This window comes from Spiroplasma helicoides (assembly GCF_001715535.1).
GTDB lineage: Bacteria > Bacillota_I > Bacilli_A > Mycoplasmatales > Mycoplasmataceae > Spiroplasma_A > Spiroplasma_A helicoides.
The window spans coordinates 922,742-1,326,546 of record NZ_CP017015.1 but is presented as its reverse complement, the minus strand read 5'-3'; the positions used below and the strand labels follow the sequence as shown (position 1 = coordinate 1,326,546).

At 27.1% G+C, this 403,805-nt stretch carries 352 protein-coding genes, 3 tRNA genes, 3 pseudogenes, 1 CRISPR repeat array and 1 riboswitch (1 of these 360 cut by a window edge); of the genes and pseudogenes, 269 read left to right on the top strand and 89 right to left on the bottom strand.

The window, feature by feature from the left end:
- Positions 1-299 precede the first annotated feature (299 nt).
- Genes rpmH through SHELI_RS05855 form a run of 6 tightly spaced genes read left to right on the top strand, consistent with a single transcriptional unit; the run spans position 300 to position 4,721 of the window.
- Entirely contained in the window at positions 300-434 is a 135-nt protein-coding gene (gene rpmH / locus SHELI_RS05880; RefSeq protein ID WP_069117575.1) for a 50S ribosomal protein L34, read from the top strand.
- Between the two features lies 1 nt (position 435).
- Complete coding sequence (gene rnpA, locus SHELI_RS05875; protein ID WP_069117573.1) at positions 436-765, top strand: ribonuclease P protein component; 330 nt, start codon at positions 436-438, stop codon at positions 763-765.
- 7 nt (positions 766-772) lie between these two features.
- Entirely contained in the window at positions 773-1,975 is a 1,203-nt protein-coding gene (gene yidC / locus SHELI_RS05870) for a membrane protein insertase YidC (protein ID WP_069117571.1), read from the top strand.
- Positions 1,962-2,519, top strand: coding sequence for a hypothetical protein (locus tag SHELI_RS05865; RefSeq protein ID WP_069117569.1), 558 nt, complete (start codon positions 1,962-1,964; stop codon positions 2,517-2,519). Before yidC ends, SHELI_RS05865 begins: the two co-directional genes overlap by 14 nt.
- Before the next feature lie 44 nt (positions 2,520-2,563).
- Entirely contained in the window at positions 2,564-3,916 is a 1,353-nt protein-coding gene (gene mnmE, locus SHELI_RS05860) for a tRNA uridine-5-carboxymethylaminomethyl(34) synthesis GTPase MnmE (RefSeq protein WP_069117567.1), read from the top strand.
- A 10-nt stretch (positions 3,917-3,926) separates the two neighbouring features.
- Complete coding sequence (locus tag SHELI_RS05855; RefSeq protein WP_069117565.1) at positions 3,927-4,721, top strand: TatD family hydrolase; 795 nt, start codon at positions 3,927-3,929, stop codon at positions 4,719-4,721.
- Positions 4,722-4,755: 34 nt separating this feature from the next.
- Here SHELI_RS05855 and mreB (SHELI_RS05850) read toward each other — a convergent pair whose 3' ends face one another.
- Positions 4,756-5,814 (bottom strand): rod shape-determining protein, encoded by a 1,059-nt coding sequence (mreB, locus tag SHELI_RS05850; RefSeq protein ID WP_069117560.1) that lies wholly within the window; start codon positions 5,812-5,814, stop codon positions 4,756-4,758.
- 327 nt (positions 5,815-6,141) lie between these two features.
- Here mreB (SHELI_RS05850) and SHELI_RS05845 point away from each other — a divergent pair, with 327 nt between their 5' ends.
- Together SHELI_RS05845 and SHELI_RS05840 are read left to right on the top strand one after the other, a co-directional pair.
- On the top strand, positions 6,142-7,632 hold the full coding sequence (locus tag SHELI_RS05845) for a uracil-xanthine permease family protein (protein WP_069117558.1): 1,491 nt from the start codon (positions 6,142-6,144) through the stop codon (positions 7,630-7,632).
- Positions 7,633-7,740: 108 nt separating this feature from the next.
- On the top strand, positions 7,741-8,349 hold the full coding sequence (locus tag SHELI_RS05840) for a hypothetical protein (protein ID WP_069117556.1): 609 nt from the start codon (positions 7,741-7,743) through the stop codon (positions 8,347-8,349).
- 42 nt (positions 8,350-8,391) lie between these two features.
- Here SHELI_RS05840 and mreB (SHELI_RS05835) read toward each other — a convergent pair whose 3' ends face one another.
- From mreB (SHELI_RS05835) to mreB (SHELI_RS05805), 7 genes are all read right to left on the bottom strand, one after another.
- Positions 8,392-9,420, bottom strand: coding sequence for a rod shape-determining protein (gene mreB, locus SHELI_RS05835; RefSeq protein WP_069117554.1), 1,029 nt, complete (start codon positions 9,418-9,420; stop codon positions 8,392-8,394).
- 233 nt (positions 9,421-9,653) lie between these two features.
- A complete protein-coding gene (locus SHELI_RS05830; protein WP_069117552.1) occupies positions 9,654-12,014 on the bottom strand; it encodes a hypothetical protein in 2,361 nt (786 codons plus the stop codon).
- Positions 12,015-12,120: 106 nt separating this feature from the next.
- On the bottom strand, positions 12,121-14,502 hold the full coding sequence (locus SHELI_RS05825; RefSeq protein ID WP_069117550.1) for a hypothetical protein: 2,382 nt from the start codon (positions 14,500-14,502) through the stop codon (positions 12,121-12,123).
- Positions 14,503-14,578: 76 nt separating this feature from the next.
- Positions 14,579-16,981, bottom strand: a complete 2,403-nt coding sequence (locus SHELI_RS05820) for a hypothetical protein (RefSeq protein WP_069117548.1) — start codon at positions 16,979-16,981, stop codon at positions 14,579-14,581.
- Positions 16,982-17,095: 114 nt separating this feature from the next.
- Positions 17,096-17,413 (bottom strand): hypothetical protein, encoded by a 318-nt coding sequence (locus tag SHELI_RS05815; RefSeq protein ID WP_157087604.1) that lies wholly within the window; start codon positions 17,411-17,413, stop codon positions 17,096-17,098.
- Positions 17,414-17,471: 58 nt separating this feature from the next.
- Complete coding sequence (locus SHELI_RS05810; RefSeq protein ID WP_069117544.1) at positions 17,472-18,518, bottom strand: rod shape-determining protein; 1,047 nt, start codon at positions 18,516-18,518, stop codon at positions 17,472-17,474.
- A gap of 112 nt (positions 18,519-18,630) precedes the next feature.
- A complete protein-coding gene (gene mreB / locus SHELI_RS05805) occupies positions 18,631-19,674 on the bottom strand; it encodes a rod shape-determining protein (protein WP_069117542.1) in 1,044 nt (347 codons plus the stop codon).
- 88 nt (positions 19,675-19,762) lie between these two features.
- On the opposite strand from mreB (SHELI_RS05805), the gene rnmV reads away from it, so the two are divergent.
- From rnmV to SHELI_RS05790, 3 genes are read left to right on the top strand one after another with little or no spacing between them, the layout of a single operon-like run.
- Positions 19,763-20,296: a ribonuclease M5 gene (rnmV, locus tag SHELI_RS05800; protein WP_069117540.1), complete on the top strand. Its 534-nt coding sequence runs from the start codon at positions 19,763-19,765 to the stop codon at positions 20,294-20,296.
- 3 nt (positions 20,297-20,299) lie between these two features.
- The gene (rsmA, locus tag SHELI_RS05795; RefSeq protein ID WP_069117538.1) at positions 20,300-21,106 is read left to right on the top strand and encodes a 16S rRNA (adenine(1518)-N(6)/adenine(1519)-N(6))-dimethyltransferase RsmA; all 807 of its coding nucleotides are present in this window, start codon (positions 20,300-20,302) and stop codon (positions 21,104-21,106) included.
- The gene (locus SHELI_RS05790) at positions 21,093-21,782 is read left to right on the top strand and encodes a GHMP family kinase ATP-binding protein (protein WP_069117536.1); all 690 of its coding nucleotides are present in this window, start codon (positions 21,093-21,095) and stop codon (positions 21,780-21,782) included. Before rsmA ends, SHELI_RS05790 begins: the two co-directional genes overlap by 14 nt.
- 12 nt (positions 21,783-21,794) lie before the next feature.
- Here SHELI_RS05790 and SHELI_RS05785 read toward each other — a convergent pair whose 3' ends face one another.
- From SHELI_RS05785 to SHELI_RS05780, 3 genes are all read right to left on the bottom strand, one after another.
- Positions 21,795-23,066 carry an SGNH/GDSL hydrolase family protein gene (locus SHELI_RS05785; RefSeq protein ID WP_069117535.1) on the bottom strand — a complete coding sequence of 424 codons (1,272 nt, stop codon included), beginning with the start codon at positions 23,064-23,066 and terminating at the stop codon, positions 21,795-21,797.
- An 89-nt stretch (positions 23,067-23,155) separates the two neighbouring features.
- A complete protein-coding gene (locus SHELI_RS06140) occupies positions 23,156-23,311 on the bottom strand; it encodes a hypothetical protein (protein WP_198146095.1) in 156 nt (51 codons plus the stop codon).
- 36 nt (positions 23,312-23,347) lie between these two features.
- Entirely contained in the window at positions 23,348-24,880 is a 1,533-nt protein-coding gene (locus SHELI_RS05780; protein WP_069117533.1) for an ABC-F family ATP-binding cassette domain-containing protein, read from the bottom strand.
- Positions 24,881-25,035: 155 nt separating this feature from the next.
- On the opposite strand from SHELI_RS05780, the gene SHELI_RS05775 reads away from it, so the two are divergent.
- The 14 genes from SHELI_RS05775 (at position 25,036) to ychF (ending at position 40,897) form a co-directional block, all read left to right on the top strand.
- Positions 25,036-26,073, top strand: a complete 1,038-nt coding sequence (locus tag SHELI_RS05775) for a ribose-phosphate diphosphokinase (RefSeq protein ID WP_069117531.1) — start codon at positions 25,036-25,038, stop codon at positions 26,071-26,073.
- A gap of 1 nt (position 26,074) precedes the next feature.
- A complete protein-coding gene (gene pth / locus SHELI_RS05770; protein ID WP_069117529.1) occupies positions 26,075-26,638 on the top strand; it encodes an aminoacyl-tRNA hydrolase in 564 nt (187 codons plus the stop codon).
- Positions 26,639-26,647: 9 nt separating this feature from the next.
- The gene (locus SHELI_RS05765; RefSeq protein WP_069117528.1) at positions 26,648-27,946 is read left to right on the top strand and encodes an adenylosuccinate synthase; all 1,299 of its coding nucleotides are present in this window, start codon (positions 26,648-26,650) and stop codon (positions 27,944-27,946) included.
- Between the two features lie 12 nt (positions 27,947-27,958).
- Entirely contained in the window at positions 27,959-29,254 is a 1,296-nt protein-coding gene (purB, locus tag SHELI_RS05760) for an adenylosuccinate lyase (RefSeq protein WP_069117526.1), read from the top strand.
- Between the two features lies 1 nt (position 29,255).
- Positions 29,256-29,780, top strand: coding sequence for a phosphoribosyltransferase (locus tag SHELI_RS05755; protein WP_069117524.1), 525 nt, complete (start codon positions 29,256-29,258; stop codon positions 29,778-29,780).
- Position 29,781: 1 nt separating this feature from the next.
- The gene (gene metG, locus SHELI_RS05750; RefSeq protein ID WP_069117522.1) at positions 29,782-31,302 is read left to right on the top strand and encodes a methionine--tRNA ligase; all 1,521 of its coding nucleotides are present in this window, start codon (positions 29,782-29,784) and stop codon (positions 31,300-31,302) included.
- Between the two features lie 15 nt (positions 31,303-31,317).
- Positions 31,318-33,189 (top strand): tRNA uridine-5-carboxymethylaminomethyl(34) synthesis enzyme MnmG, encoded by a 1,872-nt coding sequence (gene mnmG / locus SHELI_RS05745; RefSeq protein ID WP_069117520.1) that lies wholly within the window; start codon positions 31,318-31,320, stop codon positions 33,187-33,189.
- 83 nt (positions 33,190-33,272) lie between these two features.
- The gene (locus tag SHELI_RS05740) at positions 33,273-33,884 is read left to right on the top strand and encodes a hypothetical protein (RefSeq protein WP_069117518.1); all 612 of its coding nucleotides are present in this window, start codon (positions 33,273-33,275) and stop codon (positions 33,882-33,884) included.
- 21 nt (positions 33,885-33,905) lie between these two features.
- The gene (locus SHELI_RS05735) at positions 33,906-35,675 is read left to right on the top strand and encodes an ATP-binding cassette domain-containing protein (protein WP_069117516.1); all 1,770 of its coding nucleotides are present in this window, start codon (positions 33,906-33,908) and stop codon (positions 35,673-35,675) included.
- A gap of 128 nt (positions 35,676-35,803) precedes the next feature.
- A complete protein-coding gene (locus SHELI_RS05730; RefSeq protein WP_069117514.1) occupies positions 35,804-37,384 on the top strand; it encodes an amino acid permease in 1,581 nt (526 codons plus the stop codon).
- A 34-nt stretch (positions 37,385-37,418) separates the two neighbouring features.
- Complete coding sequence (gene rsmG, locus SHELI_RS05725; RefSeq protein WP_069117512.1) at positions 37,419-38,117, top strand: 16S rRNA (guanine(527)-N(7))-methyltransferase RsmG; 699 nt, start codon at positions 37,419-37,421, stop codon at positions 38,115-38,117.
- 16 nt (positions 38,118-38,133) lie between these two features.
- Entirely contained in the window at positions 38,134-38,907 is a 774-nt protein-coding gene (locus SHELI_RS05720) for a ParA family protein (protein ID WP_069117510.1), read from the top strand.
- Positions 38,894-39,766: a ParB/RepB/Spo0J family partition protein gene (locus tag SHELI_RS05715; RefSeq protein WP_069117508.1), complete on the top strand. Its 873-nt coding sequence runs from the start codon at positions 38,894-38,896 to the stop codon at positions 39,764-39,766. The genes SHELI_RS05720 and SHELI_RS05715 overlap by 14 nt, the downstream gene beginning before the upstream one ends.
- Before the next feature lie 33 nt (positions 39,767-39,799).
- Positions 39,800-40,897, top strand: coding sequence for a redox-regulated ATPase YchF (gene ychF / locus SHELI_RS05710; protein ID WP_069117506.1), 1,098 nt, complete (start codon positions 39,800-39,802; stop codon positions 40,895-40,897).
- Between the two features lie 10 nt (positions 40,898-40,907).
- On the opposite strand, the gene SHELI_RS05705 is transcribed toward ychF, so the two are convergent.
- Both SHELI_RS05705 and SHELI_RS06225 read right to left on the bottom strand, forming a co-directional pair.
- Positions 40,908-41,555: a hypothetical protein gene (locus SHELI_RS05705; protein ID WP_069117504.1), complete on the bottom strand. Its 648-nt coding sequence runs from the start codon at positions 41,553-41,555 to the stop codon at positions 40,908-40,910.
- Positions 41,537-41,779: a hypothetical protein gene (locus SHELI_RS06225; RefSeq protein WP_069117502.1), complete on the bottom strand. Its 243-nt coding sequence runs from the start codon at positions 41,777-41,779 to the stop codon at positions 41,537-41,539. The genes SHELI_RS05705 and SHELI_RS06225 overlap by 19 nt, the downstream gene beginning before the upstream one ends.
- A 101-nt stretch (positions 41,780-41,880) precedes the next feature.
- Here SHELI_RS06225 and SHELI_RS05695 point away from each other — a divergent pair, with 101 nt between their 5' ends.
- From SHELI_RS05695 to SHELI_RS05560, 29 genes are all read left to right on the top strand, one after another.
- Positions 41,881-42,366 carry a 2-C-methyl-D-erythritol 2,4-cyclodiphosphate synthase gene (locus SHELI_RS05695; protein WP_069117500.1) on the top strand — a complete coding sequence of 162 codons (486 nt, stop codon included), beginning with the start codon at positions 41,881-41,883 and terminating at the stop codon, positions 42,364-42,366.
- Positions 42,353-43,789, top strand: a complete 1,437-nt coding sequence (gltX, locus tag SHELI_RS05690) for a glutamate--tRNA ligase (RefSeq protein WP_069117498.1) — start codon at positions 42,353-42,355, stop codon at positions 43,787-43,789. The genes SHELI_RS05695 and gltX overlap by 14 nt, the downstream gene beginning before the upstream one ends.
- A 13-nt stretch (positions 43,790-43,802) precedes the next feature.
- Positions 43,803-44,996, top strand: a complete 1,194-nt coding sequence (locus SHELI_RS05685; RefSeq protein ID WP_084449282.1) for an HD domain-containing protein — start codon at positions 43,803-43,805, stop codon at positions 44,994-44,996.
- 21 nt (positions 44,997-45,017) lie between these two features.
- Positions 45,018-45,485, top strand: coding sequence for a DNA-directed RNA polymerase subunit delta (rpoE, locus tag SHELI_RS05680; RefSeq protein WP_069117494.1), 468 nt, complete (start codon positions 45,018-45,020; stop codon positions 45,483-45,485).
- 62 nt (positions 45,486-45,547) lie between these two features.
- The gene (locus tag SHELI_RS05675; RefSeq protein WP_069117493.1) at positions 45,548-47,146 is read left to right on the top strand and encodes a CTP synthase; all 1,599 of its coding nucleotides are present in this window, start codon (positions 45,548-45,550) and stop codon (positions 47,144-47,146) included.
- Positions 47,147-47,267: 121 nt separating this feature from the next.
- A complete protein-coding gene (fba, locus tag SHELI_RS05670) occupies positions 47,268-48,161 on the top strand; it encodes a class II fructose-1,6-bisphosphate aldolase (RefSeq protein ID WP_069117491.1) in 894 nt (297 codons plus the stop codon).
- A gap of 16 nt (positions 48,162-48,177) precedes the next feature.
- Entirely contained in the window at positions 48,178-48,351 is a 174-nt protein-coding gene (locus tag SHELI_RS06060) for a helix-turn-helix domain-containing protein (RefSeq protein ID WP_157087603.1), read from the top strand.
- Between the two features lie 120 nt (positions 48,352-48,471).
- Positions 48,472-48,795: a hypothetical protein gene (locus tag SHELI_RS05665; RefSeq protein ID WP_157087602.1), complete on the top strand. Its 324-nt coding sequence runs from the start codon at positions 48,472-48,474 to the stop codon at positions 48,793-48,795.
- A gap of 14 nt (positions 48,796-48,809) precedes the next feature.
- Positions 48,810-49,028: a heavy-metal-associated domain-containing protein gene (locus SHELI_RS05660; protein ID WP_069117487.1), complete on the top strand. Its 219-nt coding sequence runs from the start codon at positions 48,810-48,812 to the stop codon at positions 49,026-49,028.
- Positions 49,021-50,916 (top strand): heavy metal translocating P-type ATPase, encoded by a 1,896-nt coding sequence (locus tag SHELI_RS05655; protein WP_069117485.1) that lies wholly within the window; start codon positions 49,021-49,023, stop codon positions 50,914-50,916. The genes SHELI_RS05660 and SHELI_RS05655 overlap by 8 nt, the downstream gene beginning before the upstream one ends.
- A gap of 79 nt (positions 50,917-50,995) precedes the next feature.
- Positions 50,996-51,871: a hypothetical protein gene (locus SHELI_RS05650; RefSeq protein ID WP_069117483.1), complete on the top strand. Its 876-nt coding sequence runs from the start codon at positions 50,996-50,998 to the stop codon at positions 51,869-51,871.
- A gap of 12 nt (positions 51,872-51,883) precedes the next feature.
- On the top strand, positions 51,884-52,708 hold the full coding sequence (locus tag SHELI_RS05645; protein ID WP_069117481.1) for a hypothetical protein: 825 nt from the start codon (positions 51,884-51,886) through the stop codon (positions 52,706-52,708).
- A 93-nt stretch (positions 52,709-52,801) separates the two neighbouring features.
- Positions 52,802-54,280, top strand: coding sequence for a hypothetical protein (locus SHELI_RS05640; protein ID WP_069117479.1), 1,479 nt, complete (start codon positions 52,802-52,804; stop codon positions 54,278-54,280).
- A 71-nt stretch (positions 54,281-54,351) separates the two neighbouring features.
- Positions 54,352-55,899, top strand: a complete 1,548-nt coding sequence (locus tag SHELI_RS05635; RefSeq protein ID WP_069117477.1) for a lipoprotein — start codon at positions 54,352-54,354, stop codon at positions 55,897-55,899.
- A 99-nt stretch (positions 55,900-55,998) separates the two neighbouring features.
- A complete protein-coding gene (gene rpmE, locus SHELI_RS05630) occupies positions 55,999-56,286 on the top strand; it encodes a 50S ribosomal protein L31 (RefSeq protein WP_069117475.1) in 288 nt (95 codons plus the stop codon).
- Between the two features lie 83 nt (positions 56,287-56,369).
- Complete coding sequence (locus SHELI_RS05625; protein WP_069117473.1) at positions 56,370-58,229, top strand: hypothetical protein; 1,860 nt, start codon at positions 56,370-56,372, stop codon at positions 58,227-58,229.
- Positions 58,230-58,237: 8 nt separating this feature from the next.
- A complete protein-coding gene (locus tag SHELI_RS05620) occupies positions 58,238-59,197 on the top strand; it encodes a DHH family phosphoesterase (protein ID WP_069117471.1) in 960 nt (319 codons plus the stop codon).
- A gap of 31 nt (positions 59,198-59,228) precedes the next feature.
- Positions 59,229-59,822, top strand: a complete 594-nt coding sequence (locus tag SHELI_RS05615; RefSeq protein WP_069117469.1) for a thymidine kinase — start codon at positions 59,229-59,231, stop codon at positions 59,820-59,822.
- Between the two features lie 15 nt (positions 59,823-59,837).
- A complete protein-coding gene (gene prfA, locus SHELI_RS05610) occupies positions 59,838-60,929 on the top strand; it encodes a peptide chain release factor 1 (RefSeq protein ID WP_069117467.1) in 1,092 nt (363 codons plus the stop codon).
- Positions 60,929-61,762, top strand: a complete 834-nt coding sequence (gene prmC / locus SHELI_RS05605; protein WP_069117466.1) for a peptide chain release factor N(5)-glutamine methyltransferase — start codon at positions 60,929-60,931, stop codon at positions 61,760-61,762. The genes prfA and prmC overlap by 1 nt, the downstream gene beginning before the upstream one ends.
- A complete protein-coding gene (locus SHELI_RS05600) occupies positions 61,752-63,065 on the top strand; it encodes a hypothetical protein (protein WP_069117464.1) in 1,314 nt (437 codons plus the stop codon). The genes prmC and SHELI_RS05600 overlap by 11 nt, the downstream gene beginning before the upstream one ends.
- 111 nt (positions 63,066-63,176) lie before the next feature.
- Positions 63,177-63,689, top strand: a complete 513-nt coding sequence (locus SHELI_RS05595) for an L-threonylcarbamoyladenylate synthase (RefSeq protein ID WP_084449281.1) — start codon at positions 63,177-63,179, stop codon at positions 63,687-63,689.
- Between the two features lie 100 nt (positions 63,690-63,789).
- Positions 63,790-66,213, top strand: a complete 2,424-nt coding sequence (locus SHELI_RS05590) for a PAT1 family protein (protein ID WP_069117462.1) — start codon at positions 63,790-63,792, stop codon at positions 66,211-66,213.
- 2 nt (positions 66,214-66,215) lie between these two features.
- On the top strand, positions 66,216-69,929 hold the full coding sequence (locus tag SHELI_RS05585; RefSeq protein ID WP_069117460.1) for a hypothetical protein: 3,714 nt from the start codon (positions 66,216-66,218) through the stop codon (positions 69,927-69,929).
- Positions 69,930-69,963: 34 nt separating this feature from the next.
- Positions 69,964-70,662, top strand: coding sequence for a hypothetical protein (locus SHELI_RS05580; RefSeq protein ID WP_157087601.1), 699 nt, complete (start codon positions 69,964-69,966; stop codon positions 70,660-70,662).
- Positions 70,663-71,046: 384 nt separating this feature from the next.
- Positions 71,047-72,069, top strand: coding sequence for a class 1b ribonucleoside-diphosphate reductase subunit beta (gene nrdF / locus SHELI_RS05575; protein ID WP_084449280.1), 1,023 nt, complete (start codon positions 71,047-71,049; stop codon positions 72,067-72,069).
- A gap of 3 nt (positions 72,070-72,072) precedes the next feature.
- The gene (gene nrdI, locus SHELI_RS05570; protein WP_069117456.1) at positions 72,073-72,528 is read left to right on the top strand and encodes a class Ib ribonucleoside-diphosphate reductase assembly flavoprotein NrdI; all 456 of its coding nucleotides are present in this window, start codon (positions 72,073-72,075) and stop codon (positions 72,526-72,528) included.
- Positions 72,529-72,536: 8 nt separating this feature from the next.
- On the top strand, positions 72,537-74,708 hold the full coding sequence (nrdE, locus tag SHELI_RS05565) for a class 1b ribonucleoside-diphosphate reductase subunit alpha (protein WP_069117454.1): 2,172 nt from the start codon (positions 72,537-72,539) through the stop codon (positions 74,706-74,708).
- 138 nt (positions 74,709-74,846) lie between these two features.
- Positions 74,847-75,041 (top strand): hypothetical protein, encoded by a 195-nt coding sequence (locus SHELI_RS05560; RefSeq protein WP_069117452.1) that lies wholly within the window; start codon positions 74,847-74,849, stop codon positions 75,039-75,041.
- A 26-nt stretch (positions 75,042-75,067) separates the two neighbouring features.
- Here the strand turns inward: SHELI_RS05560 and SHELI_RS05555 are convergent, their stop codons facing one another.
- A complete protein-coding gene (locus SHELI_RS05555) occupies positions 75,068-76,204 on the bottom strand; it encodes a hypothetical protein (RefSeq protein WP_069117450.1) in 1,137 nt (378 codons plus the stop codon).
- Between the two features lie 81 nt (positions 76,205-76,285).
- Here SHELI_RS05555 and SHELI_RS05550 point away from each other — a divergent pair, with 81 nt between their 5' ends.
- From SHELI_RS05550 to tuf, 8 genes are all read left to right on the top strand, one after another.
- Positions 76,286-77,044 (top strand): hypothetical protein, encoded by a 759-nt coding sequence (locus SHELI_RS05550; RefSeq protein ID WP_069117448.1) that lies wholly within the window; start codon positions 76,286-76,288, stop codon positions 77,042-77,044.
- Positions 77,045-77,123: 79 nt separating this feature from the next.
- Positions 77,124-77,795: a hypothetical protein gene (locus SHELI_RS05545; RefSeq protein WP_069117446.1), complete on the top strand. Its 672-nt coding sequence runs from the start codon at positions 77,124-77,126 to the stop codon at positions 77,793-77,795.
- A gap of 30 nt (positions 77,796-77,825) precedes the next feature.
- Positions 77,826-78,701: an ABC transporter permease gene (locus tag SHELI_RS05540; RefSeq protein ID WP_069117444.1), complete on the top strand. Its 876-nt coding sequence runs from the start codon at positions 77,826-77,828 to the stop codon at positions 78,699-78,701.
- Between the two features lie 17 nt (positions 78,702-78,718).
- Entirely contained in the window at positions 78,719-79,417 is a 699-nt protein-coding gene (locus tag SHELI_RS05535) for an ABC transporter ATP-binding protein (RefSeq protein WP_069117442.1), read from the top strand.
- A 146-nt stretch (positions 79,418-79,563) separates the two neighbouring features.
- The gene (rpsL, locus tag SHELI_RS05530) at positions 79,564-79,983 is read left to right on the top strand and encodes a 30S ribosomal protein S12 (protein WP_069117440.1); all 420 of its coding nucleotides are present in this window, start codon (positions 79,564-79,566) and stop codon (positions 79,981-79,983) included.
- A 62-nt stretch (positions 79,984-80,045) separates the two neighbouring features.
- Positions 80,046-80,513, top strand: coding sequence for a 30S ribosomal protein S7 (rpsG, locus tag SHELI_RS05525; protein ID WP_069117438.1), 468 nt, complete (start codon positions 80,046-80,048; stop codon positions 80,511-80,513).
- A gap of 25 nt (positions 80,514-80,538) precedes the next feature.
- Positions 80,539-82,608 (top strand): elongation factor G, encoded by a 2,070-nt coding sequence (gene fusA / locus SHELI_RS05520; protein WP_069117436.1) that lies wholly within the window; start codon positions 80,539-80,541, stop codon positions 82,606-82,608.
- Positions 82,609-82,715: 107 nt separating this feature from the next.
- Positions 82,716-83,903 carry an elongation factor Tu gene (tuf, locus tag SHELI_RS05515; protein WP_069117434.1) on the top strand — a complete coding sequence of 396 codons (1,188 nt, stop codon included), beginning with the start codon at positions 82,716-82,718 and terminating at the stop codon, positions 83,901-83,903.
- Between the two features lie 39 nt (positions 83,904-83,942).
- Here tuf and SHELI_RS05510 read toward each other — a convergent pair whose 3' ends face one another.
- Positions 83,943-84,872, bottom strand: a complete 930-nt coding sequence (locus SHELI_RS05510; protein ID WP_069117432.1) for a TMEM164 family acyltransferase — start codon at positions 84,870-84,872, stop codon at positions 83,943-83,945.
- A 258-nt stretch (positions 84,873-85,130) separates the two neighbouring features.
- Between SHELI_RS05510 and SHELI_RS05505 the strand changes: the two genes are divergently transcribed.
- The 7 genes from SHELI_RS05505 to SHELI_RS05475 all read left to right on the top strand — a co-directional run bounded on the left by SHELI_RS05505 (position 85,131) and on the right by SHELI_RS05475 (position 94,232).
- On the top strand, positions 85,131-85,730 hold the full coding sequence (locus tag SHELI_RS05505) for a GIY-YIG nuclease family protein (protein WP_069117430.1): 600 nt from the start codon (positions 85,131-85,133) through the stop codon (positions 85,728-85,730).
- 43 nt (positions 85,731-85,773) lie between these two features.
- Positions 85,774-87,144 (top strand): M17 family metallopeptidase, encoded by a 1,371-nt coding sequence (locus SHELI_RS05500; RefSeq protein WP_069117428.1) that lies wholly within the window; start codon positions 85,774-85,776, stop codon positions 87,142-87,144.
- Position 87,145: 1 nt separating this feature from the next.
- On the top strand, positions 87,146-88,489 hold the full coding sequence (locus SHELI_RS05495; protein ID WP_084449279.1) for a M17 family metallopeptidase: 1,344 nt from the start codon (positions 87,146-87,148) through the stop codon (positions 88,487-88,489).
- 19 nt (positions 88,490-88,508) lie between these two features.
- Entirely contained in the window at positions 88,509-89,849 is a 1,341-nt protein-coding gene (locus SHELI_RS05490) for a M17 family metallopeptidase (protein WP_069117426.1), read from the top strand.
- An 83-nt stretch (positions 89,850-89,932) separates the two neighbouring features.
- Positions 89,933-91,273, top strand: a complete 1,341-nt coding sequence (locus SHELI_RS05485; RefSeq protein WP_069117425.1) for a M17 family metallopeptidase — start codon at positions 89,933-89,935, stop codon at positions 91,271-91,273.
- Between the two features lie 112 nt (positions 91,274-91,385).
- On the top strand, positions 91,386-93,161 hold the full coding sequence (gene pepF / locus SHELI_RS05480) for an oligoendopeptidase F (RefSeq protein ID WP_069117423.1): 1,776 nt from the start codon (positions 91,386-91,388) through the stop codon (positions 93,159-93,161).
- 15 nt (positions 93,162-93,176) lie between these two features.
- Positions 93,177-94,232 (top strand): aminotransferase class V-fold PLP-dependent enzyme, encoded by a 1,056-nt coding sequence (locus SHELI_RS05475; protein ID WP_069117421.1) that lies wholly within the window; start codon positions 93,177-93,179, stop codon positions 94,230-94,232.
- 23 nt (positions 94,233-94,255) lie between these two features.
- Here SHELI_RS05475 and SHELI_RS05470 read toward each other — a convergent pair whose 3' ends face one another.
- On the bottom strand, positions 94,256-94,717 hold the full coding sequence (locus tag SHELI_RS05470; RefSeq protein ID WP_069117420.1) for a peroxiredoxin: 462 nt from the start codon (positions 94,715-94,717) through the stop codon (positions 94,256-94,258).
- A gap of 71 nt (positions 94,718-94,788) precedes the next feature.
- Entirely contained in the window at positions 94,789-95,661 is an 873-nt protein-coding gene (locus tag SHELI_RS05465; RefSeq protein ID WP_069117418.1) for a Cof-type HAD-IIB family hydrolase, read from the bottom strand.
- 172 nt (positions 95,662-95,833) lie between these two features.
- Here SHELI_RS05465 and SHELI_RS05460 point away from each other — a divergent pair, with 172 nt between their 5' ends.
- The 15 genes from SHELI_RS05460 (at position 95,834) to SHELI_RS05390 (ending at position 114,658) form a co-directional block, all read left to right on the top strand.
- Positions 95,834-96,817, top strand: coding sequence for a lipoate--protein ligase (locus SHELI_RS05460; protein WP_232306381.1), 984 nt, complete (start codon positions 95,834-95,836; stop codon positions 96,815-96,817).
- 9 nt (positions 96,818-96,826) lie between these two features.
- Positions 96,827-97,942: a pyruvate dehydrogenase (acetyl-transferring) E1 component subunit alpha gene (gene pdhA, locus SHELI_RS05455; protein ID WP_069117414.1), complete on the top strand. Its 1,116-nt coding sequence runs from the start codon at positions 96,827-96,829 to the stop codon at positions 97,940-97,942.
- Complete coding sequence (locus tag SHELI_RS05450) at positions 97,942-98,937, top strand: alpha-ketoacid dehydrogenase subunit beta (protein ID WP_069117412.1); 996 nt, start codon at positions 97,942-97,944, stop codon at positions 98,935-98,937. The genes pdhA and SHELI_RS05450 overlap by 1 nt, the downstream gene beginning before the upstream one ends.
- 22 nt (positions 98,938-98,959) lie before the next feature.
- Positions 98,960-100,321, top strand: coding sequence for a dihydrolipoamide acetyltransferase family protein (locus SHELI_RS05445; RefSeq protein WP_069117410.1), 1,362 nt, complete (start codon positions 98,960-98,962; stop codon positions 100,319-100,321).
- A gap of 18 nt (positions 100,322-100,339) precedes the next feature.
- Positions 100,340-102,232 (top strand): dihydrolipoyl dehydrogenase, encoded by a 1,893-nt coding sequence (lpdA, locus tag SHELI_RS05440; RefSeq protein ID WP_069117408.1) that lies wholly within the window; start codon positions 100,340-100,342, stop codon positions 102,230-102,232.
- A gap of 295 nt (positions 102,233-102,527) precedes the next feature.
- Positions 102,528-104,198 carry a dicarboxylate/amino acid:cation symporter gene (locus SHELI_RS05435; RefSeq protein WP_069117406.1) on the top strand — a complete coding sequence of 557 codons (1,671 nt, stop codon included), beginning with the start codon at positions 102,528-102,530 and terminating at the stop codon, positions 104,196-104,198.
- A 106-nt stretch (positions 104,199-104,304) separates the two neighbouring features.
- The gene (locus SHELI_RS05430; RefSeq protein ID WP_069117401.1) at positions 104,305-104,625 is read left to right on the top strand and encodes a hypothetical protein; all 321 of its coding nucleotides are present in this window, start codon (positions 104,305-104,307) and stop codon (positions 104,623-104,625) included.
- A 3-nt stretch (positions 104,626-104,628) separates the two neighbouring features.
- Positions 104,629-105,369 (top strand): hypothetical protein, encoded by a 741-nt coding sequence (locus SHELI_RS05425; protein WP_069117399.1) that lies wholly within the window; start codon positions 104,629-104,631, stop codon positions 105,367-105,369.
- A gap of 120 nt (positions 105,370-105,489) precedes the next feature.
- Complete coding sequence (locus tag SHELI_RS05420) at positions 105,490-106,245, top strand: hypothetical protein (protein ID WP_069117397.1); 756 nt, start codon at positions 105,490-105,492, stop codon at positions 106,243-106,245.
- Positions 106,246-106,299: 54 nt separating this feature from the next.
- The gene (locus tag SHELI_RS05415) at positions 106,300-106,641 is read left to right on the top strand and encodes a hypothetical protein (protein ID WP_157087600.1); all 342 of its coding nucleotides are present in this window, start codon (positions 106,300-106,302) and stop codon (positions 106,639-106,641) included.
- Positions 106,642-106,759: 118 nt separating this feature from the next.
- Entirely contained in the window at positions 106,760-109,438 is a 2,679-nt protein-coding gene (gene alaS / locus SHELI_RS05410; protein WP_069117393.1) for an alanine--tRNA ligase, read from the top strand.
- Between the two features lie 155 nt (positions 109,439-109,593).
- A complete protein-coding gene (locus SHELI_RS05405) occupies positions 109,594-110,934 on the top strand; it encodes a phosphatase PAP2 family protein (protein ID WP_069117391.1) in 1,341 nt (446 codons plus the stop codon).
- Positions 110,935-110,957: 23 nt separating this feature from the next.
- Positions 110,958-112,256 carry a phosphatase PAP2 family protein gene (locus tag SHELI_RS05400; RefSeq protein ID WP_069117389.1) on the top strand — a complete coding sequence of 433 codons (1,299 nt, stop codon included), beginning with the start codon at positions 110,958-110,960 and terminating at the stop codon, positions 112,254-112,256.
- A 323-nt stretch (positions 112,257-112,579) separates the two neighbouring features.
- A complete protein-coding gene (locus tag SHELI_RS05395; protein WP_069117387.1) occupies positions 112,580-113,560 on the top strand; it encodes a lipoprotein in 981 nt (326 codons plus the stop codon).
- A 75-nt stretch (positions 113,561-113,635) separates the two neighbouring features.
- Positions 113,636-114,658: a lipoprotein gene (locus SHELI_RS05390; protein ID WP_069117385.1), complete on the top strand. Its 1,023-nt coding sequence runs from the start codon at positions 113,636-113,638 to the stop codon at positions 114,656-114,658.
- Between the two features lie 51 nt (positions 114,659-114,709).
- Here the strand turns inward: SHELI_RS05390 and SHELI_RS05965 are convergent, their stop codons facing one another.
- Positions 114,710-115,852, bottom strand: coding sequence for an IS3 family transposase (locus SHELI_RS05965; protein ID WP_084449221.1), 1,143 nt, complete (start codon positions 115,850-115,852; stop codon positions 114,710-114,712).
- A 196-nt stretch (positions 115,853-116,048) separates the two neighbouring features.
- On the opposite strand from SHELI_RS05965, the gene SHELI_RS05380 reads away from it, so the two are divergent.
- Positions 116,049-117,317: a lipoprotein gene (locus SHELI_RS05380; RefSeq protein ID WP_069117383.1), complete on the top strand. Its 1,269-nt coding sequence runs from the start codon at positions 116,049-116,051 to the stop codon at positions 117,315-117,317.
- A gap of 25 nt (positions 117,318-117,342) precedes the next feature.
- Here the strand turns inward: SHELI_RS05380 and SHELI_RS05960 are convergent, their stop codons facing one another.
- Positions 117,343-118,485 (bottom strand): IS3 family transposase, encoded by a 1,143-nt coding sequence (locus SHELI_RS05960; protein WP_084449221.1) that lies wholly within the window; start codon positions 118,483-118,485, stop codon positions 117,343-117,345.
- Between the two features lie 172 nt (positions 118,486-118,657).
- Here SHELI_RS05960 and SHELI_RS05370 point away from each other — a divergent pair, with 172 nt between their 5' ends.
- The 3 genes from SHELI_RS05370 to SHELI_RS05360 all read left to right on the top strand — a co-directional run bounded on the left by SHELI_RS05370 (position 118,658) and on the right by SHELI_RS05360 (position 122,850).
- Positions 118,658-119,425, top strand: coding sequence for a hypothetical protein (locus SHELI_RS05370; RefSeq protein WP_069117381.1), 768 nt, complete (start codon positions 118,658-118,660; stop codon positions 119,423-119,425).
- An 11-nt stretch (positions 119,426-119,436) separates the two neighbouring features.
- Positions 119,437-121,344, top strand: a complete 1,908-nt coding sequence (locus SHELI_RS05365; RefSeq protein WP_069117379.1) for a lipoprotein — start codon at positions 119,437-119,439, stop codon at positions 121,342-121,344.
- A gap of 123 nt (positions 121,345-121,467) precedes the next feature.
- On the top strand, positions 121,468-122,850 hold the full coding sequence (locus SHELI_RS05360; RefSeq protein ID WP_069117377.1) for a sulfite exporter TauE/SafE family protein: 1,383 nt from the start codon (positions 121,468-121,470) through the stop codon (positions 122,848-122,850).
- A gap of 32 nt (positions 122,851-122,882) precedes the next feature.
- On the opposite strand, the gene SHELI_RS05355 is transcribed toward SHELI_RS05360, so the two are convergent.
- The 3 genes from SHELI_RS05355 to SHELI_RS05345 form a co-directional block, all read right to left on the bottom strand.
- Entirely contained in the window at positions 122,883-123,875 is a 993-nt protein-coding gene (locus tag SHELI_RS05355; protein ID WP_069117375.1) for an NAD(P)-dependent oxidoreductase, read from the bottom strand.
- Positions 123,876-123,894: 19 nt separating this feature from the next.
- Positions 123,895-125,034: an AEC family transporter gene (locus SHELI_RS05350; RefSeq protein ID WP_069117373.1), complete on the bottom strand. Its 1,140-nt coding sequence runs from the start codon at positions 125,032-125,034 to the stop codon at positions 123,895-123,897.
- A gap of 601 nt (positions 125,035-125,635) precedes the next feature.
- Positions 125,636-127,177, bottom strand: coding sequence for a hypothetical protein (locus tag SHELI_RS05345; RefSeq protein ID WP_069117372.1), 1,542 nt, complete (start codon positions 127,175-127,177; stop codon positions 125,636-125,638).
- Positions 127,178-127,285: 108 nt separating this feature from the next.
- On the opposite strand from SHELI_RS05345, the gene SHELI_RS05340 reads away from it, so the two are divergent.
- The 4 genes from SHELI_RS05340 (at position 127,286) to SHELI_RS05325 (ending at position 132,458) form a co-directional block, all read left to right on the top strand.
- Positions 127,286-127,915: a hypothetical protein gene (locus tag SHELI_RS05340; RefSeq protein WP_069117371.1), complete on the top strand. Its 630-nt coding sequence runs from the start codon at positions 127,286-127,288 to the stop codon at positions 127,913-127,915.
- A 187-nt stretch (positions 127,916-128,102) separates the two neighbouring features.
- The gene (locus tag SHELI_RS05335; RefSeq protein WP_069116225.1) at positions 128,103-129,470 is read left to right on the top strand and encodes a hypothetical protein; all 1,368 of its coding nucleotides are present in this window, start codon (positions 128,103-128,105) and stop codon (positions 129,468-129,470) included.
- A 120-nt stretch (positions 129,471-129,590) separates the two neighbouring features.
- Complete coding sequence (locus tag SHELI_RS05330; protein WP_069117369.1) at positions 129,591-132,023, top strand: hypothetical protein; 2,433 nt, start codon at positions 129,591-129,593, stop codon at positions 132,021-132,023.
- A 21-nt stretch (positions 132,024-132,044) separates the two neighbouring features.
- Positions 132,045-132,458: a hypothetical protein gene (locus tag SHELI_RS05325; RefSeq protein WP_069117367.1), complete on the top strand. Its 414-nt coding sequence runs from the start codon at positions 132,045-132,047 to the stop codon at positions 132,456-132,458.
- 33 nt (positions 132,459-132,491) lie between these two features.
- On the opposite strand, the gene SHELI_RS05320 is transcribed toward SHELI_RS05325, so the two are convergent.
- Entirely contained in the window at positions 132,492-133,127 is a 636-nt protein-coding gene (locus tag SHELI_RS05320) for a bifunctional 4-hydroxy-2-oxoglutarate aldolase/2-dehydro-3-deoxy-phosphogluconate aldolase (RefSeq protein ID WP_069117365.1), read from the bottom strand.
- A 46-nt stretch (positions 133,128-133,173) separates the two neighbouring features.
- On the opposite strand from SHELI_RS05320, the gene SHELI_RS05315 reads away from it, so the two are divergent.
- A complete protein-coding gene (locus tag SHELI_RS05315; RefSeq protein ID WP_069117363.1) occupies positions 133,174-133,974 on the top strand; it encodes a triphosphoribosyl-dephospho-CoA synthase in 801 nt (266 codons plus the stop codon).
- Here the strand turns inward: SHELI_RS05315 and SHELI_RS05310 are convergent.
- From SHELI_RS05310 to SHELI_RS05285, 6 genes are read right to left on the bottom strand one after another with little or no spacing between them, the layout of a single operon-like run.
- Entirely contained in the window at positions 133,971-134,996 is a 1,026-nt protein-coding gene (locus SHELI_RS05310) for a nucleotidyl transferase family protein (protein ID WP_069117361.1), read from the bottom strand. The genes SHELI_RS05315 and SHELI_RS05310 overlap by 4 nt on opposite strands.
- Complete coding sequence (locus SHELI_RS05305; protein WP_069117359.1) at positions 134,989-136,137, bottom strand: citrate lyase holo-[acyl-carrier protein] synthase; 1,149 nt, start codon at positions 136,135-136,137, stop codon at positions 134,989-134,991. Before SHELI_RS05305 ends, SHELI_RS05310 begins: the two co-directional genes overlap by 8 nt.
- On the bottom strand, positions 136,138-137,688 hold the full coding sequence (gene citF / locus SHELI_RS05300) for a citrate lyase subunit alpha (RefSeq protein ID WP_069117357.1): 1,551 nt from the start codon (positions 137,686-137,688) through the stop codon (positions 136,138-136,140).
- 1 nt (position 137,689) lies between these two features.
- Complete coding sequence (locus SHELI_RS05295) at positions 137,690-138,598, bottom strand: aldolase/citrate lyase family protein (protein ID WP_069117355.1); 909 nt, start codon at positions 138,596-138,598, stop codon at positions 137,690-137,692.
- Between the two features lies 1 nt (position 138,599).
- Positions 138,600-138,863 (bottom strand): citrate lyase acyl carrier protein, encoded by a 264-nt coding sequence (locus SHELI_RS05290; protein WP_069117353.1) that lies wholly within the window; start codon positions 138,861-138,863, stop codon positions 138,600-138,602.
- 14 nt (positions 138,864-138,877) lie between these two features.
- Positions 138,878-140,869 carry a 2-hydroxycarboxylate transporter family protein gene (locus SHELI_RS05285; protein ID WP_069117351.1) on the bottom strand — a complete coding sequence of 664 codons (1,992 nt, stop codon included), beginning with the start codon at positions 140,867-140,869 and terminating at the stop codon, positions 138,878-138,880.
- A gap of 138 nt (positions 140,870-141,007) precedes the next feature.
- On the opposite strand from SHELI_RS05285, the gene SHELI_RS05280 reads away from it, so the two are divergent.
- Genes SHELI_RS05280 through SHELI_RS05260 form a run of 5 tightly spaced genes read left to right on the top strand, consistent with a single transcriptional unit; the run spans position 141,008 to position 146,865 of the window.
- Positions 141,008-141,670, top strand: coding sequence for a hypothetical protein (locus SHELI_RS05280; protein WP_069117349.1), 663 nt, complete (start codon positions 141,008-141,010; stop codon positions 141,668-141,670).
- Positions 141,671-141,682: 12 nt separating this feature from the next.
- Positions 141,683-142,447: a hypothetical protein gene (locus tag SHELI_RS05275; RefSeq protein ID WP_069117347.1), complete on the top strand. Its 765-nt coding sequence runs from the start codon at positions 141,683-141,685 to the stop codon at positions 142,445-142,447.
- 12 nt (positions 142,448-142,459) lie between these two features.
- Positions 142,460-143,314: a hypothetical protein gene (locus SHELI_RS05270; protein ID WP_069117345.1), complete on the top strand. Its 855-nt coding sequence runs from the start codon at positions 142,460-142,462 to the stop codon at positions 143,312-143,314.
- Entirely contained in the window at positions 143,314-146,022 is a 2,709-nt protein-coding gene (locus SHELI_RS05265) for an endo-beta-N-acetylglucosaminidase (RefSeq protein ID WP_069117343.1), read from the top strand. The genes SHELI_RS05270 and SHELI_RS05265 overlap by 1 nt, the downstream gene beginning before the upstream one ends.
- Positions 146,023-146,865 (top strand): hypothetical protein, encoded by an 843-nt coding sequence (locus tag SHELI_RS05260; RefSeq protein WP_069117341.1) that lies wholly within the window; start codon positions 146,023-146,025, stop codon positions 146,863-146,865.
- A gap of 46 nt (positions 146,866-146,911) precedes the next feature.
- Here the strand turns inward: SHELI_RS05260 and SHELI_RS05255 are convergent, their stop codons facing one another.
- Complete coding sequence (locus tag SHELI_RS05255) at positions 146,912-147,610, bottom strand: ABC transporter ATP-binding protein (RefSeq protein WP_069117339.1); 699 nt, start codon at positions 147,608-147,610, stop codon at positions 146,912-146,914.
- 736 nt (positions 147,611-148,346) lie between these two features.
- Between SHELI_RS05255 and SHELI_RS05250 the strand changes: the two genes are divergently transcribed.
- The 7 genes and pseudogenes from SHELI_RS05250 to SHELI_RS05220 all read left to right on the top strand — a co-directional run bounded on the left by SHELI_RS05250 (position 148,347) and on the right by SHELI_RS05220 (position 158,234).
- Complete coding sequence (locus SHELI_RS05250; protein WP_069117337.1) at positions 148,347-149,843, top strand: lipoprotein; 1,497 nt, start codon at positions 148,347-148,349, stop codon at positions 149,841-149,843.
- A 256-nt stretch (positions 149,844-150,099) separates the two neighbouring features.
- The gene (locus SHELI_RS05245; RefSeq protein ID WP_069117335.1) at positions 150,100-151,479 is read left to right on the top strand and encodes a lipoprotein; all 1,380 of its coding nucleotides are present in this window, start codon (positions 150,100-150,102) and stop codon (positions 151,477-151,479) included.
- A gap of 269 nt (positions 151,480-151,748) precedes the next feature.
- A complete protein-coding gene (locus SHELI_RS05240; RefSeq protein WP_069116669.1) occupies positions 151,749-153,116 on the top strand; it encodes a hypothetical protein in 1,368 nt (455 codons plus the stop codon).
- A 659-nt stretch (positions 153,117-153,775) separates the two neighbouring features.
- Positions 153,776-154,819, top strand: a complete 1,044-nt coding sequence (locus SHELI_RS05235; protein WP_157087598.1) for a hypothetical protein — start codon at positions 153,776-153,778, stop codon at positions 154,817-154,819.
- 48 nt (positions 154,820-154,867) lie between these two features.
- Positions 154,868-155,320, top strand: a pseudogene (locus tag SHELI_RS06260) (sugar O-acetyltransferase); the annotation flags it as partial.
- Positions 155,321-155,436: 116 nt separating this feature from the next.
- Positions 155,437-156,348, top strand: coding sequence for a lipoprotein (locus SHELI_RS05225; RefSeq protein ID WP_069117329.1), 912 nt, complete (start codon positions 155,437-155,439; stop codon positions 156,346-156,348).
- Positions 156,349-157,268: 920 nt separating this feature from the next.
- Positions 157,269-158,234 carry a hypothetical protein gene (locus SHELI_RS05220; protein ID WP_069117327.1) on the top strand — a complete coding sequence of 322 codons (966 nt, stop codon included), beginning with the start codon at positions 157,269-157,271 and terminating at the stop codon, positions 158,232-158,234.
- Between the two features lie 121 nt (positions 158,235-158,355).
- Here the strand turns inward: SHELI_RS05220 and SHELI_RS05215 are convergent, their stop codons facing one another.
- Entirely contained in the window at positions 158,356-159,129 is a 774-nt protein-coding gene (locus SHELI_RS05215) for a MurR/RpiR family transcriptional regulator (protein ID WP_069117325.1), read from the bottom strand.
- Between the two features lie 118 nt (positions 159,130-159,247).
- Between SHELI_RS05215 and SHELI_RS05210 the strand changes: the two genes are divergently transcribed.
- The 13 genes from SHELI_RS05210 to SHELI_RS05150 all read left to right on the top strand — a co-directional run bounded on the left by SHELI_RS05210 (position 159,248) and on the right by SHELI_RS05150 (position 174,003).
- Positions 159,248-159,685: a PTS sugar transporter subunit IIA gene (locus SHELI_RS05210; RefSeq protein ID WP_069117323.1), complete on the top strand. Its 438-nt coding sequence runs from the start codon at positions 159,248-159,250 to the stop codon at positions 159,683-159,685.
- 20 nt (positions 159,686-159,705) lie between these two features.
- Positions 159,706-161,430: a PTS ascorbate transporter subunit IIC gene (locus tag SHELI_RS05205; RefSeq protein ID WP_069117321.1), complete on the top strand. Its 1,725-nt coding sequence runs from the start codon at positions 159,706-159,708 to the stop codon at positions 161,428-161,430.
- Between the two features lie 6 nt (positions 161,431-161,436).
- Positions 161,437-161,718, top strand: a complete 282-nt coding sequence (locus tag SHELI_RS05200; protein WP_069117320.1) for a hypothetical protein — start codon at positions 161,437-161,439, stop codon at positions 161,716-161,718.
- Entirely contained in the window at positions 161,708-162,364 is a 657-nt protein-coding gene (locus SHELI_RS05195; protein WP_069117318.1) for a ribulose-phosphate 3-epimerase, read from the top strand. The genes SHELI_RS05200 and SHELI_RS05195 overlap by 11 nt, the downstream gene beginning before the upstream one ends.
- Before the next feature lie 961 nt (positions 162,365-163,325).
- Positions 163,326-164,762 carry a hypothetical protein gene (locus tag SHELI_RS05190; RefSeq protein ID WP_069117317.1) on the top strand — a complete coding sequence of 479 codons (1,437 nt, stop codon included), beginning with the start codon at positions 163,326-163,328 and terminating at the stop codon, positions 164,760-164,762.
- 1 nt (position 164,763) lies between these two features.
- Positions 164,764-165,957: a hypothetical protein gene (locus tag SHELI_RS05185; RefSeq protein ID WP_069117313.1), complete on the top strand. Its 1,194-nt coding sequence runs from the start codon at positions 164,764-164,766 to the stop codon at positions 165,955-165,957.
- A 426-nt stretch (positions 165,958-166,383) separates the two neighbouring features.
- Entirely contained in the window at positions 166,384-166,617 is a 234-nt protein-coding gene (locus SHELI_RS05180; protein WP_069117311.1) for a hypothetical protein, read from the top strand.
- A gap of 391 nt (positions 166,618-167,008) precedes the next feature.
- The gene (locus SHELI_RS05175; protein ID WP_069117309.1) at positions 167,009-168,232 is read left to right on the top strand and encodes a lipoprotein; all 1,224 of its coding nucleotides are present in this window, start codon (positions 167,009-167,011) and stop codon (positions 168,230-168,232) included.
- Between the two features lie 181 nt (positions 168,233-168,413).
- A complete protein-coding gene (locus SHELI_RS05170; protein ID WP_069117307.1) occupies positions 168,414-169,373 on the top strand; it encodes a lipoprotein in 960 nt (319 codons plus the stop codon).
- Positions 169,374-169,515: 142 nt separating this feature from the next.
- Positions 169,516-170,691 (top strand): lipoprotein, encoded by a 1,176-nt coding sequence (locus tag SHELI_RS05165; protein WP_069117305.1) that lies wholly within the window; start codon positions 169,516-169,518, stop codon positions 170,689-170,691.
- A 158-nt stretch (positions 170,692-170,849) separates the two neighbouring features.
- On the top strand, positions 170,850-171,788 hold the full coding sequence (locus SHELI_RS05160; protein ID WP_069117303.1) for a lipoprotein: 939 nt from the start codon (positions 170,850-170,852) through the stop codon (positions 171,786-171,788).
- Between the two features lie 178 nt (positions 171,789-171,966).
- Entirely contained in the window at positions 171,967-172,911 is a 945-nt protein-coding gene (locus tag SHELI_RS05155) for a lipoprotein (protein ID WP_069117302.1), read from the top strand.
- Positions 172,912-173,073: 162 nt separating this feature from the next.
- On the top strand, positions 173,074-174,003 hold the full coding sequence (locus SHELI_RS05150; protein WP_069117300.1) for a lipoprotein: 930 nt from the start codon (positions 173,074-173,076) through the stop codon (positions 174,001-174,003).
- Positions 174,004-174,121: 118 nt separating this feature from the next.
- On the opposite strand, the gene SHELI_RS05145 is transcribed toward SHELI_RS05150, so the two are convergent.
- Complete coding sequence (locus tag SHELI_RS05145; protein WP_069117298.1) at positions 174,122-174,634, bottom strand: GNAT family N-acetyltransferase; 513 nt, start codon at positions 174,632-174,634, stop codon at positions 174,122-174,124.
- A gap of 285 nt (positions 174,635-174,919) precedes the next feature.
- On the opposite strand from SHELI_RS05145, the gene SHELI_RS05140 reads away from it, so the two are divergent.
- From SHELI_RS05140 to SHELI_RS05095, 10 genes are all read left to right on the top strand, one after another.
- Complete coding sequence (locus SHELI_RS05140; RefSeq protein ID WP_069117296.1) at positions 174,920-175,624, top strand: lipoprotein; 705 nt, start codon at positions 174,920-174,922, stop codon at positions 175,622-175,624.
- A 173-nt stretch (positions 175,625-175,797) separates the two neighbouring features.
- Positions 175,798-177,060: a lipoprotein gene (locus SHELI_RS05135; protein WP_069117294.1), complete on the top strand. Its 1,263-nt coding sequence runs from the start codon at positions 175,798-175,800 to the stop codon at positions 177,058-177,060.
- Positions 177,061-177,221: 161 nt separating this feature from the next.
- On the top strand, positions 177,222-178,184 hold the full coding sequence (locus SHELI_RS05130; protein WP_069117292.1) for a lipoprotein: 963 nt from the start codon (positions 177,222-177,224) through the stop codon (positions 178,182-178,184).
- A 130-nt stretch (positions 178,185-178,314) separates the two neighbouring features.
- Entirely contained in the window at positions 178,315-179,208 is an 894-nt protein-coding gene (locus SHELI_RS05125; protein WP_069117290.1) for a lipoprotein, read from the top strand.
- A gap of 121 nt (positions 179,209-179,329) precedes the next feature.
- On the top strand, positions 179,330-180,589 hold the full coding sequence (locus SHELI_RS05120) for a lipoprotein (RefSeq protein ID WP_069117288.1): 1,260 nt from the start codon (positions 179,330-179,332) through the stop codon (positions 180,587-180,589).
- Between the two features lie 112 nt (positions 180,590-180,701).
- The gene (locus SHELI_RS05115) at positions 180,702-182,573 is read left to right on the top strand and encodes an ABC-2 transporter permease (RefSeq protein WP_069117286.1); all 1,872 of its coding nucleotides are present in this window, start codon (positions 180,702-180,704) and stop codon (positions 182,571-182,573) included.
- 209 nt (positions 182,574-182,782) lie between these two features.
- Positions 182,783-184,663, top strand: coding sequence for an RNA-directed DNA polymerase (locus SHELI_RS05110; protein ID WP_069117284.1), 1,881 nt, complete (start codon positions 182,783-182,785; stop codon positions 184,661-184,663).
- Entirely contained in the window at positions 184,641-186,194 is a 1,554-nt protein-coding gene (locus SHELI_RS05105) for an RNA-directed DNA polymerase (RefSeq protein WP_069117282.1), read from the top strand. The genes SHELI_RS05110 and SHELI_RS05105 overlap by 23 nt, the downstream gene beginning before the upstream one ends.
- Positions 186,195-186,285: 91 nt before the next feature.
- Positions 186,286-188,163, top strand: a complete 1,878-nt coding sequence (locus SHELI_RS05100; RefSeq protein ID WP_069117280.1) for an ABC transporter permease — start codon at positions 186,286-186,288, stop codon at positions 188,161-188,163.
- 420 nt (positions 188,164-188,583) lie between these two features.
- A complete protein-coding gene (locus SHELI_RS05095; RefSeq protein WP_069117278.1) occupies positions 188,584-189,765 on the top strand; it encodes a lipoprotein in 1,182 nt (393 codons plus the stop codon).
- Positions 189,766-189,828: 63 nt separating this feature from the next.
- On the opposite strand, the gene SHELI_RS06290 is transcribed toward SHELI_RS05095, so the two are convergent.
- Entirely contained in the window at positions 189,829-190,077 is a 249-nt protein-coding gene (locus SHELI_RS06290) for a hypothetical protein (RefSeq protein WP_069117276.1), read from the bottom strand.
- 354 nt (positions 190,078-190,431) lie between these two features.
- On the opposite strand from SHELI_RS06290, the gene SHELI_RS05085 reads away from it, so the two are divergent.
- Positions 190,432-191,106 carry a hypothetical protein gene (locus SHELI_RS05085; protein WP_069117274.1) on the top strand — a complete coding sequence of 225 codons (675 nt, stop codon included), beginning with the start codon at positions 190,432-190,434 and terminating at the stop codon, positions 191,104-191,106.
- A 178-nt stretch (positions 191,107-191,284) separates the two neighbouring features.
- Here SHELI_RS05085 and SHELI_RS05080 read toward each other — a convergent pair whose 3' ends face one another.
- From SHELI_RS05080 to SHELI_RS06125, 3 genes are all read right to left on the bottom strand, one after another.
- Positions 191,285-192,883 (bottom strand): lipoprotein, encoded by a 1,599-nt coding sequence (locus SHELI_RS05080; RefSeq protein ID WP_069117272.1) that lies wholly within the window; start codon positions 192,881-192,883, stop codon positions 191,285-191,287.
- Positions 192,884-193,078: 195 nt separating this feature from the next.
- Positions 193,079-194,638: a hypothetical protein gene (locus SHELI_RS05075; RefSeq protein ID WP_232306380.1), complete on the bottom strand. Its 1,560-nt coding sequence runs from the start codon at positions 194,636-194,638 to the stop codon at positions 193,079-193,081.
- Positions 194,601-194,693 (bottom strand): lipoprotein, encoded by a 93-nt coding sequence (locus SHELI_RS06125; RefSeq protein ID WP_198146094.1) that lies wholly within the window; start codon positions 194,691-194,693, stop codon positions 194,601-194,603. Before SHELI_RS06125 ends, SHELI_RS05075 begins: the two co-directional genes overlap by 38 nt.
- A gap of 297 nt (positions 194,694-194,990) precedes the next feature.
- Here SHELI_RS06125 and SHELI_RS05070 point away from each other — a divergent pair, with 297 nt between their 5' ends.
- A complete protein-coding gene (locus SHELI_RS05070) occupies positions 194,991-196,622 on the top strand; it encodes a hypothetical protein (RefSeq protein ID WP_069117268.1) in 1,632 nt (543 codons plus the stop codon).
- Between the two features lie 273 nt (positions 196,623-196,895).
- On the opposite strand, the gene SHELI_RS05065 is transcribed toward SHELI_RS05070, so the two are convergent.
- Complete coding sequence (locus SHELI_RS05065; RefSeq protein ID WP_069117266.1) at positions 196,896-197,666, bottom strand: hypothetical protein; 771 nt, start codon at positions 197,664-197,666, stop codon at positions 196,896-196,898.
- A 416-nt stretch (positions 197,667-198,082) separates the two neighbouring features.
- Between SHELI_RS05065 and SHELI_RS05060 the strand changes: the two genes are divergently transcribed.
- The 5 genes from SHELI_RS05060 (at position 198,083) to SHELI_RS05040 (ending at position 204,899) form a co-directional block, all read left to right on the top strand.
- Positions 198,083-198,478 carry a hypothetical protein gene (locus tag SHELI_RS05060; protein ID WP_069117264.1) on the top strand — a complete coding sequence of 132 codons (396 nt, stop codon included), beginning with the start codon at positions 198,083-198,085 and terminating at the stop codon, positions 198,476-198,478.
- A gap of 211 nt (positions 198,479-198,689) precedes the next feature.
- A complete protein-coding gene (locus tag SHELI_RS05055; RefSeq protein WP_069117262.1) occupies positions 198,690-200,168 on the top strand; it encodes a P-loop NTPase fold protein in 1,479 nt (492 codons plus the stop codon).
- Positions 200,169-200,380: 212 nt separating this feature from the next.
- A complete protein-coding gene (gene rmuC, locus SHELI_RS05050; RefSeq protein ID WP_069117260.1) occupies positions 200,381-201,508 on the top strand; it encodes a DNA recombination protein RmuC in 1,128 nt (375 codons plus the stop codon).
- A 164-nt stretch (positions 201,509-201,672) separates the two neighbouring features.
- Complete coding sequence (locus SHELI_RS05045) at positions 201,673-202,677, top strand: ATP-binding protein (protein ID WP_069117259.1); 1,005 nt, start codon at positions 201,673-201,675, stop codon at positions 202,675-202,677.
- Positions 202,665-204,899 (top strand): S8 family serine peptidase, encoded by a 2,235-nt coding sequence (locus SHELI_RS05040; protein ID WP_069117258.1) that lies wholly within the window; start codon positions 202,665-202,667, stop codon positions 204,897-204,899. The genes SHELI_RS05045 and SHELI_RS05040 overlap by 13 nt, the downstream gene beginning before the upstream one ends.
- A 481-nt stretch (positions 204,900-205,380) precedes the next feature.
- Here the strand turns inward: SHELI_RS05040 and SHELI_RS05035 are convergent, their stop codons facing one another.
- Positions 205,381-206,373: a lipoprotein gene (locus tag SHELI_RS05035; protein WP_069117257.1), complete on the bottom strand. Its 993-nt coding sequence runs from the start codon at positions 206,371-206,373 to the stop codon at positions 205,381-205,383.
- A gap of 295 nt (positions 206,374-206,668) precedes the next feature.
- Here SHELI_RS05035 and SHELI_RS05030 point away from each other — a divergent pair, with 295 nt between their 5' ends.
- The 5 genes from SHELI_RS05030 to SHELI_RS05010 all read left to right on the top strand — a co-directional run bounded on the left by SHELI_RS05030 (position 206,669) and on the right by SHELI_RS05010 (position 209,264).
- Positions 206,669-207,088: a hypothetical protein gene (locus SHELI_RS05030; RefSeq protein WP_069117256.1), complete on the top strand. Its 420-nt coding sequence runs from the start codon at positions 206,669-206,671 to the stop codon at positions 207,086-207,088.
- Between the two features lie 67 nt (positions 207,089-207,155).
- A complete protein-coding gene (locus tag SHELI_RS05025; protein WP_069117254.1) occupies positions 207,156-208,058 on the top strand; it encodes a hypothetical protein in 903 nt (300 codons plus the stop codon).
- A gap of 70 nt (positions 208,059-208,128) precedes the next feature.
- Positions 208,129-208,458 (top strand): hypothetical protein, encoded by a 330-nt coding sequence (locus SHELI_RS05020; protein WP_069117252.1) that lies wholly within the window; start codon positions 208,129-208,131, stop codon positions 208,456-208,458.
- A 21-nt stretch (positions 208,459-208,479) separates the two neighbouring features.
- Positions 208,480-208,809, top strand: coding sequence for a hypothetical protein (locus SHELI_RS05015; RefSeq protein ID WP_069117248.1), 330 nt, complete (start codon positions 208,480-208,482; stop codon positions 208,807-208,809).
- A gap of 41 nt (positions 208,810-208,850) precedes the next feature.
- Complete coding sequence (locus SHELI_RS05010; protein ID WP_069117246.1) at positions 208,851-209,264, top strand: hypothetical protein; 414 nt, start codon at positions 208,851-208,853, stop codon at positions 209,262-209,264.
- Between the two features lie 82 nt (positions 209,265-209,346).
- Here SHELI_RS05010 and SHELI_RS05005 read toward each other — a convergent pair whose 3' ends face one another.
- From SHELI_RS05005 to SHELI_RS04980, 6 genes are all read right to left on the bottom strand, one after another.
- Complete coding sequence (locus SHELI_RS05005) at positions 209,347-209,820, bottom strand: hypothetical protein (RefSeq protein WP_069117244.1); 474 nt, start codon at positions 209,818-209,820, stop codon at positions 209,347-209,349.
- Between the two features lie 404 nt (positions 209,821-210,224).
- On the bottom strand, positions 210,225-212,729 hold the full coding sequence (locus SHELI_RS05000) for a glucose PTS transporter subunit IIA (protein ID WP_069117242.1): 2,505 nt from the start codon (positions 212,727-212,729) through the stop codon (positions 210,225-210,227).
- An 11-nt stretch (positions 212,730-212,740) separates the two neighbouring features.
- A complete protein-coding gene (locus SHELI_RS04995) occupies positions 212,741-215,017 on the bottom strand; it encodes a glycoside hydrolase family 31 protein (RefSeq protein ID WP_069117240.1) in 2,277 nt (758 codons plus the stop codon).
- Positions 215,018-215,084: 67 nt separating this feature from the next.
- Positions 215,085-215,756 (bottom strand): GntR family transcriptional regulator, encoded by a 672-nt coding sequence (locus tag SHELI_RS04990; protein ID WP_069117236.1) that lies wholly within the window; start codon positions 215,754-215,756, stop codon positions 215,085-215,087.
- Between the two features lie 116 nt (positions 215,757-215,872).
- Complete coding sequence (locus SHELI_RS04985; protein WP_069117235.1) at positions 215,873-217,231, bottom strand: FGGY family carbohydrate kinase; 1,359 nt, start codon at positions 217,229-217,231, stop codon at positions 215,873-215,875.
- A 22-nt stretch (positions 217,232-217,253) separates the two neighbouring features.
- Positions 217,254-218,021, bottom strand: a complete 768-nt coding sequence (locus SHELI_RS04980; RefSeq protein ID WP_069117234.1) for a MurR/RpiR family transcriptional regulator — start codon at positions 218,019-218,021, stop codon at positions 217,254-217,256.
- Positions 218,022-218,173: 152 nt separating this feature from the next.
- Between SHELI_RS04980 and SHELI_RS04975 the strand changes: the two genes are divergently transcribed.
- The 19 genes from SHELI_RS04975 to rbsK all read left to right on the top strand — a co-directional run bounded on the left by SHELI_RS04975 (position 218,174) and on the right by rbsK (position 242,906).
- On the top strand, positions 218,174-220,645 hold the full coding sequence (locus SHELI_RS04975) for a PTS glucose transporter subunit IIA (RefSeq protein ID WP_069117232.1): 2,472 nt from the start codon (positions 218,174-218,176) through the stop codon (positions 220,643-220,645).
- Positions 220,620-222,098: a glycoside hydrolase family 1 protein gene (locus tag SHELI_RS04970; RefSeq protein WP_069117230.1), complete on the top strand. Its 1,479-nt coding sequence runs from the start codon at positions 220,620-220,622 to the stop codon at positions 222,096-222,098. The genes SHELI_RS04975 and SHELI_RS04970 overlap by 26 nt, the downstream gene beginning before the upstream one ends.
- 204 nt (positions 222,099-222,302) lie before the next feature.
- Positions 222,303-222,785, top strand: a complete 483-nt coding sequence (locus tag SHELI_RS04965) for a hypothetical protein (RefSeq protein WP_157087597.1) — start codon at positions 222,303-222,305, stop codon at positions 222,783-222,785.
- A gap of 155 nt (positions 222,786-222,940) precedes the next feature.
- Positions 222,941-223,333 carry a hypothetical protein gene (locus tag SHELI_RS04960; protein WP_069117226.1) on the top strand — a complete coding sequence of 131 codons (393 nt, stop codon included), beginning with the start codon at positions 222,941-222,943 and terminating at the stop codon, positions 223,331-223,333.
- A gap of 159 nt (positions 223,334-223,492) precedes the next feature.
- Positions 223,493-225,766: an ABC transporter substrate-binding protein gene (locus tag SHELI_RS04955; RefSeq protein WP_069117224.1), complete on the top strand. Its 2,274-nt coding sequence runs from the start codon at positions 223,493-223,495 to the stop codon at positions 225,764-225,766.
- Positions 225,767-226,110: 344 nt separating this feature from the next.
- Positions 226,111-227,340 (top strand): oligopeptide ABC transporter permease OppB, encoded by a 1,230-nt coding sequence (oppB, locus tag SHELI_RS04950; protein ID WP_069117223.1) that lies wholly within the window; start codon positions 226,111-226,113, stop codon positions 227,338-227,340.
- A gap of 4 nt (positions 227,341-227,344) precedes the next feature.
- A complete protein-coding gene (gene oppC / locus SHELI_RS04945) occupies positions 227,345-228,376 on the top strand; it encodes an oligopeptide ABC transporter permease OppC (protein ID WP_069117222.1) in 1,032 nt (343 codons plus the stop codon).
- Between the two features lie 9 nt (positions 228,377-228,385).
- The gene (locus SHELI_RS06255) at positions 228,386-230,323 is read left to right on the top strand and encodes an oligopeptide/dipeptide ABC transporter ATP-binding protein (protein ID WP_084449272.1); all 1,938 of its coding nucleotides are present in this window, start codon (positions 228,386-228,388) and stop codon (positions 230,321-230,323) included.
- Positions 230,324-230,340: 17 nt separating this feature from the next.
- Positions 230,341-231,600, top strand: coding sequence for an ATP-binding cassette domain-containing protein (locus tag SHELI_RS04935; protein WP_069117220.1), 1,260 nt, complete (start codon positions 230,341-230,343; stop codon positions 231,598-231,600).
- A gap of 101 nt (positions 231,601-231,701) precedes the next feature.
- The gene (locus SHELI_RS04930; protein ID WP_069117218.1) at positions 231,702-232,493 is read left to right on the top strand and encodes an ATP-binding cassette domain-containing protein; all 792 of its coding nucleotides are present in this window, start codon (positions 231,702-231,704) and stop codon (positions 232,491-232,493) included.
- Between the two features lie 32 nt (positions 232,494-232,525).
- Positions 232,526-234,307 carry a M3 family oligoendopeptidase gene (locus tag SHELI_RS04925; protein WP_069117213.1) on the top strand — a complete coding sequence of 594 codons (1,782 nt, stop codon included), beginning with the start codon at positions 232,526-232,528 and terminating at the stop codon, positions 234,305-234,307.
- A 276-nt stretch (positions 234,308-234,583) separates the two neighbouring features.
- A complete protein-coding gene (locus SHELI_RS04920) occupies positions 234,584-235,963 on the top strand; it encodes a PTS transporter subunit EIIC (protein WP_069117212.1) in 1,380 nt (459 codons plus the stop codon).
- 116 nt (positions 235,964-236,079) lie between these two features.
- Entirely contained in the window at positions 236,080-236,763 is a 684-nt protein-coding gene (locus SHELI_RS04915) for a ribulose-phosphate 3-epimerase (protein ID WP_069117208.1), read from the top strand.
- Entirely contained in the window at positions 236,754-237,188 is a 435-nt protein-coding gene (gene rpiB, locus SHELI_RS04910; RefSeq protein ID WP_069117206.1) for a ribose 5-phosphate isomerase B, read from the top strand. Before SHELI_RS04915 ends, rpiB begins: the two co-directional genes overlap by 10 nt.
- Positions 237,189-237,315: 127 nt before the next feature.
- Positions 237,316-237,720, top strand: coding sequence for a D-ribose pyranase (gene rbsD, locus SHELI_RS04905; RefSeq protein WP_198146093.1), 405 nt, complete (start codon positions 237,316-237,318; stop codon positions 237,718-237,720).
- Positions 237,720-239,234, top strand: a complete 1,515-nt coding sequence (locus SHELI_RS04900; RefSeq protein WP_069117204.1) for a sugar ABC transporter ATP-binding protein — start codon at positions 237,720-237,722, stop codon at positions 239,232-239,234. Before rbsD ends, SHELI_RS04900 begins: the two co-directional genes overlap by 1 nt.
- Positions 239,235-239,242: 8 nt before the next feature.
- Positions 239,243-240,982, top strand: coding sequence for an ABC transporter permease (locus SHELI_RS05950; RefSeq protein ID WP_084449269.1), 1,740 nt, complete (start codon positions 239,243-239,245; stop codon positions 240,980-240,982).
- An 18-nt stretch (positions 240,983-241,000) separates the two neighbouring features.
- Entirely contained in the window at positions 241,001-241,981 is a 981-nt protein-coding gene (locus SHELI_RS04890; RefSeq protein WP_069117203.1) for a substrate-binding domain-containing protein, read from the top strand.
- Entirely contained in the window at positions 241,974-242,906 is a 933-nt protein-coding gene (gene rbsK, locus SHELI_RS04885; RefSeq protein WP_069117201.1) for a ribokinase, read from the top strand. The genes SHELI_RS04890 and rbsK overlap by 8 nt, the downstream gene beginning before the upstream one ends.
- A 103-nt stretch (positions 242,907-243,009) precedes the next feature.
- Here the strand turns inward: rbsK and SHELI_RS04880 are convergent, their stop codons facing one another.
- Positions 243,010-243,834, bottom strand: a complete 825-nt coding sequence (locus SHELI_RS04880; RefSeq protein WP_069117199.1) for a MurR/RpiR family transcriptional regulator — start codon at positions 243,832-243,834, stop codon at positions 243,010-243,012.
- A gap of 999 nt (positions 243,835-244,833) precedes the next feature.
- Between SHELI_RS04880 and SHELI_RS04875 the strand changes: the two genes are divergently transcribed.
- The 9 genes from SHELI_RS04875 to SHELI_RS06250 all read left to right on the top strand — a co-directional run bounded on the left by SHELI_RS04875 (position 244,834) and on the right by SHELI_RS06250 (position 258,996).
- Positions 244,834-247,374: a DEAD/DEAH box helicase gene (locus SHELI_RS04875; protein ID WP_069117198.1), complete on the top strand. Its 2,541-nt coding sequence runs from the start codon at positions 244,834-244,836 to the stop codon at positions 247,372-247,374.
- Positions 247,340-248,842: a hypothetical protein gene (locus SHELI_RS04870; protein ID WP_069117192.1), complete on the top strand. Its 1,503-nt coding sequence runs from the start codon at positions 247,340-247,342 to the stop codon at positions 248,840-248,842. The genes SHELI_RS04875 and SHELI_RS04870 overlap by 35 nt, the downstream gene beginning before the upstream one ends.
- A gap of 34 nt (positions 248,843-248,876) precedes the next feature.
- On the top strand, positions 248,877-249,047 hold the full coding sequence (locus tag SHELI_RS06055; protein WP_157087596.1) for a hypothetical protein: 171 nt from the start codon (positions 248,877-248,879) through the stop codon (positions 249,045-249,047).
- A 390-nt stretch (positions 249,048-249,437) separates the two neighbouring features.
- Positions 249,438-249,836, top strand: a complete 399-nt coding sequence (locus tag SHELI_RS04865) for a hypothetical protein (RefSeq protein ID WP_232306378.1) — start codon at positions 249,438-249,440, stop codon at positions 249,834-249,836.
- Positions 249,837-249,910: 74 nt separating this feature from the next.
- Complete coding sequence (gene cas9 / locus SHELI_RS04860) at positions 249,911-253,120, top strand: type II CRISPR RNA-guided endonuclease Cas9 (protein WP_069117188.1); 3,210 nt, start codon at positions 249,911-249,913, stop codon at positions 253,118-253,120.
- Positions 253,121-253,246: 126 nt separating this feature from the next.
- Entirely contained in the window at positions 253,247-254,152 is a 906-nt protein-coding gene (cas1, locus tag SHELI_RS04855) for a type II CRISPR-associated endonuclease Cas1 (protein ID WP_069117186.1), read from the top strand.
- Positions 254,153-254,156: 4 nt separating this feature from the next.
- The gene (gene cas2, locus SHELI_RS04850; protein WP_069117184.1) at positions 254,157-254,465 is read left to right on the top strand and encodes a CRISPR-associated endonuclease Cas2; all 309 of its coding nucleotides are present in this window, start codon (positions 254,157-254,159) and stop codon (positions 254,463-254,465) included.
- Positions 254,465-255,391, top strand: coding sequence for a hypothetical protein (locus tag SHELI_RS04845; protein ID WP_069117182.1), 927 nt, complete (start codon positions 254,465-254,467; stop codon positions 255,389-255,391). Before cas2 ends, SHELI_RS04845 begins: the two co-directional genes overlap by 1 nt.
- A gap of 26 nt (positions 255,392-255,417) precedes the next feature.
- A CRISPR array of direct repeats spans positions 255,418-258,358; the repeat unit is 36 nt; unit sequence GTTATGGTACCCTGTAAAATTATGTAGTAGTAGAAC.
- 503 nt (positions 258,359-258,861) lie between these two features.
- Positions 258,862-258,996, top strand: coding sequence for a hypothetical protein (locus tag SHELI_RS06250; RefSeq protein ID WP_269745952.1), 135 nt, complete (start codon positions 258,862-258,864; stop codon positions 258,994-258,996).
- A 589-nt stretch (positions 258,997-259,585) separates the two neighbouring features.
- Here SHELI_RS06250 and SHELI_RS04840 read toward each other — a convergent pair.
- Complete coding sequence (locus tag SHELI_RS04840) at positions 259,586-259,897, bottom strand: winged helix-turn-helix transcriptional regulator (protein ID WP_069117180.1); 312 nt, start codon at positions 259,895-259,897, stop codon at positions 259,586-259,588.
- Between the two features lie 85 nt (positions 259,898-259,982).
- On the opposite strand from SHELI_RS04840, the gene SHELI_RS04835 reads away from it, so the two are divergent.
- The 3 genes from SHELI_RS04835 (at position 259,983) to SHELI_RS06210 (ending at position 261,110) form a co-directional block, all read left to right on the top strand.
- Positions 259,983-260,228 carry a hypothetical protein gene (locus SHELI_RS04835; RefSeq protein WP_069117178.1) on the top strand — a complete coding sequence of 82 codons (246 nt, stop codon included), beginning with the start codon at positions 259,983-259,985 and terminating at the stop codon, positions 260,226-260,228.
- Positions 260,229-260,398: 170 nt separating this feature from the next.
- Positions 260,399-260,749, top strand: a complete 351-nt coding sequence (locus SHELI_RS06215; RefSeq protein WP_069117177.1) for an NYN domain-containing protein — start codon at positions 260,399-260,401, stop codon at positions 260,747-260,749.
- Between the two features lie 73 nt (positions 260,750-260,822).
- Positions 260,823-261,110, top strand: coding sequence for an OST-HTH/LOTUS domain-containing protein (locus tag SHELI_RS06210; RefSeq protein ID WP_069117175.1), 288 nt, complete (start codon positions 260,823-260,825; stop codon positions 261,108-261,110).
- A 77-nt stretch (positions 261,111-261,187) separates the two neighbouring features.
- On the opposite strand, the gene SHELI_RS04820 is transcribed toward SHELI_RS06210, so the two are convergent.
- The 4 genes from SHELI_RS04820 to SHELI_RS04805 all read right to left on the bottom strand — a co-directional run bounded on the left by SHELI_RS04820 (position 261,188) and on the right by SHELI_RS04805 (position 265,343).
- Entirely contained in the window at positions 261,188-261,652 is a 465-nt protein-coding gene (locus SHELI_RS04820) for a lipoprotein (protein WP_069117174.1), read from the bottom strand.
- 130 nt (positions 261,653-261,782) lie between these two features.
- Complete coding sequence (locus SHELI_RS04815; protein WP_069117172.1) at positions 261,783-262,253, bottom strand: lipoprotein; 471 nt, start codon at positions 262,251-262,253, stop codon at positions 261,783-261,785.
- 176 nt (positions 262,254-262,429) lie between these two features.
- Complete coding sequence (locus SHELI_RS04810) at positions 262,430-263,419, bottom strand: lipoprotein (RefSeq protein WP_069117171.1); 990 nt, start codon at positions 263,417-263,419, stop codon at positions 262,430-262,432.
- A gap of 79 nt (positions 263,420-263,498) precedes the next feature.
- On the bottom strand, positions 263,499-265,343 hold the full coding sequence (locus tag SHELI_RS04805) for a hypothetical protein (RefSeq protein ID WP_069117166.1): 1,845 nt from the start codon (positions 265,341-265,343) through the stop codon (positions 263,499-263,501).
- A gap of 415 nt (positions 265,344-265,758) precedes the next feature.
- On the opposite strand from SHELI_RS04805, the gene SHELI_RS04800 reads away from it, so the two are divergent.
- Complete coding sequence (locus SHELI_RS04800; protein WP_069117162.1) at positions 265,759-267,948, top strand: hypothetical protein; 2,190 nt, start codon at positions 265,759-265,761, stop codon at positions 267,946-267,948.
- 45 nt (positions 267,949-267,993) lie between these two features.
- Positions 267,994-270,342 (top strand): hypothetical protein, encoded by a 2,349-nt coding sequence (locus SHELI_RS04795; protein ID WP_069117161.1) that lies wholly within the window; start codon positions 267,994-267,996, stop codon positions 270,340-270,342.
- 359 nt (positions 270,343-270,701) lie between these two features.
- Here the strand turns inward: SHELI_RS04795 and SHELI_RS04790 are convergent, their stop codons facing one another.
- On the bottom strand, positions 270,702-270,932 hold the full coding sequence (locus SHELI_RS04790) for a hypothetical protein (RefSeq protein ID WP_069117159.1): 231 nt from the start codon (positions 270,930-270,932) through the stop codon (positions 270,702-270,704).
- A gap of 329 nt (positions 270,933-271,261) precedes the next feature.
- Here SHELI_RS04790 and SHELI_RS04785 point away from each other — a divergent pair, with 329 nt between their 5' ends.
- The 4 genes from SHELI_RS04785 to SHELI_RS04770 all read left to right on the top strand — a co-directional run bounded on the left by SHELI_RS04785 (position 271,262) and on the right by SHELI_RS04770 (position 278,252).
- On the top strand, positions 271,262-272,881 hold the full coding sequence (locus SHELI_RS04785) for an alpha-glucosidase (RefSeq protein ID WP_084449266.1): 1,620 nt from the start codon (positions 271,262-271,264) through the stop codon (positions 272,879-272,881).
- Complete coding sequence (locus SHELI_RS04780) at positions 272,882-274,546, top strand: glycoside hydrolase family 13 protein (protein ID WP_069117157.1); 1,665 nt, start codon at positions 272,882-272,884, stop codon at positions 274,544-274,546.
- Complete coding sequence (locus SHELI_RS04775; protein WP_069117155.1) at positions 274,533-277,448, top strand: sucrose-6-phosphate hydrolase; 2,916 nt, start codon at positions 274,533-274,535, stop codon at positions 277,446-277,448. Before SHELI_RS04780 ends, SHELI_RS04775 begins: the two co-directional genes overlap by 14 nt.
- Positions 277,449-277,565: 117 nt before the next feature.
- Complete coding sequence (locus tag SHELI_RS04770) at positions 277,566-278,252, top strand: GntR family transcriptional regulator (protein WP_069117153.1); 687 nt, start codon at positions 277,566-277,568, stop codon at positions 278,250-278,252.
- 17 nt (positions 278,253-278,269) lie between these two features.
- On the opposite strand, the gene SHELI_RS04765 is transcribed toward SHELI_RS04770, so the two are convergent.
- A complete protein-coding gene (locus SHELI_RS04765) occupies positions 278,270-278,986 on the bottom strand; it encodes a DeoR/GlpR family DNA-binding transcription regulator (protein WP_157087595.1) in 717 nt (238 codons plus the stop codon).
- Positions 278,987-279,200: 214 nt separating this feature from the next.
- Between SHELI_RS04765 and SHELI_RS04760 the strand changes: the two genes are divergently transcribed.
- Genes SHELI_RS04760 through SHELI_RS04750 form a run of 3 tightly spaced genes read left to right on the top strand, consistent with a single transcriptional unit; the run spans position 279,201 to position 283,777 of the window.
- Entirely contained in the window at positions 279,201-279,998 is a 798-nt protein-coding gene (locus tag SHELI_RS04760) for an SDR family oxidoreductase (RefSeq protein WP_069117151.1), read from the top strand.
- 1 nt (position 279,999) lies between these two features.
- A complete protein-coding gene (locus SHELI_RS04755; protein ID WP_069117147.1) occupies positions 280,000-281,229 on the top strand; it encodes a zinc-binding dehydrogenase in 1,230 nt (409 codons plus the stop codon).
- Between the two features lie 22 nt (positions 281,230-281,251).
- Positions 281,252-283,777, top strand: a complete 2,526-nt coding sequence (locus SHELI_RS04750; RefSeq protein WP_069117145.1) for a PTS transporter subunit EIIC — start codon at positions 281,252-281,254, stop codon at positions 283,775-283,777.
- A gap of 73 nt (positions 283,778-283,850) precedes the next feature.
- Here the strand turns inward: SHELI_RS04750 and SHELI_RS04745 are convergent, their stop codons facing one another.
- From SHELI_RS04745 to SHELI_RS04735, 4 genes are all read right to left on the bottom strand, one after another.
- A complete protein-coding gene (locus tag SHELI_RS04745; protein WP_069117143.1) occupies positions 283,851-284,747 on the bottom strand; it encodes a hypothetical protein in 897 nt (298 codons plus the stop codon).
- A 316-nt stretch (positions 284,748-285,063) separates the two neighbouring features.
- Complete coding sequence (locus SHELI_RS04740) at positions 285,064-286,029, bottom strand: hypothetical protein (protein WP_157087594.1); 966 nt, start codon at positions 286,027-286,029, stop codon at positions 285,064-285,066.
- Positions 285,995-286,066 carry a lipoprotein gene (locus SHELI_RS06280; protein ID WP_198146125.1) on the bottom strand — a complete coding sequence of 24 codons (72 nt, stop codon included), beginning with the start codon at positions 286,064-286,066 and terminating at the stop codon, positions 285,995-285,997. Before SHELI_RS06280 ends, SHELI_RS04740 begins: the two co-directional genes overlap by 35 nt.
- A 113-nt stretch (positions 286,067-286,179) precedes the next feature.
- Positions 286,180-286,617 (bottom strand): GNAT family N-acetyltransferase, encoded by a 438-nt coding sequence (locus tag SHELI_RS04735; protein ID WP_069117140.1) that lies wholly within the window; start codon positions 286,615-286,617, stop codon positions 286,180-286,182.
- Between the two features lie 133 nt (positions 286,618-286,750).
- On the opposite strand from SHELI_RS04735, the gene SHELI_RS04730 reads away from it, so the two are divergent.
- From SHELI_RS04730 to SHELI_RS06205, 7 genes are all read left to right on the top strand, one after another.
- Positions 286,751-287,422: a hypothetical protein gene (locus tag SHELI_RS04730; RefSeq protein WP_069117138.1), complete on the top strand. Its 672-nt coding sequence runs from the start codon at positions 286,751-286,753 to the stop codon at positions 287,420-287,422.
- 107 nt (positions 287,423-287,529) lie between these two features.
- Positions 287,530-287,988 carry a 4Fe-4S single cluster domain-containing protein gene (locus SHELI_RS04725; protein ID WP_069117136.1) on the top strand — a complete coding sequence of 153 codons (459 nt, stop codon included), beginning with the start codon at positions 287,530-287,532 and terminating at the stop codon, positions 287,986-287,988.
- Entirely contained in the window at positions 287,966-289,666 is a 1,701-nt protein-coding gene (gene nrdD / locus SHELI_RS04720; protein ID WP_069117133.1) for an anaerobic ribonucleoside-triphosphate reductase, read from the top strand. Before SHELI_RS04725 ends, nrdD begins: the two co-directional genes overlap by 23 nt.
- Positions 289,667-289,676: 10 nt before the next feature.
- Entirely contained in the window at positions 289,677-290,258 is a 582-nt protein-coding gene (locus tag SHELI_RS04715) for an AAA family ATPase (protein ID WP_069117132.1), read from the top strand.
- Positions 290,245-292,683, top strand: a complete 2,439-nt coding sequence (locus SHELI_RS04710) for a leucine-rich repeat protein (RefSeq protein WP_069117130.1) — start codon at positions 290,245-290,247, stop codon at positions 292,681-292,683. The genes SHELI_RS04715 and SHELI_RS04710 overlap by 14 nt, the downstream gene beginning before the upstream one ends.
- 471 nt (positions 292,684-293,154) lie before the next feature.
- Positions 293,155-295,431, top strand: coding sequence for an ABC transporter substrate-binding protein (locus SHELI_RS04705; protein WP_069117129.1), 2,277 nt, complete (start codon positions 293,155-293,157; stop codon positions 295,429-295,431).
- Positions 295,432-296,123: 692 nt separating this feature from the next.
- Entirely contained in the window at positions 296,124-296,336 is a 213-nt protein-coding gene (locus tag SHELI_RS06205; protein ID WP_069117128.1) for a hypothetical protein, read from the top strand.
- Between the two features lie 80 nt (positions 296,337-296,416).
- Here the strand turns inward: SHELI_RS06205 and SHELI_RS04695 are convergent, their stop codons facing one another.
- Positions 296,417-296,995 (bottom strand): lipoprotein, encoded by a 579-nt coding sequence (locus SHELI_RS04695; protein WP_069117127.1) that lies wholly within the window; start codon positions 296,993-296,995, stop codon positions 296,417-296,419.
- Positions 296,996-297,606: 611 nt separating this feature from the next.
- Between SHELI_RS04695 and SHELI_RS04690 the strand changes: the two genes are divergently transcribed.
- Positions 297,607-298,926: an SGNH/GDSL hydrolase family protein gene (locus SHELI_RS04690; protein ID WP_069117126.1), complete on the top strand. Its 1,320-nt coding sequence runs from the start codon at positions 297,607-297,609 to the stop codon at positions 298,924-298,926.
- Between the two features lie 95 nt (positions 298,927-299,021).
- Here the strand turns inward: SHELI_RS04690 and SHELI_RS04685 are convergent, their stop codons facing one another.
- Complete coding sequence (locus SHELI_RS04685) at positions 299,022-300,170, bottom strand: glycosyl hydrolase family 18 protein (protein WP_069117125.1); 1,149 nt, start codon at positions 300,168-300,170, stop codon at positions 299,022-299,024.
- Between the two features lie 512 nt (positions 300,171-300,682).
- Between SHELI_RS04685 and SHELI_RS04680 the strand changes: the two genes are divergently transcribed.
- Positions 300,683-301,456 carry a hypothetical protein gene (locus SHELI_RS04680; protein WP_069117123.1) on the top strand — a complete coding sequence of 258 codons (774 nt, stop codon included), beginning with the start codon at positions 300,683-300,685 and terminating at the stop codon, positions 301,454-301,456.
- Positions 301,457-301,487: 31 nt separating this feature from the next.
- Here the strand turns inward: SHELI_RS04680 and SHELI_RS04675 are convergent, their stop codons facing one another.
- The 6 genes from SHELI_RS04675 to SHELI_RS04650 are packed head-to-tail and all read right to left on the bottom strand — an operon-like array spanning position 301,488 to position 309,685.
- A complete protein-coding gene (locus tag SHELI_RS04675; protein ID WP_069117122.1) occupies positions 301,488-302,639 on the bottom strand; it encodes an MBL fold metallo-hydrolase in 1,152 nt (383 codons plus the stop codon).
- 3 nt (positions 302,640-302,642) lie between these two features.
- Positions 302,643-304,025: a carbohydrate ABC transporter permease gene (locus SHELI_RS04670; RefSeq protein ID WP_069117121.1), complete on the bottom strand. Its 1,383-nt coding sequence runs from the start codon at positions 304,023-304,025 to the stop codon at positions 302,643-302,645.
- A gap of 10 nt (positions 304,026-304,035) precedes the next feature.
- Positions 304,036-305,037, bottom strand: coding sequence for a carbohydrate ABC transporter permease (locus tag SHELI_RS04665; RefSeq protein WP_069117120.1), 1,002 nt, complete (start codon positions 305,035-305,037; stop codon positions 304,036-304,038).
- 1 nt (position 305,038) lies between these two features.
- Positions 305,039-306,904 carry an ATP-binding cassette domain-containing protein gene (locus SHELI_RS04660; RefSeq protein ID WP_069117119.1) on the bottom strand — a complete coding sequence of 622 codons (1,866 nt, stop codon included), beginning with the start codon at positions 306,902-306,904 and terminating at the stop codon, positions 305,039-305,041.
- A gap of 5 nt (positions 306,905-306,909) precedes the next feature.
- A complete protein-coding gene (locus SHELI_RS04655) occupies positions 306,910-307,848 on the bottom strand; it encodes a DHH family phosphoesterase (RefSeq protein WP_069117117.1) in 939 nt (312 codons plus the stop codon).
- A gap of 7 nt (positions 307,849-307,855) precedes the next feature.
- Positions 307,856-309,685, bottom strand: a complete 1,830-nt coding sequence (locus tag SHELI_RS04650; RefSeq protein ID WP_069117114.1) for an extracellular solute-binding protein — start codon at positions 309,683-309,685, stop codon at positions 307,856-307,858.
- Between the two features lie 75 nt (positions 309,686-309,760).
- Positions 309,761-309,857, bottom strand: a riboswitch (purine riboswitch).
- A gap of 140 nt (positions 309,858-309,997) precedes the next feature.
- Between SHELI_RS04650 and SHELI_RS04645 the strand changes: the two genes are divergently transcribed.
- Positions 309,998-310,699 (top strand): B3/B4 domain-containing protein, encoded by a 702-nt coding sequence (locus SHELI_RS04645; protein WP_069117113.1) that lies wholly within the window; start codon positions 309,998-310,000, stop codon positions 310,697-310,699.
- A 114-nt stretch (positions 310,700-310,813) separates the two neighbouring features.
- Here the strand turns inward: SHELI_RS04645 and SHELI_RS04640 are convergent, their stop codons facing one another.
- The 4 genes from SHELI_RS04640 to SHELI_RS04625 form a co-directional block, all read right to left on the bottom strand.
- Positions 310,814-312,355, bottom strand: a complete 1,542-nt coding sequence (locus SHELI_RS04640; RefSeq protein WP_069117112.1) for a hypothetical protein — start codon at positions 312,353-312,355, stop codon at positions 310,814-310,816.
- 112 nt (positions 312,356-312,467) lie between these two features.
- The gene (locus SHELI_RS04635) at positions 312,468-313,991 is read right to left on the bottom strand and encodes a hypothetical protein (RefSeq protein ID WP_069117111.1); all 1,524 of its coding nucleotides are present in this window, start codon (positions 313,989-313,991) and stop codon (positions 312,468-312,470) included.
- Between the two features lie 85 nt (positions 313,992-314,076).
- Positions 314,077-314,964 (bottom strand): ABC transporter permease, encoded by an 888-nt coding sequence (locus tag SHELI_RS04630; RefSeq protein ID WP_069117110.1) that lies wholly within the window; start codon positions 314,962-314,964, stop codon positions 314,077-314,079.
- Positions 314,948-315,658, bottom strand: coding sequence for an ABC transporter ATP-binding protein (locus tag SHELI_RS04625; protein ID WP_069117106.1), 711 nt, complete (start codon positions 315,656-315,658; stop codon positions 314,948-314,950). The genes SHELI_RS04630 and SHELI_RS04625 overlap by 17 nt, the downstream gene beginning before the upstream one ends.
- Positions 315,659-315,824: 166 nt before the next feature.
- Between SHELI_RS04625 and SHELI_RS04620 the strand changes: the two genes are divergently transcribed.
- Positions 315,825-317,009, top strand: coding sequence for a hypothetical protein (locus SHELI_RS04620; RefSeq protein WP_069117103.1), 1,185 nt, complete (start codon positions 315,825-315,827; stop codon positions 317,007-317,009).
- Positions 317,010-317,053: 44 nt separating this feature from the next.
- On the opposite strand, the gene SHELI_RS04615 is transcribed toward SHELI_RS04620, so the two are convergent.
- On the bottom strand, positions 317,054-317,632 hold the full coding sequence (locus SHELI_RS04615) for a hypothetical protein (RefSeq protein WP_069117102.1): 579 nt from the start codon (positions 317,630-317,632) through the stop codon (positions 317,054-317,056).
- Positions 317,633-317,777: 145 nt separating this feature from the next.
- On the opposite strand from SHELI_RS04615, the gene SHELI_RS04610 reads away from it, so the two are divergent.
- Entirely contained in the window at positions 317,778-318,938 is a 1,161-nt protein-coding gene (locus SHELI_RS04610; RefSeq protein ID WP_069117101.1) for an NAD(P)-dependent malic enzyme, read from the top strand.
- A gap of 32 nt (positions 318,939-318,970) precedes the next feature.
- The gene (locus tag SHELI_RS04605) at positions 318,971-319,183 is read left to right on the top strand and encodes a hypothetical protein (protein WP_069117099.1); all 213 of its coding nucleotides are present in this window, start codon (positions 318,971-318,973) and stop codon (positions 319,181-319,183) included.
- A 55-nt stretch (positions 319,184-319,238) separates the two neighbouring features.
- Here the strand turns inward: SHELI_RS04605 and SHELI_RS04600 are convergent, their stop codons facing one another.
- Positions 319,239-320,552 carry an SGNH/GDSL hydrolase family protein gene (locus tag SHELI_RS04600; RefSeq protein WP_069117097.1) on the bottom strand — a complete coding sequence of 438 codons (1,314 nt, stop codon included), beginning with the start codon at positions 320,550-320,552 and terminating at the stop codon, positions 319,239-319,241.
- 134 nt (positions 320,553-320,686) lie between these two features.
- Here SHELI_RS04600 and SHELI_RS04595 point away from each other — a divergent pair, with 134 nt between their 5' ends.
- Positions 320,687-321,238 carry a hypothetical protein gene (locus tag SHELI_RS04595; protein ID WP_069117096.1) on the top strand — a complete coding sequence of 184 codons (552 nt, stop codon included), beginning with the start codon at positions 320,687-320,689 and terminating at the stop codon, positions 321,236-321,238.
- Here the strand turns inward: SHELI_RS04595 and SHELI_RS04590 are convergent.
- Positions 321,222-321,902 (bottom strand): copper homeostasis protein CutC, encoded by a 681-nt coding sequence (locus SHELI_RS04590; protein WP_069117094.1) that lies wholly within the window; start codon positions 321,900-321,902, stop codon positions 321,222-321,224. The genes SHELI_RS04595 and SHELI_RS04590 overlap by 17 nt on opposite strands.
- A gap of 104 nt (positions 321,903-322,006) precedes the next feature.
- A complete protein-coding gene (locus tag SHELI_RS06105; RefSeq protein ID WP_198146092.1) occupies positions 322,007-322,345 on the bottom strand; it encodes a hypothetical protein in 339 nt (112 codons plus the stop codon).
- Between the two features lie 428 nt (positions 322,346-322,773).
- Here SHELI_RS06105 and SHELI_RS04580 point away from each other — a divergent pair, with 428 nt between their 5' ends.
- Positions 322,774-324,354 (top strand): ATP-binding cassette domain-containing protein, encoded by a 1,581-nt coding sequence (locus SHELI_RS04580; RefSeq protein ID WP_069117092.1) that lies wholly within the window; start codon positions 322,774-322,776, stop codon positions 324,352-324,354.
- 35 nt (positions 324,355-324,389) lie between these two features.
- Here the strand turns inward: SHELI_RS04580 and SHELI_RS04575 are convergent, their stop codons facing one another.
- Positions 324,390-325,229 carry an aldose epimerase family protein gene (locus SHELI_RS04575; RefSeq protein WP_069117091.1) on the bottom strand — a complete coding sequence of 280 codons (840 nt, stop codon included), beginning with the start codon at positions 325,227-325,229 and terminating at the stop codon, positions 324,390-324,392.
- A gap of 82 nt (positions 325,230-325,311) precedes the next feature.
- Positions 325,312-327,222 carry a hypothetical protein gene (locus SHELI_RS04570; protein WP_069117090.1) on the bottom strand — a complete coding sequence of 637 codons (1,911 nt, stop codon included), beginning with the start codon at positions 327,220-327,222 and terminating at the stop codon, positions 325,312-325,314.
- A 136-nt stretch (positions 327,223-327,358) separates the two neighbouring features.
- Here SHELI_RS04570 and SHELI_RS04565 point away from each other — a divergent pair, with 136 nt between their 5' ends.
- The 3 genes from SHELI_RS04565 (at position 327,359) to SHELI_RS04555 (ending at position 329,741) form a co-directional block, all read left to right on the top strand.
- On the top strand, positions 327,359-327,733 hold the full coding sequence (locus tag SHELI_RS04565) for a MerR family transcriptional regulator (protein ID WP_069117087.1): 375 nt from the start codon (positions 327,359-327,361) through the stop codon (positions 327,731-327,733).
- Positions 327,734-327,813: 80 nt separating this feature from the next.
- On the top strand, positions 327,814-328,842 hold the full coding sequence (locus tag SHELI_RS04560) for an alcohol dehydrogenase catalytic domain-containing protein (RefSeq protein WP_069117084.1): 1,029 nt from the start codon (positions 327,814-327,816) through the stop codon (positions 328,840-328,842).
- Positions 328,843-328,934: 92 nt separating this feature from the next.
- Positions 328,935-329,741, top strand: coding sequence for a purine-nucleoside phosphorylase (locus tag SHELI_RS04555; protein ID WP_069117083.1), 807 nt, complete (start codon positions 328,935-328,937; stop codon positions 329,739-329,741).
- A 78-nt stretch (positions 329,742-329,819) separates the two neighbouring features.
- Here the strand turns inward: SHELI_RS04555 and SHELI_RS04550 are convergent, their stop codons facing one another.
- The 7 genes from SHELI_RS04550 to SHELI_RS04520 form a co-directional block, all read right to left on the bottom strand.
- Entirely contained in the window at positions 329,820-330,572 is a 753-nt protein-coding gene (locus tag SHELI_RS04550; protein ID WP_069117082.1) for an ABC transporter permease, read from the bottom strand.
- A complete protein-coding gene (locus SHELI_RS04545) occupies positions 330,547-331,242 on the bottom strand; it encodes an ATP-binding cassette domain-containing protein (RefSeq protein WP_069117081.1) in 696 nt (231 codons plus the stop codon). Before SHELI_RS04545 ends, SHELI_RS04550 begins: the two co-directional genes overlap by 26 nt.
- A 13-nt stretch (positions 331,243-331,255) precedes the next feature.
- Positions 331,256-332,014: a hypothetical protein gene (locus SHELI_RS04540; RefSeq protein ID WP_069117080.1), complete on the bottom strand. Its 759-nt coding sequence runs from the start codon at positions 332,012-332,014 to the stop codon at positions 331,256-331,258.
- A gap of 42 nt (positions 332,015-332,056) precedes the next feature.
- Positions 332,057-332,671 carry a hypothetical protein gene (locus SHELI_RS04535; protein WP_069117078.1) on the bottom strand — a complete coding sequence of 205 codons (615 nt, stop codon included), beginning with the start codon at positions 332,669-332,671 and terminating at the stop codon, positions 332,057-332,059.
- A 218-nt stretch (positions 332,672-332,889) separates the two neighbouring features.
- Positions 332,890-334,776 carry a lipoprotein gene (locus SHELI_RS04530; RefSeq protein WP_069117076.1) on the bottom strand — a complete coding sequence of 629 codons (1,887 nt, stop codon included), beginning with the start codon at positions 334,774-334,776 and terminating at the stop codon, positions 332,890-332,892.
- A gap of 41 nt (positions 334,777-334,817) precedes the next feature.
- On the bottom strand, positions 334,818-335,522 hold the full coding sequence (locus tag SHELI_RS04525) for a hypothetical protein (protein ID WP_069117075.1): 705 nt from the start codon (positions 335,520-335,522) through the stop codon (positions 334,818-334,820).
- A 59-nt stretch (positions 335,523-335,581) separates the two neighbouring features.
- Positions 335,582-336,376, bottom strand: coding sequence for a hypothetical protein (locus tag SHELI_RS04520; RefSeq protein ID WP_069117074.1), 795 nt, complete (start codon positions 336,374-336,376; stop codon positions 335,582-335,584).
- A 156-nt stretch (positions 336,377-336,532) separates the two neighbouring features.
- Between SHELI_RS04520 and SHELI_RS04515 the strand changes: the two genes are divergently transcribed.
- Positions 336,533-337,756 (top strand): SGNH/GDSL hydrolase family protein, encoded by a 1,224-nt coding sequence (locus tag SHELI_RS04515; RefSeq protein ID WP_069117072.1) that lies wholly within the window; start codon positions 336,533-336,535, stop codon positions 337,754-337,756.
- A gap of 59 nt (positions 337,757-337,815) precedes the next feature.
- On the opposite strand, the gene SHELI_RS04510 is transcribed toward SHELI_RS04515, so the two are convergent.
- Together SHELI_RS04510 and SHELI_RS04505 are read right to left on the bottom strand one after the other, a co-directional pair.
- Entirely contained in the window at positions 337,816-338,187 is a 372-nt protein-coding gene (locus tag SHELI_RS04510) for a hypothetical protein (RefSeq protein ID WP_157087592.1), read from the bottom strand.
- 81 nt (positions 338,188-338,268) lie between these two features.
- Positions 338,269-338,622 carry a hypothetical protein gene (locus SHELI_RS04505; protein WP_069117068.1) on the bottom strand — a complete coding sequence of 118 codons (354 nt, stop codon included), beginning with the start codon at positions 338,620-338,622 and terminating at the stop codon, positions 338,269-338,271.
- Between the two features lie 155 nt (positions 338,623-338,777).
- Here SHELI_RS04505 and SHELI_RS04500 point away from each other — a divergent pair, with 155 nt between their 5' ends.
- From SHELI_RS04500 to SHELI_RS04340, 33 genes and pseudogenes are all read left to right on the top strand, one after another.
- A complete protein-coding gene (locus tag SHELI_RS04500; RefSeq protein ID WP_069117065.1) occupies positions 338,778-339,776 on the top strand; it encodes a hypothetical protein in 999 nt (332 codons plus the stop codon).
- An 82-nt stretch (positions 339,777-339,858) separates the two neighbouring features.
- The gene (locus SHELI_RS04495) at positions 339,859-340,731 is read left to right on the top strand and encodes a lipoprotein (protein ID WP_069117063.1); all 873 of its coding nucleotides are present in this window, start codon (positions 339,859-339,861) and stop codon (positions 340,729-340,731) included.
- Positions 340,732-340,944: 213 nt separating this feature from the next.
- The gene (gene rpsJ / locus SHELI_RS04490; RefSeq protein ID WP_069117061.1) at positions 340,945-341,247 is read left to right on the top strand and encodes a 30S ribosomal protein S10; all 303 of its coding nucleotides are present in this window, start codon (positions 340,945-340,947) and stop codon (positions 341,245-341,247) included.
- Between the two features lie 61 nt (positions 341,248-341,308).
- On the top strand, positions 341,309-342,013 hold the full coding sequence (rplC, locus tag SHELI_RS04485; RefSeq protein ID WP_069117058.1) for a 50S ribosomal protein L3: 705 nt from the start codon (positions 341,309-341,311) through the stop codon (positions 342,011-342,013).
- A gap of 19 nt (positions 342,014-342,032) precedes the next feature.
- Positions 342,033-342,659, top strand: coding sequence for a 50S ribosomal protein L4 (rplD, locus tag SHELI_RS04480; protein WP_069117057.1), 627 nt, complete (start codon positions 342,033-342,035; stop codon positions 342,657-342,659).
- Positions 342,659-342,943: a 50S ribosomal protein L23 gene (gene rplW, locus SHELI_RS04475; protein ID WP_069117055.1), complete on the top strand. Its 285-nt coding sequence runs from the start codon at positions 342,659-342,661 to the stop codon at positions 342,941-342,943. The genes rplD and rplW overlap by 1 nt, the downstream gene beginning before the upstream one ends.
- A gap of 53 nt (positions 342,944-342,996) precedes the next feature.
- The gene (gene rplB, locus SHELI_RS04470) at positions 342,997-343,839 is read left to right on the top strand and encodes a 50S ribosomal protein L2 (protein ID WP_069117053.1); all 843 of its coding nucleotides are present in this window, start codon (positions 342,997-342,999) and stop codon (positions 343,837-343,839) included.
- Positions 343,840-343,855: 16 nt separating this feature from the next.
- Positions 343,856-344,125 carry a 30S ribosomal protein S19 gene (gene rpsS / locus SHELI_RS04465; RefSeq protein ID WP_069117052.1) on the top strand — a complete coding sequence of 90 codons (270 nt, stop codon included), beginning with the start codon at positions 343,856-343,858 and terminating at the stop codon, positions 344,123-344,125.
- Positions 344,126-344,148: 23 nt separating this feature from the next.
- The gene (rplV, locus tag SHELI_RS04460) at positions 344,149-344,484 is read left to right on the top strand and encodes a 50S ribosomal protein L22 (protein ID WP_069117050.1); all 336 of its coding nucleotides are present in this window, start codon (positions 344,149-344,151) and stop codon (positions 344,482-344,484) included.
- A 15-nt stretch (positions 344,485-344,499) separates the two neighbouring features.
- On the top strand, positions 344,500-345,219 hold the full coding sequence (rpsC, locus tag SHELI_RS04455) for a 30S ribosomal protein S3 (protein WP_069117048.1): 720 nt from the start codon (positions 344,500-344,502) through the stop codon (positions 345,217-345,219).
- A gap of 2 nt (positions 345,220-345,221) precedes the next feature.
- Entirely contained in the window at positions 345,222-345,635 is a 414-nt protein-coding gene (gene rplP / locus SHELI_RS04450; RefSeq protein WP_069117047.1) for a 50S ribosomal protein L16, read from the top strand.
- Positions 345,635-346,027: pseudogene (gene rpmC, locus SHELI_RS06275) on the top strand (50S ribosomal protein L29); the annotation flags it as partial. The gene rplP and the pseudogene rpmC, both read left to right, overlap by 1 nt.
- A gap of 617 nt (positions 346,028-346,644) precedes the next feature.
- Positions 346,645-346,905: a 30S ribosomal protein S17 gene (rpsQ, locus tag SHELI_RS04440; protein ID WP_069117044.1), complete on the top strand. Its 261-nt coding sequence runs from the start codon at positions 346,645-346,647 to the stop codon at positions 346,903-346,905.
- Between the two features lie 18 nt (positions 346,906-346,923).
- Positions 346,924-347,292, top strand: a complete 369-nt coding sequence (gene rplN, locus SHELI_RS04435; RefSeq protein ID WP_069117042.1) for a 50S ribosomal protein L14 — start codon at positions 346,924-346,926, stop codon at positions 347,290-347,292.
- Positions 347,293-347,304: 12 nt separating this feature from the next.
- A complete protein-coding gene (rplX, locus tag SHELI_RS04430; RefSeq protein ID WP_198146091.1) occupies positions 347,305-347,619 on the top strand; it encodes a 50S ribosomal protein L24 in 315 nt (104 codons plus the stop codon).
- 17 nt (positions 347,620-347,636) lie between these two features.
- Positions 347,637-348,197 (top strand): 50S ribosomal protein L5, encoded by a 561-nt coding sequence (gene rplE, locus SHELI_RS04425; protein ID WP_069117038.1) that lies wholly within the window; start codon positions 347,637-347,639, stop codon positions 348,195-348,197.
- A gap of 11 nt (positions 348,198-348,208) precedes the next feature.
- Complete coding sequence (locus SHELI_RS04420; RefSeq protein WP_069117036.1) at positions 348,209-348,394, top strand: type Z 30S ribosomal protein S14; 186 nt, start codon at positions 348,209-348,211, stop codon at positions 348,392-348,394.
- 19 nt (positions 348,395-348,413) lie between these two features.
- Entirely contained in the window at positions 348,414-348,803 is a 390-nt protein-coding gene (gene rpsH / locus SHELI_RS04415) for a 30S ribosomal protein S8 (protein WP_069117034.1), read from the top strand.
- A 15-nt stretch (positions 348,804-348,818) separates the two neighbouring features.
- Positions 348,819-349,361 (top strand): 50S ribosomal protein L6, encoded by a 543-nt coding sequence (rplF, locus tag SHELI_RS04410; RefSeq protein WP_069117033.1) that lies wholly within the window; start codon positions 348,819-348,821, stop codon positions 349,359-349,361.
- A 23-nt stretch (positions 349,362-349,384) separates the two neighbouring features.
- Entirely contained in the window at positions 349,385-349,735 is a 351-nt protein-coding gene (gene rplR, locus SHELI_RS04405; RefSeq protein WP_069117031.1) for a 50S ribosomal protein L18, read from the top strand.
- 235 nt (positions 349,736-349,970) lie between these two features.
- Entirely contained in the window at positions 349,971-350,453 is a 483-nt protein-coding gene (rpsE, locus tag SHELI_RS04400; RefSeq protein ID WP_069117632.1) for a 30S ribosomal protein S5, read from the top strand.
- Between the two features lie 17 nt (positions 350,454-350,470).
- A complete protein-coding gene (rplO, locus tag SHELI_RS04395) occupies positions 350,471-350,908 on the top strand; it encodes a 50S ribosomal protein L15 (protein ID WP_069117029.1) in 438 nt (145 codons plus the stop codon).
- Positions 350,909-352,342 (top strand): preprotein translocase subunit SecY, encoded by a 1,434-nt coding sequence (gene secY / locus SHELI_RS04390; RefSeq protein ID WP_232306377.1) that lies wholly within the window; start codon positions 350,909-350,911, stop codon positions 352,340-352,342.
- Positions 352,343-352,360: 18 nt separating this feature from the next.
- A complete protein-coding gene (locus tag SHELI_RS04385; RefSeq protein WP_069117027.1) occupies positions 352,361-353,002 on the top strand; it encodes an adenylate kinase in 642 nt (213 codons plus the stop codon).
- A gap of 1 nt (position 353,003) precedes the next feature.
- On the top strand, positions 353,004-353,774 hold the full coding sequence (gene map, locus SHELI_RS04380) for a type I methionyl aminopeptidase (protein ID WP_069117025.1): 771 nt from the start codon (positions 353,004-353,006) through the stop codon (positions 353,772-353,774).
- A gap of 3 nt (positions 353,775-353,777) precedes the next feature.
- Complete coding sequence (infA, locus tag SHELI_RS04375) at positions 353,778-354,005, top strand: translation initiation factor IF-1 (RefSeq protein ID WP_069117023.1); 228 nt, start codon at positions 353,778-353,780, stop codon at positions 354,003-354,005.
- 39 nt (positions 354,006-354,044) lie between these two features.
- Positions 354,045-354,158 (top strand): 50S ribosomal protein L36, encoded by a 114-nt coding sequence (rpmJ, locus tag SHELI_RS04370; RefSeq protein ID WP_020834730.1) that lies wholly within the window; start codon positions 354,045-354,047, stop codon positions 354,156-354,158.
- A gap of 60 nt (positions 354,159-354,218) precedes the next feature.
- A complete protein-coding gene (gene rpsM, locus SHELI_RS04365) occupies positions 354,219-354,584 on the top strand; it encodes a 30S ribosomal protein S13 (protein ID WP_069117021.1) in 366 nt (121 codons plus the stop codon).
- 19 nt (positions 354,585-354,603) lie between these two features.
- A complete protein-coding gene (rpsK, locus tag SHELI_RS04360; RefSeq protein WP_069117019.1) occupies positions 354,604-354,996 on the top strand; it encodes a 30S ribosomal protein S11 in 393 nt (130 codons plus the stop codon).
- 4 nt (positions 354,997-355,000) lie between these two features.
- On the top strand, positions 355,001-355,954 hold the full coding sequence (locus SHELI_RS04355) for a DNA-directed RNA polymerase subunit alpha (RefSeq protein ID WP_069117017.1): 954 nt from the start codon (positions 355,001-355,003) through the stop codon (positions 355,952-355,954).
- Between the two features lie 16 nt (positions 355,955-355,970).
- Complete coding sequence (rplQ, locus tag SHELI_RS04350; protein ID WP_069117015.1) at positions 355,971-356,330, top strand: 50S ribosomal protein L17; 360 nt, start codon at positions 355,971-355,973, stop codon at positions 356,328-356,330.
- A 90-nt stretch (positions 356,331-356,420) separates the two neighbouring features.
- Positions 356,421-356,771, top strand: coding sequence for a helix-turn-helix domain-containing protein (locus tag SHELI_RS04345; RefSeq protein ID WP_069116015.1), 351 nt, complete (start codon positions 356,421-356,423; stop codon positions 356,769-356,771).
- A complete protein-coding gene (locus tag SHELI_RS04340; RefSeq protein ID WP_069117013.1) occupies positions 356,702-357,676 on the top strand; it encodes an IS3 family transposase in 975 nt (324 codons plus the stop codon). Before SHELI_RS04345 ends, SHELI_RS04340 begins: the two co-directional genes overlap by 70 nt.
- 72 nt (positions 357,677-357,748) lie before the next feature.
- Here SHELI_RS04340 and SHELI_RS04335 read toward each other — a convergent pair whose 3' ends face one another.
- Together SHELI_RS04335 and SHELI_RS04330 are read right to left on the bottom strand one after the other, a co-directional pair.
- Positions 357,749-358,735, bottom strand: coding sequence for an acyltransferase family protein (locus SHELI_RS04335; RefSeq protein ID WP_069117010.1), 987 nt, complete (start codon positions 358,733-358,735; stop codon positions 357,749-357,751).
- Positions 358,736-358,786: 51 nt separating this feature from the next.
- Entirely contained in the window at positions 358,787-359,776 is a 990-nt protein-coding gene (locus SHELI_RS04330; RefSeq protein WP_069117008.1) for an acyltransferase family protein, read from the bottom strand.
- Positions 359,777-359,963: 187 nt separating this feature from the next.
- Between SHELI_RS04330 and SHELI_RS04325 the strand changes: the two genes are divergently transcribed.
- The 15 genes and pseudogenes from SHELI_RS04325 to pflA all read left to right on the top strand — a co-directional run bounded on the left by SHELI_RS04325 (position 359,964) and on the right by pflA (position 379,840).
- A complete protein-coding gene (locus SHELI_RS04325) occupies positions 359,964-361,166 on the top strand; it encodes an energy-coupling factor transporter ATPase (protein ID WP_084449264.1) in 1,203 nt (400 codons plus the stop codon).
- A gap of 311 nt (positions 361,167-361,477) precedes the next feature.
- Complete coding sequence (locus SHELI_RS04320) at positions 361,478-362,371, top strand: energy-coupling factor transporter ATPase (RefSeq protein ID WP_069117627.1); 894 nt, start codon at positions 361,478-361,480, stop codon at positions 362,369-362,371.
- A 24-nt stretch (positions 362,372-362,395) separates the two neighbouring features.
- Positions 362,396-363,310, top strand: a complete 915-nt coding sequence (locus tag SHELI_RS04315) for an energy-coupling factor transporter transmembrane component T family protein (RefSeq protein WP_069117006.1) — start codon at positions 362,396-362,398, stop codon at positions 363,308-363,310.
- Complete coding sequence (gene truA, locus SHELI_RS04310) at positions 363,311-364,048, top strand: tRNA pseudouridine(38-40) synthase TruA (protein WP_069117004.1); 738 nt, start codon at positions 363,311-363,313, stop codon at positions 364,046-364,048.
- A gap of 264 nt (positions 364,049-364,312) precedes the next feature.
- Positions 364,313-366,958 (top strand): hypothetical protein, encoded by a 2,646-nt coding sequence (locus tag SHELI_RS04305; RefSeq protein ID WP_157087590.1) that lies wholly within the window; start codon positions 364,313-364,315, stop codon positions 366,956-366,958.
- A 128-nt stretch (positions 366,959-367,086) separates the two neighbouring features.
- The gene (locus SHELI_RS04300) at positions 367,087-367,710 is read left to right on the top strand and encodes a hypothetical protein (RefSeq protein ID WP_069117000.1); all 624 of its coding nucleotides are present in this window, start codon (positions 367,087-367,089) and stop codon (positions 367,708-367,710) included.
- 54 nt (positions 367,711-367,764) lie between these two features.
- Positions 367,765-368,247 (top strand): hypothetical protein, encoded by a 483-nt coding sequence (locus SHELI_RS04295; RefSeq protein ID WP_069116998.1) that lies wholly within the window; start codon positions 367,765-367,767, stop codon positions 368,245-368,247.
- Between the two features lie 83 nt (positions 368,248-368,330).
- Entirely contained in the window at positions 368,331-370,913 is a 2,583-nt protein-coding gene (locus SHELI_RS04290) for a hypothetical protein (RefSeq protein ID WP_069116996.1), read from the top strand.
- A gap of 84 nt (positions 370,914-370,997) precedes the next feature.
- On the top strand, positions 370,998-372,611 hold the full coding sequence (locus SHELI_RS04285; RefSeq protein WP_069116994.1) for an ABC transporter ATP-binding protein/permease: 1,614 nt from the start codon (positions 370,998-371,000) through the stop codon (positions 372,609-372,611).
- A 309-nt stretch (positions 372,612-372,920) separates the two neighbouring features.
- The gene (gene rplM / locus SHELI_RS04280; protein ID WP_069116992.1) at positions 372,921-373,376 is read left to right on the top strand and encodes a 50S ribosomal protein L13; all 456 of its coding nucleotides are present in this window, start codon (positions 372,921-372,923) and stop codon (positions 373,374-373,376) included.
- Positions 373,376-373,786 (top strand): 30S ribosomal protein S9, encoded by a 411-nt coding sequence (rpsI, locus tag SHELI_RS04275; RefSeq protein ID WP_069116990.1) that lies wholly within the window; start codon positions 373,376-373,378, stop codon positions 373,784-373,786. The genes rplM and rpsI overlap by 1 nt, the downstream gene beginning before the upstream one ends.
- A 154-nt stretch (positions 373,787-373,940) precedes the next feature.
- Positions 373,941-376,562, top strand: a pseudogene (gene adhE / locus SHELI_RS04270) (bifunctional acetaldehyde-CoA/alcohol dehydrogenase); the annotation flags it as partial.
- An 82-nt stretch (positions 376,563-376,644) separates the two neighbouring features.
- Positions 376,645-378,714, top strand: a complete 2,070-nt coding sequence (pflB, locus tag SHELI_RS04265) for a formate C-acetyltransferase (protein WP_069116986.1) — start codon at positions 376,645-376,647, stop codon at positions 378,712-378,714.
- Between the two features lie 68 nt (positions 378,715-378,782).
- Positions 378,783-379,031: a glycine radical domain-containing protein gene (locus tag SHELI_RS04260; RefSeq protein WP_069116984.1), complete on the top strand. Its 249-nt coding sequence runs from the start codon at positions 378,783-378,785 to the stop codon at positions 379,029-379,031.
- Between the two features lie 44 nt (positions 379,032-379,075).
- Positions 379,076-379,840, top strand: coding sequence for a pyruvate formate-lyase-activating protein (gene pflA, locus SHELI_RS04255; protein WP_069116982.1), 765 nt, complete (start codon positions 379,076-379,078; stop codon positions 379,838-379,840).
- Here the strand turns inward: pflA and SHELI_RS04250 are convergent, their stop codons facing one another.
- Positions 379,841-380,605: a type III pantothenate kinase gene (locus SHELI_RS04250; RefSeq protein ID WP_069116981.1), complete on the bottom strand. Its 765-nt coding sequence runs from the start codon at positions 380,603-380,605 to the stop codon at positions 379,841-379,843.
- Positions 380,606-380,711: 106 nt separating this feature from the next.
- Here SHELI_RS04250 and coaD point away from each other — a divergent pair, with 106 nt between their 5' ends.
- The 4 genes from coaD (at position 380,712) to SHELI_RS04230 (ending at position 384,714) form a co-directional block, all read left to right on the top strand.
- On the top strand, positions 380,712-381,137 hold the full coding sequence (gene coaD, locus SHELI_RS04245; RefSeq protein ID WP_069116979.1) for a pantetheine-phosphate adenylyltransferase: 426 nt from the start codon (positions 380,712-380,714) through the stop codon (positions 381,135-381,137).
- A gap of 1 nt (position 381,138) precedes the next feature.
- Positions 381,139-382,119 carry a phosphate acetyltransferase gene (gene pta, locus SHELI_RS04240; RefSeq protein WP_069116977.1) on the top strand — a complete coding sequence of 327 codons (981 nt, stop codon included), beginning with the start codon at positions 381,139-381,141 and terminating at the stop codon, positions 382,117-382,119.
- A 1-nt stretch (position 382,120) separates the two neighbouring features.
- The gene (locus SHELI_RS04235) at positions 382,121-383,323 is read left to right on the top strand and encodes an acetate kinase (RefSeq protein ID WP_069116975.1); all 1,203 of its coding nucleotides are present in this window, start codon (positions 382,121-382,123) and stop codon (positions 383,321-383,323) included.
- Between the two features lie 95 nt (positions 383,324-383,418).
- The gene (locus SHELI_RS04230) at positions 383,419-384,714 is read left to right on the top strand and encodes a hypothetical protein (RefSeq protein ID WP_069116973.1); all 1,296 of its coding nucleotides are present in this window, start codon (positions 383,419-383,421) and stop codon (positions 384,712-384,714) included.
- 12 nt (positions 384,715-384,726) lie between these two features.
- On the opposite strand, the gene SHELI_RS04225 is transcribed toward SHELI_RS04230, so the two are convergent.
- The gene (locus SHELI_RS04225) at positions 384,727-386,634 is read right to left on the bottom strand and encodes a M13 family metallopeptidase (protein ID WP_069116971.1); all 1,908 of its coding nucleotides are present in this window, start codon (positions 386,632-386,634) and stop codon (positions 384,727-384,729) included.
- A gap of 153 nt (positions 386,635-386,787) precedes the next feature.
- On the opposite strand from SHELI_RS04225, the gene SHELI_RS04220 reads away from it, so the two are divergent.
- The 10 genes from SHELI_RS04220 to SHELI_RS04175 all read left to right on the top strand — a co-directional run bounded on the left by SHELI_RS04220 (position 386,788) and on the right by SHELI_RS04175 (position 396,174).
- Positions 386,788-390,015, top strand: a complete 3,228-nt coding sequence (locus tag SHELI_RS04220; RefSeq protein ID WP_069116969.1) for a 2-oxo acid dehydrogenase subunit E2 — start codon at positions 386,788-386,790, stop codon at positions 390,013-390,015.
- A 101-nt stretch (positions 390,016-390,116) separates the two neighbouring features.
- A tRNA-His gene (locus SHELI_RS04215) sits at positions 390,117-390,192 on the top strand.
- A gap of 75 nt (positions 390,193-390,267) precedes the next feature.
- On the top strand, positions 390,268-391,809 hold the full coding sequence (gene guaA, locus SHELI_RS04210; protein WP_069116966.1) for a glutamine-hydrolyzing GMP synthase: 1,542 nt from the start codon (positions 390,268-390,270) through the stop codon (positions 391,807-391,809).
- Between the two features lie 84 nt (positions 391,810-391,893).
- Positions 391,894-393,363, top strand: coding sequence for an IMP dehydrogenase (gene guaB, locus SHELI_RS04205; RefSeq protein WP_069116964.1), 1,470 nt, complete (start codon positions 391,894-391,896; stop codon positions 393,361-393,363).
- 56 nt (positions 393,364-393,419) lie between these two features.
- Positions 393,420-394,649, top strand: coding sequence for a hypothetical protein (locus SHELI_RS04200; protein ID WP_069116962.1), 1,230 nt, complete (start codon positions 393,420-393,422; stop codon positions 394,647-394,649).
- Complete coding sequence (locus tag SHELI_RS04195; RefSeq protein WP_069116960.1) at positions 394,630-395,247, top strand: hypothetical protein; 618 nt, start codon at positions 394,630-394,632, stop codon at positions 395,245-395,247. The genes SHELI_RS04200 and SHELI_RS04195 overlap by 20 nt, the downstream gene beginning before the upstream one ends.
- Before the next feature lie 16 nt (positions 395,248-395,263).
- Positions 395,264-395,491 (top strand): acyl carrier protein, encoded by a 228-nt coding sequence (locus SHELI_RS04190; protein ID WP_069116958.1) that lies wholly within the window; start codon positions 395,264-395,266, stop codon positions 395,489-395,491.
- 1 nt (position 395,492) lies between these two features.
- Positions 395,493-395,927: a Fur family transcriptional regulator gene (locus tag SHELI_RS04185; RefSeq protein ID WP_069116956.1), complete on the top strand. Its 435-nt coding sequence runs from the start codon at positions 395,493-395,495 to the stop codon at positions 395,925-395,927.
- 52 nt (positions 395,928-395,979) lie between these two features.
- Positions 395,980-396,055: transfer RNA gene (locus SHELI_RS04180), tRNA-Trp, on the top strand.
- A 43-nt stretch (positions 396,056-396,098) separates the two neighbouring features.
- Positions 396,099-396,174: transfer RNA gene (locus tag SHELI_RS04175), tRNA-Trp, on the top strand.
- Between the two features lie 53 nt (positions 396,175-396,227).
- Here SHELI_RS04175 and SHELI_RS04170 read toward each other — a convergent pair.
- The gene (locus SHELI_RS04170) at positions 396,228-397,079 is read right to left on the bottom strand and encodes a DegV family protein (RefSeq protein ID WP_084449262.1); all 852 of its coding nucleotides are present in this window, start codon (positions 397,077-397,079) and stop codon (positions 396,228-396,230) included.
- Positions 397,080-397,102: 23 nt separating this feature from the next.
- Positions 397,103-397,939 carry a DegV family protein gene (locus SHELI_RS04165; RefSeq protein ID WP_069116949.1) on the bottom strand — a complete coding sequence of 279 codons (837 nt, stop codon included), beginning with the start codon at positions 397,937-397,939 and terminating at the stop codon, positions 397,103-397,105.
- Between the two features lie 146 nt (positions 397,940-398,085).
- Here SHELI_RS04165 and ytpR point away from each other — a divergent pair, with 146 nt between their 5' ends.
- The 8 genes from ytpR to SHELI_RS04125 form a co-directional block, all read left to right on the top strand.
- Positions 398,086-398,667, top strand: coding sequence for a YtpR family tRNA-binding protein (gene ytpR, locus SHELI_RS04160; protein WP_069116948.1), 582 nt, complete (start codon positions 398,086-398,088; stop codon positions 398,665-398,667).
- Positions 398,667-399,710, top strand: a complete 1,044-nt coding sequence (locus SHELI_RS04155) for a nicotinate phosphoribosyltransferase (RefSeq protein ID WP_069116947.1) — start codon at positions 398,667-398,669, stop codon at positions 399,708-399,710. The genes ytpR and SHELI_RS04155 overlap by 1 nt, the downstream gene beginning before the upstream one ends.
- Before the next feature lie 20 nt (positions 399,711-399,730).
- Complete coding sequence (locus tag SHELI_RS04150) at positions 399,731-400,618, top strand: glutathione S-transferase family protein (RefSeq protein WP_069116945.1); 888 nt, start codon at positions 399,731-399,733, stop codon at positions 400,616-400,618.
- Between the two features lie 73 nt (positions 400,619-400,691).
- Positions 400,692-401,420, top strand: a complete 729-nt coding sequence (locus SHELI_RS04145) for a hypothetical protein (protein ID WP_069116943.1) — start codon at positions 400,692-400,694, stop codon at positions 401,418-401,420.
- Positions 401,421-401,543: 123 nt separating this feature from the next.
- Positions 401,544-401,897, top strand: coding sequence for a hypothetical protein (locus tag SHELI_RS04140; RefSeq protein WP_069116941.1), 354 nt, complete (start codon positions 401,544-401,546; stop codon positions 401,895-401,897).
- A gap of 14 nt (positions 401,898-401,911) precedes the next feature.
- A complete protein-coding gene (locus SHELI_RS04135; RefSeq protein WP_069116940.1) occupies positions 401,912-402,409 on the top strand; it encodes a hypothetical protein in 498 nt (165 codons plus the stop codon).
- Between the two features lies 1 nt (position 402,410).
- On the top strand, positions 402,411-403,658 hold the full coding sequence (gene tyrS / locus SHELI_RS04130; RefSeq protein ID WP_069116938.1) for a tyrosine--tRNA ligase: 1,248 nt from the start codon (positions 402,411-402,413) through the stop codon (positions 403,656-403,658).
- Between the two features lie 11 nt (positions 403,659-403,669).
- Positions 403,670-403,805, top strand: the start of a protein-coding gene (locus SHELI_RS04125) for a hypothetical protein (RefSeq protein WP_157087589.1). The gene runs 608 nt beyond the window's last position; only the first 136 of its 744 coding nucleotides appear in the window; it begins with the start codon at positions 403,670-403,672; its stop codon lies off the right edge, out of view.

Below are 403,805 nucleotides of genomic sequence, written 5' to 3'. Positions count from 1 at the left end.
ATTTAAGTTCCTCTTATATAAAAAAATTATAAGTTATTAACTATTTATAACAATGAAAATTTTAAAATATATAAAAATAAATATAAAATTGTGAATAACTTTTTTGTTATAGCCTTTAAATGCTGGGTTATAAAAGTTATTCACATATTAACTTATTCAAGTTTTTTTAACATTTTTTGCACCTTCATTTTAAGTTAGGTTTTATTTACACCTCAATTATAATTAACTTTCTTTACAATATTGCTTATAAATAATATATAATTTTATATGAAGTTTTATTTAGATTAAGGAGGGTAACCATGAAAAGAACTTGACAACCAAGTAAAATCAAACACGCTAGAACCCACGGATTTAGAGCAAGAATGGCTACAAAAAATGGTAGAAAAATTATCAAAGCCAGAAGAGCAAAGGGTAGAGCAAAATTAAGCGCTTAATATGAAAAATGAGAATATTATAAAAAAAAATCATCATTTTCAAAAAATTATATGCAAAAAAACTTTTATTAAAAGCAGATCTTTTGTTGTTTATTTAATTTTAAATGAAAGTAATCAGTTTAAGTACGGGATATCTGTAGGTAAAAAATTAGGTAATGCTGTTATTAGAAATAAAGTAAAAAGACAGATTAGAAATATGATTTATGAATTACTGCCAGGCTTAAAAAGCAAAAAAAGCCATATTGTAATAATGGCGCGAAATCAATTTCTAAATAAAGATTATTCTTATAATTTTAATGAATTAAGCGAATTGTTAAAAACCATTAAATAAAAGAGAGGTGAACAATTTGTACAAACAAGATTATTCAAAGTATCTGAATGGTGGAACAAAAGGACCAAAGTCCAAAAAAGAAGTTTTCAAAAAAATTTGAGGGTGAACCAAAATATTTTTATTTTTATTCATCGTGGTCTGTATGCTTTGAGGTTGTGTGCAAATGTACCAACCATCATACACTATAAATAAAGTTACCGACATGGCTGGTAATGGTGTTTATGCTCCAGGGGTTACATTCGAGCTAATAATTTTAAGTCTTAATGATTTTGGTAGTAAGACTCACTGGTTCGATGATAGCACCGGTGTATTAAAAGAGTATCAGCTTAAATCTATAAGTAACTGAGCAGAAGCATTCACAGAAACATCATCACCTTATTATGGATTCTTCGTTTACCCATTAGCGTATTTACTAACAGCATTTATAAGAGGTTTTTCAGGAACTACCGAAGGACTTCTAGACCCATCAAAACCAAATTACGGGGTATCAGCAATAGGGGCTATATTATTTACTTCAATAATAGTTAGAGCCATAACTCTGATGTTTACACTAAAAACGCAGATGAATCAAGAAAAAATGACGTCCCTCCAAGGCAAACAAGCAGAAATTCAGTCCAAGTATAAAGGTTCAAAAGATCCACAAACAAAACAAAAACAACAAATGGAACTTATGGCACTTTATAGAAAAGAAGGAATAAGTCCTATGAGTTCTATAGCGACATCATTCTTATCAATGCCTTTCTTATTTGCGATGTTCTCAGTTGTTAGATCTGCTCATGCACTAAAAGTTGCAACAGTTGGTCAAATAACACTTGTTGAACAACCATGAGAACAAATTAAAGAAGGTAATTGAATTTATGCAACTCTAATAGCAGTTTATTTACCAATGCAGATTTTATCTATGTTCTTACCAATGTTCTTAAGATCAACCAAAGATAAAAAAGCAATAAAATCTGAGCAGCAGAAAAAAGCTAGAAGAAGACAAATCATAATGCAAGTTGTATTCATTGTGGTATTCATCTTTGTTGTTTCAACTGTGGCCTCAGGGGTAGCTATTTACTGGATTTTCTCTTCTACTTTCCAAATATCTCAAACCTTAGTTTTCCATTACATGAGAGAAACCAAAGGTAAAAGAATTAGTAAAAAAAGAGAAAAAATCAGAGAAAAAAAACTTAAAATTGCCGAAAAGCATCAAAATGCAAAAACTTAATATAAAAAAAATTAACCACTTTTTTGTAAATTATAAACCCTATAGCAATTTGTTATATAAGGATAAATCAAACAAAGTGGTTTTAATTTGTAAAAACGAGTTTAGATTAGCAATTTTAAGTTACATAAAAAAAATATTACAAAACAATCTTGAAACGAAAGTGTTTTCAATTTCTTATAACAAAAAACTAAATAAGAATTTTTTATTTGTTAGAATTGACTCAACTGATTATAAAAAAATATATGATAAACTTTTAAGGTTATTAAAAATAACTTTAAGTGCTAAATTTGGTATAAACATAAGTTTTGCAATTGCCGATTACTATCAGTTATATAAAGGGATACAAAGTTGGGATGAAGAGAATTTAAAAAATCTCGCTAGGAATTGTGTTGAAAACAAAAGTGCTATCAATACAAAACCCATGACTAAAACACTTAGAGAAAAAGCATACAAAGTTCTTGTAAATTACCAACGTATTTCTTGAAAGTCAATAAATATAAATGCAGGTAAAATAATAAAAATTTATTATAGGGTAGTAAAATAACTACCTTTTTTTTGATGTATAATTTCATATAAGGTGATTTTAAAGTGAAACTTTTTTTAGATGATACTATTGTAGCTCCAGCAACTAAGGTTGCAAAACAAGCAATATCGATAATTCGATTATCTGGTCCAAAAGCTTTTGAAATAGTAAATAAATTATTGAATAAAAATTTAGAATATACAAACAAACAGCAATTAAGAAAAGTATATATTCATGGCTCGCTAGTTGATGAATCGTTATTTGTTACTTTTGTTGAGAATAAATCATTTACAGGTGAAAATGTTATTGAAATAAATTGTCATGGAGGAATTTTGTTAACAAACAAAATAATTTCTGAAACAATCAAACTTGGAGCAAGAATGGCTGAACCTGGTGAGTTTATGAAGCGAGCTTATATGAATGGAAAAATAAGTTTGATTCAAGCAGAAGGAATAAATAACTTAATAGAATCTAAAAATGAACTTTCACTACAGATTAGTGCAATGAATATGTCTGGCTCAAAAAACAAAAATATTTTATGAATCAAAGAACAAATAATGGATTTGGTAAGTAGAATTCAGACGTCAATAGATTACCCAGACTATGATGATATTGAAGGATCAAACCCTGAAGAGATAAAAAAAACCTTAGCGATTTTAAAAAGTTATTTAGAAAAAACAATTACTATAAGTAAAAGAGCCAACACCGCTTTTGAAGGAATAAAAACATTAATCATTGGTGAACCAAATGTTGGTAAGTCTTCAATTTTAAATGCAATGATTAATGAAGAAAAAGCAATAGTTACTGATATCGAAGGTACCACAAGAGATATTGTTGAAGGACAAATAAATTTCCCACAGTTTACACTTAAATTAATTGATACGGCAGGTATTCGAAAAACAGATGATGTAGTTGAAAAATTAGGTATTCAAAAAAGTATTGATCAAATAGAGTTAGCAGATTTAGTTTTGTTTGTTGTAAATGACAAAAATGTAAATCAAAACATTTTAGATAAAATTAAAAACAAAAAACATATAATTGTTGTAAATAAAAAAGATTTATTAGATAAAAAACAAGTAAACAAATTTAAAGAACAATTTGAGAACGCTGTATTTATAAGTGCAATTAAAAACGATCTAGAAGAACTAGAACAAAAAATTCATGATATGTTTAATAATGATGATCTTTTAAGCTCAGATCTAACAATTTTGACTAACTTAAAAAATATCACAAGTCTTGAAAATATTTTACAACTTATAGATGAGTGCATTGCAAATCTAGAAATTGGTTTTGATTTTGACATTTTAAGTGTAGATTTATACAAAAGTTTAGAAATTGTTAACAGTTTGCTTGGTATAATTAACTCAGAGGAAGAAATCATAGATAATATTTTTAAAAAATATTGTTTAGGAAAGTAGGAAGAAAAAAATGGCAGGAATATTTGACACACATACCCATTTCAATGACCCTAGATATAAGGAAGAGGGAATTGAAACAAAAGAAATGATAGAAGAAGCCAAATTAAATGGTGTTTCAAGATTTTGTTGTGTTGGTTTTGATGTACCATCTTCAAAACTAGCTACAAAATACGCACTAAAATATCAAGGAGTATATTGTGCTATTGGGGTTCACCCAAACGAAGCACATTTGATGAAAGAAAAAGATTGAGAAGAAATTGAAACATTAGCACATGCAGAAAAAGTTGTTGCAATTGGAGAAGTGGGGCTAGACTACTACTACACAAATGAATACAAAGAAATACAAAAAGAAGTGCTAATTAAACACATTAAGATTGCACAAGAAAATGATTTAGCCGTAATGTTACATATCCGTGATAAAGATGACTCTGAAGATGCATATAATGATGCATATGAAATTTTAAAAAAATACAAAGTTACAAGAGCAATAGTACATTGCTTTACTAGAGGATATAACCTTGCAAAAAAATTTACAGATAAAGGGTATTATATTTCAATACCTGGAGTTGTAACTTTTAAAAACTCAACCGATTTGCAAGATGCAGTCAAAAAAATATCTATAAATCATATGTTGGTGGAAACAGATGCACCATATCTAACACCACAACCAAATAGAGGTAAAATAAATACTTCTAAAGAAATAGTTCATGTTGTTGAAAAAATAGCAAAAATTAAAAATTTAAACAAACATGATGTTATTGATGCAACAACAACAAACGCGCAAAAAGTATTTAAGTTAGGTTAAAAAAAACTGGTTTATTAACCAGTTTTTTATTTTTTTAAATGTAGTTACTTTGACTACCTTTTTTAGCATCTTTTGCATTTTTCCCATAATAACCTGATTCAATACGGTTATTGATAACTCTTTGGAAGTTTTTTGCTCCTTCAACAACCCCTGTTAATGGGTTAGGTGAGATTGAACATGGTACTGAGAAAATTCCGTTAAAGTATTCTTTAACTCCTCTAATTAATGATCCACCACCACAAATTGTAAATCCGTGTGAAATTATATCCCCAGCTAATTCAGGAGGTGTATTTTCCATTATTTCAATAACTAAGTCAGTAATTTTACTAAATGCATTTACAAGAACGTTTCTTACTTCTTCTGAACTAATAACAGCTTCTTTAGGCAATCCTGAAACAATATCTCTACCAAAAACAGACATTGTTTTTTCACCTTTGTATTTAGCTAATGAACCTAATTCTTTTTTCAAATTTTCAGCTGTTTTGCTACCAATAGTCACATTATATTCAGAACGAATGTATTTTTTGATTTCTTCATCAAATGCATTCCCTGCAACTTTTACAGATTTTGATATAACAACGTCACCAGCTGAAATAATAGCTATGTCAGTTGTTCCCCCACCAATATCAATAACAACATTTCCTTTTGGAATATCAATATTTAAACCAGCTCCAAGTGCTGCCATTTTAACTTCTTCTTCAATAACAACAATTTCTGCACCCATGTCATAAGCAACTTGTTTTAATGCTTCTCTTTCAAGCTCTGTTACTTCACTAGGACATGCTAATAAAATAATTGAGTTTTTTCAGTCATTTAACATTTGTAGTTTTGCAAAAATGTGTTTTAATAAGTCTTTTGCAGCATCTAAATCTGTAATAACACCATCTCTAATAGGAACTACCATTTTGATATTACTGTGAACTTTTCCCATCATATCATATGCTTCTTGTCCCAAAGCAGTTAAGTTGTTTGTTATCATATCATATGCCATTATTGATGGTTCGTTATAAACGATACCTTGTTTAGCAACAAAAGCTAGAATATTACTTGTACCCAAATCTAAGGCAATGAATGTACGATCTTCGTTTTTCATATTTTCCTCCTATATGCAATATTTTTTATGCTTATTAATTATACAATTTAGTTTTTAATAAAGCAATTTAATAAAAAAATATTCCACTTAAGAATATTTTATAGTTTTATAAAGAAAAAAGAAAAAATATTTAAAAAATTTAAAATAAATGTATATAATTATTTTTAGAAAATAAAGGAGAGAATTATGAATACTTTATTTGTTAGAAAAAAAACAATAAAGACAAAAATAAAAGTATTTATTAATCTTTATTTTTCACAACTTTATATAATTTAAATCAACTATTTATATAGTTGATTTTTTTTGTAAATTTGAAAGGAGTCAATTATGACAGATATACAAAAAACTGAAAATAAGGATGTAGAACAAACTCCAAATCATGTTCAACTTGTTTTAGAGCCGCACCAAAGACCCAAAAGTGTGTCTAAGTGAATTCTTTTATCAGTACAACATGTTTTTGCAATGTTTGGAGCTACAGTTTTAGTACCAATGATCATAAATCAATTTGCAAATCAACAAGTAATCAATATATCAATGGCACTATTTTGTTCAGGAATAGGAACCTTAATTTACATTGGACTTACTTCTGCAAAAGTACCTATATATCTAGGAAGTAGTTTTTCATACATGACAGTAATGGGAACGGGTTATGCAGATTGAAAAAATGCAATATTTATTGCAGCATTTGCAGTAGGTGCAGTATATGTTATTGTTGGATTCATTATTCATTGAACAGGATCGCAATGAGTTAAAAAAGTTTTTTCACCAATAGTAATTGGTCCAATAATAATAATTATTGGTATGAGTGCTGTTTCAAGCACTTTAAAAAATCTAGGACTTTGAAGTAACGAAAGAGGTGGAGAAATAGATAATGGTGATGGAACGCACTATCCACAATGACTAGCAATTTTGATTGGAGTTTTTACAATATTGGTGGCAGCGGTGTGTGTTTTAAAAGCTAAAATGTTTTTTAAAGCAATACCAATACTTATGGCTCTTGCCTTTGGGTATTTAATAACAATTATTCTTCATTTTGCATTTAAATCACAAGGTATTAGTTTAATAAACACATCTTTAATTACAGATGTTTCTAGTTGAGAATGATACCCAAGTTTTAAAAATGTATTTGATGTTAAAGCCTCATCAATATTACCCGCAATGGTTTCAATTGTTCCAATATCTATGATCACAATGACAGAACACTTAGGAGAGCACATTAACATTGGTTCTTTAACAAATAGAGATTACATAAAAAATCCTGGTATTAGTAGAACATTGATGGCAGATGGAGTTTCCATAATGGTGGCTGGAATAATTGGGGGACCAGTTAATGCAACATATGCCGAAAATACAAGTGTTGTTGGAATGACTCGAGTGGCTAGTGTATGGGCGGTGGGGTTGGCAGCAATCTTTGCGACTGCTATGAGCTTTATTGCGCCAATCAATCAAATAATAAGCATGATACCAAAACCGGTAATGGGGGGAATTGGTCTTATTCTGTTTGGTATGATAAGTTCAAATGGTGTAAAAATCTTAATCGATGGTAAGGTTAATTTTCTAAATGCTAAAAATATATTTGTTATATCTATCACATTAGGTATCGGAATAGGGCTGGGAGTAACAGATACTCAAATCTCTGTAGGAGAAAACGGATTTAAATTTACAGGTCTATTTCTGGCTACAATAGCCGGTGTATTACTAAATATACTTTTACCAGATCAAATAAATGATGGTGTATTTAATATAAAACTTATAAATAAATTTAAGAACAAAGAGTTTGTAAAAGAAAAAAATAAAAAATCAAGAAAAAATAAATAAATTTTAAAACTTAAAAGTATTTTTTTATGTTTAACTTATAAGTTGATTTTTCTGAAATTATAAAATAAAATATTATAGTAAAGTTTTTACTTTACAGAAAGGAAAAATATGAGTCAAAATAAAAAATATATGGTCAGAATGATATATTCTGGAGTAGTTTGATTGTTAATCACCATAGTTATATTAGCTATTGGATTTAGTTATACTGATAAAAATGCATCAGCAACACAAATATTCAAAGGTTGAGGTAAAGCAGATCCGGTAATAAGTGATGATTCAAAAAATGTAACCACAGGTTTTGGATATTTACAAGAACACGTATTTAGCAAAGATACAAAAGGGCAACTAAGCGGTTTAACTAAAGGTATGTATAACCTTTCACTTTCAAGTTTTGTATTTTCATTGTTATACTTTTTATGAAATGTAGTATTTTACGGTATAAGTTTCAAAAAAGAAGATGTTATTAAAGACAAAGCACAATTTATTTTAGATATTGTATTTACAGTTATCATTGCTTTAACTGCAGTTTTATTCCTTGCAAGCATGGGTTCATTAGTAAATGATTTAAATAAAACTTACAAAGACAGCAGCTTACCAGAAGAAATGAAACCAGGATATAAATTATCAACCAACTACATTATAAGTGCAGCACTTATATCATTAGGTCTTGTAGGACATGTAGTGGGGGTTACATTACTACAAACAAAATTAAAATAATATAAAAAAAAATCGTTTTAAACGATTTTTTTTTATATTAAATTATTTAGTTAAATCTTCGTGATGTCTTTGAGCTTTCATGATTTCTCAAATTTCTGATTCGAATTTTTTAGTTCCGTTAATAACAGCTAGTAATGGTTGTTCTCCGATTTTTGTTGGTAATTGTAAAGTATCTGCAACATATTTGTCGATACCTCTAATTAAAGCACCACCACCACAAATTGTGATACCATTTCTGAAGATATCTCCTGCTAATTCAGGTGGTGTATCTTCTAATACTTGAACTGTTAAATCAATAATTCTTGATACTGGAACTTTCAATACTTCACGTACTTCTTCTGGTGTAATTTCAACTTCTCTTGGAAGTCCTGAAACAACGTCACGTCCATAAACTTTCATACGTCTTTCATCTGGGTATTTTGCTAATGAACCAACGTTAACTTTAATTGATTCAGCAGTTTTTGATCCAACTTCTAATCCGTATTGTGATCTAATAAATTTTTGACATTCATCATTTAGGTAGTTACCTGCAACTTTGATTGATTTTGAAAGAACTATATCTCCTGATGCTAAAACAGCAATATCAGTTGTTCCCCCACCCATATCAATAATTAGGTTTCCTGTTGGAGCATAAATATTTACTCCTCCACCTAATGCAGCCATTTTAACTTCTTCTTCAACGAATACTTGGTCTGCACCTAAGTTAACTGCAATTTTTTTAAGAGCAGTTTTTTCCAATTCAGTAATAACTGATGGACAAGCTAGTAACATAACTGAGTGTTTTAATTGTTTGTTAATTCTTAGTTTTGAGAAGATATATCTTAACTGAGCTTCAGTTGCTCTAATATCTGTAATAACTCCGTCAACCATCGGTCTAACAACTCTAACAGTTTTGTTTCCTTTACCGATCATTTTGTAAGCTTCCTCACCTACAGCGATAATTTTGTTTTCTTTAATACGGTATGCAACGATTGATGGTTCGTTGTAAACAATTCCTTGACCTGCAATGTAAACTAAAGTATTTGCTGTACCTAAGTCCATTGTTACAAATGTTGGTTTTTTATTTGCCATTTTTTGAACTCCTTCTAAATTTAATGTAAAAAAAATTAATATGAATTACGTATTTCTATTTATAGATAGAATACATAATCTATATTAATTGTAGCATATTTTTTATTATTTTACAACCAAAAAGTTTAGTGTATACTTAAAATAATTTTACAATAAAATAAATAAATTTGTAATTTTTTTATTTTGCTTACATTATTATACTAACATATTTTTATAAATTTTAAAATTACTAATTAATAAATATTATAAAATTGTTTATCACCATTGTATGATTTAAAATCAACTATAACCCAATATGGATTTTCAACATCGTTACTTATATTTTGTCAAACAATTTTATATTTGTGATCTACTTTTTTATAATTAACTCCAAGACCATCATATTTCATAATATCTTCTTCAGACATATTAAGTTGTTCTTTACCGAGCACAACACCAGATACTTTTGATGTATCAATCTTATCTTTTAAAGCTGTACTTTCAGCCAAATCTTTTTGATTATCTACAATTGTTTGGTAAGGATTAAATTTTTGCGGTACTTCAATTTTTGCGGTTTGTGTATCTGCATTTGAGTCGCTATCACCATTACCACTATAATCTAAAGTGAATTCTATTTTACCATTCACTTCTGTTGGTGAAGTTACTCCAACATTAACATCACTAGTTTTTCAATACTCTTTATTGATAAGATACTGAGTCGCTTGTTCATGAACATTTGTCATTGAGTCATCCACAGAACTGTTTAAATATGCAAATAAGTTATTAAGTTCATTAACACCTTCAACGTCTGTGTTGTTAGATAAGTTATAGTAATCGTAAAAGAATGTTCCTTCTTTATATTTTTTTTCTGAGTAGTCATACCCTAAAAGAGTTATTAGTTTTTGTTTTTCACTTCTGCTTAAATCATTTATACTTTTGTTATTTTCCATACTTTCAATTATATTTTTTGTGTCTTTTTTTGCTAAACCTTCATAAGCATTAGCAACTATATTTAAAATTTTTATTGCACCCGAAGCATCTTTTTCAACTAATTTTTGTCAACCTTTTTGTTCTAGACCACCAAGATCAATTGTTCCCTCAATTTTTGGACTTATTATAAGTTGATAGCATTTATTAAAAGGTGAGTTTTTGTCTATAAAAAAATCGTTAGCTAGCTGCTGTTTTAAATTGTCGCTACTTAATTGTTTTTGAAATCTATTTAATTCTTTTAAAAATTTTGAAACTTTATTTAAATTTACAAGTTGATCTTTGTTAACATCTACATCATCAGCTTCATAAAACTTTTTACTATTAACATATTCTTTAGTTGGTTCTAAAAGTTTAGCAATTTCAACTTCTTTTCTTATATTAATTTTATCATTCAATATTTCTGAATTAAATCCATTCTTTGATAAAAAATCTCTTAAATTAGAATATTGATTATCTCTTTGAATAAGGTTTATAACCGCTTGAACATTATAAATTAAACTAAGAGCAGCCCCTTGAATTCTAAGTTCATTCGTATTACCATCTTTTGTTAATAAAGGTGTCATAAAATTAGCATATGTAAGCAATGATTCCGCTCCCAAATCTGACTCTTCAACACTATTTTTAAGTGCAGAAAATTTATTTATATATCCTTTTAAATTTAAAGCACCTGCTGATATTGATAACAACCCTCCAGTGGCGTTAAATGGAGTACCATCAATCGACGAAGCATAATCTCCATTAATAATATCTGCAACACTAAATTTATGTGTTTTTAATTTATCGTTAACTGTTTTACTTTTGAACTCATCAAACGAATTAACTTTTGATTTTCCGCTTGCTAATATTGAATTGTAATATAAGTAACCAGCCCCATTAGTTCCACCATCTTCTCCTGTTGGATTAGCTGGTGTAAACGGAGAACTAGTACCATTAGTTCCACCAGGATAACCACCATCAAAACCATCATTTAAAAGATAATTGGATAGTGCACCCGTGTCTTGAACACCTCAAGCAAGACTTCTTCTATTTTCATCTTCAGATAAATTTAAGTTTTTATTCATTCCCATTAAAATACCCATTGAGTTATCTGTTTTTCCGGGTTTGTTAAATCCAACACCACCTTCTTTATTAAAACCATCAGTAAAACCTTGGTCGTTTATAAAATTTTGATAAAAACTATCCTCATACATACCCATCAAATAACTTCCATATACACCTGTAAAATGTGCCCCATCCAGCTTACCAATGTTTGGTTGTAATAAACCTTTAAATTTATTTATTGGATCTGCCAAATCAACTTTTCTACCTTTGTAAGTATATGAACTAGGCATATTTAATGCTGTGGATTGAGGTGTTAAATAGCAAGACAAAATTTCATTCATGTTAAAGTTTAGATTTTCATGTCTACTTGCAACAATTATTCTTGAAATCATTTCTGCTCCAATTTTCATCTGATTTTGAGTATCGGTTAAACTTTTATCAATACTAAAGTCAGGATTTTTTGGGTCATATTCAACCCCATCGTCATTATTAGAGTTTTGATTTTTTTGTTTACATGCTATAGAACTTGCCAATGGCTGTGTAACAATTGCCATACTTGCTAAAAAGTATAATAATTTTTTCATAAATAATCCCCTTTAAAAACTATATAGTAATTTTATAAAAATAATTATGTATATACAATTTATTTAGTGAAATAAAAAAACAACTATTTTTTAATTGTTTTTTTTATTAATAAATGTTATAAAATTGTTCTCCATCTTGATTGAAAGATTTTAAATCTACAATTACTCAATAAGGGTTTTCCACATCGTTGCTAACATTTTTTCAAACAACTTTATATTGATGTTTTACATCTTTATAATTTTCACCTAAACCATCATATTTCATAATATCTTCTTCAGACATATTAAGTTGTTCTTTACCAAGCACAACACCAGACACTTTTGATGTATCAATTTTTGATTTAAGCTTTTCGGTGTTTGCAAAATCCTTTTGGTTTTCTACAATTGTTTGATAAGGATTAAAGTTTTTAGGTACTTCAACTTTTTTGGTTTGTTGATCTGCATTTGAATCACTATCACCAGCACCTTTATATTCTAAAGTAAATTCAATTGTTCCATTTACTTCGGTTGGTGATGTTGCACCCATTTTTATGTCTCTTGTGTTTCAGTATTCTTTATTATTTATATATTGAGTTGCTCTTTCATGAACTGGAGCAATTGATTCATTAATACCTTTTTTTAAATCTACAAAAAGATTATTTAGTTCGTCAACCCCAGAAACAGATTTATCTGTTAATAAATCATAATAACCTTTTAAGAATGAATCTTCTTTATATTTTTTTTCAGCAAAATCATATCCCAAAGCCTCCAGTAAAGTATTTTTTTGCGAACGATTCAAATCAGTTAGTACTCTATCTTTATAATTTAAAATTGTTTTTTCAACTATATCTTTAACTTCTTTTTTTGCTAAACCAGCATAAGCTTTTGAAAGAAGACTTAAAAGATTTGCCCCTTTAGTTCCATCATTGCCCATACATTCTTCTCACCCTTCCTGAGTTAAACCACCCAAATCTAATAACCCTGTAACTTTTGGATTAATTATCAATTGATAACTTTTACCAAAAGGGGTATCACTTGTTTTCAAGACTTTATTTAAAAACTCGTTTTTCAATTCTGGTGAGAGTTTTGAATGAAGTTCTGATAGTTCTTTTAAAAATTGAGCTACTCTACTAAGGTTTGTTAATGAATCATTTACCAAATCGTTATCTTTTGTTTTATAAAGGTTTCCAATTGAAACATTTTCAGGGCTTGGATTCATCAAATCATTTACAGCAATAGATTCTCTAATATTAATCTTGTCTGTTAAGGTTTTTTCACTAAATCCATTAGATAATAAAAACTTTTTGATATCTTTTCCGCTTTCATCGTTTTGTATTTGATTTATTGCTGCTTGAGCATTGTATAACAAACTAGATACAGCGCCTTGAATAACAAGATCTGTATATGTACTCATTTTTGAAAGCATAGGTGTTAGAAAGTTTGCAAAAGTCAAAAGAGATTCAGCTCCAAAATCTGATTCAGCAATATTTTCTCTTAAAGCTACAAACTTATTAATATATCCTTTAAGATTTAAAGCTCCTGCAGTCATAGCCATCAATGAACCCGTTTGGTTGAAACTAACTCCATCAATTGTTGATGAATAGTCGCCATTTACAAGATCAGCACTATCGTATGATGCTCCTTTAATTTTATCTTTTATAGATTTATTAAATTCTTTAAAATCATTTAATTTTGATTTTCCGCTTGCAAGTACAGAATTATAAAATAAATATCCAGCTCCGTTTGTACCTCCAATACTACCATCTCGAGGAGCGGGAATATATGGTGTGCTTGTTCCATTAGAACCCCCAGGATAACCACCATCAAACCCTTTTTCTAAAAGGTAATTTGATAAAGCTCCGTTATCTTGTATCCCTCAAGCTAAATTTCTTCGATTTTCATCATCTGAAAGGTTTAAATTTTTATCTAATCCCATCAATAAACCTACTTCATTAAAATCATATGAATTAAATAAGTACTTATTGAATCCAGTATCACCATTTTCATTAAAACCATCTTCAAAATACCCTTTATCAACAAACTTTTGATAAAAACCATCATCATACATTCCCATAACGTAACTTGAATAAACACCAGCAAAGTTACCTAAGTTTATTTTTTCTATTTGAGGTGCCAACAAGTTTTTATATCTACTTATTAATTCAGACAAATTAACATTCCGACCATTATATGTATATGAAGTTGGCATATTCATTTCAGAAGAATAGGGTGATAAGTATGATGACAATATCTCATTTACGTTAAAATTTAAATTCTCATGTCTACTTGCAATTATCATTCTTGAAATCATTTCAGCTCCAGTTTTCATTTGATTTTGCATATCTGTTAAACTTGGATCAATGCTAAAATCTGGTGCTTTTGGATCATACAATCCATTTTGTTCTACCTCATCTTCATTTTTAGTGGTACTACATGAACATGAAATTACACTAAATAATGATTGACTTGTAAAAGTTAAACTCGCTAAAAAATAAATTAGTTTTTTCATATAATCTCCTTTTTCCACTTATATTTTATAAAATTAAAAGTGTTTTGACAATATAAAAAAAATAGCCTAAGCTATTTTAATAAATATTAAAGAATTCATTTCCCTCGCTATCGTAAGATTTGAAATCAACGATAATTCAATAAGGAACCTCGACATTATTACTAATATTTTGTCAGACAATTTTATATTTGTGATTTACATTTTTATATGTATTACCAAAACCGTCATATTTTTTAATATCGTCTTCAGTCATATTTAGTTGTTTTTCTCCAAGCACAACCCCAGATACTTTTGAAGTATCTATTTTTGATTTAAGATTCTCAGAGTTTGCAAAATCTTTTTGATTTGCCAATATTGTTTGGTATGGATTGAAGTTTTCAGGTACATCTACTTTTGTAGTTTGTTTGTCAGCATTTGATTCAGAGTCTCCAACACCTTTATAATTAAGTGTAAATTCAATTTTTGCATTGTTTGTTTCTGTAGGAGAAGTCACTGATATTTTTGTATCACTAGTTTCTCAATAGTCTCTGCTACTGATATATTGAATCATGTTTTCATGTATATTTTTCATTTTTTCATCAGTTGAACTCTTTAGAGACTCAAATACACTATTTAATTCAGTAACACCAGCAATAGTTTTATCAGTTAATAAATCATAATATCTTTTTAGGAATGTATCATTTTTAAATTTTTTTTCTGATGAGTCATAACCAAGAGTTCTCATTAAATTTATTTTATCTGTTCTAGTTAAATCAAAAATACCTTTTCCATAATAACTATTTTCCGCAATGTTGGTAAGCAGATCCTCTGTATCTTTTTCAGATAAATAATTATATGCCATAGAAATAACGTTTAATAAATTAGATGCACCATTTCCATTTTCACCAACTAGATTTTTTCACCCTGTTTCTCCAAGACCACCAAGTGATAACGAACCTCCAACAGAAGGATCAATAATAAGTTTGTATGCTTCAGCAAAAGGTGTTTTTTGTGCTGGTTTTTGAATAGAACCATTTCCAAGTGTAAAGTCATATTTAAAGAACTTATCAACAAAAACCTTTTTATCATCTTCATTAAGTTTATTTTGAAACACATTAAGTTCTTTTAAGAACTTAGAAATATTTTTTATATTACTTAAAGCGTCTTGATTTTTATCAGATTCAGCAACATTATATAATCTTCTAACAGTTACATTTTCCTCTTTAGGACCTGTCAATGAATCTATACCTAAAGGAGTTATTGTGTTGATTTGTGTATCTAAAATAGTTCTATCAAAACCTTTTGTTGTTAAAAAAGTTTTAAATTCATTTTTTTCATCTTTTTGTATGATATTTATAGCATTTTGAACATTATACAATAGACTAAAAGCTGTGCCTTGCACTTTCATGTCTGTTAAATTAGCTGGATTTATTAAAAATGGAGTTAAATAATTAGCCATTGTTAAAAGTGTTTCTGCACCAAAATCTGATTGTGCAACATTATCTTTTAATGCAACAAACTTGTTAATGAACCCATCTAGATTTAAATTACCAGCAGTCATTGCAAATGAAGATCCTAATTTATTAAATTCTTTGCCATCAATTGATGGTATCATTTTACCTTTTTCAGCAGGACTATATTTTACATTTTTACTTAGCTTATCTGAAATTAATTTATTGTTAAATTCTTTTAAACCGTTACCTTTAGAACTACCGTTTGCTAAAATTGAGTTGTAAAATAAATAACCAGCTCCGTTAGTTCCAAAATTATTTTCAGATGCAGTAGTTAATGGTCCACTTGTACCACTTGTACCACCAGGATAACCACCATCAAACCCATTCTTTAAAAGATAATTTGAAAGTGCTCCTGTATCTTGTATTCCTCAAGCTAAATTTCTTCTATTTTGGTCATTTGACAGTTTTAAGTTTTTATCTAACCCTTGTAAAATGCCCATAGCATTATTATTATCACCAGTACTCAAACCTAGTTTTGAGCTACCATTTAGATTAAAAGAATCTCTAAAAAATCCTTCTTCTAAAAAGTTTCTATAAAACTCATCCCCATACATCCCCATGATGTAACTAGCATAAACTCCAGCATATCCTTCACCGTTTATTTTATCGATAGAAGGTGCTAATAAATTTTTATATCTGTTTATAAGAGTGGTTAGGTTAACATCTTTATCTTTGTATTTATATGCCGTTGGTATATTTGAAACGGTTGGATATGGTGCTAAATAAGCACTTAAAATTTCATTTATATTAAAGTTTAAGTTTTCATGTCTACTGGCAATAAGTAATCTTGAAATAACTTCTGCTCCGGTTTTCATATAATTTTGAAGGTCGGTGTAGTTTCCGTCAAAATCAAAATCTGGAGCTTGTTCATCCGGACCATCTTTACTCAAAGGATCAGAAGCAGCCTTTTTACTGCATGATATTACACCAAGTGCTGGAGCACTCATAAATGTCACACTTGAAAGTATGTATAGTAATTTTTTCATATAAATTTCCCCTTAATTTACAATATGATTTTATAAAAAATAAAGTTAAATTACAATTATTGGTATTTTAAAAAAAATAAATAAAAAAAATTTATAATTAATAAATAAATATTATTAATTATAAATTTCGTGTAGCTCTTTTATCATATTTTCAATTTCGTTTTTTCTTTTCTTTTTAGTTATTTCTTTGTAAAGTTCTTTCTCTGCTTCTTCAAAGTTAAAATCTTTTATTAAACGTTTTTTAAAAGTGTTTCAGCTTTTTCTGCTATCAAGATTAAATGTTGTAAAGCATTGAACACATCGGAACTGACCATATCTTTTATCTAAAGAAACAGCTTTGTGCAAACAATAAGCCATATTTTTAAAAACATAAATTTTATCAACGTTTTTTTTAAAGTTTTTATCCATTTCAAATAATTTTGTTTTTGCCATCATTAATCCCACCCAAATAAAAAAATCATATGTTATTACATATGATTATAGCACATTTTTAGGCACTTTTAAACATAAATGTTGACCCGTATTTATCGTTTTCTAATTCAATTTTTTGGAATGTACGAGTTTTATGAGCAACCGCACCATCAATTGTTGCTGTCGCACAATTTTTTGACAATATTACAGGTATTTCAAAGAAATCCTCAAAAAAGGCTTTTACACCAGAGATTTTTGCTACCCCACCTGTTACATATAAACCATTTCTAATAACATCACCAGCTATTTCGCTAGGTGCACCTTCTAAAACATTTGTGATCAGTGTTGTTAAGTTACCAAAACCTGACAAAATAATTTTTGATATATCTTCGTCGCTTAATTCAAAGTCTTTTGGCATTCCGGTAGTTAAATCATATCCATAAGCAGTAGTTTTTAATGGCGTTTTAGCTTTAATCAATGAAGCTATTGAATTTTTTATTTGTTCTGCTGTTATATCACCAATCATAAGTTGACTTTTACTTTTTAAAAATTTAGCAATATCCATATCGATTGAGTTTCCTGAAACCTTAGAGTTTCTTGACTGAATTGTTTCACCAGATGAAATTATTGCAGCAGTTGATTTTCCAGCTCCTAAGTCAAGACATAAAAATGCAGTTGTTTCATAAGCATCTGCACCAGCACCTATTAATGCTAGTTTTACATCATCTTCTGTGTTAACGTAATATACACCTAATTCTTTTATCGCTTTAACAATTGATTGTCTTTCAAGTTGTGTTAAGCTAGTAGGACATGCAACTGTCACCACCGAATCTTTAATATCATTGCTATAATTTGCCAATATTGATTTTAAAAATAATTTTAAAACACTTAAGTCTGTTATTATTCCTCTTCTCACTGGGTATTTTAATTGTAAAGTTCCACTTAGTTTACCTACAAATTTTTTTGCATCATCACCAAGTGCGATAACTTTTTTACTTTTGTAATCAAGAGCCATTAATGTAGATTGGTTAAATACCATTCCTAGGCCCTCAATATGAATTTTTGTTTTATTCGTCCCAATGTCTATAGCAACATGTTTTTTTTGAGTTAAATTAATTTTTGCCATATTTAGTACCTCTACTTCTAATATATATTTTAACCACTTTTTGAAAATATTCTAAACTTTTTTTAATTTGATTGCAAATAAAAAAGAAGCTTTTTATTAAGCTTCTTTTTTATTATTTAATGCTGTATTCTCTTGAGTCACGTAACTCAACAACTTCCATTCATTTTTCGATTTGTTTTTCGTATTCTTTTGATCCTTCGATAACTGTTAATAAAGGATCTTGAGCTTTAATAACTTTTAATTGGAAGATTGATTCAAAGTATGTATCAATACCTCTCAATAAAGCTCCTCCACCACAGATAGTAATACCATTTCTAATAATATCTCCAGCTAATTCAGCAGGTGTATTTTCCATTACTTCAACAATTAAGTCAGTAATTTTTGAAAATGGTGCTAATAATGCATTTTTTACTTCATCTGGTGAAATAACAACTTCTCTTGGTAACCCTGAAATTACGTCACGTCCGAATGCACGGAAAGTACGTCCATTATCGATTTTTGTTAAAGAACCGATCTCTATTTTAATTTTTTCAGCAGTTTTAATTCCTATTAGAACGTTGTACTCTGCACGAATGTATTTTCTAATTTCTTCGTCAAAGTGATTTCCAGCAGTTTTAATTGATCTTGAGATAACAATATCTCCAGCTGATATAATAGCAATATCAGTTGTTCCACCACCAATGTCAACAACTAAGTGTCCACTTGCTAGTGAGATATTAATTCCAGCTCCAACAGCTGATAATTTAACTTCTTCTTCAACAAGAACATGTTTTGCTCCCATATCTGCAACAACTTGTTTTAATGCTCCTCTTTCTAACTCAGTAACTCCTGAAGGGCAGGCTAGAACTACTAAAGCGTTTTTAAGGATATCAGATAATTTAATACGTGAAAAGATAAGTTTGATTAAGTCTTTTGCTGCGTCTAAATCAGAAATAACTCCATCAACTAATGGTACAACCATTCTTGTATCATCGTTGGTTTTACCAACCATTTCATATGCTTGTTCTCCAGCTGCAACAACTGTGTTTGTGTGTACATCGTATGCCATTGTTGAAGGTTCATTATAAATGATCCCTTGTCCACCTAGGTATGCAACAACGTTTGATGTTCCTAAGTCAAGTGCAACGAATTCTCTTTTACGATCTCATGATGCCATTTTATTTCCTCCTTTATAAAGAAAAAACCCTTCGTGTATTATTATACATTATTTGTATGTAGAATACTAGTATAAGAAAGGTCAAAATATGAAAATTAAACAAATAGTTATTGTAGAAGGTAAAACCGATACTGCAAAATTGAAACAAGTTTTTGGTAAAGATAATATTGAAACAATTGAGACAAACGGTTTAGCTCTCAATAACGAAACTCTAGATTTTATTAAAGCCCTTAATAGAACACGAGGTGTAATTATTTTTACAGACCCAGATGGACCTGGAATAAAAATTCGTGATACTATAAATGCCTATTTAGATTTTAAATGTTTTCATGCATTTATCAACAAGAAAGAAATAAAAAATGAAAAAAAAATCGGAATAGCAGAAGCCGAAACAGAATCAATAAAAAAAGCATTAGAAAATATTGTAAAATTTGATAGTGATAATAATGATTCAATATCTTGAGAAGAGTTTTTAAAAAATGATTTTTTTAAAACAAAAAATAGAATTAAAATTGCAAATCACTTTAATTGAAGTGAAAAAATAAATAGTAAAAAATTATTTAAATGATTAAATTTGTTAAATTTGAATGTTGATCAAATAAAAAAAATAATAGAGGAGTAGTTTATGGATTTTGCTAAAAAAAAGTTTGGACAAAACTTTATAACAGATAAAAACTTAATAAACAAAATCATCAACTTACTGGGTGAAGATAGTGAGCAACTAATTATTGAAGTTGGTCCCGGAAGAGGGGCATTGACAAAGGAGCTTGTAAAAAAATATCAAAAAGTTATTGCAGTTGAGATTGATAGTGATATGGAAGTAGTTCTTAAAAATGAAATAAAAGAAAAGAATTTTGAATTAATCATTGAAGATATTTTGGAAATAGATCTAATAGATCTAATAGATCAAAACTCAAACATTAAAAAAGTTTCAATAATATCTAACACTCCTTATTACATTACTAGTGAAATAATTTTTAAAACTCTTTATATAAGTCAACTTCTTTATAAATCTATTTTTATGGTTCAAAAAGAAGTAGCACAAAGAATTTGTGCTAAACAAAATGAAAAGAATTATAATAACCTTTCAATAGCATGTCAATTTTATGGAGACATTAAATATGAATTTACTGTTAATAAAAATATGTTTAAACCAGTTCCTAAGGTTGACTCAGCTATTATTTCAATGAGTTTTAATCAAAAAAACTACAACTTAGTTAAAGATGATAAAAAGTTTATAGCTTTTGTGAGAAAAATTTTTAATAATAAAAGAAAAACTATTTTAAATAATTTATCAAATACTTTAAATAATAAAGAACTTGCTGACAAAGTCTTAACAAAAATAAATATTGAAAAAAATCTAAGGCCAGAGAACATATCATTAGAAGATTTTATAATTATTTATAATGAGGTTAATAATGGAAATAATTAAAGCATATGCCAAAGTAAATCTTTTTTTGAAGGTTTCTCCCCCTGATCTTAATGGCTATCATAAAATAAATTCAGTGATGTCAATAGTAGAAGATTTATACGATGAAATTAAAATAATTTCTGAAAATGATATAAAGGACGAAATTATTTGCAATATCAAAACATTAGAACAAAACAACTTTTTACATACTGTTTTAGATGAATTAAGAAAAGAAGGTTTAATAAAAAAGTACTATAAAATACAGTTAACAAAAAATATTCCACTCGGATCTGGATTGGGTGGAGGTACTAGCGATGCAGTCGCCCTGGCTAAGTTTTTCACGGTAAATAAAAAAGTTTTACATAATATTTATAAAAAAATAGGTTATGACAGCTATTTTTTTGATAGTGGTTTTAAAACCGCAATAGTCAAAGGATATGGAGAAAACGTTGAAGAACATAAGTTTATCGAAATTAAAAAAAAGGATTTAATTTTTACAAATGTAAATTCACAAACAAACAAAGTTTATAAAAAGTTTGATGAATTAAAAGATTGAGATAGTGAAAATAAAAACCAACTTACAAATGCAGCATTAAAACTTTACCCAGAACTTTTAAAATTTAGTCATGATGGACAAATGAGTGGCGCTGGGTCAACATTTATAAAAAAAGAAAGCCTAAAAAAAATCACTTTTTAATAAAAGTGATTTTTATTTTATGTCATCTAAAGTTAATTCCTTAGGTTTGCTATCTTTAATTCAAATATGTTCCATATAGTTATACAACAATTTTCCAACATATTGATGAACATATCTAGTTGGGTGAACTTCATCTATAAAAAAGAATGAGTCAATGTCTTCTGCATTGTGACCTTTTACAGCATTGTTAGCTTGTACCAAAACGTTTGTAGCAGTTCGGTTACGAACAGTATCAACACCAAAGTTATTTGTTACATTTAAGTCTTTGTTAAACTTTTCTTTATACACTTTGCTATAGTCATCTTTTAAATCTTTGAAGTTTTTAAATAAATCATATATAAAAATCTGATCTTTATATTTTTTCTTTAAGTCAGTATAAACTTTATATGTTTCATCATATAAATAACTATCTAATTGATTGTGTACTGTATCTATTAGTGAAGGCATAGATTCAACCATAACAGATAAAGTATCTTTTGTACCATCTTCTTTTAACTGACCTTTTAAAAGAGTTGGAATATATCTCATATCTGGTGAGTTCATATACAATACATTAGCACCTGTTTTAAGAATATTATTTAAAGCAATTTGAAGATTACTTGCAGCATCATCTGCCACTTTTTGAAATTTAGGAATACTTAATCCATCTTGGAATTGTTGCATTCCTTCAAGAAAATCGTTTCCTCCAATTTCAACAAAGACAATGTCTTTGTTTGTTAACTTGTGTTGTTTTGTAAGAGCTTCACTTTGAGAAATAATGTCGACTTTCATGTATTCGTTCTTAATTCCAGCTTCTCTAAAGTTGAATGTTATATCAAAAGAAGCTCTAGCGCCACCAACAGCATAGTTTCTACCAACTCCATCACTTGAATCCTCAAGTCAGGCTCCTCCTGGTTTCATTGGTGTTGTGAATCCTAAATATTGATTAACTCATTCTGCTGCTGTTCTACCATTTGTATATGATGGATATTTATTATCCATAAAATCAGTTTTAAAACTCCCTCCAAAATCATAATCAAAGTTTTCAAAATTTTGAAATTCTTTTGGTGGATTTTTTTTCTTATTTATAATTGCTTTTGCTATATTTTTATAGCCTCCAGCATCACTAAGACTATCTCCCATTGTATAAAAGTTTTCAAACTTTTCAATCTTATTTTTTGCTGTTGAACCATCATTTTCAGTATCATTTTGTGTTGGTTCATCTGATTTATTACATGCAACAGAAATTGCAGATCCATTGATAACAATTAGAAATGACGATAAAACGGATAATAATTTTTTCATAATTTCTCCTTTTTGACTTGATATATATTATCAAAAAAAAATGACTTTTTTAAAAACCAAAAAGTCATTTTAATAAAATAAATTTCTTTTTATGAATGTTTTGGGCAAACATAAATGCTATCTAAGTCTTGACCAGCTAAACCTTGTTGCATTTTTCCAGCAAGAATTGAAGCCGCTCCTCCTTGTTTACCTTTTTGCATTTCTTCTACACATTTAAAACATCTTGAATCAAAATCTTTACTCATTTTTTCCTCCTTAGTGTATAAATACTTATTAAAATTCTACACCAAAGTTTCAAAGTCTAGAACTTTATCTGCTCATAAAGTTGAAAAATTAATATCATGAGTTGTTAGTAAAACTGTTCCTTTAAAAGCTTGAATAGCTTCCAATAATGCTTCTTTTGCTAATACATCAATATGGTTTGTTGGTTCATCAAGTACTAGTAAACTACATGGAATCATACTTAAAGCAGCTAGTCTAATTCTGGTTTGTTCTCCCCCGGAAAGCGTCTGCATTTTTTGATTCATAAGACCACTTTTTAAACCGAATTGTCCAATTTTAGCTCTTGCTTCTGAATCTGTAATATCAGGAAATTTATTTAATAAGTATTCTACAGGAGTCATATCATTAACGTTTTCTATTTGTCTAAAGTATGCATAATCAACACCATTACCAAGCTGAACAGTTCCTTCAAAAGGTTTTATTTCTGTTGCTGTTGTTTTTAAAAATGTTGTTTTACCAATACCATTTCTACCTGTTATGATACATTTTTCGCCTTCTCTTAACTCAAAATTTAAAGGGTGTAACAAAGGAGAATCATATCCAATAACTAAATTTTTCGCTTCTAAAACCACTGCAGATGAAGGTCTTTTATATGAAAAGCTAAATTTAGGTTTAGTAATATCTTTTCTCTCTTTCATAACATCCATTTTTTCCAAAACTTTTTGTCTTGATTGAGCAGATTTAGCAGTACTTGCTCTTGCTTTGTTTTTAGCAACATATGTTTCTAGTTTTTTAATTTCTTTTCTTTGAGCTTCAAATGCTTTATCATATTGATTTTTAAGCATCGCTGAGTCTTCAAGGTATTTATTATAGTCACCTACAAATCTTGTCAGTTTTAAATTTTCTAAAGCATAAATGATGTTACAAGTTTTATTTACAAACTCATTATCATGAGAAACCATCAAATAGGCTTTTTCAAAAGATTGTAAAAACTTAGCTAATCATTCAACTTGTTGAATATCTAAGAAGTTGGTAGGTTCATCAAGCAATAAAAAGTCATTTTCACTTAATAAAAGTTTTGCTAACATAACTTTTCCTAGTTGTCCACCTGATAACTCACTCAATTTTTTTGGTAATTTATCTAATCCAATTCCTAAACCATCAACTAAGTTACCAATTCTTTTGTCAATAGTGTCAAAGTCCCGGTTATTCAAAATATCTTGGTATTTAAGAGCTTTTACAAGTTCATTTTCATCATAGTTTTCAGCCATACCTTCATAAATTTTGTTCATTCTTTCTTCTAGTTCATACAAATCCGCAAAGGCTGTTTTTAAATATTGATCAACAGTTTGCTCTTTATCAACATCCAAATGCTGATCTAAATACCCAATTTTTGTTCTTTGATGAATATCCACATCACCTTTGTCTGGATGAATTTTTCCAGAAATTATATTTAATAAGGTTGTTTTACCAGCACCATTGGGACCAATTAAAGCAATATGTTCACCTCTATTAATCTTTAGTGCAGTATCTTCATATAATTTTTTACCACCATTACTATGTGTAATGTTTGTTAAACTCGCTAAACCCATAAAGTTACCTCCAAAATGCAAATAATGTATTATAATATTTACTTGCCTAGAAAATTATAAATTAATTATTGAAACATAACAATTTTTTTGTCATTTTGCTTTTATATTTTCAGGCCAACTGAAATTTGATATTATAAAAGGGGAGAAGAATTTTCATGGACAAAAATGATATAAAAATATTTGGATTATCATCAAGTAAAGTATTAACAAAAAAAATATGTGATTTATTGGGAGTAAAAGAATCACAAGTAGAAACATCAAAATTTGAAGATGGTGAGTTAATAGTGCAATCACTAGATTCAGTTAGAGGACAAGAAATTTATATAATTCAATCAACTAATCAACCGGTTAACGAAAACCTAATGGAATTATTAATTGCAATTGATGCATTTAAAAGAGCTAGCGCAAGAAGAATTAATGTTGTGATTCCATATTTTGGATATGCAAGACAAGATAGAAAAGCTAAAGGTCGTCAGCCAATTACAGCAAGACTAGTTGCAAACTTACTAGAAACTGCAGGAGCTAACAGAATAATAACAGTGGACTTACACTCAGCTCAATCAATGGGGTTTTTTAATGTCCCTACCGATAACTTTTTAACAGCACAAACAGTCGCTACTGAAATAATAAATATTGTTTCAAAAAATAAATATGATCCTGATGAATGCATATTGGTATCACCAGACCATGGTGGTTTAACAAGAGTTCATGGAGTTGCAAGTTACACAGGAAACATAACAACTGGAATAGCGGTTATTTCAAAAAGAAGACCAGAACCAAATAAAGCGGAAGTAGAATTTGTTCTAGGAGATATTAAAGACAAAATATGTTTTGTAATTGATGACATGATTGATACAGCTGGAACAATCATAAACGGAGCTAAAGCATTAAAAGCTTCAGGAGCAAAACAGATTTATCTAATAGCTTGTCACGGAGTATTCAGTGGTCCTGCGATTGGTAGAATGAAAGAAGCAATCGAAGAAAAAATAGTAGAGGAAGTAATTGTTACAGACACTATTGAAATGCCTGAGGCAAAGAAATTTGAGGGATTAAAAATAATATCTGTTGCAAATTTACTAGCAATAATGATTCAAAGCTCATATGAAAAACAATCTTTATCTAAGGTTTACTTAGATTTAAGAGATGATGTTAGAAAAAAAGCTGATGAGTATGTAAAAGGGAAAAATAAATAATATGCCAAAACTAATTGTTGGCTTAGGTAATCCTGGTCGTCAATACGAACACACAAGACACAATGCAGGTTTTATAGCAATTGATGTTTTGATCGAAAATTATGGTTTTCAATCTGAAAAAGACGATTTTAAATCTAAATTGTACTTTTCCCAAATTAATGGTGAAAAGGTTATTTTTGCTAAACCACAAACATACATGAACCTATCTGGTCAAGCAATAATTGCAATAATGAGCTTTTACAAAATTCAAATGGATGAACTTGTTGTAATTTATGATGATAAAGATATACCACTTGGTACTTTTAGATTTAGAGAACAAGGCAGTGCTGGTGGACACAACGGAATAAAAAACATAATCCAATTATTAGGAACAACAAGTTTTAACAGGATTAGAGTTGGAATAGATCCACCAGCACCGAACTTTAAAATAGTTGATTGGGTTTTAAGTAAATTTAAAAATGAAGAAGTAGAAAAAATAAAAAATAGTGTTCAAGAATTTAATGATTTTGTTAAGGATTTAACTAACGACGAAGATTTTAAAAAAATAATGAACAAATATAATTAAAGGAGAAATATGGAAAACGAAAAATATAATACCTTAGTTATTGTTGGGTCTCAATGAGGCGATGAGGGAAAGGGTAAAATTACAGATTATTTTGCTCAAGTAACAAATGTTGTTGTGAGATTTTCTGGAGGAGATAATGCAGGACATCAAATAAACTTTAATGGTGAAAAACATAAAGTTAGAATTATCCCATCAGGAATTTTTAACAGAAATGTAATAAATGTTATTGGTAATGGTTGTGTAGTAAATTTAAAGCAACTAGTTGATGAATATGAATTAATTAATCAAACAGTTGGAGACAGAGGTACACTATTAATTTCAAATAGAACACAAATTGTTATGCCTTATCATATTCAAATTGATGAAGCTCAAGAAGAGGCTAAGGGTGCAAAAAAAATAGGAACTACCAAAAGAGGTATAGGTCCAACTTATCAAGATAAAGTTTCAAGAATTGGAATTAGATTGGGTGATTTAGCACTGCCTAACTTTAAAGAAAAATTTCAATCAATTTACGAATACCAAAAAGATTATTTGAAAAAAATGTACAATAAAGAAATTGACTCATTTGAAGATATATACAATGAGCTGATGGATTGTTACAAAAAAATTGCTTTCATGGTTATCGATTGTGGAGAATTTTTAGAATCCGCAATTAAAGAGGGCAAAAAGATTTTATTTGAAGGTGCACAAGGAGCAATGCTAGATATTGATCACGGAACATATCCATATGTTACAAGCTCAAATTGTTCAGCATCAAATGTTGCTTTGGGTTCAGGAATAAGTTTTAAATACATTGATACAGTTGTTGGTGTGGTTAAAGCCTACAGTACTAGAGTTGGGGCAGGAGGTTTTCCAACAGAATTATTGGACGAGGTTGGAGATGGAATTCGTGAAAGAGGAAATGAATACGGTTCAAACACAAAAAGACCAAGAAGGGTTGGTTGAATTGATTTAGTGGCTTTAAAATATGCGATTCGCTCATCAGCTATTGATAAATTATTTATAACATTGTTAGATGTTTTATCTGGATTAGACGAAATAAAATTGTGTACAAAATATTTAATCAATGGGAGAGAAACTTCAACTATGCCAGCTACTTCTGAGGAATTTGAAAAGTGTGAGCCAATCTACACAATTACACCAGGATGAAAAGAAGATATTACGTCAGCAAAATCATTTTCAGATTTACCAGATGCTGCAAAAAATTACATTAAATTAATTGAAAAAATTTGCGAAACAAATGTTGCAGGTTTTTCTGTTGGACCAGACCGTAAACAAACTGTATTGTTAGAAAATCTGTTTGAGTAGGTGAATCAAAAAATGATAGATAGATATGCAATAAAAAAAATTGAAGAAATATGGGCGGAAGATAATAAATTAAATATTTGATTAGATGTTGAAAAAGCTGTTGTCGAGGCATGGGCAACTTTAAAAATTGTTCCTAATAATGATTGCCAAAAAATTTTAAACAATGCAAAAATTTCAAGAACAAGAATGTTGGAAATAGAAAAAGAAACCAAACATGACGTTGTTGCTTTTACTAGAGCAATATCAGAAACTCTTGGAGAAGAAAAAAGATGAATTCATTTAGGATTAACTTCAACAGATGTTGTTGATACTGCACAAAATAAAATGATTCAACTTTCTAATTACGTAGTTTTCGAATCACTAGAAAACTTAAAACAAACTTTAAAACAAAAAGCAATAGATACAAAAAACATTTTAATTATGGGAAGAACTCACGGAATGTTTGGTGAACCAACTTCTTTAGGATTAAAATTTTTGCTTTGATTTGATGAAATCAGTAGACAAATACAAAGATTCAATTTAGCAAGAGAACAAATAGAAGTTGCAAAAATTTCCGGGTCAATGGGAAATTTTGCCAACTTAGAAATTGAGATTGAAGAGTTTGTTGCAAAAAAAATGAATTTGAATATCGATAAGATATCAACACAAGTCACACAACGTGATAGACATGCTTTTTTAATTTCTATTTTCGCAAATATAGCATCAACCTTAGAAAAAATTGCAATTGAAATTAGACACTTCCAAAGAAGTGAAGTACAAGAAATTAGTGAAGGTTTTGCTCAAGGACAAAAAGGTTCAAGCTCAATGCCACACAAAAAAAATCCCATTAGCAGTGAAAATATTTCTGGACTTGCTAGGTATATAAGAACATTTGTTTCTATGTCATACGAAAATAATTTACTTTGACATGAAAGAGATATATCTCACAGCTCTAATGAAAGGCTATTACTTCCTGATGTGTTCAACACAATAGTTTATATTTTGAATAGACTAAAAGACACAATAGATAATTTATATATAAATAAAGAGAAAATTGAAAAACACATCAAAGAGCAAAAAGGAATATTTTTTAGTCAAAGAGTATTAACTTACATTTTAATAAAGTATAATCATTCCAGAGAAGATGTTTATGATTTTATTCAAATGTGCACATTGGAATGTCAAAAATCAGATAAATCTTTTAAAGAAGTTCTTTTAGAAAAAGGAATATTAAATTATTTAGAAAATGCTAATGAATTAGATGAGTTATTTAATATCGATTATTATATGAGGAATGTAGAAAAAATATTTAGAAGGGTGTTGATTTAAAATGACTGAAAATCGACAATTAATTACATTAATAGCTGAGGATGAAATAAAAGCTGCGATTGTAAAAGCTGCAAGTGAATATGCAAAAATGTATGAAAATGAACAACTAACAATAGTAGCTGAATTATCTAGTACTTTTGTTTTTGTGGCAGACTTAATTAGAGAATTACCAATTGATGTGACAATTCAATTTATTACAAAAATAGATGCAATTGAAGGTGCTACAAGAATCGATCTTGGTTTGAGTACATCTCTACACAACAAAAATGTCTTGATAGTAAGTGATGTACTTTATAAAGGGCGAACACTACAAAAAATTTATGATATAGCTATGCAAGACAAACCCAAAGATGTTAGAGTTATAACATTAATTGAGAAAAAAAATAAAGATCGCGAACTAAGTTTTGAAGTTGATGCGTTGTTTAAAATTGAGGATGTATTTATAGTTGGATATGGACTAACTTACAACGAAAGTTATAGAGGACTAAAAGGAATTTATAGTTTGAGTACAGAAGGAGAACAATAATATGAAGAAATCTTTTTTTGTTTCAACACCAATTTATTACCCAAGTGGGAATTTGCACATTGGTCACACATATACAACAACTTTAGCCGATGTAATGGCAAGATATAAAAAAGAAAACGGCTATGACGTTTTCTTTTTGACAGGTTCAGACGAGCATGGTCAAAAGATTGAACAAAAAGCTAATGAAGTCAATAAGTCTCCAAAAGAGTATGTTGATGGAATAGTTGAAACATTTAAACATTTATGAGAAGTTTTAGACATTCAATATGATAGATTTATTAGAACAACAGATGATGATCATGTTAAGGCTGTACAAAAAATATTTTCATATTTTTTAAAACAAGATTTAATTTATCCTTCTGAGTATAAAGGTAAGTATTGTATAAGTTGTGAAGAGTTTTTAACTTTTGAACAAATGGATGAAAATTTTTGCCATGTTGTTTGTAAAAATAAATCTATCGACTTTCAAGAAGAAACATACATGTTAAGAGTTTCAAATTTTAAAAAGTTTTTACAAGATTTATTTAAAACTAATTTTCTTGAACCAGAATCAAGAAAAAAAGAGATGTTAAATAACTTTATTGAAAATGATCTTGAGGATTTATCTGTATCAAGAATAAATTTCAGTTGAGGAATTCCAGTTTTAGAAAATTCAAAACACGTCATTTATGTTTGGATAGATGCTTTGTCAAATTATATTACTGCATTAGGTTATGGTTCTGACGACGACTCAATGTTAAAAAAATATTGATCTAATGAAAGTGAAGTTCTTCAATTTGTAGGTAAAGAAATAACAAGATTTCATTCAATTTATTGACCTATTATTTTGAAATCATTAGATTTAAAATGTCCCGATAAACTTTTGAGTCATGGGTGAATTTTAAGTGCTGGGGAAAAAATGTCTAAATCACTTGGAAATGTTATAGACCCAGTTCAACTAATTGAAAAATATACAAGTGATGCTGTAAGATTTTATGTTATAAATAATTTACCAACAGACAGAGATGGTAATTTAACACAAGAACTTTTTGAAGAATCTTTTAATACTCACCTTGCAAATAATGTTGGTAATTTAATCTCTAGAGTTTCTAATATGATAATCAAATACTTTGATGGGAAACTACCAAAAATAAAAATAGATGAGAAACATTTTTTAGTTGAAAAAGGAATTAAAACAATTCAAGAATATAAAAAGTTAATGGATAAATATAATATGTCCGAAGCCATTCAAGAAGTTTTAAAATTATCTCAGGAATGTAATAAATTTATTGAAGACTCTAAGCCATGAGTTTTAGAGAAAGAAAATAAAATAGAAGAATTAAATCAAGTTTTATCTATATTGCAAAAAAATATTATTATTATTTCGTTTTTATTAAAACCAGTTTTAACAAAAAGCTATTCTAAAATGGTTGAGCAATTTGGTGTCGATCAAAACGAAATCAATTTTGATAACTTAGAAAGAAATGAATTTAGTTACAAAAAAATTGTTGATAAACTTGTTTTGTTTGAAAGAATAAAATAAAAAGGAGGTCTTGCTATGCAAGCTGATGTAGTAATTGTTGGTGCTGGTCATGCAGGAGTTGAAGCAGCTTTAGCGTGTGCAAGACTTGGTAAAAAAACAATAATTGTAAACTTGTATGAAGACAAGATTGCAACCATGCCATGTAATCCATCAATTGGTGGACCAGCCAAAGGTATTGTTGTTAGAGAAATCGATGCACTTGGTGGCGAAATGGCAAAGGCTGCCGATGCCACAGCTTTACAAATGAAATTATTAAACTCTTCTAGAGGACCCGGTGTTTGAGCATTAAGGGCACAATCTGACAAAATTAAGTACTCAAAATATATGCGTGAAGTTATTAAGAAACAAACAAATCTAGAATTAGTTGTTGGTGAAGTTTCAGATATTGAATTAGATGAAAATAATAATGTTAAATCTGTTTTTTTATCTGATAAAAGACAAATTATAACTAATGCAGTAGTTTTAACTACTGGAACATATTTATCAAGTCTAATATATAGGGGATCAGAAAAGTTTGAAAGTGGTCCAAATAGTGAAAAAACAACAAAATATTTATCAGATACTTTTAAAAAGTTAGGTATTAATTCTTTTAGATTTAAAACAGGAACACCCCCAAGAGTTTTAAAAAATTCTATTGATTTATCATATGCAGCTTTAGAACCAGGAACCAATAAAGAACTTGCTTTTTCTTTTTCAACAAAAAGTTTTGTACCTTACGAAAAGCAACAACCCTGTTATTTAATTCATTCAACCAAAGAAACAAAAGAAATAATTGAAAATAATTTAAATAAGTCTGCAATGTATTCTGGAGAAATAAATTCAGTTGGCCCAAGATATTGTCCAAGTTTTGAAGATAAAATTGTTAGATTTAACAAAAAAGAAACACATCAAATATTTTTAGAACCCGAATCTTTAGATTTAGATACATTTTATGTTCAGGGATTTTCTACATCAATGCCTATTGATGTTCAAGAACAAATGCTAAGAAGCTTGCCAGGGTTTAAAAATGTAGTTGTTGATAAATGAGCATATGCAATTGAATATGATTGTATTGATCCACAACAGTTAAAATTATCTTTAGAACTACAAAAAGTTGGAGGTCTATTTACAGCAGGTCAAATAAACGGAACAAGTGGTTATGAAGAAGCTGCTGGTCAAGGTTTAATTGCTGGAATAAATGCATGTCGCAAAATTGATAATTTGGAACCCTTAATATTAAAAAGAAGTGAATCTTATATTGGTGTTATGATCGATGATTTAATTAATAAAGGTGTTGTTGAACCATATAGGCTTCTTACAAGTAGAGCTGAAAACCGACTAACTCTAAGAAATGACAATGCAGAAATTAGGTTAAAAGAATATGGACATAAAATTGGTTTAGTTTCTGATGAAGAATATAAAAGATTTTTAAAATACAAAGAAGAAATGCATTCAACTATAAATATTTTGAAAGAAACAAGATTTTTGCCAAAATCAGATTTAGCAAATGAACTAAGAATTTTGCAGCAAGCTGATTTAAAACAAGGATTAAGTGGGTATGAAATATTAAAACAACCAAAAGTTGATATAAACATCATTAAAAAATATGTAAAAGAAATGGAATCTCTAACAGATAATCAACTACAAAATATACTAATAGATATTAGATTTGAGGGTTACATTAAGAAAGAAAACGAAACCATTGACCGTTTTAATAAATTAGAAAAAAAACAAATACCAGATGATATTGATTATGCAAAAGTTGAAAATATTGCAGTTGAGGCAAAGCAAAAACTAGAAAAAGTTAAACCAAAATCCATAGGCCAGGCTTCTAGAATAAGTGGTGTAAATCCTGCAGATATTCAAATGCTTTTATTTTACTTAAGAAAAAACTACAACAAGATTTAATATCAAGTTGTAGTTTTTATTTGTTAATGATATTTTTAATTAATTATTTGGTATATAATTATATAAATAAGGATGTAGTGTTGATGATCATAAAAAAAATTTTAACTAAAACTTTAATAACAATATTATTACTTGCCAGTATAATTTTTTCAACTTATTCACCAACGGCTAGTATTGTAGTTAATCTACTAGAAATCTTACTTTTATTTTGGTCTTTTTTAATGTTGTTTGAGGATAACTTATATCAAAAATCAAATGTTACAAAAAAAACTATAAAAAATGAATTTTTGAGAATTATAATTATCTACACTCTTTTAATGGTAAGTGTTAATGATTATTCATCAAATATTGCTAATAATTTAGTATTTGCAAAAAGCTTTTTAAGTTTAATAGCGATTATAATTTTAGCAACTTTTAACTCTACTTATATATTGTTTATGTTGTTAAATGATTTAATAAAAACAAATCATTTAAGTGTAAAAAAAATTTTACAATGTTATGTAAAACAAATGACAAAAAAAATACTTTTTTTAATTAGTTACTTAAATTTTATAAAATGATTAAGAATGATGTTTTACAAGAATCAAAAACAGGCTTGAGTTAACAATAAAATGCAAAAAATTAATTACACAAAAGTTATAAAATTAGATATTGTTTCGTTTTATGATAAATGTAAAAAACCTTTCTTTAAATAAAAAAACGAAAGGACGACTATTATGAAAAATAATGTAGCAATAAGTGTTAAAAATTTAACAAAAAGATTTAAAACAGGTTATGGAATAGAAAACATAAACTTCGATGTAATATATGGAAAAGCCTTTGGATATTTAGGTCCAAATGGTTCAGGAAAAACAACAACTATTAGAGTGCTGTTGGGATTTGTGAGAGCTGATAAAGGACAAAGCACAGTGTTGATTGACAACATTCAAAACCCAGACACTTCTATCAAGTCACTTGTGAGTCTAGACTCATGAGTTGATGCAAAAAAAATACAAAGAAAATTAGGATATGTTCCTGGGGAAATTGCACTACCAGAAAGCATGTTAGGAATAGACTTAATAAGACAGGTATATAACTTAAGAAATCAAGATAATTGAGATTATGTAGAAGAGCTGATTCATTATTGAGAATTAGATGCAAGTGTTAAAATTAAAAAAATGTCTAAAGGTATGAAACAAAAAATATCTTTAATATTAGCGTGAATGCATAAACCAGATATATTTATACTTGATGAGCCCTCAACAGGACTTGATCCATTAATGCAAGATAAATTTGTAAAACTGGTTCAAAAAACAAAAGATGAAGGTAAGGCAATAATTTTATCAAGTCATATTTTTTCTGAGATTGAAGCAACTTGTGATTATGTTGCAGTTATTAAAAAAGGAGTTGTAATATCTACAATTGAATTAAAAGACATCTTTTACAACTCAAACAAAACATATGAAATAGAATTTAAAAAAGAATATGATTTTAATGAAACTAAATTAAACAAATATAATTTAGTAATTCAAAGTAAAAATAAAGTATTTCTTTCAATAACCAACGAACAAACCAATGAGTTAATTCAAGCTTTAGGGGATTTTGATGTAAGTTTTATGAAAGAAAAACCTTTAAAATTACAAGAATATTTTATGGAACATTATGAAAATGGACAAATTCAAACAGAAAACTTAAAAAAACAACACAAACCAGGTTTGAAAATAGGATCAACATTTGAGCTTGTTAGAGCAACAGCCAGAAAATATCTAATTTTATGAGCAGTAATGACTGCTGTTGCATTACTAATACCAATACTAAATATCACAACACTTAATAATATCGGTGAAGATGTTGATTATAGATACACATTATTACCAGTTTTGGAAGCACCCTTGGGATCACCATATTTGTTTTTAGTATTATTTATTGTATTTTCTGGAAATAGCTTATTTGCAAGTGAGGTGGAAAAAGGAACTTTATCTAACTTACTAATGTCTAATCAATCTAGAAAAAAAATATTTTCAATAAAAATAGCAACATATTATGGGTACATAACAATAAGTGTTTTAGTATTATATATACTTACTTTCTCAATGGTTAGTGCTTCAAGTAAAATTGTAAGTATTAATTATAAAATATTTAATTTGTCATTTTTAGGATTTTATTTATTGTTAATTGCAATTGCCTCAATATGTTTAATAACATCATGTTATTTTAATAAATGAGTATTTTCATTCTCATTATCAGGAGCACTTATATTGACTTTTTACATATTAGCAATAATAACTTCTTTAAATTCAGATCCAAATAAACTACAAGCAATAAAATCGTTAAATATTAATAGCCTATTTAGCTTTGAAGAATATTTAGATCCTGCGAAATTTGGACTATCTTTTGAAGAAGCTGAGAAAAAGTTTTTAATTGGATGTGGAGTACTGTTTGTTATTGCAGCGTCATTGACAACAGGTTCTTATTTTATCTTTATAAAAAAAGATTTACCATTATAAAATATTTCATTTTGAAAAGCTACCTTAATAGGTAGTTTTTATAAACAATATTAATAAAAATACCTATTTTTTGTGTTATTTATATATAATAAAAACATATCAGTCGAAAAAAAATAAAAGAGGTAGTTATGATAAAAATTAACAAAAAGAACAAAGCACTTAACAAAGTGTTTGAGTTTCTTTCAATTTATTCCCTGGCATTTGGACTAGTTGTTGGTGCTGGGATTTACTTAAAAAATAGAAGTGAAAAAAATAGTGGAGGAGTTTTAGAAGCAGCAAACCAAAACCCCTACTTAGCAATTGCAATTTGAACTTTTGTAGCGATAGTTGCAACTTTGATGATGCTTTCATTTATAGAGATATCATCAGGTATAAAAAGTGATGAACATAACACTATGATGTCATGAGTTTCAAAATTCATAAACAGAAGAGCAGCATCAGTGACTGCAATATTTTATGTATCGTTTTATATGCCAATTATTGCTGCACTTGGTTCAATGTTCACAGTTGAAGTATTTTTCTCATATGGACTTGATCCATTCTTAGCGACAACAGGAAGTACTCCAGTAAGTGAAAGTTTGAGTTATGAAGCATTCAGTGTTTTAAAAATATTTTTAGCAACTATTATATTAGTTGGATTTCAAACAATGAATTTATATTCTAAAAAACCAGGACATATTATTCAAACAGCTTTAACTTTCTTGAAATTTTTACCCCTGATAATAGTTATTATTGGTGGATTTGTGGTTCACTTTAGTACTAGTGAAGGTTGAGGAGGAAAAAACTCATTTGACATGTATACAGAGCATAATCAATGGGCATTCTCATCAATCTTTGCAACTGTTGTACCAATTATATTTGCATTTGACGGTTTTGTTCATGCAGCAACTTTACAAAAAGATGTTGAGAACAAAAAAGTTGTATCACCAGCTTTATTAATAGCAATCATATCAGTTGGAGCTTTTTATATTATTATTACTATAGCTATATTTATTGGAGCAAGTAATGGTAATATATTTCAACTAATAGATAAATTATTTGTAAAAGCACCCTGGGCTAGTTTTTTAGTCAAAATTATGATAACTTTTACTGTTATTACATTAGTGAATGGGTACACAGGTGTTCTACCAAACGCCCTTGAATCATCTGCAAACGAAGGTTTGATGTATTTTGGAAAAGGAAGTAAAGATATTACTAGAAAAAGAATCATTTTTTTAAGTTACCTAATAATTTTATCTGTATTCTTTTTAAGTATTGCACTTTCATTTGCCATGGGACCAATTAGAGAAACAGGCAAATCCTCAGGTGACTTTATGTATATATCTGATACTCTAACAGGAGCAACTGTTGTTTATGCATTTGTATTTTATATAATGCTGATGATAGGACAAGTTTTAAATAGAGTTAAAAATAAAGTAGAAGTTAGAAAAGTAAAAGGTGGATTTGTAACAACAATTGTTGCACTCGTAATACTTGGACTAATAATGCCATATGTGTATTACGTTATGTTCATCTTTCCATTCACTCAAAAACTAGGGGTAACACCTGATAGTGATCTAAACATTATTAATGGAAGAATAACATCTGTATTATGACTGTTACAATTTATAGTAATAGCAGTTATTTATTTTGTAAATGAAGAACTTTTAAAAAAACAAAGTAATTTAGAGAATTCTAATAAAAAATCTACTGAAAACTTGGTAAAATAAATTAAGTGATTTAGTTTTTCGCAAGGAGGTCAATGTGTTCAACTGAAAAGTTATTGAAGATATTGTAGGTCCCATTACAGAAAAACAAAAAAAACAATTAGTTGATTATAAAAATTTGATTCAAGAAGAAAACAAAAAATACAATTTAACAACAATTGTATTGGATGAAGAAATTTTTTGAAAGCACTTTTATGATTCAATTATATTTTCACAAGATTTTAAATTATCAAATCAATTTATTTTAGATATAGGAACTGGGGCTGGGTTTCCCGGCATAGTTATAAAGGTTCTTTTTCCAGAAACAATTGTTACATTAGTAGAATCTAATAATAAAAAAATAGCTTTTTTAAATCTCGTAATAAAAAAACTGGAATTGAATAACATTACCACTAGCTCTCAAAGAGCAGAACAATTTTCTATAGACAATAAAGAGAAATATGATATTGTAATTTCTAGAGCATTAGCACAATTAAACATTTTATTGGAACTTGGTGTGCAGGCTTTAAAAATTAATGGTCACTTTATTTGCTTAAAATCAAAAAATGCAGGCACCGAACTATCAGAACTTAATGGTAAAGAGTGTGCTATTGGACTAAAATTAGTAAAACAGCAAAATCTAGAAATAGATCAACTGGGTGAAAGGGTCAACTTGTTTTTTGAAAAAGTAAGGTCAACTAGCATTGATTATCCAAGACCTTATCCGCAAATTAAGAAAAAACCATTAGGAAAATAGTTTAGGAGATAAAGTTATGGCAAAAATTATTTCAGTATCAAATCAAAAAGGTGGAGTGGGTAAAACAACAACATCAATTAATTTGGCTTGTGGTTTAGCAATGGCAAATAAAAGAGTTTTATTAATAGATATTGACCCTCAGTTTAATGCAACAACAGGAGTTGGTTACGAAATTGATAATAAAACGTTAAGTATGTATCACGTTTTTGTTGGTGAAAAAAAACTAAAAGATGTTATTGTTAAAAATGTAAAAGAAAATGTTGACTTAGCACCAAGTTCAATCGATGTGGCTGCTGTTGATTTAATTCTTCTTGAGCAAAAAAACAATAATCAAAATGTATTAAAAACACAAATTGATGAAATAAAAGATGATTATGATTTTATAATTATTGATTGTCCACCAAGTTTAGGATTAATAAATAGAAATGGTTTAGCTATATCTAATACTGTTTTAATACCAATCCAAGCAGAACATTATGCAATGCATGGGGTGGCACAACTTTTAAGAACAATCAAAAAAGTTAAGGAAACTTTAAATAAAGATTTAACGGTTGAAGGTGTTTTGGTTACAATGTTTGATGCTAGAACTAAATTAGCACATGATATATTAGAAGAAATAATGAAAACATTTGGTCCTAAAGTATATAGATCTGTAATACCTAGAAATATTAAAATATCTGAGTCTTCAATTGATGGAAAGTCTATTTTTGAATATGACCGCAATGGTCCAGGATCAGTTGCATATCTTGACTTTGTAAAAGAGGTGCTAAAAGAAAATGGCTACAGCTAAGAAAAAGTATAACTTTAAAGGTTTAGATGAAATTTTTGGTGAATCTGTAAAAGATGTAATTGATGTAATTGAAACCAATAAAGAGGTTGCTAATGAAATTAAATCCTATGTTCTAGTAGATGATTTAAAACCAAACCCTTATCAACCAAGAAAAATATTTGAACCAGAAGAAATTGAAGAACTTGCTCAATCAATTGAAAGGCATGGAATAATTCAACCTGTTATCATTACTAAAAATAATGAAATAGTTGCTGGTGAAAGACGTGTTAGGGCTGCTAAATCAATCGGACTAAAAGAAGTGCCGGTAGTTATTTTAGAGTTGTCAAATCAACAAATGGAAGAATTTGCCATTATCGAAAATATTCAAAGAGTTGATTTAACAGATATTGAAGAAGCTATAGCTTATAAACAATTATCAGTAAGTTTAAAACTTAAACAAGAGCAAATAGCGTCAAGGGTTGGAAAATCCAGATCGCATGTTGCCAATATTATGAGGTTATTAAATTTACCACAAAAAATTCAAGATGCAATGTTAGAAAAAAAAGTTACAATGGGGCAGGCAAAACCATTGCTTTCAATTTTAAATGACACAAAATTGCTTAATGAAATTTTTGAAAAAATTTTAAAAGAAGATTTAACTGCAAGAGAAGTTGAAGCTTTAATTAAAAATGGTGGAAACACCCCAGAACAAAAAGAAAAAAAACAAAAAGATACATCAACAATTTATACAGAAAATAGGTTGATGAGAAGATTAGGTACAAAAGTCACTATTGAAAATCAAAAACTAACAATAAAATATTTAGATAACAATGATTTGAATAGAATACTAGAAATTTTAGGATTACTAGACGAAGATTAATTCTAATTAAAAATAGAAAGCGAAATAAAAATAATGGGATTACAAGTAGGTATAGTTGGATTACCAAACGTGGGTAAGTCTACACTATTTAATGCAATAACGAATTCGAAGGTAGAAGCTGCAAATTATCCATTTGCAACAATAGAACCAAACGTTGGGGTTGTTGAAGTTCCGGATGCAAGACTAGACAGACTTGCTCAAATATTTGGAAGTAAGAAGACGATTTACACGACGATTGAATTTGTTGATATTGCAGGATTAATTGCTGGTGCCAGCAAGGGTGAAGGATTAGGAAATGCATTTTTAGCAAACATAAGAGAGACTGATATTATATGTGAAGTTATAAGGTGCTTTGATTCTAAGGAAATTACTCATGTTGAAGGTAGTGTTGATCCAATTAGAGATGCAGAAATTATTGAATTAGAGTTAATGTTGGCAGATGAATCTAGTATTAAGAAGAGACTTGCTAAAGTTGAGCCTAAATTTAAATCTTCAAAAGATAAAAATATAATTGCAGAATACAATTTATTAAAAAAGTGTGAAGAACAATTAAGTAATGGAAAGTTACTTAATAAATTAGAATTTGATAAAGAAGAAGAGATTTTACTTAAGTCTTTTCAATTATTAACAACTAAAAAATTTATATATGTAGCCAACGTGTCTGAGGAATTTATAACTAAGGATAATGAATACGTTACAAAACTAAAAGAATATGCAAGAAATAGCGGGAGCGACATTGTAAAAATATGTGCTCAAGTTGAAGAAGAATTAAGCGAATTAAATTCTGAAGAAAAACAAGTTTTTCTTGAAGAAGCTGGAATTTCTGAATCTGGATTAGAAGTTTTGATCAAATCAGCTTATAAAACACTAGGTTTAAAAACCTACTTTACAGCTGGACCGCAAGAAGCAAGAGGTTGACAATTCAAAGACGGTTCCACAGCACCACAATGTGCTGGAATTATTCACACTGATTTTGAAAAAGGTTTTATAAAAGCCGATGTATATAAATGTGAAGATATTTTTGAACTAGGTAGTGAACAAGAACTAAAAAATAGTGGAAAAGTTCGCCTTGAAGGTAAAGGTTATCAAGTTCAAGATGGAGATGTTTGTTTATTCAAATTTAATAAATAAAAAAATTATTTTACTTAGTTACAAGAGTAATAAAGTTTTGTATGTTCTTGTTCATTTGTGAAATAATTTTTTTTAATGTTATAGAGTTGAAGTTAATGCCCAAATTAAATTCACTTATATTATAAGTATCAGGGCTTTCTTTAATAACTTGATTGTTTTCATCTTTTAAATATAATTTATAAACTCAATTTCTTACTAGTTGATCTTTAACTATATTACTGTTAAATTCTCCACCCTTTTCTAAAACTGATGAAGAGAAGAATTCTGCAAACTTTGTATATTGATATGCTGATCAAAATATGTATATTCTTGCATACTCCATAAAGCTATTTTTTTTCTTCTCTTTTGAAAAATCTATTATATATTTTTTATTATCGTATTTTATATGATATAAATTTGCCTGAAGAATTGAGTTTTTATAACAGTTCGCATCATCATTAAACTCAATTTTTTCAATAACCATGTTTATTCCCTTAAAATCTTTTTCAATTACTTTATTGTAAAATGTAAGAAAATCTATTTCTCTTATAAAATTGAATAAACTTCTATCTCTAAGTGTTCCATAATTTAAAAATAAATTAATTATTGATAAAAAAATAATAAAAGAGATAATAAATATTGTTATTAAAACAACTGTCGTTAATGCATAAAAAATCATTGAACCTTTATTATAAGTACCATCTTGGTTTTGAAATCTATAAATAATGAGTTAACTCAAATTAATACAAAAAATGCGATTAATATAAAAACATTTAAAGCTATTAAAATATATGCTTTGTTCTTAGTTTTTTGGTCTAAGTGATCTGCCTTAACATGTATTTTATCAAAATCGATAAATTCATCTAACTCATATTTTTTAATTATTTGTGAATTGTCAATCATATTTTTATTATATACAAATAAAGTTTTTATGACCACAAACACAATAAAGTTCAACAAATATTATCGTAATTATTATGTATAATTTTTTTAGAGGTGATTTTATGTTTAGAGTAGGTTTTTCGGTAGATAGACATTTACTAGATTGGGATAAAAAAGGAATGAACTTAGGAGGTTTATATTTTAAGGATTTTCCTTCTACAGATGCATATAGTGATGGTGATGCAATGTTACACTCTATTTGCGAAGCTTTTTTAGGTGCTATGGGATTTGACGACTTGGGTACTTATTATAATCCTGAAACAAAACCAAAGAATTTTAGTTCACTAGAAATAGTAGCTGATGTTAATAAACTTTTGACTTCATATAATTACATAATATCAAATATAGATGTTACTGTTGTATTGGATGAACCTTCTCTTGTGGATCACAAAAGAGATTTAAGAACAAACGTTGCTAAGTTCTTTCACATTTCTGAGACACAAGTTTCTATTAAAGCAACAAGAACTGAAATTAACGATAAATCACTAATAACAGTTTATAGCAATGTATCTGTTTGTGGAAGGGACCAAAAAAATGGACAAGATTAGATTAAGATACGCACCATCACCTACAGGTTTTTTGCATATTGGTAATACAAGAACAGCTTTAATGAATTATCTATTCGCAAAACATTATGGGGGTGTTTTTATTGTAAGAATTGAAGACACTGATATAGAAAGAAATGTGGAAGGAGCAATTGAATCACAATTCGATAATATGGAGTGGTTGGGTATTGGACCTGATGAATCATTTCTAAACCCAAACAAGTTGTACGGCAAATATATGCAATCTAAAAAATTTGATGTGTATGATAAAAAAGCACATGAATTAATTGAAAAAGGTTATGCTTACAAATGTTTTTGTACACCAGAGGAATTAGAAAAAGATAGAGAAGAGCAATTAGCAAGAGGTATTGTAGCCCCTCAGTATAATAGAAAATGTCTAAATCTAACCTTAACAGAAGAACATAAAAATAAACCATACAATATTAGATTTAAAGTACCAGAAAATAAAATAATAAAAATTAATGACGTTGTTAGAGGAGATGTTGAATTCAACACTAAAGAAATCGGGGACTTTGTGATTTTAAAATCTAACAAAATAGCTACATATAATTTTGCGGTTGTTATTGATGATGTTGATATGGCAATAACTCATGTTGTTAGAGGAGAAGAACACATTTCTAACACACCAAGACAATGCTTGATTTATGAAGCTTTTGGATGAAAAGAACCAAAGTTTTGTCATTTAACTTTGATTGTGGATGAAACCAAAAAGAAATTATCAAAAAGAAGTGGTAACGCATTATTTTTTATTTCTCAATACAGAGAACAAGGTTATTTGCCAGAAGCCTTGTTTAATTATATCGCTTTATTGGGTTGAAGCCCAAAAGTTGAGCAAGAAATATTTTCAAAAGAAGAATTTGTCAAAATGTTTGATGAAGCAAGATTTTCTAAATCTCCAAGTACTTTTGATATGGTTAAGATGAAGTGAATCAACAGTCAATGAATGAAAAAACTTGATGATAAACAATTTGTAGATTTTACAAAAAAATTTATAGATGAAAGTAAATTTAACTTGAGTGGAAAAAGCGATCAATGAATTGAAGATGTTCTTCTATTATTTAAAAAAGAGTTGGAATTTGGATCACAAATTAATGAACATTTAGATATATTTTTTGCTAAAAACGCCACAGATGATCAAACTAAACAAGTTTTAAGTGAAATGTCAGACTATAAAGAAATGATTTTAGATCTTAAGAAAAAACTTTCTAGTCTTAAAGAATTTAAAGAACAAGAAATAAAAGACGTTATTAAAAAATTAGGTGAAGATTTTAGTAAAAAAGGTAAGGATTTATTTATGCCGATAAGAATTTTTACAACACTAAGTTTTCACGGACCAGAATTAGCAAAAACAATTTCATTAATTGGCCAAGAAAAAGTTTTATTAAATATTGAATCACTAATATAAATGGGAGATTAGTATGGAAGTTATAAGAGACAATGTCCATGGGGATATTTCTATAAAAGAAACTATTATAAATGAGTTAATAGATACACCAGAGTTTCAAAGATTAAGAAGAATAATTCAACTAGGTGGAAGTCAATTTGTATTTCCAGGTGCTTGCCACACCCGTTTTTCACATTGTATTGGAGTTTACCATATTATAAATAAATTTTTAGATAATAAAGAAATAAGTTCTCACATCAATTCAAAAGATCAACTTACAGTAAAGATTGCTGGTTTATTACATGATATTGGTCATGGTCCATTTAGCCATAGTTTTGAAAAAATAGCATCTAGTCAACCACATGAAAAATACACAGTCGATATCATTTTAGGAGATACCAACATCAATAAGGTGCTTGCAAAAAACGGAGTATCACCAGAAGAAGTAGCATCAGTTATATTGGGTAATCACAAAAATAACATAATTAATAGCCTAATTTCTAGTCAATTAGATGCTGATAGATTGGATTACTTGTTAAGAGATTCTATTTATACTGGTGTTAACTATGCAAATTTAGATTTGAATTGAATTATTAGAAACTCTCTTGTTTTCGAAGAAAAATTGGTTTTTAAAACAAAAGCAATGTATGCAATCGAACATTATTTACTGGGTAGATTTTATATGTTTAAGCAAATCTACAATCATAATGTAAGTAAAGCTTTTGATCAAACACTTTTGTCATGATTTTTGAGATTAAAAGACTTATATAATAAAGGTTTTCAATTTAAAAACACCAAAGTTATTGATATTTTTAAAGATTTATTAGAAAATAAGACTTGTAATTTAAAATCATACCTAAGATTAGATGATTATAGTTTGATGGAATTCATAAAATGTACTAGCAATGAAGATGACAAAATTCTAAAAAATTTATCTGATAGAATTGTTAATAGAAAGTTTTTAGAAGTATCTTCAAAGTTAGATGAAAAAGAATTCGAAAAATACAAGAACAGTTATAGTAAAGAAGAACAAAAGTATTACTTTAAAACGATAAAAAATATAAATTCAGGAATTTATAGCCCTAGTCATTCAAGTAAGGATGAAAAAATTTATTTAGTTTTTAATAACAATCTTGAAGAAATCATCGAAAAATCACAAATACTTAAATTAACACCAAAAAATATAGAAAAAAACTTATACGTTTTTTTAAAGGATAATGTAGAATAAAAAACATGGAGGATATTTTTTATGGCAAACATACCAACAATCGAATTAGCTTACAACTTTTTACAATCAAGTAAAGGTGATGCAAGTTTTGAAGATATTTGAAACTCAATCAAGAACGACATTGCAGATGTTAACAAATCAAAGAATGAATTAATCGCAGAACTTTATAGTGATCTGGTTTTAGACAACAGGTTTGCACTAACCTCAGAAGGTAAGTGGGGTTTAAGAGATTATTTAAAATTTGATGATATCAAAAAGCAATATGATTACATTGATAAATTTGAAACCACAGAAGAGTTCGATGATATTGACTATTCAAACACTGATAGCTATGACGATTCAGATACAACAAATAAAATTGATGCCTCAAAACTGAAATTAAGTATTGATGACGACTATGATGAAGATGAAGAAGAAGATGATGAAGACTTTGACGACTCAGACGAACTAAGCCTAACAGATTTAGGTGAAGACGACTACGACGACTAAGAGTTTTAATAAGTAGTTTTTTGTGACTACTTTTTTATTTTTGTAAAAAGGAGGAAGTTAAAATGGCAAAGTATATTTTTATAACTGGTGGAGTTGTTTCTGGTCTTGGTAAAGGTATAACCGGTAGTTCGCTAGGTGTATTATTAAAAAACTCTGGCTTAAAAGTTTTTATGCAAAAGTTTGATCCTTATTTAAACATAGACCCAGGTACTATGAACCCAATCGAACATGGTGAAGTGTTTGTAACTGAGGATGGTGGAGAAACCGACTTAGATTTAGGCCACTACGAAAGATTTATTGATGAAAATTTATTTAAAGTGTCTTCATGAAGTGCGGGGAAAATCTATTCAGAAGCTTTAAGAAAAGAAAGACACGGAAAGTATTTTGGTAAAACAGTACAAGTTATCCCACATATAACAGATTTAATAAAAGAAAAAATATATCAAGCAGAGAATATTAGCAAAGCAGACATTATAATTAGTGAGATAGGTGGAACTGTTGGTGATATTGAATCACAACCTTTTTTAGAAGCCATTAGACAAGTAAGAATGGAAAAAGGTTATAACAATGTGATGTTTATACATGTAGCACTACTACCATTTTTGAGAGTTTCAGGAGAATACAAAACCAAACCAATTCAACACTCAGTAAAAGAAATGTTAAGTTTAGGTATTCAACCAGATGTAATTGTTGCACGTACCGAGGGTCAGATTGATGAAAGGCTTAAAAATAAAATATCTTTATTTTGTAATATAACAACTCAAAATGTTATTGTTTGTCCTGACAGTGATTCAATTTATAAAATTCCTTTAATATTAAAGCAAACAAACCTGCACAACATTGTTGCTAATCAATTGCAATTAGAATTAAAAAATTTAAATATGAGTGGTTGAGAAAAATTTAACTTAAATATAATGGAATCAAGTACAGAAATGGAAATTCATATTGTAGGAAAGTATGTAGAATTAAGTGACGCCTACTTATCTGTTATGGAATCTTTAAAAATTGCGGGATATGATATTAAAAAGAAAGTTAAATTTGTTTGAGTAAATTCTAGATATTTAAATAAAGACAATGTTAAAGAACAACTTCAAGATGCTAAGGGAATATTGGTGCCTGGAGGATTTGGTGAAGAAGGTGTGGAAGGTAAAATACTTGCCGCCCAATTTGCTAGAGAAAATAATATACCTTACTTAGGAATATGTCTTGGTATGCAAGTCGCTTGTGTAGAATTTGCGAGAAATGTTGCTGGTATTGAAGATGCTATTTCATCAGAAATTAATAAAGAATCTAAAAATAAAATAATCGACATTTTAGAAGGCAAAGATGGGGAAAATATTGGTGGTACTTTGAGATTGGGTAAATACACAACTAACCTTGTACCTAATACATTAGCAAGTCAATTGTATGGTAGCAAAACAGCTGTTGAAAGACATAGACATAGATATGAATTTAATAATAGTTATAGAGAATTACTAGAAGAAAAAGGATTAGTGTTTTCAGGTATTTATAAAGAAGAAAACTTAGTTGAAATAATCGAAATACCAACTCATAAATTCTTTATTGCTTGTCAATACCACCCAGAATTCACATCTAGACCAAATAAACCAAATCCGCTCTTTAAAGGATTTGTGCAAGCCATAAGTGATAATTATAAATAACATATCTTTAGATATGTTATTTTTATATAAAAATAAATTTCTCTTTATAAATTTCTCTTTTTTACATTATTATGTTTTATTTTGCTTTAAGTTGTATAATAAATATTGGGAGGAAATTCTTATGTCAAGAAAATATCACGCAAAATTAGTTAATGCTAAAAAAATGGTGAGTGACGCTCATGCTGGTAAATATGCAATTGGTCATTTTAACATTAATAACTTAGAATGAACAAAAGCTTTACTAGAGGCAGCTCAAGAAAGCAAAACACCAATTATTATTGCAACTTCAGAAGGTGCAATAAAATATATGGGAGGTTTAAAAGTAATAGTAGGTATGGTAAATGGATTATTAGAGGATTTAAATATTACTGTACCAGTGGCTTTACACTTAGATCATGGTCAATCACTTGATATGGCTAAAAAATGTATTGAAGCAGGTTACTCATCAGTTATGTTTGATGGTTCACACTTAGATTACAAAGTAAACTTAGAATCAGTAAATGAATTAATGAAATTTGCAAACGATCACGAAGTGTCAGTTGAAGCAGAAATTGGTTCAATTGGTGGAGAAGAAGATGGAGTTATTGGATCAGGTGAATTAGGAGATCCTAAACAAGCAGCTGAAATGTCAAAAACAGGTATTTCTATGTTAGCTGCTGGAATTGGAAACATTCACGGTAAATATCCTGAATGATGAGAATCTTTATCATTTGACACATTAAAAGAATTACAAGCTGCATGTAACATGCCAATGGTATTACATGGAGGTTCTGGTATTCCACAAGATCAAATTAAAAAGGCTATAAGTCTTGGAATTTCAAAAATTAATGTTAATACTGAACTTCAATTATCATTTAGAGATGCAACAAGAAAATATATTGAAGAGAAAAAAGATCTTGACGATGTAGCTAAAGGTTTTGACCCACGTAAATTGTTGGCACCTGGAGCAAAAGCAATTAAAGATACTTTTGTAGAATTAACAAAATTATTTGGGTGCTATGGGAAAGCAAACTAATAAGGGTATCTTATAAATGCATTTAACTGCTGAAGAAAAAGTTAAAATTATTAATGACTTTAAAAATTCAGGGGTATCAGCTTCACACTTTGCACCAACCAGAAACATTAGTGTAGTATCTTTAAGAAACTGGGTTAAGAAATATGAGCAGGGCGGAAAAGAAGCACTTAAGACAAAATACGAAAAATAGGTTTGACCTATTTTTTTATTTTATCCATAAGACACAATAAGTGATATAATGTTAATACTAGAATGGTTTATTATGAATTTTGAATACTTCAAAAAAAATTTTAAAGAGGAAAAAGATTGTATGATCTTTTTAATAAATTGAAAACAAAAAAATAAACTTACTTTTTGTAATTGTGGATGCAACTTAGATAAGATGAAATGTTACTTAGAGAGAAGCTGCTTTGTTTGTTGTTGTCAAAAATTTATTTATCCAAGAAAAGACACAATATTTGAAAATTGTAAGTTATCTTTAAAAATTTGTTTTGAAGCTTTAGCACGTTATTGTGATAATAAAAAAATAACTGCACAATTTCTTTCTAGTGAATTAAACATAAATTATAAATCAGCTTATAGATTATTGAAAAAATTTAAAGGTATTGAAAATATTGAAGAAACGTTTTTATAGTAGGAGAAAATCAAATGATTAAAAATGCAAAAGTATATATTGACAATTTAGAATGTCCAAATTGTGCTGCATCAATATCTAAGGTACTGGAAAAAATAGATGTGAAAGATTCTAAAATACTTATTCCACTTAAAGAAGTTCACTTCAGTTATGATGAAAGTAACCAACAGATTGATGAAATTTTAACCAAACTAAAAAAAAGTGGGTTCAAAGGCAATTTGATAAATGACTAAACTTTTAAAAAAAATTAATTTAATTGTGTTTTGAATATTAAGTTTATTGGTAGCAATAGCAATGATAATAAATCATTTTTCTAAAAGTATATATGTAGATATTTTTTATAATAAATATTTTTTATTTATTTTCGGGCTAATTGCAACCTACATAATTGGAAAAAAATATATCAAAAACACTTATTATGAAGTTTTTAAATGAAAAAGAATAGGTATGAATCTTTTGATTTTTATATCAACTCAGTCTGCATTTTTGTTTTCAATATATCAATTGATTGTAAATCAGTTTCCAGAACTAATTGAAGTTTGTATCTTTGTAATTCTTTTTGTTTTAACAGGAGACACAATCAATGATATGTTGAGAAAAGTTATATCTTCAGATTTGAAAAGCCTCACAACACTACAACCAAAAAAAGTTATGATTAAAACTGATGATAATTTTGTTGAAAAAGAAATTTATAGTGTTGAAAAAGACACCACAATAAAAGTTTTAACTAATCAAGTCATACCACTTGATGCTCGTTTAATAACCCCGATTGCCCAAATAAATACTCAAATAATAGATGGGGAAAACACAACAAAAAGATTTTATGAAAATGATCATCTATTTGCGGGAATGATAAATAAAGGTAATGAGATTTTATTATCTACAACAAGTAAATTTTACGACTCTTTTTTAAATAAAGTTGTTAACAAAGTTGCAACAATCCAATCAGAAAAGTCAGGACTTCAAAATATTGTAGATAAAATAGCTCAAATATTTACTCCACTAGTAATTATTATCTCTATTGCTTCTTTTTTCATTAGTTATTTTTGATTAAATCAAGCAAATATTTATGAATCTATAAAAGTTATGATAACTGTATTGGTTTCTGCTTGTCCATGTTCAATTGGTATTGCAATACCTTTTGCTGTAATGATTGGTTCTACCAAAGCTGCTAAAAAAGGAGTTATATTTAATAAGCCCGATGCCTTTGGTAAAACTTCAAAAGTTAATGTTATTGCATTCGATAAAACCGGAACTCTAACAAAAGGAGAAGTTAGCGTAAAAAATTTTATAGGAGATAAAAAGTATTTAGATATACTTGGTCAATTTGAATCAACAGTTAGTCATCCACTAGCAACAGGTTTTCTAAACTACTTAAGAAATAAAAAAGTGCTTTACAATCAATCAGATTCGTTTGTTAAAAAGAGTGATACAAGTTTTTCTATTAATAAACTTAATTACAGTCTAATGCCTATTTCAAATTATCAAGATCAAGTTAAGTCAAAAATAGTTTTTGATAAAAATAAAATTTACAAAACAGCCACTTTATTGTTAGAAGAAAATCAAATAGTTGCTCTTATAGAATTTGATGATGTTGTAAGAGAAGAAGCTAAAAGAGCTATTAGCATTTTAAAAAAGCAACATTATGAAGTAGTTATGATAACTGGTGATAACAACAACAGTGCAAATTACGTTGCCAAAAAACTTGACATTGATGTAGTACATTCTGAAAAAACAATTAAGCAAAAACTAGAATTAATAGAAAACTATCAAAAACAAAACAAAAAAGTTTTATTTGTAGGAGATGGAATGAATGATATATTAGCTATGCAAAAAGCTAATTTATCAATTTCAATAGTGACGAATAAAACCTACTTAGACTTGGAATCTGATATAAGTTTATTAAACCCTAATATATCTTTAATAGTTGATTCTATCAAGTATGCAAAATATACTAAAAAAATTATATTATCAAACTTATTTTGAGCATTTATTTATAATATTATTTTGATACCATTAGCCATTTTTAATATCACCAATCCAATGATTGGTATGTTTGCAATGTTTTGTTCTTCAATTTTGGTTTTATTAAATTCACTAGTATTCAAACTTAAAAGATAATAAACATTTATTGTAAAAGTGGTAAATTATTTTTTAGAAGTATATAATATCTTTAATGATTTAAAAAGGGTTGGGTTGTATGAAAAAACTAGTTAAATTTTTACTATCTTTTTCTATTGTTGCAAATATGGTTTCAATGACTACTTCATGTAATGGAAGTTTGGGATTTTCTTCAAGTTATACTAATGAACAAAAAATATTATCTATAACTTCCTTAACAACCTCTCTTTTTGAAAAATATGATGTTAAACTAATGAGTAAACTAGACGAAGATAATTTGGCTGAATGAAAAAAACTTATCATTAATCTTTATGCAAATACAATGGGATATACGTTTACTGGTGAAGAAGAGTTAACAAAAGTTTTGGATGCTTCACTAACGCAATATGTTATGGCAAATATTTTACTAAATGAGGTGGCGGCTAAAATACCAGCATTATCTTGAATAAACAATAAAGTAAAGTGGCAGGCTGCTAAATGAAATTATACAGATTTAGTAGATGCAAAATCACCAAAGCAACCAATTGCAAAAAATGCAGCAGGATGAATAAGCGATGATGAATGATCTTTATCTGTGACGTTTTTAAACTCAGACAAAACCGGAAGTCAACAAGGTGAGACACCATTTTATGCAAGAATAAATGTAAACAAAAAAATTGCATTACAAGATAATTCATTAGAAGTTGATACTAAAAATTCTAATCCCTATTCATTTTGAAGAACAAGTGACGGAAATGTTCCAGATGCTATAACGCCAATTGCAAATTCTTCTGCTACTCAAACAAAAAATTATGGTGTTATTTACCAAGGGTTTGTAAATAGTAGCACTTTGATCGATTTATCAAATATAATTTACAATAGTGACAAAAACTACATGCCATCATCATTTTTGGATTTTACTCCATCAGTTGTTGATATGGTAAATAATATAAATATAGAAGATATTAATTATTAGAGGGGTAATTGTATGAAACCATTTTATAAAAGTAAAATTTGATATAGTTATTTAATTTTAGCTGCCTTTTTTGGTGGTATGTTGATTTTTGGTTTATATGAATGTTGCTTTGTTGAACAGTGATATGATGCATATTCTTGAGTGATAAACTATGATATTATTATGAGTTTTTTATCAGTTCAGGTAAATATAATGTCAATAGTTTGGTTAGTATTTTTGGTAATTAATTATGATAGAAGAGGTAGGGGTATTACTTCTGAGGGATTTACAAGATCATTATTAAATTGAAACTTGATCGTTTTTATAATTTTTTGAATTGGTATTATTTACTCTTTTGTTGAAGGAGAGATGAAATTAAATCTTTATACTAAAAACCAGATTGCTTGTACAATAGCAACACACTTTGTTTGTCCACTATATATATTTATAATGTACTTAATAACATCTGGAACAACAAAATTGAGTTATACAAAGTTCTGAAAAGAAAAAGATATTTATATTGCAGGTTTATATCCATTCTGCTATCTATTCTATGTTTACTTTAGAGGATTAATTTATATGAAAGACCTTAGTCATTCAACTATTAATGGTGATAGATGATATCATGAACAAGCTACTTGGCCATATCCTTTTACAATGTTTGAAAAAAGCAAACTGTTTGTAGGTAATTCGGTTGCTGGTTATATTATTTTACTAATAGTTGTTTTTGCATTATGAATATATTTACAACACATATTCTTAATATGAGTAAATAACGCAGTGCATAATTTTAAAAATAAACATAGTGAAAAAATTATAACTTGATGAAAAACAAAAGTTCTTAGATTAAAAAAATAAGTTTGTTATATTTAACAAACTTATTTTTTAATTTTGCTTATATAATATTAAGGAACTTAAAAGTTTTATTAAGTTCTAGTTGGGGGTATGTTTGTGAAAAAGTTATTAAAATTTTTGATGAGTTTTGGTATCGTAACAGCAAGCACAGCACCATCAATTGGATGTTTATCTCAAATAATACCCAAAAATAGTACTGACACCAGAGTAGACCTTAGTTCATTGCATGGTAGCCAGTTATATATTTTACCTTGGGCAGATCCTAAAAAAATAGCATCAGAAACAGACTCTATTGTTTCATATTCACAAAGGGCTATCAAAAAGTGTTTTGATGCTTTACAAGTAATCATGAAAATATTGGAACGAAATGGTATAGATGATGAAGATCAACTAATGATTATGTCAATAAGTCTTGCTTTGACAACAATCAATGAAACCGAAGAAGATCAAATAAATGTCTCTAAATGATATGCAACCGAGTATGAAGCAAGTTTAAATCAAGAATCTGTGATAAATTTAGAAACAAGAATAACAAATAGAGCATATTACAACGCAAGTGATGCAAGTGCGTCTGCTGCATTAACAGTACTTCAAGCTCAAAATCTTTGTACTAAGGCAAAATCATTAGCAACAGATAATGACAATTTGAAAAAAGTGGTTGAGGCACAGCAATCTATTGATGTTTCAAAATTTTATCTTGGATTTGCTGCTGATAAGTGAAATAATGTTGATAACTCATATCGAAGAAAAGATTTTATAAAGTCAGCTACAAAGTGAGAAGAAAGCAAAGATGGAGTTGTTGATGCAGTATTATCATCAATTAGGTTACAAAAAGGTGTCAACCTTAGTGCCAAAGAAGATAATAATGATGAAACAACCACAGATAGTGATATAAAGTATGATTTGGAAATTGAAAGTTTTAACTATGATTCTAACAATAGGATTAAATCTGTGAGCGTAAAAGCAAATAGTGATAGTAAACTCGTAAAAGGTTCAAATGTATTTAATGTATTTGAGAAAATAGATATTTCAAACTATTTTCAAAGTCCATCAATTAAAGCCGATTCTATAAAACTAGAAGATGTTAAGCAAAGTGTAATTGAAGATATAAAGAATACCATACAACCAGTAATTAACGAAAGTAAGTATGATTGAAATAATTGAGTATTAAAAGAAAAAAGAGACTTATGATTTAACGACCACGCCGGTGATTATTTATACTATGAAAAACCAACCAATTCTAAAGACGGTAGCATTACAATTGATGCAATCAGCTCTAGTTCTTTAGTTACTGGAAGAGTTACTTATAATGTTAAGTTTGTCAAAGGTGACTTATCAAAATTATCAACCGAGGAATTAGATCTGTTCACTGATTCTTCTGACATAAAATCCATTCAGCAAAGCATAATTGATTTATTATATAATAAATATGGAATTAGCGCTTCTTTGGAAGAAGATCTTGTTTTTAGTGACTATAACCCTAAACAAGAAGGACAATTAGGAAGCATAACTTTATCAATAAATAAAAATAGTCTTAATTTTAATGAGGGTAAAGTTACATTTATCATTCACTAGATTCCTTAGGATGTAACACATAAATGTAGTATAATCATAAAAAGTATTTAAATTTTTAGGGGTGAAATCATATGAAAAAACTATTAAGTTTTTTATCAGCAACTAGTTTAATAGTAACTACAAGTGCAGCAACAACAGCATGTATTTTAGATGATACAGCTAAAAAAAGTGACACAAGAGTAGATATAAGTAAATTATCTAGAACAAAGATTGTTCCTTGAATTGACTCAAGAAAAATTGTTGATTTATCTGCAAGTTCTGTTGACTATTCTAACAAAGCTATAAACAATGCAATAGATATAAATAAACTTATAGGAGATTGAGCTATTAAACCAAATGATGTTTTGGGTCAAGCTGCCCAAGCCTTTGCATTACCAGCAATACAAGATAATGCAAAAATTGTTACCGAAAACATGAATTCTGTGAAAACTAGATATGCAACAGAATATGAAGCAAGTAATAATAAAGTACCTGCAAATGATAATGCAGACTATCTTGAAAAACGAATCAATAATGTATGTTATAATAACGCAATTACTTTGTTGGGCCAAAAATTTACTGAAAAAGATCTGGAAAATATAGATCTTGAAACTGCAGATATAAAAAATTTTAACACTGCACACATTGCTCAAGTAATTTCTGCATATATTTTACAAAAAGCAGAAGCACAAAGAGGTGATTTGAGTCAACAACAATTAAATGATCTAAAAAGTGCAGAGAGACTTCTTGCATTACAGAATTTGAATATTAATTATGCAGAAGAAGATAATGCAAAATTACAAAGCATCTATGGAGCTCAGGGTGATTCAATTACTTCTGTTGGTATTTGACAAAAATCACAAGAAGCAGCAAAACAAGCAGCCATCTCTTCAATAACACTTCAACTTGGTTTTAAAGTTACACCAGAAGCTGATTTTACATTTGAATATGAAAAAGATGACACAAAAGTAAAATCTATTAAATTAACTGCAAAAGAAGATAGCAAAACATTCAAAGGAGCAGTTACATTTACTGTATTTGAGAAAAAGGATTTAAATGATGTAGTAAGTGAAAAAACTATAACACCAGAAAATAATACATTAGAAGCAGTTAAAAAATCTGCGATATCATTAATTCAAAATTCATTTCCAGATTTAGTTAAAGATGAAGTATACGCTGCAGAAGCTTGAAATATAAAATATGAAAAAGACTTTTGATATAACTCATTCAAAGGTGCTTCTTCAACAGATCAATCAGGTAAAGATGAGAAAATATTTAAAAAAGCAACAAATGATTCACAAGGTCAAATAATGATGAGTGCTATAAATTCAAGCCCAATTGTTACAGGAGATGTAATTATCCTTGTTAATTTTGTTATGGGTGATCTTTCAACAATAACAAAAGGAAAAAATACAGTTTTATCTATGACAAGCTATTCTGAATCAGAGCTTGCCAAAAAAGTTAATGCTAGAATAAGTGAATTATTTGGTATAAAAGTTGAGGAAAATAGCGACTACATAATGCAAGTTAATTCAAAACCAACACCAATCAATCCAAAAGGTTCTGTAACAATAACTGCAAATCCATCTTCTAAAAATATTAGTGGCAGTTGTGATTTTGACATAGTTGTAACATTTTAATATTTAATTTATCAAAATTAGTAAATATTTTTAAAAATATGTTAATATTATTCTTGTATTGAACTTAAAGGTTTTTATTTCAATAAGGAGAGTGAAGATATGCCAAAATTAGATATACATCCAAAATATTTTGAAACTAAGTTTGTTTGTACTACTTGCTCTAATGAATTTATGTCAGGATCAACTAGAGGTGAAGAAGTGAGAGTAGATACTTGCTCAAACTGTCACCCATTCTACACAGGTAAACAATCTTTTGCAAATGCAGAGGGTAGAGTAGAGAAGTTTAAGGAAAAATTTGTTAAACAAGAAGCTATGGCAGCGCAAAAAAAAGCTATTAGTGAAGCACAAAAACAAGAAAATGCAAAAAAAGCAAAAGACAAAAAATAGTCTTTATTATAAAAAACCAGGAAACTGGTTTTTTTGTTTAGAAAATAGATTTGTTATACAATATTAAAAGTGGGAGGTAAATAATGAGTTATTCAATAAAAAACGCTAGATTTGTAAATAAAAAAGTTATTCCTCCATTAATTAATTTTGAGGTTAATAGTGGAAATATGACTACTATTGTTTCTAGTGAAGCCAAACTTTTAAAACAGTTTAAAAAGATTTTAGAAGGTAGATATTTGGTAGATAGTGGAACCTTTAAAGTTGATGGTTATGATAAAGTTAATAGACTTTGAACTAAAAAAAAGTTAGCAATTATAAAAGCCGGTAATCGTTTCTTTAGAAAGTGACCTGAAAAGTTTTGGTTACACAGTTCTCTTTTATTTAATAAAGATTTTTACAACCAGGCTAAAATTAATTACTATAATACAAAGTTTTCATACCTTTCATTTGCTACTTCAAAAAGTAACAAGACTGATTTGGAAATGAGAGATAAAGTTGATAAGATGGTAGAAAAGTTTATTAGCAACTCATGTGAGATTGAAGAACAATGACTTAACGAATTTTTAAAACAAATTATTAGTTTTAATGAAAATAAGCTAAATGATAATATTGACGAAATATCAGAACACATTCTAATAATTTTAAAAGATTACTATTATTTAGTTGAAAACAACAATAATTTAGAATTGTTACAAACATTTTTACAAAGTTTGTGAGATAAAGTTTATTCATTTATTGATTTGAACTCTCTATGTACTTGTCAATATAAAGCTAAAAAAAGTAAAGATAAAAAAGTTAGAAAAAAAGCAAAAGAATTATCATTTAAACAACATAATTTTGTTATTAGAAAACAATTAAAAATAATAGATTTAAAAATAAGCACCATAAAAAGAAAATTGTCAAAAAACAGATTTACTATAAATGGTCTAAAAAAACAAATATTTTTTGAATTATCAAAAGTAGATAATCAAAAATATAAAAAGTTTAGAAAAATAGACGACATGTTTTCTTGAAGACAATTGTCAATTGATCAAAGATTTGAGTTTAAGCAAAAACAAGAAAAAATGTTTTTCGAAGGACTAAGCGACGAGTCAACGATGATAAGAGGTAAAATTGTTGAAATTATTCATAAATATCATCAATCTTTACTAAGTGGTGAAGTAGAATTTGGAAATAAAAAGAATTTTAATAAAGAGTTAAAAGAATACAAAAGTAAGATTGAAACTATATCTAAACAAGCAACAATATGAATTAACTCAACAGTTGAAGAGTTGGGAATGAATTTTAGTTTAGGTGTTAAAACATTTAAAGTTAGTGCACTATATTCTATTTATTTAAAAATCTTAGAATCTATATACTTGAAAAAATATAACATTATTTTATATAACTCTTTATCTAATTTATCAAAAACTGATTATGATGAACTCATAAATGTTTTAAAAAACCTAAAAATAATTAATAAAAAGTTTTGCGTTATTTTTATGGAGAAAAATTTAGAAAATATTTATGATTTAAAACAAAAGCTATTTTTGGTAGAAGAAGCACAAATAACAGAATTATCTTTTGATATGTTATTAAAATCAAAATGAAACACATTTGGAAGCGGAGTATTTCATAATAAAAACAGAATACCATATAGCTATAACGAAAAACATTTATTCATCTTCAATGATAAAATTAAAACTACAAACTCAAAGTTTCACGAGAAAGGTCAATTGTTATTAAATCCGTTGTCAATTTCAACTAGCAAAAGAAAAATTGAAGGTCAATATATTGAAGTGAAGGGTAAAGTTCAACCAACCACAGAGTTTAGAGATGAAAAAGTATATCAAATGCAATGTGATGATGGACATAAATTGTTTTTCTATTCAAGTGAAAAGATTGAATCTAAAAAATCTATAAGTGTTTATTTTTCAGAAGATGCTATTTTAGAAATACTTTAGGGGGAAATATGATTTCAACAGAACAATCAAATTTATTAATACAAAAAATAAATGAATACGAAAACATAATTATTGCAAAACATGTTCAGCCAGATTGAGATGCGCAAGGGAGTGCGATTGGATTAAAAGATATAATTGAAAACAATTTTAAAAACAAAAACGTCTACATTGTTGGTTCAATAATAAACAAAAAAAATGAATCATTTGAAGATGAATCAAAACTTACCGACGAAATAATCAAGAATTCTATTTTGATAACTGTTGACACAGGTAATTTTGCAAGAGTAGACTTTGAATATAAAGAATTAGTTAAAGAGATTTTTAAATTGGATCATCACCCAGACGCGGAAGAATATTCTCAAAATAAAGTTGTTGATGATAGTGCAATAGCTTGTACACAAGTAATTACTTCTTGAGCAATGATGAATAATTTTAAATTAAGCTTACATGGTGCAACTCATCTTTATTATGGTTTGATAACGGATTCTGGAAGATTTTTATTTGAAAAAACAAATGCAGAAACTTTCAATGTTGCAAAATATTTGGTTGAATGTGGAGTTGACATCATAAAGGTATATGAAGATATATATATACGTGATTTTAAAGTAGCAAAATGATTATCTTATGCTTTTAGTAAAGCTGTACTAGTTGATAATTACCCTATTGCATATATATTAATTGATGAAGAAGATTATAAAAATTTTGATTTATTAGAATGACAATATAAATTGGCACAATCAACTATGGCTAATATAAAGGAAATAAATATATGATTTATTGCTTATGAATCTAAGGACGATAATCTCATAAAAGTTTCTATTAGATCACGCAGTTACTCAATCAATGAAGTTGCTGCGCTTCATAATGGTGGTGGGCATAGGCTTGCTGCCGGAGCAAAATTAAATAATTGAAGCGAAATTGAAAATATTGTAAAAGACCTTAAAAAATTGGTAGATAATCAACTATAATTATTTTTGGATAACAAAACAGGAGAAGATTATGAGCTATAGAATTAATCCAAATAGCAAAAGGGGCTGAATTGAACTTATAACTGGTTGTATGTTTGCTGGTAAAACAGAAGAGTTCATCAGAAGACTTAAAAGGTATGAATATGCAAAACAAAAAGTTTTAGTTTTTAAACCAGCTATGGAAAATAGATATTCAAAAGATAATGTAACTTCTCACTCAGGATTAGAATTACCAGCAATAAGGGTGAAAAATAGCAATGAGTTGAGAGAGCATGTGTTTAGAGACAAAGATGTAAAAATAATAGGTGTAGATGAGGTTCAATTCCTAGATACAGATATAGTGGATGTTTTATCAGAAATCGCAGATAAAGGAATTATCGTAGTTGCGAATGGATTGGATAAAGATTATAGAAATGATCCATTTCAAAATGTAGATAAATTATTAGTACAAGCGGAATATGTTGATAAGCTAACATCAATTTGTTATGTATGTGGTGGAAACGCTAGTAGAACACAAAGAATTGTTGGAGGTGTTCCTGCAAAGGCGGATGAACCACTTGTACTTTTATCAGCAAACGAAAAATATGAAGCTAGATGTAGACATTGTTACATAAAACCAGAATAAAAGGGAGTGTTTAATATGAACAAAAAAACAATTGAAGCACTTGATGTTATTTTAAAAAGAGTTGAGACAATTGATTTGGAATTACAAAAAGATGACACTCTTAAAGACATTAAGTTAATGACTGTTCTTAATAAGGAAAGAGCAAGCTTAGAAGAAAAAGCTAACAAATATATAGAATATAAAAAAGTAGAAGCAGATATTAATGATGCTAAGGAAGTTTTGGATAAAGAAAAAGATCCCGAATTGAGAGACTTAGCAAAAATGCAATTAGAAGAAGCAAATATCCAAATTGAAAAAATAGAACAAGAACTTGAGTTATTATTACTTCCAAAAGATATTAATGATGACAAAAACGTTATTTTTGAAATTAGGGGGGCAGCTGGTGGAGACGAAGCAAATATTTTTGCTGGTGATTTATTTAGAATGTACTCTAAGTTTGCTGAAAAAAATAATTGAAAAATAGATGTTTTAGACCAAAATGAATCCACAGCAGGTGGTTTTAGTCAAATATCTTTTATGGTAAAAGGTGAAAACGTTTATTCTAAAATGAAGTTTGAATCAGGTGGACACAGAGTACAAAGAGTACCTAAAACAGAATCTAAAGGAAGAATTCAAACATCTACAGCAACCGTTGCTGTTTTACCAGAAATTAGTGATGTAGAAGTTGAAATTAAAGCATCTGATTTAAGAATTGATACATATAGATCTAGTGGGGCAGGTGGACAGCACGTTAACACAACAGATTCAGCTGTTAGAATTACACATATACCCACAGGAATTGTTGCAGCATCACAAGATGGAAGAAGTCAACATGATAATAAAGATAAAGCTATGACAATGTTAAGAGCACGTGTTTACGAGGCTGAACTGGAAAAACAAAACTCAGAAGCTGCTAATATGCGTAAGAATGCGGTTGGGTCAGGTGCTCGTAGTGAAAAAATTAGAACGTATAACTATGCACAAAATAGAGTAACTGACCATAGAATTAACTTGAGTTTAAATAAATTAGACCAAGTTATGGAAGGTAATATTGACGAATTAATTACAGAATTGATTAATAACGCACAAAAAGAATTAATAGCTCAACAAATTGAACAATCAAGCTAATGAACGCTCATAAACTATATTTAAAGTATTATGAAGTGTTTGATAAAACTTCATTTAGAGAAATTCTTATTTATATCAAAAAAAATAGTGACTTTAATTCTTTTGGACAAATAAATTTAAATGAATCAGAATTAGATTCTTTTTTTATTATCTTAAAAAAGTTTCAAAATCATATACCTTTAGCATATATATTAGGATATAAGTTTTTTTATAAAAATGAATTTATAGTTAATAAAAACGTTTTGATACCTAGGTTTGAATCAGAACTATTGATTGAAGAAACTCTCAAATATGAAATCAAAAATAAAAAAGTGATTGACATTTGTTGTGGTTCGGGTTGCATTGGTATAAGTTTGAAACTAGCTGAACCATCAATTAAATTATTTTTAACAGACATATCTTCTAAAGCCTTGGAGGTCACAAAGCAAAATTTGGAAAAATTTGATATAAAAGCTGATGTTTACCTAGGAGATTTTTTGGAACCTATTTTTGATAAAAAAGTTGTACCTGATTTTATCTTAATTAATCCACCATACATTGCTTATGATGATAACAATGTGGATATAAAAACATTAAAGTATGAACCGAAAAAAGCATTATTTACAGAGGAAAATGGATTAAAATTTTACAAATTGCTAGAACAAAATATAGTTAAACTTTATAAATTAAACCCAAAAATTGTAATTATATGTGAATTTGGTTATGAACAAAAACAAGCAATAGAAAGCATTTTTAAACATTTGAGTGTAAAATATAATGTAGAATTTAAAAAAGACTACTTTAATAATTGACGCTATTTTGTCATAAATAGCAAGGAGTTACATGAAAAATAAATCAGAAGCTACAGTAGAAAAAAAAGGAATAGAAATCAGAAAAGCAATTATAAGATGCACTATTTTTCTTTTGGTTTTCTTCCCTTCTTATACTTTTATAGGTATTTTTTATGCAAATCCTAATTTTGCAATGTATGAAGATAATTTTGATTTGATATCATCAAAATTAGATTCAAATATTTTACCAACACCATTACCAATGACTATTTTTTTATGACTCGGCTTTTCTTTATTTATATTATCAATTGGACATTTAATTTTTATTTCTTTAATCTTTAAAAAACACGCAAAAAATAAAATACTAAAAAATATTTTTCTAGCTTGAATGATAACCATCTTTTTAGCTTCAAGTTTATTTTTTACATTATCTGAATATAATTACTCTAGATTTTATGATATATATACATATATAAAAAATATGAAAACCACTGATGACAAGGAATTTAACAGCATAATAAATTATTATGCTCAAAACTATTCAGAAGGTTGAAATTTTAAATGAAGCAGTGATATATTTAGTTGACTTATTTGCATTTTCCAAATAATGGTTATTATGATCCAGTTTTCAATGTTTAATAGTAGTATTTCATCTAAAGAAGTTAATGTTGAAGAGACAAACAAAACATCAACAATTAATAGTGTTGGTTATGGTAAAATTGGTGCTTTCGTAGGTAAAATAACTGGAAATACAAATAAAAATATTAGTTTATGATTATTAATATGCTCTATGCTGGTTTTTATACCGCAGCTTATTTTTATAATAATATTAGAGTCTGAATCTTCAATGGGATTTTCTTTGTTGGAATGAACTTTTATAGCATCATTTCTTTTAAAAAATGAGGTACCAGAATTTTATGAAAAAACAAGCAAAATAGATGCTTCATATGTTGTCATAGGTCATTTGCCATTGATTGCGACGGGTTTTTTAGCGGCCACTATATGTATCTTTTTAATAATTTATATAAAAAGAATAAATATAAGTAAAAGCTTTTTTATAACACAATTTGCAATTATGGCTGCTGAGTTAGTTTTGGTATTAGCGGTTAATACATACACAATATATGAAATAAACAAAATAGTGGATGTGTGAAATGAATATAACTTAGCTGAGTTAGTCAAACCATATGTCGATTCTATTCCGTTTTTAAGTCAAAACATTGTTAATGGTAATATTAGTTATCCGTGATTATATGGTGAACAGTATATTTCGTTACTTATAATTTCACTAGCATTTACTGGTGTTTCATTCACAATGTTAACAAGCAAGAGTAAAAAAATTTTCAAAAATAATAAAACCCTTTAAATAAAGGGTTTTTTATTTAAAAAAATTTACATTTAGTTTGATTTTTAAGTGCAAGTAGTGTATTATATATAACATTTTTGTGGTATAATGTATACACAGTAAGGGGCTAACATGGTATTACTAAATGAAGAACAAATTAAAAGGGCAATAAATTTACTAATTAAGAACGATGTTATTATTTTACCAACTGATACAATTTATGGTTTAAGTGCTAGGGCAATCACTGATAACCAAAATAAAATAAACAACATGAAAAAAAGTGAATTAAATAAGCCTTTAATAATTTTGGTTGCTAATGTGGAACAAGCTAAGCGGTTTATTGACCTTACTAAAGAAGCGAATGACTTATTAAATTCTAAAGAACCAACAACAGTAATTTCTAAGTTGAAAGACTCACAAACAACTTATGCAATAAGACTTGTTAAAAGAGACGATATTAAAGAAATAATAACAAAAGTAGGACCTATTTATTCTACAAGCGTAAATATTTCTGATGAACCACACTTAAAAAATAAGAAAGATTTAGAAGAATTTATAGATATGGATCATTGTTTTTTTACTGAAAATTTAGAAAATAGCCCATCAAATATAGTTGATTTAATCTTAAATAAGAAAAAAAGGTAGCATATATATTACCAAAGATAAATATTTAATGCAACAATTTATAGTAAAAAAATGAAAATTTTGTGATATAATATATGTATATTGAAAAGGAGGTAATTCTATGTATACAAATCCATTTGAAAGAATGAGAAAGCAGAAAGAAAATGATGAAAAAGCAAAAATGGAAGCTGCTAAAGAAAAAGAAAAGTATTCAAAACTGGGAGCTCAAATGGGTTTCACACAAGAAAAAGGATTGATGCCTTCTTTTATTAAAAATATAATAGATGACTCTCCTAAATTGTCTGTACCACCTTTTGGTATGTCAATGAATAATTTTGATACAAATAATTCAAATGTATCTAATCAACCCCAATCATCAAGTTTTGGAAGTAGTATGCCTCAAACATCTCAAAGACCACAAAACCTAAATCAATTTAGTCCACAAATTCCTGAAGGTTCTACTAATCAACCCCAATCATCAAGTTTTGGAAGTAGTATGCCTCAAACATCTCAAAGATCACAAAACCTAAATCAATTTAGTCCACAAATTCCTGAAGGTTCTACTAATCAACCCCAATCATCAAGTTTTGGAAGTAGTATGCCTCAAACATCTCAAAGACCACAAAACCTAAATCAATTTAGTCCACAAATTCCTGGAGGTTCTACTAATCAACACCAATGATCAAGTTTTGGAAGTAGTATGCCTCAAACATCTCAAAGACCACAAAACCTAAATCAATTTAATGATGCGACTGAGAATTTAAAAAATAACTCATCACAACAATACATGAGAAACTCCTATTTAAATCCACCTGAAAATATTGGTGTAAAAGAACCGCAAATTGAGTTTCCAAAATCACCGCTAAGCACAATTAACCTAAATAGTGAAGAAAAAAACATCTCTAAATTGAAAAATGCGAAACAATTAAAGTTGGAAGATTTAAATAAAATTGTAAAAAGAAACTATATGGAGTTGAGTGATCTTGCAAATAACTTAAATAACAATAATACAAAAGGTCAATTCTATATGCTTATTGGTGAAGATGTTCGAGTACACTTGACTACTAAAAAATTTCTAGACAAGCTTGATTTAGATAAAAATGTTGAGCTGGACATGCAAGAAATAAAATTATATGGCTCACCTTACTTGTATTTGTTGAAACAAATAATTGGTTATTTACCAGAAGTATCTTTGGATGACAAAAGAGTTTTATGAGAAAGAACTTCATTATTCTTGGCGGCAACTCACTATGGAAAAACAGGTTTAGATATTGATGACCTTATGGAAGAACTCGATTTGTTTGACCCTATTGGTTCTATAAAAGAAGAGTTTAAAGCTATATTTGAAGATTACAACTTAAAAGAAAAAGTTATTCCATTGACACTTGTAGGATTTGAAGAAATTGGTTTCGAGTTTATCACTGAGATTATTCAATTTGTAAGACTTTTATTTAAAAAAGTTTGGCAAGTTAAGTTCGTTTTCGAAATTAATAAGTCAACTTATCAACTAATGCAAGACTCTGAAGACCATCATAAAATTTTAGATCAAATGGATGCTATAGTTTTTGAAAAATCTATGGAGGCAGTTGTTAAAAGTGTTGAAGCAGAAGTCTTAGATTATGCAAATATTAGTATAGATAACGATGATTTAGAAAGCTTAACAAAATTTGATAATTTATTTGAAAATAGATTTCAAAGCTCTATTGTAGAGAATAACATTTCTCAATCAAATAATGCAACAGTACAAGGCTTTGAAGCTGCATGAGAAGAAACTGAGGATGAAATTGTAGTTCCAGAATTCTTTAATGCTCCAAGCTATGATAATTACGATGAAAATAAAAATATGATGGAAAATGACTTTAGTAGCTCATCACCACCAAGCTCAAACTATAATAGCTTCTTTGATGAAACAATAGAGCTACAAAAAGAAACAAAAGATGAATATGTTGAATCGGCTCCATTTGTAAGGGAAAGACCAGTTTCAATGGTTAAAAGTTACGGGGTGCAACAACAAATGAATCCAAACATTGATATTAATTATAAAAACGAAGACATTCAAGATGTTCAAAGTGAATCATATTTTATGAGTAAACCTAGTTTCAAAAATGAAACACTTCAAAACTCAATTGCTGATCAAGAAGTTCCCGAACTAGATTCAAATATAAGAATAAGAGTTGATTTGAACATAAAAAGAAGAGAAGAAGAACAAAAAGCTCAGGAGAAAAAAGAAGAAGAACAAAAAAATATTAGACTGAGCGATGTTGAGTTTAATCCAGCTATATTAGCAGATGATTCAAACTCACCAATTTATAGAAGAACCGAACCAACATTCAACATAGCTAACTCACCATTTGCAAGACGAGTTGTCAGCAATGACCCAAGAAGCAAAGATGAGATTGAAAATGGACTTGAAAAAATGGCCCAACAATTTTCACAAAAACAAAATATCAATATAAATGACAACATACATATGAACAACAATAACAATAACCAAAGTTCTATCAAAATTGGTGGTAACTGAACAAACATAAACAGGGGGAATTAGACATGTTTTTAATACTTATTATATTCGCCTGATCCATAGTTATTGTGAGTTCTACATTGCTTCTTGCATTTGGAGCATTAGTAATAACTCATAATATGTGATCTGGTGTTGCAATAGTTAAAGCTATTTTTAAAATACTATCTAAGCAGCCATTCGGAGTGGGATTCTTTACAAAAGGAGATACATCACTTAGAATAGATGAAGTAGATGGACAAGACCAATTTACAAGTATGTCAAGCACTGGTACAATAATTGCAGGAGCAGTAATGATGGCTATAGCGTTAATGCTATACATAATTGCAATAATTGAACTAGTTAGAGCGAAAAAAAGACAAAAAATATCAAAACCATACATAAAATCAGTTCTTGTATTATTACCAATATTTGGTTTATTATACGGACAAGTAATAACAATCATTCTTGCAGCAGCATTGATAGTTGCGTGATTGCTATTAGAAGGTGTATTATTTGACTCTGAAGCATTAAACAACTATGCAGAAGAAAGAAACTTGATTGCTATATATAAAGAAGAGAAAAAATTTGAAAAAGAGGTAAGCAAAGAGGGAAAGCTAACTGGCAACGTAGATTTGGAAGCATTAAAACTAAAACATCAAAAAAATATGCTGGACCAAAATGAGAAAGCAAACACAAATGATAGTTCTGCGTTGCCAAACCCAAATATATTAAAAGAAGATACTCTTGAAGTATCTTCTAGTGTTAATAGTAAAATTGACACAAGTATACATAAAAAAGTTGACAAAAAATTTGATAAATGAAAATTTGAAAAAGATAAACTTGAAGCTACAAAACAAGTTGTTGTTTACAACTTGGATAATTTAAGCGACAGTAAAAAAGAAAAAACTGTAAATGACTTTAATAAAAAAATTGAAAGTCTGAATAAAAAAGCTGAGAAGTTGAAAATACCATCAGAGTTTTATTTATCATACATCGCTATTGAAGATGTAAAAAACGCAGATCAATCAATCCAGATTGAACATGAAGTTGAAGCTCCTTTAAGTAAAAAAGAAGCTAAGTTACAGGCTAAACAAGAAAAACTTAACGCAAAAAAAGCCGTTAAAGAAGCTAAAGAAGCTAAAAAACAAATGTTGAAAGAACTTGATGAAGATACATCAATTAAAATGAAAGATATTAAACAAGAAGATACTGAAATAGAACATGAAGTTGAAGACGTTGTTGAAGAAAAAGTAACTAATATTGAGGATTTAAATATCGATTTTGATTCTCTTGAAGAAGGAATGGATCAAGTTGAAGAAAAAGAAATTGAACCATTAGAACAAAAATTAAGCGAAGAAAGCTCTGATAATGAAAGAGATTTTGATGACCAAGAAATAAATCTTGAATCAAACGAAGAGAACTCAATTGATGATATTGATTCTACAGAAGAGCAAGAAGATTACATAATTCTTACAAAGTCTCAAGCTAAAAAAGCTGCAAAACAAGCTAAAAAAGCTGCAAAACAAGCTGCAAAACAAGAAAAATTTAATGCAAAATTTTCAAAAAATGAAGATAAAAAACTTTCTAAAGAGGATGACAAATCAATCAAAGAAGAAATTACTAAATCTTCTCCAATCGAAAAAGTTACAAATGCATTTAATGATGATGAGATAGCTTCAGAAGCAGCAAACGAATCTATACTAAAAGGTTTTGAATTACCAAATAATAATGTGGATTCCCAATATAAAGATAAAAGTCAGTACATTAATGACTTAAGAGATTTGATGGCGTATGCAATAAATGTTGATGTTAATTCATTAACACCAATTACTGAGGATGCTAATGTAAATTCCAAAGATATTTATACAGATAAAAAAGTTAAAGAAAAAAACTTATTGAATATTGCGCTAGAAAAAACTGAAAATGATAGAATAGCAAAACTAAGCAATGAACGAATTCAATCAAATTTACCATATGCTTTTAGAGATCAATCAATTGAAGATGACAACAAAGAAATTGATACAAATATGAGTGACGAACAATTTGCTCAAGATTTTGAAAGTAAAGTCCCATTTGGTCACTTCAACACAGAAACTTCAAGTGAACAAGATTTAAAATTTGTTGTATCAAATTCTAATGACACAAATAAAGAAGATGTCGCAAAAAGAGATGCTATATATAAAGGAATATTGTTAACAAGTATAAATGAAGATACTTCAAATTTCCCGAAAATTGATGACATATCAAATGCAGATGTTAACACCATTTATTCAGATAAAAACTTTATGGATGTTGATTTAACAAAAAAAGCATATGAGGATGCACAAAAAAAATACAATAGTCCTAAAAAAGATCACATTATGGACTTTGCGTTCGCTCCTACACAAGAGATTGAACAAAACGAAACAAAAGAAGCTTTAAATAAAGTAAATGATGAAATATATAAAGGTATTAAACTAGATAGTGTAAATGATGACATTAGTAAAGTACCAAGCGTTGAGCAATTACCCAACGCTGACACAGATACTATATATTCTGACAAACACATCATGGACGAAGATTTAACAAAGCAAGTTTATGCTTCAAAACAAGAAGAATACAATAATCCTAAAATTGATTACATTAAGAATTTAGCTTTTAATTCAAAACCAGAATTTACACAAGATATATTAAAAGATGATGTGCACAAAGGTATGGATATAAACAGCATTAATGAAGATGTTAACACTATAAAACAGGTTGAACAAAGTTTTAATGCCGACACAGATACTATATATTCTGACAAAAACATCATGGACGAAGATTTAACAAAGCAAGTTTATACCGAAAAACAAGAAGAATACAATAATCCTAAAAATGATTACATTAAGAATTTAGCTTTTAATTCAAAACCAGAATTTACACAAGATATATTAAAAGATGATGTGCACAAAGGTATGGATATAAACAGCATTAATGAAGATGTTAACACTATAAAACAGGTTGAACAAAGTTTTAATGCCGACACAGATACTATATACTCTGACAAAAACATCATGGACGAAGATCTAACAAAGCAAGTTTATACCGAAAAACAAGAAGAATACAATAATCCTAAAAATGATTACATTAAGAATTTAGCTTTTAATTCAAAACCAGAATTTACACAAGATATATTAAAAGATGATGTGCACAAAGGTATGGATATAAACAGCATTAATGAAGATGTTAACACTATAAAACAGGTTGAACAAAGTTCTAATGCTGATGTAGATACTATATATTCTGACAAACACATCATGGACGAAGATTTAACAAAGCAAGAGTTAGATAAAGAATTAAGTAAGTTTTTAGATAATGGTGCATCTAGTGCCCCAATTCCAAGTTTTGAGACTTATAATGATATAATTCAACCTGATATTAAAGCACAAATAATTACTGATGAAATAAACCGTAATACTAAGAACGTATCAGTGGTAGCAAGTTTACCTAAAGCATCACTAATACAACAATCAATATCACAAGCAGTATCAATCAAACCTACAAAAAATGTAATGGACAACTCAATGATTTTAGAACTTGAAAAACGTATGGATAGACTTGAAAGTGCTATTAGTTCGTTAGATAACAAAAATGTTATAGATGCTTTGAAAGAGCAATTCACAATAATTACTTCACAGCTAGACAAAATTACTAGCAAAGTAAATGCACAAAAAGTGGAAGAAAATTCAAAAACCATAATTGATTCATTAACAAAAAGACATGTTTATAACCAAAAATAGTGCTTATGGCGCTATTTTTTTATATTATATATTTATGAAAAAACTTACACTAAATGATATTACTAAATATGTTTCATGAAACTATAAAAGTCAGGCTTACGAGGTTCAAATATTGCCAAAAAGTGAAAACATATACACAGAGGTTATCAAAAATAACACTAGAAATAACTGATTAAAAATCACTAATGAATATGAATTACTTATTAAGGCATTTCCGTTTATAAATAATATAAGTCAAAACATTATACAAAACTCAATTGAAAAGATGGAATGTATAAAAACAATGATTTATTTGAGTATTTCTAAAAAAACAAGTGAAAAAATAATTTTAGAAGAAAGTGATTGTAAAAATTCCGAACACATCCAAATAGCAAAAAGATTTGTAAGCGAGTTAAATAGAATAATGTACAAGTTTAATGCATATGAAGTTTTTGCTAACAAATCATTTGTTTGTTTTATAAATAACAAACCACTAATATGTAATATTGATGTAATTTTAAAGAATAAAAATAGTTTATATGTAATTGAACTTAAAACAAGTAGAGTAAATTTCAAAGAAAAATATAATGCAGAACTATACTTGGACCAATTGGCTCTTGAGCAAAGTGGTGAATATAGAGTTGTAGAAATGCTGATTTTAAACGTTAGTGAGCAGCAAATAGTTATGAAGTACGATAAACTACCTAAAAACGGGGAAAACAAAATAAAAAAAATTTTTCTAGAAATGGTTTAAAACTATAAATTTTTCTTAAAACATTTCAAAAATAAAATTGTTTTTTTCTAAATATATAGTAATATAACTTTACAACTAAATAGTTTGGATGAGAAGGATCAGCTTATAGCTTGGAAAAGTGATACAGCAAATTAAAGCAATAATTAAAGCGTATTAACTATTTTTCTTTACTAATTCTAAAATAACAAGCGTTTTTTTGCCCGCTTTTCCCTCCTAATCATACAATTTAAAGTTGAGTATAAAATTTGTTAGGGCATTTTTAATTGTGCAAAAATTAAAAAACAACTTATATTGGCTTTTTAGTTGGTAATAAATAAAAATTTATTTACTACTTTAAATTTAAAAATTTAAAGTTTTATGAAGTATAAGGAAGGAATTATTCGCATGGCAAAACAAAAGAATAGTTACTACAACGAATCAGTTTCACCACTTGAGTATGCATTAAATGGATTTAAGGGCAAAATGAGGTCAGTTAACTGAAACGTTATCAATGATGAAAAAGATTTAGAAGTATGAAATAGAATAACTCAAAACTTTTGGTTACCAGAAAAAGTACCAGTATCTAATGATTTAAAATCATGATCAGAATTAACTCCAGAATGACAACAATTAATAACAAGAACATTCACGGGGTTAACTTTGTTGGATACGATACAGGCTACTATTGGAGATATTGCTCAAATAGATCACTCACTTACAGATCATGAGCAAGTTATTTATACTAATTTTGCGTTTATGGTTGCGGTTCACGCAAGAAGTTATGGAACAATATTCTCAACTTTATGTTCAAGTGAACAAATTGAAGAAGCTCATGAGTGAGTTATTAATACACAATCTCTACAAGAAAGAGCAGATATTTTAATTCCTTACTATACAGGTAAAGATCCTTTAAAATCAAAGGTTGCAGCGGCACTAATGCCAGGGTTTTTATTATATGGGGGATTCTATTTACCTTTCTACTTATCAGCAAGAGGCAAGTTACCAAATACTTCTGATATAATAAGACTTATTCTAAGGGATAAAGTTATTCACAATTATTACAGTGGGTATAAATTCCAAAGAAAAGTGGAAAAACTAAGTCCTGAAAAACAAAAAGAAATGAAAGAATTTGTTTTCGACTTGTTATACAAATTAATTGACTTAGAAAAAAAATATTTGATCGAGTTGTATGATGGTTTTGGGTTAGCTGATGATGCTATAAGATTTAGTGTGTATAACGCAGGGAAATTTTTACAAAATTTAGGATACGATTCACCTTTCACAGAAGAAGAAACAAGAATTGAACCAGAAATATTTACTCAATTATCAGCAAGAACTGATGAGAACCATGACTTTTTCTCAGGAAATGGTTCTTCATATATTATGGGTGTGACTGAAGAGACAATTGATGAGGATTGAGAGTTTTAAACAATGCATGATGATGTCATTCGAATTGATAGCAAAAATGTCAAAAAACCTAAGGGTGACATATTGATTGTTTACTTCTCATCAATTTCTAATAACACACACAGATTTATTCTTAAATTAGATTTACCTAATAAAAGAATACCTTATGACGAAAATGAGAATTTGTATGTTGATAGTGATTACGTTTTAATTGTTCCAACATATGCGGGCGGAGGAAATATTGTAGCAGGAGCTGTTCCAAAGCAAGTTAAAAAGTTTTTAACAGATGAAAAGAACAGAAGTTTTTGCCGAGGAGTAATTGCATCAGGAAATACCAATTTTGGTGACACATTTGCGATTGCCGGACCGATACTTTCTAAAAAACTGCAAGTGCCATTGCTATATCAATTTGAACTATTGGGCACTGAACACGATGTTCAAGAAGTCAAAAGAATTTTAAGTGACTTTTGACAAAGATAGGAGATATTATGGATACTAATAAAAAAGTTGTAAGCTTATCAGGAAATAATGAATCTGATGAATACATTACATTAAATGCTAAGTCAAAAATGTTTACAGAAAAAGGAAAAGATAATTTTAAACTTGATGTAGAGGCTGCCAAAAAATACTTGGAAAATCATGTTAAACCAAATACTGTAAACTTTAATTCAACTGAAGAAAGAATAAAATATTTATTAGAAAACGATTACTATGAAAAAGAAGTAATTGAAAAATATACTATGGATCAAATTGATCACTTAACAAAAGAAGCTTATTCATTTAAAAGAGAGTTTCCAAGTTTTATGGGTGCATTAAAATTTTATAATGCATACGGATTAAAAACATTTGATGGAAAAAAATATCTAGAAAATTATGAAGACAGAGTTGTTATGAATGCTTTGTTCTTAGGAAATGGAAATTTTGATGTTGCAAAAGCAATTTTAAAACAAATTATGCTAGGTAGATTTCAACCAGCAACACCAACATTTTTAAATGCTGGTAAAAAACAACGTGGAGAATATGTTTCATGTTATTTGATTAGAGTGGAAGATAACATGGAATCAATTAGTAGAGCTGTTACTACATCTTTACAACTATCAAAACGTGGTGGAGGAGTTGCTGTTTGTTTAACCAACCTTAGAGAATATGGGGCTCCAATTAAACAAATTGCTAACCAAGCAACAGGTGTAATTCCAGTTATGAAAATATTAGAAGATTCATTTTCATATGCAAATCAATTAGGTCAAAGACAAGGTGCTGGAGCTGTTTATTTACAAGCTCATCACCCAGACATAATGAGCTTCTTGGATACTAAAAGAGAAAATGCTGATGAAAAAATTCGTATTAAATCATTATCACTAGGAGTTGTAATACCAGATATTACTTTTGAACTAGCAAAAAACAACGAAGAAATGGCTTTATTTAGTCCATATGATGTTGAAAGAGTTTATGGTAAACCAATGTCAGATATTTCAATTACAAAAGAATATCACAACATGGTTAAAAATCCTGAAATCAAAAAAACATATATTAATGCTAGAAAGTTATTTCAAACAATAGCAGAATTACATTTTGAAAGTGGATATCCTTACATTTTATTTGACGATACTGTAAACAATAGAAATGCACATGCATCAACAGGAAGAATTGTTATGAGTAACTTGTGTAGTGAAATTGTACAAGTAAGTACTCCAAGTGAATACAATGAAGATCTATCATTTAAAAAAGTAGGAGAAGACATTTGTTGTAACCTTGGAAGTTTAAACATTGCTAAGGTTATGGAAAGTGGACAAGAGTTTGAAGATGTTGTATTTAGATCAATTTATTCTTTAGATTATGTTTCACGTTCAACAAACCTACAAAGTGCACCATCAATCCAAAAAGGAAATAAAAGTAATCACGCAGTTGGTTTGGGGGCAATGAATCTACATGGATTCTTAGCAACAAACTTTATTTACTACAATTCAAAAGAAGCTGTTGACTTTACAAACATGTTCTTTTACACAATGGCATATCACGCATTCAAAGCTTCAAATAAATTAGCTAAAGAATACGGACCATTCTCAACTTTTAAAGAGTCATCATTTGCTGATGGTAGTTATTTTGAGAAATACACTTCATGCGATGATTCAAAATGAACACCAGAAACTTCAACTGTTAAAGAATTATTTGAAAAATACAATGTATCAATACCAACTAAACAAGACTGAGTTAACTTAGTTGAAGACATCAAAGTAAACGGAATTGCAAACTCACATTTGATGGCAGTTGCTCCAACAGGTTCAATAAGTTATTTATCATCATGTACACCAAGTTTACAACCAGTTGTTTCACCGGTTGAAGTTAGAAAAGAAGGAAAACTTGGTAGAGTATATGTTCCCGCATATAACATTAGTTTTGAAAACATGAGTTACTATGCACTGGGAGCATATGAAGTTGGACCGGATCCAATTATTGATATTGCAGCTGCAGCACAACAACATGTTGACCAAGCCATATCATTAACATTATTTATGAAAGATACTGTAACAACAAGAGACCTAAACAAAGCATATATAAAAGCTTTCAAACAAGGCTGTGCTTCAATATACTACGTAAGAGTTAGACAAGAAGTATTAGAAGACAGTGAAAAATACGATTGCGATGCTTGTGTAATATAGTTGAAAAAGGTATTACTTACCTTTTTTACTTCAAAAAAGGCTTTGGCATAAATTTTTAGGTTTACAATAAACACTTGCATAATTTTTAAAAGTGTTTAAACTCTAATTATAAGGCCATATAACAAAGGAGTGAAAAAAATGGAAAAAGAAGATTTTAAAAATAGATTCGAAGAAATCAAACAACGTAAAAAGGACAAAGAAGTTCAAATAATAAAAACAGTAGCACTTATTAAATCAACAAAAGGTGATCTTCAAAAACACAAAAATGAATTGAAAATCATCAAAGGTGATATGAAACAACTAAAAAGACAATTTAAAAACGAAAAAATTTAAAAAAACCTTCTTCAAAGAAGGTTTTTTTAAAACGTAATTATTTTTGGGTGATCCAACCTAATTTGTTTTTTGATTTGTTCATAACCTTGGGTTTTAAAATTTTGGTTATAAGCTTTATAAGCTTTTGATCTAACTTTATTTTTGCTAATTGCAGCTAAAATTATAAAACCAACTAAAACCAAACACAAAACTCCGGCAATTACTTTTAATACTATGCTTGGTTCATCCTTAGAGTTTAGGTATGCGATATCAGCCTTTGTTCTAACCAACTCTTTGGTAATCATTATTTGTTTTTTTAAATTATTTTCTTTATGAATTGCATCGCCCAAAAAAGCTTCAATGTAATACAATTCATAGTCTGATAAACCATAAAATACTTTTTCTTCTATTTCGGGAATCTCAACCTCTGAAGGTTTTCTGATTTCAAGATTTAATTTAATTGTTGGTTCGATAATAGGTTGTTCAATTATAGGTTCAGGTTCTGGTTTGGGAATTTGTATATAATTAACATTTTCAACTTTAACTTTAGGTGCTACAAATTTTGGTACATCAACAACTATTGGTTCAATTTTTACTTTTGGTACTTGTATTTGTTGTCTTACATCAACAACTGGTTTTACATTAGTTTGAGTAAATGTTGGTTTTGGGGTTTTTTTCAAACTAATATTTAAGTCTTCTCTTTTTGGTTTCTCTCTTTTATCAAATTCGAGTTTTCTCCCTGTTGCTCTTCAATTATTATCAAAAACATCTTCGATATTAGATTGTTTTTTTTCCCCTTGAAAAACCTGCTGAACTGGTTTTTGTGGAGAGGCTTTCTTAACAAATGTTAAAACAAAATCTGTTTCTCTATCACTATTAGACGCACTTCTACCTTCAATTTGTAAATTATCTTCATAATATAGTTGTAATAGCACATGTTTTATAGTTGGATTTGCTACAAGCGGTGTTGGTAAAATATTGTAAAGTTCTTGTACACTAATTGTTGTATTTCTTTGTATATAGTCTAATAATTGTTGTTTAGCATTTTGGTAATTTGCAGAACTTCTATCATTAGTGAAATTTGGTCCTCCGGTGTTAGCAATACCTCTCGACCTAATTGCGTTACTTCTGCAATAATCAGCTCAATCTAAAAATGCTCTTGAATTTGATTCACCTCAAACCATTATTTACAACCCCTTTTATATATATTTATTATAATATTAAAATTAAGGTATTATTAAAAAGAGTAGAAAAGAGAGATTTTTATGCAGAAGCAAATTCAACCAATAAAATATGAAGAAATAATTATAAATGTAGTAAATGATTTTTATTTGAATATTAAATCTAATATTAACAATGATTTAATACCACCTGAAAAAATGCAAGCTTTATTCAATGAAGTTAATGAAATTAAAACAAGAGATGACATTGAAAAATTAGGAAAAACTTTTGATGAAACTTTTAAGCAATGAAAACCAATAAATGAAGATGAAGATAAAAAAATCATAATACGTCATATAATTTGTGTTTTACAAAACGCTATGGTAGTTATTCTTTCAGTTGAAAAAAACCTTCAGAAAGAAGAGTTACCATCAGACTCTATAATAGGCATGAGTGGTTTGGATATTTTAATTACTACAGCAGTTCAGGCTCTAAGTGTTAAATCAAATGAGTTAACAGAACTATATGAAAAACTAAAAAAAGAAGATCAAAGTGTTGAAATATACAAAAATATAAATAATCATTTAAAAACAGTTAACCAATCTGAAGCTCAAAAAGCATTTACTAATTTGATTCAAAATATCATTGACTATTGTGATTCATATTTAAATTGCTATGAAATATTGGGAAAAGAAAATCCAGAATCATGAACAAATCAAAGAGTTAGTTTGCTTGTTGAGTATATGAATGCATTTTATTTATTTAACTTCTTCTTGAGATTAGCACTAACTTATCCATTACAAGAAGGGATGATGGCAAAAGAGATTTATAACAGGATTATTCCTCCAATCAATATATATTAAAAGTTAATGAACATTATAATGTAAATTATAGTGTTCATTTTTATTTTGTGTTATTATAAAAAAATAAGGAAGTTAGTTTATGAAAAGTAAAGTGATAAATACTCTATTTGCATTATTTGCATATTTAGTGGTTTCTATTTTTTACAACTTCAATATAAATAACTCTCTGGTAGATATGGAAAACAGATTAAACAGTTTTTTAATACTAGGAGTAATTTTTTTAATTTTCATCTTTGCAGTATTTTTTGAGTTACTCGAACAATATTTAAATCACATAAAAAATATAAAAGAAAATAATAATTTTAGAAATATTTCAAAAACCATTATGTTTTCCATGTTAAATCTTATAAATATATATGTACCACTAGCAATAGCTAGTTTTATAAGAATAGTTTTAAAAATTTCTATTCAAGATAATTTTGATGCACTAGAGTCAGTGATGATATTACTTTTTTTGCTGTCATTTCTTACTTTTGCGATTTTATTAATTAATACATATTTTATAATTAAATTTATACATACAATTATTAAATACAATTATTTGAAAAAACTATATAGTTTTTTAAAAGATATAGCATTCATTTTAATAAAATTAACAAATGTTTTAGTGCAAGCTTTAATTTGACTAAAAACTTTATTGTTTCTTCAAAAACGGCAGCATATATTCATTCTTAATATTAAGGCTAAAATTTTTGAGGTTTTTCTTTTAAATAAATTTTTTAGGAGGCCCCCTTCAATAAAACTTTCATAAAAATATAAATATTTAGAAGGAGTTTTATATATGAAGAATAAAGAAAAATTAGAAAATGAGTTATTTATTAAAAAAAATAACTTTTTAGCAGTTTTTGGTAAATTATATATGTTAATTCAAAAGTCCTATTTTAAAAATGTAAGAGGACCATTGTTTACATATGTAGTTCCTATATTTTTTACAGTAATGTTGTATTTATTATTTAAAGATACTTTTAACAAAGGTAATCCAGCAAGTGCTTTATTAGGCTACTTTGCACTACCATCATTATGAGTCATAGTATCATTATCATCAACAATAGTCGAATGAAAAAACTCTATATTTTTAAAAAGAGTTGAAACTACAGGTATTAATAAGCCCTTGTTTATTACTACTATTGCTTTATTTTATTTTATGGTTACTTGAACAGGGGTAATTGTAGAATTGATTGTAGGTTTCAGTCTCGATAGTGAACATGCTAAGATTCTTTATAAAGAAATGAACTGAGGTTACTTCTTTTTAGCAGTATGTATGTTAATCTTAGTTGCAATAAGTATAGGTATTTTGTTAGGAGGCTTAATGAACGACGAAGGATTAAGCCAAGGTGTATCGTTAATTATTTATTTTATATGTATGTTTTTTTCAGGAATAATGTTAGATCCTAGACTTTATGAAGGTACTGAAGGACTAAGAATATTCACATATTTTGTTCCATTAAAATATCCTGTAGCTATTTTGTTATTTTCTCAGTACCAAAAAGGTTCATGAGATACAGCGGGATTTAATATAGGTAGATGAGATGAAAGGGAAACCCCATTGTTTAAAGATTTTACACAAACTTGACAACCTGTATTGGGTTCAATCTTGATAATCTCAACACTATTTACATTGGGTATTTTTATGTTTAGATGACATAAAAGTAGATAGTATAGGAGAACGAAGTTATGAGTTTAATTGAATTAAAGAACATAGAAAAAAAATACAAAAATAAATTAGTTTTAGAAGATATATCTCTAAGCATAAACGAAGGTGAGGCTGTTGCATTTTTAGGTAAAAATGGTGCAGGAAAAACTACCCTAGTTGAAATCATAGCTAAATTTACAAATCCTACAAAAGGCGAAGTCATAATAAATATTGAAGAAAATCAAAAACAAGAAATTGGGATTCAATTTCAAGAAGGTAATTGACCTACTGGGTTGTGTGCAAATGACATTTTAAGTTTTTATTATAGTGTTTTCCCAAAATTTACAAAAGATCATTTTGATAAATTGGATGAAACATTCGATATAAAAAACTTTTTAAAAACACCGCTAAATAAATTAAGTGGAGGTCAAAAACAAAGATTTAATGCCTTATTATCAGTTGTTAATAATCCAAAAATCATCATTTTAGATGAACTAACAACTGGTCTAGATTTAGAACTACAATTTAAAATAATTAATTTTTTCAAAAATCAAATAAAAAATAACAAAACTTTATTGATAGTTTCACACCATCCTGAAGAAGTCGAAAAATTATGTGATAGGTTGATATTAGTGGATAAAAACCATATTATTCTAGATCAACCAGTTAAACAAGTTCAAAATTCTTATGGAAGTGTAAGAAATTTAATGGAAGAATTTTACAAAGGAAATATTAGTTAGAATAACATTTAAATTAAATTTAGCTGAAATCACACAAAATTTGTGTGATTTTTTTATTTTTTATAAATACCCATTAATTTAATATATAATATATTTTGTGTGTGTAAACAATACACTCGGTATAGTGGAAAAGGAGGAACCAATACATGGCAACAATAAACCAATTAGTTAGAAAGCCAAGAAAAGCAAAAACTTGAAAAACTAAGGCGCCAGCTTTAAATAGAGGTGTTAACACTTTACTTAAAAAAGTGACTAAAATCTCTTCACCTCAAAAAAGAGGAGTTTGTACAAGGGTTGCGACTATGACACCTAAAAAACCTAACTCTGCTTTACGTAAGTATGCAAGGGTTAGATTAACAAATGGTATGGAAGTTACTGCTTATATACCAGGAGAAGGTCACAACTTACAAGAACACAGCGTTGTGCTTATTCGTGGTGGTAGGGTAAAAGACTTACCTGGGGTACGTTACCACATCATTCGTGGAACACTTGATACTACTGGAGTTAATGGTAGAATGCAAAGTCGTTCATTATACGGAACAAAACGTCCAAAAGAAAAAAAATAACATTGAGTGTATAAACAAAAATTATAAATAACAACTTACAAAAATACGAAAGGAGATAAAGCATGCGTAAACATCAAGCTGAAAAAAGAGATGTTCTACCAGATCCAATCTATAACTCAAAATTAGTTACTAGAGCAGTTAACAAAATTATGTTAGATGGAAAAAGAGGAACAGCTCAACACATTTTATATAATGCTTTTGAAAAAATTAAAGAAAAAACTGGTGTAAACCCAATCGAAGTTTTTGATAAAGCTATTGAAAACATCAAACCACAACTTGAATTAAAAGTTAGACGTATTGGTGGTGCTAACTATCAAGTACCAGTTGAAGTTTCTGGAGACAGAAAAGTAACATTAGCATTAAGATGATTAATCAACTATTCAAGATTAAGAAATGAAAAAGAAATGGTTGACAGATTAGCTAATGAAATAATTGATGCATCAAATGGTATTGGTGGGTCAGTTAAAAAACGTGAAGATACTCACAAAATGGCAGAAGCAAATAAAGCATTTGCTCACTACCGTTGATAAAAGCAAAATATAAGGAGACAAAAAAATGCCAAGAGAATTTACATTAGATAAGACTCGTAACTTTGGTATCATGGCTCATATTGATGCAGGTAAAACTACAACAACAGAACGTATTTTATTTCACACAGGAAAAATTCATAAAATTGGTGAAACTCACGAAGGAGAATCACAAATGGACTGAATGGCTCAAGAACAAGAACGTGGTATTACTATTACTTCTGCTGCAACTACTGCATTTTGAGCAGACCACCGTTTTAATATCATTGATACTCCTGGTCACGTTGACTTCACAGTTGAAGTTGAAAGATCATTAAGGGTATTAGATGGAGCTGTTGCAGTTCTTGACGGTCAAAGTGGGGTTGAACCTCAAACTGAAACTGTTTGAAGACAAGCAACAACATATAGAGTTCCAAGAATTGTTTTTGTTAACAAAATGGACAAAACAGGAGCTGACTTTTTATATTCAGTTAAAACTATTGGAGAAAGATTAGGAGCAAAAGCTTCACCCATTCAATTACCAATAGGAGCTGAAGATCAATTTAGTGGAATCATTGACTTAGTGGAAATGAAAGCATGACACTATGATGGAGCTGCTGAAGAAATAGCAAAAGAAACAGAAATTCCTGCAGATTTATTAGAAACAGCTCAACAATTAAGAGCTGAATTAATAGAAGCAGCAGTTGAATATGATGAAGAATTGATGATGAAATTCTTAGATGGTGGAGAAATTACTATACCAGAATTAAAATCTGCAATTCGTAAAGGTGTTATATCAGCTGAGTTCTTCCCAGTTCTTGCTGGAAGTGCCTTTAAAAACAAAGGTGTAAAATTATTGTTAGATGCAGTTATTGATTATTTACCATCTCCATTAGATGTTCCTTCAATTAAAGGTACATTATTGAATGGTGAAGAATCAGAAAGACACTCATCAGATGATGAACCTTTTTCAGCATTAGCATTTAAAATTATGACTGACCCATTCGTTGGTAAGTTAACATTCTTCAGAGTTTACTCAGGGGTTTTAAATAAAGGTAGCTATGTTTTAAATGCTACAAAAGATAAAAAAGAAAGAGTTGGACGTTTACTAAAAATGCATGCCAACAATCGTGAAGAAATTGAAGAAGTTTATGCTGGAGATATTGCTGCAGCTGTTGGTCTTAAAGATACAACAACTGGAGATACACTTTCAGATGAAAAAAACCCAATTATTCTAGAATCAATGGTATTCCCTGAACCAGTTATTCACTTAGCATTAGAACCAAAAACTAAAGCTGACCAAGAAAAACTAGGATTATCATTGAACAAATTATCAGAAGAAGATCCAACATTTAGAACTTATACTGATGAAGAAACTGGACAAACAATTATTGCTGGTATGGGTGAATTACACCTTGACATTATTGTTGACCGTCTACGTCGTGAGTTTAAAGTTGATACAAATGTTGGGGCACCACAAGTTTCATATCGTGAAACTATCCGTCAAGCTGCAAAAGCTGAAGGAAAATATGTTAAACAATCAGGAGGACGTGGACAATATGGACACGTTGTGATTGAATTTGAACCAAACCACGATAAAGGATTTGAATGAGTTGATAAAATCGTTGGGGGTAAAATCTCAAAAGAATACATCAACGCTGCAAGAGTTGGATTACAAAACGCTCTTGAAAACGGAGTTATTGCTGGTTTCCCAATGATTGATGTTAAAGCAACAATCGTTGATGGTTCATACCATGATGTCGACTCAAACGAGATGGCATATAAAATTGCAGCATCACTTGCTTTAAAAGAAGCTGCTAAAAAAACAAACCCAGTTCTATTAGAACCAATTATGTCAGTTGAAGTAACTGTACCAGATGAATACTATGGAGATGTTATGGGTAACATATCATCAAAACGTGGATTAATCGAAGGTTCAGAACAAAGAGGAAATGCACAAACTGTTAAAGCAAAAGTACCTTTAGCAGAAATGTTTGGTTATGCAACAGAATTGAGATCATTTACTCAAGGGCGTGGAAATTATACTATGATATTTAGTCACTATAACGAAGCACCAAAAAGCATAGCAGAAGAAATTATTAAAAAAGCAGGTAAATAATTATTTACCAACTATGTAAAAACTATTGTATTTTAGAAAAAATTAATTAAAATTATTATGACAATTTGTCGTAAACATTAAAAATTTTATGAAAGGAATTGAACAAAATGGCAAAAGAATCATTTGACCGTAGTTTACCTCACGTTAACATTGGAACAATCGGACACGTTGACCACGGTAAAACTACATTAACAGCTGCTATTACTAAAGTATTAGCTGACAAAGGGGGAGCAGAATTTAAAGATTACGCAAACATTGATAATGCTCCAGAAGAAAGAGAACGTGGAATTACAATTAACACAACTCACGTTGAATATAAAACAGACAAAAGACACTACGCACACGTGGATTGTCCTGGGCATGCCGATTATGTTAAAAACATGATTACAGGAGCTGCACAAATGGATGGAGCAATCTTAGTTGTTGCTGCAACAGATGGACCAATGCCTCAAACTAGAGAACACATTTTATTATCAAGACAAGTTGGAGTACCTGCTATTGTTGTATTTTTAAATAAATGTGATATGGTTGACGACGAAGAACTAATCGATCTTGTTGAAATGGAAGTTAGAGATTTATTATCAAGCTACGAATTTGATGGAGATGGAGCACCTGTTATTAAAGGTTCAGCTCTTAAAGCACTTGAAGGTGACGCAAAATGAGTTTCTAAAGTAGAAGAGTTAATGGATGCTGTTGATGCATACATTCCAACACCTGCTCGTGATAAAGACAAAACTTTCTTAATGCCAGTAGAAGACGTATTCACAATCACAGGACGTGGAACAGTTGCTACAGGTAGAGTTGAAAGAGGAGTAGTTAAAGTTAACGAAGAAGTTGAAATCGTTGGATTAGTAGAAGAAAGTAAAAAAGTTGTTGTTACAGGATTAGAAATGTTTAGAAAATTACTAGACTTTGCTGAAGCTGGAGATAACGTTGGAGCATTATTAAGAGGGGTTAACAGAGAAGATATTGAACGTGGGCAAGTTCTTGCAAAACCAGGTTCAATTAAACCTCATACTCAATTAAATGCATCAGTTTATGCTTTAACACAAGAAGAAGGTGGACGTCACAAACCATTCTTTAACAAATACCGTCCTCAATTCTACTTCCGTACAACAGATGTTACAGGAGAAGTAAAATTGCCAGAAGGTGTAGATATGGTTATGCCTGGGGATAACGTTGAATTAATAGTTGAATTAATTAAACCAATTGCTGTTGAACAAGGAACAAAATTCTCAATCCGTGAAGGTGGAAGAACTATAGGTGCCGGAACAGTTGTTTCAATCATCAAATAATCAAAATATAATAAAAAAAATTCCTAAATGGAATTTTTTTTATTTTTGTTTTATTTTTGATAGCTTTTCTTTTCTTTGGTTGTATTTTAGTTTTGTAAACTCAACAAATCTTTCTCATCAAGTATCATGAAGTTTTTCTTCATTTCCTTTTTCATAGATTGGTTTAAAGAAATATGCGAAACTTAGTCCAATACTTAAATATAGTATTCCAACTGTTAACAAGAAGAACATTACTCAGAATCTTGATCAGTTTTGTAAACCTAAAGCGCCAATAACATCATCAGTAATGAATTTAGTTCCAAAGAATCTATTTCAAGTTTCTACTCCTAAAACAACAATTGCCCCTGTAACCATAGACTTAACAACTGCACTTTTGTTAAATTTGTAACCTGTATGTCCATATAAATATATGTACATTGTTCCAAATAAAGTACACCCATGCCCGAAGAAGAATGTAAATCAATTTATAAAGTCTCAATGGTCATTAGATCAAGATCAAAATAATGGTTTTTCTGTTGGAAAAATAAATGTAACAATTGGTCCCATTAACATAAATGGGAAAAAACATTCCATAACTTTTTTACTTGGAAAAATTAGAACAATTAATGTTGCCCAAGCAGCTATTGAACAGAAATATAATAAAAAGTAATTAACTGGATTTTGATATCATTCTTGACCTTCATAAGCATTATTTAAATATAATCCTGAGTTTTTTGCACTTTGAACAACATCATAGTTTGGATTATTAGGATTTGTGGCAGCATCAATAAAGTCTTTTTGATGTACTCCCCCTAAATAAACTGTTCTTTCAATTTGTGTAAATAGCAAGAATATAATAAGAACTATTCTTATAGTTAAATAAACTTTCTTGTGTCGATAATAATTGGGAAACATTGATAATGATGCCCACATGAATACTGCTAAAACAATAGCTACAACCCAGCTAACATTTCCTAATGGATTTTCCATATTGTACCCCTCTTTTTTGTATACTAATATAATAAACTTGAATTATAGTAAAAAAAAATTAAGAAATAAAAAAACTTTATTTTCCAATAAACTCTCGACACATAATATAAGTATGATTTATTTTCAACTTTAATATGATCTCTAATTGAAATCATATATATATTTTACACTACTATTCTTTTTATTATTTTATTAAAATTAATATTTGTTAAAATATATATATTAACTTTTAAACCATTATCTTTAAGGTGGATTTGTATGCAGGATGATTTTTATAAAAAATATTTATGAGTTAAAAAAATAAAATCTTCAAAGGAAGAGCTTTACAAAGCAACAAGTCAACAATATTGCAATAGTATAATTAATGATATTATTACAAGATATGATAATCAGATTTTTAACGTATCAAACCTAAATAATTATGAGGACAATGTTTCAGGTGTTTATTTAATATTCTCACTAGACAATAAGGATAATCTTAAATTTAGTTACATTGGAGAATCTACTAATATTAAAAAAAGGTGAAAAACACACATCAATAACTATAAAGCTAAAAATAAGCAATCTAGAAAAATTAGAAGTAAAGAAAATAATATTGAAAACATTAGATTTGTGACACTAGCTAAAATTAATGAGCAGAACCAACGTTTAAAGAAAGAAACCTATTATATTTATCTCTTCAAGTCTAAGTTTACAAATTTGAACACAAAATTAGCCAACATGAAAATGAGATGTGACAATGGACATGGTGTAAAAAGAACATATTTGAGTTATGTTAAAAACTCTAAAACCTTCAAATTATTTGTATACGGTGTATGCAAAAACAAGTTATGCAATAACAAATTTCAAATTTATTAGTAAAAATTATGTGATAATATAAGAATTGTAGGAGAAATGAGAAATGATTACAAAAAATACAAAATCTTTTGACTTAACTTTAAAAGCTTTTAGCAAAAAGCAAGAAGTTGGTCCAATGGTTATTAAAGAAGATCAAACAACTACTTTGATATCAGAAGATAAGACCTTGTATTTTTGCTTAGATTCAAAAATAAAAATAAATAAATTAAAATCAGTCATATCTAAGTTTGTTAATACAAATAAATATGATTTGAATATTGATATTGACTCATTTGTAAATTTATTTGAAAATAAAAAAGAAGTTTTTCAAACTATAGTGGAAACATTAATGTTTGAAAACCATCAGCCATATAATTTGAAAGAGAAAGAGTGTATAAAAGAATCTTATAATTTATTATTTGGAAGTGATTATGATGAGTTGTATGAAAATAGCCTCATTAAAATGGAGTATCTAAATTTTGCAAGAGACTTGCAAGACATGCCACCAAACTTAGCAACATCAGTTGATGTAGCAGACATAATAGTTAATAAAGCAAAAGATATACCAAATATAAATATAAAAGTATATGGAAAAAAAGAAGCACAAGATTACGGAATGGGACTATTCTTAGCAGTTAATGCAGGTTCTTATGTTGATCCAAGAATTGTTGTGCTTGAATATGTTGGAGAATCAAATGCAAAACGCACAGCACTTGTTGGAAAAGGTATCACATTTGATTCTGGAGGTTACAACTTAAAAAATAGTCAAGAACTACAAAATATGAAGTTTGATATGTCTGGTGCTGCTATTGTATGTTCAACAGTAATGGCTTTAGCAAAAGCAAATGCAAAATGTAATATAGTTGCAGTTGCCATGTTGACAGATAATAGAATCGGTGGTCATGCAACACTTTCTGAATCTGTATTCAAATCTATGAACGGCAAAACAGTTGAAATTACAGACACAGATGCAGAAGGTAGACTTGTCCTTGCAGATGGTATAACATTTGCTATTCGAGAATTAAAAGCAGAGAGAGTAGTAACGATTGCAACTTTAACACTAGTTATTTTCCTTGCTTTTGGTATATGACATACAGGAGTGTTTTCAACTTGTGATAGTTTCTATAAAACTTTTGAAACAGCATCCAAAAAAGCTGGAGAAATGTCATGACGGTTGCCACTTTTAGAAGAGCATTATGAAGTTATGGAATGTAGCAATATAGCAGATGTTGCTAACTGTGAAATATCAAAAGCACTAGGTGGGAAATTGTGTACACCAACTGCATTTTTGAATGCTTTTGCAGAAGAAAAACCATACATTCATTTAGATATAGCAAACACAGCAGATTTTGAAGGTAGAGGTAAAGCACCAATGCTAAGAACTCTATTTGAACTCTTTAAAAATGAATCAGGTGTAGAAAACGAGGTAAATTAAAATGGGACTAGAAAAAAAATTTGAACTAACTTTGAAATTTGTTTCAAATACTAGCAAGCAAAACTCACTAATAGTTTTAGAAAAAAATAATATAACATTATTTTCAGAAGAAAAAGTTATTTATTTATGTATTGACCCAAAAGAATCTTTACATAAAGTAAGTAAAAATTTAGAAAAAGCTTTTAAATCTATTAAGTATGATATTGATATTGATATGAATTCAGTTTTAGAACTTTATGAAAATAAAGAAGAAGTATTTCAGGTATACTTAGAATCAATTATGTTTGTCAAACACAAACAATGAGAGTTAAAAGACAAAACAGATTACAAACAATACAATATTTTATTTGATGAAATGTACAAAGATATTTATGAAACATCAGTAATTAAAATGGAGTATCTAAATTTTGCAAGAGACTTACAAGACATGCCACCAAATTTAGCAACGTCAGTTGATATTGCTGAAATGATTGTTAAAAAAGCTAAAGAAGTTTCTAATATAAATATTAAAGTATATGGGAAAAAAGAAGCACAAGATTACGGAATGGGATTGTTCTTATCGGTGAATGCTGGTTCATATGTTGATCCGAGAATTGTGGTATTGGAATATATTGGTGATCCAGATGAAAAACGTACAGCACTTGTTGGTAAAGGAATAACTTTTGACTCAGGTGGGTATAATCTTAAACCAGCAAGATACTTAGAAAATATGAAATACGATATGTCCGGAGCTGCAATTGCTAGTGCAACTGTTATAGCGTTAGCAAAAGCAAATGCAAAATGCAACGTAATTTCAGTTGCTATGCTGACAGATAACAGAATTGGTGGTCATGCCACTCTTCCAGAATCAGTCATTAAATCTATGAATGGTAAAACAGTTGAAATTGCTGATACAGATGCAGAAGGTAGATTAGTGCTTGCCGATGGAATGACATATGCGCTAAGAGAAGAAAAGGCTGAGAGGTTGGTAACCATAGCAACACTTACAGGATCAATATTCTCTGCTTTAGGTATATGACAAACTGGTGTATTTGCAACTTGTAATAACTTTTATACAAAGTTTGAAAATGCATCAACTAAATCTAAGGAACTTATTTGAAGAATGCCAATATTAGATGAGCATTATGAAGTACTAAAATATTCAAAAATAGCAGATGTTGCTAATTGTGAACTTTCAACAAAAGAAGGTGCATATTCATGTACTGCTGCTGCATTTTTAAAATCATTTGCAGAAGAAAAACCATACATTCATTTAGATATTGCAGGAACAGCTGATTTAAATGGTAGAGGAAATGCACCAATGATGAATACTTTGTTTGAGTTGTTGAAAGTAAAAAATAAATAAAGAATTAGGAGAAAATAAAATGGCACATAATAAAAAATTTGATGTTACATTAAAAGCTGTAACAAAAGAAAGTAAAGTAAATTCAATTGTAATTTTAGAACCAGGAGCTACAACATTAATTTCAGAAGAAAAAACTTTATATCACTGTGTAGATCCAAAAGAAGCAATTTGTAAATCAGCAAAAGGTTTTGCAAGTGCAGTTGCAAATGCAAAATATGACTTGAATGTTGATTTAGATTCAGTAGTATCTTTATATGATGATAAAGATTCTGCATTTCAAGTTTATGTAGAGGCAATAATGTTTGCAAAACATTGTTCATATGTTTTAAAAGGTGAAGTCAAAGAAAATGACTCATGTAAAAAATATGAGTTAATGTTTGATGAAAAATATCAATCAGTTTTAGAAACGTCACAAATTAAAATGGAGCATGTAAATTTTGCAAGAGACTTACAAGATATGCCACCAAACGTCGCAACTTCTGTTGAAGTAGCAAACTTAATTGAAAAAAAAGCAAAAGAAATAAAAGAAATAAAAGTTACAGTTCTTGGTAAAAAAGAAGCTGAACAACATGGTATGGGATTATTCTTATCTGTAAATGCTGGGTCTCATGTTGATCCAAGAGTTGTTATTTTAGAATATGTTACTGACCCATCTCTTCCAAGAACTGTTTTAGTTGGAAAAGGAATAACATTTGACTCAGGGGGATATAACTTAAAACCTTCTACATCATTAATTGGTATGAAGTTTGATATGTCAGGGTCAGCTATAGTTTCATCAACTGTTATAGCACTAGCAAAAGCAAAAGCAAAATGCAATGTTGTTTCAGTTGCTATGTTGACAGATAACAGAATTGGTGGTCATGCTACTTTAACTGAATCTGTTGTAAAATCTATGAATGGTAAAACTGTGGAAATTGGTAACACTGATGCAGAGGGTAGACTGGTTTTAGCAGATGGAATGACTTATGCGGTTAGAAATCTAAAAGCAGATAGATTAATGACAGTGGCAACACTTACAGGAGCAATGATTTTTTCATTAGGAAGATGATTCACAGGGTCATTCACTAACGATGAAACTTTCCATAGTGAATTTATGGATGCATCTAAAAAAGCGCACGAACCTTTATGACAACTTCCACTAACAAAAGATCATTTAGAAGTTATGAAATGCTCTAAAATTGCTGATCTTTCAAATTTAGGAAGCATCAGAGAAGCTGGTTCATCTACTGCAGCAGCTTTCTTAAATGTTTTTGCAGAAGAAAAACCATACATTCATTTAGATATAGCATTGACTGCGGATTCAGATAACAGAGGAAATGCACCAATGTTGAAATCAATGTTTGAATTACTTAAAAAATAAAAATTGTACATTGTACAATTTTTTTGTATCTTAATTCATTAAGTATTAGTAAAGAATGTTAAAATTAAAAAAATGGAGGATTTATGATAACAATAAATAAAGAAAAACAAGAATTAACATTAATAGCTTTCGATAAAGAAAAAATTGATAAAAGTTACATAATAAAAGAGCATGGGGTTACATCTTTGGATGGTGAAAAAGGAGTTATTTGCTTTTGCATTGATAAAAGTCAAAATTTTCAATCATTAAATGAACATTTACAAAAATTTCTATCTGGAAATAAATATAATCTAAATATAGATTTAGATTCTTTTGTTAACTTATATGAAAACAAAGAAGAAGTATTTCAGTTAATTGTTGAGTGTGTCTTTTTTCAATTACATTTACAATACTCATTAAAAGAAAAAACAACAAATAATAAAAACATCATAAATATTTTATTTGATAAGAAGTACGAGTCAGTTTTTAAAAATTCAGAAATTAAAATGGAATTTGTAAACTTTGCAAGAGATTTACAAGATTTACCACCAAATGTAGGAACATCAGTTTATATTGCTGAGAAAATTCAAGCAAAAGCAAAAAACATAAAAAACCTGAAAGTTACAATTTTAGATAAAAAAGAAATTGAAAAAAAAGAAATGGGTTTACTTCTTGGTGTAAACGCTGGTTCATCGGTTGATGCAAGAGTAGTTATACTAGAATATGTGGGTGACTCTAGTAAAAAAAGAACCGCTTATGTTGGTAAAGGAATTACCTTTGACTCAGGTGGATATAACTTAAAAGGATCTGCTAATTTAGTTAATATGAAATTTGATATGTCTGGAGCGGCAATTGTTAGCTCAACAGTAATGGCGCTTGCAAAAAAAGAAGCAAAATGTAACGTTGTTTCAGTTGCATTACTTACAGATAATAGAATTGGTTCTAAGGCAACATTAACATCATCAGTTTTAAAATCTATGAATGGTAAAACTGTGGAAATTGGTAACACTGATGCAGAGGGTAGATTGGTTTTAGCAGATGGTTTAACATATGCAATCAGAGAATTACAAGCTGAAAGATTGATAACAATAGCAACACTTACAGGAGCAATAAGATTTGCTTTGGGAAATTGGTACACAGGTTCATTTACAAATGATATGGATTTTTATCAAGAGTTTGAAGTTAGTGCACAAAAAGCACAAGAAAAAGTTTGAAGATTGCCAATGGACGAAGAACACTTGAAAGTTATGCAAGCATCTAAAATTGCTGATATAACTAATTCTGTGATGAGTGGAGCTGCTGGTTCATCTACTGCTGCAGCATTCTTAAACTCATTTGCTGAAAACAAATCTTATATCCATCTTGACATTGCAGGGACTGCCTACGCTGATGAAAGAGGTCATGGCACAATGACAAGAACATTATTTGAATTATCAAATAAATAATTTAAGAAATATAAAAAAACTTTGTTAATCAACAAAATTTTTTATTTATAAAATGTGTTTATGTATACATAGTCTATTAAATACACTACCAAATTACTATATAATAAAAAGTATGAAAAGAAATAAAGCACAAGATAAATATAAATGAGATTTTTCTCATTTATATAAAAATAGTCAAGAATTTAAAAATGATTTAATTTTACTAAAAAACAAGTTAAGTGATATAGAAAATATGAAAGGTAAATTAAACGATAAAAATACATTTTTAAGTTATTTAACTATGCAAAAAGATGTATCTTTTATGTTGGCAAAACTGAATCAATACACACATTTATATGATGTAGATCAAACAAATGCAGAGTTACAAGAGCTAAATTCATTATTGCAAAGCATGTGACAAGAGTTTGAAATAAAGACTAGTTTTGTTGAACCAGAAATTATTGAAATAGGGGAACAAAAACTTTTAGAATTTATAAAAAACTCAGAGTTCGAATCACACACCCACTCAATAAAAAAGGTTATACAAAAAGCTAAACACATTTTAAATGAAGAGCAAGAAAAATTGTTGAGTGAAGTTGAAAGAAGTAGAAGTGCAACAGCAGAATTATATGACACTCTTTCTTATGCAGATAAACAAGAAAAAGAAATTCTAATCAATAACAATAAAGTGATAGTAGATACAACTTTTTTTAGAAATTTCATGCAAGATTCTGATCCAATCAATGATCAAGAAAATAGAAAACTAGTTTGAGATGCATATTTTGAAAATGTTAATAAAAGAAAGTATAGTTTTGCAAAAATTTATGAAAGCATTTTGCTAAAACAAGTAGAGAACTATAAGATTCGTAATTATCAATCTACTTTAGAGATGTCATTGTTTAATGATAGTGTTCCAACAGAGATTTATGAAGAACTTTTAAGGGTTGGAAAAAATAATATACAAATTTTAAAAAATTACTATTTGATGATAAAAGAAAAGTATGGTTTAAAAAAATTTTATTCAACAGATAGAGAACTGAAATTAACAAAAGAGTTTAAAAAAACTTTTAATGTTGATGAAGCAGTTGAAATAGTAAAAGACTCTTTGAGTGTTTTAGGCGAAGAGTATCAATCTAATCTTGAAATTGCATTAAGGGACAATGCAATTGATTACTACGAAGATACTTCTAAAAGAACTGGAGCTTATTCATCTGGTGGATTTGGTGTACAGCCTATAATTTTGATGAACTGAGATGACAAGTTGAGCTCACTAAGTACATTGACACATGAACTAGGTCATTCTGTTCATACTTTATTATCCGAAAAAGAACAACCATATCCTTTAGATGATTACCCAATTATTCTAGCTGAAGTTGCATCAACCTTTAATGAACACGTTTTATTTGACTATTTATATAACAAAGTAACTGATAAAGATGAAAAAATATATTTAATTCAGCAGAGAATATTTGATATAGTATCAACATTTTACAGACAAATACAATTCGCTGAGTTTGAATATCTTGCACACAAGTTGGTGGAAAAAGATGAACCTTTAACTTCGGATATATTAATGGAGTTATTTAAAAAAGTAGAAATGAGTTATGGTTATGATATCTTTGACGACAAAGATAGAGAAGTTTATCATTGACCATATATTTCACATTTCTTTGGTTCTCCGTATTATGTATACAAATATGCAATCGATATAGTAGCTAGCTACAAATTATATGATGATTTTAAACAAAATGGTCCTGAAAGCATTTTAAAATTTTTAAAATCAGGAGGAAAAAAAGATCCATTAGATATTTTAAAAGACTGTGGTGTAGATTTTTTAAAAGAGGAAACATACACTCCGTTAATTAGAGAAGTTGAAAACTTAACAACTTTATTAAAAACATTAATTTAAAAAAAGGAAGTATTTATGAAAAAACAAATTTTATTTACACCTGGACCACAGGCGAATCATGGTGAAATGACAAGAGAAAATATATTTCACAGATCGCAGCAATCTGTTGAACTTTTAAATAAAACTAGAGATATTTTAAAGAAAATATTTGGTTCTGAATATGTTTTTGCTGTACCTTCTTCAGCATTAGAACTTATGAATATATTTGTAACATCTTTAAATAAGGATTTACTTTTGAATAAAAAAATAGCTGTTATTTGATCTGGATATTGGTCTGATAAGATTATAAAAGTTTTGACAGATAATGGATTTATTGTAGATGAGATTAGTGAAGACATTAGAAGTTATAACGAGGATCAACTAGAAGAATATTTTAAAACAACCAAATATGATTTGTTTTTTGGACTGGTATGTGAAACATCAAACGGAAAACTTTATGAATATGAAACTATTTACAAAGTTATGAAAAAATATAATAAACTATTATTTTTAGATGCTGTAAGTTATGCAATATTTTATAGAAAAAACAATGATTTAAATCAACATGCAGATTTTGTTTTAATGTCTTCTGCCAAAAACTTTTTGTCTAGTCCAGGGTTTGCTTTTTTAACAATGAGGAAAAATTATACAGATTATGAGATATTTGCAAAAAACACATATCTTAGTCTAGATTTGTATTGGCATTATGAACAAGAGTCTGGTCAGCTACCCCATACATTTCATACAGTTCTTTTATCATATATTTATGAAGATTTGTTGTTTACATATATGAATAAAAAAGAAATATGTCAAAAAATAGATAAATTAAAAAGTATTGTTGATACACAAATGAAAGAAATAGGGTTTGAGTTATATAACAAAGAAAATTGAGATGTAAATAATTTGAGTGTTTATGTGTGTAGTGATGGAATTGATGCAACTAAGTTAATCAAATATCTAGAGCAACATGATATATGCGTAGGTTCTGATATGGCAAAAATAAATAGCTTTAGACTTTGCATTAGTTATAAAAATACAGAAGAAGAAATAAATCTTTTATGTAAATTGATTAAAGATTACATTAATAATTAAAAAAATGGGTTGGCCCCATTTTTTTAATTATTAATTTTGCTTTCAATTCTATCTAAAACCTCTTGTATATGACCAACAGGATCAACTCCGTCAAATTCATCGGTTACCTCTAATTGTGAGTTTATTATAAAAGTACTTCTTTTGATACCAATAAATTTTTCTCCCTTAGTGTTTGTTTGTTCTCCTCATAGATTAAATTGATTTACTAAATCTTTTTCAACATCGGCAATTAAAGGAACATCAACAGCTAAATCACAAGCAAATTTATTTTGATCTTCGACTGTATCTGCACTTACACCAACAATATTGTATTGTAATGATATAAATTCATCTTTTCTTTTTGAGTATTCTGCTATTTCTCTAGAACAACCTGGTGTGAATGCTTTGGGATAAAAAAATAAAACCAAACCTCTTGAGCCTATTAAATTTGATAAATATATTTGCTCTCCGGTATCTAAAGTGTATTTTTTGTTCTCTAAAGTCATGAATGCCTCCTTATTTTTAATCAATAATTGTAATTATAAACAAAAAGTTTAGTAAAAAAAACATTTTTTCACTAAACTTCTTCTCCATTTAACAATCTTTCCAAATATTCTCCAACTCCACCTTCATCGTTTGTAAGAGTTGTAATCCCAGCAGCAACGTTTTTTAAATCGTTACTTCCATTTTTCATAGCCACACCATATCCAACTTTTCGAATCATATCATAGTCATTCATTTGATCTCCAAATGCAATTACATCTCTAACATCTTTATTGTAATATTGAGCTAAAATCTCTGCAACAAATCCTTTATTTGCAATTTTATTTGTTAAAGTAATCATTAGAACAGAAACATTTGACATATTCCCATAAACATTTCCCGATTGAACCTTTATTGAATGCTTGAACTTTTCTAATTGACGATAAACTTCATCTTTATGATCATTGTTTTTTAAAAATAGACAAACGTTAGTTGCTGGACCCTCCCAATTTTCATAAGGGTCTGAAATAAAGTAATCATCATCTTCAACGTCATCTAAGTGAAAAAAATTTTCAATAAACTCATCTTTTTTTTGAACTAGTGCCTTATTATATGACTCAATAAGCAAATTATCTATTGAATCTTTTATGACCTCATTATTTATAATACCTTTTACAATTTCTTCACTTATTGGCAAAACAATTCTTTTAAACCTTCTTTTTTTGGGGTCGTGAATGTGTGCACCATCAAAGTTAGTTAAAAGAGTTGATAAACCTAGCTGTTTATAAAATCTCATTGAAGCACGGTGAGGTCTGCCAGTAATAATACATACTTCATGCCCTTCGTTTTTAGCTTTTACCAGTACATCAACTGTTTTTGGGTGAATACTTTGTCCATCAGATTTTAAAACAGTTCCATCTAAATCAACTAAAATTAATCTTTTCTTACTTAAGTGTTGTAGTTTCATATCATTACTCCTAAAAATTTGTACAATAATATTGTAATGTAATTTGCTAACAAATTACTGAAATTGTTTTTCAAAAATGCTTGTATTCATAGAAAAATTACTAAGATTTTAACTATTAGAATATAATAAGTATGTTAACAATAGAAAGCGAGGCAATTTGATGTATATATATATGACAGATTGTGTAGATCCAAAGTACAATTTGGCCACAGAAGAATTTCTCACTAGAAGTGATAAATTCAGCGAACCAATACTATTTTTATGACAAAACGATAATACAATTGTTGTTGGGAGAAATCAGAACACAGCTTCTGAAATTAATCTACAGACAGTTGAACAAGATAGTGTTAATGTAATTAGAAGAAACACAGGTGGAGGAACAGTATATCAAGATTTGGGTAACATGAACTTTAGTATCATTTACACTGATAAAGATAACAATGCAGTTTCGATGTTTTCAACTATGTTAAAACCAGTAATTGATACTCTAAATAGAATGGGTGTTGATGCTAAATTTTCAGGAAGAAACGATATAGTTTTAAATGATAAAAAAATATCTGGTAATGCAATGGGAAAATTTGGTGACAGATTTTTACAACATGGTACAATTTTATTTAATGTTAATCTAGATAAATTACAAAAATATTTAACTGTTGATAAAGCTAAAATTTTATCAAAAAACATTGCTTCAATAGTTGCTAGAGTAACAAACATCAATTCAGAAGTTGAAAATAAAATTGAAATTAAAGACTTTTGAGATGAACTAATTAAAACTTACGAATCACAAAGTAAAATAGAAAACCTGGTAATATCTCCAGAAGACAAAGCACAAATTGATAAGTTATTTAAAGAAAAATATTGTGACCCTAATTGGACATTTACAAAAAACGCCACATTTGATTATGTAAACAAAACTAGACTTGAAGGTAAAGGAAGTTTTGAAATTTATATGGAAGTTCAAGACGCAATTATTAAAGGCATAAAAATTTATGGAGACTTCCTTGGTTATACAGGGACAGAGCAATTAGAAAATAAACTTATTGGTACTTCTTACAAAGCAAGTGAAATAAGAAAAGTAATAGAGTCAGTTAATATAAAAGAAATCTTCGGAGAAAACTTTGAAGTACAAGATATCTTAGACTTATTAATTGAATAGGAGGAAAATATGAAAACAAAGTTTATAAATGTGTTTGATCCATTAAAAAACGAGCGTGTTGAAATTATGGATAAAGATGGAAAAATAATTAATCCAAAATTAGTTCCAGATATTAAAGATAAAGATTTGATTGATGCTTATAAATTGATGAATCTTTCAAGAAGACAAGATGACTTCCAAAATAAAGTGCAAAGACAAGGAAGATTATTGTCATTTTTATCATCTACAGGACAAGAAGCAAGTGAAGTTGGTTATACTTTGCCTTTAATAAAAGGTAAAGATTGATTTGCTTCAGGATATAGAAATAACGCTGCTTGATTAACTGCAGGAATGCCTATGAGAAACATAATGTTATATTGAATGGGAAACGAGTATGGTGGAAAAGCACCTGATGGTGTTAACTCATTGCCACCAAATATTATAATTGGTTCTCAATATACACAAGCAACTGGAATTGCTTTTGCAGAAAAATATAATAAAACAGGAGGTGTTGCTGTAACAACCACTGGTGATGGAGGAATGAGTGAAGGGGAAACTTATGAAGCAATGAACTTCGCAAAACTTCACGAACTACCAGTTATTTTCATTTGTGAAAATAACAAATGAGCTATTTCAACACCATATGCAAAATCAACAAAGTCAATAAATATTGCTTCAAAAGGAATAGCAACAGGTGTTCCATCAGTTAAGGTTGACGGAAATGATTTTCTTGCTGTATATGCAGTTGCTAAAGAAGCTGTCGAATTTGCAAGAACTGGAAATGGACCTGTATTTATAGAATGTGACACCTACAGATTAGGAGCACACTCTTCATCAGATAACCCAAAAATTTATCGTCCAGAAGAAGAATTCCAAGAAGCTTTAACTAGAGATCCTTTAATAAGATTAAAAAATTATTTAATCGAAAAAGGACTTTGAGATCAAAAAAAACAAGATAAACTTGATAAAGAACAAGATGAATTCATTCAAAAAGAATTTGAATGAGCTGAACAAAACAAAGAATATCCATTAGAAGATATTTTTGATTACATTTATGCGGAAAAAACACCAGACCTTGAAGAACAGTATCAAGAAGCTAAGGCATTTTTCCAAGCACACCCAGAAGCTAAAGGAGGACACCACTAATGGCAGGTAAAGTTTTAAATAATGTTAAAGCAGTATCTGAAGCACTAGATGTTGCAATGGATAAATGAAAAGAAGTTGTAGTATATGGAGAAGATGCTGGATTTGAAGGTGGAGTTTTTAGAGCCACTGAAGGTTTACAAGCGAAATATGGAGAAGAAAGATGTTTTGATGCTCCAATTAGTGAAGCTATGTTTGTTGGAGTAGCACTAGGAATGGCTATGAACAAAATGAAACCAGTTGTTGAAATTCAATTTGAAGGACTAGGTTGAGCATCACTTCAAAATATCCTTGGACATATGGGAAGAATGAGAAATAGAACAAGAGGTAAATTACCTACTCCTGTTGTAATTAGAATGCCTATGGGTGGAGGAATTAGAGCTTTAGAATTACACTCTGAAGCAATGGAAGCTATTTATGCTCACACACCAGGTATTAAAGTTGTTTGTCCATCGACTCCTTATGATACAAAAGGTTTAATCTTGGCGGCAATTGAATCACCAGATCCAGTTATTGTTTTTGAACCAACAAAACTATATCGCGCTTTCAAACAAGAAGTACCAGATGGATTTTACACAGTTCCAATTGGAGAAGCATTTAAAATCCAAGAAGGAAATGATTTAACAGTTGTAACATATGGTGCACAAACTGTTGATTGTCAAAAAGCAATAGAACAATTAGAATCTAAAAATCCTGATATAACTATTGAGTTGATTGACTTAAGAACATTAAAACCATGAGATAAAAAAATGGTATTTGAGTCAGTTAAAAAAACTGGAAGATTATTAGTAGTGCACGAAGCCATCAGATCATTCTCAATATCATCTGAAATAATAGCTTCAGTTAACGAAGAGTGTTTTGAATATCTAAAAGCACCTTTATCAAGATGTACTGGATATGACATTGTAATACCATTTGATTCAGGTGAAGGATATCACCAACCAAACCCTACAAAAATCTTAGTTAAAATGGAAGAGCTATTAAGCTACAAATTTTAATTAACCCCGAGGAGAGAAATTTATGTTTAAGGTAAAATTCGCAGATATTGGGGAAGGTTTAACAGAAGGTACAGTTGGAGACATACTTGTTAAAGTTGGAGATAAAGTTAAATTAAATGATCCTTTATTTAATGTTGAAACAGATAAAGTAAGTTCAGAAATTTTTGCACCAACCGCAGGTACAATCGCAAAATTAAATATTACTCCAGGACAAGAAATTAAAGTTGGAGAAGTAGTTGTAGAAATCGATGATGGTAAAGGAGATGTTCCAGCAGAACCAACTGCAAAAGCACCTGAGCCATCAAAAGCAAAACCAGTAGAAGAAAATGCATCCGTAGTTGGTGCAACACCGGTGTCAGATGAAGTTATATCAAGAGGGTCAGCAAGACCAACATCCGCACCACAAAATAGTTTTGGAGGACAAAAAGGAATTATGGATAATAGTGGTTTATCAGTAAAAGCATCACCATTGGCTAGAAAAATGGCTGCAGTTTTAGGTGTAGATTTATCTAAAGTAACACCAACAGGTCCAAATGGAAGAATATTATCAACTGATATTCAGAACTTTAAAGATAGTCCAAGTCAAGGACCATCACCAGTTGGGTTAGGTCCAGTAGGCCCAGGACCAGGAAAAGCAAAAGTGGATTACTCAGATCCATTAATATCAGTTCCAGACTTTAATGAGCGATTAACATTTGATTCAGTGCCTATGAATCCAATTAGAAAAGCTACTGTTAAAGCGATGGATACAGCCCATACAAAAGCAGCTGGATTTACAGGGTTAAAAAATGTTGATATTACTGAATTGGTAAATATAAGAAATCAATTGAAAGGTTATGCTGACTCTTTAAGAGTTAAATTAACTTATTTAGCATTTATAATTAAGGCGGCTGCTCTAGCACTAAAAGAAATGCCAAATTTAAATGTAAGAATTGATGAAGAAAATAAAGCAATCAAATTCGCTAATCAAATAAATATTGGTATGGCTTGTGACACACCTGATGGATTAATGGTTCCCGTTATTAAGGGTGCCGATAAATTAAGTGTTTTACAAATTGCTGTAAAAATAAATGATTTAGCAACAAAAGCAAGATCAAAAAAATTAAGTATGGCAGAAATGACAGGAGCCTCATTTACAGTAACTAACTTTGGAGCGGTTGGATTAGACTATGCAACACCAATTGTTAACTATCCAGAATCAGCAATTTTAGGAATAGGTACAATTACTAAAACACCTTCAGTTATAGATGGTCAAATAGTTATAAGAGACTTAATGCCTTTTTCAGTGACAGCAGACCATAAAGTTATTGATGGAGCAGATGTTGGAAGATTTATTTTGAAAGTAGCAGCTTACTTACAAAACCCAGCATTGCTATTAGTTTAGAGATGGGAGAAATAAAATATGTTTAAAGTAAAATTTGCAGATATTGGAGAAGGTTTAACAGAAGGTACAGTTGGAGATATTCTTGTTAAGGTTGGAGACAAAGTAAAATTAAACGACCCATTATTTAATGTTGAAACAGATAAAGTTAGTTCTGAAATTTATGCACCAGTTGATGGAACAATCGTAAAATTAAATATTACTCCAGGACAAGAAATTAAAGTTGGAGAAGTAGTTGTAGAAATCGATGATGGTAAAGGAGATGCTCCAGAAGAACCTGTAAAAGCAGCTTCAGCAGAACCAGCAGAAGAAAATGCATCAGTTGTTGGTGCAACACCTGTATCAAATGACTTATTGCAAAGAGGAAGAGCAAGAGCAGTTCCACCAAAAGGTGACTCAGTTTTAGATAAAGTAAATGCAGCATTAAGTGATCCAAAACCAGTGGGTATTGTTCCAGGAAACTCAAAAGAATTAAAACCTGCACCAAAATTTAATCCAAGCGATCCTGAAAAACACTTTGAAGTGATAATGGTTGGAGCTGGAGTTGGTGGATATGTTGGGGCAATCAAATGTGCACAATTAGGTTTAAAAACTATGATTGTTGAAAAAGATAATTTTGGTGGAGTTTGTCTTAATATTGGATGTATACCAACAAAAACACTTTTAAAATCAGCAGATCTATATGAACAAATTACTAAACATTCAGAGAAATATGGAATTAAAGTTGATTTAAAAGGTGTAAAAGCTGATTGAGAACTAATTCAAAATAGAAAAAAAGATGTTGTTTCAAAACTTACAATGGGAGTACAAGGACTTCTTAAAAAGAACAAAGTAACTATTGTAAAAGGTGAAGCTGTTGCTCTTGATAAAAATACAATTCAAGTAGGTAAAGACAAATATACTTGTGATAATCTAATTATTGCAACAGGTAGTGTGCCAAACCACATGAATTTACCAGGGGCAGAAGAAGCAATTAAAAAAGGTTGATTAGTAGATTCAACAGGAGCACTATCATTACCAGAAATTCCAAAAAGTATTGTAATTATTGGTGGAGGAGTTATTGGTGTTGAGTTTGCTTGTGTTTATAAACGTTTAGGAACAAAAGTTACTATTTTACAATTCCTACCTACCATTTTAGAAATGCTTGATAGTGACGTTTCAAAAGAAATGACAAAAGAATTGCTAAACAGAGGTAATCTTGAAATTATAACAGAAGCATCAACTAAGGAATTCAAAAATGGAGCAGTTATCTATGAAAAAGATGGTAAAACTCAGACTATTAAAGCTGATTATTGTTTACAATCAGTTGGTAGAAGAACTGTAACAACAGGTTTTGAAAATATTGGTTTAAATATTAACGAAAGAAATCACATTGTTATTAACGAATATTGTGAAACAAACCTTGATGGTGTATATGCTATTGGGGATGTTACGGGAAGAATGATGTTAGCCCATGTTGCATCATATCAAGGTTTAATAACTGCAAATAGAATTGCAAGAAGACTGGGAAAATCAGAAGCAGAAGATATGGTTATGAACTATGATAGAGTTCCAAGTTGTATATATACTCACCCAGAAGTTTCAATGATTGGTAAAACAGAAGATCAGTTGAAAAAAGAGGGTGTTGAGTATAAAGCCTACAAATTCCCATTTGCAGCAATTGGTAAAGCATTAGCTGATGGAAATACTGTTGGATTTGTTAAATTAATTTGTGAACCAAAATACAAACAAGTTTTAGGTGCGCATATTATTTCAAACACTGCAACTGACATGATTTCAGAAATAGGTACTTTGATTGAATCAGAAGGTACAATTACAGAACTTGCTAAAGCAATTCACCCTCACCCAACCTTAAGTGAAGCCATCGGTGAAGCCGCAGAAGCACTTGAATTTGGTAAACCAATAAACTTTTAATTAAAATCAACATAACTTTGCTTGAAAGTTATGTTTTTTATAAAATAACATCAAAACTATTTACATTTATAGTTGATATGTTATTATAAATCTAATGGAGGCAACAATTATGAGTAAACTATTCTTATTGAGTAATAATGACGACAATAATAGACTAGCTCTTTTATGTTGTCTTTATTAATTAGCAAAAACAAATAATTAAAAAAAAGAATGAATATAAAAGAGTAAATTAAATAAGTTTAGTAACTTAAACTATTTGATATGCTCTTTTTTTATTTTTCTAGGAAAGGAAATTATGATTTATACAAGCACGTGAGAAACTCTAGAGTATTTTATCTCTATGAGCAGTTACAAGTCGGTCATTTCTATTGTTGTGTTCTTTGCATTACAAATAGGATTATGATTCGCATTAAAAAGATTTAAAAACAAATTTTTACATTTATTTTCAGGATTAGTACTAGGTCTAGTTTATGGAGTAATTATTCAAGCATCTGTTGGTTTCCCAGAAAGCTTTAAAGAAGGTGGAGCATGGAAATCAGAGTATCAGTGAATAGCTGATTTGGATAACTGATCTGTATTATTCAAACAAATATTTATCATTACAATTACATTGTTAATGATACCTTTGATATTCTTATCAATATATAGAGCAGTTACTAAAAAAAGCTCTAGAAGATTGGGAAGAGTTACAGCTAAAGGTGTAGCTTTCCTGATGGTCAACGTTGCAGTTGCATTTATCATTGCAGCGGTGATGGGTATTTTAATAAAAGTTGGAGTTACAAGTGATGGGTCTAAAGTTTTAGATCAAATTGCAGCAAGTGAACCTTCAAGTGATGGAGACGATAAAGTTGCAATTAGTTCTATTCCAGCTATGATTGTTGATTATTTACCAAAAAACGTATTTGCAAGTTTAGCTGGAGGAGCAGTTATACCTGTTATAATACTTGCCTTGATTGTAGGATTAGCAGTTAAATTTATTTCAAAAAAAAGTCCAGAAAAAGTTGTAGCTTTTTCAAACTTGATGGAAGCAAGCTGAGAAATAGTTTTAAAAATTGTAAACGGATTTATTAAAATTATTCCATTAGCAATTATGTCAATCGTTACAAACTTAATGATTACACAATCATTAACTGCATTAACAGCTGTTGCAAAAGTTCTAGCAGCAGCATATGTAAGTTTATTTATCTGTGCAATTTATTTAACAGCAGTTTTAGCGATTACAAGAATCAAACCACACACTTGATGAAAACAAGGTTGAAGACCACCATACCAAGGATTGGTTACTCAATCATCTAGTGCTACATTACCTTTTACAATGAAATCTCTAGTAGATGAAATGAAAGTTGATGAAACATGTGTTTCAACAATTATTCCTTTATCAACAACTATGGGTATGATTGGAGGGGCTGGTGCAGAAGGTGGATTAATAATGTCACTGCTATGAACAGGTTCAGACTCTGGTGCTATTCATGATCAAGGAATCGTATTATTCTTACTTTTAGGATTAATTATGACTATGATTATTTCATTTGGTATTCCAGGAACACCAGGAACATCAACTTTAGTTATAACAAGTTTGCTAAACTCACTTGGTGTCCCAAGTTTTAAAAATGCAGCATTTCAAATAATGCTTGTTCTAGAAGATATTTTTGATATTGGAAGAACTGCAACAAATATTTTAGCAGCTATGGTTGTAAGTACAATAGTTGCCTTTAGTGAGGGTATGATAAGTCCAGAAACTGAAATACTAAGTAAAAAAGCAAGAATGCACCAAGCTAAAATTAACAGTATAAAAACACTAAAAGATCAAAGATATGAAGAGTTAGATAAATTAAAAGTTAAATTTATACCAGAAAATTCAACAACTGTACCAAAAAAACAAAAAGCAGAGTATGTAGCTTTAACAAAAGATATTAAAACAAAATATAGAAGCGAATTAAAATCAATAAAAGGCAGTAAGTCTTAAATCAAAACCAGGATTAATAAACCTGGTTTTTCTAACACTTATTTTGTTGAAATTTTATAAAATTCTTATAAAATTAATATATTATAAATATAATAGAGGTGAAAAAATGGGAGATTTTTATTGAAATTGAGAGCAATTTGCATTTAACTTAATCATATCTTTATTACCTGCTCTATGTATTATTTCTTGTTCATGAGCTATAGCACTTGGATTACCAAGCAGAATTGCAAATAAAGCAAGAGAAAGTGCGAGAAATGAAGAAATTTACAATAAAGCAAATAAAATTTTGGCTGACTTGGATGAAAAGGATGTTAAGCCACAAGATCCAACATTTAGTTATGACGAACAACAAAAAGTTCAACTTATCACAAGATGACAAAATCTTAACAGACCAAATGATAAAATAGAAATAAAAAAGGGTACCTAATATATGAAAAGAGAAGACTTAGTTAATTGATTTTCAAATAAATTACTTGAAGATTATAAAAAAAGTGAAGATAGATTATTAAGTTATGTTGAAAATAGTGATGTTAGTAAATATAACCCACATAAAGATTTTTTTGTAGATAACCTATTTAAACTAATAAAATGAATCGATATTGACAAATTAAAAGATGAAAATTTAATTATATTGAAAAAAAATATTAGAAAAACTAGTGGGAGTATCAAAAAAGATCAAAAAATAATTAACCATATTATTAGTATTTTTGAAAAAATTACAGGTGAATATACAACAGAAAACCCAAATTATAATATGGATGATTTACAAAAATATATAGAGATAGAAACTAAAAAAGTAGATATTGAAGATATATATAGAAATTTTAGACCTTCATTTTCTGTAGAAGATGTAAAAAGCTATTTTGTAACTATGAAAAGACTATATTTTGCTACTTTATATGTTTTTAATACAGAACTTGACACTATTGGTTTAAATGCATTAAGAATGTATATTGCATTACAAACCTATTTGAGTATTCAATGACAAAAATCAAGTGGTAGAATAAGACAATTGTTAAGTAAATATGTTGATTGAAGAAAAATGGAAGCAAATAGTTTCAATGTGAAAAATTTACAGTTTAGCTTCTTAAGGGGTTGAATAAAAAATAAAGATAAATATGACATAAAAACTATGATATTAGACTCATTAATATATAAGATTAAAAAATAAGTATAAAACTTATTTTTTTATTTTTTACACTTATATGTTGACTTATTAAATTATTAATATAACATATAAGTTTACTAACACTAAATGGTGTTAGTTATTTTAAACAAGGAGAAAAACAATATGAAGAAAATGTTAGCATTATTAGGTGCCAGTTCATTAGTTGTATCTGCTGGTGCTGGAGTTGTTGCATGTAACAAAGCCGCTAAAGAAGATTTAAAAGATACAGTTGTGGATTGAGACTTTTCAACATCTAAAAAAGCTTTAGAAGCAGCAAAAGATGTATATGATACTTTTAAAGGTGATCATGAACCAAAAGAAAATGGAAATTTAGTTGTAAACTTCACTTTACCAAAAGATATAAAAGGTCAAGTTAAATTTTCAAATAAACAATATAAAGATATTTTTACAAGTGAAAACAATAAAGATATTTTAGCCGCTTTAAGACAAACTAAAGCAGAAGTTAGCAGTGATGCTAAACAAGGCAAAAAAGATTTAAATGAAATTGAAACTAACTTTCAAAAAGCATTTAATAACTACTATGTAACAAAATCATTTATGGATGATTTTCAAACTGCTTTTAAAGCAGCTGGTGCTGGTATTACTGGTGGAGTTAGCATAGAAGATGCTTATAACACAACTACAAAAAGCGCAAAAAATAAAAAAGCTGAATATGATGCTTTAGCACAAAAACTGAATGATTGAATGAACACTGCATTAGATATGAAAATTCCAAGCAATACTTATATATCAGAAATGAACTTAGATTATAAGGGACTGACTGGTTGAAAAATACATTTTAACTTAATGGTTGATTTAAATAATAACGGTACATATGATGATGTGAAAAATCAACAGAATCAGATGATATTGCATTAGATGTTAAAAAATTAAAAGATGATTCAACACAAGAAGAAGTGGATGCAAAAAATAATGAAGAAGGTTGAATGCAAAAAGCAAAAAAACAACATTTCACTAGGAATTTATAAAGTGCAATTATTTGTGCAACAATTAGTTTTGACAAACGGTAAGGATTGATTAATGGATGTAGTATCGGGATTAATTGAAGGGTTTGCAGATAAAGCTCTTGATTTATTACCTACATTAAAAGCTCTGATAGATAAAGTTCCTGGAGCAAGCTTCATATTACATAAATTTGTCATAACACCTATTAGTACTAAATTGGCTGAACCAGTTGTAAACCTAATAGTGGCTTGAGCAGAAAAAAATGCCGCAGCAAATTCTAGTTCATTGGTTAGTTACTTATTGCACTAATACAATCGAATTGTTCATAAAAATATGGACAATTTTTTTTATTCTAATTTTATTAAAGGTTTTAGCAATTAATTCTATGTTAAAATTAGGTTGTTAATTTATATCAAGGAGAATTATTATGAAAAAACTTAGCTCAAATCAAATTAGAAGCATGTGATTAGATTATTTTAAATCTAAAAATCATTATTTTTTAGAACCAGTTAGTTTGGTCCCTGTTGATGATCCTAGTTTACTTTGAATAAACTCGGGAGTAGCAACTTTAAAACCATATTTTGATGGAAGACTAAATCCTCCTTCACCAAGACTAACGAACTCACAAAAATCAATTAGAACAAATGATATTGAAAATGTGGGAGTAACTGCTAGACATCAAACTATGTTTGAAATGTTAGGTAACTTTTCTATTGGTGATTATTTTAAAAAAGAAGCAATACATTTTGCTTGAGAACTTTTAACATCAAAAGATTGATATGATATGGATAAAGATTTATTATACATAACAGTTTTTGAAGAAGATAATGAAGCATATGATATTTGAACAAAAGAACTTGGGATTGCCACTGATCATATTTTTAAAGGTTCGAGAGATACAAACTTTTGAGATGTAGGTCAAGGTCCATGTGGTCCAAACACGGAAATATTTTTTGATAGAGGTGAAAAGTGAGATCCTCAAAAAATTGGATCAAGATTATTGGCTGAAGATATTGAAAACGATCGTTATATCGAAGTTTGAAATATTGTTTTTTCACAATTTAATAATGATGGACAAAATAATTACACGGAACTACCAAGAAAAAATATAGATACAGGTGCAGGACTTGAAAGATTAGTTTCTATTTTTCAAGATACCCCTACAAACTTTGAAACAGATCTTTTTTTACCAACGATAAAAGAAGTGGAAAAAATATGTGACAAAAAATTTAAATACTCAATCGAAAACTATTTTAATGAAAATAAAGAACAAACCAAAATTAATACAGCTTTTAAAGTTATTGCCGATCATGTTAGAGCTGTCACATTTGCAATAAGTGATGGTGTATATCCTGGTAATAAAGATAGAGGGTATATAATCAGAAGATTAATAAGAAGAAGTAGTGTATATGGTAAAAAATTAGGTATTAATGAAGCTTTTGTATATAAATTAGTTGATTCTGTAATTTTGGCTATGTCAGAGTTTTACCCATATATTAAAGAAAAAGCAAAAACGGCAAAAGAAGTTATTGAGAATGAAGAAAAAAGATTTTTACAAACTCTTTCTAAAGGTTATGAACACTTAGAAAATATAATTGCAAAAGAAAAAAAAGTAACAGGTAAAAATGCCTTACTTTTATTTGAGTCATTTGGTTTTCCAATTGAATTAACATGTGAAATTGCTAATGAGATTAATGTTGAAGTAGATGTAAATGAATATGAAAGGCTTTTAGAAGAAGCAAAAGAACTAGCAAGAAGTGCTAGAAAGGATGATAAAGTGTGAAATAAACAATCAAAAATCTTAACAGACTTAAACGTTGAAAGTGAGTTTGTAGGATATGAATTGGAAGAAATAAAAGCAAAAGTCAACTTTATGTTTGTTGACGAAATAGAAATAAAAGAAGCAAAAGATGAAATCGTATTTATAACTTTAGACAAAACACCTTTTTATGCCGAAAAAGGTGGTCAAGCAGCAGATCATGGGATTTTAATTGATAATCAAGGAAATCACCATAATGTTATTGATACTCAACCAGGACCAAATAAACAAAATATTCATAAGGTTAAACTTAATGGAAGTTTAAAAGTTGGGGATGAGGTTTTAGCAAAAATTGATTCAGAAAAAAGATACTATACAAGAAAAAACCACTCAGGATCTCACTTACTTCAATCTTCAATAAGAGAAATTTTAGGAGAAGATGCTTTGCAATGCGGTAGTTATAACGACGAAAAAGGATTTAGATTAGACATAACATTTAATCGACCTCCTACTGAAGAAGAAATAGACCAAATTCATAAAGTTGCAGAAAGAGCAATCAAAGAATCAATTCCTTGTGAAATAATATTTTGTAGTTATGATGAAGCCATTAATGTCCACAAAGCCTTGGCTTTGTTCACAGATAAATATGGAGAACAAGTTAGAGCAATTAAGTTTGGTAACTTTTCATGTGAGTTATGTGGGGGAACACATGTTTCAAACTCAAAAGAATTAGAAGATATTTTTGTAACAAATGTTGAATCAAAAGGTAGTGGTGTTTATCGTTTTATAGCGGTGACAAGTCACAAAGAAGTTTCTGCAAGTATCAATGAGCAATTTGTTAAGCAAAAAGCAGAGCTGAAACCAACAGTTGAAAAATTTGAACAATATAAAACTATCGTTGAAAATAAAGAAATTGAAAATCTTATTTCAGAGATTAACTCTTTAGAAATGAATAAAAAAAATGCAGCAGTTATAAAAAGAAAAGTAGCTGAAGTTAAAGGTATGTTCAAGGTTTATCAAAAAACTGTTGATGATATATTAATAGGTAAAAAAATAGCTGCATATGATAATTTAAAACCAGTTGAAATAGATGGAGCTTGTGAATTATTAGTGCAAGCAAATGATTTAGATATGAAAGAAATGAAAGCTCTTTCTGATAAATTACACAATCAATATAAAAATTTAGTTTTAAAAATGGTTAATACTGAACTAAAAATTTATATGATTAGTATTGGCGATAAAGTTGATGAAAAAAAATATAGTGCAATTGATATTTTCAGAAATACTAAGGATTACAATTTGCAAGGTGGAGGAAACACTAAGTTTGCTCAAGGTAAAATAGTTTAAAACTGCTTAGGCAGTTTTTTATTTAGAAATATTTACCAAAAAACTATAAAAAGCAATAAAAAATAATTAATAGATAACACTTGTCAGTTGATATAATTAATTTGGAATGTAATGAATTAAATTATATATATTTTAAAAAAAGAGAGTGAAAGAATATGAAAACTAAATCAAGAGAGATGAATTTTTTGTACATACCAGGTGCAATTTTTTTTGTACTCTCTTTGACTATTTTTTGTGCAGCTTCTGCTTATGATTGAGATATACAAGTATTTTTGGCCCAAGCTATACAATATAAAGCTGCAAAAGCATGAGTTTTGTTTATGGATATGTGAGGCGTTTTTCAATTTTTACCCGTTTTAATTTTATTTTTAGGAGTTATTTGAGAAACATCATTTGTATATTTTCAAAAATACTGAAAAAAAGACTTTTTTAGAAACAATGAATGAGTTGTAAACTTATATTATTTAGCTGCATTTACTTTGTATGTTGCAACAACATTTATTTGATTGGATGATGCTATAAATTCTGATCAAGGATTTGGTGTGGGAAATGACGCTTTAATAGTCGATAGCAATGAGTACAAGATATATGCAATAATACTGGTAAAAATATTTGAATTGATTGCTTTAATTGCTATAACTTACTATTTAAGATTTAAATTTTCAAAAAGAGAAGACATTTTTGTTCAAGAATATTGAGTTGATTCTTTAAAAGGAATATTTTACATAAGTGCATCATACATTATTGTAATTTTGATGAAAAACTCTTTTGGAAGACCATACTATTATTCAACAATATTTAATGAAATACTAAACACTGAAGTTGCAGCTAAAGGATGAACATACAACCCCGATGTATTAACCTGAGGTGGAGGTCAATTTGGTGTTGATAATGTTGAATATAAAAATTGATGAGAGCCTAATGATTTTTTGAATAACCTAGAGAATTGATTTAAAGGAGATGTAGAAAAAACTCAAACAAATGCTTGATGAAATGTCGATTTTCCTTCTGGACATACAACATCAACTTTTTGTGTTCTAACTGTAATGTATTTATTTATAAATCCAAATAAAGAAAGAAAGCTAAATAAAAGAAAAATTGCATTTATATATATTTGAATATTTGTAGTTTTAACTTCAATGAAATTTGCACTTGTTGTATACCGTTCTCATTGATGAACTGATGTAGAGTTTTCAACATTTTTTGGTATTTTTATGTTTCCATTTAGTTCAATGGTGATGAACAGAATGCTAAGATACTTTATCAATCACTTTAAAACTAAAAATAAATTTGAAAAAGTTATGGGATGAGCTCACATCTCTAAAAGATCATTTACTATCTATACTTATAATGGTTTATATCATTTGAAAGTAGGTAAATATTTATATACAAAAGACCCAACAGAGCAAATAAATAAAGTAATGAAATTCTATAAAATAAATGTTATGCTTAAAAAAGATACTCTTGAACAAGCTTTAGGAGATCATACAAATTAGAATAGATAATAGGTGTTTTAGAAATGTTTAAAATGGGCAAAAAATCTAGAGAATTCAAATTTTTAGTAATTCCTGGAATTGTAATGATTGGTATTTCAACAATTTTATTTATAGTATCTAGTTTTTATGACTGAGATATACATACATGATTTGCCAAAGGTATGGATTATTTTCCTGTAAAACTATGAGTAGTTTTTATGGATGAATTTGGTAACTTTCAATTCATGTGTCTTGCATTTATATTAATTGGAGTGATCTGAGAATCTTATGTTTATTTCAAATTTAAGTACGGAAAAAAAGATTTTTTTAGAAACCATGAGTGAGTTGTAAATATTTATTATGCAATAGGTATTTTCTTATGAGTGGTTGTAACTGCTTTTACTTTATATTCAAAAGCAACTGAAGATACAGGTTTTGGACCGGGTAATGATTTTCAAACTTTTGAAAGCTCATATTGAAGAGTAGGTATTGTTGCCATTGTTAAATTGATTGAACTTGCAGTAATGCTAACAGGTTCATGATATTTACGATTTAAGTTTTCGAAAAGAGAAGACATTTTAGATAATGAGTATTGAATGGATGCTATTAAAGGTCTATCATACATTGTCTTTTTATATTTGGTTATTGGAGCTTTAAAAACAATATTTGGAAGACCTTTCTTATACAGTAATGTATTTGAAGATATGTTAAAAGAAGCAGAAAAAAAAGGTTGAACTTATAATCCCAAAGAAAGATATTGGGGTACTGGTCCTGATGGTAAAACAAATGCAACATATAGGGAATGATGAGAAATTAATCATTTTCTAGATAACATAAAGTATTGATTAGACTTTAACTCTGTCAAAGTAGATAATGATGGTTATTGAAATAGGGATTTTCCATCAGGTCATGTTATGTCAACATTTTGTGTAATGAGTATAATGTTTTTATTTGTTGGACCAAGTAAAAATAGAAAATTAACTAATAAAAAACTAGGATTTATTTATTTTTGATTAATTATAGTTTTATTTTCAATGAAAACATCATTAATGGTTGGAAGAACACATTGATTAAGTGATCTAGAATTTTCAAATGTTGTAGCTGTTTTATTTATTCCAATGGTTAATTACTTTGGAAACAAAAATGTTAGATACCTTATTAATAGATATAAAGCAAAAAGAGATATGCCAGTTAATGGTTATGTTGTAGAAAACAAAAAAAGCTTTGATTTATATGTTAAATGTAAAAACTATGATATAAAGATTTGTTCGTTTAGATATGGTAAAAATAAAGATCAAAAAATTGAAAAAAAACTAAGTCAATATAAAATAAACAAAGTATAAAAAATCTCAAGTTATAAACTTGAGATTTTTTATCTGAAAATAAAAAAAACAGACCAATAGGAGTCATCTGTTTTTTTTGCTAACCATTCATTGTCGGATTGAAATGGAAAGCTATTATGTGGTAAAAAACCTTTTACAAGTGTGATATCTCTATCACATTAAAATTATAACACTTTAAAAATAAAAATTATTAAAAAATGATATTTAATATTTTTTTTATTTTATAAATTTATTTTAGGTGTCAAATTTTGTTGGGTAGACTTTTTTAGATATAAAAAGTATAATTGAAATGAGCTTTATGCTTAATGAAGGGAATTAATAAAATGAAAAAATTATTAAGTTTATTAGCAGCAACTGGATTAGTTGCTACAAGTAGTGTTGGTGTTATAGCTTGTGACAGCTATAAACCACCAGTACAAATATTAAAACACGGGGATATAGAATTAGTACAAAAGGATGCAAAAGTTAGTGTAAATACTGGAAGTGGACCAATTGTACAGGATGCAGTTATAGCTAAAATACAAGAAGTTTTCGGAACTGATGTTCAAGAAGGGGTAGATTTCACTTTTTCAGATTTTGTTGGTTCAGGTGGAAGTGGACCATCAAGAATCAGAGTTGATGCAATCGAAGGATCAGAAAAATTATCTGGAGGAGTCACTTTTTCAGCTGTAGCGGACATTGAAACCAAAACAACCTTAGAAAGACTTTATTTCAATGCAGTTAACTTGGGAACTAATGAAAATAATAGTGAAGAACAAGTAAGAATTGCAGTTGCTGCAAAAGTTAAAAAATACTTAAATGTGGATACTACAAAAGACGACTATAAATGTGAAATAGATCAAGCCGCCACTCAAACTATAAAAGGTAAAGCTAAGGTTAGAGTAATGTATAATAATACAAAAATAAGTGGTCTAAATTGAAACTTTTGATGAGATGCATTAGGAGAAAAAAGAAAAGACTTAATGAATTTAGAAGATGTTGAATTTGGTGAAACTATTAAAGGAAATGAAGTACCAGATTTAACAAATGAAAAAGGCTCTGAAAATGATAAAAATGAGCAAGTAAAATTATATAACTCTATAAAAGATAATATCAACGAAAAAGTTAAAGAACTATCCAAAGATGCAACAGAAAGTACATTCAATGGTGAGAATAAAAATGATTATATTGTTCAAATAGATTTACACCATGATGCTAATATTTGATCTGTGAAAATAGTTGCTAGTGAAAGTAGTAAACTTTTAAAAGGAACAGCAACTATATTATTTAGTAAAGGTACAAATGGTGTAATGGTATCTATTTAATCAACAATATAAAATAATGTTAAACTTTTTATTTAAATAAAGGTTTATAATAAAAAAAGAAAAAAGGAGAATAATATGAAAAAATTATTAAGTTTATTAGCAGCAACAGGACTAGTCGCTACTAGTGGTAGTGTTGCAGTTGCTTGTAACAAGAATCAAGACACAAAAAAAGATTTAGGTAATTTGGAGGTTAAAGATTTAGGTAAAATAAATGGTAACTCTGATTTACCAAGTTTGGCACTAATAGTTTCAACAATTAATTCAAAAAATAAAGATTATGGTTTGAAAACTGCAGATATAACATTTGATGGAAAACCCACCGCATCTGAAGCAACAATAAAGGCAAAAGACAGTTCAGAAAAATTTACTGGTTCAGTAAAGTTGGCATTTGAGTATAAAAAAACACCTTCAAGTGCAACACAAATACCATTGAGTTTAATAAGAAGCGTCATTGATGGAGATAGTACAGGACAAGGCTTCAGACCTAACCAACTTAACTTAGGTTATGTTATGACAAAAAGTATAAAAACACGCAGTGAAATATTAGAATCTGTAAAAGATTTCATAGAAGGAGTTTTAAATACCCCTAATGCAGCTTTCCTACCTTTAACAGCTGAACAAATAATGGATATTGTAAATGTTGATTATAAGGATCAATTAGAAGGTAAGGGAAGTTCTGTTTCAACTGATATGGACGGAAAAACTGAAGTTAAAAGTTTAGTTGCAACTATAAAAGAAGGTCACGAATATGATATAGAAGGATATTATTTAGTTGGAGAACTTATCATAAATATTTATCAACAAAATATAATAAGTACGAATGTTCAAAAAAACATTGATGAAGTAGATCTTACTAACGCAAGCGACGATAAGGCCAAAAAAGATGCGATAATAAAACAATTTATAGCAAAAAATAGTTACACAAAAAGTAATGATGAAGCACACCCAAAAGATGGAAGTGGTTTATCAATAAATGATCATTTTAGTGTTGATTCATTTGATTTGACAAAAAACAAAGCAATAATTTCAACATCTTTAAATGGTGATTATTACACAAAAGAAGCTATTGAGGTAACTTTTACACAAAAAACTAAATAATTTATAAAAAAACTTTTAAATATTAAACTGGGAAAAACAAATTCTACAGTTTTAAATAATAGCGCCGGCAGTAGCTGGCGTTTTTCAATTCAAAATTTTTTGTATTCTTTTATTATTATATCAATCTATATATCAATCTATATGATTATAAATTTCATCAATATTCATTTTGTTTGTATTAATGTGATTTAGATACTCACCTTTTAAACAACTAAAAAAATACTCTATTTCTCTATTATCTAAGGAATTGCCAACTCTGCTCATTGAAGTTTGACAATTCATTTGTTTTACCAATTCTATAACTTCATTACTAGAGTATTGAGAGCCATGATCTGAATGTAATATAAAATTTGATTTATTAATTTTATTTAAAGTATCTATAACTAATTGCGAGTTGTTGTTTTTTGATAAACATCATGATTCAATTTTTTTAGTTTTATGACTAATAGCTGCAGATAAATAGTAATTATTTCCTTCTACCAAACCCGGAATGTAAGAAACATCAGTAGCAATTATATTGTCTATAGTAGGATTATAATTGCGCTTCACTAAATCCTTAAATTTAGTATTAATATTTTTTGATTCTGCTTGTCTTTTTTTAATTCGGGTTTTAATTATAAAACCTCATCTTTTTAGATAGTGCCTTAAAGTTCTATCGTTGATTGACATATGTTTTTCTTTTAATAAAACACTTATTTTTCTGCTACCATATATAAACTTGGACTCCTTTAATATTTCTTCAACTGTGTTTTTTAAATTATTGTATTTATATCTTCTAACTTTTGGTTTTTTGTAAAATGTTGTTCTATGCATTGATATAATTCTTGCTTTCATACTTATGTTTAGAGATTTTATTTTGCTAATCGCATTTCTTTCCTTTTTATCTCTCTGACTTTTTATTCAATCTTCAATTATTTCTCTTTTTTGCTCTTCAGTTAGATCACTAATTATTCCTGGAATATCAGAATCATCTCTTTTTTTGTATCTTCCAGAGCCTTTTTTTCTATTTAAACTTTTCATACCATAATTATCTACTAAATAAGTTTTTTGTTTTATTCTTTTTTTAATAAATTGTGAAAATTTAATCTGTTTTGCTTTAATTATACGATATTCTTGTTCTGCAATTTGAATTCCTTGTTTTTTATATATTTGAATTATTTTCATTCATTCTTCTACAGTTAGGTTTTTTGACATAAAAAATTCTACACCTCTTTCTAGTGTAGAATTTATTTTTCCCAGTTTATATTAAAAGTTTTTTTATTTTTGTTAAATAAATTTTATTTTTAATTTCTTTAAAATAGTACTTTATAATGGGAATCTTTTAAACAGATACAATTTGCTCTAAAACACTTATTTACTTATAATAAATAATATATTAAAAGGAGAAAGTATGAAAAAATTATTAAGTTTTTTAGGAGCTATGAGCTTAGTTGCGTCAAGTGGCTCAGTTGCAATTGCTTGTAAAAAAGAGGCAAACCCAGTTGTATATGAGGATACTAAAAATGAAGCAGTAGCTCAAAACCCCAAGGCAGAGGCTTTAACACAATATGTTAAAACACTTTATGCTAATCAATTTTCATTAAGTGATATTGGTTTAGACGTTTCTAATGGAATAAAAGACCTTCATTATAGTCCAAGTGAATATTTTAGTTGAATTCAAAAACAAAATATAAATGATTTAAATTTTTCACAAGGTATCAGTAATGATTATAAAGCATATAGTGATAGTAAATATAGTGAAGCATTTGATCAATACTTTGATAGTAAATTAATACATGACAATACAAATATCGACGACTCAATTTATAAAGGTGGAGTTATCGATTCTCAAAATGCAATTCCAAGTTTCGTTGGAACAATCAATACAATATTACCAATAATCGCTAAAAGTTTCGTAAATATTGATGGAAGTGGAATAGCTGATTTATTAAAAACTTTGTTATCATTTGAATCATTAATAGGAAGTTTTAAACAAACTATTGATCCAATTGTTGATTCATTAACCGCTGATGATAATGCAGTTTTAAAAGAACTTGAAAGTGCACTATCTTTCACAGATCAAGAAACAACATATGTTGATGCAATTCAAAATAGTATTATTGCACTTGCAAAATCTATTAGTGGATTAGCAAAAAAATCAAGTGAAGACATCAAAGATTTTACATCTGCTTCAAAAAGCATAGCTAAAAATCTTAAGGGTTTAATCGATGGAAGCATTAGTTTTTCATTTGATATGAGTGCTGTTAAATATATTGGAGGAATAGTAAAATTTGTAAGAGTATTACTATTATATCTTGATAGTTTTGATGAAAATGCAGTTACAGAAACACAATTAACTGTTGATGATGTTTTAAGAGTTAAACAGGGTGCGATTTTAAAAATTAACAATGAAAAACTTAATTCGCTAGATATTAAAAAATTAATTGGAATTTTGAAAAAAATGACAGATGATAAAGATGGTCAAGGATTGTTAATTTTTAAGAATGTTGTAAATATTTTATTTAGTACTCATGATACTCTTAACTACAAAGGTGATGATGAAGTTTCAATTGGTGGTACTAATGGTAAAACTTATGAAAATGAAAAAGAAATATATGGAAGAATTTTAGGAGACCTTATTATAGAAGTTGTCGGAAGTGAAAAAATGAATGCTGCTTAAACTGGGAAAAACAAATTCTACAGTTTTAAATAATAGCGCCGGCAGTAGCTGGCGTTTTTCAATTCAAAATTTTTTGTATTCTTTTATTATTATATCAATCTATATATCAATCTATATGATTATAAATTTCATCAATATTCATTTTGTTTGTATTAATGTGATTTAGATACTCACCTTTTAAACAACTAAAAAAATACTCTATTTCTCTATTATCTAAGGAATTGCCAACTCTGCTCATTGAAGTTTGACAATTCATTTGTTTTACCAATTCTATAACTTCATTACTAGAGTATTGAGAGCCATGATCTGAATGTAATATAAAATTTGATTTATTAATTTTATTTAAAGTATCTATAACTAATTGCGAGTTGTTGTTTTTTGATAAACATCATGATTCAATTTTTTTAGTTTTATGACTAATAGCTGCAGATAAATAGTAATTATTTCCTTCTACCAAACCCGGAATGTAAGAAACATCAGTAGCAATTATATTGTCTATAGTAGGATTATAATTGCGCTTCACTAAATCCTTAAATTTAGTATTAATATTTTTTGATTCTGCTTGTCTTTTTTTAATTCGGGTTTTAATTATAAAACCTCATCTTTTTAGATAGTGCCTTAAAGTTCTATCGTTGATTGACATATGTTTTTCTTTTAATAAAACACTTATTTTTCTGCTACCATATATAAACTTGGACTCCTTTAATATTTCTTCAACTGTGTTTTTTAAATTATTGTATTTATATCTTCTAACTTTTGGTTTTTTGTAAAATGTTGTTCTATGCATTGATATAATTCTTGCTTTCATACTTATGTTTAGAGATTTTATTTTGCTAATCGCATTTCTTTCCTTTTTATCTCTCTGACTTTTTATTCAATCTTCAATTATTTCTCTTTTTTGCTCTTCAGTTAGATCACTAATTATTCCTGGAATATCAGAATCATCTCTTTTTTTGTATCTTCCAGAGCCTTTTTTTCTATTTAAACTTTTCATACCATAATTATCTACTAAATAAGTTTTTTGTTTTATTCTTTTTTTAATAAATTGTGAAAATTTAATCTGTTTTGCTTTAATTATACGATATTCTTGTTCTGCAATTTGAATTCCTTGTTTTTTATATATTTGAATTATTTTCATTCATTCTTCTACAGTTAGGTTTTTTGACATAAAAAATTCTACACCTCTTTCTAGTGTAGAATTTATTTTTCCCAGTTTAGCTGGAGCTGATTTATTTATTGCCAATACAATTAAGTCACTTATAAATTTAGGGATAGGCTATAGTAGTGGTGGAAGTATAACGGTAGCAATTCTTACACTTAGTTTTGAGAAAGTTTTAAGTTTGCTACCTTCTTTTGCTGATAGTCTTCCAGAGTTTTTAAGACCAATAATCAAGAAAATTGATGGAGCTGGTGAGTGAGATAAGTTTACTTCGGATTGAATAAAATATTTATGATACGATGAAAGTGGATTAGCTGGTATAAGTATTAAAAAAATACTTACAGAGCCACTTAGCGGTTTAATCAATATGTTTAGTGCATTTGGAGGGGGTTCAGAAACTAAAGCCAATGCTTCAGGAAAATTCGATAACCCAAGCGATTCTTACTTGCAATCATATTTGATGTCAAAATCAATCAAAGACATTGTAAATGATTTTAATGAAAGTTTAAGCGGTGCTGATGTTAAACCTTTTGACTTTACTTCTTTTGCAAATGTATGCAAGGCTTTATACAAAAGTGAAAAATACAATTTAGCAACAGCATGAAAATCTTCAAAACCATTGCACGGACTAGGTTTAAATGATAATGGAACAACAATCCAAGACTCTCCAATGTATTTTTTAGAAAAAATGCTAAAAGATAATAGAGCTATGTTATTAGGTGTGTTCAATCTGATTCAAGACTACATAAATGAAATGACAAGAAATTTAGATAACCTTAAAAAAACATATCAAACTGTAGGTAACATGCTGGACATAAATTACACAGTAGAATCGGATACTAAATTTATTTATGAGCTTAAATACAATGATAAATCTATAAAATTTCAAATTGAGTTAGCTGATTACAAAAATAAAAGTTATATTTCAGCAATTTCAGTTGTAGAGTAGGGAGAAGAATTATGAAAAAGTTATTAAGTTTATTAGCTTCATTCGGTTTGATAACAACTACATCTATAACAGCTATTTCTTGTAGTTCAAAACCAGAAATCAAAGATTTAAGCAATTTCACAGCTGAAGATTTAATATTAAATCCAGAAACAGATGAACAAGAAGATGTAGAATCAGCTGCAATTGATAAAATTAATCAAGTGCTAAGTATTAGTGTAAAAAAAGGAGTTGACTTCACTGTAGAATTTAAAAAAGCCAACATTTTGAAGGATGGTTACTTGATTGTTCAGTCTACACCAAGCAGTCAAACAATAAGTGGTCAAGTAACATTTAATGTAAAATATGTTGGAGATCCTGCTTTACAAGATATACAAGATCAAATATCTTCAATTGGAAATAATACAATGAGAGTATCAGTTTCAAAAGACGGAGACAGTAGAACTTTATTAAAAGCGTCAGTGGGCGAAGGAAGTTCTGATTTCATAGATAATGTTGTAGTTGATAATTCAACTATAAAAGAAAATAAATTTGGTGTATCTTATAATGCAAAAAAAGCTGGTACTGCAACAATAGTTTTGAGTTATAGAAAAATAACTAAAGAAGTAAAAATTATTATAAATAAAAACGATTTAGGTATAATTGGAGGATCAAGTTTGATATTAAATCCTTTGTTTAATACACAAAATGCAGCTTCAGAAACTTTCGCTAAAAACATAAGTAAAAAAGTGGGTCATAACATTGATACCACAAGTGATTTCAAAGTCACTAGTTTTAAAGAACCAACTAGTGATTCAAATGGTTCCTTAGGTATTGAGGCACTCTCAACAAGCAATTATATACAAGGATCTGCCTTGTTTAGTATAAACTTTAAGACAGTTGCAACCATCAAAAATCCTGGTGATGATTTGTATGGTTGATTGGGTAGCTCAATGTCATTTGATTTAAGTATGGAAAATGCAAACGGAGTTACAATACCAACTGTAACATTAGATTCTGATAGTGTTGGACAAATAAGTGATATAGTTGTTTCTCCAACCGAGGATATTAATAAGTTTGTAGTTAATTATGTTGGTACAAAAGAAGGTGATGCCAGCATAACAATATCTTATGGAGAAAATAAAGAAAAACTAAAAACCAAAATTACGATAAAAGAAGATAAAAGAGTTGATATCTCAACTTTATCAGGAGAGCAATTAGTTCTTTATCCAACTAGTGCTTATGATTCAACAGTAAGTAAATTTATAGTGGACACACTAAATAAATATTTCCCTGATAAAAAAATTAGTAGTGATGACTTAGATATTAAAAATGATCTTCCGAAAATTAATGACTTAGGTGACGTATCTGATGGGACATCAACCGTTACTTCTGTAGAAAGAAGTGAGTTAGTAAAAGGAAGTGTGAAATTTACAGTAAAATATCCTGTAAAAGATATTTCACAAGTTTTTACATCAAGCAAATCTCAACTTGGACCTATATTATTCGATGGTGATAAACCCGATAAAGAACAACTTATGAAAGCAATAAATAAAAAACTTGGTTTTATTGGTCCTAAATTTTACATAAACAGTTTTGATATTATAAAACAAGATGCCACATCAGCAACTATAACAGGAAAAAACTCATTAAAGGGTGAAGCAACAGTTACTTACTCTAAAGCAAATCCTATTGATTTAAATCAAATAAAATCTAAGGATTTGGGAGAAATAAAAGGAGCAACCGAAAATGTTAAAATAAATATGATTGTTTCAAAAATTAAACAAATCGATCCAGATCAATTTGGTAAGATATCTACATCAGATGTAGAGTTTGCAAATCCAGATGAAGTTACAAACACTAAGGCTGTTATAAGAGCTAAAAAAGACTCAATTTTAGCAAAAGGTCAAGTAGAATTAACTTTTAATTACATAAGAAATTAATAATAAATATTTTGTACTAACTTTAAAAACTTATTTTTGAATAAGTTTTTTTTAATTAAAAAAGAAAAAATTTATTAAACTTTTGGGTGTATTATAATCTAAATTACGAAAAGAGGTATAGATGTGGAAAATCAATTAAATTATAAAGTTTTTGAGAATTTTTTGGAAAAACTTGACAATAATAAAAAACAAACCGAACAAATTCGTAACACTTTTTTAACTAAAAAAAATAGTTTAAAAACAAACTTTATAAATAAAAAAATTAATAGAATGGAGTATATAGAAAGCAAAAAGAGTAATAAAAAATGTTTCAATTCACAAATAAAAAACCAAACATCAGTGGAAAAAAAATTAATTTTAGAGGGTAATCAAATATATGAAAATCTAGTTTTAGAAATTAATAAAAACAAAAAGTGATTTAATAAAATGGTTGGTACAAAAACATTGAAAATTATTGGAATAATTATATTACCAATATTAATTTCAATCGGTATATTGATTGATTACTTGGTGGTAAAACCTCACAACCAAAACGCAAATAAGTCTACTGAATGAGTGGGAATTGGAATATCTATAGCTCTACTTGTCTTGGAGTTTTTGCTAATAACATTCTTGATTCATTTTTCATCTAAAAAATTTATATTTGATACCTTTAATAAAGGTTGGGTTTGTTACACTGTTGGTTTTACTGCAAGTTTTTTTGATACTTTAGGGGTAGGCTCATTTGCCACAAATACTGGGTTATTAAAATCTATAAAATATATAAAAGATGATAAAAAATTACCAGGTACATTAAATTTTGGAATGGCAATCCCAAACTTATTGGCAGGGATTTTACTTATGGGAAGTATAGAAATTGATATGACTACCTTTGCAAGTTTTGTTATTTGCGCAGTTTGTGGAACAATCATAGGTAACTCAATAGTTAACAAAATTAACAAAAAACTTGTTGCACTGATTATGGGGATAGTTTTAGCAATTAGTGCTTTATTGATGTTGATGAATGCAAAGGGAATAGAACTATTACCACAAGGAGATGCAAAAGGTGTATCTGATGTATGGTGAAAATTATTAGTCGGTTGTTTAGTGTTTATTGTTCTAGGAATGTTAATTAGTTTTGGAGTTGGTCTTTATGCACCGGCTATGATACTAATTTCGTTATTACAAATGGACTTTCTGGTTTGTTTCCCAGTTATGGCGTGTTCATCAGGTCTTACTATGCACATAAATGTTTATAAATTTTATCGCAGTGATAACTATATGCCAAGAACAAGTTTCTTGTTGACACTTGGGGGAACAACCGGTGTAATAGTATCATACTTAATTTTTTTTCTTGGAATAGAAACATTAGGTGGTGTACCACAAAAAGGAATAAGTGATGTATTTAAATGAATAAGTGTTTTTGTCATAGCTTATTCATCATACTCACTTTTAAAAGGATATTATAAACAGGTTAAAAAAGACAAACAAGATAAAATAAGTTCCGTTAATAATGACAGCAAATAAATAAATAAAAAATCTGACTTAAGTCAGATTTTTTATTTTATATCGTTTTTACTATTTCCTGTTTTAATGATACTGTCTAAGTTTTCAAAACTAATATCTACCATATCTTTAACTGCTTGATCTGTATAACTTCCTAAGTGAGGAGTAAATAATACTCTTGGTTTTAAATCAAATAACTTTTGATAAATATCATTTGGAATATTATCTTGATGTTTTTTAAAGAATACAATTGATTCATTTTCTAATGTGTCTAATGCTACTTGCTTGATTTTATTATTTTGCATAAACTCATATAAATCTTCATAATTGATTAGCTCACCACGTGCTGCATTAACAATTATAATTTGATCTTTAATGTGTTTAAATAAATCTTTATTAATAAAATGCTCATTTTGTCCTTTAATATATGGACAATGTAAAGATACTAAATCACAAGTTTCAAAAATTTCTTCAAGTGTTTTATATTCAAGTAAATCACTAACATCATTTCTTGGATACAGGTCATAACCATATATTTTAGCGCCCATGCCTTTTCAAGCTTTAGCACATTCTAAACCAATTCTTCCTGTACCAATGATACCAATAGTTGAATTTCTAACTTCTTTTGAAAACATTTTTTCATCAACTGTGAAATCCTTATTTGCCATTTTTTCGTACATATAAATAATGTTTCTAAACATAGCAATACCAGTTGAAAACGCTAGTTCACTTACAGAGTTTGGAGAATAAAATGGAACATATGCCATTTTAAATCCAAGTTCTTTTGCATAATCCAAATCTATGTGGTTTGTTCCAACTGTTCTTGTAAGTAAGTATTTAACTCCAAATTCTTTCATTTTATCTAAATTTTGTTTGTCTGCAGCACAATTCGCTCTCAACAAAACAGCTTCATGACCTTTAATAAGATCAATGTTATCATGTGTTAATAATTCACTAGTTAGAGTTAAGTCATAATTATAATTTTTGTTTGAAAGTTCAAAAATTGGTTTTTCTACATCTCTAACACCGAAACAGATTATTTTCATATTTTTTTTCTCCTTATTATTAAACAAACATTGGTAAACTACCAACTGCTGTTGCTACTATTACTCATAATGGAAGAGTAACGATTGATAATAATGTCGACAAGGTGGTTAAGTTACTTGCAACCTCAGGTGCTTTGTTGTATGAAATTGAATAAGCAACAACAACATTAGCCGGTGGAGCTGCTGTCATAATTACCATTGCAGCCATACTTGTCATTTTAAATGAGAAAGAATTTGTATAATGACCAAGGCTTGCAACCCCAATTATCATTAATAATATAATGGTTGGTGCTACAACAACTTTAACAACTGAAGCATATCAAAGCATTTTATCTTTCATAGCTTCTTTTAAATTTCCTTTGTTCATTGTCATACCAATTGCTAATCAAGCAAGTGGTGTACAAATTGCTTGTAGAGTTACCAAGATTTTATCTATTGGAGGTAATAACTTATCAACTCTTAAAGGTGAAAAGTTTTGTCCTTTTCCATCATATGGTGGTACACAATTAATACCTGGAATTAATTGTGTAGCTCAGATAATAAATCCCACAAATGTTGCAATTAAAATTGGATTTACAAAAATATTTTTTAAAGTTTGTTTTTTAATTTTTTTAGCTTCAAGTAACTCAACCTCAGTCATTTCACTTTTTGCTTTTTTAACAGTTGTAGCCATTGTTTTTTTACTCATAATAATAAATGCAAATGAATATAAAAATACTCTATAAGGAATATTAAATATATTTGCACTTGTACTACTATCACTATATAAAGCAGTTACAACTGGTATTCCAAAGAATGTTGTTGATGCAAGAGCAATACACATTGCTAATGTATCTTGAATGTCTTTTTCTTTTTTTAAAAAAAAGTATTTTGATATAAAAATCATAATCGCATAAAATGCAAAACCTGTAAGTAAAACAGCCATCTCTGATTTAAGACTTTCTAAACTAGCGTCATTTAAAAAACCTTTTAATGCAAGTGCAGGTAAACCTACAACCATAACTATTTTGATCATCACTTTTTCTCATTCTTGCTTAAATATTTTTTTGTATGCTAATAAGTATCCCAAAAATATAACAGCAATAGTTGCGATAATTGGTGATCACATACTTCACGATTTAAGCGTACTGATTAAAGCGTCCGATATACTTGCGTACATAATAAATTGTCTCCTTTAACTTTAAAATAATACATTAAAAAAAATCAATAGTCTATTTAAAATATTAATAAAAAACTAAATAAATATAATTTAAAGGGATTTACAAAAAGTAAATGAGTTTAAGACCAATGTAAAATAGAAAAAAGGTCTTTAAATAACCTTCAATTAGATTTATTGTTATTTGGTTGTTCAAAGATCAAGCCTAATATGAGATTTTTTAAGATAACTGAGTAAATCTAATATTAACTACATAATAAAACTTTATTTACAAAATTCAGTAGAAGTAATTTGTAAATCAAATCAACTTAACAAAATAAATTTTAATGTGAATAAAAAATTACAATTTAATAAATTATTAATGTAATTATATAAAATATTATTTTAAAAATAGCTAATTTTTGTTGATTAGACATAAAAAAACCGGGGCTAACTAAAAATCATAACTACTCTACCAAAAATGAAAAGTTTAATGAGCTGCGACATAATCTAATATAATTAGTAACAATCTTTTTTAAAATTAATAACAAAGAGTTATAATTTTCAATCAAGTTTATTAATATTGTTCTATTTAATTAAACTTTAATTTTATGAAATACTTTACTTAGAAAAATTTAATACATATTTTTTTATAAGAATTGTTCTCATCTAGTTCAAAGAGCTTTATGCTAAAAATAATTTTATTAGATAAATATTTTATATAAATATCAGAATTATCAGCTCTTTCAAAATTTAATTTTAGATTATATATTTTATTAAAAGGTTTTAAACAAGAGTTTAAATCGTCTATTGTAGTTTGCAAAATATTAAATCAACTACTTATGAAATCAATATTGGATGCTAGTAATTCTTTAAAATAATACATAGGTGAATTAAATTCAACAGTAAAATCTTGTTTAACACCCAACAGTAATCATAAGTTTTTCTCATTTATATTTAAAAATTTCAAGTCTATAAAACTTAAAAATAAAGACTCAACTAAATTAAAATTTACAAGATTATTTCTTTTATTATGAGTTTTTATAAAACAGATGTTTATTATTTCCTTGACAGATTTACTAAAAAAATATGTTTTTAAATCGATTATGTTTAAAGAATTATTATAATTAAAACTTTTTTTATTTATAATTAATTTTTCTAAATTAATAATTTTTTGAATTAATAAAAATATAGATTCTTCTAACAAATTTTTTAGATTAATACCTATAAGATTTTTTTCGTCTAATCAAATATAACTAATAAAGTTGTCGGTAAATTTTTCTCACTCCTTTGAATTAATTTTAACTTTATTGATTAATCCTTGTAAAAAAGGTGGTAAGTATTTTCTAAACTTAGGCATATTATGTAATATTTTAGGTATATCAAAAAAATTTAGAAGAGATCCACCACTGTTGTATCCAATCACTCAATTAATCAACGCTTTTAATAAGTTTTTCGTATATATTTTATATTTTTTAAAAACTAAGCTAAATTCAATAGTATTTTCACCCATTAATTCTATTAGAATATCAACTAAAATCTTCGCATAAACCTCACTTATGCTCTCATACTCTATTTTTAGTTTACCCCCTTTAATATCTACTTCATCTTTACCTTTGTAACCATGAATGTTATGGGTGCTAAAAAATATGTTAAGTATATTTTTTAAAATATTTTCTCCTTTATTGTTGTGGTTATTTACAATACTTTTTAAAACTAAAAGAAAGTTGTTTGCGTCAAAATAATTTAAGTTTATATTTTTAATATTTTTTTTTCTAACTTCTAAAACATCATCAATAGTTAAAATCTCATCAATAATTTTATTTACATCAAATATATTAAAGTAATTTATAACCACTTTAAAAAATTCAATTAGACCAGGTAATCATTCATGCATTTTTTCAAATCATTTTATTTCTAAATTATTGTTAATTAAGTTTTTTACAATTTTTGCTATAGTTTCTGATGCAGTATTAAAATCCTTTATATAATAGTTTTCACCTGTTAAAATATTCAAAGATTTAGCAAAACTAATTACACTATCTTGAATTAACTCGTAGTAAAACATTTTATTATTGTAATTGAATGAAAATGATTTTGCTAACTCTTTAGCTAACTTTTGCTCGTCTTTTAATAATAAAAATATTAATTTTTGCAACTTATCCATAACATCACCCTGTTAATATAATTATATCTAAATTAAATTATTTTTAAACACTTAAAAAGTACAGGTAATAGATTATGTTATAATTTTTTTATAAGCGAGGAAAGAAAAATGAAGAAAGTATTGAGTTTTTTGATGTCTGTAAATCTAGTTGGCTCATCAAGTATAATGGCGGTTTCATGTAAAAATTATGCTCGCGAAGAGAATAGGGCCAACTTAAATGCAATATATCCATCGGATCGTGATTGAAATATTTTGAACGTTAATTCAGATGATTTAGAAACTGTTAAAAATGCAGTTATAGAGAGTTTAAAAAAGTATAAAAAAGTTGAGGTTAAAGAAACAGAAGATATAATTTTTGAAAATTATGTGCCACCCTCAAGCATTGATAGGGGTTCAATTATTGTTACAGCAGTTCCATCAAGTAAGGTGGTTACAGGTTCATCAATTATTTGTTTTGTTATCTTTAAAAAAGATTTAAAAACTCTTAAAGATAAATATCCAATAATTTCTCCTGAAGCAAATACTGAAGCAAGTGCATTTATGTTAATTAAAAAAATCATTAAACAAGAGTTAGATAAAGAAGTTAATGTCAAAAGAACTGATGCTAAAGTTGTTAGCTTTAATCCTGCAACAAAAGAATCAAACGGATCAATAAAAGTTGTTGCTTATGATGATAGTTATTTGGTTGAAGGTGAAATTACTTTTGCAACAAAATATGCTGGTTCAACAAATAGTTAATCAAGATATACATTGCAAAATATAATTTTAAAATTAGAAGTAGATATCATTTTTAACAAAAAATTCAAAAACATATATTTATATAACAAAATAAAGTATTAATTTTATTTTGTTTTTTTATATAGAAAAAAGGAAGCTAAGTAGACCAGTTGTATATACAACTGGTTTTTATATTAGAAAGGAAAATATGCCTAGAAAGTATAGTGAAGATTTAAAAAAGAATGCCTTAAAAAGGTATTGGTCAGGAGAAAATTTAGATAAAATCGCTTTAGAAATGAATATTAAGGCTGGTTCTCAATTAATAAGAATTTGAGATAAAAAAAGTAAACTTACTCATTATGATAGTAGAATTAAAACATGCAAAGAAGTTGAAATAATGAGTAAAAAATTAAAAAAAGAATTTGTATCTAAGGATTTAAAAACAAAAGAAAAAGAAAATAAAGTTTTAAAAGAAAAAATTAGACTTTTAGAAAAACAATTAAAGTTCGAAAAAGAAGAAAAGATATTAGCAATGGCAAGTAAAGAAATTTTGGAAAAGTCCATACCTTCTTGCACAGCAACTATAATGTTGAACATGTTGAAGATGAGCAAGAAGGACAAGATAATGATAATGGCAACAAAAGCTTATAAACATTATGCATGCTGTCAAATATATTATTTTATTGCTAAGCATGGTATGGGGACTAATAGATTAATTAGTTATTTTAAAATTCATAAAAATACATTTTCTAAGTTTAAACTAAAAAATAATTTAGAGAACCCAATAATTATATTTAAAAATGGTCTATATTTTAATGATTTACCAAATTTTAATAGTCCTAAATATACAATAGCCAAAAAACTAATAATAGACTATAATCTAAAAAATAATAGTTTAGCAAGCGGCGCAAATTTAATAAGTAAGTGAATTTATGTAAATAAAGGCGTAAAAGTATCTGAAAAAATGATTAGAAAAATTAGAGTAGATCATCCATGAATATTAAATAATCCAAGTAGAAAGAAACGTAGTGTTAAGAAATCAGAATCAAAAAAACATAATATCTATGTTAGAGAAGACTTGGTGGAAATGAATTATAGTCGACCAAATATAATTGGTATGGATGGAACAAACTTTAAGATATTTTTAAATAATGGAAAAAACAGAAGTAAAATTAATTGTTTAATATCATATGATTGAGAAAAAAGAACTATAGTTAGTTATAGTTTTGATAAAAGTGAAAATTCAAATAGTGCATTATCTGTTTTTAAAGAAACAAATAACTATGCCATTGAAAAAGCAAATCAAAAGATAATACAATCTGATAGAGGTTCTGCCTTTGCTAATGAGCTTATTTTTAACTATGTAAATGAAAATGATTTTATAGTTCATTCTATGTCTAAAAAAGGCTTTAAACATAATGCACCAACCGAAAGTCTAAATGGATGAATTAAACAAAAATTTTATAAAACTTTTGGTAATAAATTTGAAAATAAGGAGAATTTTTATTATTATTTTAAGAAGTTCTCAAATATTTACAATAATTTACAACAAATAAAATATAATTTTAATATATAAAAGACCATTTATTATATTTGCAAATGGTCTACTTAACTTCCGTTATTCTTATATAATTATTTTATGAGTGTTTATATTGTTGGTTGTTTTTAAATTTAATTAAAATTATAGGAGAAAATAATGCGAAAGTACAAGAAAGAAAAAGTGCCAAAAGTAAAAAAACACATTGATATTTCGCTAACAGATTGATCTGTACGTGGGAAAATTTTTATTGCGTTTGTTTTTAGTGCAATATTTATTATAGTTTTATTTTTAAATTCATTTACATTTGTAGCGATTATAAATAACTTTGCAAGAATATTTGAAATCAATATTCATTTAAACCCATTTTTTTATAATAAAATAGCTAACTGATGAGAGTTTGCAACATCACAAAATTTTATTTCAAGAACTATTATAAACTTTTTGAGTATATGACTTGTTTATTTTATGGTTATTGGTACAGTGTTTATAATCATTGCATATATTCTTTTATTTAAAGAATTAGATTTTGACCGCATTGCAAATATTTTATGAAGACCTGTTAGAGCAATTTTTAGAATTATGGCAATGATTTATATCTTTGCTCAGGTTATTCCAGTTATTGTTAATACTTTAACATTTTTACAAACATATGACAAAGTTTGAACATACTTATTGAACTGTTGATCAAATCTTTATGTAATTTATGCTAAAAGTTATTTATTATTAGGGGCTGGATTGTTTGTAATAGTAAATTATATTTTCTTCACAATATTTAGTTTTAAAAATAATGTAGTTGTTTTAATAAATTGATTTACAGAAAAACGTTTTAGAATTATAAATTGAAGAAAAATGCTTTTAATAATTATGTGAGTAAATATATGATTATTAACAGTTAGTGTATTATTGCCTGTATTTATTATGGGAACTCCAACATTATTTTGAAAAACACCACTTCGATTTAGTATCCTTGGAAATTATCTGCCTTGGTTATCATCTTTTGCTTATTATGAATCACAATGAATTTATTTAGCAATGATTTGTTCTTTGTTTATAATGGTACTTTTAGCGCACGCTCATTATGCTTCATTAGTACAAAATCCTGGCGAGATGTTCATATTGTATGTAATGGTTGCTAACATGCAATTTAAAATGAGAGATTTTAGAGAAAAAGATTTCCATTTGAAATGATGATATATGATTGCTTTAGCTTTTTTCCTTGGAGACTTTTTTGTGGTCTATGGAGTAGTTGAGTTATTTAATCAGTTATCTGCAATTTTTACAAAAGGAAGCAATAGGTTAATTGATGCGGGATTTAAATCAACCACCTATTATTTCGAAAATCTTTTGTACTTACAGTCTTTTACAATATTATTTTTTGGTTTTATTGGTTTGGCGTGTGGAGCTTATTTGATTTGAATTGCAGGAGAATTAGTTTTTGGTTGATGAAAAATGTCAATGTACAATTATTTTAAAACATCTTTTTTAAACTTTACTATATTTGGTGTTCTAGGATATATATTTTTATTCTTTGTATCATTCATATTTATTCATTCAATTGTCAGTGAATACTTTTATTCAAACCCTGCTGTATTGAGAAAAGATAACTTTTTATTGTCTATATGCTTATATATTTCATATGTTCCAGTGTTTAATGTTTTTTCAATAATTTATGCACCACTCTTACTGCAAGATGGGGCAATAGGAACATTAATTTTAATAAGTATTTATCAATTTGCTGTTCTAACTACAGTTGGTGCAATATTAATGGATCATTTCTCAATCAAAGAGTGATTCTTAAATATCACTAGACATACTTTCTGACCTCCTGATCTTAAAGGTATTGATGATGAAGATTATGGATTAAGTAAAAAAATGATTTTATATATAAATAGTTTAGAAAAAGAGTTTAGATATTATAAAACAATACAAAACAAAAAAAATAGCGAAGCGCTCGCAGAAGTAATAAAAGAAGTTGAAGAAGAGTTTGAAAACTTTCAAGAACTTATGAGAAATGATGAAAAAGTTAGAAACTATGTCATGTATAACAATATTGATTTGCCATTTTACAATTTAGATGACAAAGACGTTGTACAAAATAATCAAAGTTTTGAATCAACAAAAAGTATGGCAGACGAAGAACTTGATGATATAAATAAATATGATATACAAGAAACAATAAAAACTTTAGATCTAGACAATAAAAATACTGAAAAAAGTTTAGAAGAAAACAAAGAAGAATTAAATTTAAATAATGAACAAAAAAATACTAATGTCATTGAGGAACCTTTGGAAAATATAGAATCAACTCAAATTGTCGGAGTAGAAGATAAGTCAAGTGGTGAACCAGTAACTAAAAAAATAAAAATTGTATTTGATTATTCAAAAGAAAAAAAACAAGAAGCAACGTTGAAAGTAATTCAAGGTGTAGATTGCTACATTTGTGACCAAAAAGTTGAATGGTCTGAATATTTATTTAAACAAATTGCTTTTGGTTATAATCCATCAAATCCGGAAGTAAGAATATTCCATATCAAGTGTTTTGAACAAAATGAAAAGTATTTTGAAATATTTGATATCACTCAAAGATAAAAAAATAAAGGAGAATCAAAGATGAAAAAGTTATTAAAAATCAGTTTTTCATTTTGTTTAACATTAACTTCAACTAGTTTTGTTTTAAGCTGTAAACAAAAAAGAAAATCAGAGCAAACGAATTTCTCAAATGTTTTTAAAGATTTTGAAATGAATGTAAATGATGAAAAAACTTTCGACTTACAAGCACCAAGACCAACAAGAAAAACTGTTATGTCTGTTGATTCATCTGATATTCAAGTTGTAACAGCACATTTTGTTTTAGATAATAAAGTTACAGATCAAACTGTTGCTAGTGATGAAACCGGAGATGGAAAATTTCAAATACATGTAAAAGGAATTAAAAAGGGACAAGTAGTTTTACAAGTGGTATATGGTTCAAAATGAAGCTCTATAAATATAAAAGTAAATAGTACTAATGTACAAAGTAAATAAAAATTCGAATCACTTCGAATTTTTATTTTTCAATTATTTTACTGAATTTACTTTCTCTACATATTGTTTTGCTATTTTCACGATATCTTCATAAGCAATACTTTCAGACGCACCTCCAAGATCAGCAGTAACTCCGCAACCAACACAACCAGCTTTAATAAAGTCGGCTATATTACTTAAATCAATTCCTCCTGTTGCTAAAAATTCAAAGTTAGGGTGTGGATTATGAATAATTGAAATATAATTCATTGGCATAGAATTTGCAGGGAAGAACTTAATTAATTTTGCACCATTAGAATGTAAATTATACATTTCAGTTGGTGTAACTGCTCCAGCCACAAACAATATATCTTTTTCGTTACATCATTTTAAAATTTCTATATCTCCAACTGGTGAAACTAAGTAACTTGCGTCGTGTTCTATTGCTTTTTTTGCCTCTTCTAGTGTAAGTATTGTTCCAGCTCCAATACTTAAATCTGGGAAGTCTTGACTACAAGTTTTTATTAATTTATAAGCATCTGGTATAGTTAATGTGATTTCGATAAACTTAATACCAGCTTCATGTGAAGCTTTAACAATTCTATAAGCATTATCATATGAATTTGTTCTAACAATTGTTGATAATCTATACTTTCTAAATTCATCTATATGTTTTGTAATATTTGACATAAATTATTTTCCTTTCATTTATAATCTTTAATAGAGGTAAACACACGTGATCAAAATTTTAAACAATGCATTTAAAGCTATTAAAGAAGAAATTTTTTTATACCCTTGCCTAGGTCTTGTTTCTAAAAAGAACTCAGGTTGTCATAAGGATATGAATTATAAAACTTTTTTAAAAAGTTATAAAGTTTTAAAAGCGTATTTGCGTAATATTTATAATAATCAAAACAACATAACTAGTTTTAGTGATTTAAATAAAATTGGAATTATTTACGAACAGCTAATGTTTAAAGCAACAAACAATATCAATACACATAAAGGTTTAATATTTGCTTTTGGTATTTTCTTTTATTGCTACATTAGCAGATCTTCAGATGAACAAGAAGTTTTAAACAAATATATTTCAAATTTTTGTAAATCATTAAAACAATTGGACTACAATAAAATAAATTCGATAGGAGCTAAACTTTATATTAAACATAATGTTAAAAGTGCCAGACACATTGCGGTAGAAGGTTATAAAGTTGTTTTTGAAATTTTAGAATTTTATAAAAGTAATATTGCTAATTTAAAAATATCACAAAGGTATAAAAATTATTTTTTACTTCTTAAATGTGTTCTTGCAATTGAAGATACAACTCTAATAAATAAGGTTGGATATGATAAATATTTAAATTTAAAATTTGAAATCCAAAAAAATTTTGATCTAATTTACACAAATAATTATGATGATATGTTTTATAAAACTATTTATAATTTCAATAATTATGCAATTAAAAATAATATTTCTCCTGGTGGTGCAGCAGATATATTTGTAATACTTTTGTTTTTAATAAAAGAAAAGTATTAGTTATTTTTATAAACATTTTTTTCTGTCATACGTTTTTTGATATCTACTTTTTTAATAATCTCAATAGTTGTTTGCGGTACAAGAGATTCTCATTCTTTATTTTCATAAATATTTTTTCTAACTGTTGATGCAGATACAACATTGTTATTAATAGTATATCTTTCAACTTGTTCAAAACCTATATTATTTTTTTCTAAAACTGTATTCATAACATTGTTATACAAGTTTGTTGTTCTAGAGTTTGGCTCTGAACCAACAACTCTTGTTATTTTTGATTTGGTGTTTTCAAATAAATTTACAAAAACATTAGCATCAACTTCTGAATTAGCTATAACTATTTTATCTTCTTCATTTAAAAAATATGTTGGAAAAGTCGCTTTTGAAATTAAGTAATCAGATCCTTTTAGTAAAGCTACATTTGTAAAATTTTTTACAAACAAGCTAAGCATTTGTTTTCTCTCTTCGTATGTAAATAATGAAACATCTTCTTTAACAGGAATTATATATACTTGTTGATACTTTTTTGAAGCATATTCTATTAAAAAGCCATGACCTTTTGTTAAAGGGTTGCAATTCATAAGTAGGATAGCTATGTCGTTACCTGTTAGTAAATTTTGAATATATGTTTTATATTTTTTGTAATTATTTATTTTATTTGTTAAAAAAGCAATTTTATCATTTACAAAAATATTATCAAAACCAACACCTTCAAAAATAAATTTGTTTTCTGGTTTTGTAAAAACAAATATTTCATCTTGTTTTTCTAAATAAATTAATTTAGAAATTTCTGTAACTAACTTATTTAAAAAGTTTTGATTTATGTAATCTTTACAAACAGCAATACATTTAATAACATTATTTAACTTGCTACATGTAGCAATTATTTTTTGTTTTTCATCTTTGATAACTAATGTTGCATCAACTAAGTTATATTCTAAATCAAACCTTTTTAAAAATTCAGTCACTCTTTTGGTTTCAAATGAACTATTTAAATCAATGTAGTACATTTTAAAATTATTCATCGTCCATTACCTGTAACATAATTCTTTGGATGTCTGTAAAGTATAATTCAATTGATTTAACCAAGTCTTCATAATCTTTTGTAAGAAGCGCCTTACAAATATTTATATGTTGATCTAGTATAACATAAAAATAGTCTTGCGCTTTTTTACTGATTAAATATCTAACATTAGAAAATAAGATTTCAAATTTATTAAATAAGTTTTTAGTAAAGTATTTGTCTGAGACAGAAAATAGTAAGTCATAAAACTCTTGGTTTCATTTTTTTAGTAAATCGTAATTTGCTCTGTCTAAGCCTTCTAAATATTCTAAAACTTTTTCAACAACTACTCTATGATCTTTGTTTGTAATTTTTGTAAATATATCTTTAAAAATAATTAACTTTGCACACTTTCTTAACTCTATAACTTCAGTGAGTTCATGGTAAGTTAACTTTTTGATAATTACACCCATATCTTTTCTAACAACTAGCAAACCATATTCTGCTAGTGTAGAAATAACTTCACGAATCTTTGTTCTTGAAACATTATATTTATTTGATAAATCTATTTCTTTTAATCTATCATTAGGACTTAATATTCCTTCTGAAACATCTTTTATAATGTCATGCATAATATATTCTTTTGAAAAAGAAAAAGAAATCTCTGTTTTTAATAGTTCATCCACAACTTTTTCTAACTCTTCAATAGGGTGAGTTTGTTTAAACGCGCAGTTTTTTGCAAATTCACTACACATCAAACACACCCTAGGTAGTTTAGCTAAATTTTCTCTAGTTATTTTTTTAGTTAATGAAACATAAACATCTATATCTACTAAACTTGAGTGTTTACCTAAAATATCTTCAAAGTCTAAAGCAATTTGTTTAACTTGATATGGATGACCTTTGCTAACCTCAATAAAGTATATATATCCAGCAGCATCTTCAAAAAAATCATAATTTATATTTTCATATAATTTTTTTAACATGCTTAAATATTCATAAAAACATTTTTGTATAAAGTTTTTTTTCAGTTGTCCAGTTTTATTTGCTCCAGGAATATTTAAAGATAGGGTAGTGACAAACTCTGAATTTTCTAGTTTTGATTTAAGAACGCGCGTTCTATTTTCACGCGCATCTAAAATTTCTTCTAGAATATTTGGCATCTAATCAATTTCCTTTACTTTGTAAATGATATCAATAATTGATCCATCTCTATATTCTACAACAGCAACTGGTTTTGAATAATCATATTCTATTGGTTTTGGTTTACCTACAATTGAGTATGCAAACTCCATCATTTCTTGTAATGTATTTATTTTTACATTAGCTTTTTGTAAACTTTCAATAATGTCTTGTCTATTTGGATTAACAGCAATACCATAATCGGTTACAATTACATCAACTGTGTTACCGGGTGTGACAATTGAATTAACATTTTCTACAACACAACTCATTCTACCTCTGATTAAAGGTAATGCCACAATTGTAATTTTTGCACCTTGAGCAGTATCTGGGTGACCACCTTGTGCACCTCTAATAACTCCATCACTTCCAGTAATAACATTTACATTAAAGTTTAAATCAACTTCTAATGCACTTAAAATAACATAATCTAATTTGTTAACAAAAGGCGATTTATTTTGTGCATTTGCATACATTGATGCAGATATTTCTATATGGTTTTTATTTTTAGCAATCGAATTAACAGCTGATATATCAAAACATTGTGTATCAAATAAAGCTGTTGTTAATCCAGTTTCCAATCAGTTAACCTGGTGACCTGTTATTCCTCCGAGACAGAATGATGATTTAATATTTTTTTCAACCATATGTTCTGTTAAAGTTTTGATTGCAGATAAAGAAGCTCCACCGGTTCCCATTTGAATTGAAAAACCCTCTTTAAAAAGTTCCGTATTAACTATAACTTTTGAAATAAAGTCAGCAATAATTTCTTCTTTTGGTGCTGAAGTAAGTCTTATTTCTTTTGAAACAATTTTATTTGGATCTCCAATTTGATCAACTACAACAACATAGTCAACTAAACTTTGTGATATTGAAATAACTTTATTTGGATAATCAACTAAGTGATCGGTTATAATGATTGTTTTTGCAGCATACTGTGCATCAACCATTCCATAACCCAGACTTCCACAAGCTGATTGACCAATAACACCGTTACAATTTCCCATCTCATCTGATGAACTTGCAGCAATGAAAGCTAAATCAATTTTTAAATCTCCTGATTCAATTGCTCTTGCTCTTCCACCATGACTTCTTATAATCATGGTATTTTTGAACTCACCTGATGAAACAAATTTTCCAAGTTCGTCACGACAACCAGAAGTTTGTAATCCGGTAACTACACCTTTTTTAATGTAATCAATTAAAAAGTTATGTGCATCTGTGAAACTACTACTTGCGATTGTAATGTCTTTTATTTTTAATTTATCAATTACTTCCATAACAAGTTGAATTGTTTTATCTCCACTTCTAAAGTGGTGGTGGAATGATATTGTCATTCCACTTTTCAATCCTGATTTTTTTACTGCTTCTTCTAATGAAACAATTTTATTTCTAACTACTCCATAATTTGGCAATTCAGTTTTATTAGTTGAAAAAATTGAAGGTTTTAACTCTTTTGAATTGTAAGCAACAAGTTTATAACTAATATCTTTTATTTTTTCAAGATCTGCTTGTTTTATTTTTTCACTCATATTAATAATCTCCTTCTTTAACTAATTCAAACTGTTTTGCAATTTCAAGTATCTCCATTTGTTTTTCAACAACTGGTTTGTCAACCATTGTTCCTCTAAATTGGAATACTCCAACTCCTTCTTGAACACTTTTATTAAATGCTCTAACCATTTCTAAGGCATACTCTACTTGTTCAGGGGTAGGTTTGTAAATTTCGTTTATAAATCTAATTTGATTTGGGTGAATAACAGATTTTCCATTAAACCCTAATGATTTTACAAACTTAAATTCTTTAACAAAGCCTTCCTTGTCATTTACATTTGAATAAACTACATCGAATACATCTAATTTTAATGCTCTAGCTACATGAACTAAATGTTGACGTGCATAAAGTAACTCTGTTCTTTGTTCAGTTTTTTCTCCTTTTAGATCTAATATGTAGTCAAATCCCCCAAGAGCAACTCCAACAATTCTTTCACTTGCTTTTGCTATTTCAAATGAGTTTAAAATTCCTAATGCACTTTCAAAAGCTAAGAACAATAACATTTTGTCTTCTCTTTTATATTGTGCTTCAAATTTTTCTAAAACTTTTACTGCATATTCAATGTCTTCAACTTTTTCAACTTTAGGAAGTCTTATCATGTTAACGTTTGATTGTACACAAGCTTCTACATCTTTTTCAAATCAATCGGTATCAATTCCGTTTACCCTAACACAAACTTCCATTCCATATTTGTTGTAATCCATGTCACTTAAAATTTCTCTTAATAATATTCTAGTACTATCTTTTTCAGAAAATGAAACTGCATCTTCTAAGTCAAACATAATAGTATCTGGTTTGTAGAATACTACATCACGATACATAGCAGGTTTATCAGCTGGCACAAATAGCATGTGTCTTCTACTACGATTTAATTTTCAACCTTTCATACTACTTACCTCATTTTTCAATAGCAGCTAAAACTCTTGCTCTAATTACAGCAGGAATAGCCCCTTGATCATTGATTTCTAACTTTAAATCTGTGACATTTTTTTCTTTGCAAACTTCTAAAATAATAGCATTGATTTCATCTTTATATTGTTTTAAAAATTTTGATTTAATATCTATTTCTAATTTTTTGCTAGGTGATTCAGAGATAACAACCATAAGGTCTCCTGATTCTACACTACCAACTGTTATTGAAACGTCCTTCATAATAAATTCCTTTCCTATACCACACCAACTGGTAGTGGTTCTTTTGCATAAATTGAGAAGAATACTCCAGCAAATATTAAGATAATACTTCCTGCAATTCTACAAGTAATTTGTCCTCATGGCATTAATTCCATTCTATCACTTGTACCTAGAACCATAATAGCTCCACTTCCTCCTTGTGCAGTCATACATAATCCAGCAGCAACACTTGATTCAACTCCATAGAAGTTAAATATTCTTGCTGTGAATAGAGGAAGTAAACTTGCTCCTAGAACAAATGTTAAACACATCAGTAGTGTTGTTGGGTTTAGCGCATTTACAAATTCTTGGAAATCAATATAGTTCATACCAACAGCAAACATCAATAATCATGTAGTTTGTTTTGATATAAATGTATTTACTTTACCTACCCCTTTTTTAATTTCTCTTGGTATTAGGTTTATGATGTTGATTAATAATCCAAGCACGATCATTCATGCATAGTTTGGTATTAAAATACCTAAAACATCTTTTGTAAGTAATTTATCAGCAATAATGTCTGACAAGATATAAATTACACCTATTACTAAGATAGCAACAGCAACGTTTCTATCTTTTGCTTCTGATTTTCTTTCAGTTGTATGAATATCTTTTTTAACAAGTCTTCCATCTCCAGAAAGAGAAGGTCTTGCTTTACCAATAGCTGCAATTAATCCCGCCATAACAACAGATAAAATACTTGCAACAGTTGATACAGCTAAAGCTGCTGACATTCAATCTTTTTTATCAAACCCATTCATACCAGCTATTTCACCAATTGGTTGAATTCCACCACCATTACCATCACATAAAATCGGTAATCAATAGTTTAAGAAGAAATCTTCTAGTGATAAACCAGTTATTAACATTCCTATTAATCCAAGTCCAGTTGCACCAAGTGTACCAATTATAATCAAGGCAAAGAATCCACCTGTTGCTTTAATAATAAGTTTTCTTGGTATTAGAAGTACTGCTCCAACTAATAGAACTGATATATACATTCCTAAGAAATCTTGATCTTTAAATCATACTTTAACTGTACTTTGAACTTCAGCTGGTAGCACATCAAACTCGACAAAGAGACTCCCAACAATCATACAACCAATTAAAGCCCCTCCAAAGTATTTATTTCAGATTGGTATTTTTGCAAATACAACCCCAAATACAATTGATAAAGTTAATAAGATTGAAATTGCATAAATCATTTTGTTGGTAACAACTCCAGCATAGAACGCTCCCAATATAACTCCAACAATAATTAATAGTAAGTATAGAGGAATTGTTCAAATTTTGATTGTTAATCAATCTTTAAATGAGTAATGTTTCATTTCTAACAATTGTTTATGTTTTGTAGCCTTTCATCACTCAAATTTAAGTTTTTTATTGTCAACCCAATCAAGAAATTTTAATTGCATTGGCATATACTCTTTATTGCTTTGCTCATAAATTTCTTGTTTAGCATTCAGTGTTGCTTTTTTAAGTTCTTTACCAACTAAACCTTGTTTTAATAACTCTTCTTTTTTTAATTTAAATTGTTTTTGAAAGTCTAGTTTTCCATATTTTTTTTCAATTGATCTAATATAAATTTTTTCATTATATTTACGTGAGTTTTCAACCCCATCATCTAAGTCAACTTTTGCTAATAGGTAATTTTGTTCTAAAACTTCAATATCTTCATTTAAATCAGACACTTTTTTTGCAAAAATAGATTCTGTCAACCTAATCATTTCATCATGATAATCTTGAGTCATTTTTTCAGCCTTTAATTTTTCGTCAATTAGTGCTTTGTTTTTTGATAAATGAGCATCAATTTTTTCTCTACGTTTTGTAAAGTGTAAAACAGCTTTTTGATAGCTTTTTTCAATTCTTTGAAACTCTTTATCTTTATAAGAATTTAACTTTTCAAGCTTTTTGTCATAAGTTCCCATAGAATTTGTCTTTTTACTTTGGTATTTACTCTCTTGTTCATCTGTAAGAAATTTGTACATAAATAACCTCCTTATAAATTGATTATACATAAAAATTGTATACAATCTAAAAAATTGTATACAATTTTAAAAATATTTTTATTTTGTAAATCAAACATAAAAGGTATAATAAAAATAGTTAAAATTTAAGGAGACTATATGAATAGATATACTAAGTTTATTAGCTCATTTTTTTTATCTTCAATGGTTGTGTCATCAAGTTCGAGTGTTGCATCATGTCAAAATGAGAAATATAAAAACGCAACATCTGTTTCAATTAGACCTGCAGATGAAGTAGTAGATTTACAATTTAATGATGGAAAGGGTTATTCTGATTTGATTGGTTTGTTAACTTATTCAACTACTAAAATTTATCAGAGCGATGACTGACAAAAAAACTTACCTTTACAATTAGAAGATGACAAAGTTCTTGGAACAGACTACAAAAATACTGAAAAACAAGATTATTCTAATAAAGGATGAGATGAAGAGTGACAAGAAGAATATGAAGATCATTTCATTTTAGGACCACATGATGGTTCAAAAATATATACAACATTTTCTAATGGTAATGTTAATTTCACACCAATTGCTGATGAATTTGTAAGTATTTTTAAAGGAATTAATAGACTAAAAAGCTCATTTGCAGACAACGATTATCGATATTATTTATTTACAATTTCAGGTAACAAAGGGAATAGTAAGTTTGATTTATACATTTATCAACTAATAGAATATTTTGATAATGATCAAAATGCATATATTGGTCAATATTATAAAAGATTTCAGTTTAAAGCCGATTTGAAGTATTTCACACAATAAATAGGAGGAAAGATGAAAAAGTTATTAATACCATTGCTAAGTTTGCCTATTATTGCAACTTTTGCATCCAACTTAGTAGTAAATGTAAACCGCTGAAAAAGTGATGAACAAAATGTTAGGGAAAAAATTAACTTTATAATTGGAACTGATGAAGACTATCCTGAAATTAGTGAAGAGTATCTTAACTCTTGAATAAGAATTCATGACTCAGCTATTCTTGGGGTTAATAAATCAAATGCTGCAATCGATGATTACTTTACTTATGAATATCGTAATTTATACAATAAATATAAAGATGTTGATTATAAAGGAGCAAAAGATAATTATGGTATACCAAAATTTGAAGTAGATAATGTTTTTGAAGCCATTTATCGTTCTGATGAGGTTCAATATCAAAGTGCATATACTTTAAAAGCATTATATTCTGAAGCTTGTATAAACATTATCAAAGGGAATTTTAATATATTAATAAACCCATCAAGTGAATCGGTATTATGGTGTTTCAAATATTTTAATGCATTGTGTTATTTCCAATGATTAAAAGTTTGAATTTATGAGGTTTCAACTAGTGTTGAAATTGGTTTAAGCATTGACTTTTATACTTTACCAAACTATGCATCTGTTGATGAAAATTATGAGCCAATTTATCAAAAAGGACCAAATCCTGCATATAAAGCTCCAACACCAGTAACTTCATTAAGCTCAGATTTAAAACCATTTATTGAAAAAGTGTATGATTTAGTATTTATAAAAAAAGGTGATTTAACAAAAAGTTAGGAGAAAAAAGATATGAAAATAAATTTAATGAGTAAAGTTAACAACTATAAGCATATTTTTTCATTGTTCTTTAAAAATATTTTTGTAAATTTTAAAACATACATTTTTTGTTGAGTTATTCCTGCTGCTATATTTATAATTTTGACATTGCTAAGCTTTAAAAATAAATCAGGTGTTTTATTACCGCCACTTATTATGAATTATCTTTCTATATCAGTTTATTTCTCAGCATTCTTTGTTGGCATACTTGTGATTGATTGAAAAAAAAGAAACTATCTTGTCAAATTAAGACTTGGGAATTTAAATACAACAAATTTTCTTTCAATATTATTTTTAAATAATTTAATAATTGTTGCTGGTAGTTTTTTAATCAATCTTGGAATTTACAATATTATGGTTTATTCTGAATGAACTAGAATTACCTATAAATTGTTACAAAATATTAATGGTCCAGTATGATCACTATTCTTTATAAATATGTTATTTATGCTTTTATTTTTAACAGCAGGAGTCATGTTGTTGACAAGCGCTTCTAAAAAAGCAGCTATTAACTTTTTAAGTATTGCACTATTTGTAGTATTACTAATGATGTTTTCAGATTCGGTGATTGATCCAGATATTATGAATTCAAATACGTTCACATATGCTTTAGGATTTTTAAATCCAATTAAATATTTTGTGTGAACAGGAATGCTATTTACTTCTTATAGCTTTTATGACAAAATGGGAATTTCTCAAATTATGCCTTTAGAAAGCCCACACATACCTTTTAATAACCTTTTACCAACTGTCTTACCATCAATTTTATTTTTAGTAGGAATGATTATTTTATATAACTATTTATTTAAATGGGGGTACAAACAATAATGAATAAACTAACTAAAAAAATATTATATATTTTAACAGTCACAATCATTCCAATTGTATTTGTTGTACCTTTGTATTTTTTTGCAATGCCAAAAGTTGGTGAATCAAGTTTAACAAAAAACTTAAAAGACTTTGATTGAAGTAACTCTGATTTAGGTGATGGAATTACTTATAATCCATATAATGACAATTATCAAGCAAATTTAAATACTGATAGTAATATCAACACTACAATTAGCCCTGACTATTACAAAAACTATTTTGACTATGACAAGTTGAATACTGGTTTTCAATGAAATCAAAATATCTCAAAACAAATGGCAACAGGGGTACCTTTAAATAAAGGGTTTATGCCAAATGGAAACTTTGCTGTTGATTTTGGTATAGGTTCACCAGCACAAGCATATCGACAATTAAACTCAATTTTAACTTGAGACCCAAGTATTGATGCTGATGCTAAATATAATAGATCTCAAAAAGATTTAAGAAAGTCAGAATTTGTAGCAAAGAAAAATGTTGCTTCTCAAGATGAAAGACTTAATTTTGATTATTTAGGATTTTCAACAAGAAAACACAGAACTTTTGATAACACAATTGTTGGTACAAAAAATCCATTTGAAAATACCAATTTAAATTGACAATATAATAATGTTTTTGTTAACTGATCGGGTTCATGATTTGAAGGTCCTGTAATACCACCACCAGCCGATACAATTGAAATGGCTCATAATAATGGGGGAAAAATATATGGGAATGTCTTTTTAGATGGAACTCATGGTTTAACAGGAGATATGTTAAGAGATTTTATTGCTCAAAATAGTGATGGAAGCTACAAAGTTGTTGACAAGTTAATTCAAATAGCAGCTTATGAAGGTTTTGATGGATGATTTATAAATAACGAAGCAAATGGTTATTCACCAAATGGAACTGTTTTAGACTATAAAAGTATGGAGCAAATGATTAAGGAATACCATAATAAGACTTCAATATCTAATGATCCAAAAGTAAAAAATCAAAAACTAATTTATTATCGTAATGCAAGTACTGTTAAGTATTCAGCGCTTGACAACCGCTATTATGATAATGAAACTGTTGATATGGCTTCAACAATTTATAAAAATAATGACTTTACAAAAAAAATTGAATTACAAGTAAACTTTGGAGAGACACCAGATAGTACTACTCAGTTTTTAAAAGACCACCCCGATTACACAGGTTCAGACATTTATGGACTTGTTAACTCAGGTTGAGAGGCTTACTTGCATGGGTTTTATGATTACAAAAATTTAGCCTATAAAAGAAAAGTCTTACCTGATGGTACTTATCAATTTGACAAAGACGTTTACACAAGTATTTCAGCATATGAAGATGAAGGACCTGGACAATTTGCAGCTCCTGCAAGTGCATTATCAACAAGACCAATGGATCTAATGAGAAAATACTTATTTATGGCTCAAGTTCAACATTTATATAATGATGTTATGTATAGTGGAGTTAACTTATTTATTGATGATAAAGTTGAAGGGTATTCAGAAAACACATTACAGAGAACCGCTTCTTCAACAAACCACAAAACAGAATTTGTAAAAGCAGATCCGAGAATTCATTTTGATAAAGAGTATCAAAATGATTCAAGAATAAAAGGTAAATCAGGTTTATATGACTATGAATACAACGATAAAAATAAAGGTGTTAACTCTCATAGCTTTGGAATAGGAAATTTAATTAGAGAAAAAACTGTTTTCACAGATGAAAACTTAGATAATAGTTATTTAACAACAAACTTTTCAACTGGTAGTGGTATCAAATTTGCTGGAACAAATAGTGTTATTAATTATCCTTGAACAAACAAAAGATTAGCTGATATTTTACCAACATACAAATGAAGAATTTTCGACACAGACCATCCAGATGAACCACTAAGAATAGATGAATTTGCTGGTGGTTATGATTATGATCAAGTTTATAAAAAAGGAAACTCAATTGTAATAGGAAATGGTTTTGATGAAACAGGTCAAATCGTAGAGAGTGAATATTGGAATCCTAATACAACTTATGGTTGAGATATTATGGGTACTAATATTGCTAAAAATGATAAAAAAATAAGTATCGTTTATAACGATAATCAAACAGAAGCAAAGAATAAAGCTGAAGTTAAATTAAGATTAACCTTTGCAGATAATAATGGTTCAGCATCTTGAAATAATAGTAACGTTACTATTTTAGACCCTCAATCAATTGTAGATAAGGGTAATGGTTGAACTGAAATTAGTTATGACTTGAGTAAAGTTAACAATATAAGTGAAACTCACAAACTTGCTGCAATTGGATTAAATATTAAACCTAAAGTTGATAAATTTAAATTTAATGTTGGAGAATTGTCAGTAATTGATAACTCATATCTAAAAAACGATAATCAAGTAAATATATCAAATCCAAAATCAGAATATGTTGTGTATCGTGACAGAGATGACGAAAAACTAAATAACATTAGATTTAGTTGAGATGCTTCAAATTATGATGCAGTTGATTACTTTGAAATCTATGTTTTAAGTGATGAAAAGTGATATCGTGTAGGTGAAACAACTCAAACAAAATATTATTTAAGAGATCTAACAAGTAAAAATGGTGTAACAATTGCTATCAAACCTATTTTAAAAAATAAAGAAAGAGAAGGTGAGTTATATAAATTTAAGTTAAATTTATAGATGATTATGAGACTAAAAAAATTTAATTCATGTATAAAATACTTATTTAAAACAAGTTTATCATCAGTTTATACTTATGCTTATATAATTGTGCTTCCTGTTTTATTTGAAGTATTTATGTATATTTACTTTATTCAACCATATATAAGTGCTGATAGAGCAATTGTTATTGGGCCAATATTGTTTTTCTCAATGATAATACCAATGCTATTTGTTACAAATATTATTGTTACTTATCGAGAAACAATCTTTTTAAAACAATTAAAGAACTTTGGTGTTTCAAACTTAATGTTTTTGGGAACATTACTTCTAATATTTTTAGTATATGCATTTGTGGCTTTAATTGTAAGTTCAATTTTATTGGTTATTTTAGACGCTGCTACAAAAAGCAATAAAGTAATAGAATGTATAACAACAATGATTTCACAGCCTTCATTTTTGGTTATAATTATTAATTTGTTATTAAATGCCACAGTTATTTATTTACTAGGAGTAATTCTTTCTGGGTTCATTAGTAATATTTATCTAGTTCAAGGACTTAGCCTAATTATTCTTGCATTTTTATTTGCATCGGGAGATTATTTTATCGATTATGAATTCAGTCAAAATCAATACTATCAAGGTATAAGTTATTTAAGTATTCAAAAATATTTTAATTGAATTTACTATATGGCTTATACAAAATCATTTGATGGTGGAAAAAGAGTTTATCTAATTGCATATAATATTGGATCAATAATTCCATTTAAAAATGTCTATGCACCATTATTTTCTATGATTTGTATTGCGCCTTTCCAAGGATATATATCATATGCAAGTTTCAATTTATCTTTTAAAAAATAAAAACCTATTTGTTGAGTCTTCAATAAATAGGTTTTTTTTATTATTTTTATTCTTGGATTTCGTAGTATTTTAATAATCTTTTTCTTAAACTTCCATGTTTTTCAATGATAGTTTTCATATCACTATCTTCATAAATCTCACCACTTTTTAAAATAACTACTCTATCACACAATTCTTCAACTTCTTCAGGTATATGAGAAACTATCAAAAGCGCAACTTTATTATTTTTTTTGTATTCTTTAAAAAACTTGATAAGTTTTATTTGCATCTCTAAATCTAATCCTGTTATTAGCTCATCTAAAATTAATATTTCAGGATTATTTATAATAGATAAAAAACAATTTGCTCTTTGTCTTTCCCCTCCAGATAGGGAATCAATTGATTTATTTATAAAGTCTTTTAAGTTAAATGCATCAACTAATTGGTTAAATTCATCACTATTAATAAAACTTTTATCTTTATAAAACTTTACTAAATCTATTATTTTAGTTCCAGGTGGTCAGCTACCATCTTGAAATTGCATACCAACACGACGATTAACATCTTTTGCTTCTTTATCACTCGTATAGTGAATACTTCCTTGAGTTGGTTTTAATAATTTGGCAATTATTTCAACTAAAGTAGTTTTACCACTTCCATTTGATCCAATAAAAGCAATTGCAGCATTATCTTCAATGTCTAGTGTGATATCTTTTAAAACATGTCTTTTTCCAAAATATTTATTTATGTTTTTAAGTTGTATCATATCATTCTCCTTGTAATTTTTAACTATTTATATATTAACATAAATGTAATTAAACAAAAATAGTCATAATTTTTTATAAAGTTTATTTTTTTAAGTTTTTAACTAATAATTAAAAAAATATAAATAAAAGTAAATCTTATAAAATAAGTAAAATCAATAAAAAAACTCTTAAGTTTATTAGCATCAACACGATTGCTTCCTACTAGCTCAAATTTTGCACTTTTGTGCGCAAATAAAAAATACAAATTATTAATTTGAAAAAAGAAATATATTAACTTTTTTATAATAAATTGATATTAAAGAACAGGTATTTTACAAAATGTTGCTGAATCACTTAAATATTTAGAAAATGCTTAATATGAAATCAACTTTTGCCAATTTTAAATTTATGTATATACCAATTGATTTAAAAATGTTTGTAAAAAACAACTTTATAAATTTTTCTAGATTAGTTGAATTAAATTACTTGTAAAGTTATATAAAAAAGTTTTTTAAAAATGCAAATTATTAATAGAAGAGAAAACTCGAGCAACTCATCCTATAGTGTGAAAACAACTTTCTACAAAAAATATGGTTTAAATAAATACAATAAAAAAAATATCGAACGTAAATATTTAGAGCTCAAATTTCATTTCAGTAAAAATAAAAAGAAAGGTGAATTGTGCTAAAAAAAATTTTAAATATTAAAAAAATTTTTATAGAATTTTAAAATAAAATACATTTAGGAGTGAAAAAAATGAAAAAATTATTAAGTTTATTGGCAGCTACAGGATTAGTAGCTACAAGTAGTTCTGTTGCGGTTGCATGTAATAAAAACAACGATGCTTCAACAACACAAGATGACGGGAAAATTATAGATTTATCAGAAATGTCAATTAAAGAATTAGGTGACATTAATGGTTCAGAAGCAACACCTTCTGTTGCCACAATCGTAAAAGCTATAAATGCAAAAAACAGCAATTATGGTTTAGCTGAAAATGATGTTGAATTTGAAGGTGCAGCAACAAATTCAAAAGCAACAATTAAAGCAAAAACAAGTTCAAGTAAGTTTATAAATAGTGTAGAAGTTACTTATAGCTATAATCAAGTTTTAGATTTATCTAAATTACAAAATAAAGAACTTGGAGAAGTTATTGGTAGAGGGACAAGTCCAGTTATTTCAGACTTGATTAGAGCTATTACTTTAAAAAATAGTAGTTATAATTTATCTGAAAATGATGTTGAAATAGATGGTTCAGCAACAAATTCAAAAGCAACAATTAAAGCAAAGGCTGACTCAAAAAAATTTACTGGAAGTGTAGAAGTAACTTATACTTACAAGCAACAATCAAGTCAAATAGATTTGGCTAATTTGACAACTAAAGATCTTGGAGAAATAAAAAGTATTCAAGAAAATATGCCTTCTCTTGCAGAAATAGTTAAAGCAATAAACGAAAAAAATGAAAATACTAATTTAACAGAATTGGATGTTGAGTTGGGTGAAGGTCAAACTAATGAAAAAGCAACTATAAATGCTAAATCAGATTCTCCTGTATTCAAAGGAACTGTTGAAGTGACTTATACATATAAAGCTGTAAAAAGCATGGATATGAGTTTAGTTGAGCAAGCAATTAAAGGGGAAGGGGATTTTGGTGCGCAAAATCCTGCAATTTGCAAACTTGGAATTACAATTGACCCGGATAAAAATAAAGATGAAGAGCAAGCTTTTGCAACTTTGAAAGATTATACTCAAAAACTTTTAAATTTAGCTGCAATACAAGGATTAAACCTTGATTTAAATAAATTATTAGAAATGATTACTCTATCTTACTATAGTGATGATAATTCATCTGTATTACACAAAAATGGTGAAGTAATTAAATCATTTAAGATTTCTTTAAAAGAAGGCATGAATTATCATATTGATGGGTATTATGTAACTGGGGAAATTAAAGCTAGATTTGTAACAAAAGTTGATATAAATACTGTTATTGTAGGCAATGATATTGGTGAAATTGAACCTAAATCTTCATCGGCTGCAGCTCCGGCAACAGCAATTAAAGATGCTTTAAAAGTAAAATACGCAAACTTTTTAGAAGAAAATAAATGTAATGAGCATTCTTTTGATGTTGACTATAAACAAGTAAAATTAAATTCAGATAAAAGTGCAGGAACAGCAATATTGCCCAAGTTAGTTGGTATGAATCAAATTTTTTATAACACAAAAGAAGTTAGTTTTACTGTTAAAAAGTAATTATTATGATTTTACAATTTCAGTAAGAAACTAGATTTTCTAAAAATAGTTACTTAATTATTTTACGGTTATGTTGTCTATTCTCAAATAAATTAAAGTTGATATTATTTGATTTGTGATATTTTATTTTGGAATTATTAATTTATCTAAATAATAAAATATTTTGAAAAATTAAAAAATATTTTATTTTTTCAAAATATTTACACAAAACTAAATTGTTTAGTAAAATTATCTAGTATAAAACAAGGAGGAAATAATGAAAAAGTTATTAAGTTTATTGGCAGCAACAGGATTAGTTGCTACAAGTGGAAGTGTTGCAATTGCATGTAACAAAAATAAAGATGCAGATAGCAGCACCGAAAAAAAAGATTTAAGTGTTTTAGAAACTAAGGAATTAGGAGAAGTTACCGGAACAAGTGATTTACCGACTGCTGCAGATCTTGTTAAAGCAATTAATTCTAAAAACAAAGATTATGGTTTGACATCAAATGATGTGGACTTAGATGGAAAACCAACCACTACTTCTGCTAAGTTAAAAGCAAAAGATAGTTCAACAAAGTTTACAGGAACTGTTGAAGTTAAATACACATACAAAAAAGATGATTCAAGAGCAAATTTTGATCTGTCTCTAGTAAGTCAAGTTATTGATAATACTGGTCAAGGTGCACTTGCTAGACCAAATTCATTTAATATAGGTTATTTGATGGTAAGCGATATTAAAGATCAAACTAAAATTTATTCTGATTTAGATAGATTTATTGGTAAGGTAGTAGATAAAGCAAAATTACTATATCCAACAGTTACAAAAGAAGCTATAATGGGAATGATTAATATTGATTATATTGATGCTAATGGAAACAAAATTCAAAATGGTGTTGAGGTTGCTTCGATAAAAGGTTCTGTAAAAGATGGACATGCTGATGATATTGATAAAATTCATGCCGTGGGTACAGTTGAAATTAAAATAAAAGAATATAAAAAATTAAGTAATTTTAACTTCAACAAAAATTTGGGAGAACTTTCATTTTCTAATCCATCAGATTTAGATCTTTCAAAAGAAGAATTTTTAGGAATGTTCAAAACAAAAAATGAAACTGCAATTAAAGACTTTCCATACGACCAATTAGAAATTAGAGACTTTTCCTTAGAAAAAGGAACTGCTAAAATAGGAGTTCAAATAAATGGGGATTGTTCTCAGGAAGATATTGATTTAACATTTACTATAGGTAAATCCGCAGCACAATTCAACTTAAGTTCATGAACAACTTACTCAATATATTATCCATTTATTTATGATGATTATGAATCTAGTGGTGATTTAAAAAATAGAATAGTGGATTATTTATATGATGTAAACAATAATATTGAATTCTGACAAAAATTTTCATCAGATACAGGATCATATCTTTTTATAGGTCAAAAAGCAGCTTCTGATGATCAATCAACTACCACTAAGGATGGAACAATTGATAAAAGTACTTTTGTAGCAGATTTTGAATCAATTATTGATATTAATAACAAAGATAACAGTAATACTGACATAACTATATCATTTAAAGAATCTGCAAAAGATAAATATCAAGGATACACACTTGTTGGATCTGCTAATATAACAAAAGAACCTTCAATGGGATAAATTATTATAAGTAAATATTCAATTATTAAAATTTTTAATTTAAAATTTACATAAAAACTTTCTCCATATTCATTTTTTATGGAGTTTTTTTATTTTTAAATTATGTTTGTAATAAATCTAAAATTATTTATAAATTTAGATTGCTGAAAAAATAAGTTAATATTTTTACTATATGATTTTTATGTTTTTATAAATAAACAAATATAGAAAAAAGGAAGCTAAGTAGACCAGTTGTATATACAACTGGTTTTTATATTAGAAAGGAAAATATGCCTAGAAAGTATAGTGAAGATTTAAAAAAGAATGCCTTAAAAAGGTATTGGTCAGGAGAAAATTTAGATAAAATCGCTTTAGAAATGAATATTAAGGCTGGTTCTCAATTAATAAGAATTTGAGATAAAAAAAGTAAACTTACTCATTATGATAGTAGAATTAAAACATGCAAAGAAGTTGAAATAATGAGTAAAAAATTAAAAAAAGAATTTGTATATAAGGATTTAAAAACAAAAGAAAAAGAAAATAAAGTTTTAAAAGAAAAAATTAGACTTTTAGAAAAACAATTAAAGTTCGAAAAAGAAGAAAAGATATTAGCAATGGCAAGTAAAGAAATTTTGGAAAAGTCCATACCTTCTTGCACAGCAACTATAATGTTGAACATGTTGAAGATGAGCAAGAAGGACAAGATAATGATAATGGCAACAAAAGCTTATAAACATTATGCATGCTGTCAAATATATTATTTTATTGCTAAGCATGGTATGGGGACTAATAGATTAATTAGTTATTTTAAAATTCATAAAAATACATTTTCTAAGTTTAAACTAAAAAATAATTTAGAGAACCCAATAATTATATTTAAAAATGGTCTATATTTTAATGATTTACCAAATTTTAATAGTCCTAAATATACAATAGCCAAAAAACTAATAATAGACTATAATCTAAAAAATAATAGTTTAGCAAGCGGCGCAAATTTAATAAGTAAGTGAATTTATGTAAATAAAGGCGTAAAAGTATCTGAAAAAATGATTAGAAAAATTAGAGTAGATCATCCATGAATATTAAATAATCCAAGTAGAAAGAAACGTAGTGTTAAGAAATCAGAATCAAAAAAACATAATATCTATGTTAGAGAAGACTTGGTGGAAATGAATTATAGTCGACCAAATATAATTGGTATGGATGGAACAAACTTTAAGATATTTTTAAATAATGGAAAAAACAGAAGTAAAATTAATTGTTTAATATCATATGATTGAGAAAAAAGAACTATAGTTAGTTATAGTTTTGATAAAAGTGAAAATTCAAATAGTGCATTATCTGTTTTTAAAGAAACAAATAACTATGCCATTGAAAAAGCAAATCAAAAGATAATACAATCTGATAGAGGTTCTGCCTTTGCTAATGAGCTTATTTTTAACTATGTAAATGAAAATGATTTTATAGTTCATTCTATGTCTAAAAAAGGCTTTAAACATAATGCACCAACCGAAAGTCTAAATGGATGAATTAAACAAAAATTTTATAAAACTTTTGGTAATAAATTTGAAAATAAGGAAAATTTTTATTATTATTTTAAGAAGTTCTCAAATATTTACAATAATTTACAACAAATAAAATATAATTTTAATATATAAAAGACCATTTATTATATTTGCAAATGGTCTACTTAACTTCCGTTATTCTTATTACTTTTCTTTTATAGTAAATTATTGAAATTATTATAATATTAATTTGCGATTTTTTTAGCATAATATTTTAAAGTAAAATTTATTATTTATAAATTAAAACTTCTAAATAAGTTATTTTAATTTACTTTTTTAAATCTAAGCTCATTGTTTCTATAAACAGAATACTGAATTAGTTATTTGAATAAAGTTTTAATTAAAATAATATTAGTACGATTTTAGAAAAAAGGAAGCTAAGTAGACCAGTTGTATATACAACTGGTTTTTATATTAGAAAGGAAAATATGCCTAGAAAGTATAGTGAAGATTTAAAAAAGAAAGCCTTAAAAAGGTATTGGTCAGGAGAAAATTTAGATAAAATCGCTTTAGAAATGAATATTAAGGCTGGTTCTTAATTAATAAGAATTTGAGATAAAAAAAGTAAACTTACTCTTTATGATAGTAGAATTAAAACATGCAAAGAAGTTGAAATAATGAGTAAAAAATTAAAAAAAGAATTTGTATCTAAGGATTTAAAAACAAAAGAAAAAGAAAATAAAGTTTTAAAAGAAAAAATTAGACTTTTAGAAAAATAATTAAAGTTCGAAAAAGAAGAAAAGATATTAGCAATGGCAAGTAAAGAAATTTTGGAAAAGTCCATACCTTCTTGCACAGCAACTATAATGTTGAACATGTTGAAGATGAGCAAGAAGGACAAGATAATGATAATGGCAACAAAAGCTTATAAACATTATGCATGCTGTCAAATATATTATTTTATTGCTAAGCATGGTATGGGGACTAATAGATTAATTAGTTATTTTAAAATTCATAAAAATACATTTTCTAAGTTTAAACTAAAAAATAATTTAGAGAACCCAATAATTATATTTAAAAATGGTCTATATTTTAATGATTTACCAAATTTTAATAGTCCTAAATATACAATAGCCAAAAAACTAATAATAGACTATAATCTAAAAAATAATAGTTTAGCAAGCGGCGCAAATTTAATAAGTAAGTGAATTTATGTAAATAAAGGCGTAAAAGTATCTGAAAAAATGATTAGAAAAATTAGAGTAGATCATCCATGAATATTAAATAATCCAAGTAGAAAGAAACGTAGTGTTAAGAAATCAGAATCAAAAAAACATAATATCTATGTTAGAGAAGACTTGGTGGAAATGAATTATAGTCGACCAAATATAATTGGTATGGATGGAACAAACTTTAAGATATTTTTAAATAATGGAAAAAACAGAAGTAAAATTAATTGTTTAATATCATATGATTGAGAAAAAAGAACTATAGTTAGTTATAGTTTTGATAAAAGTGAAAATTCAAATAGTGCATTATCTGTTTTTAAAGAAACAAATAACTATGCCATTGAAAAAGCAAATCAAAAGATAATACAATCTGATAGAGGTTCTGCCTTTGCTAATGAGCTTATTTTTAACTATGTAAATGAAAATGATTTTATAGTTCATTCTATGTCTAAAAAAGGCTTTAAACATAATGCACCAACCGAAAGTCTAAATGGATGAATTAAACAAAAATTTTATAAAACTTTTGGTAATAAATTTGAAAATAAGGAGAATTTTTATTATTATTTTAAGAAGTTCTCAAATATTTACAATAATTTACAACAAATAAAATATAATTTTAATATATAAAAGACCATTTATTATATTTGCAAATGGTCTACTTAACTTCCGTTATTCTTGAGAGCTATTAATAGTGAAGTTGATAATAAAAAACGAAGTTTATTAATAAAAGAACTTTTTGGTAAAACCAATAGCAATTTTTACATTGAGCCAAATATTTATTTTGATTATGGGTACAATATTTTTTTAGGTGATAATTTTTATGCTAACTTTAATGCTACTTTATTAGATGTTTATCCCATTATTTTTGGTGAAAATTGTATGCTGGGTCCCAATGTTCAAATATATACAGCAACACACCCAACAGAATTTCAACCAAGAATAGAAGGAAAAGAGTATGGTAAAAAAGTTGTCATCGGCAATAATGTATGAATTGGGGGAGGTTCTATAATTCTTCCGGGGGTAACTATTGGTGATAATGTTGTTGTAGGAGCTGGTTCTGTTGTGACAAAAAGCTTTGGAAGTAATGTAGTTATTGGTGGTAACCCTGCAAAAGTAATTAAAAAGTTATAAAAATAAAGTAAATTGTTAAAAACATAGTATTTAAAGGTTTAAACTTGATATACATCTTTATATTGGTATAATTAAAGGGTTGGGTAACCAACAATAGGAGGAAGTTATATTATATGAAAAAACTATTAAGTTTATTAGCAGCAACTGGATTAGTTGCTACAAGCGGAAGTGTTGCAGTTGCATGTAACAAAAAAGAAGCAGAAGCAGAATCAATCCCATCTAAGGATTTAGCATCAATAACTGCTAAGGATTTATCACCAAGCGCTAACGATGAAGCATCAGCAAAAACGGCTGCAACAACAGCTCTTAAAGCTTATCAAGCTAAAGCGAAATTAGCTGTAGATTATACATTTGGAACATTTACAGCAGCTACTGCAAGTGATAAAGCAGGATCAATAGTTGTTGCAGCAGTAAAAGATAGTAAATTACTTACTGGAACAGTTACATTTACATTAAAATATGTTGCATCTGCAGAAAAACCTGAAGAAAAACATGAATTAAGTTCAGTTATTAAAACAACTGAACTAGGCCCAATCACTTTTTCAGGAAGTGTACCAACAGCTGAAGAGTTGTTGGCGGGAATTAAAGCTAAAAATTCTGATGCATCAAAATTAACTACAAAAGATTTTAAAATTGAGTCTGAACCAGCAATTTCTGCAACAGCTGCAAAAATTACAGGTCAAGGTAATACATATCAAGGAAGTGTTTCACTAACTTATAGTAAAGCAGAAGCACCAGCATCTAAAAAAGATTTAAGTACTGCAGTTACTACAAAAAATTTGGATGCATGACAAGGAGCTGCCGATAAACCAACCGTTAAAGAAGTAGTAGATCAAGTAAATGCTAAAAATCAAGGTTTAGGATTGACAGAAGGTGATGTTGATATGGCTGCACCAAGTGGTTCAGATCTAACAAAATCAGCTACTTTAACAGCAAAACAAAGTTCATCAAAATTTAGTGGAAGTGTTACAGTTACATATACTTATACTAAAAAAGCAGCATCTAGCTCAAGTGATGCATCTTAGTATTATTTTAAAAGTTTTCTAAGTTTTTAAAGTTTAGAAAACTTTTTTTATTTTTAAAAATAAAAAATGTAATATTTAAAAATTAAATATAATTTTCTAATTACACATTATTTTAAATAAAACATAAAATTATAAATGAAAAAGTTTTTACATGTTGATTCAGAAAGAAAACAATCAACAATTTTAAACTTAAATACTAAAAATTAGCTTGTAAATAAACATTTCAATGAGCATATTTCTTAAAAATAATTATCTATTACATACCTTTTAACAAAAAAGTTAATTATTTAGTATTGTTGAAGATGCTAACATTGGTTTTATTATCAGTCATAAATTATTACTAAAAATGATTTTGAACTATGTAGAAAAATGGTCAAAATTATTTCTTTCATAAAAAAAATCTATTTGAAAAGCTCATAATACATTCTGACAATAAAAATCAGTACATCTTTATATTTGCAAAAAGATATGCAAAAGAAATAATATAATCATTACATTATCTAAACATGTATTCTATAGACAATGTAATGTGCACAACTTTCTTTCCATTGTGAAAAGAAGAATGAAAGCAAAAACTAAAACAAAATAACTCTAGGGATTTAAAAAAATAAACTGCTAATTAAATAAAATTTTATAATTATGAAAAAATATTGACAAAACATAAAGGCCATGAGCTAATGTTTATTTAAACCTAATATAAAATAAAAAGAATGTTTTAAATTATTTTTAAACATTCTTATAAAAAACATTTTGTATACTCGAAAAATTATATTTAAAAAATTTACCTATAATTTTTTTATTTAAGAAACATGTTATTGAATACTGAAGTGATAAATATTTTACAAAAAAGCTCGTATTATATAAATATGATATTATAAATTTAATATGTTATTATGAGTTGTAAATAAAGGAAGATGTGTATGCCTAATATGAAATCCCATACTTATCCTAAAGGATTGCTAAAAAGGTATTTAAATTACTTGAGGAATAAATTCAACAATTCTTTATTTATATTGAAAGTCAATATTGACAATGAATTAGAAATTATTAGTAAGTATAGAATTAATAATGAAGAAAAAATAACTAATTTGCTAAACTCAGACAATAACTTTTACTTGAATATAAAAAAAACCAAGTTTAATGAAAATTTAGAACTGGTGTGATCACAAATTGAAAGTAAGTTTATTAATTTTTGTGATAAACTTCTTAAAATTTTACCTAATTTTAAAAATAATTCTTATAATTTAAAAAAATACAATTATAAATTAACTAAAAGTTTAGAAGTTTTTTTAAATGACAATAGACAAAAAATCTTTGATTTTATAAATATGACTCTAACTAGAGAATATAATTACTATTCAAACAAACACGATTTTATTAGTAATTTTTTATCAGAAAATCAAAAAAAATTAACTAATGAAATAAAAGTTGATAAAAAACTAAAGTATCTAAAAGATTTTTTGAATCAAAATGCTGCTTTAAAACCAACAAACGCTATAGACCCAAGTGATTATGAAATCTATTTTATAAATTTTCAAACACAGTTATTGTTAAACCCTTCTTTAATTTTTTTAGATGAAGGAGTGTTTATTTTGCCTTATATTTCTGAGTTTATGCTTTTATTTGTAAAAAAAGGTAAAGAAATAGTATGAGATGCTGAAAATGATAGGGTTTTATTTCAAGTACCAAAAAGTGAAAATAAATTATATAATAATATTTTTTTCTGCAATATGCCTTTTAAGTCAAAAGTTAAAATAAGTGATAATTATGAGTACATTAATTTTCTAAATAGAATTCATATGGATTTAATAAAAAATTGAGCATTAACAAACGAAAATAAGTATAGACATATGTATATAATAAGCCAAGAGGATAAAATTAAGTAACTTTATAGTGAAATAGATAATTTTTTAAAAAATAATGATTATTACACTTATTTAGAAAAAAAACTTAATTGAAACAAATCATTACTATTTAAAAACTTTCTTTACTAATTAATAAATAAAGTTATATTAAAATACTTGGTTTATCTTTTTTAACCTCTGATATTTTATTTTTGATGCAGTATTTTAATAAATAATTTATTGTTATTTGATTTAATTTAGTATTAAAGCTAATGTTTTTAGAATCATAACTTTCATAAATTATTTTTGCACTAAATTTATATTTATCTTCAACTTGATTGTTTGAAGATATTAAAATAGTCTTAAAACCAAATGAGCTTAACATTTCAAATGCTCTAAATATAGTTCTCGATTTAAATTGATGAGAATAAAAAACAATTGTGCTATCAGGACTTATATTTTCAAACAATGTTATATTACCAAATATGTCATTTGTGCAAAAACAATTAAAACCAAGTCTAGAAAGAGATTGAAAAAGTTCATTTGCAGCTATGAAACTATTCCCAAAACCAACCATAATTATTTTAGGTGAATTTATGATCATTTCAGATATCTTATTAAAATGTGCTTCACTGTAAGCATTTATGTTTTGAGATATCATACTTAATAGAAATGTTAAGTCTTTTTGTGATTCTTTAAAGGTTTTTGCATTTATAGTTCTTTCTTTTATTTCCATCTCCAAAGACTTTTGAAAACTTTTATAAGATGTAAACCCTATTTTTTGAATTAGCTTTGTTATTGTAGAGCTAGTTGTATACAGTTTTTTTGAAAAATCTTGAATAGTTAAACCAACAAATTCTTCCATATTTTTGTAAATTAAATTTAAAACTTCTTTTTCTAAATTAGTTAAATTAATGTAATACTCATCGATAAACACCCTATAAATCCTCACTTTTTATAATAGTACTATAATAATTTTCTATTTTTAGAAAAAAATACAAAGTTTTTTTCCATATTTTATAATAAATTTAAGTTAAGTAGAAGGAGGATTGAGAATGGTTGAAAAAGAAAACTTTTTATATGTTCCTGAGGTAAAGGATTGAAAAGAACTTTTAAAAATAGGTACAAGCTATTTAAAAGAAAAAAACATTGTCACAAATAAATATCATGAAGCTCTATTAAAAGAAATTGATAAACTAGGATTCTATTTTATTATTTCAAAAGAAATTGCTCTTGTTCATATAGCACCTGGTGGAGAAAATTTAAAAACAAACTTGTTATTTATAAATTTAGGTAAAGAAATAAACTTTTCAAGTGATGAAAGACACAAAGTTAAACATTGTTTTTTTCTAACAGCTATCAATTCACAAGATCATATAGAAATACTATCTAATTTCGCAAAAGAAATGTCTAATAAACAATTTGTCAAAGAATTAGATGGTGTAAAAGACTACGAAAACTACTTATCAATTAGTAAACAATATTTTAAATAAATAAAGAAAGGGATGAGAGAATGAATTTATTAACTACGTTCAAAGAACAGGGTTTAAATTTTATTAATGGTTTTTTTGGTACACCAGCCTTAATAATTGGTTTATTTGCTCTGATTGGTTGTTTAGTACAACGTAAGAAATTTACAGAAATTCTGACCTCAGTTTTTAAAACAGTTATCGGTTTCTTGATAATTGGTGGAGGAGCAGGAATTATTGCTGGATCAATTGGAAAATTTGGGTCTGCATTTAACTTATTATTTGGTAGAGAAGGATGATTGGCAAACAACGATGTTATGCCAGGACTACACCTTGCTCAAGAAGGATTAGCACAAATTGCAACAGCAGGTTCACTAATATTGGTATTTGCTTTATTATTGAATGTTCTGATTGCTAAATTATCAAACTTAAAATATATTTATCTAACAGGACACAGTGCTTGATACTTTTCAACAATGATAGCAAGTGTTCTATACCTTGGAGGTATTAAAGATACGCAAGATGTTTGATTAATAGTTTTAACCGGATCATTATTAGTTTCAATGTGAATGGTATTGTCACCAGCATTATTAAACAGACATTCAAAAATAATAACAAAAGGTAACAGCTTAGCTGTTGCACATACAGGATCAATTACATATGCATTAAGTGGATATATTGGAGAATTGATTTATAAAATGAAAAAAGGAAATGTTAAATCAACAGAAGAAATAAACTTCCCAAAAGGATTAGCATTTTTAAGAAATACAAACGTTTCTATAGCATTAACTATGTTTATTCTATTTAGTATAGTTTACTATACTGCATGAGGAGTAAAAGGATTTGAAGCAATGGTGGCGGCTGGAATTTTAGGACAAAATGATTCACCAATTGCACAAGGAATAATACAAGCTTTCACATTCGCAGCTGGAGTAGAGGTTTTATTAATTGGGGTTAGAATGTTTATTGCTGAACTAGTTCCTGCATTTAAAGGTTTTGCTGAAAAAGTTGTTAGAGGTTCAAAACCTGGTATTGATTGTCCAATAGTATTTCCATTTGCACCAAACGCTGTAATTATGGGATTTATAGCATCAACTATTGGGGGATTTATAGCATTTGCAATTAACATTGGTATATCAAATAGTGTTGGAGCTGAATCAGTTTGAGCAGCAATAGTAATACCAAGTGTTGTTCCTCATTTCTTTACCGGAGCAACAAGTGGTGTATTTGGAAATGCAAAAGGTGGAATTATTGGTTGCTGAGTTGGAGCATTTATAAATGGTCTTATAATATCTCTGGTACCATATCTATTTATTGTTTCAGGATTAACACCAGCATTTAGTTCTGGAGGATCAAGAACATACATCACATGAGGTGATGCTGATTTTATTGTTGGAGTTATTCCGGCATTAATAACAAAATATGCGGGTAAATGAGCATTATTAGGAATTACATTAGCAGCATGAGCAATGTTCCCTGGAATAAGCGCAATTATGCATATTGCGAGATTAAAAAACCAAAATTACAAAAATGTATATGAAAACAACAAAAAAGTATATACAGATAAAGCTACTGAATTAAAAGAAGCAAGAATTAATCATAGCAAACAAATAAAAGAACTAAATGATGAATTAAAACAAAAATCAGCAAAAACCGAAAAAGATGAAGTAAGAGTTAAAATCGATAATGCAACTAAAGAATATAACAAACAAGTAAGAGAAATAAGTAAAAAATACGATAGTCAATTACTGGAGTATAGAAAGGAATAAGGTAGTATGAAATTTGTAGCAGTTTGCGGTCAAGGATTAGGTAGTAGCTTAATTATTGAAATGTCTATAAGAGACATATTAATATCAATGGGAAGAGACGATATTGAAGTAGAACATACTAACTTAAATTCATTTAATAATGGCGATCCATCTATTGATGCAGTAATTTGTGGAATAGATTTAGCAGATTCAATTGACTTTGAAAATAAAATTGTTTTGAACAATTTATTGGACAAAGAAGAAATTGAAGAAAAATTAAGCGAGTTTTTTAAAGAAAATGCAATGTAAAATAACACCATCAGTAATGACTTGTGATTTACTAAATTTCGAAAAAGAGCTTTATGATTTACAAGAAGCTGGCATTGATTGAATTCACTTTGATTTGATGGATGGTAAGTATGTCAAAAATCTTGGTTTAGCCCCACAAATGGTTTCTAAAATTAAAGAAAAATTTCCAAAGATTATAATTGATCTTCATTGCATGGTTAATGACATTGAAAATATACAAGATATTTTAAAAGATGGAGACTATGTAACAATACACTTTTCTTCAAAACAAAAATCAAGTTTAGAAGAAATCTATAATAATTTAAAAGTGAATGGACTGAAAGTTGGTCTAGCAATAGATTTAGATGATAAATTTGATGATTATGAAAAATACTTAGAAATAGTTGACCTAGTAACTGTTATGAGTATTAGACCAGGTTTTGCAGGATCATCATTTGAACAAAAAGCTTGAACAACAATTGAAAGATTAGCAAATTTAAAAATAGAAAAAAACTTCTTAATTCAAATTGATGGGGGAGTTCGAGAAAACAATATATATAAACTAGCAGAAAATCAAGTTGATTTAATTGTTGTTGGTTCATGATTATTCGGTGAGCAAGATTATAAAAATAGAGTAAGCAACTTTTATATGAAAGTTAATTATTAACAAAAATCTATTTCCATATCCTTATCTATAAAATATGTACTAACATATTTTATAGATAAGGATATTTTACTTTTAAATTACAGTATACTTTTTATTATATATAATAAGTTATTTTAAAATTTGTTTAATTAAAAATTTATGAAAAAATGAGCTTTTTTAAAAAATAATTATAAAAGATATGATATACAAGTTAGAAATAACAACAGGAGAAATAAAAATAATAAAAAAAACTTTTAGTGTTTAAAATGATTTTTAAAAATTTATTATAGAATCTTTTCATCAAAAGAAATAAAAAATGCAAATATTATCTAAAAATTTTATAAATTGTAGATAGTTTGTTAACCATTATTTTAAATTAAAGTTGTATAAAAAGATTTTTAAGCAAATAGAAGTAGCATTAAATTATTATCTGGTTTTATAAAAAATATTTACTTAATTCAAGCTGTAATTTTATTTTTCATAGCCTTTGCTTTATTTGCTGGAAATTACTTCTTGGATTACTATTATGTACAAAATGATTATTACCAAGCAATAGTTATATCAATCCAATGAGATACTTTAATTGAATTTATTAAATTGCTTATACCAATTCATTTAATTGTGGCAGAGAAATGTTTGCAATTGTTGATTATATCGACAATATAATAGCTTTTAAAAATGTATTGGCACCACTATTCTAATCAGTGTTTATAACACCCCCCATTATATTATCAATTTACTTTTTTTTAATTTATCTATCAAAACATAATAAATTACTTTGTAAAGTCAAAGATTATTTAACTTTAAATAAATAAATCAAAAAACTTAATGAACTAGAGTATATGACTAGTTTTTTTAGTTTTTTTAATAACTTTTCATATACACTAAAAAAATGTTATAATAAAATTAGTTTATTTTAAAACTTTTTATTAAAATTATACAAATTATTATAAAAGAATGAGTAAAAAATAGGGTGAACATTATGAAAAAATTGCTGAGCATCTTGTCAAGTGCATGCATATCTTTTTCAAGTACTACAATTTCAGTTTCGTGTTTGACTAATAACAACAAAGTACTTGCTGATCTATCAACAATAGAAACACAAGATCTAAATTTGGAACCACCAAACAATACAAAAACCGCAGCACAAAGATTAGTTCTTGAAAAAATTAAAACTTTATTCTCAATAGACATCAAACCTGATGTTGATTTTGTTTATACTTTTGAATCAGCAACTTCCCAAACACCAGGTGTTTATAAAATAATGGCTTTAGAAAAAAGTGAGAAAATCAAAGGTATTGCTGTTTTTAACACTAAATATGTAGAAACAAATACAAATCATAATACTAAAAAAGATATTAGCTCAATTTCTAAAAAGGATTTAGGAACTATTGAAGGTTACTATGATTTACCAAAATTAGAAGATATTATAAAAGTTATCAGTACTTTAAACTCTGGATTTTATCTTACTACACAAGACGTCCAATTTGATAGTGATTATCCAACAACTACAAAGGCTTCATTATCTGCTAAAAGTGACTCTGCATTGTATGAAGGTAGTGTTGTTGTAAATTACACATATGTAAAAAAAGAATTTAAAAAAGTCGATTTGAGTCAGTGATCTGTTAGTCAAGTTTTACCAAATTCAAATACACTTTTATCTGTTAAATCAATTGTTGATAAAAAATTAAAAACTTTAGCTGAGTATTGTGAAGCGGATGTAGACTACACGGTTTCAGAATATAAAAATTCTTCCAAAGAAAAAGCAGGATCAGTTAAAGTTTCTGCAATAGATGATAGTATCTTTTTTACTGGCGAAAAAACAATTGAGGTTCAATATAATGAAAATCCAGATGAAAATGCTGATAAAGAATATAATTTATATTCTTTACAAGGTGATGATTTAATATTGGCACCAAGTAAAAATAGTTTGGATGATACCGAAGCGTTGTTAAAAGAATTTTTACTCAAAAAATTTGGAGTAGATTTAGTTGAAGGTAGAGACTATCAAATTGTTACTGATGGTGGAGATTTTAAGAATCCCACAAAAGATAAAGATGGAAGAATACTTATTATGGGATTTGCTTCTTATAATTTCCCAACAAATGCTTTATTTAAGGTTAAAGGGGCGGCTTTGTTTAAGATATTACTAAGTAAAGATTACCCAGATGTAACAGACTTGCTTGGTATGTTCAATGGTGAAATAAAAGTTTTTGGTAATAAAAATGAAGAAACAATTATAAAACAATACGCGCTACAAACTATTAAAGAATTATCTCCTAACGCTGTTGAAGGTAAAGATTTTACTATTGAAGATATAGATTTAAAAAATAAGAAAATTTTTGTAAAATCTATCAGAGAAAGCAAAATACTATCTGGATCTTCATCATTATCTTATAAGATTGAAGGTGAAAATTAGTATGAAAAAATTATTTAACGTTTTGGGAATGACAAGTTTATCTTTAAGTTTTATTTCTACAACACAAGCATGTAATTTAAATAAATCTGAAAAAACAGTAGATTTGTCGTCAATAAGTGATGAAAACTTGATTTTAAATCCTTTAGCTAATAATAAAACAAGTTATGAAAATGCGGCAGTTGAAACAATAAAAACTTTATTTTCAGTTGAGTTACTCCCAGAAATAGATTTTACAGATACATGTAAATTAGCTAGTAAGAATGAAGATGGATTAATTACTTTAACCGCAAGTAGAAATAGTTCAAAAGCAAAGGGTATGGCCCATTTTATAGTTAAGTATAGTTTTCCAGAAGATAATAAACTTTCATTAGAAAATATAAAAAATAATAAAATAGAGTCTAATTCAAGTGATAAAGAAACTATTTTTCAAAAGGCAAAAGATTTAATAAAGGATTATTGTCCAAAAGCTATTGAAAATAACGATTATGAGTTAAGTAATTATAAGGAAGCAATTGAATCTAGTGATGGAAGCCTTCATGTAAGTGCTCTTAAAACTAGCAAACTTCTTATGGGAGAAACTGATTTTGTAATCTCATCAACATCAAAACCTTTTATAAACAAAGACATTTCTGATTTGAAAGGTGATGAATTAATTTTAAAGCCAAAAACAATATCTAAATTTGATGCATTGCAAGAAGCAGCTATGGTTATCCAGTATTACATAAAATCAGATATAGAGGTTTTGCCACAAATTGATATTGCATTAAACATTTGAGATGAAAAAAATAACTTCAAAGCTGCAACAAAAGATTCAGACGGATATGCTGTAATAATTGGTATTTATACAAGTGATCTTTTGATTACTGGAATGGCCACTTTTATTTTAAAATATAATGATAATGATTTATCTCAAAAGTCAGATCCATTTGATGCGGAGCCAGGTTACGAAGAAGTAAGCTCATTAATAAACGAAGATACATTAGAAGCAAGTGAAAAAAAGTTAACAGAATATGATGCTTGATTGGAAAGAAAGTATAAAGGTGTAAAAAGAAATGTTGATTATGAGTACGTATTTGTACGAAGATTATTTTGAGATAAAAGATGAACATATTATTACAACTTAGTTGCAAAAGATGATAGTAAATATTTGTATGGAGGAAAAATAATAAATATTTTATATAAAAATAAATCGTAAGATTAAAAAAGTAGCTAGAAACCTACTTTTTTATTTGTTTAAATAAATTAAAAAAGCTAAAAAACTTTGTGATGATTAAAAATTATAAAAAACCTTAATTACTATTTAATTAATAAGATTTTTTTATTCTACCTCGATTTATCAATCAAATAATAGAATAATCTCGATAAGGTTTTATAAAGAATCATGATATATTTTTTGATTATTTAAAAACTTAGTAATTAGATATTTATTTATACTAAAAACACTTTATAAATTATTTTAAAAAAAATAGTAAAAAATAGCGTGAGCATTATAAAAAAATTGCTAAGCATCTTGTCAAGTGCATGCATTTCGTTTTAAAGTACTATAATTTCAGTTTCATGTTTGACTAATAACAACAAAGTACTTGCTAATCTATAAAAAATAGAAACACAAGATCTAAACTTGGAACCCCCAAACAATACAAAAACTGCAGTACAAAGACTAGTTCTTGGTAAAATTAAAACATTATTTTCAATAAACATCAAAAAGGATGTCGATTATGAATATGTTTGTGGTAAAAAAGCCTATTTTGATCATGGATATACATATCAATACGAATTAGTGGTTAAAAATTACAGTAAATGCTTATATGGTGGGGCTATAATATTTATTGCTCTTCCAAACAATCCAATTTAATTCAAAGTAGTTGAATAAACTACTTTTTTATTTTATTAATATTTTTTACAACGGATAACAATTTCAAAAATACTTTAAATATGATAAATACACAGACATTTTTTAAAACTATCACCAATTCAATAATCGTAGCACTTTTTAAAATATTGACAAAAATTTAAACTTTTCAGGAATTTTTATAAACATTATTTCATATCAAAATATAAGCATAAATATTTATTTTGAGGTGTTTAATCCAAAATTATAACTTCGATTCTTGTTAAAGCACTTTATTTAAAAATTATTTTAAATATAAGAAATACTGCTATTAATTTCAATAACTTAAAATTATAAAATATAAGTGTTATAATACTATTAGTTGGAAAACCAACATAGGAGGAAAATATATTATATGAAGAAACTTTTAAGTTTATTAGCAGCTACAGGATTAGTTGCTACAAGTGGAAGTGTTGCAGTTGCATGTAACAAGAAAGCTGATGATAAAGCAACTACAGCATCAACAGATTTATCAACAATTAAAGGAGCTGACTTAACTGTTAAACCAAGTGATAACACTGAAGCAGCAGCAAAAACAGCAGTTCTTGCTCAAATTAAATTAAAATTAAAATTAACTACTGATGTAAAAGACTCAACTGATGTTGTATTTAGTGCATTTAGTGCAGCTACATCAGCAAAAGCAGGAAGCATTGTTGCAACAGCAGCTGACGCAAGTAAAGTACTTACACCTAAAAAAACAGCTACATTTGCATTAACATATGTTGCACCAGCAGCTAAAAAAGATTTAAGTACTATAACAACTAAAGAATTAGGAGAATTTTCAGGAGTTGGTGATACACCAACAGTTGGTGAAGTTGTAGAACAAGTAAATGCTAAAAACTCAGGTTTAAGCTTATCAGCAGATGATGTTGATATGACTACACCAAGTGGTAAAGATCTAAAAGCTTCAGCTACTTTAACAGCAAAATCAACTTCAACAAAATTTGAAAAAGCAGTTACTGTAACTTATACATATACTAAAAGTGCAACGACTACTAAAAAAGATTTATCAACAATCACAGGAAATGATTTAAAATTAGAAGTTGCAGATAATCAACAAGCAACAGCCGAATCAGCAGCAATTGCTAAAGTTAAAGAAAAATTAGGAGTAGATGTAGTTAAAGGTACTGACTTTACAGTTGGTAGCTCAGACTTTACAGCACCACAAAGTGGTACTGCAGGTAAAATTAAACTTACTTCAAAATCAGACAGTACAAAATTAACTGAAGGAAAATCAGTAGAATTTACATTAAATTTAAAAGCATCACAAACTGACGCAACAATAACAAAAGTGGAATCAGGAAGTGTTGACTTAACAACTTCAAAAGCATTATCAATAGCAAAAAGCGGAAATGCAGATGTTAAAGTTACTGTTTCAAAAGTAGCTTCTGGAACATCATTTACAACAACTATTGGTGATACTAATAAAGAAGTATTATCAGCAGGTAATGCAACTAATGAAGGAACAGTTTACACTGTTAAACTTACAGCGACAGATGTAAGTGAAAATAAAGAAGTTAAAGTTACATTTAAATACGGAACTGCAAGCTTTGAATTAACAGTTACTGTTACAGCTTAATTGTTTAAATAATAAGCAATTTAAAAAGTCTTTTTAACCAATTTTATGGTTATAAAAGACTTTTTTAAATAACCCCTTAAATAAAAGGTTTATAGATAATTTAAAACTTGTAAAATAACACTCAAGGAGTATAATATAAAAAGTTGGAGTAAAAAGCCAACAATAGGAGGAAATATATTATATGAAAAAACTTTTAAGTTTATTAGCAGCAACTGGACTAGTTGCTACAAGTGGAAGTGTTGCAGTTGCATGTAACAAAAAAGCCGACGACAAAGGAACAGCTACTACTAAAAAAGATTTATCAACAATAACAGGAGATAGTTTAAAATTAGCTCCAGATGCAAATGATGAAGCAGCAGCAAAAAAAGCGGTTATTTCACAAATTAAAGCAAAATTAACTGTTACAGTTGTTGAAACAACAGATGTAGCATTTAGCGATTTTAAAGCAGCTGAATCTAGTGATAAACCAGGAAGTATTGTTGTAACAGCAGCTGAAAAAAGCACACTAGTTACAGGAAAAGCTACTTTTGCCTTAACATTTAAAGCAGCTGAAGCAGCTAAACCATCAATTCCAGATGTAAATGCACAAGAAGTTAAAATTGGAGAAACAAAATCATTTGATGTAACAGTTGAAAACGGTGATGGATCATCAGTTATGACTGCAGCTGTTAAATCAGGAGAAACATTCTTAGAAGATATTAAGGTTGCAACTGATAGCAGTAATAAAAACAAATTTACAGTATCATACAAAGGTAAATCAAAAAGTGATTCAGCAACAATTGTTTTAACTTATAAAGATGTGACAAAAAATGTTACAGTTAAAGTTAGTGAAGCTGAAGTTGCAAAAACACCAGTACTATCATTTAGTGAAGCACCATCAAATCCAGTGGATTTATCTGATAAACAACCAAAAACATTTACAGTTAAAGTTGAAAATCCAGTAACTTCTAGAAAAATTACTGTTGACTTAGGTACAGCAGAAGCAAGTTTAACTCTTGGAGAAATTGGTGGAACAGATGCTGCTCAAACATTTACATTAACAGCAAAAGCGAAAATTGAACAAGCAGTAGTTATCACAGTTAAGTATGAAGGTGCTACTTCTAACTTAACATTTAATGTAAGTGCAGCAACTTATCAATAAAATGATATAAACAATAAAAGAGTGTTTGAAAGCACTTTTTTATTTTCTTATTTTAATTAAAAAAAGATTAAAACTATAAATACATTTAAAGTGTTATAATAATATAAGTTGGAAGTCCAACAATAGGAGGAAAATATATTATATGAAGAAACTTTTAAGTTTATTAGCAGCTACAGGATTAGTTGCTACGAGTGGAAGTGTTGCAGTTGCATGTAACAAAAAAGCAGATGATAAAGCAACTACTGATAAAAAAGATTTAGGATCATTAGCAAAAAAAGAATTAGGAGAAATCCAATTAAGTGCTGGTGAAACAATGCCATCAGTTAAGGAATTGGTGGCAGCTATAAACAAAGCTAATGCATCATACGGTTTAGGTGAAAGTGATGTTGAAATTGCTACATCTCCTGCACAAACAGTTACAGGAGCAACTTTAAAAGCAAAAGCAGCTTCAACTAAATTTACAGGAAGTGTTGCTGTTACTTATACAGTAAAAGAATTTGTAAAACAAGATTTATCAACAATTACAGGAAATGATTTAAAATTAACTCCAACAGCAAATACACAAGCAGCAGCTGAAACAGCAGCAATTGCAAAAATTAAAGAAAAATTAGGAGTAGATGTTGTTAAAGATACAGACTTTACAGATACTTACAAAGAAGCAACTGAAGCAAGCAAACCAGGAAGTTTGGTTGTAACTGCAAAAACAGGAAGCAAACTTTTAACTGAATCTAAATCAGTTACATTTAGTTTAGCTTATGTTGCACCAGGTACTTCACCATCAATTCCAGATGTAAGTGCACCAGAAGTTAAAATTGGAGAAACAAAATCATTTGATGTAACAGTTGAAAATGGTGATGGAAAAACATCAATGAGTGCAGATGTAAAATCAGATAGCACTGCATTTTTAGAAGAAGTTAGCGCAGTTGTTGATGGTTCTAACAAAAACAAATTTACAGTATCATACAAAGGTAAAGCAACTAGTGATGCAGCAAAAATAACTCTAACTTATGGAAAAATCACAAAAGATGTAACAGTTAAAGTTACTGCTGCAGAAACTGTTACAAAAGATGATTTAAGCAAAGTGACAGATAAAACAATTGAAAACTCTGATAACCAAGAAGGAACTGCTCAAACAGCTGCACTTGCCAAAATCAATGCTAAATTTAGCAATAAAAATTATACAGCTCAAGATTTAAAATTTACTAATTTTCAAGCAGCGGGTCAATCAGGTAAAAAAGGTTCAATACAAGTTGATCCAGCTGATCAAAGCACAAAATTAACAGGTACTGTTACATTTACATGACCTGCTTTAGGATAATAAACTTTAATTAACCTACAATATAAAAAAACTTTTATTTAGTTTTTAACTAATTAAAAGTTTTTTCTTTCAATTATAATATTTGTTTATTAATTGCAAATGTTATAATAGAACTAGTTGGTGGTAAATAACCAACGCACAATAGGAGGAATAATAGTATGAAAAAACTATTAAGTTTATTAGCAGCAACAGGACTAGTTGCTACAAGTGGAAGTGTTGCAGTTGCATGTAATAAAAAAGCCGATGACAAAGCAACAACAACCGCTAAAAAAGATTTAACAAAAATTGGAGAAGCTAATTTAAAATTGGCACCAAATGCAAATGATGAAGCAGCAGCTAAATCAGCAGTAATCGATCAAATCAAAACAAAATTAAATGTAACAGTAGTTGAAAAAACTGATATTACATTTAGTGATTTTGCAAAAGCAGAATCAAGTCAAAAAGCTGGATCAATTAAAGTTACAGCTGTAGAATCAAGTGCATTAATTACTGGAAGTGCTACTTTTTCATTAACATTTAAAGAAGCTGGTGAAACAACTTCACCATCAATTCCAGATGTAGAAACTCAGTCAGTAAAAGTAAATGAAACAAAAACTTTTGATGTGACTATTCAAAATGGGGATAATAGCACAATATTAAAAGCAAATGTTAAAGAAAGTGAAGATTATTTAAAAGATGTAAAAGCAGAAGTTAAAGCTTCACAAGATAATAAAAATATTTTCACAGTTTCATTTACAGGTAAAACTGCTCATGAAGGAGCAACAATAGTTTTAACTTATGGAGAAATAACTAAAAATGTTACAGTTAATGTAAACAATGCAGACTCAGAAATTAAAGATTTAAAAGATTTAGCAAAAAGTATAAATCCTGCAAAAAACACTGAGGAAGAAGCAAAAAAAGCAGCTAAATCAGCAATCGAAGGTTTCGCTGCAGGTGCAAAAGAAGGTACAGATTATGACTTTGGTAAATTTAAAGCAGCACAAGCAGGTGACTTGGATGCTGTAACCAATGGTGAGTTACCAGTTAATTCACATTCAGGAAGTAAATTATTAAAAGGTTCAGTAACACTTACTTGAACAGTAACTGAAACTAAATAGTTTCAAAAAACTTTTATTTAAACAATAAAAGTTTTTTTAAACCTATTATTTAATTTTTAAATAAAGATTTTTTATGACAAATAAAATTATTTAAAGCACTTGAAAATAAATATTAGTAAATGATAAAATTTTACTAGTTGGTGGTAAATAACCAACGCACAATAGGAGGAATAATAGTATGAAAAAACTATTAAGTTTATTAGCAGCAACTGGATTAGTTGCTACAAGTGGAAGTGTTGCGGTTGCATGTAATAAAAAAGCGGATGACAAAGCAACAACATCTACTAAAAAAGATTTAACAAAAATTGGAGAAGCTAATTTAAAATTAGCACCAAATGCAAATGATGAAGCTGCAGCTAAATCAGCAGTTATCGATCAAATCAAAGCAAAATTAAGTGTAACAGTAGTTGAAAAAACTGATATTACATTTAGTGATTTTGTAAAAGCAGAATCAAGTTCAAAAGCTGGATCAATTAAAGTTACAGCTGTAGAATCAAGTACATTAATTACTGGAAGTGCTACTTTTTCATTAACATTTAAAGAAGCGCAAGCATCAACAAAAACACAACTAAATAAAGTTGTTAAAGTTGCGCAACTAGATAAAATTGATTTTAGTGCTGAAAAACCAACAGCTGAGGACTTATTAAAAGGTATAAAAGCTAAAAATAGTGATTTACCAAGTGATTTTTCAATAAATGATTTTACTATTGAAAATAGTCCAGAACAAACTACAACAACTGCAACCATTAAAGGGGCAGGAGATAAATATGAAGGAACAGTTGCTTTGACATATTCTAAAAAAGAAGCAGTGAATGCACCTGTATTAGCATTCGGTGGAGAAAATGTTCAAGAAAATGCTATTGAAATTAAACAATCAGTTGGAAATGGAAAAGCAACAATTATAATCAAAGTTACAAATAAAATTGAAACAGAAAAAGCTAAAGCAATTTCAGCAACATCAGGTAATGTACAAGTTGAACAAAACTCTGAGGGAGTTAATTTAGACACATATAATTTTATATTGACAGGATTAAAAAACTCAGAAGAAACATCAGTTACTTTTTCATATAAAAATGCTAAAGATTTAGTTTTAAAAGTTAAAACATCTGGATTTAGTGGATAAAAAAATTAAAAGACCCATTAGGTCTTTTTTATTTAATAATAAATTATTTTAAATATTATCTCAACTATAACAAAAAGAAAGAAAATTATTTTAAAAATAAAATGTTATTATTATTTATGTTGGTGGTAAATAACCAACTCACAATAGGAGGAAATAACAATTATGAAAAAACTATTAAGTTTATTAGCAGTAACAGGTTTAGTTGCTACAAGTGGAAGTGTTGCAGTTGCATGTAAAAAAGAACCTGCAAATAATACAAGTAACAATACTGATAAAAATACAGAAAAAAAAGATTTAACAAAAATAACAGAACAAGATTTAAAAATATCACCAGAAAGTAATGAAGAAACAGAAGCGAAAGCAGCAGTTTTAGCTCAAATTAAAACTGTTCTTAAAATAGATGTTGTGGAAAACACAGACATTACTTTTAGTGATTTTACAAAAGCTACAAGTGCTGAAAAAACCGGTAAAATCATAGTATCAGCTGTAGAATCAAGTAAATTAGTTTTAGGAAAAGTAACTTTCATTTTAAATTATTTTGAACCAAAAGATATTTCTGAATTGAAAGGTAATGATGTTGTTTTACAAATTCAAGGTAATAGTATTGAAATTGCAAAAGAAGCAGTTATAAATAAAATTAAATCAAAATTTAAAGTTACAGTAGTTGAAAACACAGACGTTACTTTTAGTGACTTTACAGCACCTGAAGAAGGAATGACAAAAAATGGTAAAATCACAGTTAAATCAGTATCTACAAGTAAAGTCCTTGTTGCAGACAAAACAGCTACATTTGGTTTGCTTGATGTAAAAAAACCCGAAGGTAAAGCTGATCTAGCTAAATTGAGTGAACAAGAATTACAAATTACCAATGAAAATAGTATGGATGAAAGTAAAACAAAAAATTATATTTTAGGTGTAATTAATTTAAAATTCAAAGCTTATGGTGTAACATACAAATTAGAAGATCTTAAATTTGGAGTTTTTAAGGCCCCTTCAGGATCACAAGATAGTTCAATCACAGTAGAACCTGCAAAAAGCAACACAACATTAACAGGTACTGCAACATTTGTTCTTAAAGGAAAAGCGGAGTAAAAAATATTTTAAATAATTAAAAAAACTTATTCTAATAATTAAAGAATAAGTTTTTTTAATTAAATTTTATTATTAAATAATTTTCACATCTTAATTTATTAAATAAAAAATAATATATTTATATTTCAATTCAAAATCTTTTAGTGATTTGATCACCTTTTTTATAAGTGTTTTCATAAACACCCTTATTTTTTAAAATTACCTTTTCACTTGCTATATTATCTTGTGCACAAGTTACTAACACTTTATTAATATTATATTTTTTAAGAATTTCTAGCCCTTGTTTTAAAACTTCTGTTCCATAACCTTTTTGACGATATTGAGGACTTATAGAATAACCAATGTGACCACCATGATTTAATAAATCTTGATTTAATTCTAATCGCAAGTTTGTAAATCCAATTACAACATTTGCTTCATCAACTACTAGAAATTGTTTAAAAGGTACTTTATTTTTAGATACTTTTTGTTCATTAACATAGTTGATTCATTCTTCAATTGATGCAAAAGATAGCAAACTAGCAGATCCATTAATCCCATTACTAATATCATCATACTTTTTAAAGTCATCAATTAAGTTATTAATTTGTTTAATGTTTTTTAAGTTTGGTTTTACTAATTTAACTTTCATTATTTTTTTCCTTTTTTATTAAAAAGATTATAACTTGTTTTAAATAAAAAAATAAGCAAAGGACGTTTAAATACTCTAATTTTTTATAAATTGTATAATAAATCTATAAAACTATTAAATAACTTATTTTTCATATAAAAATATTTTAAATATAATTTAAAATAAGAGTTCTAATTAAGAAAAAAATTATACTACACATATAATGTCTTTAAATTTCATACAAAATTGTATAGAATTTTTTTAGTTGGTGGTAAAAACCAACGCACAATAGGAGGAATAACAATTATGAAAAAACTATTAAGTTTATTAGCAGCTACAGGATTAGTAGCTACAAGTAGTTCAGTTGCTGTTGCATGTAACAAAAAAGCAGATGACAAAAAAACTGAAGAAACTACAACTACAATCAAAGATTTATCAACATTATCAGGAGATAAATTAAACATTACTCCAGAAGATGATACTCAAGATAAAGCTGAAGAAGCTGTAATTGCACAAATCAAAAAAGAATTAGGTGTTGACGTAGTTAAAGCTACTGATGTAACTTTTGACGGATTCAAAAAAGCTGAAAAAGAAACAGATGGAAGCATTAAAGTGACTGCCGCTTCAACAAGTAAATTAGTAAAAGGAACAGTTACATTTGTATTAAAACAAAAAGCAGCTGAACCTGAAGAAGCAAAAAAACCCGTTATTACTTTAGAAGCTAAAAGTTTAAGTGAGGGTGCTCTTGATATTAAAGCCGATAATTCTACATTAACAACTGTAACTATCAAAGTTGCTAACCCAGTATCTGAAAAATCACCAAAAGCTACATTAGGTTCAGAAACTGATAAAACAAAATTAGTAATTGGAGAAGTTACAGGTAAAGCTGGACAAGAGTCATATACATTTACATTAAAAGCTACTGAACAATTTACAAATTTTGTATCAGTAACTGTATCATATGATAATGCTGAATCAGTAACATTAAAAGTTACAGCTAAAAATGCTTAATTAAAATATTTATTATTTAAAAATCTTGTGTTTGAATAAGCACAAGATTTTTTAATTTTTAATATAATCTTTTGTATAAATGCTACCACTATTTAAATTTAGTGAGCAAATAAAACATTAATGTTATAATACTATTAGTTGGAAGATCCAACAATAGGAGGAAAATATATTATATGAAGAAACTTTTAAGTTTATTAGCAGCTACAGGATTAGTTGCTACAAGTGGAAGTGTTGCAGTTGCATGTAACAAAAAAGCTGTTGATACTGCAAGTACAGCATCAACAGATTTATCAACAATTAAAGGAGCTGACTTAACTGTTAAACCAAGTGATAATACTGAAGCAGCAGCAAAAACAGCAGTTCTTGCTCAAATTAAAACAAAATTAAAATTAACTATTGATGTAAAAGAATCAACAGATGTTGTATTTAGTGCATTTAGTGCAGCTACATCAGCAAAAACAGGAAGCATTGTTGCAACAGCAGCTGACGCAAGTAAAGTACTTACACCTAAAAAAACAGCTACATTTGCATTAACATATGTTGCACCAGCAGGTAAAAAAGATTTAAGTACTATAACAACTAAGGAATTAGGAGAATTTTCAGGAGTTGGTGACAAACCAACAGTTGGTGAAGTTGTAAAACAAGTAAATGCTAAAAATGAAGGATTAAACTTATCAGTAGATGATGTTGATATGACAAAACCAAGTGATAAAGAACTTACAGCTTCAGCTACTTTAACAGCAAAATCAAATTCAACTAAATTTGAAAAAGCTGTTACTGTAACTTATACATATACTAAAAGTGCAGGAGAAACTACAAAACCTGTAATTAGTGTTAAAAATGGAAGTGTTGCAGTTAGTGGTGCAGTTGATGTTATTGTTGGTACACCTGTAACTTTAACAATTGAAGTTGCAAATAAAAGTGGACAAACATTACCAACTGTAACTGTGCCTGAAGCAAATAGTGCTGCTTTAGAAGCAAGTGCAGTTACAGAACAAGGAGATAATTTCCAAGTAACATTAACAGCAAAAGGAAAAGTTGATGTAAGTGGAATTAAAGTAGCGGTTGCATATGAAGGAGCAGAATCAGTTGAAGTAACTGTAAATGTTAAAAAACAAGCAACTCAAGGAGCAACACCAGAAATTTCATTGTCAAAAAATAGTGTTGATATTAAATTAGTAAGTGGGAGCTCTCAAACAGCCACTAATGTTGCAATTACTATTACTAATCCAGCTGGAAGCACAAAACCAACAGCAGCTCTTGTTACTGGTGGAGATAGTGAAAACCTAACTTTGGGGCAAATAACAGGTGATAATTCACCATACACATTGCCATTGACACCAGTTAAAGCAAAAGATGGAGTACAAGTTAAAATTTCATATGCTGGAGCACAAGATGTTACTTTAACAGTTAATGTAAAATCAGCAGATCAATAATCTAGGAAAGATAATAGACAAATTAATAAATACAAAATTATATGAAAGGTTTTTTTCATATAATTTTTTTATATAATGCAAAGTCTAAAACTTGCAAAATAACACCCAAGGAGTATAATACTATTAGTTGGAAGATCCAACAATAGGAGGAAATATATTATATGAAGAAACTTTTAAGTTTATTAGCAGCAACAGGATTAGTTGCTACAAGTGGAAGTGTTGCAGTTGCATGTAACAAAAAAGCTGACGATAAAGCAGCAGCTACTACAAAAGATTTATCAACAATTACAGGAGATAGTTTAAAATTAGCTCCAACAGCAAATGATCAAGCAGCAGCTGAAACTGCAGCAATTGCTAGAATTAAAGAAAAATTATCAGTAGATGTAGTTAAAGGTACTGACTTTACAATTGGTGAAAAAGACTTTACAGCAGCAACTAGTTCAGCTGCAGGATCATTAAAAGTAACTGCAAAAACAGGAAGTACAAAATTAACTGAAGGTAAAACAGTTACATTTAGTTTAACTTACAAAGCGGCTGAAGCAGCTAAAACTGATTTAAGCAAAATGACTACAAAAGCATTAGGAGAATTTAAATTAGCAACAGTTGACACTAAACCAACATTAACAGAGTTAGTTTCAGCTGTTAACAAGGTAAATTCAAATTACGATCTTGCTGAAAGTGATGTTGAAATCGCATCAAGTCCTGCACAAACAACTACAGGAGCTACATTAACAGCAAAATCTGATTCAGCTAAATTTACAGGAAGTGTTGCTGTTACTTATACAGTAGCTAAAGCTGAAGAAGCAAAAAAACCTGTTATTACATTAGACGGTATTTCAGAAAATAAATTAGATATTACTTTAAACTCAGGTAATGCAAAAAAAGATCAAGATGTTACAATTAGTGTTGCAAATTCTGTTAGTGGGACATTACCAACTGTAAAAGTGGCAGATGGAAATGATGCTAATTTAAGTGCTGGGGCAGTATCAGCTATTCAAGATCAATCAGGAAAATTTAAAGTTACATTATCTGCTAAAGCAGCTAAAGATAGTATTGTAGTTACATTTTCATACGCAAAAGCTGATAATGTTACATTAACAGTTAATGTTAAAGCAAACGGTTAATATAGCGTTAATAAACTTAATTTTACTAAAATATATCAATTTTATTGATATATTTTTTTATTTTCACACATAAAGTAGTATAATACTATTAGTTGGAGTAAAAAGCCAACAATAGGAGGAAATATATTATATGAAGAAACTTTTAAGTTTATTAGCAGCAACTGGATTAGTTGCTACAAGTGGAAGTGTTGCAGTTGCATGTAACAAAAAAACTGATGATAAATCAGCTACTACTAAAAAAGATTTAGCAACAATTACAGGAGATAGTTTAAAATTAGCTCCAGAAGCAAATGATCAAGCAGCAGCTGAAAAAGCAGTTATTGATCAAATTAAAGCAAAATTAACTGTTACAGTTGTTAAAACAACAGATGTTGTATTTAGTGATTTTAAAGCAGCTGAATCAAGCGACAAAGCAGGAAGTATTGTTGTAACGGCAGCTGAAAAAAGCACACTTGTTACAGGAAAAGCTACTTTTGCTTTAACATTTAAAGCAGCTGAATCTAGTTCAGTTAAAAAATTAGATGATATTACACCAAAAGAATTAGCTCCAGATGACCAAACAGTTGAAAAAGCTAAAGCAGCTGCAACTGCAGCAATTGTTGCATATGCATCAGGTGCTAAAGAAACTACTGATTATGTATTTGGTGATTTTAAAGCAGCTGAATCAAGTGATAAAGCAGGTTCATTAGTTGTAACAGCAGCTTCAGATAGTAAATTACTTTCAGGAACAGTTACATTTAGTTTAAAATTCAAAGCAGCTGAATCTAGTTCAGTTAAAAAATTAGATGATATTACACCAAAAGAATTAGCTCCAGATGACCAAACAGTTGAAAAAGCTAAAGCAGCTGCAACTGCAGCAATTGTTGCATATGCATCAGGTGCTAAAGAAACTACTGATTATGTATTTGGTGATTTTAAAGCAGCTGAATCAAGTGATAAAGCAGGTTCATTAGTTGTAACAGCAGGTTCAGGAAGTAAATTACTTTCAGGAAAAATTACATTTATTTTAAAATTCAAAGGTTAATATACAAATGAAAATCAGTTTAATATAGCTGATTTTTTATTTCAATATTAATTGCTTTTCACTATTATAAGAGTAAAATAATAATAGTTGGAAGATCCAACAATAGGAGGAAATATATTATATGAAAAAACTTTTAAGTTTATTAGCAGCAACAGGTTTAGTTGCTACGAGTGGAAGTGTTGCAGTTGCATGTAACAAAAAAGCTGATGATAAAGGAACAGCTACTACAAAAAAAGATTTAAGTGCATTAGCAAAAAAAGAATTAGGAGAAATCCAATTAGGTGTTGATGAAACAATGCCATCAGTTAAAGAATTAGTGGCAGCCGTAAACAAAACAAATGCATCATATGGATTAGGTGAAAGTGATGTTGAAATTGCTAAATCTCCTGCACAAACAGTTACAGGAGCTACATTAACAGCAAAATCAACTTCAACTAAATTTACAGGAAGCGTTGCTGTTACTTACACAGTAAAAGCTTTTGCAAAATTAGACTTGTCAACAGCGATTACAGGAGCTGACTTAACAGTTGCACCAACTGCAAATGATGAAACAGCAGCAAAAACAGCTGTTTTAGCACAAATTAACTCAAAATTATCAATTACTGCAAAAGAAACAGATGATGTTGTGTTTAGTGGATTTAGTGCAGCAACTGATGCAAGCCATCCAGGACAAATCGTTGCAACAGCAGCTGATTCAAGTAAATTACTTACAGCTAAAAAAGCAGCTACATTTGTTTTAACATTTAAAGCTGGTGATACACCATCTACAACTCCAGTTATTGGAGCACAACAAGATGTAACAATGAAAATGGGTGAATCAAGTAACAAAAAAGAATTAACAGTTTCAGTTACAAATGTTGTTTCAGGAAAAGCTTTAACAGCTACTTCAGCAGATGACACAACAGTATCTGTAGCAGTTGAAGCAGCATCAACAAAAGCCGATGGAAGTTACAAAGTTACTTTAACTTCTAAAAAAGCTGGTGGACCAGTAGAAATTACTTTAAAATATGATGGAGCAAGTGATGTTAAATTTAACGTTACAGTTCAAGCGGCAGAAGCAGCTCAAACTCCAGTTTTAACATTTGGAGAAAGTTTACAAAGTGGTGCAACAGTTGATTTAGCAAATAAAGAAGCAAAAACAATTACAGTTAATGTTGCTCACCCTAAAACAGATAAAAAAATAACAGCAGCAAAAGGTCAAGAAGCTGGAGCGGCTAGTTTAACTGTTGGAGAAGTAACCGGAACAAATGGTGCAACATCTTACACATTTACACTAACTGCATCAGCAAAAATTACAACTGAACAAGGTGTTACTGTAACAGTTAGTTATGATGGAGCACAAGCAATCACATTAAAAGTAACAGCTACAAATGTAGAATAATACAAAAAACTATATTACAAAACCTAAACCTTGAATTTAAAAACTTCAAGGTTTTTTTAATTCTAAAGCACACATATTTAAGTTAAAATTAATTAAAAGGATATGATCAATAATGAAAAATATCATACTATTTAATATAAATAGAAACTTTAAAAATAAGTATTTTTCAATTATCTATCTAATTTGCTTATTAGCAATAATTGCTATTAGTTTTTACTTATTTACATTTGAAACTAATTTATCACAAAATACTTTTCAAGGTTTATATATTGGAATAATAAGTTTTTGAATTTTATTACTTTTTTATGTCAATCTTTGTTTTATATCTAATGCCATGATTTTAGATACTAGTAATGGAATCTTAAACTTAGAATTATCCAAAAAATATCGCCATATTGAATTGTTATTTTATAAACTATTTGCTAATAAAATAATTACGATTCCCACAAATTGTTTTTTAATGTTTTTACTATATCTTGGCTTATATATAATAAATCCAATAGATTATGATTTTTTTAAATCATCGCTTTTATTTGGTTTATTAACTTTTTTTGTACTAGACTTAGTATTTAGCTCTTTATTAATATTATTTTGTTCATTTAAAAATACGCGAATTGTTTACTTTTTAAGTTCTGCAATTTTTGTATTTTATATGTTTTCTCCATTATTGGGAAAGATTCAACAAATTGCTGCTCCAAATGAATACTCACAAACTGGTTCACTTCCAGAATATGAGATTCAATCTGTCATTGATCTTGAAAAATTATCTAAAAACCAAGAGGGAATAGTTTATAACTTAATGAAAAACTTTAGTAGTTTAAATAATGATTATGCATATACTTTAAGTGCTAAACCAGAAAGTAATAATAGTAGTTGTAGACCAAATGGGTATGATTGCTTATATCAAGCAAGTAGAGTTAGTGATTTAAACTATTATAAATATATGGGTGGTTATAACTATATTATTAAATCAGGGTTAATGCTTGATTCACTATATTTTTTAAATAACAGTCCTTCAACTAATACAAACTTTACTTACAGTTTGTCACCAAATTATCAAAAATCAAAAGTTTACTTATTTTTAATAAATACTTTATATCAAAGCAATAATACAGATCACTTTAAAGATACATTTTACTATAAACCAAGTAAAGCCAACTTATCTGGAGAAGATCAACTATATGATTACACAAATTGATTAATAAAAGATAGTACCATTGCAAATATCAAATCAAGCTTAAATTTAACTATTAGTGATAGTGATATTAAAAATGAAGTTAAAAGTTTAAATCGAATAGTAATTAATGACTTTACTAAAAGTTGATATGACAATCAACAAAAATATGTTAATAATAAAAAGTATGTTTCTAATGGTTGAATTAAAGACAGAGATGATGAAATCCAATCACAAGGTAAAGAACCAGTTTTAAAATTAGTTGATGAAAATCAAATTTATCAAAACTCAATTTTAAAAAACGGTAACAAATTATATATGGCAGTATTTTTTAATTTAATTGATAGTTATTTAAGTTATAACTCAACTACTGATAGCCTTGCATGAAATACATATAGATATGAACAAATTTATCAAGATATTACTAATAAAAGTATGAAATATACAAAATACTTTATTAGTAATCCATTCTATTTTCATCAATATTTATTTATGTATTTAAACCCTAATATGGGTTATGCAAATGAACAAAAAGCTTTATATTATAGTCCTTTTGAAGAACTTCCTGTTAGAACTTATGGATATATAAAAAATAATAACTATGAACCATTAGAATATGATAATGATTTTACAAATATCAATAAACCAAGATCTTTGCTTTATCAAGATCTTGAAAAAATTTATACCAAAGAAATGAAATTAACAAACAGGGTTGTTAATACAAACTTTGTTATAATTGGTTATCTTTTTGTTTGTCTACTTTTTGGTTCAATTGGTATAGTTATTTATAAAAAGGTCAATGTTATTTAAAAAAAATATGAGATTATCTTAATAGATAATCTCATACGAATATTTAGCAAGTATAATTTTTTTTAAAACTACAATTACTAAATAAATGCCTGCTAGGATACTGTGTGTTTATATCTATAAATACAGTAAATATAGATAGTTTTATATCATTAACAATTAGTAAATTGTTAACTGAGCAGAACAAATATATTTTAACAAAGGAGTTCAAAATGAGCAAAAAAAATGATATCTTTTTTAACAAATTTGTGAAATTTGTTATTCAACCCCAAGAAACTCTTTATATATTAAATAATATTTATGATATGAAATATAATGATGAAAGTATTGAAAAACCAATAGGATACATTAATATGAAGTATTATTTTTATGATATTGGTAAGATTCGTGAAATAACTTTTATAAATTGCTATTATTATAAATGAATTTTTAAAAACTTTTTTAAATTATGGGGTGCGATATCCCTTACATTAGACCATTATCATTGTTTTTCTTTGAGAGTACATAAGCAAATAGCAAATTTTATAAAAAATGTCGATGATGATGGCAAGGGTGACCATGTTTATGAAGAAACTATAAATGCACCATTTTTCACTTTTTATGAAAATACCACATTATCACAAATCATAGAAAATAATTATAAAAATAAAAAATATAATTTTTTTTGTAAAATTGATATAAAAAATTTTTTTCCATCAATATATTCACACACACTTCAATGAATAGTTGATAATGATTTTACAAAAGGTAAATATTTATATGATAATAATCAAAGTCATCACTATTTTTTAAAAGATTTTGAAAAAATTATCACATTACCAATACGAAGTGAGACTAATGGTATACCAATAGGTCCAGAGCTCTCTAGATTATTTGCAGAATGTTTAATGGGAAAAATTGATTGAGCAGTATATTATGAACTAGAAAATCTACATGAAAAGGATTATGAAGTTATAAGATATGTTGATGATATATATATATTTTCTGAAAGTGAAAATACTATTGAAAATATTCGCAAATTTTATGAAAAAAAACTAAAAAATATCAAGCTATATCTTAAAGAAACTACCAATAAAAGTATATATAATTTTAAAGATTTGAAGTATTACTATAATATAAGAAAAAAAGTAAAAAAATTATTAAAAAGGTATAAATTCAGTATGCAACTTCAAAATAAACTTTCAAAATACATCAAAAAATTTAGTATTAAGGGTAAAGAACAAAAAGAGATAATATATATGAGAGATGCAACTTTTGTTAGTTATATTTTTTCTATATTAAGAAAAAAATCAAAGACTTTATTAAAAAAATGTGAGACTAACCACAAAAAAATTAAATTAAATAAAAAAATCAAGGTAGATAAAAAAAATAAAAATATGCTAAACAAGTCTTTAATTTTTATAATTAGGTTTTTAATTAATCATTGCGAGTTTGTAAATTATAAAAAAATTGAACTATTGTTAGTAACTTTTCAAGATAAAAAGGATTTACTAAAAAGTTATAAAATATATTTTAAAAAATTTTTGCAAAAATACTTAGACCTTTTAATTAAAAAACTAGATAACAATTTTTTTACAATAGATTTAGCGAATTTAATTTTAATAAATGATGTCATACTAAAGAATGATTTAAACGATGTTGTAGAAAATATCTTAAATAAGTGAAATCCCGAGCTTGATTGAGATAATTGAGTTTTGGTTACAACGATACTATTTTTTTGCAAAAAAAATGAGTATTGATCAGAAGAAATTGAAATGAAATTTACTAAATATATAAACAAAGTAAATATTGAGTTAGCAAAATATTTAACCGAAAAAAGTAGCTTCGATTGAAAATTTATAAAAACTGAAAATTACTCAACTTACGCAACACTATCTCATTATTTTTCTTTTCTAAACAATAAATTAAAAAATGCAAATAATTCTAACTTAAGTAAAATGATTTTTCAGCTAAAAAATGTAGAAAATAAAGACAACTTTTTTTGAAAAACTAATTTTTTCAATATATTTATGCATGATTTATCAGAAGATGATTTATGAAACAAAATTATAGAAAGCTGTGAAAAATGAAATGGATTTAAATATGAGAAATAAAAATAATTTTAATATAAAAAAAATTCTTTCTGATGAAAATTTTAAAAAACTAGAAGATAATTTTTATATAAAAGATAATTTTTACAAAAAAGTTTATTTTAGTAAAAAACAGCTGTATTTCATAGTTGAGTCATTTTATATGGAAAGTTATGGATTAAATAAAATTATTAGAAGTAAGCTCTTTAATAGGATAAAAGCTATTTTGATCGATTTTGATTTAAAAAATAGCATAATTACTAAAAAACTTAAAAATCTGAGTACTTCGGTAAGCAAATTTGATCAAAAAACAAAAAAATACAAGCGTTTCAAAAAAAATATAAAAAAAGCTATAGATTATAATTTAAGGAAAAATTTTTTTAAATATGAGATACTTGAAGATTTGTTATTTAATTGCCTGAAATCAATAAAGAATAAAAATTACAGTTTTTATAAATACATGAAATGATCAAATAATAAAAGAGAAATATTCAACCAAAGTTTTAAAGATAAAATTGTATCGAATTATATATTCAAAATAGTTAGTAAAAATAGCTTATTCAATCATAGGCAGTCAAGAAATAAAATAATATATAATTTATATAGTACTTTGAATAATATTTTAATTCAAAAACAAATGAAGTTACCAATTATGAAGATAGATATTAAAGGTTATTTCAATTCAATTGATTGAAGGGCCATTGATTGACAAGAAATTGAAAAAGACTTAGATAAAGATATTGCTTGAAAAAAAATTTTAAAAAGAAAGTATGACATAAAAGATACAAAAATTTTGTTGCATTTTATAAAAGGTGCTTTTCAAAAGTCAAATCAAAAAATAGGTCTCCCACAAGGAATAAATTTCTCATCTTTATTTGCAGAATGGTATGCAATTAAAAAAATCGATAAATTAATTAAAATGAAAACCTATAATATGTTGGGTTATTTTAGATATGTTGATGATATTTTAATAATATTTAATAACTTAAATAATTCCGAATTACTAATGAATAAAATTAGAAATTTATTTAAAACACTGAATTTAAGTTTAAACACTAAAAAAAGTACTGTTTTTATTTATGAACCTATTTCAGAAAAAAAGAATAAGAAAAACAAACAAAAAAATTCAGAAACAAAATTTACATTTGAAAATTTAGATAAAAAATCTCATGATAAAACACTCAAATATTTAGGTTATGAATTTATATTTGAGGATAATAATTTAAAAATTAAAATAGATAGTAGTAAGTTTACTAAAAAACTAAAGTATTGAAAAAGTTATCTAAATTATTACCTAAATGACATAAAAAGTTATGAAAAATGTAAAGTATTAATACAAAAGGCTTTTTATAAAAGGGTTTTTTACAAAGATAAAATTAAATACACAACAGGTTTTTTAAATAATTATAAATTTATAAATAATCTTAATCAAATAAAGCATTTACAAAGTTTTTTTGTTAGAGAAATCTTAAAAATTATCATAAATAAAAATATCAAAATAACAAAACAGACTGTAATAGATGACTTTGATTTTATATCCAACTTTTTTAGTTAAATTAAAACTATTTTTGTAATAAATATTGGTGTTCTAAAAACAAAATAACAATAATTTAAGTTAAAATAAACTTAAAGGATAATGAGTAGTAATGAAACATGTAATATTGTTTAACATAGGAAGAAACTTTAAAAATAAGTATTTTATACTTGTTATTTTATTGAGTGTCATTGGAGTAATTGCATCAAACTTTAGCTTATTTATTTTAAATACTAGCTTAAATACTGATAAAACTGTTATGATCTTAATTTTTTCATCACTATTTTGAATAATATTGTTGTTTTATGTTAACTTAGTTTTTATATCTAATGCGATGGTTCAAGATAGTAATAATGGGATTTTAAATTTAGAGTTAGCAAAAAAGTTTCGTCATAGTGAGCTTTTATTTTATAAATTATTTGCCAATAAACTAATTACTATTCCTTTAAATATTTTTTTAATGGTTGTTTTATATTTAGGACTCTACATAGTTAATCCAATTAACTTTGATTATTATAGTTCATCTGTACTTTTTGGTTATCTAACCTTCTTTTTACTAGATCTTGTATTTAGCTGTTTACTAATATTTTTTTGTTCATTTAAAAAAACGCGAATAGTTTATTTTTTGAGTTCTTCAGTTTTTGTATTTTACTTATGTTCACCAATAATTGGTAAAGTTCATATGAGTGGTGCTCAAAGTGATTTTAATTATCTTTGAGAACCACCAAACCTACAAACTCAATCACTTTTAGATCTTGAAAAATTAAGTTATCAACAAGACGGGGTTGTTTATAATTTGATGAAAAACTTTAGTAGTTTAAATGATGATTATAGTTATAAAATAACTGCTAAAAACTCACAAAATGATTCATGTTCAAATGAAGAATATGAATGTTTATATCAAGCAGATACAGTGGGAGATATGAACTTTTATAAATATATGGGTGGTTATAGTTATGTTGCTCAATCAGGATTAATGCTTGACTCTACATATTTTTTAAATAACAGTGTTTCAACCAATAAAAACTTTAGTTATGAAATATCACCAAATTATTCAAAAAATAAAATTTATCAGTTTTTAATAAATACTTTATATCCAAGTGATAATAAAAATCACTATGAAGATACTTTTTATTATCAATGAAGTGCTAAAAATCTTAAAGGACCATCACAATTAAATGATTATTCTATGTGATTACTAAATGATGAAGCAATAGCAAAAATAAAAACAACTTTAAATTTAAATATAAGTAATGGAGATATTAAAAAAGAACTTTATCAATTAAATCAAATAATTATAAGGGATTTTATTTATACATGATCGCGTAGTCCTCAAGAATACTTTGATAGTAGATTTTATTTAGCAGATAAATGAGAACATAATTCAGTTAATGGTTCATGAGGAAGACAAGGTAAACCAAAACTAAATTTAATTAATGAAAGAGACTTATATAATAAAGCTCTATTAAAAGATGGTAATCGATTATATATGGCAATCTTTTTTACCTTAATTGATCGCTATTTAAACTATAATATGGAAAAAATGTATGTATCTTCTAATAAAGAAAGAACAGAAACTAAATATTATGCTGTTAAAAGTCATGATTTAAAGTATTTAAAATACTTTATTGAAAATCCTTTTTATTTTCATCAATATTTACTAATGTATTTAAACCCAAATATGGGATTTGCAAATGAACAATTAACAATGACAAATAGTTATATAGAACCTTTACCTGTAAGAGCCTATCTTTATGAACAAAATAGTGCTTATGAAGAACTTGCATATAATGAAGATGCTTCACAAAATGGAATATTGGTGGCTCCAAGGCAATCAATGTATCAAGATTTTGATAAAATTTTTACAAAAGAGATTAAGCTAACAAATAGAATAGTTGATACTAATTTTGTAGTTCTCGGGTATATTATTTTTTCACTATTGTTGGGAGTTGCTGGATTTAGTTTTTATAAATTGTTTAATGTAATTTAAAAGAAAAAAAATATAAAGTTTACTTTCCCCAAACTTTATATTTTTTTTAACAAATTTATTGATTTTTAACGAGCTTCCTATACAGGAAGGAGTGTTTAATAAAACTAATAGTTTTATTAAACAATTTTATTTTAGCAAATTTTTTTCAAAGTTCAACATTTTTTTAAAAAAATAACACTTTTTTAACACTTTTAACACTTTTTTGGTACAATAATATTAGACTGTAAAAGTAAGTTATTTATGGGCTATTTATATTATAAAAAATACCAAATACTTATTTTTTATAGTTATGTATTATTAAAACTTCAATTTATCGAAAAAAAACAAATATTTTCCATTATAAGTGGAAAATATTGTGAAATAATAATTTTATTTCACATTTATAATTAAAATGTATAAAAAAGAAGGAGAATAAAAAGAATGAAAAAACTATTAAGTGTATTAGCAGCTACAGGGCTAGTTGCATCAAGTTCAAGCGTTGCAGTTGCATGTAACAAAAAAGCTGACGATACAGCAGCATCTACTTTAAAGGATTTAAGTAAAATTGCAGCAGCTGACTTAAAATTGTCACCAAGTGCAAATACAGAAGCTGCAGCAAAAACAGCTGTAATTGCTCAAATTAAAGAAAAATTAAAAGTAACAGTTGTTGAAAATACAGATGTTAAATTCTCAGGGTTCAGTGCAGCAACAGCGGCTGATAAAGCAGGGAAAATTACAGTTGAATCAGTTTCAACAAGTAAATTAGTAACAGGTAAAGTTGAATTTTCATTAGTATGAAAAGATCCATCAGCAAAAACTGATTTGAGTGCATTAGCAGTAAAAGATTTAGGTGAAATTCAAATTGCTAGCGATGCTAGTGTACCAACATTATCACAAATAGTATCAGCAATTAATTCTAAAAATGCTAATTATGGATTACAGGATTCAGATGTTGCATTAGATGGTGATGCATCAGCAACAAAAGCTAAATTAAAAGCAGCATCAGCTTCAACCAAATTCACTGGATCAGTTGAAGTATCATATACAGTTAAAAAAGCTGAATTAACACCTTCAATTGGTGATGTTGCAGCACAAAGTGGTTTGGTTTATGAATCAAAATCTTTTAGTGTAACAGTTTCAAATGTAAAAGAAGGAACTGATTTAACAGCAGTTGAAGATGGAAAAACATTATTAGATCAAGTAAAAGTTGCAAAAGGAACTGGGGCTGGCGTTTACACTGTTAGTTATACAATTAAAGCAGGTGAAGCAAGTGCAGGTGATGGTAGTGCAAAAGAAGAATACACAACTTCAATTAAATTAAGTTATGGAACAAATGTTACAAAAAGTGTTGCAGTAACAGTTGCTAAAAATGATTTAAAAACTTGAATGCCAGCTGTTCCAGTAGTTCTAGAATTCACAATATCTGATGAATTTCCGACAGATGAAGCAATTATTGCAGCTTGAAATGAAGCAAAACCTAACCAAAAAATTAGTGCATCTGATGTTACTTTTGTAAAAGGTTCAGGAGATAAAGAGGCTGGTATAGCTTATACAGTTACAGCTAAAAAAGAATCAACTATTGTTTATGGTAGTGGATCACTAGTAGTAAAAAACAAAGGTTAATATTCTTATAAAAAAAACTTTCTATGAAAGTTTTTTTTAACCCTAAAAAAATCCTTTAAAATTTTAAAACTTTCATTTATAATATTTACGAAAATAACCAAGAGATAAGAAGAATAAAACAAGGAAAAAATTATTAAGTTTATTAGCAGCAACAGGATTAGTTGCATCAAGTTCAAGTGTTGCAGTTGCATTTAACAAAAAAGCTAATGATACTACTTCAACAACTAAAAAAGATTTATCAACAATTGTTAAAGATTTAAAATTATGACAAGGAGCTGGAGATAAACCTACTTTAGCAAAAGTGTAACTCAAGTTAATGTTATTAACAAAGACTTAAAGTTAACAGCAAGTGATGTAGAGTTAAGTGAACCATCACTTAAAGATTTAACTAAAGGAGCTAAATTAACAGTAAAAAGTGATTCAAAAAACATTAGTGGAAGTGTTGAGTTAACTTATACTTATACTAAAAAATCTAGTGAAATTGCTAAAAAAGATTTAGGTCAATTATCAATAAAAGCATTAGGAAATAAAGTTGGAACTGGATCATTACCAAGTATTGCAGACATTGTTGAAGCAGTTAATAAAGTAAATAGTGATTATGAATTAACTGATGGTGATGTAGCATTTGATGGAGAAGCAACAGCACAAAAAGCTACTTTAAAAGCAGTGGAAAGTTCAGCTAACTTTAGTGGAAGTGTTGAAGTAAGTTATAGTTATCAAAAAGATCCTGAATTAATTCCAGCATTTCCTGAATCAATTACTACAACTGATGTTATAGTTGGAGATACAAAATCATTTGATGTAACTATTAAACATGGTGATTCATCAACAGTACTTACAGCAACTGCTGAAAATGATACTAGATTAGAAGAAGTAAGCGTAGTACAAGATCGATCAAATAAAAATAAATTTACAGTTTCATATAAAGGTAAAGCAGCAGCTGAATTTGCAAAAATTACTCTAAAATATGGAGAAAGTTTAACAAAAGATATAATTATTAAAGTTTTAGAAGCACCAGTTATTGCAGCTGAAGGAGATAACTCAACAGAAGAAATAATTGGTGCTATTTTTACAATAAAAGTTATTGTAAGCAATTCAATTGATAAAGTAGAACCAGAAGTTTCATGTGATAAAGGACATAATGAATATGTTACAGTTTCTAGAAGTTTTGCAAGTTTAGGAAACGGTGAATGAATGTATGATGTTGTTTTTGATAAAGATCATTCACCAGAAGGAGCCTACACTTTTACTATCAAATATCAATTGGCAAAAGATTTAATACAACAATTTAACTTTAAAAATCATCTTAATAATAAATTCAAATACTCTTATATAAAGTAATTTACTTTCCCATAAGAGTATTTTTTAATTTAACATTTAGAAAAAGTTTAAGTATATAAGATTCAAACTGCTCAATCATAACCTAAAATAAACTAAAAAAACCTAAGAATAAAAGCAAACCTATCCTCTTAGGAGTTTTTATAAATAATAATATTTTAAAACACCATAATACTAACCATTATTCTGAAGCACTTTTAATAGTAATTGTTAGTTTTAAAGTTACAGATTTGTAAAATAAGTTATTTAGATTATAGTCTCCATTTGGATTTGGTAAAGTTACTTCTGCACTTCCCCCAGCAGTTGCACTTCCCCCATCTTTATATTTAAGAGAATCATTCAATGAATCTGATCCAAAAATGTTAGCAGTTGCTTTATGTTCTGTTAAGAAACTTGAATATTTATTTTTTAAGTATGCTTGCAATGCATCTAATTCCCCACTTTTTTTACATTCTAATGTAATTGGAGAATCTTCTTTTACAATTGTTGTAATATTAATTTGCTCAAAGATTTTTGTTTTTATTTCACCATGTAAGTAGAATCCTTGTAAGTGTCTTTCATTATTATCTTTTACAACAATTTTTAGTGATTGAATTTTATTACTAGTATGTTCAACTGTTCCAGCTGCATCATCATAATAAGTTACATCAACTGTTTCAAGTAATTGATCTAATGTAAAGTCAATTCCAATAAAAGCAGCCATAACTAATAGTTTTCCTGTAAAGGCTTTTACTTGATTATGTACAGCATCTTTATCAGTAATTATTGTTGGACTAACTGTTACTCCACCTGTATAAAGAGCGGGGTTAAATGTTGCATAATCTCCTTCACCATTAATGAAGTCTTGAACAAGTTTTAAATCGACATTATTTCTATATACTAAAGAAAATGTAACTGATTTTCCAGCAACTAATTTAGTACTTCCTTCTTTAGAACTCAATTTGATTGAACCCACAGTATCTTTTGTGGCTGCTGTAAAGTCTGAATCAGCAACTGTAAAGTCTTTATCTAAAACAGCAGTTACTTTTAATTTATTTTGTATTAAAAGAACTGCTTGTTTAATTGCATATTCTTTTGTATCACCCTCTGGATCTAATTTTAAATCATCTCCAGTAATTGTTGATAAATCTTGAGGTGTTGAGGCTTCATCAAATTTCAAAGTTAAAGTAAATGTTGCTGACCCTTTAACTAAGTTACTTGTGCTTACGGCTGTAGCTATAATTGTTCCTGTTTTAGATTCGCTTGGTGCTTTAAAACCACTAAATGTAACATCAGTTGTTTTGGCAACTTCAACTCCTAATTGAGTTTTTATTTGAGCAAGAACAACACTTTCTGCTTTCTCTTGAGTTGCATCATCACTAACAACATTTAATTTATCTCCAGTAATTGTTGCTAAGTCTTTGGCTGTTGATTCAGCTGCTTTTAAAGTTAAACTAAATTCAGCTGATTTTCCCTCATTTAATAATTTACTTCCAGATTTTGCAGTAACTTTAATTTTACCTACTGCATCACTTTTTGGTGCTGTAAAATCAGCATCACCAACTGTAAAGTCTGTATCTAGAACAGCATCTACTTTTAATTTTGCTTTAATTTGAACAACAACCGCAGCTACTGCAGTTTCTTTTTTAGCATCTGAAACTTGTAATTTTAAATCATCCGCTCCTAAGGTTGATAAATCTTTACCTGTTGCTTCATCTGTTTTTTTGTTACATGCAACTGCAACACTTCCGCTCGTAGCAACTAATCCTGTAGCTGCTAATAAACTTAATAATTTCTTCATTCTATCCTCCTGAGTTGTAAACCAACTTATGTTAATTGTACTTATATAACATTTAAAAGTTTTTTATTATCGTAAAATAAATTTTATTTTTTTGATGTAATACATATAAGAAAAACTCCTAATAAAATAGATAAGCTCTTTTATTAGGAGTTTTTAATATTTATATACTAATATTTTAAAATTTACCATTATTAACTATTTTGTCGCACCGCTTTTAATAGTAACTTTTAATTGTAAAGTTATAGTTTTAGAAAATAAGCTGTTTACAATCATTTCAGGATTAGAGTTTGGTAAAGTTACTTCTGCACTACCACCAGCTTCTGCACTTCCATCATCTTTATATTTTAAAGATTTATTCAAATTATTTAATCCAAAAATATCTACAGTTGTTCTATGTTCTGTTAAGAAGCTTGCATATTTTTCTTTTAAATATGTTTGCAATGCTTGTAATTCTTCACCTTGTTTACACTCTAAAGCTATTTGTGATTCATCTTTTACAACTGTTGTAATATCAATTTGTTCAACAATGTGTGTTTTGATTTCACCATGTAAGTAATAGCCCTCTAAACTTCTTTCATTATTGTTTTTTACACTAATTTTTAATGATTGAATTTTATCGCTTGAATGTTCAGTTGTTCATGCTGCATCATCATAATAAGTGGCATTTACATTTTTTAATAATTGATCTAATGTAAAATTAATATTCTCTGAGGCTGCTACTGGCCATAATTTTTCAATAAAGGCTTTTACTTGATTATTTACATTATCTTTATTAGTAGATGTTGTTGGATCAATTGTTACTCCACCTTTATAAAGAGTAGGCATCATTGCTCCCATTTCACCTTCACCGTTGATAAGATCTTGAAAAAATTTTAAATCAACATTTTTTCTATACACTAAACTAAATGTAACTGATTTTCCAGCAACTAATTTAGTACTTCCTTCTTTTGCTGTTAATTTAATTGAACCTGCTGCTTTATTAGTTGCTGCTGTAAAATCTGAGTCACCAACTGTAAAGTCAGTATCTAAAGCAGTAATAACTTTTAATTTATTTTGAATTAAAATAATTGCTTGTTTAACTGCATATTCTTTTGTATCACCCTCTGGATCTAATTTTAAATCATCTCCTGTAATTGTTGATAAATCCTGAGGTGTTGAGGCTTCATCAAACTTTAAAGTTAAATTAAATGTTGCTGAGCCTTTAACTAAAGTGCTTGTACTCACAGCTGTTGCTGTAATTGTTCCTGATTGAGATTGACTTGGTGCTTTAAAACCACTAAATGTAACATCAGTTGTTTTGGCAACTTCAACTCCTAACTGAGTTTTTATTTGAGCAATAACAGCACTTTCTGCTTTTTCTTGTGATGCATCATCACTAATAACATTTAACTTATCTCCAGTAATTGTTGATAAATCTTTTACTGTAGATTCAGCTGCTTTTAGAGTTAAACTAAATTCAGCAGATTTTCCTTCAACCAATACTTTACTTCCAGATTTTGAAGTTACTTTAATTTTACCTGTACCATCACTTTTTGGTGCTGTAAAGTCTGAATCACCAACTGTAAAGTCAGTGTCTAATTTAGCATCGACTTTTAATTTTGCTTTAATTTGAGCAATAACAGCAGTGACTGCAGTTTCTTTTTTATCATCAGATACTTGCAATTTTAAATCATCTGCTCCTAGTGTTGATAAATCTTTTGTAGTAGTAGCTGTTCCTTTATCATCAGCTTTTTTTGTTACATGCAACCGCAACACTTGAACTTGATGCAACTAACCCTGTAGCTGCTAGTAAACTTAATAATTTCTTCATTATATCCTCCTAAGTTGTAAACCAACTTAGGTTAATTTTACTTATATAACATTTAAAAGTTTTTTTATTATAGTAAAAAATTTTTATTATAAGTATTAAAATATTTTAATAAAACAAATTATATTTTTAGTTATCAAAAGAATTAATGCACTATTTTTTTATTTATCATATGATTTTTTTTACAATTATCAACCTAGTGTCAAAAAAACTTAAAATACCATGATGTGATATAATAAAAAAGATTTTAAATTAAATATTTTAATACTAATTATAATTAAAAGTAAGGCGTGAATTTATATGAAAAAACTAATAGTTTTATTATCAATGAGTTTTATAATTGCAAACACTTCTTTATCAATTGTTTCATGCTCAAGTAATAATACAAATAAAATCGATATTTCTAGTTGAGATGATACCCAATTAACTTTAAATCCAACTACAAATACTAAAACTGCTGCTGAAAGAGAATTTACTACTAAAATAAAAAATGAATATAATGTTGATGTTGTTAAAAATTTAGATTTCACAGACACTTATAGTTCATCTAATAGTAAAAAAAATGGATTATTAGATATTTTTACAAACCCTAAAAGCGAGAAATTGAAAGGTAATGCAAGTTTTAAATTAACTTATGTAGAAAATAACTATAAAACCTATTTATCTACTTTACCAACAACAGAATTAGGTAAATTTCAAGGTTATGAAGAATTACCAACACTAAGAAATCTACTTATTCAAATTAATAGATTAAATTATTACTTTGATTTGACTGAAGAAGAAATTGAATTTGAAGGTGATCCAACTCTTACAAGTTGTATTATTAAAGCAAAAGAAAGCTCAAAGAACTATATAGGAAAAGTAACTATTGATTATATTTATGAAAAAATTGGAATAGTTAAAAAAAATTTACAAGATTTGCCAAACAAATATGTAACTCCAGAAGAAAATAGTTATTATGAAGTAGTAAAATCAGCTAAAAAAGCACTTTTGTGATTCCAATATCCAGTTGAAGAAAAAACTGATTATTATTTTAGTGATTATAAAGAAGCAACCAGTTCAAATGATGGTTCGATTACTTTAACCGCAACAAAAGAAAGTGTCTATTTGTATGGAGTATTAGAATTAAAAATTAAATATATAAATAAAATAATAAAAAAATCACTTGGTTCACTATCATCTAATGATTTAATAATCAAACCAACCGATAATAATCAATCACAATCAGAAAATGCAATTTTAGATAAACTAAAAAATTTATGAGGATTTAATTTAAATAAAGGAGTTGACTTAGAATTTAGTAAGTTTGTGGCTCCAACTAGAACTGTAAAAGGATCAATAGTGGTTGATGCTTATAATTCAAGTAAATACCTAGAAGAAAGTAGTGCTACATTTACAATTGATTTTAATGATGGGACTTTATTAAATTTAGAAAAAATTGAAAATAAAGTAGTAACATTTGAAGATAATAATGATTTTACAAGAGATAAAGTTGAAAATGAAGTTGATAAAATCATCACTAAGTTTGCTTCAAAAGCACAAAAGAGTGTTGATTATAGTTATTATGATTATGTACAACCAGTTGGACAAACAGGATATATTAGAGTTAAGGCTAGTGAAAGTAGTAATGTTTTATCTGGTAATGCTATTTTTAAAATTAATATAAAATTTTTAGATTTAAAAAATATTTCTTGAAAACCAATCTTATTTCCATATAAAAACAAATGAGAAGATGTTGTAGAATCTGCCACAAGCTATGTTAAATCATATGCTCCAGGCGCTCAAATTAATCTAGATTATGAGTTTGGGGAATACACACCTGCAAAAAAAGGTGGTAAGAATGGTAGTTTGTTTATTAAAGCAATAAAAGGAAGCTCAATTTTAAAAGGCTCTGTTACATGCGAAGTTGCTTATAGTTGAATAGAGGATTAGCATTATAAAAATATTTACAAAAAATTTAGTTACAAAATTTAAAATTATTTAAGAAAAAGTAAAATTTGCCAGTTAGATATTCAGCTGGTTTTTATATGAACAATAAAAATATACTAAAAAAAGCATTTAGATTTAAAAAACTCACAAAAATTTAGAAAAAAACTAAATAATTTTTGTATGAATATTTAATTTGAACTTAAAATAATAAAATGCAAGATAAAAAAACTCTATACAAAATAAGTATAGAGAGTTTAGTTTTTTGATTTGTGCTTATTAAATAAATATAAATGTTACTTTTATGCTATTGTTATCATCTAAGTAATATAAATTATTAATACCTTGACTAATAACAACATTTGCACTACCATTTATTCAACCAGTATGAGTAAAGTTTGTGATTTCTATTGCACTCTCACTAATTAAATCATTTGATTCTACAATGTATTTTTTTAGTTTTTCAGAACTGTTTAGGTTTTGTTGAAAATCTCTATTAGTAATCGCTAATTGTAAATTGGTTTTATTGATTACTTTAAATTTAGATGATCCATGCATATAGAAACCTGATATGTTATCTTCTTTACCATTAACAATTGAGATTTTAAAACTTTTGATTTCTGATACACCATCTACTTGTTCTACATAACCTTCTTGGTCTGAGTAAAAATTGAAGCTGATTATGTTCATTAGTTCATCAACATTTATATCATAATGCAATCAGAATTTAACTTGTTTTAAGATTTCGATTATATATACCTTAGTTGCCTCTACAACTTTTGTTTGACTTTTATTATCTTTTGGATCGATTGTTAGTCCACCTTTTACAATTGCGTTATTTATGTATCCATAGATACCTTCACCATTTACAAATTTTTCTAAAAGATTCAAATCAACGTCATTTACTTCATTACTATTTTTCGAAAAACTTTTATTATTTAAGTCTTGAATTTGGTTTACACTTTCATTTTTGTTTACAAATGGAATAAGACTTGCACTAGCACTAATACCTAAAGACATTACTCCCAGTCATTTATATAATTTATTCATTTTTCCTCCTTATTACCTCAATTGAGGTTATAAGAATTTTACTTTTTTAATACACAAAAGTTTTTTTATATTATAAAAATGTTGCTAAAAAAATACTAATATATAAAAATTTTTTTAAGTTTATAAAAAAATATGTTTAGCTATTGCAAATAGAGTAAAAAAAACTTATTAAAGATTTATATTAATTTTAATCAATTTATTGCTATAACAAAGATTAACAAAAGGTTTATTTTTATTAATGGATATAGCGTCAATAAGTATTTTGAAGAAATTCTTTTTACATTTAGTATTGCATTTAATAATAAAACTTTATTTAATTTAGAAAAAATTGAAGATAAATCAGTTACTTTTATAGATAACAATGATTTTAGTCAACAAAAACCGCAATAACAAATCAATCAAGTATTACAAAACTAGTGGATAAAGCCCAAGTTGATGTTGATTATAGTTATTCTGATTTTGTGAATCGTAATGGACAAGTTGCTTATATTAGAATAAAAGCAAATGAAAATAGTAATCTTCTAACTGGAAGTGCTGTTTTTAAAATTTACTTTAAATTTTTATATTTAAAAAACTTTAAAAACCCAATGATCTATCCATATAAAAACCCTTGAGAATATGTTGTTGAAGGAGCAAAATACACTATTAATTCTTATGCACCAGGAGCAAGATATGATTTTGATTATGTATTTGGAGATTATATTCCCGCTAAAGTCGGAGGAGTGGATGGAAGTCTAGTTATTATATCAAAAGAGGGAAGTACTATTTTAAAAGGAAGTGTAAAAGCAGCTGTTGCTTATAGTTGATTATAAGATTAGGTAGTTAATATTTTAAAAAAGTGAAATAGCTTTTAAAAATTATAAAACTAAAGTTTAAAAAAAATTACTAAAATATATTTTTATAAAAAATTGAATAAAAATCTCTTAATTTACTATTAATTAATCAAATATAATATTAGTAGAAAATATAAATAGTACTTTTTTAAAGTTACTAATTTAAATATAAAAAGCGAAAGGAGAAGTTATGAAATTAGAAAAAATTGTAGATATAATAAATTCAAAAATTAATAATTATTTTAAATTAAATAGTTATATAAATAATTTATTAATTAATGGAGAATGAGGTGTTGGTAAAACTACAATAATAAAAGAAGTTATGAATAAACAAAAAGAAAAAAATACAAAAACTTATATATTTGATATGTGAAAATATGAAATTAATGATTCCAATTTTTTATACACTTTTCTAATAACATTAACAGAAGAGTTTTTTTTAGATAAACTAATAGAAAAAGAAAAAAAAGAAAAAAGAAAAGAATTTTTTAATATAATCAAAAATTTCTTTCTTCAAGTTCCTTTTGCTTTTTTAAAAAAGTACACAGGGGTAGAAATACAAACACCAACTAAAGAGAATAAGGAGTTATTAAGCAAAAGCATTGACGAAAATTACTCAACTGATCAGGCATTAAAAAGCTTAATAAATTTTTTTAAAGAGTGTTTAAATAAAAAACAAAATGAAAATTATATTATAGTTTTTGATGATATTGATAGATGTTCTAACGAACACATTATTAAATTTATAACATGTATTAAAAATGTACTTTTTTCTATCGAAGATTGTAACAATATTTTTTTTATAGTTTCTATGAATAAAAATTATGTAAATAATTTATTCGATAAACATAGTTCAAAAGAAAATTTTACAGATAAAATATTTAATCTTTCATATACTGTAAATGAAATATTAGATTTTTCTAGTTCTGCTACCATTATTGATAATGTATATATTAGTTATGTAATGAAAAATTATAGCTTTAAAAATTTTAGAGTAGCTGAAAAATGCTATCAAATAGCTGTTGAAAACAATGAGGATGAGTTAGAAGTATTTATGATGTGATTTATGCTTTATTCAAAAAGTATTGCAACTTATAAAAAAGAATATGAAGAATTAAAATTTGATATAAACACAAATATAGAAATGAATTTTAAAAATATAATAGATGAAAAATCTTGAAATGATGCTGTTAATAAATTTTGTGAAAATAAAAATATACTTGATGTAACTAAGGCTAGTTTTATTGACTTTATAGAACTAATAGATAAACAAGACAACTTAAAATATTTAAACAGAGAGTTTAATGTAAATTATTATTTTAGTGAACACAATTTCCAGAATAGAAGAAGTGCTATAAATTTTTTATATAATGATAGACTTTTACCTCACGATATTGCATATTTATTTTTAAAAAAAGATGTTAAATTTTCAAACATATTTATAAACCAAGCTGAGGAAATACCTACAAGAGAGTTTGATTATAATGGGAATTATTTAATTACACTAAAAAATTATAATATCAATATAGATTTAAAAAATAACTTTGAGAATGTATTTAATAGTATGGGCTTAATATTATTGGATATATTTATCGCATTTAAATTAGAGTCTGATAAATTTGCTCATGCATTTTATAACATGTTTGATCAGTCATCTATAATGGAATAATATAAGCAATAATCATATATATAATCAATTAATATTTTTTATATATACTTTTTGCTATTGAGGTAGTTTATTAAATATAATTTTTCCAACCAATATATAAATTACTAAAAATATAAAAAGTATACATAAAATGCAAAAAAATATATGATAATTTTTTTAAAATTGTAAATAATTTTTATAAAATGATTATAGATTAAAGAGAGGTTTATTATATGCAAAGTATTATTATTGCTTTATTAGTAATTTTAATTGTTTTAGTTGGAGCATTATTTATTATATTCTTAAAGAAAAAAGTGAACACAAAAATAGAAGGTGTACAAAAAATTGATCTTGAATTATTAAAAAAAGATATTGATAAAGAAAGTTCTAATAAAACAGGAGAACTAAAAGATGCTTTAATAAATAGCGAAAAACAATTAACTGCATTACTAAATGAAAAGTTTAATAAAACAAGTGAAAACCTAAATACATCAGATAAACAGGTTAAAGACTTTATTTTAAATCAAACAAACTCTACAAGAGATAAATTGGAAAAAAGTGTAGAACAATTACAAGAATGATTAAAAAAGGTAAATGATCATACATTACCAATAAGTGAAATGAAAGAAAAAGTTAACAAATTAAACATACTTTTAAGTCAAAATAATAAAGCGGGAAAAGCGGGCGAGTACTTTCTAACAAGAGTTTTTGATAATATTTCTAGCGATAGTAAATTTAGAAATCTTTTATTTTTAGAACAATATACAATGATCAAAAAAAGTGAGAACGGAAAGCAATTAAAAGTAGATCTCTTCATTAAAGGAAACGGAAGTAACTTAGTAAATATACCAATAGATGCAAAGTTTCCTTTTAATGCTTACGAAAAACTAGTTAATATAAATCCAGATACAGAGGATTTTAAAAAAATACAAAATGAATTTGTAAGAGATTGTACAAACAGAAAAAATGAAGTAAAAAAATATATAAGTATTGAGGACAAAACTGTATATGCAATAATGTTTATTCCAAGTGAATCTATATTTTCATATATATGTGGTCATACTAATTTAGTTGATGATGCATTTAAAGATAAAGTAATTATAGCTGGACCAAGTACTTTGATGTCAATTATATTATCTATCGAAAATTATATGAGTTTATTTAACAATATTAGTAAATACGATAAAAAAGTAGATATTTTAAATAAAGTGATTAAATATATCGATAACTATGATGAGGCAATGGCTAAACTATTTAAATCTATTGAACAATTAAGTGAAAGTTATTCAAATGTATCTAAAAAAGAAAAAACATTAAAAAAAGAATATGAAAGGCTAATAAATGCAAATGAATTAGAATAATATTAATTAAAGTTAAAAAAAGTTGTTTGAAATTACTCAAAAAAACCTATAAATTACTCATTTTTTTTAAAATTTTATCCATTTTTTACTAATTTTTACTCATTTTTTTATTTATTAATTTAAGTAGTGATAAAATCTATTAGTAGACAAGTGGAAGGTGACTTATGAATAACACATTAAAAGAAATTATTGAAATGGCTTTATCGACAAATGATGAGGAAGCCATTCAAAAAGTAAAGGAATATGCCATTCAACTAAGAGGAGATGGTAATTATAATGATGCCTCTTATTTACTAAGTCTTATTGGTTCTAAAGAAACAGTTGGTGCTGCTAATTTATATAAGAGTGTAAATAATAAACTACTTATTTTAGAAAAAGAAATCATCAAAGAAAATATATACAATAAAGATAACGAGGATTTAAATAAACTAGCAGAAATAATTAATAATAAAAAAAACCTGAGACTTTTAGGTAATATAAGAGCGATAATTTATGGAAAGCCAGGAACTGGTAAAACTACATTCGTCAATGATTTAGCACACATTACCAAAAGAGAGTTATATTCTATAAATGCTTCAAAACTTGTTTCTTCTCTACTTGGTGAGAGTCAAAAAAATATTGACCTTTTATTTAAAGATATACTTAATAATTATAAAAACAGTATTTTTTTAATTGACGAGTTGGACTCTGTTATTGGATCAAGAGATGAAGTCATGAACAAAGAATATCACAGAATGATAGGTTCATTTAATTTGATGCTTGATAAGTTGCTACCAGAAACTATTATTATTGCAATAACCAATAGAATAGATATGATTGATAAAGCTACATTAAGAAGATTTAATATCAAAATGATGCTAAATGAAATAAATATTAATAAATTCAAAGATAATTTATTTTATATAGCAAATCAAAAAAATATTAGTTTTGATAACCTATTAGTTAACAAGCTGATTAATTTAAAAACAGATCATCTAAATTATGCTTTAATTGAAGATTGCATAGTAAATTGCTTATTGAACTCAGTATCATTAGAACAATCATTGTTTAAAATATTGAACATAACAAATAATGAAATTTTAGAATCAACAGAACTTAGTGATAAAGATAAATCAAAAGTACTAAACATTAGCTACTCAACATTTAGGAGGAACAAATGAAACTCTTAAAATTTAAACAACCTTATGTTTCTATAGATTATAATGGAGACTCTCATAATTATAATTATCTGAAATGAAAGATGAATAAACATGATCTTGAACCTCTATTGAGTAGCTTGAATAAAATATTAAAAAATTTTGAAATATATAGGGGAGATTTTAAATATTTACCTATAAAAATAAGGTTTAGCAGAGTACTTCCAAAAACCTCAAGAATTAAAAATATTTTTAAATGCGATGGTCTTGAACCAGAACACATTGGTTCTAATTATGTTTTCAAAGATGAAAAGTTGATACACAAAATCGACATTATTTACAAATGTAGTGAAAATGACATTGAAATCACTTTAAATAAAATAAAGGATTTATACAATAATTGACCCTCAGATTTAGAGAAATTTATTAATGAAAAAAAACAACAATACAATTTGATAAAAAGTAAAAAAGCTAATTCTCATAGTAAGGATGAGTCAAAACAAAATGCACAAACTTTTAACAAATTAATATTTGACCATATTCTTGCCAACGAAAGTTATCGTCATTTTGAAAAGTATTATGGTGATTTATTTGAAATAGAATCTGTTGAATTATTTGAGCAAAAGAAATTTAATGAAGGTCAAATAATTACATTTTTTGATTTAGCCAATTTTAGTCATATAAAAGATTTATTAAATAAAAAAGGTATTGAAATTCTGGATGAATCTATTGTAATGGATCAGTTTTTTAACTTAGATTTATTAAGCTTAAATAAAATTTTAGACTTATATCCTTTTTTAATATCAAAAGCATCAAAAAATTTGTATATTTCAACTGAAAAGATTGACCCAAAAATAAAAGAACCAGTTCTAATAGATAAAGGTCTCGATGTTAATGGTACTATAGGAGCCATTGATACTTATGGTTCTTTCAAAAATGGATGAGAAAACTATATAGATTATGTAGAATATCCACTTCCCAAAATACCTGGATTTAACTTTGAAAAAGATTACAGTCATGGAACATCGGTTGCATCATTGCTAGCGGGTAATGACATAATAAATGATAGATTTCAAGATGGTTTAGGTATTTATAAGGTGGCTCTATTTGGTGTGCTTCCAATGGGTGAAATAAGTTTATTTTATTTTATGAAGATTATTAAAAGAATAATTTCTGAAAATAATGCTATAAAAATTTGAAACCTTTCTATTCAATCAGAAAATTATGCTCAAGGAATATCGGTTTTAGGAAGATTTTTTGATATTTTGCAAAAAAAATATGATGTTTTATTTATCGTTTCAGCAGGTAATGATAAGAACACTATTTCTTCAGGAGCAGATTCATTGTCTGCAATTACTGTTGGTTCCTTGTATGAAGATGAAAATTATGATTTAAAAATTACAAGCTATTCAGGCTATAAAAAAATATTTGGAAGATTTGAAAAACCTAATACATATGAAATCTCAAATGATGTACAAGCCAATGATGCTTCAGAAAATTTTAAATATGTTATTGATGACTCTGGATATATAACTTGAACAGATGGAACTTCATTTTCTGCACCTTTAACTGCAAGAAAGTGCTGCTATTTATTAAATAAATATAATCTATCACTTGAATCTATCAAGGCTATAATTAATTTACTTTCTAAGGTATCATCAAATAAATTGCCAAATATATTATTTGATGATGATACAAATAATATATTATTGCTGATAGAAGGAGAAATTAAACCAAAAGAATCAAAGTTAATTTCAATAAATTTACCATTATTAGAAGCTGAAAAAAATAAAAAAAGTAAGTTTGTGCAAAATTTCACTTATGCGACATCAACTTCATATATAGTAGTTCCATCTAATAAGTTGGGAGACGAATATTCTTCAATAAACTTAGAAGCCAAAATAGTATGTAAAAAGGGTAAAAAGGGTTATAGAGATATATACAAATCTCCAGATACAGAAAAAGTTGATGGGATAGATGCAAATGAAAATGATTTATTAAATCATTTTAAAAAATATGATCCAAATAGAGTATTAAAAAATAAAGATTTTAATAAGCCAAAGAAATACTCAATTCTAAATGATGAATTATACTTAAAGGTCAAATGTTTAGATTTATATGACACTCATGAAGATTCTGTTAAATATGCATTTGCTGTTTTATTAAAAGAAGCAAGCATCAACGCTTTAAAAGAGTTTGAGCAAAATAATGCAGTAAACATAGTTCAAGATGTAAAAATAAACTTAGGCGAGTAACACGGTATGTTATATATTTCAAATGCAAACTTAAGGAAATGTTTTAATAATTTAAATATTAATATTATTAAATGATATATACTACAATTTTATTTATTCTATATACAATTATATAAACTAATTTTAATTTAATTATAAATTAACTATTCTTTTATATTTGTGTATATTAAAAATATAAAAATCTAAATAGAAAATATCTATAAATAATAAAATTAAAATTTATAAGATATACTAAACCTACTAGCATTTTTAGCAAAAGTAAATATTGATAATACTGTTATCTAATTGCTAGGTTATCTATTTATATAATTTTAAATTTTGGAATATACAAACTTGAAAAAACATTTAATTTGTAAATATAACTAAAATATACAAAGTATTGTATTTTTTTTATTTCAAAACAAAAAAACTCATTAGCATGAATTTTTAAAAAATATTATAATAATTAACATTTAACTTTTTCTAGTTTGTAATTTGATATTTAATTTTTTAAATAAAAATACATGTGAACATCATACAAAAATTTACCATTATCTTTTTTGTTTGTATAAATTCAAACACTACCTTTAAAGATGTACTCTACTTTTTTAAAATCTGCTAGTCTGAGCTCATCATTAAAATTTGCTTTTGTTAAACCAAAATCTTTCAGGTAATCTATAAGAGCTGCCTTGAACCCCTCTAAATTATTTAAATTCGGGTCAATCTCTAATCTTCAGTTTTCTAAATTATTTAAATCAAATTTTTCACTTACTATAACTTTAAAAGAAGTAGATATATTGTCTTCATATGTAACAGTTATAATAGCCTCACCTTTTTTTAATCCTATAAAATTAATTAAACCTTCTTGTTTTTCATCTTTATAAATTTGTGCTTTTTCAAAGTTAACCCTTACAATAGTTTCGTCACTTGATTTTACTCTAAATTGCTTATCTGGATTTTCTCCATTTTCTTTTAACTTAGGATTATTTAAAAACACTTTTTTTCCCTTAGTGTTTTTATTTATTTGTGTATCTACAACTGCTTCAAAATCTTCAATCATATCAAAGTAAGGAGTTGATCCTTTATAACTGGTAACTTTGAAACTTTTTGTAAAACTTCCATATGTGACTTCAATAGTTGTTTCACCCTCAGTTTCACCACCGATTAATGTCATCGCTAACTTACCAGTACCATTATAATCCACTGAACTATCATTTTGGATTTGAACTACACTATTATCTTGTGATTTTGCATATCAGTAAGCTCCTTTTTTAGGTTTAGAAAAATTTAAACTTAACTCAATTTTTTCTCTAAATCTGATTTTTTGATCTTTAAAATTCTTTCCAAAATTCAACGGATCATTATTTTGATTACTATCGTTATTTGGTTTTTCTTCTACTTTATTAACACTATTATTTTTGTTACATGCAAATGCCACACTTCCACTTGTAGTAACTAGACCAGTTGCTGCTAAAAAATTTAATATTTTTTTCATAATTTAATACTTCCTTAACTAACAACGATATTATACTTAAATAAAAGAGTTTTAAACAGTCTAAAAGTTAAAAAAGCTTATTAAATAAAAACATTTTATATATTCTAATTCGCTAAGATACATATAATTTTATAGATATAAAAAATACACAAATATTTTGCTATAATCAAAACATATAGAAGTCTATTTATCTAAAAATAGCAATTATCAAGAGGGGAACTTAACAAATGCCAATTATAGTTATAAATGTCTTATTATTTTTTTAACTTTCTTTTCAGTTATTGCCATTATTGTTATGTATTTTCATGTAAAAAAAATAAGAAACTGAATTATTTATAATCAAGCAACTAATGATTTAAATAATTTTTGAAATGATTATTTTGTAAGATCAAGTCATTTAAATAATGTTACTCAGTTTTCAATTGATGAAAAAAAGTATAATTTACAAAATATTGATCTTATAACTACATGCTATAAGTCAGTTATAAATTATTTAAAAATTAGCAATATTATTTCACCAAAAATCAATGGTTCAAATGAAACAAATAAGTATTTAAGATGCTTGAAATGTAACGAGAATGTTGATATAAATGAGTTGTTTAGATGAGCTCTTCAAGGTACTTATGAAACAACAATAATTACTTACACAAACAATAATAAAAGTGGTGAATACTTAATAGTAGTTGAAAAATGTAGCGATGAATGTGAAGGTTAATAAACTTTAAAAATTTTCATATACAAACTAATTATATTTTAATAATAGTATTAGGAAACAAAAAACAATGAAACATAAATTTAGATTTAAAAACGCATATTTAGGATACTGTTTTTTGATATACAGTTTTGTTTGCTGTTCTTCTTTTACAATTGTAAACATTATATTAAATATTAAAGATTTATTCAACGGACGAGATTTAAAAATATTAACTGGGGACATTATTGTTTATATAATTTTAGTAGTTACAGGTATTTTATTAATTACAACTTATAAAAACAAACAAAAAAACAAAAATTTTATTTTGACTGGAATAATATGTATTTTGATTTGTAACTTTTTATCTGGTATTTTATTTTTAATTGTAAAAAAAGATAAGATGACAGAGAATGAAAAACATACCTCAGTTAATCAAGAAGATTTTAATAGATTTTGAAAAGAATACACAAGACAAGCTGAAAATGAAGCGCATGAAGAAAATAATAATTTTGGTGTAAAATCTACAATAGAAAATCAAAACAATTTTAGTCAGATGCATAATTCAAATAGTAATTTTGTCACAGAAGAAAAAGCTATGAATAAAAATCAAGAACAAACTGATTTTAAAGTAAAAGATGAATTAAGTAAACAAAGACTAAAAATGCAAATATTTAATGAGTGTAAGGAACTCATTTCAAGTTTAGATGTTAATAGTAAAACTATTATTGCAGGTATTTTAGTCCAAAATTATAAAATACTTAAAGAAATTTATTCTGATGATGAAGAAATGTCAATAGATTTTGCTCAAACTTTATATATATTTTTAAATAAAAAACTTTGTTTTGAAAGAATGACTAAACCAGGGGTTGAACCAGGGTACATAGTTACATTAACAGCTGAAAATTTAGAGCAGAATTTTTTAGATTTAGGCACCATAAAGAAAGCAAATTATGACATGTTGTACTTAATAATTAGTAAATATTTTCGCTAATTGTTTTCATTTATAATATATATATATATATATATATATATATTATAAATGTATTTAGAAAGGTAAAATAATGAGTTACATAAAAACATGAGATAAAATTAGAAAATCTAAGGAGTTTATAACAGAAAAGCTTTATGAAGCTACATTAAATAATAATAGAATTTATAAAATAAATAGTGAAGAGGAAAGGTTTTTTGTAAAAACATGAGAAGTTTTATTAATAGATATTGACAAAAAAGTGTTAAATAATATAATAAATAACACCGAGGATTTGATTGAGTATTTTATGAATTTTTGTAAATATTTATATGCAAATTACAAAAATGAACAAAATGATAAAACAAAAATTTTAAAAGAGCATATTTTTTATGTTATTGAGTGACTACAAACTAACTTTTAATATTAAAAAGGAGAAAAAGTAATGAATTTTTTAGATACTTGAAAAGAAATATTTTTTTCTGAAGAATTTTTAGGTCCTCAGTTTTATAAAGCTTCATTGACCAGAACAACAAATATCGATTTGATAGAGCCTGGGGATGAATATTTTGTAAAGTCATGAGAGGCTATCATTAGAGATATAAACGATAGAGTAGATTGAGAAGTTATTGAGTCAACTGAGGATTTGATTAATTTCTTATATACCAATAAAAATTCTGTAAATCAGATAGTTGGTCTAATTCACAAACAAGCTGCAAATAAAATAACAAAACACATCGATAATGTTATAAAATGGTTAAAAGAAAAATATTAAGATAAGTTTTTTATAAACTTATCTTAAGAAAGGAAGCAATAATGTCTTGAATAGATTGATTAGCATTAGGAGCTACAGGATTATATTTTGGATTTAAAGCCAAAGAAAAAGTTGATAAAATAAAAGCTTTCGATAAAGCTTTTGCTGAGTTTATTGATCGTATGAGTAAAGAAACCAGAGACATAATAGATTTAAGATTTTTTATCCATAAAAAATCACTTATGGAAAATTATACTAAAGAAGATGAATGTTATGTAGATTTTTTAAAGAGCTATTTTATATTTTTTTATGAAAATTATTATGTAATTAAAGAATCACATAAAGGAATTATGAGTAATGAGTATATAATAGAAAATGTGCAGAATATAGTCAACGTTATGCTAAATTTGGGTTGTGTTAAAAGAGAAACATATGATTTATTTTGCTTAATAGAGAAATTTTATATTTCTAAATAAAATTATAAGTTTTTTAAGTTTATATACAAAAAAACTCTAAAATTATTTTAGAGTTTTTTTGTTATTTGAATATTAACTAAAATTAGTAATACATTCTAATCACATTTGAATTATAGTGAAGACCTTTTTGATTATCTATTAATATTGAATAATCAATTCAACCATAATCATATGCATAACTACCAGTGTTGCAAAAAACTAGTTTTCATTTATTTTCTCTATATTGAAAAGTAACAAAGTCTGAAAAATAAGAGGCATCCAGTTTACTGCCATTATTTTGTGTGTATCCTGAAGCAATACCGTGAGCTGAAATTTTATAGTCATGTGAAACTATATCATAATAATTATCAATATCTAATAGGTTATATTCTTTATCATTTATCATGTTTAACCTTTTACTAGATTCGCTATAATTTACATTGCTAATATTTATGTTTGTAATATTCTTTGCTGTTTCTTTAACAGGATCATTATGAAAAATTGCATATCCAATTCCTAATGTAACTACAAATAACATAAAATAACTTGACACTAATCAAATAATTTCTTTTTTCATATGTTTTTTCTCCCAATAAAAATATATCACATTTATAAATGGAGTGTGAACGACTATAAAGAAAAAAATAAAAAAGATAATGAATTTTGATAAATTGTAGATATGAGTAAAAATATTTTTAAGTTTCTACAAATTAATTATTTAACAAGATAACTACTTACATATACAATAATAAATTTAATATTTTATTTAGAATTATCCAAAAAAGGGATAAGTAATTTTATAATTAATATCAAATTGTTTTATATAGGTATAAGAAACCTAAAGGTAAATACAGCCTTATTTAAAGTTGTATTAAAAATTTTTAAAATTTTCCAAAAATAAAAGAGTCTAAAGGTAAATTAAACAATAAAAAAAACAGCTTTAATAACATGGATTTAGCTGCTTTTATACAAATTTAAATTTTATTTATTTACACTCAATATTTTGTAATTTGAATATTTTGTATCAACATCTTGTTTTTCTGTTAACATGTAACTTATGTCGTATGAGTGTATTGCATTGAAGTATGCCATTTGTAAGTTTATTATAAATGGATGATTTATTTCTTTTGCAATTTCAGACAATAAACTTTGAGCTACTTTTATATAATTTTCTTGTATATCATTAACTTGATTTTCTAACTCAAGTTTTTCTTTTTTTAATAACTCTAACTTATTTAAAAGATCTAGATTTTGAACTTCAGAAAGTTTTATATATTTATCATTTATAACTTTTAATTTTGACAAATTATTTTTTTCTTGACATCTTCTAGCTTTTTTTATTAGTAAATCGATTCTGCTATCATTTTTCTCTTTTTTAGTTTTTATGCTAACTTCAACTTTTTGATATGCACACATCAATTTATCTAATTCTTTAATTTTTTTTAAGTTTTCAGAATTTAATAAATTTTTAACCTTATTTAATTTATCATTTAGTATTGTTCTACTTTCTTTTGTGTTGATAGATTTCCAGTTAGCATATATTTTAACAAGTAATTTATTAACCTTTTTAGTTTCACTTGTTTCACTATTTCTTTCTTTATAAAATAAAATAGTTAATAACATTGAAGCACCAATTGTTATAAATCATGACAATACATATAATCCAACTTGTAGTCATCCACCTTCAACAACTCTTAGCACCGCAAAGATACCTCCGGCCGAAACAGTATAACTTGTTGCTGGTGTAATACCAATAAACAATCCACCAATACCAGCTCCAATACATCCCATTAAGAAAGGTCTAAATTTTGGTAATGTAGAACCGTATAATATAGGCTCAGTTATTCCAAACCAAGTCGCAGGTAATGCCGCTAAAATAGCTTTTTTAGAATTTGAATTTTTAGTTCTAAGTAGCATTCCTAATCCTGCACCCATTTGTGCAAACACAGTTAGGGTGAAACAAAGTCCAAGTACTGAGGGTTGATTATTTGCAATACCCAAATTTATAAAACCATTTATTGCAGTGTGTAATCCGGTTATTACTAAGAATTGTCAAGCAAATGAGAAAATTGCTGCACCAAACCCATAAGGAATATTTCCTATTCAAGTCATTGCATAATAAATACCTGATTCTATAATTCCTAAAATTGGACCCATTACAAATATTACTGGCAATACAGTTAGTAAGTAGGCAAGTAGTGGTCTAAAAATTATATCAACAGTAGCAGGCATTCACATTTTTATCCATTTATCTAAATAAATATATAAAATTCCTGCAAACACCATTGGTATTATTGATGTAGCATATGATTGAACTTTTATGCTAACATCTCCGATTTTAAATAATTCTCAACTCAATCCACCAGTAAGATATGGATTCATAAGTGTTATTCCAATAAATAATGCAATGTAAATATTACCTTTAAAATAATTAACGGTTGATATCACAAATGCTACACCTAAAAATGCAAGACCTATATTTGCAATTATAAATACTATTGCTGATCCTAAATCATAATCAGTAATTAATTTGGATATGTCTCCAGGTTTCATACTAATGCTCACTTTTTGTATAGCCTTTGTTTGTTCTAGTACAGCCTGAAGTGCTTTAAGCAACCCGGCGGTAATCATGATGGGTAGTACTGGAATTATAACTCCTGAAATAAAACCTAAAACTTTTTGTTTTAAACTAGTTTTTTTGACACTTTTGTCAGAGATTTTTTTAGTTAATTTATTAGTAAAATTTTGAAAAGCTTCTCTAACTTTGTATGCATCTCCACCAATAATTATTTGTAACTCTTCACCACTTCAATTGATTCCTTTTACAAGGCTTAAATTTTTTATTTCTTTTTCATCAATTAAAGACTTATCTTTGACAATTAGTCTAAATCTAGTCATACAGTTGAAGGACTTTTTAACATTTAAGTAAGAACCTACTGATTTTTCAATAACTTCTGCAGCTTCTTCAAATTTATTTTTAACATTTAGACTAGATAAGATATCTTTTTTCTTTTCTGAAATATTTAGAATCAGCTCTGCTATTTTTTCTCCTTTTTTAACATTACCTTTTTTTACAAAATTTATTTTATAATCATCATTTTCAATTTCAAACACAAGAGGGGTATTTAAATCAACATTTTTAGAAGTTAAAAATTCTCTATCTATTTCTACTATGTTTGTTTCTTTGTTGACTTTTTCCTTAACATTATGAATGACATTAAAGCCAGCTCCATTTAATTTAACTGTATCCAACCCAATATGCATAAGAACAATTATTCCATCAGAGTTTTTAAAGTGAAAAGCATGCTTAGTTTCAAAAACGTTTTCTAATCAACCTTCATCTAAAGGAGAGCTAAAAGTATTGTTACTAGGTTTTAAATAAAAACCATCACCAAGCATTTTTTCACTAAAGACTCCATCTTTCATATTTATAATTTCGTCCACAGATCCATCACAAGGTGAAAATATATCTACTTTTTTATCCATACTGCTCCTTTCTAAACTTTAGTTATAAAGTGTTTGAATAAACCTTTATACTCAACTTTTTCATTAACTAATTTATATGTGTTTTCTGATTCATTTAATTTGAAACAGGCTTTTTCCACTTTTGGTTTACCATATACTTTGAACTCTATTTCGTTATTTTCTATATCGCTAAATTTATAATTCCCAACTTTAAAAATAGGTAAAACTGAGTTTTGTTTAACAAAAACATTTATTTTGTCTAATGGTGTTTCAATTCAGTATGATTTATTACCTTCATATTTTTTATTTTGATCAAAGAAGTCAACTCACTCACCTTTAGGGAAGTAAACTTGTCTTTTATAAGTATTATTTGTTAGTATTGGTGCTACCATAATTGATTCACCAATCATATATTGATCATCAATTTTTGATGCTATAAAGTCATCTTGAAACTCCATTATTAGCGGTCTCATAATTGGTAAACCTTTTTCAATAGCTTCATTTTCACAAACCTTGTAATAAGGCAAAAGCTGTTTTTTAATTTCTGCATATTTTCTAGAAATGTTTAATTCATTTTCTCCAAAATATCATGGTTCTCTTGGTCCAATTCCATGATATCTAGAAAAAGGTGTAAACATACCAAGTTGAGTTCATCTTATGTATAAATCTTTTTCAGTTTTGTGCGATGGTTGAAATCCACCAATATCTGTCCCTCACATAACATTACCACTTAGAGATAATGATAAACCTGCTAATAAATGAAGTTTTAGTTCACTAAATGATTGAACAGCATCTCCAGATCACTTACCAACAAATTTTTGTGTTCCTATAAATGCAGGTCTAGATAGTACAAATCCTTTATCTGAACCAAAATATTCCTGTGTTGCTTCATAAGTTGACTTTAAGTATAGGTAAGCATAATATTGTTTAAATTCATTTCCTTTGCAACCATTGTACATAATAGCTTCTTCCGGTAAACCATCACCATAATCTGTTTTTATAAAATCAACACCGTTTTCTAATAGATATTTAACTTTATCTTTGTATCATTGATAAGCTGAGGGATTTGTAAAGTCAACCAAACCTGCACCCTCAATATGTTTATCAATACCAGATCAAGGATGAGCAAATTTTTCCTCTTTTTTACAAGAATTAACTAGTAAATTATTTTTTAATAAGTACTGAGCATTTTCAGAATTATCAACTTGGATGTATGGGTTAATTCAAAAACACATTTTTATTTTATGTTGATGCACTTCGTTTAAAAGTTCTTTAAACGGTCCAAAAGCTTCATCATTAAAATCAAAGTTACAAGTTTTGGTGTATCTGTTTTTTATTCATTTAGGGTCCAAAGTTATTACATCTAACGGATAATTATGTTTTTCTGCATTTTCTATTTCTGTAAATAACTCTTTTTTATTGTGATAATATAAACGATTCAATCAAATCCCATAAGCCTCATCTGGGACTCCTGTTATTCTTCCGGTTAATGAAGTATAGTTAGAAACAACATCTTTGACATTTTCTCCAAAAAATATAAATAAGTCCAAATGTTCTTCATCCACCATTATAGAAATTGAGTCTGAAACAGGGGAACCAATTTCAAAAGTTGTTTTATGCCCTGAATTTACTAATATACCATAATTTTTATTAGATAAAATAAATGGGATACCTCCATATGCTAGATTGTGGTTGCAAGTGCTAGAAGGGTCGACATTGAAAACATTTGTCTCAATTCCATTTTTTACTAGGGGTTTATATTTTTCACCTAAACCATAAATTAATTCATCATTTTTTAATTCAAATGATATAAAAGGTTTTTTGACATCATTTTCGATTTGTTTAAAGCCAATAGGGGGGCTTATATATCCCTCTAGAAAATCATATCCTTTTCTTAAACTGTTTTCTAAAATAACCTCATCTTTATCATTTAAGATAATAAAACTCATTGTTTTTTTATTTACTTTTAAGGTTTTTTTATCTTTTAAAGATATAGAGTATATATCCCCGTCTAAACTAAAGTCTAAATCTTTTTTTGTGATTTTATTATATAAGTTATCAGCATATCTATTTTCAGCTCATTGTTTTTGTGTATAACGAACATTAATTGTACCTGAAACGTCTTCTGTTACAATAATATAAGCTTTTTGATAACTTGTTAAAGTTGTTTCTAATCAAATTGAATTATCTGTTTTCCAACAATCGCTTATTGCTGTTGCGACATGATAACTACTATCAATTGTGAATATTTTTTCTTTTTCAGAAATTTGAAACTTAATCATATTTTTATTTAAATTACTTTTTATCATAAATCCTCCTTAATACTTCAATTATATTTATAGGTAAAACAAAAAATTACTTGTTATAACAAGTAATTTAAAGATTTTGTATAAAATTATGTTCAAAAAATAATGGGTTATATTTTTCTATTGAAAGTTGAATAAACTCAAAATCGGTATTTTGTATAATACTATATTTAATTGGTATGAAACCATTTGTATCAATTTCTAAAATTTTTTTGTCTAGGGATGTTTCTTTACACATTTTAATGATATTTAACGAACAATCAAATTCATTTTTTGATTTTAGTATATCTAAAGTTGAAATATTTCAACTATCTTTGTTAAGTTCCCCCACAAGCTTTCTATTTATTCAAATAATAGAATAAGAATAAACGAGTCCATTGTTTAAACGTTTTTTTAAAAAAGAATAAAACTCTTTTGGATCTAAGTTAAATTTAATTTTAAAAAAATCATCTAAATCAACTTTTAAGAATTCTACCTCGCTATTTCTCACGCCATCTGTTTTTTTGTTTCAACTAGTTCCTTTGTTTCAAAAAATTTTTTCATTCACAAAATAACCAACAGCTTTTTTGGATTTGATAAAGTTTGCTTTTTCCATTTTTTTTAAAACATTTCTTGCTGTTAGTCTACTTATTTTATATTTTATAACTAATTGATTTTCTGAATAAAATTTATCTCCGTTTTCAAAAATACCATCATATAATTCACCTTCTAAAAGTTTGTATATTTCATTCTCTTTATTCATAAATAAATGCCTCCAATTTTAATAATTATTTTATAGCTATGAATTATTTGTGTACTGTATTATATTTTATTTAACTTTAGTATTGTTTAAATTAAATGAAAAACATTCGTTATTAATTAACTTAAATTATTCGCCTTTAATCATTCCTCATATAAATTGTTTATATAAAACAATTTTTTATAAACAATTTTTTCAAAGTTATTTTGACAATGATGTTTAACATCTGGTCAAGAATATAGTATTGCTCCAAGTTGTGATATATTATCTTGACAAACATAAATGTCTTTTTTTAATATTGAACTTAATACTTTTAATAAAAAAACATTATTAAAAAATCCTCCACTTACAAAAACTTTTACATCATTATTTAAGTCTAACAGTAAATTAGATTGATAAATTATTTTGAATAGTATACCTAAGGACACAGATTCTAAACTTAAATTTTCATTTTTTAATTTTCTTAAATCTTCGTTTTTTTGTTCTAAATAAAACCTTTCTTTATAAATATTAGGGTAGTAAAAATTTTCTTTTTTAATTAACTTAACAGCATTTTCAAAATTATTGTAATTCATTTCTATATTGTTTATTTTTGCATACTCATATAAGTTATTTCCACCATTATTATTTGCATAACCTGTAATTTTTAAAAAATTGGTCAACATTCTAAAATTATCTCGATTATAAATTTGGCTATCTGTGTTTATTCTACATGCACTTGTAGTTCCTATATTTATAGATAATATATCAGAATTTAAAACACATTTAGAATAATAGTGTGCCGCAAAACCATCCACCAAACCCAAAGTAATATTAATAGTTTTATTGTTTCAAATAATTTCAAAAACCTCATTCTCTGTTTTTAAATTTGGAAGTTTGTATAATAAAACATCGTAGCTAAAATTTAAAAAATTTTCTATACACCATTTAGATCAGTATTTTTGTTCAATATCCAAAAGCCCCAAACCTGCCGCCTCTAAATAATCTATACCATCTATATTAAATATTTTTTTTAGCAAATAACTTTTCAATGTATGAATTTTATTAACGAATTTAAAATTAGGGTCATTTTTTATAAAACATAATTTAGCTAAAGGTAAGTGATGACCATATATCATACCTGTAATTTTGTTTAATTGGATAGCATCATTCAAACTTACATTGAGTAGCTCAAAATCCTCATATAGGATATTCATAGGTGCGAATATGATTTGATTATTTTCATTTAACAAAATCAAAGAGTTGTGTGCAGTAGTAAATGTTAAATTTATATTAAAATCACCATAATTTTTAATTACGTTTAATAAGTACATTTCTAATTTTCTTTCTAAATCCCCGATATCAAACACACCAAACTTAATATAAGGTGTTAGAAAATTATTTTCCTCCATCTTTTTTAAACTTTTAGAAAACACAGATATTTTAGTAAAAGTTGTTCCTAAATCTATTGAAACATAAATATTTTTTCTGATATTCATCTTCGAGATATCCTCCACTTATTTAGTCTATTTTTTTGATAATTGAAATAGTTAATAAAGAAATAACATATTGCACTAAAAGATTTCTATAAAAATAATTATTCTTATTATTTTTTTGATTTCATATTAAAAAAGTTTCAAAAAAATTAGCAAAGTTACTTTTTTGCCTTGTAGAAGTAAAGCAATACTTGTAATTAATTTTCATAAAAACTTGTCTAATTATTTCTATTATCTTGTTATTTCCAGTTCCTGATATAAAAGTTAACAAAATATCTTCATTTTTAAAATTGCTTTTAACAATATTTACAAGGTGAATTGGGTTTTCAATATATATTACATTTATATTTATTGACAATAAAAAATCAACAAACGATCGTATAATACAGCTAATATCTCTACTAGAAACTATGTAAACATTTTCAGCTAAAAATAATTTTTGTGTAATATCATTTATTAAATCGATGTAGTTATTTAATTCTTTTAATTCATCTATTAATAAATTGCTATTTGACATATCTGGACTTTTGTTTATAAATGTAGATTCCCCATTTAATGAAAACTCCTTTTTTTGCATCTTCAATAATGTGACTAATTCATTGTAACCATTTAAACCATACCTATTACAAAACCTTGTAATAGTAGACTGAGATACATGACAGCAATCGGCTAAATCTTTAATCTTTAAAAACTTGCTAAATCTAAAGTTATCACAAATTATTGTGGCAATTGATTTATCAACTTCATTTTCACTGTTAATAGATACATCTAATAATTTCTTATGTAAATTCATTCATTCATTTCCTATACTTATATGATACCTCTATTCATTTTTAAAAACAAATTTATGAATGAGTTTCCTATTTTTGCATTTGTATTCATTTGATCCATATAAAATTGTTTATATATTTTAAATATATAAAATTTGAATAGGAGGAAATGAATATGAAGAAAATTATTATTTACTCACCATGTGATGGAAATATACAAGAAATCGAAAAACTAAATGATGGTGTATTTTCTACAAAAGCCTTAGGTGATGGTTTTTACATAGAACCTAAAACCTTTGATATAAAAAGTATTTTTGAAAAATCTGTAATAACACAAATTTTTCATACAAAACATGCTTTTTATATTAAATCTGATGAAGGACCAATAGCGTTAATTCATATGGGACTGAATACAGTAAAATTAGATGGAAAACCTTTTTCGTTTATGGTTGGGGAAAATGAAAGTGTTGATATTAATAAATCAATTGTAAAAATAAATGTTATTGACAATGAAAATATTGACTTTGTTACGCCAATTGTATTTGATAGTACTGAAAACAAAGATTACAAATTTGTCATAGAAAAAACAGGTGAGGTTAAGCAAGGGGAGCAAATTGGCTATATGTATTTTGATGTTGAAGAAGTAGTCAATTATGAAAAACAAATTGTATCTAATAAAAATCAATTTGAAAACATTGCTTTAGAAATTAACAAATATGTTGGTACAAGTAATAACTACAATAATTTTTATAATTGTATGACTAGATTGAGAATGGATATAGTTGATAAAAGTTTAGTTGATCTTGAAGCTATAAAAAAAGTTAATAAAGTCAAAGGAGTTATTTGAAATGGACAAGAGTTACAAATAATTTTTGGTGGAGTTGTTGTAAAAGTTAAAGATGAGTTAAGCAAAATTCAATCTTCTAAAACAGAAAAAAGTTTTGGTAAAAACAAAAAAAATTTTAAAGAAATTGTTTTTGGGTTTATATCTGGTGTAATGGTTCCAGTAATTCCTGTATTGATGGCAGCTGGATTGATGACTGCGATTAGAGCTATATTAATACAAAGTAATGTAATTGAAGATGTTAAATTATCTTATGGAAGTAATCCAAAGTACTTAACAGATTATAGTATTGCATCGGGAGTCGTTTATATACTTTGTCAAACTGGTTTATCAATAGTTGGTATTTATTTTTGTTATTCAACCATTGTATATTTAAAAGGTAATGGTGTAATGGGAATATTTATTGGATTAACTTTATCTTCTCACTTCTTATTTAACGGAATGAGTTGAGAGTTATTTACTATAGGTACATTTAGTGTTAAATTACAAGCTTATAATTCATCAGTCTTACCCATGATTATTGCGGGCTTTATTTATTTTTACTTAGATAAGTGAGTAAAAAACTGAATGCCAGCTGCTGTTGATATTGTATTCAGACATTTACTAGTTTACGCTGTAACTGTTTTGGCGATATTCTTTGTAATGGGACCTATATTTGGTTTAATCGAAATAGGTGTATATAAAATAATAGAGTATTTTGGTTATATTCCTTATGGAATAGGTACTGCACTACTAGGTTTTTTATGACAAATATTAGTATTAACAGGAGTACACACAGTAATTGGAAATATTGTTATATTAGCAACTAATGCAACAGGGAACGATTCAGGACTTTACTTAACAATGGCATTTGCTGTTATGGGTCAAGTTGGTGCTGCTATTGGGGTTGCAATAAGATCAAAAAATAATAAAGTTAGAAACTTAGCTATTTCATCAATACCTGCAGGTTTATTTGGAATTACAGAGCCAATAATTTATAGTGTAAATTTACCTAAAGGTAAACCTTTTATATACGGTTGTATAGGAGGTGCTGTTGGTGGACTAATAAGAGGGTTTTTTAGTCTAAATGCTAGTGCTGTTGGTGGTGCTGGTTTATTAAGGGTAACTGCTGTTATTGACTCAGGATGATTAAGCGCTGTGGAGTATTTGATAATATGTTTCATCTCAATTGCAGCTTCTATGATTTTGGTTATATTATTTTATGAAGAAAGAATAAATGAAAAAAAAGAAACTTTTTCACTTATTAGAAAACTACAAAGCTTGTTTAAATCTACAAAAAAAGATTATAAAAATGATTTAATAAGTTTAAAATCAAATTTAGAAAAAGTTTTAAGTAAAGAGAACCTTACTAGAATAAAAAGTTTCGAAAGTGTGTATATAAAATCTCTCAATATGGAGCAAAATCAAGAACTAATTCATAAAAAAATAAACTTACTAGAAGAAAAAAGAATAGTTATGATAAAAAAAATAAAAGAGAAAGTAAAAATAGAAAAAATAAATATAGTTATACAAAAATATAAAAACAAATTAGAAGATTTAACAAAAGCATTACAATTAAATAAATCAACAATCAAAGAAAGTAGAAAATGATTAGAGTCATTGCAAGATCAATATATGCTTTTAATTGAGGACTTTATAAAATCTGTAAATAATTTAGATATAAGCATATTTAAAAATAACTTTTACAATGTTATTCACTCATTTGATATTTCTTATGAATTATCTGCAAAACAAGATGTTACTTATAACTATAAAGTGAAAAGAGGTTTAATAAAAAATGAAAAAAAACAACTTTCAATTTAAAGAAGATTTCTTAATAGGTTCAGCGATTGCGGCTTGCCAGGTCGAAGGTTCATGAAAAGAGTATGGTAAAGGTGAGACAATTGCAGATTGAAAAACATTTAATCCAAATCTAGACAGAAAAAATTTTAAAACAGAAGATGAAATGGAGTTAACAAAAGAAAAACTAAATTATAATGTTCAAAATGAAAGTAACTTAATTTTTCCAAATAGAACTGCCATAGAGTTTTTTGAAAATTTTGAGCAAGATGTTCAACAAATGAAAGATACAGGAATAAAGTCTTTAAGATTTTCTATATCATGAGCTAGAATATATCCTGATTGTGATCAAGAAAAACCTAATCAAGAGGGAATAATTTTTTATAAAAAGCTATTTGAGCTTTTAAAATCAAAAAATATAGTACCAATTGTAACTTTATCTCATTTTGACTATCCAATAGATGTTATTAATAAATACGGTGGGTTTGACAATAAAAAAGTTATGGATGTCTTTTTTAAGTATGCGAAAACATGTATTAATGAATTTAAAAGTTATTGTAAGTATTGGATACCTTTTAATGAAATAAATTGTACAATTATCAGTCCTACAACAGGTGCTGGAATTATTTTGGGAGAAAATGAAATAGAGCTAAAAAAACAAAAAAGTTACAAAGCACTACATAATCAGTTTGTAACTAATTGTCTTATCAAACAATATATAGTTGAACAAAATTTGGATTTACAAATTGGCGGGATGATTGCCAGTAGACAGTCTTATCCTATAAGTTGCCATCCAGAAGATGTATGAATTGATACAATTGCCTCTCAAAAAAATTTGTATTTTTATTTAGATGTAATGACAAGAGGTTATTATCCAAACTACATTAAAAACTTCTTCAAAGAAAATCTAATAGATATTAATGCTGAACACAAAGAGTTGGAACTTCTCCAAAAATATAATATTGATTTTATAGGATTTAGTTACTATAAATCTATGACAAATGGTCGTAATGTCGAAACAACAGGAGGAAATTTAACTGTTGGTGGAAAAAATCCTTTTCTCGAATCTACAGAGTGAGGTTGGCAAATCGATCCTATTGGTTTACGAATTTTAATGAATGATTTATGGGATAGATATCAAAAACCCCTATATATTGCGGAAAATGGAATTGGAATGGACGAACATTTTGATATAGAAAAAAAAGATTTTAATGATTACTATAGAATCGACTATTTAAAAGGACATATAAAAAACATGATTTTGGCAATGAATGATGGTGTAGAGTGTATTGGTTATTCAGTTTGAACTGCGATTGATGTAATATCTATGTCAACAAGAGAAATGACAAAAAGATACGGATTAATATACATTGATCAAGATGATTATGGCCAAGGTAGTCATAAAAGATATTTAAAAGAATCTGGAAAATGATTCAAAAAACTAGTCGACTCAAAAGGCGCTATTTGTTTTGAATAAATATTCAATAAAAAAATTTATTGATATTTTTTAGAATTATTGTAAAAATTAAGTTTTTAAAAGGCTAAATAATATATCTTAAGTTTACTAGTGAACTTAAGATATATTATTTTTTTTAAATAGAAAAAATGAAGCTAAGTAGACCAGTTGTATATATAAATGGTTTTTATATTAGAAAGGAAAACATGAAAAGAAGTTGAAATAATGAGTAAAAAATTAAATAAAGTATTTATATCTAAAGATTTAAAAACAAAGGAAAAAGAAAATAAAGTTTTAAAAGAAAAAATTAGAATTTTAGAAAAACAATTAAAGTTTAAAAAAGAAGAAAAGCTATTAGCAATGGCAAGTAAAGAAATTTTGGAAAAGTCCATATCTTCTTGCACAGCAACTATAATGTTGAACGTGTTTAAGATGAGCCAGAAAGACAAGATAATGATAATGGCGACAAAAACTTATAAACATTATGCATGCTGTCAAATATATTATTTTATTGCAAAGCACGGATTAGGAACTAATAGATTAATTAGTTATTTTAAAATTCATAAAAATACATTTTCTAAGTTTAAACTTAAAAATAATTTAGAAAACCCAATAATTATATTTAAAAATTGCATAGATTTTAGTGATTTACCACGTTTTAATAGTCCTAGATATACAATGGCTAAAAAAAATAATAATAGAATATAATCTAAAAAATTAAAGTTTAGCAAGCGACGCAAATTTAATAAGTAAGTGAATTTATGTAAATAAAGGGGTAAAAGTATCTGAAAAAATGATTAGAAAAATTAGAGTGGATAATCCATGAATATTAAATAATTCAAGTAGAAAAAAAACATAGTGTTATGAAATTAGAATTAAAAAAACATAATATTTATGTTAGAGAAGACTTGGTGGAAATTAATTATATTAAACAAAATATAATGGGTATTGATATAACTAACCTTAAGATATTTTTAGATAATAGAAAAAACAGAAGTAAAATCAGTATTAATTCATTAGTAACTGATTTTCGAAAATGAAATAAAAAGATAATTCATTCTGATAGAGATTCTGCATTTGCTAATAAGGTTATTTTTAACTATGCAAAACAAAATGATTTTATAGTTCATTTAATGTCTAAAAAAGTTTTTAAACATAATGCTTCAACTGAAACTCTAAATTGATGAATCAAACAAAAATTTTATAAATTTTCTGGTAATAAATTTGAAAATAAAGAAAGTTTTTATAATTTATAAAAAGATAAAAATAAAATAATTAGATTTGTTTACAATATTAATTTATTCATTATAATAAAAAATAAGTAGTTAATAGTTTATTGTTTTATTTGCTACTTACAAAATTAAATAGATATTGAGAAATGTAAAGAGTTTATCAATGAAAGAAAGGTAAAAAATATGAAAAAATTAATTGGATGGTTGATGGCAACTTCGGTTGTAGCACCTTCTGTTTTTAGTGTTGTATCTTGTGGTTCTTTAGATAAAGATCCAGAAAACACAATAACTATGACACAAAGAAGTTATCCAAGTTATTGGGTAACTGCAAAAACAATAGATTTAGCAGATTTAGGTATATTAGCGGATACAAACGCTACACCATTATCTGTCGATGAATACGGAAGAGTATTCGGAGACTTATTTTTAATGAGTAATCCAAATTATTCTGCAAGCAATCCATATGTGGGAGAACATAATGATAATTTTGATACTTGAACTTACAAATTAAGAGACGATGCTTCTTGAAGTGATTACAAAGGAAATAAAGTGGATGATTTAAAGTCTGAGGACTTCGTTAATACTGCAAGGTATGTTTTAAACCCAATGAATGCCTCAACTATCGTCTCGGTTTGAAAAAGTTTTATTCAAGGAGCTGCGGAATTGAATGCTGAAGCAATAGCAAAATCAAAAGATGCAGATTATGATTTTGATAAAATTTTTGATAAATATTATAAAAATACCGATGAAAGCTCACGCTTAGGAATTAAAGTTAACGGTAGTCAAGTTCAATTTAAACTTGTTAAACCAGCAAATTATTTTGAAACTTTATTAACATTTGGTACTTTTGCACCAATACATGCAAATGCATTAGTTGATCCATCAGTAGATGTTGACTACACAAAAGGTTATTATTCAGGACAATTTGTACCAACAAGTTTTGTTAAAGATAGTGTATTAATTTTAGATAAAAATCAAAATTATTATTACAAAGATAAATCAAATATTAATAGAATTAAAGAATTATTATCTTCTGGAGGAGCTTCTAGGTCTAGAGAATTATACGATGCCGGTACAGCTAATGAAGTAAATATTGACCCCAATGATGCAACAGGATGATCAAAATATGTTGGCGATGCAGCAAACCCTTTAGACACACCAGGTTTAGTTAAATATACAACTTCAAGGGATGATTCAGCATCTTGAATGTTATTCTTTAATTATTTAAACAGTGATTATCAAAGTACTGATGCAGCCAAAAAAAGCAGGGCAACAGCAGCTTCAAGATTATTACAGTATGCAAGTGTTAGAAGGTTCATACAAGCTGGTTTCGACAGAACTAAATGAGCAACTTATTATTCAAGTCCTTATGATGTAGATAAATCTGTCTCATCACAACTTAGAAATACATTTGTTCCTCAAAACTTTTTAAGTTATGAAGGTAGAGATTATTTGGGATATGTAGCTGATGCAATTAACAAAAGCAGCGCTAAACCAACAAAAGCAGTAACTGTTGATGACTTAAAAGATGGAGTTGATTACTTAAGAAATAGTGTTTTTGGGTCAGCAAAAGAAGGGTCTCCTGAATTTAACTCAAAAGTAGGCGAGATGATTAAAGGGATCAATGATATAATTCAAAAAGACAAGTTCTTAAATCATAATAAAGGTAGTGATGGTAAAATTCACTTAGTTTCTGCTGAAGATCCAACTGCCACAACCACTCAAGGTAAATATAGATCGGAAATGATTGAAGACTTTAATGCAATACAAAATAACCCTATAAAAATTGATTTGGTTAGACCAAATGACTACAATGGATATAGTGAAATTTATAATACAGGAGGTTCAGATTTAATGTTTTCATCATGAAGTCCTGGTTATGAAGACCCAATGACATATTCTAACAGTTTAAAACTAGATGGAGAATATTCACTCTACTTTAGATTGGATCAATTATTTGGGTTTGAATCATATGAAAAATTAAGTCAAAATGGGAAAGCTACTGCTAAGGATGCTTTTGATAGTTTGAAAAAAGCAAATAGTAGTAAATATGATGAATTGATAGTACAGGACGAAAAAGGTATTTCCCCTTTATTTGAATCAAGATATAACTATAGTGTCTCAGTAAATGATATAGACAAATCAATTGGAGTAGATATAGATAAAAGATATTCATCTTTTGCGAAACAAGAAGTTCAAACATTATATGAAGATGCTTTTGTTGTTCCATTTATGAGAAGAAGTCCAACTGCAACATTTACAATAAGTCATATGAAACCATTTGCTTTACCTAGAGTAACTTATGGATTAAGCTCATATAAATATATAAATGTAAATTATGACACAGAATTACTTTCAAAGGATCAAATTGAAGAGCTACGCGCAAAATATTTAAAAGCACTTGATGAAATAAAAAAAGATCCAACAAGTAATAGAGATGCTGATTTTTGAAAATAAAGCTTTAAAATAGTATTTTAAAAATACTATTTTTTTATTTTAAGTTTTCAAAAGTTGTATTTTAAAATTAAATATGTTAATATGAATTAGTCAAAGATGAATGAGGTTTTTTTATGTTTATAAATAAAAATACAACAAAGATGAATAATTACAATAATGTTTTAGGCACTATTTTTTTATTGTACAAAAAGACTTTGGGGTATCATTTATAAAATATTTATAAAAAAGTTTATATTGAAAAATTTAGCTCCAATTAAAAGTCAAAAGACTTATAATAGGAGCTTTTGTTTTTTTATATAAAATTAATTTTATTCTACTTTACATTAATATAGAAAGGATAAAAAATGAAAACTACTATTGAACAAAATGAAAGTGATCAAAGTTTGTTGGATTTGATTAATCGGGTAGAGAATAAAGTTATTGAAAGTAATTTAAGAAGAGATAAGTTTGCTAGATTAAAGTACCTTTTTAAAAAAATAAATAAAAAAAAGATTGATTTTTTAAATAAAGTACCTTTGTTAAGTTATTCAATAAAAAGAATTATATATGCTTTTATAACACTTTATATTGCTATTGCTTTTGTATATATATTGATAGTATTATCTCTTGATGATATATCGGTAATGAATGATTTTAATTTTGCCAGACCACCTGTAACTGTTGGGGGTCCAGAGTGAAAAGAATGAGTAAAGAACAAAAAAACAGCACTTGGATTAGACGGATCACTTTTAAAACAAATCTTAATATATTGAAGAAATGTCACACCTTTTATTCCAAAAAGTATTAGAATGCCTTTGAGGGTTAGTCATGTAGGAATTACATGAGGCAATCCAGAAACTAAATGATTTTGGCTTGGATTGATACTAAATAAGTCTAATGGAATAATTAATTACCCTGTAATGGATTATTTTAAAAAGGCAATACCAATATCATTTCAAATAGGAGTGGTTGCTGTTTTAATTTCTTACATTTTTGGAGTTCCAATCGGTATACTGGCAGCTAAAAATAAAGAAAAACCAGTAGATAATGTAATAACGTGGTGATTTTTAATATTAATTTCAACACCAGCAACTATATTGATATCAGTGTTTTGATTGATTGGTATCAAATACTTAAACTCATCCGGTATATGAGGAGAAAATAATTATACTAATTTTCTAGCTATTATTGCGGTCGCACTACTATTGATGCCGCCAATCGTTATCGACACTAGAAGATATGTTATTGATGAAATGTCATCAGATTATGTTAAGTTTGCACAATCAAAAGGTTTAGGTTCAATTTATATATTTTATGTACATATTTTTAGAAATGCAGGTGTAAGAATTATTAGATTAATTCCTGGAGTTTTAGTTATATCTTTATTTGGATCAAGCATTTTGGTTGAAAGATTTTGAGCGGCCCCTGGTATGAGTCAATATATACTAAAAGGAGTTAGTACAAAAGATGTTTTTGTTGTTTTGGGCTATATAACCCTGTCAGCTTATGTTGGTGTATTTTCATCCTTGATTGGAGATCTTATTTTAGTTCTTATGGATCCAAGAGTTAAATTATCAAATAATAGAAAGGAATAATTGTATGAGTGAAAAAGTATTGAGTAAAAAGTATGCTGACGATGAGTTTAATTGAGAAGAAATTGTTAAATTAAAATATTCTTATTCTAAATATAACATTGAAGAAATTGATAACTCATTGTTTAAAAAAGTAAGTGATGAATGAAAGTCTTTTAAAGCTGAATCAATTAATTCTAAACCATATAGTTATTGAAAATCGGTTGGAAAAACTGTATTAGCTAGTAAAGTTTTTATAATATGTTTATTATTAATAATTATTTTTGTTACAATGAGTTTATTTATTGCTAGAGGTGAAACACCCGTTCCACTTGATAGACCCAATAGAAACCCTGCAGCTCCTAGTTCCCAACATCTTTTTGGTTTGGGACTGATGGGAGAAGATTTATGAAATAAAATGTGAATAGGTACAAGAAGCACTTTACTATTTATGGTATTTATTGCTTCTATACAAATAGCCACAGGTATATTAATTGGATTAATTTGAGGTTATTTTTCTAAATTAGATATATTGTTTATAGAAATTATTAGATTTTTATCTATGATACCATCTCTAATATTGTGATTACTAGTAATATTTATCTTTGGTGGACAATCAACACTTTGAGTTTTGGTCTTAGCTATTTCATTAACAAGTTGAATCAGCATGTCTTCGGTTATTAGAATTCAAACAATCTTGGTCAGAAACTCTGAATATAATATTGCTTCAAAAGTTTTAGGAACAAATAGTTTTAGAATAATAATAAAAAACATATTACCAAAAATATTACCAATAATTATTCAAACAGCATCTTTTGCTATACCTAATGCAATCGCATTGGATTCATTGTTATCGTTTTATAATTTTGGTTTTGTTAGTGACTTGATTCACGCAGCTTCGCTTGGGTCAATACTAAATGAAGTTGTTTCAGATACAACATGACAATTATTTCCGCATTTGCTTATAATACCAATTTCGTTTATTTCTGGAATATCATTGTTATTTTTCTTGGTTGGAAAAATATTTGCGGATTCATTAGATCCAAAGTTGCATAGATAGGAGAATTTTATGAAAGAAAAAATTTTAACTATTAAAAATTTAGAGATCAAATTTCAAGTAAGAAAAAAACTTTTAACAGCCATTAGAAATGTTTCTTTAGATTTGTATGATGAAGAAATACTTGCCATAGTGGGTGAATCGGGAAGTGGAAAGTCAGTAATTACAAAATCTTTTACTGGTATGATTGAGAGTAATGGTTTCATAAGTGATGGTTCAATAATTTATAATCCGATAAATCCGAGTGAAGATGATTATTTTAAAAAATCAGTTGATTTAGTTTCTATGCAAAAAGAATTAATTGACAAATACACAATCAAAAGTATTAAAAGAAGTATAAAAGCTGAACTAAAATACGAATATAAGAAAATTAAATATTTAAAAAAAATAAATAAAGAACATTTAGATATATTGATAGACCAAAAGAAGAAAGTTTTAGCTAAATTGGAAAACAAACACGCATTGTTTTCTAGAAATAAAAAAATAAATATTAAAATGGAAAGCATAAAAAGTAATATAGAAAAATTAGTAAACTATGAAGAATATTTAATAAATAATGATCGTAAAAAAAGTATGAGACAAGAAATATTTGAAAGTATTTATCATTTGAAGGTTGATTATAGAAAAATAAATGGAATAACATTAATTGATAAATTTAAAATAAAAAAAATAATTAATTACATGAAAAGAATAAAAGATTTTTTACAAAAGGAAAAAAATGAAGAAGACACTAAATTGCTAAAAAGTTTGTTAAAAGATAACTTATTTCATTTAATAGTTAATAAATTTCTTTTAAATAAAAAGAAAAATAAAAAATCCCAGGCTTTAAAAGTTTATTTTAAAGAAAATTTTACAAAATATGGTATAAATTTTTTTGAACAAGAACTCAGTTTTAATAAAATTGAAGAATTAAATAAAATGTACGAAGCAAAAATTGAACAGTATAAACAAAATGAAAATATAAAAGGTTTATTAAGTAAAAGTATATTTAGTTTTATTGAGCATTATAGTAATTGTGCTTATAATTTTAAAATAGAAGATGATATTGAGGATTTAATAATAAAATTGATTGTTGAAAATAAATTTGATAATGAAATTTATGAAAGAATAATTGCACAATGAAATCATGTCAAAAAGTTTAAATTTTTTAACAAATTTAGTTCTTTAAATTTATTAAAAAAACTAAGAGGTAAAACAATAGCGACAATATTTCAAGATCCTATGACATCTTTGAATCCTTTACTATCAGTAGGTTTTCAAATTTCTGAAGTACTAAGAAAAAAATGAAACTACTCAAGAAAAAAAGCAAAAAAAGAGGCCATTAACTTATTGGAAAAAGTAGGAATAAAAGAACCAAAAAAAAGATATAAAGATATACCGGGACAATATTCTGGAGGCATGAGACAAAGAGTTGTTATAGCTATTGCTTTAGCTTGTAAACCAAAAATTTTAATTTGTGATGAACCAACAACAGCATTAGACGTAACAATACAAGCACAAATTTTAGAGTTAATACAAGATTTACAAAAAGAATATAAATTTGCAGTTGTGTTTATAACACATGACTTAGGTGTTGTTGCTAAAATAGCTGATAGAGTTGCCGTAATGTATGCTGGTCAAATTGTTGAATTTGGACTTACTGATGAAGTTTTTCATGATCCAAAGCATCCTTATACATGATCTTTACTATCTTCTTTACCACAATTAAGCGAAAAAGGAAAAAAACTTTATTCTATAAAAGGATCACCACCGTCACTATTTAAAAAGTTAAAGGGAGATTCATTTTCTGAAAGAAGTGACTATGCTTTAGAAATAGACAAAATATATGAACCACCAATGTTTCAAGTGTCAGAAACACACTATGCAAAAACTTGACTACTAGATAAAAGAGCACCTAAAATAAATAAACCAGAGATTTTAAATGAACTAAAAAATAAAGTTGAAGAATAGATAGAAAGAGCAACATTATGAAAGATATGAAGCAGTCGGATATTTTTTTAAAAATAAGAGATATAAAAATAAGTTTTAAAAATAAAGGTAAAAAGTTTACTGCAGTTAATGAAACTAGTTTAGATATTAAAAAAGGAGAAATTTTTGGTTTAGTTGGAGAATCTGGTTCAGGTAAAACTACAATTGCTAGAGCAATTGTAGGAGTACAAAATTTGAGTGATGGCGCTATATACATGGATGAGCAAATAGTAGCTGGTAAAGCTTCAAGTTTATATCATTTAAATACTTATATAAAAAATAAAATTATAGATTTAGAAAATAAATTATATTCAATAGTTTATGTAATAAAAAATCAAACAAAAAAATTAAAAAATATTTATTTTAATAACAAAAAGAAAGTTACAGAAATAAAATATTATTCAAATAGAATTATAAATTTAACTAAAATTAAGTTTATAGATGAAGTTTATGAATATATATTGAAATTGATTAATATAATTGTTTCTAAGGAAGAAAGAATAAAAAAATTTGTAAATAACATTCATTTACAGGTACCTGAAATTCCTCTAGAGTTAGAAAAGTCTATTTTAAAAAAAATAGAAGAAGTCATAATAAATGAAAATGCTTTAAAACTTAAAATAGAAGAAGCATATTTATTGACAACAAATTTTTTAAAAAAATGGGAAGAAAATAGCAAAGAAAAAGTACAACTTAATAATTATATAAAAAGTTTTTTTGTACTTTTTGACTTTATAGTTAATATAAATAATGATATTTTTAAAAATTTGAATATTGTTAAAACTGCACATAAAGAAAATTTGTTATTAACTTCACCAGAGAGAATTAAAAACAAATTATTACCAAGTTATTACAAAAAAATTTATGTTTCTAGGGATGATTTTATAAAAGAATGTAGATTACAAATAAATAAACTATCCCAAGAAAATAACGAATTTAACAACAAGAAAATAAAAAAATATAAATTATACTTAAAAGATTTTTGAAGTAATGAAAATATATCAATAAAAAATTGTGAAAAAATACTACAAATTTACAAATTAAAAGATTCTATAAATTATGATAAACTCAAAGTTTTATCTAGTAAGTTGAAATCTACAGATTTTGAAATAAATTTAAAAAATAAAATAAGTAATAATATTAAATTAACAGACAAAGAATTAGATGAAATAAGTTTAAAATTTGACTATATAAAAAAATTGTTAATAGAAATATTGTTAAAGGTGAAGATCTTGTTGAAGAATATTTTGAATGAATAGGCAAAAAATATGAAATTACGGCTGAAGAAAAAGAAAAAATTACAAAGTTTATTGAGTTTCTGGAATTACCATCAATTGATAAGTTAATTAAGAAATCATATTTGTTTAAACCTATTTCTAAGAAAAACAAGAAAAGAAATAGAAAAAATATTCAGATGATATTTCAAGATCCTAGTTCCTCACTTAATGACAGAATGTCTGTAGAAGAAATAGTTGGGGAAGGATTAATAAATTTTAAAAAAGTTTATAAAAATAATGAAATTAGAGAAGAATATTTAAAAAACTATAATGAAAATAGTGAAAGTAAAATAGAAAATATAAAAAAAGTTAAAGATTCAGATGTTAAAAAATATTTGATTCTTAAAACAATACAATCAGTTGGTTTACTCCCAGAACATTTATCAAGATATCCGCATGAATTTTCTGGTGGACAAAGACAAAGAATTGGCATAGCTAGATCACTAATTCTTAAACCTAAATTGATAGTCGCAGATGAGCCAATATCTGCACTAGATGTTTCTGTAAGAGCCCAAGTTTTAAACTTATTTAAAAAATTTCAATCAGAGCAAGATTTAACAATAATTTTTGTCGCACATGATTTAAGTGTTGTTAGATTCATTACAGATAGAATAGCTGTAATATACCATGGTAAAGTTTTAGAAATGGCTGATGCAAATGAGTTGTTTACTAACCCAATACATCCATATACTAAGTCTCTAATTTCAGCAATCCCTAAACCAGAACCATCGATAGCAAAAAATACTAAAAGTTTTGTTTATGATCCAGATAAAGAACATTATGACTATATTTTTGACTTACCAAGTTTTGTAGAGATAGAAAAAGGTCATTATGTATATTTTAATGAAAGAGAGATTCGAAACTATAAAAAATAAATAATTTTAAAAAAATGAAAAGGAATGAAATTATGAATAGAAAAGAAGCAGATAAAAAGTATAAGTGAGATTTTTCAAATGTTTTTGAAAATTCTAGTGATTACAAACAAAATTTAGAAATGTTTCAGAAAAAATTTAAAAAAATTAATGAATTGAAAGGTAATTTAGGTAATAAAGAAAAATTTTTAGAATATCTTAGAATGAAAAATGAAACAGATTTACTATCTATTAGACTCGACCATTACTTAAATTTATATAATTTAGATCAAACTGATACAGAGCTACAAGAGTTAATGTCACTATATAAAAAAGCTAATAACGAATATAAAGAAGCTTTATCCTTTGCAAATCCAGAGATTTTAGATTTAGGTTACGAAAAGGTTATAAGTTTCATCAAAGGATCAGATTATGCATATCAAGAATATATTTTTAAAAAGTTATTTCGTATGAAAGACAGCTTTTTACCTTATCAAAAACAAGAAGTAATTAATCAAGTATCAAATAGTAGAGAAATACTAAACGGTTTCTTTGACTGCTTATCATATGCTGATAGACAATTTTTGGATGTTGAAATAAATGGAAAAAAAGAGTTAATTAACACAACTTTCTTCAACACATTTTTAGCTAGTTCAGACCCAATTAAAGACCAACAAAATAGAAAATTGGTTTGAGAAAAATATTATAATAATGTAACAAGTAAAAAATATAGTTTTGCAAAAACTCTTGAAGGAATAATTACAAAAGAATACGAAGATGCAAGACTGAAAAACTATTCATCAGCATTAGAAAAGGCTTTATCTGAAGATAATATACCAACAGCTATTTATAGAAAACTTTTGCAAATAGGAAAAAAAAATATTGGAATTTTAAAAGATTACTATTCTATTATAAAAGATAGATTTGGTTTTAAGGATTTCTTCATAAGTGACAGACATTTAAGTTTAGCTGATAATTTTAGCAAAGTAGTTTTAGTGGAAGAAGGCAAACAAATGGTAAAAGGAGCATTGCAAATGCTGGGTGAGGAGTATAATGAAAAGTTAGATATAGCAATGAAAGATAATGCTATTGACTTTTATGAAGACTCTACAAAAAGAAGTGGTGCATACTCAACATTGGGAAATGGGGTTGAGCCATCTATTTTGATGAATTGAAGTGATACATTATCCTCAGTGAGTACGTTGGCACATGAGTTAGGTCACTCAGTGCATACACTTTTTGCAGAAGCATCACAAAAATATCCTTTGTGTTCTTATCCAATTATTCTTGCTGAAATTGCGTCAACTTTTAATGAGCATGTTGTATTTGACTATTTATATGAAAAAACAACTGACAAAAATGAAAAAGTATGTTTAGTCCAAAACAGAATTTATGATATGCTAACAACATTTTTTAGAGAAATTCAGTATGCAGACTTTGAACTACAAGCTCATGAACTACTAGAGAAAAATGAACCAATTACAGCGGAAAGACTTATGAATCTATTTAAATCTGTTGAGTTAGAATATGGTTATGATTTATGCACAAATAATAATGAAAGAGACGCATATTATTGACCACACATTGCTCATTTCTTTTATTATCCCTTTTATGTTTACAAATATTCATTAGATGTTGCAGCTAGTTTTAAAATTTATCAAGATGTTAAAAAAGGTGGCAGTCAACACATAACAAACTTTTTAAAAGCTGGATGCCATAAGGATCCTTTAGATATATTAAAAGATAGTGGTATTGATTTTATGGATGAAAAAACATATGAGCCTATTTTGTCTGAAATTAAAAGACTAATAAAATTATTAAAAGAGCTTTTAGATTAATAGTAATTGTTAATAAGACTAATTTTTATAAATAAATTTTTATTAATTAGACCAAAAACAAACAACCTTAAGGAGATATAAATAATAATGTTTTAATTGTCTCATTTTGTAAGAAAGGTTGTTTTTTTATATAAAAAAATATAGATAAAATAGCTTGTTTTATTTTTATGTAAAATTTTAATAATCTTGAATGTAATTTCATGTAGTGTCACAACAATTTTAATAAAAATTAATAAATTGACATAAAATATTGTAATTTTATAGTAAGGGGTATTTATGAAAGAAAAAGAGTTAGAATCATTATCAAAAGAGATAATTCAAGTGGTTGGTGGTCTTAATAATATCGGAAATTACTATAATTGCATTACTAGATTAAGGTTGGTATTAAATGATTATTCAAATTTGGATCTAGAAAAAATAAAACAACTAAAAAATGTAAATGGGGTAGTTTTATCAGGAAAAGAATTGCAAATAGTTATTGGTCCAAACGTTACAAAAGTGAAGTTATTTATGGATAAGTTATCTAAAAAAGAAACAAAAATTAAAGTAAGCTTTATTGTTAAATTGAAAACGGGATTATCAGAAATTTTGATTCCAATAATACCGGTTTTTTTGGTTTGCGGAATGTTAAAGAGTATAGAGGGAACTCTATTGTACTTTAATTTAATTCAAAAAGTTGATATACAAAATTTGAACAATAACGATATTTTTTCAACTTTTGTATTTATAATTTCAAATTCAGGGATTGTTTATGTTGGATTATTTTGTTCAATAACCGCCGCAAAGTATTATAAGATTAGTGAGGTATTTGCATTGTTTTTAGGTTTAACAATACTATGTCCTTTTTTCTTAAATTTTCAAGGAATTACAATTATAAGTATTAAAGGATTTGATTATAAATTGTTTAGTTACACAAGCCTGATATTACCTTTTATATTTTCTATTTATATTTTAAGTAAAATTGATAACTTTTTTAAAAAATTTATGATTAGTTATTTAGATCCTTTTTTAAGACCTTTTTTTAGTTTTTTGATAGTTGTTGGTATACATTTTTTCATTTCAGGACCTATATTATCTTATTTAGAAAATGGAGTTTACTTTTTGATAGAAATTATAGGAAAATTTAAATACGGAATTGCTTCAATGTTTTTTGGATTTATATTTATGATTTTGGTGAGATATGGAATGCATATAGTATTTGTAATACCCTTTAATATTGTTTTGAATCAAAATATTATGAGTTTTTTAGGTCCAGCACAGTGAATTGCTTGTTATTCACAACTTGGAGTTACAATAGGTATACTTCTAATAACAAAAAACAAAGAATTAAAAAAAGCTTGTAAATCCTCAATACTACCAGGGGCTATATTCTCTGTTATTGAGCCATCTCTATATGGAGTTAATACTAAAATAAAAAAAGCATTTTGAATAGGATGTGCAGTATCGGCATGTATATCATGACTTTCAGGGTTTTTAGAAATAAAACAAAATGTTCCTGTTGGAGCTGGAGGTTTGTTCTCTCTATTGGGAACTATAGAATCGGGATATATTGATGTATGTATATTATTAGCATTATACTTGACTGCCGTATTAATACCTATAATGCTGATTCAGGTGTTTTTTAGAAAGTTGGACTTTTCTAGATTTACAAAATAAAACAACATATAAGATATTTATTACGTTAGATTAATAGTTGTTGTAGTACAACTATTTTTTATATAAAAGTCTTTTTAATAAATCAGCGTTTAAAATATACTTATGGAGGTAGTAGTATGAAAAGAAAGATAGCGGCTTCTATATATGTTTTTAATTTTTTAGAAGTTGGTAAAAAAATGGATGAGTTAGTTGATGCAGGAATTAACATGATACATGTCGACATAATGGATGGTGTATTTGTTAATAATTATGCTTTATGTCAAAAGTTTTGTAAAGATATTAAAGATAAGTACCCAAAAATAATAGTTGATGCTCACATAATGTGTATTAATCCTGAAAAATATATTGAATCATTTACCAATGCAGGAACTGATGTTTACAATTTTCATTATGAGTCATTAGAAAATAAAGACCCTAAAAAAATATTTTCAATTATTGATAATATACACAAGAATAAAATGAAAGCTGTGATTGCAATTAACCCAGAAACAAATCCAAGAATTTTAGGCCCATATTTGGATAAAGTAGAAGGTGTAATGTGTATGTCTATAAATCCAGGTTTTAATGGACAAGTTTTAAATCCAATAGTTTATGAAAACATTACTTGATTAAGTAAAGAAAAAAAAGGTAAAAACCTAAATTATTATATTCAAGTTGATGGTGGAGTGCGTGAAAACACATACCAAGAACTGATAAAAGCGGGTGCAGAGGTGTTTGTTGTAGGAGCATTTATAAACGATGAAAGCAAAAAAATAGTGGAACAAGTTAAAAAAATAGAAGGTGATAATTCATGAAAATAGTAATTGGTTGTGATCATGTTGGTTTCTTATTAAAAGAACCCATTAAAGAATTTTTAATAAAAAAGGGATATGATGTAATTGATAAAGGGACATATAATACAGAACGCGTAGATTATCCTACATATGGAAACTTAGTTGCGAAAGCTATTATAAAAAATGAAGCGGATTTAGGACTATTATTCTGCGGTACAGGAGTAGGTATATCAATTTCTGCTAATAGAAATAAAGGCATTAGAGCAGTTGTATGTTCTGAACCTTATTCTGCAAAATTATCAAGAGAACATAATAATTCAAATATACTTTCATTAGGTTCTAGAGTAGTGGGTTTAGATTTAGCAAAATTGATAGTAGAAACATGATTAGAAGCATCTTTTGAAGGTGGAAGACATCAAAAAAGAGTTAATCAAATAGATGAAAAGTTGTAAAACAACTTTTTTTTATATTACGATAAAAAAAACTACATTTTAACAAGGTTTTCTAAAAAAAATTTAAATAATAAAATATTTTCCAATTTATTTTAAATAAAAGAGTTAAATATTAATGAAAGGAGGAATGATTTTAATGTTGAAGTCGAATTTTATAAATTCCAATATTTTAGAAGTTGTTTCAAAAATGGGTCACTTTGATACTATTTGCATTTGTGATGCTGGACTACCTATACCAAAAGAAGTCGTGAGAATAGATTTATCATATGTAAAAGGAAAACCCCCATTTTTAGATTTAGTAAATTCATTTGCAGAAATATTTAGTTTTCAAAAAGTCATTTTGGCAAGTGAAATAAAAACTGAAAATAGCGAGAACCTAAATGCTTTAAAAAAAATTATAGATCCAAACAAAATGGAGTTTTTACCACACGAGGATTTTAAAAAGCTTACAAAAAATTGTGTAGCAATAATAAGAACGGGTGAATGTACAAAATTCTCTAATATTATTTTAGAATCAGGTGTAAATTTTTAATGAAAAATAAAGAAGTTTTAATCAATAAAAACCTACAATGTGGTCCAATATTAAAATTAGAAAATATTAAAAAAAATTTTGGAAAAGTTAAGGCATTGAAAGGTGTTAACCTAAATATTTTTAAAGGAAAAGTAATGGGAATTTTAGGTGAAAATGGTGCTGGTAAGTCTACATTGATGAATATCCTGAGTGGTGTATATCAAATGTCATCTGGTCACATTTATAATTCAAAAAATGAGAGTATTACGTTTAATAATATTAAGGAAGCTGAAAAATACGGAGTTTGTATAATACATCAAGAAATATTGTCATTTCCAGACATGACTGTGATTGACAACGTATTTATTGGGCACGAAAAAAGTAAATTAGGATTTGTTTCATATAAAAAACAAAAAAAATTATTGTTACAAACACTAGAGGAGATGTCATTAAATATACCAATAAATAAATTGATGAAGGATCTGACAATTGCAGAACAACAAATGGTAGAAATTGCAAAAGCATTAATTAAGAAATCTAAAATAATTATTATGGATGAACCCACATCTTCACTATCTCAAAAAGAGACTAAGGTTTTATTTAAAATTATTGAAAAACTTAAAAAAGAAGATTGTGCTATTTTATATATATCCCATAGACTTGAAGAAATACCTATAATATGTGATTTGATTACAATTATCCGTGATGGCGAATTTATTGGTGAGTATAAAGTTGGTGAACTTAGTGAAAACGATTTAATTGCAAAAATGGTTGGTAGAGAAATTGAAGATAAATTTCCAAAAAAAACTACTTGTATTAACGAAAAAGTGATTTTTTCAGTAAAAAATATAACTAGTAGTTTTTTAAAAAATATTTCGTTCAATCTTTACGAGGGAGAAATACTAGGGTTTGCTGGTCTTGTTGGCTCTAAAAGAACTGAGTTGTTTAAATCATTGATTGGATTATTAGACAAAGGATCTGGTGAAGTGTTATTAAATGATAAAAAAATATCTTTTAAGTCTCCATCAGATGCTATTAAACAAGGTTTTTATTATGTTACTGAGGATAGAAAGTCCGAAGGGTTAATTTTGGATGAGTCAATAAAAACAAATATTAGTTTGTCATCCTTAAAAAATTTATCTGTATTTGGGTTTGTAAAACCTAGTCAAGAGACTCAAAAAGCAAAAGATTTTATAAAATACTTTTCAATAAAAACTCCTTCTTACAATCAAAAAGTTAGCGCTATGTCAGGTGGTAATCAACAAAAAGTATTGCTTGCGAAAGCATTTTGTTCAAAACCTAAGGTTTTAATATTTGATGAACCTACTAGAGGTGTTGATGTAGGAAGTAGAAAAGAAATTTACGATCTAATTTATGAAGCTAAAAATAATGGTATTGGAGTTATTGTAATATCGTCAGATTTGGCTGAAGTTATTGGATTATGTAATAGAGTAGCTGTTATGAAAGATGGAAGAATCGCTAAAATTATTAGTGAAGACATTACGCAAGAAAATGTTATCAAATATGCATTATAGAGGTGACTATGGAAAGTTTAAAAAAATATAATATTATAGATAATGTAATTGATTATTCGGCTCATGTCAAAGACATGAAACTAAAGTTTATTAATGATTTTTATGACAGAAGAGTTGAAAAAAAAGTTGATAAAATTTATGAGTTATCAAGTTATAGAGATATATTCATAGAGTCTATAAAAAAGAAAAAAGATAAAAAAATTAATAAGTTAGTTCAAGAAAAAACTAATTTAGATTATAAGTATAAAAATAAGGATATAGATAAAAGTTTATATGAGAGTTTAGATTTACAATTAAATCTTGAAAAAAGAACCATAGAAATAGAAAACTTTTATAAAGAAGTAATAATAAAAAAAGAAAAAAAATGAAATGTTTTTATTGATAAAAAAAGAGCTAAATATAAATTGATAATAAATAAAATTAATGCAGCGCGAGAAAAGCATTGTAATAAAGTAGAAGAGTTATTAAAAAATCAAATTAATGTTATTGAAACTAAAAGTTCCCAAATATTAGAAATTGAGAATAAAGAATTTGCAAATAATGCTAAAATTTTGCAAAACTATAAATACAATAAAAATTTAATAGAAGATAAAAACAAATTAGAACTTAATAAAATAGGTCCGTTGGACTATGAAAAAAAATCAATATTCAATTCTGATAAAGTTGATGAAAAAACTAAGCAACTAAACTTAATATCTAATAGTAAAGAGTATAAAAAACTTAGAGGACAAATAAATTCAAAATTTTTATTTGATTTTAGTACAAAAGTAAAAATTAAAGATAAAACTATTTCAACAATAAACTCCTTTAAATTGGTTATATTTATTATGATTTTTACAATTGGTATTGGTGTTGCACAACCTTTGTTTTTTACAACACAAAACTGAATTAATATTTTAAGTCAAAATGCAGCGCTAGGGTGTTTTGCTATAGGTGTTACATTAATTATATTAACAGGTGGTATCGATCTATCGATTGGTTCAACATTAGCCTTTTCTACGGCGATAGGAGCTAAGATGATAGTTGATGGTAATAACATATGAGTTGTTTTAATAATGATAGTTGTGTTTTCTAGTGCATCAGGTTTAATATCGGGTGTTTTAGTTAGTTACTTCAAATTGCCACCTTTCATTGTAACATTGGTGCTAATGTTGGTTTGAAGAGGTGCAACATATATTAAATTAGAAAATAAAATCATACCTTTTGAAAGTGACTTTTTAAATTTCTTAACTCAATACAAGATATTTGCAATACCATTAATTGTATACATTCTATTTGCTCTTGCAATTGTGGTGGGTGTATTAATGAAATTTAGCAGATATGGTAGATCTATTTATGCGATGGGTGGAAATTACAAAGCAGCAGAACTTTCAGGGATAAAAGTAAAACCACTTCTACTATCGGTTTATGTATTTGGTGGAATATGTATGGCATTTGGTTCACTAATTTACATGGCTCGTGTAAAAGTTGCAACACCAACTACAGGTAATGCGTGAGAATTAGATGCAATTGCATGTGTTGTTCTTGGTGGTACATCACTCAATGGAGGAAAAGGAGGTGTTGTTCAAACAATGATAGGATGGTTTGTAATGTCAGTATTAACAAATGCCTTAGTTGTTGTGGGAATAGATTCAAACATACAATTTATTATAAAAGGTGTTGTAATATTGATAGCAATCTTATCAAATACAAAAATCACTATTTTAAATAGAATATATAAAAAAACTAAAATGTATTTAAAAATATAAACATTAGGAGGAAATAATATGAAAAGATTATTAAGTGTTTTAGGAATAGTAGCAATTTCGAGTTCAGCTGGGTCAAGTGTAATGGCTTGCGGTAACTCAAAAGATTCAATAGCAATAGTTTTATCAACAACAGCAAACCCATATTTTTCAACAATGAAATCTGTTGCAGAAGCATATGAAAAAGAAACTTCATATCAATTTAAATTTTATGATTCACAAGACAAATCAGACTTAGAAACATCAAATATAGAGAATGCTCTTACAGCCCAACCAAAAGGTGTGATTGTAAATCCAGTAAATGCCGAAAATTCTTCAGGAGGTAAAAAAGTTATAGATGCTAATTTACCATTGGTAACAGTTGATCGTGAGTTTGACAGCAAAATTGGTGAAGGCTCATTTGTTACCGATAATAAGGTAGAGGCCGGAAAATTATTTGATGCTGTTACTAAATATAAAAATTTAGGAGATCAAAAATTAAAAGTATATATTATTAGAGGTGTAAGTGGAGCTGATGCATCAAATAAAAGATATGCGGGATTTGTTAGTGATCATCAAGATAAAATAGAGTTAGTCAATGCAACAAATGGAGAATCAAATTTCCAAAACTGAGAAAGAGATAAAGCTAAAAATGATGTTCAAACAAACTTTACAACCGCAGTAAAAAATGCTGATGTAATTTTTGCAGAAAATGATGAAATGGCAATGGGGGCACTTGCAGCTTTAAAAGAAGGTGATGATAGCATGAAAAACTGACTTAAAACAGGTTTAGTAGTTGGTTTTGATGGTAATACAGATGCTAAAGAATCAATTTCAAAATGAACCAATGAAACAAGCGATAACTTATTTTTAACTATTGAACAAAACCCATCATTAATGATTAAACAAGCAATTGATTCAGTTATTAAAATTTTAAAAGATGGTAAAGAATTAGCTAAAAAATATGAAAATTATACAGCTGTATCAGCAAATCTTATCAAACCACAAGGTATAAATGAATAAAAAAGTTTTAGTAATCGGTAGTGCTAATATTGATTATGTATATAATGTTGATAAGTATCCTGTTGAAGGAGAAACAATTGTGGCAACAAGTTTCTCCAAATTTCTTGGTGGTAAAGGTGCTAACCAAGCATTAGCTGTAAAAATTATGAATGCAGATGTTTCCTTTGTGTGTAAAATTGGGGAAGATAACGACGGTTATGAAATAATTGAAAATTTAACAAATAACAAAGTTAATCTACCATTTATTACTAAATCGGAAAAATATAATACGGGTTGCGCGGGTATAGTTATAGAAAAAAATGGGAACAATAGAATAATAGTTCACCCTGGAGCAAATGATGATTTTGATGATAAAGATATTGAAAAAATATCTCAGCTTTTCGCTGAATATGAATATTTATTAATTCAATTAGAAGTTAATTTAAATTTTATAGAAAAAATCGTAGATTTAGCATATAGAAATGACATAAAAGTAATTCTTAATCCCGCACCCTTCAAAAAAATTAGCAAAAGTATTATTGAAAAATGTTTTTTAATAATACCAAATGAAACTGAGTTTAGTAAATTAATTGGTAAAGAAAACATAAAAGATATTAAAATAATAGAAGTTGAAGCAAAAAATTTTGTAAAAAATTATAAAACAAATCTATTAATAACTTTAGGAGAAAAAGGATCTTTATATATTAGTGAAGAAAAAAGTCTTTATAAAAAAGCAATCTCTGTAAAAGCTATTGATACAACTGCTGCCGGTGACACATTTATTGGAGGTTTTATAAGAACTATTTCTAAGGGTGGAACTTTATCGGAAGCTTTAGACTTTGCAACTTTTGCCTCATCTATAACAGTTACAAGAAGAGGTGCACAAGTCTCTATCCCAAGTGAAGATGAGGTATTAGACAAAATGAAAGAAAAACCAATTCAATAATGAAAAAAGGTTATTATGTAAATAATATAAAACCCCTCATACTTTTTAAGTTATTAAACTTATTTAAATAATAGGGGTTTTTTGTATACTAATTTTAATAAAATTATTTATTTCAATCATCAATTAAAATATTTGCTTTTTTAATTTTTGCTTGATAGTAATCAACTTTTTTAGATATTATGTTGAAAAGAATATTGCTTACGTACATTTGACCCACATTAGATGAAAAAGTTGGAAAATTGTTATACTCCAAACTATGTTTACTGTAGTTCACTATATAGTCTGCTCTTATATATTCATTTAATTCTTTTATTGTCGTCACCAACACCACACATATATTATTTTTATTAGCTATTTGTATAGTTTTAACACATTCTTTTGTTTTTAATTGAGAAGAAAAAACAACTAAAACATCATTTTTTGTCATAAATTGCATAGATATTAAATTGTTATGAATAGAATCACTATAAGTAGAAAAAAGTCCTAACTTAGAAATCAAAGTTGAGAAATACTTTGCAGTTATTTGTGAATTTCCTACTCCAAATACCAAAATTTTTGAACTCTTGACAAATTTATAACCTAAATCATTCATTAGTTTATAATCTAAATTTTTGTTAGTTTCTATAATTGAATAAATTGAATATGCCAAAATCTCTTTTGCTAAAAACTTTGTTGAATAATCTTCTCCCTCTTCACAATTTATTGACATTAACTTTTCTAATTCCAGCTTATTGTAGAAATCCATTTGCATATTTTTTAAAGATTTATAACCCATTTTCTTTATTAGTCTGACTATGCTTGCATCTGAAATATTATAAACCTTAGCAAGATCCTTTAAACTGCTATCAATAAAAAAACTTGGGTTTTTCAATATTTTGTCATATGTTATTTGTTCATAATAAGTTAATTTTCTTTCGTTTTCTTTCATACATTAATTATATAATAAAAAATTTTTATAAAAAGAATTATATAAATAAATGAAAAAAAAGAAAGAAAAAAACCTAAGTTTATTGATGATCGGCTAAAGGTCTATTTGTAGAAAGTAATGTACTCCAAAAAAATATAATCACAAGAACTAAAAAAATAGCTCTTAATAATAAATGGAGTATAAAAATAAAAAAAGCTCTCGAATAAAGAAATGTTTATCTTAAACTAAAAGCATTTTAAAAATAATTTTAATAATAAAAAAACCAATAATTTAGTTTGTTATAATAATAATGCAAAACGAAAAACCACGGGTGTGCATCTTCGTTTTGCATTGTTTAAGGTGTACATCCATAGAGTATAAAAAAAGTAAACTTTTAGTTTACTTTTTTTATTTATATGTTATTATATTTATGCAAAACGAAGAGAGCTTTATATTAAAGTTCAACACCCCAAAAGGTAGAAATATCTGAGTAGGTTGTACACCTTATAAACAAAACTTACGATTTAACTATTAATAATTTTTTTGTTTACCTTATTAATTATCACTTTTATATATCAATCAAGATTAGGAGGGATATTATTAAATTTTTTAAAGTACTTTGTAAGTTTGGACATGTAGGTAGAGACAAATACCTGCCAATTTATATTGCAGTAAAAGCTAATAATACAAAAGAAGCTAGTCAAGAAGCCTTTAAAAGAAGAGGAATAAAAAAAGATCATATTGATTGGTGTTTAGAAATTCCAATAGAAATAGACGAAGACGAATATCTAAAAATAATTAAAAGTAATAGAAATGATATCTATTTTTTAGATAGACGCACAAGGAGTAGAAAAAAGTTATTTACACATAGATTAGTTGATGAGCCAAACTATACAAGAAATCAAAAAATAAAAACTAATAAAAAAAGTTATAAAAAGCTAAAAGATATAGATTCAAAAAAATATAAAGCAAAAAAATTAAAGTTAATAGAAAGCTCATATGATTTTAGAAAGGAACAAAATGAAAACACAATTTAAACTTAAATATACTGATAATTTAAATAAAAAAGATGAATGACAAGATATTGTTGAAGGACTATATGGTTCAGACTGTCTTGAGGTTAAATTTACTACAAAACAATTAGAAATAGAATATGATAGAAAAGATGAAACACAAATAAAAGGAATAAGAAATGTCGAAATAATACTTAATTATACTAAGGGAGTAGTCATTTTGAAGTGTAGTGTTCAGTGCTCGTATACAAATCCTTTTGGTGGAGAAGTATTTGTATTTAATTTCAGAAAGCTAGATAATGTAGAATTTGAAAAATTAAAAGGTTGTAAGAAATCGATTGAATTTGTACACACAAACCCATCAAGCATAGAAGATACAAAAGAATTTTTAAACGATTTAATTGATGATGATAATTTCGAGTTTAATATTTCTCAGTTTGATGAGTTTATGGAAATATTTCATTTTTATAAAGAATTGTACAATGAGATCAATAATAATGAAAACTATGAGATAAAAGATATTTCAGAAAAAATAAAATTTATTTCAGTAGATTGTAAAGAGCTATTTGAGAATGATGGAAGTTTAAAAGATGTATATACAGACTTAATAACTATGTATGATGAGAGAGATATGATAATGGGGTATGAGGCTCCATTAAATGTTTATTCAAGAATGCCAAACAATATTAAAAATAAAGTAGAAGAAATTATAATTATTGATATTGAAAACAAAAAAGGTAGATATGCAAAGCTTTCCAGGGCAAAAGAAAATATATTTGCAAGTAATTTTCAAAATATTGATTCTAAAAACTCCAATAATATCAAACAGTTGGATGTTATGAATGTTATAGAAAACAAAAGTATAATAGAAATTTATGTAAAAGTTGATCAAAAAAATGAATTAGAATATTCATTTATAAATCTTTATGATAAAGGGCAAGAAATAAAAATTGAATCAATTGATAATTCTTTAAGACTGATTAATCAAGGTAATAGTAGTGCAGCAATTAATTTAATTGAGTACTTAATTGGAGATGAAACAATTCCAAATAATCACATAAATTTCATAGCAAGTGAAGTAACAAATGAATATACTAAAAATTTAAATGAATCTCAAAGAGAAGCCTTTTTAAAAGCGATTGATGGTTCACCAATAACTCTTATTAAAGGACCACCAGGTACAGGTAAAACTCATGTAATAAATGCGATTGTTCAATATATTACAAAAGAGTTAAAAGAGAAAGTCATTATTTCATCACAAACTCATGTTGCTATTGATAATGTGCTAGATAAGTTATTTGAAAACAAAGATCCAATAATCCCAAAAAGAATAACAAATAAAATCAATAGATACAGTGAATCACAACTAGATGAAACTTTGTATAATACTTGAGGACAAAAAATATCTAACTGATTAGAAGATTATGAAAACGTTAGTATAAAAAATAATATTTTAAATGATTTAAATAATTTTAAAGGAGAGAACCTTTTAAATTATACAAGCAGCAGCAATCCTGACTACTTAGTAATTGGTGCCACTACAACAACAACAGCAATTTCCGGGAAAAAAGGTTTAGAAGTTTTAAAAGATTATAATTGATTAATTATTGATGAGGTATCAAAATGTCCTATTACAGAAGTTTTAAGATATCTACCATACGTTGAAAAAATAATTTTAGTTGGTGATGACTACCAATTAGCTCCCTTATTAGAATTTAATAAAGATGAGGTAAAGCATTTAAAATCTTTTGATGAAGATAAGTTTGATCAATTAGAAAAAATTTATCGTGAGTCTGTTTTTTCCAAAACTATTAAAAAGGCTGAACAAAGCGATAGGTTGATAATGCTTGATATCAATTATAGATCATGTCCACAAATATTTGGTGCATATAATATATTTTATGATAATCAACTTACTGGTTATAGAAATGGAATTAATGATAAAAAAGTATACTTTAAAAATGATTCTTATTTAAATAACGAAAAAGATATTTATTTTTTAGAACCACTAAATGGGACTGACACTTCTAATCCTGGATCAACTTCTAGATTCAATGTTCAAGAAAGTAAAGCAATTAGTAAAGTTTTAACTGAGGTTTTAGAAAAATGCGATAACCCAAACAATACAACAGTATCAATAATTTTTCCATATAAAGATCAATTAAAGTTATTTATTAATGAAAATAAACCACTAATTAATAAAGTAAAAAAAACTTTTAAAAGTTTTGAAATCGACACAGTTGATGCATTTCAAGGTAGAGAAACAGATATTGTCTTAGTAAGTACTGTAGTTACAGACTTAACTAAAAAAACTTTTTTAGAAGATTTTAGAAGAATTAATGTTGCTTTATCAAGAGCCAGGGATAAGTTATTTTTATTTGGTAGTAGAAATTTAGAAAAGCTTGAAATGAAAGCACCAAACAGTAACAAAAGAAAGTACTTAGGAGAAATAATAGGAACTATAAAAAAATATGAAGGTTACTTGCAAATAAGTGTAGAAGGAGAAATTATAGATGTTAAAGGGAACAGCTCATTTAAATTTACTTAAAATAGATAGAACTATTGAAATAGTTACAAGTAAGTTTCAAAAATCGACATTCGATCAATATTTAATTGCTTCAATCATAAAAAATACAAATAACGAAAATGATGCTATAGAACTAATTTTTTCAATTACTGGTAAAGGTAGCTTGTATGACTTTTTTATAAATAAGTACACTGAAATGAAAGAAGAATTTGATATAGAAGAGATTGAAAAAATAATTTTAAATTCTTTAATACCAATAAAGCTAATAAAAAATTTAAATTATAGTTACATACCAAGTTTAGACTTAACTATATTTAAACGTCAATATTTTAAAGGTAATGTTTTTGAAGAGGAAAATTTTATAAAAGAAAGTATTGACCAAGATGAAACATTCATTAAATCAAGCTTTAAAAATGATGGAATTGAAAATAATTCAACTGACAGTTATCAATTCAAAGTGGATAATGATGAAATTTTTCTAAGATTAGATCCCAATAAAAGTGATTACTTTATTATACAACATGAAGATTTTGAAAATTATATAACTAAAAATTTAGACATTGATTTAAAAGGTCTTCAAGTGAAAAACGATTTGATAGATGGAGAGTTTAAACAGTTAAATGATTTTGATGTAGATATGATAACAAATAAATTTCATTATGAGCATAATGATAAAATCATTTTATTAAATGAAGAGTTTGCAAAAGAAGTTATGATATGTTTAAAATACCAAAATTATTGATTATATGAAAATAAATTAAGATATGAAGACAAAACTAAGGTGGATTTATTTAATCAAATTCTTGAAAGTTTACTATTAAACAATGGGTGAAATGAAATAAAAAATAAAATACTAATAAAACTTATATCATCAAGCTCAGACAGTAAATTAAAATGCGAAGTAGTCAATAAACTTCTATTAGTAAAAAACTCACCAGAAATTACGAAACTAGGTTTAAAACTTATTGAAGAAAATGGAACTGAATTAAAAAATATTTGAGACTTTCAATCATTAGAAGTTATGTATGAAAGTTTTGAAAATTTAAATCAATTGATTAATATATATCAAATAAATGATAAATTAAAATTAGCTGAAAAAGACTTAGTAGAAATTTATCATAGACATAAATCTATATTAAGTGATAAAGATCTTCTAGCTGCCCAAAATTATATTAACAATTGTAAATCATTAAGTGATGAAATTTCTCGAATGCTCGGAGATATGTCAAGATCTGGAGTCAGAGAAAATATGAAACAACTAGATATGAATGATGAAAATTTAATAAAGTTAAAAAAATTTTACAATAAAAATATAGCACATAATAAAAAAACAATTGACAGTAAAGATATATTCAAACTACAACAAACTTTTGAAGAAGTGAAATATTATAAAAATATAAATGACATAGTAGCAGAACAAATAAAAAATAAAGGGATAAAGAAAAGTAACAATAATAGCTCTAAAAAAAAGAAAAATAAAAAGAGATAATATTTTAAAATACATGTAATATGAAGGTGACTATATGAATATAAAAGATATAATTTTGGAATTAAAAAATAAGTTTTTAAGACTTTGAACTTATATGAATAATATGGATGAATATAAACTGATTACTCAGTTTGAAAATGAAAAAAAAATAGCAGTTGCTAAGTTAAAAAATTTACTAAATAAAGATAAAGTAAAATTAGATTAAAATGAAAAAAATGTAAAAGAAGTTTTCTGTTTATGAAAAAACGCTATTCAAAATTATAAATCAAGTTTTAAAAATATTGAAAGTTTAAATAAGGATTACAAGTCTTTTCAAAAACTAAAAAACGACTATGACGAAATATTTTGATCTTTTATTTCGGAATTTATTAATAATAAAGATAAAAGCATAAAAAATATAAAACAACTTTTTTATAAATTTCCTATCAGTATAAATTTTTTTATAGATGCAATAAATTATTTTTTAAAAATTTATGAGGAAAAAAAAGAATGAATAAAATTTTTACATAGCAAAGAGCTAAAAAGCTATGAAGAATCTAAAAAAATATTTAAAGATTTAAATTTGTTTGATGAAAGAGTAATTCTTTTTGAAAAAATGTATTCACTAATAGGGTATTTAAATGTTGAACTTTCTTATAATTTGCTAAATAATAGGTATCAAGAATGATGTTTTAAATATAAAGATGAGCATACTTCAGAAATTATTTTAGATGCAATAATTTCTAAGGTTGATGACACGGTAATAAGAAAGTTTTTTTTTGAAAACAATATAGCATGCGTGGAAAAAATAGAAAGTGAGTATAGTAAAATAATTAAGGCTAACAGTTTTTTTTGTAGAGACCTTAAAAATTTAAGAAATAGCACAGTTCATTTACTGCCATTGTACTTTATACTTGATGATTTAAAAAATAAGTCTGATTATGATATTTTAGATAGCACGGTATCTCTTATTACAATATTTTTAATTTCTATATATGAATACAACGAATTTTAACTACATTTGCTATATTAACACTTTTAATTTTCATTTCTTTTATTTATAATTAAAAAAACAGAAAGGGAAAAATTATGAAAAAAGTTAATATAGGACTAGATATAGGAATTGCATCGGTTGGATGGTCAATTTATGATATTGAAAATAAAAAAATTGTAAAGGCTGGATCAAGACTTTTTAGTGAAGCTAATGCTGGAACTTCTAAAACTTCAACTACATCAGATAGAAGAGAACAAAGGGGAAGAAGAAGAAATCTAAGAAGAGCACTACGAAGAAGAATGGATCTTATCAAGCTTTTTGTTGACTTTAAGTATATAAATAGTCAACAAGATTTTTATCAATTAGACTTTAATTTTAATTATCTAGAAAAAAGAAACCAAGCACTTAATGAGCAAATTTCAAGAGATGAGCTTTTAGTTTTACTATTTAACTTCATTAAAAAAAGAGGAAGTTTTAATTATAAAGATGATATTTTAGAAATGAAAGAAGAAAAAAAAGAAGAAATTGATATATCAAAAATAACAGATAAAAAAGATAAGTTACCAGTTGAAATTCAATTAGATAATTATAAATTGTATGGTAAATATAGAGGTATAAATACAGAAGATTCTTTAATTGCTCATGAGTGATATAAAAGAGAAATTGAAAAAATCTTAGAAACTCAAGTTAAATTTAATGTTGTAGATAAAGACTTTTGTGAAAAATATTTAGAGTTGTTTGATAGAAAAAGACAATATTTTGATGGACCAGGATGAACTACTTCATCTAAAACACAAAAAAGTAAGTATGGTTGAAAAGATGAAAAAGAATTTTTTGAAAGACTATCTGGGTATGATACTTATGACAGTAAGGAAAAAAGAGCGCCAAAACACTCTATGACATCATATCTTTTTAATATATTAAATGATTTAAATAATTTAAAAATTGAAGGATTAAGTTCAGGACTAACATATGAACAAAAATATGAAATTATAAACTCAGTTATTGAACACAAAGAAGTAAAAAATAAAAATATAAATTTGAAACAAATAGCCAAAATAGCTAAGGTTGATGTTTCTGGTATTACAGGTTATAGAATTAAAAAAAATAATACACCAGATTTTACTAATTTTGAATTTATCAATAAATTAAGAGCTGCTTCAATAAAAGCAAATTTAGATTATTCTTTTATTAAACTAGACAATATAAAAGTTTTAGATCAAATTGCAAAGATATTAACAGTATATCAAACTGCAGAATCTAGAAAAGAACAAATTCTGAAAATAAAAGATATCGAGTTTGATCAAAATCAAGCTGAAGTAATTTCTTTATTGAGCTTTACTGGTACACATAGTTTAAGTATTAAAACTATGAATAAAGCAATTGAAGATATGTGATATGAAAATAAAAATCATATGCAAGTATTTTCAGAAAAAGGAATTAAACCTGATTATAATATAAAAATTGAGGGTAAGTTTACTAGATTACCAGTTTTAAGAAATAAAATATCTGAAATGTATATTTCTCCAGTTGTAAAAAGAGCTTTAATTGAAAGTATCAAAATAATTAAAGAAATCGAAAAAATGAATGATTTAGAAATTAAAGATATTGTTATTGAGCTTGCAAGAGAATCTAACTCTGAAGATAGAAAAAAATATATTGCAGATATTCAGAAAAAAAATGCAAAAGAAAATAGTGAAATAGAAGAAAAATACAAAAAAACTGTCAGCAAAGTTGATATAAAAACTAAAACAAAATTAATATTATTTAATGAACAAGATGGTAAATGTGTATATTCTGGAAAATCAATTGATGTTGATCGTCTTTTAAGTGAACCAAATTATTGTGAAATTGATCATATAATTCCATTTTCAGTCTCTTTTGATGACTCAAGATCTAATAAAGTATTAGTTTTAAGAGAAGAAAATCAAAATAAAAAGCAAAACACACCATGACAATACTTTAAAGAAATTAATCGTAATTGAGATGAGTATAAAGCTAGAGTTTATAATTTATATGTAACCAATAAAAAGTTTGGAAAATATGGAACCAGAAAATATGAAAATCTAGTTTTTGAAAAAAATATAAATGATGAAGAAATTCAATTTAGTTTTATAAATAGAAATTTAAATGATACTAGATATGCAACTTCTGAAGTTAAAAACTACTTAACATTCTTTAAAAAAGAATTGAATAAAAGCTATTCTATTAAAACTATTAATGGGGGCTTTACAAATTATATTAGAAATAAGTTTTTACACTTAGGTAAAAAAGATCGTGATGATTATAAACATCATGCAGTTGATGCAACAATATGTGCAATTGCACCAATTATTGATATTAAAGATGGAAAAACATTGAGCATGCTGGAAAAAGATTTAAATAGTGATCAAGTTATTAAAAAAGACCAATTAGTTTCAATTATACAAGACATCAGTACTCACCAATATAACTTTAGTAGAAAAGTTGAAAAAAGAACAAACAAACAAATGTTTAATGAAACAATTTATTCAACTAGAGTTACAAAAGAAGGTTTACATAAAATAGTTAGAATTGATATTTTATCTACTGAACCAAGCGATATTAAGAACTTAAAAGAATTATTTACAAAAGATCAACACAAATTGTTAATATATAATTCTGATAAAAAAACATATGAGTATTTACAAAAAATCTTTGACACTTATGTCAATGATGTTGATAAAGAAAACAAACCAATTAAAAATCCTTTTTATCACTTTACTTATGAGTTAAATGAAAAAATTGTAAAGCAATCTAATGAAGAAAATCCACCAATAGTGAGATACTTAAAATATGATAAAGGGATAATTAATCAATTTACAAAAATAACACACAAATATAAAAATGTTAAACAAAATAAAGAGGTTGTAGTTGTTGGATCAAATGCTTTAGGTTATGATTTATTTTATTCAAAAACATTAAATATGTATAAAATATTGCCAGTGACACATAAAGTTGCTTATTATGATACTTCAAATAGTGATAATAAAATTAAATATCGTGAAAATGATTATGAAATTGAAAAAGCAAAATTTAAAATTGATAGTACATATATTAAAAAATACACAATTTTTAAATATAATGAACTTAATTTTGATTACAAAGGTGAAAACATGACATTATTAGTAACTGGATTTAATTCTAATAGTGAAAGCTTAGAATTTTGTTATTTAGAAAAAGCTAAGGAGCCCAACAAAAGAATCTATAAAGCTATCAAACAAATGAAAAATATTAAATTAATTACATCAAATTCTACAAGAACTAAAATAAAAATTATTGACTAATTAAAATTATAGTGGTATATTAATTTTGTATATGGGTTCTACTACTACATAATTTTACAGGACTACCATATATAAGGCTTAAATGCCGTTACTGAGGAATTTATTCCTCTTTTTTTGTATTCAAATATGTCTTGAAAAACAATAATTATAAAAGATGGAGAAAAGGTAAGTTTATTTTTAAATAATTTAGTAGTTGAAAGTTTACAAACAAAGTATCATATACCACTTGATGATATCAATGCTATTTTATTTGAAAACTATAAAACAGTGATTACAAATAGAATAATGAATAAGTTATCTGAAAAAAAGGTTTTAGCAATAATTTGTGATACTAATTTAAAACCTGTTTCATTAATTCAACCAATTGATGCTCATCATTTGCAGTTAAAAATAATAAATAATCAATTAAACTGAAAAAAAGAAGATAAATTGTATTTGTGAACTCAAATTGTTAAACAAAAAATAGAAGCACAAATTGATATACTAAAACTTAATTTTAAAAATATGAGTAAAATACAGCTTTTATACAAATATATTGATGAGTTACAATATAGAGACTCTACTAATAGAGAAGGTCATGCAGCAAAAGTTTATTTTAAAGAACTTTTTGGTAACAAATTTACAAGAGATCAAGATAACCATATAAATATAGCCTTAAACTTTGGTTATACAATTGTAAGAACAGCTTTTATAAGAGCAATTATTTCTAAAGGTTTACACCCAAGTATCGCCTTATTTCATCACAATATGTATAATGCTTTTGCATTAGCAGACGATTTGATGGAACCCTTTAGACCGATTGTAGATAATTTTGTTTATAAATATGTTATGCAAATTGATTATTTTTCTAGAAATCATAAACTACAAATTATTAATATTTTAAATTGTAAAGTAATTTATGATAATAAAAAAATATTTTTAACAGATGCAATAACTAAATATGTTGAAATGGTAATAGAATATTTTGAAAATAAAAACACATTAAATATTGAATATCCCATAAGTTCTTCGGTTGAGTACTATGAGTTATAGATATATGAGATTAATGATTTTTTATGATTTACCATTTGATAATAAACAAAATGTAAGATCCTACAATACTTTTAGAAATAACTTATTTAAAGAAGGCTTTCATATGATGCAGTACTCAATCTATTCTAAGGTTTGTTATAACAAGGAATCTGTTGATTATGTAATGAAAAGAATAAATAAATTTTTGCCTAAACAAGGAAATGTAAGGTTTTTAACAATCACTGAAAAACAATATCAAAATATCAAAATAGTGGTTGGTAAAAAAAGTGATCGAGAGTTATTAATTGATGATAGGAGGTTTATAGAAATATAATGAAAATACTTAATAAAAATACAAATAATAAAATACAATTTAATTTTATGAATAAAAATATTTTTTTAATTAATAATATTGAAATAATGGAAGATATTTGTAACTCTTATGCTTTAATGTTTGCAAACAAGTCATCTAGTATTGATTATGAAATAGAAGTTGAGCAAAATGACATATTAATAGATAAAACAGTAACAAAATTAATTAAAATACCCAACTATTTTGACTTTCAAAAAGATATTTGTGGTGGATCAAAAGCGATTTTAAAAGAGCTAATAAGTTTTTGTTTAACTTATGATGCTTTTTCATCTGAATCTATTACAAATTTATTTGGAATTATCAATACAATTGACTTAACTGAATTAAAAGCTTTGGAATTACTACAAAATAATCTTGAGCAAAAGTTAAATATAAAGTTTAAGTATGAATTACAAGACCAAATAATTAATTATATTGCAGAACAAACTATATTGGTTATAGATGATGAAGTTGAAAATAAAAGCTTTCTTTTTAGTCAAAATAAATTAAGAATTATATATTTAGAGATCTTAAAAATTCTTATTAAAGTAAGTGATAAAAATTTGCACTTTTTATTTTTAAATCCTTTTTTAGGATTAAATTATGAGGAAATGTATCACCACTATAAAAATTTAGACTCGATAGATAATTATACAATTATAACTGAAAAATTTGTAAGTGAAGAAAAGATTGATTATTCATTAATGAAATTATATTTAGGTGATTCTATAATTGATTTATCTGAAATATATGATAACAAAACATTTTTTTCAAACTTTTCAGATTTAACTGATGATGAAGCATTTATAAATGAATTAAAACTAAAAGTAGATAATTTAATTGTAAACTATAACACTAAAAATTTAGATTTAAGCTATCCTGTTTTCCAATATTTATTAAATAAGTAAAATAACTAAATTTTACTTGATTTGAGGTTATGGTACCCTGTAAAATTATGTAGTAGTAGAACAAAATCTAAGTGTGAATTTGAACTAGAACTGTTATGGTACCCTGTAAAATTATGTAGTAGTAGAACCGGACCAGATAGAACAAAAAATTTATAATGGTTATGGTACCCTGTAAAATTATGTAGTAGTAGAACGTAAGAGTAAAAATAAAAAAAAATACTTTTGTTATGGTACCCTGTAAAATTATGTAGTAGTAGAACTACCACCATAGTTATTCACAATATCCTCTGGTTATGGTACCCTGTAAAATTATGTAGTAGTAGAACTACTTTGTAAATTACTTATTTTGTTGGTTAGTTATGGTACCCTGTAAAATTATGTAGTAGTAGAACCGAGATTGGTTTAATTGATAGTGGCTTATTGTTATGGTACCCTGTAAAATTATGTAGTAGTAGAACCATGTCATAAATTGAATTCACTGTACTGTCGTTATGGTACCCTGTAAAATTATGTAGTAGTAGAACATAAAAAACAAAAGGCCTTGGGTGAGTTGTGTTATGGTACCCTGTAAAATTATGTAGTAGTAGAACTATCAAATTCAAATCCTAATGTGATTGTTAGTTATGGTACCCTGTAAAATTATGTAGTAGTAGAACAAGCACTAGGTTTTAGTCAATTAGGAATAGGTTATGGTACCCTGTAAAATTATGTAGTAGTAGAACTTAAAATTAGTTGGCTTCCAAACCTAGCTCGTTATGGTACCCTGTAAAATTATGTAGTAGTAGAACAGGTTTTAGAAGACTATTTCACTATACCAAGTTATGGTACCCTGTAAAATTATGTAGTAGTAGAACTTGTACTTAAATAAGTTCCACACTTGTGATGTTATGGTACCCTGTAAAATTATGTAGTAGTAGAACTTTTGACAAACAATACATGGAAGACACTTAGTTATGGTACCCTGTAAAATTATGTAGTAGTAGAACAAGTAGATAAATATATTAATGAATGCCCAGGTTATGGTACCCTGTAAAATTATGTAGTAGTAGAACCAAAAGACCAAAAACTAGCAGAAACAGAGCGTTATGGTACCCTGTAAAATTATGTAGTAGTAGAACATTAAACAAAATAGACCCTTTCTCTCAATGGTTATGGTACCCTGTAAAATTATGTAGTAGTAGAACAAGATTTAGACACGAAGATATCTCATGTAGGTTATGGTACCCTGTAAAATTATGTAGTAGTAGAACCCTATAATACATAAAACTGCACCTATACATGTTATGGTACCCTGTAAAATTATGTAGTAGTAGAACGACTTTTATTAAAACATTGAATAGTGCCGAGTTATGGTACCCTGTAAAATTATGTAGTATTAGAACATATAGATAAGGTTTTAAAACTTATCACTAGTTATGGTACCCTGTAAAATTATGTAGTAGTAGAACTAATCTCATGAGATAAAAAAATAGAGTATAGTTATGGTACCCTGTAAAATTATGTAGTAGTAGAACAAAAAGATAGACCTTGATTAGAAGAGTTTAGTTATGGTACCCTGTAAAATTATGTAGTAGTAGAACTGTGGTTTTCCTGTATTTCAACATTGCCACGTTATGGTACCCTGTAAAATTATGTAGTAGTAGAACAAAAATGTATAAAATAAGTTATAAAACTAGGTTATGGTACCCTGTAAAATTATGTAGTAGTAGAACTATATGCTTCATATCACTCAACTTGCTCAAGTTATGGTACCCTGTAAAATTATGTAGTAGTAGAACTAACATGTTTTGCTGATCCAAAATATAATGGTTATGGTACCCTGTAAAATTATGTAGTAGTAGAACCGTTATTAACCATTGCTTTAATGGTTGCTGGTTATGGTACCCTGTAAAATTATGTAGTAGTAGAACTGAAGCCACTCCAGAAGCAACAGAGGCAGCGTTATGGTACCCTGTAAAATTATGTAGTAGTAGAACAAAACCTAGAAACATTTCTTGGTCAATTGAGTTATGGTACCCTGTAAAATTATGTAGTAGTAGAACAGCAATATTCATGTTAATGTTTATTGCAAAGTTATGGTACCCTGTAAAATTATGTAGTAGTAGAACTGTAAACAAGTTTGTTGTAAGCAACATCCAGTTATGGTACCCTGTAAAATTATGTAGTAGTAGAACTTTGCACGATTTCTGTTTTATCGCCCATGTGTTATGGTACCCTGTAAAATTATGTAGTAGTAGAACAAAATCTAGATAATTATGTTGAACAAAATTGTTATGGTACCCTGTAAAATTATGTAGTAGTAGAACTTAATAATATACCAGTATTAATTATTATCTGTTATGGTACCCTGTAAAATTATGTAGTAGTAGAACTCTATCATTTTTTATTTCTCCTTTTTTTATGTTATGGTACCCTGTAAAATTATGTAGTAGTAGAACAAGAATTTGAGAAATGAAATAGTATCAATTGTTATGGTACCCTGTAAAATTATGTAGTAGTAGAACCTTAATGATGAACATATTATAGAAAGTGTTGTTATGGTACCCTGTAAAATTATGTAGTAGTAGAACCAGCAACAAACTCGCATGTTGGTTCAATATGTTATGGTACCCTGTAAAATTATGTAGTAGTAGAACAATTAATAACAAATGTAGCGATTAATGTATGTTATGGTACCCTGTAAAATTATGTAGTAGTAGAACTAGAATTTAATAATCACATTAATGACTATAAGTTATGGTACCCTGTAAAATTATGTAGTAGTAGAACGTCATAAAAATATAATTTCAGTTCTAATTGGTTATTGTACCCTGTAAAATTATGTAGTAGTAGAACACTTTAATCAAAGTTTAATTTCTGATATTGGTTATGGTACCCTGTAAAATTATGTAGTAGTAGAACCTTTTAGTTTTAATGATGATGAAGCACTAGGTTATGGTACCCTGTAAAATTATGTAGTAGTATAACTGATAAAATAACTTCATTATGTATTTTTAAATAGAATAAATATATAAAAACTTGATAAAGTTCTATGTTTTGTATAAATATTAGCTATATCTTCATTATCTGAAACTTTATACTAAAAGAATAGGGGATAAACAAATAAAAGTACTTAAAAGTTATTTTAAAAATAAATAAATTTGATAACCATATAAACCATTAATTATTAAAGTTAAATAAATACAACAAATCTATATATTTTTTAACAATTAAATTATTATGACTTAAATCAAATAAAATTTTTCTTTAAAAATATCATTGCAAATGATACAAAAAATAAGTATTTTAATTATCTAACTTGTCTTATTCTATAAATTAAGTTTTAATAGAAATAAATCTTATAGGTGATTAAAACTTTTAACAACAAGTAATTTGTATTAACTATTGTAAAAAATATTCAAAACTATAAAAAAATTAAGTAATTTAATAGTAATTAATAGTAAAATCAAATAAATAAAGGTGGATAAATTATGAAAAAATGAATTGAAGAAATCAATAAATTTATAGAAGAAATAAACAAAGAAAGAGCAGAAATAAACAAAGAAATGAGATTATTAACAGATGGAATGGAATATATTTATCAAGATACTAAAAACTCAATATAAGAAAGAAAAATACTTGAAAAAAGATATGAAAAATCTGTTGATCAAGAAAGAAAATTTGATGCTTAAAAACCAATTGTGATATTATCAATTCATCTTTAGAGACTTTTTATGAAGCTCTTTAAAGGTTTGTTTAAAATAAATAACTATATTTACAGTCAAAAAACTAGTCGTAATGATTGGTTTTTTCTTTATATAAAATTAAAATATCAACTTTATTAAAATATATTAAATTTAGTAATAACCAGTTCAATTTAAAAAACTATTTATCAAAATTTATTTATCATTCAACTTTTTTGCATTTATAAAACCATTACCTTTATTAAAAGTTCTAATCATTTAAAGGTATAATATATGTAAATTACAAATAAAAAAATAGCTTTGATTATTAATTTTGATAATAAAAATTATTTTAAATTATTAAATGAAAAATTAGAACAAATGAGAACCATTCTTTATAAAGGCACTTTTTATACAAATACAAATGATTAGAATACAAATAAATATTTTTGTAATATTTAATAAAAATTTGAACTATTTTGTAAACAAATTAAATTGTTAATAAGTTTATTTTAATGTTAATTCTTATTATCTAAAAATTAATTTCTTTTTCATTATCAATAAATCACTGAGTCAACGCATCTAGAATTTGTTTTAAACTTAATCCAAGTGGTGTCAATGAATAAACAACTACCAAAGGAAAAGTATCGTTAGATCATCTTTTAACTATATTATAACTTTCTAAGTGTTTTAAACTCTCAGACAAAACCTTAGTTGTAATTCCATTAATACTTTTTTTAAGTTCTCCAAATCTTTTTTCCCCGGTTAATAAATCTCTAACAATAAAAATTGTTCATTTATTTTTAAGCACTTTTAGACTTGTTTCTACTGGACATTTATTCATATTAAAACCTTGCTATGTTACTTTAAAGTAACTACTATTATTTTTAAACTAATATGAATATTATAATATAGAAAGGAGAATTAATATGGCCTTAGATAAAAACAATGCTGTAGAAATTACTAATGGGGATTTTCAAGCTATTAGTAATTTATTAAGTGAAGGAAAAACTGTTTTAGCTGCATTAGAACTTGGACCAAAAGTTCAAGAATCTTTAAAAAATGGTAAAATGAGTGATGACTTTGCTTTCATTGAATTAAAAGAAAAAAAAGAAAATGCTGGCACATGTGCTTGTGGTAAAGATGCAAATGTTCTAGTTTATTTATGAAGATAATTTCTTTTGATTTTTTAAAAATACTTATTTTTTAAGCAACTTATTCTACAAAAAAAGAATAAGTTTTTTTATGTTTTTATTAGTAGATAAATCAATTAAAAAATACTATTCTTTACATTCCTAAAACCTTTATCTTTATTAAATGTTAAAATCATTTAGAGGTATAACATATGGAAATTACAAATAAAAAAATAGCATTATTTATTGATTTCGATAATTTTAATAATAAGGATTATTTTAAAATATTAATTGAAGAATTAGAACAAATGGGCACCATTCTTTATAAAGGAGCATTTTATACAAATACACAAGATTCAAGTATTAAAGAAAAAGCTTTAGAATATGGAATAACAGATTTTATTATTGAACCATCATACTCTAGTGGTAAAAATGCTGTTGATATTAGAATTGCTTTAGATGTTTCTGAAATGATGTATTATAAAGACTATATTGATTGCTTTTGTTTAGCTACCAATGATCTAGATTTTGCTCCAATTTTAAAAAAAATAAAAATTAAATAACAAAATAGTTATTGGTGCTGGTTTATCAAAAACACAAGATAAGTATAAAAAGATTTGTGATCGTTTTATCAGTGTGGACAAAATTAGTGAAGCACATACTAAAAAACCAGAATCTGATGATAATAGCTTATCTGATTTAATTGTTATTATCAGAGAAATTATGAAAAACGAAGAAAAAGATGAGAAGGGGTTTGCTAACTTTTCAGAGTTTATGAAAGAACTATATAATAAAATACCTGACTTTAACCCAAAAAACTATGGATCTGTGAGTAGTAAAGCAACGGTCTTTTTTGAAAATGTACTAAAAAAACATTTTACAATTAAAAAAATTAATAACGCATATTACTTAAAAGTTGTTTAAACTATACCTAAAATATAAAAAAATCTAAATTTAATCATTAATTAAATTTAGATTTTTATTTTTATATAAACAGTTAATTATTCTTGTGGAATATTTACTGTTTTAGTATATAAAGTTTTAGCTTCTGTTTTTTCTACACCTTTTGTAATTTTGACTTCTACAAAAAATATTTTGAAGCTAGTAGCATCTTTTTCACCTTTTAATGAAAAAAACCCACCTGTTGATTCTGTATCACCCTTAACATTTTTATAGTCTTTTGTTTCGTTAAAGAAGCCATAAAATTCTCCTTCTACACTAAATGGTGTTCCATCCATGGTCATTTTATATTCCCCAACTTGAGAATCAACAATATCTTTGAAATCGTCAGCCAACTTTTTATCTTTAACTATCTTTTCTGAAAGTTTTGCGACAAAATCTTTATCACTTTTACCTTCAACATATGTTAAATTTTTTTCAGCTTCTTGTTTGTTACATGCAACTGCAACACTACTGCTTGATGCAACTAATCCAGTTGCTGCTAACACACTTAATAATTTTTTCATTTTTTCTTTTCTCCTATTACTTTTTGATTGTATCAAATAAAAAATTATAAGTTAAGAAAAGTATGTATTTCTAGGTATAAAAAAAGTCTAAATTCAATTTAGACTTTTACTTTTATATATAAACAATTAATTACCCTTGAGGAATATTAACCGTAGTTTTAAATAAAGTTTTTGTTTCAACACTAGCAACACCTTCAGAATGAGTATATTCTAAAAATATTAGGTCGAATTTAATGTCATCTTTTGCACCTTTAATACTAAAGAATCTGTATGTAGTAGATTTTTCATCACTACTTACTTCTGTTGATTTAATATCTTTTGTGTTATTAAATAAAGGCATTAAATATTTTGATTCATCTGGAATCAATTTACCTTCAGTTTTAAATTTAACACCTTCTAAATCACCATCAAAGTCTTTATAATCTTCAATTAGTTTGTTATCTTTGATGTATTCATTTTTTAAAATTTCAACAACATCTTTATCGCTTTTTCCTTCAACATAAGTTAGGCTATTTTGATCTGCTTTGTTACATGCAACTGCAACACTTCCACTTGTAGCAACTAATCCTGTAGCTGCTAATAAACTTAATAATTTTTTCATTTATAATTGGTCTCCTATTCCATAAAAATAATAACACATAGAAATTGTTTTATAGATAAATAAGTTTATTTGCAATAAAAAAATCTAAACTTAATTACAATTTAAAAATTGTTAAGGTTTAGATTTTTTTGTTTATAAGTTCAATTCTAGATTAAACCAAACTTGTTAATGTCTATTTATTTTAAACTAAATTTAACTATACAGTTAAATAAAAATAAAGTTGATTTATAATAGGCATTTATTTGAATTTGTCCTTGTGTGTCATTAGTTGCTGCTTTAAAATTCCTTTTAACTAACTGTTTTGGAAAACTATCAACTTTGTAGCCAATACTTTCTAAATAAGCTAATATAATTTTTACTATGCCATCTTCGTTGTTTTGTTCAGTAGTTACTTCAAATTTTTGCTTTACTAAATTTCCTAAATCATATTTATTTCCAACAGTCACTGTAAAAGTCATACTTGTATCATTATAAGATACAGTTATATTTGCTTGACCTTCATTTACACCTTCTAATACAACTTCTGCTGTTTGTGAATTTAGTGAATTAATTAATTCCTTTTTAATTGATGATTTAACTATGTTTTCATCTGAGGATTTTACAGAAAAATTAACCGCTGGTACTTTTTTGTCGTTATCTTTTGCTTTTGAATTTTTTAATTCTACAGTTGGAAAATTAAAATTTTTGTTATTATCTGATTGTTTTGGAATTTCACAATCGTCTGTTTGCATAAAATAAGGATTTACTTTATCTTCATACACTTTAACATTAATACTTTTTCTAACTTCGTTATATGTAACATCAACTTGAATAGAATCTTTTGCCTTTAAACCCCTAATTTTTAATACGAATTCTCCACTACCATCTGTGTCTTCTTTTTTATTTACTTCAGAACTCAAACTTAATTCACTATCGTTACTTGCTTTAATTTCTGCTCCTTTTTTGGGTTTTGACACTTTAATTTTTACTCAAATGCCTTCGTATATCCTTACTTGTTGATCTTTAAAGTCTTGTCCAAAGTCTAAATCTGTATCATTTGATTCGTTACCATTCCCGTCACTATTGCTATCTTTATCGCTTGCATTGTTTTTGTTACATGCAACTGCAACACTACTACTTGAAGCAACTAATCCTGTAGTTGCTAATATACTCAATAACTTTTTCATCTATATCTTTTTCCTTTTCCGCCTAAATTATAGCACCAAAACATATAGGTGTTAAAAAAGTTTTATTAAATATCGATAATTATTTTGAATTGGTGTCACTAACTAAATTATTTTTTTTAATAGAAAAGTTACAAATGGTTATTGAAAGGGTTGTCAAAAATAACAAAGCATTCATAATCAAAAAGCTATAGTTATTAATTTGAATTGCTACAAAAAAGATAGCAAATATAATGTAAGAAATAAAAGCGTATAGTACATTACCAATTATATGGTCAAAGATAAAACCTCCATTTATGTTATTTTTTTTAAACAATGATCGATAAACAAAGTTTTGTGATCTTTTAATTAAAACATATGCAAAACCAAGTATAAATTGAACAGCAATAATCAAAATTTTATAAACTAGATTTATGTTTTCAAAATTCATAAAAAGAACAACTACACTAAATAGTAATAGAGCAAATAGACCAAAAGTAAATAAACAATTTCCTGTATAGTTTATAGCTATGTTTTTATCTTCTTTTCATTTAAATAAATATCCTAACGCTCTTCCTAAATACTTAAATAAATAACCAAGAATGATATATAAATAAAGCTTTGGGTCATAAAAGTTGGTAATAAGTTTATTGTTATCAAAACTTATAAAAAACAAAAATATTAACCCATACTCTAAATATTTTTCAAATCCTACAAAAAAGTTTTGACTAAAAGTTATGGCTAAAAACCTTTTACTTTTTAAAGCAAGTTTAAAGTCATCTTTTGTTACATGTAAAACATTTCCATCGCTCATAATATTTTGATTTGATATTAAAATCAATAAAACAAAAGAAAGTAACAACAAAAACAAGCTCATTGTATAAATAGTTTTTAAATGATTATCTAATAAAAAAACAATGGGCACTAAAACAAAGCAAGTTAATGTTATTATTTTATTAACTTTGTTTTTAAGTTGGTTTCTAAAATAATAACTTTTAATTATTTCAATGTTAATAGGAACAAATCCAGCAAAAAATACTCCTAGTAATATTATTCCTAAAACTAATAGAGCATAGTTTAAGCTTGGATTTTTAAGAATAAAACTTAAAAATACTAAGCTGATTGCTAACATTAAACCCACACAATTATGAGTTAAAACAATTTTGTTATTGGTTTTTCTTTTTAACTTCATTCAAACCGGAGTCATAAACAACATAAAGATTGGAATTAAGATCATTAGTAAAATATGTTGATAACCAAAAATACTATTAATTTTAAAAGGGATAAAAGCAAGTGTTGCAAACAAAATGTTTGTTGATATTATCAAAGATGTTAACTGTCAAATATAGTTAATTTTTTTATCGCTAAATTTTTTCATTTTTAAAAATTCCTTTTTTTCTAAATAAGCAAAATAATTTTTATTAATAGTGCTATGTAAACGTAAATTTATTTTATAAATAACTTTTTCAACCTTGTTAAAAGTCAGTATTGGTAAAAATAAATAAAGCGTAAATAAAACATGTATTTCAACTACTTTTGCCAAGTATAAAGAAGTGGCTGTTTGAATATCGCTAATTGTAAGTCAAAGTAAAAATATGAAAGTATCATATAATGTACTTATTAAAATTAATAAAATATAAATTAATGATCTATTATTCAAAATTGCTTTTCTAAAAGTTACAAATATTATAAAAGTGATAAAGTTGGTTATAAAGTAACTAATTGCATCAAAAACAGGAGCTTTATATAAAAAAGCTAAAAATGATGTTGTTATTGTTACAAAGAAACCAATATCTCAAGTTAAGACAATACAAATTATGGCGATTATAAAATAGGATATATCTAGTCCTGGTAAGTAAATGGTTATTAAATTAAAAACTGTTAAAAAAGCAGAAATAAGAGACGAGATAGTTATTTTTAAAATTATCTTTTGTCTATTGTTTTCCATATATTCTCCTCCAAATTAATTATTTAACTTAGAGAAATTAAAAAAAATCATTCATACTTTTTATTAAGTGTTTCATCATTACCTCTAATTAAATAGTATCATTGTTGAGAGTTATTGAGCTCATAAATTTAATGTTACTTTATTCAAATACAGTTTATTAAAATATACTTTTATAAATGTTGTCAAAGTTAAAACTCGAGTAAAGCTTAAAACAGTGATTATACTTCTTGAAAATACTATCTTGAATTTGTAAACTTCAAAAAATATGTAAAATATAAAAAAATTTTAAAATTTAAAAGTTTTTTATATTTTATATTTATCATTCAAAGCCTTATAAATAACTACTTTTAACACTTATAAATTTGCTTTTATCAATAAAAAGGTTTATAAAAAATATTATAGGTTGGAGGTCAATATGAAAAAATTACTATCTTTATTAGCAGCGGCAAGTATTTTTAGCTCATCTGCAGCATTAGCGGTAGCTTGTAAAGTTGATGTAAAAGAGCAAAACATGGATAATGTTGATTTTAATCAAGATGACACAAGCAATTATTCAAAAAATCCAAGCGCAGACATCTTATGTCAATTCGCAAAAGGTTTATTTGTAAGTCAAAATTCATTAGAAAACTTAGGTTTAAATGTTGAAGAAAGCTTAAAAAGCTTTCATTATAGTTCACAAGATTATTTAGAATATATTAAAAATGAACCAATTAGTAGTTTGAATTATGAAAAAAATTTTGATAAAAACTTTAGTGCTGATGATGATGCTAGTTTTGGTGATTTATATGACAAATATTTTAATGAAGATTTAGTTGCTAAAGAATTAAAGACTAATAACACTTTATACAAAGGGAAAGTTTTATCATCTGCAAACACTTTACCAGATGCTGTTAATACAATTAACACAATTTTGCCATTATTGGCAAACAGTTTAGCAAGCCCAACTATTAGCGGCATAACTTCAATTTTTTCATTACTAGTAACATTTCAAGGCCAAATTGGAGCAATTAAAGATGATATTGAACCTTATATAAAAATGCTAGGTGAAAATAATGATCAGATTTTAAAAGATTTAGAAGATGCATTTAGTTTTTCAAAAACTGATGTTACATATGTTGATGCTATTCAAAATAGTATTGTAGGATTAGCTAATTCAATCAATGGTATGTTAAATATTACAACTAAGGTTTCTTCATTTGATGATGCCTCAGTTACTATTGCTAAAAATATTGATAACTTAATTAATGGTAACTTAAAATTTAGTTTTGATACAAATTCTATCAAGTATATACCGGGAGTAGTTAAATTTGTTAGAGTTTTAAGTATCTATTTAGATAACTTTTCAGAAGATCAAGTTACAAACAAAAAATTAAAAGTAGAAGACGTTTTAAAAGTAAAGCAAGGACAAATAAGCAAATCAAGTGATGGTAAATTAAATAATGGCTTTGATTTTGCAAAATGAATTAGTATTTTTAAAACAATGGTTAATGATCCTGAAAAAGGCTTAACCATTTTTAAAAACATTATCAATATTTTATTTTCAACTCATGATACACCTGGATATGGCTCAAATGAGGATGAAACTGATGAAACAGATATTAGTGGTATTGGAGAATTTGGGCAAGAAGTAGAGTATAAAAATGACAAAGAAATATATGCAAGAATTATTGGTGATGTTGCAGTTGAATTATTAGGTAAAACAATAGATATTAATGGAGTAAATAAGAAATATTATGTAAGCAATCTTGTAAAATCATTAATTAATAAAGGAATTGGTTATAATAGTGGATTGACATTAGATTATATACTTAAAATAATTCCAAGCATTAAAGATATGTTACCAGAATCTTTCAAAACAATATTTGATAAATTTAGTGAATTAGAATGAAATAAGTTGTGTGAGGATTGAATTGGCTATATTTGAAATAATAAAACAAATGTTTTAGGAGTAAATATTTATGATTTGTTTAGTACTCCAGTTGACCAAATGTCTAATAAGTTTAATTCTCTTTTAGATTTATTTACAAGTGTTGACAAAAAATATGAAAGTGATGTTGATAATAATAAGGATGGTATCTTTGACGATAAATCTTCGTTCTTAGAAATTTATTTTGGATCAAGGTCTCTTAAAGATTATATAAATGAACTTGGAAATTCACTAAAACAATATGAGACACAAAGTGTTAATTTTGACACTCTGGCAAACTTATTTCACTATTTATATGAAGGCGACTACACTCTTAAAAAAGCGTGAAATAACACAGACCAATTATTATCGGGTCTAGGTTTAAATGCTGATGGTACATCAAGACAAAACTCACCGATGTATTATGTAACTCAATTGTTATATGAAAATAGAGGTATTATTAAAGGATTGATTGAGATAGTTCAAAAGGAATTGGCAAGCATAAACCAAAAAATAGATAGTTTAAAAAGTGCAATTTTAAGTATCAAAAATGAAATAAAAGTAAGTTATGAAGAAGCTTCAAGTACTCAATTTTTATATACTGTATCCTATAAAAATAAAACTATGCAGTTCAAAATACAAATAATAAAAAAAGACACTAAGTATCAAGTTAATGGAATTAATTATATTAGTAATTAAAAAAAATTAAAAACTAATTTTACATAATTACAAAGGAGGGTGCTTATGAAAAAAATGTTAACTTTATTATGGTCATTGAATATGTGTGTGAACACAACAATTCTACCTTTGAGTTGTGGTGCAAAAACCGAGGTGACCTATGACCCAAATGCTTTGGGAAATAATGATAATTATATGCCAGAAGTACCTGTTGTGCCGCCGGTTGATGGGTGAATTGATGCAACAGAACCAAAACCAAATGAAAATCTAAATAATGATCCACCTAAAAATGAGGCTATTGTTCAAAATCCAAAAGCAGAAATAATGAAGCAATATTCTAAAGCTTTATTTGCCAATCAATATTCATTAAAGGATTTAGGTGTTGAAACTTCACTAGATGAAGAATTGCAAAATTCGCACTACAGTTCATCATATTACTTTAATACTTTAAAGCAACAAAAAATAAGCAATATGAATCTAGATTTAGGATTTGACGATGAATTTAAAGCCTATAGTAAAAGTAACTTTGAAGAAGTTTATTCTAAATACTTTGAATCTAGTTTGATTAATGAAAATAGTGTTCTTGATAATAGCGTTTATCAAAATAAAGTTTATAATCCAAAATCATCAATTCCAGAATTGTTAGAAATGGCAAATAAAATCATGCCAACATTGGCAAATTCTTTATCTGACTTTTCAGGTAGCGGAATTAAAGATTTATTAATGTTATTATTTTCATTTCAAGGAGTTTTATCTAATTTACCAGAAGAAGCAAATGTAGCGTTGAGTACTCTTACAGATAATGATAGCCAGGCTTTGAAAGATATTAGTAGTGCATTAAATTTTGATTCAAATGATTATACATATGTTGATGCAATACAACATAGTATTATTGCTCTAGCAAAATCTGTTAATGGTATGAGAAATAAATCTACTACTGGTATTAAGAACTTTGATAGTGCATCAAAAGCACTTGGTGTTGTATTGAAAGAATTAACTGATGGAAAAATAAGTTTCGATAACGATATTAAAGAAAGTTTAAAACAAGTAAAATACATTGGTGGAATAGTTAAATTTGTTAGAGTAATGTTTTTATATTTAGATAGTTTTAGCGAAAGTGATTTGACTGAAAAAACTCTGTCAGTTGATGATGTTTTAAAAGTAAAACAAGGAGCTATTAAAACACAAAACGGTGAAAAAGTTAACAGTATTAACATGCAAAAATGAATAAGAATTTTAAAGTTGATGTGTGATGATCAAAATGGTCAAGGATTAAGAATTATTAAAAACATTGTATGTATTTTATTTAGTACACATGACACTCCTGGATTAAATAGCAAAGAAACAAATCTTGGTGGATTTGATCAAGGGTGATGAAAGCCAAATGTGAATTACTCAAACTCGAAAGAAATTTACGCAAAAATATTTGGATATTTTATAACTGAGGTTGCTGGTGAAAGAATTTCAACTATATCGGGTTCATTTTTTCCAGATAATTTTATTAAATCATTATTAAATATTGGAGTTGGATATGAGAGTGGGGGAACTGTTTCATTGTTTGGAACAAAAAATATAAGGCAAGTTTTAGATTTCTTATCAAGTTGAGGAACTATTGTTCTTCCAAAAATGATAACAGATATCTTTAAAAAAATCAAAAATGCTGGTGAGTGAGAAGAATTTAAACAAGACTGGTTAAAATGTATTTGATATGATACTAAAGGCGGAATTGGTATAAGCATTAAAAAAATTCTAAATCAACCATTAAGTGAATTATCAAAAATAGGTGAATCATTTGGAATTGGTGCAAATGCCGATGATAAAGAAAAAGTATATTTTGATGATTCAAAAGATTATTTAGGTCATTATTTTAGTAGCAAAAGTCTAAATGATTATTTAACAGATTTACAAAATTATTTACCAGAAAAGCAAGATATTATTGTTGACTTTGATAGTTTTAAAAATTTATTGAACTCACTTGCAAGTTCTCAAACAAGTTTAAAGAATGCTTTAGAAAATAAACAAGGATTATTGGTTGGTTTGGGATTGAAAAAAAGTGGTAACTCAGTTAAAGGCTCATCAATGGATTTATTGACAAATACTTTAAATGAATATCAAGGATTATTTAAAGGTCTAGTTAGTTTTGCAGACAAAAAAATAAATGAACTAATTTCTATAAATAATAATATGATCAAAGAATATCAAAAAATAATGGATAGTTTAATTGTTGAAACTACAGTAGTTGATCAAAATAAATATGAGTATCTAGTCTCATATAATGATAAAAGAACGAAGTTCACAATTGAACTTCAACAAAATGAGCAAGGGAAAAGTTATATATCGTCATTAGTTGCAAGTCAAAAAGATGATGAAGCAATTGAAAATAGCAATGCCGAAATTAGTGTTAAACAAGTCTAAAACAAAAAATTTAACTTAAGAAATATATAAAAAATAGTTTAGTAAAACTTGACTTTATATATTTTTTTTATTTTTATTTAAAAATGAATTCCTTAAATAACTTAAGATTTATAATATATGAAATAAACTTTTTGGCAATATTTACACCAAAGGGGAACTCAATTTATTGCAACAACTTTTGCCAATTATAAAGAAGTGGTTGTTTGAATATCGCTAATTGTAAGTCAGAGTAAAATATAAAAGTATCATATAAAGTACATATTAAAAATTTTAAAATATATATTATTATGAAATTATTTAAAATTGCTTTTTTTAAAGTTAAAAATATTATCAAAGCGATAAAGTTGGTTATAAAGTAACTAATTGCATCAAAAAACAGGAGCTTTATATAAAAAAGCTAAAAATGATGTTGTTATTGTTACAAACAAACCAATATCTCAAGTTAAGACAATACAAATTATGGCGATTATAAAATAGGATATATCTAGTCCTGGTAAGTAAATGGTTATTAAATTAAAAACTGTTAAAAAAGCAGAAATAAGAGACGAGATAGTTATTTTTAAAATTATCTTTTGTCTATTGTTTTCCATATATTCTCCTCTAAATTAATTATTTAACTTAGAGAAATTAAAAAAAATCATTCATACTTTTTATTAAGTGTTTCATCATTACCTCTAATTAGATAGTATCATTGTTAAGACTTATTATTTAAGAGTTATTGATTTTAAAAAAGTTGTAATAATCATAATAATAAAACTAATAATTTATCTATCAATAACAATGCTGAATTTTAAAAAAATATATATTGGTTAATCTTTAAAGGATTAATTCCAAGTTAGAGGCAAAATAACTTATAACTATAAGTTCTTTTTTAATCATTTTGTGAAATATAATTTTTTTAAATAAAGGAGGAAGAAAATTGGAATATTGATGAAAAAGTGCCAATCTTTATCAAATTTGACCAAAATCTTTTAATGACAGTAATAACGATGGAGTTGGAGATATCAATGGTATAGTCGAAAAATTAGATTATATTAAACAAAATGGCTTTGATGCTATTTGAATATCACCTTTTTATAAGTCACCTATGGTTGATAATGGTTATGATGTAGAAGATTATTATAATGTTAATGAAATATTTGGATCAAATGATGATTTTGATAAGTTGATTAAAGAGTGTAAGCAAAAAGGCTTAAAAGTATTAATAGATATTGTTGTTAATCATACAAGTGATAAACACATGTTTTTCCAAGAATCAAAAAAAAGCAAAGATAATTACTATTCAGACTTTTATATTTGAAGGGATGAAATACCTAAAGAAACATTACAAAGAACTTCCATTCCCATATGAACATATGTTGAAGAGCGCAAGCAGTATTACTTGCACCTATTTGATAAAACACAACCAGATTTAAATTGAGATAATCCAAATGTGATAAAAGAATGTGCCAATATTTTAAAGTATTGACTTGAAAAAGGGGTTAGCGGATTTAGATTTGATGTTATTGAACTAATCGGTAAAGATGTAGATAAAAACTTGTTTGAAAATGGACCAAGTTTGCATAAAAATATTGCTCAACTTCTTAGACAAGCTAATGTTGATAAAGAAATTTTAACAGTTGGTGAATGTTGAAGAACGAATGAAGAAATTGCATTGCAGTATACAAAACCTGATAGTCAAGAACTTTCAATGATATTTAGTTTTAAACACGTTAGTCTTACTAAGAAAAAAATAAAAAAAGACTGATCTGAATATAATAGACCTACAGCAGATCAATTATATGAAAGCTTTGTTAAATATAATTTTTCTATTATACAAAAAGGGGGATGACTTTCAAATGTATTTGAAAATCATGACCTACCAAGAAGTGTAAGTTTATATGGTTCTGAGAAATACAGTCAAAACTCAGCTAAAACAATAGCCTTATTGCAATATGTTGTTCCTGGAACACCATGTATTTATCAAGGACAAGAAATAGGATTGAAAAACTTTTATAGTGAAGATTTAAATGACTTTGAAGATGTAGATTTATTTAGAAAAAAACAAAAACTTGTTGACGAAGAAAAATTTTTGTCAATGAACGAATTTCTCAATACGATAAACAAACTTGGGAGAGACAACGCAAGAAGACCAATGCAATGAAACAATGATGTAAATATGGGATTTACAAAAGGTAAGCCTTGAATAAGAGCATGCACAAATCAAAGAGAAATAAATGTTGAAAATCAATTAAAAGATGAGAACTCAGTTTTGATTTTTTTTAAAAAGTTAAATGGTTTAAGAAAATCAGAATATAAAGACTTATTTATCGCTTCTCAACTAAAAACAAACAATGTAACTGAGTCTTTGACAGATTTTTCAATCTACAATGAAGATAAAAAAATAAGATATGTTGGAAATTGAAGTGATGAACCTATAGAAGTAATTGTTAAAAAAGATAATAAAGTTATTATAAGTTTTAAACAAATAGAATTAAAAGAAAGTATTGTTTTACAACCTTGAGAATCTATTCTCTTAGAAGAAAATAAGGAGAACTAAATGAAAAAGTGATGAATGAATGAGATCGTATATCAAATATATCCAAAATCATTTAAAGATAGTAATAATGATGGTATTGGAGATATAAATGGTATTACTGAAAAACTAGATTATTTGAAAGATTTAGGAATAACAATGATTTGAATATGTCCAATATTTAAATCACCAATGGCTGATAACGGTTATGATATATCAGATTTTAAAGACATAGATCCACAATTTGGGAGTATGCAAGATTTTGAAAAACTTTTAAGAGAAAGTAAAAAAGTTGGTATAAAAATATTGCTAGATTTGGTTGTAAATCATACAAGTGATGAGCATGAATGATTTAAAAAAGCTTTAGAAGATAAAAATAGTAAGTACAAAAATTATTACATATTTAAGAAGGGTATTGATGGGCAACCACCAAACAACTGACGATCAATATTTGGTGGTTCGGTATGAGAAAAAGTGGATGATGAATATTATTTCCATGCATTTCATAAAAAACAACCAGACTTAAATTGAGAAAACAAAGAAATGCGTGAAGAAATTTATGCAATGATTAATTGATGATTAGAGAAAGGAATTGCAGGATTTAGAATTGACTCAATTACTTTTATCAAAAAAGATCAAGATTATAGTTCACTACCCTCAGATGGAGCCGATGGTCTAGTAACTTGCAAACACAAAACTAGAAATAGACCTGGAATAGAACACTTTCTATTAGAGTTAAAAGAAAAAACTTTTGCAAAATATGATGCTTTAACAGTTGGTGAAGCACCAGGTGTTGATTATAATGACTTTACAAAATACATTGGTGAAGATGGATATTTTTCGATGATATTTGATTTCAAATATGCAGATATAGATGTGGAATCTGGAACAGATTGATTTAAAAGAACAAACTGAAAAGTTAGTGACTTTAAAAATAAACTCTTTAAATCTCAAGAGGAAATTCAAAAAATTGGTTGAAGTGCAAACTTTTTAGAAAATCATGATCAACCTAGAGTGTTGTCTAAACTTATAAAAGAACCTGAATTTCAAAATGAGACAGCCGCCAAAGCATTAGCTATTTTATTAATGACTTTAAGAGGAGTGCCTTTTATATATCAAGGACAAGAGCTTGGAATGAAAAACTTTGTAAGAAATAATATTAGAGAGTTCGATGATATATCAAGTATTGATAACTATTATCGGTCAATAAAAGAAGGTTTTACTGAGCAAGAAGCTTTGAACTTTATTAATTTGAGAAGCAGAGATAACACAAGAACACCAATGCTTTGAAATTTAGAAAAAGGATTTGGCTTTAGTGAAGCAAAACCATGAATCGAGTATTCAAATCATAATGATGGTATCTGTTCAATTAATAATAATGTTTATGATTTTTATAAAAAATTAATTAGTTTAAAAAAAGAAAGTGAATATAGTGAATTAATAACATTTGGAAAGTTTAGTTCAATAGAAATAGATAAAGAAGCTATTATTTGTTTTTCCAGAGAGTATAACAACAAGAAATTATTAGTATTTATAAACTTAGGAGCACAAGAAGTTAACATAGAAGCTCCAACTAAAATTAAAAATGTTATTTTGAATAATTATGAAGATATAAAAATATTAGACAAAAAAATAACTATGAAACCTTATCAAGGAATAATAGTGGAGGTAAGTAATGACAAAAGTTAATTATAAGAAAGTAGGTGAGCAAATAATTGGTATTGTTGGCAAAGATAACATTACCTCTATGACTCACTGTGCTACAAGATTAAGATTTGTAGTTAAAAATAAGGATGTTATTGACAAATCTAAGTTTGAAGATATGGAGATTGTTAAAGGAACATTTTATAATGGCGGACAATTTCAAATTATACTTGGTCCATCAATAGTTAATAAAGTTTATGACTCATTAATGGAAGATAGTACAAATAATTTTGAAGTTACACAAACTGTATCAATTCCTCCAAAAAATAAATTTAAATATGCAATCAGAATATTGGCCGGAATATTTATAGCTATAATGCCAGGTATGGTTGCGACAGGATTATTTTTAGGACTAAAAGGTGCAATTTTAAATGATTCTGTTTTAGGACTATTTGGAACATCAGTTTCTGAAGTTCCAAAAGCTTTAAATGTTGTTATTTCAGTTTTAACCGATACAGTATTTGCATTTTTACCGGCGTTAATATGTTATTCAGCATTTAAAACATTTGGTGGAAGTCCAGTTATGGGATTTGTAATTGGATTAATGTTAGTAAATCCGTTACTACCCAATGCATATTCGGTTGCTGATCCAAATTCTGGAGTTGAACCAATATATATATTTGGTTTTATTCCATTGGTTGGTTATCAAGGTAGTGTTATTACATCAATATTCCTAGGATTTATTGGTTCAAAATTTGAAAAAGTATTAAGAAAAAAAATGCCCAATGCATTAGACTTAATGTTTACACCTTTCTTAGTGATACTTGTAACTGTTGTTAGTGGTTTATTAGTGTTTGGCCCAATTTTACACTATGTAGAAACAGGTATTGTTTATGTTGTAAAAGCAATTATTGGTATACCTGGAGGTATTGGTGGATTCTTTATTGGTTGCTTATATCCAGTGACTGTTATGACAGGAATGCATCACTTATTCTTCTTAATCGAATCAACAATGTTAGGTCAAACAGGTTATAATCCTTTAATTACTGTTTGTGCAATGTTTGGATTTTCTAATGCAGCTGTTTGTTTTGCTATAAGTATGAGAGTTAAAAAAAGAAATGAAAAAGTTATGGGTATTGGATCTGGAGTAACTCAGCTTCTTGGAGTTAGTGAACCTGCGTTGTTTGGGGTAACTTTGAGATATGGGGTTAGACCAATGTCAATAATGATATTGTGTTCAGGACTTGGTGGAGCTGTACTTTCACTATTAGGAATACAAGCCAATTCATATGGTTTAGCTGTAATTCTATCGCCATTGATGTATTTATATAGTTGATATCAATTTGGAATGTATATTTTAATTGGAGTAATAACTTTTGCTCTAGCATTTACTTTAACATTTATATTTGCATCACCAGATAAAATTCTTAAAAAAGAACAAGAAAAAAAAGAAATAGAAAATAAACTTGCTTTAAATAAAAATGAATGAACTAAGGAACAAAGATATCGTTCAGTTAAAGGAATGAAACATATTGAAAAAGCTTATTTAAAAAATAGAGTAAAACATAGTAAGTGAAGACATAAATTTCATATTCAACCAAAATATGGATTGTTAAATGATCCAAATGGTTTCTCATATTACAACGATAAATATTACTTATTCTATCAATGATTTCCATACGGAGCAGTTCATGGTTTAAAACACTGAAACTTAGTAACATCAAAAAATTTAGTAAAATGAAGCAACAAAGGACCAAAATTAATACCTACTTTAGACCATGAAAGTCACGGAATATTTTCAGGGTCATCAATTGTGAAAGACAATCAATTATATTTATTCTATACAGCAAACAAAAGAGATAAAAATTGAGAAAGATTTTCTTCACAATGTTTAGCTATAATGGATGAAAAAAATAAGATAACAAAAATTGAAAAACCAATCATAAAAGAAAAACCAGTAGGTTACACAAATAATTTTAGAGATCCAAAAATATTTTTGAAAGATAACTTTTATTATATGGTTGTTGGAGCTCAACGAGAAAACGAAACAGGATGTATTTTAACTTATAAATCAAGTGATTTAAAAAAATGAGATTATGTCGGGGAGCTTGATACTAAGTTTAAAAACTTTGGTTCAATGTGAGAGTGTCCTGATATAACTAGCGTTGATAACAAGGATGTTTTAATGATATCAGCTTTAAATAATAAAAAAGATAATTTAAAAAACATTCATAATGCGGTTTATAATATTGGAAAATTTGATGCAGAAAAAAATAAATATACAACTGATCAAGATTTTATGCCAATAGATTATGGATTTGATTTTTATGCAGTACAAACTACTGAAAGTAAAGATAAAGAAAAAATTTTAGTAGGATGAGTTGGTTTACCTGACACAGATTACCCAACAGATGATGAGTCATGGGCTAATTGTCTATCAATACCAAGAAAATTATCAATTGTAAATGATAAACTTTATCAAACACCAGTCGAAAGCATTTTTTCATTAAGAAAAAAAGAACAAAAATTAGAAAAAGAGTTAGAAAATCAATCATTGAAATTAGAAAACTTAGAATCTAAAAATTATGAGCTAATTTGTGAATTAGATACAAACGGAAACGGAGAATCAGGAGTAAAATTTAGAGTTGGCGAAAAAGAGTTTACAAGTATTTATTTAGATTCTAAAAATAAAAAAATCATTTTAGATAGAAATAATTCTGGAATTTTATTTTCAGAAAAATTCGGGGAAATAAGAGAAATACCTTATGAAAAAAATAAAGTAAAATTTGATATATTTGTTGATAATTCGACTGTAGAAATATTTATAAATGATGGTGAATATGTTATGACATCAAGAATATTTCCTATTGAAGATAGTGAAGATATTGAAATATTTGCAAACAAAGCAAAAGCTAAATTTGATATAACTAAATACAATTTAAAATAAATTCTAAAAATAGCTACTTGTAATAAACTTGTAGTTATTTTTTGCCTCTAATATTTTATTTAATAATAATTAAATGTAAAATTAGATTATTAAATATTTGTAAAGTAAGGATAAAAAATGAAAAAATGAGAAGAGATTTATGAATACTTGTTTAGTCTAATAAGCGAAAAAAAAATTAAAGCAAATGAAATTTTGCCAAGTGAAAACTTTTTAAAAAATAAGTTTAAAATTTCATCTCAGCCTATTCGAAAAGCTTTTTATAAATTGATTGAAGACAAGTTGGTTATATCACATCAAGGAAAAGGTTATAAGGTAATAAATAATGAAAATAATGTTTTATTTTCTTTTTCCACACTTTATCCAGATGCAAAAAGTATATATTTTTATAAAGGTAAATTTGAAGTAGATGATGAATTACGTAACAAAACTAAATTTTACTATGAGGACTTTGTTCATCTTATTGTTGTTAAAAGATACATAAGAGACGAACTACATATTGTTCAAACATCATATATATCTGATTCACTTTTAAAACATCAAATTGATGAAAACCTTCTTAATCAAAAGGGAATACTTAATTTTTTGAAAAATAATATTAAAAATCACATTGGATTTTCTATAAAAAAAATAATTGCAGTTAGTAAAAAAGATTTAGTAGAACCATTAGCAAATGATCTAGCATCTAACAACCTAATTCTTGATAAAGGAATGTTATTTACTATAAACCAACAGTTAATTGAATATAGAGAAAGTTATTATAATTACGAGAATTTTGAATGAAGTTTTATAGAATACTATAAATAATTAACAAAAGATTTTATTTATGAATTATAATAAATAACTTTGTCAAAATTTTTAGCTGAAAAAGCTTTAATAAATGCATTTTTTTCCATTTTGTAATCATCTATAAACAAGCAACTATATGATGAGTTTGCAATAATTCTTGAAATGAAGTTACTTTCATCAACGCTATCAAAAAAAACATCTTCATTATTTTTAAATGATACACAACTTGTAAATAACTTGTCAAAATAAATATCATTTAAAAAATCAAAATTTATATTTGAGTAACAAGTTTTTTTATCTTTATCAACAAATCCTCCAATAAACAATATAGAACTAATATGAATATTTTTTATAGCTTTTGATGCAATTGTGAAAGAACTTGTGACTAACAATTTTATTTTTACATTTATTTTTGTTACGAACTCTTCACAAGTTGTTCCTGTATTAACAAAAATAACATCATTTTCTTTCAAGGTTTCTAGTGCTATTTTTGACATTTTTTCTTTATGCATCATTCTTTGTTTATTTATATGTTCTATATCTCTTTTTTGTTCAACCAAAAAATCTTCAACAACTTTTATGTAACCATAAGTTAGTGTAATTAATCCTTGTTTTTCCAAATCATGTAAATCTCTTCTAAGAGTAATTTCACTTACTCCAAAAGAATCAGCCTTTTTAAGTAAATATTTTGTTTTTAATTCATTTTTACTTTTAATATATTCCATTATTTTATCATGTCTATTTTTATCCATTTTTTTAAATTTATTACCTTTCACATAATTATCATTTACTCATTTTTTATTATGATAATTATCATTAAATTATCTTTTTTAATGATAATTATCACTTTTTATCCATAGATTAATAGAAGTTAATATCATTTTTATTATATATTGATATTTTTTTTATTTGAAAGTATTTTGTAACATTTAATTGAAGGGAAACTTCAAAAGAAAGGATAAAAATATGAGTTGATTAAATATAGATAATAAAGTTTATATTGTAACTGGTGGATCATCAGGAATTGGAAAAGCTATAGTTGAAGCATTATTAGAACAAAATTGTATTGTTGTTAATGCAGATATTTCAGAAGTAGAACAAAATAACAAAAACTACCGTTTTTTTAAAACTGATATAAGTTTTGATGAAGATATCAGAAACTTAGTTGAGTTCACAATACAAAACTTTAAGAAAATAGATGGAGTAGTGAATAATGCAGGAATAAACATACCGCGACTACTCGTTGATTATAAAAAAGAAGAAAGTGAATTTGAATTATCTTCGGATATTTATGACAAAATCATGAACATTAATTTAAAAGGTGTATATATGCTTTCGCAAAAGTGCGCCAAAGTATTTATTAAACAAGGTTATGGAGTAGTTTTAAATATGTCATCTGAAAGTGGACTTGAAGGTTCAGAAGGTCAAGGTTGTTATGCCGCTTCTAAAGCTGCGCTAAATAGTTTCACAAGATCATGAGCAAAAGAACTAGGTAAAAAAAATATTAGGGTTGTGGGAGTAGCTCCAGGAATCTTAGAAGAAACAGGTTTAAGAACTTTAGCTTATGAAGAAGCATTAGCATACACTAGAAATAAAACTGTTGATGATTTAAGAAAAGGATACAGCAATACATCAACAATACCATTGAGCAGAAGTGGGAAGCTAAGCGAAGTAGCCGATTTGGTTATGTACTTACTATCACAAAGAGCGTCTTACATAACAGGTGTAACAATTAATATTGCTGGAGGAAAGACAAGGGGATAATATGAAAACAAAAGCAGTTAGACTATATGGAGCAAAAGACTTAAGACTAGAAGAATTTGAACTTCCTAAAATCAAAGAAAATGAAATTCTAGCTAAAGTTGTCACAGACAGTATATGTATGTCAAGTTGAAAATTAGCAAATCAAGGAGAAAAACATAAAAAAACACCTAATGATTTAATTAATAACCCAATTATAATTGGTCATGAATTTTGTGGTGACATTATTGAAGTGGGAAAAGAGCTGCAAAATAAATTCAATGTTGGTGATAAATATGTACTTCAGGCTAATTTACAACTTGAAGATGCGCCGTGATGTCCAGGGTATTCATATCAATACACTGGTGGCGATGCAACATATATAATTATTCATCCGGATGTTATTAAACAAGATTGTTTAATAAAATATAATGGCTCAAGTTATTTTGAAGGATCATTGGTTGAACCACTATCATGTGTAGTCGGTGCATTTAATGCAAACTACCACTTAAAACCAGGAACATATGAACATATTATGGGGATAAAAAACCAAGGAAACCTGTTAATTCTTGGAGGTACTGGACCAATGGGACTAATAATGATTGACTATGCATTACATGGTCCTATTAAACCAAAAAAAATTATTGTTACTGATATTTCTGAAGAAAAACTAACAAGAGCTGCAGAATTATATTCTTCAACAAAAGAAACCCAGCTATTTTTTGAAAACGTTGGCAATGTAAATTCTACATACGAGTATTTATATGATAAATATCAGCATAAGTTTGATGACATATTTGTAATGGTGCCTGCAGCTAAAGTGGTTGAAGATGCTGTAAAACTTATGGGTGTTGACAGCTGTTTAAACTTTTTTGCTGGACCACAAGACAAAATGTTTGAAGCCAAATTGAATTTCTATGATGTTCACTATAACTTTACTCATATTGTTGGAACATCTGGAGGGAATGTTGATGATGTTAAACAAGCAGTAAAAATGATCGAAGAAAAAAAAGTAGACTTATCAAAAGTAGTTACTCATGTTTTAGGTTTAAATGATGTGCCTTATGCTACACTAAATCAACCTGAAATTGGAGGAGGAAAAAAATTAATTTATACAGGTAAAGAGTTTTCATTATCTTCTTTAGAAGCAATTTTAAAAAGCGATTTACCTTTAAAAAACATTTTAGAAAAAAGTAAAGGTTTATGAAGTAAAGAAGCAGAAGATTACGTATTAAAAAATTATAAAGATATTTAAAAAAAAGAAAGGGGGAATATTTATGTCAAAAAAAATAGACATATATGCACCATGTGATGGAGAAGTTTTAAATTTAGAAAACTTAAGTGATGAGATATTCAGTAAAAAAATTATGGGTGAAGGATTTGCAATAAAATCAAATACTTCTGAAATTAAAAGTATTTTTGATAAATCTTTTATTGAAAAAATCAGTCCTAAAAAAAATTCTTTTAAATTAAAAGCTGATAATTTAACTTTCTTAATTCACATCGGATTAGAAACCTTTGAAATAGGTTCTAAAGCATTTAATATTTCTTTCAAAGATGGAGAGTATGTATCAAAAAATGACACTATCATAACAATCGATAAAGAGTTAACTAAGGATATTGAAACAATTCAATATATACCTATAGTTATGAATCTTGATGATTCAGAAGGTTATACAATACAAAATATCAAATATGGAAAAGTAAAACAGGGGGACAAAATTGCTGAAATTAGTTTAAACATTCAAACCGAAATAGATAAATTTAATCAACTACTAGAAAGAAAAAGTAAGTATGAAAAAATAGTTGAAGAAATTTATGAGTATGTTGGAACAAAAGCTAATTACTCAAAATTTTACAACTGTGTAACTAGATTTAGACTTGTTATTAAAGACAAAAGTCTTATTAATGAAGAAGCAATAAAAAAAATTCCTATTGTAAAAGGTATAAAATGAAATGGAGATGAGTTACAAATAATCATTGGAGGTGAGGTTTACAAGGTTAGAGAAGCTTTTGAAAAATTAGTTGAATCAAAAGTTGAAACAGCAATCTCTAAAACATCAGCTAAAAAAATAACAACTAAAAAATCAGTTTCATTTAAAGATAAATTATTAGCTGCGGTGACTGGAGTTATTATTCCAGCATTACCAGTAATTATGGCTGCTGGAATATTAAAAGCAATACAAGCAATATTAACTCAAACCGGCGTTTTGCAAGAAGTTAACTTAGGAAATGGTCCTGGTCAGCAACCAAATATTAGTTCATATGATATATATACAGGTGTAACATATATAATTGCAGAAGCAGGTTTATCATTTATGGGAATATATTTCTGTTATAACACTGTCAAGTATATGGGTGGAAACCAAGTTATGGGAATATTTGTTGGTTTAGCTTTAGTAGCACCTTTCTTCTATAGTAGTGGATCATGAGCAAGTTTCAAATTGTTCTCAATCGGTCAAATTGATATTGCGATTAAGGGTTATCAATCATCAATAATTCCACAAATTTGTGCCGGAGTTATTTATTGCTATATTGATAGATTTGCTAAAAAATGAATACCAGCAAGTGTAGATATCGTTTTAAGACCAGCATTTTCATTCTTATGTACAATGCTTATAAGTTTTATAATATTAGGCCCAATAATGGGAATAATAGAGTCTGGTGTATTTGCGGGAGTCACTGCATTAAATAAAGTTCCTTATGGAATTGGAGTTGGAATATTTACACTTCTATGACAACCACTTGTATTAACAGGAATGCATTACCCAATTATTATGCCAATAATGTTAGATCAAGCAGCTAATGATACAACATCAACTATATTAGTTGGTACAACAATTGGGGTGTTGGGTCAAGCAGGTGCAACATTAGCATTAGTATTAAGAACCAAATCAGCACAAACCAAATCAATTGGTTTAGGATCATTACCAGCAGCATTCTTTGGAGTGACTGAACCAGCTATATATGGAACCAATTTACCTAAATTCTGACCTTTTGTTTGAGGTTGTGTAGGAGCTGGAATAGCTGGGTTTGTATCAGGATTATTAAATGTAGTTTCTTATTCAGGAGCAACACCAAGTATGGGATTAATATTTGTCGTAGGATTTGTAAGAGGGGGATGAAAAAATATAGCCTTAGGTTGCATGGTTTTAGCACTAGCAGCGGTAATATCATTCTTACTTGTTCTATTTACATATAGAGATAGACCAGATGAGGCAAAATCAACAAAATCTATTGCAAGACTTATTGCAAGGATTTATTACAAAAAAACTAATAAAAAAATATTAAATACCGATTTTAAAAAAGACTTAGATGCTTTAAATGCTTTATGAACAAAAGAACAAAAACAATTTATTAAAGACACAGATAAATTATTTTCTTGTATAGAAAAAATAGATGTCAAAATAGAATATTACAAAGCTAAAGAAGAAAAAGAAAAAGATGCGCTATTATTAAAAATTAAAAAAGCTGTAAATAAAGAAAATTTAGATAAATTAAACAAGTTAAAAGCTGATTATGACAAAATTAGCTATCAAGAAAAAATATCAGTTTTGGATAAAGAAAGAATTGAATTAATTAAACAAAGAGATCCTATAATAGAAAAACTAGATGTATTTCAAGAAAAATTTATGGATCAAACTCATAAGTTATTAAAAAATTTAGCAAGTGATTCTAAATATGCAAAATTTATAGATATAGATGCTCATTATTACAATGCCGTTCACTCTCTTGATATAGCTTATGGAATATCTGAAAAAATGCCAATAAAAATTACAAGAAAAGAAGTCAAAACTATATAAAATAAAATCTCTAAAACTCTATGTTTACCTAAAACATAGATAGAGATTTTTTTAACTAAAAATTTAAGCTTGTTTAATATATAAATAAAATTTCGAAAAAATTTTTATATATAAAGTCTTTTAAATTTCAGATATCTAAATCAAATGATTCTCCATAGAATAAATCTACAGGAACTGCGGTACAGCTTTTAATTTTTATTAAACTATTTAATCAATTTAATATTAGCAAACCAACTTCTAAATCATTTCTATTATGTTGAATTATTTTATTAACAGTTTCTAAGAACTCTTTTTTGCTTGTCTTTTTAACAAAGTAATACTTCATAGTTTTTTCTGCTATTTCTTTACCTGAAATAAAAGGGTTAGAATTTTTATCAACTCTAAAACTTGCCAATAAATCGTTTAAAGTAAATCTATTTAGTAAGCCTAAAATACAAATATTTGCGAAGCGAAAATCTAAAATTTTTCACAAATCTTTAAAAGTTGTATTTATATCAATTTTATGTTTATTTTTCGCAAAAAGCGAAACTTGTTCTTCTAGTTGCCCACCCATTGTTACTAACATATTTACTTTATTATTTTCAACAAACTTTTTTACTTCCTTACATAAACGTTTTATTTTTACATCTAAATGATCTAAACTGTATATTTTTTCTTTATAAAAATATTCTAAACTTCGATTATTAATAATAAATTCATCTTTATTTAAATCATATTCAATCACTTTAATACCAACAAAAAAAGGTAAAGCGTTAAAGTTTTTTGCATATGCTTTACATTTTTTATTTTTTGCGATTCATCCAGGAGGAAACATTGATCCTTCATAATCAATAATAGCTATTTTATTTTTTTTAAATTCATTTATATAATCACTTATAAGCACATAATTAAAAATTATAGTATGTTTATTTATTTTGATCATTCTATAATCATTTATATTCAAATTTTCTCTTGTAATTTTTTTACTCATGTTAAAATCCTCCAAATGCATTTTAGCATATTAAAGGTTTAGTAGTTTAAAAAAATAAGATAATATGATGTAAAAAACCCAACAGATAAAATTTGAAAAAGGATAAATTATAATTAAAACAATAAGCATAAAACAACTTTTAAGTATTTATAATATTTGATATATAATTATATTGTTATGATTTATTCATAACAATTTTTTTAAAAGTGTGTATAACACATGTTGGCGGATTACTTATAAGAAGTGGTCTGCTATTTTTTTATAAAAAAATCAGCTAGTAATTCAGCTGATTTTTTAAATTTTAACTTTTAAATAACTATTTTGTATTTGATAAACTAAATTTAATATCACAATTACTTAAAAAGTATTTTGATGCTGTTTTATTAGCAATAATTGTTGCGCTACCTGAGTTTTCATTTTGACTTGCCTCTTTAAAATTACTGATACTTAATTCTTGTGAAAAATTCTCTTTTGTTAATCCATATTTTGATAATTGACTAATAAGCGCTTCTTTTAATCCATCTACGTTATTTTTATCACTAGCAAGAGTGAATTTTACATTTTTTAAATTATTTAATTCATATTTTTTGCTTACAGTTAATGTAAAAGTAGTTGTTACATTTTGCTCATAAGTTAATGTAATAGTAACTTTACCTTCTTTTAAACCAGTTAGTATTAATAAACCTTGTTGTTTTTTACTAGTATATGTTTGCTCTTTTGCAAATTTTACTGTTGCAATTGTTTCATCACTAGATTTAACAGTATATTGACTAGCTAAGGTTTTTCCATCAGCATTTAATTTAGGATTGTCTAAAAAAACATAAGGACCTGATTCGTTTTTGTTGTCCCCTGAGTCTACTACAATTTCATGATCATCTATTTTTTCAAAGTATGGATTTGTATCTTTATAAACTATAACTTTAAAAGTTTTTTTAGCATCCCCATACTTTACATTTATTGTAGTTTCACCTTCAGTGCTTTTTGCACTTAAAGTAACTTTAAATTTACCATTTCCTTCTGTATCTTTTGAAATGTCTGTTTTAACAAAAACTATATCTTCATTATCTGATTTAGCATCTATTGTGGCATCTTTTTTTGGAGTTGAAGCTGTTAAATCTAATTGCATTGAATCATTTAGTCTTAATTTTTGGTCTTTAAAATTATCTCCAAATGATATATCTGAGTTGTTTGAATTGTTGTCATTATTTGAATTGTTGTCATTATTTTTATCAGCATCTTTGTTTTTGTTACACAACCGCAACGCTTCCGCTTGAAGCAACAAGTCCAGTTGCAGCTAATAAACTTAATAATTTTTTCATATATAATTTCCTCTCTTTGTTGAATTTATCAACACATAATTATATTCCTTAAAAAAAATAAAATAAAAAAATAATTTTGCAATGATTTAAAATTATTAAGTTTTATTTAAGCGTTACATATCCAATTTCATTGCTATATGATCTACACCATCTTCAACAAATATGTCTCCAAATTCTACAAAACCAAATTTGGTGTAAAAATCTTTAACACTATAAACAGCATTTACATAAACGGTATTTTGTTTTAAAACATCTTTGCTAAATTGTTTTAGCTTTTCTAATACTACTAGACTTAGTTTTTTTGATCGATACTCTTTTTCAACTGCAATTCTACCTCAGTATAATTTGTCTTTTTTAATAATTGCTCTAGCGCAACAAACCAACTCGTTGTTGTAAGTTGCAATAAAATGATAACCTTTCTCATCATAATCATCTATATCAACTTTTCTTAGAGAACCTCTTTCGACAATAAAAACTTTTTCTCTTAATTGTATTGCTTTTTTAAAAACTTCATTATAAATACCATAATCTTGTTCAAATTGTAATTCCATATAAACTCCTAACTAGAATATAATAACAACTTTTTGTTTAGGTTTTATATAAATAATTTAAAAATACTTTTCAATAGACTTGACCTAACACACTATAAGTGATATATTTTTAGTACATTTATAGGAGGAGAATATGAAAAAACTATTATCTTTAATTGCATCTTTAAGTTTATTAAGTACGCTAGCATCAAATGCTATTTCATGCAATAAAAACACAGGAACTAATGAGTCACAAACAAACCAATCTAGTTCATCAAATCAAAGCGATAATAATAAGGTTATTGATCAAAAAATTAGCCTTGAAAGTATAGCTGTAAAAGAATTAATGCCAATTAGCAATTCGATAGATGATGCCAAAAATGAGGCAAAAACCATTTTAAAAAGATTTAGAAACGATATCAAAGAAAAAAGTGACTATGAATTTTTAGATTCTTATTTTAGTAGATCAACGCCTCTTTATTCTGGCTGAATAACTGTTAGGGCAATAACTACAAGCAAAATTGTAAAAGGAGAAGTAACATTTACTTTAAAATATGTTGATGACAGAAAAAATATAGCTATGGTTGACAGCGACATGTATTCTAGGGCTGGAAGCGAGGAAGAGGCTAAAAATTTATTTATTCAATGAACTAAAAAATTATCTCCAGATGCGGAAATCAACATAGATTATACAATGGGTGATATATACTTTGAAAGCGGTTATGGTTATGGAAATGGATATTACTATACAAGCATGGAGGCTACAAGAGATAGTATTTTTTTAAAGGGAAGTAAAATGAGAATAAGTGTTCAAGAAAGTCGTTAATGATTTACGGTAGTAGAAACAAACAAGTCAGATTTTATTTAGCTTAAATTTTATATGTAATTTTTTGTTATAATATTTTATAAACTTATAATGTTAGGAAAATTGATATGAGTACCATAGTTATAAATTCAATCATGAAAAATCCTTCACTTGGTGATGGGCCTGGGTATAGAACAGTGCTTTTTTTACAAGGTTGTAATATTTTTTGCAATAAATGTCAAAATGTTGAGACATGAGATATAACTTGTGGTAATTCAATCGAAATTAAAGAGCTAGCTGAATTATTAAGAAAAAAGTGTTTTAATAAAAAGTTGACCATTTCAGGCGGTGAACCTTTGATGCAAATAAAAGAATTAAAAGAGTTATTAGAATTAATTAAAGATTTTGATATCTGTTTATATACGGGATATGAACTTGAAGAAGTACCTTCTGAAATATTAAAATATTTAAAATATATAAAAGTTGGACCATTTATTTGAAAAGAAAGAACTACAACTATGCCTTTCGTGGGTTCAAAAAACCAAAAGTTTTTGGAGGTAAATAATGAAAAAAGTGAATCAGAATAAAAATGATAATGCAGCCAATAGAAATAGCTATGTTGGTAGTATATACAACATCGGAGAAAAAAATATAAAGACAAATGTTTTAAATAGTTTGGACCCAAAGTGAAAACAAATGCATGAGAAAGGATATATTCACATACATGATCTTGACGCATATGGTTTAACATATAACTGTTTAACTTTTGATTTACTAAATTGTTTTCCTTACGAAAAATTCAAAGGTTATAATAGTGCAACCACTATTATTCTAGTTTTTGATTTTTTAAAAGACTTATTTGAAAAAATGGGAAATGAGCAAAGCGGAGGGATGTCCTTAGCTAATTTTGATAATGACCTAGCTGAAATTTTTGAAAAAATGGATGTTAACTATATTGAAAATGAAGAAATATTTAAAGCATCTATAAGCTCGCTCATTAATTGATGTAGTCAAACTTATACAAGAATGGGACAAACTAGTTACTATGTTACTTTAAATATAGGACTTGCTAAAAATGATTTTGCCAGATTTTTGGCAAAAACGTTGATTAATCAGTTTAATAACTCAGGAGATTTGATTTATAAACCAAATATAGTTTTTAAAGTTAAGGAGGGTATTAACAGAAACCCAAAAGATAAAAACTATGACTTATTAATGGAATCTCTAAAATGTAGTTCAAAAAAAATGATACCAACTTATTTATTGTGTGATAGTAAAATGGAATCTGATAATAACCCTGAATTATTATCGGTTATGGGTTGTCGTACAAGGGTGTATGAAAATATATATGATACCAAAGGTGCTGTTGGAAGAAGTAATATAGCAAATATATCTATAAATTTACCAAGAATTGCGCTAGAAACTATGGAAAATAAAAGTACTGAATCTATAGAATATAATTTTGACTTAGCCTACAAAAAATGAGAAGAAATAGCAAAAATCACAGGAGATATATTAGTTGATAGATTTAATAAAACATGTTTAGCTAATAAAAGCTTCTTTCCAACTAATTTAGCTTATAAACTTTGATGTAAAGACATGAATATAAATGATTTAAATGAAGTGTTTAAGAATGGTACACTTTCAATCGGTTTTATAGGTCTAAGTGAGTTTGTTGAAATACTAGCAAATCAAAAATATTGAATAAATGAAAGAGTTTACCAATTAACATTAGACTTTGTTGAGAAAATGAGAGTATTTATAAATGAGCTTATGTATGAAAAAAAACTTAATTTTTCACTCCTTGCAACAAATGGTGAACTTATAAGCGGAAGATTTGTAGACTTGGATAAAAAAACTTTTAACTCTAGGGTATTTGAAAAAGGTTTTTATACAAATTCATTTCATATTGAAGTTGACAGCTTATTACCAGCTTATAAAAAGATAGAATTAGAAGGACCTTTTCATCAATACAGTAACGGTGGTTCAATAACATATGTAGAGTTAAATGAGGCCCCAATTGGTAATGAAGAAGGCTTAAAAGATCTACTTGAAATTGCCATTAAAGCAGATGTAAGATATTTAGGGTATAATTTTAAAAAAGATGTTTGTGCCAGTTGTGGAGTATCGGGGAATTTTGATGTTTGCTCAGAATGTAAATCAGTTGATATTATTAGAGTGCGTAGAGTGAGTGGATATCTAGAAATTCAAGATTATTTTACAAAAGGTAAATTGTACGAAAGTAAACAAAGAAAGAAAAATTAAAGAGGTACTTATGATTCATATTGCTATTGAAGGTATTGATGGAGTTGGCAAAACTACGGTTTCAGAACTGCTATCAAAAGAAATAAATTACAAGTATGTTCATAAACCTCTAAGTGAAATTTTTGGCGAAAACAAAATAAGTGAATATATAGGATTAAGAAACAAAATAAATACAATGGAAAATAGAAATATTACAGCTTGATTTTATTGTCTTGGTTCTATCTATATGTATGAAAAATATAAAAAAGAAAATATTATCACAGATCGACACTTGGCTTCTAACTATGCTTGAGGGGATGTTGAATATAATGATGATATTTTTGATTTAGTTTTAAAAAAAATTGGAAAACCAAAATTAACCGTCATTTTATATGCTTCAGAAGAAATATTAAAAAAAAGAATTTTAATGAGAAATAAAAATGACAAAGATTTAAAAAAAATTGAATATTCTAATAATCATTATAAAAGACTTGAAAAGTTTTGTATTAATAAAAAAATAAACTATATTTTTATTAATACAGATAAATTAACACCCAAAAATATAGTTGATATAATTAAAAAAAGTATGGGAGATTTAAATGAAAAATCTTAGTGAGTTGAGAATATCTAAAAATATGAAATATACTGCATTATATAATTCACTTAAATTATATGAGTTTAAAGAAGATATTTATACTAGAAATATTTCAAATAAATTTTGTTTGAAAATAAATGTTGAGGAGCAAAAGTTTTTTATCAATGATTTTTTTATTTTAGATTTAATAACACATGAGAGTTTTGTTCAACTTGAACTCATAATAAAAATTCTAGAAAATAACTTTGATTTAAATTCAATGCATTTTTCATCAAACCATTCTTTTGCATTTGAGAATTTAAACATAAAATGCTTTAAGTGAGAAGATGATTTTGAAGTTGAAAGTTTAAATAATAATCAAATTTTTTATAAATCTAGATTAGTTGGTGGAGTTATAGAAAATGAATATATAGGTAAAACGAATGAAACTTTTTTTAATCGTGGCTTTCTAGATGATGACAATAAAAAATTGGACTTCTTTTTTATTGATGACAAACTTATAACAAAAAAAGATATGATTATATCTAAAAACAAATTAGTTAAATATTTAGGAAAAGATAAAATAGTATATGTTCCCGAAGGTATTGAAATTATAGAATCAGAATGTTTTTGAGATAACCAATTTATTGAAGAGGTTGTCCTTCCTAACTCTATAATAAATTTGGGAGGAGATACCTTTTATAATTGCAGAAATTTAAAAAAAATATGTATCCCTAAAAATACTAAGTATATGGGCAACAATCCATTTGCAGGATGTGTAAACCTTGTAATAGACAATAAGTCAGATTTTTTTGTATATGAAAATGATCTTCTTATAACAAATGATAGAAAAAAAATAATTTACTATAATATAAATTCTTTAAAAAAAATCTTAGAGATTAAATCAACAGTTGAAGTTATTGGCAAACATGCTTTTTATCTATGCACTAATTTAAACAAAATCACTATCCCTTCAAGCGTTATAAAACTTGAAAATAATCCGTTTTCAGGATGTGACAATTTGGAAATAATAAATCATTCATCTGAGTATGTAGTAGATAATTACATTATATATAATAAATTTAAAACCACTTTAATAGGTTGTTTACCTAAATTAAAAACTAAAAGTTTAGAGCTTATAAGTACATTAAAAAATATTAGTAGAAATGCATTTTGAAATTGCAAAAATATAGAAAAAATAGTATTTCCTGAGTCGTTAGAACAGATTGGATATAATCCATTTATAGGATGTTCTAATATAAGGTTTATTTCTAAATCTAAAAACTTTTTAGTTGAAAATGATGTTTTATATAATGGAGATAAGAGTAAAATCATATGCTATCCAAATTGAAAAATAGATAGCGAATTTATAATAGATCAAGAAGTTATCGAACTTGAAAGAGGAGCTTTTTCAGGAAATAAAAATTTAAAAAAAATAAGCTTGCATAATGTAAATATAATTAATAAATCAACATTTTCCAACTGTATTTCACTGGAAGATATTTATATTTCTGATTTAATTTATTACATTGGAGTATGAGCTTTTTCATATTGTAAAAATTTAAAAAAAATTAGTGTAAGTAAAAATACTTTTATAGAAAAAGATGCATTTTCAAACTGTAATGTAGATATTTCTTTTAGAAATAAACCCGAGAACATTTTGGTTGAATCAGATAATTTGTATACTTTAAAATCTATGCAAAAAGCTTTTAAAAACAAAATTGATTCTATTTTAATTGATCCACCCTATAATTCTAATATTGTTTATATTGGTTACAAAGATCAAGAGTTTGAAAAAGGTTATACTAACTTTATAGAAGAAAGAATTAAACTTTTAAAACCACTACTTTCAGAAAAAGGGTTTTTGGTTATTAATATAGATGAAGGAGAATATAAAAACCTTTATAACTTATTGGTAAAACATTTTGGTATCGACTTGGTAAGTTTACATAAATGAAAAAAAATTCATCCTTTTTTTGATGAAAACAGAGTAATACTAAACCCATACAAAAAGCAAACAGATTTTGAATATATTATAATTGCAAGAAATACAAAGGAAGCAAAATTAAAAAAAATTAGCCAACCTTTTATCAAAGAAGGTTTGCTATGCGAGGTTCAAAGTGAAGTGCCAGAAATTTTTGATTGTTTTGGCACTACCAGTTCTGCAAAAGATGAAATAGAAAAATTATTTGGTAGAAGAGATTATTTTTCAACTCCAAAACCCGTAAAGTTAATGAAAGAATTAATAAGAGCAACTACAACAGACAATTCTATAATAATGGATTTTTTTGCAGGAAGTGGAACTACTGCGCATGCGATGGAAGACCTTAATATAGAAGATAACGGAAGAAGAACCTATATTATCATTTCTAATAATGAAAAAAATATTTGTCAAGACGTAACATATAGAAGATTAAATACTATAAGCTCAAACTTTGTTTTTTTGAAGAATAAAAATGTGTAAATAGAACTAAAGCTTAAAAATAAATAAATTTTATCAAAAGTTAAGAAAGTTAAGGGATATAACTATCCAATTAGCTTTTTTATTTTTGTAAGATTAATTTTTATATAGTTTAAAATTTTTAGAAAATTGGTTCAAAATGTATAATTTCTAATACCCAAGTCTCATTTGATAAAAGTTTAGTTATATATCAAATTTTTTTAAGTTTTACTTATTACAAATTATTTAGAAACATTTTAAGATTTGATTATTTAAGTACAATTAAATGGCCATACAAAAATTTATATATACTAATAAATAAGGTTTGAATATATCAATTAATATAAACCTATATTTCAAATATATTAAAAACTTATTACAATGTAAAGTTGATTTGAATAAGTTATTCTATATAATTATTGTGGAATAGATGTTAAGTTATTAATTACTAATTAAATAAAAGTTTTTAATAAATAAAAATAAGGAGAATTAAAAATGCCATTAACAAGTAAAAGGCTATTATCAACACTATCAGCTATGAGTGCTGTTTCTTTAACAGCAGCAAGTGTAGTTGCATGTGCTTATAACACAAATAGATTAGCAACAATTGAACGTTCAACAGATGAGTTAGTTAGAACTTATCAATATCCGGTTCAATCATGAAATACAGCGTGAACATTTTATTCAACAGATTTTGATGTTTTAGCAAACACTAACGCAACATCATTAGGTGTTGATGAATATGGAAGAGTGTATGGAGATATTTTTGCACCTAATAGTGATTTAAAAGCTTCAACTGTAGGTACAACTCAAGATCAAAAAAAATGAACATATAAAATAAGAGAAAATTTACATTGATACAAAAATGATGGGTCTTTAGCTGGAGACATAACTTCATTGGATTATGAAAATGCAGCAGAATTTATTATGAGATCAAGTCAAACAGGATCAAACTTAGTTTCTTTATGATCTGACTTTATAGTTGGGGCCACAGAATTAAACTTATATTTAACTCATAATAAAACAGTAACTTTTGCTGAGGCAAAAGATAAAATAAAAAGTGATTGACAGTATACTGAAACCATCGATGGTAAAGAAGTATTGCGTAAAGTTGCTGGAGTGAGCGAAGGTTTTGGTCTAGACACATCAAAAGAAGGATATATAACTTATAACTTAAAAAAACCAGCTTCATATTTTGAGTCACTTTTATGCTACGCGGTATTTGCACCGATGTTTGTGCCAAAGGGTGAAGTAGTTGCTGAAGTTGATAAAAGAGAAGATATTAGTAAAGGTTATTATTCAGGAGCTTACTTACCAAAAATAAATGATGGAAATCAAATAGTATTAGAAAGAAATCAAAATTATTGATTTAATGATATGGTTACAATCAATAAAATAAAATATTTAAATACTTCAAATGCGACTTCATCAAAAGATAGAGAATTATTTGAAGCAGGAGATACATCAGGGTTTATGGTAAACAATGATGATGCAGTTGGTTGAAATAGATATATAGGTTCAGATATTGATAATCCAATATTTAATTACCTATATGATGTTCCAACAACAGAATCATTATCATCATATGTTTTATATTTCAATACTTACAACTCTGATATAGACTCAGGTAAAACACAAAACGATAAAGATAGAGCAGTGAAAGCAAGTAAATTATTACAAAATAAACTAGCCAGAGCATTTATGTCAACTAGTATTGATAGAAGCGTATTTGCTAAGTTTTACTCTGAAAAGTTTGATGGTAATTCAACAGTTTCTAAAATGATAAGAAATGTTTATACAGCTCCAGGTGTTGCAGTTGATGACTCAGGAAAAGATTACTCAAAATATGTTGAACAAGCTGTTAACTCTCTAGAAAATGTTAGCTCAAGTGGAAAAAAATTAAGTTTAGATGATGGAAACGATGCATTACTAGGAAACTCTGAATTATTTTTGGGAAAAAATCAAAATCAAGAAAATTTAATTAAAGAAATAAAACAATATATGCTTGATGAAAATTTAATAAGTCAGCAAGACTCAAAGTTAGACTTAAGAGTTTTAGTTAATCCAGAAGAATCAAAAACAGTTGTACCAAAAATTATCAATATGTTTGATAGATTTAACGAAATTACTGACAACCCAATTCATATATCGATTGTTGCAGCATCTACAAAAGAGGATTATCAAACATTAAGAAGTGAGGGTAGATTTGATTTAATGACAGGGGGCTGAGCACCTGACTATGCTGACCCAGCTGCTTTTCTAAATTCTTATAGAATTGATGGTGATTTAAGTACATATACAGGTTCAGAAAAAATTATACCAGCTTTACAATCGCAAAAAAGTCAACTATATGCAAATGCAAACAATACTTCAAAAAGTTATGTTGAAAGTTATAAATCATTTGACGAAGGTATTGCAAAAGTAGACTCAACGATTACTGCAGCTAACCAAAAAGTTAAAAGATTTGAAGAGTTTGCTAAGCTAGAGTCTAGTTATTTATATGAAAATTTCTTTGTTATGCCTTTTTATATTAAAAATGCACCAAAAAATTACAACATAAGCTATGTGATTCCATACACATCAAACTATGCTTGATCATATGGTATAGCAGCATATAAAGATTGATCTAAAGTTTTAAATAAAACTATCATTTCAAAAGAAATGGCAGAAGAACAAAGAAAAAGAGTAGAGGCTTATAAAATTTCTTTATCAAGTGAAAATAATTTTAAAAAAGATGATCAAAATGATAGAAATCATATATTGTTTAAATAAAAAACAGCAAAGATATTTAAAAAAAATTAAAAGAGAAATACAATTTTTAAAATTAAGTTATTGATTATACAATGTAAAATATCTGCCTAACTAAAAAAATGTTAGGAGTTTGTATGAAAAATAATTATTTAATAGAAAAAATAATAAGATGCTTTTCTCTTATTATTTCAATAATTATTTTTTGTATATGTTTTGCAATGTATATGGTCAAAAAAAGTATGGGTCATAACAATTAGGAAAATATCAAAAATTTTTATCAAGATTTATTTGATTGTGATATTATTTTATCTGTAAATAAATATGAAGTAAAAAGAACGCTCTTAATTACTTCGATTGAATTATTGGCCGGGCTTTTTATAAAATCTTTTTGAATTACATTAAAAATATTAATAACTAACAAAAAAGACTTTCTGATTTTTGAGTATATTGCTTTAACGGCTTCATTAACATTTATTGTTTTTATTTATTTTTTCTTAAACATAAACATATATTATAAGTATAGAAAAAGCGAAAGAATTTATGGAGAACAAATTTAAGCATTTTTTAACAAATTAGAATTAATGTATGGCTCAAAGTTTTTAAAATTGGAAATTTTAATTAGATATAGATTTACAAGAGCAGACTTATTTTTTTATAAAGCAAATATAACATTCGAAAGAAGAATCTAAAGAACTAAAAATCCTAATAAAAGTTTGAAAATATTTAATCATTTTAAAAGTTATTTGTATTTTTACTGATTATATATTATTAGAATAAGTCACAAATTTTATTTTCAAGGATATAGAGTTGATGGAAATGAAGCAAGTTTAAGAGATTATAAAGCTGGTCTAATTACTAATTTTATAAGTTATGTAAAATCTAACACATTTTTAGGAGATAATTATAAAAAGGTTAAATGATTTTAAAATAGTTTTAAATATTATAAATCAAATATCAGCAAATAAAAAATATCCAAATTTGGATATTTTTTATTTGCCGATATTAATTATTTTAATGAAATATTTTTTTTATAAATTTTGCTTAGTTCTGGATCCTTAATGGCTATTCCGTCTTTATCAACTATTACTTTTTCTTCAATTACAGCTAGATCAAAATTATCATTTCCTTTTTGCCCTTTTATTGTAATGAAGTAAATTGTTAAAACAGAGTTATCACCATCTTGCTTAGAAGTTAAATTTAAATCCTTTAATTCTTTAAACAATTCTGTAAAACTACCAAACATTTTTCCTTGTTCTTGCATGTTCATATCTTTAAAACTGATTAATGTTCCTTCAATTTCAAGTTCTTTGGAATTACCAAAACCATCATAGTCACCTGTTTTTGTGTCTTTGTAGTCAACATCTAATTTATTTTCACTCACTTTTAAAGGTTCTGAAATTGTTAATTGTATAATACTTGTTTTATTTTTATCACTTAAATAAGCTACTACATCAGCATCTTTTTTTCCATCACTATATGTTAATTCTTTTACGTTATTTTGATCTTTTTTGTTACATGCAACCGCAACACTTCCACTTGTAGCAACTAATCCTGTTGCTGCTAATAAACTTAATAGTTTTTTCATCTTTTTTTCCTTCTATGTTAATTTAATAACACCTAAATTATAGCACCCTTAAATAAAACACATATATATTTTCAATATATACACTGAAAAAGATAAAGACTATCACTATGCACAACATGAAAATGAAACAGGACAAAATGCATATATTAGAGTCGAATCAAAAGAAAGTAGTGAATTATTAATTGAAATGTAGTTATTAAAATAGAAATTAAATATCTTGATTTGAAAATATAAAACCATTACACACCTTCCAAATAAAAACACAATAGATGATGCAATTGGATTTGCTTATAGTGTAATCAATTCTTATGCACCATCAGCTTTATAAGGAACATATTATTTTGCCTTTAGAGAATAATTTATTCGGCCACAGGTCCAAATTATTATAAACAATTGGTTGTTGCAGCAACCGATAATAGCAAGGTTCTTAAAGGTAAAGTCACTTTTCAATCGGTATATAGTTATTTAGATGATAAGTAATTATATTTTAGAAATAATATGTATCTAATCAAAGTTTAAAAATTTATATTTTAAAATTACTTTTAAAATATAAATTTTTTTTATTTTTAGTGAGTGATATAATCTAAAAAATTATGAAAGGAAAAAAGTTTATGAAAAAATTATTAACTTATTTAATGAGTCTAGCAGTTATTTCAGGATCAACTTCTAGTCTTGTTGCATGTAAAAAAGAAGCACCAAGCAACATACCAACTGATGAAAGTTATAAAGACTTTGGAAAAGATATTGATAAATCAAAAGCAGTAGATGATAGTATTAAAAACAATAGCAAGTCAGACTACTCAAACTACTATATACTTGGAGATAGTTTGAGCGATATTAATGGAATCACATCATACTTGAAAGACTATCTTCTTCAATCTCCTTTTGCGAATGCATTAAAAGGAAAAGAAATACATATTGATTTTGATGATTATTTAGTTGAAGGTGCAGCTAAAAAAACAAGTTACTATGGTTTTAATGAAACAGTAGGGGGTAAAACCATTAGAAGAAGTTCTTTTACTAATGGGTATACAGCAGCAGCATTATTAGGACAAAAACTAGGATTTACTGATGTATATGGAAGTAACATTTATACAAAAAACTATATAAGCGACGAACTAAAGTTTGGTAATAACTATGCAATTGGAGGAGCAACAGCAGTTCAACCAAGTGGAACAGATATACTTCAACAAGCGCTAAAAGACACATCAATCGTTAGTCAATCAAAAGCAGTAATTCAGCAACATGTAATTAATGATAAAGACTTAGCATTTTATGCTATTGGATCAAATGATGTTATTGCTATGTTGGGTATGACTGATAGCGCAAAAATCAATGAGTATAAAGAAAAAATGATGGCAGCTGTAGAAGAGTCATTATATACATTATTAAATAATGGTTTGAAAAAAATCTTATTTGTAACACCTCCAACAATGGAGCAAGTCCCAAGATTTAAAGATAAAGATAAAGCAACTGTCAAAGCATTATGTGATGATGTTAATAAAAAATTATTAGATATTGTCGATTCAATTAACAAAAATTATAAAGATTCTATTCAGGTCTATGATTTAAATAGCACTATTAATGGTGCAATTGATGCAGCAGCAAAAGGAGATAATCCTTTAAAAGTGGATGCAGGTTACACTGGTGGATATGGTAGTGCTCAATATAGTTATATGTTTGATGCAAATGGTGATGGAGAAAATGATGCAAATAAATGACAAGCAATGCAGGGACTAGATGTTACAGCTTTATTAGCTGCAATAACTAAACATCCTACTGCAAAAAATGCATATTTAAGATTATCTGTATTAGGATTAGATGAAAAACAAGATGTGGATAAATACTTCTTTATGGATGATATTCACCCAACAAAAATAACACATGCAGATTTTGCTAACAAGTTTATGGATTTTTTGAATAAAAAATAATAAAATTCTATAATCAAAAAGTCTTCAAGAAATTGAAGACTTTTTGATTAATTTATATCTATAAATAATTAAAATTCAAATTTTAATAAACGCTTTTATTTAGCAAATGTATTTTTAAATCATTTTGCAAAACTTCATTTAGTTCATGTAGTTTGCCCTGCATTTTGAATTGGTCCATCATATCCATCATAATTTAGTGCCCAAGTCATTAATCCTTTAATAGAAACATTATCTTTTTTTAGCAATTCATATACTTTATTGATTGCACCTTCATAAGCAGCTCCACGACCTGCAGGCTCATTGGTTGAAGCTCCAATCACAAAACGTTTAGGATCTAATTGATAAAAACCATTTAAATTACTTTTTTTATAAGTTAAGTACTTTGTCACTAAATAGTAAAAGATTCCTCTATTTGCATAATCATCATTTGTTATAATAGAACCATACTGTAATCCTAAAGCGGTTGCCTCATCTTGTTCAACATAAGGTCCTCACGCTCAACCGTTATAAAATTGTGGATTGATTCAATCATAATATTTATCTAACTGCTTAAAAAATGGTACATAACTACTTCCGCTTGCTTCTGTACTTTCTTTTAAATATGGTAACTCAGGAGCCATTGTTATATAAAAATGTTTATTGTCCTTTGCTCACTCATTTTTAATTTCAATAATAGCGTCAGATGTAACTTTTTGACTCGTTCTATCAGCTAAACAACTTCCTTCTCAATCAAGATCAATTCCATCTAAATCATACTCTTTAACCACATTTAAAATAGTTTGCTTTAATTCATCTTTTTGATTTTCGTTAAAGCGCATAGATTCTCCAGTTTGTCCTCCCATAGAAATTAAAACTTTTTTATTTTTAGAATGTAAGTATTTAATTCCGTTTTTCACTTCTGTAGGATTTGAAGGTTGGAATACTGGCATAGTATTAGATGTTTGAGCATATAAAAAAGATAAATTTATAACATTATAAGCATCATCTATATCATTAAAATTTACCTTAACTTGATAGTTTCCTCCTCAATCATATCAATAACCAACAAGTACTTTCGAATTGTCTTCAGGTGTAGGAACTGGATTTTCAGGTTCAGGTTCACCACCAGGCTCACTTGGTGTAGTAGGTGTATTATTTTCTGTAGTAGGTGTATTATTACTATCTGTTTTATTACATGCTCATGCACCAAATGCGCTAGAAGTTGTTAAAACAACTGAACTTAAAGTAATTAGTAATCTCTTCATATAAACTCCTTATTTTTTTATTATAAACAATTTTTAGTATATTTAAAACTTTAATAAAAAAATGTTAAATTTAAATATTAGTTAAGGAAGTTTTTAGTAATTTTATAGTTCTAACAAAATCAGAATATTGTAGTTTAATTTTATCAGTTAGCAAAATTTGCTGATGTTTTTTTTCTTTATCTTATATTTAAATCTAATTTTTTTGATAAAAATTCTTTTTTAAATAAAAAATTTTTACATATTGTGCATAATTTTTTTTATTAAAAGGTTTAGCGATTATGTGGGAACATTGTTTTTAAATTTTTGCATTAGATACTGGATGAGCTAAAATATTTTTTAACTCTCTTTTTTATATTTTTTTTGAAATAATCTCTTTTTAAAAAAATTATGAATAGTCACGGAAAAAATAAATTTTTTGAAAAGTTGTTAAACTTGAATTATGCTAATCAAACATTCTTTATAAACATTTATTTATTGTATAATAATTATATTTAAGTACAAAGGAGTTTTATATGATTTTATTGATTGGATCAAGTGGAGTTACTAATTATGTTTTTATATTTTTGTCATGTGCTATTGCTTTTTTTATTTGTAATGTTATGTATGTTTATTCTAAAAATCTAGGAACAAAAAATTTAAAAAATGTTAAAAATTTTTTCGAAAATTTAATTGATTTAGATAGTTTAGAATGTGTTAATAAGTATGGAGTAAAGAAAGTTTTAAAAATTACATCTATTTGCACTTTTACAGGACTTTTACTAGCAGTTCTTATAAATCTTTATACAGTTATAACAACTACTGACACCACACTATTTTGGATTAGTTTAATAGTTCTAGTAGTATCTTGTTTTGTAATGATAGTTTACTATTTATTTTTAAATATACAAACATTTTTAAATTTTAGAAAATCTACTTCAATAAGCGAAGAAGAAGCTGAGTCTTATTTTAACAGCTTAAAACAACTTTATGGAAGTCAGTACACTAAAATTGATATTATGATGCCTTTTACAAATAATAAAGCAGTAATTTTAGTTAATAAAGTACAGGAAAAATATTCATCAACATTAGCCAAAATAAAAAAACCTGATATTTATTCAAAAGCGTTTAATGAGTTCAAAAGTTATCTTAATATTAATTATTATCATTTTACAAAGTTATTTCCAATGTTTGGGGTTTATGGTGTGAAGTTAAACAATATTGAGTCTAGTATGGACGATTACAAATTGGCATTAATTACAAATTTTTTAAGCTATATTTATAAACCACAAAAACTATCTACTAGTTAAAAAAAATCTCCCATTGACTAATGGGAGATTTTTAAACTAACTTATGATTTTGTAAATATTCTTCATAATTAGGTTTTTGTACTTCTGTGTTTTTTAAAAAAGATTCATTAGCTACTGTATTTTCAAAGTAATATTTTGAAATATTTCCATCTTTTAAAAATCTAAACTCATATGAAGCATTTTGATATAAGTAATCACTTTCTTTTGCTCACTCTGCATTTACATTTATGTCACCATCTTGTTTATCACTATTAGTATCACTCAATACTTTTCCGGTTAAATATCTTTCTTTGCATGATGAAGTATTTGTAGTTGCCTGTGAAGTTGGGAAGATATGATCTCCACCTCACTCTTTATAATCAGCACTATCACCATTGGTTCCAGATACATAACAAATATTTGGTTTTACTTTATCAACAAAATTTTGACCTAAAGAGTTTTTACTTCCATGATGGGCAACTTGATAAACATCCACATTTTCAAATTGTAAGTTACCATTTTTAACCAATCTATCACCTAGACCTTGTTCGGCATCACCTGGTAATAAAAAGGATTTATTGTTAACTTTAAAGTATAAAATTGTTGACGCATTATTTTCATCTTTAAAAGCTAAAGTTTTCATATACTTTTGTTCTGAGTAACTTCAGTTATAAAAATCTATATTTAAAAAATTATACTTCTCTGAAAAATTTGTTAGTTTTGTATTAGAGTTAACATATATTTTTTCATTGTCAACACTAGAATTTGATTTACTTGATACAAATCTGCTTTTTATACTATTTCCGTGATATGGTAAAACAATATTTGCTACATTAAAGTTTTTAGTAATTGCATCTAAGTTACCATAATGGTCACTGTGATTATGACTTAAAAAAATAGCTTCTATAGATTCTACACCAGTTCACTTTAAAAAGTTAGTTGCAAACTCATTACCTTTATGTAAATCTCCAGTTCAGCTAGCATCTGGATCCAATCCAATACCAGCATCAAAAATTATTGCTTTTGAACCAATTTGCATATATGAGAAAAGTCCATTACCGATTGAAAGTGTATAGTAAGAAATTTTATTCTCATCTATTTGATTATTTGAATATGTTTCATTATTAGACTTACATGAAACTAAACTTGAACAAGAAGTCAAAGTTAAACTAATACCACTAAGTATTGAAAGTATTTTTTTCATATATTATCCTTTATCTCCTCTATCTCTAGATATCCCTTTAATAATTAGTTTATTTGCAAATACAAATATAATTATCATTGGTAGTATAGAAGCAACTGCTCCAGCCATTTTTAAGTTTTGGGGATCTCTTGCATAATTTTCTAAAAGATCTCCAGGAATACCCCCTTGGACCGACATTAAGTTTCATAATAACATTGGTAATGTAACTCATTCTGAGTTTGAACCTAAAACCATAGTTGGTCATAAAACAGCATTTCATGATGATATTAAAGATATTATAAATGATGTAACTATTGTTGATCTAACTGATGGTAAGGCAACTTTTCAAAAGTATTTAAATGTTGATAAGCCATCTACTTTTGCAGCAGACTTAACACTTCTTCCTACATTTGAAAAAGCATTTGCCATAAGATAAATAGAAAATACATTTGAGATAAATGGAACAACTAATGATCAAAAAGTATTTTTTAATCCTAGTTGAACTATGTAAATGTACTGACCAATTATCATAGCTTCTCCAGGAACCATAACAGTTGCAAACATTACAATAAGTATAACTCCTTGAGGTTTTGTTTTTCAGTTTGCAAGTCCAAAACCTGCTACAACCGAAACTAATAGTTGTAGTATTGTTGTTGCAAAGCTAATTAAAATTGAATTTATAAAAAATCTTTGCATAGTTACTTTGAACATAGATGAACTTCCCCCAACATATTCAAAAAGTTTTTCATAAGCATCTCATGTTAATGAGTTTGGAAAAAAACTAGTTGGAGATAATGGATCAAATTCATCTAAACCTCTAACTGACGTTAGTATCATCCAATAAAAGGGGAATATTATTATGACAGCCATGAAAAACAAGAATGTCCCTTGTATGGATTTTCTAGTGAATTTCTTTCAAAAAGTTTCACCAGCCATCGTATTTGTAAATAAAATTTGTTTTTCTAAAAGTTTATTGTATTTATAATTTACAATTTTGTTTTTCTTTTTATAAAACAAATTGATAATTTTAAAATATATATTTATTATGAATATTTTAAACGAGTTAAATATAACTTTTTGTGTAAGAACACTTGCTTCGTTATTAATTTTATCTATTTGTTGAGTCTTGTTAAATTTCTGCTCAAATTTAAGTAATTTATTGTCTTTGTTTATTTCAAAATTTTTATTTGTGTACTTAATTTTGATTTTTCGATATGTATTAATTTCTTTAAAATTAGCAAAGTTTGTTTCTTTTTCAAGAGCAACAACTTTATTTCAGTAATTAATTTTTTCATCTTCAATTTTCTTTTTAGCATCAATATCATTAGTTCTTTTTAATTCTTCTATTTTATTTTTATAGGTACTGGAAATAATTTTAAAATTACTTTGCGTAATAATTTTTTTCATAAACTTCCTCCTATTTATATTTTTTAGTTAGAACTTTTGATATTTGCCTATTTATAATTGTTATTACTAAAATTATAGCCATCAACACAATTGATGCAGCTCCGCCCTTACCATAAGATTGTTGAGCACTGGAAGGATTAACCTTACTGAAAATGTAGAATACAACAGTTTGTGCATTAGCTGCAACAGAAGCTTCATAGCTTCCAAACAAACCTAGTGGGAAAACTTTAAATGATCCAATAATCCCAGTTGTTATCATATAAACAATCATTGGTACTGCTCTAGGTATTGAAACTTTTCAAAATTGTTTTCATTTTGGCATACCATCAACACTTGCTGCTTGGTAATAACGAGGATCAATTCTTAAAAAAGTAGCTGTAAACATTATTATTTGAAATGGCATTGTTCTTCATATTCCAAAAATCATTACTAAAAAAATACCATTTTTTTTCGAAGTTCAATCAACTGTTCCTAATCCCAAACTATTTAATATTGTATTTGCTAATCCATATTTTTCTGGAAGAAAAATATATGCAAATGACATTGATATTGCCATTGCTGATGTAACATAGGGTAAAAAGAATAATGATTGTAGAAAAGAAAACATTCTTTTGTTTAAAACATTTGATAAAACTTTTGCTGTTGTTAAAGTTATTAATAAAGTTGTTGGAATAACAACTACAGAATATAACAATGAATTTCTTAATGAAATTATAAAGTTTGGATCTTTAAAAATGTTATCAAAGTTTGCAACTGTTCCTTGAAAATCAAGTAGGGGACGTCTAGCTCCATTAAATCCATTTCTAAAAACTATAAATATAGAATAGTAAGAAAACACAACTAGAAATACTAATGCAGGTGTAATTCAAATCAATTGATAAAGAAAATCCGTTTTCTTCGACTCCATGTTTTTACTTGAGCTCTTTTTTCTTAAAAAAAACTTTTTCTTTTTAGTTTCAGTAACTGAAACTGGATTCTTGGTTTCAAATAGTTCTTGTACATTCAATGCCATACTAAATTACCTCTAACAATTCTCGTTCACCATCTTTTGAAAATACATAAAGATGATTTTTTAAAAAACTAAACTTAATTTTTTGTTTATAATCTAGTTTTGATAATATTCTAGAGTCAAATACTACACCAATTTCTTCTTTACCAAACTTTAATTTAATGTAATTAGTTTTACCTAATAGTTCATATGTAATTATCTCTGCTTCATATTCTTGATCGTTTAAATATTCATTTTTAGAAGTGTCTTGTGACACTCTGATATGTTCTGGTCTTATACCAATTATTACATCTCTATTTTTTAATGAAGATATTTTATTAAGTTTTTGACCGTTAATAAATATTTCACCTTTATCGTTAATTTTATTTTCCATAAAATTCATTGTTGGAGTTCCAATAAAATTTGCAACAAATAAATTAGCTGGTTTTTCATAAATATTTACAGGAATATCACCTTGTTGTAACAAACCTTTTGACATGACATAAATTTTGTCTGAAATACTTAAAGCTTCTTCTTGGTCATGAGTAACAAATACTGTTGTTATTCCTGTTTCCATTTGAAAACGTTTTATTCATTCTCTTGTTGAAACTCTTAATTTCGCATCCAAGTTACTTAATGGTTCATCCAGTAAAAGTATTTTAGGTTTTTTAACAATACTTCTTGCAATAGCAACACGTTGTTGTTGTCCTCCAGATAGCTCTGCAGGTTTTTTAAATAATTGACTTTGAATTTCAACTCTCTCTGCAACTTCTTGAACTGCTTTTCTAACTTCTTTTCTAAATGAGGTTAATTGTAAATTTTGTTGTAATTCAAGTAACTCTTCACTTGTGAAACTTGCAATTTCTTTTGTATTTGCAATTATGTCAACTATTTTTTCAACAGATTCTTTTGCTAGATTAATTGAAAGTTCTTCATGCATTTTACTTACTATTTCTTTTTTAAATTCTTCACATTTTTCATCAAACTCTTTTTGTTTTTTTGCATAATCTTCATCTTTTACCAAAAATTCAAATGTTTCTCCTTTTTGTTTAGCAATTTTTTTTGCTAAAACTATTTCACTGTCTATTGATTTTATATGTGACTTTAAAGCAGTTTTGAATAAAATTATATTCGAATCTATAAAAGCTCTAATATCAAAATTTATATCTTTTATTATCATTGAAACAATTTCGTTAACAGATTTAAAGTATTCTAAATTTTTATCAAGTTTTGATAATTCATTTTGAAAATTATTAAAAATATTGACAAAAATATTTTTATATTCTTGTCAATATATAAGTTTGACCTTATCAAGCAAGTATGAAAATTGTTTGTTTTTAAATACTTCAAACTTATCTTTATAAAGATCTTCTATGAAATTTTTAATATATTCTGAAGACTTATGTATAATTCAGTCTTCAATAGTTGATAATGTTTTGCGAATATCTTTTGTTTGCACTTTGATTTCGCTTGTAACTGAATCTAACTTTTGAAAAATTAATTTATTTTGATTTGCAATTTTTAATTGCTTAGATTTTAGTTTTATCTCATTATTAATTTTTTTAACATTTTTTTTAAAAGTTTTACTTTGGTACAAAGGAAAAGCAATGTTTTGAAAAACATTTAAATGGGGGTATAAAGCATAATTTTGGAATACTAAACCAATGTTTCTACTTTGAGTAGATTTGTGAGTTACATCAATTCCATCAAACAAAATCTGTCCTGAAGTAATTTGAATTAAACCCGCAATTGCATTTAATGTTGTTGATTTACCACAACCTGATGGACCTAGTAAAGAAACTAGTTCACCAGTTTTGATATCAATACTAAAATTATTTACTGCAATAAAATTTCCATAGTCAATTGTTACATTCCTTAATTTTATACTCATAAAAATTATTCTCCTAATAGCTTGTCTGCATCATCAATAATATCTTGAACTGTTTTTAAGTCTGGGGCAATTGCGCCTGCTGCTTGTGCATGACCACCACCACCATATTTGATTGCTAATTGGTTCACTAATGTTCCAGAACTTCTAAACTCAACACGGTATTGTCCGTCACTTCTTTCACTAAAAGTGATTCACATTTTTATTTCTTGAAATCCAGCTAGAGTATTTGCATACTTGTTCATCATTTCAGCTGTTAAGCCATGTTTTTGCATTTCACTAACTGGAACAACAATTGTTGCTAATCCATTTTTTGTTAGTTTGAAATTACTATAAATAAAGTTTGTAAAACTAAGTTCACTTAATTTTCTAGTGTTTAAATTTTTATACATTTCTTCAAGATCAAAACCAGTTTTTAGCAAACCGCTTGCTACATCAAATGTTCTAGAACTAACTCCACGATACATAAATCTTCCTGAGTCAGTTACTATTCCATTAAATATTGCTCTTGCAGCTTTAGGTGGAATGCTTCAATTTAATTGCAGAGCCATAAATCCAATCATTTCGCTTGCTGAAGTATATGTTGTATCAACTCACATCAAATCTCCGTAAGGTGTTGCATTTGGATGATGATCTATTTTAATTATTTTGTTTGCTGTAGAAAATCTTTGGTCATCAATTCTCTCTACATTTCCACAATCAGTTACAATGACTAATGCTTCTTTAAAAATATCGTCGTTTTCGATTTTGTCAAATGAACCAACATAGCTTAATCATTCCATTGGTTCTCCAACTGCATAGCATTTTTTATCTTTAAAATTTTCTTCGATTAATCATTTTAAACCCAACTGACTTCCATATGCATCTCCATCAGGATTGATATGTCTTTGGACAATTATTGTTTGAAAGTTTTTAATTTCATTTTCAATTTGTTTTAGTATTTCCATAAATTAATTAGTCTTCTTTTCTATCTAGTAAGTTTACTTCTTTTAATACACTTGGTAATTGAGCTTTATAAGTTACTGATCCATTTGGGTCATAATCTGTAAGTATTGAATTAAATGCATAAGTTGCTCTAGTTTTTAATTCTGTTGAATCATTTCCTCAAAAGTAATCTGTTAAATTTGAATCTTTTAAGAAAACATCTTTTGCTTTGTCATCCATCATTTTGTTTTGAATTACACTTGTAAGAACATCACTTCTAACACCATTTCCTAAAGGTGAACCTTCAACTGTGAAGAAATGGTTAGCATCACCACTATTTACCATGTCAATGTATTGTTTTAATAATGGGTTTGATCTGCTTTGTTCTTTTCCGTTTTCATCTTTAGGTTTTGTTTCACCTTTAATTCATTTAACATAATCTGAATCACTTGCATAATTTTCTTCATTAGAAGGTAAGTAACCTGTAAAGATTCCAAAGTATGCTTGTTTTTCTGGTGATAATAAATATTCTAAGAATTTATTAGCAACTTTTTGTTTGTCTTCTGATGAAGATTTAAATCCAGCAATACCAGGACCTTGTTGAGCAGTATATGCTTCTCCTTTATCTGTTGGAGTTCCCATTACTAATACATCATCGAATGTTACTTTAAGATCTTTGTTAACTTTGTTTCCTGATTTGTAATAGAATGATCCAGCAGTTGAACCTGAAGCCAATAGCATTGTTCCTGCTGCAAAGAAATCTGATGAATATTTTTTCTTACCAGTTAAAGTAGGTACATATAACATTTCTGTATCTTTTGAATCAAGAGTTGTATCTCCTCTAAGTGAAGCACTATCTTTTCCTTGTAAGTCTTTTAGTTGTTGTAAAAATTTCATTTCATTTTGCAATCCACCAAGACCTGTTGATTTATTAACTGAGAATTTATTATCATAATAGTTGTATAAGAAATCTTTATTTTCAGATAAAGTTTTAATTGAATCAGTTTTTAATAATTCTGCATACTCTGAAAATACTTTATTAGATAATGAGTCGATTCCTAAACCATAAATTTTTGATCCAGTTCCCATTTTATCTGCATTTACTAATTTGTATTCTCTATCTAATCTGTACATAAATCCTGAAATTGTTGCTAAATTTGAGTTTAAAAGAAGAACTTTTTTAACATCATCTTGATTTTTAGCATTAGCTAAACTTGTAAAGATTTTTTCTTCATCTCCTACTAATTTAAAGTTTTCAGGTAATTCATTTTTGTATAAATCAGAAACTACTATATTTGAATTTCCTAAATAATCTCCTAATTTTGATACACTACTAATTTTTGTAATTGCCATAGTTGTTAATTCTTTTAATAATCTTAAGTTTACTGCTGAAAAATCAAATGATTTTGCCATTGGTAATACTAATTGTTTTTCTTTTCCATCAACTGTTAATTTACCTTCATTCATAAATGATTGTAATTTTGGTTTTAATGTACTTGGCATAACTGTACTCATATCTAATGCTTCGTCTGGAGCACTTGCTAGATATTTAACAACATTATCTGGATATGTTACATATAAATCTGGTAATGATTCTCCAGAAGCTAATGCTCCTGAAATTGCACCAGCTGTTGGTGTTTCTAGAGTTACTTTTATTGATGAATCTGCATTTGCTGCATTAAAATCATCTACTATTTTTTTATATTGTTTTTGGATATTTGCATTAGTTCCTGCAGCTGCATCAAACATAAATACAACATCTTTAACTTCGTTTGCCTTTGAAGAAGGACAAGCTAGAACATAAGATGTTGAACTTGCACTAATTGCAATGGTTGCTAATATACTTACTAGTTTTTTCATTATATATTTTCTCCATATTTTCTGACTTTAATTTCGAAAATAATCAAACATGCTTTTAATAATAGCTGTGAATTAATAAGCCATTCATAAACTCATAGATAAGACATAGGTGCCTTAGTAGATACATCAACCCAATATGTTGACTTATACAAGTTTGCTTACTTTCACTTTTATTTTATCTTAGTACTATATCTTTTTTTGTTTTTTTTAAAAATATTAAAAATCCTTTATTTAAAAGGTTTTTTAAGTATAAAAATCTTGTTTATAATTATTTAATAACTTGTATAATAAGTTTAACTACAAGAGGTAAATATGAGTAAATTTAAATTAACAAATGAATTTTTAAATATTTTTCCAAATGTCGAAATAGGGGTTTTGGTATTGAAAGGTATTAAAAATGAGTATGATGATCAAATTAAATATAAAAACTATTTAAATCAAGCAATAGAGGAATCTAAAAAGTTTATCACAGCAGAAGTTTTTTCAGAAAATACAATTGTGCAAAAATGAAGAAATGCCTATCAGTTATTTAAAACTAAAAAAGGTGCACGTTCTTCTATAGAAGCCTTATTAAAAAGGGTTAATAATCAATCTGAGTTGAATATTATAAATCCTTTAGTTGATATTTATAACTGCATTTCTTTAAAATTTGGTGTGCCTTGTGGTGGAGAAGATCTTGATTTGATTAAAGGGGATATATTGCTAACAAAAGCTAATGGCAATGAAGAGTTTATAACATTAGGTTCAGATAAAAGTGAACCACCATATGAAAATGAAATTATATACAAAGATGAAGTAGGGGCGATTTGTCGTTGTTTAAATTGAAGAGAGTGCACAAGAACTATGTTGACTGAACAAACAAAAAATGCTGTTTTCTTTATAGAAGAAATTGAAAGCGATAACTCTAATTTTACAAAAGCAGTTGATGAGTTAGCTAAAATGTTTGAAGATAATTTTAAAGTCAAATCAAAAGTTTATATTTTAAACAAAAATAAACAAGAAGTTGAATTATAAAAAAAGTTTTTATTTATTGAGTTAAATTTTTATCTTGAAATAAATTATTGTTAAAAAAAATTCAAAAAAGTATTTGAATTTTTTTAACAATTAAAAATAGATTAAATCATTTTATTAATTTTTGTTTTTAGAATATATTTTAATTTTACCTTGGATTTTTCCTTCATTTTTTTCTGTACTTCCATAAATCATTTTGAATTCAGTAGATGAAAAAGAATCTGTGTCTATGTGATAAGTAACTTTGAATAAATTTCCGTCATTAGGATCTTGAGTTATTGTAATTTTTCCATATATTTCTAAGTAAATTCGTGAGTGTAGATCAAATCTTATCATAGTCTTATAATCTCCATTAATAACTCTAACCATATAAGATTTTTCTTCATATTGAACAAAATTTCAAGGACTACCCTCAATATAACCTTCACTATTTAATTTAAACTCTGCTAATTTACCTGTATATGTGATTTTAAAAGTCATTTCTCCAGATATTAATTCACTATCTTCAGCTGCTTTAACAACCAAATCTACAGGTTCACCATTGGTGGTTGGTGGATTATAAGAATCCTTGTTAATAATATAATCTTTGTCTATAACAACGTCATTAAAAATTTCTAACATAGATTGCTTGATTATTTTAGACACAGAATCAAAATCTACTTGCTCAGTCTTTATTTCTAATTTCTCTTTTGGAAAGTATTCATTAAGACCAAGTCTATGATCTCCTTTTTCAATTCTAAAAACAACTCTACCGGCTAATAATAATGAAGTTTTTTTGGCTGTTAAAGCTATGTATCCTGAATAATTAAAATCAGCAAATCTAAAATCATAATCAAAATCATTTTCCTTAGTTATGGTTTTATTTTCTAAAGTTACATTAAATAATTGTTTTATTTTTTCTATTGCTTTTTCTAGGTATACATCTTCTTTATTATCTATAAAATACAAGGTGGTATCATCATAGTCAGTTAGCCTAGATAATTGTGCTTTATTTTTTCCATCATTTTCTTCATAATAAAAAACTTTAAATGTTACTGTACCAGCTATTGTGTCTGCTTTTTCAACAGTAACTTTTAATTTTCCTGGATTTTCCTTTGTTGGTTCAACATATTCGTATTCATGATAATATAATTTCATATTTTTTTCATTTTGAAATGCTTTAGAAAATACTCTCAATTCATTATCAACAAAATTCTTTGCAAACTCAAAAGTATTACCATTTGGATACAAGTCAGTATTTTTCATATTATTTATTAATGTGCCACCAAAATTTGTTGATTTAACAACAAAAGTCGCTTTACCTTTTACTGTGTCACTTATGTCTAAGGCTTTTATTGTGATAAAACCATCTTTTTTTTCTTTTGCTGGTATATAATCGATAAATTCGACATCACTTTCTAAATCAAAATGAGTATAATCTTCATAATAAACAAAAAATATTTGTGTTTTTATAACCTCTAAATCATCAACTGCAGGTGATAAATATTTTAAACTATTATCCAATCTATTTAAATCAGTTCTTCTATCTTTATTATTGTTACTTTGGTTATTTTCTTCTTCTTGTTCAAAAGTAGAAGTAAAAAATTTACACCCTAATACCGAAGAAAGACTTGTGGATGTAATACATAATGAAGTTAACAAAATCAACAATTTTTTCATTTTTGCCTCACACTATTATTAATATTTTATCAAAAAACATATTATACTTATTATTTACTGTATAAAAAATTTGTATTAAAAAAGCACCATTAAATGGTGCTTTTACTAACTTTTAATAAGAAATATTAACTTTAACTTTTGCTTTTATTCCTCCATAAAATAATTCTCTAGTCTGTGTTTCATATGTGGTGTATAAAGTTGGTTTATATGTAACAGTAAACAAACCTTTATCATTTTCGTCTTGTTTTACACTTACTTCACCACTGATACTAAATTCCTTATCAACTTCTAGCATTGTTACTCCATCACCATTCAAAATTCTGACAGTGTAAGATTTTTCAACATTTTTTCTAAAGTCTCATGGACTATTTTCTATATAGCCATCTTTTATGTTTGCAAATGATGCTACTTGTCCAACATAACTAATTAAAAATTCAGCCTCTCTCCTTACAAAAGTTGGTTTCTCTTGTGCTTTAACTATAATTTTATATTTTATGCCATTGCTTGTTGGAATTTTGTAGTTAGAGTCATCAATTTGATAATCTACATCCTTTTTGGCTTCTGGACACAATTCAGTCATTTTTTCTTCGACTGCTTTGATTGCACTTTCTTTTGTGTTTTCATTTGGCTTTATTTCAAGATCATCTTTATCAATTTGATCTAAATAATAATCTACTGGATAGACATAAAACATTAACCTTCCACTTAATACTTCAGAATCTGGTTTAGCACTAACAGCCACAAATCCATAGTTATCATATGTTGAAAGTATTAATTCATAACTTAAATCTTTTTCCAAACTAATATCAATATTATCTTTAGTATTAAAATAACTAGAATAGTAGCTCTTAATATTTTCAATCACTTTTTTTAAATAACACTCTTCTGTGTTTTCGTTATTTTTATAAATACCTATATATTGTTTACTATTTTCCCAATAACTATTTTGCGATAAATAACCTAAAAATTTTTTCTTACTATTTTTATCATTATAGTGAACATTAAATGTAACGTTACCAGCTATAGTATCTGATTGTTTTACTGTAACTTTTAATTTAGAAACCTTATCCTTGGTTGGTTTATCAAATCCATAAAATGGGATATCTAATTTGCTGTTATGACTTTTAAGACCTTTTGTTCTTAAAAAGTATTGAATTTCATCTTCTAAAAATTTATTTAATGTCTCACGCTCGTAATCTATTGGATAAATATCAATATTTTTCATATCATTTATTAATACTCCACCCAAATTATCTTTTTTTATTAAAAATATTGCACTATTTTTAACATATTCACTTGTTTCAGAAGCGTTTATTGTAATATAACCATCACTTGTGTTTGTTGGTTTAACATAATCTGAAAAAAATACATCTTTGTCCATATCCACACTAATGTAATTTTCTTCATAAATATATCTTATTTGAGTCTTGATAACTTCATCATTTATAACAGCAGGTGCTATTGTTTGTTTTTCTGCAGAGTGAAGATTAAGATCTCTTCTTCGATCAGTTTTCTTATCTTCATTTTCGTTTTTTTCAGCTTCAAAAGAAGATTCAAAAAACTTGCAAGCTGTTGATACTGCACTTAATGATGATATGCTAACTATCGAAGACATCATTATTAAAAGTTTTTTCATAACCGACCTCTGTTTTTATTCTTACACACTTATATATTAATCACTAATAATATACTAAAAATATTGGCAAGTTGTCAAAAAACTTTTATCTTTTTTTGTGTCATTTAAAAGTTAATGCAGTTATTACAAACAAAGCAATTATTATTAAAATAGCCCCAACAACAGGTTGTCATGTGTCTGTAAAATCTTGAAATTTAGGTTCTGGTTGTCTTGTAACATCTCATCTTCCTGTATTAAATCCAGCATTAGACCAATCGCCATCTTCAATTTGACTAAAAAGTAGTAATGCAACTGGGTATTTTAATGGAATAAAGTATGAAAAAATTCTAATTCCATCAGAAGTTTCATACAATCTTGGGTCTAACATAACTCCTGAAAAGAAAATACAAATAAAATAAATAATCATTGAAATACCTTGATTTGCTCCATCATCACTTAGATTACCACCAAGTAATGTTGCTATACCAATAGACATTAGATTAATTAAACTAATTGCTAAAATGAAAAATCATCAATTCATTGTTTTGTATAGGTCAATAACATCTTCTCTACCGATAGCCATTCCTGCTAAAAGCTCAACAACAACTCCTGATCAACCAACCATAAAGTAAAATATTCATATACAAAGAATAAAGTTTTTCTTACTAATACCTGTTGTATCCATTCTTTTTAAAAATATTGAGTTTTTTCATTCAACAATTGATGCTGAAAGAGATGTTAAAATAGTCAAACAAGGTAAAGCAATATATCCTAAAAGTGTGCTACCTTTGTTTGAACTGTTGTTGCTAGAAAATAAAAAGTAAAAAATAGTTGTAAAAAATATTGGAATGATATATGTAAACAATGGCCCTCTAACATTTTTATAAAATGCTTTACCAATTAAACGAAACAACTGAAAAAATATTAGGCTATTTCTTTTGAAATTAAAATTTGTTTTCGGTGTTTTTTCTTCAATTCTAGTTTGTTTTTTCATCAAAATCACCTTTATAAAACCTTTCCATTAACTCTCTAACGCTTTTGTACTCTTTTTTGATTTGGTCAATTGTTTTATCCATAAGTATTTTTTTGTTATCCACTATAATAACTCTATTACATAGTGCTTCTACTTCTTCAGGATGGTGTGAAACTATCAATAATGTTTTTTTGTTATTAAGAGTTTCTTTGAAAAAATTCAAAATTTTAAATTGTAATTCCATATCTAATCCGGTTGTTAATTCATCTAAAATAATGATTTTTGGATCGTTAATGATTGAAAGTAGGGCATTAAATCTTTGTTTTTGACCACCACTCAACTTGCTTAATGGTGTTTTATAGAAATCTTTAATTTCAAAAACCTCATTTAATTTTTCAAATTTTTCCATAGAAAAGTTTTCAAAAACAGATATATAGAACTCAATTATGTCTCTTGGACATAGCCCTGATGGTCAATTTCCTTCTTGGAATTGAATACCGATTTCTTGTTTAATGTTTTTTGATATATCTATTTTGATTTCTCCATGAGTTGGTTTTGCCATTTGGGCTATCATTTCAACCAAAGTTGTTTTACCAGCACCGTTTTTTCCTAAAATTGCCACTGCATCACCTTCTTCAATATTTAATGATATATCTTCTAAAACTACCTTATGTTTGTACTTTTTGGTTAAATTTTTAATTTCAACAATACTCATAAAAAACTCCTTTTTCTACATTATTAATAAAAATTATATAATATTTTGTAATAATTAAATTATTTTATGAAATTTTTAAATTTCTTTAAATTTAAAAGAGTTACTTTAATAAATGTGTTATATTTTTATTGAAAAAATATACTATATAAAAAAAGGGGATTAAATAATGAGCGCAGTTAAAATAGATCAACAAGTTTATTTGTTTAATGAAAAATTTCAAGAGCAGTTCAAAGCATTATTTAAAGATGACATTTATTTAACAGTTCTTGAAGATAGTGATGAAAATGACGTTTTTTATATGGTTGAATTATCACATTCAAAAGACAGGCTAACTAAGGCAAATATATCAAGTTCTCTAGGTTCAATTATTCTAGGAGAAGTTGAAAATGCCACTGTAATTGAAACAGATTTACAATTCCATAACATGAAATATGATTTTTTCTACCCAAGTATTATAAATAATCAATTTTTCACACAAGAAAATGACATGAAACAATTTTTATCTCAAGCTGCACTAAAAGAGCTAGAAATGTATGAAAAAAAATTAAATGAAATATTAGAGTCACAAAAATTTAAAACTGTTTATAAAGAACTTTTTGATATTTGAGATAGCCAAGAAAAGTCTATCTTATTTTATGATGACACTGATATTAAAAAACAAATCTTTTTATCATCTTTAATACAAGATATTGACCTTTATGAATATGCTAAAAAAGAAATAGACTCAAAGCAATTGCAAGAAATCAAACTAGGAATTCAACAAAATTTGAACATTAGTATTTATGCATCACCAGAATTTTTTAGTTGAGCTGCTATGCGTGAAATAAGACTAGGTTTAGAGCAAGATCTTGATGTAGAAACATATGCAAATCCAGCTTTAGACTCTGATCAAATGCACGAAGTTAGATTAGGATTAGAGCAAAACTTAGATGTAATGAAGTACTGTGTTAATGAATCTTCTTTAATAGATAATTTTAGTTCTGAACAAATGAGAGAAATTAGACTAGGTATAGAAAAAAATCTATATGTAGAAGCATACAACAACATCTTTTATGATGACCATCAAATGAGAATAATTCGTGAGGCTCTAGAAGATGGTATTGATATTTCTGCTTTTGCAAATCCAGCATTTAGTGCATGACAAATGTATTTAATTAGAGAAGGTATAAGAGAAAACTTAGATGTGTCATTATATGCCAAAGAAGAGTTTTCACCTGAACAAATGGAAGAAATTAAAAAAGGATTGGAAAATAATGTTAATGTAAAAGTTTATGCCGATCCCAAGTACGACGCTAGAGAAATGAAAAAAATTAGAAAAGAATTAGAAAAAAGCAAAACTATTAAGCATTAAAGCTTTTAAAAGTAGTTACAAAATGTTTTTTTATAGTACATAACTTAATTAGTTTTTTCATATCTAAATGACTTTCCAAGTACTTTTTTAGAAAGTTTTTTGTAATTTCTAAATTGATATATAATTACATCTAGTTTGTCTTCTATTATATATTTATCATCGTCCAATAAGTCTTTTTTTACATAAATATTTTTAACTATATAATTTATATTTGCAATTCCATTTGCAACTATCTTTTCATTATACTGCGCTTCAATGTATATGAGTGAATTATCTATATACTTAATATCATCGAAATGACTTTGTATTAATTTAAATTTTCCAATTTTATCTTTTTCATTTGTATATAATCTATTTTTGTTGTCAATATTACTACTATATTTTGCAATATTTTCAACTTGCGATCACATGTTTTCAGGAATTATATTTAAAATTATGTTTTTATTCAAATTTATATTTGCATAAGCTTTTGAGTTCACATTAATTCCAATCATTAATGTGTCGTTAACATTATAAATAGAACTAATTGGTGTAATGTTAGTTATCTTATTTTCATCAATACTTGTAATTAAGCACACTGGAAATCCTCAGTATATAGTTTTGCTATTAATTTTTTCATACATAATTTCACTTCCTAACTTATAAATATTATATATTCATAAATCAATTATTCAAGTTATTGTTAATGTCTAATATAGTTGAATTAATAAATGTGTTTAAATTAATAAAGTGTTTTTTGGAATATAATATTTACAAGAGGTGATGGATATGAAAGATTTTAACAAAATAGCTCTAGAGCTACATAAAAAGTACCAAGGTAAATTATCAGTAGAAGGGAGAGCAAGTGTTAAAGATCAAGATGATTTGTCATGAGTTTATACACCAGGAGTTGCTCAACCTTGTAAAGAAATTTTTAAAGATAGAGAAAAGATGTATGATTACACATTAAAATCAAGAACAGTAGCAGTTATTACTGATGGTAGTGCAGTTTTAGGTCTCGGAAATATTGGAGCAGAAGCAAGTATTCCTGTTATGGAAGGAAAATCATTGTTATTAAAAGAATTTGGGGGAGTAGATAGTTTTCTAATTTGTGTTCAAACGCAAGACCCAGATGAATTTGTAAATGTAGTAAAAAATATAGCACCAGTATTTGGAGGAATTAACTTAGAAGATATTTCAGCTCCTAAATGTATTGATGTTGAAAATAGATTAAAAGAAATTTTAGATATACCTGTTTTTCATGATGATCAACATGGAACAGCAATTATTTTAGGAGCAGCTGTTTTAAATGCAGCAAAGGTTGCAAATAAAAAAGTCTCAGATTTAGTTATTTCCCAATCAGGAACAGGAGCAGCAGGTATCAACATTATTAAAATGTTGAAGCAGTTAGGTGTAAAAGAAATTAGAGCATTCAATATAAATGGGGTTGTTAACTCAAGTACTAAATCAAAAAACGATAAATATGTTAATCAATTGTTAGATGATAAAATTATTCACGATAATGATTTAAAAGATTTAGCAGATATTGTAAAAGGTAGTGATGTATTTATTGGAGTATCAGTTGCAAATATATTAACTGAAGATATGATTAAAAGTATGAATGATAAACCAATTGTTTTTGCTATGGCAAATCCAGATCCAGAAATTAAACCTGAATTAGCAAAAAATGCTGGAGTTTATATTTTAGGAACAGGTAGAAGTGATTATCCAAATCAAATTAATAATGTTTTAGCATTCCCAGGAATTTTTAAAGCATTACTAGTAACTCGCCAACAAGTTACAGATGAAGTAAAATTAGCAACCGCAAAAGCAATCGCTTCATGTGTGCCTGAAAATGAATTAAGTCCTGATAAAGTTATTCCAAATCCTTTTGACAAAAAAGTGCCAGAAATAATTTATGAAACACTTTTAAAAATAGCTAATAAGTAATATTATAAATTTATTAAAGAAAGAAGGTTAATATGACTAAAGATCAATTTCTCGATAAGTGAACTGACTTAGAATATGTTAATAGTGAAGCATCAGTTAAAGTTGTGTCAAAAGAATCTGGCAAAAGTGTAATTTGAGTTATGCCAAAAAACAACAATGTTGGATTGAACACAAGTTATGGAGTGTCACTTGAATTATTATCTGATTTCATTGAATTAATGAAAACAGAAATTAAAGTTTGATAAAAAAAATAAGTTTATTTAAGTTGTTAAAATATAACACTTAAATAAACTTATTTTTTTATTTGTTAGATTCATCTAAAAAGTTTTTAAATATATCTGCAAATTGGTAATGAGGAATATTTGACGGGTGAATATCATCCATAAAGAAACTTTTTTTCAAATCTTCATCAGTTTTTCCATCTTTTTTAAATACAGACATTCTTAAGCTAATCTCATTAGGTTTTTCTTGATTAATTTTTCCTATGATTGTAACTAAATCTTTAAGACCATCTGGCATTGCTTGTCAGTCTTTATCATCAAATCTATAACTAAACACACCACTTCCAAATCCATTAGTAAATCCATCATCAACATTTAATCCTTTACTTGCAGCATCAGTTAATGTGTCATTTATTTTTGAATGCAAATCATACAATTTTACAGCATTAGGATAATTTTTGTTAATTGAATCAAGCAACTCTTTTGTTCTTGTTTCAACTTTTGCACAAAGTTCTTTAACTACGTCATGATTTTCAGCAGTTTTATATCTTGGCACATTTTCTAAAGTTGGAGGAGTCACAAATAAAACTTCTTTTACCCCTCTATTTAATACAGTATATAAAGAATTTTTGATAGCCTCTATCATATCATCAATATAAGCATCTCATTGTGAATCGTCTTTTTGTCTAAGCATCCCCATTAAATCATTTGGACCAATACAGTAAACTACAAGATCATTTGTTCCGATTTTATGTTGTTGAATCATAGCAATTGCTTGATTTTCGATTGATGTTTTTTGTAGGGCTTTATTTACTAAATCAGTGTCAGCTGGTTTTGCTTCAACAGCAGTTGCCCCACCAATTGCGTAGTTATTACCAAATTTTAATTTGTCATTAATGTAATTTTTTGTATAAAAACTACTTCCATAAATATCTTTAAATCCTAACTTTTGTCCTAAAACAGCAGCTGCAGGAAGTTCATTTGTAAAAGTGCTTCTTCTAACTCCTGATGCATCAGTAAAACCATAATAACTTTTGTTATTAGCTTTTAATTGTCCTTTTTCATCTTTAACTAAGTAATCATCAAAGCTAACATTTCATTTTATTTTATCTAAGCCAGGCAATGGTAGACTACCACTTGATAAATAATCTCTTAAATATGTAGTAACTCCATCAACGTCACTTAAACTATCTCCCAAAACATAGTAATTTGTATATTTAGATACTTTATTATCTTTAATACCATCGTCCACAGCTTTTGAAGTATCAATATCTTTTCCTATTTCTTTATATGATTCATCTTTTACTTCTGAGGGTTTATAACAAGCAACTAAGCTAGATGCTGAACTTGAAACTACACTTAAACTCATTAAAAAAGTTAATAATTTTTTCATAGTTTTATACCTTTCAAATTAACTCATAGTTAACTTAATTGATTGTAATATGAAGTTTCACAAAAGAATTTTTAGTTATTAAAAGTATTTTTTAATTTAGTATAATAATTAAAATTGTTAAAAAGGGGAAAGTTATGAAAAAAGAGATACTACTACTTGTGTCAAGTTACTTTTTATTGTTCTTAATAACATTGGGGATTGGGTATTTAATTTTCCACAATTCACCAGTTGTTGAAAAAGCTGATTCTTCAAATAATAATCAAAACCCAACAAATCCAACCGATCCAACAAACCCATCTACAGAACAAAAAGATCCAATTACTGAAATAAAAGTGAGCAATATGAAGCATACAACAAAAAGCGAAAGAACTAATCTTGATCAGTATAAGGATGTTGAACTGTTACAAGTAGATAACTATTATGATATTATTACAAGCGGATTTAAAATGGACGTTTTAGTTGTCAGTTATACACAAATAGGTTCATATTGAATGAAAGAAGATGTTTTTTCAAGAAGTATTCATTTTGAGTATGTAGATAATGTATGAAAATTGTTTGTAACTGCTCAAGAAAAGGACGGCTATCACGGTTCAGATAAAAATCCTGAGCAAATAGTTTATAAATTAAAAATGGATAATTACAAAGGATTGCATTATCAAACAAGTAGTATTAATTTGTATTATTAGAACTGAATATGTTTATCAATTCATTTACTCTATGATCATCAACAGATTTATCTCAACTATGTTCGAAACGCGCCATTCTTCCAATATGAATGTAATTAGAAATGGTTAGAGTTTTTGAGAAATTTTGTTCATTTACTCCTCCACCAATTAGAATTTTAGTGTTTAATTTTAGATTTTTTAAACTCTCTAAAACAACAAAACCTTTATTTAAATCACTTCCTCCAGAAGTAAGGACGCAATCTACTTTATAGTATGCTAAAAGTTTATAAGACTCTAAAAAATCAGTAACTTCATCAAAAGCCTTATGAAAAGTTATTTGCAAATCTTCTTTTGCTTTAATAACTTTTTTTAATAAATCTATGTCAATAGTTTTATCTTGATTTAATGCTCCAAAAACTATTCCATTTGCTTTTGTTTTTTTTATATATTCAATATCTTTTAAAATTTGTTTTTTTTCATCACTTGTGTAGATAAAATCTCTACTTGTTGGACGAACAATTACGTTAACTGGAAGTTTTGAAATTTTAGATGCATTATCTATTAACTCATAATCTGGAGTTAAACCTCCAACTTCTAAATCTTTACACAATTCAATTCTGCTTGCTTTTGTTTTGTTAATTTTTTTGACATCATCAATTGACTTAGCTATAACTTCTAAAAACATAATGACCTTTCTTTTAATCACACTTTAATATATAATAACACTAATAAAAGGGAGATATTTATGAGAAGAAATAAATTATCATCAAACTTAATAAAAGGATTTCTTTACTTTTTATCTGCTTTTTTTCAAATAGGATTTTCTATATTTTCTATTAACAATGAAATAAAAAGTTTGGCAAATAATTTTAACTCATTTGATGTATTAGTTCTATTATTTACTGAGTTCATAAGATTTAGAGGCATTGTAGGTGTGATTTTTGTTTTAATTACTTTAAAAGCTATTAAAAGTTCTGATCTTCTTGAAGAAGATATCAATGAAATTATTGTATGAAATACAATTAATATTTTTGGATTTGTTTTAATTTCTAATCTATCATATCAAATGTACCAAGTAGTAAGTCCAAGAATAATAATTTCAGATGTATTTATAATATTAGCAATCATTTTTATCACTTTTTACATTTTGCTCATATGAAACAAAGTGGTATCACAATTTAGAAAAAGACTAAAAATATGAAAAGCATTTTTTAAAAAAGCATTTTTGTTGGTTGGTTTAATTTTTAGTAAACTTTTAATTTTTATCAAATTTATTTTTAAAAAAATTAATTATAAATGAAAACAACTTAAGTACACATCCTCCAACTGAGTTAAAACAAGATTTTTAAAACATATTAATATTGTATATGGTGATAAATTAAAATAATTATTTAAATTATCAAATTAATAATTTAAATAATTATTTTTAAAAATAAAAAAATAAATTATTGATTTACTTAATAGCATTTATAACAAGTAAATAATAGTTAATTTTTAATATGCAAACTTAATATGAATGTTATTTTGTAAATCTTCTAAAAAAAGGAGAAAATAAAATGACAAAAATCACAAATAAATATTGATATCTTTTCATTTTATATACTTTGCTAGCTTTAATAACAAATGCTGGTATGGTTTATGGTGGTTATCGATTATCAAGTGTACTAGAAGGTGTATTTGCAAGTGACATGCAAGGTGTTATAAACGATACTATTATCGTGCTTGGCTCTTTTATAATAGCCATATTTTTTCACTACTTTTCACAACTTGTAATAGTTTACACAACAAAAAAACTTAATATAAAATTAAAAATGTTCATAGCAGCAAAAATTAATTCACTATCAGATCAAGAGTTTATTAAATATAAAAAAGGGGATTTTATATCATGATTTACAAATGATGTTAACTCAATTGGAACAATGATATTTTCAAGTACTTTTAGAGTAATTGATGGAATAACAAGTGTTGTTCTATCTACTTATGCTGTATTTAGTTTTCACTGAATAATAGGACTATCATTATTTGGTATTACTATACTTATGATCATTTTGCCCGGTATTGTTCAAGGAATTGTTTCTAAAAAAGCTCAACAAATGTCAAAAGCTCAAGAAGAATTTTCAGATAGAATTGAAAACTTATTAAACGGTTATACATTATTTTCATATGCTAATGAAAAAAGAATTTTTAATAAACTTATGAAGGCAGCTAATTTAAAAGTAGAAACTTCAGTTGCATCATATGGTAACTATAATTCTTTGCAACAAATGATCCTGTTTTCATTAATGATAGCAAGTCAATGTATTATGATGTTTGTAACAATATTTTTATCATTAAAAGGCGTGACTGAAAAAGGTGCGATGTTATCTGTTACAAATATTTCTGGAACTTACTTTCAAGGGGTAAACTCATTATTTGGCTCTTTATTTACTTTTAAAGCAGGTTTAATAATATTTAAAAAATTTAAATTTGAAAAAGAAAATACAAATTATTCATTTGAAATCACTTCTTTCAAAAAGTTAGAAATAACAAACCTGTCTTATAAATTAGAAAGTAAAACAATATTTGAAAATCTAGATTTAGTGATTGAAAATAACGAAAAATATTTAATAGTTGGAGAGTCTGGTAGAGGAAAAACAACTTTGTTAAATTTAATATTTGGATTGATTGAAAATTATGAAGGAAATGTTAAGTTAAATGATAGTATTGACTATCGATATTTGAACAAGCTTGAAATCAAAAACTTGATTTCTTATGTTCCGCAGGAAAGTATAGTTTTTAATGATACAATAAGAAATAATTTAAGTTTATTTAGAGAATCTATTACTGATGAAAAAATTTTAAAAGTTATTCATACAGTTAATTTAGATAACTGATTTCAAGACAAAAATCTAGATACTATAATAAATAAAAGTGTTAAAAATATATCAGGAGGAGAGTTACAAAAAATAGCTCTAGCAAGAGCTATTTTACAGGACAAACCAATAATAATTTTGGATGAAATAACCGCTAATTTAGACCAAAAAAATCGAGAAATAATAGAAAATCTATTATTTAATTTAAGCAAAACAATTCTTTTAATATCACATACTTCTAAAATAGATAATCAAAAAGGATTTAAAAATGTTATAGCACTTTAAAAAAAACCAGTTTTAAACTGGTTTTTTTATTTTATCTATTCAACTTCTATAGTCATTTCAAATTTACTGGTATTTTTAGGTCCTAATTCTCTAATGGCCAGTTTATCTTTGTACTCATTACTAATTCTTGTTTCTAAATCAGGTAATCCTCAGTAGGGTTCTAAACAAACAAAGTCCATAGCATTTGTACTTTTTCATATTACGAAATATGGTTCATTATTAAAGCTCATTTTAATTTTTTTGTTTTGATAATAATAACAAATATGGTCTAAACTAAATTGATCAAATAGCAAAGACTTAGAGTCACTAAAATCAATTTCTGATATTATAATTTCTTTAACCTTATTAGTATCTTGATTAGGTAAATAAGTTCCTCCAATTCCTGATTTATCAGTATATGATTGTAAATTATCAAAAACTACTTTTGAGCTTGAATCAACTTTAAATGCTGGATGATGACCAAATGAATAGTACATAACTTTTTCACCAATGTTTATAATTTCAAAAGTATAAACTAGTTTATTTTTTTTTAATTTTAAATTTATAACTAAATCAAAATCAAATGGATAAATGCTTTTAAATTGATCATGTGCTCTAAACATAAAAATGACGTTCTCATCACTTTTTATTTCTACTTCTCAATCTTTGATTTGAGAAAAAAAACCATGTCTTGGTGTTAAATAACTTTTTTGATCATATATAAATGGACCTGTCACATTACCGCATATTGGAAATAGAATAGGTCAAGTCTTTCCTCATGAACCATCTTGTTGATACAGTATCTCATCTTTATCATGTTTTATGCTTATAATTTCTAATCCTTGACTTGCAACTACTGCTTTTACTTCTAAATACTCATTTTTTAAAATATACATATATTTTCTCCTTTTTATATATTTTAATGATACCACTTATAAAAAAACTTGCTTGTTAAAGCAAGTTTTAAAAAAAATTATTTTATTTAACAAATTTAAAAGTAAATGTAACTGATTTTTTTAAATATTTACTTGTAGGTTTTGCAAAAGCCTCTATTTTTCCATCGACACCATCACTAGCTCCATCATAATGGTCTAAATAATAGTCTGTATTTTCAACAGCAGATGAGCAAAAGGCCTTGATAGCAGAATTGGCGGCTTTTATTATTGATGGTTTGGCATTATCCTTAGGTTCTAAAATAGTGTTTGTTATATCTTTTAAACTTTTAATTGATGGATCCATATATGTTAAAGTAAATTTGATTGAACCTTTAACTTTCGTACTTGAGTTTTTTGCTGTAATTTTTATTGATCCTGGTTTACTGGTTTCTTTAGCTTCTTCAAACTCACTAAAATCTATATCTTCTGATTCACTAATACTTATTTTGTACTTATTATTGATCCAATTAATTAATTCAGATTTTACAGTTTCTTCTTTATTATTGTCAGGTCTTATTTTTGCATCATCAACACTTATACTGCTTAAATCTATTCTATTGTCAAAATAATTTACAGTAAAAGTTGCATATCCAGATACAAATTTATTACCATCAACAGCTTTTGCCATTATTTGTCCAGGAACATCGGGTTTAGCATCTGTAAAATTACTAAATGTTATGTGTTTTACTTCTTCTAACTTTGTTTCGCTATCATTAAAACCCAATTTAGTATTTATTTGTTCTAAAGCAGTCTCTTTCACTGCAGATTCAGTATTGTCTTTTTTTGGTGTTATTATTAAATCTTTTTCAGCTATATCTGAAAGTTTTTTTCTATCATCATAAAATTTAATTTTAAAATATACTGCATCTCGAATTAAGGTGCTATCTGTTAAAGATTGTGCATAAATCCTTCCATAATCGCTTGCTGTTGGGGCTTTATAATCTGTAAATGTTATATCTTTATCTAATTGTAAGTTCTCTATGTTTCATTTTTTCTTTAACAATTCTAAAATTAAAGTTTGTGCACTATCTTGTTTATTTTCTTTTGGCTCAATTTGTAGCTCGCTTAGTGTTAATGATTTTAAGGATGGTCTATCATCTTTTTCTACATATTTGACTATAAACGTTACTGATCCTATAACTTTTTCACTATCACTTTTAGCTTTAGCTACAATTGAACCATCTAATTCAGAAGATTTTGCTTCTTTAAAATCAAGTAATTCATAATCTGTATTAATCTCAATATTACTAAAATAATTATCAATTACTTTTTGTGCTTCGTTTTTGGCCGCGTTTTCTTCATTATCACTTGGTCTCAAAATTTTATCGATGTCTTTTATTTTTGCTAAATCATTATCAGATATGTGATCGCTTTTATAATTATATGTTACTTCACAGCTACCTACATATTTTTTTGAAACACTTTTTGCTTTTAATGTTGCATTTGTAGTTGTAGGATTGCCATCAATTTCTATATCTTCAGATGATAATTTGAACATACTATTCTTATTGCTGGTAGCTAATAATAAATCATAGATTGAAGGGGTTTGACCAGAACCGATTATGTTTCCCAAACTTTTTGTTTCAATAATGTCTTTTAGATCAAATTTATAATTAGAATTAAAAACTAATTTAAATGTTACAGAACCCATCAATTTATTACTATTTTCTAATGCAATAACCTCTAATGTTCCACTAGTAAAATCTTCATTTAGATTATATTCATCAGTGAAATCTAAATTTTTATAAACATCAATACCATACATTTCTTTTATTTTTTTAACAACAGCTCTCTCTGATGCTGTTCTTGTTTTTGAATCCGCAACTAAATTTAAATCTTCTTCTCCAATTGATGCTAGATCGATTTTTTTTGAATTATTAATACATGAAATCGCCAAAGAACCACTATCTAAAATAACTGTAAATGACATAAGCATTCATAATAATTTTTTCATATAATGATTCCCTTCTGATTAATTTATTAATTATTATTATTATTATAATATTTTTTCAATAAAAAAAAATTAACTATTTTATTTTTAGTGGTAAATTAAAATATAATAAAATCATAAAAAGAACTAAGGAGAAAGTATGGAACAAAAAAAATTATATGTTAGTGAAATTGCTAAAAAATTCGATTTATCTGAAAACTCAATTAGATTTTATGAAAAAAAAGGACTAATTCCACATATGCAAAGAGACCAAAATAACTATCGATTTGTCTATGAAAAAGATATTTATTGATTTGATGTTGTAATTTGCTTAAAAAAAACCGGAATGTCAATATCAGATATTAAAAAATACATCGAGTTAGCTCTTAAAGGAGATACGACAATGAGATTAAGAATGGAAATGATAGTTAAACAAAAAGAAGTTGTGAAAAAAGAAATAGATTTTTTAGCAAAACAATTAGAATTTCTAGATTATAAAATAGGATATTACAAAGATAAAATCCAAAAAAACTAAAACTTTTTTATATTTTGCTTGCATTAACCCTGGGTTAATGTTTTAACATTATCTTAGGACTAAGTCCTTAAGGAGGAATTATGAGAGCAGTATTTTCAAGTGATAAACCAGGAAAAGTGGTTGAATTAATAAATGTTGAAAAACCAACAAAAATAGGTGATGATGAAGTTTTAGTAAAAACTTTATATTGTAGTTTATGTCATAGTGATTTAAGTTCAGCAAAAGGTGAATGGGGTTCTAAAGTTTATCGTAGTGTTGGTCATGAATCAGTTGGCGAAGTTGTTGAGGTTGGAGCAAAAGTGAGCGACCTTAAAGTAGGAGATTATGTTGCAGGTCCAGCCGGATTAAGAGGGGCTTGTGGAGAATGTAAATATTGTAAAAGGGGAGAAGAAGTATTTTGTGACGAAGTCATATTTACAGGTGCTCGTGGTTATGGGACAATGCAAGATTACACAGTTGAAAAAGCAAAATTTAGCATCAAGTTGCCAAAAGATGTTAATTTACCTCAAGCTTGCATTATCACATGTGCTGGTATTACAGTATATAAAGGATTTAAATTAGCAAATCCCATTGCAGGAGATACAGTCGCTATCTTTGGAATCGGTGGATTAGGAAATGTCGCAATTGAATATGCTAAAAATGTTTTTGGTATGAAAGTAATTGCGGTTGGATCTAATGAAGGTAGTTTACAAATAGCAAAAGAAAAAGGGGCTGATTTAGTAATAAATTGAAAAACTCAGGATGTTGATAAAATGATTCAAGATTTCACAAACAATCAAGGTCTTGATTTAGCAATGGTGACTAGTTCAACCTTACCTCAATTTGAAATGGCATATAGAAACTTGGGAAAAATTGGGAAATTATGTTCAATTGGTTTACCTGTTGGAAAACTACCTGTCGATATTCTAGATGTAACACTTGGACAAAAAACAGTTTATGGTTCATTGATTGGAACAAGACAAGATTTAATTGAATCTTTACAAGCTTTATATGATAAAAAAGTTAATCCAGATTTAAGAGTTGAACCAATTGAAAAAGCAGAAGAGTTCTTCGAGTTAATGGATCAAAATAAATTACATCAAAGAATTGTTTTTGATTTAACAAAATAGCCAAAGGCTATTTTTCATTTTAAAATTCAAGCTTAATTAATAGTATAATTGTATAGGTAGTTTTATAAAAAATAAAATAGGGGAAAAATAAAATGAATAAAATTAATGAAACTGTAAAATATTTAAAATCACAATTTGATCAAAATATTGATTTAGCAATTGTTTTAGGAAGCGGTTTATCAAATCTTGTTGATGACTTAGAAGTGTTAAAAGAAATTTCATATAACGATATACCGAACTTCAAAGTAAGTGATGTTATTGGACATGATTCAAAAATAATATTTGCCAAATATAAAGAAAAAACAATCTTAATATTTAAAGGGAGATTTCATTACTATGAAGGTTATGAAATGGATGAGGTTGTATTTCCAATTAGAATAATTGCTAGTCTAAAAGTTAAAAAACTAATTTTAACTAATGCTTGTGGGGGCATTGGTGATTTTCTAAATCCAGGTGATTTGATGCTTATCAAAGATCAAATTGGAATGTTTTGTCCTTCACCACTAAGAGGAAAAAACTATGAAGAATTTGGAACTCGTTTTCCTGACATGACTGAACTATATAATTTAGAATTACAAAGTATAGCTAAAAGTAGTGCAAAAGAAGTGAATATAAATTTAAAAGAAGGAATATATGCTTATTTTAAAGGCCCAATGTATGAAACACCCGCTGAAATTAGAGCATATAAAATACTTGGAGCAGATGCAATTGGAATGTCGACTGTTCCTGAAGCAATTGTTGCTCATCATGCAGGTATAAAAGTTCTAGCAATTGGCCTTATCACAAATAAGGCAGCAGGACTTGGTGGAAAATTAAGTCATAGTGAAGTTATTGAAACTGCGAATAAATCAGAAGAAAATTTTAAAAAATTAATTATAAAGATAATTAGTAAAATTTAATTAGTGAAAATATATTTAAAATACAAAAAACCTTCATATATTTATATGAAGGTTTTGATTATCTACTTTAAAAAATAATTAAACGCTAATTTTTTTGATTAAATAGTTTATTGAAATAATAGTTGTTGGTAGCAATAAACCAATAATAATTAAATTATAAAATTGTTTTCAACTATTTTCTGCTGAATAAGAATATTTGTATTCAGCAGAAACGTTTAAAACACTAAAATTACCAAGTTTTGATGAAAATATACCTAATATAAAATCATACAAAAACAAAACACAAATGTAGGCAATAAATGCATATTTAAATTTTTCAAAAAGTAAAAGAGATATTGTTATACCAAGTAAAACCAGAGCTAATGCAAATGTCATTTTTGAAAATAAAGCATAAAGCAAAATTCCAGCATTCAAAGATGAAAAATTGTTTATTACTAACCCTGATAAAAACTCAGTTACTAACATTATTATAAAATAATATAAAAGTACAAAAACAAAATACAATAATATATGAATTAAGTTTGAAAAATAAATAGTTTTTTTAGTTGTTTTTGTCATTAAAATGATTTGATATCTTTTTTGTTTATAATCTCAAAATCAATTATAAAAACAAATTACTGAAAAATCGACTAATACACAAAAGAATATTAAACTTAAATATACATCAGTTACAACTGGTATATTAAGCAAACCTATAAAAAGCAAATCATAAAACAAAATAATAATTGGACATACTATCAACATACTTAATGAAACTTTCCAATTTTTAAATGTAACATATCTGACAATGTTTCAATTTACTAAATTAGAAGTTTTCAATTTGTGATCCATATACTTCGTAAAATTCTTTTTTTATGTCAGTGTTACTATCTATTTTAATGTCTTTTTTAATTATGTTGTCTTTTATAATTAGTAGTCTATCGAAAAAATCTGTTATTTCTTCAAAAATATGTGTACAGTATAAAATTGTTTTGTTTTCCAATTGTGTATCCATATATCTTATTAACTTTTCTCTCATAACTGTATCTAAACCATTTGTTGGTTCATCAAGTATGTAAATGTCATTTTCAAAACCAAAAGCTAGGCATAATTTAACTTTTTGGTTCATTCCTGTTGATAATGATCTAAAACTTTTAGTTTCTCCAAGATTTAAATCAAAGTAATTAGCTACTCTTTTAATTTGATTTTCTTTATGTGAGTTTAGTTGTTCATAAATTTTTATAATATTTTTTACTTTTCCAAAAGGAGGAAATAAGTCTTCACTAGAAACATATCCCACATTATCTAAATTAAATTTATTAGCACGATTTGAAACATCATTGATTGTTACTTCTCCTTTATATTTTGGTGAAAAACCAAGTGTCATTCTTAAAAAAGTTGATTTACCACTACCATTGGGACCGATGATTGCCACTTTTTCATTTTTATTAATTTTTATATTTATATCTTTTATCCCTGTGCTTTGTGTATACATCAGGGTTGCATTTTTATAATCTATCATAAAATTTTCCTTTCTAATAATTTAGTTTGCTATTTAAATATTTAGCAAAAAAAGTTGTTCCAACTAATGAAGTTATTGAAATAATTATTGGAATTATTAGTCTTATCGATCATGTTTTCAAATCATCTATATTTAAAATTCCATATGGTGATAAATATGAAAATCATGAAACACTATTTAACTTTTTACTTTGTAATTGTCTTAACAATACTTGATGTAAAATACAAAAAGCAAAAACTATTACAATATACCAAAATATATGGTGGTTATATACTTCAGCCAACAAGTACAAAAAGCATATTCCAAGAATTGTTAATGAAAAAACTATAAATCAAATAATGATTAATTCTATAATTATTTTTCCTAAATCAACCACATCTCCAAAAAAATTGATGTTAACATATATGGAACAAATAATAATGTTTAATATTAAGTGAACTAAATTCATTAATGCTAAAACAAAATAGTTTGTAAAAAATAAACTAGATTTAGTCATATGAGTTAATAAAAAAATTTGATATTTTTTTCTTTTAAGGTTTTTAAAAAATAAATAATAAGATTGGACAGACATCATTACGAATGTAATAATCATATTTGTTGTCAATACATTGTGATAAACAAAATCATATGCATCTTGTTCATCTATGCTCATTGATAGAGCTGAAACAATAGTTAAACAAGCGAAAAAAGTTGTAACTAAAAATAATAGTCAGTATTTTTTTATTTGAAAAAATACTAAATACAGAAAATTGAATTTTTGTTTCTTAAACATTTGATCACCTCTTAATTTTTTAAATGTAATTTTTATAAAAAATTAAGATATGTAGTCATCCTCATTAGCTAATTTTTCAATTTTTATTAGTTTGTAACGTTTATAAATATAATTCATATGTGCCAAAATCTTGAGTTTTTTAAATAAGATTACTAAATTTTGGGGTTTAAATATTATAAAAAGTTTTTTTGATATATTTTTAAGTTTTATAAATCATTTTTTAAAACTGAAATTTAAGTAATTAAAAACAACTATAATTGCAATTAATGTGATGATAACAAAAATTATTAGTAAAATGTAATTTGTAGCTTCAATTCCAAAATCTAAGACTTGTGAAAGAATGTTTTTTAGAATCAAGAAAAAATATAGAATAAAAAGATATCAGCCAGTAATTATTAAACAATAAGAAACAAACTTTGGTAATGTTAGTGCTGTTGTTTCTTTATCTTGATAATTAAAGACTTTTGACACAATATTATTTTTATAATCTATTTGTTTAAATACAAATATAAGGGTATACAAATCCAAAGCCATAATAAGCGAAGTTAGTATTTTATCAAAAAAACTTGCATCGCCTAAAACATAAAAAATCATGATTGCTAAAAAGCAATAACATAACAGTTTAGTTTTCAATTTTTTTGGTTTAATAAAACTCATACAATCACCTTTCGCTTTTAAAGATTATATAACATTTATTTTGTGCAAAAATTTAAAGTTATTTTTTAAAAGTTGTTTTAAAAAATAAAAAATACTTTTATAAGTAATAAATTGTTTAAAAATAATTTAGATTAAAAAATGAGTCTAGAATAAGACTCATTTTTTAAAAAATATGTTTTAAATTTAGAAGTTGAATAATTAAACACTTTATTTATATATTATTTTGTAGTGTATTTAAATGTTAGAGTTCCCTTTACTAAAAAACCATCAGCAAAATTTTCTTTCCCTGATTTAACTGTCAATGTTATTTTAGTACTTGCACTATCAATATTTATATCAAATATTGTATCAAATTTTCTTAAAAAGTCTGATGAAGATACAGTTCCGGCTCCAATATAGTTATCTTCATCTTCTGGTTGACTATCAAAGATAAAATACATATCTCCCATTGGATCTTCAAAACCATCTAAATAAGGTCCCACTCAATATTCCGAAAATTGATTTTTAGTGTCAGTTAAAGAATCAAATAATTCTTTATACAAAGTAGCTCCTTTGTTTGTTGAAGTTATAGTAACACTTGGCTCAATTTTAGATGACATTTTTGATAAATCTCAATCAACTCTATCGCTAGACTCTTTTTCTTGAATTGTAAATGATACATTTACTCCGTTTTTACCTGCAGAATAGTCTGAATTAAAAACAGTTTTAATAACAGCGCTAGTTTTTTGAACATTTGTTACTCCAAATTGATTTTTTAAGTTTTTATCATTTATATTATTTTTGCTTAAAAAGGCTTCTAATATAGCTTTACCTATCATATAAGCACTATTATCAACAGGTGCAATTTCACCTAAGTTTGTTTCTTTGATTAAATCACTTGCTGATTTTTGTTTTTTAAGTTTGATATTTCCTTCTCCTCTAATATGCACTCCATCTAGCGAATTTTCTTTACCAGCTTTTGCACTTAATTTGATTGAATTAATAACTGTATTACCAGATGTATCACTTACTTTATTTCCATCAGCATCTAAAAATTCTATATTAGAAACTGTTTGTATTTGATCAAATGTAATTGATATTCCTAGCATGGCAGCTTTCTCAAGTAAAGGCACTACAAAACTTTGAAAACCTGTCATAATTGATTGTTGGTCATATCCAGGAACCATTAAGAAACCAACATTAAGTTTGTTTGGTCTTGCGGCGCTTCCTAACCCTTTATCATTGATAACATCTTCTAATGTTGACACGTTAAAACTTACTCTAAAATTAAATGTAACTTTTGCAGTACCAGTAAATTTAGTTGATGTATGACTAGCTTTGATATTCGCTTCTTTTTTTGTAGGAATTCCTACAAACTCTATATCATCGTCAATTAATCCATAACCTGAATTTTTACTATTTATAGCAGTTACAATTTCAGCTAGTGTAACAAATGTATCTAAATCTTTGGTTCCGATAATATCACCCAACTCTTTGACTTTAATATTATTCAGACTTTGTTGTGCTACTTTTTTATATGTATATTTAACATCAACACTTCCGCTAAATTTTTTAGAATCACTTTTTGCTTTAATTTTTGCAGCAGCAGTTGTTGGTGTTCCATCAAGTTCTACATCGGCATTGGTAGCTTTTAAATCAGAGTTTTTAGAATTTAAAACAGACAAAATATCTTCAAGATTTGGAGCATCACCAACTCCGGTTATTTCTCCTAAATCCTTATTTGTAATTGTTCCTAAATCTTTGATTGTATTGGCTACTTTTTTATATGTATATTTAACATCAACACTTCCGCTAAATTTTTTAGAATCACTTTTTGCTTTAATTTTTGCAGCAGTAGTTGTTGGTGTTCCATCAAGTTCTACATCAGCATCAGTCGCTTTTAAATCAGAGTTTTTAGAATTTAACATATATAAAATATCTGAAAGATTTGGAGCATCACCAACCCCAGTTATTTCTCCTAAATCCTTATTTGTAATTGTTTCTAAATCTTTTTTTTCTACATCATTGTTACTTTCGTTTAGATTATCTTTTTTACATGCAACAGCAAAAGAACTACTTGATGCAACTAATCCAGTTGCAGCTAGTAAGCTTAATAATTTTTTCATTTCTTTTTTCTCCTTTTTTAATATATTTTTTTAAATAAAAACTATACTAAAAAAAGAGGTGGGCAGGTCGCCTTCTTGTTATCTCGATTTATATCATTAAGAATTTTAAAAACTTTTTGGCTAGTTTCCAATTTAAAAGTAAAAAAAACAGACATTAAAATAGATTCAAATCAAGTCAATTTGAATTCATATTTTCTTTGCTCATCGATGTAAAATTGATCCAATAAAATGTTCAAGTACTCTATTTCAAATGAGCTATTAACTAAAATGATTTTATGAATTTTACATAAAAATAATGTCGCAATTATTATTGAAAAAGTTGTTAGATTTAAAAGTAAAATTATTGTTACTAATAGACAAATTGATACAAATAAATCGAAGTTTCTATCAATATTGTAGATAACAAAAAAATCAGATAATTTTATCAACAAAATTGGACTTGATATTAATAAGTAACTTTTTAGCAAACTTAGGTTTTCATAGATAAGAGTTGAAACTTTAAAGTTATTAAAAGAACTTGTTTTATATTTATTAAGAGTTTTTACTAATTTAGAAAATTTTCAAAATACAAATGAACTATATAATACAACAAAACTAATTAACACAATATTATTTAAGTGTTCAATTATATTTAAAATATTTGCAACATTAATGTTTATCTCAAAAACGACATTTAAAAAATATATTACAACTAGTGATAATAGTATAGAAAATAAAATTCTTTTTTTATTCACAGATTTTTTCATATATTTCCTTTTTTTTTAATTATAATGACTTTTTATAAAAAAGTGTTAAAAAGTTAAAATTAAATAAACAGTCCTAAAGGCACAAATGTTACAACTAATAATATTGTAAAACTAAGTAAAGAAATATTAAGATTTTTAGTAGTTTTTTGGTTTGTAACATCACCAAGAATTGGTAAAAACGTGTTTTTGCTATAAGTATAAGAAATAATTGACAATCCAGTTAAACATAAAAAAGCTCAATTCAAATATTTGTTATTTATTCTTACATATCTTGTTATTACTAAATAAATTCAGCCAAAAAATGTTGGAATAATCAATATACAGTTGATTATAACTAGCAGAAATTCACAATAAAATCTTGAAGCATCACTTATTGGAGAACCATTTTTAATTGTTTTAGCAAAAAAGTTAACTTTGTAAGTTACGTCATTAAAGCTCAAAATTGCAAAATTGATAAATAAAAAGATATTTAAAGTTAGTAGGGCATTATCAATAAAGTTCAAGATTTCATATGATCTTTTACAATAAACTTTTTTATATTTTCAATATAAATATTCTCAATAAATTGTTAAGAAAAATAACATGTTATGTAGTCAAAAAACATATCTTAATTTTTCTGGTGCATATCCCCTTAACATAAAACTAGTAAATCCTATTATAAAAACAATATTTATAAGCATCACATAAAACCTTGCATTATCTGAAATAGTTGAATTATTAAAATTAAAGCTCAAACTATAAGAAATTAAAAAAATTGTAAGGCTCATTATAACCAAAAAATAAGTTAAAAAAATAATAACTGTTAAAACTTCATAGTGATTATTTTTTGTAACCAAACACTGTTTATTCTCCATATACTCACTCCACTTATAAGTCTTATATTTTTTTTGGTTATTTAGTCAATATCTTCTAATAATTAGTATAAAAACTTTTTTAATTTTGTAAAGGATTTTTTAAATAAAAAGAGTTACTAGAATAATTGATATCATTAGATAAACAAGGGGGAAAAAATGAATAAATTACTAAATTTTTTAGCAACAGTTTTAGTCTCTTCGAATGTTTCTTTAACTGTTATTTCATGTAACAAAGAAGATACTACACACACAAATGAACGAGCAAAGTTTGAGCATTTTTATGGTTTGGGTGATAGTTTGAGTGATGCTGGGGGATTTCAAAATATAGCACAAACAATTATAGACAAGCAAAATCCAGGAAATACAACTTATAAAGAAGAATTTGGTGGTAGCTTTAAATCACCATATTTTGAAAATAAGTATCCTTCATTTACAAATGGTATTCCAGCTGTTGAATGAGTTAACAAATACTTAGGGTTTGATGACCCTATGAAACCAGGTGGAGAATTATTGAATCAAGAAGGGGATAAAGGAAGAAATTATGCTGTTGGAGGGGCAAAGGCTTCTGATGATATTAGTTTTACATTTTCAAAAGCAGGTGTAAAAGATGTTCCTATGAAAGTTGATATCATTTCCCAATCAAAAGCATTAATTAGAGATCATACTTTATCAGATAAAGATTTAGTTTTTCTTGAAATAGGTGGGAATGACTTTTTAGAAGGGATTTCTCAAGCGCTTGCATTGTTTAGTCAAGGTATGGATAAAGCGATGAAAGCTTTTAAAAATGTAGCAGACAAAGCAGCAACAAATTTAAATACAGCTCTTACAAATATTTTAGAAACTGGAGCTAATGTTGTTTATATGAACTCACCAGATATGAGATATATTCCAAACTTTTTGGGTGCACAATTAGGTGAAGATGGTGAAGTTACAGACCTTTCAAAGCAAGCGGCAGGCTTAAAAGATATTGTTCACACTGGTTTAGATGATTATTTGTATAATGCAACTTTAAATGTATATAAAAAATTAGATGAAAAATATGCTAACCATATTGCCTTCTATGATTTATATTCAACATTTAGTACCTTAAAAACAGATTATGCAGCTTTATATAAAACAAAATTTAACAAAGAAGTTAATTTAAATAATAACTATGGATGAGATACAGCAAACGGAGAAGATCCAAATGTTGCTGTTCAATCTAATTTTCCTGTAAAAGGACATGAAAATAACTCAATTGATGACTTTTTCTTCATTGATGAAGTTCACCCAACAAGATATGTACATCAATATGCAGGTAAAATGATTTATAACTTAATTCAAGATACTTGATTTGATGGTAAAGATAAAAAAGATTTAACAATTGATGATATTAAATAAAAGAAAAATAGCTCTAAAGAAGGCTATTTTTAATTTTATAATTAAATAATCATTTTTATTTATTCTGCTTTTCCACAAAGCGTTAAGATTCCACCAATTAAAAATAATAATGCTGGTACAAAATAAGCAACTCATGCAAAGAAAATTGCTACAAAACATAAAACACCACAAGCTATTCTTAAACCATTGCTTTTTTTAACCATAGCTACAGAACCTAGAATAATTATTAATAATGGAAATATTAATATTAATACTCCTAGGATTGTGATTGTTGATGTTGTTATTGATGAGCCAAATAACGCCACAATTGTAGAAGTACTTGCAAAAATTATAATTGCTCCTAAGCAACAAATTCCCGCACCCACAAATGCAGTTATTAAACCACCTTTTGCTAATCCGTTCATTTTATCTGAAACCTTTCTACTAACCACAATAGTTACACCTATATTATAAGTGTTTTTTTTAAAAATGAAGAAAAGTTTAAAAATTATTTTTAATTTATTTAAAGCCAATTAATTTTTATTTTCTATTTTTCCACATAATGTTAAAATTCCACCAAGTAATAAAAATATAGCAGGGAAGTAATAAGCAAATCATGCTATAAATACTGCCACTAAACAAACAATACCAAAAGATATTCTTAAAGCCTCAGTTTTTTTAGTTAAAGTAATACTTCCTAAAATTATAATTGTTATTGCAACAATAAATGCAACAACACTAACTGCAATAACAGTTGTTTTATCATAATTTACATTCAAGAATTTATAAAGCACTGTATATATAATTACTTGAACCAGAACACTAAACATAGTGATTGCAGATCCAACTATTCCTACGATGATGCCACCTCTAGCTAATCCATTCATTTTGATAAGTCCTTTCTAATAATATCTAAGCATTTATATTATAAGTGTTTTTTTAAAAAAAAAATAAATATTGTCAATAATAGACTAAACATTTTAGTTTTACATTTTAAAAAAATTTTATATAATAAAAAGTATCAAAATTAGAAGGAGGAAGTATGAAAAAAATATTAGTAAATTTAAATTTAGCTACTATATTTACTATAGCAGCTTACAATACCGTTGCTTGTAATACACAATCAACAGAATCAAATGTTACTGACAAAAATCAACAACCCCCAAATAATGGTAATCAAAAACCACCAACAGCAGAAAGCAATACTGATAAAAGATTTGATATATCAACTATTCCCAATAAAAATTTAGGGAATATTAGTGGTCATAGTGATGCACCAACTCTTGGAGACATATTATCAAAAGTTTTAGAAGTTAACAAAAAAGAGTACTTTACTGTTGATGAAGTAAAATTTTCAAGTGATCCAACAGCAACTCAAGCAAAAATTGAAGCACTCTCAACATCTGTCAAAATTAAAGGTAGTGTTGAATTTACTTACAATTACACAAAAATTCAACCAAGTTTTGATAATGGAGAGATAAATGTTGATGTTAAGGTATTTGAAAAAAGAACATTTAACATTAAAATAAATAACCCAAATACAACAGATGCTTTACAAGCGGTTATTCCAAATGATGATAGAGATGCAAAATGCTTAAAAATTGAATCAGTTGAAAAAATTGATGACAAAGGTAATTACAAAATTACAATTGCTTTACAAAAGTATATTGCAAATGAACAAAATGAAATTGAAAGAATTCATTTTGATGCAAGTATTTTACTAAAATATGCAGGCTTAGAAAAAATAGTTCATGTGGAGTGTCAAAGAGTAAACCTATACCAAGATATAAGTGATACAGCGATTGTTGATCTAGGTGATTTAAATGGAACTGAAGAACATGAAAATTTAGATATCATTTTAAATGCTTGAAATACTAATGAAAAAACTAAAAAATATCAATTAACAAAAAATGATGTTACTCTTGATTACTATGATCCAGAAGAATATACAAATCCAATATTAATAGCAACTTATAATTATGATTCACCATATACAAACTATATTCAGTTAGTTTTTGATTATACTCAACAAGGTGAATAAAAATAAATTTAAAATATTGAAAAATAATTTAATTTTTTTATAATGAAATTGTTGTTTAGCAACAATGGGAGGGAAATATTATATGAAAAAGTTATTAAGCTTATTAGCAGCAACTGGATTAGTTGCATCAAGTAGTGTAGTTGCAGTTTCATGTAAAACAAATGATCCTGCACAAAAAACTGAGGATACAGGTAAAGATACTAACACAACAACAAAAACCGATTTAAGCAAGTTAACAAATAAAGATTTAGGTTTATTTTCAAGTAGTGAAGAAACACCATCATTAAGTTTAATTGTTGAAAAAATCAATGAAAAAAACGCAAGTTATGGTCTAACAAGTAGTGATGTGGAATTTGATGGTTCTGCAACAGCATCAAAAGCTAAAATCAAAGCAAAAACTGATTCACAAAAATTTACAGGATCTGTAGAAGTTACCTATACATATGATCAAGTAAAGGAATTAACATATGCTGATTCTAAAAAAGAGAGTGATTTAATTGCCTTTTTGAAAGATTCAGAAAAAGTAAAAGTTATTAATGATGCAGGTGATGCAGAAGAAACTTTCACATTATCTAAGGATAATTCATTAGTAAGAGATTACTCAGATTATGATGATCAAGATAAAGAAGATAAAAAATTGTTTGGTAAGTTAGAAGGTGTGCCAATTTTAATCGAAGATAAAGAAAACGTTGTAGATGGCTTTGATATTTTAGGTAATTTAAAATTATTTTTTAATGAAACTAAATCACTAAAAGGTAGTGAAAAAGCAAATGGATCTAATGAAAATCAAAAAATAATTGAGGTTTATTTACCAACAATCAAAGGTAAAAAAGGAGAAAAAGAATTTAGCCTAAATATTATAAAAATTAATGGAGTTTTTGATACATCAAGTCATAAATTGGTTGGAAATCCTGAAAAAGACAAAGTTTTTTCTAAAGTAATAAGAACAGTTTAATTTTATTAAATTTAAATTTTTACAAAAAAGTAATGATTATTTTATAAAAAAAGCATTTTTAAAATATGCTTTTTTTATTTTCAAAGACATAAAAATATTTTAAATTTAGTATTGCAATGGTAAATGTTATATGTGATAATAAATCAGCATGTATATTTTGTGTTTTTAAGGACAACACACTGGTAGGAGTTGTCAACGTGCAAGGAGGACCAAATGGCTCAAGAAAAGATCAAAATCAAAATAAAAGGTTATGACCACATCATTGTTGACCAATCAATTGCTAAAATCATTGAAGCAGCAGCGCCAGCAAAGGTTCGTGGACCAATACCATTACCAACTGAAAAACAAATCATAACAATTTTAAGAGCTACTCACAAATACAAAGACAGTAGAGAGCAGTTCGAAATGAGAACACACAAAAGAATACTTGAAATAATTGATCCAACACCAAAAACAATGGACTCACTAAGAAGAGTACAATTGCCAACAGGTGTAAGTATCGAAATTAAATCTTAGTTATTTAACAAGATATACATGATTATCATTTTAAAAATATTAACGCAGGAGGAAATATCGCATGAAAGGAATCTTAGGACGTAAGTTAGAGATGACACAAGTTTTTAGCGAAAGTGGAAAACTTATCCCTGTAACCGTTATTGCTGTAGAACCAAACAAAGTTTTACAAGTAAAAACAGTTGAAAAAGACGGATATAATGCTTTGAAGTTAGGAACAATTGACAAAAGAGCTAACTTAATTAACAAACCTGATATGGGTAACTTTAAAAAAGCCAACTCAGAACCTAAGCGCTTCGTAAAAGAAATCAGAGATATGAGCGGATACGAAATGGGAGCTGAATTTACAGCAGCCGACGTATTCCAAGCTGGTGAATTTGTCGACGTAACAGGAGTTTCAAAAGGAAAAGGGTTTGCTGGAGGAATTAAACGCCACAACTATTCAAGAGGACCAATGGGTCATGGATCTGGATATCACCGTGGAATTGGTTCAATGGGAGCTATTATCAACAGAATATTCAAGTCAAAAAAAATGGCTGGACATATGGGTCATGAACAAGTGACTATTCAAAATTTAGAAGTTATCAAAGTTGATAGCGAAAGAAACTTAGTTTTAGTTAAAGGATCAGTTCCAGGTCCAAGAAAAGGTTTTGTAATTATTAAACAAAATGTTAAAGGTATTAAAGATACACAAGCTGCATCATTGTTAGTGAGAAACGGATCAAAAGTAGAAGCTGCTCCAGCAAAAGAAGCAGCTCCAACTGAATAATTAATTGGAGGAAAATGACATGAAAGCAAAAGTGCTAGACGTTCAAGGTTCATTAGTAAAAGAAATTAGTCTTAATGACAAAGTTTGAGGAATTGAACCACATCAACAAGCAATTTTTGATACAGTTATTTCACAGCAAGCAGCTTTAAGACAAGGAACAAGAAAAACTAAAACAAGAGCAGAAGTAAGAGGTGGGGGAAGAAAACCTTGAAGACAAAAAGGTACAGGACGTGCCCGTCAAGGATCAATTAGAGCTCCACAATGAAGAGGTGGGGGAATTGCCTTTGGACCTACACCAAACATAAATTACAAAAAAGCAGTTAATAGAAAAGTTAGACAACTAGCTATCAGAAGTGCTTTAAGCTTAAAAGCTAAAGAGGCAAATTTAGTAATATTAGACAAATTCAACTTCGAAAAACCATCAACAAAAGGAATGTTGAGCGTTATGAAAAATGTAGAAATTGATAATCAAAAAACATTAATAGTAACAAGAGAACACGAAGAATTAGTTGTTAAATCAGCAGGAAATATTCCTGGTGTTAAAACATTAGATTTCCAAAAAATGAATGTTTATGACTTATTGAATGCAACTAAATTAGTGGTTACAGAAGAAGCCGTAAAACACATTGAGGAGGTGTATGCCTAATGCATATTACAGAAGTTATTAAAAAACCATTACTATCTGAAAAAACATATGCTGGTCAACAAGACGGAGCATACACATTCATCGTGGATAGAAGAGCCAACAAAACACAAATTAAAAAAACATTTGAAGAAATTTTCCAAGTAAAAGTAGATAAAGTTAGAACTATTAATTATGATGGAAAAGAAAAGAGAATGGGTAAATATGTTGGATTAACAAACAAATACAAAAAAGCAATCATCAAATTAAAACCTGGTGAAAAATTAGATATTTTATCTGACTTATAGAAAAGTGCTAAGCACAGTTATTGTAAGTTAAAAGGCGATACAGGAGGATTATTATGCCAATCAAGAAATATAAGCCTACGACTAATGGTCGTAGAAATATGACCAGCTTAGATTATAGTATCCTTACAACTTCAAAGCCTGAATCTTCATTACTTTCAAAGATTAATGAAAAGGCTGGAAGAAATAATCATGGTCAAATCACAACTCGCCACAAAGGTGGAGGGCACAAAAGAAAATATCGTATTATCGACTTCAAAAGAAATAAATTAGATGTTGTTGGTAAAATTGCATCAATCGAATACGATCCAAACAGAAATGCATTCATTAGTTTGGTAAATTACATTGATGGAGAAAAAAGATACATCTTATTTGCAAAAGGTATGAAAGTTGGACAAGAAATTGTTGCAAGTGAAAATGCTGATATCAAAGTTGGTAACTCAGCACCATTAAAAAACATACCTGAAGGAACATTAATACACAATGTAGAATTAAAACCTGGTAAAGGTGGACAAATTGCACGTAGTGCAGGAAGTTCAGTTCAAATCTTAGGTAAAGATGATGATGGAAAATACGTAATTGTGCGTTTAGGTTCAGGAGAAGTTAGAAAAATTCTTGCTGAATGTCGTGCAACAATCGGTGAAGTTGGAAATGAAGAATATGTATTAGTTAACTGAGGAAAAGCTGGAAGAAACCGTTGAAGAGGAATTAGACCAACAGTTCGTGGGTCAGTTATGAACCCAATCGATCACCCTCACGGAGGGGGAGAAGGTAGAGCTCCAATCGGTCGTAAAGCACCATTAACACCATGAGGTAAAAAAGCTCTTGGAGTTAAAACACGTGATAAGAAAAAAGCATCTAACAAATTGATTGTAAGAAGAAGAAATGCATCAAAATAGGAGGATAGGTTAATTTATGGCAAGATCATTAAAAAAAGGTCCATTTGCAGATGACCACTTATTAAAAAAAGTGGATGCAATGGGAGAAAAAAAAGAAGTTATTAAAACTTGATCACGTAGATCAACTATCTTCCCACAATTTGTAGGTCACACATTTGGTGTTTACAACGGAAAAGACTTTATTCCAGTTTATGTTACTGAAGATATGGTTGGTCACAAACTAGGAGAATTTTCACCAACACGTAAGTTTGGTGGACACGGTGATGACAAGAAAAAGAAAAAATAATCATTAGAAGGAAGTTGTAAAAAATGGAAGCAAAAGCAAAATTAACAATGATTAGAATATCACCTAGAAAAGTTAGACTAGTAGCAGACTCAATCAGATCAAGAAAAATCTCAGAAGCAGTAGCAATTCTTCAAAATCAAGATAAAAGATCTTCAGAACCAGTATTAAAATTATTAAACTCAGCAGTTGCTAACGCAGTTAACAACAATGGTATGGAAGCTGACCAATTATTCGTTAAAACAATTTATGTAAACGAAGGACCAACATTAAAACGTTTTAGACCAAGAGCTCATGGTAGAGCATACGAAATTTTAAAAAGAACAAGTCACATCACAATTATTGTGAGTGACCAAAGATAGAGAGGGACAGCAAATATGGGACAAAAAGTATCTCCAAATGCGTTACGTATTGGAATAATTAGAACTTGAGATAATAGATGATTTGCCGAAAAAGGTGAATATGTTAAGTGATTACACCAAGACATTAAAATTAGAAAAGCTGTTTTTAAAGAGTTAAAAAATGCAGCAGTTTCTAAAATTGAAATCGAAAGAACTCAAAAAGAAATTGTTCTTATCGTTCGTACAGCTCGTCCATCTATCGTTCTTGGACAAGAAGGTAAAAACGTTGAAAAAATCGTATTAACTGTTAGAAAAACTATCAAAGATAGAAAAGCAGCAGTAAAAGTTAATGTAATAGAAATCAAAAATCCAGATGTTGATGCAAGATTAGTTGCACAATTTATTGGAGAACAAATAACAAATCGTGCTTCATTTAGAACAGTTCAAAAATTAGCTATTAGAAAAGCATTAAAAGCTGGAGCAAAAGGAATTAAAACTGCTGTTTCAGGAAGACTTGGTGGAGTTGATATGGCAAGAACCGAAGGTTACTTAGAAGGTTCAGTACCATTATCAACTTTAAGAAGTGATATTGATTATGCACTATATGAAGCAAGAACAACTTATGGTCAAATCGGGGTTAAAGTTTGAATTAACCACGGTGAAATTTTAGGAAGACCTGGACAACAAACACAAGACAAAACAAAAGTTATAGCAGAAAGAAAATTCGATAGAAGACCAGTGAAGGGGGCTAAATAATTATGTTAATGCCAAAAAGAGTTAAATACCGTCGTCCTCACAGAGTTAGTTACGAAGGAAAAGCAAAAGGTGGTAAATTTATCGCCTTTGGTGAATACGGATTAATGGCTTTAGATGGTGCTTGAATTACTTCAAGACAAATCGAAGCAGCCCGTATTGCTATGACACGTTATATGAAGCGTTTTGGAAAAGTTTGAATTAGAATCTTCCCACATATGGCAAAAACTAAAAAACCATTGGAAGTACGTATGGGATCTGGGAAAGGATCACCTGAAGACTGAGTAGCAGTAGTAAAAACAGGTCAATTCATGTTTGAAATAGCAGGAGTTGCTGAAGAAACTGCTAGAGAAGCTCTTCGTCTTGCAATGCACAAATTGCCAATACGTTGCAAAATCGTTAAGAGAGGTGATGAATAATGTCTAAAGTAGCAGATCAAATGTTGGATTTGAGACAAAAGTCAGTTGAAGATCTTAAAAAATTATATGAAGATCACAGAGCTGAGTTATTTGCTTTAAAATTCCAAGCAGCAGTTGGTAGTTTAGAACAAACTCACAAAATCAAACTTCTTAGAAGAAGTATTGCACGTATCGAAACACTATTAAAAGAAAGAGCAAAAGCTGGTGAAGTTGTAACAAAAGTTATTAAACCAGACTATGCAAAAGCTGTTGAAAGTGCTGAACAAGCAGGAAAAGAAGTTAGAAAAAAACAAAGAGAGTTGATTGAAAAAATGCAACAAGAACAATATGGTGCAGGATCAGCTCTTGATAATGATGCAATTGCAGCAGCAATGGCAGCAGCATCTGTAGAAGATAATTCAGCAAACCAAGTTGTAGAAGTAGAAGCTAAAAAACCAGCTTCAGCATCAAAACCAGCTAAATCTGAATCAGTAAAAGAAGAAAAACCTGCAAAAGAAGCAGCAGCTCCAAAGGCAGCTAAATCTACAGCAACAAAAGAAGCAGCTCCAAAAACAGCTAAACCTGCAGCAAGTGCTAAAAAAGCAGCAAGTTCTAGTGATGACAAAATTGAACCATTACTAACAAAAGAACCTGCAAAAGCTAAATCTCCAAAAGCAAAAGCAGCTGATGTTGAACCAAAAGAAGTTCCACATGGAAAAACAACTGCAAAAGTTACTAAACCAAAAGCTGTTGAAAATAAGGAACCAGTTTCAGTTGAAACAGGTGAGGCAAAAGCAACAGGTAAAGGTAAAGCAGCACTTGGAGAAGTAAAAACAAAAACAATTAAAATAGATTCTGTTAAAGGTGAAAACATTGAAGGAATCGAACTTAAATTAGCAAAAAAACCAAAACAAGTTAAAACTTACACATATGGATCAAATGTAACTGAAGTTAAAAAACAATTAGAAGAAACTAGCAAAAAACAAGAAGCCAAAAAAACAGTTAAAAAAACCGATAAAGGAGCCAAATAATTATGGAAAGACACTTACGTAAGACATACATTGGTAAAGTTGTATCTGATAAAATGGATAAAACTATTACTGTATTAGTGGAAACATACAAAAACCACCCAACATACAAAAAACGTGTTAAGTATTCAAAAAAATACAAAGCACATGATGAAAACAGTCAAGCAGAAATGGGAGACAAGGTTGAAATCATGGAAACACGTCCATTGAGTAAAACTAAAAACTTTAGACTTGTAAGAATCGTTGAAAAAGCAATTATTTAATTAAGAGAGGTACGCGTTATGATACAAAATGAATCAAGATTAAAAATTGCCGACAATTCAGGTGCTAAAGAAATATTAGTTATTAGAAACTTAGGTGGAAGTGTTAGAAAGTTCACAAACATTGGTGACATAGTTGTGGCTACAGTTAAACAAGCAACTCCTGGTGGAGCTGTTAAAAAAGGGCAAGTTGTTAAAGCAGTTATTGTAAGAACAGTTAGAGGTCTAAGAAGACCTGATGGTACATATATTAAATTTTCAGAAAATGCAGCTGTTATCGTAAAAGATGATAAATCTCCAAGAGGAACACGTATTTTCGGTCCAATAGCTAGAGAAGTCAAAGATGCAGGATTTGCAAAAATCGCATCACTGGCTCCAGAAGTTTTATAGGAGGTAACTTTGATGAAATCTAAAATTATTAAAGGTGACGTTGTAAAAGTTATCGCAGGAAGTCATAAAGGAAAAATTGGACCAGTTACTAAAATATCAAAAGATAAAACAAGAGTTTGAGTTGAGGGAATCAATGGTATAAAACACCACAAACCATCTCAAACAGATCAAGAAGGTGGAATTCGTGAAATCGCAGTTTCTGTTGATAGATCAAATGTTGCTATTCAAGATCCAAAAAACAAAGGAAATGCATCAAAAATTGGTTATAAAGTAGTTGACGGGAAAAAGATCAGATTCGCTAAAAAATCGAATGCTGATCTTAAATAGAAGTAGGGTAGTTGAAAATGGCAAAAGCTAAAGCAAACGAAAATAGATTAGAAAAACTTTACAAAGAAAAAATAATCCCAGAACTATTTAAAGAAAAACAATATAAATCAATTATGCAAGTTCCAAAAATAACAAAAGTAGTTATCAACCAAGGTATTGGTGATGCTGTTCAGGATTCAAAAAGATTAGATGATGCAGTAGCAGAATTAGCTTTAATCACTGGACAAAAACCATTAGTTACAAAAGCTAAAAAATCATTGGCCGCATTCAAATTACGTGAAGGTATGCCAATTGGTGCCAAAGTAACTTTAAGAGGTAAAAGAATGTATGAATTCCTTGACAGATTAATTTCTGTTGCGTTACCACGTGTGCGTGACTTTAGAGGAGTTCCAAAAACAAGTTTTGATAAACAAGGAAATTATTCATTAGGTATCAAAGAACAAATCATTTTCCCAGAAATTGACTATGATAAAGTTAAAAAAATTCGTGGGATGGACATAACAATCGTTACAACAGCAAACAATAGAGAAGATGCATTTGCATTAATCCAAAAAATGGGAATGCCCTTTAGTAAGTAGGAGAAAGAATAATGGCAAAGAAATCACTTAAAGTAAAACAAGCTAAAGTTCAGAAATTCACAGTTAGAGAATATACACGTTGTGGAAATTGTGGTAGACCACACTCAGTTTTGAGAAAATTCAATTTGTGCCGTCTATGCTTTAGAGATTTAGCATACAAAGGTCAAATACCTGGTATTAAGAAAGCATCATGATAGTGAAAGGAAATAAATAGTTATGACAACAGACGTAATCGCAGATATGCTAACTAGAATAAGAAATGCTAACCAAAGATTTCACAAGGAAGTTGTAATTCCTGGAAGCAAAATTAAACTAGAAATAGCAAATATCTTAAAAAAAGAAGGATTTATTGAAGATTTTAAAGTTTCACAAGACTTTAAAAAAGAAATCACAATTAGCTTAAAATACAAAGGTAAAACAAGAGTAATTAAGGGATTGAAAAGAATTTCAAAACCTGGTCTAAGAGTATATTCTCAAGCAAGTGATATTCCAAACGTACTAAATGGATTAGGAATCGCTATTGTATCTACTTCACACGGAATTTTAACAGATAAAGAAGCTCGCCAACAAAATGCTGGTGGAGAAGTTCTTGCATTTGTTTGATAATAGGAGGATAGTTATATGTCACGTATAGGAAACAGAGTATTAACTATTCCTGCTGGAGTAGAAGTGAAAGTAGAAGCAAACAATGTTGTAACAGTTAAAGGATCAAAAGGAGAATTAACTCAAACATTTTCTCCATTAATCGAAATTAAAGTTGAGGGTAGCGAACTTAAAACTATCCGTAAAAATGAAATTAAACATACAAAACAATTACACGGAACAACAAACTCATTGTTAGAAGGAATGCTAACAGGAGTTGACAAAGGATTTGTTAAAGAATTAGAAATCGTTGGGGTTGGATATCGTGCTGCATTAGCAGGTAACAAAGTTAACTTATCATTAGGGTATTCACATCCTGTTGAATACACAATTCCACAAGGAATTACAATTGAAGTCCCAAAACCTACAGAAATCAAAGTATCTGGAATCAACAAACAATTAGTTGGTGAAGTTGCTGCAAAATTAAGAGGGTATAGAAGACCTGAACCATATAAAGGTAAAGGGGTTAAATACAAAGATGAAAAAATCATTAGAAAAGAAGGTAAAGCAGCTGGTAAATAGTTTGCTGCTAAGGAGACATAAACATGAAGTACACTAAATCAGAAGCAAGAAAAAGAAGACATTATAGAGTAAGAGCTAAAGTGTCTGGAACTAGCGAAAGACCAAGACTAAATGTATTTAAATCAAATTCCTTCTTCTATGCACAAATAATTGATGACTCTAAAGGAGTTACATTAGTTGCATCATCATCTGTAAAATTGGGATTGAAAAATGGAAATAATGTAGAAGCAGCAAAAGCTGTTGCAAAAGATATTGCTGACAAAGCAAAAGCAAAAAAAATTAGTAATGTAGTATTTGATCGTGGAGGTTACTTATTCCATGGTAAAGTAAAAGCATTTGCAGATGCTGCAAAAGAAAACGGTATGAAATTCTAGTTAAAGGAGATAAGAGAAAATGGCAGACGAAAAAAAACCAGTTGAAGCTACTAGTGAACAAGCACCAGCAGCTCCAACAGAAGTAAATAAAGACGAAAAACAAGCTAGACCAGCACATAGACCAGAATTTAACAACAATAGAAGAGATTCTAAACCAGGTGATCGTCCAAGAAGAGATAACAACAGACCAAACAGAAATAGAGAAGACAATCCTTTTGAAGAACAAGTTGTAACAATTAACCGTGTTACAAAAGTTACAAAAGGGGGACGTAGATTTAGATTTGCTGCAGTTGTTGTTATTGGAGACAAAAAAGGAAGAGTTGGATTAGGAACAGGTAAAGCAAACGAAGTTCCAGATGCAATTAAAAAAGCTATCAAAGAAGCTAAAAAATCACTTGTTAGAGTTCCTTTAGCAGGAACAACTGTACCACATGATGTAATTGGACATTATGGATCAGGAAGAGTATTAATTAAACCTGCTAAAAAAGGGACTGGGGTTATTGCTGGGGGACCAGCTCGTGCTGTTATCGAATTAGCAGGAATTCAAGACGTTTATACTAAATCATTGGGATCAAATACACCAATCAATATGATTAGAGCTACATTAGAAGGTTTGAAAGAAATGCAAACCGCAGAACAAATTGCAAGATTAAGAGGAATGTCTTCATCTGCACCAAGTCAAAGTCCTGAAAAGAAAGTTGAAGCTAAACAAGCTTAGTTGGAGGAAGATTAATTATGAAATTACATGAATTAAAATCAACACCAGGTAGCAAGAAATCACCAACAAGAGTTGGTCGTGGGATGGCTTCAGGTAAGGGTAAAACTTCAACAAGAGGACACAAAGGACAAAATTCACGTTCAGGTGGAGGTGTAAGACCTGGATTTGAAGGGGGACAAACTCCTTTATTCAGAAGATTACCAAAAATTGGATTTACTAGTTTAAATAGAAAAGAATATGTAATCTTAAATTTAGATAAAATTGAACAATTAGGTTTAAGTGAAGTAAATCACAAAACATTAATCGATAAAAAAATAATAAAATCTGAAAAATGTCTAGTAAAAGTATTAGGAAATGGTACAATTACAAAAGCAATTAAAGTTAAAGTTAATAAAGTTTCAAAAAGTGCTCAAGAAGCAATAACAAAAGCTGGAGGGGCAGTAGAGGTGATTTAGGTGGCAGTTAAAGTTTCAAATTCAAAAAAAGAAAAAAAAGCCATGACTAAAACTAAAGAAAAAAACGAATTCGCTAAGGGTAATTTCTTTGTAAGAAATAAAGATCTTGTAAAACGAATCGTTTTTACTTTAATAGTATTAATTTTGATTAGAATGGGTTCATTATTAACAGTTCCCGGAGTTCAAATTGGTTCAGAGTTTAGTGATGCAATCAACGGTCAAGAATTTTTCCAATTGTTATCAACTCTTGGAGGAGGGGCAATCGGACAATTTTCAATTTTAGCATTAGGGGTTTCACCTTATATTACTGCTTCAATTATTGTTCAGTTGCTTTCAACAGATGTTATTCCTGTTTTATCAAGATGAAATAAATCAGGAGAAAGAGGAAGAAGAAAATTAGATAAATTGACAAAAGCATTAACAGTGCCTTTTGCTGTTATGCAATCAGTTGCAACAATCTTTACATTAACTTCTCAAAATTCACAGTTAATTACTGCAAAATGAGGTTCAAGTGCTGATGGACAAGGACCTGACTGATTCTATTACATTCTTATTCCAACATCAATGTTAGCTGGAACATTCTTAATGCTCTGAATAGCTGACCAAATTACTATCAAAGGAATAGGTAATGGGGTTTCAATCATAATTTTTGCAGGAATTGTTTCAAATATGCCAAACAACTTTATAAAAACATTTGGTTTTTGAATTAAAACAGGAGATGATTCAACACTATTATTTGATGGAATATTAAAATTCTTAATATATATCTCAGCATATGTGTTTGTTATCTTTATAGTTGTTTTAATGAATGAAGCTGAAAGGAAAGTACCAATTCAACAAACAGGATCCGGTCTGGTTGACACAAAAGATCACACACCACACCTCCCATTAAAATTAAATAATGCGGGGGTTATCCCAGTTATCTTTGCTTCAGCCATAATTTCAACACCAATCACAATTGCACAAATTGTTGGTGAAACAAGTACATTCTATGCATTTACTCAAGAATACTTGTCATTTGGAACTTGATGAGGAATTGGAATTTATGGAGTTATGACTCTATTGTTCACATTCTTATATGCTCAGGTGCAAATTAACCCTGAAAAAATTGCAGAAAACTTCAAAAAATCAGGAACATTTATTCCGGGTATCAAACCAGGAAAAGATACTGAAAAATTCTTAACAGCAACAATAAATAGATTAAGTGTAATTGGAGCAACTTTCCTTGCAGGAATTGCTGTTCTTCCTTACATAATCAGTAAATTAACTTCATTGCCAAGTTCACTTGCAATTGGAGGAACTGGATTAATTATTCTAATCTCAGTTGCAATTCAAACTACTCAACAATTAAAAGGTAGATTGATTCAACAATCATTTATTGATAAAAAACAAGAAAAATTTGCAAGTGAAAATACCAATACTCACATTTGGTAAGAAAGGAAACACATATCAATGAATATTCTTTTAATCGGTGCTCCAGGTAGTGGTAAAGGTACTGAAGCTGAAATTTTATGTGCGAAAAATGGTCTTACTCATTTGTCTACTGGTGATTTATTTAGACAAAATATCGATAATAAAACTCCATTAGGAGTTGAGGCTCAAGGATATATGACAAAAGGTTTATATGTTCCAGATGATGTAACAAACAGAATGGTTGCAGATTACTTAAAACATAAAAATACTAATTTGATCTTTGATGGTTATCCAAGAACATTAGATCAAGCTATAACATTAGATAAAATGCTAGAAGATGTTAACCAAAAACTTGATCACGTTATACATTTTGATATTGACAACAACATAATTAAATCAAGACTTATGAGTAGATTGATTTGTCCATTATGTAAAAGAAGTTATAATAAAGTCTCAAAAAAACCACAAGTAGAATGAGTTTGCGACTTTGATGCATCTGAGCTTATTACAAGACCAGATGATGCAGAAGACAAAATTGATGTTAGACTTGAGGTTTACAACAACCAAACAGCACCTTTAATAGAGTTTTATAAAAAACAAAACAAATTAATCACTTTAGATGCAACTAACGTATTGCCGCATGAATTCCATGATTCATTAGTTGCAGCACTAGGACTATAAAATGGCAATAACTATAAAAAATCAAGAGCAAATCGAAAAAATGCGAATTGCTGGTAAAGTACTTGGAGAAGCACTTTACAATATAAGAAAAATGATTGTTCCTGGTGCCAATTGTTTAGACTTAGATAAATACTTTATTGATTTTATTACTAAAAAAGGATGCAAAAGTAACTTTAAAGGTTATTATGACTATCCAATGCATATTTGTATTTCAATCAACGAACAGTTAATCCATGGGATTCCAACAGATAGAATTATCAAAGATGGAGACATTGTTTCAGTTGATGCAGGATGTATATATGAAGGTTATCACGCTGACTCTGCATTTAGTGTCATTTGTGGTAACTCTTTTGACGAAAAGTATGATAAACTTGTAAATGTGACTGAAGAGTCACTTTACCTGGCAATTGAACAAGTTAGAGCCGGTGTACGTATCGGAACCATATCTTCTACTGTTCAAACTTTTGTTGAGAAGAATGGTTTTCAATTGCCAACAGATTACTCAGGACATGGTATTGGATTAGAAATGCACGAAGATCCTTTTATTCCAAACACAGGAATAAAAGATACTGGAATGCGTTTAATCGAGGGTATGACAATTTGTATCGAACCTATGGTACAAATGGGCACACCAAAAACCATTGTCGCTAAGGACGGTTGAACAGTATCGTCAGCAGATAGTAGTATGGCAGCTCATTTTGAGCATACTATTTTGGTTACAAATGGAAATCCAGAAATTTTAACATTATTTAAACCAGAAAAGGAGGACTAATTAATGGCAAAAGAAGATTATTTAGAAGTCGAAGGCATAGTCCTTGAAGTTCTGCCAAATGCTACATTCAAGGTGAAATTAGAAAATGAAGTGGTTATAGACGCCCACGTGTCTGGTAAAATCCGTATGAATTACATTCGCATCTTACCAGGTGACAAAGTTACCATTGCAATTTCACCTTATGACCCAACACGTGGAAGAATTACATACCGTTTTAAAAACAGTAAATAGTAATTAAAAAATAGAACAAAAATCAGGAGGTTTATAAAGATGAAGGTTAGATCATCTGTCAAAAAGATTTGCGACAAATGTCGTGTAATTAGACGTAAAGGCCGTGTAATGATTATTTGTGAACAACCAAAACATAAACAACGTCAAGGATAATTAACTATTTTTTATTATTAATTATTTTGAAGTTATGTTTATTTAGAAAGGAATAGAGATATGGCTCGTATAAATGGGGTAGAAATACCTAATGACAAAAGAGTGGTTATCGCACTAACTTATATCTATGGTATTGGTTTAACAACATCACAAAAAATCCTAGAGGCTGCAAAAGTTAGTGAAGAATTAAGAGTGAAGGATTTAACAGAAGATAATGTTAAAAACATCGCTCAACAAATTACCAAATTTAAAACCGAAGGGGATTTAAGAAGAGAAACAGCATTAAACATCAAACGTTTAATGGAAATTGGAAGTTACAGAGGAATGAGACACAGAAAAGGACTACCTGTGCGTGGACAATCAACAAAACAAAATGCACGTACAAGAAAAGGTCCTAGAAAAACTGTAGCTAACAAGAAAAAATAGTTAGGAGAAGTTAAATAGAATGGCAAACCCAAGACAAAGTAGTAACCGTAAAAAGGTTAAAAAGAATATTGCTAAAGGTATAGCTCATGTTCATGCAACTTTCAATAACACAATTGTAACTGTTTCTGATGAAAAAGGTAATGTATTATCATGATCAAGTGCTGGAGCCCTAGGGTTCAAAGGTAGCAAAAAATCAACACCATATGCTGCTCAAATGATAGCAGAAGCTGCTGGAAAAGGAGCAATGGACAATGGAGTAAGAACTATCCAAGTGGAGGTTAAAGGTCCAGGTCCAGGAAGAGATGCTGCTGTAAGAAGTTTACAAGGTATCGGACTAGAAATAACATCAATTAAGGACACAACACCAATTCCTCATAATGGTGTGCGTCCTAGAAAACGCCCAAGAGGATAGATATATGAAACAATTCGCTAGACCAGAATTTACTTTATTAAAAGAAGAAAATGATAGAACTTATGGGGAGTTTAAGGTTGAACCTCTAGAAAGAGGTTTTGGAATCACACTTGGTAATGCAATTAGAAGAACATTACTAAGTTCAACACCAGGAGCATCTGTGTATGCTATTAAAATTGCAGGAGCAGCGCATGAATTTACATCAATTGATGGAATCGTTGAAAATGTAAGTAGAATTATTTTAAATATCAAACAATTAGCATTAAGAATTGATACTAAAATGTTTGAAGACGATGAAACTGTAGAGCTTGCAATTAAAACTTCAACAGTTGGTCCAGTTACTGCTGGAGATATTGATTTACCAACTGGAGTGGAAGTTGTAAATAGAGATTTAGTAATATGTCATATTGCTGATGGTGGAACACTTGATTTGACTTTATTTGCAAAAAATTCAAGAGGTTATAGAACTTTTAAAGATAATAAAAAAGAAAAATTAACTGTTGATGCAATTACTATTGACTCAAACTACTCACCAATTGTATCTGTATCATATGATGTTGATGCAACTAAAATTGGAAAATCAGTTGATTTAGAAAAATTAATATTAAAAGTTAAAACAGACGGAACTATTATAGCAAGCGATGCAGTTGCAACAGCTTCTAAAATATTAGTTGAACACCTTAACTTTTTTGTAAACTTAAATGAGGAAATCAATGACTTAAATGTAATTGGTGTCTCAAGCGAAGAAGATGACAAAGAATTAGACAAATCAATCGAAGATTTAGACTTTACACAAAGAAGTTTAAATTGCTTGAAAAGAGCAAATATTAATACTCTACGTGATTTAGTTTCACGTAGTGAAGATGATATCCAAGAAATTAGAAACTTGGGTAGAAAATCATTAAAAGAAATTAAAGATAAAGTTGTTCAATTGGGACTAACTTTTAAACAAGACTAGAAAGAGGTGTAAATGTATGTCATACATTCAAAAACAAGGAAAAAACACAGCTTGAAGAGTCGCTTTAATGAGAAACTTAACTACTGAACTAATCATTTCAGAAAAATTAGAAATTACTGAAACTAGAGCTAAAGAGTTGAGAAAGCACTTTGACAGTATGATTACACTTGCTAAACGTGGAGATCTTCACGCAAGAAGACAAGCTGCAGCTTGATTAAGACACATTAATGCATCAGAAAAAGAAACAGCATTGCAAAAACTGTTTACAACTTTAGCTAAACGCTTTAAGTCAAGAAATGGTGGATACACACGTATCTTAAAATTAGATAATCGTCGTGGTGACAATGCTCCAATGTGCATTATTGAATTAGTATAATAAAAATCTATGTGGTTACACATAAATATAATTCTCTAAGTATACATTATGTTAAAAAAAACATAAAATTATACAAGGAGAATTTTTTATATGGCAAATCATAAAGGCAACAAATCAACAATTTTAGACTTAAATACCAAAAAAGAGCTTGTGAATAAACATTTCAATGAGCATATCTCTTACAAAGAATTATCAGTGATATATAATATTTCTTATTCAGCGGCTAGAAGGATGTGTATAGATTGAGAAATTTATGGAGAAGCTGCACTTATTTCTAAAACCGGAAAGCACAACAAGCACAATGGTAAAATTAAGATCAATTCAAAAGATCCAAAAGATAAAAAAATAGCAGAATTAAATAAAAAATTAAAATGGCTAGAAATGGAGAATGAAGTTTTAAAAAAGTTCAATGAACTAATGGAGGATTCAGAAAAAGAGTAATAAATTACTATAAAACCATAGAGAAATATAAAAATAAGTACACTGTTTTATCATTATGTGAACTATTTAAAATTACAAGAGCAAGTTATTATAGATGATGCTGTAAAGGTAAACCAGAATATGATTTAAAAATTGATATGAATCTAGCTCTTAAAGTTAAAAATATTTTTACAAATAATAATGGAATATATGGGTCACCCAGAATTAGAATTGTTCTAAATAATCAAGGTTTGGAGGTAAGTCAAACCAAAGTAGCCAGAATTATGAAAATATTCAAATTATATTCAATTATAAGGGTAAAAAAAATGTATAGAAAGCCAAAAGAAATTAAAATAATTACACATGGTCCAAATTACGTCAATAGAAACTGATCAATATTTTTAAAAAACGAATGTTGAGTAACTGATGTTTCTTATATACCTTTGAATAAAAAGTTCGCTTATTTAAGCATTATTAAAGATGCTAATACTGGTTTTATTGTTGGTCATAAATTATCTCTTAAAAATGATATTGAACTATATAGAAAAACGCTTGAAAAGGCTTCTTTTTACAGAAAAGATTTATCTAAAAAGCTTATAATTCATTCTGACAATGGCAATCAATACACTTCTATATTTGCAAAAAGATATGCTAAAAGAAATAATATTATAATTTCGTTATCTAGACCAGGTAATTCTATAGATAATGCGATGTGTGAAACTTTCTTTTCATCATTAAAAGAAGAATGAAAACAAAAACTAAAACAAAATAACTTTGTAAATTTAGAAAAATCAATTGATAATTACATAGAATTTTATAATTATGAAAGAATAATGATAAAACATAAAACTCCACCAGCCTATGTTTATTTAAATCTGACACAAAATAAAAAGAATGTTTCAAACTATGTTGAAACATTCTTATAAAAAACATTTTGTATACTTGACAAAGTATATTTAATGTGGTTACACATAGATTTTTTTATTCATAAACCTTATTTAATCATTAAATATTTTCATTTTAGGGATTTTTTGAATCAATCGACTATTAGCACATTTTTGTGATAAGTATATAACTGGCTTTGAAATAATTAAACCAAATGTTATTCCACATAAAATTGTAATTGCAGCTAAAATCAGCACTCTTGTTTGAAGTTCGTAATTGTCAACAAGTGAGAAGATATACTTTTGCTCAATTTCAATAAATGTGTAGTGAAACAAATACACAAATAGGGCACATGAACCAAGGTAATTAGCAACTTTGTTATGTCTTGGTTTTAAAGCAATAATTATGACAAATAAAGTTGTTGCAAATGAAGCACTTAAAATACCAAACTCATCATAAATAAACTCTTTTGTTGTATAAAATCCGAATCAAACCCAAATAATTCATTGAATAAGCAATCAGGTTATAGCCATAACTTGCCTTCTTGAACAGTTATTGGTCATATGGATTCGAATAATTCCCCCGATTATATACATAAAAATCATAACTAATATATTACATATACCAAAAATTTGTCCATAAAATCATTTATTTGTATATTCTAATAAAAAATATAAAATAATTAATCCTGCTGATAAATAATATTTATTAAAACTATGCAAAATTTTGTTTAATATTGGAGCAAACAATTGAACTAATAAAAACGCTCAAATATACCACCAATCAGGACCACCTAAAATCATGTGATAAAAAGGGATATAGCCTTTTATAAACGAATAAACAACACACCCCATAACAAAATTGATTATTCAGCAAAATAGTACTAAAAATAAAAAATATGCATTATTATAATTTTTAGATTCTGACTTTAAATACCCAGTAATAAGCATAAATACCAATGTGGAAGATGTTATTCATGGAGATAAAATTTTTAAATAAAGAATTGATGGAAAAGGGTATATTCCAGCCACTTGATGAAACAACATAACCATAACAGCCATACATATTCTTAAAATTTCTATATTTGAGTTTTTTTTCATATTTATTACCTTTCTTTATACATTTAAAACAAGCAAATATTTAATAATTATCTATTTTTGGTAAATTGAAAAAGTAACTTTATCAATTTTTGTCTTTCTTGCTATGAATTTAGATAAATAATCAATTGGTTTTGTTATTAATAGAGCTACAACCAACGTTGCAAAAAGAGTTATTAATGCTAAAATATTTACTTGTAATTGCAAGTTCAAATTATCTAATATTTTACTATATATATATTTACTATTTAATTCTTGGATTAAATAATGATACAGGTAAACATATAGCATGGATGATCCCAAATAATTTATAAATTCATTTTTTGTTCTCCTAAATGATGTAACAATTATAAAAACTTCTACTGAAAATAGGGCGTTTGGGACTCCTAATTGCTTATATACAAAATCGTACTTAGTAAACATATTAATTGCATCAATAGCTACTCATAATAAAATTACATTTAAAAAGATAATCAAATATTGATACTTAAAATAGAGTTCAACATGATTTCTTATCATTCCCCCAATGCAATAAAGCAATATCATTGCAAAAAGATTTGTTATCCCAAATATTTGGCCATATAAATAGTTACTTGTAAACTCTAAAAGAAGATATAAAATCACAATACACAATAATAAATAGTATTTATTAAAATTGTTAATTATTTTATTTAAAACGGGCATTATAATCTGAATTACTAGTAAAGCTCATATGTATCATCAATCACGCCCCCCTAATAAAAGGCTTTTAAATGGAATTGCATCCCTTGTAAAACTATAAACTAGGCAAGCAAAACCAAAGTTTAGCAATCATGAAATAGAAATATTTATTACAAACACTCCGTTATTGTAGTTTTTGGTATTTACTTTAAAATATCCTGTTATTAGTATAAAAAAAATTTTAGCTCCTGTAACTCAAGGGCAAAAATATTTAAAATACCATATGTCATTATACGAGTAATTATCAAAGGGACCCGCTTGATGTAATAATATTACAAAAAATGACATAATAATTCTTAAAATTTCTATATTTGTATTTTTCATCTTTTCCTTATTTGCTCATAAAATTAAAATTTATTGATAAACATAAGTATATTTTATAATAATTTATAATCTTGTATAAAAAAAATATAAATAAGTTATAGACAATAAAAAGTGTATAATATAAAAAATATAATTTAAGAAACACTACATTTTTGGTATAATTTAACAGTATGAAAGGACTAAAACTATGTCAGAATTTAAACCGTTAACTACTAAGGAATTAAATGAATTTAAATTACTTTTAAATGAATACAATGATAAGTTAGTTCGTTCAAGTCAAAAGGTTATAATTGCTAAAGCCAAGTATTCAAAAAGAGAAATAACTATTGATGTTGTTAAGAAATATGAAGAAGAATATAAAACAGCAAAAAATGAATTTAAATATAAGGTTAATAATAATATATTTGTTGAAAATCTAAAACATGCAAATGAAAAACTTTCAAATTATAGTAAAAATGATGAAAAATATTGAGAAGTTTATGAAGAAGTTAAACTAGCACAATTTTTACTTAAAGAATCTAAAATTGCTATGAAAGATAGAGGTCGCGGTGGTGAGTTATCTAAATTAAGCAATACAGCTTTAAAAATAAAAGACTTAAAATTTAGATATAAATCTGATCATCCATTCGCGGTAAATGGTGTAAATGTCGAAGTGAACCATGGTGAATATGTTGCTATTATTGGACATAATGGTAGTGGTAAATCAACTCTTTCAAAAATAATAATTGGAGTTTTAAAACCAACTTCTGGTTGAATAGAAGTTTATGGAAATAGAGTAACATCAAGTAACTTAAATATTGCTAGAAAATTTTTGGGAATAGTTTTTCAAAACCCTGATAACCAATTTATTGGTTCAACAGTTAGAGATGATATTGCTTTTGGTTTAGAAAATAGAAGAATAGAACCTGCTAAAATGGGTGACATTATTAAAAAGGCAGCTAAAAAAGTTAATATGTATGAATTTTTAGATCATGAACCCTTGATGCTATCTGGAGGTCAAAAGCAACGTGTTGCAATTGCTTCTGCATTAGCACTTTCACCAGATATTTTAATATTTGATGAAGCAACAAGTATGCTTGATCCAAAAGGTAAAAATGAAGTAAAAAATATAATGGTTGAATTAAAAAACACCAGAGAAAAAACAATTTTTTCAATAACACATGATATGGATGAAATACTAAATGCAGATAAAGTAATGGTTATGAATAAAGGGGAGCTAGTAAAATTTGGAACACCTAAGGAAATTCTTTCAGACAAAGGATTTCTACGTTCTATCCATTTAGATATTCCGTTTGTGGCGCAAGTTGAAGAAGCACTTGAAAATGTTGGTATGAAAGTATCTCATAGTGATAGCTTAGAAGAGTTGGTGGATAAAATATGTCAAAAATAAAAAAATTAAGTGATGAAGAAAAAGCAAGATTACTTGTTCAAAAAAGGGTTGACAATGCAAAATATAAAGAACACCTAAAAGAACTTGCTAAAAATCAAAAAATAGAAAATAAAAAAAGAAAAGCACGTCACAAAGAAATCGCCCAGTTAATCCATGAAGATAAACCAAATCAAAAGCGATTTACAAAAGAGTTTGAAACTTTAAAAAAAGAGTCTTTGAAAGATGCTGACAAAAGAGTTAAAGAAGTAAATAACTGATATGATTCTATTAAAGAAAAAACAAAATCAGTAGAAAAACACTATAAAAAACAATTGAAAAAAGCTAAACAACCAAATTTTGATTTTGATGGTGATATAAAGTTTGAAAATGTTTCATATACATATTCAAAAGGTACTCCATTTGAATTTAGAGCTTTAGATGGTACAGACATAACAATTGAAAAAGGTAAAATAACTGCTGTTATTGGTATGACAGGTAGTGGTAAATCGACTTTGATACAGTTAACAAATGGTTTAATGATTTCAGAAACAGGAAGAACTATTGTTGGTAACTATCCAATTTTTTCTGCAAGAAAAAAAATTAAAGAAATTAAAGACTTACGTCGTGAAATTGGTTTGGTTTTTCAATTTCCAGAGTACCAATTATTTCAAGATACAATACTAAAAGATATTGCTTTTGGTCCAATTAATTTAGGAGCGGAAAAAGAAGCAACATTTAATAAAATTCCTGAACTATTAAGAATGGTTGATTTACCAGAGGATTATGCCAAAAGAAGTCCATTCGATTTAAGTGGAGGACAAAAAAGAAGGGTAGCCATCGCTGGAATTATTGCTATGGATGGAGATACACTAGTATTAGATGAGCCAACTGGAGGTCTTGATCCACAAGGCGAAGAAGACTTCATGAAGTTATTTAATAGTTTAAACAAAGAGAAAAATAAGAGAATTATAATTGTTACTCACAATATGGATCATGTACTACAAATTGCAGATAGTGTTATTGTTATGCATAAAGGACGAGTAATTGACCAAGGAAATCCATTTGAAATTTTTTCAAATTTCGATTTGTTGAAAACAATAGAAATAGAACCACCAAAATTATATAAATTAGCATATAAACTTAAAGATAAAGGTATCGATGTAACAAAAAATAAATTTAGAACCGTTGAAGAATTGGCATCTGCCATTAAAGCGGCTATTAAATAGTAATTAGAAAGTAGGTGAAAAAATATGAGAATGGTTTTTGGTAGATACATGCCATATAATTCAGTAATTCATAAAATGGACCCAAGAGTTAAATTATTTATGATTATATGTTTGATTGTGGCTGTATTTTTCCCAATTGGTTTTACAGGTTTTGTGCTAATTGGTACTGCAATATTTGTAATGTATGGTGTAAGTAAATTAAGCTTTAAAATGTTATTTAAATTATTTACTCCAATAATGTTTATATTTATAATGTTGATTATACTAAATGTCTTTATGCTAAAACCAGAAAATACCGAAGGCATAGAATGAACAGAAATGGGTACTTCTGGTGCTCATTATACAGAGTATAAAGATTTTGGTTACATATTAAATTGAAAATTTCTATGATTGTCTGAAAAAGGGATTTATCGAGCAATTTATATGACAGTAAGAATATTTTTAATGATTACTTTAACCACAATTTTAACAGGAACAACTCAGCCCTTAGAGTTAACTCTTGCTATTGAAGATTTATTATGACCTTTAAAACTGATAGGTATACCGGTTTATATTTTTTCAACTATAATATCAATTGCTTTAAGAATGATACCAACATTAATTGATGAAGCAGGAAGAATTATGAAGGCTCAATCCTCACGGGGGATTGACTTCAAAAATGGTAGCTTAAAAGATAAAGTTAAAGCGATTACCTCACTAATTATTCCATTACTTGTTTCTGCTTTCCAAAAAGCAGAAGATTTAGCATATGCGATGGACTCAAGAGGATATGATCCGCATGCTAAAAGAACGAGATACAGACAAGTAAGATTTAGAATTTTAGATTGAATTATATTGTTAATTTATTTAGGAATTGCTGTAACATTATTCTGCTATCCGTATTTATCAGAATTAAATCAATTTAAAATCCCAAGAATTGATAGTATTTTATCTTTATAGATGTTTTATTATCTTTTTGCAATAGAGTATGATGGAACAGATTTTTGTGGATGAGCTAAGCAAAAACATCAGAGCACAATTCAAGGTGAAATAGAAAAAGCAATAAGTATTGTTGCAAGAAACTCAACCTTTAGAATTGTTGGTGCATCAAAAACAGATTCTGGAGTTCATGCAAAAGATCAAAAAGCCTGAGTGGAATTGGATTTCAAACCAAATCTAGAAGGCTTTTTAAATGCAATGAATAGTTGTTTACCAATTGGGATTAAAATCAATAAAATTGAAGCAATAGAAAAATCATTTAGAGTTAGAAATTGTATTCAAAAAACATATCATTATCAAATAAACTTAGCCAAACCAAACGTATTTCTAAATCGTTACTATTTTCAACCTAAATTCAAAATTGATATTGAAAAAATTAAGATTGCATTGAAATTGTTTTTAGGAGAACACGACTTTATAAATTTTTCAGGTTTAAAGGGTAAAGAACTAGAATTGATTGAAACTAAAAGAAAAATTGATAGTATTGAATGCGTGCTAGAAAAAGATATTTTTAAAATCATTTTTAAAGCAAAAGGGTTTATCAGATATCAAATAAGGTCAATTGTTGGTGCTTGCATAGCATACAGTCAAGGAAAAACAACATTAGAAGAAATTCAAATGGCATTAGATTGTAAAAGAGATAAATTACCTTATATGGCAAACCCAGAGGGTCTAACGTTGTATAAAATAGAGTATTAAAATATCTAAAAAAATAACTTATTTTTAAATTTTCATATGAACCCTCAAACGAGGGTTTTTTTATGGGTCTTTTTTTACATATGCTTTAATAATACATTCTTATAAAACTAGGCTAAATTCTAAAAAACTTTTTGACTTATATAGAATAAAAGCATCTAGCGTTAAAATAATAAAAATTTTTAAAAAAGTTTTATAGTTTAAAAATTTTTTCCACATAAAAGAACTATAATGATAGAATAATTATAAGAAAGATGAAAAAAAGATATGAAAAAATTACTATGCACATTGGCGGTTGTTATGTCAATTGTTGCAAGCTCTGCACAAGTTTATGCTTGTGATAGTGGTGGTTATAACGGTAATATTGCTCCTTGGGATAATAGACCCCACAATGATAATGATAGCAATAATAGTGATAACAACAACAATAACTCAAATAACAATGATCAAAACGGGAATAACGATCAAAACAACAATAGCAATGATGAAACAAAACCATCTAGAAGTGAACAACGAGATTACGATACAATAAGTCAATATAAATCCGAAACAGTATATGTAAGAAACATTAGAATTAAAAGTGATATTGAAAAATTTATTAGCAAAGCACTATCGGTTGAAAACAACAATGAAAATAGTAACTTTAAAGTACAGGTTTTTGAACAGAAAAAAACATTTGTAGTAAAATTTGGTTCTAGCAAACTTAGATTAGAAATAAAATATGAATTAAGAAAAAATGTTATTGACTACATTAAAAATGATCTAAAGCTAAAAATGATAGATTTTGATACACTTGATTTAGAAACTTTGGATGTTGGAAGAGACTATAGTAAACTATACAAAAAATTAAAAGAAGAGTTAAAGTTTCCGGAAATGATTTCTGAAAGTTGATTTAATAAAGATTCAGACTTCGATAAAGATTATAATTATATGAATAAGATTTTATTTAATTTCGATGACATATACGCAAATTATGATCAAGATAGAAGCAACTGATTTGAATATTATAAAAACAAGTTTGAAGGAAAGTTGAATGTAAAATTTTTACCAGAAAAAAGAATAGATATTCTTGTTGATAAAGATTTGTCAATGACTCAAAGAAATTTAAAAAGTAGTGATATTTATAACCACTATGTAAACAAAACTAATTTTAAAGAAAATTATAGTAGATATAAAATTGAAAAAAATGGTTTTGTTGTTGATAGTTCTTATTATGATTTAAAAGTTACTTATAAAAATGATTTTTTAGGAGATTTTGCAACCAATAGAGATAATTCTTATTTAATAGATTTATCACGTGATATCAGCAAAGTTATTGATAATAATACAGGTATTTATGAAAATAATGTAGCTGTTTGAAGAAAAAATATTATTGAAGAAGTTAAAGCAAAAAGCAAAGATAGCACTGAAGAAATTTTAAACAATTTAGACATCAATATTAACGAGGCAAAAAGAACCTTCTCAGTTGATGTCAAAAAATCTGCACTTGGACCATTTTGTAAATATGAAAATAGAGTGGAAGGTAAATTGATTGGTCCATTATCAGCTAAAAACTATATAAAAAACACTTACTTAGGCCTAATGGAAAAAAACACAGTTTATCAAAATGAAACTGTATCTAAACCGAATATTGCGAGATATATATCTTCATTAAATGGATACAAAATAACCGAAAACGATATAACAATCAATAACGAAAAAACTATTTTTCAAGATCATAAGCTAGATATTGATTTTAAATTATCTAGATACACTAGTGATAAAGACTATTTAGTTGGAAAGATAATATTCACTTTTGATTGGTATGACAAAAATGCCAATTCTAAAAATGATAAATATTTGAAATTAGAAAGAAACTCAAATTTATATTATAAAAAAACTATAATGCTAGATAGAAAAAATAACGACATGTTGATTATCTTAGATAATGCTGATTCTTTGTTTGCTCTAAAAATATACAGACAAACAACTCAAAAATATGTTGATATCGATTTATATAAAAAAATAGGAATAGATGATTTAGAAATAAACAATATTTTTAAACTTGATACCAATTTATTGTTAGTATCTACAAATAAAGGTATTTACAAAGTAAGTTTAAGTTTTGAAGATAATATCAAAGATTGCACTGTTTTAGATATTAATGGCATTAAAGACAAGATCGATACATTCTATATGAATAGTGTAAAAATGGTAAATGATAAAATGGTTATTGATATTGGTGGTTTACTATATTTATTTGAAAACTATAAATATAAAGCAACTATTTCTCCACAAACAATAAATAAAAATGTTGAAAGTTATGAGCTAGTAGGATCTAAATTAGTTTATTATTGTAAAGATAACACAGTATATTATGTAGATTTGCAAGCAAATGTAACAAGTGAAATAAAAATAAATGAAAACAGTATTAATAACAAAAATTTTAAAATTGAGTTTCTAATAAAAGAAGATAATATTTATATATTTACAAATAATTATCAAGTACCAAATAGAAAACTTTGAGCACTTTATAAATATGATATAAAGAGCAAAAATTTATCTTCAAGATTAGAAATGGTTGAGTTTTCAGCAAATAATAATATTAATTCTATAGAGTACGACAACAAAGGGAATATATTATTATTTGTGCAAAGTTCATTAAGTACTCAAGTTAGAACTATAAAAAGGGTTGTAACATTAAGAGAAAATGATATTAAAAAAGACTTAGCCAATAAAGCTAGATATATCTTTAATTCAAATTACTGAATGTTTGAGGGAGATAAAAATCAAGATGTTTTGGATTATCATTTGGTAGATTCTTATGGAGAGTTAATTGATGGTGTTTATATAGTTAAACAATGTTTTGTTTTAGAATATACTAATGACACTATTATATATTGAGTAGAATATGCTTTTAATGAAAAATCTTAATTTATCTTTAAAAAAAGAGCATTAGCTCTTTTTTTAATTGCTTAATTTAGCGTATAAAAATATTAAAATTAAAAAAGGTTGTCCCTTGTTTGAAAAAAGTGTAAAATGTAAAAAATAAGGAGGCAAATATGAAAAAAATAAAAGAAAATAAGAGTAAATTTTTAGTATTTTTTATTAGTTTATTTATTGTTTTTGTTTCAAAAGACTTATATGTATTGAATATTCTAATAATTTTGACCTCTTTTATATGTATTTTTTTCACTATTTTAAAAACCTCAAAGTCACTTAAAAATATTTCTAATAAGGGAGTTTTAAAAGACAGATTTATACAGAACCGTTTTTATAGAGAATTTGTTCAATTATTAATTAAAGTTTTACCGGTTTTATTTTTAATGCAAGGTTATAACTCAATTTTTGCAAATCATGAAACACAAACAATTCTACAATGATTTTCATATGAAATAGCTTTAATTCTTATAACATTGATTCTTTTATATGTTATTTATTTGTTTTTTAAAAGCATTATTAAAGTTTGCAATAAAAATTTAAAAAGCACCTTGAATAAATTGAAATATTTAGCAAAAAAATATCTATTTATTATTTGAAATAATAAATTATTTTTATATTTAACATCTAAATTATTTTATTTAAAATCATTATTTTTACGTAATGTTGTAAACTCATATATACAATATATATCTAAAAAAATAGATGAAATAGAAGCAACAGTCTGGGTGGGTCAAACTATATAATCTTATCTTTAATAATTTTATGATTTAAATTTTTAATGATAAGGAGAAAAATATATGAATAAAAACATTAATTTTGAAAACAGAATTAAATTTTTTATGATTGGAATTTTGGTTGTATTAGTTTTTGATGGTGCAGTTATGTCATCAATATTTGTTAGAAATATAATTTATTTTTCAAAAGGTATGATACTAGAACCTAGTTTACAATTAATACCGTTGCTAGCAATGATCATTATTTTTAGTTTAGAACTTAGATTATTCTTAAAATATACAATTTGTTTAAAAAAAATAAAAGATCAAAAAGATGCTAAAATTAAGTCTCTAGACTATGTTGCATCAATTAATCCTAAAATTTATAAAGTAGAAATGATACTAATATATATAATGTGTTCATTACTTGCATTAATGGGGGGTATTGGAATAGCTCCATTGGTATTTATAATAAAAGGAGATAAAGCATATAGAATATGAAAATCACAACAACCAAAAGAAGAAAAAGTCAAAACAGTAAAACTTACATTCAATCATATTAAATAACAAAAAAACTTTACTTGCGAGTAAAGTTTTTTTTTAACTATTAAAGTGTGTATATGATATGATTAAATCAAGAGGATGAGATAATGAAAAAATTATTATGCACATTGACAGTAGTTGTGTCAGTTGTTGCGAGTGCTTCACAAGCTTATGCATGTGATAGTGGTGGTTATAACAGTAATATGGGTCCATGATCTAATAGACCTGGTGTTGACAGTGATAATAACAACAATAACAACGATGAACCAACAGAAAGTGATATAGCTGCTTATGATATACTTAGCCAGTATAAAGATATTGTTATTTATGTAGATAGTGATGACTCAGTTTATAAATTTGAAGACTTTATAAGAAGTGCCTTATCAAATGAAGATTATATGAGTTATGAAGTATCAAACATAAAAATACTCAAAATAAAAAAAACATTTGTGGTAAATTTTGGTAGAAGCAAACTTAATTTAGAATTAAAATATGGGATTAGACAAAATGTAGCGAACTACTTAAAAGAAAAAACCGACTTAGAATTTATAGATAATGAAACAGTTGATTTAGGTGAATTGGATGTTGGAATTAAATATAAGAATTTTTATTCCAAACTAATTGATGAATACAACTTTCCTAAATTCATTTCAGAAAAGTGATATAATAAGCAATTGTCATATGATAAGGATTACAAATACTTAAATAGAGTTTATTTTAACTTTGATCGTATATCAGACGATTATAATCCCATTAACAATAATTGACTTGAACAATATAAAAACAGTTTTACAGGTGAAATTAGAGTAACATTCAAACCTGAAAAAAGAATAGATTTACTTTTAGACAGTGATTTAAAATTCACAAGTCGTGATTTAACAAGCGAACAAATTTACAATCACTATATAAATAAAAAAGGCTTTAAAGAAATTTATAATAAATACAATATTGATAAACATGGTTTTGTAATAGATGATAGTGACTATGCATTAAAAATAAGCTATAAAAATGATTTTTTAGGTGAATATAGCACTAAGCAAAATAGTTATGATACAGTAGACTTGTCAACTGGTATAAGTAGAGAGATTTTCAATGATTCTGGTATTATAGCCAATAATTTAACTGTATGACGAAAAAAAATTATGGATGAAATAAAAGAACTAAGTCAAGATAATGAACAAGTCATTGAAAGTTTATTAGACATCAATATCGATGAAGCTCAAAGAAAATTTTCTATAAAATTAAAAAATAACCAGGAAGAAGCATTTTCTAAGTATAAAAAAAGTGCGGAAGGTAAGTTGACTGGACCTTTAAATGCGAACGATTATATAAAAAACACTTACATTGGACCTATTGAAAAAGCACAAGTATTAGGTGACTCATACGATTATAAAGATGACATTGCTTCTTACCTATCTAAGTTGAATGGCTTTAAAATTAATTCAAATAACATAATTATAGATAGAGATACTTCAGCAATAAATACACATAGAATGGTTGTAAGATTTGTAAAACCAAGCGGTTTATATAATGCAAAAGATGATTATTTACTTGGCCAAAAAGTAATAACTTTTGATTGATATGATACAAAGTCTGACAAAGTAAACGACACTGATTTTTCTATAACAAAATCAGAAACAAATCACTTAAGTGGTGCAATAACATTGGATAATAATAAAGAGGATATATTGCTAAATCAGCAAAACAAAAAACCGTTTGATGCATTGAGAATATATAGACAATCAACACAAAAGTATGTGGATATTGATTTATATGCAAAATTAAATGTGGAGAGTTTAGAAATATACAATCTTTATAAATTGGACACAAATCTTTTATTGGCATCTACAAGCAATGGACTTTATAAAATAAGCTTAAGTTTTGATGAAGGTATTAAAGAGTGCCAAGCAATTGATTTGAATGGATTAAAACTAAACATCAAAAAAGATGAAATTGACAAAGTAAAAATGGTTAATAATAAATTAATTATTCAATATGCTGGAAACCTATACTTATTTCAAGACTTTAAGTTCAAATCTTTAATTTCAACAGTTTCTGACGATATTTGAGTTTCAAGCTTTGAGTTTGTTGATAATAAATTAGTTTATGCAACAATAGACAGTCAAATATTTTATTATGATATGTTAAAAGACTCAACCACAGCAATTAAAGATGTTGATTTGGGTTTCAATTCAAATGAATTAAAAGTTCAATTTTTGATTAAAAACGAAGATATTTACATATTTACAAATGGAGTTTCAGATAAAATAGAAAAAAGATGGTCAATGTATAAATATTCAATAACAAGTAACAAAGCTTCAATTAAATATACACTCTCTGGATTTGGCATAGATTATGATATAAATTCTATTGATTATGATTTTAAAGGAAACATTTATATAGTTATAAAATCATATTATAGAAATGATCTTTTCTACAGAAAAAAATCAATAGTAATACATGAAAATGACTCATCTAAGGATTGAGAGGGCAAAGGAAGATTAATAATTGATAATTGAAATTGAGATATTGATAACTATGAATACCAAATTAAAAAAGGTGTAAGATTTGTAGATTCATACACTGAATATAAAGATGGTGTTTATAAAATTAAACAACGATTAATTTTTGAGTGTATACATGAATATGTTTTAAAAACAACTGAGTTTAGCTTTAATATCAAATCTTAATTTATTAAAAAAAGAGGATGACTCTTTTTTTATTTGTAAAAATTGTTAAATGATATAAAATAAATAATTGAAAAGAGGTTTTTTATGACTGAATTAAATAAAGAAAAAGTGATGATAGATAAAAACAAAATTCTAGTTAGTTTAAAAGATGTAACAAAAAAATATAAAAATAAGGTTGCATTAAAGAACATTAACTTAGAAATAAATTATGGAGATCGTATTGGAGTTATTGGTGCAAATGGTGGTGGTAAATCTACTCTTAGTGAAATAATTGGTAATATAAGAAAACCAACAAGCGGGGAAGTTTATCGACAAGAAAATATGGTAATTGGATTACAATTTCAAGATTCTAAGTATCCAGTTGGTATAACTGTTTTTGATATGATTAAGTATTATTTAGAAACTTTTAATATCGCAATGACAGAATCTGAATTAACAAAAATTATGAGAACTTATCAGATAGAATCATTTAAAGATAAGTTCTTGGCTAACTTGAGTGGTGGACAACAACAAAGGGTCAATATATTGTTAAGTTTAATTCATAACCCTGATTTGGTTATTCTTGATGAAATTTCTACTGGACTTGATATTGAAGTTAGAAGTGAAATTTTTGACTATATTAAAGAAAATGTTGTCAATAAAGGTAAGTCGCTATTATTGGTTACTCACATGATGAGCGAAATTGAAGAGCTATGTGATAAATATATCTATATTCATAATGGAGAAATCAGAGATTTTGGTATGGTTTCTGACATTGTTAAAAAACATGGATCAGTTCATAATTATACATGAAATAAATTTAAAGAAGAAAAAGTAGCTGATTTAAAAAAAGAAGCAAAAATAAATGATGAAAAAAGAATAATTAATAATAAAAATAAGTTTGATAAAATCATCAATAAAGCAAATAATAAAGGTAAAAATTTACCATTAATAGTTCTACTATTAAAATACTATATAAAAGGTTTTGTGCAACCATTTTTCCTGTTAGGTTTTCCTATTATAATGTTATTTATAGAAGGGTTTGCTTTTAAAGGGAAAATGTTTGGAGATGGTTCAAGCTCTACAGAGTATTCACTTTTACATAATTTAGTTGGTTCAATTGCAATTACACAAATAATTGCAACAGGAATATTTGTTATTCCTCAAACAATCTTAGAGTTTAAAAATAGTGTTCTTTTAAAAAGGATTGGAGCAACAAATATTAAACCTATTTTCTTTGTTTTAACAGTTGTAACAATGGGTGTATTATTTATGTTGTTAACATTTTTTTGAACATTATTATGAGCAGGAATTATGTTTGGAACAACTTATGGTTGAAATGAAATAGCTGCTCCATATCAAGTATGAGAAGCTTTACCATTTTTAATGTTAATATTATTTTCATCAGTTTCATTAGGTCTAATGCTTTCAAGCCTATTTAAATCAACCGCTGCTTATGTTGCTGTTGCAAACATTTTATACCTTCCAATTGCATTTCTTGGAGGAACATTTTTACCAATTGACTTTATAATGACAAGTGATGTTTTGAAATATGCAACATATTTGAATGGTTTTAAATATTGTATGGAACCTTTTAATAATGCTTGATCTGGAAAATTTGAATTTGATTATGTAATGGGAATATTTTTAGGTGTTTCTATATTAATTACAGTCGTTTACATAATTATTGCGTCTATAAAACTAAAATGAGAATCATAAAAATGCTTGAAATTTATATATATTTATTTATTATATAGATATGTGGTTATTTTACTTTTTTAAATAACGTCACATATTTTGAAATGTAAATATATATTATTAAATAAGTTTTCTTGCATAAGCATTTGCGAGAAGGGAAATCTTTATAATAACTTATACTTACTAAAATAACCACAAAAACACAGTTTGACTGTGTTTTTATTAAGTTTTTTTATAATTTTGTAAATAATTTAATTCAATAATAAAGTGAATGGTATATAATATATATGCTTACTCACAAGCCCCGGAAAGCGAAGGAGAAAAAGCACAATGAAACAAACTACACTTATTAAAACAGCAGATATTGCTAAAAAATGATATGTAGTTGACGCAACTGACGCTATTTTAGGACGTTTATCTACTGAAATAGCGAAGGTTCTAAGAGGAAAACATAAACCAACATTTACACCTCATATTAATAACGGTGATCATGTAATTGTTATTAATGCCGAAAAAGTAGTTTTATCAGGAAAAAAAGAAAATGATAAAAACTACTACCACCACTCAATGCATCCAGGTGGATTGAAATCAAGAAATGTTAAAACACAACGTCAATTATTCCCTGAAAGAATAATTGAAAGAGCTGTAAGATTGATGTTACCTAAAAATGTTCAAGGGGGAAATCAGTATAGAGCATTACATGTTTATGCTGGACCTGAACATCCACATCAAGCACAAAATCCAGAGGTTTTGGTAATTAACACAAGAAAAGGAGATAACAAATAATGGCTGTTGCAAAGAAAACAAGTTCAGTTATATATAGAGGAACAGGAAGAAGAAAATCTTCAGTTGCTCAGGTTATTCTTACACCAGGAAATGGTGAAATTGTTGTTAATGGTAAACCAGCTTTAGAGTTTTTCCCATATCCTACTTTAGTACAAGATATGGAACAACCTTTAGAAGCTACAGGTACAAAAGCAGATTTTTCAATCAGAGTTGTTGTTAAAGGTGGAGGATTTACTGGTCAAGCAGGAGCTGCTCGTTTAGGGATTGCAAGAGCTTTATTAGAAGCAAGTAAAGATTACAAACCAGAATTAAGAGGTAAAGGTTTATTAACTCGTGATGCACGTGTTAAAGAACGTAAAAAATACGGACTTTATGGAGCACGTAGATCACCACAGTACTCAAAACGTTAATTTACAATATTATGCGCATAAGGAACACGCCAAAAGTGTGTTTTTTTTTGAAAAATTTTGGCATTTTTTGAAAATGTTTGAAAGACTTTTTCAAAAAATTAATCGTTTTTTTATTTTTTGTTAAAAAAAATTTCCAAAGGAATATAATAAATGTGTAAGGAGTAAACAAATGAAAGATCTAGAACAAATTTTTGAAAAGGCTAGAAAAGCTTATGAAGAATTTTCAACTTTTTCACAAGAAAAAGTAGACCACATATTTAAAAGAGCCGCATTAGCAGCAAACGAACAAAGAATTCCTTTGGCTAAAATGGCTTGTGAAGAAACTTCAATGGGAATTGTTGAAGACAAAATATTAAAAAACCATTATGCAAGTGAATTTATTTACAATAAATTTAAAGATTTGCAAACAGTTGGAACTTTTTATACAAATAGAGCATTAGGTATACAAAAAATTTATGAACCTATAGGAATCGTTGGAGCAGTTATTCCAACAACCAATCCTACTTCAACAGCTATTTTTAAATGTCTATTAGCATTAAAAACAAGAAACGCAATTGTAATTTCACCTCATCCAGGGGCAAAAAAATGTACAATTGAAGCAGCTAAAGTAGTTTTAAAAGCAGCTGTTGAGGCTGGAGCACCTGAAGGAATTATTGGATGAGTAGAAAATCCATCATTAGAAGGTACTGAATATGTTATGAAAAATGCTAACATTATTCTTGCAACTGGTGGACCAGGTATGGTTAAAGCCGCTTACTCATCAGGAGTACCAGCGATTGGAGTTGGTGCAGGTAATGCACCAGCAATTATTGATGAATCTGCCAACATTGAGACAGCTACATCATCAATAGTTCAATCTAATACATTCGATAACGGGGTTGTTTGTGCAACAGAAAACTCAGTTGTTGTAGTTGAAAAAATTTATGATCAAGTTGTAAAAGCGTTTGAAAGAAAAAATACATACGTTGTTACTAAAGAAGAAGATAAAGAAAAATTCAGAAAAGCAATGTTTAAAGAGGGTAAATTTGGACTTTTAAATGCTGATTTAGTAGGTAGAAGTGCCCTTGTTGTTGCAGAAAAAGTCGGTATCAAAGTACCTCCAACAACTAGATTTATTTTAGTTGAAGCTGAATCAACAGACCACAGTGAAGCATTAGCTCATGAAAAATTATCAACTTATGCAACTTTATATAAAGCAAAAAATTATGATGATGCTATTCAAAAAGCTAAAAACATATTAAAAATGGGGGCAGGACATACTGCATCATTATGAGCAGATGTATCAGCACATCCAGATGTATTAGAAAAATTTAAAACACTTAATCCAGGAAGATTGATTGTTAACTCTCCTTCATCATTAGGTGGGGTTGGAGATATGTATAACTTTGGATTAGATCCAAGTTTAACCTTAGGTTGTGGAACACATGGGGGAAACTCTTTCTCTTCAAACGTTGGTCCATTAAACTTACTTAATGTAAAAACTGTAGCAGAAAGAAGGGAAAACATGCAGTGATTAAGACTACCTGAAAGAATCTATCATAAATTCGGTTCTTTACAATATGCATTCGAAGATTTAAAAGAATGAGGTATTAAAAAAGTATATATAGTTACTGATAAAGTAATTAACCAATTATATGGTAAAAAAATTACCGAACAATTAGATAAATTAGGAGTTGCATACACTGTATTTGATGGTGTTGAACCAAACCCAATGTTATCAACAACTAAAAAAGGTGCAGAAGATATGAGAAAATATGCACCAGACTTAATCATAGGATTTGGTGGAGGTTCTTCAATGGATGCCGCTAAATTGATGTGATTAATGTATGAAAATGATGGAAAAGAAATTGACTTTAAAGACTTAGCAGTTACTTTTGCAGATATTAGAAAAAGAATTGTTAAATATCCTGTTACTGGAAGAAAAGCTAAAATGATCTGTATTCCAACAACATCAGGAACTGGTTCTGAAGTAACACCATTCTCAGTTATTACTGATGACAAAACTCACACAAAATATCCATTGGCCGATTATTCATTAACACCACAAATGGCTATTATTGATCCAGAATTAACATTAACAATTCCAAAAGGAGCAACTAATGCACCAGCACTAGATGCATTAACTCACTGTTTAGAAGCATATGTTTCAATTATGGCAACTGAATACACAGATGGTTATGCAGTTCAAGGAGCAAAAAATATTGTTAACTACTTACCAAGAGCTTATCATGATGGAAAAAGTGATGTAGAAGCAAGAGCAAAAGTTATGGATGGAGCTGCATTTGCAGGTATATCATTTGCTAATGCTTTCTTAGGAATAGTTCACTCAATGTCACATAAAGTTGGGGGATATCACGGAGTTATCCATGGTGCTGCTAACGCAATCTTATTACCACATGTAATTAGATATAATGCAGCTTGTGTGTTAGAAGGTGGAAAACAAGCATATTTCTCACAATTTGAAACACAAAACTCAATGGAAAAATATGCACAAATGGCTAGAGAACTTGGATTAAAAGGAAAAACGAATGAAGAATTAGTTGATGCGTTAATCGAAACAGTTCAAAAATTAACTAAAGAAGTTGAATTACATACATCTTTTAAAGAATATGGTGTGGATGAAAAAAATTTTCTTGCTACAATTGACAAAATGTCAGAAGATGCATTTGATGACCAATGTACAGGGGCTAATCCAAGATATCCATTAATTGAAGATCTAAAAAACATATATTTAGACGCATTTTATGGAAATCCAGTAAAAAAATTTTCAAAATAAGAAATTTTTCTAAAATAGTTATTTAATAGTAGAAAAAATTATATTAAAGGAACATAATATTAATAACCAAGGAGGAGATTAAATGAAGTTCAAAGAATGAGAGGGATTTGAAGGTGGGTCTTGAACAGATGAAATTGATGTTCGTGGATTCATTCTAAAAAACTACAGACCTTATGAAGGTGATGATAGTTTTCTTGCAGGTCCAACTAAAGCCACAACCAAATTATGAGATATGGTTATGGAATTAACTAAAAAAGAAAGAGAAGCGGGTGGTGTTTTAGATGTTGATAGTGATTTGCCTTCAACAATAACATCACATGGTCCTGGATTTATTGATAAAAAATTAGAAAAAGTAGTAGGACTACAAACAGATAAACCATTTAAAAGAGCATTAATGCCTTGAGGTGGTATTAATATGGCAGTTCAAGCTAATGAATCATATGGATTTACAGTTAGTGATAGAGTTAAAGAAATATTTACAAAATATCGTAAAACTCACAACCAAGGTGTATTTGATGCCTATACTCCAGATATGAGAAAAATTAGAAAAAGCCATATTGTAACAGGACTTCCAGATTCATATGGAAGAGGAAGAATTATTGGAGATTACAGAAGATTAGCTCTTTATGGAAGTGACTTCTTAATTCAAGAAAAAATTAAAGATGCAACATTAGTTGATGGTGAAATGAATGAAGAAAAAATTCGTCTAAGAGAAGAAATCACCGAACAAATTAATGCATTAAAAGATATTACTAAAATGGCAGCAAGTTATGGCTGAGATGTTTCAAAACCTGCTGCAAATGCTGTTGAAGCATTCAACTTTACATACTTAGCTTATTTAGCAGCTATTAAACAAAATAATGGTGCTGCTGAATCATTTGGTAGAGTATCAACATTCCTAGATATCTATATTGAAAGAGACATGGAAAAAGGTATTTTAACTGAAGAAGAAGCTCAAGAATTAATGGATCACTTAGTAATGAAATTAAGAATTGTTAAATTTACAAGAACTCCTGCTTATAATGAAATATTTTCAGGAGACCCAGTTTGAGCAACTGAATCAATTGGGGGAATGTCACTTGATGGTAGAACATTAGTAACTAAAAATAGTTTTAGAGTAATTCATACTCTATCGAATATGGGACCATCACCTGAACCAAACTTAACAATTTTATGATCAGCAAACTTACCAGAAAAATTCAAAGAATTCTGTGCAAGATACTCAATTTTATTCTCATCAATGCAATATGAAAATGATGACATTATGAGAACAACTCACGGAGATGATTATGCTATTGCATGTTGTGTATCACCAATGAAAGTTGGAAAACAAATGCAATTCTTTGGAGCAAGAACAAATCTTGCAAAAACACTTCTATACGCTATCAATGGTGGAATAGATGAGATTTCAAAAGAACAAATCTCACCTAAATTTGAACCAGTATTAACTGGTGATGGACCACTTGATTTCGATGAAGTATGAAAAAAATTCGACAATATGATGTCATGAGTTGCAGATAAATATGTAAATACTTTAAATGTAATTCACTATATGCATGATAAATACTACTATGAAAGTGCAGAAATGTGTTTCTATGATACAAATGTATTTAGATTCTTTGCGACTGGAATTGCAGGGTTATCAGTAGTTGCTGACTCATTATCAGCAATTAAATATGCAAAAGTATATCCAATCAGAGATGAAAAAGGAATTGTAACTTCATATAGAACTGAAGGGGAATTTCCAAAATTTGGTAACAATGATGACAGAGTTGACGACTTAGCTAAAAATGTTGTTAAAGTGTTTATGAACAAAATTAGATCACACAGCACTTATAGAAATTCAGTAGCAACAATGTCAGTATTAACAATTACTTCAAACGTTGTATATGGTAAAGCAACAGGTGACACACCTTGTGGAAGAAGATATCCAGAAGCATTTGCACCAGGAGCAAACCCAATGCACGGAAGAGATTGTTCAGGAGCTGTTGCTTCACTTGCATCAGTTTCAAAAATACCATTTAAACACGCTTCAGACGGGATTTCAAATACATTCTCAGTTATACCAGGAGCACTTGGAAAAGATGATGACTTGGTAATAAGTGGAGAAATTAAAATTAGTGGTGAAATTCCAAAAGATGCACTAAAATAATTTTTAAGGTATATAATAATAATGATAGTAGCAATTAAAAAAGCTAAATCAAGAAAGGATTTGATATTATGGCAAATAAAGTTTCAAAACAACAACAAGAAAACTTAGTTAATATGCTTGATGGGTATATGACTAATGGTGGACACCACTTGAACGTGAACGTTCTTAACCGTGAAGTTTTATTAGATGCACAAAAACATCCTGAAAACTATCCACAGTTAACTATTAGAGTTTCAGGATACGCTGTAAACTTTGTAAAATTAACAAAATCACAACAAGATGAAGTTATTTCAAGAACTTTCCACGAATCAATGTAAAAAAGGAAAAGAGTACCTTCAGGTACTCTTTTTTTTAGGTAATTATGGAACACAATAAAGATCCAAGAGTTGGTTATTATAGTAGTATGGAAAGTTTTGGGGCAGTTGATGGCCCAGGGATTAGGTTAGTTATTTTTTTACAAGGTTGTTTATTGAGATGTAAATATTGTCACAATCCTGAGGCATTAGCTTTTACAAAGGATAAACCCATAACTGTTGATGAAGTTTTAGCAATATATAATAAAAACAAAAGTTTTTATAAAAATGGAGGAATTACTCTTTCTGGTGGTGAAGCAACAACTCAAATCGATTTTTGTATTGAGTTATTTAAAGAAGCTAAAAAATTAGGTATAAATACTTGTTTAGATACTTGTTTTGGTACTTATCAAGATATTCCATTAGTCCAAGAAAAATGACTTGAGCTATTGAAATATACTGACACAACTTTAGCTGACTTAAAACATATTGATAATGAGAAACATATTGCATTAACATCAAAACCAAATACAAATATTTTACAAGCAATTAAGTTTTTAGATGATCATAATGCTAAAATGTGAGTTAGGCATGTTTTGGTACCAGGATGAACAGATGATCGTGAAGACTTATTAAAATTAGGACAATTTTTAGCAAGTTTGAAAAACATGCAAAGACTAGAAATGCTACCATATCACAACATGATGATTCCCAAATATGAAAGCTTGAAAATGAAGTTTTATTTAAAAGATGTTGTTCCGCCAACAAAAGAATATGTTGCCGAATGTTTAAAAATCATTAAAGAAGGTATGCAAAAAGCAAAAGGGTTATAATTAACCCTTTTTTATATTTTTAAAAACTTCAATCAAGCCTTCAAATATTAACTTTTCATCAAAAATATATCCAAGTTCTTTAATTTCTTTTATAAATAAATTTGATATTCCCCCTGTAAAAATAACTTTATCTACTTTGAAATGTTTTTTAAAAAAATCAACTAAACCAGTTACCATATAGAAGTGTCCATTAAATGAACCTATATTTATTGAATCCACAGTATTTTTACCTACTAGTTTATTTGATTTATTGTAAGTATTATTTTTTAAAAGAGAAGCCATATTAATCAATCCATCAAGCGAAGTTTCCAATCCTGGAGAGATACTTGTTCCAATAAACTTTTTATCTTGAACCACAAAAATTGTTGATGCGGTCCCTAGAGATAGTACTAGTCCATTTTCTAAGTTATAAGTGTTTAATGCTCCAATAAAATTTGATAAAAAATCAGCTCCAAGTTTATTAACATCATCTAGTGCAAATTGATAGTTGCTAATATCAACAACATTTCTTAAATTATATATTGGTACATCTATACTTTGTCCTAATGCTCTTATTACATCATTTCACTCTGGGACAACAGAAACATAAATTATTTCAGAAACAGTAACATTGTTTTCTTTTAATAAGTTTTTAATTCTTGAAGATGATTTATACTCATCATCTTTAGTTTTTGGTCTCATTAAATTTGATAGCTCATTTTTTGCTTGATCTCATATTCTAAAATCAACAGTTGTGTTTCCTACATCAATCATTAAAATGCTCATTTTTGTACTCCTAAACACTATTATTTTACACAATTTTTATAGATTAAAAATTTTTTGCATTTTTTTAGAATAAAATAATATAGATATTAGAAATTGAGGTACATATATGATAGCAATATATCCTGGAAGTTTTAATCCTTTTCATGAAGGTCATCTAGATATATTAAAAAAAGCTTTAAATTTGTTTTCAAAAATATACATAGTTGTTAGTAAAAATATTTTAAAAGACTCAAATCCTGATTTAAAACAAAGAATTAATAGTATTGTTGATTTAACAAAACATTATAATAATTGTGAAGTTATTTTAAATGAAAATAAATTAACTGCAGATATTGCAAAAGAACTTGATGCAAAGTTTTTGATAAGAGGTGTAAGAAATATTGAAGACTTTAAGTATGAAGTAGAACTTGCAGATGCAAACAAATTTTTAAACAAAGATTTAGAAACGATCATATTTATATCTGATTCTGATAGAAGAGAAATATCGTCAACAAGACTAAAAGAAATAGAAGAATATAAAAGAAGGGGTTAATATGTTTTCAATAGATAACTTAAAAAAATCAATTTTAAAAAATGATAAAAAAATGAAATTAGTTTTTCCTGAAGGACAAGAACCAAAAATTGTTGAGGTTGCTAACAAACTACAAGAAGAAGGTTTAGCAAATGTTATTATGTTATTTGATGCTGAAAGTGAAATAGCTAATAATATTCATAAAGATATAAAAACAGTTGTTGTTAAAGGAAATCCTAATCAAGAAATGGTTGATCAAATTTTAGAAATCAGAAAAGGAAGACTTGAAAAAGATGAAGCTATTGAGCTTGTTCAAAAAAGAAATTACTATGGAGCAATGCTTATTTATTTAGGACGGGCTGATGGGATGGTTTGTGGTTTAACTTACACAACTGCCGATACTTTAAGACCAGCACTTCAAATTATTAAAACTGCTGAAAATTATTCAATTGCATCATCAGTATTTATTATGACTAGAGGTGAAGAACAATTATTTTTCACAGACTGTGCTTTAAATGTGGAACCAAATCCAAAACACTTAGCAGATATAGCTTACATGGCGGCAGAATTTGCAGAACAAATGGATGTTAAAAATGTTGAGGTAGCACTTCTAAGTTACTCAACAGTAGGTTCAGGATCTGGTCCATCAGTTGAAAATGTAGCAAAAGCAGTTGATAGACTAAAAGGAATGGAAAATGGTAAATACATTTTTGATGGTGAAATGCAATTTGACAGTGCTTATGAAAAAAGTGTTAGAGATAAAAAGTACCCAAATAGTAGACTTACAAAAGCAAGACCAGATGTTTATGTATTTCCAGAGTTAAATGCTGGTAATATTGGTTATAAAATTGCTCAAAGAATGGCTGGATTTGAAGCTGCAGGTCCATTTATTTTAGGTTTAAATAAACCTGTAAATGACTTGTCAAGAGGAGCAACTTTAGAAGATATTTACAACACTTCAGTTGTAACTATTTATCAAGCAATTCAGAAGGGAACAAAGTAAAATGATTTTAGTAGTAAATGCAGGAAGTAGTTCAATCAAGTTTAAATTATATGATATAAGTCAAAAAAATAATCCAATTTCATTAGTGGAAGGTTTAGCAGAAAGAATTAAAGTTGATGGAGCATTAACAATTAAAATGAATGATAAAAAACATCAATTTGATGACAAAATGGACGATCACTTAATGGCTGTTAAATCAATTTTAAATCGTTTTAAGGAACTAAAAGTTATTGAAAACATTGAAGATATTAAAGGTATTGGTTTTAGAGTTGTTCACGGTGGAGATAAAATTGTTAAACCTGTTGAATTAACAGATGAAAATAAAAAAACAATTGAAGAAAACATCAGATTAGCCCCTTTACATAATCCAGGAGCATTAACAGCAATTGAAGCTTTTGAAAAAGGTCTTCCAAATGCTAAATTGGTTGGGTGCTTTGATACTTCATTTCACCAAACTATGCCAGAAAAAAGCTTTTTATACACAGTTCCATATTCATGATACAAAGAGTATAAAGTTAGAAAATATGGATTTCACGGTATAAGTTTTGACTATATAACAGAAGAGTGTGCCAAAATTTTTAATAAGAAAAAAGAAAAATTAAACTTAATTATTTGTCACTTAGGTAATGGTGCAAGTATGTGTTGTGTAAAACATGGTCAATCATTTGATACAACTATGGGATTAACACCTCTTGCAGGATTAATGATGGGTACAAGATCAGGAGATATTGATGCTTCAATTCTTCAATATATGGCAAAAGAGTTAAATAAAGATGTTTATGAGATAACTGACATTCTAAATAAACAATCAGGATTGCTTGGAATAAGTGAAATTTCAAGTGATATGAGAGATATTACAAATGAAGCATTTCATAAAGGCGAAAATGCAAACAGAGCTTATTTAACTTTAGAACTTTATTCAGAAAGAGTGGCTGAATACATTGTTAAATATGCAAACCATTTACAAGGAAATGTTGACGCAATTGTATTTACTGCTGGAATTGGTGAAAACTCTTCAGTTATTAGATCTTGAGCTATGGAAAGAGTCAAATTGATGAATATTGAAATTGACAAAGAAAAAAATGAAGCAGACTATGATTTGTATATGGAAATTTCAACACCTAATTCAGACGTTCCTGTTTTCAAAATTAGAACTGATGAAGAGTTAATGATTTGTAAAGAAACTCTTAAATTTTTAAAATAAATAATTTTAAAAAGAAAAACTTATAAATTTTGAGTTTTTCTTTTTTTATAATCTATTTTTGTTAAAATGAGATATATAGATATGAGGAATTAGCAATGAAATTTAACAAAAGAGCAGAATTTTCTTTAAAATTATTGATTTTAATTATTTTAATTTGTTTTTTAATATTTGACTATTTTGTTCAAGTTCATATACCAAAACTTAATATGAGAGGTATTCCTACTCTAGAAAGACTAAGTATCTATTATTGCTATTTTACAACTCAGTCTAATTATCTTGTTGTTATATTTTTATTTTATAGTTTATTTTTGAAACAAAAATATGATAAAAAAGTACCATTTGGTTTAGAACTAGGTATTACAGTATATATTACAATAACAATGTTAGTTTTTTGAATCGGGTTACTTTCTTCAAGAGATGAAATGTGATCATACACTTATGTTCATTGAATATCAACAACTATTTTGCATTTAATAATTCCGATTGTTATGATAACTAATTTTTTATTATCTTGTGGTGATGTTTATCAATGTCCAAGAAACCACTCTAAATTTACACTTTATGGAATAACAGCTTACCCATTAGCATATCTTGTTTTAATTATGGGACGTGGTGAATTTAGATACCGAATGTATGGTGAAAAATTCTTTAATGATGTATATGAAGTAAGCAATGGTGTTTGACATATGAGACCTGGTAGTGTTTGGTCACAAAGTGATGTGGGAATTTTTGGTCATGGTATGCAACCATATACAAGCCAAATGTGATATCCGTATTGATTTTTAAATATGCATAATGCGCGTTTAGGTGGAATTGATAGTGTGACAAATGAATATGTTGAATGAAAAAACTATGATATTCCTTGGATTATGATGGTTGGTTATTTGGTGGGAGCAGTTATTGCAATAACCACTTTGGTTATGTCTTTACAATTCTTCTATTTGTACATAAACAACAAAAAATTCTATCGTTGACATGATATTGATGGTAATATTCTTGATAAAGAAGCACACGATTACCATTTAATTCACAGAAAATTTACAATGAATCAACAAAAAGTTTATAGAAAACAAAAAGAAGTTGAAAAAAAAGTTGAATGAAAATTATGGCGACAAAATTTAAAATATATGTCTTTTACAGAAAAAATAAAGAGTTTATTTGAGATGCATAACCAGTCGTTACTTAAAAAAAGGTTACACGCTGCTGCAGTTAGGCTTGAAAGAAAAAAGAAAAAACAAGAAAAAATTAATCTTAAAAAATGATTAGACACCCTTAAAACTATTGAAAGAGCTCAGGTTATTGAGAACTTAAAAGAGGCTAAAAGATATCAAAAGCTTGTTAAAAGAGGGGTTGTTATTTACAATATTAAAAGGATAGAAAAAAGCACATAAGTGCTTTTTTTATTATCAAATTTTAATTCTATCTTCTGGTGCTTTATACATTTTGTCACCAGGTTTTGTTTCATAAAGTTCGTGAAATTTATCGATATTTACTAATATTCCATTACATCTGAATTGTTCAGGTGAGTGAGGGTCTGTAAATAAACGAGTATTTCTTTCTTCTGGTGTAATTATTCTGCTTCAAACTAAGGCATAGTTTTCAAAAAAACCCTTGATGTCCTCCGGATTTTGTTTTAAACAAACATCTAATGCAGCATTTACTCCACCTAAGTCTCCAATATTTTCACCTAATGTTAATTTTCCATTAACATGTGTACCATTTATTTCATATTCATCGTATTGTTTAACTAATTTTTCAGTTCTTTTATTATATTTTTCATAATCTTCTTTAGTTCATCAATTTTCAAAGTTCCCATTTTTATCAAATTGGCTTCCTTGATCGTCAAAACCATGGCTTATTTCATGGCCAATTACTGCACCAATTCCTCCACAATTTTTAGCTTTAGATTGATCGATGCTATAAAATGGCAACTGCAATATTGCAGCTGGGAAACATATCTCATTAGAAGTAGGATTATAATAAGCATTAACTGTTTGAGGATACATATATCATTTAGATTTATCAACTGGTAAATTAATTTCATTCAGTTCTTTTTCTCTAAAATGAAGACGTGCATTTAAGAAGTTTTGGTATAGTGATCCACCATTATCAAAATCTTTAAGTTCAACTTTACTAAAGTCTTCTCATTTGTCGGGATAACCTATTTTAACTGTAAAAGAGTCCACTTTTTCAATTGCTTTTATTTTTGTTGATTCACTCATTCATTCTAAATCTTTTAATCTAACTTTATATGCTTCAATTAAACCATTCACTATTGATAAAACATCTTTTTTGGCTTCTTCTGAAAAATGTTTTTTAACATATTCTTTACCAATTAGTTCTCCAACTAATGAACTTGCAATACCTACAGCTCTTTCGGTTTCTTGTCTCATTTCTTTAACACCACTAAATGCAGCACTATAATCAAAAGAGATTTTTTCTAAATCAAAGCTTAGTAGTCTTGCAAATCCACATAAAATTTCTAATTTTAAAATATCTTTTAAATCTTCTAAATCCATGTTGTCTAATAATTCATTTAATTTTTGCAAGTACTTAGGTTCTGTCAATATAATTTTTTTAGCTTTTGAATATCCAGTCTGTTCTAAATACTTTGCTCAACCAAAAAATGGATTATATTCATTTAATTGGTCAATTGTAACAACATTATAAATTGTTGAAGGATTTCTTTTTTCTTCATTTTTAAGCATAATTTTACTTAATTCTAATTCGAAATTATAAACTAACTCAAATAAATTTTTTGATCTAAAAATAATTTCATTTTTTACATGATGAGTTATATTTTTAATAAACTCACTATATGCTTTTTTTATTTCAGCATGTCTAGGGTGATTTTCTTCATAAAAATCACGGTCCCTCATACCAAGACCCATCGGAGAAATACCTAATGCTCTAAGGTTGCTATCTTTAAAATCAGAATCTACATCTTTGCTATAAAAAAATGACAAACCATATTTTTTGTTCATATCAATCATAAAGTCAGTAAAGTTTTTTTTGTCCTTTAAATTATTGATATCACTTATAATTGGTAAGATAGGGTTAATACCTTGTGCATTTCTTTGCTCAAAGTTTAAGTAGTTTTTAAAAACTGCTACAATTTTATCTTGATCAGCATTTCTATTACTACTATTAACTAATTCATTTATTAAATTTTCTACATCTGTTACAGATTTTTTGTGTAACATTTCAAAACTACCTCAAGTTGCATAACCTTTTGGTAATTGTGCATTTTCTATTCACCCACCATTAATGTGTAAATAAAAATCATCTTGTGCTCTTGCTTTTGAACTCACTTTCTAAGTTCCTCCTTTTCTTTAAACATTATATAGGAAAATATCATTTTAAATAGTATTATAATATAATAAATATGGAATACAATGGGTTAAGACTATAAACACTTAAAAAAAGGCATAAAAAGTGGTATAATATAAAGGAATGGGGATACTATGGTACATTTAAGGGCAAGAAATTTACCTTCAAAAGGAACATTAGTTGAATGACTCTTTACAGGTAATAACATCTCATTTGGAGATGATTTTGCCCTTATTAAATTAGATGATGGTACAGATATAACAATCAAATCAAACTACAATGGTTTAATTGTTAAAACTATCAAATTAGGTAGCCCAGTAAAAAATAACAGTATTCTTGCCAATATAGCCATTGGTGAAAAAGAAATTGCAAAATTTAGTAAACAAAGTGAAGAGGTAGTTGAGTCAGCGAACACTGGAGTTGTTGACGGAATTTTTATTCCCCCAGAAGTAGATGATAGTAGATTACAGTTAGCTGAATCTGAAGCTGATCAATTCTCTGGAGCTGTTGTTTATGATAAATACAATCAAGCAATAACTCCTTTTTCAACAGGTCAAGAAGATATTGTTGATAGTAGAGAAAAGTTGGAACAACTTGAGGAGAAGGATAAATCTATGACACCAGATTCACCAATGAAAGATAGATTTGCTCAAATGAGAGCTAACATCCAAAACTCAATCAAAAATGCACCTCAAAATAAATTAATGGGTGATATTCCAGCTGATGATTTATTAAAAATGAATACAACAGATTTACTTAAAGATGATCCAGGTAATGTTTTTGGGAAAAATGCTGGTGGTGGTCCAAGTAAATTTAGACAATTAATTCAAGCAAGAAAAGAAAAATTGTTAGAAGAAAATCAATTTAAAGAAGTAGATGGCGATAAGCACATTGATGCAATGTCAAAATTGGATGAAAAAGGTCGTCCTTTAATAATGAGAAACATTATAGCTTCTAGAATGGAAAAGCTAAATAGTGCAGGGGGAGACCCTAGTGTTTTAGAAAGAGATATAGTAGCTACAAAAGAAAATGCAATTCTTGACAATGATCGTAAATCAGGGGGGGTGAGTGGCTTGAGTAACCAAAGACCACAACAAGGGTATAATGAATACCAAGTTAATGAAAATAATTACCCACCAAAAACACAAAGAGATAATGGTATTTCACCTGATTCATATGTAGAAGAACAAGAACCTGAAATTATTGATGCAAATGATTATGCTTTGCCAGGAAGTTCAATTATGCCAAAAAAGAAACCAGAGCAATTGCTTAAAGAAATTGGTAATAAAAGCAATAGAAGTTATGCAGAATCAAAACTTGCTAATTTATATGACATAAACCGTAGATGACATTTGATAAAAGATAGTGATAAAAGAAATACTATTGAAAGCAGAAAAAAAGCGGTTGAATCAGGTTTAAGTCAAGAAAAACCAAAATATTTGGTTCTGATGGAGCAAGGTAAAATACCTAAGAGATTTTTTGCAAAAGTTCCAGTTCAAGGTGCTAATGGTAGACAAGTTCAAATTGCTTTTAAAGATACAAAACAAGGTAAAAAAGAATTTGAATCTTGATTAAGAGCAAGTAATTTATATACTTCATATTTAGAATATTTAAGAGCTCTTGAAGAAGGTGTTTCTTTTTCTTCGTTGGATGATGCTCAACATATGAATTTAAGAAACAGTAAACCTTGATATGATTCTGATAATGAACCAAAAGAAGATGAAATTGAAACTTATACATTGGATGATACTTATGAACCAATTCAAAATCAACAAAATAGTTTTTATGATGAACCAATGAAAAACTATCAAAACCAACAACCAATGCAAAACCAACAACCAATGCAAAACCAACAACCAATGCAAAACCAACAACCAATGCAAAATCAACAACCAATGCAAAACTACCAAAACCAACAACCAATGCAAAACAAACAAAATAGTTTTTATGATGAACCAATACAAAACCAACAACCAATGCAAAACTACCAAAACCAACAACCAATGCAAAACCACCAAAACCACCAACCAATACAAAACCACCAAAACCAACAACCAATACAAAACCAACAACCAATGCAAAACCACCAAAATCAACAACAAAGTTTTTATGATGAACCAGTTAATCAATATCAAAATTATTCTGAAGAAGTTTATGATAAAACACCCAAAAAAGTTCAAAAACAATTGAACAGAAGTTTAAATGATTTAGATGGTGAATATAGATCTAGAACTGGGGACCCAAGAGCAGAGGAAAATATTGCTTATTTACAAAATCAAATAAATGATTTACAAAAAGCACTAATTCAGCAAAACCAGCTAAATTTAGCAACACAAAAAATAAATAATTCAGTTCCAGTAAATGGAGGAACCGATACTTTTTCTCAACTGATGCAGTATGTTTTAATGCAAAACTTAATGCAAAACTTAGCTGTTGGTGGTCAAAAAGTAAACTCTAATAGCGATGATGTTAAAAGTATCATAAAAAAAGAGATAGATAATTTTAAATATGAACTAGAAAGATCAAATGATCGATATAACGATCATAATGAACAAACAAATAAAAGAAAATCAAAAAATTATGACAATATGAAAACTGTTGATTTTGAATCTCAAAAACCAGATGAAACAATTGGTTATTTGGATTTTGAAGGTCAAGATGAAAATAAGGTTGTATCTAGAGAAAAAGTTAATTCAAACAGAAACTCAGCTGTTAAATCTATGATTTTATCTCAAAACTACATTCCACCTTTAACAATTTCTACTGAAATTGATATGACTGCTATTTTAAAATTGAAACACATTTTAAAACAAAATCAAGGGAACATAAAATTCTCAACAATTGCTTTCATTGCAAAGGCTATTAGCATTGCATTAGAAGAATATCCAAAATTAAATTCAAGTTATGACCCTGAAACAAATGAAGTTGTTATTAAAAAATACCACAATATTGGATTGGCAACTGAAACAAGTGAGGGATTAATAATACCTGTGCTTAGATTTGTTGAAAAACTTTCAGTTAAAGATGTTGCAATCGACATTAAAGAAATGACTGTCAGATTAAGAGCAGGAGAACTTTTCAATTATGAGACAGATGGAAGCACAATAACTATTGCTAATTATGGTAATATTGGTGCTATCCAAGCAACACCAACAATTTTTTACCCAAACGCAGCTGTTATTGGGGTTGGAAAAGTTGTTAAAAAACCTGTTGTTGTAAGTAATGAAAAATTAGCAATTAAAGCAATTATGCATATGAGTTTAACAGTTGATCAAAGAATTATTGATGCTGCAGAAGCAGGAAGATTTTTATCAAAAGTTAAAGAAATTTTAGAAAGACCTGAAATTTTAACAATTTCATAATAATATGATTTAAAGTGCTATTTATGACCTAAATATAAAAAAATATTTTACTTTTTTGTTAGGAAATCATTTTTTTTAGTATAATATTTAGGTCTTATATGGCGTATATGGCGAAGTGGTTAACGCTCCGGATTGTGGTTCCGGCATTCGAGGGTTCGATTCCCTTTATACGCCCCATTAAATGAAAAGATACTCACTTGTTTATACTTGTGAGTTTTTATTTTGATAAAATAATTTTGATTAGGAGAAAACATGAACAATACACAGATTATTATTTTAGACTACGGTAGTCAATACACGCAACTTTTATCAAGAAGAGTTAGAGAACTAGGGGTATTTAGTGAAGTTATAAATTTTAATATAAAAGCTGAAGAGGTTAAAAAGTACAAAAATTTAAAAGGAATAATTTTATCAGGAGGTCCTTCTAGTGTTTACTTAAATGATGCTTATAGTATTGATAAAGCAATTTTTGACTTAAACATCCCAATATTAGGGGTGTGTTATGGAATGCAACTTATTGCAGAAACTTTTGGTGGTAAAGTTGAACTAGCAGATACTCAAGAATTTGGAAAAGCTGTTCTATACTTAGACAAAAAAGAAAATAAGCTATTTAAAAATGTCGATGATAAAAAGCAAGTTTGAATGAGTCATGCAGATCATTTGACTAAAATGCCTGATAATTTTGAAAAAATAGCGCACTCTGATTCTTCTATTGCAGCAATTGCAAATTCAGATAAATCGATTTATGGTGTTCAATTTCATTGTGAAGTTACTCATAGTGAACAAGGTACACAAATGCTTGAAAACTTTGTTTTTGGTATTTGTTTTGCTGTTAAGGATTGAAACATGGATAAATTCATTGAGCAAAAAATTGAAGAAATTAAAACAACAGTTCAAAAGGATGATGTAATTCTTGGGTTAAGTGGTGGAGTTGATTCATCGGTTGCAGCAGCTCTTATATCAAAATCAATTGGTAAAAAATTAACTTGTATTTTTGTAGATACTGGACTCTTAAGAAAAGATGAAGCTAAAAAAGTTATGGAAACATACACTAAGCAATTTGACATGAATATAAAGTTGGTTGACGCAAGTGAAAGATTTTATAAAGCTTTAGAAGGTGTCAAAGATCCAGAAGATAAAAGAAAAATTATAGGTAAAAATTTTGTTGATGTTTTTAATGAACAAGCCAAAATTATGAAAGGGGCTAAATTTTTAGCACAAGGAACAATTTATCCAGATGTGATTGAGTCTTCTTCAAAAGATCATAGTTCTAAAACTATAAAATCACATCATAATGTTGGAGGACTACCACAAGACTTAAAATTTACACTTCTTGAACCATTAAGAACTCTTTTCAAAGATGAAGTTAGAGAAGTTGGGAGAAAATTAGGACTAAGTGATTTGGTGGTAAATAGACACCCATTTCCTGGACCTGGATTAGGTGTAAGAATAATAAACGAAGTTACAAAAGAAAAAGCAGATATCTTAAGAGAAGTAGATGATATTTTTATTAATAAATTATTAGAACACAATCTTTATGATAAAGTGAGCCAAGCTTTTGCAACGATTTTACCAGTTAAAACTGTGGGAGTAATGGGAGATAATAGAACTTATGATTATGTTGTTGCTTTAAGAAGTGTTAATACCATTGATTTTATGACAGCAACCGCGACTCATCTTCCATGAGAATTTTTAGATGAAGTTACAAATCTAATAATTAATAAGGTTAAAGGTGTTAACAGGGTTGTTTATGATATAACATCAAAACCGCCAGGAACAATTGAATGAGAATAAATAAAATATCGAATAACTTAGATTATAAAATATCGAATAACTTAGATTATAATATATAGTAATTAGTTACTAACGGGGGGAACTATGTGTACAAATAATTTAAATGGCAAGATAATTGGTGAAGGAATAACATTTGATGATGTTCTTTTAGTGCCAAATTACTCTGAAGTATTACCAAGTGATGTTTCATTAAAAACTAAATTAACAAAAAACATTACTTTAAATATACCAATCATCAGTGCTGCAATGGACACTGTTACAGAATCAGCATTAGCAATTGCTATTGCAAGAGAAGGTGGTATTGGAATTATTCATAAAAACTTAACTATTGAAGAACAAGCTTTAGAAGTTTCAAAAGTTAAAAGAAATGAATCAGGATTTATAACAGATCCAATTACAATTCGTAAAGATTCTACAATCCATGATGCAATGGAAATAATGGCAACTTATAAAATATCTGGATTACCTGTAATTGATGAAAATCAAAAATTAATCGGAATACTAACAAATAGAGATATCAAATACTTAGAAAACTTTGAGTTAAAAGTTGGAGAGGTTATGACAAAAGACAATTTAATAATAGGTAATCCAAAAACAACTCTTGAAGAAGCTAAAAAAGTAATGATTAAAAATAAAATTGAAAAACTTCCAATAGTTGATGAAAATGGGTTATTAAAAGGTCTTATAACAACTAAAGATATTGATAAATCAATTATCTTCCCAAATGCTTGTAAAGATTTAAAAGGGAGATTAAGAGTTGGAGCGGCAGTTGGTGTAAGTGATGATGTTTATGATAGAGTTGTAGCATTGGTTAAAGAAGAAATTGACGTTCTTGTAGTTGATTCAGCTCATGGTCATAGTAAAGGAATACTTGAAGTTGTAAAAAACATTAGACAAAAGTATCCAAAATTAGATATCATTGCTGGAAATATTTGTACAGCTGATGCTGCACAAGCTTTATATGAAGCGGGAGCCAATTGTGTAAAGGTTGGAGTAGGTCCTGGAAGTATATGTACAACAAGAGTGGTTGCTGGAGTTGGTGTACCCCAAGTAAGCGCAATAAATGACGTATATAATTGAAGCAAAAATAATGATTGCACAGTTATTGCTGATGGAGGAATTAAATATTCTGGTGACATTGTAAAAGCAATTGCTGCAGGTGCACATAGTGTAATGTTGGGTAGTATTTTTGCTGGAACAGAAGAATCACCTGGAGAAGAAATTGTAACTGATGGAAAAAAATTTAAAACATATGTAGGTATGGGGTCTTTAGTTGCTATGAAAAGAGGTAGCAAAGACAGATATTTTCAAAAAGATGCTAAAAAATTAGTTCCAGAAGGAATTGAAGCAATTGTTCCTTTTAAAGGAAAAATAAAAGAAGTAATCTTTCAACTAATCGGTGGTATAAGAAGTGGTATGGGTTACACAGGGAGCAAAAACATTGAGTATTTAAGAGAAAATACAAAGTTTGTGAAGATTACTTCAGCAAGTTTAAAAGAATCTCATCCACATGATGTTAAATTGACAAAAGAAGCTCCAAATTATAATAAATAAAAAAAATTGGCATAAACCAATTTTTTTTTACGTTTATTAAAGTGGAGGTGAATAAAATGTTTGTAGAAGTACCAAATGAGCGTTTGATTTCGAATAGAGATGAGCTTGAAAATAAAGTAAAACCATACTTTGGAGTTATAAATAATATGTCAATAGAAATGATAATGCAGTCGGAACCTATTCAAAAAAACGGAAAAAATTATTATAAAGTATTTATTAGACCCATTTTCAACTATAACAATTTCAATGCCAAACCAATAGAAAACAAATTTATTTTAAAATTACCAGATCGTATAGTTGGTAGGGTTAGTGTTTATTTAAATACAAATGGATCAAATGAATTGATATCAAAAAATGATAAAGATAGTTATATTGAGTGACAAGGAACTACTCCTGACATAGAACACAGTAAAAATATTCATTTTTATGGAGATGAATTTAAAGAAGTTTTAGTCCCCTTAGATAAAATTCGAGATAAAAAAACTATTAATTTAAATTTTAGTGGTGTATTAATTGGAAATGAAAAAAAATTAACAACTTCAAACTTTAAAATAAGTATTGATACAACACCATATCTTATAAAAGAAAATGATGGAATAACAAGAATAGACCAAGTTTTTTTTGCAAGTTTTGCTAAATCATTCTTTGGTAAAAAGACTATATCAATAAAACCTTTAATAGAAAGAATATACAATTTTGAGTTTTTAAATACTAATCCTAATCGAGTAGATTTTGATTTACATTTTACTTATAAAAATAAGCTTAATCAAAAAACAAGGTCGTCAATATCGCTTGATCCTAACTGAGATTATTTAGAAAGTTATGCAGAAGGTTTTTCTAAGTCATTAGATTTAAAAACAAATAATGAGTTATATTTAAAAGATAAAAATAATTATTACGAAATTAAAAAATTTGCTGATGATATCATTGAAAGACATCAAAATGATTTCACAATTAAGTCGACTGTTAAATCTGTTGTTGATGAAAAAACATTAAAAGTAGTAGAAGATGAATTTGGACAACAAGGTGTGATTTGTAATCCTGAAGTAGAAACAGATATTCAATATGTGAAAAATATTGAAGTCGATAACTATAAATTTTCAATTAAAAAAACCACAAAAGATACCGATTATACAAAATTATTTGTAGAAAGTGATAACGAAAGTTTTGAAGCCAAAGATGAAGACCTTGTTAGCTTTAAAAATGAGGACTATATGGATTTAGAAAATGACGATTATAAATCAGTGAAGGAGTTTATTGAAAAAAATGAAAAAAAAGTTATTTAAAATAATGGTCCCTATATTGCTATTGGTTTCATTAATTAGTACAACCACCTTCTTTTTAATTAGAAATTATTTATTAAATAAAACTGATGTGGTTATTGATGAAAATAAACTTGAAAACAACAATAACGAAGACTCTGGTGAGCCAAATTCAAACTCTCCTAAAAATGAAGAAAATAAAAATAATATAGATAATAGTTCTAAAAATGATGATCATAACGATAATAACATATCCGCAAATCTTCCAAAAACCAAACCAAAAGAAGAATCTAAGATAAATAGTCCCAAAACTAGTGAAAAACAGGAAATAGTTATGGAAAAACCCGATTTTATGGAAAAAAGTCTTAGAATAACATTCACAAAACAACAAAAAATAAACTTTATAGGCTTTAATAACTATCAGCCCTATATTAAAAAAGACAATTTTAAAGTGCAATTCTTAAAAGAACTTAATAAATTAGGTCCTAAAAATAGTCAAATAAATATAAACTTTAAATTTGACGATAAAAAGTACCCAAAAAGAGTAAAGGTTTTTTATAATAGTGCAAAATTTTTAAAAACTGACATTTTTTGAAATTATCAATTACAATATAAAGGATAAGGTTTGGTGAAAAAATATGAACTATTTTGAAGAAATTAAAAAAACTCTAATTAATAGAGGTGCAAAAGGAAATATAGTAGGAGATAGTGAGTTTAGAAGCTTAGGGCTTGATTCACTAGATTTAATGGATATGATAGTCCAACTTGAAGAAAAACTTAATGTATCATTATCAGATGATCAATTATTAGAAATTAAAACAGTGAATGATTTGGTTAAAGTAATAGAAAATCTGGTAAAACAATAAAATGAATGACTCATTGTATGATGAATACTTAAAGATTTTTAAAGAAAAAAAAATAAAGTTAACTAATGTTAGACAATCAATTTTAAAGATACTTTCAACAAGAAGACATTTCACAGTAAATGAGCTTATAAGTGAATTGGAAAATGAAATAGAAAATGTAAACATTATGTCTGTATATAACAATATAGATTTATTGTTGGAACTTCATTTATTATTTGCTAATACAATTAATGGTAAACAAATAATATATGAAGCAATTTCACCTCAATTAACACATTTGAAGTGTCATAAATGTGGAAAGTTTGACCATATTGCTAGTTCATCATTGGATAATGAATTATTATTGCATTTAAAAAGAATAACTGAAAGTATTGATTTTGATTTAGAACATTTTAAACTTGAACTTCACGGTTTATGCAGTGACTGTAAAAAATAAAAAAAATAACTATTAATTTATCATTTTATTGTATAATTTAATAGTTATTGTTAGGGGTATAGTTCAGTTGGTAGAACATCGGACTTCAAATCCGAGTGTCGTGGGTTCAAGTCCTGCTACCCCTGCCAAATTAAAAAATATAACCCCGCTAGTAATAGTGGGGTTTTTCTTAGGGATATAGTTCAGTTGGTAGAACATCGGACTCCAAATCCGAGTGTCGTGGGTTCAAGTCCTGCTATCCCTGCCAAGTTTAAACAAAAAAATAAAAAGGCAACTATATTTGATTGCCTTTTTTATATTTTATTCTAATTCTTCTTTATATGCAATTATTGCAACTGTGTCTAGACCAGCATGACAAGCAAATGATGTGGGAAGTATTTCCTCTTGGTAATTTATTTTCTTAAGATTCATTTTTTCTCTAATTGTTTCTATTAATTTTTGAGAAACAACTTCCGTATAAACAAGAAGTAATTTAAACTTCTCTTTAAATTTTGTAACAATTGCGTCATATAGTTTTTCTATTAACCCCGTTATTGTTCTACTTATACCACCTTTTCTTGGTTTTTCCTCTCATTGAATAGCCAATTTTGTTTTGAACAATTTTAATACAGATAATAAAACAGATTTTGCTCTTCCGCCTTTAGCTAAACTGCTATAATCACTTGGTATTAAATATAATAATGAGTTTTTTGATCATTCGTCAATCTCTTTTTGAAAATCTTCAATTTGAATATTCTCATTTTTTACCATTTCATTAAACTTAAATGCTATTTTAGCTAATATATTTGCTGCTAAAAAGTGATTTAAAACAGTTACTCTACCTGCAAATTCATCCATTTTTGAAACCATAACTGATGTTTGAAACATACCTGATAAATTTGATGGAATTGATAAGTGAATTATATGATCATATTTTTTTAGCATTTTTTCATATTTTTCAGTTAATTCTCCAGGTGAAGCTTGACTAGTTGTTACATGTACTTTATTTTTTATTTGGTCATAAATTTTAAATTCCGTTTTGATTTCTTGTGTATCTAAGTAATCTTTTGTATTTTCAACTAATATATGTAGAGGAAGAACCTCAATATTTGTATTTTTAGTAGTTTCATTTGTAAGTCCTGACGAACTATCAACTAAAATTCCTATTTTCATAATATTTACCGCCTTTATTTGTTTTAATCATTATCTCATATTGCTAAAGCAAATGTTTCTCTACCTGTATGACAAGTTATTGTATTTGGTATTTCTTCGATAATCCCTAATTTAAATCCTTTACTCTCGATAAGTTCTTTAACCATTTTAAGAACTTCATCATCTACTCTAGAATATGATAAATCCATAATTTTTGCTTTAGATTTTGTTCTTGACTCTAGCAAATCAATAGCATTTTCAATTGCTTTTTTAAATGTTCTTGTTTTGCTTTCTTTATCTATCTCTCCATTATATTTTAAAATGGGGGTAATTTTAAGCAACTTAGCCATTGCCGCTGCAGCCTTTGTTATTCTCCCACCTCTAACAAGCTGTTTTAAAGATTTAGGTATAATAAAACAATTAAAAGATGTGTTTTCACTTTCAATTATTTCCATAATTTCTTGAGCATTTTTACCTTGATCTCTTAACTGAATTGCTTTTAAAATTTGTTTTTTTAAAACAATGCTAACACCATTTGTATCAACAACAAATACTTTATTTTTGTATTCGTTTTCGTTTGAAAACATTTTGAATGTATTAAACTGTCCTGACAAACCTTTTGAAAGCAATAAACACAATACCTGATCATACTCTTTTAGTAATTCATCTCATTTACCCATCATATCCCCAGGGATTGATTGAGAAGTTCTAAGTAATTGATCATCGTTTAATTTGTAAAACTCATCATTGCTAAAATTTTCGTCGTCTTTAATTTGCTCATCATCTTCTTTTGTAATCATAAGCGGAACTAAAAACAAATCTTTATAATTTTTTGTATCCTTTATACCAGCAGATGAATCTATAACAATAGCTATTTTCATTTAGATTCTCCATTATCTATTTACTGTATTAAATGTGTCTTAAAACCAAACTAATATTCCACCAATTTAAAATGGTATATTAAATACAAGACATTTTTATTATATAATTGTTTTATAATTATTCCAACACATTGAGGAGAAAAGAAATGAAGATATTTGCAAATTACAATAAACAATTTGATGTATTAATGGTGAAATTTAAGGATAAAGAAATTAATTCTATTAAAAAAGATAATAATATTGTGTTACTTTATAACGAAGATAACTTAGTAGGGGCCAATATTTTTAGTCCTGTTTTAAATAAGAATAGCGATTTTAAGCTTGAAGATGAAAAATTATATGATTATGTTAAAGCAACATTAAAAAATCATATTGAAATGGATAAAATGGATAGTCAATTTGTAATTTCATTAGTTGAAGATTGTAAACCAATAGAAGGTACTCATTTATCATTGTGTCAAGTAAATGACGGTTCACAAGTTATTCAAGTTGTTTGTGGAGCTAAAAACGTTAAAAAAGGACTTATCACATGTTTAGCAACAGTTGGGTCATTTTTACCAAATGGTATGCAAATTTTAAAGGGTTCTCTAAAAGGGTATGATTCATTTGGGATGCTATGTAGTGCCAAGGAACTTGGAATAATAGATGAAAAATATAATAATGCCGGAATCATTGAGTTAACAAATGATAAAAGTCTTATTGGAAAAACTATTTGGAGTATATTATAATGAACTTTAAATTTAATATTGATTCTAAAATATTTGAAGATTATTATAATGCTGATTATTTTCAAAAGACTAAAGAAATTCTAGATATTTATAAACCCAATCAAAAAGTCACAATGCAGTGATTTCAAAGAAAAGAAAATACTGTTGTTTGTGGAATATCTTTAATTTGTGAAATTTTGAAGCAAAGTGGAGCAAAAGACCTGGACATTAAAGGCTTAAGTGATGGAGATGTAGTTATGCCTAATGAACCAGTTCTAAAGATTACTGGTAAATATTCTCAATTTGCTCATTTTGAAGGATTATTTGATGGAATTTTGGCTAGAGCTTCAACTATTGCTACAAATGCTTATAATTTGAAAAAGGCTGCTAATGGTAAATCAATCTTGAATATGAATGATAGAGCTGATGCATATGTAAATCAACAAATTGATGGTTATGCTTCTATTGTTGGGGGTATCAACAATCTTGTCACTTATGCAAGTTTTGAATATACACAAACTAAACCATATTTACAAGGAACAATGCCGCATGCACTAATAGCTTCATTTGATGGTGATTTAATAAAAGCTGCACAAGCTTACAAAGACACTTTTCGTGATAATAATTTAGTTGTTTTAGTTGATTATAATAATGATTGTATAAATGATAGTTTGCTTGTGGCAAATCACTTCAAGGATAAATTGTTTGCAGTAAGAGTAGACACATCTATGGCTTTGGTTGATAAATCTTTGCAAGGGTTAACTGAACAAGAAAATGAATTACATGGTGTAAATCCAACTTTAATTAAAAAATTAAGATTAGCATTAGATGAAAAAGGGCATAATAATGTAAAAATCATTGTTTCTTCTGGTTTTGATGAAAACAAAATAAAGTGATTTGAAAAAGAAAATACTCCAGTAGATGTTTATGGTGTTGGAGAAGCCATTGTAAAAAATAAAATAAGTTTTACAGGAGATCTAGTACGAATTGATGGGAAAAATCAAGCTAAAGTCGGAAGAGGAAATATTAGTTCAAGTAGAATAAAAAGTATAAAATATATTTAAGTAAATAAGAGGTGACTTAAATGGGAATAGGTAAAAAAAAGAAAAGCGCTAGTAAAAGTGAGTATGCTAAATTAGAAGAAGAAAGAGTACCTAATCATTGAACGTACAATGATGACCCTTTACTTAACAGAGAACCAGTTTTTGCAGACGACTCTTCTGCGCCATCTTTTGATGAAGCAACTAAAGAGTTTGTTGCAAATTCTAGTAATGAAGAAACCACTGAAATAGCAGCTAAATTAGAAAAAATGCGAAAAAACATACATAAAGAAAACAAGCAAAAGCCAAAAGGTATTTTAAGCTCAATTATTGATAAGGCTAGAAGTAACTCAAGTCGTATTCAAAATGAAATATTAGAAAATGATCCTATAATTGCTAAATTACATAGAATTGAAGAATTAAAAAAACATGGTGGTTCTGCTGCGAGTGAAGACCTATATACCGATTTAAGCAAATCTAAAAATAATATGTCATATTCAACCAGAATTAAAGAGTTTAATGAAAAAAATAGTGTTTCTGAACATACTTTTGAAACTGATTTAGCTAGAAAGTTGAGACTTTCTAAGGAAGCTCAAGAAAAGCGTGAGCAAGCAAAAAGCTTTAGTTTTTCAAATGGTAAAAGTGAAGAAAATGAGCAAAGACCTTTCTTTTCAATACCGCAGAGAAAAAGCATAAATCAATTTGAAAAAGCATCTCAAAAAAACTTAGAAACTCATTTAGATTATTTGGAAGATGAGTTAAAACATAAAATAAATTATTTAAAATTATTAAAAAAAGAAAAAGCTGAAAAAGATGCAGAAGAAAGTTTAAATGAGTTTAAAAGTAAAAAATTTGCAAGCAATGAGGCCAAGGAAAAATATTTAACTAAAAAGATTAAAGAAATAGAAGAATTAATTAAAAAAAATTCTTAAAAATTATATTATTCCATATATTTTACATTCCTTTGAAAATTAGATAAAATATTATAGATAATGGGTGATTGATATGGGAAATGAAAAAGAAACTAAAAGTTTATTGAATTCTAATGTAAAAGATAGAATTGAAGAAATAAAAAATACTGAGAGATTGATGAACCCAAAACCAGTTCAATATTTTATTCCGTCTAGAAAAGATGAAAGAAAAAAAGAACAAAAAGAAAATTTAATTTTGATTAAACCAAGAAAAGTAAAAGACTTACCATTTAATGCAGAACAAAAGAAAAATATTGAACAAACTGTTACAACAATTCAAGAAGAATACAAAAAAGCGGATAGAATTGTTCATAAAGAGCAAAAAAGTCTTATAAAAGAAGGTCAAAAAGTTAGCAAACTTGTTTCAAAATTTGATAGAAAAATTGAAAGAATGCGTCAACGTGGTTATGATGAAGATGAAATATCAAAAACAATCGATATGAAAGATGACTATATCAACAAGTTGAATGAAATTCAAGAAAATTTAGAAAATATAACAGCAACTTTTTACCCTAATATGAGTCTTCAAGAAAGAAGATCAAAAATATACAATAAAGCCTTTAATGCTGAAACAGCAAGAGTTAATAGGCTTATGAATTTAAGAAATAGCGATAACAAAAACAAACATTCATTTAATTGGTCTAATCATATAAACGCTTCAGACTTTGTTCAACCAGATAAAGCAGCAGCGCTTGAAGAAAGAAAAAGAGACTCTTCATGAACACAAGAAGTAGATAAATTTAATAATAAGTCTAAAAAATAGTTTTAAAATTTCATCTATTAGTCAGATATTTTTTTAAAACTTTTTATTTTATACATTATTAAAATAAGTTTTATATTATTAATAATGTATAATTTATTTGATACATTTTAAGGAGAATATAGAATGTTTTATAATAATTTACTTGCAGAAACAGAATCATTAGACAGAACTCAGACAATTTTAATAATTGTTTTAGTTGTTTTGGCAATCATATTGGTCTTATATACAATAATAACTTTACGTAAGGTTGGTATAGCTGCTAAAAAAGTGGACTACTATTTTGAAGATTTAACATATAAATCAGAGATGTTAAATGCAACTGTTGACACCGTTGCTAGAGTTTCTAATTATATTGACATATTTGATGCTTTTGCAAAAAGAAATGTTAAAACATGAGTTAAAGTTGCTACAAAAAATAAAGATTTTATGTACAAAATGATTGAAAAACTTAGAGATTTTGCAAACTCTGATGATTAGTGAGGTATATATAAATGTTAAAGTTATTTAAATTAGCGGGATGAATGATGCTAGGAATGATGTTGGCTCCAAAAAAAGGGATTGAATTGAGAGTCGATTTTGTTGATTATATTAAAAAATATAGACCTCAAATTAAAAGATTTATTGCTGCAATTGATGAAGCTTGAGAAAAATCTCAAGGTAATGAAAGTGATGAAGTTGTTGCAAGTATTGAAATGAAATTGGATAAAGTAAAAGAAGCCAGTGATGAATTAGATGCAGCTCAAACTAAGGAATTAGCTTATAAAGCGTTGCAAAAAATTGGTCAAACATCTATAAAAATAGGTAAAGAGATGAAAAATTCTAAAAATATGCAGGCAATAGCAAAGGATTTAGCAATTATAACTGTTCAAGCAATTGATAAGTCAAGTGAAGTTTATTCTCAAGTAAAAGATGTAAGTGCAAGTATGAGTAGTGATGTGAGTGAACTAGGAGACAACAAAAAAGAAATAATCAAGTCTAAGGAGAATTAAAATGAAAACTATTATTGAGGAATTAAAAAATCGAAATCTTTTGAAGCAAGTTACAAATGAAGAAAAGCTAATTCAAGCACAAAAAGCCAGAGCTGGTGTTTATTGTGGTTTTGATCCAACAGCTGATTCACTTCATATTGGTCATTTAATACAAATTATTAATTTAAAGCGTTTTCGGGAGTTTGGTTTTAATCCAATAGCAATAGTTGGTGGAGCAACAGGTATGATTGGTGATCCTAGGTTTAAGGGTGCTGAAAGACAATTGCTCTCACTTAGTCAAGTAGAACAAAATTTAGAAGGAATTAAAAAACAACTAAATAAATTAATTCCTGATATAAAAGTTATAAATAATGCAGATTGATTAAATAAAATGTCTTTAATAGATTTTTTAAGAGATATAGGTAAAGACTTTAATATAGCTTATTTACTTGCAAAAGAAAATATAGCTTCAAGAATTGAAACAGGAATAAGCGTAACTGAATTTTCTTACACAATGCTTCAAGCTTACGATTTTTATAATTTATACAAGTTATATGAATGCTGAGTTGAGTTTGGTGGTTCTGATCAATGAGGAAATATAACTAGTGGAATTGATTATATTTCATCTAAATTAGGTAAAGAAAACTCAAAAGCATGCGGATTAACATTGATGTTATTGACTAAAAGAGATGGAAATAAATTTGGTAAAAGTGAATCGGGTACTATTTGACTAGATGCTAATAAAACTAGTGAATATGAGTTGTATCAATTTTTTGTTAATCAAGAAGATGAAGATTTAGAAGTAATGTTTAATTTTTTAACGGTTGTTGAAGTCGAAGAAATAAAAAAAATATTAGATGAACATAAAAAAGAACCTTTTAAAAGACTAGGTCAAAAAAGACTTGCAAAAGAGGTACTTGAGTTTGTTCATGGTGAAAAAGGCTATGAAAAAGCCCTTAAAGTAACTGAAGCAATGTTTTCAGGTAAGTTAAATACTTTATCTGAGGATGAATTGATATCAGTAAGTAAATCAATTCCTAATACTAGCGCAAAATTAAACATTAAATTTATCGATTTTTTGGTTGATTCAAAAATAGCCTCGTCAAATCGGGAGGCTAGAGAATTAATAAGAGATAAAGCAATTACAATAAATGAAAAAAATGATTTTAAAGAAGAAGATTTAATTAATGAAAAGTTTTTTGCATTTAAACAAACTATAATTGTTAAAAAAGGAAAAAGAAAATATTTTAGTGTAGAATGTATAGTATAGAGGAATTTGTTATGATTTTAGAGATTTTTAAAGGAACTTTTGAGGATATTATTAATTATTACAACAATGATTGTCTTTCAAAACAATCTATAAAAAATAATCAGGTTAAAATAAAATTTGATTATAAAGAACTATCTCAGGCAGATA